This is a genomic window from Bacillus sp. SKDU12 (assembly GCF_010093085.1).
GTDB classification, from domain to species: Bacteria; Bacillota; Bacilli; order Bacillales; family Bacillaceae; genus Bacillus; species Bacillus mexicanus.
Map to the genome: position 1 here is coordinate 55,595 of NZ_MSRC01000003.1, position 461,373 is coordinate 516,967.

Genomic DNA, 461,373 nt, shown 5'->3' on the forward strand with positions numbered 1-461,373 from the left:
AAAAACAGACTGGCTCCCTGACGACCCAATTAACGAAGACGACGTCAACCGCTGGGAAAAAGGAATAAAAGACGCCCACACAGACCTGGCTGCCCACAAAAACGACATGAACAACCCCCACAACACAACAAAGGCGCAAATCGGACTGGGGAACGTGGATAACGTGCGGCAGGCGGCGAAGAAGGATTTTGATGAACATAATAATGATTTATTACGGCATATTACATCAACAGAACGTGATAAATGGAATGCGAAGGAAACTCCTCTTGGAGCTCAAAATAAGGCGGATCAAGCTGAAGGAAACGCCAAGGCCTATACAGACAATTTTGCTGCGAGAAGAGATAACCCTCACCAAGTAACAAAGGCACAAGTTGGACTTGGAAATATCGAAAATGTGAGACAAGCCTCAAAAGCAGATTTCAATGCTCATTTAAGTGATACTAAAGTTCATATATCTCAAGGTGAAAGAAATAAATGGAATGCTGCACAACTAAATAAACTAACTGGAGATGATGGTAAAAGAATACAACTCCAAGACGGTACCGATATTCTAACATTATCTTCTGGATTTTATTATGCAGTTGGTAAATCAGTTGTAAACAATCCAGTGGAAGGAGATGCAGCTTGGTATAACTACGATATTATAGAAGGTGATTCAGGAAGGAAAACAATAGTAGCTTACCAAAGTTGGGGCGTTGCAATGTGGATTGGAATGGTTCACACAGACGGTGAGTTCAGAGGATGGAAGCAAATTGCAACAATGGATATTGTGGATGAAGTTCAATCTAAATTAAATTTTCATAAAAATGATAAAACTAATCCGCATTCAGTTACTAAACAACAAGTGGGTCTCGGAAATGTGGAAAATGTTAAACAAGAAACACCGGATGGTGCGCAGAAAAAGGCTGATACTGCTTTGAATCAATCAAAAGATTATACTAACAGCACAGCCTTTATTACTAGACCATTAAATTCAATAACCGATGCAAATGATTTGAACCTCCCGCCTGGCACTTATCGTTTAGACACTAATTACATGAATGCAAATCCCGTTTTGCAAAATCAATTTCCGTTAAATGATAACAGAACAGGTTTATTAATTATCTACCCCTCTGCAAATAAATGGGCTACACGTCAAGATTGGTTTAGCATCTCTACGAAAACACTTTATACAAGGGTAGCTGTTAATAGTACTGAATATACAAATTGGTATACATTGGAAACGTCAGAGGGTTCGCAAAGTAAAGCAAATAAAGCTTTAGCTGATGCTAAAAATTATGTTGACACAAATTATACAAATCAAAAATTAACAGTACTTAAAGGCTCTAATGCAATTCAAGACGCTAGAACAAGTGGCAATGAGTACCCTGCTGGGCTGACTTTTATGGATATAGGAGCAAATAATACAACAGGATACCCGTTTACCTATGGTATTGTAAAAAATGAAAAACACAGTAATTATAGATTTTCTCAATACTTTTATGGGACAGGAAAAGAGTCAAACTCTTATTTTACTAGTACAGGTTCTTGGATCCGCCATTGGTGGGCCGATTCAGGCTGGACAGCTTGGCAGAAAATTTCCGGTTTTGCCCACGCGAATATTGGAACTACAGGAAAGCAGCAATTGATTAAAGGAGAACTTCAAAAAGTAAAGTATAATAGAAAAATAAAAGATAGCCATAATACTTTTGATACTAAAAACAATAGATTTATTGTTCCAAATGATGGGATGTTTTTGGTGAATGCTGGATTATATATAGAAAATTATCAAGTATATGCAAACTACGAAATGGACATTTATTTAAATGGTGTGAGATATAAAAATATTGCCCACTATAGGGTGAACCCTGGTGACCAATCGGATACTACTGAAATAAACGTAGGTCTTTATGGGGCTGCGACAGTTCCCGCTAATAAAGGAGACTATATTGAAATTTATTTATATGTGGGATATAGCGGCAATAAAACTCGGTATACTACAGAGAGTTCAGGTTGGTACAACTATTTTGATATTACAGAAATAGGCGGCAGAAACTACCCTATACTATAGGAGGTGCAAGATGATATTATACGACGCAATCATGTACAAATACCCTGATGCTGTGCCAAGAAAGGATTTCGAACTGCGGAATGACGGCAATGGTTCTTACATTGAAAAATGGAGCTTGCGTGCCCCAATCCCAACCCAAAAAGAACTCGAATCCTGGTGGGAAGAGCTGCAAAAAAACCCGCCGTATGAGCCGCCTGATCAGGTGGAAATTCTTGCTGAGCAATTGTCAAAGGAAAAGCTGGCACGCAAGCAGCTTGAAGAATTGAACAAAACTTTAGGAAGTCAACTGGCCGATATAAAGCTTTCATTACTTTCCTTGAAAGGAGATCATGCTGAATGAATTATTGGGTGCTTGCCCTCTATTATAAGTGGGCGACAACGGATATGGTGAAACAAGCTCTAGCATATAGAGACTGTTCGATTGAGGATCTGGCAGAGGGTGTGAATAAAAAGCTGATGACACCTGACCAGTATAAAGAAATTACCGGTAAAGCCATGTAAGGCTTTTTTATTTTGGCTGTTTTTACATCAAAAGGAGGATGAGGATAGTGAAGTATCAATATGAATTTCCTATCGATAAGACTGGAAAAGCCGGAGCTGTAAAGCCTTATAGAGGAAAAAATGATTTTGTGACACCTGTTTCGAATTTGTCAGGTGTAGCGGAGATTTTAACAAATGCGGCCTTGAAGGCGACTGAGGCATACAGTCAGCTCGGGCAAGACAGGCTGGGTGCAGTTCTGATTTCAAAAGTAAAGGGCTGGACGTACGCAGATCGTGAAGGCACGCTTTTTGTTGAAGAAAGTGATAATAACAATGCTTGGACGACGACCGCAGCAGTTAGTGTCGCAGCAGGTGTCCTGACAGCGACGGACTGGGTATACCTTTCTAAGCGCTATTACCGCTTCCGTTATGTGAATGGGAATCTGCAGCAATCCGAGTTTGTCATATACCAATCAGTCGGTGCAGGAGAAATAGACGTTCATGTAAATGAAAAAACCCCTTTGCAGATTGATTTTGCGGAGAATCAAACACATGAAGGACGGCTGAAAGTGGAGACTGGCAAAACAATTGACTTTGTCTTTCATGAAAATGCGGAAAATGCTGGCGAAGGTGCCGTTTTATCCGTGGACGGCGCCGCGCATTTACTTGTTGAGGTATACGGCACAGCGGAAACAAGCGAGATCAAATTTTGGGGCAAATCGGTGTCAGGGCAGAAACTGCCGATCAGAGGAGTGAAATCTGATGATGCATCCTCTGCCTTAAGTACGTTAGGGAAATCTGAGGCGTGGGCTTTCGATATTAAAGGGTTTAAGGAGATCATCATGGAGATCGCCAGTATCACAGGCGGAACTCTTTCGATAAAAGGAACCGCTGTTTCGTAACCATTTCTGCCCTAAGAAGGGAGATGATCCGCATGTAAAGGAGGAGTAACTGATGCAGCAAGAGGCAGACGTAAATGTCTTTCAGCAGGATTTAGCTGATATGAAAGGTGAGCATAAAGCGCTTGAGCAGCGGGTTTCCGCATTAGAACGCGTGTCTGACCGGCAAGACCAGCAAATTATGACGCTGAACGAAAAATTGAACAAAATTGAAGAGAACACAACATGGATTAAACGCACCATCACAGGTGCCATTATTACAGCAGTGAGCACAGGAATTATCGGCGGAGCGATCGCCATTATGTATAACCTGCTGCAGCATTAAAGGAGGATTTTCATGAAAACGTATGACAAAGGCACGGTCATCAGGACGGTGCTTCTTTTAATTGCCTTAATCAACCAGACCATGCTGATGTTTGGCAAGTCACCATTGGATATTCAAGAGGAGCAGGTCAATCAACTTGCTGACGCTGTTTATTCAGCCGGATCTGTCATCTTTACAATTGGAACGACACTTGCCGCGTGGTTTAAAAACAATTATGTAACAAAAAAAGGAAAAAAACAGCGTCACTTGTTAAAGGAAAATAATCTAACGAAATAAGGGGAAATGTAAATGGTTAACATCATTCAAGACTATATTCCAGTCGGCGCAAATAACCGTCCAGGTTACACTATGACGCCACTCTATATCACTGTGCACAATACAGCGAACGATGCACCCGGAGCTGATGCAAAGGCACATGCCCGCTATTTAAAAAATGCTGGTACGGAGACAAGCTGGCATTTTACAGTTGATGATACGGAAATTTATCAGCATCTTCCATTAAATGAAAATGGCTGGCATGCGGGAGATGGAAACGGTATCGGTAACCGGGCTTCTATTGGGATCGAAATTTGTGAAAATGCCGATGGAGATTTCGCGCAAGCAACAGCAAATGCCCAGTGGCTCATAAAGACATTAATGGAAGAGCATAAAATCAGTCTCGCCAATGTTGTTCCTCATAAATATTGGTCTGGAAAAGAATGCCCGCGTAAGCTTCTGGATACATGGGATACGTTTAAAGAGGGGATTGGGGGAGGCGGCAGCCAAACCTATGTCGTGAAACAAGGAGATACGCTTACATCCATCGCGAGAGCATTCGGTGTAACTGTTGCTCAACTGCAAGAGTGGAACAATATCGAAGACCCGAATCTTATTCAGGTCGGTCAAGTATTGATTGTAAGTGCTCCGTCGTACGCTGAAGAACCCGAGCTCTATCCGCTCCCTGATGGCATCATTCAATTGACAACGCCATATACCTCAGGAGAACACGTCTTTCAAGTGCAGCGAGCACTGGCCGCTCTCTATTTTTACCCTGATAAAAGCGCTGTCAACAACGGAATTGACGGCGTTTACGGACCGAAAACAGCCGACGCTGTTGCCCGTTTTCAATCTGTTAACGGATTAACGGCCGACGGTATTTATGGGCCTACGACGAAGAAGAAAATCCATGCTGCTTTACTAGTTTAGAAGAAAGAAAACATTGACAATGCTTGTTAGTAAAACCATACTGAATATGACGAATTTTGTATTTTGGGTGGTTATACTGTGCAAAAAGATATTAAATTAAATAATGTCAAAGGTGTATTAATATTTTTAGTTGTATTTGGTCATCTGCTGGGTGTTAGTAAAAGCGGGCTGGAAAATATGATTGAAATCATCTATTCATTCCACATGCCTGCTTTTATTTTTCTAAATGGCTATTTCTCCAAAAGGCCGTCTATTAAAAAGGTCATCAATCTCATTCTGTTATATGTGATTTTTCAAACTTTCTACTGTGTGTATCGTTACTATGCAGGTAACTTTTCTGTCATTCAGTTTACTTATGGCAGACCGCATACTCATTTGTGGTATATTGTCAGTTTAGCCAGCTGGTATGCGTTGGCTCTATTTTTAAAGAGAATAAAAGGCAGAAATGTTTTAACAGCAGTGGTTCTGATTTTGTTGTTCGTGCTAAGCTTTTATTCTAGATTTTACGCAGACCAGATCGTAGAATTTATCAAAATATACTACAGCAATATGCATACACAAACACTGTCTATATTAAGAACTTTTGTTTTTCTTCCGTTTTTCTTGGCTGGTTTTTATTGTTCAAGTGATCTCATGAGTAAAATATATAGTTCATTAGACAAATTTAAGTTTAAACTGTTTTCCACTTTAGCTGTCTCTGTATTGATATTCATTATTTTAGATAAACATAATGATAAATTTGATCAGCTGTTTTTTGGTTTTCTAGGCTACCAAAAGTTCAATATAGAGAATCATAGTTATACAGGAATTATGTTCTTTCATTATTCCTTAGCTGTATTAGGTATGTTCTTATTATTAAATGCAGTTGGTGTTCAGAAAAATAAATTGAGCCAATGGGGAGAAAACTCCCTTGCCATTTTTTTATTTCATATGATTTTTGTCTTCCCGTTATTTTCTCACAATAGATGGTTAAACGAGCAAAATCCCGACACGCGATTGATTTTATGCTTTACGATGGCGTTAGGTATAACGTATTTATTTGGATCTCGAGCATTTAACCGTATAGTGAAATATATCATATATCCAATGAAGTATTTAGAGGTTGCTTATGCACGACTCTTCAATAAAACGAATAAAAATAATGAATATAAAAAGCGACATATTGTTTAAATGTCGCTTTTTTTTGTTCGTTTTTTTAGATGCTTCAATATCATGGCACTCCGCGCCCTCACACGAAGCGAATATCCGGAAATGCCAAACTTCCCGTAATTAACAAACTTCACGCGCCTCACTAATTTTTTCACTGTATCACCTGACAATGTCCTCTGTTTGTATTAGTATATGTAGCCCTTATCAGAAAAGGAATAAGGACAAGAGCTGCATTCCCTCGTCCTTTTAGTGTGATCATGCTTTTTTTCGTTTATACTCATCAATCAGCCGCTCGTTTTCTTTGAAGATTCTTGCTGTATGAGGACTGACTTGATAGCTTGCGACGCTGGTGGTTGAACGTTTTTTTAGGATTTTAAACGGCTTTGCCGCTCCGGCTTCGCATCCGCTTTGAAACGCGCGTTCCATTATCCTTCACCTTCCTCCTCAATTGGCAGCACTAAATCATATATGCTCGTTAATGATGTAAAAAGCAAATAATCAAATTCCGTGACAATGCTGTCAGACGTCAGCTTGATGACATAGCTCTGTGTCTCGATAGTAAAAGGGATGAGAACCATTTTTCCGTATTGGTCGTAATAAACGTCCTTGCGATCAAGCCGGGTTTTTACGTCCGCGGGATCATCCATGTGTTCGGTTAACCGGTCTTTATCAGCCTGTGTCGTATAGTGACAAAGGGAGGCTGTTAAGTTCATTTTATCGGCATAGGTTTTCAGCAGCTGATCAATACCTTCAGCATATGCATCTATACTTCCATAATAAACATGGATCGGTTCGTTTTTCAATAGGTATTGGTATGTTTTCAGCCGATTGAGATACATGTGAAGCATTTCGTTGTTCTCTTCGAGGATTTCTCTTGTGTCTGTTTCCAGTTCGCTGCCGGCCAGTTTTTTGACGTATGCGCTTAAAAAGATGAAAGCATCAATTAAAGCAAAGCTGACGGCGACAATGAGATACCGATCCCAGTAAGTAAATAGGGAAGAAGGATCATATGTCCAGTATACCATAGCGCCCAGAACAAACAGCAAGTACCATGTTTTCCGGATGGCGGACATTTTTTCTTTAACCTTCGTTTCGAACCGCCATGTGGCATATACATATAAGCCTAATCCGGCCATGATGCACCAGACCATGATCTGAAAGAATAAAAGCATACATCAATCCCTCACATCTAAAATAGGTTCTGCTTATTGTATTCGAGAGATTTGGCTGGTTTTCCTGTTTCATCAAAAAAACCGCTTCATTGACAGAAGCGGTGTAACCTTAAAAAATCATATTTAAAATAAAATAGGCGATGGCACCAAGCGTCGCTGAAATCGGAAGCGTGATGACCCAAGTAATGAGCATCCGTTTGGCTGTGCCCCAGTTTACGCCTTTTACCCGATGTGATGCACCGACGCCAAGGATTGATGAAGAAATGACGTGGGTTGTACTGACCGGCAAATGAATAAATGTGGCGCCGAAAATAATGGCTGCGCCTGTTAAGTCAGCAGAAACACCGTTTACCGGACGAATTTTCATGATCTTACCGCCGACGGTTTTGATGATTTTCCAGCCGCCGATTGATGTTCCGAGCCCCATGGCTGTCGCACAGGCTAACTGCACCCAGGTTGGAATATCGTTAGAAGAGGTATGTAAATTTGCTGTAATGAGAGCCATTGTGATAATTCCCATTGCTTTTTGCGCATCGTTTGTTCCATGTGTATATGATTGCAGGGCAGCAGTTACAATCTGCACTCTGCGGAATTGCTTATTCGTTTTCGCCAAATTGCTGTCTTTGAAAATCAGCTTGACGATGCTGTAAAGAATAAACCCAAGGACAAAGGCGATGATCGGTGATAAAAGCAGTGCTTCAATGATTTTAATGAAGCCCTTATAATTCAATGCGGCAAATCCGGCTGACGCAATGGCGGCACCGGCAATCGCTCCGATGATTGCATGGGATGAACTGCTTGGAATACCGTAGTACCATGTGATCAGATTCCAGGCAATCGCAGCGATTAACGCAGCTAAAATGACGACTGAGCCGTTTGCTAATGTATAAGGATCCACAATATCTTTCGTAATGGTTTTGGCAACACCTGTAAATGTCATTGCTCCGATAAAGTTCATTGCAGCTGCCATGATAATGGCATGGCGCGGTTTCAGCGCTTTTGTTGATACTGATGTTGCAATTGCGTTTGCCGTATCGTGAAACCCATTGATGAAATCAAACGCCAGAGCACAAATGACGATTAGTATTGTTAAGATGAATAGAATATCCATTTTTACCCCTCGTTACGCGTTTTTCATAATGATGGTTTCAAGATTATTGGCAACGCTTTGGCAAGAGTCGGCAATTTCTTCAAGCGTTTCGTAAATTTCACGATATTGAATCACTTTGATCGGATCTGTTTCATGACCGAAAAGATTTTTTAATGATTTTCTGTGCAGGTTATCACAGTTGTGCTCATACTCTTTAATTTTGATGGCGTGAGGCTGAATGTCCTTTAAGCGGTTTTCTGCCAGCAGCTCAGTTGCAATTAAAATTTCTTTCGCACATTCTCTAATGTATCCGCTGAATTTATCGATATGCTCGTCTGATGACGTAATTGAGAAAATCTCCATCATGGCAGAGAAATGTTCAATTCCGTCAAGCACATCATCCAGGCTGTTTGTCAGCTGAAGGATATCTTCGCGTTCAATAGGAGTGATGAATGCTTTGTTAAGCTCTTTAATCATGACATGAACATGATTGTCACCTTTTGTTTCAAATTCTTTTAACGTATCTGCAAATTCTTTAAGTGTTGTTTGGTTTGTGACTTTAAAGTTCACAAAATACTCTGCAGTTTCATCTATATTTTTTGCGATTTCTGTTAAAAGGAGTGAGAACTTATCTTTTTTTCTTCTTATCATTAAAAACCCTCCATAGTTTGAATGAGACAATGCACACATCACATTATTATATAGTCTTTTGTCGAAAAAAAACAGGTAAACACGAAAAAAACCCCTCTTGACTTTTTTAGCTAGTCATGTCCATTTATTTTGGCCTGCTTTGCTTCAAAAAACGACCAAAGTTTGCAAAATCTTTTTGCTTAACGTAAAAAGTATATCAAAAGTTGTGTTTTCCCTGTCAACTTTTATCTTCTGCTACACCAAAAAACGGTTCCCAAAACAAAGGGAACCGTTTTTTTAGCTTGATTTTCGTTTTTTCATTCCGTAATAAACAGGCAGTCCGGCAAGGCCGATGAGGATGGAGAATCCGCAGCTCAGTGTATCTGTGATAAGTGTGCTGCCTAACACAAAAAGTGATCCAGCGATGGCCACAATCGGCATAAGTGGATAAAGCGGAACACTGTATGCGCGCTTTTCTCCCTTTGTTTGCTTGCGGAGGATAAACACTGCAAAAAAAGCCATCACATAAAAAATGTAGATCATGAAAATAGAAATTTCCGAGAGCTTATCAGGGTTGCTGATCAGCATCATAATTAAAGACAAGACAATTTGGAAAGATATCGCGATCCATGGTGTGCGGAACCTCGGGTGCACATGTGACAGTTTTTCAGCAAATGGAAGCTGCTTACGTTCCGCCATTGCGTAGGATACACGCGGGAAAGAAAGGACCTTTCCGTTTAAGCAGCCGAAGATACTGACAATAATCCCAACACTGATCAGCTTTCCGCCGATTGAACCGAACAGCATGGTGGCAGCCGTGCTTGTCGCGTTTTCACCAAGTGTCACAATTTCGTTCGCAGACAGGATATGAAGCAATGCAAAATTAATGAAAATATAGATGGCTGTTACAATTAATAATCCGCCTGTCATTGCACGCGGCAGCAGTTTTTCAGGATTTTTCATTTCTCCGCCGAGAGCGGCCAGAAGAATCCATCCGTCGTAAGCAAACAGCGTAGCCAAAATGGCTGCCCCGAAGTTCATATCAGCAATGCTTTCGTTTACTGCTGTGAAAATGTGCTGATCGCCTTTCCAAAGGCCAAAGAGAATAATGCATGCAATCGGAATCAGCTTTCCGATCGTTGTCAGCGTTTGGACAAAGCCGCCGTATTTTGTACCGATCATATTAATGACGCATAAAAAGAGAACGGCTATGATTCCGATTACTTTTGATAGTCCAGATCCCCAGCCGAAAAGATTCGCCATTAAAGACCCAAAATATAAACCGAGTGCGCCGATAATCGCTGGGCCGTAAATGATAATCTGCACCCAGCCGCATAAAAATCCCCAAAACTCGCCGTATACTTCTTCAAGGTACGTATAAAGCCCTCCGGTTTTTGGGATCTGTGTGCCGATTTCCGCAATTGTTAAACCGCCCGCCAATGTTAAAATACCGCCTAACAGCCAGGCGAAAAGCGCTGTCTTAGAATCGCCTGAATAAGCGAGTACAGCTCCGGGTTTCATAAAAACACCTGAACCAATAATGGTTCCGATGACAAGAGTAAGGGCAAATAAGAGGCCTATCTCTTTTTTTAAACCGTTGTTTTCAGTATGCATGTCCTAAACCTCCTATGCTGGTGAAGCTTCATGATGCAAAATCTTTTTTCATATTGTAAACCCTATTTTAGAAAAGTGGAATAAAATAAATTTTCTGATTTTAGTTATTTTCTTTATTTTGGTGAAAAAAACTATAAGAATAGCTAGTGTAATCAATTATAAACGAATGAAAATAAGTGTTTTCGTCATTAAAGTTCGTGTTTGTTAATCGGATTTCAACCGACTCATAGGATGGGATGATAACTCCGCAAAATATCGAATTTTCTCTCAAGCTGATATGTTGACTTTCTCATGCGAATAAAATACCTTGTAATGAGAACAATCAAATCTATAACTATGATATAATATCTCGAAATCGAGATATATAACCTGGAGGGACATATATGAAAGTCAACGGTATCCATCACGTGTCAGCGTTAACGGCTGACGCACAAAAAAATGTAGATTTCTATAAGAAAGTATTGGGTTTAAAGCTCGTCAAAAAATCTGTTAATCAGGATGAACCGACAATGTACCATCTGTTCTACGGAGATGAAGTGGCAAATCCGGGAACTGAACTGACATTTTTCGAGATCCCCCGTATTGCGCCGTTTCATGCGGGAACAAACAGTATTTCTTCTATTGGTTTGCGCGTTCCTAGCACAGAAGCTTTACATTACTGGAAAGAACGTTTTGAAGAGCATCAGGTGGCGCATAGCGACATTGCGAAAAGAGCGGGACGTGACATATTGGCCTTCCAAGATCATGAAGGGCAGCGCCTTGTGCTGACTGCAGATGAGAAAGGAAAAGGATATGGGCTGGCTGTTAAACAGAGCGGCATTCCGGAAGAATTTTCATTTCGCGGATTAGGACCGGTTGAACTGACTGTGCCATACGCTGAACCGACCTTACACGTGTTGACGGATATCCTTGGATTTACAGAAATCAGCCGTGAAACTGTCGAAGGACAAGGAACCGCTGTTATTTTGGAATCAGGAGAAGGCGGGGCGGCAACTGAAATCCATCTCATAGAGAGAAATGATCTTCCGCGCGAGCGTCAGGGGAAAGGCAGTGTTCACCATGTCGCATTTCGTGTAAGAGATGAAGAAGAACTTGCCGGGTGGCATCAGATTATCAGCCGGGAAGGCTATAGCAATTCCGGCATCGTTGAACGCTACTACTTCAAGGCGCTGTATTTCAGAGAGCCGAACGGCATTTTGTTCGAGCTATCAACAGATGGACCGGGCTTTATGGTTGATGAAAACCTTGATGAACTTGGCCAAACGATCGCTCTTCCGCCATACCTTGAGCATCGGAGAGCAGAAATTGAAGCAAAACTCAAACCGATTCAATAAATGGTTGTTATTTGCCTTCCGGCGTTGCCGGAAGGCTTTTTTTATCATATGAGTGGAAGGAGGTTCGTTCGGGAAATGGCTTAAAGCGTATTGTGGCATGAAATGGTTTCGGCGAAAATATTGGCTTTGTTTATGAATGGTTTATTCAGATTTACTTATTACACTATTTCAAAGGTATACAAAAGGGCGAGCTGAAGAGCGTTCTTATCCTTAGCTTGCTCGCATCCACAGTAAATCCGCATGTTCAGTCACGCTGAAATGAAAACAGCAAAGCCTATAGATGTTATCCTAGGCTTTGCTGCATGTCAGCTGTTATATTGAGGTGCTTTTAAGAAACGCATGATGAGAGCCGTACCAGTCATGTTTAATAAAATACTGGCCCCTAGTGTAACTCCCCACATCAATGTGGATGCAGAAAGGTGAAAGCTCAGCAGCAGTAAAGACAATCCTGCGCAAATAATACCCAATCCAGTTTTCATGTCCATATCTCCTTCTTAAACGATGTCTCAGCAATAATGTCAGTTTATTTATATACGGGTATCTTGGCAAAAGGTTTCATAGAAAGATAGGTCTTTTGTTCAATAAAAAGCCTCAGGCCGTCTTTGCAGCCTGAGGCACTTTTTTTAAGAAGTTGTTTCTTCTTTTTGATCGAGTTTGATTTTTTTCGTCATTTTTTTGCCGTTTCTCAGAATCTTCACTTCTACAGTATCGCCGATGTTTGCGTCTTTATAAAGGATATTGCGCAATTCACTGCCTGTATTGATTTCTTTGCCTTTCAGGCTGATGATAATATCCTCCGCTTTCAAGCCGGCTTTTTCAGCAGGAGAGCCTGGAGCAACTTCACGAATGTATACGCCTTTATTCAGCTGATTGCCGAACAAGCCGAGTGTGCCTTCTTGATAGTTTTGCGGTACTTGCTCTAAATCAAGCATGCTGACACCGATATATGGACGTTCAATTTGCCCTTTTTTCAGCAATTCTTCAGCAATTGGTTTTACGTCATTGCTTGGAATGGCAAATCCGATCCCCTCGACATTATCTTCACTGATTTTCATGCTGTTAATGCCGGCAATTTTTCCGGATGTATTTAACAATGGCCCGCCGCTGTTACCTGGGTTAATGGCTGCGTCAGTCTGGATGACATTAATGCTCGTTTGGCCGGCCGATGTTGACATTGAAACCGTTCTGTCCACACCGCTTACAATTCCTTGTGTTACCGTACGGGACAGGTCTTTACCGAGCGGATCTCCAATCGCAATAACAGTCTCGCCTGTTCTGAGATCGGATGAATCACCGAAGTTTGCCACTTTAGTTACGTGGTCATCGCTGATTTGGAGGACTGCTAAATCTGTTAACGAGTCGCGTCCTACCAGCTTTGCTGCCACCTCAGTGCCGTCATATAAAGATACCTTCAAGGAAGATGCTCCTTCTACAACGTGGTTATTTGTAATGATATAAGCCTTGCCATTCTCTTTTTTGAAAATCACACCAGATCCTGAACCGCTTTCTGTATCTTCGCTTGAATCAGATGAATCAGAGCCGAACAAAGAGCTGTTTGGCTGCGCCTGAAGGTTTGTAATACCGACAATCGCCGGTGAAATGCCTTCGACCATATCTGTAATTTTAGAAGAATCTTCGCTCTTGAATGCAGACGAGCTTTTATCAGATTCAGAGGATGTGTTTTTAGGTGTAACAGACTCTGTTTGCTGCTGGCTGGATGATTGTTTGGCAGTGTCCTGCGAATGATGGTCGCCGAGCGGTGTAAACGTGTAAATCCCAAGGGCGAGACTGCCGCCGATCACTCCGCCAAGCAGCGGTCTGAACCATCCAAACCCTCGTTTTTTCTTCTCTTGGTCATGAATGACATTGCGGGCAGAGTAGGAGGTATTCTGCTCGTTCTCTTTCGCTAGAAAGACCTCATTCTCATTGCCTTCCGTTCTGTTTTTATCCATCATGTTCACTCCGTTTCTCTATATTCACTAGTTTCGATTGAATTATGATAGGTTTATGACTTGAGTTTATCATAAACAAAAACTGTGGGATAAAAATGAAAATATTATGGGAAATTGTGAAAAAGTGCGAAAAACGATACACTTCATATTATATATGAAAGGACTGAGTCGATGGAACAGGTTGGGTTGATTGGATATGGCAGCATGGCTGATATGATCGCAAGGCAGCTGTTGAAGCAAGAACAAATCAAGGAGCACGAACTCTTTATTGACACAAGAACGAAGGGAAAGCGGCTGCATGCGCTGGCGGCGGATTATCCCGAGGTGTCGATTGATTCGCTTGAGAACTGGGCGGGAATGTGCCGTTTGATTTTTATATGTGTTCCGCCGCTGAATGTTATTGAGACGCTGCGCCGCCTGTGCCCGTATGTGAGTAGGAGCACCCATATCGTCTCCATTGCCGCCGGTGTGCCGCTGTGTCTTTTGGAGGCTGAAACGGAAGCCGGGATATCGCGTTTCATTCCCGCCATTCTAGCTGAAGCAGAAGCGGGCATCTCGCTTGTCGTTCACAGTGAAGCGCTGGCAGCGGATAAAAAAGAACGTTTAAATGAACTGTTATCGGTTTTCAGCCGTGTGCGAGAAATTGAAGAATCGAATGTGGATGCCGCCAGCAATTTGACGAGCTCTGCACCAGGATTTATAGCTGCCATCTTCGAAGAATTGGCGCTGTCTGCTGTCAGGAACAGCGGCCTGTCCGAAGAAGAAGCCTTTGATTTTCTGATTCATTCATTATACGGGACTGGCAAGCTGCTGATCGAAAAGAAGATGTCTATTGAGGAAACGCTGGAACGTGTCGCAACGAAAGGCGGGATTACAGGAGAGGGAGCTGAGGTGATATACGCCTCCTTGCCGGATGTCTTTGATGAAATGTTTGAAAGAACCTTGAACAAATATAAGCGGCTTACAGAACAGGCGGAGAAACAAACATGAATCCTTGAAAGAGGATTCTTTTTTATCACTGAATCGTCATGATTTTCCTAAGCTATATTGCAATTCACCTCTTATTTTAATATAATTTGTTGGAATATTCATAATTCGGTAAAAAAGGAGGAGCTTTATGAAACTGTACATGTCAGTAGATATGGAAGGCATTTCTGGTCTCCCGGACGATACCTTTGTGGATTCTGGGAAGCGCAATTATGAACGCGGACGGCTTATCATGACTGAAGAAGCAAACTGTTGTATTGCCGAAGCGTTTAACAGCGGGTGTACCGAGGTGCTGGTCAATGACAGTCATTCGAAGATGAATAATCTGATGGTTGAAAAGCTTCATCCTGAAGCAGACTTGATTTCCGGTGACGTCAAACCATTTTCAATGGTAGAGGGACTGGATAATACGTTTACAGGCGCTGTGTTTCTCGGTTACCATGCGAGAGCTTCGACTCCCGGGGTGATGTCACACAGCATGATTTTCGGCGTCCGTCATTTTTACATAAACGATCAGCCTGTCGGTGAGCTCGGGTTAAATGCATATGTTGCCGGTTATTACGATGTCCCGGTGATAATGGTAGCAGGAGACGACCGGGCGGCGAAGGAAGCGGAAGAGCTCATTCCGAATGTGACGACAGCTGCTGTCAAGCAAACCATTTCAAGATCGGCAGTGAAGTGCTTGTCCCCTGCGAAAGCCGGCCGGCTGCTGACAGAAAAAACCGCATTTGCTTTGCAGAATAAAGATAAAGTTAAACCGCTCACACCGCCTGACAGACCGGTTCTCAGCATTGAATTTGCGAATTACGGTCAGGCTGAATGGGCGAATCTGATGCCGGGAACTGAAATCAAGCCGCAAACCACAACCGTTCAATTTCAAGCGAAAAACATGCTTGAAGCCTATCAGGCGATGCTTGTCATGACCGAGCTTGCGATGCGGACATCATTTTGCTAAAGGGGTGTTTTAGGCGTTGGCGCGATACGTGATGAAGCGTTTTGGGACAATGGCAGCTACAATTTTGGTGATTACCACCCTGACTTTTGTTCTCATGAAGGTCATTCCCGGATCTCCTTTTAACGAGGAGAGAGGCACAAATGAAGCCGTTCAAAAAAATCTCGAAGCTTACTATCACTTAGACGATCCTCTCATTTTCCAATACATCATCTACCTAAAATCCATCATAACATTCGATTTCGGACCTTCCATTAAAAAACCGTCAGACAGCGTAAATGATATGCTTGAACGCGGATTTCCCGTTTCTTTTGAGCTTGGAATGGCAGCGATTGTCATTGCTGTAATCTCTGGGCTCGTGTTGGGCGTAATCGCCGCCCTTCGCCGCAATGGCTTTTTGGACTACGCTGCGATGAGTTTAGCTGTACTTGGCATTTCCATCCCGAATTTTATTCTGGCAACATTGCTCATTCAGCAATTTGCTGTCAATCTCAAACTATTTCCCGCGGCCACATGGACGAGCCCGATTCATATGGTGCTTCCGACCGCAGCGCTTGCTGTAGGACCGATGGCGATCATCGCCAGGCTGACACGGTCAAGTATGGTCGACGTCTTGACACAGGATTATATCCGCACAGCAAAAGCAAAAGGGCTTTCTCCGTTCATCATTATCGTAAAACACGCACTCAGAAATGCACTCATGCCCGTCATTACCGTCTTAGGCACACTTGTCGCCAGTATCTTAACAGGAAGCTTTGTCATTGAAAAAATCTTTGCCATACCGGGAATGGGAAAATATTTTGTTGAAAGCATGAATCAGCGGGACTATCCCGTGATTATGGGAACGACCGTTTTTTACAGCGTCATTCTGATCATCATGCTTTTTTTGGTCGACTTGGCCTACGGTTTTTTAGACCCGCGCATTAAACTGCATAAGAAAGGGTGAAGTGTGTGAATCTCCCTGTACAAACGGAAGAACGCCAGACCAAGCAGCACATTCAGGTGCCGGATGAGTGGTTTGTTTCAAATCAAGAAAAGAATCGGGAAGCCGATTCGGTCAAACGGCCGAGTTTGTCTTACACGCAGGATGCCTGGAGGAGGCTGAAAAAAAATAAATTAGCGATGGCGGGACTTTTTATACTTTTATATCTTTTTGTCATGGCGGTGATCGGGCCCGTTTTATCACCCCACAGTGTCGCGAGTCAATCGCTGACAGGGCAAAATCTTCCGCCCTCTGCTGATCATTGGTTCGGCACCGATGAGCTCGGCCGGGATGTGTTTACCCGAACATGGTATGGAGCGAGGATTTCGTTATTTGTCGGCGTGATGGCGGCGCTGATTGATTTTGTGATCGGTGTCATTTACGGAGGTGTTGCCGGCTATAAAGGCGGCAGGATTGACAATATCATGATGCGGATTATTGAAGTGCTGTACGGGTTGCCATATCTGCTCGTTGTCATATTGCTGATGGTGCTGATGGGGCCGGGGCTGGGCACTATTATTGTAGCACTGACAGTGACCGGATGGGTCGGCATGGCGAGAATTGTAAGAGGCCAAGTGCTTCAAATGAAAAATAATGAATACGTACTCGCTTCGAAAACCTTTGGTGCGAAAACCTTCCGCATTATCCGAAAAAATCTGCTGCCGAATACAATGGGAGCGATCATCGTACAAATGACATTAACCGTACCTGCCGCTATTTTCGCAGAATCCTTTTTAAGCTTTCTCGGCCTCGGCATACAGGCTCCGTTTGCCAGCTGGGGGGTGATGGCAAATGACGGTCTGCCTGCGATTTTGTCTGGGCATTGGTGGCGCCTGTTTTTTCCGGCCTTTTTTATCTCCTTGACGATGTACGCGTTTAATGTGCTTGGAGACGGATTGCAAGATGCGCTCGACCCTAAGCTGAGGAGGTAGCTCTATGGAAAAAGTGCTGTCAGTCAAAAATCTGCACGTTTCTTTTACGACTTACGGGGGCATGATTCAGGCAGTCAGAGGGGTGAGCTTTGATTTGTATCGAGGTGAAACCTTTGCAATCGTCGGTGAATCCGGCTGCGGCAAAAGTGTCACCTCCCAAAGCATCATGGGCCTGCTTCCGCCCTATTCAGCCAATGTAACAGAAGGCAGCATTTTATTTGAAAACAAAGACCTTTGCCGTCTTTCTGATAAAGAAATGAGGAGCATAAGGGGAGCCGACATTTCTATGATTTTTCAAGATCCGATGACAGCGTTAAATCCGACGCTGACAATCGGAGACCAGCTGCGGGAGGCGCTCCTTCGCCATAAAAATATGAGCAAAAAGGCGGCGAGGGAAGAGGTGCTTTCCATGCTGTCATTGGTCGGTATTCCCGACCCCGAGCAGCGTCTAAAACAGTATCCTCACCAATTCAGCGGCGGCATGAGACAGCGGATTGTGATTGCGATGGCGCTGATCTGTGAGCCTGACATTCTAATCGCAGACGAACCGACTACCGCACTTGACGTGACCATTCAGGCACAGATTTTAGAGCTGTTTAAAGAGATTCAGAGAAAAACGAATGTGTCTGTCATATTGATTACCCATGATTTAGGGGTGGTGGCCCAGGTTGCTGACAGAGTCGCAGTTATGTATGCCGGAAAAATAGCAGAGATTGGCACGAGAAAAGATATTTTTTATCAGCCGCAGCACCCTTATACAAAAGGGCTTTTGAACTCTGTTGCGCGTCTTGATCTGGATGGTGTGGAGCTGGTTCCGATTGACGGAACGCCGCCGGATTTATTTTCACCTCCGCCAGGCTGCCCGTTTGCCGCCCGCTGCCCGAATAGAATGATCGTGTGTGACAGGGTATACCCGGGCCAGACAATCAGATCTGACACGCACACTGTCAGCTGCTGGCTGCAGGATCAACGGGCCGAGCGTGCGATGCTGCACGGAGGTGCGAAGAAGTGATCATGAAAAGGGGGAAGAGGATGAAACGTGTAAAAAAGCTATCGGGAATGGGTTTGGCATTGGGACTGTCGTTTGCGCTAATGGGATGTACTGCAAACGAACAGGCCGGAAAAGAAAACGGTAATGATAAAGCAAAAACAAGCGGGGAAAAGGTGCTGTATGTAAATAACGAAAATGAACCGACCTCGTTCGATCCGCCAATCGGTTTTAATAATGTGTCATGGCAGCCGTTAAACAACATCATGGAGGGGCTGACACGCCTTGGAAAAGAAAATGAGCCTGAGCCTGCGATGGCAGAAAAGTGGTCTGTATCAAAGGATCAAAAAACCTATACATTTACGATTCGAGAAAATGCGAAATGGACAAACGGAGATCCGGTTACGGCCGGAGATTTTGAATATGCGTGGAAACGGATGCTTGATCCGAAGAAAGGTGCTTCCTCTGCGTTTCTTGGCTATCTCATTGAAGGCGGCGAGGCATATAACAGTGGGAAAGGGAAAAAAGAGGATGTGAAGGTGACGGCAAAAGACGATCGGACCCTTACAGTCACACTTGACGCCCCGCAAAAATATTTTTTGAGCGTCGTGTCCAACCCGGCTTATTTTCCGGTAAACGAAAAGGTCGATAAAGAACAGCCAAAATGGTTTGCAGAGGCGGATACATTTGTCGGGAACGGTCCGTTTAAGCTGACGGAATGGAAGCATGATGACAGCATCACAATGGAGAAAAGCGACACATATTGGGATCAAGATACCGTGAAGCTTGATAAAGTGAAATGGGCGATGGTCAGTGACAGAAATACAGATTACCAGATGTTTCAGTCCGGGGAGCTGGATACCGCTTATGTCCCCGCAGAGTTAAGCGATCAGCTGATGGATCAGGATAACGTCAATGTTGTTGACCAGGCAGGCCTCTATTTCTATCGATTTAATGTCAATATGGAGCCGTTTCAAAATGAAAATATCAGAAAAGCCTTTGTGATGGCTGTCGATCAAGAGGAAATTGTAAAGTATGTCACGAAAAATAACGAAAAACCAGCATACGCCCTTGTATCGCCTGGCTTTACGCAGCCTGACGGCAAGGATTTCCGTGAAGCGGGCGGAGACCTCGTCACGTCTAACCAAAGCAAAGCGAAGCAGCTGCTCGAAAAGGGCATGAAGGAAGAACATTATGACAAGCTCCCTGAAATTACTCTTACTTACAGCACAAAGCCAGAGCATAAAAAGATTGCCGAGGCGATCCAGCAAAAATTGAAAAATGCTCTTGGAGTCGATGTGAAGCTGGCCAATATGGAGTGGAACGTATTTTTAGAGGATCAAAAAGCGCTGAAATTCCAATTCTCCCAAAGCTCATTTTTGCCTGACTACGCGGACCCTATCAGTTTTCTAGAAGCCTTCCAAACGGGAAATTCGATGAACCGCACAGGCTGGGCCAATCAAAAATATGACCAGCTGATCAAGGAGGCGAAGCATGAAGCTGATGAAAAAACGCGTTTCTCTCTTATGCATCAAGCGGAAAAGCTGTTGGTCAATGAAGCGCCGATCATGCCGGTATATTTCTATAACCAGGTCAATCTGCAAAACGAACATGTAAAGGGAATTGTCAGGCATCCTGTCGGCTATATCGATTTAAAATGGGCAGATAAAAACTGATGCCGGCAATTGAGAAAATACTGCTTCTTTCTGCGAGGGAGCGGTATTTTTTCTCTTTTTTGCACGTATACGTAGGGTGCAGAGCAAATGAAAGGAGTGATTCAGTTGAATCACAAGCCGAAAGCGCTGAAAAAGGGTGACACAGTTGGCGTGATCGCGCCCGCAAGCCCGCCTGATCCAAAAAAGCTGGAAACCGCGCTTTTATTTTTAGAAGAACTCGGTCTTCAGGTAAAACTGGGCAAGGCGCTGAAAAGCCAGCACGGCTATTTAGCGGGACAGGATAATGACCGGCTGGCTGATTTCCATGAGATGTTCAGAGACGAGAAGGTAAAAGCAGTGCTATGCGCATGCGGGGGCTTTGGGACAGGACGTATCGCCGCCGGAATTGATTTCAGCTTAATCCGCAAACATCCTAAAATCTTTTGGGGGTACAGCGATATTACGTTTTTACATACCGCCATTCATCAAAACACAGGCCTTGTCACCTTCCACGGCCCGATGCTCAGCTCAGATATTGGCCTTGATGACGTTCATCCGCTGACAAAAGCATCGTATGAGCAGCTCTTCCAAGAGACGGAATGTGCTTATACAGAAGAGCTTTCGCCGCTGACTGAGCTTGTTCCCGGAAAAGCCGAGGGCGCGCTTGCCGGAGGAAATCTCTCTTTACTGACGTCTACGCTGGGCACGCCGTTTGAAATTGATACGAAGGGGAAGCTTCTGTTTATTGAAGATATAGACGAGGAGCCGTATCAAATCGACCGAATGCTGAATCAGCTGAAATTGGCAGGAAAGCTGACGGACGCCGCAGGAATCCTTGTTTGTGATTTTCACAACTGTGTCCCTGTGAAGAGGGAGAAATCTCTGTCGCTTGAGCAGGTGCTTGATGACTATATTGTTTCGGCGGGCAAACCAGCTCTGAGAGGATTTAAAATCGGCCACTGTTCCCCGAGTTTCGCTGTTCCGATTGGTGCACATGCTGCCATGAATACAGCAGCAAAAACTGTCGTCATCGAGGCGGGCGTTTCAGAAGGGGCGCTAAAGACATGAACATCACTCAAATCGAAACAAACCGAGTCGCTGTTCCTTTGACAAAACCGTTTAAAACCGCGCTTCGCACTGTGTATACGGCTGAATCAGTGATTGTAAGAATCACATATGACAGCGGTGCAATCGGCTGGGGAGAAGCGCCTCCGACAGTCGTGATTACAGGAGACAGCATGGATAGCATTGAAAGTGCCATCCACGATGTTTTGAAGCCGAAACTGCTTGGAAGAAGCCTGTCTGGCTGGGAGGCCATTCTGCAAGACATACAGCACCTCCTTACAGGAAACCAGAGCGCGAAGGCGGCTGTAGAAATGGCAGTTTACGACGGCTTGGCACAAATGTGCGGACTGCCGCTTTACCGTATGCTTGGCGGATACCGAGATACGCTGGAAACGGATTATACTGTCAGTGTCAACCCACCTAAAGAGATGGCAGCGGATGCCGAAACATATGTCAAACAAGGCTTTCACACACTGAAAATAAAGGTCGGAAAAGATGAGATTGCAACAGATATCGCCCGTATTCAGGAAATTAGAAAACGAGTCGGGCGAGCCGTAAAACTTCGTTTAGACGCCAATCAGGGGTGGAAGCCGAAAGAAGCCGTAACTGCGATTCGGAAAATGGAAGATGCCGGTCTTGAGATTGAGCTTGTTGAGCAGCCTGTTCATAAAGATGATCTTGCGGGGCTTAAAAAGGTGACAGATGCGACAGACACGCCGATTATGGCCGATGAAAGTGTTTTTACGCCGGGGCAGGCGTTCGAAGTTCTTCAAACCCGGAGCGCTGACTTGATTAATATTAAATTAATGAAAGCTGGCGGCATCAGCGGAGCAGAAAAAATCAATGCCATGGCTGAGGCGTGCGGGGTGGAGTGTATGGTCGGCAGCATGATTGAAACGAAGCTGGGCATTACGGCCGCTGCACATTTCGCGGCAAGCAAAAGAAACATCACGCGCTTTGATTTTGACGCGCCGCTGATGCTGAAAACAGATGTCATCAACGGCGGCATCACATACAGCGGCAGCACAATTGCGATACCTGACAGGCCTGGTCTCGGCATCACTGGTGCTGCGCATTTGAAAGGGGAAATAGAGCAATGATGCACACTGTCATATCAGCAGTGGCCAACATCTGGACAGCGCCTGATTCACCGCGTCCGCTAGATCAAGCGATGCTCCGTCCGACTGTTTTGATCAGAGAGTGGCTGGAGCGGATGACATATGATGAGCGGCTTGGATTATGTACAGACAATGTGATCCAAACTCAAGTGCTTTTTGGCGAAAAGGTGCTGGTCACAGCGGAGCAGGGTGATTGGGTTTCTGTCATTGTACCGGGCCAGCCATCCCGAAAAGATCCGCGCGGATATCCGGGTTGGATGAAAAAGAATCAGCTGAAAAAAACAAGTCCTATCCATACACAACACGATGTCATGATCAGCAAACCTGCAGCCTTTTTGTACAAAAGCAATGGGGAAAAGGAGATCGAAATGAGCTTTTTGACACTTCTTCCCTTCATAACTGAGGAAAACGGATATAGTAAGGTTTCAACCGTTTTCGGAGAACGGTTTGTGAAGCAGACTGATACAGTGCCTGTCAGCAAACAGAAAGGGACTCCGGCAGACATCGTTCAAACGGGAGCGCTTTTTCTCGGGCTTCCCTACCTGTGGGGAGGGATCAGCGGGTTTGGGTTTGATTGCTCCGGGTTTATGTACAGCATTTTCAAAGCCAATGGCTACAGCATCCCGCGTGATGCGGGAGATCAGGCAAAGGCGGGGAAGGACATCCCGCTTGATGGAATGAAAACTGGCGACCTGCTGTTTTTTGCTTATGAAGAAGGAAAAGGAGCGATTCATCACGTCGGTCTATCCATCGGCGATGGGAAAATGCTTCATTCTCCAAAGACGGGAAAATCAATCGAAATCCTTACATTAAAAGAGACAATTTATGAAAAAGAACTTTGTGCGGTCCGCCGCTGTTTTTCAGAATAAGGAGGAAGACAAATGACGCCACCGCCTTTATTAGAGGTCAGTCAGCTGAAAATGCATTTTGACGCAGGGAAAAAGCGGATAGTCAAAGCTGTCGATGGAGTCAGCTTTCAGATCCATGAAGGGGAAACGTTCGGGCTTGTTGGAGAATCAGGGTGTGGGAAATCAACATTAGGGAGAGTGCTGATGCGACTGTATCAGCCGGCAGAAGGAAGTGTGAAATACCGCGGCATGAATCTTCACAGACTGAGTGAGAAAGAGCAGTTTGTCTTCAACCGCAAGCTGCAGATGATTTTTCAGGACCCCTATGCTTCACTGAATCCGCGCATGACCGTTCGAGAGATCATTTTGGAGCCGATGGAAATTCACAATCTTTACAATACTCATAAAGCGCGGCTCCTGGTCGTGGACGAGCTGCTTGAGGCGGTGGGACTTCACCCCGATTTTGGCAGCCGCTACCCCCATGAATTCAGCGGGGGACAAAGACAGAGAATCGGGATTGCCAGAGCACTGTCGCTGAATCCTGAATTTATCGTAGCGGACGAACCGATTTCTGCACTTGATGTCTCTGTTCAAGCACAGGTGGTCAACCTGCTGAAGAGGCTTCAAAAAGAGAAAGGGCTTACGTTTTTATTTATTGCCCACGATCTTTCGATGGTGAAGCATATTAGTGACAGGATCGGTGTCATGTACTTAGGGCACATGATGGAAATCACAGAGAGCGGCACTTTGTATCGCGAACCGCTGCACCCCTATACAAAAGCGCTATTATCCTCGATTCCGATTCCTGATCCTGAGATGGAGGACAAGCGTGAGCGCATTCTCTTAAAAGGGGAGCTTCCGAGCCCCGTCAATCCCCCGAGCGGCTGCGTGTTTCAGACACGCTGTCCGGAGGTGATGCCTGAATGCGGGAAATTCCGTCCGCAGCTTCAGGAAATTGAAGCGGGCCGATTTATCGCTTGTCACTTGTATCAAAATGCTGAAACGTCAGGAAAGCTGAGATAGACAAAAAAGACTGGCGTTTGGAGCCAGTCTTTGCTTTACTCATTGATGTAAAAATGTCACACAAACAGGATAAGGGACAGAAACAGTTGATGGAAGCACTGTCAATCGACCGGTTTCTTTGTCTCGTTCAAATAGGACAAGGTTGCCTGTTTCTTCATTTGAAGCCACAAGGAACGCTTCCGTTGGATCAAGTGCAAAGTCACGAGGCCAGTTTCCTTCTGTTGATACTCTTTCCACGAAAGCCAGCTCGCCTGAGTATTGATTTATTTCAAATACAGCGATACTATCATGGCCGCGGTTTGCGACGTACACAAAACGGCCGTCCTGTGTGACACAAATTCCGCTTCCTTGGCTATTATCAGTGAAATCATCAGGGATCGCTGAGACAACCTGAATTTCTCTAAATTCGCCTGGTGTTGGATTGTATTCAAGCGCAATCACTTCATTGCTTAATTCTGTCATCACATATGCGTATTTTTCTTTCGGATGAAAGGCGATATGGCGAGGACCTGCGCCGGGAGCGAAGGAATGGCTTCCGAATTCGGTCAATTCGCTGTCTTTCATTTTATAGGTGTACAGCTTATCGGTCCCTAAGTCAATCGCTACGACATAGTTATGCTCAGGTGTGAATCCCGCGTAATGTGCGTGTGGTTTTTCCTGTCTTTCGTGCGGTCCTTTTCCTGTGTGAGCGGCTTCTGAAGAAAAGGATTGCAAGCTTCCGTCTTTCTGGATCGGAAAAGCATGCACCTTACCGCTATGGTAATTGGAGGTCAGTACAAATTGATTTTGATCATCAACGCTTACATGGCATGGTGATGGACCATCAATTAACTGATGATTCAGAAATGTCAATCCGCCGCTGTTTTTATCGATTTGATAGGCGGCGACTCCGCCTTGGCCGTCTGTTTTTTCAATGGAATAAAGAATCGTGTTGTCTTTATTCGGCGTCACATATGTCGGGTTGCCCAGCTTAGCGGCAAGCTTTGGCTCGCTGAGTGTTTTTTTCTCAGTATCAAGCTCAAATGAATAAATTCCTTCGCTTCCGCCTTTTGTATACGTTCCAACATATCCTATGTATTTTGTCATGCGATATCCCCCTTAAAAAATGATGTCATCTCTATTCTAACGCATCTTAATAAAATAAGCTGTTCAAAACATGTAAAAGGGGAAGATTCTTCATTCATCACGAAGAAGCGGCATCGTACAGCATCTGAAGGAGCCGCCTGATTTAATAATTTCTGACAGGTCAATTTCAATGATGTGATAGCCTCTTTCCGATAACTGTTGATTTACATGGCGGTTGCTAGGGAGGCTGATGATCGTTTTTCTCCCGATTGACAGGACATTGGTGCCAAGCGCAAATTGTTCGTCCTCAGGCACCTCAATGAGATCATAGCGTTTTGCCAGCATATCTGTCGCCTCAGATTCAAGGGCTTGTGGATAAATGAGCGCTTCGCTTTCAGATATAATGTTAAATACACAGTCTAAATGTAAAAATTTCTCGTGAAGTTTTACAGGAACGATCGTATAGTCAGGCAGCGCCTCTTCCAGCTGGCCGATAGCTGACAAGTCAGTGCGTTGGCTGATTCCGACATAAACAATGTCACCATCGATAATAACATCCCCGCCTTCAATGCTAGTATCAAGCATACGGGTGTAAGAAATGTCTTGACTGTGAAAAAATTCTGTTATGACGGCTTCTTCTCCTTGGCGAATCGGTTCAGTCATGCTCGAGAGAAAGACTTTTTCTCCAATAACAAACCCTATATCCCGGGTGAAGACTTGTTCTGGGAGTCCCTCGCGGACGGGCAATAGAATGACTTCGATGTTATGTGACCTGAGTGCTTCAACTAAGCGGCTGTGCTGATCTATGGCGGTTTTAACATGAATATTGTCTTCTTCAAAATGTTTCTGGGTTTCGTTTATGATATTTTTTATGGTCATATGCTCGGGCTTGCATAAAATGACTTTCTGAAGTGTGCCGTATTCCGTTTGGCATCCTGTTTTGTGCTGATGTTTCTGGATGGATACATCCATTGTTTCTCCTCCTGACTGTGTGAAGAATACATTTATTATTCCCTTAACATGAAAATGATTAAACGTTTTAATAAGAAAACCTGACAGGTAATTTTAAATTTTAGACAAATGGATGAGAATATTGTTTAATAGGAGAATATGAGTGTACTTTTGCAAAACGATCAGACATCAAAGGGGAGAAAGGTATGGAGACACCAGAAACAAAATATTGCAAAGAATCAAAGGTTGTAAAAACTTGCAGGGTGTTCCCGCTTGATACAAACAACCATAATACCCTATTTGGCGGAAAATTAATGAGTTACATTGACGACATTGCGTCTATTTCTGCGGCGCGCCATTGCAGACAGGAAACCGTAACAGCTTCAATGGACTCTGTGGATTTTCTCAAGCCGATCGGGCAAAAGGAATCTGTCTGCCTGGAGTCCTATGTGACATGGGTCGGCACATCCTCGATGGAGGTGTTTGTAAAAGTCATTAAAGAAAACCTGATGACTGGTGAAAGGGAGCTCGCCGCTACATCCTTTTTGACATTTGTTGCATTAGATTTAAATGGTAAGCCGTTGCCTGTACCGAGAGTTGTACCGGAAACAGAAGAAGAAATGATGCTACATAATACAGCGGTTCAGCGCGCCAGCCATCGAAAGAATCGCAAAAAACACAGCCAGGCGCTTGCAAATGCGCTCGGAATTGAAAAGCCATGGTAAAGCAATAAAGCAAAACCCAAAACAGATCATCTGTTTTGGGTTTTTTTGCGCTTTTCATCTTTCTGATGGTTAGTTCGTTTTTGCTAGGGGACGATATAAAAAAGCAACAATTGTCACGTTAAATTGATAATTTTGTGACAACTTTATTAAAGATTCATTTTATATATATCTTTTAGTCGTTACATCATGTATTTTAAAGATATATTCTAAATACATCTTTTGAAAGGATTGTTTATACGATGTTAGATAACAAAACAATCGAAATTATTAAAAGCACTGTACCCGTATTACAACAGCATGGAGAAACGATTACTGGCCGTTTCTACGATTTGATGTTCCAAGACCACCCAGAGCTTTTGAACATTTTTAACCAAACAAATCAAAAAAAGAAAACTCAGCGCGCTGCCCTTGCAAATGCTGTTATAGCAGCAGCGGCAAATATTGACCAGCTCGGAAATATCATTCCGGTCGTCAAACAAATCAGCCATAAGCACCGCAGCATCGGGATTAAGGCTGAACATTATCCGATCGTCGGCAAATATTTGCTGATTGCCATTAAAGATGTTCTGGGCGACGCTGCGACACCAGACATTATGCAGGCATGGGAGAAAGCGTACGGCGTAATCGCTGATGCATTTATCGGAATTGAAAAAGACATGTATGAGCAGGCGGAGCAGCAAGCCGGCGGCTGGAAGGAGTATAAGCCATTTGTCGTTGCGAAAAAAGAGCAGGAAAGTAAAGAAATCACATCCTTCTACCTGAAACCGGCAGACGGCAAGCCGTTACCTGAATTTAAAGCAGGACAGTATATCAGCATCAAAGTGCGGATTCCTGATTCTGAATATACGCATATTCGTCAATACAGCCTGTCAGATATGCCGGGTAAAGACTATTATCGAATTTCAGTGAAAAAAGACGGTGTCGTGTCTACTCATTTACACGATGGAGTGCGTGAGGGAGATTCAATAGAGGTCAGCGCACCTGCAGGAGACTTCATTTTAGATTCTTCAGCACAAAAAGATCTTGTTTTAATCAGTGCCGGGGTTGGCATTACACCGATGATCAGCATGCTGAAAACGTCTGTTTCCAAGCAGCCTGAACGGCCGATTTTATTCATTCATGCTGCGAAAAACAGTGAATATCACGCATTGCGCCATGAGGTGGAGGAAGCGGCAAACCATTCTTATGTCAAAACAGCTTTTGTGTATCGAGAGCCGACAGAGGAAGACCGTGCTGGTGATCTTCAATTTCATGAAGGGCAGATTGATCAGCAGTTCCTCAAAGAACTGATTGCCAACACTGATGCGGATTATTACATTTGCGGTTCATCATCATTTATTACCGCAATGCATAAACTTGTAGAAGAACTCGGATCAGCGCCGGAGTCTATCCATTATGAGCTGTTCGGCCCGCAATTAAGCATAGCGCAGTCCGTGTAAACACATACATGTAAACTCTTCTCCTTTCAAGAGAAGAGTTTTTTTATTGAAATAGGGACAATGCTTTTTTCACCATCTGGACAATCACTGATCCACCGCCGCTTGGGCAAACACGATTTTGCTTTCTTACATCGTCCTCAGCCAGTCATGCTCCATTTTCAGTTCTAAACCCGCTGGCTTGATGTAAGACTCGTTAAATGGACATTCGTTTGCATACATTTCTTTCTTGTTGAGCTTCCAAACTTCACTTTCTATAATGCTTTGTGCAACTGGACTTTAGCAGCGGTATGATGCATAAAGGTTTTTCCTCTTGGAGACACTAGGCTCGATATGACGAGCGGATGGAGGTAACGGTCAGTGTTATGGATGGTCTGGGTATTTTTACTGAAGCCAGTTATCGTATTTTTAATTGCCTATATTTTGTTTCGGCTTGCCGGTAAAAAAGCCGTATCGCAAATGAATAATTTTGATTTGCTTTTGACCTTCGCAATCGGAACCATTATTAGTGAGCCGATTCTTACATCCAAGCTGCCGATGTCGATTTATTATGCGGGCTCTTTTTTGGTGCTTTATCTGCTGATGAGCAAGCTCTCTCTTTCTAATAAATGGCGCTGGCTGCTGGTCGTAAGCCCGACTGTCTTAATCCGAAATGGAGATATTGATGAACACGGACTGCGTAAAGAAAGGCTGACGATTAATGAACTGCTCGGCAAGCTGAGGGAAAAAGGCTATGCTGATCCGGCCGACATTGACCTAGCCATTATTGAAGAAACAGGAGAAGTCAGTGTTATCCCCAAAAAAGAAGCGAGAGCGGTGCAGGTGCGGGATTTACATATGGAAGCTGAACGGAATTTTATCCCGATTCCGCTCATACTTGATGGCGAAATCCTTGATCATAATTTGAAATACCTCCAAAAAAATCGATCATGGCTATTTGAGAAGCTTGAGGAAAAAGGATACAGCCCTAAATTACTGTCCTCGATCACGCTTGGCACGATGAATGCCCGCGGTGATGTATCGCTTGATTTGAATACCTCAAATGAACCGCAGCATGATCCTTATTTATATAAACCGGGAAATAACAATTAAGATTGCTCTCTAGTTTTAACGAGAGCTTTTTTCTTTTTTAAAAGGGAATTTTTGTTTGGCGTCAAATGTACCTAGTTAGGAGGGGAACTGAACATGAAGGACTTATCTATTAGACACGGTATGGCGCCGACGGTCAGTCTTCTGTATTCCGCAGTGGAAGAAAACAGTCTCCGTCTGGCTTCTATCGTAGGTCACATGACACACAGTGAACTTTACTATAAGGGGCGCTGCCAAACAAAAAACAGCACGGCCCAGCTTTTGCATCATATCACAAATGTTGATATCAGATGGGTCTGGCGAATCAAGGAAAACCGGATACCGGATCATATTGAACAGGCATACGGCTCGATGACAGATGAAAGCGGACGGCTGCTAGAACCGGTGAATCAGCCCGGATTAAATGAGCTCCTGAAAAGACATCAGCTCGTGGAAAATGAGCTGAAATCGGTTTGTCACACCTTAACTGAAAATGATTTGCATCAGCCGCTAATTTTCGATAGCGACACCGCGACCGTACGGTGGGGCATTTGGCATATGGCGGATCATAACCGCTATCATCAAGCACATATTGAAGCTCTCAAAAAAGAATGGAAGCAGGATGCGGCGAAATATGAGCGCTAAAACGAAACTTGTGACCGATCGCATTCGCTTGCGCTGTGTGGAAGACCGGGATCAAGCCTCTTTGTTTGAGCTTTTTAACGATCCTGACGTCATGAAATATTATTCCGGTTTAAAAGATAAGAGGCAAACCCGAGAGTGGATCAACTGGAACAAAAGAAATGAAAAAGGGTACGGCGTCAGTTTGTGGATTGCCGAAGATAAGCGGACAGGGGACTTTTTAGGACAATGCGGCATCGTTCCCCAGCAGGTCGAAAATCAAACAATAATGGAAATCGGCTATATGTTTGCCCGCCGCCACTGGGGAAACGGCTATGCGCACGAAGCGGCTCGGGCATGCCTTGACTACGGCTTCAACGAGCGGCAGTTCGGCAAAATGGCGGCATTGATTGACCCGGATAACACAGCGTCCATACGGGTAGCGGAGAAAATCGGCATGTTTTATGAGAGGACGATCAGAAAGTGGAATAAACCGATCGCGGTATATGAAAGAAAATCTTACAATTGAAAGAAAAAGTCAAGTTATAGTATCATAATATCAGATAAAGTTTTCTAGGGTTCCGCATGTCAATGGATATGGTCTGGTCCGAGAGAAAACACATACGCGCAAATAGAGGCGTGTATGCACACGGAGGGAAAAAAGCCCGGGAGAGTCAATCTCATGTGAGACGACTGTCCGGGGTTTTTTTGTTTTCAGTAAATCTGATCAGAAAGAAAGGAATGACTTGAAATGAAATGGGGATTGGTCGTGCTTGCTGCCATTTTCGAGGTTGTTTGGGTAGTAGGTTTAAAGCACGCTGACTCAGCCTTAACATGGAGCGCCACTGCCGTTGGCATCATAGTCAGCTTTTATCTTTTAATGAAGGCGGCAAACCGTCTGCCTGTCGGGACCGTATATGCCGTCTTTACTGGACTTGGCACGGCAGGAACGGTGCTGAGTGAAATTATTCTTTTTCATGAGCCGGTTGGGTGGCCGAAACTTTTGTTAATTGGTGTGCTCCTAGTCGGTGTAATGGGGTTGAAGCTTGTGACACAGGATGGGACAGAGGAAAAAGGAGGCGAGGCGTAATGCTGCATTGGATCAGTTTATTGTGCGCAGGCTGTATGGAAATGGCCGGCGTGGCCCTTATGAATCAATATGCGAAGGAAAAAAGCGTGAAATGGGTGCTGTTGATCATTGTTGGTTTTGCCGCCTCATTTTCCTTGCTGTCGTATGCAATGGAAACCATTCCGATGGGCACGGCTTACGCTGTCTGGACAGGCATTGGCACAGCAGGCGGCGCACTCATCGGGATCCTTTTTTACAAGGAGCCGAAGGACGCCAAACGAATCTTCTTTATCGCCTTGATTTTATGCTCGGCCGTTGGTTTAAAAATTCTGTCATAAATTGATTTTTATCAAATCTTCAGTATAATGGATAAATAGTTTAGACTTACAAAGATAAAGAGGGATTATTCATGAAATCATATATGGCTCAGCGGTTAAACGATTATCGTGACGGAAATGAGGATAAAGGGCGCCTTTTGGTCAGCTGTCCCGATCAGCCGGGGATTGTCTCAGCGGTTTCCGCGTTTTTATTTGAACACGGCGCCAATATTATAGAATCCAATCAATATACGACAGACCCAGAAGGCGGCCGATTCTTCCTGAGAATCGAATTCGACTGCAAGGGCATTCGTGAGAAAAAAGAAACCTTGCGGAAGGCATTTGCGTCTGTTGCAGAAACATTTGACATGACGTGGAGCTTAACATCGGCGAGCGAGCTGAAGCGTGTCGCCATTTTTGTTTCAAAGGAGCTTCACTGCCTGCATGAGCTGATTTGGGAATGGCAAACCGGCAATCTCATGGCGGAAATTGCTGTTGTCATCAGCAATCATGAGGAAGCGAGAGAGCTGGTTGAAAGGCTGGATATTCCATTCCACTATATGAAAGCGAATAAAGACATCAGAGCGGAAGTCGAAAAGAAGCAGCTTGAACTGCTTGAGCAATATAAGATTGATGTGATCGTGCTTGCACGCTACATGCAGATCTTAACCCCTGACTTTGTTTCCGCTCATCCGAATCGCATCATCAATATTCATCATTCATTCCTGCCTGCTTTCATCGGCGCGAATCCGTATAAACGGGCTTACGAGCGCGGCGTAAAACTGATCGGCGCGACATCTCACTATGTCACAAACGATCTTGATGAAGGACCAATTATTGAACAGGATATTGAGCGCGTCGACCACCGTGATAATGCGGAAGCGCTAAAAAACATCGGAAGAACAATTGAGCGAAGCGTGCTTGCCCGTGCTGTGAAGTGGCATTTGGAAGACCGCGTTATCGTGCACGAAAATAAAACAATCGTCTTTAATTAGACTGCAAGAGCCCGCGCCTGCGGGCTCTTTTTGGTGGCGAAAAACCTTGACAAGCGGCCGTTTTCTTTGCATAATATAAAAAAATCATTGAGCGTTGAAGAGGATTAGTAAGCAGACCTTTCTGCGACAGAGAGCAAAATGAATCGCTGAAACATTTTGCCGCATGAAACCTGCCGAACCTGCCTTGGAGTCTTAGGGGGAAAACCTAGGCGCGTAACCTGGCGTTACAGGAAAGCGGAGCGTGCATCAGCGCGCTCAATCAAGGTGGTACCACGGAAACCCATTTCGTCCTTATGAATCAGGATGAAATGGGTTTTTTTATTGCAAGTTGGCTGGCGAAGAGCCGCGGAGGAGAATAAATGAAAAAACAAAGAATAGTAGTGAAAATAGGAAGCAGCTCGCTTACGAACAGCAATGGGAGCATCGATGAGTCGAAAATCAGAGAGCATGTTCAGGCCATTACTTTGTTGAAAAAAGCGGGACATGAAATCATTCTAATTACCTCGGGAGCTGTAGCGGCAGGATTTGCCTGCCTCGGCTATCCATCCCGTCCTGTGACCATTAAAGGAAAACAGGCAGCGGCAGCGGTCGGACAAACATTATTAATGCAGCAATATATGAATCAATTCAAACAATACGCACTGACTCCAGGGCAGATCCTTTTAACGAGAAATGATTTTTCGAAGAGAGAACGGTATCGAAACGCGTATGCGACGATTATGGAATTACTGGAACGGGGTGTCGTTCCGATTATCAATGAAAACGATTCAACATCTGTAGAAGAATTGACATTTGGGGATAATGACATGCTTTCTGCGTTAGTCAGCGGATTAATTCATGCGGATCAGCTCATCATTCTCACTGATATAAACGGGCTGTATGATGCCAATCCGGCTGAAAATCCTGAGGCGAAACGATTTGATGAGTTGCCGGAGATCACGCCCGAATTACTGGGATATGCGGGCTCAGCCGGATCAAAGGTCGGCACCGGCGGCATGAGATCAAAGCTGTTAGCCGCTCAAACCGCGCTGTCTCTTGGGGTGAAAGTATTTATTGGAACTGGCAGCGGAGAGCAAAAGCTTGCGGACATTTTGGAAGGGAGGGGAGACGGCACATATATCGGAGACAAGGAATTGTCCTCTGTTAACAATACGAGACAGTGGATTCAATTCCACTCGCCGATAGCAGGAGAGATTCTTATTGATGCGGGTGCCGAGGAAGCGATGATCCATAACGGGAGCAGCTTGCTGCCGGCTGGCGTCATAGGCGTAAATGGAAACTTTCCGAAAGGGGCGGTCGTCGAAGTCAGGGGACCGGGCGGCGTGATCGGCAAAGGCCAGACACATTACACCTCCGAGGAGATTATGGAGGCCAAAGGCAAACGAAGTCATGAACTGGATGTTGAGAAAACGTTTGAGGTTATTCATAGGAATGACTGGGTCCATTTAAAAGACTGGGAGGCGGAAAAATGAGCGAGGTTTCTGTAAAATCAAAGCAGGCGAAAGAAGCGGCAGCCGAAATGATCATGAAGACAACGGACGAGAAGAATGAGGCGCTCAGTCTCATTGCAAACGGACTCCGCAACGAACTGGATTTTCTCTTGTCAGAGAATGCAAAAGACATTGAGAACGGAAAAGAAAATGGGTTCACACCGAATATCATTGACCGTCTCACACTGGATGAAAAACGCATTCGTGATATCGCAGACGCGGTGGAGCTCTTAATAGACTTGGCAGACCCGGTAGGCGAATCTCTTGAAACGATTGAAAAGGAAAACGGCCTGTTTATTGAAAAAATCCGCGTGCCGCTCGGTGTTGTCGGAATGATTTATGAGGCGAGGCCAAATGTCACAGTTGATGCGGCTACCCTCTGCTTGAAGACAGGAAACGCGGTTGTCCTGCGGGGGAGCTCCTCAGCCATTCACAGCAACAAAGCGCTCGTCAGTGTTATTCACAGAGCACTTGAGCAATCAGCCCTTCCGATGAACGCTGTGCAGCTGATTGAGGATACGAGCAGAGAGACGGCAAAAGAGCTCTTTACGTTAAATGATGGTTTAGACGTATTGATCCCGCGCGGAGGCAAGAAGCTGATCGATCTCGTTGTCAAAGAATCAACCGTTCCTGTATTAGAAACCGGTGCCGGAAACTGCCACATTTTCATTGATGAAACGGCCAAATCGCAAATGGCAGAAAGGGTTGTCGTAAACGCCAAAACGCAGCGCCCTTCCGTATGCAATGCGATTGAATCGTTGCTGATCCATAAAGCATGGGCGAAGCAGCATGGGAAAGAATTGCTGGCGCAGCTGGAAAACGCAGGGGTGGAGATTCGCGGCGATAAATTTGTATGCGAGCTTCACCCTTCAAGCAAACAAGCGTCAGAAGAAGATTGGGAAACTGAATTTTTGGCGCCGGTTATTAGCGTAAAGACGGTTGCGAACGTTCAAGAAGCTGTGAAGCATATTCAACAATACGGCACCAATCATTCTGAAGCCATTTTAACTGAAAATGGAAAAAACGCGGCTTATTTTCAAACGGCTGTTGATGCTGCGGCTGTCTATCATAATGCATCAACCCGTTTCACAGACGGTTTTGAATTCGGCTACGGAGCCGAAATCGGCATCAGCACGCAAAAACTTCATGCAAGAGGGCCGATGGGACTTCCTGCACTGACTTCTACAAAATACATCATTAAAGGAACAGGACAAATCCGCGAATAGCGGGTAAAAGGCTTATCTCATAACGGGATAAGCCTTTTTTATACGGGGAAAATTGACACCGGCATATATATTGTGTAAAATTAAATTGTACACAATATATATAGGAGGCTACAAACATGAGTCAGCCATTATTTACAGCAACTGTATCAGCGGTAGGAGGAAGAGAAGGAAAGGTGATTTCATCAGACCGCGTTCTTGAACTTGATGTCGCAATGCCCGGAACACCGAGAGCGAAAAAGTTAGAAAAAGCGACAAATCCGGAGCAGCTGTTTGCGGCAGGTTACGCAGCTTGCTTTGACAGTGCCCTGCAGCTTGTTGCAAGAACAGAACGGACGAAAGTAGAGACAGAGGTGACAGCGCATGTCAGCCTGTTAAAAGATGAAGCAGATCAAGGCTATAAACTGGGTGTGACGCTGCAAGTAAAGGGAAGAGGAGTCAGCGTCTCAGAATTACAGACATTAGTGCAAAAAGCACACGGCGTTTGCCCATACTCAAAAGCAACCGCCGGAAACATCGATGTTACGCTTGAAATAGCTGAATAAGAGAAAAAGAGGATGCCTCGTATAAGGCATCCTCAATTTTTTTGATGAAGTGTTTCCAGCAATGTATATAGAACAGATTTTAACTGCTTCAGACTCTCTCCGGACTGTTTTGAGAGCCCCAGGATTGTTTCTGGTATGTCAGCCGCTTTTTCTTTTAATGACTCCCCGTCCTCTGTCAGGCTGATCAACACGGACCGCTCATCCTCTTCAGACCTTTTTCTCGCAATCAAATGTTGCTGTTCCATTCGTTTTAGCATGGGAGTAAGTGTCCCTGAATCTAAATACAGCAGCTCGCCCATTTTTTTGACAGTAAGCGTTTTATGTTCCCATAACAAAAGCAAGGCCAAATATTGAGGATATGTCACATTCAGCTTTTCAAGCAGCGGCTTATACTGCTTTGTCATTTCCCGCGAACTCGCATAAAGCAAAAAACATAGCTGATTTTCCAATTTCATATGGTCAAATTCATTTTCCATCTTGTTCACCAACTCTTTCTGACATTCCATTCTATTGTAGCTGAAAAACTTCATTTTTCCTATTCTCGGCAAACATAGCATGTTTAAAAAGATCTGAAAGGGAAATATAACAACTAGACATAAATAAGGAGGCTGAATACAAATGGCATTATTTACAGCAAAAGTAACCGCGCGAGGCGGACGGGCAGGACATATTACATCAGATGACGGCGTTCTGGATTTTGATATTGTGATGCCAAATGCCAAAAAAGACGGCCAAACCGGTACAAACCCGGAACAGCTCTTTGCGGCAGGGTATGCAGCATGTTTCGGCGGCGCGCTCGAACATGTTGCCAAAGAACAAAATATTGAAATTGACTCCGAAATCGAAGGGCAAGTCAGCCTAATGAAAGATGAAACTGACGGTGGGTTTAAAATCGGCGTCACACTTGTTGTAAACACGAAAGGTTTGGATCGTGACAAAGCCCAAGAGCTTGTCAATGCGGCTCATGAATTCTGCCCTTATTCAAAGGCAACAAGAGGAAATGTTGATGTGAAACTAGAATTGAAATAATGACTGGCATCCTGAGGATTCTCAGGATGTTTTTTTGTGTAAGCGTGCGGAACTGGCATGATCTTTTCGAAGTGTGAATACAAGTAGTATAGGTGAATTCACACTAGTGAAAAGGTGAGAACATGAAAAGACCAAAGCTGTCAGTATGTATGATTGTGAAAAATGAAGAACGCCATATCGCTCGCTGTTTAGAAAGTGTGCAGCATGTTGCTGATGAAATCATCGTGGTTGATACCGGATCAAACGATCGCACGAAAGACATTTGCAACAGCTTTCTTGCCAAAATATACGATCATCAATGGAAACAGGATTTTTCAGAGGCGAGGAATGTCAGCCTGCAGCATGCCAAGGGAGAATGGATTCTGGTGTTAGATGCCGACGAAGAACTAGACCTCGATACGGGCAGCCTGTTGTCTTCACTGCTGACTGACAGCCTGCCGTCTCTCGGTTATATGAAGGTTGTGAACTATACAGGGAAGGAATGGGATGAAAATGAAGCATTTGAACAAAGACAGCCCAGGCTGATCCGCAACCAGCAAAACATATCGTTTATGGGAAGGATTTGTGAAAAGCTGGAGGGAGAAGAGGGAAGCGCCGCTTTCTCGCTTCCATGTATCATTCACCATTACGGGTATTTAGAGCGGGAGGCAAAGCAAAAGCATCAGCGCAACATGAGCTTATTAAAAATGGAATTGCTGCGTGCCTGCGCTGATTCATCCCTCCTTTATCAGAAAGCAGCTGAGTATGGCAGAGGGAACGAATATGATAAAGCCCTTCGGCTGGCAGCGGATTGCATCAATGAATGTAGAAGAAAAAAGAACATACCGCCGCCTGCTATCTATTATTTAAAGTATAAATTATTAATTGACGCAGGACGGTACAAAGAGGCGGAACAGGATATTAATGAGGCGCTGAGGCATTATCCAGATTACTGCACTCTTCACTATTATAAAGGGATCGTGATGTATAAGCTTAAACAAATAAGTGAAGCAGTTACAGCGTTTAAAGCTTGTCTGCAAAGCGATAGTGAACATCATCAGTACATACAGGTAAAAGGAGCGGCCGATTATAGATCAAGCTGCTGGCTCGGAGTCTGTTATGCTGAATTGCGTCAGTTTAGGAGTGCTATTTTGTATACGCAAAAAGCGCTGAAAGCCAATCCGCAGTGTGTACGGGCGCAACAGCTTCTCAGCGAATTAACAAAGGATCAGGGCGCACATGCCTGATCTTTTTAATATTCTTTTTTATTGGCAACATTCCGCCATGCCTGAAACGGAGATAAATATTCTGTCAGAGTTACTTGATAAAAGGGGACTGTTCTTTCTTCAACAGGTTTATCAATTTCTTGATAAATGAATGAATCATCAAATCCGGCTTCGGCAGCGTCTGTGTGCTCCGCCGCATAGAAAACGGCTTTCGGCCGGGCCCAATAGATGGCGCCTAAGCACATGGGGCAAGGTTCGCAGCTCGTATACAAAATGCAGTCATCTAGCTGGTATGTTCCAAGTGCTTGGCATGCGTTTCGAATCGCTGTCACTTCCGCATGGGCAGTCGGATCATTACTTGTTGTGACGTTGTTCTGTCCCTCGGCAATAATGGCTCCGTCTTTCACAATAACGGCTCCAAAAGGACCGCCAATTCCTGCATTCACTCCGTCACGGGCGAGAGCGACAGCCCGTTTTAAGAATTTATCATGATTCATCCCAAACCCTCCTGTCTGTCAATTAAGTGTTATAAGTATAGCCGAAAAAAGGGCAAAGAACATTCTCAAAAAAGTGCAAAATAAACAAAGTATTTGGGGGATTTGCTAAGATAAGAGGAGAAAAGAGGAGGGGTAATCATGGTGCATTTATATATTGCCAGACACGGACAGACCCAATGGAACGTAGAAAAACGGATGCAGGGCTGGATGGATTCTGATTTAACAGAACTTGGGCTGTACAATGCCCGTGCTCTTGGGGAGCGTCTGAAGGATATTGAATGGAATCAGGTATACATCAGCCCCAGCAAGCGGACAGAAGAGACAGCAAAAACAGCGCTAGGATCGCGCAGTCCCCTGCTGGTGATAGATCATATGTTCAGAGAAATGTCACTGGGCTCATGGGAAGGGAAAAAACAAGAGGATATTGAAAGGGACGAACCAGATCTTTTTCACGCTTATTTTCATTATCCCGAAGCTTATCGCCAGCAGGGAAGTGAAACGTTTTTTGACTTTGAAAACCGGGTAAGGCTAACGCTCCAAACGATTTTAGACAGCCATTCTTCCGGTAATGTTCTCTTGGTTACCCATTCTGTCTTTATATTAATGCTGTTAAATATCATAAAGGGAAGACGCGTTAATGACATATGGAATTCTGCTTACATACATGATACATCATTGAGCCTTGTGGAATTTGATGAAAATGGAACAGCCGACATAATAATAGAAGGGGACGGGAAGCATCGGAAACCGATTTCCGCTTTCTAATAGAAAAAACCATCTGCCAGAGGCAAGATGGTTTCTATTTTATACAAGCTGTGTCTGTTGGGCTCTTGCCTGTTTGGCGGCTTCAACCATGTTTTTCAATGCTGCAACTGTTTCTTCCTGCTGTCTTGTTTTCAATCCGCAGTCCGGATTTACCCAGAAGCGGTCAGTCGGACAGACGGCAAGTGCATCAACGATAATGTTATACATTTCTTCAGTTGACGGCACTCGAGGACTATGAATATCATATACACCAAGGCCGAGCCCTTTCAAATACGGATGGTCTTTTAAGTAATCTAAAAATCCTCCGTGGCTTCTGCTGTGTTCGATTGTAATCACATCGGCATCAAGATCATTGATCGTATCAACGATATCTTCGAAGTTGCTGTAGCACATATGTGTATGAATTTGCGTCTCGTTTTTCACGGAAGAAGTGGTTAATCTGAATGCTTCTGCCGCCCAAGTTAAATACTCATCCCAATCACGGTTTTTCAATGGAAGGCCTTCGCGCAGCGCCGGTTCATCGACTTGGATGATTTGAATGCCTGCGTCTTCAAGGGCTTTTACTTCTTTGCGAAGGGCAAGCCCAATTTGGAAGGCGATTTCTTTTCTCGATATATCATTTCGAGGGAAAGACCAATTTAAGATTGTAACAGGGCCCGTCAGCATTCCTTTCACATGCTTGGAAGTCAATGACTGTGCATAGACTGTGTCTTTCACTGTCATCGGTTCAATAAATTCAACATCTCCGTAAATGACTGGCGGACGGACACAGCGTGAGCCATAGGATTGAACCCAAGCGTATTTTGTGAAGGCGAAGCCGGCCAGCTTTTCACCGAAGTATTCGACCATGTCAGTCCGTTCAAATTCACCGTGAACAAGGACATCAAGCCCTAATTCTTCCTGAATGTCAATCCATCGTTTTGTTTCGGCATTGATAAAGTTTTGATACTGTTCATCAGACCACTCATTTTTCCGCCATTTTTGGCGCGCGCTCCGCACTTCAGCAGACTGCGGGAAGCTTCCGATCGTTGTCGTCGGCAAAAGCGGAAGGCCGAGCGATTCATTTTGCAGGGCTAAACGTTCTTCAAACGGAATCGGGCGCTTAAAGTCATTAGCGGTTAATTGCTCGAGCTCTTTCTTTTGTTCGGAATTTGCGCCTGTTGCAAACTGTTTGAGTGCTTGAATATCAGCTTGCGCCTGCTGAATTTGCTCACTGATCGCCGCTTTTCCTGATACTAAACCTTCTTTCAAAGCTGTCAGCTCGGCTAGCTTTTCTTTTGCGTAGGATAATCCATTCAGTAAATCCTTCTCCAAATGCTCGTCAGGGTGTTTCGCTACAGGCACATGCAGCAGGCTGCTGGAAGGCTGAATCCACAGTTCATCCACTTTAGCAATGCTGAGTATATGGAGAATGGCATCGAGACGTTCATCAAGATCCGCTTTCCAAATGTTGCGTCCGTCAATCACGCCGGCTGCCAGCACTTTGTCTGTCGGAAAACCGTGTGTTTTGAGCTGTTCCAGATTTCTGCCTTTATCGTGGACGAAATCAAGGCCAATTCCCTGTACCGGGTAAGAGATCAGCTCTTCATAAGCATCAACAGAATCAAAATACGTTTGCAAAAGCACATTCAAGGAGGAAAGCTCGCTTGTTATGCTTTCAAATAATTCTTTTGCGCTACGGACATCCTCGCTAGAAGCTGTAACAAGCGCCGGCTCATCAATTTGAACCCATTTTACGCCTTCTTCCTCAAGCTCTTTTAACAGCTGTGCATATAACGGGACAAGGCGTTTTTGGATTGCTTTTGCTTCAGATGGTTCATAGCCTTTGGCAAGCGTGACAAACGTATAAGGGCCGACAATCACCGGTTTTGTCTCAACACCGTATTCCTGTTTGATCCTGCGGTAATCTGTGAGCTGTTTGTTTCGTGTCAGCCGGAACTCAATGCTTTCGTCATATTCAGGAACGATGTAATGGTAGTTTGTATTAAACCATTTTGTCATTTCACTGGACACGGCATCTTTTATTCCGCGGGCAATAGCGAAGTATGTATCGGTAGCGTCAGTCAAATGTCTGAATCGTTTCGGAATCCAGTTGAAGCTGACTGCTGTGTCGAGTACATGATCATACTGTGTGAAATCAGAAACAGGCACAACATCAATCTGCTGGTCAATTTGTGTTTTTACGGCAGATAAAAACAGGTCGTCGATTTGCTTTAAAAACGTATCTTTATCATTGCTGCCTTTCCAATACGCTTCAAGCGCTTTTTTCCATTCTCTGTTCAGTCCGATTCTTGGAAACCCTACATTCGATGTTTTGATGGTTGTCATTGTTTCTCCTCCTTTATATGTAAAACACTCTCGTTAACCCGCGGATACAGGCTGCTAAGAGGTTTTCTCACAACAAAAAGCCTCTTTCCCATGAGAGAAAGAGGCTTTTCTACGTAAAACACTGCCTCTCTCATCTCTCAGACACAATCTGATGGAATTAGCACCGTGCCTTATGAGACATCAGTCTCGGCGCGAAAAGCAGTGCGCCCCATTTCACAATGGAATTACGGTCGGTTGCTGTTGGGGTCAAAAGGCCAATCCCTCGCCCAACTCTCGATAAGAGAAAATGTTATGAATTTTTTAAAAGTTAAATCATTTGTTGGTAATCTTAACAGGAATCCAAATTCACTGTCAACATAGAATCGAAAAAATATTTTACAGTATTTTCATTATATTATATAAGAAAAATAATTTTATAGGGTCAGCAAATGTGATTGCTCTGCCTGTTCTGCAAGCTCATCTAGAACAGTTAAATACAGGAATCCATTGCCTGCCAGCGTTTTAGCAATATCAAGCGGAAATGTTCTGCGGATCAGCTGTGCATAAACCTCAGATTCAGATAGCTTTCGTTGAAATGCTTCTTCTTCATAGCTTTTGATTAAAGCGAGCGCTCCGCTGACATGGGGGGCAGCCATTGATGTGCCGGTAAGCTTACCGTACTTTTTGTTAGGGAGGGTAGATAATATTTGTTCACCCGGAGCGACAAGATCAATTTCCTTATTAGCGTTTGAAAATTCTGATAATTTCCGCGCTACGGAAACAGATCCAACTGCAATGACTTCATTATATGCCGCAGGGTAGGAAAGCTCTTCTGTGCGTTCGTCGCCGTCACCTTCATTCCCCGCTGCGCAAACGATGAGCACTCCGCTTTTAACGGCATTTTTCACCGCTTCTTTCAGCTCAGGTACATCGGTTGGTCCGCCAAGAGACATTGAGATAATATCGACCTTCTGTTCTACAGCATAGTTAATGCCGTTAATAATCCATTCGTACTGTCCGCTGCCGTTTTCACCACCGAGAACCTTCACAATCAACAGGCTTGCCTCAGGGGCAACTCCAGAAATCCCGCCGTTTGAATCATTGGCTGCAACAGTTCCGGCGACGTGTGTGCCGTGTCCGTTGTAGTCGGTAATTGCATCTTCCTTGCCGCCGTCGTCATCCGTAAAATTCTTTCCGCCGATGATTTGGGTTTTTAAATCAGGATGGCTTGCGTCGCATCCAGTGTCCAATATAGCGATTTTTACATTTTTTCCTTTTACCCCTTTTGCCCACATTTCTGGCGCCTTAATCACTTTAATGCCCTCAGGAAGCTCGTTTACATCCATGATCTGCTCATTGGTCACATACGGGATCAAGCGGATTTCACCATTCATAAAAAAGCCCTCCTTTTTTATGCTTTCAAGTGGATACAAGGGTGTTACCTCCTATTATATGAAAAAAACAATCGTTCGGACAGAGTCATTTGAATCATTTTGAAAAAATAGGATCCCGTCGAAAAAACAGCTTTAATATGTATGACTGGGATTCAGCCGTCGGTCAAGTTATAATAATGTTAGGGAAAGGAGCATTGTGATGAAACTGAATGAAAAATTATATGCGTTTTTTTCAGAGCATGTGGAACAAATGGCCGAGGAATGGATTGATACAATGGAGGAAAGCGATCCGAATTCGCTTTACGCCTTACATAATGCGTCAGTAACGGAAGAATTGAAAGAACAGGATAGAGAATTTTACCGACATTTGAACTACATGTATGTTTTACCGGAAAAACAATTTCTCGAAGAATTTCAAGAGTGGGTCATTGAGCTGACGGACGATCAAAAGCATCTTAATACTCCGGTTCAGTATGTCATTCGGGAGTTTATGAGAAATCGGAGATTATATACGAAGTATTTTGAGAAGTTCGCAGAAGAAAACGAATCGGCGTTTGAACCGGGAGAGAAACAAAAATGGGCTGATTTGATTGTCAAAGTCTTTGATTTCACCATTTATACTTTCGTTGATCACGCTGAAACAAATGCCAAACAGCAATTAAACGCTCAGAGAGAAATGATATTGGAATTAAGCTCACCTGTTATTACCCTGAGCAAGTCAACAGCTTTGCTTCCGCTTGTCGGTGACATTGATACCGAACGGGCGAAGTTTATTTTGGAAAACACGCTTCAATCTTGTGCAAAAAGACGTGTGGAGAATCTGTTAATCGATCTGTCAGGTGTTGTGATAGTTGATACGATGGTCGCGCACCAAATCTTTAAATTGATCGAGGCCCTGAATTTGATCGGTGTTAAATCAACCCTGTCAGGAATCAGACCTGAAATTGCGCAAACCGCTGTACAGCTGGGAATCGATTTTTCTAATATTACAATTAAAACCAATCTTGCTCAGGCATTAAACTATCATCAATAAGAAAACTCCGCTATCGCCGATAGCGGAGTTTTTATGCTGCGAAACAGAAAAGATTCTGCGAATAACAAGTGAGCGAGGCAGCGTTCCGAGTGTTTCGGCTTATCAATGATCCGTAAAACAAATGAATCAACCTAACAGAAAGCGAGCTTGAGGAAGACGGCGGTGTTCCGTCTGCGAAATTGAAATCCATCTGCAACAAGAGAACCGAGGCAGAATATGATCTCCGCAAAGGTTGGACGTATCATTAAGCAGGGGATTTTCATGATAAGAAACCTTCTTTTGGACAATCTAAATAAAAAAGGAGGCGAAACAGATGGAAAAGAAAGAGGAGCAATATATCAATCAGGCTGAATATGTGCCCCATCCGACGAAGGAAGGAGAGTACGCTTTATTACTTCATGAAACCTATCATTTGCTATCTGAAGATGAAGAGACACAAACGACAGAATAAGGGCTTTGGCCCTTATTTTGTTTCGTAATTGTTATGAAAACGCATTAATTACTTTTTTGAGTTGACACAGCTTATTTTTTTCTGTAATCTCAGTGTGTCAATTCAATTAAAACTTCGTTAGGTGAGGCTCCTGTATGGAGATACGCTGCTGCCCAAAAATGTCCAAAGACGCCAATGGGTCAACAGAAATCATCGACATAAGGTGATTTTTAATGCAGCTGGATGTTTAGATCCTATGCCATACAGTGCTAAAGCTCTACGATTGAAGGCGCCCTGCACGCTTTTTTGCCGTGCTTCTTTCCCCTTCAATCCAGAAGGCTTTTTTTATGCCTTTAAAACGAATCTTATAAAAGGAGGTGCGGAGTATGGATTCTCCCCATTCGAGTCAATCTGAAGAAGTACCCATATACTATGACAGCGAGATAATTGATTACACGATGAGGAGACGATCTGCCGCACCTTCAGGCGAGACCGGCACGTCTCCGTAGAGGAGGTACGAGTCCCGATGATTCAAAACATGACCTACGACGAACTTATGTTACGCATCATTATTTTATTGCGAGACGGGAAAATCAGGGATTTTAGAAATGTTATTGATGAGCTTCAGCCCTATGATATGGCATTTATTTTTAAAGAAATGCCGGAGAAATACCGTGCTCGCTATTTATCTTATTTAACTGTGGATGATATTACTGATATGATCGGAGAGCTGGAACGCGAATACCAGCTTGTCGTCTTAAATAAAGTCGGAAAAACAAAAGCAACTCTTGCGATGAACAAAATGGACAACGATGACCTTGCTCAATTGCTTGAAGAAATGGACGAGGAACTGAAGGAACAGCTTTTGTCCAGCATGGAAGCGTCAGAGTCAAAAGCAGTACAGCTTTTGATGAATTATCCCGCTGACTCGGCGGGACGTATGATGACAAACCGGTATGTATGGATTCCTCAGCATTATACGGTGAAAGACGCGGTCGTCAAGCTGAAAAGCTTTGCCGAAATAGCTGAATCGATCAACTACTTATATGTCATTAATGAAAGCAAACAGCTGGTAGGCGTCCTTTCATACCGTGATTTAATTTTGGGCGAACCTGAAGAAAAGGTGCAGGATTTAATGTTTACCCGTGTCATATCTGCTGACGCCCTTCAGGATCAAGAAGAAGTTGCCCGTCTGATTGAACGTTACAATTTCTTGGCTATCCCTGTTGTGGAAGAGAACAATGTGCTTGTCGGCATTGTAACAGTCGATGATATTATCGACGTCGTTATTCGGGAGGCTGATGAGGATTATGAAAAATTTGCCGCTTCGGGTAAAGATATTACCTTTGACACAAAGGCTTACGTAGCGGCGTATCGACGCCTGCCATGGCTGATTTTGCTCTTGTTTATCGGTCTGATTTCCGGAAGCATTATCAGTTATTTTGAAGATGCCCTTCAGCAGGTTGTCGCTTTGGCGTTCTTCATGCCAATGGTGTCAGGGATGACAGGAAATACGGGAACACAATCTCTCGCGGTGGTCATCAGAGGGTTGTCTAAAGAAGAAATGAACAAAAAAACCATTTTACGCCTGATTTTCCGGGAGTTCAGAACAAGTATTTATATCGGAGCGGTTTGCTCTGTGCTGATTGCGATTGTTTCCATCTTGTGGCAGGGAAGCGCATTGCTTGGATTTGTTGTCGCTTCTTCACTGTTCTTCACTTTAATCATCGGTACGATGTCAGGAACGGTTATCCCGATTATTTTGCATAAACTGAACGTTGATCCGGCGATCGCTTCAGGCCCGCTGATTACAACGTTAAACGATATTTTGTCTTTATTAATTTACTTTGGCATTGCCACTTTATTCATACAATCATTATAAATGATAAAAGTCCGTCTCCATCGTGAGCCGGACTTTTATCATTTACCGGTTTTTATACCGAAAGTGAGCATTAAGCTGCCCTTCCAGCATTTTTTTTCGCACTTGCGGATCATTTTTCAGCATCTGTTCTTTTTTACGCATATCCTTTAAAATTTCAGCCGTCTGTACACCGTCTTCGCGTTTATTGGCAATATCCATCAGTCGCTCCACATCGGCAAAGGAATATTTTCTCGTTCCCCTCGAAGAACGCTGCGGATAAATGAGCTTTCGTTCCTCATAGTACCTGATCTGCCTTACGGACAATCCTGTCAATTCACTCACAATCCCGATTGAAATCACTTTTTTGTCTTTATAAGAATGATCTTCTGTGGCCATTTTTCCACCCCTGGATGTCTTTTGATAATAGTATATAAAAAACAAAGAGAAAAAACCTGACGCTTGTCATATTTTCTAACATTGAATAGAAGATTTATGAAAAAATACGGAAGAAAAATTAACAAGAATAATGCGTGACATACAAGTGCGTTTTATTCTTTATGTAATGAATAAACGAGGAGGAAGGATAATCATGGAGAAAGAAAAAGCAGTCTCACTGGCAAAAGAAATTATAGAGTTGGATATCAAGCGCGATGAAATGCTGGAGGCGTTTATGCAGCTTGCCGGAGAACATGCTTTTCAATTATTAAGATCAGTTCAAAACGGACTTTATCGAAAATCTTCGTAAACATAAATTCTTTACATGAAATTCATACCACGTTCATTTAAAAAGAGTATCTTTTGTATAGGATACCTCAAAATGAAGGAGGGCGCTATGAGTAATTTATTGAAATCTGCTTTAGAAAAAGAACGAAACCATTATTCTGAAAAACTCTTTCAAATCGGAGTTTATAACAAAGAAGTGATGAACAAAATGACGGTTTCTGAACTTCGGAAAGAATACGCTTATTTTTTCCGAAGCGTTCGAAATCGCAAAACATATCCTTATACAAGATAATGTATAAGGATTTTTTTCTTTCAGAAGGAATTTCTTGAATGCATAGAGAATACATATAGCAAGGGACTGGACCCTTATTATATGTAAGGGTTTTCATTATATTTTTATAAAAATCCTATATACGAGGTAGATATGATGAGATTATCGTTTAACGAAGAAGAAGTTGAGCGTGCGATGAATTTGTACAGAGTTTTTGCGAGAGCTTTCAAAAGTGTGTCCGAACATAGTATCCGTGACAGCAAAGAGCACGGATTTAACCCCACTGAATTTGCTGTACTGGAGCTTCTGTACACAAGAGGCCCGCAAAAATTACAGCAAATTGGGTCAAGACTTCTGCTTGTGAGCGGGAACGTCACATATGTCATCGACAAATTAGAAAAAAACGGGTTTTTAGTAAGGGAACAGGACCCGAAAGATAAACGGTCTGTTTACGCACATTTAACTGACAAGGGAATGGAGTACTTGGATAAAATTTATCCGATCCATGCACTGCGTATTGCGAGAGCGTTTTCAGGTCTTTCGTCTGATGAGCAAGACCAGCTGATCGTCCTGCTGAAGAAAGCTGGCATTCACAGCCAGCATTTATTGTTTCGTTAACGATTCTACACTCTCTGTTTCAGGGAGTGTTTTTTGTTACATAGTGATACACCTCTCCGCTTTTTCATGTCTAAGATCCTCTAGAAGGTTCACATTTCTTTTCTGCTGCATGATACGGATGGTCACCTCTCCAGTTTTAGCTGTGCGCTTGAGCGTTTTCTGTGAAGGCAGGAAAAAAGGTGGCGTAAACTTTTGACATGACAGTAGAGCTTTTCTTTCCTGCTGCATAATATTTCGTATAAGTTGATTCCACCACATAAGAGCTGCTTCTTGATATGTAAGTCGGAGCAATCCCGCTCCATAAAAAATCAAAGTATCCACTCACAACTGTCTTATTCGGACCGTTTCTGATTCAGCAGATCAGAAGCTTTTTTCTTTGGCTGCCCTCCTGATTTTTCAGTAGGTGAAGAATTTATAATGTCACGCTTTCCTTCTATCCGCATATGAAAAACATCAATTTTCAGATGCCAGTACTTGAGAGTCCACTTCAGCCTGCAGGGGATCGGCGACTATTTTGGTCAATAAAAATGCTTAAAAAATATGGCAACTATATTTTGAGGAGAACAATCGCAAAATATAAGGGTGTGTTTGATCATGAGGAAGGTGAAGTGATGAAAGCCTGTTTCCTCTCTATTTGGAGAGCGGTTGACCCGATTTATTTCTTTTTTTCAAGGCTGACCTTGCTTGGCAAAGATCGTAAAGGCATCTTGCGAGTCAGGCTGACGAAATACAAAGGACATCATGTCGTGCTGAGCGACGGAACACATATCAAAAAAAATGATGTGCTCGTTAAAATTCATCTCCATAACATAAAGCTGATTACAGAGCTGCAAAGCATTGAAAACGCGGTCCGAAAGGGAATCATTATCTATCAAAAAGTATATCAGTCGATGCCGATGCTCCTGGAGTACATCAACAATCATAAAAAAAGGGAAAAAATCAAAGGAATCGTTGGCATTACAATGCTTGACAAAGGCGTGGAAAGGCTCGGCTTTGATGTGGTCATACCGGTCAACCCTGTTTACAGATGCTTTAAAAAGCTTTCCCATGTGCCGATTTTATTTCTCACTTCAAAGCCAGTGAGCCTGCGGCATTTACCGCATTCATCCTATTTGTTTATTTCAACAGAAAAGCTTCAGAATATCTATCAAAAAAAAGACTGATGCCGTGATCAGCTCAGTCTTTTTTACATTAAATTTGATGAAATGTCACTTCAGGGCGGCTTCCGACACGGATATTTACACCGGTTTGTCCTAAGCCTTCACTGATATAAAACGGCTTATCGTGGTGATAATGAAGGCCTTTAATCATGTTCATGCGCACGAGTTTTCCCATTTTTACCAAATGGTACGGTTTTGGCCAGTGAATCTGCCCGCCGTGAAAATGGCCAGAAAGCAGGTAATCATAATGAACATTTTCCATATCCAAAACGATGTTTGGGTCATGTGTTAATACAAGATGATAGCCGTTTTCTAGATGCTGATAAGAGCCGGAAATACGACTGCGATTGGTACTGTAATCATCAATGCCGATAATATTGACATGCCCTGCCGCTGTCTCGATTTGAACATGCTCATTTTGCAGGGTGGTACAGCCGTTTTCCTCTAAAACACGCTTTAATCTCTGAAAGTCCTTTTCTTTCAATACATAATCATGATTGCCGAACACCGCAAACATTCCATATGCGGGCTTCAGCTTTTGCAATGCATGTAAGTAACCTGCCAGCTTCGGAATATTACGTTTTCGGTCTAGAAAATCTCCGGTAAGCGCAATGATGTCTACAGGCTGATGTTTTGTTAGCTGATACAGCTCTTCAGGTGAAACAGAAATGTTTTCTAGGTGAAGATCTGATAAATGAAGGATATTTAATTTTTTTCTGGCTGGAAGGCCGTCTTTTTGATCAATTGAAATGGTGTTGACCTTTACATCTTTTGTATTGCGATTCGCTTTATATAGAAATGGCACACACACGAGTATGGCCAACGAAAGTAAGATGATAAACAAAATATATCCCCTCCCTCTTATTAGTATAGTAAGTGATCGAACCTAATGGATAGCGGGAATTAATGGGTGATCGACAGGCTTGAGAATCAGATTGTTGTCTGATGAATGTTTTGGAAAGGAAAAGGGATAATAAATTTTGACACCTAAGGCAGAACATGCCGGATGTGGTCAGAATAACAGATGGATGTGTAAGCGATGTTACGATTAATGAGCCAACACAAAAAAGAAACATATTATCTCTGGATCGCATTATTTCTTCTATTACTGTATGTATCACCGCTTTTTATTTTAAAGGAAGATGCCCATATTCGCGTCCACGACAATTTAGATTCCAATATTGCTTGGTACAAGGTACTGGCAGATAGCGGAGAAGTCATCGGCAAGGTGGACGCTGCTATTCCGCAAATCATTAACGGGCTGCCGAGGGATGCCTTTGGCACTGAGCTGAGCGGAATTGTTTGGCTGCACGCTTTGTTTTCTTCCATGACCGCCTATGCAATAAGCCAGACGATAACAAGGGTTGTTGCTTTTTTTGGAATGTATGTGCTGTTGAAAAAACATTTCATCCCCGAGCCGAAAGCAGCCTTCATACGAATTGGCGTATCACTGGCCTTTGCTTTGACACCTTTCTGGCCTTCCGGAATGCTGAGTACACTTGGATATCCTTTGGCACTGTGGGCTTTTTTGAATATCAGAAAAGGGGATTTTTCATGGAGGGAGTGGCTGACGCTCGGCTTGCTTCCTTTATATTCAAGCTTTGTCTTAGGCTTCTTCTTTTTCTTGGCAGGGATGGCGTGCTTTTGGCTGTATGATACGATCACAAAAAGAAGATGGAATCTGACTTTTTTAGGCAGTATCGCTTTTATGACGAGTATTTATCTTTCCGTTGAGTATCGGCTTGTCTATTCAATGCTGTTTTCGCATGCACCGATGCATCGGATTGAATTCATTTCATCAAGGCATGACGTATGGCATTCTCTTCGTCTATCCGTAAAAAACTTTGTTTATGGCCATAATCATGTGATGACCGTTCATACCCTCGTCATCCTTCCGATCGTGCTGCTCGTGTTTGCAGCTTTGCTCTTTAAGCGAAACCGGACAAAGTTAGAAAATGGTTATCTGTTTTTATGTGTACTTAATTACGGGCTGTCATTATGGTATGCGTTTTGGTTTAACAAGATATGGGCGGTGCCCAAGCAGACATTTGCCTTTTTAGCTGAATTCAATTTTGCCCGTTTTCATTTTCTCCGTCCTCTCGTCATTTACGTGAGTTTTGCGCTTGCTTTATATCTCATTTGGCGAATGGGGAAAGGGTGGAAATGGCTTGTATACGCAGCAGTCGCTGCACAGCTGATGGTGCTGGCGCCTTTTAATGAAGAATATACGTATGGCGTCCACTATAATGCGCCGACATTCCGGGAGTTTTATGCATCTGAGCAATTTAAAGAAATTAAGGAATATATCGGACGCCCTCAAGATTCGTACAGGGTGGCAAGCATCGGGCTGCATCCGTCAATCGCCCAATATAACGGGTTTTACACGTTAGATACGTATAACAACCTATATCCGCTCTCATATAAATACGAATTCAGGAAAATCATTGAAAAAGAGCTGGAAAAAAATGATCGTCTAAAACAATATTTTGATGAGTGGGGAAGCCGCTGCTATCTTTTCGTTGATGAACTCGGTAAACGATATGATTTCAAGAAGAATTCCAAGAAAACGATCAGCAATCTTCAATTAAATACGGATGCATTTAAAAAAATGGGCGGACGCTATATTTTCTCTTCAGTTCCGATCAGGAATGCTGATCAAAACCATCTCGCGCTCGTTAAAATGTTTGACCATGAACATTCCGCATGGCGCATTTATTTATACGAAACAAGATAAGGAGGATATGAATTGAAACAGTCACAGCCAGTATTAACCATCGTCGTTCCATGTTTCAATGAAGAGGAAGTGTTTCAAGAGACAAGCCGTCAGCTGACAGAGGTTGTAGACAGCCTGTTTGAAGAAAAGTTAATTGCTGAAGACAGTAAAATTCTGTTTGTCGATGATGGCAGCAAAGACCGCACCTGGGCTTTGATTGCAATGGAAAGCATAAGAAACAAGAAGGTTACAGGCTTAAAATTAGCCAGCAATGTCGGACACCAAAAAGCGCTTTTAGCCGGACTGCATAAAGCGAAAAACAGATCAGACTGCGTCATTTCGATTGATGCTGATCTTCAGGACGACATCTCTGTGATTCGGGATTTTATGCTGAAATACCATGAGGGCTGTGAAATCGTTTATGGTGTCCGCCGCTGCAGAAAAACCGATACCTTTTTTAAACGCACGACTGCTTTAGGGTTTTACCGGCTTATGAATAAGCTTGGGATTACATTAATATACAATCATGCTGATTTTCGTTTAATGAATAAAAGATCTCTTGAAGAGCTCGCTCGTTATCCGGAAGCGAATCTGTTTTTAAGAGGTATTATTCCTATGATCGGCTTTAGATCTGCCGAAGTTTTGTATGACCGTAAGGAACGCTTTGCCGGCAAAACGAAATATCCGCTCAAAAAAATGCTATCATTTGCTTTTAACGGGATTACATCCTTCAGTGTTGCGCCGATTCGATTTTTTACGCTTTTAGGATTTATTTTACTTTTCATAAGTGCTGTGGCGGGAATCGGGGCGTTCGTGCAAAAGCTGCTAGGCCATACAAATGCAGGGTGGGCGTCGCTTATTATTTCCATTTGGTTTTTGGGCGGGCTGCAATTAATGGGAATCGGAATTATCGGTGAATATATCGGAACGATTTTTTCAGAAGTGAAAAGACGGCCGAAATATGCGATTGATATCGATTTGTATAATGAGCCGCTAAGTCCGCTCCAGCGTCAGGAGCGGGATCGATTGGAGAAAAAGTACAGTTGAACGCAGAGAGCTGACTTCATCAGTCAGCTCTCTGCGTGTCAGCGGCAAAACCTCGTGTTCGTTGTCAAGGCTGCGCTTCGGTGCTCATGAATTTCAACATTCGCTGTGCTCAGATGCCTCTTCAAGGGTTTTTCAATCATGCTGAAAAGATGACAAGACAAAGTCCTAAAACATAAACGTTTTAGGACTTTGTGTCGAGAAGGCGGCTAGGTGTCCTGCCTGAACGCACGATGATAGTCAGATCTTTTTCTTCAATTGATGTAAAATGGCGCTAAGAGGTTCGTCTTGTGGGTTGCGGTGAAAATGAAAAAATGGGCAGCCTTGCTTCTTGATCCGATCAACGACAGTATCGATCGTAAACATAGCGGGTGTTAAGGATGTTTGGACCTCATGCCAATAGAGCGGTGCAGCGACAGTGCCAAGCTCGTTTCCTCTTGTCGAATAAGGACAGATGATCGTTTTTCCTTCTGCATGCTGCAAATAATCAAGGTACAATTTCCCGTGCCTGTTTTTAATCAAGCGTTCTGTCGTAAAGAGCTCGGGAAATACATTGGTGCAGTACTCAGCGATCAGCTGGGTAAACTGGCGTGTTTCTTCATACGTAAATGCCTCAGGAGACAAGGGAATATAAAGCTGGATGCCTTTGTTGCCTGACAGCTTCGGATACGATGTAATGCCGAAGGAGTCAAAAAGCCTCTTCAGTTCATTTGCAGCCTGCACAGCCATGAGAAAATCATCTCGAGAAGGCGGGTCCAAATCAATAACAATCTCAGCCGGACGCCTGCTTTGAATGGTTTGAAAAGGAACGTGAAATTCCAGGGCTAACTGATTGGCCAGCCATAATAAAGTCGACATATCTTCACAGACAATATGTTCATGGCTTCCGTCATAGAAAGTTTGAATAAAACCCGGCGCATAGTCTGGTTTGTTTTTTTGGAAAAACGATTCACTTCTTGAGCCATGCGGATAGCGGATGACGGTGACAGCGCGGTTTTTTAGAAATGGGAACATGTAGTCACTGACTTCAATCATGTATTGAATAAAATCATCTTTCGTTTTTTTATTCTTTTCAAATATGATTTTATCCAGGCTTGTGAACTGAAGCTTTGGATTGACAGGCTTGGAGCGGCGTATAACTTGAGTGTACGTGCATTCAGTCCAGTCCATCTGAAATTCAAAACCGATAAACGATACCTCTCTTAATGTACCCTGGAGAATTGTTAAGTATTGAACGGCAGCACAAATCGATGGTTCAAGCGTGAACTCTCCCGATGGTGCTTGCTGGCCATGCTGTTTCATAATCTCGCGTATAGCGTTTTTTTCCTCATCGCGCATTCCGTGTGAGACAGAGGCAATCGGTGTCATGACGCCGTTTTTTAACACAGATGCCGTCAAAAATCCATTCTTGGGGTTAAACCCTGTTATACAAACATAGGCTTGTTTAAAGTTTTTATATTTAAGCCAATCGGATGACCGCTTCTTTTCAAGCCACTTGCTGTTTGTTTTTTTCGCTACAATTCCTTCACCGTCATCTTCTGTAACCATCTCCCAAAGCGAATCAAACTGCTCATAGCAGGGGATATACTGAATGGTTTCCTTAGCATAAGGGTCGGGAGATGCGGGAAGCTTTGCTGCAGACATAAGATCGTGCAATGAGTTTTTTCTGTCCAAATACGAAAGAAATGACACATCTTTTCCGCGGCGCTCTAACAAATCAAAGGCGAGAAAGACGCACGGGCGCGCGTTTGCTGACTCCATAATCTTATTTGGCCGTTTCAAACGCCCCCGCACTTGAAGATGTTCAAAATCTGAACGGCCGGGGTTCACCAAACATACAATTTCGCCATCAAGTGTCAGCGGAAGATCTTCTTCCATATGCTGAAAGGCAGTTTGGGCAAACTGGGTGATTTCAGGAAAGGTGCTGGTAAGCTCCAAGCCATTTCTGCTGGTTAAGGTTACACCTTTAGAATGGAGGTGGAGAATACAGCGGTATCCGTCATATTTTATTTCGTAGCGCCATTCTGGTCCTATTGGCGGTGACGAAGTAAGGACAGGCTGCATGGTTAATACCATGGATTATGGCGTGCCGGAGGCTTTTTTTCTAGTTGTTTTTCGTTTTTTATTTCCGGCTCCTTTCGGTTCAGCAGTTTGGACAGGCTCAGCTTTCTTCGTTTCCTGGTTTGGCTCTCTGGTGCGGTCTATGCTGGCTTGCAAAGCGCTGACCAGGTCAATGACATCTTCACGAGGAGGCGCTTTATCTGGAGTAACGGCTGTTTCTTTATTTTCAAGCTTATCGTTGACTTTTTGCAGCAGCGCCTGCCGGTACGTATCCTCATATTTGTCAGGTTCAAACTCAGCAGTCAGCTCATCTATTAAAGTGATAGCGGTTTGCAGTTCTTTTTCATTTACATTCGATTGTTCAGGCACACCCGGGACATGGCCAGCGCTTCTGACTTCATCGGGATAATGGATAGACTCCATCACGATACAATTTTCATAAACGCGGAGAATGGCTAGCTGCTGCTTCGATCTGATTGTCATATTGGCGATGCCGATCTTTCCGGTTGAACGCAAGGCTTCACGCAGCAGGGTATAGGCTTTTGTACCGTTATCCCCGGGGCCGACAAAATAGGAACGGTTAAAATAAATCGGGTCGATTTCCTGAAGCTGAACGAAATCAACAATCTCAACCGCTTTCTCCTCATGCTCCTGCTTTAAGCTTTTTAAATCTTCGTCCGTCAGCACAACATATTTTCCTTTTACGTATTCATATCCCTTCACAATTTCTTCAGGACCGAGTGTTTTCTCGCAATTCGTGCAAATTTTTTCGTATTTGATCGGCGCATGATCCTCTTTATGAAGGCTGCGCAGCTTAATGTCTTTATCTTCTGTAGCTGCATATAGCTTGATAGGGATATTTACCAAACCAAAACTAATCGATCCCTTCCACATGGTATGCATAGCGATAACCCCTTTTTTTCTTTAGTGTGAAGAGGAAGAGTGCGATTCATGTGTAGCAACTTATGGATGAAAAAACAGCCGTCACTGTTAGAAGGTTTCATCATTTTCAATCGATTTAAGACAAGTAAGTGACCACAGGTGCTATAATCCAAGTGAAGCTGAAGAAATACTTGGGAGATCTCCCTTTAGTTCAGATGACCGTGAAAAATATGTTAAAATCATGTTGGTGTCTTGAAAAATGAAATTTACATAACTGAAAATAAAGGGAAGTGGTAGCTATCGAAGAGCTGGTGATGTCATGGATAGAAGCGTTTAAAAGTTTATCTTATTTTGGAGTATTTCTAGCGCTCTGTATTGAGTTTATCCCTGCTGAAATCGTCCTCCCGCTTGCAGGTTATTGGGTCTCTAAAGGCGATATGACACTTGTTGGCGCTGTTTTGGCGGGATCTCTCGGCGGTGTGGTCGGTCCGCTTACGCTGTATTGGATTGGCAGATACGGAGGGAGGCCGTTTCTTGAGCGTTTTGGGAAGTACCTCTTTATTAAGCCTGAAGCGCTCAATAAGTCGGATGAATTTTTTAAAAAACACGGAGGGTTTGTCGCCTTCAGCGGCCGTTTCTTGCCTGGGATCCGGACGTTGATCTCCATACCGTGCGGAATTGCAAAAATGAATGTGTGGGTGTTTTCGCTTTATACATTCATTGCCATGCTGCCGATTACATTTGTATACGTTTATCTTGGTGTGAAGCTCGGCGAGAATTGGAAGGAAGTCGGCTCTATCCTCGATCAATATATGTTTCCAGTCGGGATAGCGATTTTAGTGGTGTTTTTGCTCTGCCTGCTGATAAAAAAGAGGAAGAAACGTGCCCACTCTGAACACTTATCTGTATTTTTAAAAAATAAGCGTTGACAAAGTATCGCGCTGTGCATATCATTGACATATAATATCATATTTCTTGAATCCCAAAGGGGAGTAGCGTCCGGAAGAGATTCCGGAAACAAAGTCGTCAATTCATGGATTGCGATATCCATCGGCTTTGTTGGCATGCCTGAATTCATGTCTAGCAAGACCTTTGCCTTATGTCGGCAAAGGTCTTTTTTGCATGTTCCGGCCGGCATAAGTTCGGATGAAGAGAAAGAGGAGGGGATCATTAATGGATGCAGCATTATTGGTAGAGTATGGTTGGGTTCTTCTCGTTTTGATCGGGCTGGAAGGAATTTTAGCCGCTGATAACGCGTTGGTTATGGCGGTTATGGTCAAACATTTGCCAGAGGAAAAAAGGAAAAAAGCATTATTTTATGGGCTGGCAGGGGCTTTTGTTCTGAGATTTGGCTCTCTATTCGCTATTTCTTTTTTAGTCAACGTATGGCAGGTGCAAGCGATTGGCGCGATCTATCTGCTGTATATCTCAGCAAGCCACTTACTGAAAAGATATGTGTTTAAGAAAGAAGACACACATAAAGAGACGAAGCAAAGCGGTTTTTGGCCGACTGTTATAAAAGTTGAATTGGCAGATATTGCGTTTGCGGTTGATTCCATCTTAGCGGCAGTCGCGTTGGCGGTAACACTTCCTGGGACGCCGCTCCCGAAGATCGGCGGGCTTGACGGAGGGCAATTTCTCGTCATTTTGGCCGGGGGTATCATTGGTCTGGTGATTATGCGATTTGCGGCTTCCATGTTTGTTAAGTTATTAAAGGAACGTCCAAGCCTAGAAACAGCAGCCTTTGTGATTGTCGGCTGGGTCGGGGTGAAGCTTGCTTTATATACACTTGCCCATCAAGAGATAGCAGTTGTTTCTGAACACTTTATCCATTCTGGAACATGGAAGCTGATATTTTGGGGTGTGTTAGCGGCAATCGCGGTCAGCGGCTGGTTCTTGTCAGGCGGAAAAAAACAGCCGGAGGGCATACAAAACGATCAAAAAAACAACAGCCGCGAACAGGCTTGATTTTTTAGACTCTGCTTAAAGGCAGAGTCTTTTTATGTGTGAAACGTTTTCATCTACGAAATAAAATAACATTTTTATAACAGCTTTGTTACAAAAAACACGTATAACACCCCCTTAATTCTCTAGAAAGACACGAAAACTTGTATAGTACATCAGAGTGGTTTGTCATAATTGAGACATTGGAAATCAATATTTCTTTTTCTCCTTTGCGATTCCCTATCAAATTAGCTATCATTAATGAGTAGTTATAGGGAGGAACTGAGGTGAAACCAGTGCTTAGCCTTTTGTTTAAATTAGGAAAAAAGAAGCAAACGCTTGAAAAAACGGTTGAAAGTATACAAAAAGGCAATAAAGATTTGCAAAATGAATTAATACAGCAATATAAGCCATTTATCGCAAAGACGGTTTCATCCGTTTGTAAACGATATATAGATGAAAAAGACGATGAGTTCAGCATTGGGCTGATCGCATTTAATGAAGCTATTGAAAAATACTCACCTGAAAAAGGCAATTCACTGCTCGCATTTGCTGAGCTTATCATAAAAAGAAAAGTTATTGATTACATCAGAAAAGAAGCCAGAAGCGCACAAAATATAAATATTGATTCACAGGAAGGGGACGATCAGGAGTCATCACAAAGCCTGATTGAAGCCGAGCTTTCCATTGATGAATATCGCCGTCAAGTTGAACAGGAGCAGAGGCGGGAGGAAATTCTCTATTTTCAAAGGCAGCTTAAAGAGTATGGTTTATCGTTTAAAGAGCTGCTTGAAAACTCTCCAAAGCATGCGGACGCAAGACAAAATGCCATAAAGGTGGCAATGACTCTTGTTGAACATGAAGAATTGGCCGCTATCCTGTATACAAAGAAACAGCTTCCGGTGAAACAGCTGGAACTCCTTGTCTCTGTAAGCCGAAAAACAATTGAGAGAAATAGGAAATATATTATTGCGATGTGTATTATTATTACAGGTGATTATATTTATTTAAAAGATTATCTTAAAGGGGTGCTGCACTCATGAGAAGAGGGATAATAGTAGAGAAAAATAGAAAATTCGTCACGTTGCTGACCCCTGACGGACAATTTTTAAAAACGAAAAATGATCGCCAAAGTTATGAAATCGGAGAAGAAATCATGATTCCGAGCGAATCACGCATGGGGAGAAGGGCCAGCTTTTTTGATTTTTTAAAACTGCGCCCTTTCAAAATGGGGATTGTTACGATGACTGCAATTATGCTTTTTATTTTTATAGTTCTCCCCACTTTTTCTAATAATAAGGCTTATGCGTATATGACAATTGATATCAATCCAAGCCTTGAAATGGCTTTAAACAGCGATTACGAAGTGATTGAAATGACGCCCCTGAATGATGAGGGAAAGAAGGTTATGGATGATATAGATGATTGGGAGAAGACGGATTTTAAAAAGGTGATTGACGATATTATAACCGACAGCAGTGAGCAGGGGTATGTAAAGAAAACAAAAGAAATATTAATTTCCACTGTTTATGAAAATACACAAGACCATACATATAAAAAAGCTGTGAAAAAACAGCTGAATGATGTGACGGAAAAATATAAAACGACATATCGCATGGAATCTCTCGAGTCAGATATGCAGACGAGAGAAAAAGCGAAGAAGGAAGGTATCTCAACAGGCAGCTACATCAAATCAAATGAAAAGAAAGACAATAAAAAATCAAAACATGACTCCGACAATTCACTCGAGGAAGAGGATCAAAAGAATGCCGGAAACAAGGATGAAAACATCGATCAAAAAACTGACAGCCAGGACGGGAAGCAAGAAGATCATGAACAGCCAAATACCACGGACTCCGAAGACCAGAAAAATGATAAAACGGATGACCAGACTGAGGATCATGGCAAGGATAAAAATGTAAAGGACTCAAATGAAAACACAAATGCCGAAAAAGATGGGGATTATGAGCAACCCCAAATACAAGAGCCTCAAGATAAAGGAAATGAGGACAATAGCGCTGAAAAAGGGCAAAGTCAATATCACAGGGACTGGAATAACGGCGAACAAGGCAGGAACCGTCCTTCTAGCAGCGATAACGCTTCTGACCGCCGTAATCCAAACGGCAGCAGCAGTGATCATAACTCAGCTCAAACAGAAAATTCGCCGAGTGCCCCCGGCGAATAGAGACCTGAGTTTATTTAGTTGTGCCGTTGAATTGTGATTGTGCCTGCTGCACCAGCCGTTTTGTCATTTCCCCGCCTACAGAGCCGTTAGCGCGTGCGACTGTATCTGAACCAAGGTTCACACCGAATTCTTGAGCCACTTCGAGTTTGAATTGGTCTAGTGCCTGCTCCACCCCTGGAACAACGAGTTTATTTCTGCTCGCCATCTTTTTCATCTCCTTTTTTTGTGAGAAATTCTTAACGCATATTTAGTTTGAAATGTACGGGGATTATTTATGCTGGCAATTGTTGTGGAGAATAAGAACCCCCCAGCCCGAAGGCTGGGGGGTGCAGACTATAAAATGTCTTCTGTCATTTTATGTGCTGTTGTTTGAATATGGAAAGTCAAAATGGAGAGGACTGTAATAGCGATAATCTGTCTGATTTTAAGCCATTGTCTGTCAGTCAACTCTTCAAAATGGTGACGGAGACGCTCTGTCTCCTGTTCGACGATCGTTTGCAGATTCGATTCTTTCATAGAAGGCGTGTCCTGGTGATGAACGGCATCTAGCACATATGCACAGCTTTGATAATAAGCGATCGGGCTGATGACATCATCGGATCTGTCCGTGATTGTGTTAAAGGCTACTTTTAAAATAGCCCGTATATGTTCAAAGTCATAAATGGATTTTAAATCACGTACAATTAAAAGAATGACAGCCTGTTCAACTGAGTATTTTTTGCCCAGCTCAGGGTGACCGATCAAATCTTTGATATCACGCTTTACCCAGTTTTGAATAGCAGTGGACTTTAACGAAGTCAGCTCGCATAGGTTGCCAAGTTCTACGATTTCATTTGTGGAGAGACCATATTCTTTTCTCTGTTTTTTTCGTTCGTATCTAGTAAGAAATTCAGGAATTTCAAGATGATTGGCTGCTTTTTCTGCCGACATGTTCGCTGATTGGACGAGAATATCGAGCGGGCTTACGTCTCCTTGTCCTTTAAGAGAATAGAGCAGCCGGACCATATCGGTTCGAGTCAGTTTAAAAATGTTCATTGTTCACCTCTTTAAAACATTTTGACGCGCGGATATACGTTTATGTATGAATTCAGAATTGAAGCGTCAGCAATTACATTAACATCATACGTCGAATCCCTTGCATTTTCAAACAGATGTTTTATAATTTAAATATATAGGTTCTTTTGAACTTAAAAATAACGGAGGTTGTTATGGCTAAAAGAATTTTCCTGTTTATTTTAACGAATATTTTGGTGCTTACAACAATCGGGATCGTTTTGTCTGTTTTAAGCTCTGTTACCGGAGTCGGAACATACTTTACAGCTGATGGCGGTATCGACATAACTGCACTCTTTGTGTTCAGTCTAGTCGTTGGGTTTGTCGGTTCCTTTACATCTCTTGCGATGTCCAGATGGATGGCAAAGACGATGATGGGCGTCAGAGTGCTGAATCCGAACAAACACACGCTCAGCTATGAGGAGCAGCAATTGGTTGACCGTGTTCACCGATTAAGCCGCTCTGCCGGTTTAACAAAAATGCCGGAAGTCGGAATTTACCGCTCACCCGAAGTAAATGCGTTTGCGACTGGACCGTCAAAACGCCGTTCTCTTGTGGCAGTGTCGTCAGGATTGCTGGAGCAAATGGATGATGCTGCGGTTGAAGGCGTACTTGCCCACGAGGTCGCGCATATCACTAATGGTGACATGGTTACAATGACGCTTTTGCAAGGTATCGTCAATACTTTTGTCGTCTTTTTATCGCGGATCGCAGCATGGATTGCAAGCCGCTTCGTCAAGGAAGATCTTGCGCCAATTGTTCATTTTATTGCAATGATTGTCTTTCAAATTGTCTTCTCTATTCTCGGAAGCCTGGTTGTGTTTGCGTTCTCACGCCATCGCGAATTCCATGCTGACAGGGGAGGAGCTGACCTTGCCGGCAAGGATAAAATGATTCATGCACTTCGGACGCTCAAGGGCTATTCTTCCCGCGTGATGGAAGACGACCAGACAGCTGTGCAAACATTAAAGATTAACGGCAAAAAACGCTCTTCGCTTTTCTCTACTCACCCTGATTTAGATGAGCGAATCAGACGGTTAGAAGCTAAATAATACAGACACGTTGTTCCTCTGAGAGAATCTCTCAGAGGTTTTTTATTTGATCCTTTGACTAAAATCATAAAAAATGAAGCAAGTTAAGAAAATGTTTTGTAAAAGCCTTTTAAAATGGAGCTAATATCTTTAGAATAATTACGTACTTTAAAAGAGAGGCAGAAGGATTTTACATGAAATTCAAGTTTGGAAAATTAATACAGGCGCTGTCGCCCGCCCAGCTGATTGCGTTATACTACTTTCTTGCCGTTACGGTTGCTGTTCTATTGCTGAGTTTGCCGGCGGCCCATAAATCCGGGGCAAATTGGACATTTATTGATGCGCTGTTTACAGCTGTCAGTTCAGTCAGCGTAACAGGGCTGACGGTCGTTGATACTGCTGATACATTCAGTACAATAGGCATTTTTATCTTGGCATTTGTTCTGCAATTTGGCGGAATCGGAATTATGACGCTCGGCACGTTTATTTGGCTGATCATGGGAAAACGAATCGGGCTGAAAGAACGGAAACTGATAATGGTTGACCAAAATCAATCCCAGTTTTCAGGAATTGTTAATCTCATGAAGCAGGTTCTATTTCTGATCTTGCTGATTGAATTTGTTGGTGGAATGATACTCGGCACCTATTTCTTAACCTACTATGATTCCTATCAAGCAGCTTATTTACACGGGTTTTTTGCCAGTATCAGCGCAACTACAAATGGCGGATTTGATATTACCGGCCGCTCCATGATTCCGTTCCGCCATGATTATTTTGTGCAATTTATTACAATTCTTTTAATTGTATTTGGCGCAATTGGATTTCCTGTGCTTGTCGAAGTGAAGGATTTCTTGTTTTCAAAGCAACGGAAATACTCGTTTACACTTTTTACGAAAATCACGACGATTACCTTCGGCTCACTGGTCTTATTTGGAGCCATCGGCATTTATGTCCTGGAAGCAAATCACGCGTTTGCGGGAAAGTCATGGCATGACATTTTGTTTCTGTCCCTGTTTCAATCAACAGCAACTCGAAGCGGGGGGCTGGCAACCATTGATATCAGCCAATTATCAAACACTACAATATTTTTTGTTTGTGCGCTGATGTTTATTGGAGCGTCGCCAAGCTCAGTAGGAGGAGGTATACGGACAACGACTTTCGCCTTGAACCTTCTGGCGCTGTTCCATTTTGCCCGCGGCAATAAGTCAGTCAAGGTATTTAAACGGGAGCTGCATCCTGCTGATCTCATGAAGTCGCTTGTGGTTACAATGATGGCGGTTCTGCTCGTTTTTGGTTCGACACTTGTTCTTACGATGACAGAAAAGCATTCCCTGATGGAGCTTTTATTTGAAGTATGCTCGGCATTCGGTACAACCGGTCTGTCACTGGGGATTACCGCTGATTTAAGCAATGTTGGAAAATGTGTCATTATGATTGTGATGTTTATCGGGCGAATCGGTATCCTGACCTTCCTGTATCTGATCGGAAGAAAGGAAAGTGAAGCGAATTATCATTATCCGAAGGAAAGAGTGATTATCGGATAGAAGGAACACCGCATGTTTTGCGGTGTTTTTTGATTGCCAGAAAAAAGATGTGTGGGGCTGTTTCAGTTGGAGAACCTAACATCATCAGGTGCAGTTTAACGCTCCTGCATGAAAACTGATGAGGAGGATTCGTATGAAGCGCAAAGCTGAAGTAAATGAGGCCAATAAAAATAACAATACACCTACTGAGAGTATGGACCCGAATTCTTATAAGACACAGTATCATGACGACCCGAATTTTAGAGGAGCAAACCGCAATTCCAAACAGGGTCAGCAAGGAGGCATGTGATTATGAAGAAAAACCGTCATAGCAGAGACATGCAAAATCACAAAAAGCCTATGAATAAAAAAGTGCTTGAGGAAGAATTCTCAAGTGAACTTGGGGATTATAATGCAGGTAAGATCATCGAAACGCTGGAAGTCACAAAGCCTGAAAAAAAACAAGAGAAAAAGCAAAAATAAAAAAGACCTCTTAGGCGGGTATTCCGCTTAAGAGGTCTTTTTCTATTTTAAATAAACTTTTTTGCCCGTTCCTCTGACAAATTGCAATAAGTTGGTTATCCTCAGCTCAATGAAGGGCTGTGCAACTGTTTTGATAAAATTGCTGGAGAGTACGCTTGTAAGGACTGCCGTTAATAGCAAGAGAATCACTAAGCTCTGATAGTCCGCAAGCACATCCTCAAGACCGAATTGTCTCAGCGTTTTAATAATAAACCCATGAAGCAAATACACGTAAAATGTCCGGGTCCCCCATTTTGTAAAGAAGAACCGTTTTTGCGGAACGAGCGCTAAAAAGCTGAAGGTCGCTGCAAAAGCGAGTACATACCAGCCGATGCGGGAAAGTCCGCTTACTAGTGTAACATCTCCAAATGAAGAATACGGTTTTGAACCAAACAAAATCGAATAGTCAAAATCGATGCCTGAGCAGATGACAAACACGGCCGCAAGCACTCCGAGCGCAATTTGTTTGCCTCGTTTTGATTTCAATAATTCAAAATGATGTTTATTCAAATAAAATCCGACAAGGAACATCGGTAAAAATACAAATGTCCGTGAAAGACTCAGCGTATTGCTGATAAAGTCTAAATAGCCGATTAACACGGCAATTCCGCAGCTGACAAACAGTGCTGTTAGCTTTGAAAGCTTTGAAAATGGATAAAGCAGGAGGTTCCAAAAAAATAAGCTTACGAGAAACCATAGCGACCATTGCGGATCAATCGGATTTATATTTGCCATGCTTGCATCTTGTATCATGTAATAGAAGACAGAATAGATGATTTGGAAAATTAAATACGGAATAATCAGCTTGACCGCCAGCTTTTTTACATACCCCGCGCGTTTAAAGCCTTTTGCGAAATAACCGGATACAAGAATAAAGGCAGGCATGTGGAATGTGTAAATGAACTTGTAGAGGTAGAGCATAAAGTTGTTATCGTGAATAAATGAACGAAGAATATGACCGAATACAACTAGGAATATCAATAAGAATTTTGCATTATCGAAATAACTGTCCCGCGATTTACTCATAGCATCACCTTCTCTTTCATCAGTCACTAAGAGATTATTCCCTGCTAGTATGTATTTTAAAATAAAAGATGTAATAGGAACCTGAAAAATGGCTGATTGTTAGGGCGATGTAAAGTGTCGGTAAGGATCGTCGAAAATGTCTTTGTTATGTAATCAGACTGAAATTTTCTGAAATTTATAGGGCGAATGAAGGAAGTTCCCGCATTTTGTAGAAATATTGAGGGATAGGTTTTGAAGAAGGAGTGTACACGTATGGAAACTCTTGATGTCCAGACAAGTTCGGAGCTGCGGGAAGAACTGAAGCGCCTCAAAGAAGATAATGCCCGGCTGAAAAAGGAATTGAAGCAGCATCAAGTGATTGTCAACAATACGCTCGATGCTATTTTTATATGTGATAATGAAATGCGAATTGTTCAGGCGAATGAAGCAACAGAGAGGATGCTTCAAGTGAATTCGTCAGATTTGAAAAAGCGTTCTGTTTTGGATTTCTTATTTTCAATTCCAAAGGATGAACTGAATCTTGCCGCGAAGAAATTCTTTAAAAAAGGCTTCCTGTGGAAGGAGGTCCCGATTAAGCTTGATGGAGGGGCGACAAAATATATAGAGTTCCTTGCTAAAAGAGGCATTGGCGAGAATTTATTTTTTGTTGTCATGAGAGACATATCTTCAAAGAAAATTCTGGAGCGCGAATTCTCTATGAATGAACAGCTTTTTAAGGACTTGTTTGACAGAGCTGTTGACGGAATCGTTATTTTTGATAAAGATGGCGGTTTCATTGATGCTAATTTGTCCTTTTGTAAAAGCTTTGAAATCAATCATAATGAGCTGTCTCATTTATCGTTGTATAAGTTCATAGACGGCGGCTCTCAAAAAGATCTCGACAATATCTGGAAGACGCTCAACCGCAAGGGGAAAGCGAAGGGAGAGCTGCCCGTCAAGCTTCGATCAGGAGTTCAAAAGCTATTTGAATTCACGATCACTTCTAACATTATCAGCGGATTTTATATGTCCATTATGAGGGATATTACAGAGAAGCGGTCGATGGAGTTGCAGCTCTTTAAAAGTGAGGAGCGCTTCAGAGAAATTTTTGAAAATGCGATGGATGCCATTATCATCTGGTCGGATGATGGAAGAATCGTGAAGGCGAATCAGTCAGCCTGCAAAATTTTCGAGCTGCCGATGAATTTGCTGTTGAAACGAAAGCTGTTTGATTTTCTCGTTGACTCGCAAAAGAAATACAGCATAACAAAGAAGAAATACGTAAAATACGGAGAGATCAGAGAAGAGCTGCTGTTTCAAATGGGGAATGGGCAATTTAAAGAACTTGAATTCACTTCAAAGCGGACAATATTAGAGAATCAGCACTTAACGATTTTAAGAAACGTCAGTGACAGAAAGCGGATGGAAAAGGAACTTCGTGAAAGTGAACTGAAATTCAGAAAAGTATTCAACGGCTCAATGGACGGCAATGTATTGTTCGATAATCAATACAGGATCATTGACGCCAACCCGTTAGCTAGCCATATTTTAGGCTTGTCATATGAAGAGATCAAACAGCACAGCCTGTTAGATATTATTTCTTCATATGAAATAGAAAATGTTGCATCATCGGCTAGGCAGATTCATTTTGATGAAATGGACAACGAAATTCCATTTGTGCTGAGCAGCAGTGACAACAGGAAACTCGAATTCTCTTTTAAAAAAAATATCATTCAAAATATGAATCTGGCTATTTTTAAAGATGTAACAGAGCGAAAAGAACTTGAGGAACGTCTGCGTAAGTCAGATACCCTTCATGTTGTCGGCGAACTCGCTGCCGGTATCGCTCATGAAATTAGAAATCCGATGACAGCTCTTAAAGGCTTCATTCAGCTCCTGAAGGGAAGTGTGGAGGGAGACTACGCCCTTTACTTTAACGTAATCACCTCAGAACTAAAACGCATCGAATCCATCATCACTGAATTTTTGATTTTAGCCAAACCCCAGGCTATTATGTATGAGGAAAAACACGTTACCCAAATTATGAGAGACACTATAGATCTTTTAAACGCGCAAGCCAATCTCAGCAATGTACAAATACAACTTGAGTTAATGGATGACATTCCGCCGATTTATTGTGAACCGAATCAGTTGAAACAAGTTTTTATCAATATATTAAAAAACGCGATCGAAGTGATGCCTGATGGAGGGAACATTTTTGTGAGGATAAAGGCATTGGATCAAGATCATATTCTCATTTCCTTAAAAGACGAGGGAAATGGAATGACAGAAGATAAATTAAAACGCCTTGGTGAACCTTTTTATACAACAAAAGAACGGGGAACTGGACTGGGGCTTATGGTAAGCTATAAAATTATTGAAGAACATCAAGGCGAAATTACAGTAGAGAGTGAAGAAGGGAAGGGCACTGTCTTCCATATTACGCTTCCCGTCAGACAGAATGCTGAAGAAAGAAGGATTGATGAATGAACTACTACACGACAGCTGAAACACCGCTCGGGGAACTCATCATCGCTGAAGAGGATGGCCGGATTACCCGTCTATTTCTCAATCAGGATGATTGGATGGAGTGGAATGAAACCGTTCAGAATACAGAGCGCAATGAAACGGCTTATTTGACAGAAGCGAAAAAACAGCTTCATGAATATTTCGCCGGCGAAAGAAAAACCTTCTCGCTGCCGCTGAGCCAAAAAGGAACTCCTTTTCAGCAAAAAGTTTGGGCCGCGCTAAAGATGATACCGTATGGAGAATCCCGTAGCTATGCTGATATCGCTGAAGCGATCGGCAGTCCGAAAGCGGTGCGCGCAGTCGGACAGGCCAATAAACGAAACGATCTGCCAATTTTTGTCCCATGTCACAGAGTGATCGGCAAAAACAGCGCGTTAACAGGGTATGCCGGAAGTAAAACTGATCTCAAAGCCTTTTTGCTGAACATCGAGCGAATCTCCTATAAAGAAAAATAAAACATATGGCACGTTCCCTTTTTTCGCGGCCGACATATCATTTTATTAAGCTAAAAAAGTTGGTCTGATGAAAAAGGAGGACAAAGCAATTGAAGCCGAGCCGCTCTGAGAAAATAGCTGTTTTTGCCCAACTGTTTGAGAAACTGCATATCTTATCAAGCGCTCAAAAAGATGAAATCATTAATATCCATAAAAACAAACAAAAAAACCGCTGACTCGGCCCGGCATGAGCAAAGTTCAGCGGTTTTTTAATGAATTTTTTCGCCTCTAAACAGCTGTTCAATTTCTTCTGCATAGCTGCCGGTCATAATCCCTTTTTCTGTGATGATGCCTGAAATGAGATCATAGGGTGTAATGTCAAATGCGGGATTAAAGACAGGGACATCCGGTGGAGCGATTCGGACTCCGGAAATCCGCCTTACTTCCTCGGGATCACGTTCCTCTATCGGAATATCTGCACCGCATTTCACCTTCGTATCAAATGTAGATAAAGGTGCAGCAACAAAAAACGGAATATCCAATGCGTTTGCTAAAATAGCGAGACCGTATGTGCCGATTTTATTTGCTGTATCACCGTTCTTCGCAATGCGGTCGGCACCGACGATGACAGCGGAAATTTGTTTTTCCTTCATCGTATGGGCAGCCATGCTGTCTGTGATCAAAGTGACATCAATACCGCCCTGCATAAGCTCCCACGCAGTCAGGCGCGAACCTTGAAGGACAGGTCTTGTTTCGCAGGCATAGATGTGCAGCCCCAAATCCTTCTGTTTGGCCAAGTAAAATGGAGCGAGCGCCGTTCCATAGCGGCTTGTTGCGATAGATCCGGCATTGCAGATCGTCATAATCCGGTCGCCTTTTTTGAAAAGGTGTAGGGCGTTTTGGCCGATCATCCGGCACGTTTCCTCATCCTCGACCTGAATCTGGATCGCTTCGTGGACAAGGTTTGTTTTTGCTTCATTTACGGAAATGGCGTTTTCGATCGAATGACGCAGTCTCTCAAGCGCCCATGATAAATTAATGGCGGTAGGCCGCGACCTGTTTAAATACGCTTTGATATCATCGAGCTTGTGGCGGAATTCCGTGACATCATCTGTTTCGATATCTTTTGCAGCAAGCGCAAGTCCGAAGGCAGCTGTAATACCGATAGCCGGGGCGCCCCTTACTTTGAGGGTGACAATCGCGTCAAATACATCTTCCTTCGTCGTCAGCTCCAGATATTCCGTCACATCAGGCAGCTTTTGCTGATTTAAAATGGTAATGGCTGTTTCTTTCCATTCAACAGAACGTGGAACAGCAAATGAGTGGATCATGATTAGATCATTCCTTTACAAGTAACTTAAATGATTCAATAACATCCGTTATCGTTTTAAATTCCGAACGTTTTTCGATAAAGGCTGTACCGGTTTCCAGTGCGAGCCGTTTTCTGCCGATTCGTTTATCGAACGGTACAATTGCATCCAGATCAGCTACATGGGCAAGACCGATCGCGCGGCGTATCAGCTCACAGCCCGCAAATCCGATCGCCTCTTCTAAAATATGACTGAGCGTATCAGAAAGGTAACCGTCGATGTTGGCGTAAACATCCAGACTGTCCTTTTCCCAGGCTTCAGTGAATGTTTTTTGAAATGTTTCCCAAACCTGCTTGACATGTTCATATAACATCTTTCTGTCACCGCCTTCGCGGCCGAGTGCGTTCAAAAATAAGTTGGCGATAAATTGGCCTATATCAAAGCCGATCGGTCCGTAACATGCAAATTCAGGATCAATCACTTTTGTTTCATGTTTGCCGGCAAATATACTCCCTGTATGCAAATCTCCATGAATCAGCGTTTCTGCCGATGTTAAAAACGACTTTTTCAGTTTTGCGGCTTCGATTTTGACGTTGTCGTTATTCCAAAGCTTTTCGACATAAGGACAAAGCTCTTCTTCAAAGTCATTTGTGTCATGGTCAAAGAAAGGGTCTGTAAAGACAAGCCTTTCCGTTATGTCACACAGCTCAGGATTTGCAAACTGTTTAACAAGCTGTTTTTTCACTTTAGGTTCAAGCGCGTAGTCTGACGAGTAGAAAAGTGTTTTTCCTAGAAATTCACCGATGTGCTGTGACAGCTCGGGATACTTTTCACCTTCAATGAGTCCTTTTCTTGCGATTTCCAGATGAGAAAGATCCTCCATCACAGTAACGGCCATTTCTGTATCAGAATAAAACACTTTAGGAACCAGGTGCGGCACGTGCTCGCCTTGGCGGATGAGAGCGCTGCTTTCGATTCTTGCACGATCGATTGTCAGCGGCCAGCTTTCTCCGACCACTTTTGCATAAGGAACCGCTTGTTTAATGATCAATGCTCTGTCATGTTCTTGATCATAAATATGAAAAACGTAATTTAAATTGCCGTCGCCGATCTCCCGGCATGTCAGCGTGCTTTTGCTTGGAAATAAGCCAAGCTTCACCGCCAGCGCCACAGCGGAGCTTTCATTTAGCGTTTCGTATAAAGGTGTCTTTGTGACTGCCATTGTCATAACCTCCAATTATGTAATCTCTTGATATGTTTGCCGCTGAATGGCCGTAAAAAAGCCTCCTTCTCAGAGAGAAGGAGGCTTAACATGTATGTCCGCCTCTCTTATCTCTCAGATCAGATCTGATGGAATTAGCACCGTGCCTTAGAGACGAGCGTCTCGGCGCGAAAAGATGCGCCCCATTTCACAATGGAATTACGGTCGGTTGCTGTTGGGGTCAAAAGGCCAATCCCTCGCCCAACTCTCGATAAGAGAATATATTCATTTGTTTAACAATTCTAATTTATCAGTTGATGAAAATACTAACAGGTGTTTTAGCAAGTTGTCAATCTATTTTTTAATATAAATCTTTTCTGATATCATCAAAAACAGGAATGGTCTCGCGCACTTTAACGCTTTCCTGAAGATCGATTTCAGCCCTGATAACGCCTTCTTCCCGGCCGCCTTCAGCAAGTACACGCCCCCATGGATCAATAATCAGGCTATGTCCGGCAAATTCATTATCGGGATTTGACCCGGTGCAATTGCAGGCAGCGACAAAGCATTGATTTTCAATGGCCCGGGCAATAAGCAGGCTTTTCCAATGGTCAAGGCGGGGAAGAGGCCATTCCGCGGAAATAAACAGCACGTTGGCACCTTTTGTCGTATGTTTTCTGATCCATTCTGGAAAACGAATGTCGTAACAGATCAGTCCGGAGCTTTTGACACCATCAAGCTCAAAGTATCCGTCATCGGTACCGGCTGATAAATAGACATGCTCATCCATCAGCTGAAAAAGATGGGCTTTTCTATACTCTTTAATGATTTGTCCTTCCTGATCCGCGATGTACATTGTATTATAAACATCAGAATGATCTCTGACAGCCACCGAGCCGGCAACAATATGAACGCCGTATTTTTTTGCTGTTTTCTTGAGCCAGCTCTGAGCAGAACGGCCGTCTTCATCAGCGAGCTCATCAAGGTTGGCCAAATCATATCCGGTCGTCCATAATTCCGGAAGAACAACAACATCAGCATGTTTGCTTTCTTTTTCAATAAAAAATTCAGCCTTTTTTATATTTTCAGAAGGTTTTCCGTATGAAATATCAAATTGAAGACAAGATACCGTCCATTTCATCTTTTTACCACCCCAAATTTTTCTTTACTTTTTTGTTTTAACCATATATGATGATGGACTATCATTTCAAGATTTTTTTAGAAGGTGAGAATAGATGAATTTTGAACAGTCTCATGTATTGAAGGAATTGCCTAAGCAATTCTTTGCTTCTCTAGTGCAGAAAGTGAATCGAAAGCTCGCAGAAGGACACGATGTCATCAATCTCGGACAGGGAAATCCGGATCAGCCGACTCCGGAACATATCGTCGAAGAAATGAAACGAGCTGTTGCTGATCCTGAAAATCATAAATACTCATCTTTTCGCGGCTCACATAGTCTAAAATCAGCCGCCGCAGCATTTTATAAAAGAGAATATGGCATTGATCTTAACCCGGAAACTGAAATCGCTGTATTATTCGGCGGAAAAGCTGGTTTGGTTGAGCTCCCGCAATGTTTGTTAAACCCCGGTGATACGATTTTAGTTCCTGATCCGGGCTATCCTGATTACTGGTCAGGTGTCATGCTTGCAAAAGCGAAAATGGAAATGATGCCGCTCGTAAAAGAGAGGGCGTTTCTCCCTGATTACAGCAGCATCTCTGCTGAAGTGAGGGAACAGGCGAAGTTGATGTATTTAAATTATCCGAACAATCCGACTGGGGCTGTTGCTACTTCTGCATTTTTTGAAGAAACCGTGAATTTTGCGAAAGAAAATGAAATCTGTGTCGTACACGATTTTGCTTACGGCGCTGTAGGGTTTGACGGGAACAAGCCGTTAAGCTTTTTGCAGACTGAAGGGGCAAAGGATATCGGCATTGAAATTTACACGCTGTCAAAAACGTATAATATGGCAGGATGGCGGGTCGGCTTTGCCGTCGGAAACGCTTCGGTCATTGAAGCGATCAATCTTTATCAAGACCATATGTTTGTCAGTCTTTTCAAAGCGACCCAGGAGGCAGCTGCAGCGGCGCTGCTAGCTGAACAAACATGTGTGGCGGAGCAAAATGCCCGCTATGAGAGCAGGAGAGACGCTTGGATCACAGCATGCCGGGACATCGGCTGGGAGGTGACAGCTCCGGCAGGTTCATTTTTTGCATGGCTGCCTATACCTGAAGGCTATACGTCTGAGCAGTTCTCAGACCTTTTGCTGGAAAAAGCGAATGTGGCGGTCGCCGCTGGAAACGGCTTCGGTGAATATGGCGAGGGCTACGTCAGAGTCGGACTGCTGACAAGCGAAGAAAGGCTTAAGGAAGCCGCTGATCGAATTGGGAAACTGAATTTGTTTACCCGAAAAAGCATTGACAAGATTCTGTAACGGTGGGATAATTCAAAATAATTTATAAAATCTATATTTTCTTATCAAGAGCAGGCAGAGGGACGAGCCCGATGAAGCCCGGCAACCGACTTTGTAAAGCACGGTGCTAATTCTTGCAGCTGGCGGCTGAGAGATAAGATTCGGACGAGAAACGAAACCTCTTTAGACGCGGATGGCTGTTTGAAGAGGTTTTTTTATATGGATGAAAATGAAAGGAGCTCTGGCATGAGTGAGTTATTGGCAACATATCTCCTGACAGAACCGGGAGCTGAAATAGAGAAAAAAGCAGAACAAATCGCGACAGGATTGACAGTAGGCTCATGGACAGATCTGCCTCTGGTGAAACAAGAGCAAATGCAAAAGCATAAGGGGCGTGTGCTGAAGGTCGAGGAAAGAGAAGGAACTCCTGCATCAGGTAAACAAGCGGTCATCACAATTGCCTATCCTGAGATCAATTTCTCACAGGACATCCCGGCTCTGCTGACAACAGTGTTTGGCAAGCTGTCGCTGGACGGAAAAATCAAATTACTTGATCTGCATTTTTCAGAAGCATTTAAGCGCACGCTGCCGGGGCCAAAGTTTGGCGTATACGGCATCCGAAAGCTGCTGGGAGAGTTTGAGAGGCCGCTGTTAATGAGCATTTTTAAGGGGGTTATCGGCAGAGACTTGAGTGATATTAAAGAACAGCTCAGACAGCAGGCGCTTGGCGGAGTTGACTTGATTAAAGATGATGAAATTTTCTTTGAAACAGGTTTGGCGCCTTTTGAAACAAGAATTACTGAGGGAAAGCAAATATTGAAAGAAACATATGAACAAACCGGACATAAAACACTGTACGCGGTGAATTTGACTGGCCGCACGGCTGATCTGAAAGACAAAGCGAGACGCGCCGCCGAATTAGGGGCGGATGCGCTTTTGTTTAATGTCTTCGCTTACGGCTTGGATGTCATGCAAAGCCTTGCGGAAGATCCTGAAATCCAGATTCCGATTATGGCACATCCAGCGGTTAGCGGGGCATTTACGTCATCTCCTTTTTACGGCTTTTCTCACGCCCTTTTGCTCGGAAAATTAAACAGGTATTGCGGTGCCGATTTTAGTCTCTTTCCGTCTCCATATGGTTCTGTTGCGCTTCCAAGAGAGGATGCGCTGGCGATTCACGAGGAATGTGTAAGAGAGGATGACTTTAATCAAACATTTGCCGTTCCGTCAGCAGGCATTCATCCCGGCATGGTGCCGCTTTTGATGCGGGATTTCGGCATAGATCATATTATTAACGCCGGAGGAGGCGTACATGGACATCCGAACGGCGCCCAAGGTGGGGGCAAAGCGTTCAGAGCCATAATTGATGCGGTTTTAGATGCACAGCTGATTGATGAAAAAGCCGAGCAATGCAAAGATCTAAAGCTCGCGCTAGATAAATGGGGGAAGGTTGAAGCTGTATGACTCAAAAGCCTTTAATTATTTGTGATTTTGACGGAACCATCACAATGAACGACAACATTATAAGCATTATGAAAACATTCGCTCCGCCAGAGTGGACGGCGTTAAAAGACGGCGTACTTTCCAAAACACTGTCGATCAAGGAAGGTGTCGGGCGGATGTTCGGTCTTCTGCCAAGCCATTTAAAAGAAGAGATTACAAGATTTGTATTAGAAGACGCGAAAATCAGAGAAGGATTTCAGGAATTTGTTGCATTTATCAATGAGAACAAGCTGCCGTTTTATGTCGTAAGCGGAGGAATGGACTTTTTTGTATATCCATTGCTTGAAGGCATTGTGGAGAAAGACCATATTTATTGCAACCATGTATCATTTGATAATGACTATATTCATATTGACTGGCCTCATTCCTGCGAGGGAACATGCAGCAATCAATGCGGGTGCTGTAAGCCGACTGTGATTCGTGAACTTTCTGAACCAAATCAATATATCATCATGATCGGTGATTCGGTTACAGATGTGGAGGCGGCAAAGCTGTCTGACCTTTGCTTTGCAAGGGATTATTTATTAAACGAATGCCGGGAACATCATTTGAATCATCTTCCGTATCAAAACTTTAATGAGATAAGAAAAAGTATTGAGAATGTAAAGGAGGTACAGGAATGGCTGCAAAACAAGAGCGCTGGAAGGAACTCGCTGAAGTAAAGCGGGAATTAGCAGAAAGAGATTGGTTTCCGGCGACGAGCGGCAATCTGTCTATTAAAGTTTCTGATGAGCCTTTCACATTTCTCGTAACCGCAAGCGGAAAAGATAAACGAAAAGAAACAGCTGATGATTTTCTGCTGGTGAATCAAAACGGGGAGCCCGCAGAAAGAGGGCATTCACTGAAGCCTTCAGCAGAAACGCTTTTGCACATACATTTGTACAATAAAACCAATGCCGGCTGCTGCCTGCATGTTCACACAGTAAACAATAATGTGATATCAGAGCTATACGGAGAACAAAAGAAAATTACATTCAAAGGCCAGGAAATCATAAAAGCGCTCGGCCTGTGGGAAGAGAATGCGGAAGTGTCTATACCGATCATTGAAAATCCGGCTCATATTCCGACGCTTGCGGCACTGTTTGCAGAAGAGATTTCAGAAGATTCAGGGGCTGTGCTGATACGGAATCACGGTATTACAGCTTGGGGAAAAACAGCATTTGAAGCAAAGAGAATACTCGAAGCATATGAATTTTTGTTCAGCTGCCATTTGAAATTGAAAACACTCCAGCACCAGCTGGTTACATAAAAGGGAGGAACTGAAATGGCGACAATTCGAATTCATGGTGAGGCAAATACAACGATTGAAAATCAAGAGGAAGTAGCAAGCTTTTTGGACAGTCAAGAGGTGATTTATGAACAATGGGATATCGCGAAGCTCCCCGACCAGCTTTCAGAGAAATATGATTTGACAGAAGAAGAAAAACAGCAAATTCTTAATACCTTTGAAGCTGAAATTAAAGATATCTCGGCCCGCCGCGGCTACAAAGCACAGGATGTTATTTCCTTGTCAGACAACAATCCAAAACTGGAAGAACTGCTTAAGAACTTTAAAAGAGAGCATCACCATACAGACGATGAGGTCCGTTTTATCGTAAGCGGACACGGCATTTTTGTCATTCAAGGCAAAGACGGCACGTTTTTTGATGTTCGTTTAAATCCTGGAGATTTAATCTCCGTGCCTGAAAATATCCGCCATTACTTCACGCTTCAGGAGGACCGCAAAGTAGTCGCGGTGAGAATTTTTGTTACAACTGAAGGCTGGGTTCCGATTTATGAAAAAACAGTATGATAAGCAGAAAAAGCCCCCGTTCATCGAACGGGGCTTTTTCTGCTTATTGCAAACGCCACTTTTCATATTGTGACATTTCTTTTTTGATCAGCATCCAAATCAAACCTAAAACCGTTGCGTCGTCAATGATTCCAAGACCGAGAATCATATCTGGAATGATATCGAGCGGCATAGCGATATATAAGATCGCGGCAGTTAAAAGCAAAAGGGTTTTCACCTGTGAACGAGGGTAGTCACCGTTTCTCCAATCACGCAGCATTTGAAAGAAAACAGTCATATGCTGTATGCATTTTTTTCGATTTTTTCTTTTTAAAACCGCTTTTCCGCCTGCCGCACCGAGCAGCATTGCTTTCTTTTTCTTCATATAGCATACCTCCTGCTTGGCGGCTGTGTTTAAGATTTTCTTTATTTGGGTATTATTCTTTTAATCCTATCAATATATCTATTATACCTGAAAAAATAACTTATTTAATAAAAATATGTTTACAAATAAAGTATAATCTGTAATAATGCACAATAACCCAATCAAACTTGTTTCCTATTTCTTAGCGGCGAGGGGTGAATTGAATGGGCGGTTCTTCTAAACAAGAAAGATTGTTGGTGTCTATTGATGAAAAAAGAAAGTTAATGATAGATGCCGCTAGAAAGCAAGGATTTACAGGGCATGAAACGATCAGACACAGCCAGGAGCTGGATTGCTTAATAAATGAATATCACCAGCTCGTGCATAAAAACGAATATTCCCACGGGATTCAAGGCCTTGTAAAGAAATTAGGCTTGTGGCCCCGCAGAGATGTTATGCCTGCATATGATGCAAATAAATAGCGGTGTTATCAGATGGATATATAAAGAGAGAGCTTTTTCCGAAGCGCTCTTTTTTTCTGAGAAAATACATATGTAAGAGGGGATTCGTGAAGGAGTTTACACGGCTTTCTAAATGAAGTGCCTCAAAAGGGTTTTTAGTATTCTTCTGGCACTGCTGTGGGCTTTATTAACACTCTTTTCTGGGCAGGTAAAGTCGAGTGGCAATGTCCAATAAGAAAAAAAACCTCCTGACATGGTCAGGGGGCTAAGAAGCGGAAACGGGAAGGGTGATCGTCACCTCTGTGCCTCTTCGAACTTCACTGTCGATATGAATAGAGCCTCCGTACATCAGCACAATCCGTTTACATACGACAAGGCCAAGACCGGTTCCTTTTTCTTTAGAAGTAACAAAAGGAAGGAAGATGTGGTCAAGCATTTCCTGTGAAATTCCTTCACCGTTATCCACGACTTTGATAACGGCCTTTTTATCCAAAGCTTCCAGAGAGATCGTCAGTTTTCCTCCTTCAGGCATTGATTCGAGGCCATTTTTTGCTACATTTAAAATTACTTGTTTAATATGATCTTTAGTACAGTTTACGAGTAAAGGCTGCTCAGTTAAATACTGAAGTTCGACTTCAACATTGTATAGGTTGCCCTCAGAATAGATGATCGGCATAATTTCACCGATAATATCCTGAAGCGAATTCAACTCCCATTTTTCAGCTGTCGGCTTGCCAAGAACGAGAAATTCACTCACAATTTGATTAATACGCTTGATCTCCTGTTCGATAATGGAGAAGTAAAGCTGATCTTCTTCACCTTTATATTTCTTCTGCAGCAGCTGAATAAAGCCGCTTATACCGGTGAGCGGGTTGCGAATTTCGTGGGCTGTGCTGGCAGCAAGCGTCCCGATCAGTTCTAATTTTTGCGCCTCATTTTCCGAGCGCTCCAGCTGTGTCTGCCGCTTCAGCAAATAATACAGCACGAGAATAAAAAGGATATTCAGCAGGACAATACTGCATGAAAGCGGGAGCACAAGGCTTTTTGTCAATTCTTCTATTGTCACCGGGTTTGGATATACTTTCATATTCCAACTGATATCATCCAAATATCCACTGACAGGTTTCAGATCAATTGCATGGAATGACTGACCGCTCGTAAAAATTGTTTTCCCGTCTTGGTTTACAAGTTTGATATAAACATCAGGGCTCAGTAAATTAATCAGGTTTTTTAAATAATCAATTTGAATAGCTGCGACAAGATAATCTGTCACATTTCGCTTTGAGTCCAAAATAGGGACACAAATTGTAAAAATTGGCTGGCCTGTAATTCTGCTCGAGTAACTATCTGAAATGACTGTCTTTTTTGTTTTCTTCGCTTTTGTAAAAAAGGATCTGTCTGCCAGGTTTACTTTCGTTTTTAATTCTGTCGTGCTTGCAGTGACATCTCCTTTCGCATTTAGTAAATAGAGACCGGAAAATCTTGGTTCTGAATCAAAGGCTTTTTCCAAAATCGACTGCATTTTCTTTATGTTAACCGGTTTGTCAATGGCGATAGACAAGGAGGTCATTCTCGCCTTTGTTTCTCCGATTAAATAATTGATTTTGTTGCGGTGAAGGTTCAGCATTACACTCGCTTCTTGCTTATGTCTTGCAGCTATTGTATCTTTTTCTTTTTCATAGACGAAAAAGCTGATGACGATTGCCGGAATCACGACCAGGATGAGATAAAGTTTGACTCTCCCGCAGGCGTCTTTTAATATTTTCAATTTGCATCGCTCCAACATACACCTGATTAGAGGTATTATATCATTGTTTCTTCTTCTTTAATAAGAAAAAATAACCAAAAAAATTAGAAAAAGCTGTTGAACAGCTTATTATATAAAAAAAGAAGAGAAATATTGGAAAGATTTTTATTGACATTTCGCTCTTTGTTTATTAATGTTTCTCTGTAATGGTTTCTAAAAGGATGATTGAGACATGACAGAAAAATCACTGAAGTTATTTATCGTGCTGTCGCGCGCATATCGGTCTATTAACGATCATATGAATAAGCATATTCATAAGCACGGACTGAATCCGACTGAATTTGCTGTGCTCGAGCTGCTGTATCATAAAGGTGATCAGCCGCTGCAGCAGATAGGAGACAAAATTCTTTTGGCTAGCGGGAGCATCACTTATGTTGTAGATAAGCTGGAACAAAAAGAACTCCTCATTCGGAAAGCGTCACCTACAGACAGACGAGTGACATTTGCACAAATCACTGAAAAAGGCACCAGTCTTTTGGATGATATTTTTCCTAGTCATGCTGCTGAAATTGCTGAAATGATCAGCGTATTAAGCGAAGAAGAGGTAGAGATGTGCACGGAAATGTTAAAAAGAGTAGGATTAAACGCAAAACAGTTTTATAATAAGTAAAAAAAGGAAGCCTGATATGTCACAAGGCTTCCTTTTTTACTATTTTTCATTTGTTTCCGCTGCGCCTCTCGGTAAGATGAGAACTTCAACGCGTCGGTTTTTGCCTCGGCCTTCCGCAGTTTTGTTGGAAGCCACCGGTTTATACTCCCCGTAGCCCTTAGCACTGAACACTTTTGCGTCGAGCTTAGGGTTTTCAATCAGAAGCCCCATAAAGTTTACCGCTCTCATGACACTTAAATGCCAGTTTGATTGGAATTCAGAGTTTTTAATTGGCATATTATCAGTATGTCCGCTGATAATGATATTTCTCGGCGGATTAATCACAAGAAGGTTGGATATCTCTTGTGCAAGCGAAACATCTTCCTTACGGATGGTTGCTTTCCCAGAATCAAAGAAGATGCTGTCTTTAATCGTAATGAGAAGGCCTTCACTAGTCATCTTTGTTTCCAGCTGATGTTCCAGCTTTTTATCTTTGATGAATTTGTCCACCTGGCTTTTTACACTTTGAAGTTCTTTTTGATCAGCAGCTTTTTCTTTTTCTTTCTTGTTTTTCTCTTTCTCTTCTTTATCCTTTTGAACTTGATCAATTCCGTTTTTCTCTTCTTCAGGAGGGGTGGCACTGGAATAGTCCATTACACCGGTGCCGCCTGTAAAGACTTCATTAAATGATTTTGAAAGCATCTTAAATTTAGCTACGTCAATTGAGCTGCTCGCATACAACACGATAAATAATGCCAGGAGAAGAGTTAGGATGTCGGCATATGGAACGAGCCATGATTCATCAACGTGTTCGTCCTCATGCTTCTTCTTCTTTTTTCTCGCCATTTTGCGCCTCTCCTTGTTCTGCAAATTTCAAGCGGTCCTTCGCAGGAAGATACATTAAAAGTTTTTGTTCGATGACTTTCGGTGCCTGTCCTTCTAAAACGGATAAAACACCTTCAATCATGACTTCACGCAGTTTTACTTCTTGTTTTGATTTGCGTTTTAATTTGTTTGCGAAAGGATGCCATAATACATATCCCGTAAAGATACCGAGAAGGGTGGCAACAAAGGCAGCGCTTATGGCGTGGCCAAGCTCATCTGTATTGTCCATATGAGAGAGGGCGGCAATCAATCCGATTACAGCACCGAGCACGCCAAGTGTCGGCGCGTAAGTTCCTGCCTGTGTGAAAATTGCGGCTCCGGTTTGGTGCCTGTCTTCCATCGCTTCGACTTCCTCAGTCATGATATCTCTGATAAATTCTGCACTTTGCCCGTCAACAGCCATGCTGAGCCCGTTTTTCAGGAAAGCGTCATCTACATCCTCAATGCTTGCTTCTAAAGCAAGCAGACCCTCGCGGCGTGCAAGCTGGGCCCATTCAGAGAACTTAGGAATGAGCTCCTCTATTGTGAGCTGCTTGTTTTCTTTAAATAACACTTTGAACAGCGCCGGCACTTTTTTAATTTCTTTTGTTGGGAACGCAATAACGACTGCTGAGATTGTCCCAGCGATAATAATTAAAATGGCAGCTGGGTTTGCAAGCGCGCTGAAGCTGACGCCTTTCAAAACCATCCCCACGCTCAATGCTACAAAAGCAAGAATAATACCGATTAACGAAGTTTTATCCATAGTTTTCACCAAATCCTTTTTTACTAGCTTGTCTATGGTTAATATCGGTTTTGGTGTCAGGAACTTTAGGGAGATTGTGAATTTGTTCATGAAAAATTCAAGGAAGAGGTATAGAAGGGAGAAATAAACAATAGCGGCTTTCCAAAATTGAAATTGGCATTTTGCTTGCAAGCTGTTCTTCAGACGGTTTCTATTTAATAATAGAAATAAATATCCACTATTTAGAAACATGTGCCATCCCGCGAAGAAAAGAAATATTTTGAGGGAACGAATGGTATGTTCCAGAAATGTACAAAAAAAGCGGCTTCCTAAAAGGAAACCGCTGCATCTTATTTTGCTTGTACTTTGATTGTACGATCTTCTGCGGTCACATGAAACCTTGTGATTTCACTATTGTCAAGCAGCAGATCGGTCATTTTATCTTCAATCTGTTCTTGGATGGTTCTTCTAAGCGGACGTGCGCCGAATGAAGGGTGGTAGCCCAGCTCAGCGATTGTTTCTTTCGCTTCGTCTGTCACGCTCAAGCTGATGCCGCGTTCTGCCAATGTTTCTTCAAGTTCTCCAAGTAGCAGGCTGACGATTTTTACCAGATGTTCTTTTTCCAGTGAGCTGAACTCAATGATGCTGTCAAAACGATTGAGAAACTCTGGTTTAAAGAACATGCTCAGTGAATCTATCAATGTTTGTTCTTCGATGACACTGTCATCTGATTGGAAACCGACTTTTATTTGTTTTTCGCCGGTACCCGCATTGCTTGTCATAATAATCACAGTGTCTTTAAAGCTTACAGTTCTCCCTTGGCTGTCTGTCAGACGGCCGTCTTCCATAATTTGCAGGAACATATGCTGAACATCAGGGTGTGCTTTTTCAATTTCATCCAATAGCACGATGCTGTATGGGTTTCGGCGCACTTTTTCTGTTAATTGCCCAGCTTCCTCATGACCGACATATCCAGGCGGTGAACCGATGAGTTTAGATACGGCGTGTTTCTCCATGTATTCGCTCATATCAAGACGAATGATAGCATCTTTTGTACCGAATAATTCATCTGCAAGTGTTTTGGAAAGCTCTGTTTTTCCTACGCCGGTAGGACCGACAAAGAGAAAGGAGCCGACTGGTCTGTTTTTGGCTTTTAATCCGGCGCGGCTTCGTCTTACCGCTTTTGCCACTTTTTGAACAGCGGTTTCTTGTCCGATCACCCGTTCTTGAAGTTTTGCTTCAAGCTTTTTCATTTTCGTTTGTTCGTCTGCCTGCAGTTTGCCGACAGGGATGCCGGTTTTTTGCTCAACAATATCTTGAATCTGCTCAGCTTCTACAGTGACATCGGAATGAGCGGAAGAGCTGTTCCGTTTTTTCTCCAATGCGATTTCTTCATCACGGAGTTTTGCAGCCAGTTCATAATTTTCTTCTTCAAGTGCTTTTGTTTTTTCAGCTTCAATCGCTGTTAAGCGTTCAGCGGCATCTTCATCACTCACCTCATCAATTAATAGGTTAGCTTTTGAACCTGCTTCATCTAATAAGTCAATTGCTTTATCCGGCAGATGCCTGTCCTGAATGTAGCGGGATGATAAAGTCACACATGCTTTGATTGCTTCATCACTGAATCTCACGCCATGATAGGCTTCGTATTTGTCTTTGATCCCTTGCAGAATGAGGACGGCCTGTTCAATTGAAGGCTCTTGCACCATGACAGGCTGAAAACGTCTTTCCAGTGCTGCATCTTTTTCAATTTGTCGGTACTCTTTGAGTGTTGTCGCACCGATGACTTGCAGCTCGCCTCTGGCAAGGGCAGGCTTGAGAATATTGCCCGCGTCCATTGATCCTTCTGCAGATCCTGCGCCAACGAGAAGATGAATCTCATCAATAAACAGAATGACGTTTTTTCGTTCTTTCAGCTCAGTAATCAGCTGTTTCATTCTCTCTTCAAATTGTCCTCTGATCCCTGTGTTTGCAACAAGGGAGGCAACATCAAGCAAGTACAGCTCTTTGTTTTTCAGTTTGTTTGGAACATCACCTTCAGCAATTTTCAAGGCGAGTCCTTCGGCGATGGCGGTTTTCCCTACACCGGGCTCCCCGATAAGAACCGGGTTGTTTTTGTTGCGGCGATTTAGAATTTCGATCACTCGCGCAACTTCTTCGTCACGGTCGATGACGGGGTCAATAAGACCGGCTTTTGCCCCATTTGTTATATTTTGAGCCAGCTCATCAAGCAATCCCTTTTTCTCGCTTTGTTTTGCTGCGCTTTGTTCTTTAGGCTGGAATGCCTGTTCAAACGGAAATCCGAAAGATTGAGGACCCATGCTCATTGAAGGTTTACGGGTCAATTCGTTATAGCAAGTTTCACATAGAACCATATGTTTATGAACGGAATTTATTTGCATGTTAAGGCGAATCGTCGCTTCGTTTTGATGACAATGTTGACAACGCATTTGCCAAAACCTCCTTAAAAATTTGATCTTCTTTGACCAATGATTGTGAATAAAAAGGCCGTTTGATTTTGACCTTCTTTGACTATAAGTATACGCCAAACATATTGGTTCTCAAAACAATATGCTCAGATCAGTCTGACTATTTGACTAACTCTGACCAATGGCTTTTGAAAAAAGGTTGGTTTAGTTGGCCAACTTTGATTATTAGTATACTCTGACCTTCTTTGACTTTCAAGTCTTTTGCACATCATATTTTTGATTGGTTTACACAGTAAAACATGTTTTCTTCGTCTTTTCAAGGAACTCGTCTCATAGGGTATAAAAAGGCATATATGGACAAAACTGCGGTTCGTTCGGAGGGGAGAAATGGAACAATCTAAAGGGTCTGCAAATCAGCTTGCTTTTGTGTATGTGGGCACAGTAGTCGGAGCTGGATTTGCGACCGGCAGGGAAATTGTTGAATTTTTTCTGAAGTTCGGCTGGTTTGGCTTATTTGGTATTATCGTCAGCGGCGGAATGTTTACGTTTCTTGGTGCTAAGCTGATGATTATTTCTAAGCGAATCAACGCCAAGTCCTATCAAGAAATGAACATTTTTTTATTCGGGGCGACGGCTGGGCGGATTATCAATGTATTTATGCTGTTTATTCTCCTTGGAGTAACGTCTGTCATGCTTTCTGGAGCAGGGGCGCTTTTTGAAGAACAGCTGGGAATGTCCGCTCAGATTGGGATGCTGATGACAGTCGGATTGAGCTTAATTGTAATGACGAAAGGAGTAAAAGGCATTTTTGGTGTCAATGTGTTTGTTGTTCCTCTTTTGATCATCTTTTCTTTGATTGTGGTGGCTGACTCTTTTATTTTCAGTGAATCGCGAAACGCAGCTCAGTGGGTTTGGCCGCACCGCTGGGACTGGCTGCTGTCAGCATTTTCTTACGGTGCTTTGAATTTATCGCTTGCTCAAGCGGTTTTGGTTCCGCTTGCGAATGAAATGCCATCTGAAAAATTGATTAAAAAAGGCGCTTTAATCGGAGGCATGATGCTGACGATTGTCCTATCTGCAAGTTTTCTGTCTTTGTCGACTCTCCCGAATGTATTTTTGTATGATATACCGATGGCTCAAGTGGTTTTTCTCTTTGCGCGCTCTGTCCATTTGATCTATTTGCTTATTATTTTCGGTGAAGTATTCACATCAGTGATCGGCAATCTATATGGATTGGAAAAGCAAGTACAGAGCTTTTTGCCGATAAAAAGCAAATATATCTTTGCAGCCATTATGATTACTGCTTATGTCACGAGCCAAATTGGATATGGTAAGCTGATTTCAACTATTTATCCTTTGTTTGGCTATGTGAGTCTGGCCTTTATCGGCGCCTTGATTTGTAAAAAGGCTCCCCGGCAGCGAAGTTTGTAACAGACATATATGAGGGAAGCCAGCTGCTGACTTTTGTATTGTCAAGAAAAACAACATTATGGTAAGATAGCAGAAGTGAAAAATTGAAGAAAATCCGTGCGATAGCGGGAGAGGTTCTAGCTACACCCTCTATAAAAAACTAAGGACGAGCTGTATCCTTGGATACGGCCTTTTTTATGTTTTTCTAGAGCACCTTCCGAAAGGTGTTTTTTTGTGTGAATCAGTTGTAGCGATGTCTCTCGCCGACGTTTTTATTGCGGAGAAGGAGAGGAAACATGAAAAAAGAAAAAGCAATTGTCGTATTTAGCGGCGGTCAAGACAGCACCACCTGCTTACTGTGGGCTTTGAAAGAATTTGAAGAAGTCGAAACAGTGACTTTTCATTATAATCAGCGTCATTCACAGGAAATTGACGTGGCAAAATCCATTGCGGAAAAACTTGGTGTGAAAAACCACTTGCTTGATATGTCATTGTTAAATCAGCTTGCACCGAATGCCTTGACAAGAAATGATATTGAGATAGAAGTAAAAGACGGCGAACTGCCATCTACATTTGTTCCAGGCCGCAATTTGGTATTCTTATCCTTTGCGTCTATCCTCGCGTACCAAATTGGAGCGCGCCATATTATTACAGGAGTTTGCGAAACAGACTTCAGCGGTTATCCCGACTGCCGTGATGAATTTGTGAAATCTTGCAATGTAACGGTAAACCTGGCGATGGAGAAGCCGTTTGTGATTCATACGCCTCTCATGTGGCTTAATAAGGCAGAAACGTGGAAGCTTGCAGATGAGCTTGATGCGCTTGATTTTGTAAAGAACAACACGCTGACATGCTATAACGGCATCATCGCAGACGGCTGCGGAGAATGTCCGGCATGCCATCTTCGCTCAAGAGGATATGAAGAATATATGGCGATGAAAGGAGAACGTGCTTAAATTGTTATCTCAAATTTATCCGCAGGTCCAGCATCCTTATTCATTTGAACTGAATAAGGACATGCACATCTCAGCTGCTCATTTTATTCCCCGGGAAAGTGCGGGGGCATGCAGCAGGGTTCATGGGCATACGTATACCGTAAATATCACTGTTGCCGGCGACGAACTTGACGATTCCGGCTTCCTTGTCAATTTCAGCCTGCTCAAAAAGCTTGTGCACGGAAACTATGATCATACGCTTTTAAATGATCATGAAGATTTTTCTCAGGATGACCGATATTCGCTGCCGACAACTGAAGTTGTGGCAAAAACGATTTATGACAACGTACAGGCTTATTTAGACACATTGGAGAATAAACCGAGCTGTGTACAGGTGTTTGTCCGTGAAACACCGACAAGTTATTGTGTCTACCGTCCGAAAAAGGGTGGTTTGAATGGCTAAAGGAATTCCTGTATTAGAAATTTTCGGCCCGACGATTCAAGGGGAAGGCATGGTGATCGGACAGAAAACAATGTTCGTCCGGACTGCTGGCTGTGATTATTCATGCAGCTGGTGTGATTCCGCCTTCACTTGGGATGGGTCTGCTAAAAAAGATATTCGCTGGATGACGGCTGAGGAGATTTTGGCAGAGCTTAAAGACATCGGGGGAGAAGCGTTTTCTCACGTAACGATCTCAGGCGGCAACCCTGCGCTGTTAAAACAGCTCGATGCTTTTATCGAACTGCTGAAGGAAAACAACATCCGTGCAGCGCTTGAAACTCAAGGGACCATTTATCAGGATTGGTTTACGCTAATTGATGATCTGACAATTTCTCCAAAACCGCCAAGTTCCAAAATGGTCACGAACTTTCAAAAACTTGACCACATTTTGACTTTACTGAAAGAGAATAACAGACAGCATGCTGTCAGCTTAAAGGTTGTCATTTTTAATGATGAAGATTTGGCATTTGCCAAAACGGTGCACAAGCGTTACCCGGGAACCCCGTTTTATTTGCAGGTCGGTAATGATGACGTGCATACGACAGATGACCAAACATTGATTGCACATTTGCTTGGAAAATATGAAGCGCTTGTTGATAAGGTAGCAGTTGATGCGGAACTGAATCTGGTTCGAGTGCTTCCGCAGCTGCACACCCTGTTATGGGGCAACAAACGAGGCGTATAATAGAAAGGAAGATGGATATGATGACTAGAAAAGACTCAGAATTAGAGGGTGTCACACTGCTTGGCAACCAAGGAACAAATTATTTGTTCGAATATGCGCCGGACGTGCTGGAATCCTTCCCAAATAAACATGTGAACCGTGATTACTTTGTGAAATTTAATTGTCCTGAATTTACATCTTTATGCCCGAAAACCGGTCAGCCTGATTTTGCAACAATCTACATCAGCTACATTCCTGATGAAAAAATGGTGGAAAGCAAATCATTAAAGCTGTACCTGTTCAGCTTCAGAAATCACGGTGACTTCCACGAAGACTGCATGAACATCATTATGAACGATTTGATCGAATTAATGGACCCGCGCTACATTGAAGTATGGGGCAAATTTACGCCAAGAGGCGGAATTTCCATTGATCCGTATACAAACTACGGAAAGCCGGGCACGAAGTACGAGAAGATGGCTGAGTATCGTATGATGAATCATGACTTGTATCCGGAGACGGTTGATAATCGTTAATGTAGAGGATATTCTGACCTAGACGTGTGTCATCACACGTCTGTTTTTATTTAAAGTACCTCAGTTACGCGTTATTGAAATTTGTACACCCTGATTATTTTAAAAAAAAGACGAGCGAATTCGGGGGAGAATTCTGCTCGCCGCTTTCTAATGAAAAGACGGGATGCTGGATGGCAACTCGTCTGTTTTATTATAAAATATCGAACGTATGTTTGTAAAGGTGTCTTTTCTAAAGAAATGGTTCACATAACTGGTCAGAACTGATTCATTGTAAACATTCGCTAAGGTATGCTAAGATGCATGGACGATAAAGGAGTGATAAGAAAGTGAAGACTTTGCGATTAAACGATGTAACGCTAGAAATGGCTGCATATCAAGAGGAGAACGAGCCGAAGCGCAAAATTGCTCTTACGCTAAATGTGACGAGTGAGACTTACCATGATATCGCTGTCCTGTTATATGAAAAAACATTTCATGTCGAGGTTCCGGAACGAAAGCTTGACTTTCAGGGGGAAATCACAAATTATTCAACGTCATTGACCAATCTGTACGAGCCAGAGTCTGTCAGTGAATTCTATATAGAAATGACGGAAATAGACAAAAACGCCGATTCATGATCGGTGTTTTTTTGTGTGTAAAAAGCTGCCGGACGGCAGCTTTTGAGAAAGCGAATTTCATATGTAAGGTGTTTCAGTGTCTGACGTGCAGTTTTTGCGAATAAATGTGGGATGAGGAGGATTAATAGGAGTCTCTGATGATCTTATAATTTTTATGATTAACAACTGTCAATGAATCTAATTCAAGATCACGATAATTATCCATTATCGTGACATCAACGATAACAGAATTTTCATTCACTTTTTCGACAACACCGGTTAATCCGTTTTTAAATTCAATCACGTTTCCAACCTTTGCGATTTTCACAAGCTTCCTCTCCTTTAAACATAATAATGCCTTTTGAAAGTATTTTGCAGTATTTTCATTGAGAAGTAAAGCGATAAGGAGTTTTATCTCCCTAATGAATTGTCCTGGCGCTGTAAAGATGATATATTGATTTTCGTTAAAAGAAAGAAGAGGGGGGAATTTTCGTTGCGTCCCGAAGAGATAACCGAAATGATTGAGCAGCTGCGCATCGGCGCAATAAATGAACTGAGAGTCCAAAAAGAGCATTTCCTCGATTTTAGAGCCGTTTTATCTAAACAAGACGATTTTAAACATTTCCGAGGGATTGCCCAGCAAGGCGGAGATGTCATCTTTCAATACTTAGAACAGCCAAGAAGCTGAAGGTTTCTCCTCTGTGAGAAGCCTTTTTATCATATATGACAGAATACAGGCTGTTTATTACGTTCTTCCGTAATAAGTGTAAATAAAATGTAAAATATTAAAACTGGATAAACATGTTACGAATTAACAAGATTTATAGAATATCAGCCTATTTTTCTTCCATTAACCAAGTCTGTATTCCGTTATATTCCATCCAGGTGTCTCCTTGGGAGAGTTGGAAAATCTTTTCCCGTGAAATTGATTTGTTCTCTTGTTAAGGTAATGAAGTGTTTTTTGAGCACTTTAAGGAGGAAACTGTATGACAACAAAATTCACGGCCCTGGCTGTTTTTCTTCTTTGTTTTATGCCTGCTTCGAAAATTGAACATACACAAGCTTCACTGCTGAGCACGAAGAAAACAAAACATGAAGAAGTAAAGCTGCTTACACCTATAAATCAAGATACAGACACATCTTTCTCTTCACTGTCTGCTGATAAAGAGAAGAAAAACATAAAGCCGATCAGGCTATCAGCGAACACTGAAAAAAAAGACGAAAAATCGCAAACGGATGATCAGGAAGAAACATATTCGCAGTCCGAAAAAGAATTGCTTTCTCGTCTCGTGCACGCAGAGGCTAAGGGAGAATCCTATAAAGGCAAGGTCGCTGTTGCTAGCGTTGTACTGAATAGAACGGAGAAAAAAGGTTTTCCTGATACTGTAAGAGGGGTTATTTATCAAAAAAACGCCTTTGAACCGGTCGCAAACGGAAGCATCAATCAAAAGCCTGATAAAGAATCAATTGATGCTGCCAAAGAAGTGCTGTCTTCAAAAAAAAGAGAAACTGATGCTATATTCTTTTATAATCCGAAAACAGCGTCAGATCATTGGATTCGTTCGCGAAAAACTGTAGAAAAAATCGGCAGACACGTTTTTGCCATATAAGCACAGAAGAGACAATTTGTCTCAGCTGTGCTTTTTTTATATATGACGAGTAAAAATAAAATAATTTTTAAACTTGTCTCATATGATGTTGGTAGTACAAGAGACAAGGAGAGACATCATGAATCGATTTATAAAAGGGATCATTCTTTTATCCATTGCCGCCTTTTTTGCTGAATGCCTTGAATTTGTCGTGAATATGATTTTAGCGCGAGAGCTTGGCGAGCATGGGATGGGGCTTTATATGAGTATTTTGCCTACGATCTTTTTAATCATTGTCATTGCCAGCCTGGAACTGCCGATCTCAATTTCTAAATTCATTGCCGAATCAAATCCTAAGCTCCATGAAAGCATGCTGAGGCACGCATTCAAAATGACAGCCGTTTTTACAGCGTTTTCTACTGTTGCTGCCAGTATTGCGCTCCCGTTTATTCCTGTATTTGATACTTACAACCCTTTTATTAAAGGAATTGTGATCGGCTTAATCCCTATTGTCGCCTTTACTTCAATCGCCAGAGGGTATTTTATGGGTATGCAACAAATGGGGAAGATTGCAGTCGCCAATGTCCTGAAAAAAATAATCCAGCTTTTGTGTTTGTTTCTCTTTTTTCAATGGTACTCATTTGAGTTGGACATGGCCGTGCTGATATCCTTGTTTGTCCTCGTTGTGAGTGATGTAGTCGTGCTTGTTTATTTATATTCACAATTTATTATGGCAAGGCGGGCGATATCCGGCCAGCAGCACATTCATTTGCGCGGAAAGGATGTAAGAAAAAGACTGCTTGCCGTTTCCATTCCTACAACAGGATTGCGCATTTTTCATGCGGTTGTTAACGCCATTGAACCGTTTTTAGTAAAAGGGGCGCTTTTGGCTGCGGGCGTTGCCGGGACAGCGGCGATTGATCAATACGGAATGCTGGCGGGAGTGGCTGTGACGATAGGATCGTTTCCTGCTTTTATTGCCCATTCGTTAATGATCGTTATGATACCGAGTATTTCGGAAGCTTATGCACTTTCACAGTATGATGTTGTATTAAAAAGACTGAAACAGTCGATTTTCATTACGTTTGGTTATGGCATACCGGCTGTCTGGATCATGTTTCAGTTTGCGGAACCTCTCACACATTTGTTTTTTCACTCGCCTGAAGCAAAATATTACTTACAGCTGTTATGGCCTTACTTTCTCTTTCATCTTTTTGTCATGCCGCTGCAGGCGTGCTTAATCGGGATGGGGTTTGTAAAAGAAGCTTTTTATCACAATGTGTGGAGCCACATCGTTGCGTTAAGTATGATGTATGTGCTGGGCTCAATGGAGAATTTGCAAATGCTTGGGATTATCCTTGGGATGAACACCGGCATGATTTTGCTGACGAGCCTCCACTATGCCACGATCTGCAAAGCGCTGCAGGTATCTGTCTTTCTTATGGGAGGAAGCAGGACGCCGCGAATTGAAGGATGATACAGAAAAAGCAGGGGCAGGCTAATGGAAAAGCATGAAAGGAAGATTTCCATGTTGACGAAGCGCTTGCTTATTGTATGTCTTATATGTTGGGGAATGATTGCGTCGTTTCCTGATGTGGCAGCCGCTGAAGACAAACAGCCTGCAGTTCCCGCTGTTTTCCTGATGAAAACGATAGAAGGAGAGGATATCCGGGTCCCGACTAAAGGGCAAAAAACCATCCTGCATTTTTGGACATCATGGTGTCCGCCATGTAAAAAAGAGCTTCCCCAGTTTCAATCATTTTACAATGCCCATCAGTCCGGCAGCGTAAAGCTGGTAACGGTAAATTTAGTGAACTCAGAACAGAATCAGAAAGCGGTTGAAGATTATATTAAAGCAAACAAGCTCACATTTCCGATCGTTCTTGACTCAAAAGGGGAATTGATGAAGGAGTATCACATCATTACAATCCCGACATCATTTTTGCTGAATGAAAAGGGAGAAATCGAAAAAACAAAAATTGGACCGATGACAGCGGAACAACTGAAAGAATGGATGGAAGAATAGCTGGGAGCGTAGACTCTCAGCTTTTTTAATATGATGAAAAAATCGCAAGGTATTAATGATAATTATTATCAAAAAGAAATTAAAATAATTATAATTGAAATTCTCATTGCTCATGCTATAATAAAGAAGACATCAAGAAATAACGGACATAAAGCTGCCTTAAGGGCGGCAATTTTATTTTTATAAGAGAAATGAAGATGATATACATTCTCAATTAGAGGGGAGAATTTGATATGAATGAACAAGTTACCATTCAACACGAGCCAGATGAACCATTAAAGACAGAGCGGAAAGAGAAAAACTGGCTGCAGCATGCTGAGCTTATCGCGGCACTCGTGTCAGGCGCTCTCATTTTAGCTGGCTGGCTTTTATCCGGACATCAAGTATTATCGGTAACGCTTTACTTGCTGGCTTTTGTGATCGGGGGATTTGCGAAAGCAAAGGAAGGAATCGAAGATACGCTCGAATCCAAAACGCTTAATGTAGAACTTTTAATGATCTTCGCTGCCATTGGTTCTGCACTGATCGGATACTGGGCAGAGGGTGCTATTTTAATATTTATTTTTTCCTTAAGCGGCGCTTTAGAAACTTACACGATGAATAAAAGCAGCAAAGATTTAACATCATTAATGCAGCTTGAGCCTGAAGAAGCTACACTGATGGTCAATGGAGAGGCCAAAAGAATTCCGGTTTCGGACTTGCGGGCCGGTGATATGATTGTGATCAAACCTGGAGAACGAGTAGCGGCAGACGGTGTCATCGAATCGGGCTCAACAAGCATTGACGAGTCAGCATTAACAGGTGAATCAATGCCTGTAGAAAAAAACACCGGGGATGACGTATTTACGGGAACTGTGAATCGCAACGGCTCCTTGACCGTCCGTGTCACCAAAGCAAATGAAGATTCGCTATTCAGAAAAATTATCAAACTTGTTGAATCTGCGCAAAGCAGTGTTTCACCGGCACAGGCTTTCATCGAACGCTTTGAAAATGTTTATGTGAAAGGTGTGCTGATCGCAGTAGGGCTTTTGTTATTTGTGCCGCACTTTGCGCTGGGCTGGAGCTGGAGTGAAACTTTCTACCGCGCAATGGTGTTTATGGTTGTCGCTTCACCTTGCGCGCTTGTCGCCTCTATTATGCCGGCTGCGCTGTCCTTGATTTCAAATGGCGCCCGCAACGGCATGCTTGTGAAAGGGAGCGTCTTTCTTGAACAGCTGGGCTCTGTTCAAATGATCGCCTTTGATAAAACGGGTACAGTCACTAAAGGCCAGCCTGCCGTTGAGGCGATCAAAATTGCAGAAGGATTCAGTGAAAAGGAAGTGCTTGAAGCTGTCTATGCCATCGAAACGCAATCAAGCCATCCGCTCGCTCAAGCAATCACAACATACGCTGAAGGTCGTGGTGTGAATCAATCGGGCTATCTATCTATAGAAGAAACATCAGGATTTGGCGTAATGGCAGAAGTGTCAGGTGCGAAATGGAAGATCGGCAAAGCGGGATTTATCGGTGAGCAAATGGCGGCGCAATTTATAAAAGAAACGTCAGCAGATGTCATTCAAAATGGCCACACGGTTGTATTTGTGAAAAAAGATGACCAAATAGCCGGTTGTATCGCTCTGAAAGATCAAATCAGACCTGAAGCAAAAGAGGTCATGGAAGATTTAAACCGGCTTGGGATTAAAACGGCCATGCTGACAGGAGATCATGAGGACACGGCTCAAGCGATAGCGAAGGAAGCCGGAATGACAACTGTAGCGGCAGAATGCCTGCCTGATCAAAAAGTGAATGAAATCAAACGGTTAAAAGAAGAATTCGGAAAGATTGCAATGGTCGGTGACGGAATCAATGATGCGCCTGCACTCAAAGCGGCGGATGTCGGCATTGCAATGGGCGGAGGGACAGATGTCGCTCTTGAGACAGCTGATATGGTCCTCATGCAAAACGATTTGAAAAAGCTCGTCAACATGTGCCGCTTGTCACGCAAAATGAACAAGATTATCAAACAAAATATCGTGTTTTCTTTAGCGGTGATCTGTCTGCTGATTTGTGCAAACTTTTTGCAGGTAATGGAATTGCCCTTTGGCGTGATTGGTCATGAAGGCAGTACGATTTTGGTTATCTTAAACGGATTAAGACTTCTTAAATAAAACCGGCAGTCCAATAGGGCTGCTGGTTTTTTATGTATCAAACTTTTCCTTCTTTTTTGTCATGATCCGATCTTTTCATAATAAGGATGAGAGCGAGGATACAGCAAAGGAAGCCCGCTGCACAGCCTATGATAGAACTGTAATAATAAAAACCGACCATCTTCATACCGATAAAAGGAGCGGAAATTCCCAAAACCGTTAAGAGCATCACTGCTTTTCGTCTGAAAAAATTCATCAGCAAAACGGAACAACTCCCTGCGATTGAATTCTACTGCCAGTATACAGGAAGCGGAGCAGGAAACAAAATACAATCGAAAATGGAGACGCCGTGAAAGGCAAATACCTGTAAAACCTGTTACAATAAAGACAGAACATTGCATTGCAAATGGCAGGGAGGAACAAAAAGTGAATAGAATACAACGCGTCTCTTCATGGCTGAAGGAAGCGGGGCATACTGCCGCATTTATTCATACGAAAGAAAATGTTTTTTACTTAACCGGTTTTTACACAGAGCCGCATGAAAGATTGATGGGTTTATTTATTTTTCAAGAAGAGGAGCCTTTCTTTGTTTGTCCTGGAATGGAAGCCAACCAAGCCCGCAACGCAGGCTGGAATCATGAAATCATTGGTTATGCGGATCATGAAAATCCGTGGGAGCTGATCGAGAAAGCCTTGAAAAAGCGAAACATCAGTATACATACACTTGCGGTAGAAAAGGATTCAATCTCGCTATCGCGCGCAGAACAGCTGAAGCATTCAGCCGGCGGGGCTCAATTTGTATCAGCTGAAGAAACACTTAATCAATTTCGTTTGATTAAAGATGATAAGGAGATTCGTTCGCTGAAAGAGGCGGCAAAACTTGCTGACTACGGTGTTGAAGTCGGCGCAGCCGCATTGCGGGAAGGCATCAGTGAAGTGGAAGTACTCGCTCAAATCGAATATGAATTGAAGAAAAAAGGTATTCAGGGCATGTCGTTCTCCACAATGGTTCTGTTTGGAGAAAAATCAGGCCAGCCTCACGGAAATCCGGGGACAGCTACATTGAAGAAAGGGGATCTTGTTTTATTTGATCTCGGTGTTATTCTTGATGGATACTGCTCTGATATTACAAGAACGTTTGCATACAAGAGCATTAATCCGAAGCAACAGGAGATTTATGAGACTGTGCTTCAAGCTGAAAAAGCAGCGGTTGAGGCAAGCAAACCCGGTGTCAGAATCGGTGATCTAGATTTAACGGCCCGCGGAATCATTGAAAAAGCTGGATATGGAGATTATTTTCCTCACCGGCTGGGACACGGACTCGGAATTTCTGTCCATGAGTACCCATCAATGAGCCAGGCTAACGATACGCTTCTGCAGGAAGGCATGGTCTACACGATCGAACCGGGGATTTATGTGCCTGAAATCGGCGGTGTTCGCATTGAGGATGACATTCATGTAACAAAGGACGGAGCGGTTGCTCTGACTCGATATCCAAAGGAATTAACGATACTGCCGTAGCAGGAAGTAAAAAAGGACTTTGTTCTCGACATCGTCCTTTTTTATCTGCATTAAATAAAGAAATCATCAAATGTACGGAATGGTTTCACCTCATGTTTTTGGTTGAGAGGTTTTACAGCAAGACAGCTGCTGCCGACAACAGTCAGACATAATCCAATTAAAATGAAGAAACCCATGTGTGATCTTCTCCTTTCAGCTAATAACAAACATATGTCTGGTATGTTCATATCATATTGTATGAAACGCATTCCAGAGCAAGGGGATTTAGAAAGAAGGGAATCTATGGCTAATATCAAAGACATTGCAGAAAAAGCCGGTGTCTCCGTTACAACGGTTTCCCGCGTTATAAACCATCATCCTTACGTCAGCGAAGACAAAAGAAATAGAGTGCTTGAGGCGATGGAAGCATTGGAGTATACAAGAAATATTCACGCTGTGCATTTGTCGAAAGGATATTCAAACATGATTGGTGTTGTCTTGCCGACGATTAATTTGCCTTATTTTGCAGAGCTGATCGCAGGTATAGCTGACTCAGCGGCAGAATCCGGAATTCACCTCTCTTTATTCCAAACAAACTATGATGTTCAGAAAGAAATGGTTGCGCTGTCCCAATTAAAACAGCGTCAGGTGGACGGGTTGATTTTTTGTTCAAAGGCGATTGGTGATAAAAAACTCATGGAATGGAAAGGCCCAATAGTGCTTTGCCAGAATTCAGATATCGGCCGTTTTCCAACCATCAGTATTCCTCACCAAGAAGCATTCCGGAACGGCTTGGACTATTTAATTGCCAAAGGGCACAAAAAAATAGCCATCTGTTTGGCAAGGAAAAAAGGCATGAACAGCTATTTTCGAATCAAAGCCTATAAAGATGCATTGGAAGAGATTGGAGAGGCATTTCGGGAAGACTGGATAATTGAGAAAGCGATCACCATTAATGATGGAAAGGCACTTTTTCATAAGTGGAACAAGTGGAGAGAAAAGCCGACAGCTATTTTTGTTGCCAATGATCAAGTTTCAGCAGGGCTTTTGCTTGAAGCGGAAAAACAGCGGGTATCGGTACCTGGTGAACTTGCCATCTTAAGCATTGATAACCATGAAATCAGCCAATTGCTTAGTATCACAACGATCGATATTCAAACGAAAAAAATGGGCAAGCAGGCGTTTGCTATGCTGGAAAATAGAATTCAGGGACACCCGATTGAAAGGAAAGTTCTCGATTACCGTCTCATCGAAAGATCGACTGTTTAGTGAAAGCGTTGAAAAAAGGTTTGACGTGCATTCTGTTCGTTATGTACGATATGAGGTATTGAATGACAAAGGAGCTGAGGATCATGAATGGGTCCTTCACAGTGAAAAAGGTCCTGAATAATAACGTCTTAATTGCTTCTCATCATAAATACAGCGAAGTCGTTTTAATCGGGAAAGGTATTGGTTTCGGAAAAAAACAAGATGATCTCATAGAAGATAAAGGCTACGAAAAAATGTTCATTTTAAAGGACGAGAAGGAACAAAAACAGTTTAAAAAGCTCCTTGACTATATTGATGAAAAACTCGTTGCTATTGCAAACGATGTCATCTATCACATCAGTAAGAGGACAAACCACTCATTAAATGAACATATTCATATTGCGCTGACAGACCATATCGCATTTGCCATCAAAAGGCAGCAGCAGGGCTTTGATATGAAAAATCCATTCCTCATGGAAACTCAGTCACTATATCCTGAAGAGTACAAAATTGCCGAAGAAGTCATAGATATGGTCAATGAAAAAGCGGGAATCTGCCTTCCAGAAGGGGAAATCGGTTTTATTGCCCTGCATATCCATTCAGCTCTGACAAATCGTCCGCTGGCCGAAGTCAATCAGCATTCGCACTTGATGGCGCAGCTTGTTGAGGTGATTGAAGACTCGTTTCAAATGAAAGTAAATAAGGAAAGTGTCAACTATTTGCGGCTGATCCGGCATATCAGGTTTATAATAGAAAGAATCAAACAAGAAGAACCAACTAAAGAACCAGAAAAATTAATGTTATTATTGAAAAATGAATATCCGCTATGCTACAATACAGCTTGGAAATTGATTAAAATCTTGCAGCAAACATTGAAGAAACCAGTTCATGAGGCGGAAGCGGTTTATTTGACGCTTCATCTGTACCGATTAACCAATAAAATTTCATAATTCAGTTTATCCTTATAACGTGTTACTGATCCGATCAGGCATGAGTGATTGAGGGAAAAAAACGGGAAGTTCATTCTCGTTCTTTTGTGCACCCCATTTTGCTCATGCCTTTTTGTTGTGTAAAAGGACAAATGTAAACGGTTAAACTGGAAAACTTGCGCCTGTGAATTCGTTGTCATGATTTTGAGCTGTAAGGTCAAACTAGTAAAAAGAGGAGGTCAATTCTTATGTTTAAAGCATTATTCGGCGTTCTTCAAAAAATAGGGCGTGCGCTTATGCTTCCAGTTGCGATCCTTCCGGCTGCGGGTATTTTGCTTGCGATTGGGAATGCGATGCAAAATAAGGACATGATACAAGTCCTGCATTTTTTGAGCAATGACAATGTTCAGCTCGTAGCAAGTGTTATGGAAAGCGCTGGGCAGATTGTTTTCGATAACCTTCCGCTTCTTTTCGCAGTAGGTGTAGCGATCGGGCTTGCCAACGGCGATGGAGTTGCAGGGATTGCAGCAATTATCGGTTATCTGGTAATGAATGTATCCATGAGTGCGGTTCTTCTTGCAAACGGAACCATTCCTTCCGATTCAATTGAAAGAGCCAAGTTCTTCACTGAAAACCATCCTGCATACGTAAACATGCTTGGTATACCTACCTTGGCGACAGGGGTATTCGGCGGCATCATTGTCGGTGTGTTAGCTGCATTATTGTTCAATAAATTTTACACAATTGAACTGCCGCAATATCTTGGTTTCTTTGCGGGCAAACGTTTTGTTCCCATAGTTACATCAATTTCCGCACTGATTCTGGGTCTTATTATGTTAGTGATCTGGCCTCCTATCCAGCATGGATTGAATGCCTTTTCAACAGGATTAGTGGAAGCGAATCCAACCCTTGCTGCATTTATCTTCGGGGTGATTGAACGTTCGCTTATTCCATTTGGTTTACATCACATTTTTTATTCGCCGTTCTGGTATGAATTCTTCAGCTATAAGAGTGCAGCAGGAGAAATTATCCGCGGAGATCAGCGTATTTTTATGGCGCAGATTAAAGACGGCGTACAGTTGACAGCAGGTACGTTCATGACAGGTAAATATCCATTTATGATGTTCGGTCTGCCTGCTGCAGCGCTTGCGATTTATCATGAAGCAAAACCGCAAAACAAAAAACTCGTTGCAGGTATTATGGGGTCAGCGGCCTTGACATCCTTCTTAACAGGGATTACAGAGCCATTGGAATTCTCATTCTTATTCGTTGCCCCGATTCTGTTTGCGATTCACTGTGTGTTCGCCGGACTTTCATTCATGGTCATGCAGCTGTTGCATGTCAAGATTGGTATGACGTTCTCCGGTGGTTTAATTGACTACTTCTTATTCGGTATCTTACCGAACCGGACGGCATGGTGGCTCGTCATCCCTGTCGGCTTAGGAATTGCGGTCATTTATTACTTCGGATTCCGATTTGCGATCCGCAAATTTAATCTGAAAACACCGGGACGTGAGGATGCTGCGGCTGAAACAGCGGCATCTGGGAAAACTGGTAAAGCAGGAGACCTTCCTTATGAGATCCTTCAGGCAATGGGAGACCAGGAAAACATCAAACACCTTGATGCTTGTATCACTCGTCTGCGTGTAACTGTAAACGATCAGAAAAAGGTTGATAAAGACCGTCTGAAACAGCTCGGTGCGTCCGGGGTGCTGGAAGTCGGCAACAACATTCAAGCTATTTTCGGACCGCGTTCCGACGGTTTAAAAACACAAATGCAAGACATCATTGCGGGGCGCAAACCAAGACCGGAACCGACGGCATCTGCCCAAGATGAAGTAGGTCAGCAGGTTGAGGAAGTCATTGCAGAGCCTCTGCAAAATGAAATCGGCGAGGAAGTTTTCGTTTCTCCGATTGCCGGGGAAGTTCACCCGATTACTGATGTTCCTGATCAAGTTTTCTCAGGAAAAATGATGGGTGACGGATTTGCGATTCATCCTTCTGAAGGTATTGTTGTATCACCGGTTCGAGGAAAAATTCTAAATGTGTTCCCGACAAAACATGCGATCGGCCTGCAATCGGACGGCGGAAGAGAAATTTTGATCCACTTTGGTATTGACACAGTCAGCCTAAAGGGCGAAGGATTTACGTCTTTCGTATCAGAAGGAGATCGCGTTGAGCCTGGACAAAAACTTCTTGAAGTTGATTTGGACGCAGTCAAACCGAATGTACCGTCTCTTATGACTCCAATTGTATTTACAAACCTTGCTGAAGGAGAAACAGTCAGCCTTAAAGCAAGCGGCTCTGTCAATAGAGAGCAAGAAGACATTGTGAAGATTGAAAAGTAAGGGTGCTAGTACGCTGTGCTTGTCAGATGACAAGTACGGCTGTATGATATAATATTGTGAAGTAATATAGCTTTAAGTTAAAAGGAGAATGATAAAAATGGCACAAAAAACATTTAAAGTAACTGCAGATTCTGGAATCCACGCTCGTCCTGCGACAGTTCTTGTACAAACTGCAAGCAAATACGATGCTGACGTTAATTTGGAATATAACGGCAAAACAGTTAACCTTAAATCTATCATGGGTGTTATGTCTCTAGGTATCGCTAAAGGCGCTGAGATCACAATCTCTGCTGCTGGCGCTGACGAAAACGATGCTCTTAACGCTTTAGAAGAAACAATGAAAAGCGAAGGACTCGGCGAGTAATGCAAGAGTTAAAAGGGATTGGAGCTTCAGCCGGTATTGCGATTGCAAAAGCGTACCGGCTTGAAGAGCCAGATTTAACGGTTGAAAAGAAAAATATCTCAGATTCTGAAGCGGAAGTAAGCCGTTTTGATAAAGCGATTGCACGTTCAAAAGAAGAGCTCGAAAAAATTAAAGAGCATGCTCTAAAAGAACTGGGTCAAGATAAAGCTGATATTTTTTCTGCTCACCTTTTAGTCCTCAGTGACCCTGAGCTTCTAAACCCTGTGAAAGAAAAAATCAGCACTGATTCAGTGAATGCTGAGTTCGCTTTAAAAGAAACGTCTTCTATGTTTGTTACCATGTTTGAATCAATGGACAACGAATATATGAAAGAGCGTGCAGCAGATATCCGCGATGTAACAAAACGCGTAACAGGCCACCTGCTTGGCGTTGAAATTCCAAACCCAAGCATGATTTCAGAAGAGGTTGTTATTGTATCTGAAGACTTAACACCATCTGATACAGCCCAATTAAACCGTGAGTTTGTAAAAGGCTTCACAACTGATATCGGCGGACGCACATCTCACTCTGCCATCATGGCACGTTCTCTTGAGATTCCTGCTGTTGTTGGTACGAAAGCGGCTACAGGCACAATCCAAAACGGTGTGACTGTTATCGTTGACGGTATTAATGGCGACGTCATTATCGATCCATCTGCGGAAACTGTAAAAGCGTATGAAGAAAAACATAATGCTTATTTGGCTCAAAAAGCTGAATGGGCGAAGCTTGTCAATGAACCGACTGTATCAAAAGACGGGCACCATGTAGAGCTTGCAGCTAACATCGGTACTCCTGATGATGTGAAAGGCGTTCTTGAAAACGGCGGAGAAGCAGTTGGCCTTTACCGTACAGAATTCCTTTACATGGGAAGAGATCAGCTTCCTACAGAAGACGAGCAGTTTGATGCTTACAAAACGGTTCTTGAGCGTATGGAAGGAAAATCAGTTGTCGTGCGGACACTTGATATCGGCGGAGACAAAGAGCTTCCTTACCTGCAGCTTCCTAAAGAAATGAACCCGTTCTTGGGTTACAGAGCGATTCGTCTTTGTCTTGAAGAGCAAGAAATCTTCAGAACACAGCTTCGCGCGCTGCTTCGTGCAAGTACATACGGAAACTTGAAAATCATGTTCCCTATGATTGCGACAGTTAATGAATTCAAAGAAGCAAAAGCGATTCTTCTTGAAGAGAAAGAAAAGCTAGTAAAAGCGGGACAGACTGTATCTGATGAGATTGAAGTCGGTATGATGGTTGAAATTCCGTCAACTGCTGTCATCGCTGATCAGTTTGCCAAAGAAGTGGATTTCTTCAGTATCGGAACAAACGATTTGATCCAATACACAATGGCAGCTGACCGTATGAATGAACGTGTATCTTACTTGTATCAGCCATACAACCCAGCTATCCTTCGCTTAATTACACTTGTAATTGAAGCGGCACACAAAGAAGGCAAATGGGTTGGCATGTGCGGAGAAATGGCAGGAGACGAGATTGCGATTCCAATTCTTCTTGGCTTAGGCTTAGATGAGTTCTCAATGAGCGCAACTTCCATCCTTCCGGCAAGAACACAAATCAGCAAATTGTCTAAACAAGAAGCTGAGTCATTCAAAGAGAAAATCTTATCTATGAGCACGACAGAAGAAGTTGTCGCGTTCGTAAAAGAAACATTCAAGTAATATACAAAAACCAGACGGCCTCCGGCCCGTCTGGTTTTTTTCATAAGTAAGGGCGAAGAAGGGCACAATAACATGGCTAGGAGGGATAAATATGTCAAACCAATTTAACGCAGGAGATACGGTTTACGTGATCTACAGAAACCCGCACGCCGCAAATGTTGCCCACATAAAAGAAGCTGAAATTGTGCATCATCCACATCATGAAGGTGAGTTGTCATTGTTTATTTATGAAACCTATCATCCGTTTGCTGAGGACGATGCTGTATTTGCAAGTTATGAAGAAGCCACATCACTTTACAAAGAGCTATTTGACAGTGATCCGTATGAGTAACAAGGAAATCATTACAACTCATATCCTTTCCGTCTTATGAGAAAAGTAATGGTAGTAAAGGAAAAGGATGTGGCATGATGCATAACCCATTTGTTCCGCAGCTTGTGTATATTGAACCGAGAGCGCTGGAATATCCGCTTGGCCAAGAATTGCAAGAAAAATTCGAGAAAATGGGTATAGAAATTAGGGAAACGACATCCCATAACCAGGTCAGAAATATTCCTGGGAAAAACCATCTTCAACAATATCGCAATGCGAAGTCAACTTTAGTCATCGGTGTCCGGAAAACATTAAAATTTGATTCTTCAAAACCTTCGGCTGAATATGCCATTCCGTTTGCAACGGGCTGCATGGGGCATTGTCATTACTGTTACCTGCAAACCACTATGGGATCTAAACCGTATATCAGAACCTATGTAAATGTCGAAGAGATATTAGACCAAGCGGATCAGTATATGAAGGAACGCGCACCAGAGTTCACAAGATTCGAAGCCTCATGTACGTCAGATATTGTAGGAATCGATCATTTGACACACACGCTCAAACACGCCATTGAACATTTTGGACAAAGTGAGCTCGGCAAACTCCGATTTGTAACAAAATTCCATCATGTGGATCACCTATTAGACGCAAAGCATAATGGGAAAACGAGATTTCGATTCAGTATTAATGCTGACTATGTGATTAAAAACTTTGAGCCGGGAACCTCACCTCTTGATAAACGGATAGAAGCGGCAGTAAAAGTTGCAAAAGCAGGATACCCGCTAGGTTTTATTGTTGCTCCGATTTATATTCATGAAGGCTGGGAAGAAGGATACAAACATCTATTTGAAAAACTTGATAATGCTTTGCCGCAGGATGTTAGACAAGATATCACTTTTGAACTAATTCAGCACCGCTTCACAAAACCGGCCAAACGCGTGATAGAGAAAAATTATCCGAAGACGAAGCTCGAATTAGACGAAGAAAAACGACGTTATAAATGGGGCCGTTACGGAATCGGAAAATATATTTATCAAAAAGATGAAGAGCATGTCCTTCGGGAAACACTTGAATCGTATATTGATACTTATTTTCCTAACGCGAAACTCGAATATTTCACTTAAACGGGCTGTTGTGATGAACAGCTCGTTTTTTTATGAACTTGTCACCACTTTACCGTATTGGCCGGCGCTGATCTTGATAAAAAGGACATGTGCCCGATGCTTGTCAACAGTCAGCTCCTGCATTGTCTTCAATCAGCATTTTCCGATTCCAAGCTTTCAATAAGTGAATCATTCAGACTCTGATGGCCGCATCCTCAGTATTCTGCTGTTATCATATACATTTGTTTTAGGATGATCGTCACCCTCCTTGTGTGATTTATAATTGATCAGCTTGAATTTGAAAGTAAATATAATTCAAATTTCACACAATTTATTTTTTGATTATTCATTTTTAAAATAAAAGGGCCGATATAGACATTAGGAGGGGATGGGTTTGTTTAAAAAACTTCACATGAAAATTGCTGTATTTGTTTCGATTATGCTAATCGTCACAGTTGTTCTATTAATGCTGTCTTCTTACTTGACGCTAAAGCCGATGATTACAGAGGATGGAAAAAATACAACGTCAAATGTGACGCAGTCACTTGAACAAAATATTGAATTGCAATTAAAGAGTTATGCCATTTCGCTATCAAGATTTGCCACTGGGGAATTAACTCATACATTTGTTGCAAAACCAAGTAAAGAAGCTTCTCGGCTGTTTAACGATGATATGAAACAAATCAAAGATAACGATAATTATGTTGCGATGGCTTATGTAGGCACCGCAAAAAAAGAAATGTTTACATATCCGAAAGCCGATTTTACAGATGATTATGACCCAACAACAAGACCATGGTATAAGCTTGCAGCTGAAAAACCGGATCAAGTTGTTTGGACTGAACCCTATAAAGACGTCGTGACGGGAGACATGATTGTTACCGTATCAAAAGCGGTCCTTGATGGGCGAAAAGTGATCGGGGTTGCCAGCTATGACTTGAAACTCTCAGCTATCCAGAGCATGGTCAATAAACAAAAAGTGCCTTACAGTGGATTTGCCTTTTTAGCTGATGCAAGCGGCAATTTTTTAGCCCATCCGTCAAATCAAGGAAAAAATATATCAGAGGATCAAACACTGAAAACCATTGCATCTGAGAAAAAAGGGATACAGGATGAAAATGGGAAAATGGTTGTGTACCAAACAATTGGGGAAACGGGCTGGAAAGTCGGAACACAATTTGATACCGATAAGTTAATGTGGATTTCAGATAAAATGACCCGGGCGAATCTTTGGATATCAGTGGTTGCGCTTATCATCACAATGATTTTCAGCTACTTCCTGGCCAAAACGATAACCGGTCCGATTCAGCAGCTCATCGGAAAAACGAAGGCAGTTTCCGCAGGTGATTTAACAGTGCACGCGGATTCAAAATCCAAGGATGAAGTCGGTGTGTTAACAAGAGACTTTAGTCAGATGGTTGAAAACATGAAAAAATTAGTTGAGCAAGTCAGGCTGTCTTCAGGGAAAGTATCTGACACCTCTGAGCAATTAACGGCTGTCTCTGCGGAAACAAATGAAACGAGCGGACAAATTGCAAAAGCGATTGAAGAAGTAGCCGCCGGAGCATCAGAACAGGCTTCTGAAGTTGAGACGATTAATGAAAAATCAGAAAGCCTGTCAATGAAAATCAGACAAATCGCTGAAGAGGCGGGCGGAATGAAAGAACGCTCAAAATTATCTGAGGATGCAAGCTATAAAGGTCTGGATGCGCTCGGCCAGCTGCTGATGAAGTCAAACGAAGCCAACATGGAAACAAAAAAGGTTGAAACGATGCTGCTTGATTTGGAAAATCAAACAAAAAATATTGAAGAAGTTGTTACAGCGATTTCGAATATTTCGGATCAGACCAACTTGCTTGCCTTAAATGCCAGCATTGAGGCAGCCAGAGCCGGTGAAAGCGGCCGCGGTTTTTCCGTCGTAGCCGATGAAGTGCGGAAGCTTGCTGAGCAATCAGCACAATCTTCAAAGCATATCAGCGAGACCGTGAAGCTTATCCAACTTGAGACAAAAGAGGCCTCTCACGCAATGGTTGAGGCAAGCAGAATGAATGATGAACAAAACAGTGCCATACATGAGACAGGAGAGGTATTAAACACGATAACCATGGAAATGCAATCACTGGTGCAGGGCATTGATCATATTTACGAGGAAATTCAAAGAATGAGTGACGAACAGTTCGCGATTTCTGAAGCCATTCAAAGCATTTCGGCCATATCACAGGAATCAGCTGCCGCAGCAGAAGAAGTAAACGCATCAACTGATGAACAGCTGATCACCCTTGATAAAGTCAAACACTCAACGGAAACCTTAAGACATGCAAGCCAAGAGCTTATGAACACAATTGCTAAATTCACATTGTAGTCCAATACTTCCCCAAAGCAGAAATTGTTTTGGGGATTATTTTATTTTAGGAGTCTACAATATAAAGAAGAGATATGGTAGTCTAGAAAATGAATGGAAAATGATAAATTTTAACTAATCAAACCGAAACAGCTGGGAGGAATGACCTTGAAAAAAACAATTGGTTTTATAGGTCTTGGCGTAATGGGAAATAGCATGGCATCACATATTCTGAATGATGGTCATCCTGTATTAGTGTACACCCGGACAAAAGAAAAAGCAGACACTATACTGCAAAAAGGCGCGGTATGGAAAGAAACGGTCAAAGACCTATCCAAAGAAGCAGACGTTATCATTACAATGGTCGGCTATCCTAGTGATGTTGAAGATGTGTATTTCGGAAACGGTGGAATCATTGAAAACGCAAAAACAGGCGCATATCTCATTGATATGACGACATCTAAACCGTCGCTTGCGAAGAAGATTGCTGAAGCAGCTAAAGAAAAAGCATTGTTCGCTTTAGATGCTCCTGTTTCTGGCGGTGATATCGGTGCACAGAACGGAACACTCGCCATTATGGTCGGCGGAGAAAAAGAGGCATTTGAAGCCTGTCTGCCGATATTCTCTTTAATGGGAGAAAATATTCAGTACCAAGGGCCGGCTGGAAGCGGCCAGCATACGAAGATGTGCAATCAGATTGCAATTGCAGCTGGTATGATCGGTGTTGCTGAAGCGATGGCATATGCTAAAAAATCAGGTCTGCAGCCGGAAAATGTTCTGAAAAGCATTACAACGGGCGCGGCTGGAAGCTGGTCATTGTCAAATCTGGCTCCCCGTATGCTGCAAGGAAACTTTGAACCAGGTTTTTATGTTAAGCATTTTATAAAAGATATGGGAATTGCGCTAGAGGAAGCGGAAGTAATGGGGGAAGAAATGCCAGGCTTGTCGCTTGCGAAATCTTTATATGACAAGCTTGCTGCACAAGGTGAAGAAAACAGCGGGACACAGAGTATATATAAGCTTTGGATGAAATAAAAAAGATTGCCTGTATGAAACAGGCAATCTTTTTTTTATTATTTTCCGATGAATTGCTGTGTCCAGATGCTTCCAGACTCCACATAGCCTACACCGATGTGGGTAAAGTTAGGGTTTAGAATGTTTTTTCTGTGTCCTTCACTGTTCATCCAAGCTTTTACTACTTCTTCTGGTGTTTTTTGACCTTTAGCAATGTTTTCACCTGCTGTTTTGTAGGTGATTCCGAAAGACTTCATCATGTCAAACGGTGAGCCGTAAGTTGGGCTTTGGTGATCAAAGTAGTTCTTGTCTTTCATATCCTGAGATTTTGCGTGTGCAGATTTGCTTAACGTTTCATCAATTTGAAGCGGTTTTAAGCCTTGTTTTTGTCTTTCTGCATTTGTAAGCTCAACAACTTTTTTCTCATATGCACTTACAGATGAAGGGGCAGATGCTGTTGTGTTTGCTTTTTCAGCAGCTTCAGGCGCTTTAGAAGTAGCTGGCGCTTTAGAAGCAGTATTTTTATCAGCAGCTTTTTCTGTCGTTTTTTGTGCCGGTTTTGCAGTTTCTGTCTTTTTAACATCCTGAATGTTCATGTTAGATTGTTTCGCATGTTTTTCAAGAAGCTGCTTGATCTCTTTTTCGTTTGCAGTGTTTAAAGTATTGATATTTGTATTAACATGCAGCTTTTTCACTACATCGTTAAGAGACATGTTTTTTACTGTGTTCCCCGTTTTCACCGTTACTACATGCTGGCAGGAGAGTTCTTTCGCTGATGCTTGCTGTACGCCCCCGAATGTGAATAATCCCACCGCAGCGGCAGCAGATAAAATAAATGCTTTTTTCATTAGTTCATAACCTCCTAGAGTTGTTTGTTTCTACAAAAAAATCATAACATAGCTTTTTTGTCATAAAGAATCCAGCACTTTCCTTTGACAACGAGAGATTGTCATTTTTGTAACCAATATGCGCTCAATCGCTGAGAATAAGGGAATCAGCGCATTTCTTAATATTATTGTAAAAGTAACATTTCTTCCTTTTATTTGAATTTATAGCTATATTTTAATGTGTTTTTATATTGACAGCTTTTTTTATCCCTTTTCGCTGTAATGAGTGTTACAAAGGTGTTACAATTAATCTCAGTATATGTAAATATATTGAATGATTTGAGAGGTGTAACCAGAAGTGACTGAAATAGGACGTGAACCGAAGAAAAAGCGCAAAGGAAGCCGGGCAATTAGAATGAACCTTTTTTTCCTTGCTGTCTTTGTTCTTTTCACTGCATTAATTTTTAAGCTTGGTGTTGTTCAAATTGTTGAAGGCGAACGGCATGAAGAGGATGCTAAGAAAGCAAATGCAAAAACAGCATACTATCCCGCACCGCGGGGAAAAATGTATGACAGAAACCAAAAGGTGGCTGTCGATAATCAAAGTGTGCCTGGACTTGTTTATGTGTCCACATCGAGCACAAAAACAGCGGATAAAATCAAAACAGCGAAGCGCCTTGCTGCTTTAATCGATATTGATACCGAATTTTTGAAGGAAAGGGATTTGCGTGATTACTGGCTCGCGTCTCACCCGAAAAAAGCTGTCGCTCTGCTTAAGGAATCTGAAAGCAATCTGAAAGGGGCAGAGGCTTACAAGCATCAAATTGAGCGTGTGCCGGATCAAGAATTGAAGGCGATTCAGAAAGATGACGCAGAAATGAAAATCGCTGCGATATATACGAGGTTTTCAAGCGGAAATGCCTACGAACCCCAAATCGTAAAGGCGATGAATCCAAGCGAAAGCAACAGCAATGGAAAAAATGGAACCCTGCTTGATGAGAAAAAAAATTCCGCGCATCGGCCGAAGAATGACTTAACATATGATGAAATCTCAATTGTTTCTGAGCATTTAGAAGAGCTCCCGGGAATCGACATCGTAAACGATTGGACACGAAAATATCCTTACGACAAAACACTCTATTCCGTTTTCGGAGGTGTCACGACACCTGATCAGGGCCTGCTGAGCGACCGGAAAGATTTCTACTTAACAAGAGGCTATGCGAATAATGACAGAGTGGGAAAAAGTTATTTAGAATATCAATACGAGGACTACTTAAATTCGCATAAAGAAAAAGTGCAGTATGTAGAAGACAATAAAGGAAATGTCGTCAGCCAAAAAACCATTGATAAAGGAAGCAGGGGATACGATCTTCGGCTTTCATTCGATATGGAGCTTCAGGCAGAGGTAGAGAAGATCATTGAAGAAGAAGTGAGAAACAGCCGAGCACGCGGAAACTATATGCTGGACAGAGCCTTTGCCGTCATGATGGATCCGAATAACGGCGATATTTTGTCGATGGCAGGAAAAAAGATAGATTTAAAAACAAATAAAATTCAAGATTATGCGATTGGGGCGTTTACAACCCAGTATGAAATGGGTTCAGCAGTAAAGGGCGCCACCGTACTTGCCGGTTATCAAGATGGGATTCCGCATTATAAATATTTTCTCGATGCTCCAATGTATTTAGGAACAAATCTCATAAAAAAATCTTATACTAATATGGGAACGATTAATGAATTAACCGCTTTGCAAAGAAGTTCTAACGTATATATGTTTAATGTCGCCATGCATATTGCGGGTATCACATACAAGCCGCGTGGGTCTCTCCCAGCTGATCAGAAGGATTTACTGAAAATGAGAAACTACTACAGCCAGTTTGGCCTAGGCGTAAAAACCGGTATTGATCTGCCGCAGGAATCAGCCGGTATGCAAACTACGCCTGAAACGGTAGGGGGATTAATTTTAGACTTGGCAATCGGTCAATACGATACATACACACCGCTCCAAATGGCGCAGTACATTTCAGTAATTGCCAATGGAGGCTATCGGGTGCAGCCTAGAATCGTGACTAGTATTCATGAGCCAGGAAGTAAAGACCAGCTAGGCAAAGCCATTGAACATAGAAAACCTAAAGTGCTGAATAAGATTAACAATTCAGAGAGTGATTTGAAGCAAGTGCAAACAGGTATGAAATTAGTCACTTCTTCAGGAACAGCTAAAAATACATTTACAGAAGATGTATCAGGGAAAACGGGAACAGCAGAAACATTTTACTACGGCACGAATCGCAACTGGTGGGGGAAAAAAACATACAATCTGACTTTTGTAGGCTATTACCCGTCGAAAAAACCAAAAGTGGCCTTTAGTGTTGTTGTTCCATCAGTAGATGATGATGATAAGATCAATAAAATTATTGCCAAAAGAGCTATCCACGCTTACGCAGAGCTCGAAAAGAAACACAGTAAAAAATAAAAAAAGCAGGGTGCACAACTGAAGGGTTGTGCACCCTTTCTTTTATTCAAAAATTGACGTTCACCATAAGAATAGAAGGAGAATACTTATTTTCTAGCGAATCATACTAGGTAAAAGTCAATCTATATAAGTCGAAACACGATGATCATGCAAAGGAGGGATTCTGTGGAACAGGATACGCAGTATGTTAAACCATTTCAAACAAAAACCGATATTCATGCAGTCTTGGCCTCTAATGGGCGAATCATTTATATATCTGCCAACTCCAAACTGCATTTAGGTTATCTTCAAGGAGAGATGATCGGATCATTCCTCAAAACGTTTCTGCATGAGGAAGACCAATTTTTAGTTGAAAGCTATTTTTATAATGAACATCATCTGATGCCGTGCACCTTTCGTTTGATTAAAAAAGACCATACAATTGTGTGGGTGGAGGCTGCGGTAGAAATTGTTACCACAAGAGCTGAGCGGACTGAACGGGAAATCATTTTAAAAATGAAGGTTCTTGAAGAGAAAACAGGCCATCAATCCCTAAACTGCGAAAAAGATGAAATCGAGCCTGCAAGCTCGGAATCGACTACATATATAACGGATGATTATGAACGGTTAGTTGAAAATCTACCGAGTCCGCTATGCATCAGTGTCAAAGGCAAGGTTGTTTATGTAAACAGCGCGATGCTTTCAATGCTGGGAGCGAAAAGCAAGGATGCTATTATTGGCAAATGGTCCTATGAATTTATTGAGGAAGAATATCATGATATCGTGAAAAACAGAATAATACGCATGCAAAAAGGAATGGAAGTCGGAATGATTGAACAAACATGGAAAAGGCTTGATGGCACACCTGTTCATTTAGAAGTGAAAGCATCCCCGGCCGTCTACAAAAAACAGCAGGCTGAATTGCTGCTGCTAATCGATATTTCTTCAAGAAAAAAATTCCAAACTATACTGCAAAAAAGCCGTGAGCGCTATCAGCTGCTGATTCAAAATTCAATTGACACCATTGCGGTGATTCATAATGGTAAATGGGTATTTATGAATGAATCAGGAATTTCCCTGTTTGAAGCAGCTACTTATGAGGATTTAATCGGCAAAAACATATACGATCAGCTGCATCCTTGCGATCACGAAGATGTAAAAGAGAGAATTCACAACATCGCTGAGCAAAAAACAGAATCAGAAGTTGTCAAACAATCCTGGTTCACCTTCCAAAACCGAGTCATCTATACGGAGATGGTCTGCATTCCGACGACCTTTTTTGGTGAAGCGGCCGTTCAAGTTATTCTGCGGGATATTTCTGAAAGAAAGCAAACAGAAGAATTGATGCTGAAATCAGAAAAATTATCGATCGCAGGGCAGCTCGCCGCGGGAATTGCCCATGAGATACGCAACCCGCTGACAGCGATTAAAGGATTTTTACAGCTGATGAAACCGACAATGGAAGGAAACGATCATTACTTTGAAATTATATTTTCTGAACTCAGCCGCATCGAATTAATACTCAGTGAGCTGCTTATGCTTGCGAAACCTCAGCAAAATGCGGTGAAACAATCCTTGAATCTGAAAAAATTAATTGGTGAGGTCTCAGCCCTGTTGGAAACACAGGCAAATTTGAATGGTATTTTTATTAGAACCAGCTATGAAAAAGACAGCATTTATATAAATGGCGATCAAAACCAATTAAAGCAGGTATTTATTAACTTAATTAAAAATGCAGTTGAGTCAATGCCTGACGGAGGAACAGTAAATATTAACATCACTGAGGATGAGCATTCTGTTCATGTCACGATCAAAGATGAAGGGGAAGGCATACCTGAAAAGGTGCTGAAGCGGATTGGAGAACCATTTTTAACGACAAAAGAAAAAGGCACAGGGCTTGGACTGATGGTGACATTTAATATCATTGAAAATCATCAGGGAGTCATTCATGTAGACAGCCAGCCGAAAAAAGGCACAGCGTTTAAAATTTCATTTCCGAAAAAATAAAACAACGGCTTAAACGCCGTTGTTTATCGTCTGCATGGATTCACGTTTCTTTAATACAAATGACTCTAAACGGTCTAAGCCTTCTTTTAGTGTGTCCAGCGAGCATGCAAAAGACAGCCTCACATATCCTTCACCATACTTCGAGAACGAGCTGCCCGGCACGAGTGCCACACCAGCATCCTCCAAAAGAGCCATACTAAAATCAAATGAAGACATTCCAAATCCTTTAATAGAAGGGAAGATATAAAATGCTCCAGACGGTTTTACAACATCAAGCCCCATAGAAACAAGACGATCATACACATAATCCAGACGTTTTTTGTATTGTTCTCTCATAATCAAGGCGTCGTCAAAGCCGTTTGTCACAGCTTCAAGTGCAGCTTTTTGAGAAATGGATGATGCACACGACACGTTGTATTGATGAACTTTTAAAATATGCTTTGCTATGTCTTTCGGTGCGAATAAAAATCCAATTCTCCAACCGGTCATGCTGTGTGATTTTGACAAGCCATTAATGACAATCGTTTGATCTCGCAAATGGGTTGCGATCGAGTAATGCGGTCTGTCATATGTTAATTCACTATATATCTCATCAGACAATACGAAAATATTTCTGCCTTTTAAAAGGTCGGCAATGCTTTTTAACTCTTCTTCAGATAAAGTCACACCGGTGGGGTTTGATGGATAAGGAAGCACGACACACTTGGTATTAGGAGTCAGAGCATCTTCAATCAGCCGGGCAGTAAGCTTAAAGCCGTGTGACGTAGTATCTACAATGACAGGTTTCGCTCCGCATAAATTGATAATAGGTTCATAGCCTGGATAAACCGGGCCTGGCATAATGACTTCATCACCGGGAGATAAAATGGTCCGGAATGCAGCGTCAAGGGCTTGGCTTGCACCTGTTGTGATGATGATTTCAGATTCAGCATCATAGTTGAAATCCGCTTTTTTCTTCATATAAAGCTGTACAGCTTGTCTCAGCTCGAGGTAGCCGGCGTTCGGCGTATATGATGTCACATTGTCATCAATGGCTTTTTTTGCGGCAGCTTTCACGTGATGCGGCGTGAAAAAATCAGGCTGGCCGATCGTAAGTGAAATAACATCTTCGTGTTGAGCTACAAGATTTGAGAATTTGCGTATTCCTGAAATTTCAATCTCTCTTGCCTTCGGATTCAGCAAATGTTCCATAATTCATCACCTTAACAATTATAATGAGTTTATCCTATTTTACCACTAGCTGACCATTTGTCACATGTTTAGCCGATATATTTCGATTGTATGCGCCTTTTTCCCAAATATGCCTTTCAGTTCGGAAAAAAAGAAGACAACCAGCGATTTGATTGTCTTTATTGTATCACGTTCTATTATTGTTTATATGTGCCAATTTCATCAATAACCATACTCAAAATGAAGGTCTTCGTGCCAAATCAGATACGGGGGATGCTCCTCTTGAAGATCAGCTGATTCTTTCTTCATATTCAGGTAAGTCTCTTCACTGATATCTTCTAAAACAGTCATTTCATGTTCTTTACATATTACTAAGGTACCCATTATTTACACCCTTCTTTGGAAAAATCCTTGACTATTTTACCACTGTCAGTTGGAAAGTCAATGGGTATTAGGAGAAAAGTTTCTTTTTCAAGGAGAGCGGCTTATTGCCTTTGTCATTCAATTTTAAAGAGCCGCCATTCACTTTTTACAATTTACGCCGATATATACAGTACAATACTGAATGCGAATAGCGAGGGATTGAATTGTCGTTACAACAATACGAAATTTTACTAGATTCTGGTACAAATGAATTGGAAATTGTGAAGTTTGGCGTGGGTGATAATTCTTTTGGAATTAACGTCATGAAGGTAAGAGAAATTATTCAGCCTGTCGAGGTGACATCAGTGCCTCACTCACATCAGCATGTAGAAGGAATGATTAAGCTCAGAGGAGAAATCCTCCCAGTGATCAGCCTCTTTTCATTTTTTGGTGTCGAGCCAACCGGATCAAAAGACGAGAAATATATCGTGACTGAATTCAACAAAAGGAAAATTGTTTTCCATGTCGGCTCTGTTTCTCAAATTCACAGAGTATCCTGGGAAGCGATTGAAAAGCCAACCTCATTAAATCAAGGGATGGAGCGCCACCTTACTGGGATTATCAAGCTTGAAGGCCTGATGATCTTTTTGCCAGATTATGAAAAAATTATTTATGATATTGAATCAGACTCAGGTGTGGATACGTACAATATGCATACCGAGGGCTTTGATGAAAGAAGAGCTGATAAAAAACTTATTATTGTAGAGGATTCACCGCTCTTGATGCGTCTCCTGCAGGATGAATTAAAAGAAGCAGGGTACAACAATGTGTCTTCGTTTGAAAATGGAAAAGAGGCTTATGACTACATTATGGACCTTGCTGAAAGTGGTGCTGATTTGTCAAAACAGATTGATATGATCATCACTGATATTGAAATGCCAAAAATGGATGGACACAGGCTCACAAAGCTGCTGAAGGAAAACCCGAAAAGCTCAGACGTCCCGGTTATGATTTTTTCATCACTAATTACAGATGATTTGCGTCACCGCGGAGAAGTCGTCGGCGCAGATGAGCAAATCAGCAAGCCTGAGATCAGTGATTTAATTAAAAAAGTGGATACGTATGTTATCGAATAAATAAAAACAGCCGATGCCTGAAGTGGCGCGGCTGTTTTTATTTTAAAAGTAACTCTCGCCAAGCTTTTTAAAGACAGGTTTATGATAAGCTGGCTGCTGGCGATTTGGCACAAGCGGTTTTTCTTTCATGCCGACATAGTCTTGCAACAGGTGTTTCGCTTTTGTTAAGGACATTTGAGCTTTAGGATTTCGGTACGATTGATTAAGTGTACCTAAATGCGGAAGATGTTCGAAGTCTTCTTTAGTTGGAGGCATGTGAAAATAGTAGTCTCCGATTGAAATAAGCACGTCCGATTGCTGCTGGCTAAACCTTGGATTTTTTGAAAAATGAAGCCCTATTTTTTTTCCTTTACCTTCTTTGACAAGCTTTTGCAAAGCCCGTTTTTTCAGCAGATATAGGTATTTAGGGTTGGGGGCGGTTTTTGCATGGCGGTTCACAGTGTAAACTGCTTTTGAAAGATTTTCTACGGTTGGCTGCAGACCTTTCGTATATGCATGGTCGTCCATTATTTCTCTCCTTTGCTTTTATCAAATTCTATATGATTAGATTATACTTTTTTAAAGGTGAAATGCAAATATTGAATATGAAAATGCGCTTTTTTCTAAGAAAAAAAGCGCATTTTTAAACACCGTATATTATACAGATTTTGCTTTCTTTTTCGGCTGCTCTTGAAATGCTTCCTGAACATTTACTTCAACAGCCTGTGCACTGTATTTTGGCAGGGCAACAAAATAAAAAATAAAAACAAGCAGGATGACAACGCCCATCCCGTAATAAAGATAATCAATGTTTGAAATGAACTTAGGAAATAACAACGCAACCAAGCCGAGTGTCAAAGACTGGGCAAACATCATAAAAGGGTCCTGCAAACCGCTTACACGCCCCATCAGCTTAGGATGAACAATCTTTGGCATCCATCCTCCGATTGCAATGTTGATCGGGCCAATGCACATTCCCAAAGCAAATGCTGCCGCATAAAACACCCATAAAACATTTGTATAGCCAAGAACGAAAATCAGCAAGCCTGCAATGAAAATCGGTATCGACATTAAAAAGTGCGGTTTCACTTTTTTAGAGATGACTGTGCCGACTACACTTCCCGCCAGCAGCCCAAATCCGAGGGCAATCGTAAATAATGACGTATGCCATTCATAACGGTCAGGCGCCAACCCGTATTTCATTGTAAACATCGGTAATACGGCGAATCCTCCGTTGACAAATCCAAAAATGAAGAAACCGAAAATAAGAGATGCCAGCAGTTTGTTTTTTAAAATATAGAGAATGCCTTCTCTAAAATCATTTAGTGAATCTTTAACAGAAGCTTTTCTCCAGCTGAATGCCCCATTTGGCTGTCTGGCTTCTTTCGGAATTCGGCAGCTGCGGATCAGCAGCCCGGAAATAATGAAGCTGACAAAGTCAAGGGTAATGGCGCCTTCAATTCCGATGGTGTTGTACATAACAGCGCCTATCCCGACTCCAAATACCATAAAAATGCTAAATAGCATCTGGTTAAGCCCTGCCGCTTTCGCATAATGCTCCTTCGGCAGGATGGCTTGTACCAAACTGTTTTCTGCCGGAAAGAAAAACTTCGTTACAGCGCTTCTAATAAATAAAATACAGAAAACAAGAGGAATATTGCCGGTAAATAAAGTGAAAAAAAGAACGACAGTCAGGCCGGCTCTGATCCAATCACAGTTTTCCGCAACCTTTTTCCTGTCAAAACGGTCCGCAACGACTCCCACGAGCAGAAATACAAATACAGTCGGGAGAGAATACATCAGCTCCGCCAATGTCGTGTAAAATGGCTGGCTGCTGAATCGGTCCAGCAAGAAAAAAGCAAACGCCATATTGCCTACAGTCGTACCCATTTGAGAAGCGAGTGCTGCGAAAAATAGTCGAACAAAATTACGATTTTTAAATATATCCATAAAAACGCTCCTTACCCTAAAGGTCCCACTTTATCATATTATAAACCGCTTGTTTTTGAAACATATAAGAAAACATTACCGGCTGATAGTGACTCTTGTTCCGTTTGGCACAATGGAAGCGAGTTCGATCACGTCTTTATTATGCATGCGAATGCAGCCTTTAGAAACAGCCTTGCCAATTGAAGCCGGATTATTCGTCCCGTGTATTCCATAGTGCTGCTTTGAAAGACTCAGCCAATAAGCGCCAAATGGCCCGCCGGGATTGCGCTGGCGATTAATGATGTGAAATTCTCCATTAGGCGTTTGCGTCAATATTTTACCGACTGCAATCGGATAGGTTTTCATGATTTGATTATGTTGGAACAACGTAAGGGTTTTGGCTCCGATTGAAACTGAAATATGATACGGAATGGTTTTAGGGTCAGGCAGGCCGGGTATGACAATGGACTGTCCTGCAGTAATCCCTGCCTGCAGTGACGGATTAAATTGGAGTAATACAGCGGGGCTGATTCGAAAATCCCCTGCAATGCTGCTCAGTGTATCACCTTGCTTCACCAGGTACGTAAGCAGTTTTCTCATCCTCTCCTTTTACCTTATAAGTATTAATTAGGAGCCCATCCTGCTACATTAATTTCCGCTTTTTAAGGTGAATAATGTGATTTCTGGCTTAGATAGAAACCGCAAAGGCAGTCTGGTCATCCCGAGGCCGCGGTTTACGTAAATATGAGTGTTTTCCGTTTGATACATCCCTTCTGTGTAGACCTTTCCATATGGAGGCGTAATAATCGGTCCGTAAAAAGGCAGCTGAATCTGGCCGCCGTGTGTATGCCCGGAAAGCTGAAGATTCACCGGATATCCTGTTGTTTTCAAGGCTGCATCGGGTTCATGGACGAGCATGATAGAAAAAAGTCTGTCGCTTAGCTTTGATAGGGTGCCTTCATAATCTGGTTTTCCGAGCATTAAGTCATCAAGTAAGGCAATCTCGATTTCGCTGCCATCTGCAAGCGCCAATATTTGATAGCCATTGCGGTATACTGTAAAACCGCCGGATGCCATCAGGTTTTTATAAACGGCAGTGCCATAGCCTCCGTGATCATGATTACCGTAAATACAAAGCTTGCCGAAGGGAGCACGCAGTTTCCTCAGTAATGGAATGACTGCCTGGTGGTGCTGATACGTATTAGGATTATCGATAATATCGCCTGTAAAAACAATCAGATCAGGTGCACATTCATTAATTGTCAGGATGACTGTTTGCAAATCTTCAAGAGTAAAATAATCACTCAAGTGTGTATCACTGAACTGTACGATTTTAAAACCGTCAAAACCGTGCGGGATAAGAGAGCTTTTGATTGTGTGTTCGGTTGTCTCAATCATATGCGGCTCCAAATATCTGGCATAGCCGTATCCGCCGCCGGCCGCTAAAGTCCCGGCAGCAAGAGCCCCGAACGCGCCTTTCAAAAATTGTCTTCTGGACATCTTTTTCATTTCAAACCAACCTTTAGTAGAGTTTTTCCATTATAGCATCTGTATCTTGAAAAAATCTCATATCAGCATGTACTGACAGAGGATGACATATAATGATAGAATAATATTGAATGAATACTCATTCATAACAAGGGGGAGAACTATGGAAAAAAAAGCGGTTATCATTACCGGCGGTTCAAGCGGTATGGGAAAAGCAATGGCAAAAAAACAGGCTGAATCGGGCTGGTACGTCATGGTGACAGGCAGGAACAATGAGGCGCTTGAGGAAACGAAAAGAGAAATAGAGACCTTTGAGGGGCAGGTCACCTGTTTTCAAATGGATGTTCGCTCTGATTCCGCCGCTTCAGAGATGATTACAAAAGCGATAAGTGCCTTTGGCCGGCTGGATGCGCTGATCAACAATGCAGCCGGAAATTTTATGTGCCCGGCAGAAAAGCTGACGCCTAATGGATGGAAAGCAGTTATTGAGATTGTTTTAAACGGCACATTCTTTTGCAGCCAAGCCGCGGCAAAGCATTGGATCGAGCAAGAGCAAAAGGGCGTGATTTTAAATATGGCAGCCACATATGCGTGGGGAGCGGGAGCAGGGGTCGTTCATTCTGCTGCAGCCAAGGCAGGGGTATTGTCACTGACCAGAACGCTGGCTGTTGAGTGGGGAGGCCGATACGGAATTCGCACGAACGCGATCGCACCCGGACCGATTGAACGTACAGGAGGCGCAGAGAAGCTATTTGAATCGGAAAAAGCGATGAACCGCACAATCAACAGTGTCCCTCTCGGCCGGCTGGGCACACCGGAGGAAATCGCCGCTTTGGCTGCGTTTTTGCTTTCTGACGAAGCATCCTATATAAACGGGGAGTGTGTCACAATGGATGGGGGGCAATGGCTGAATCCTTATCCGTTTTAATCTGAATATTTATAAGTGAATATTTAAATTGTTAAGAACTTTTACGTTCGAATGTTACCTCCACAATTAACCTTCTTCCTATCCAATTTGATAACATATAGAGCTTTATTTGTTTATGAGGTGTGTCATACTAAGAGGATTATAGTGAAGAGATTGGAAAAATAACAGCACAAGCATTTAGAGATTTTATTGAGAAAAAATGATTTCTGAATAAACTGCAAAACAAGCGAACGTTAAATCTGGTCGTTCGCTTGTTTTAATTTCAATTCAGAATTATGATATAATTTTTAAAGATTAAGGGGGGATTCATTGAAGAAATTGTTAAAAAAGTTAGTTGTACCATTTTTAAGCAGTTTCGTTATCATCTTTAATATTTGGTACTTTATTATTTGTGCTTTTACTCCACAGTATTATCAAAATACCAATCTTACATCTGATGAAATAATCAGATTTGAAAAGCTATATCACATCGATTTTCCTGATGAAACGAAATTGATTAAAGCCAGGGAGTATTTGAGTGGGCTCGGAGGCGATACATCGGCTGTATTATATGTGTCTCTGCCAACTAAGCTGGCGGAAACAATTTTATCTGATTATACGTATATGCCAATAAATTATACTGATCATGCCGGTTCAATGTATGGAGTTGACGTTTCCAAGAGTGTTGGTGGGTTAACAACTCTTACATTTGGCACTTTAGATAAAAAAGGAACTTTCTTTCAGTTGAAATATGAGGATGATTGGATATTTAACAGAACTGATTGGAGCCATTATTTTTGGACAGCTGCCGGTTATAATGCTCTTATATTTATACTTTTATTTGTGATTGTGAAACAAATGAACAACGTCCTTCATTAACCGGTCTAAAGAGTGATCTTAAAAATGTCCCCCCTTTTATTTTAAGCTGCTGCCATACTGCCTCCTTTTCCCCTAATCTAAACATTTGTGGTGCTGATATAATTGTGTATAATCAGACAAAGATAGAGAAGCAGGTGATAACATGTTGGACCCACTTGATATACTGACGAATATTGATGATGTCATTCCGTATTACCAAGCGATTTTTAACGCTGAGGAACAAAAAGTCGTAGGCTACGAAGTGCTTGGCCGGATTTTGGCAGATGCAGAGATTGAGAGCCTCGGGCCGTTTTTCTTAGATTCTGGCATTCCGGAAGAATATAAGCTTGAGGTCGATGACAGAGTCATCAGGCAGGCGCTGGAAAGGTTTAAAGAAGCTGATCGTGATCTGTTGATTTTTATTAATCAGGATGCGAATGTATTGATGCTTGACCACGGCGAAAGCTTTCTTGAGCTTTTGAAAGAATACGAAGAGCAGGGCATTGAATTGAACCGTATTGTGCTTGAGATCACAGAGTACAATTTCGAAGGCGACATTGAACAGCTGTACCATATGCTTGCCTACTATCGTACATACGGCATTAAAATCGCGGTGGACAATATAGGTAAGGAGAGCAGCAACCTGGACAGAATCGCGCTCCTTTCACCGGACCTTCTGAAAATAGATTTGCAGGCGCTGAAAGTATCTCAGCCGTCACCATCGTATGAGCATGTGCTGTACAGCATTTCATTGCTGGCGAGAAAAATCGGCGCCGCGCTGCTGTATGAAGATATAGAAGCTGATTTTCAGCTCCAGTACGCATGGAGAAACGGAGGCAGATTTTTTCAAGGCTATTATCTGCAGGCGCCGAGCGGTGATTTTATAGACCGGAGCCTGTTAAAAGCACGCTTGAAAACGGAGTTTCAGCAATTTATCACGAGAGAAAAAAAGAAGCTGGAGACAGTATACGAACACTCTGAGAATTTTTATAAGCGGGTCAATCAGGCAGTGTCCGAGCTAAAGAAAAACCATCAGGCGGATGATGAGTTTATTAAGAAACTGGCGGAAAACCTGACAGACTGCTGTTTTAGAATTTATATGTGTGATGAAGAAGGCTATCAGCTGACGGGAAATGTGTTCAAGCAATCCGGCGAATGGCTTTATCAGCCTGAATACAGAGAGAAAAACTGGAGCTGGCGTCCGTACTTTTTAGAAAACATCATGAAGATGCGTAATTCGAGAAAAGGATTTTTTAGTGACCTGTATAGTGATATTGAAACGGGTGAGATGATCAGAACCTTTTCATACCCGATGGATGACAATATGTATTTATTTATCGATCTGCCTTACTCTTATTTGTATGAACAGGACGGATTACTTTAAAAGCGGCTGCTGTAAGCCGCTTTTTTTATAAATGTGAAAAAGTTTTAAAAAACAATTGACAATGATATTGATAATCATTATCATTTAATTATGGAGAGAAGCTACTCTCTGTTCCCCAACCCCTCTATCAGATCAAGATCCGAAAAAACTTGGCGCTACCCCCGCCAAGTTTTTTGTTTGCCAAAAGCATAAGACAATCCACTAAAACAATAAACCTTATTAGTGGAAAAACGTTGAGCGCTGGGGGAACAAAAAAATCTCTCGGCTTCACGTGACAGCGGGTCCGCAAGAGCTATTAGACAGCAAATGCAGCGTGATATCAGCTCTGAATCATGATGTGTTCTAAAGGGGGATTTTGTAAAAAGTCTTTTTGTCTATCAGGCATATCAAAAAAATCATAATTCTGTGCATGACATTCAAAAAAAGCTTCAAACTAATAAAAAATCGTTTTTTTTCACTTTTTTTCTTTGCTTAAATTGAAAAGTGAAAATGCCATCCTAACCGACTTTATGGTATGATGCTCAATAGAACTTGTATTATAATAAATACTTGTTGATTTGAAGTTGCTTTTTGAAAGGAGTCTTTTTTTAGAATGTCACAATTAATGGGTATCATCACACGGCTGCAAAGCCTGCAAGAAACGGCAGAAGCGGCTAACGAGCCAATGCAGCGCTATTTCGAAGTAAATGGTGAGAAAATATGCAGTGTTAAATATTTCGAAAAAAATCAAACGTTTGAATTGACGGTTTTCCAAAAAGGTGAAAAACCGAACACATACCCGTTTGATAATATCGACATGATTTCCATTGAAATCTTTGAACTTCTTCAGTAAGATTCCTGAAATAATGGGCACAAGCTTTCGTTTTTGCAACAGTAATCGAAATAAACGATAAGGAACATACTTGTTTCATGATTGTGGATCTTGAAAAGGAGTGTCGTGATGGCTGATTCTTTTCTGTTTTATAATCTTTCAGAAGCACAGATGACCTTTCAAGACGTGATGGAACGGCTTAAAGCCTTTGTTCGCAAGGATCCCCGTTCTTCCTATGTGTTATCTATCGGAACCGATTCTCAAGTGTACCGCGATTACACAAAGTTTATTACCGCATTACATTTGCATCGTACAGGCAAGGGAGCTTGGGGCTGCTTGAAAAATCATACAGTCAACAGACCCATACATAGCCTTCGGGAGAAGATTTCGTTAGAAACGGCGTACAGCCAAGAAACGGCCGCCCATATTCTTGATGGACACTTAATGGATATTACCGATCTGCTCCTGCCCTTTACCGGCGAGGGGGCGGATCTCACCTTTGAGGTTCACTTGGATATTGGAAAAAAAGGGCTTACAAAAGAACTAATTCAAGAAATGACAGGACGCATCACTTCCATGGGGATAGAGGCAAAAATAAAACCAGATTCATACACTGCCTTCAGCTATGCAAATCGTTTCACAAAATAATTCCGGCTGAAAAGCCAAGGGAAATGTCGAATTATGCGGTTGACGTTTGTTTTCTGATTACTTATTCTAGCGGTAGAGCTGAAAGTAAGTTGTCTTTGCTTTCAGAGGTATTCAGTATAAAACAGGGGGCCTGATTGCGAATGAGTCTTATCGGTGAACGATTTACAGAAGAAGAACAAAAACTTCTGCTGAATATCCTGATCAGCCATGAGTATGCCATCGAGCTTTTAAGCAGTGAAATCAACGATATAGAGACAGGAACGAAAAACGTTGACGGAACCACCTACAAAAAACTAGTAACGCTATACGACCGATTTCGATTTGAAAACTAACGGAACGCCTTATATGATACTCACACAAAGAGTATCTTTTTTATTGGTAGGAAACTTTTCGACAAATACTGATAAAGTTTATATTATTGTACAATAGGGAATGTAATGTTGACGAAAATGAAAAGGGGTCGAAAACATGATAAGCTTACAATCAGACCAGCTTCTTGAGGCAACTGTCGGACAATTTATGATTGAGGCGGATAAAGTAGCGCACGTTCAAGTCGGCAACAACCTTGAGCACGCATTATTAGTGCTGACAAAAACCGGATACACAGCCATCCCGGTTCTTGATCCTTCCTATCGATTACATGGGTTAATCGGTACAAATATGATCATGAACAGCATCTTTGGGCTTGAGCGAATTGAATTTGAAAAGCTTGACCAGATTACTGTCGAAGAAGTCATGCTGACCGATATTCCGCGCCTCCATATCAATGATCCGATTATGAAGGGATTCGGAATGGTAATTAATAATGGTTTTGTCTGTGTTGAAAATGACGAACGGGTGTTTGAAGGGATTTTTACGAGAAGAGTGGTTTTAAAGGAATTAAATCAGCATATACGATCGTTGAACAAGTAGGCTTCACGGCCTATTTTTATTGTAATGAACGATCTGAAAAGAAAGCGCATACATAATTTAAATTGGAATAGGGGTTGAATCAGAAACCAAGAAATGATTAGAATAGGAGATAAGAAAAACTTATAGTTCGTATAAAGGAGGACGACATGCAGCTTCAAGAGCTTCATATGCTCGTAGTTTTAGCTGAGGAGTTAAATATGAGAAAGGCGGCGGAACGGCTTTTTGTATCTCAGCCGGCTCTATCTCAGCGCTTACAAACAATTGAAAAGGCGTGGGGCACAAAAATCTTTTTAAGATCCCAAAAAGGATTAACGGTAACGCCGGCCGGAGAGAAAATCATCCAGTTTGCGAATGATGCGACGTTAGAGCAGGAAAGAATAAGAGAAAACATTGATGAGCTTGAAGGTGAAATTCACGGCACATTGAAGCTTGCCGTCGCTTCCATAATCGGCCAGCATTGGCTTCCTAAAGTTTTGAAGACGTATGTAGAAAAGTATCCGAATGCAAAGATCTCGCTCATTACTGGATGGAGCAGCGAAATGTTGAAAAGCTTATATGAGGATCACGTTCATATCGGCATTATAAGAGGCAACCCAGAGTGGAAAGGCCGTAAAGATTATTTAATGACAGACCACCTGTATTTAGTGGACACTGAAATTTCCTGCATCGAAGATATCGCCTATACAGAACGACCGTTTATCCAATTTAAAAGCGATAGTACTTATTTTCAGGAAATTCAGCATTGGTGGCACCAAAAATTTAAAACCTCTCCAAAACAAACGATATTGGTTGATCAGATTGAGACGTGCAAACAGATGGCGCTACACGGAATCGGTTATGCCATTTTGCCGTCTGTTACCCTTCAGAATGAAGATAAGGTCAATAAAATGCCTTTGTTAGATACAAAAGGGCAGCCGATTGGAAGGGATACGTGGCTGTTAGGCTATGAACCTGCCTTTGAGCTGAAGCAAGTTCAGGCTTTTGTTCAAGTGATAAAGGATATGCTTGATCAGGAAAATCCATTTTAAGACAGCGATATGTGCTGTCTTTTTTATTTTCATATTGACAATGAAAATCATTATCATTTAAAGTGGTTTATATGATATTGAAAATCATTATCAATTGATGGGGTGATAACATGGCTAAAGCCTTGATTACATATGCCAGCATGTCAGGAAATACAGAAGACATTGCTGTGATTATAAGAGATACACTTCAAGAAAATGAGTTGGACATTGACTGTATCGAGATTGATGATGTAGATGTAACTGCTTTGACATCCTACGAATATGTGCTGATTGGCACCTATACATGGGGAGATGGAGATTTGCCTTACGAAGCGGAGGATTTTTTTGAAGAGGTCAAACAGCTTCAGCTTAATGGCTTAAAAACAGCCTGCTTCGGCTCTGGAGATTATTCATATCCAAAGTTTTGTGAAGCGGTCAATTTGTTCAGTTCCATGCTGCAAGAGGCGGGAGCTGCTGTTTACCAGGAAACATTGAAAATCGAACTGGCGCCTGAAACAGATGAAGATACAGAAAGCTGCCGAGCGTTTGCGAAAGGTTTTCTTGCTTGGGCTGATTATATAAACAAGGAAAAAAGCCATGTTTCATAAAGGAGCGACTGCTGTCACGGCATCTGCATTTTCCGGTTATTTTGTGGCGGTACAAAGAGAAGGCATTTTTCATTATTCTTTGGAACAGGGCTGGAAAAAGCTTTTTCGTTTGAAAAGCAAAATATATTGCATCAGCTACATAGGGCCTTACTTATTCGGGGTCGGTGAAAAAGGGGCGGTCATACGTTCGTCTGACGAAGGGAAAACCTGGACGATGTCGAGCTTTCCCACAAATGCAGCAGTGTGGACGATTACCGGCCGAAACGACGGGTTTGTTTGCGCCCATGGCAAGCACTGCATTTATGTATCGGATGATTTTGGGGTTACATGGCGCGTTGCCAAACCTTTTGCGGAATTTCATAACCCGCCTGTTATCCGTTCGCTGTGCCTGCATGGCGGCAGTCTTTTCATCGGAACGCAAATACACGAAAATTTTGGAGGCATTTGGGCTTATGACCTTACCCATGATACTGTCCAAATTGTTAAGAAAGAGGAAACCCGAATGACGGCATCTATGCTCGTATTTCATGAAAAATGGCTGGTGGCGGCGATGGGTTCTCTGAAAGGAAAGCACGGTGCTGTCACTGTACGCAATATGCTCACTGATGAAGAGTTTAACATACAATCCAGCATGATTAGAAAAGAAGAATCGTTTCTTGATCTTTCAGAGGATGATGGAATTATATATGTCACTACAACGCAAGATGAAAATGGTTATTCAAGAATTTACCGGGCTGATCTCGAAGCCCGGTCGTTAAAATGGTTCGATACCATTAAGGGACATGGATGGAGAGTGGCCAATCAGAAAGAGAATTTCTTTTGTGCGGGCTTATATGAATGTAAATTTGTCCAGCCGTACGAAGTTTCTGCAATGATTCATTAGAGGAGGAATCAAGAATTGGCGAAGATTTTGCTCGTTTATGCAACAATGTCAGGTAACACTGAAGCGATGGCAGATTTGATTGAAAAAGGGCTTCAGGAGGCTGAAGCGGAAGCGGACCGTTTCGAAGCGATGGATATTAAGGATGCACAGCTGTTTAACGACTATGATTATATTATAATGGGGACTTATACATGGGGAGACGGAGATCTGCCTGATGAATTTTTAGACCTTGCTGAAGATATGGATGAGATTGATTTTTCCGGTAAAACATGCGCTGTATTCGGTTCTGGTGATACAGCATATGAATTTTTCTGCGGAGCCGTTGATACACTCGAAGCAAAAATAAAAGAATGCGGAGGCGAAATTGTGCTGCCTTCAGTAAAAATCGAAAATAATCCGGAAGGTGAAGAAGAGGAAGAATTAATGGAGTTCGGGAGACAATTCGCAAAGAAAAGCGGCTGCGCTGTCTGACCACCACTAGGAACTGCTCAAGCGGCTGTTCCTTTTTTTCTTGTCTTTGCATCTTTCCTTTGATACAGTAATGAGGTAGAAAATCAGGAGGAGGACTATACATATGAAAATGATGGACGCAAATGAAATTATTTCATTTATTCAAAATAGTACAAAATCTACACCTGTAAAAGTTTACGTGAAAGGTGAGCTGGAAGGAATCAATTTCGGAGAATCTGCTAAAGCTTTTATCAACGGAAGCACTGGTGTTGTTTTCGGTGAATGGAGCGAAATCCAAACAGCAATTGGAGAAAATCAAAGCAAAATCGAAGACTATGTGGTTGAAAATGATCGCCGCAATTCTGCGATTCCAATGCTTGATCTCAAAAATATTAAAGCGCGTATCGAGCCTGGTGCAATCATCCGCGACCAAGTTGAAATCGGCGATAATGCAGTCATCATGATGGGTGCTTCTATCAATATTGGTTCAGTCATCGGTGAAGGAACAATGATTGATATGAACGTGGTCCTTGGCGGACGAGCTACAGTTGGTAAGAACTGCCACATTGGAGCTGGCTCTGTTCTTGCGGGCGTTATTGAGCCGCCATCCGCTAAACCGGTTGTCATCGAAGACGATGTGGTGATCGGCGCAAATGCTGTTGTGCTTGAAGGCGTAACAGTAGGAAAAGGAGCCGTTGTTGCCGCGGGAGCGATCGTAGTGAACGATGTTGAGCCATACACTGTCGTTGCAGGTACACCTGCTAAAAAAATCAAAGAAATTGATGAAAAAACAAAAGGCAAAACTGAAATCAAGCAGGAATTACGCCAGCTGTAAGGAATGGTTTGATAAAAAAGGCGTGGATAATATATCCACGCCTTATTCGTATAGGCAGGAGGAATAAAGATGAAGAAAAAGGAGCTCATCGCAATCCGCAGGGATCTGCACCGTATACCGGAGCTTGGATTTCAGGAGTTCAAAACCCAGCAGTATTTATTAAATGTTTTAGAAAAATATCCCCAAGACAGAATTGAAATTGAGAAATGGAGAACGGGGCTTTTTGTAAAGGTGAATGGGACGGCGCCGGAAAAAATGCTGGCGTACAGAGCGGATATCGATGCGCTTTCCATTGAAGAGCAAACCGGTCTTCCGTTCGCATCAGAGCATCATGGACATATGCACGCCTGCGGACACGATCTGCATATGACGATTGCACTCGGCATTATTGACCACTTTGTCCATCATCCGGTCAAACATGATTTGCTCTTTCTGTTCCAGCCGGCAGAAGAAGGGCCTGGCGGCGCAGAACCTATGCTTGAGAGCGATATATTAAAAAAGTGGCAGCCTGATTTGATCACAGCCTTACATATTGCCCCAGAGCTGCCTGTGGGCACTATTTCGACAAAAAGCGGACTCCTTTTTGCGAATACATCAGAGCTTGTCATCGATCTGGAAGGAAAAGGCGGACATGCCGCATATCCTCACTTAGCCGAGGACATGGTTGTAGCGGCAAGCACACTTGTCACCCAGCTGCAAACGATCATTTCTAGAAACACAGATCCACTGGACAGTGCCGTTATTACAGTTGGTACGATTACCGGCGGCTCAGCGCAAAATATTATCGCTCAAACAGCGCACTTGGAGGGCACGATCCGCACGCTTTCTGAAGAATCGATGAAGCAGGTAAAGGAACGGATTGAAGATTTGGTAAAAGGAATCGAAATTGGGTTCCGCTGCAAAGGAAAAGTGACCTATCCTTCTGTGTATCACCAAGTTTATAATACGAGCGGACTGACAGAAGAATTTATGTCTTTTGTTGCTGAACGTCAGCTGGCAACAGTAATCGAAGCAAAAGAAGCAATGACCGGAGAAGATTTCGGCTACATGCTGAAAAAATATCCCGGATTTATGTTCTGGCTCGGTGCTGACTCTGAACATGGGCTTCATCATGCAAAGCTGGACCCCGATGAAAATGCGATAGAAACAGCGGTTAACGTCATGACAGGCTATTTTTCTGTTTATGCCAATTAAGTATAAATGAAAGAATAAAATTCCATAAAATGAGCACTCTAGTAAACGGAGGTGTTCAAAGATGTCTAAAAAAATTGGAATTGAACAATCGTTATCAGACGTAGAAGCTGCATTGAAAGAAAAAGGTTATGACGTTGTCATGATGAAAAGTCCTGCTGATGCAAAAGGCTGTGACTGCTGTGTCGTAACAGGACTTGATAATAATGTGCAAGGGATAGCGGATACGGTAACACAAGCACCAGTTATTACAGCTTCCGGGATGACTGCTGAAGAAGTTTGCAGTGCAGTAGAAAATAGAATGCAGTAAATAAAAACCGAAGCAAAAAGCTTCGGTTTTTTACTCTGCTTCTTTAGGAAACGCACGGTCAAGCGCGTTTTTTATATCCTTTCTAAGCATTCGTTCGACCCGCCATTGTTCCATATTTTCTGTTTTGGCAATGACTCTGATTACAATTTCAGAAGTGCCCAGTTCTTGAACTCCGATGACATCAGGACCTTCTTTTATTTGCGGGAGATCGGCAGCTGTCTCATCACATACTTGCTGTAAAATACGAATCGTTTCATCAATGTTTCTTTCAGCTGGCACTGTGATATCAACCAGAGCCTGCATTGTTCCCCGCGAATGATTGCTCACATTTGTAATGTTTCTGTTTGGGATATAATGAAGCGTTCCGTCAAAGCTGCGGATTTGAGTTGTTCTTAAGCCAACTTGCTCGACAATTCCATCAAATCCGGAAACGGTAATATAGTCACCGACATCTAATTGTTTTTCAAGCAAAATAAAAAAACCTGTTACGACGTCGCTGACAAGGCCTTGGGCGCCAAATCCAACAGCGAGTCCTACAACTCCCGCTCCCGCTAAAAGAGCGCTTGGGTTGTAATGGAACAAATCGAGAACCATGACACAAAATATAAAAATCAATATGTAAGAAAATATATTAAGAGTCAAGCTTCGGAGTGTATGGGCACGCCCGATAGACAAGCTGTGCTGCTCCTCGAATTTTGCAAACAGATGTTTAATAATTTTCATGCCTATCGATCGAACGATAAAATAGATCAATACCATAATGATAAGTTTAATGAGCAGTATACCGGTATTTGTAATCAGTCCTGCCCAATCATATTGTTTCATGAAATTCATTTTAGAGCCTCTTTTCTGAATGGATTGCTGCATATTGACCTTACCCTTTATTCGGATATGTTAAACACTTTATTCAAACATATTGATTCCAAAGATAAACTTTATTTGGTGAAAATTCTCTTGTGGATTCCGTTTCTATATAATGGATATTGTAATGATATGAAAGAAATTTAGACAAATACCCTTTGGAGGGATACATATGCCAGAACGGATGCTAGGTAAACAAGCTCCTCGTTTTGAAATGGAAGCAGTCCTTGCAAGTAAAGAATTTGGCAAAGTAAGTCCTGAGGAAAACATAAAATAGTAACAAATGGACAGTGCTGTTCTTCTATCCAATGGATTTCACTTTTGTTTGTCCGACAGAAATTACAGCCATCTCTGACCGCTATGACGAGTTTGAAGAGCTTGATTCAGAGGTTATCGGAGTTTCTACTGATATAATCCATACCCATTTGGCATGGATAAACACGGGCCGCAAAGAAAACGGTCTTGGCCAGCTGAATGATCCTCTTGCTGCCGATACAAATCACGAAGTATCCCGTGAATATGGAATTTTAATCAAAGAAGAAGGTGTTGCCTTGCGCGGATTGTTTATTATCAATCCTGAAGGCGAACTCCAATATCAAACTGTTTTCCATAACAATATTGGCCGCGATGTTAATGAGACGCTTCGTGTTCTACAGGCGCTGCAAACTGGCGGATTATGCCCGGCGAATTGGAAACCAGGCCAAAAAACACTTTAATACTTTCAAAGCACAAAAAAAGGTCTAACTATTCGTTAGGCCTTTTTGATTAAGCGATGGTATGATGACAGCCAATGCCTGAGTGACTGGGGGAAAAGCTTGGTTTAATGTTGAAGTAACGAGAGAGCAATTGATCGGGGGGGAAACCGACACTTATCCATTTTTGCTCCATCAGCTGCCATCTGTGCAAAGAAGCGATACCGCAAGTAAATGACTTTCGTGCTAACTATCAAGATAAATCGAATGTTGCAGCTGTACATATGCCTCGTTCCGAAGATGATCTTGATCTGAGTAAAATGAAACTGTTGCACATGACATACTCAGCCGATTTTTATCGATAGTAATCATGTCTTAACCCTATGTGTTTGACCAAATAGGACAGATCCGTCACTACCAAACTGACGGAAGGGGGATGAAGACGCTTGAAAAACGTATGAACCGCGTTCTAGCTGAAAAAGATCAGACATCTAAATCGTTGTATTTGTGCGAGAAAGCAATCGAAGAAGAGTAAGAAGATTTTTTTTCCAAATTTGGGTGTAGGAAAAGATGATTTACATTGATGAATATGCCAATAAAATAGCTGTTTTTTGATGTTTTTCCTCAATTTTAGATAAATTTATATTTTAATGACTCGAAAATTGTAGGTATTACACTAAAATTCATTAAAGAAGTAAGTAAAATATATATTTTCAACATTATACCAAATGGGTTAATGGAGCTTTAAACCCTTGAGAATAAAGGCCTTGATTTAAAAGTTAAACTTTTCTGAAAATAAGGAGTTTTTCATAGAGTAAATTTAATAGTAAAATGATAAAATAATAGTTGATAAAATTACTTTTGTAATCTAATATCTTAATTAAAGATGTTAATTTTGATAGGGGGTACATTGAGGAATGTTTAATGAAAGAGAAGCTTTGCGCTTACGGTTAGAACAATTAAATGAAGCTGAAGTGAAAGTCATTCGTGAATATCAAATTGAACGTGATAAAATATATGCAAAATTAAGAGAGCTGGACAGAAATGGAAGCCCTTCCGACATGAAAAAGGATTTCCGTTCTGAAAAAAAACCTGATTCCTTGCCAGTTCTCGCCGAGCTTGCGGCTCAGGAAATCAGAAGCTATCAGCCGCAGTCACAGCAGCAGTCTGTTCAGCCTCAGCTTCAACCTATTTCCTCTCTTCCTGCCGGCATACCAGACGGAACAACACGAAGAAGAAGAGGGACGGCAAGACCGGGATCAAAAGCAGCCAAGCTGCGTGAAGCTGCTATTAAAACATTAAAACGCCACAACGCGGCGATTAAGAGTTCCGAGCTTCAAAAGGAGATTGAAAAAGAAAGCGGTCTTGAAATCCCTAATATGACAACGTTTATGCAAAGCTTAATTAAAATGTACCCGGAAGTGAAAAAACCGTATCGCGGTCAGTACATTTTAGAAGGCGAAATTGAATCAACTGAATCAGCTGATTCAGTAAATGAATAAACACTCAGAAAAACTGCTTGGCATGGATCAAGCAGTTTTTTATTGATTTTTTTTCTGTGAAGGTTTGTTTTCTTTTTCGAGATTAAGCTTATAAACCCACTTTTGATAAGGCTTTTCCTCAGCGGCTTTGCTTTTGAGTTCTTCAATTGTCTGGCTCATGTCCTGATCTGATGATTGAGCGCGGGAAAGCTGTTTTTGAAGGACGTATATCTGTTTGGTGACATTTTCAAGTATGTTTTCTACATGATCTGGCTGCGCGTAGACTGCTAAAGCTGCTTCTTCCGTTTTTTCTGTTTGTTGCGTGCCGCCATCAATATCGGCAAAATGAGAAGCAATCCAGGCATCGCTTTCATCAAGCTGCCGTTTATACGATATAATAGTTTCGTGAAATAATTTTTCTTTCGTTTTTTCTATTTCGAGCAGTCTTTCTTTCGTTTCTATAATTCGATCTTTTATATGATCGACTTCTACTTTAATATGTTTTAGCTGGTATTCTTTTTCTGCCATTTGCTCTTTTAGACGGCTGTTTTCGTCTTGTACCGATTCAGTTTGCTGTTTTGCCTGCTGCAGTGCGCTCTGCTCCTGCTTAACAGAGGCGTGAAGTTGGCTGATTCGTTTATGAAGATTTTTATTTTCTTCTTCAATTTTGATGTTCGTAATATGAAGTTTATGTTTTTCTTCTATTTCGGCTTTGCGTTTATAGGTTTCAGCAGAAAGAAGTTCCTGTAAAACAACGATTTTATGAAGCAGTTCAGCTCTTATTTGATGCAGGGTTTGGCTGGTGTGAGAGGTGTGTTTTTCTTTCGTTGACATTTGGGTTAACTCGGCAGACAGCTGTTGAAGTTTTTCTTTCATCACATTGTTTTCTTTGAGAAGTTTGTTATGTTTCTGATGGAAGTAGCTTGCTTCAAGTTCGGAAATCAGCTTATGGCATCTAGAAAGCTCTGATTTTAAATATAGGTTCTCCTGAGACACGTCGTGGAAAAAAGGACCTGATCTTTTCATTCGAACCATCTCCCTCATGATGTTAACACTACAATATGCAAATACTTAACGGCTATTCCTCTTTAATAAACAGACAAGCAGTAGCGTTGAAGCTTTGCTTTTGCTATGCTTTTAACGAAATAGAGGTGAGAGATTTGAAGCAAATAAACGTACTTTTGGCAGGGGGAGCCTCACGGCGCTTTGGAGAACCGAAGGCATTTGTAAAATGGAGAGGCCATATGTTTTACGAATGGGCTAAAAAAGCGCTTGGAGAACATACGGTTATCATCAGCCGTTCCGAGTTTATTAATAGATTTCAAGAAAACGGTGAGAGCGAAGTGTATGAAGATGCTGAGCCGTTTCAAGGTATGGGGCCATTGGCTGGTATATATACTGCTTTTAAAAAGACAGACGGTGATCTTTATACTGTTCTTTCTTGTGACGCGCCGTTGGTACAAAGAAGAACGATACTGAAGCTCAAGCGTCTGATGACTGCCGGTATAGACGCTGTCGTTCCAATTTCAAATGGCCGGGAGCAGCCATTGATTGCAGTGTACCATAAACGAATTATGCCCATTCTATATCATCAGCTTTCTGAGAAGAAATTAAAAATATCAGATTTGTTAGACCGAATTTCGGTTTGTTATGTACAGGCTGAAGAGCTCGATGCAAACCCATCGGAGTTTATTAACGTTAACACCCGTGATGATTTTAAGTATATGGAAGAAACAACGAACTCCTTCAGGCAGGACTGAGGGGACAAATACATGTTAAAATACCATAAAAGATAAGGAGAACAGGTTTGATGGAGGAGCGTTATTCACGGCAAATCAGATTTAAGCAAATAGGGGAAAAAGGACAGAAAAGACTGACAGACAGCCATGTGCTGGTTGTCGGGGCTGGAGCGCTCGGGACAGCAGGAGCTGAAGGGCTTGCGAGGGCGGGAGTCGGCACTATGACCATTATTGATCGTGACTATGTAGAGTGGAGCAATCTTCAAAGGCAGCAGCTTTATACAGAAAGCGATGCCAAGCTCCGTATGCCGAAAGCTATGGCTGCCAAAGAGCATCTGTCAGCGATTAACAGCAAAATACATATTGAAGCATATGTAACTGAAGGAACAGCTGAAACGCTTACACCGCTGATTGAAAAAGCAGATATCGTGATCGACGCGACAGATAACTTTGAAACCCGCATGCTGATCAATGACCTTGCCCAGAAAACAAAGACACCGTGGGTCTATGGCGCCTGTGTGAGCAGCCAAGGAATGTTCATGACGATCATTCCGGGAGAAACCCCTTGTCTGTCTTGTTTGTTTGAGCAAATTCCTGTCGGCGGGGCGACATGTGATACAGCCGGCATCATTCCGCCCGCTGTGCATATTGTATCTGCCTATCAGCAGGCTGAGGCTTTGAAGCTGTTAACTGGTCAACCAGAAGCGATACAGCACGGTTTTGTGACATTCGATGTCTGGAACAATTCACATATGAAAATTAATGTTGATCATGTGCGCCGTGAGGATTGCCCATCTTGCGGAGCACATGCAATTTATCCTTATCTCCTAGACTGGAACACACCAAAAGCTGCTGTGCTGTGCGGCCGTGATACGGTTCAAGTAAGGTCGGAGTCATTAAAAAGAATTCCGAAACAGGAACTCATCAATCGGCTGAAAGCCATTGGTAAGGTAGAGGCCAATGCGTTTTTGCTGCATATTTTTTACGAAAATTTCAGGATCGTTATTTTCAATGACGGACGGGCACTGGTGCATGGAACAAATGATGCGAAAGAAGCGAATTCCGTGTTGGCAAGAATAATTGGATTGTAACAACAGGAGGGGTCAGAATGCTGGAGAAAAGAACACCTATACCGGTAGACGAGGCAGTTCGGCGTGTCAGCCACTTTCAAAAACAAGGGGAAACAGAGTGGGTGGCGCTTGAAGAAAGCCTGCATCGATTTTTGGCTGAAGATGTAACAGCGGATCACCACGTACCCGCATTTGATCGTTCACCTTACGATGGTTTTGCTGTCAGAGCGTGTGATACAGAAGAAGCTTCACGTGAAAATCCAGTTCGGTTTGATGTCGTTGACCATATAGGAGCGGGAGCTGTATCTGAAAAAAAACTTGCCCCGTTTCAGGCCGTTCGAATTATGACTGGCGCGCAAATCCCTGAGGAGGCAGATGCAGTCGTTATGATTGAGCTTACTCAAACCTTTGAGGAGAATGGGAAGGCGTTTATGTCTTTAAAACGCCGCTTTCAGCCGGGGGATAATATTTCAAAAACAGGCGAAGATGCTCAAAAAGGGAGCATTTTATTAAGAAAGGGCACCCGAGTGACACCAGGAGTCACTGCGCTTCTGGCAACCTTTGGTTATGCATCTGTGCCTGTGGTGAGAAAGCCTGTTGTTGGAATTATCGCGACCGGTACTGAATTGTTGAATGTCAGTGATCCGCTAGAGCCAGGGAAAATCCGCAACAGCAATGCGAGTATGGTGTATGCGCAGGTAGTGGAAGCAGGCGGATTACCGCTTTATTTAGGGAAAATTTCTGATGATATGGATAAAAGCTTCACTGCCGTCAAAGATGCGATGGAAAAGGTTGATTTTCTGATTACAACTGGCGGCGTGTCAGTGGGTGATTTTGATTTTTTGCCTGCAATCTATGAAAAACTCGGAGCGGATGTCTTATTTAATAAAGTTGCCATGCGCCCGGGCAGTGTGACAACGGTGGCACATGCAAACGATAAACTGCTGTTTGGCTTGTCAGGCAACCCGTCGGCATGTTATGTCGGCTTTGAACTGTTTGTTAAACCGTTGATCAAGATGTGGCTGCTCAATGAAACACCGCATTCGAATTGTGCGGAAGCTATTTTGGCTAAGGATTTTCCGAAGCCAAACCCATTTACCCGATTTGTTCGTGCATTCGTGTACCATCAGGAAGGGAAACTGCAAGCGGCTCCCGTCGGATTAGATAAGTCGAGCTCTGTCACATCACTTGCAGAAGCCAATGCGTTTATTATTCTGCCGGGCGGCACGAGAGGATATGAATCTGGCCGAACGGTTCAAGTGCTGCTCCTCAGAGAAGAGAATGGAAGTGAGTGGCCTTGGTCCGTCCTTTCCCGATCGTCCAAGTTGTAGGATTTCAAAACAGCGGGAAAACAACATTTATTGAACGCGTTCTTAAAAAAGCCTCTGAACAGGGTCTTCATTTGGGCTGCCTGAAGCACCACGGTCATGGTGGTGAGCCGCAAACGTTCACTGAAGGAAAAGACACTGACCGTTACCAAGCCGCAGGGGCTGAGGTGACAGCAGTAGAGGGTGCTGGTGTATTACAGCTGACAGCCCGCCAAAGTTGGGATTTGCCGCGGCTGATCGAATTATATCGGTTTCTTGAAACAGACTGTCTTCTGATTGAAGGCTTTAAAAAAGCTCCTTATCCTAAAGTGGTTATACTAAGGAGAAAGGAAGATTTAGAAGCGCTGCGGGCAGCAAATACAATCGCCATCATCTATAGAAAAAAAGAGCATATGACAGAGCATCAGGGATTACCCGTTTTTCATGCGGATGATCCGGTTGCTGTGGATTTTGTGCTTTCACAGCTGAAGGGAGAATCTGCATAATGGAAAGGTTTGAGATTACGAAAACACCCATTGTTACTGAGGACATCATCAAAAAAGTAGAGAAACGGGAAGCTGGGGCGATTACCACATTTATTGGCACGGTTCGGGAATGGACAAATGGAAAAAGAACAGTCCGGCTGGAATATGAGGCATATGAACCGATGGCCGTGCAAATGCTGGCTCAAATTGGTGCTGAAATTGAAGAAAAATGGGAAGGTGCCCAAGCCGCAATCACGCACCGTATAGGTGTGCTGGATATCGGTGAAGCAGCAGTTGTGATCGCTGTAGCTTCTCCCCATCGAAAAGCCGCCTATGAAGCCAATGAGTATGCGATCGAACGAATTAAACAGATTGTGCCGATTTGGAAAAAAGAAATTTGGGAAGATGGTGAGCAATGGATCGGCGACCAGCTTGAAACAACAGCTTACCCAAACGGAAAACCAAATGTAAGCGAGGGAGAGCAGCATGATTAAAATTCTTTTATTTGCAGGGCTTGCTGAACAGGCAGGCACACAAGTGGTGGAAATAGATAGGGAACAGGCAACGACAGACGAAATAAAAGCGAGTTTAAAAGAACAATACGGCCTTGAATCCATTGATACTGCTATGCTTGCCGTTAATGAAAGCTATGTAAAAGAAAACATCCCCATTTCTTCAGGTGACACGGTAGCTATCATTCCGCCGGTCAGCGGCGGATGAAAACCGGACGGCATTAGCCATCCGGTTTTTTGTTATTCGCATATCCCCACGTATCTACAGCATACAATGATTTTCTGTAAGTGTTTATTCTGCATATGGAACTTTCTAAAAGCAAGGGAATCTGCGCGCTCAAATCCCCATTGTGAGATAAGAAACATTTATTTTCTGTAGGACCATCATGGAAAAATATTCACTTTAGACACAAGAATGCTTCAGACGAAGAGATGATGAAAGCCCCGAGCGGCCGGATATAAAAGGCAAAAAAAACGGAAACAACTGCTCACGAAAGAAGGCATCAATGCCGGCTTTGAGAAAGCGCAATCCGGTACAGGGATAGAACAATATAAAATGCGTTCAGTTCTATATTGAAGGCTTTTGGAAATTTATTAGAAAAACATGAAACTTTTTAAGCACCTTTCCCGTATTAGCTGTTAGATATTCTCAAGGAGGTTTTGAAATGGAAACAAATGTAGAAAAAAACAGCGGAACGGCGACTGAAAAGCCGTCATTTTTTGGAGTAATCACAAATCCGGCTATACAGTTTAAAAGGATAAGAGAAAGGCCAGTTGTATGGGGCCCGCTGCTTATTGTTGCAGTGATGATTATCGTTGGGGCTGTGCTGCAATCACTCGGTACGAATTATATTGAATTGTTGAAAAACACCGCAAATACTAACGGGTTAACAGCCGAAGAAATTGCAACTGTTGCAGCTATCACCAAATTTGGAGCGCTGGCAGGAAGTATTTTCGGCGGTATCGCAGCATTATTTATTGCTCCTCTCATTTATTGGCTCTGTGTCAAAATATCAGGCGGGGTTACGACATACAAAAAAATGCTTTCTCTCGGTCTATTTGTCTCTTTGATTAGCAGTCTTGGATTACTGATCAACGGAATCGTTAATTTTACGACGAATGCAAATCCGCTTTACAGCGTGACGTCACTGGCAGGACTTATTAATCCGGCTAACGGGGCTCTTGCCAACGTGTTAAATACCTTGGAGATATTCAATATTTGGAGCTATGTATTGCTGGCCATTGGACTCCACAAAACAGGCGGCATCTCAAAAAAAGCAGGATGGATTTCAGCGATTATTCTTTTCGTTATTGTGGTCGCATTTTCATTCTTTGCAGGTTTAATCAATTCTGTGGCAGGTGCATAAACTCATGAAAAAAGTCTGGATCGGAATTGGAATTGCCGTTTTAGTCGCTCTTTTTATTGGAATTAATATTTACCGGTCTGCCGCTCCGGCAAGCGGCAGCGCCGAACAGAAGGTACAGACAGGAAGCCTCGAAGAAAAAGAAATGTCGACAACGGTGATGGTTCCCGGCGCACTTAAATTTTCAAATGAACAGTATGTCTTTTACGAAGCGGATAAAGGGACATTAGGAGACATAAAAGTGAAGGAAGGCGACAAAGTTAAAAAGGGCACGCCTTTAGTCACCTATACAAATGAGCAGCTGAGCCTGGAAAAAGAACAGAATCAGCTGACCGCTGAATCGAACCAGCTTCAAATTGACCAAACTCAAGAAAAGATAAAAGCGTTGGACAGCAAACAAAAAGAACTGGAAAAACAAGTTGGAAAGAAAGAAGCAGAAAAACAAATGAACTCTGAGCGTACGGAGCTTCAAATGCAGAAAAAAACCGCTGAGATCGAATTAAAACAAACCGAGCTTCAGCGGCAGTCACTTGCCAATCGGGTATCAGACCTTCAAGTGAAAAGCGAAATTGAAGGCACTGTTATTTCTGTCAACCAGGAAGCAGCATCCAAAAAATCAGATATGCAAGAGCCCGTCATACATATTGGCAACCCGAAAGATCTTATCGTCTCAGGAAAATTGTCTGAATACGACACTCTGAAAGTCAAAAAAGGCCAGAAGGTCACACTTACTTCAGATGTTATCCAGGATAAAACTTGGAAAGGCACGGTTTCAGCAGTCGGACTTGTTCCGGATCAGCAGGAAAGCACTGGGGCACAAGGAACAGAACAAGCAGTTCAATACCCGCTTCAAGTGAAAATAAAGGGAAATCTCCCAGAAGGAAAGCCTGGATTTAAGTTCATAATGAACATTGAAACAGATAAGCGAAAAGCAAATACACTTCCTTCAAAGGCAGTTAAAAAAGAAGATAATCAATATTATGTATATACAGTAAAAGACGGAAAAGCAAAACGAGTTGATGTCAAAATCGGTGAAGTAACTGATGGTCAAACAGAAATTAAAGAAGGAATTTCTCAAGACGATCAAGTCATTTTGAATCCTTCTGATCAAGTGACCGATGGAACGGAAGTGAAAGCATAAATGATTCAGCTTTCAAATGTGCGAAAAAGCTATCAGATCGGCAGGGAAACGTTTGATGTTCTCCATTCCATTCATCTTGACATTCAACAAGGGGAGTATGTGTCCATTATGGGGCCGTCAGGATCAGGGAAATCGACGATCATGAATATCATCGGCTGTCTTGATCGGCCGACTTCGGGCATGTATAAATTAGACGGCGAAGATATTTCCTCATATAAAGAAAAAGAACTAGCCGCAGTCCGTAACCAGTCCATCGGTTTTGTATTTCAGCAGTTTCAGCTTCTTCCGCGGCTGAATGCCAAAAAAAATGTTGAGCTGCCGATGATTTATTCCGGTATAAGCAAAAAAGAACGTCAAGAGCGGGCTGAGAGAGCGTTGGAAAAGGTCGGATTAGCCGATCGCATGCTTCACATGCCCAATGAGCTGTCGGGCGGTCAGAAACAGCGGGTGGCGATTGCAAGGGCGATCGTGAATGAACCAAAATTGATTTTAGCTGATGAACCGACCGGCGCGCTGGATACGAAAACAAGCGTGGCAATTATGGATCAATTTACAGCATTAAATGCAGAGGGAACGACAATCGTTCTTGTTACTCACGAGCCAGAAGTTGCAGATTGTACGAATCGTATCGTCATGGTGCGTGACGGCCGCATTGTTCCTGCCAGCTCCGGACAAAGGAGCGTGGGAGAATGAGCCTGCTAGAGAACATCAGAATGGCTCTAAGTTCTGTCCTTGCTCATAAAATGCGTTCGATCTTAACGATGCTCGGCATAATCATCGGTGTGGGCTCTGTCATTGTGGTCGTTGCGGTAGGACAGGGCGGCGAGCAAATGCTGAAGCAGTCGATCAGCGGCCCGGGAAATACCGTGGAGCTGTACTATATGCCAAGTGATGAGGAACTTGCAAGCAATCCGAACGCTGTAGCGGAATCTACTTTTACAGAAAACGATATTAAAGGTTTAAAAGAGATAGAGGGCATCAAACAAGTCGTTGCCTCAACTTCTGAAAGTATGACAGCGCGTTATCATGAGGAAGAAACCGATGTTACGATTAATGGAATAAACGATGGATACATGAAGGTCAATTCTTTAGAAATCGAAAGCGGCAGAACATTTACCGATAATGATTTTCTCGCGGGGAAAAGAGCAGGAGTTATTTCCCAAAAGATGGCTGAAGAGCTGTTTGATAAAACTTCTCCTCTCGGTGAAGTAGTCTGGATTAACGGACAGCCCGTTGAAATTATTGGCGTGCTGAAAAAAGAAACTGGCTTGCTTTCTTTCGGTTTAAGTGAAATGTATGTGCCATTTAATATGATGAAATCCTCTTTTGGATCAAATGATTTCAGTAACGTATCATTGCAAGTCGAATCAGCAGACGACATAAAATCAGCTGGGAAAGAAGCGGCACAGCTGGTCAATGACAATCATGGCACAGAGGATTCGTATCAAGTGATGAATATGGAAGAGATTGCGGCCGGAATTGGCAAAATAACGGCGATTATGACGACGATTATCGGTTCGATTGCTGGCATTTCTCTTCTGGTCGGCGGAATCGGTGTCATGAATATTATGCTCGTATCGGTCACAGAACGGACACGAGAGATTGGAATCAGAAAATCACTCGGTGCGACAAGGGGGCAGATTCTGACTCAGTTTTTAATTGAATCAGTCGTATTAACGCTTATCGGCGGTCTCATTGGGATTGGAATCGGATATGGAGGGGCCGCGCTTGTTTCTGCCATCGCGGGCTGGCCGTCTCTCATATCCTGGCAGGTAGTAGCCGGAGGTGTGCTGTTCAGTATGCTTATTGGTGTTATTTTCGGCATGCTTCCAGCAAATAAAGCGGCAAAGCTTGATCCGATCGAAGCGCTGCGTTACGAGTAACCTCATGCGACATGCATGAGGTTTTTTATGTGCGTTTTTTTTACTATGAATATAAAAGACTTTTTTCATCAAAATAAGAAGAAAATGTCATACAATTGTCCTTAGTTTTGTCGAATTTACAGTTTACAAACCCTATAGACATACGTTAATATGGAGAAACGTGAAAGATTTTGATAGTTATTGAATGAATTTGAAAGATTTTAGTTGCGTAAATTGAAAAAAGCGTTTACAATGAAATTGTATTCAAAATGAATACGTTTTCATTAGGAGGTGAAGCATGCTAACTCCTGAACGGCATCATTTGATTATTGATCAAATAGAAAAGCACGATGTAGTGAAAATTCAAGAGCTCATAAATCTGACAAATGCTTCTGAGTCAACAATCAGGAGAGATTTATCGACACTTGAAGAACGCGGCTTTTTAAAGCGTGTTCATGGGGGAGCAGCCAAGCTTTCCGATATCAGACTTGAACCCGATATGCTTGAAAAATCCTCCAAAAACCTTCACGATAAATTGAGGATTGCTGAAAAAGCAGCTTCGCTTGTAGAAGAAGGGGATTGCATTTACCTTGATGCAGGCACGACGACTTTGCACATGATTGATTTTTTAGATAAAAGCAAAGATATTGTTGTGGTCACAAACGGGGTGATGCATATTGATGTATTAATAAGGAAAGAAATTTCTTTTTATCTGCTTGGAGGATACGTAAAGCACAGAACGGGCGCTGTTATTGGAGGCGCTTCACTGATTGCCATGAATCAGTATAGGTTCGATAAGAGTTTCCTGGGGGCAAACGGTGTCCATATAGAGGCTGGCTTCACCACGCCGGACCCTGATGAGGCCCTTTTAAAACAGAAAGCTGTTAAACAGGCAAAACACGCTTATGTCTTAGCAGACCCTTCGAAATTCGGAGAAATCTCATTTTCGGCATTCGCCGGAATAGGCGACGCAACAATCATTACGACTGACGCTGAAGAGCTTACATTCGATAATTACCAAGAAAAAACTGTCGTAAAGGTAGTGAAACCATGATTTACACTGTAACACTTAATCCATCTGTCGATTATATTGTTCACGTTGAAGATTTTACTGTAGGAGGCCTGAACCGATCCGCATACGATACAAAGTATCCTGGAGGAAAAGGCATCAACGTATCGAGACTGTTGAAAAGACACCATGTACAGTCTAAAGCACTCGGATTCGTCGGCGGGTTTACCGGAGAATATATCAAAACATTTTTGCGGGAAGAACAACTGGAAACAGCTTTTTCTGAAGTGAAAGAAGATACCCGTATCAACGTAAAGCTGAAAACTGGTGATGAAACTGAAATTAACGGACAGGGACCTACAATTTCTGATGAGGATTTCCAATCCTTTTTAGAACAGTTCCAATCCTTGCAAAAGGGAGATATTGTTGTTCTTGCGGGAAGCATTCCATCATCCCTGCCTCACGATACTTATGAAAAAATAGCAGAAGCCTGCAAAAAGCAGGGCGCACGAGTTGTTTTGGATATCTCTGGCGAGGCGCTTTTAAAGGCGACAGAAATGAAACCGTTTTTGATGAAACCAAACCATCATGAGCTTGGAGAAATGTTCGGCACGACAATTACGTCTGTTGAAGAAGCTGTTCCATATGGGAAAAAGCTTGTAGAACAAGGCGCTGAACATGTAATCGTATCCATGGCCGGAGACGGAGCGCTTCTGTTTGCGAACGAAGCTGTTTGTTTTGCTAATGTGCCAAAGGGGAAATTGGTAAACTCAGTCGGAGCGGGGGATTCCGTTGTTGCAGGTTTTCTTGCCGGTATTTCCAAACAGCTGCCGCTTGAAGAAGCATTCCGCTTAGGAGTTACATCAGGCAGTGCTACCGCGTTTTCTGAAGAGCTTGGAACAGAAGAACTTGTACAGCAGCTTCTTCCTGAAGTTAAAGTCACACGTCTATAGAGGAGGAAACAAAAGTGAAAATAACTGAGCTTTTAACGAAGCATACAATAAAGCTTAATATTGAGAGCAAAGAAAAAGAAAACGTTATTGACGAAATGGTTACTGTTCTTGATAAGGCTGGAAAGTTAAATGACCGACAAGCCTATAAAGAAGCCATTTTAAACCGCGAAAGCCAAAGCTCAACGGGTATCGGTGAAGGAATCGCTATCCCCCATGCGAAAACGGCAAGCGTTATCAATCCGGCAATTGCGTTCGGACGTTCAAAAGACGGTGTCGATTATGAATCGTTAGACGCCCAGCCAGCTCACTTAATCTTTATGATTGCGGCGACTGAAGGCGCAAACAACACTCACCTTGAAGCATTGTCAAGACTCTCAACGCTGTTAATGCGTGAAGAAATCCGCAAGCAGCTCCTTGAAGCTGAGTCAGAAGACGCTATCATCGATATTATTAATCAGCACGATAAAGATGATGACGAAGAGGACGAGGAAGAAGAAGCGGCACCAGCACCTGCCGGAAAAGGAAAAATCCTAGCGGTGACGGCATGTCCGACAGGTATTGCCCACACATTTATGGCTGCGGATGCCCTTAAAGAAAAAGCAAAAGAGCTTGGTGTGGACATTAAGGTCGAAACAAATGGTTCAAGCGGTATTAAACACAAGCTGACTGCTCAAGAAATTGAAGATGCACCTGCAATCATTGTCGCAGCGGACAAGCAGGTTGAAATGGAACGCTTTAAAGGCAAGCGTGTGCTTCAAGTACCTGTTACAGCAGGGATTAGACGCCCGCAGGAGCTTATCGAAAAAGCGATGAACCAAGATGCGCCGGTTTATCAAGGCAGCGGCGGCGGTTCTTCAGCTTCAGGCGCCGAAGATGGAGCGAAAGACAAGTCTGGCAGCGGCATCGGAAGCACGTTTTATAAGCATTTGATGAGCGGTGTCAGCAACATGCTTCCGTTCGTAGTCGGCGGCGGTATCCTCGTTGCGATTTCATTCTTCTGGGGAATTAATTCATCCAATCCGGATGACCCTACTTATAACACGTTTGCTGCAGCCCTTAAGTTTATCGGCGGTGACAACGCGTTAGGATTAATTGTGGCTGTTCTTGCCGGATTCATCGCAATGAGCATTGCAGACCGTCCTGGTTTTGCGCCTGGTATGGTCGGCGGATTTATGGCAACTCAAGCAAATGCTGGATTCTTAGGCGGATTAATTGCCGGATTCCTGGCTGGTTATATCGTTGTTCTTTTGAAAAAAGCTTTCGTTTTTATTCCGCAGTCACTTGACGGACTGAAACCTGTATTAATTTATCCGTTGCTTGGTATTTTCTTGACTGGTATTATCATGCGCTTTATCGTGAATACACCTGTAGCGGCATTTATGGATTTCTTAACGAACTGGCTTGAAAGCCTTGGTACTGGAAACCTTGTATTAATGGGTATTATCTTGGGCGGTATGATGGCAATTGATATGGGAGGCCCGCTTAACAAAGCTGCCTTTACGTTCGGTATTGCGATGATCGATGCAGGCAACTATGCGCCTCATGCAGCGATCATGGCCGGCGGTATGGTGCCTCCGCTTGGTATCGCACTTGCAACAACAATATTCCGAAGCAAGTTTTCTAAGCGTGACCGTGAAGCAGGTATTACATGCTACTTCATGGGTGCTGCTTTCGTAACAGAGGGAGCGATCCCGTTTGCTGCAGCTGACCCGCTTCGCGTCATTCCAGCTGCTGTCGTTGGTGCAGCTGTTACCGGCGGATTAACTGAATTCTTCCGTGTAACGCTTCCGGCCCCTCACGGAGGAGTGTTCGTAGCCTTCATCACAAACCATCCGTTGCTTTATCTATTAAGTATTTTGATCGGTGCTGTTGTAATGGCGGTTATTCTCGGCATCATTAAAAAACCAGTAACAGAGAAATAAGAAAAAAGCGTCCTTGATTCAAAAGGACGCTTTTTCTTTGTATGCTCGCTGGAGCGCGGTTAAGTTATGTATTTTATTATCTTTTGTGATAAAGTAAAAGAAGAAAAACAACTGACATAGCAATCGTCTAGGAGGAAACGCGTTGACCGAGGAAAAAAACTTGAAAACTGAAAAAACGGCGCAGAAAAAAACGAATACGTACTTGGAATGGGGAAAGGCGATTGTCATCGCGGTTTTGCTGGCTCTCTTAATTCGTCACTTTTTGTTTGAACCTTATTTAGTTGAAGGTTCATCTATGTCTCCTACATTACATAACGGAGAAAGGCTGTTTGTGAATAAAACTGTCAACTATATCGGCGAACTAAAGCGCGGAGATATCGTCATTATCAACGGTGAAACCTCGAAAATCCATTACGTTAAAAGATTGATCGGAAAGCCTGGTGAAACTGTTCAAATGAAGGATGACACGCTTTATATAAACGGAAAAAAATCAGCCGAGCCTTACTTGTCTCAAAACAAAAAGGATGCAGAAAAACTTGGTGTCAGTCTGACAGGTGATTTTGGACCGGTTAAGGTTCCGAAGGGCAAATATTTTGTCATGGGTGATAATCGCCTGAATTCAATGGACAGCCGAAATGGCTTGGGACTGATTGCGGAAGATCGGATTGTCGGTACATCAAAGTTTGTCTTTTTCCCATTTAACGAAATGCGTCAAACAAAATAAAAACGCCTTGCTGGCCTTTGGACAGCAGGCGTTTTTATTTTGAAAAAGAAGCGACCAATGCAATACATAATACAGTAATGAACACTGAACCGATAATGGCCAGCACACTGAAGAAAAGGTGAATCTGTTTGTTCTCTTTTCCGCGCTTTTTTAAAAGTCGTTTTGAAAAAACGTGTGAGAATATGTAAATCAGGGCAATGCCGATATACAAGCCGATATCTTTGGCGGTAAAGCCTGTCACGGCAAGATAAAAGCCCGTAAAAAAGATCAATAAGCAGTATTCAGTAAGTGTTAGAAGCCTCAATGTGTTCCTCCAAGAGAGTGTGTCATTTTCCAGTTGGATGTATTCTCTCTGCTTTATTGTAACATAGCTGGCAGGTATGGGTGTAAGTGTTTTCTCTCTGTTTAATCAGGAATTATTTCTCTTGCCCTGTATTCATGTTATACTTTTATTGATGATAGACATGATGGAGGATAATAAATGATTGCTGTTAATAATGTAAGTTTGCGGTTCGCAGATCGCAAGTTATTTGAAGAGGTTAATATTAAATTTACCCCGGGCAACTGCTATGGGTTAATTGGTGCAAATGGTGCTGGTAAATCAACGTTTCTGAAAGTGCTCTCTGGTGAAATTGAGCCTCAGACAGGCGATGTTCATATGAGTCCAGGGGAGCGTCTTGCGATCTTGAAGCAGAACCATTTTGAGTACGAAGAGTATGAAGTGCTGAAAGTGGTTATTATGGGCCATAAACGCTTGTATGAAGTGATGCAGGAGAAAGACGCCATTTACATGAAGCCTGATTTCTCAGATGAGGATGGTATACGTGCTGCTGAGCTCGAAGGTGAATTTGCGGAGCTGAACGGGTGGGAAGCGGAAAGTGAAGCCGCAATCCTTTTAAAAGGCCTTGGAATCTCAGAAGATCTTCATACGAAGAAGATGGAGGACCTTGGCGGTTCGGAGAAAGTAAAGGTGCTTTTGGCCCAGGCGTTATTCGGCAAGCCGGATGTTCTTTTGCTCGATGAGCCGACGAACCATTTGGATCTTCAAGCGATTCAATGGCTGGAAGAGTTTCTGATTAACTTTGAAAACACTGTTATTGTCGTATCTCATGACCGTCACTTTCTAAATAAAGTGTGTACGCACATTGCTGATCTTGATTTTAATAAAATCCAAATCTATGTCGGAAACTATGACTTCTGGTACGAATCAAGCCAACTGGCGTTAAAGCTTTCTCAAGAAGCGAACAAGAAAAAAGAGGAGCAAATTAAACAGCTTCAAGAGTTCGTTGCTAGATTCAGCGCTAATGCGTCTAAATCTAAACAGGCAACATCGAGAAAGAAATTACTCGAAAAAATTTCGCTGGATGATATTAAACCGTCTTCCCGGCGCTATCCTTACGTTAACTTTACGCCGGAACGGGAAATTGGTAATGACGTTCTTCAAGTGGAAGGTTTAACGAAAACAATCGATGGTGTAAAAGTACTTGATAATGTCAGCTTCATTATGAATAGAGAAGATAAAATTGCTTTTACTGGCCGCAATGAACTGGCTGTTACTACGCTGTTTAAAATCATTTCCGGGGAAATGGAAGCTGACAGCGGAACGTTTAAATGGGGTGTTACGACATCACAAGCATTTTTCCCAAAAGACAACAGTGAATATTTCGAAGGCAGTGATCTGAATCTTGTAGACTGGCTTCGCCAATATTCTCCTCATGACCAAAGTGAGAGCTTTTTACGCGGTTTCTTAGGACGCATGCTATTCTCTGGCGAAGAAGTCCACAAAAAAGCAAATGTACTATCTGGTGGAGAAAAGGTTCGCTGTATGCTGTCGAAAGCGATGCTTTCTGGTGCCAATATTTTAATTTTGGATGAGCCGACCAACCACTTAGACTTAGAATCCATTACAGCGCTCAATAACGGCTTAATCAGTTTCAAAGGCGCTATGCTGTTCACATCACATGACCATCAGTTTGTACAGACCATTGCCAACAGAATTATCGAAATTACACCTAAGGGCATCGTTGATAAGCAAATGAGCTATGATGAGTTCCTTGAAAATGCTGATGTGCAGAAAAAACTGGCTGAATTATACGCGTAATAAAAAAGCAGAGATATCTCTGCTTTTTTTGGTACATAGAATTGAGAGGAGACTATACAATGAAATTTTTAGTTGTCGGAGCAGGAGGAGTAGGCGGTTATATTGGCGGCCGGCTTGCAGAGAAGGGTAATGATGTGACATTTCTCGTACGCCAAAAAAGAGCGGAGCAGTTAAAAGAAACCGGTCTTGTCATCCATAGTGAGGAAGGGGAAGTGTCATTTCAGCCCTCATTAATCAGTGCTGGAGAAACAGGGCATTTTGACGTCGTGATCATCGCTTCTAAAGCATATTCACTTGGTCAGGTGATAGACGACGTCAAACCGTTTATTGACCGCGAATCTATCATAATCCCTTTCTTAAACGGATACCAGCATTATGAGCAGCTGTTTGAAGCGTTTTCAAAAGAACAGGTGTTAGGCGGTTTGTGTTTTATCGAAAGTGCCTTAGACAGTAGGGGAGAAATTCATCATACGAGCGTATCGCATCGTTTTGTATTCGGCGAATGGAACGGTGGGCGTACGGAACGAATAATATCGCTTGAAGAGGCGTTTTCAGGGGTGAAGGCAGAAGTCATTATCAGCGGGCAGATCGAGAAGGATATTTGGAAAAAGTATCTCTTTATTGCAGCACAAGCGGGGATTACAACATTATTCCAAAGACCGCTAGGCCCGATCCTCGAAACGGAAGGCGGACGTCATACGGCCCAAACTCTTATTGGAGAGATTGGCGCTATTTTGCGAAAAGAAGACGTTCCGGCTGACCCAGATCTTGAAGAAGAGAGCTTTCGCACGATGATGAGCATGGCTTATCATATGAAATCCTCCATGCTTCGGGATATGGAAAACGGACAAACAACTGAAGGCCACCACCTGCACGGCTATTTGCTGACAAAAGCAAAGCATTTATCACTCGCAGCCCCGATATTAGAAACGGTTTATGCCAATCTGCAAATGTATGAAGCAGGAAAATAAAAAGGAGGCGAAAAGCCTCCTTTTGTTGATTAAAAAGCCCAATTCCCGTTTCTGAAGATAGGCTCTCTTTTCCCGTCTGCTGTAATTCCGTCAATATTCATATCTTTAGAACCAACCATAAAGTCCACATGTGTAATGCTTTCATTTAAGCCTTCCTTAACAAGTTCTTCACGGGACATCTGTTTTCCGCCTTCAATGTTAAAGGCATAGGCACTGCCGATCGCCAAATGATTTGACGCGTTTTCATCAAACAATGTGTTGTAGAAAAGAATATTTGATTGTGAAATGGGCGAATCGTAAGGTACGAGTGCTACTTCACCTAAATAGTGAGAACCCTCATCTGTTTCCACAAGTTCTTTTAGAATGTCCTCGCCTTTTTCGGCTTTAACGTCGACTATGCGGCCATTTTTAAAAGTGAGGGTGAAGTTTTCAATGATATTCCCCCCGTAGCTTAACGGTTTTGTACTCGACACGACTCCGTCGACCCCGTCTTTTTGGGGTAGTGTAAATACTTCTTCTGTCGGCATATTGGCCATAAACTCATGGCCGCTCTCATTTACACTGCCCGCGCCTGCCCAAACATGTTTTTTCGGCAGCTTAATGGTTAAATCAGTTCCTTTTGCTTGGTAATGTAAAGCAGCGTAATGTCTCTCATTCAAATGGTCAACTTTTTCATGAAGATTTTGATCATGTTTGATCCAAGCTTGAACAGGGTTATCTTCGTTTACCCGTGTTGCTTTAAAAATTTCTTCCCACAGCAGCTGAATCGCTTCCTCCTCTGGTTTGTCAGGAAACACTTTTTGAGCCCAGCCTGACGATGCCGCGCCTACGACAGTCCAGCTGACTTTGTCAGATTGAATATATTGTCTGTATGTATGTAGCGCTTTGCCTGCTGCTTTTTGGAATGCCGCAATACGTTTGGAATCTGCGCCTTTAAGTAAGTCAGGATTTGATGACATAACAGAGATGAAAGCAGCACCTTTTTTAGCGAGCTCTTCTTTGCCCTTTGCTTCCCATTCAGGGTATTCTTCAAATGCTTCAAACGGCGCGAGTTCATATTTTAATTTGGTGACTTCGTCATCCTGCCAATTCACCGTGACATTTTTAGCGCCTTTTTCATATGCATGCTTTACAATTAAGCGGACAAAATCCTGTACGTTTGTTGAAGCATTTATGACTACATACTGGCCTTTTTGGACGTTAACGCCGACCTCTACCGCCAGCTGTGCATATGTATTTAATTTCTGTGAAAATGAATCCATAAACCATACCTCCTCAAGCTTTTTTCTCATCATATCAAATATGATCCTATAAAGGAAAGAAAGGAGGTTAATGTAAAAAACCCAAAACAGTATGTCTTGGGTTTTTCGATACTACGGATGATTCAGTTTTACAGTGCTGCCTGCAGGCGAATGGGGCATATTTGCTAAGGAAATGCTTATGCCTCCAAGAATGATTCCGCTTAAAATGGCTGCGATTGCTACTCTTCTCCCTAAATCTCTCAGCATCTGTTTCCTCCTTAATGTTTCTCCATTTCCCACAATATGAGGGGAGTGAGGAAAAAAGAAGCAAGAAATTTGCTGATTGTGTGATTTTTGCAGGTAAAGCCTATTTAATTGCCTTTTGAAGCTTATCAATCACTTCTAAAGAACGGCCTGTGCCGATCGCTACAGATTCAAGCGGGTTTTGCGCTACGTGTACAGGCACAACAATTTCTTCTGTAAGCCATTCTTTTATTCCGTTAAGCAGGGCCCCGCCGCCTGTTAAAATGACGCCGCGGTCAACAATATCTCCGCTCAGTTCAGGAGGACAGTCTTCAAGTGTAGCTCTGATCGCTTCAAGAATATGCAAGAGAGATTCACGCATAGCATCTTGAATTTCGTTAGATTGAAGCATAATGGTTTTTGGGAGGCCTGTTACGAGATCCCGTCCCCGAATTTCCATTGCGTCTGGCACATGCTCAATTAGGGCATGGCCGATTTCCATTTTCACCTGCTCAGCTGTGCGTTCGCCGATAAGCAAATTGTATTTTTTACGGATAAAAGATACGATATCTTCATCAAGCTGATCTCCGCCGATTCTGATAGAGTGGCAGGAAACAACGCCGCCGAAGGAGATGATGGCGACCTCTGTCGTCCCTCCGCCGATATCTACTACTACGTTGGCAACAGGCTCATCGACCGGCAAATCTGCTCCGATGGCAGCTGCTACTGGCTCTTCAATTAAATGGACGTTTTTTGCTCCGCAATTTTTCACCGCATCACTGATGGCGCGACGCTCTACTGCTGTTGATCCAGAAGGTGTGCAAACGACCACGTTCGGTTTTCTGAACGACATGCCGATACTTTTTGCGGCTTTTTTCATAATGTGCTTCAGCAGATCTGTTGTCATATCATAGTCTGCGATAACGCCATCTTTCATTGGTCTGACAGCAACAATTTTCCCCGGTGTTTTCCCGATCATGTTTTTCGCGTCAGTCCCGATTGCGAGGACTGCTTTTGTCGTTGTATCCACTGCAACTACAGATGGTTCATTTAAGATAATCCCTTTATTTTTGCTGTAAACTAGTATATTAGCTGTTCCTAAGTCAATACCGATTTCAGTTGATTGAAACATGTTTTCACCCAATCTCTATCCTAATTTTATATCATCCTACAATTAAAGTTTCTAAGAAATGAAGCGATTTTTGGGGGTGTGTGTCGGTAAAGAAATGTTTTTGTAAAAAACCATGGGACTGTGTAACAGAAGTAATACATTTATCGGTTTTATGGAAAAAATATCTTGTGATTCTTATAGAAAACGGGAAACTTTTTCTAAGTTTTGTACGTCTACGATATATTGGGGTGCATTCTTAAACATTACATTAGAAAAGAAACATTTAAAGGAAGAAGGGTTTTTATGAAATCGATAGGTGTTGTAAGAAAAGTAGATGAATTAGGACGTATTGTCATGCCAATAGAATTAAGACGGGCGCTGGACATTGCGATAAAAGACAGCATTGAGTTTTTTGTTGACGGAGATAAAATTATTTTGAAAAAATACAAACCTCACGGCGTCTGTTTAATGACTGGAGAAATCACGTCAGAAAATAAAGAATATGGCAACGGTAAAATTACGTTAAGCCCAGAGGGTGCACAGCTGCTTCTCGAAGAAATTCAAGCCGCTTTAAAAGAATAATATTATGTTTTAAAAAGGCGGAGTGGTCCAATCTCCGTCTTTTTGCATCTTGATTTCTGACTTTTTCGTCTAAGAAGATACGATATCATGAACAGTAGGTAATGAATGATTTGGGTAAGTTTACATATTTTACTCAATTTTTTGTCGAAGAATGGTACAATAAATAGAGAAACACAAGCGGCAGGTGGTCATATGAGAAAATATCAAGCACGTGTCATTTCCATCATCTTGGCAATGATTTTTATTATGTTCTGGGATTATTTATTTTATTTTATAGGCAAAAACCCAATTAATTGGCCTGTTGATATTGTGTATACTGCAGTCACGGTAGGAAGCGTCTGGATGCTGGCTTATTATATTGATGAGAAAAAGCAGCTAGTTAAGAAAATGAAGGATAATGAATGGAAGTATAAACAGCTGTCAGAAGAAAAAAACCGCATCATGGATAATTTGCAGGAAATCGTATTTCAAACAAATGCAAAAGGCGAAATTACATATTTAAACCAAGCGTGGGCATCAATAACCGGCTTTTCAATCAGTGAATGTATGGGAACGCTGTATAATGATTATTTCATAAAAGATAAGCACGTGGCCGACCATATTAACACCCAAATTCAGAATAAAGCGTCTTCTGGCATGTTTACGGCAAAATACGTAACAAAGAGCGGCGCGATTTTTTGGGGAGAAGTTCATTATAAACTTTATTACGACCGTGATGGACAATTTACAGGAAGTCTAGGTACAATGTCAGATATTACAGAGCGGAAAGAGGCTGAAAATGAACTTATTGAGATTAATGAGCGGCTGGCGAGAGAATCCCAAAAACTGTCTATCACCAGTGAGCTTGCCGCAGGTATTGCACATGAGGTCAGGAACCCGTTAACATCTGTCAGCGGCTTCCTTCAGATTATGAAAACTCAATATCCGGACAGAAAAGGCTATTTTGACATCATTTTTTCAGAGATTAAAAGAATTGATTTAGTGCTCAGTGAGCTGTTGCTTCTGGCAAAACCTCAGGCTGTCACATTTAAAATGCATGAGCTCAATGAGATACTGAAACAAGTCACGACATTGCTTGACACCAATGCAATTCTGTCTAATATCGTCATAGAAAAACATTTCAAGGAGACAGATGGCTGTATCATTAACGGAGACGAAAATCAGCTTAAGCAAGTCTTTATCAATATCATTAAAAATGGGATTGAGGCAATGCCAAAAGGCGGTGTTGTAACCATTTCGACTGCTAAGACAGCCTCTCATGCAGTAATAAGCGTCAAAGATGAAGGAAACGGCATGCCGCAGGAAAAGCTTAAGCAGATTGGAAAACCTTTTTATTCAACAAAAGAAAAAGGCACCGGACTCGGGCTTGCCATTTGCTTGAGAATTTTGAAGGAACATGACGGAGAATTAAAAATTGAAAGTGAAGATGGGAAAGGCAGTGTCTTTCACGTTGTTTTGCCTTTGACATCAGACAGCTGAGAGGAGGAACATAAAGATGAACTCGCTTCTGTTTGTATATGGGACATTAAGAAAACATGATATAAACCACCATCTGCTTGCACAATCGGCATGCATCAATGAGCAGGCCAGAACAAAGGGAAGTCTATTTGCTGTACAAGGGGAGCCCGCAGCCGTTTTAGAAGAAGATGAGGGCTATATATACGGCGAAGTATATGAAGCAGATGAATTGTGCATACATAAACTCGATCAATTTTATCAAGGCTATGATAAACAAACGGTGCTTATAGAAACGGACACCGGGATCAAAAAAGCGCTTGTTTATTTTATGAACATAGAGGAGTGCGGCGATTGTCCGAAAATAAGCAGCGGCGACTGGAAAGAACATCAGATAATCAGCAAATCGCAACATCCTATTTATTATCTTGCCTATGGGTCCTGCATGGACAATGCCCGTTTTCTAAAGGCGGGAGTTGACCACTATTTTCAAGATCCGGTTGGAAGAGCTGTGTTAAACGGATATACAACCCGCTTCACACTAAAAAGGGAAGATGGTTCACGAGCGGATATGATTGAAGACGGGGGAACAACAGAAGGTGTTTTATATCGTATCCCTTTTTCTGCCCTCTCCTATCTATATAAAAGAGAGGGAGTTGAATCTCTTACATATCGCCCGGCATTTGTAGATGTTGAGGCAGGAGGCAGGCGATACCCAGACTGTCTAACCTTTCTCGTCCTCCAAAAATCAGCGGAAATTGCACCGCCTCAGCACTATCAGATCGAAATTGAACGCGGAGCAGAGATGCATTTGTCAAAGGGGTTTGCTGAAAAGCTCAAGCGGCATATGAATTCACTCCCAAAAGGATAACGATTGAGCAATTTATATGATAAAATGTGAGCAATATCATGTTAGATAAAGGAGCACCACTATGAAAAAAGAATTTGCGGTAATTGGCCTAGGCCGTTTTGGCGGCAGTATTTGCAAAGCATTAAGCGAAGAAGGCGTCGAGGTAATGGCAATGGATATAGATGAAGATAAAGTCAATGAATATGCCAAGATCGCATCTCATGCTGTTATCGGAGATTCTACTGACGAATCTGTACTCAAAAATTTAGGTTTGCGGAACTTTGACCACGTAATTGTCGCAATCGGTGAAAATATTCAAGCGAGTATTTTGACGACTCTCATTCTGAAAGAACTTGGCGTTCATACCATTACAGTTAAGGCACAGAACGATTATCATGAAAAAGTGCTGTCAAAAATCGGTGCGGATCACATCGTCCACCCAGAACGCGATATGGCGAAACGAATCGCACATAACATCGTGTCTAACAACGTACTTGATTATTTGGAGCTGTCTGAAGAGCATAGTCTTGTTGAAATCGTAGCCAACAGCCGCTTGGCAGGAAATACGCTTCTTGATTTAGATATCCGTGCGAAATACGGGATTAACATTGTAGCCATTAAAAGAGGCAAGGAAGTCATCGTGTCGCCGCTTGCGACAGAAGTTATACATCAAGAAGATATTCTCATCGTCATTGGCTCAATTACAGACATTTCTCGTTTTGAAAAAAGAGTTCTGCATACGAAATAGTAAGCGAAATAAGCCGCCCAAAGGGTGGTTTTTTTACTATTATCAGAAAATAAAAACTTTAATGAAATAAGTGCCAGTTCATAAAATTTTATTGACTAAGTTTAGGTGTTCCGATACCATATTGAACCATATGATAAAAAGAGGAGGGGCCTATTTGAATAAAGAAGCGCTTGTCAATAGGTTGAATGCTTCAGCCCGAAGACAAAAAGCTGATATCGTCATCAAGAATGGAAAGATCATGGACATGTTTAATCAAGAGTGGATCTATGATGATATTGCGATTACAGATGGAGTCATTGTAGGCCTCGGCGAATATGAAGGTGAAAATATCATTGATGCAGAGGGACAAATGATCGTCCCGGGTTTTATTGATGGACATGTACATATTGAGTCATCAATGGTTACGCCGATTGAGTTCGCTAAAGCGGTACTTCCGCATGGCGTGACAACCGTTATTACTGATCCGCATGAAATCGCAAATGTGTCTGGCGAAAAAGGGATTGCATTTATGATTGAACAGGCTCGGAAAACACCGCTGAATATCCATTTTATGCTCCCCTCAAGTGTGCCTGCCGCAAGCTTTGAGCGATCAGGCGCAGTGCTCAAAGCTGCCGATTTAAAGCCCTTTTACGAGGAGGAAGAAGTATTAGGGCTGGCTGAAGTCATGGATTATGTATCGGTTCAGCAGGCAGAAGAAGATATGATTCAAAAACTTCTCGATGCCCGTGTGCAAGGTAAGCGGATTGACGGTCATTTAGCGGGTTTATCAACAGACCTCATTAACATTTATCGAACTGCATCTGTCTTAAACGATCATGAAGTAACGACGAAGGAAGAAGCCCTTGATCGTATCAGAAGAGGAATGTATGTCATGATGCGTGAAGGGTCAGTCGCCAAAAATACTCTCAATGTGCTGCCTGCAGTGAATGAAAAAAACGCACGCCGTTTCTTTTTCTGTACGGACGATAAGCATGTGGATGATTTGCTGGCAGAGGGAAGTGTAAACCATCAGGTGAAAATGGCGATGTCCGCCGGACTTGACCCTTTTTTAGCCTATCAATTAGGAAGCCTTAACGCAGCCGAATGCTATGGGCTAGATACAAAAGGAGCGATTGCACCTGGTTTTGACGCTGATTTGCTTTTTGTATCTGATCTGGAAGACGTCACTGTCACAATGACGATGATAAAAGGAGAGACTGTTGCTGAAGGCAGCAAAGCAATTGACCAAGATAGCGTTTCAACAGTTGTACCGGAACCATCACTGCTTAATTCTGTTAAGCTTACTGCTCCTCTTAACAAACAGAATTTTTATATGCCGTGTGATTCAAAACGGCATATAAATGTGATTCAAATCATTCCAAACCATCTTGAAACACGTTTGATACATATAGAGGCTCCGGATGCTTGCGCTTTTGAATCTGACACTTCTCTTGATTTGTTGAAAATTGCAGTCGTAGAGCGGCATCAAGGTTTAAAAGAAATCGGGCTTGGCGTTGTGAATGGGTTTGGATTCAAGAGCGGAGCGATTGCGACAACCATTTCGCACGATTCCCATAATATTATTGCCGTCGGAACAAATGATGCCGATCTCGCGGCTGCAGTTAATAAGCTGCGGGATATTGGCGGCGGGTTAACGATCATAAAAAATGGAGAAGAGCTTCACTCCGTACCGCTGCCAATTGCGGGGTTATTGTCCGACCAATCTGCAGAGCAGGTGAATCAAAGCCTACTAACCCTGCATGATAAATTGTCATTAGTTGGTTTCGCAGGCGGATTTAATCCATTTTTGACGCTGTCATTTTTAGCTTTGCCTGTTATTCCTGACATTAAAATGACAACAACAGGATTATTTAATGTAAAGACATTTCAGCATATGGCATTGCAATAAAATAAAAAAGATGCACTCACTTTGGAGTGCATCTTTTTTTAAACCTCCATAATGATCGGCAGGATCATCGGACGGCGTTTTGTTTTTTCATATAAGAACGGCGCAAGCGTGTCTGTAATCTCATTTTTGATTTCAGACCATTGAGTTGTTTTTCGTTCCATTACTTTTTGTAAGTGGTTTGAAATAAGCTCTTGCGCGTCATTGATCAGATCGCCAGATTCTCTCATATACACAAATCCTCTGGAGATCAAATCAGGCCCGGCTGAAATATTAAAGCTGTCCATGTCAATGCTCACAACCACGATGACAAGGCCTTCTTCAGAAAGAATTCTGCGGTCGCGGAGCACGATATTGCCAATATCACCGATACCGCTTCCGTCAATATAAACTGAACCAGACGGGATTTTGCCGGCGACTGAAGCTTCATCGCCTTTAAGCGCTAATACTTCACCATTATCCATGATAAAACAGTTTTCTTCAGGGATACCGCAATCAGTTGCAAGTTTGACGTGCATCTTTTGCATTCTGTACTCACCGTGAATCGGCATGAAGAATTTAGGTTTGATTAAACGAAGCATCAGCTTTTGTTCTTCTTGTCCGCCGTGACCGGATGTATGGATATCATTAAGAGGTCCGTGAATGACCTCGGCACCCGCGCGATACAGCTGGTTGATCGTCCGGCTCACACTGATCGTGTTTCCTGGGATAGGAGATGAAGAAAATACAACAGTATCCCCAGTATTGATTGAAATCTGACGGTGTGTGCCGTTTGCAATTCTTGATAATGCTGCCATCGGCTCCCCTTGGCTTCCTGTACATAAAATCGTTACTTTATTAGCAGGTATACGATTGATTTCATTATGCTCAATAAAGGTATTTTTAGGACAGTTAATGTATCCGAGAGTTTGTCCGATTTCAATAGCCGATTCCATACTGCGTCCAAATACGGCAACTTTTCTTCCGTTTAATACAGCGGCCTCGATTACCTGTTGCAAACGGTGAATATTCGACGCAAATGTAGCGAAGATAACTCGGCCGTCTACTTTGCGGAAAATGTCATGAATGCTTTCTCCGACTCGGCGCTCAGACATGGTGAAGTCAGGGTTTTCACTGTTTGTGCTGTCTGAGAGGAGACACAGAACGCCTTCTTTTCCGATTTCGGCCATTTTCGTCAAGTTTGCCGGCTCGCCGACTGGAGTAAAGTCGAATTTAAAATCTCCAGTATGTACAATGTTTCCTGGCGGTGTTTTTACAACAATACCGTAGGAATCAGGAATACTATGTGTTGTTCTGAAGAATGACACAGCCGTTTTTCGGAACTTTACGATATCATCTTCACCGATAATATTCAGTTTCGTCTGTCTTAATAATCCATGTTCTTCAAGTTTATTCCGAAGTAAGCCGATCGCGAGTTTACCGCCGTAAACAGGAATATTCACTTGTCTGAGCAGGTATGGAATACCACCGATGTGGTCTTCGTGCCCATGGGTAATAAAAAGCCCTTTAATTTTATCTTCGTTTTTAACTAAATACGTATAATCAGGAATAACGTAGTCAATACCGAGCAGTTCATCCTCGGGAAACTTAATCCCTGCATCAATCAGCACAATTTCATCCTGAAATTGAACTGCGTACGTATTTTTACCGATTTCGCCCAAACCTCCGAGGGCGAAAACAGCAGTTTGATCATTTTTTACAAATTTCATACCGCTCATAACTCCAATACTTTAAAATTTTCGCTCTGTTGTTCATATTCTAAATATGCACCATCAACAGGTGTGATAAACTCAATATTAAATTTCTTTTCTTTCAGTTTTGTTCTGACGTCACGTTCAGATGCGCCTTCAATAAAAAGTGAATCTGTTTTTTCCCGAACAGGTACTTCCTCAGCTTTTTTTTGATAAAATACCTTATAAATCATCCAAATCTCTCCTTAAATGCCGTATGTTAGACTCGCTTATTCTATTATATTCGAAAACGGAATATAAGGAAAGCCTTGAGCAAAATAAGGACCTCTCGAAAAGTGAAAGATCCCTTGTCAGGCAATGACTTTCTTGCGGAGCATTCCGTTCCATTGTCTTCTGAGTTTTTTTCTTAATTTGCGCAGCATTTGTCAGTCCCCCTTCATAAATATTTGTCCAGCGTTCTTTATACAAATAGTATACGGAGGTTGCGGAAGACTTTTCGTGGTTATTATTGGGATTTCATATGTTTTTACAACGGAAATAGTTTGCTGAATGGCAATCTTTTTGTATCATGAGGATGGGGATTGCAGACCAAGACGATAAAGGGGAAGTTGCGATGGATCCAAAGTTAATCTTTTTTGATATTGATGGTACGATATATGATCATGATAAGAATATACCGAAAAGCACGAGAAATACGGTGGCGGAGCTGCAGCGCCAAGGGCATCATGTGTTTATCGCCAGCGGCAGGTCTCCGTTTCTGGTTAAACCAATTTTGGAGGAACTGGGTATACATTCATTTATTTCCTACAATGGGCAGTATGTTGTCTTTGACAATCAAGTGATTTATAAAAACCCGCTGCCTGAAGTGGCAATCAGACGATTATTAAAGCAGGCGGAAGAAGGGAAACATCCTGTTGTTTTTATGGCAGAGGATACGATGAAAGCGACTGTTGCGGATCACCCTCATGTTATGGAAGGAATCGGCAGTCTTAAAACCGATTATCCAGAAACTGATGATCTTTTCTATGAAGGTAAAGAAATATTTCAGCTCCTTTTATTTTGTCAGGATGAAGAAGAAAAATCTTATGCTGCATTTCCTGAATTTGATCTCGTGCGCTGGCATGAGCTTTCGACTGATGTTCTGCCTCGTGGAGGTTCGAAGGCAGAAGGAATTAAAAAAGTCATCGAGCGTCTTCCGTTTGATATCAGCGATACATATGCTTTTGGCGATGGGTTAAACGATCTGCAAATGATTGAGTATGTCGGAACGGGTATAGCAATGGGAAATGCTGTTCCTGAATTGAAAGAAATCGCAGACTTTGTAACAAAGCCGGTGGACGAGAATGGAATTGCATACGCTGTCAAAGAACTGGGCCTTTTAAAATAAAGAATCGGCTGGCATTGAGCCAGCCGTTTTTCTTTTAGCGTTCAATCGCAATTGCATTTTCAGGTTCTTTGAAGGGATTTTCCTTATCGATATGATCATAGAACATAACGCCGTTTAAATGATCAATCTCGTGCTGAAACACAATAGCCGGAAATCCTTTTAAACGAATATCAATCTTTTCGCCTTCCAGGGTTGTTGCTTTGACTCTGATGCGAGCATAGCGGGGAACGTAACCTGGAATGGCTTCGTCAACAGACAGACAGCCCTCCCCACTTGTTAAGTAGCTTTTTTCAACTGAATGGCTGACAATCTTAGGATTAAACAAAGCATAGCTGTATAACTTACCGGAAGCGTCTTCCGCATGAACAGCGATCATTCGTTTTTTAATATTCATTTGAGGAGCAGCGAGTCCTACGCCAGGACGCAGCTTATATTTTTCGGCTAATTCTGGATTTTGACTGTTCTTAACGAATTCGATCATATCTGCAAGCTGCTGTTTTTCTGTATCAGTCGGAGGCAGCTCAACAGGTTCAGCTGTCTCTCTGAGGGCAGGATGACCGTCACGTATGATGTTTTCCATAGTAATCAAGAAACTTCACTCCTAATGCTTAATATGTAAATTATATCGGATTTCTTCACAAAGGTGCAACGAAACAAACGACCAGCCATTTCCGGCTGGTCAAGTTTATGCTGTTGAATTAGCAACAGCCTCCGCCTAAATAAGCAGCTCCTACAATGATTAACAAAATGAATAAAACAACGATTAGCGCGAAGGTGCGGCCATACCCGTATCCGCCATATCCATAACCATAACCGCAGCAGCCTCCGCCGTAACCATATCCATACATATTGAAAAACCTCCTCTTTGAATTACGCCAGAGCCTTTTGAAGTAGGCATAGCGTCTACTATAACCTATGTAAAAACAAAAAATATGTATGGTCATTTGTCCTGATTTGGATTTTTTAATTCGATTTCATAGCTGTATCCGTACAGTACAGCTATTGCCAAATGTCCCAATGGATTCTATAGTAGAACTTGTCAAGATTGGGGGATTTAACATGAAAGACGCAATAAGACGGCGGCTCGGAATAAAAATCGGAACTTTTTGTATGATGTCACTGATATTAACAGGATGCATGGGGCAGGACCCGGTTGATTTATTCCATCATTCATTAGAAAAAGCTGCTGAATCGGAAAAGCCGTTTCAAGAAGAACAGAAAACGCTCAAAGAATTAGAGAGCAGTGAAAATCAGCTTTACAATGATGCTATGAAGCTCAATATGGATGACTATAAAAAAATTGCTGCTTTATCTGAAGAGGCGCTAAAAAACGTCAGCAAGCGCGAAGAACATCTGAAAATTGAAGGTGACAGCATCAAAAAATCCAAAGCTGAATTTGAAGAAGCAAAAACATATGCTGAACAAATGAAAGATGATCAAATAAAAGAAAAGGCTGATGCTGCAGCAACCCATATGAAGCAACGATATACATCATATGACGCCATGTATAAAGAGTATAAAAAATCGCTTCAGCTTAATAAAAAGCTTTATATGCAGCTGAAAGATAAAGACTTGACACGAAATGATTTGGACAAGCAGATCGATAAAGTCAATGCTTCTTATGAAAAAGTCCTTAAATATAGCGGGGAATTTAATGAACAAACAGAAAAATATAATAAGGCCCGGGAAGATCTATATGATGCCGCAGGCTATCACGTAAAAAAGAGCTGACTTTGAACAGCTCTTTTTTTAATAAACACGACGCCAATTTTGCTCGAAATTCACATTTCTATTGTAATACAGTATAAAGAGGTATACTAGTACAGTTATAGGTAAGGGTGCCATCTGTTTTTTTATCGAAAATGTAAAGCGAATACATTTATTAAAAATCAACAATGAAAACGATTGACGGTTCTTCTTTATTTAGTGTAAACTAATCCATGTTAAGCGGTGTTGTATTAGTTTTTTTACAAATCCGCAATAATACAGTTCAAAGCAGAGTGTAACTATCCTACATAAAAGGTTTTGGCAAACTGGGGATCGGCTAAAATATAACGACTTACTGCTGATACTTTAGGGTACCCTAAGTTTGTATGTATAAAGGGAATGCACGTCTAATGACTGTTTAAAAGAAAGGAAGAGGTGACTTAGTATGGCTGCAAAAACGAAAAAAGCTATCGTTGACAGTAAGAAGCAATTTGATGCCATTAAAAAGCAGTTCGAAACGTTCCAAGTTTTAAATGAAAAGGGAGAAGTCGTAAATGAAGCGGCGATGCCTAATTTAACTGATGATCAATTAAAAGAGCTTATGCGCCGTATGGTATTTACGCGTGTGCTTGATCAGCGCTCTATCTCATTAAACCGTCAAGGACGTCTCGGATTTTACGCTCCTACTGCGGGTCAAGAAGCTTCTCAAATTGCAACGCATTTCGCGCTTGAAAAAGAAGACTTTGTACTTCCTGGATACCGTGATGTACCTCAGTTAATCTGGCACGGTCTTCCATTATATCAAGCGTTTCTATTCTCTCGCGGACATTTCAGAGGAAACCAAATGCCTGACGATGTGAATGCCCTTTCTCCACAAATCATTATCGGTGCTCAATACATTCAAACTGCTGGTGTTGCGCTAGGTCTTAAAAAACGCGGTAAGAAAGCCGTTGCAATCACTTACACTGGTGATGGCGGTGCTTCACAAGGGGACTTCTACGAAGGAATTAACTTTGCCGGCGCTTATAAAGCACCTGCGATCTTCGTCGTGCAAAACAACCGCTACGCGATTTCAACTCCGGTCGAAAAACAATCAGCGGCTGAAACAATTGCACAAAAAGCTGTAGCTGCAGGTATTGCCGGCGTACAAGTAGACGGAATGGATGCGCTTGCTGTATACGCTGCAACTGCTGAAGCACGGGAGCGCGCTATCAACGGCGAAGGCCCGACACTGATTGAAACACTTACATTCCGTTATGGCCCGCATACAATGGCTGGTGACGATCCGACTAAATATCGTACAAAAGAAATTGAAAATGAGTGGGAACAAAAAGATCCGCTTGTACGCTTCCGTGCGTTCCTTGAAAACAAAGGCTTATGGTCTGAAGAAGAAGAAGCAAAAGTAATTGAGGATGCAAAAGAAGAAATTAAGCAAGCAATCAAAAAAGCTGACGCTGAGCCGAAGCAAAAAGTAACTGATTTAATGAAAATCATGTACGAAAAAATGCCTCACAACCTTGAGGAGCAATTTGAAATTTATACACAGAAGGAGTCGAAGTAAGCCATGGCGCAAATGACAATGATTCAAGCAATCACGGATGCGTTACGCACAGAACTGAAAAATGACGAAAATGTCTTAGTTTTCGGAGAAGACGTTGGTGTTAACGGCGGCGTATTCCGTGCGACAGAAGGATTGCAAAAAGAATTCGGTGAAGACCGTGTGTTTGACACGCCACTTGCTGAATCTGGTATCGGCGGTCTTGCCCTTGGTTTAGGCTTAAACGGCTTCCGTCCGATAATGGAAATCCAATTCTTCGGATTTGTTTACGAAGTAATGGACTCAGTTTCCGGCCAAATGGCTCGTCTGCGTTACCGTTCTGGCGGACGCTGGACTTCACCTGTAACAATTCGTTCTCCATTCGGCGGCGGCGTTCACACTCCAGAGCTTCACGCTGACAGTTTAGAAGGTCTTGTTGCACAACAGCCTGGTATCAAAGTTGTTATTCCATCAACTCCTTATGATGCAAAAGGGCTTTTAATTTCTGCGATCAGAGACAATGATCCTGTTGTTTTCTTAGAGCATATGAAACTTTATCGTTCTTTCCGTCAGGAAGTTCCTGAAGAAGAATACACAATTGAGCTTGGCAAAGCTGACGTAAAACGTGAAGGTGCTGATCTTTCAATCATCACTTACGGGGCAATGGTTCATGAGTCATTAAAAGCTGCCGAAGAGCTTGAAAAAGACGGTATTTCTGCTGAAGTTGTCGACCTTCGCACTGTAAGCCCGCTTGACATTGATACAATCATCGCATCTGTAGAAAAAACAGGGCGTGCGATTGTTGTTCAAGAGGCACAAAAACAAGCCGGTATTGCTGCAAACGTAGTTGCTGAAATTAATGACCGTGCGATCTTGAGCTTGGAAGCACCTGTACTTCGCGTAGCTGCGCCTGATACAGTTTTTCCTTTCTCACAAGCGGAGAGCGTATGGCTTCCAAACCATAAAGACGTTCTTGAAACAGCAAGAAAAGTACTTGAATTTTAATCAAACTGCATAACTGAGAGGGAAGATGATATTTTCCCTCTATTATATATCTGTTTTCAATGCATACGTTGTAAACTTTAAAAATGCTTAATCAACTAGGAGGTCGAAAACTGTGGCATTTGAATTTAAACTTCCGGATATCGGGGAAGGTATCCACGAAGGCGAAATCGTAAAATGGTTTGTCAAGCCTAACGATGAGGTAGACGAAGATGATGTACTGGCTGAAGTCCAAAATGATAAAGCGGTAGTAGAAATTCCTTCACCTGTTAAAGGAAAAGTATTAGAATTAAAAGTTGAAGAGGGAACGGTTGCAACTGTTGGGCAAACGATCATTACGTTTGATGCACCAGGTTACGAAGACCTTCAATTTAAAGGCAGCGATGAGTCAAGTGATGCGAAAACTGAAGCTCAAGTTCAGTCTACAGCAGAAGCTGGACAAGATGTTGCGAAAGAAGAGCAGCCTCAAGAGCCTGCAAAAACAACTGGCGCAGGGCAGCAGGATCAAGCTGAAGTTGACCCGAACAAACGCGTGATCGCTATGCCTTCTGTACGTAAATATGCTCGTGAAAAAGGCGTAGATATCCGTAAAGTAACTGGTTCCGGCAACAACGGACGTGTTGTAAAAGAAGATATCGACAGCTTTGCAAACGGAGGAGCGCAAGAAGCTGCACCGCAAGAAACGGCTGCACCGCAAGAAACAGCTGCTAAACCAGCTGCAGCAGCAGTTCCAGAGGGCGAGCTTCCAGAAACACGCGAAAAAATGAGCGGTATCCGTAAAGCAATTGCGAAAGCGATGGTTAATTCTAAACACACAGCTCCTCACGTAACGTTAATGGATGAAGTGGACGTAACAAACCTTGTTGCACATCGTAAACAGTTCAAACAGGTTGCTGCTGATCAAGGAATCAAGCTGACTTACTTGCCTTACGTTGTAAAAGCTCTTACATCTGCACTGAAAAAATTCCCTGTTTTAAACACGTCAATTGACGATAAAACAGAAGAAGTAGTTCAAAAACATTACTTTAACATTGGTATCGCTGCTGATACTGAAAAAGGCTTGCTTGTACCGGTTGTGAAAAATGCAGATCGTAAATCTGTCTTTGAAATTTCTGATGAGATCAATGGCCTTGCAACAAAAGCTCGTGAAGGCAAGCTTGCTCCAGCTGAAATGAAAGGCGCATCTTGCACAATTACAAACATCGGTTCTGCCGGCGGACAATGGTTCACTCCGGTTATCAACCATCCAGAAGTTGCAATTCTTGGTATCGGACGCATTGCAGAAAAAGCGATTGTTCGTGATGGCGAAATTGTGGCAGCTCCAGTCTTAGCTCTTTCTCTCAGCTTCGACCACCGTATGATCGATGGAGCAACTGCGCAAAACGCATTAAATCACATCAAACGTTTACTGAACGATCCACAATTAATTTTAATGGAGGCGTAATGTTATGGTAGTAGGAGATTTCCCTATTGAAACAGATACTCTTGTAATTGGTGCGGGACCTGGCGGCTATGTAGCTGCCATCCGCGCTGCACAGCTTGGACAAAAAGTAACAGTTGTTGAAAAAGCAACACTTGGAGGCGTTTGTCTAAACGTTGGATGTATCCCTTCAAAAGCGCTGATCAATGCAGGCCACCGTTATGAAAATGCAAAGCATTCTGACGACATGGGAATCACTGCTGAGAACGTTTCAGTTGATTTCACAAAAGTTCAAGAATGGAAAACTTCTGTTGTAAACAAACTTACTGGCGGTGTAGCAGGCCTTCTTAAAGGAAATAAAGTAGATGTTGTAAAAGGTGAAGCTTACTTTGTAGACAGCAATTCAGTTCGTGTAATGGATGAGAACTCTGCTCAAACATACACGTTCAAAAACGCCATTCTTGCAACTGGTTCTCGCCCTATCGAATTGCCAAACTTTAAATATACTGAGCGTGTTTTAAATTCAACAGGTGCTTTGGCTCTTAAAGAAATTCCTAAAAAGCTTGTTGTTATCGGCGGCGGATACATCGGAACTGAGCTTGGAACTGCGTATGCTAACTTCGGCACTGAACTTGTTATTCTTGAAGGCGGAGATGAAATTCTTCCTGGCTTCGAAAAACAAATGAGTACGCTTGTTACACGCAGATTGAAGAAAAAAGGCAACGTTGAAATCCATACAAATGCAATGGCTAAAGGCGTTGAAGAAAGACCAGACGGCGTAACAGTTACGTTTGAAGTAAAAGGCGAAGAAAAAACTGTTGATGCTGATTATGTACTGATTACAGTTGGACGCCGTCCAAATACTGATGAGCTTGGTCTTGAGCAAGTTGGTATTGAAATGACGGACCGCGGTGTCGTGAAAACTGACAAACAGTGTCGCACAAATGTACCTAACATTTATGCAATCGGTGATATCATCGAAGGGCCTCCGCTTGCTCACAAAGCATCTTACGAAGGTAAAATCGCAGCAGAAGCTATTGCTGGAGAGCCTGCAGAAATCGATTACCTTGGTATTCCTGCGGTTGTCTTCTCTGAGCCTGAACTTGCATCAGTTGGTTACACTGAGGCACAGGCGAAAGAAGAAGGTCTTGACATTGTTGCTGCTAAATTCCCATTTGCAGCCAATGGCCGTGCGCTTTCTCTTAACGAAACAGATGGCTTCATGAAGCTGATCACTCGAAAAGAGGACGGTCTTGTGATTGGTGCGCAAATTGCCGGCGCAAGTGCTTCTGATATGATTTCTGAATTAAGCTTAGCGATCGAAGGCGGCATGACTGCTGAAGATATCGCGATGACAATTCATGCTCACCCAACATTGGGCGAAATCACAATGGAAGCAGCTGAAGTGGCAATCGGAAGCCCGATTCACATTGTAAAATAATGCTCATCAAAAACAGCCCTCGCTTTACGCGGGGCTGTTTTTTAGTTTGACAGCACATGCTGCAATGGATTAATGATATCTTCTTTCTTTTTCACACAGCCCTCGATTTTCACCACGACATGGCGTCGATCAACAACCATGAGAGTAGGGACGGTTTCAATCTCATCTTCCCAGCCTTTTTTGTTATCATAAACCTTCATTTTGTCTATTTGTTCCGGATAATCTTTTTCTAAATCAAGCAGTGCATCGTAATATGGCGCTTCCTGGTCAATTTGCTTCTCGTCAGAAAAAAACAAGATTTGTGTATGATGAATGTTGTCAATCCGGCTTTTTTTCATCGGATTAATGGTAGAAATCGTACAGCCCGCTAAAGCAAATACTATTATCAGTATGGGGAATACCGCGCGATATCGCATCTATCTTCTCCTCTATATAAACAATAGTAATCTAGCTTTATTTTATCATGAAGGGCAGCTTAATCTGCTCCTTGTTACCTAATTGTTATATAATTGAAACCGTTTTTAAAATGAGATGACATACCTAAATAGCTAGGGGCATATAGAATGTATGGCTGGGTTCTTTCATAAAAGTTCAAGAAAAGATGAAATCATTCGATATCTTATTGCATATGTATCGATTATCACTGCTGTACGAAGAAAATATTTCCTGATGAAGACAAAAAAGCGTTACATGTAATGATTTATAAGTAAAATGTGTTATACAATTTATTGTTGACATTTTAAATGTGACATAATAATATAATAACAACAAATGAAATTAAGCGTTTTCAAATTTCAAAGAAATGGGGAATGAGAGATGGGTACGATTGTTTGCCAAGATTGCAACGAAACCATTCATTACTTTGAAGATGAGAAAGTGACTACATTATACGGAACATGCTGCGGACAGTGTCAATATCCTGTTGAAGAAGAGTAAAAAAGCATGCGGCCCAAGCCGCATGCTTTTTAATTTATTGAATCGCTTTTTGTTCTTTGATGACCCGGACCATGTTTAAAGTTGAGTCTTCTGGTCCTTGAACAGGGAGACCTGCATCAAGATTTTTGAAAATGTAGCTGATGTTGTCTTCTGTAATAATTTCCCCTGGAATAAAGATTGGGATACCAGGAGGATATACCATGACAAATTCAGCGATAATCCGTCCGGATGCTTCTTTTAATGGTATGACTTCTGTATTTGCATAGAAAGCATCACGAGGAGTCATTGCTAATAAAGGAATTTCCGGTAAAAGAACTTCGATTTGCTGATGGGTCGCATCTTGTTCTGACATTTGATGTGCGATCTCTGTTATAGCCTCTATAAGCCGGTCTGCATCATTTTGGCTGTCACCAGGAGTGAAAATACATAAAATATTGTAGAGATCAGAAAGCTCAACTTCAATATTAAAGGATTCACGAAGCCATTTTTCAACGTCATGCCCTGTGAGTCCGAGATTTTTAACAGAAATAATTAATTTTGTTGGGTCATAGCTGTAAGCTGCTTTTGAACCAAGAATCTCAGAACCGACACAATATATGCCCTCGATTTGATTGAGACGGTTTCTTGTCTCGCTGGCAAGCTTCAGTGTGTCCTCCGCAAGCTGATGGCCTTCTGTCGCAAGGCGTTTTCTGGCAACATCCAGTGAGGCGAGAAGCAAGTAAGAAGTAGATGTTGTTGTCAGCATGCTTAGGATCGATTGCACTCTGTCTTTAGATACAAGGCCCTCTCTCATGTTTAAAATGGAGCTTTGCGTCAGTGATCCGCCCAGCTTGTGTACACTAGTCGCTGCTATGTCCGCTCCTGCCTGCATGGCTGAAAGAGGCAATTGATCGTGAAAGTGAATGTGAACACCGTGTGCCTCATCAACAAGCACCGGTACATCAAATGAATGGGCCAGCTCTACGATGCTTTTTAAGTCGGCTGCAACACCGAAATAGGTGGGGTTGATGACGAGAAGCCCTTTTGCATCTGGATGCTCGGCAAGCGCCCGTTTAGCAGATTCAAGTGTAATACCATGGGAGATACCCAGCTCATTGTCAATTTCAGGATGAATAAAGATGGGGATCGCTCCAGAAAATACAATGGCTGTCATAATTGATTTGTGCACATTTCTTGGAATAATAATTTTATCTCCAGGTCCGCAAACAGCCATTACCATTGTCATAATGGCGCCGCTTGTTCCTTGAACAGAAAAAAAGGTATGGTCTGCGCCAAATGCTTCAGCAGCCAGATCCTGCGCCTGTTTAATAATGCCTTTTGGCGCGTGCAGGTCGTCTAATGGTTCAATATTGATTAAATCTATACTTAACGCGTTTTCACCGATAAATTGTCTGAATTCTGGGTCCATTCCTGCCCCTTTTTTATGGCCGGGAATGTGGAATTGAACAGGCTGTTTGCTTGCATGCTTTTTCAGTCCTGTGTATAAGGGTGTTTCATGTTGCGACAATTGTTTTCCCACCTTTGTAATCATACCTATGCATAATAGTGTGTATTAAAATCAGTTTCTCAACCGTTTTTTAGACGTAAAACAAATGAATTATATTATGAACTTGAAAGAATGTAAAGAACAATTTATGATCGAATGAAGATGCTTTCTGTTTAGGGAAGCAAATCTATAAGGAGTGAAGAAAATGGAATACCAATATCCGATGAATGAAGATTGGACAACTGAAGAAGCAGTTGATGTGATTGCGTTTTTTCAGCAGGTTGAGTTTGCATATGAAAAAGGTGCAGATCGTGAAGAGCTGCTAAAAGCTTATCGCCGTTTCAAGGAAATTGTACCGGGGAAGGCTGAAGAAAAAAAGCTATGCAGTGAGTTTGAAGAACAAAGTACATACTCTCCTTATCGCACAGTCAAACAAGCGAGAGAATCTGACCAAGCGAAGATTAAGATGTAAGAAAACAGAGCCGGAATCTCATCCGGCTCTGTTTTTATGCTTGTGATATATTTTGGGTGAAACGGTACAGGAAAGTAAGCTTGCGAAAGGCATCATCGATACGCTGAAGGAATTCCTGGTTATTCATATTCAGCACTTCTTCTTTTTGCAGCTGTATGCCGCATAACAGCTCTGCTTTTTTAACAGTCTGCAAACGCTCGAACAGCGTCTTCAGCTGTTCCTTGTCCATTTCAGACTGCTTATGTACGCCCGGTTTTGTATGATCTGCGGACCAAACAAAACTGTCAGGAATATTTTTAGTAATGGTTTCTTGGTTCGCTTCAAGCCATTTCCCGTATTCTTCTTTAATAGGGGATTCGTAAATAATTGCGAACCATACAAATACGTGGCTTTCCCATAACCCAATCTGAAAATGCGGCAGTTTTTTATAGCCTCTTTTGCTGTTTGCGAATGCCACCCAGCTGTCATCTGGGGGATTAACAGACCTTCTGGCATGTTTGGCCACATGCGGAAACATTTCATCTCCGGTTAAAGCTGATAAAGTTGGGGCAAAATGTTCGCCTAAAGCTGTAAGTTTCGGACGTACCGTCTCTTTTAATACCTCCATGCGCGCATCTAAGCCTTCTATTGTAAATGTATGAAAGTCTTCTTCCGTAAAACGCATTTGAGCCATGATTCTCCTCCTTCATGCTAAGTAAACATATTTTAACACAGTTCACATGAGCGTCAAAAAGATTGAGTGCGTTTGAGGGAAGGGGAAATGTGGTAATAAATGAATAGGTAAACACACAATTTTCAGAATGATGTTACGCGTAAATAGAACAATCATACGATATAAAAAGTAATCATTGTTGAATGGCAAAATGGGATGCTTTTTTACAAACAAATGATCTCTGGAAGGGGAGAAAGACAATGAGGCAAGTTGTAAAAGAGGGATTTAAGAAAGAGAAAGACAATCGTGTAGCTGTCTGGAGACTGCAGGTTGATTATGAATTGGCAACCCTATATGAAGCAATGCAAAAAGAAAATGAGGAACAGATGGAACAAAGCAAAAACAAACTTGAGCGACTCAGAAAAGAATGGATTCGTCTTAACGGGTAAAAAGCGATAGTAAAAACGAACCGCATGAATGGTTCGTTTTTACATGAGAAGGGATATTTTTCATTTTTCTTGCTTTTACACCAGCGTTATCAGTATCCTATAAAATAAAGATCTACATAGAAGAGAGGTACGCCTGAATGACAAATTGGATGGAAATTGATGAGACTGCAAAGAAATGGATAAGAGAAGCAGGCACGAGAATTAAACAATCTATGAATGAAAACCTGACAATTGAAACGAAATCAAATCCAAATGATTTAGTCACCAATATTGACAAAGAAACAGAAATGTTTTTCATTGAACGCATTCAACAAACGTTTCCAGGACACCATATACTCGGTGAAGAAGGCCAAGGAGACAAACTTCACTCTTTGGAAGGGATTGTCTGGATTATCGATCCAATTGATGGAACGATGAATTTTGTACATCAGCAAAGAAATTTTGCCATTTCCATTGGGATTTTTGAAAATGGAGAAGGAAAAATCGGTTTAATTTATGATGTGGTTCATGATGAGCTGTATCATGCATTTAGCGGCAAAGGAGCTTACATGAATGAAACGAAGCTTGCTCCTTTAAAACAAACCGCCATTGAAGAAGCGATTCTTGCAATTAATGCCACGTGGGTAACAGACAATAGAAGAATTGATCCAAACGTGTTGGCGCCCCTTGTGAAAAGAGTCAGAGGCACACGCTCCTACGGTTCTGCCGCTTTAGAGCTAGCAAGTGTCGCGGCAGGAAGAATAGATGCTTACATCACAATGCGGCTTGCGCCATGGGATTATGCAGCCGGCTGTGTGCTGTTAAATGAAGTGGGGGGCATTTATACAACCACTGAGGGGGAACCGTTTACCTTTTTAGAAAATCACAGTGTATTGGCCGGAAATCCATCCATACATAAAATTGTATTCGAAGAGTATCTTCATGCTCGAAAGTAGGGCATTTGAACAGGATGATCTCTGCTTGTTAGAGAAGCTCGCGGAGGCTCATCCCGTATGGAAAAAGGAGGAGTTTGGGGAGAAAGATGCAGAAAGCTATCTGATCTCCTACTCCATGTATAACGGGTCATGGCTTGTATGGGAAAAGGACGGTCAGCCTGTTGCCGTCAGCTATCATCTCGATTGGGCGCCCTCCAACGGAAAGCCGTGGCTTGGAACGGTGATGATTGACCCAGCTGAAGAAAAAAAGGGACACGCGAGGACAATCATTGAACAGATCAGCAAAGGGCTTAGAGCCAAACATAAAGCAATGTTTGCGGCAGTTCCCGTTGACCGCAGTGAGTGGATGCTGTTTTTGAGTCAATGCGGCTTTGAACAGCTGAAAATAGAAAAAGATGAGAAAGGCAAATCATTTATGATTTTGGTGAAGCCTTTAGCAGAAGCTGCCGTATGATGACGGCAGCTTCTTTTAGTATGTCCATAGTTTAAAAAGCCTCTCAAAAAAGAGAGACTTTGATGATTAAAAATTATTTTTTTACCGCATGAATATAATGAATCGTTTCAAACGCTGACAAGTGGTCCGTTCGATTGTCAAAGAATTGATCATCAATATCATCTGGTGATAGGTGTTCATAGATTAGTAAACCCAATGATTCTAACAGGTTTTCAATTGCTTGATAGGTGAAACACGATTTTATCGGTTCTCCGCTTGCGGCAGCCATTTTCACCATATGTTCAACTCGGTTTGATATTCCTGTTGCAGTAAAGAGTGTTTCATCCGCATAATCAAAAACGATAGAGCTTCCTGATGGGACATGAGAAAACAAATCTCTGATCAAGCTTGCGTTTTCTTCTCGTGTTAAATAGTAAGACACTCCGAGAAGACTAAAGAATGTTTTTGTGTTTTTAAATCCTTCATCTATAAGAGGCTGATACGAAAACGTTTTAGTGAAATCCATAGGAACAAAATGAAGCTGTTCTGGGATTGTCAGGTTTGCATCCTTCAACTTATTTATTTTGAGTTGTTGTGTTGCCGGATGATCAACCTCGAAAACTTGTAAGCTGCTTTTCAATTCAGGGTGCCGAAAACAGAATGTATCCAGTCCGGCTCCAAGAAAGATATACTGTTTTGTTCCTAACGCCAATTCGTTGAGTAAGATTTTTTCGCAAAACGAAGCACGTGCTAACGGCGTTGGCGATAGCTGGATTTGCGTAACCCATTTTAAAATTTTTTCAGGATCATTGTGCAGACGTTCAGCGATCTCTTTGCTGAAAAACGAGATTCCTCGGATCATATTTTCGCGGATGTTGATAAACTCTTTTTTGTTGATAAGATCTTTTGCGATAACATCATCAAAAATGAGAGGTGTGTCATACCGGCTATGGTACGCACGAGCAAAAGCTGAAATTAAAGATGTTAGGCTGGACTCGTTTTTTTCATGAAACAGATCCTCCCAAAAAAATAAGATTCCCCCGGCCGGGAGAATCTTATTATACATACAAATATGTTAATGGTAAATTATAGCACAAATAATTTTTTTGTCAACTTTTAACTCGTTATTTCGCTCGTGTGATCTTTATTTGCTTCAGAAGTGCCGGCTGTCTGTCGGAAGACCCTTCCCTTAGTCTGTGCCAATATAATAAGCTGCACCGGTTTTGCGGCTGAACGGATTATTCATATCACCGCTTTCCTGTACGGCGCGCTTGCAGCTGTGATAAATCTGCACCCTTCGTGGTAATGAATGTGATTTACAATAAAGGAAAAAGACGAACAAGAAGCCTGAGGGATCTCAGGCTTCTTGTTATATTACAATCCAACAGCCTTCCATGCTGCTTCAACTTTAGCTGCATCAGTGGAGCCGTAAAGATCACGGGCAGACTGCATAAGAGCTGCCTTGGCATCTTTGAAGGTGGAAGAAGGCGTGAGGTACGTTGTTAACGCACGATAATAGATCTGCTGTGATTTCGAGACACCAAGCTTTGTAATGGTATTATAGGCGGCTTTGTTAGGGATTCCGCTGTTTATGTGTACGCCGCCATAGTCGCCTTCATCTGTGTTGGGAAGGTTTTGATAATCGGCATAATTGTCAGGCTGGTCATACTTTGTCGGATTAGACAAACTGCGGAGAGCAGGCTGGCTGACTGTAATGTCTTCACCGATATCCCAATTTTCTGTATCGTTAAAATACCCAAATACGTCAGAGAATGATTCGTTTAATGCCCCCGGCTGATTTTCATAACTCAAGTTGGCTGTTTCTTGAGTGACGCCATGTGTCATTTCATGTGCTGTCACATCTAATGAACCGGACAGCGGAGAGAAGAATGAACCGTCGCCGTCACCGTAAATCATTTGATCTCCTGTCCATGCAGCATTATTGTACTTTGAGCCATAGTGGACGGAAGAAACAATATTACTGCCTTTGTTATCGTAGCTGTCCCGTTTAAATGTTGAATAAAAGTAATCGTACACTTTACCGAGGTTATAATGTGCATCAACGGCTGCTCGTTGTGATGAAGTTTTGAACGTTTTCGTTGAGCTTGAGACAAGCGTTCCCGGCAGGCGGCTTCGTCTGTTTTGCAAGTCATACGTAATGATTTGAGTGCCTGTTGGTTTTGAAAGATCTTTTAGAACGTATTTTCTGCTTTCATAAGAGATGTTTAAAGGAACCGTTGCACCCTTTAGTGTTGTTCCGCTTCCGGTGGCAGCAACATGTTCAACCTTGTTTTGCTGTTTTATTATGCTGCCTGTTTCAGAATCAACTATGACCTCCCAGTTGGCAGGTTCGGGTTCGATATAGCGTATCGTCACGTCGTAAGCAAGACGGTAGCTGCCATCTTTTGTTTCTATTGCTTTTAATTCGGCTTTATCGCTGTTTTTAGCGGTTCCATTAGAAACAGCGTCTGGTGATTTGCCAATGGCTTTGAAAGCAAGTGCCAGCGCTTTTTCAGAAGATATTTTTTGGTTGTTTTCTGTTTTTGCAACAGATTGATTTTGTAATTCACCATTGACCGCATAGACATTATCGGATTTATCGGCGTGGACAATCACTTGAGAATCTTTAATAGGTACTCCGTTAATAACAGGCGTATAACGAAAATGCTTATACCCAAGGTCATCAGTCGTACTTTCAACAAGCTTCAGCCTTTTGGCAGGATCACCTTTGAAAATGTTGCTGTTCTTTTTCAAAAACTGTTTGACAGCTTTGTCATTTGGTGCAGAGAGTTCTGCTTGAGCAATCGCGTTTTTGGAATGGAAATTTGTTTGATTTTCTTTAAGCTGATGATTCTCAGCAGCCTGAACACCAGGAAGGCTGATTGATAAACTCATAAATGAAGCAGTGACAGCAATAGACAGTTTTTTACCTAAACCCATATTGCATCCCCCTTTTTTGCAAATATTGAAAAATCTTCATGTTGTTATATTAGACTAGCATTCTATCATACTCAACAAAAACTAACATTACGCGACAAAATTGATAGAATTGTCCTGGGTTTATTTTTGTTGAATAATATCGAAATGAGTCAAGTGTCATGTGATAGTACATATAAGTTTTCATGTTTGTTGTGTATCAAGGGAGAAGATGAGATATTTTTGTTTCTGATTGAAACTTTTTGATAGGCCCGCTGTCTAACCGAATGAGGCCTTAATAAGAAGTAAAGGATTGTTGGTCGTGTTGGAGTTATTCAGTCATTATGTATTGCATTTCGAACGTTATTTTATATTAAGCAGACAAAGCACCTTGCTCATTCAATGGACAATTGTAGTGTTGGCGGGCTTATATGTTTTGGTGCACCATCCTAAGATAAACCAGTACCGCACAATGTTCTTAGCTGGTGTCTTACTGCGGATTGTGTTGCTGGCCGGGGTGTCTGTTGAACTTATTCATCAGGTGCAGGCGACAAACTTTACCAGTGCTTACTTACGGGAGGACGGCAATGAACTGCTGCCACTGGTGCATTTTTTGTTATATGGGTATGTGCTGCTGACGGCTTTTCACTATATGCTGATGCCTCGTAATCTTGGCGGAAAAGGCATGTTTTATATATTTGATCTCGCTGTTGTCAGTTTGCCGATCGTACAAATGGTTTTCAGTTTCTTTTCGTATTGGAAGGAATGTCCTGATGAGGTCAGGCCAATTGAATTCTTGTTTTTGTTGTTCATCATCATTCTTCCTATCGTTTTAAATGTACTGTTTTTCAAGCTGTATTGGAGAACAAACAAGATTTTACTAGGTTTATTTTATACGCTGATTATTGGACTGCTTGTCAAGCTGCTTGTTCCATTTTCCCATCAAATCACCATAGATTATGGTGCAACGATGCCATTTGCGATTTATTTGGCAATGGCGGGATTTTTAATGAGCTATCATCTGTTCCAAAAGTCAGGAAAATTTTATATACGTGTGAATAAGCGGCTGGCGATGGCTGTTATGGTGTTTTTTGTCTTATTCTTAAATCCAATTTATAACGTAGGATCCGCTGCTTTTGCAGTCTCAAAACCGATAAATGTCCATGATTCATTCAATTTTGTCGGGGAGCACATTTCATCTGAAAAAGCGGAACAAATAGTAAAGTCATTTTTTCCTGCGGATGAAACACTTTATTTGCACGATACAAACATGGATGTACATTATTCTTATTCATTTGAAAGCAAGAGCTATAAAGCTGAGGTAGACGAAGTCTCACAGCTGATTCGTAATTATCAATACGTAAAAAAACCGCATGGAAAAAAGCTGACGGATCAAGAGTACATGCGTAGGTCTATCGCTTTTCTTGAACGGCACGGCCGAGTGTTAAATAAGGACCATATCGAAACAAAGGTATCTAAAGAAGACGGTCAGACAGTCGTTCGTATATATCTGAAAAATCAACTTCATAAAAAAGATAATGATGATGGAGCGCTATTTTATTGGGAAAAGGAAACTTTAATGAGTTTTAGTGAAGACCCTTCTATTTATCAGTTTGATTCTCTTCTCCATGTTCATGTAACAGAACAAGATATTCACGACAAAGTGAAGGACATGTTTGCTGCTTTAAACATACCGAAACAGCCTTATCAGATCACTGATATTGAAAGTGATAGCATGTTAGGAAGCATAGTGCGCGTTGAAACGAAAAGTGGAATTGTGATGGAATTTGAGGGCGAATCCGGTTCTTTACATAGTCTTTCACTTCCAATGAAAAAGAACAGTTCACTGGCTGACAGCCGGCTGCAGCAGCAGGTATTATCGATCTTCGATATTGATGCATCAAAAATAAAGAAATCAAGCAAGCGGAGTGACACGGTTGTGTATACGGATTCTTCTAAAGCGTATGAGTTTTTTGAAGATCAAAGCCAGCTGCAGGTTTATGTTTACAGTGATACACCTGAGCAGCCTTTCCCATATACGTATCGCAATGGGACATTGGCTTATAAAAAAGTAGCATCTTCATATCAGGATGTGATTTACAAAAAACGTATGCGGCCGATTATCGTTCACAGAGGGGATGAATGGCATTACGCATGGCTGATCATTATTCAGCCGTTCGGTTCAAACCGTCATGATGCTTATGTGGTGGATGGAGAAACACAAGAGGTGAAAAGTCTTTATGAATCATAAAGAAAAAGAGTCTATTTTTTTAGATTTATATGACCTATATAAAGAAGGAGAACTAGAGGGTGAATCAATGGAGTGGATGAAACAGCATGAGCCCTTATATCAAAAAAATGCGGAATTCTTAAAGAGTGAATCCAGTTCAAAGAGGAGCCCGGGTGCTGAAGAAGAGAGGCAAATCAGACATATGAAAGTATACTTGTCTTCCATGTATATCTGTTTTATTTTATTGGCCATTTGGATGACGGTGTGGTTTTACTTTTAATGAAACATAGGGATTCTATTGAAGACTTGTACCGAGAGTATTACCAAGAAATTTTGAATTATTTATATCGAAGGACGCATCATCTTGAAACAGCTAAGGACTTAGCGCAGGACACATTTGTGAAAGCACTTAACGGCCTGGCTTCGTTTAGGGGGCATTCTTCCATCAGAACGTGGCTTTACACGATTGCGCATCACACCTTTGTCAACTGGTACCGCAGAGATATCAAATATCAATGTGCTGATATCAGCACAAATGAAGGATTAACGCAAACAACTTATGAGCAGCCTGAACAGTATTTGTCCCGGACGATTAAAAGCGAAATGCTGCGGCAGGAGCTCCTGCAGTTAAAAGATCAGCATCAGTCCGTTTTGATCTTAAGAGAATTCCAAGAGCTTTCTTATGAAGAAATCGCTGAGATATTAGAGTGGAGTCTTTCGAAGGTGAAAACTACGCTGCACCGCGCAAGATTAGAGCTAAAGAAAAACATGATGAAAAGAAGAGAGGAGGAGCGGATATGACCTGCTTTCTAGTAAGAGACCTGCTTCCTCTGTATCTTGAAGGTGATTGTAATAAAGAAACGGAACACGTCGTTGAAGAGCACTTAAAAACTTGCAGCAGCTGCAAAGAAATGTATGACCTGATGGCTGAGCCGTTTGAATTGGAAAGTGAACAGGTCGTTGAGGAGGTTTTTCTGTCTGAAGAAGAAAGGCGTTTTAAACAAAGGTACTATGGTTTGCAGATCGTTAAAGCTGCCTGCTGGTTTGGAGCGGCGGTCGCCTTGATGCTGATTATCAAACTGCTAATATAAAGAAAAGCGCTTGACCGATTCCGGCAAGCGCTTTTTAATATTAAGCCTGAGGATGAAGAATAGTGTAGACTGCGGCAAGCTGTTCTTGTGACAGAGTACCGAAAAAGTTTTCGTAAGCGTCAGCTTGCTGAGATGTTGCGCCTGCTTGTGCCGCTTTATCTTTATTATAACTGTATACATTATCTTGCAGCACAATGGCAGCCTGAAGAATGTGAATCTTTGAGGAAGCTGAAGTTAAAAATTGTTCAGTTGCAACTGCTTGTTTTTCTGTGATGCCAAGCTCTGCTGCCTTATCTGTATCGAGTTTGTAATTTTCACCTTCGATATACACACATTGTGAAACGGCGCTGAAAAATTTTGGTGCCGACTCCCACATTTTTGCGATGACTTGAGCCTCTTCTTTTGACATTCCTAACTCGACAGCTTTTTCACTATCAAAAGAATAAACACCACTTGTTCAGATATACATTGATTTAATAAAGCAACGTATGTATCAAAATCCTCGTTAGTGATTGTTTGGTGCTGGAGCTGAACAGCGGTATTATCAACCATTGTTTTGGCGCTGGCTGCATGCGGGCCGAACGTTAATAAAGCAGCCGAAGTTATTGCGGCCGTCGATAGCACAGTCTTTTTTACAAATGTTTTTTTCATGTTTTGCCTTTCCCTTTTATGAATTATGGTGCGGGTTCCATTATAGGGAGAGATTGGTGTCGAACAAATAGGTTATATAGCATTTTATGTAGAACGTGACCGAACTACTTTTGCCGTTCACAGCTGTCATCGCCATAACAATTGTCTATGTATGAACGCTGCTTTACACCTTCCTGACTAAAGAATAGGGGAGATAAGGCTTAATAAAATGAAAAAACACCGCTTTTTTTAGCGGTGTTTTTTGATTATAATGTCGCCGGCAAGGCAATGCTTTTAATCAAACAAGCCTTGCTCGCGCATTTTCTTTTTTAATGTAAACCCACCGCCCATTACGGCGCAAACAAGAACAATGCTGGCGATTGTGCCTGCAATGCTTTTTTCAGCGATAAAGACGCCGATCAGCATCATACTGAAAACCGCTGCAAATGCAAATAATAGCAAAAGCCAATTCATTTTTTTCATATTTCCCATCCCCTTTTACGTCTTATATAAAGTTTACAGAAAAACGTGACGCTTTTAAAGAGGATGTGTGATATAATATGAAAGTTATCTAATTTTATTAGGAGATGAAAAAGTGAAACTTAGAAATGACCTTCGCAACATCGCGATTATCGCCCACGTTGACCATGGGAAAACGACTTTAGTCGATCAGCTTTTACATCAGGCTGGTACGTTCCGTGCCAACGAACAGGTTGCTGAACGCGCAATGGACTCTAATGACCTTGAACGTGAACGCGGCATTACAATTTTGGCGAAAAATACTGCGATTAACTATAAAGATACACGCATCAATATTTTGGATACCCCTGGACACGCTGACTTTGGGGGAGAAGTAGAACGGATTATGAAAATGGTTGACGGCGTATTGCTTGTCGTTGACGCATATGAAGGCTGTATGCCTCAAACTCGTTTCGTTCTGAAAAAAGCTCTTGAGCAAAACCTTAATCCGGTTGTTGTTGTCAATAAAATTGACCGTGACTTTGCTCGTCCTGAGGAAGTAATCGATGAGGTTCTTGACCTGTTCATTGAGCTTGATGCCAATGAAGAGCAGCTCGAGTTCCCGGTAGTATACGCTTCAGCAATTAATGGAACAGCGAGTCTTGATCCGAAACAGCAGGATGAGAACATGGAATCTTTATATGAAACCATTATTAAGCATGTTCCGGCACCTGTTGATAATGAAGAAGAGCCGCTTCAATTCCAAGTTGCCCTTCTTGACTACAATGACTATGTAGGGCGTATCGGAATCGGGCGCGTATTCCGCGGCACGATGAAAGTCGGCCAACAGGTTTCTCTTATGAAGCTTGACGGAACGGCTAAGTCATTCCGTGTTACAAAGATTTTCGGTTTCCAAGGCTTAAAGCGTGTGGAAATTGAAGAAGCAAAAGCGGGAGATCTTGTTGCTGTTTCCGGTATGGAAGATATTAATGTTGGTGAAACAGTATGTCCTGTTGACCATCAAGATCCGCTTCCAGTGCTTCGAATTGACGAACCGACACTTCAAATGACATTTGTCGTAAATAACAGTCCGTTTGCAGGCCGTGAAGGCAAATACGTGACATCCCGCAAAATCGAAGAACGACTCCATTCTCAGCTTCAGACTGATGTGAGCTTGCGTGTTGAGCCCACAGCTTCACCTGATGCTTGGGTTGTTTCCGGACGCGGTGAACTCCATTTGTCAATTTTAATTGAAAATATGCGCCGTGAAGGTTATGAGCTTCAAGTTTCAAAACCTGAAGTTATCATAAGAGATATTGACGGTGTACGCTGTGAGCCTGTTGAGCGAGTGCAAATCGATGTTCCTGAAGAGCATACTGGCTCAGTAATGGAATCAATGGGTGCGCGTAAAGGCGAGATGGTTGATATGATCAACAACGGAAACGGGCAAGTTCGTCTCATCTTTACAGTTCCTTCTCGCGGATTAATCGGATACTCTACAGAGTTTTTATCTTTAACACGCGGATTCGGTATCCTGAACCATACGTTTGACAGCTACCAGCCTATGCAGGCGGGCCAAGTTGGCGGACGCCGCCAAGGTGTGCTTGTATCAATGGAAAACGGGAAAGCGACAGCATATGGAATTCAAGGAATTGAAGACCGCGGTGTCATCTTCGTTGAGCCAGGTACTGAAGTATACGAAGGAATGATCGTTGGAGAGCATAACCGCGACAACGACCTTGTTGTTAACGTCAGCAAAATGAAACAGCAGACGAACGTTCGCTCTGCAACAAAAGATCAGACAACAACAATTAAAAAAGCGCGCATCATGTCTCTTGAGGAGTCTCTAGAGTACTTAAACGAAGATGAATACTGTGAAGTAACACCAGAATCCATCCGTTTAAGAAAGAAAATCCTCAATAAGAACGAACGTGAAAAAGCAGCTAAAAAGAAAAAAACAGCAGGATTGTCTTAAGCTCTTGCAGAATTTGAAAAGATAGAACCCGTACGTTTAAGGGGAGGGAATCTTTTTGAATGATGTAAGCGAACGCCTGTCGCTCTTTGCCGCTCTATATCAAGTAGACCGGCAGCCTGCGCCAGGCATGTGGCTGCTGTATGGCACAATTTTTGTGTTGGCCGTTATTGTATTTAAGCTTGGATTTGCTAAAAGGCTTCCGGTATTAAAATCAGCAGTGGTGTATGTATTTCTGGCTTTGGGCTGCACTGTTTTGACCTTTTTAGGTGTGTTTTTGCCCGTGGCGGAGGGATTGATCGTCGCTGCCCTGATTTTAATTGTTTATAAAATTCGGCTGTATCAGTCGAAAAAGGGACAGTCTGCAAAATCATAAAAAGACTCAGCTGAGAAGCTGAGCCAGCTTGTAGAGAAAACAATGTTTTTTCTACAAGCTTTTTTATTTTGCGCTGCTTTTTTTAGGTATTCACCAGATTTCAAAAACAGAAAAAGAATTTTTGTGAGGTTTTTCCGTAAAAACACAAACGGTTTTGACTGACCTTTCATTTACGGCCGGAAATCGTTCTGTCTTCGTTTGAATGATAATGTGTCATCGGTGCGAAGAAAGACTGTTTGGTATGTGACATCTCTTTAAGGCTCAACCAGCGCTTTTTTTGTTCCCTTCGCTATTTGTTTTTTTCATGATCGGCTGAACCTTTCTCTATTCGTTTCAGGCGGCAGCAAAGAGGATATGCTTAACTTCTTTCTTATTTTTTATAAGGTTATTTATACACATACGTTTATGCGAAAAAACCATCAATTTTCCTTTTACTCTTTTTTCCACTTTCCTGCGGCGAATATCGTTCCAATCTGAATCACCACACTTAACAGAGCGCATACTGCCACAACTGTGTTGCTGTCCATAGAAGACACCCTCCTTTTTATTAGGTTGATGTATCATATGACAGCTGTCTCTGTTTTGACAAAACTGCAATGCGATGTTTCACATTTTTCAACAAAAAGGGCGCTTTTTTAAGCGCCTTTATTTTTTTTTCAGCCGGTGTAAAACGATTTGAACGGCGATGGCGTCATCCAGATAGCCAATGGGAAACATGTAATCCGGAATAACGTCCGTTTCTAAAATATAATACAGCAGCGCGCTCCCGAGAATCATACGGTCTTCAGTCAGTGTTGCTTCATCCATATACTGACAAAACATGTTTTTTAAATGATCAATAAAAGGGCCGACGCTTTCTTCATTATTTATTTTCTTTTGAAACTGATCGCAAATGAGGCGATGGCCTTGCTGGGTTTTGGCGTATTGTTCATATCTGGTCAGCTCGCGTTCAATTTGCTGCCGGGAAAAAGGCTGATCAAACATCTCCGCCATATTGAGCATATCCTGAATCGCGTGCATCGGATCTTGCGGCGCAGCCTTTTTTTCATGGCCGATATTTATGCCTGATGCCTCGAGTAATTCTTCCAGCGGGGTGCAAAGGTGTTTAGAAAATTCCTGAAGATGCTTTAAATTGGCCTTCTGCTTGCCATTTATAATCCGGGAGATGGTAGCTGTATCAATATTGGTTAAGGTGCTGAGTTTTCTCATGGAGAGCGAGTGCTTAGTAAGCAGTGATTTTAAAAGGGGGCCCAATGTCGTCTTTTTATTTTCTTCCAATGGTGTCACCTCATTTCCAACGGAATGATGATAACCAATCAATCATTTTTGCGAAAAAGGTACCTTTCCTGTGCTGTTGCATAGGATAGGGTAGATTCAACAGCGCAACATGTTGAGAAGACATCAAAGAATGGAGAGATCATAATATGGCTTGGTTATTGATTTTAGGTTTGGCGGTATCCTCGAGCATTGATAATTTAGGGGTAGGAATGTCGTACGGTATCAGAAAAATTAAAATATCTCACACATCAAATATGATGATCGCTTTTATCTGTTTTTTATTCAGTTATATCGGAATTTATTTCGGTAAATGGATTTCAGTCATTTTACCGGGCATTCTTCCTGTGTTGCTGGCAGCTTTTATTTTATCTGTTATCGGCATCCGCATCATCCTGCTGGCTGTGCCGAGAAAAAAGAAAGCTCAGCGTGTGTTGATGTATCATCAAGAAAAAAAGGCCGTTTTGCCGGTCTGTTACAACATCCGGAGACGGCGGATGCTGACCGTTCGGGAGAAATCAGTATATTAGAGTCTATCGTTCTTGGGGTAGCTGTATCTGCAAATGCACTGACCAACGGATTAAGCGCGGGTTTGATCGGGCTTTCTCCTGCTGCAATTTCCATCACTGCAGCGCTCGGCAGTTTCTTGACCATATGGCTCGGCTGCTCGCTCGGAAAAAAAGCTGCCTCATTGCGCATTGGATCTTTTCGTGTCGGACAGTTCAGCACGATGCTGAGCGGAGTCATTATTCTTATCATTGCCGTCAATACGCTGCTCTTTTAAGTTGTCCCGTTCATTTTATGAAAAATATCAAATAAATATGAAGGTTCCTGTTCGGAGAGCGCCTGACTCAGCTAGGAAGCTGAGTCTTTTCTGTTCTGTATGGTAAAGCGTCTGCTTATTTTTTAACTTTTTCTTTCTTCTGTCTGCCTGGATGAAACGTGAATTTCCCCGTTTTCAGCCGTTCTTCTGTTTTTTGGGCAATCCGGTCGTGGCATTTCTGGCACATATATGTATGGATTGGGCGGTTTCGAAGCCGTTTCGCGATCAGGGTGTCATCATTAATTGTTTCAATTTTATCGCAAATAGAGCATTGGACCCTCATCATATCACCTCTTTCACTAACATGTATTATAGCACGGATCAGAAGATGTCCGAAATAAGAAAAAACTAAAGCGCAGGGCTTTAGCTTAATCGTTGGTATTCTTTTTCATATGATGATCGGATTGATCGTTTTGCTCCTGTTCCATTTCCTGCCGCTGCTTTCTGTTTAATTGGTCATTTTGCTGCTTTGTTTGCGGCTCATCTTCATTGTCAATTACATCGTTAGGCACTTCCGGAAGCACTCGGCCGACAATCGCAGCTAATTCATCTAGTATGCCTGTTACTGGACGGCCTTCACTTATTTCCCTGCCCATTTCTTTTAGGCGGCTGACCGTATCAGGATCAGCAATGACTACTGCGTTGGCGCCATACCTATCGTTTTTTAGAGCCTGTGCTACAGAATATTTAATCGTTTCCACTTTGCTTCTATCCAAAGTATCGTCGACATCAATCCCAATAACGGCATAACTCCCAAGCACAACAGCTGTTGCATCTTTAACATCAGGGTTTTTTTCAGCAACGCTGACGAGATGCTTGGCAATATCGTTTCTTGTTCCATTGTCTTTTGTTTCTTGAGTTGTGTCTTTTACGTGAATCGGTGTGGTATCCTGCTGTCTTGTTGATTCTTTTTCAACATTTTGATTCTGCTTTCCTTGTTGGTAGGCACATGCGGACAGGATAAACGTCAGTTGTATCATAATGAAAAGAATTCGCACTTGCGGGTTCCCTCCTTGAAATGCATTCATTAATTTTATTGTTGAATTAACCTTCTATCTTTATACACAAAATCATATATTTTAGCAGGCATTCACCTTTTTCATCGTAAGAGAAGCAGGAGAAACTTTGACCCTTATATCGGGAGGCTGAGACTTGAGTAAAATTTATGTGTTAGATACGAATGTGTTATTACAGGATCCTAACGCGATATTTTCTTTTGAAGAAAATGAGGTTGTCATCCCTGCTGTCGTATTAGAAGAGGTTGATTCAAAAAAACGATATATGGACGAAGTCGGGAGGAATGCAAGGCACGCATCTAAGCTGATTGATGCGTTAAGGCAAAAGGGCAGGCTGCATGAGCATGTACCGCTCGATAGCGGCGGCACACTGAGAATTGAATTGAATCATCGTTCGTTTCATCAGCTGCAAGAGATTTTTATTGAAAAAACAAATGATAATCGCATATTGGCCGTTGCGAAAAACTTAAGCCTTGAGGAAGAAACAAAGGAAAAGGGCAGGCCGGTTATTCTCGTCAGTAAAGATGTGCTTGTCAGGGTTAAAGCGGACGCAATCGGACTGCTTGCCGAAGATTTTTTAAGTGACCGGGTTGTGGATCATGATGAAATGTACAGCGGCTATAAAGATTTATTTATTAGCCGGCAGCTGTTCAGCTCTTTTTACGGAGAAAATCAAATTTCGGTAAATGATATAAAACAGCATGCCTTTTATCCGAATCAATTCGCAATAATGAAGGATGAGCTGGGAGGATCCTCCTCAGCAGTTGGAATTGCAGATAAAACAGGAACGGTATTAAAAAGACTCGTGTTTGATGATGAACACATATGGGGAATCAGGCCGAAAAATGTGCAGCAAAAAATGGCATTAGAGCTTTTGCTGCGCGAAGATATTCCGCTCGTCACCCTGATCGGAAAAGCGGGAACCGGCAAGACGCTTTTAGCATTGGCGGCAGGGCTATTACAGACAGAAGACTTAGGAATATACAAAAAGCTGGTCGTAGCAAGACCGATTGTTCCTGTTGGCAAAGACATCGGGTACTTGCCCGGCGAAAAAGAGGAAAAGCTTAAGCCTTGGATGCAGCCGATTTTTGACAACTTGGAGTTTCTGTTTAATGCGAAAAAACCCGGGGAGCTTGAAGCTATTCTGGCAGGGATTGGCTCAATTCAGGTAGAGGCGCTGACCTATATCAGAGGGAGGAGCATTCCAGATCAATTTATCATCATTGATGAAGCGCAAAATTTGACCAGGCATGAGGTGAAAACGCTGCTGACGAGAGTAGGCGAGGGCAGTAAAATTGTCTTAATGGGCGATCCAGAACAAATTGATCACCCATATTTAGACAGTCTGAACAATGGTTTGGCTTATGTGGTTGAGCGGTTTAAAGGACAACCTGTCTCAGGCAGCGTGAAGCTGTTAAAAGGTGAGAGATCAGGCCTCGCTCAGATTGCTGCTGATTTGCTGTAATACTAAATAATTTCGATTTCTTTTATATCGGTGATCGGCTGTTTGTGATCAACTGAATCTTCAAAGTAAATATGAATGGGACCGCCTTCTTGAAGCGGCTTGCCAGCTTCACTGAAATGGACAATACTGTTCAGAGCGGTTTTCAGAGGAACAAATGTATTCCCTGAACTTGTGACAAACACGCATTGTGCTGCAGAGCTGAGGGGCTCGGCATTTTTCAGCACATTCCCAAGTTTCATTGCAAAACTGCCGTTCATCAGCTTTTGCTTCTCGTATTGCTTTTCCGTCTTTAATGTCGGTGGCGAAATCCGGCCCTCTCTAATGATTCGTTCAGGATCAAGATCGGATTCATCCCCGGCTGATTGTAAATATGTGTCTTGACTGTCCCCTTTGCGGTCAAACGGAAATTTGCGATCGTCAAAAATCCATACGCTTGGATCGATGGTGATCGGAAATGTAACATTTCCTTTCACTTGTATAACGCTCATGATATAACCCCCTTCTCTCAAAATTATAAAAGTTTTCGCATGAATTGTCACTTTGTGTACAAATTAGGTGTATTGACATGCTCAGGGAGCGAGGGTGGTTGCATGGTATGCCGGCATAATGACGAGCTTGAAGCCTTAGTAAAAGAGGCAAAAAAGGTGACGGACAAAGGGGAGGTAGCCAGCTATATTCCCGCATTGGCAAAAGCCGATAAACACGATCTGTCAGTGGCGATTTATTATTCCAATAATATTTGTCTGTCAGCAGGTGACATAGAAAAGACATTTACGCTTCAAAGTATATCAAAAGTTCTCTCGCTTGCTTTAGTGCTAATGGAATACGGCAAAGAGAGGGTTTTCAGCTATGTTGGACAGGAGCCGACCGGTGATCCGTTTAATTCAATAATCAAGTTGGAAACAGTGAATCCGAGCAAACCGTTAAACCCTATGATCAATGCCGGGGCTTTAGTCGTGACAAGCTTGATTAGAGGGAAAACGGTGAGGGAGCGGCTTGATTATTTACTTTCTTTTATCAGAAGGCTGACAAATAACCAAAACATTACTTATTGCCGGGAGGTGGCTGAATCAGAATACAGCACGTCAATGATTAATCGGGCAATGTGTTATTATATGAAGCAATACGGCATTTTTCAGGATGATGTTGAAGCGGTAATGGATTTATACACGAAGCAGTGCGCGATTGAGATGAATAGTTTGGACTTGGCGAAAATCGGCTCTGTATTTTCGCTGAACGGCAGGCATCCTGAGACTGGGGAGCAAATCATTTCAAAAGATGTCGCAAGAATTTGCAAAACGTTTATGGTGACGTGCGGAATGTATAATGCAAGCGGAGAATTTGCAATTAAGGTCGGAATTCCTGCAAAAAGCGGTGTTTCCGGAGGGATTATGGGCATTTCACCCTACGATTTCGGGATCGGTATTTTTGGCCCGGCATTAGACGAAAAAGGGAATAGTATTGCAGGTGTAAAGCTATTGAAAATAATGTCTGAGATGTACAGGCTGAGTATTTTTTAATTTATGTCATCTGCTTAAATCCTCTTGCATTTTCTGCTGATACCCTTTATGATAAATAGAAGAATTAGGTACTCGCCTGGGGAACGGAGGGATACTTTTGGCTTCAGAGATGATCGTTGACCATCGGCAAAAAGCTTTTGAACTTTTAAAAGTAGACGCTGAGAAGATTTTGAAGCTGATCCGAGTGCAAATGGATAACTTAACGATGCCTCAATGCCCTCTATATGAAGAGGTTTTAGATACTCAAATGTTCGGGCTTTCGAGGGAAATCGATTTTGCTGTCCGCCTGGGATTGGTTGATGAAAAAGACGGTAAAGACCTTTTATACACATTGGAGCGCGAATTGTCTGCTTTGCATGACGCGTTTACAAGTAAATAAATGATCAAACTCAAACTTATTAACAGTTTGGGTTTTTTTATAACCGCTCATTTTCTCTCATTAAAGACGGTCTTTTTTTACACATTCCTTCCGAATCGTATAGAGATACTTCGTCTCGTTTGATAAATTGTAGTAAAATAAAAAAGATCAATACATAGAAACCATAGACAATGGAAGCTAGAAGCAGGGAAGAGGATGTTATGTTAAAAAAAATGCTAAAATCATATGATTACTCACTAATATTCGCAATTGTATTACTATGCGGGTTCGGTTTAGTGATGGTATACAGCTCAAGCATGATTACGGCTGTCTCTCGGTATGGGGTGAGCAGTAATTTTTTCTTTATGCGGCAGTTGTTCGCTTTAATTGCAGGTGGCGCTCTATTTATTTTCATGGCTTTGTTTCCTTATAAGGCACTGGCCCGCCAAAAGTTTCAGAAGGGGATATTGCTTGCTTCTATTCTGGCGCTTATTTGCCTGTTCGTATTCGGGCATGTTGCCGGAAACGCGCAAAGCTGGTTTAAAATTGGTGTATTGAGTATTCAGCCAGGGGAATTTGTGAAATTAGTCGTGATTTTATACCTTGCAGCTGTATACGCCAAAAAACAAAGATATATTGACAATCTTTTGACTGGAGTAGCCCCGCCGGTAGTGATGACGCTTGTGATTTGCGGGTTAATTGCCCTGCAGCCGGATTTTGGTACAGCCATGATTATCGGATTAATTGCGACGTGCATGATCTTGTGCTCGGGTTTCAGTGGGAAAACGCTGATGAGGCTGGTTTTGCTTGGCGGCATTGTTTTCATTTTAGTCAGTCCGATTCTCTTTTTAAACCAGGACAAAATTTTAAGTAGCGGACGTATGGCGCGTTTTGAAAGTCTTGAAGACCCATTTAAGTATGCAAATTCTTCAGGTTTGCAAGTGGTTAATTCTTATTATGCGATTGGTTCAGGTGGTATTTTCGGTCTGGGACTTGGTGAAAGTATCCAAAAATACGGGTATCTGCCTGAATCACACACTGACTTTATTATGGCTGTTATAGCCGAAGAACTTGGTATCTTTGGGGTATTGTTTGTCATTTTTCTGCTGGGTTTTGTCGTCATAAAAGGGTTTTATATAGCCAGAAAGTGCGAGGACCCGTTTGGAAGTCTTCTAGCGATCGGCATTTCAAGCATGATTGCCATCCAATCATTTATTAACCTTGGCGGTGTCAGCGGATTAATTCCGATCACAGGGGTTACGCTGCCATTTATCAGTTACGGTGGCTCTTCTTTATTACTATTACTGGGCAGTATGGGGATATTAGTGAATATCAGTATGTTTGTGAAATATTCAGAGAATAAGAAAAAGAGAGAGCCCTTGGCGCCGAAGGGAATGAAAAAGAAACAGCATAAAAAATCTGTTTATCTATAAGAAACAGGTGTGTACAGGAAAAAGATATTCCGCTATGATAGATTATATTCCATTCGGGTAAGGGGGAGAAAAGTTTGTCACAGCAATCGATACAAAAAGTATTAGTAGCAAACAGGGGAGAAATTGCAATCCGAATATTCAGAGCATGTACTGAGCTGAATATTCGCACGGTTGCGGTCTATTCAAAAGAAGATTCCGGTTCCTATCATCGGTACAAAGCCGATGAAGCATACCTGGTCGGTGAAGGAAAAAAACCGATTGATGCTTACCTGGATATTGAAGGTATTATTGAAATTGCGAAAAGAAACAAAGTAGATGCCATTCATCCGGGATATGGTTTCTTATCAGAAAATATCCATTTTGCAAGACGGTGTGAAGAAGAAGGCATCGTGTTCATTGGACCAAAATCCGAACATCTAGATATGTTTGGTGACAAGGTAAAAGCGCGTGAGCAGGCAGAAAAAGCTGGAATCCCTGTGATTCCCGGAAGCGATGGACCTGCAGAAGCGCTTGAAGCAGTCGAACAATTCGGAAAAGTAAATGGCTATCCGATTATTATTAAAGCTTCACTGGGCGGGGGCGGCCGCGGTATGCGGATTGTCAGGTCTGAAAGTGAAGTCAAAGAAGCATATGAGCGTGCAAAATCCGAGGCGAAAGCAGCCTTTGGCAATGATGAAGTTTATGTGGAAAAATTGATTGAAAATCCGAAGCATATTGAGGTTCAGGTCATTGGAGATAAAGAGGGCAATGTCGTTCACCTTTTTGAGAGGGACTGTTCTGTTCAAAGACGCCACCAAAAAGTCATTGAAGTGGCGCCAAGTGTCTCTCTGTCACCTGAATTAAGAGAACAAATTTGTGAAGCGGCAGTTGCGCTTGCGAAAAATGTAAACTATATAAACGCCGGTACGGTGGAATTCCTTGTTGCAAACAATGAATTCTACTTTATTGAAGTTAACCCTCGGGTCCAAGTTGAACATACGATTACAGAAATGATTACAGGTGTCGATATTGTTCAAACTCAGATTCTTGTTGCACAAGGGCACAGCCTTCATAGCAAAAAAGTAAATATTCCTGAGCAAAAGGATATTTCTACAATCGGCTACGCGATACAGTCACGAGTGACGACTGAGGACCCCCAAAATGATTTTATGCCTGACACAGGAAAAATTATGGCTTACCGCTCAGGCGGCGGTTTTGGTGTCCGCCTTGATACCGGAAACAGCTTCCAAGGCGCCGTCATTACCCCTTATTATGATTCACTCCTCGTTAAGCTTTCAACTTGGGCTTTAACGTTTGAACAGGCGGCGGCCAAAATGGTTCGCAATCTTCAGGAATTTAGAATCAGAGGCATTAAAACAAACATTCCTTTTCTTGAAAACGTTGCAAAACATGAGAAGTTCCTGACAGGACAATATGATACGTCTTTCATTGATACAACACCTGAATTATTTAATTTCCCTAAACAGAAAGACCGCGGAACGAAAATGCTCACTTACATAGGCAATGTGACAGTGAACGGCTTCCCTGGAATCGGAAAAAAAGATAAACCAGCGTTTGACAAGCCATTAGACGTAAAAGTAGATGCTGATCAGCAGCCTGCCGGAGGTACAAAGCAAATCCTCGATGAAAAAGGTGCTGAAGGGCTTGCGCAATGGGTGAAGGAACAGAAATCTGTCCTTTTGACTGATACGACATTCAGAGACGCTCACCAATCATTATTAGCGACGAGATTCAGATCGCATGATTTGAAAAAGATCGCGAATCCGACGGCGGCGTTATGGCCTGAGCTGTTTAGTATGGAAATGTGGGGAGGCGCGACCTTTGATGTAGCCTACCGATTCCTGAAAGAAGATCCGTGGAAACGGTTGGAGGATCTTCGCAAGGAAGTGCCGAATACGTTATTCCAGATGTTGCTTCGTTCATCAAACGCGGTCGGCTATACGAATTATCCCGACAATGTGATTAAAGAATTTGTGAAGCAATCCGCTCAGTCCGGGATTGATGTGTTCCGTATTTTCGATAGCTTAAACTGGGTAAAAGGCATGACGTTAGCCATTGATGCTGTTCGGGATACCGGCAAAGTGGCAGAAGCTGCGATTTGTTACACAGGAGATATTCTTGATAAGAATCGCACCAAATATGATCTTGCCTATTATACGTCGATGGCGAAGGAGCTTGAGGCTGCCGGAGCCCATATTCTCGGAATTAAAGATATGGCAGGGCTGTTAAAACCGCAGGCTGCATATGATCTTGTTTCTGCATTGAAAGAAACGATTGATATTCCGGTTCACCTTCATACACATGATACGAGCGGAAACGGTGTTTATATGTATGCAAAAGCCGTTGAAGCTGGTGTTGATATCATAGACGTAGCGGTCAGCTCAATGGCAGGATTGACGTCTCAGCCTAGCGCGAGCGGCTTTTATCATGCGATGGAAGGGAACACCCGCCGCCCGGCAATGAACGTTCAAGACGTTGAATTGCTGTCTCAATATTGGGAGTCAGTTCGTAAATACTATTATGAATTTGAAAGCGGGATGAAGTCTCCGCATACAGAAATTTATGAACATGAAATGCCTGGAGGCCAATACAGTAACCTGCAGCAGCAGGCGAAGGGAGTAGGCCTGGGCGACCGCTGGAATGAAGTGAAAGAAATGTACAGACGCGTTAACGATATGTTCGGCGACATTGTAAAGGTTACACCTTCCTCTAAAGTAGTCGGAGATATGGCGCTTTACATGGTACAAAACAATTTGACTGAAGAAGACATTTATGAAAAAGGCGAACAATTGGATTTTCCTGATTCTGTTGTGGAGCTTTTCAAAGGAAATATCGGCCAGCCACATGGCGGGTTCCCGGAAAAACTGCAAAAGCTGATCTTAAAAGGACAGAAGCCGATTACGGTCAGACCGGGAGAACTGCTTGAATCGGTATCTTTTGAAGCGATCAAACAGGAATTAAAAGATCAGCATGACTTGGAGATTTCAGACCAAGATGCTGTAGCGTATGCTCTTTACCCTAAAGTCTTCTCTGATTATGTGAAAACTTCGGAAAGCTATGGAGATATTTCGGTATTAGATACGCCGACATTCTTCTATGGTATGACATTAGGTGAAGAAATAGAAGTGGAAATTGAGCGCGGAAAAACACTGATCGTTAAGCTGATTTCAATCGGTGAGCCGCAGCCTGATGCCACTCGCGTCCTTTATTTTGAACTGAACGGGCAGCCGCGTGAAGTAGTCATTAAAGATGAAAGCATTAAGTCTTCCGTTCAGGAAAGATTGAAAGCAGATCGGACAAACCCAAGTCACATCGCGGCCTCAATGCCGGGAACGGTTATTAAGGTATTGACGGAAGCGGGTGCAAAAGTCAATAAAGGTGATCATTTGATGATCAATGAAGCGATGAAAATGGAAACAACGGTTCAGGCACCTTTCTCAGGAACAATCAAACAGGTTCATGTGAAAAATGGCGAACCGATCCAAACGGGTGATCTGCTTCTTGAAATTGATAAAGCCTAATATAAACAAGAGTGTGTATCTTTTGATACACACTCTTGTTTTTTATATTCGATGACAGTTGTATTTGCGTGGTTTAAAAGGGATGTAAGCAGGCCAATATCAGCTCCATGACAAGCCATCTCTTTTTAAACGAAAACAGGCTTAACTGCTGCCAGTCTTTCAGATGCTTTGCAGTATGATACAGACCATGAATAGTTTATTAAGACATGATGTTTAAAAAATGGAGTGCTGCAAAAGAGCTATTGTCTGCACACTTTTCATTCTGACACGGACCATATGTTTGATGATACATATAACATTGCTGCGCTCTTATAAGCAGGAAGACGCAAGTACGGAGCGCAGAAAGCTATGGAACGATAAAAAAAGACCAAAGCGCAGAAAGCTTTGGTCTAGAGTCATTATGGCTGTCTGGATTCATAACGGAAGCGTGCAATCAATAATAAGAAGTAGCATAAAATGCCAAACAGACAGGCAATAAAGAATGAGTGGGCAAGTGCAAAGCCCAGAGCCAGTTCAGTATACACGATCATAATACCGGACAATGCCTGTAATATGATAAAAATAAGGCATGCAATCCAGCCCCAAAAGATCTGTCTTTGATCTTTATATGAAGAAATAGCATGAACAGCTGCAACGATAATCCATATAAACAACAGCAAGGCTGCTGCTCTGTGGCCCATTTGCACCCATTCATGGAATTGAGTCGGTAGTCCATTCTTCACCGGACTGCACAGCGGCACATCAGGACATGCCAGACTTGATTTTGTATGCCTTACATACGCGCCTGTATACACAACGATATAGGAATAAATTAAAATTCCAATCATGTGAAATTGCATTTTTTTGCGGATTTGAAGCGGCTTGACCAGTTTTCTAACTGATTTATCAGCTTCAAATATGAGCAACGTCAAAATGAGCACTGAAGCGAAAGATATCAATGAGATGCCGAAGTGAAGCGCCATAATCAGCGCGTTTGAACCGAATACGACAGCCAGTGCGCCAAGCAGTGCCTGTAAAAATAAAAAGATAATAGACATGATCGCGAGAAACGTTGTTTCACGGAAAATAGGTGTAATTTTTCGCCATGACCAAAACGCAAGGCTTAACACAAGGACAATAGAAATTCCGCTTGCGAATCTGTGACTCCATTCAATAATTGAAGCGGGATTTAATTCAGGGAAAAAACGTCCGTGACATAGCGGCCACTGTCTGCCGCAGCCTTGGCCGGAACCTGTTTTTGTAACAAGGGCACCCCCGATTAAAACAATAAGCATGACAAATGTTGTCAGTACACCGAGAGCTTTTAATGCTTTATTCATTATTATCCACCTTCTTAACATACTGCTGCAATTTTATATACGTTCCAAGTGTAAGCGAATATGTGTTTTGAGGCAATTCCTAGCGTCTTTTGTTCACAAAAATATAATAGAATGCGCCTTTCTGGAAAATGTATACTTGATTATTTATGTCGGGTCTGATAGAAATAAGGTAAACGCACTGCCGATTTAGCAAATGTCTTCATTTGTGATAAAATTCATAAAAAGTTCACAAATAAATTCCTGTTTGTCGTTTAATATTTAATAGGATGTTTTTTTACAAGATGTTATCTTGTATGATAGAGTAGCAGGTTTTTTTCGCCTGCTTTAGGTTTGTAAGGGAGGTTTACGTTATGGCTAACTCCAGAATCTTAAATGATACAGCTATAGACGGACAAATTGAAGAAACAACAGCATGGAAAGATTTTCTGTCCCTCATTAAAATAGGGATCGTCAATTCTAACCTCATCACGACTTTTACTGGAATGTGGCTTGCACTTCATATTTCCGGTTTGAGTTTTTTAGGCAATATAAACACCGTTCTTCTGACATTAATCGGGTCTTCTCTGATTATTGCTGGTTCCTGTGCGATCAATAACTGGTATGATCGAGATATCGACCATGTCATGGAGCGTACGAAAGTAAGACCGACGGTTACAGGTAAAATTCAGCCGAATCAGGCATTATGGTCTGGAATTTTGCTGGTTGCTTTAGGATTGATCATGCTGCTGATGACAACTGTCATGGCTGCTGTTATTGGTTTTATCGGAGTCTTTACGTATGTTGTATTGTACACAATGTGGACGAAGCGCCGCTATACGATTAACACAGTGGTAGGAAGTGTTTCCGGTGCAGTGCCGCCGCTTATTGGATGGACGGCAGTAGAAGGCCATATCGGTGTCGTAGCATGGGTATTATTCATGATTTTATTTATTTGGCAGATTCCTCACTTCTTAGCATTAGCTATTAAGAAAACAGAGGATTATAGAGCTGCAAATATCCCGATGCTTCCTGTCGTATATGGATTTGAAGTGACAAAAAGACAAATTATTGTGTGGGTTGCATGCCTGATGCCGCTTCCATTTTTTCTTGGAAGCCTAGGTCTTCCGATTGTCATCCTCGGTGTGCTGTTAAATATCGGCTGGCTGATTCTCGGTTTAATGGGCTTCCGCTCCAAAAATATCATGAAGTGGGCAACGCAGATGTTCGTTTACTCGCTCAACTACATGACAATCTATTTTGTTGCCATGGTAGTCTTAACTCTTTTCTAAAAAATAGATATGTTGTATGTTTTATTGCTTCAAAATAAACGATGACAACTAGTAAATGCCGCCTTGACCTCTTGTTTAATCAGGCGGCTTTACTTTTATACATAGATGGCATTTTGAGTAAAAAAAATCATAATTTAAGAGAAGTGGAAATGTAAGTGCTTTATTTTGGGTAGGCTGGATTGCGATAGATTTCAAGTCTGCTTTCCGCCTTTGTATTGACAAAAAAGGGGTTGGGTGAAATGGTAAAGCATTGGCGTCTTATTTTATTACTAGCCGTAGTGCCGCTTCTATTAAGCGGATGTGGAAAACCTTTTTTATCCACGCTCAAGCCTGCTGGCGAGGTGGCTGATAAGCAGTATCATCTGACAGTGCTCAGCACATTGATTATGGTGATCGTTGTTGCAGTAGTATCTGTTATCTTCTTTTATGTGATTGTGAGATTCAGAAGATCACGGATCGGTGAGAACACGATACCGAAACAGGTAGAGGGGAATAAATTTTTAGAAATTACATGGACTGTGATACCGATTCTGCTGCTCATTATTCTTGTGATCCCTGTTGTATTATATACCCTTGAGCTGGCAGATACATCACCAATGGATAAGAAAAGCCGCAAAGCTGAGGATGCGCTTGTAGTCAATGTCCGGGCAAATTTATATTGGTGGGAGTTTGAATATCCTGATTACGGCATTATCACAAGTCAGGAGCTGATTGTGCCGACAGACCAGCGTGTATATTTTAATCTAAAAGCTTCAGATGTAAAACATTCCTTCTGGATTCCTTCAGTTGGAGGAAAACTTGATACGAATACCGATAACGAAAATAAGTTTTTCTTGACATTTGATTCAAAAAGAAGCAAAGAGGCAGGAGATATGTTTTTTGGGAAGTGTGCAGAGCTTTGCGGCCCGTCACACGCGCTGATGGATTTTAAGGTGAAGACGATGTCTGCAAAGGATTTTCAGGGCTGGACAAAAGAAATGAAAAGCTATAAGTCCACAGCTGAGAGTGATCTGGCTAAGCAGGGCGAGGAACTGTTTAAAGAGAAAAACTGCCTGAGCTGCCATGCCGTCGAGCCGAATGATAAGCGGGCAGAAGCAGCAAGAACGGCTCCAAACTTAGCGACCTTCGGTGAAAGGGCAAAAGTGGCAGGGGTGAAAGACGCCAACGAAGAAAATGTGAAAGCTTGGATGAAAGATCCTGAGAGCATAAAACCGGGCAACAAAATGACAGGAACTTATCCGAAGCTCTCAGACAGTGAAACAGATGCGCTTTATGAATACTTAAAAGGCTTAAAAACGGAAAGCAAGTAGGGAAGAAAGGGAGATATTGGGGGAGGTCACATATGTTGAATGCGCTTACAGAAAAGCGGACGCGCGGATCTATACTTTGGGATTATTTGACGACGGTGGACCATAAAAAAATTGCAATTCTTTACTTGATCGCCGGAGGATTCTTCTTTCTTGTCGGCGGAATCGAAGCGATGTTTATCAGAATTCAGCTTGCACAGCCGGAAAATGTGTTTCTCAGTGCTCAAGCGTACAATGAAGTAATGACAATGCACGGGACGACAATGATTTTTCTGGCTGCGATGCCGCTTTTATTTGCCTTGATGAATGCGGTTGTGCCTTTACAGATTGGCGCCAGAGACGTTTCGTTTCCATTTTTAAACGCGCTCGGTTTTTGGCTCTTCTTTTTTGGGGGTATTTTCTTAAATCTAAGCTGGTTTTTAGGCGGAGCGCCAGACGCGGGATGGACGGCATACGCCTCACTTTCGCTTTATTCTGCCGGGCACGGTATAGACTTTTTCGTCCTGGGACTGCAAATATCCGGGCTTGGGACGCTGATAGCCGGGATTAACTTTTTAGCCACGATTATCAATATGAGGGCCCCTGGCATGACGTATATGAGGCTGCCTCTGTTTACATGGACGACATTTGTGTCTTCTGCTTTGATTTTATTTGCGTTTCCGCCGCTTACGGCCGGATTGGCTCTCATGATGCTCGATCGGCTGTTCGGCACCAATTTCTTTAATCCGGAGCTTGGCGGAAATACGGTTATTTGGGAGCATTTATTTTGGATTTTTGGCCATCCGGAGGTTTATATCTTAATTTTACCTGCATTCGGTATTTTTTCAGAGGTCATCCCTGTGTTTGCCAGAAAACGTTTGTTTGGATATTCATCAATGGTTTTCGCGATTGTTCTCATTGGGTTTCTGGGCTTTATGGTTTGGGTGCATCACATGTTTACGACTGGTCTCGGCCCGATTGCAAATGCGATCTTTGCGGTTGCTACAATGGCTATCGCGATACCGACAGGAATTAAAATTTTTAACTGGCTTTTGACGATTTGGGGAGGGAATGTGAAGTATACGACCGCTATGCTGTATGCTGTCTCCTTTATTCCTTCCTTTGTGCTCGGCGGTGTGACGGGAGTCATGCTGGCAGCGGCTGCGGCTGATTATCAGTTTCATGATACGTATTTTGTGGTGGCACATTTCCACTATGTCATTATTGGCGGTGTGGTATTCGGCCTTTTAGCCGGTGTTCATTTCTGGTGGCCGAAAATGTTCGGTAAAATGTTGCATGAAACGATGGGGAAAATTTCATTTGTTTTGTTTTTTATCGGTTTTCATCTCACGTTTTTCATTCAGCATTTTGTCGGTTTAATGGGAATGCCGCGCCGGGTTTATACCTTTTTGTCAGGACAGGGTCTTGAGACCGGAAACTTGATCAGTACGATCGGGGCGTTTTTTATGGCAGCAGCAGTTATTCTTCTGCTAGTCAATGTCATTTGGACATCGGTAAAAGGCGAATATGCAGGAGCTGATCCATGGCAGGACGGACGTACGCTTGAATGGACTGTTTCTTCACCGCCGCCTGAGTATAACTTTAAACAGCTTCCTTTTGTCAGAGGGCTTGACCCGTTCTGGATCGAGAAGCAGGCGGGACACAAATCTATGACGCCGGCTGAACCGGTTGATGATATTCATATGCCGAACGGCTCAATCCTGCCGCTTGTCATTTCCTTCGGTCTTTTTGTCGCAGCGTTCGGGCTGCTGTACAGAAGCGATTACGTTTGGGGCCTGCCAGTGATCTTTATCGGACTCGGCATTACTTTTATTACGATGCTGCTTCGTTCAGTCATTGATGATCACGGCTATCATATTCATAAAGAGGAACTGCCGAACGATGATAAAGGGGTGAAGGCATAATGCAAACGCAAGAAAAATTCACCGCGGAAACCTTTCCAGCTTCTCCTGAAAAAGTAACACTGGAAGGAAAAAATAAATTTTTAGGGTTCTGGCTTTTTCTTGGGGGAGAGACAGTTTTGTTTGCGTCTCTCTTCGCAACATTTCTCGCACTCCGGAATTCAAACGCCGGTGATCCGCCTACAACGGAAATGTTTGATGTAACACTTGTGTTTATCGCCACAATGCTATTATTAACGAGCAGTTTAACGAGTGTGTACGCGATGTACCACATGAAGAACTTTTCTTTCGGCAAAATGCAGCTTTGGCTTGGAATGACAATCTTATTGGGGGCCGGCTTTTTAGGATTGGAAATCTATGAGTTTAAGCATTACACCCATGAGTATGGTTTTACGATCACAAGCTCTGCGCTCGGTTCCGCGTTTTACACGCTTGTCGGTACACACGGCGCTCACGTGGCATTTGGGCTGATGTGGATCAGCGCACTGATGATTCGCAATGCCAAAAGGGGCTTGAATCTGTATACGGCGCCTAAGTTTTATGTTGCCAGTCTTTATTGGCACTTTATTGATGTCGTGTGGGTCTTCATCTTTACCGTTGTATATTTAATGGGGATGGTGGGATAAACATGGTCGGTAAAAAAAGCAAAGAGCCTATCAACAGCGATCTTGAATTCAAGAAAAAGAAGCATGCTCAGGAGATGAAATATCAGGTTCTGTCTTTTGGGTTAATGATCGGTCTTACGATTGTTGCATTTCTGACAGTGGCAGCAGACGGTGTAGGCAGCTGGTTTACGATTCCTTTCATTATTTTGCTTGCTGCAGTTCAAGTCATCTTCCAGCTGTATTATTTCATGCATATGAATCAAAAAGGGCATGAAGCGCCGGCACTGTTTTTATATTCAGGAATGTTTGTCGCATTCATCACTGTGCTTGCGTTTGTCACAATAATATGGTGGTAATTTGAACAGCCGCCGGAGGTGAAGAAATGAATCAGTTAGATGTGTTTGGGTTTCGCGCGATGTGGAGCCCTTATCTTTTTTGTATCCTGTTAGGCATTACGGTGCTTTATGTTTATTTTTATAGGCGAATGCGCTCAAAACCAAATCGGATAACAGGTAAAGAGATGGCGTGCTTTCTTTCGGCAATGCTGTTTTTATATGCAGCCGAGGGAAGTCCGGTTGATCTGCTCGGACATATTATGTTCAGCGCGCATATGGTGCAGATGGCTGTTTTGTATTTGGTCGTCCCGCCGCTGTTGATTGCGGGAATTCCTGCATGGCTTTGGGAGAAAATCATTTTCAGGCCTGCCATTAAACCGTTTTTTATATTTTTTACGACGCCTTTAATTGCTTTGCTTTTGTTCAACGGCATTTTTTCTATGTATCATGTTCCGCTTATTTTTGATACTGTCAAAACAGATTTGCTTTCTCATACATTAATGACTTGGCTCATCTTTGTGCTTGCGTTTTTCATGTGGTGGCCGCTTGTTCATAAGGTAGAGCGGCTTCGGCAGCTCAGCGGCTTGATGAAGCTGGGTTATATTATGGCAGACGGTATGCTGCTTACGCCTGCTTGCGCGCTGATTATGTTCAGCGGCGCGCCTTTATATGCCACCTATACAGATCCGACAATATGGGCAGAGGCCATGAAGCTTTGTGTGCCCGCGGATATGATGGGACAGGTTCCATTAACAGGACCGGAGATGTTAAATACTTTGCCTTTGTTAGAGGATCAGCAGCTCGGAGCAGTTATGATGAAAATTATTCAGGAAATTGTGTATGGTACTTTTTTGGCGATTGTTTTTTTTCAATGGGTAAAGAAAGAGAGAGAAAAGGACGGGCAGGAGGAGCCGCCGTATATTCAGCAAACGATATCATAAAAGGTACAGCGAAGATGCTGTACCTTTTTATTTTTATTACATTTGAACGGTTTTTAACAAGTCAGATATGTCTTGAATCAATGCCTTGCTTTTTGTCACAACCTGTACGGGAAACGCTTCCGTTTCTCCATATTCTACGCCGTGCGGGTAGTAATGCTTTCCTAAGAGAGGGGACATTAATTGAATAACGGCTCGGCCGCTTCCGATATCACCTTCTGTGGCAATACCCTGTATTCGCAGATAAAACGTACCCTTAACCGTCGAAAACTTCTTATCATAGGTGACTCTTTCGTAATCCCATTGACCTGCCCTGACGAGGCCTTTGCTTTCCATCAAGTCATCCAGCCAGCTGAGCTCAGCCTTTACCCCTTCAAGTCCGCTTTCATTAAACTTCAATACCAACCCCTCCTTATAAAAATGATCTTTCCTGACAATCATAGTATGAAAGCGTTAAACTTTCAATGAATCTTCTTCTTTTGAAAGTATGCAAAAATGAAATAATGACGACAATAGCACTAGGCTAAAGGAGGTTATACGGATGACAAAAATAAAGGAACTAATGACAGCCAGCTTGCAATATTGTACGGTATTAGATAATGTATATGAAGCTGCAGTAAAGATGAAAGACGCGAATGTAGGTGCAATTCCTGTAGTTGATAAGGATGGAGAAACACTGGTCGGCATTGTGACTGACCGTGATCTCGTGCTAAGAGGAATCGCCATGAAAAAACCAAACTCGCAAAAAATCACTGATGCGATGACCGAAAAACCTGTCAGTGTAGAGGAAGACGCATCAGTTGATGAGGTTCTTCATTTGATGGCATCCCATCAGCTCAGAAGGATACCTGTTACAAAAAACAAAAAGCTGATTGGTATTGTCACGCTGGGTGATCTTTCATTATCTGAGCAAACGGATGAACGTGCCGGCAGCGCCTTATCGGAAATTTCCGAGGGGGATAATAGAGAAGAAGGCTTTTTTCATTAACACATAAATCTTTGACATGTGAAATAGGCTGTATTGTAATGAGGTGTAAGTCAAGACTTTGTGATTCACCACGGGGGTGATAGATTGAAAAATATATTGAGAGCAATGGTAATCCTCTTGATTATTGCCGGAACTTATGTTCTGTTTATTCAATATGGATCTGTTCCTGAAAAAAAATCAAATGACAGCGAACCTCAGGTGTCGAATGAGGAAGCGCAAAGCGGCAAACGAATACATATGCCGACTTCAGGATTGTTGTCCTTTATGGGCAAGTCTGCTGATGATGTAACGAAAAAGCTGGGGAAACCTGAACGCATTGACCCGTCAGCTTATGATTACGATTGGTGGATTTACAATCAAGGAAAAGACCAATATATCCAAATCGGGGTATTAAACAACACAGTGGTGACATTATTTGCGGCTGGGAATGATATCAACGCAAAACCTTTCAAAATTGGTGAATCTATCGGAGAAGTATTCAAGACGACTCAGGTGGCACCGTTTGTAAATGCAGAATATAAAGGAAATTCCTACCGGTTTGAGTTTTCTGAAGAGGACATCAATACGAGACCGACTGTTAAGGTAGGAAAGATGTATGTGCAGTTGTATATGGACAAATTTGAAGGGAAGCTATCCAGCATAAGGGCGTTTGATGCGCAAACTTTTGTCAAGCAGAGGCCTTATGAGGTTGTATATCGCGGTGAATTAATGAAGCCGGAAGCTGTTTCAGATGAGAAGTGGAAAAAAATCCAAACAACGAGCGAAAAGCAAATACTTGATTTGACGAATGTCATTCGCGTTAAATACGGGCTTGCGAAGCTTGAGTGGGATCAGCCAACAGCGGAGGTAGCTTTTGGACATAGCGAGGATATGAAGGAAAATAATTATTTTTCCCATGTCTCTAAAACATATGGCACCCTGAAAGACCGCTTAGAAGATGGGCATGTTGACTTTCAGCAAGCGGGAGAAAATATTGCATACAATTATGTCGATGGTCCGGCTGCCGTAGAAGGCTGGCTGAACAGCGAAGGCCATCGAAAGGCGCTTCTGAATTCAGATTATACACATCTCGGTGTCGGGGTAGACCGAAAATATTACACACAAAATTTTATTAAGCGATGGTAACGAAAAGCCGCGGACAAATGGTTCCTCGGCTTTTTTTATTTTCATAAAAGTATAGGAGATGAATACACATGCTGATCGTAATAGAGGGGTGTGATTCCCAATCTTTCAATAAGGAGGCTATAGAGAAGTATGAGGCAAGCTAAACATATTTATGCAGGAACGAATATAGGCGAACACAAGGCCTGACAAAACGATACATTGTAGTAGGTAACGATTTTCGGAGGGGGTGAGGATTGTGGCGAAGCAATCTGCCGAGCATTCAATTAATGACTTTAAACAATTCGTTAAAAAGCATCCCAAGCTGATAAAAGAAGTGCGCAAAGAACAAAGAAGCTGGCAGGACGTCTATGAAAATTGGGTTCTATTCGGGGAGAGCGATCCGATTTGGGATCCATATCGGGAATCGAAAGAAGTTGTGGAAACTGTGCCAGAGCCATCGGAAAAAAATGATTTTGTTTCGAAAATGGTCACAGCGGTGAAAAAGATGGATGCCAATCAAATGAACGAACAAATCAATAAAATGAGCCAGTCGATTTCATCATTGCAAAGTCTTCTTCATACATTTTCCGGAAGTGGCCAGAAGCAATCTCAGCCAGGTTCTGGACAGCATCCTTTTTCTTTTCGAAAGGATTAAAAAAGGGGAGCTCGTATGCGCAAAGAGGTTCAGGAATTTATTTCAGCAAACGAAGAACGAAAACGATTTATCAGAGAACAGCCGATATGGTACCGCAGACTCTCGAGAAAGCCGGATGATCTGTCTACCTTTCAGCTTGAGATGATGAATTTTTATGAAAAAACCATCCCGCACCGGGTGAACCAATTTACAAATGGGATTCAAATGGCGCAGATGATGATGCAAATGTTTCAAGCGATGCGGACAAAAGATTAAAAGACCCTCTCCTCGGGTCTTTTTTTATCCTATAAACACACGGAGATTATTTTCGGACGTCGGGGTTAAGCATTTTCCAATTGGCTGGTTTCGTGGTAAACTAACAACTGGAGGTGCATGTTATGTATGCTACGATAGAATCCGTGCGGCTTCAAAGCGAAGCTCAGCAGCTTGCCGAGATGATTCTGCAGTCGGAGACGGCTGAGAACTACCGCAATTGTTACAAGCGTCTCCAGGAAGATGAAGAGGCAGGGCGGATTATTCGTTCTTTTATCAAAATAAAAGAGCAGTATGAGGATGTACAGCGTTTTGGCAAATATCATCCTGACTATAGAGAAATATCCCGGAAAATGAGGGAGATCAAGCGGGAGCTGGACCTGAACGATAAGGTGGCTGACTTCAAGAGAGCTGAAAATGAGCTCCAGTCTATTTTAGATGAGGTTAGCGTCGAGATTGGGACGGCTGTTTCAGCGCATGTTAAAGTTCCGACTGGGAACCCTTATTTTGACGGTTTGTCTTCATGCGGAGGCGGCTGCGGTTCAGGCGGAAGCTGCGGATGCAAAGTATCCTGACGAGACTGGCCGTCTCGTCTTTTACATATAAGAGAGATCAGGCAGGTGATTGTATTGGAGAATAAACGCCAGGGCATGGTTGTGTATCTGCATTCCTTAAAGCAAAGCAAAATGCTGAGGAAATTCGGAAATGTGCACTATGTATCAAAACGCTTGAAATATGTCGTGCTGTATTGTGATATGGAGCAAATTGAAAAAACAATGGACAAGATTGCGTCTTACTCTTTTGTGAAAAAAGTAGTGCCTTCTTATAAACCGTTTTTAAAATTGGAATTCGAGTCAAAGCTGGATAAAGCAAAAGAATACGATTATAAAATCGGCATATAGCTGTATAAAAAAATCCCCGCAGACTTCTGCGGGGTCCTTCTATTCCTTAACATGTTAAGGAGAAGGCAAAGGGAGAGGAGAAACCGGAGGAAGAACTTATGGGGAAACGTAAGTCTTCTCCGCGGTTGGCAACAACATCCTCTAGATGCTGTTGCTTATAGTATGGACAAGGATTATTCTGCCTATACACCCGTTTATTAAGAATAGTGTTCATTGTTTGAAAGAATGCTTTGTGTTAAGATAGGATTGATTTTTTTCTATGTACATAGCGGCGCTTGTCCGCCATAAAACAAAATAGCTTTTAGAAAAAGTGGTGTGGAACATGAGAGTAATTTCTGGATCAAAAAAAGGCCGTTCACTAAAGGCTGTGCCGGGAACATCAACAAGACCGACAACCGACAAAGTGAAGGAATCCATTTTCAATATGATTGGCCCTTATTTTGACGGGGGCAGAGGACTTGACTTATTCGCAGGAAGCGGAGGTCTTGGAATTGAAGCGCTTTCACGCGGGTTTGAGCATTGTATATTTGTTGACCGCGATTTCAAAGCGATTCAAACAGTAAAGTCAAATTTAAAAACGCTGGAGCTTATAAAACATGCACAAGTATACCGCAATGATGCGGAGCGGGCTTTACACGCCGCTGCAAAAAGAGAAAATGGCTTCCGCGGAATTTTTCTTGACCCGCCGTATAAGGAACAAAAGCTGAAAGCCCTTTTAACGATGATTGATGAATATCAAATGCTGGAAGAAGGCGGCTTTATCGTTGCTGAACATGACAGAGAGGTCGAGCTTCCCGAAACCGTAGGAGATCTTGAGATAACAAGAAAAGAAACCTACGGGCTTACTGGTGTCGCGATCTATAAAAAGAGGGGGTAGTGATGTGGCGAGTATAGCTGTCTGTCCCGGCAGTTTTGACCCGGTGACCTATGGGCATCTGGACATCATCAGACGCGGGGCGCATATTTTTGAACAAGTGTATGTATGTGTGCTGAATAACTCTTCAAAAAAGCCTTTGTTCAGTGTTGAAGAGCGGTGTGAGCTTTTGAGAGAAGTAACAAAAGACATTCCGAACATCACAGTTGAAACGTCACAAGGGCTGTTAATTGATTATGCAAAAAGTAAACATGCGAAAGCGATTTTGAGAGGCTTGAGAGCGGTATCTGATTTTGAATACGAGATGCAGGGGACATCTGTAAACCGTGTGCTTGACGAATCCATTGAGACGTTTTTTATGATGACAAACAATCAATATTCATTTTTAAGCTCAAGCATCGTAAAAGAAGTGGCAAAATACAATGGGGCGGTATCAGAGTTTGTGCCGCCGGAAGTAGAGCTGGCGCTTCAGCGAAAATTCAGACAAGGATGAGGGTTTTTGACTCATCCTTTTTTTGTGCCGTTTGTCAGTCTGCAAGAAAAAATGATAATGTACGTAAACAGCGCGCATAATGTGACAGCAGGCCCACTCTGCACGAGCAAATTCCAGCCGTTGATAAAAGCAGTTGGCATTTCACTGTCATGAAGAGACTTGAATACATACTGATACGGATCATGCCATGATGTGTAAAGCGGCTTCCATAAAAGCATGACGAAGACGGCGGCATAAACACCCTGCAGCAAACGTGCGATAAAGAATGGTTTGAATCTGATATCGGTTTCCGATAAAATACCTGCCACTTGAGCTTGCACAGAAAAACCGCTAAACCCGAGAATGAAGCTGACGACAATGGCTTTTTGCAGAAGGGAAACATCTGTCTCGCTGACAAGCTTGCTTCCTAATGTAATTTCAAACATTCCGGATAAAAGAGGAATGTCCAATTTTGCCGGAAGCTGAAACAAGGCCAGCACGCCTTTTGTGAAAACAGACAGAATATCAGTCAGCTGCACGACAGATAACAGCCGGTTAAAGACAGAAAATAAAATAATAAAGCCGCCAACCATAAGAAGCGTTTGAACAGAAGACGTTACAGCGTCGCCTAAAATTTTGCCAAGAGGCCGTTTTTCCGCAAGCCTTGCTGTATGCAGAGCGTGTAAAGCATCTTTGACCGAAGGGAAAGGTATAGTTTTCTTTCTTCTGAGATATTGCTCCTCCTTACGGCCATAAGAGCGCATCGTTAAACCGACAGCCAGATTCCCTAAATAGTGTGCGGAAGCCAATAAAATGCCTAATGACGCGTTTTGAAAGAAACCGACAGCAACAGCGCCGAAAATAAAGAGCGGGTTTGAAGAATTGGTAAACGACGCCAGCCGTTCTGCTTCTACTCTTGAAATCTGTTTTTCCTGGCGCAGACGGGCGGTAAGTTTTGCTCCCGCCGGGTTGCCAGAAGCCATTCCCATAGCAAGAACGAAGCCGCCGACACCGGGTACGCGAAAGATCGGCCGCATAAAAGGCTCAAGCAAAACACCGACAAACCGCACGATGCCAAAACCGATGAGAAGTTCAGACAAAATGAAAAATGGGAGCAATGACGGAAACACAACCTCCCACCACATAGAAAGCCCGGTTTTAGAGGCTTCGAATGAGGCCTGCGGATGTGAGATGACAGTCGCTGTTAAAAAAAGAAAAAATGAAGCAATCAAAAGTGTATGAATCTTCGACAAGTTCATTCTTACCTCCCCGATGCTAAAAATGCCCAATGATATGTATATCATGGTAAAATAATGTATGACACGAAACGGCCAAGCAGTACCTGTCCTCTTGATTCTTTGTACTAATATACGAGCATAGGGGTTCAGTTTAGACCATAGAATTCGGTATACAGAGAATTCAGGCAGGAGGTTAACATGTTGGCCAAACCTAAAATCGGGTTAGCATTAGGATCTGGAGGGGCCAGAGGCCTCGCTCATCTCGGTGTGCTTTCCAGTTTACATAAGCACCAAATTGAAGTTGATATGATTGCGGGGAGCAGCATGGGCGCTTTGGTGGGCAGTTTCTATGCCGCCGGCCAGGACGTGGAAACGATGAAAAAGGTGGCCAAAGCCTTTAAACGGAGGTTTTATGCTGATTATACCGTGCCTAGACTTGGGTTTCTAAAAGGTGACCGCGTCAGGCAGCTTGTGTATGCTTATACTTTCGGAAAACCGATCGAAGAGCTCCAAATCCCGCTGGCTATTGTGGCGTGTGATTTACAGACAGGAGAAAAGATTGTGTTCCGCGAAGGGTCTGTGTCAGATGCGGTGCGGGCCAGCATCAGCATTCCGGGTATCTTTATTCCGCAGAGGCTGGATGGCCGTCTTCTTGTAGACGGTGCTGTCGTCGACCGAATCCCGGTTTCTGTTGTAAAAGACATGGGGGCTGATATCATCATCGCCTCGGACGTCTCCAGAGTTCGAAAAACCGAAACGGCGGCGCATATTTTTGATGTGATTATGCAAAGTATGGATATACTGCAAAATGAATTGGTGCGACATCAAACGATCGCTGCAGATATCATGATTCGCCCTTCTCTTGAAACATACAGCTCCAGCTCGTTTGCCAATATTGAAGCCATGATATCAGCAGGCGAGGAGGCAACAAACCGAATGATCACCAAGTTAAGAAAAGAAATAGAGAATTGGGAGGGCTCATAATTTGCTACGTAAAAAACATTTTAGCTGGATGCTTGTCATCCTCATTCTGATTGCCGTTTTATCATTTATAAAACTTCCATACTATATTACAAAACCGGGAGAAGCGACAGAGCTTGCTCCGCTGATAAAAGTGGAGGGAGGCTATCCGGAAACAGGGAGTCTTGCCTTAATGACTGTCAAAGTGGGGCCGGCTAACCCATTTACATATGTGTGGGCAAAGATGCACCCTTATTATGAAATTGTTCCTGATGAAAGCATCAAGGCAGAAGGTGAATCTGATAAGGAGTATATGAAAAGGCAGCTCCAAATGATGCAAAGCTCGCAAGAAAACGCGATGATAGCTGCCTATCAAACGGCAGGAAAAAAAGTCAGCTATTCCTTTAATGGCATATACGCAAGCTCGGTTGTTAAAAACATGCCTGCAAAAGGGAAAATAGAAGTTGGTGATAAAATCATCAGCGCAGACGGAAAAATCTATCAGTCTGCTGAAAAGCTGATTGATTATATCAGCAGCAAAAAAGCAGGAGACAAAGTCACATTAAAAATCGAAAGAGAAGAAAAGGAAAAACGCGTCACCCTTACGTTAAAACAATTTCCTGATGAGCCGGATCGGGCAGGAATCGGAGTTTCGCTCTATACGGACAGAAACGTCAAAGTGAAACCTGATATCGATTTTGAAATCGAAAATATCGGCGGCCCGTCAGCAGGGTTAATGATGTCTCTTGAAATCTATAATCAGCTGACAAAACCGGACGAAACAAAAGGATACGATATTGCGGGAACAGGAACGATTGATGTTGACGGAAAAGTAGGCCCGATCGGCGGCATTGATCAAAAAGTTGTTGCTGCAGACAAAGCCGGAAAAGACATTTTCTTCGCGCCGAATCAAAATGGCGCCAGCAATTCCGATTATCAAAACGCAGTAAAAACAGCAAAAGATATTGATTCAGATATGAAGATTGTGCCTGTTGATACAGTGCAGGATGCGATCGGTTATTTGAATAAGCTGAAAGCGAAAAGCACCTGATCCTCAGGTGCTTCTGCTATCTGTTCAAAAAACATTGTTCATCCTCGTCATATCGAAGCGGTGCGAGTCCGTACTCCTGCAGGTCAAATTCAGTTCTCAGCGGTTCTTTTATCGGCAGGCTGTAGATTCTGCTCGCTTTTATATCCATATCGAGAGCTGGATGAGAGAAAGAGGACAATTTGCTGACAAGCGGAACGGACATCGCTTTTTTCTTTTTCGATAAATAAGCCTGACCCTTTTTCGTCATGCCAAGAAGCCTGATATACGGCACCTCTTCGTCTTTTAGCAGCTTGTGCACATCTTGTTTTTTCGTTCTGGTTAAAATGTGTGTGTTCATTCGTTGCAGTCTTGTCCACGTATAACGTTTCGTTTTCAGCAGCTCCATAAATTCCTGATAGGAGTTGCAGGTTCTGATTGAACGGAGAATTCTGTGCTCTAAGCCTTCCTCCACTTCGTATATTTCCTGTAATTCCTGTGAAGTTACAGTTGAAAGGCTGTATTTCAGGTAAGAAAAATAGCTTTCATTCGTATGCCACAGTCCGAAGGATTTACGGTAATGTGCTAATTCGCGTGCAGATGCAGTAGGAAGAAAACGAAGGCAGGCTTCAAGTTCCTGTTCAATCATCGCCTTTCTGATGCTTGTGGCGCTTGCAATATGGTTTTCATCTTTAGGAAGGGCGGCATCATGATAGTCCGAGGAGATGCGCGCCGCAGTATAAGGTTTGATCGGATATCCTCGGGAAAGAATGGAAGTCACATAATGGTATCCCAGAATATTATTTGGTTTTGACAAATCAAGTGCGCTTTCGGTATGTAAAATGGAGCTGAAGGCGATAGCTGACGCGGCCGGATAACTGGCACCTTTTTTAAGTTCTTCTTTCAGGCGCTGATCAAATGTATGTTTATGCTTATCAATAAGTTTTGCCGTTTCTAAAAACGGCTCAATATCACCATTTTCACTCCCGAAAAACAACGCCTCGCAGCCAAGTTTATTCAGGATAGAAACACTGCCGTGTGCAAAAATCTCCGCTTTTTGCACCGCATACAAATATGGCAGCTCAATGACAAGATCGACTCCGCTTTGCAGTGCCATTTTTGTTCGGGCCCATTTTGATACGACAGCCGGTTCGCCGCGCTGTAAAAAATGTCCGCTCATTACCGCGACAGCCGTGTCGCATCCGGTTTGCCGCTTTGCTGTTTGGGCATGATAAAGATGACCGTTATGAAAGGGGTTATATTCAACCACCAATCCGACTGCTTTCATATTTTTTCCGCCTTTCTTGCTATGTTTAAAAACGTATGGTACATTTGCAAATGAAAACTCTTACGTCATATTTTTATTTTAAGTGTATGCATCGTATATTCGGCTGTCAATGATGCTTGGATGGCAGCATTATGCTGTAAAGAAAAAATATTGACAAAAACAATCTAAAAAGCTATAATCATGTTTGTTGCTTTCATGAGGTGATACAAATGAAATGGACGATTTATCAGCTGCATCAAATGTCGAAACAAAGTTTTGAGTTTGATGAAACAGTTGAGTTAAATGAGCTGACAAAGCTGAATTCTGACATTCGCAGTATTTCTCCCGTTCGGGTGAAGGGCAGAGCGGATATCGAATCCAAACAGGTTTCGTTTGATTTTACGATATCAGGCGAAATGATTTTGCCATGCTCAAGAACTCTCGTTGATGTTCCGTATCCATTTGAAATTTCAACAAAAGAACTGTTTATATTTCATCAGACGGATGATATAGAAGATGATGACGTTCACATCGTTGAGGACGATACTATCGACTTGACTCCGATCGTGAAAGAAGAAATTCTTTTAGAAATCCCTATGCAAATCTTTTGTGAATCTGAACAAAAAAAAGGAGCTGCTCCTCAAGAAGGAAAGGACTGGCAAGTCATTTCAGAGGAAGACAAGAAGAATCAAGTTGATCCGAGACTTGCAGCCCTCGAAAAGCTCTTAAAACAAGATGATGAATCTTAACTCTTTAAGGAGGTGGGAATAATGGCTGTACCTTTTAGAAGAACTTCTAAAATGAAAAAAAGATTGCGCCGTACACATTTCAAACTTAATGTACCTGGTATGACAGAATGTCCGTCATGCGGAGAGATGAAATTGTCTCACCGTGTATGCAAAGCATGCGGATCATACAACGGCAAAGACATAAATGTAAAAAGTAACTAATAAGAAAAGCGCAGGGTGAAAACCCTGCGCTTTTTCTTTTTCTCTCCCTGTCAGCTTGCGGAAATTTTGTGAGTGCAAATAGTCTATCTAATCTATTACCGGCATATGTATGAGATAAATAAGCTGACATGGAGGGGGATTGAATTTGACCATTACAAGACAAGATGCTTGGACTCAGGATGAGGATTTGCTGCTGGCAGAAGTGGTGCTTCGCCATATTCGAGAGGGGGGGACACAGCTTTCCGCCTTTGAGGAGGTGGGAAGAGCGCTGACCAGAACCGCGGCAGCCTGTGGTTTCAGATGGAACTCCTATGTGAGAAAACAATATCAGTCAGGCATAGAACTTGCGAAAAAACAGAGAAAAGAACTAAGGAAGCAAATTGGCGTTCATTCAGTCAATATGCCGAATTCCGTGAAGCAGGCTGCCGGGGCAGCGTCGGAAGGAAAACGAGATCTGTCCATTCAGGATGTGATCCAATTTCTCGAACAATTCAAAGAAACACCGTCTGCACAAGAATTTCAGCTCGAAAGGGAAAGGTTGAAGGAGCAAATCGAAGCGCTGCAAAAAGAGCTAGAGGATTTACGGAGCGAAAATCAAACATTGAGGAACCAGCTAGAGATGACAGAAGAGGATTACAAGGCACTGATCGATATTATGGATCGGGCTAGAAAAATGGTTGTTTCAAAAGAAGACGGAAGAATGAAAAAAGCGGCTCAAGAAACGTAAGACGCCTGAAATGAACCGGCCCTAGAGTGAAAATAGGCCGGTTGTTTTTATTTCTATGCAGACTCTCTCGGCGTCATTTCGTGATCCATATCAGGATGCCAGGTGAGCGGGTTTTCCCCTTTATCCCGCGCCGCATCATACTTAACAGTTTCAAAGTTCATTTTATTCCAAAACTCCGCTGATTTCATTCGCGGATTTGTCCGAATCGGCATTTTGAAAGATTTTGCGAATTCAACCAAAGCTCTCCCATATCCTCGGTTCTGGTAGCCTGGAAGAACTTCAAGCTTACGCAGCTCCAAATAATCCTGACGGTTGTCGAAATATGGGTTTGATTTGCCATTAACCTGATATAGGCTCATTCGTGCTACAAGTTTATCCCCAAAATAAATCCCGTAAAAAGGCGAGGTGCTGTCATTTTCGATCATATTATCCTGGAGATCCTCAAGCATTGAAAGCTCCTGAATGCCGTATTCTTTGAATTCCTTGAATTCTTCCAGCGTTTTATAGTTGATGAGCAGACGTTCAACCTTTACCAAATCAATCTCCCCCTTTGCTGTTTCTACATATATTGTAAACGCTTTATTTAAAAAATCCAAATATTAAAACTTTAATTCTCGCCACACGAGATCTTTAAGAAGTAATTTCTTCACACTTCTGCTATGATAATACGTAAATGCTAAATTGGGTGTGACATCATGAATATTGGAATTATCGGCGGAGGCTCAGTCGGTCTTTTGTGTGCCTGTTATTTGTCACTTCATCACGATGTAACTGTTGTGACAAGGCGGAAAGAACAGGCTGCGGCTATTCAGTCTGGAGGGATTCAGCTTTATAAAGGCGGAGAAGAATTCAACGCTGATTGCAGTGCGGATACGAGTATCAATTCGGATTTTGACCTTCTTGTCGTGACAGTAAAGCAGCATCAGCTTCAGTCTGTTTTTCCTTTGCTTGAACGGATCGGGAAAACGAATATACTATTTTTACAAAACGGCATGGGGCATATCCACGACCTAAAAGACTGGCGCGCTAAGCATTCTATTTATGTTGGAATCGTTGAGCACGGAGCTGTAAGAAAGTCAGATACAGCTGTTGATCATACTGGCATAGGTGCGATAAAATGGAGCGCGTTTCGCGATAGTGATCCAAATCAGCTGAACAACTTGCTTCACTATAATCACCCGGATTTTCCAATTCGTTATGAAACGGATTGGTACCGCCTGCTGGCGGGCAAACTGATTATAAATGCTTGTATCAATCCATTAACCGCGTTATTGCAGGTGAAAAATGGCGCTCTGTTGACAACGCCAGCATATCAAGCATTTATGAAGCTGGTTTTTCAGGAAGCGTGCCGCATTTTAAGGCTTGAAGACGAAGCGGAGGCTTGGGAGCGGGTTCAGTCCGTTTGCAGGCAAACGAAAGAAAATCGCTCTTCAATGCTAGTCGACGTCACTGAAGGCCGGCAGACGGAAGCTGATGCTATTATCGGGTATTTATTGAAGGAAGCAAGCCAGCATAACTTTGATGCCGTTCATTTGGAATTTTTATACGGCAGCATGAAAGCTTTGGAGCGAAATGCAAACAAAGTCTTTTGAGCTTTTTCTGTAACATGCTATACTCATTTCGGATCACTAACTATTTATTGGAGAAAGGAAGTTCTAGAAGATGCAGCTAACTGAACTTTCCATCAAAAATCAAAATGTGTTTGTACAGCACTATATAGATGGCAAAGAAGGAATGTCTTCTTTTTTTGATTACAGCATTCATCATAAGGACATGTGGCGCGAAAGGCTGAAAGACTTATCTTCCCGTTCTTTCGCAAGAGAGGAACTGGCGGCGTACTTATCCTCTTATCATCAAAAATTCGGGTCAAATGCGATGCAGTCTGCTATTGAAAAGCTGAAGGACCCGTCAAGTGCCGCTGTTGTCGGCGGGCAGCAGGCTGGTCTTTTAACAGGGCCGCTTTACACTATACATAAAATCATTTCAATCATTGTGTTAGCAAAGGAACAAGAAAAGCAGCTGCAAGTGCCTGTTATACCGATCTTCTGGGTGGCTGGAGAAGACCACGATTTAGATGAAATTAATTTTATTCATTCTTCTGAAGAAAACGGTCCTGTGAAAAAAAAGCTGCCCCAATCATATTGGAAGAAATCTTCGGCAGCGAGCACATCGCTTGATCAGGAAAAATGCGCCGCGTGGATAGATGATGTATTTGCTGCTTTTGAAGAAACTGACCACACGAATTCACTTCTCGACAATGTAAAACGATGTTTAAGGGAATCTGTTACATTCACTGATTTCTTTGAACTGCTCATTGCGGACCTATTCCAGGAGGAAGGACTAGTTTTACTCAATTCTGGAGATCCGGGGATCAAAAAGCTGGAAACGGCTATGTTCCAAAAGATTCTTCGGGAGAATGATGAACTAGCCCGCGCGCTTTCAGATCAGCAGGCCTTCATGCGTGAGGCTGGCTATAAGCCGATTATCGAGGCTGGAAAAGAGCAGGCGAATCTCTTTTACGAATATGAAGAAGAGCGCTTTTTAATTGAAAAAGATAACGGCCGTTTTGTCATCAATGAGCTTGATCTCGGATGGGCGATGGATGAACTTTATACACATATGGAAGAGCATCCTGAGCGCTTCAGCAACAATGTTGTGACTAGGCCGTTAATGCAGGAATACCTCATTCCAACGCTAGCGTTTGTTGCAGGTCCCGGAGAAATCAACTATTGGGGAGAGCTCAAACAGGCCTTTGCGGTAATGGGCTTTAAAATGCCTCCTGTTATGCCGAGATTAAACATTACGATACTAGAACGGCATATTGAGAAAAAGATGTTTGAACGGAATATTTCATTGCAAGACGCGATTGAACGCGGAACGGAGAATCAAAGAGAGACATACTTTGAGCGCCAGATTCCAGAAGAGTTTACCGCGGTGATGGATCAGGCAAAGAGCCAAATTGAAGCGATTCATAAAACGGTTCGGCAACAAGCGTTAAAGGTTGATCAAAGCATGGAACCCTTGCTCTTGAAAAATGCCGGCTTTATTCAGGATCAGCTTCAGTTTTTAGAGCGTACGGTGACGAAGCGGATTGAAGAAAAAGAAGGCTACGTGTTGAAGGATTATGAGAGAATTCAAAATAGCATTAAGCCCCTCCTTGTACCGCAAGAACGAATATGGAATATTATGTATTATTTGAACAGGTATGGTCCTGAATTCTTCATATTATTCAAAAATCTGCCATTTTCTTTTCGGAATCAACATCAAGTTGTCAAACTTTGAAATAAAGTTTTAAAGAACCCTGACTAGTTCAGGGTTTTTTTTTATGAATAAACAGTGTAAAATGAATCTGTGGAGAAAAGTGGTGTATAGTGGTGAGTTAAGGAGAGAAAGTGGGGCAAGAGATCATGTTTATGGGTGAATATCAGCATACTATTGATGCGAAGGGCCGCATGATCGTACCCGCTAAATTCAGGGAAGGACTCGGTGAGCAGTTTGTGCTGACCAGAGGACTTGACCAATGTCTCTTCGGCTATCCTATGCACGAATGGAAACAAATTGAAGAAAAACTAAAAGCACTTCCTCTCACTAAAAAAGATGCCCGTGCGTTTACCCGATTCTTCTTTTCTGGGGCGACAGAATGCGAACTGGACAAGCAAGGCAGGGTAAATATCGCCTCATCTCTATTGAATTACGCCAAACTGGAAAAAGAATGTGTTGTTATCGGGGTTTCTAATCGAATTGAATTGTGGAGTAAAGTAATTTGGGAACAATACACAGAAGAGCAAGAAGATTCATTTGCTGAAATTGCTGAAAACATGATTGGGTTTGATATATAATGATTCTTCGTGTATAACACTCTAAAAACAATTTCAATTCATCCTGATAAAAGGTGGGACCAACACAATATGTTTCAACACAAGACAGTACTTCTTCGTGAAACCGTAGACGGGCTTCAGATTAAACCAGACGGTACATATGTAGATTGCACACTCGGCGGAGCTGGGCACAGTACATACTTATTGCAGCAATTATCCGAGAAGGGGCGTTTAGTCGCTTTTGACCAAGATGATACGGCATTACAGCATGCAAAAGAAGTGTTGTCCGATTATAAAGGACAGCTCATTCTAATGAAAAGCAATTTCAGGTATTTAAAAGAATGTTTGAATGAACAGGGTATTACAGAAGTAGACGGTGTTTTATTTGATTTAGGGGTGTCCTCTCCGCAGCTGGATACACCGGAACGCGGCTTCAGTTACCATCATGACGCACCGTTGGACATGAGGATGGATCAGTCGGCCACGCTTTCAGCGAAAGAAGTCGTGAATGAATGGCGCTATGAGGATCTCGTCCGTATTTTCTTTAAATACGGCGAAGAGAAGTTCAGCAAACAGATCGCCAGAAAAATTGAAGAGGCAAGAATCAAATCTCCTATTCAAACTACGGGCCAACTGGTCGATCTAATAAAAGACGCGATTCCCGCTCCAGCGAGAAGGAGTGGAGGACATCCTGCTAAACGTGTGTTTCAGGCAATCAGGATTGCCGTAAATGACGAACTGAAAGTGTTTGAAGAGGCTTTGGAGCAGGCAATTGAGGTGCTGAAGCCAGGGGGAAGGGTTTCTGTTATCACCTTCCACTCGCTAGAAGACAGAATTTGCAAATCCACCTTTAAAGAAAAATCGTCACTTCCGGAACTTCCTCCGGGGCTTCCTGTCATACCTGAAGAGTTTGAGCCGGAGTTGAAGCTCGTTACACGAAAGCCGATTACGGCATCTCAAGAAGAACTTGAAGAAAACAACCGAGCTCGTTCTGCGAAGCTTCGGATTGCCGAAAAAAGAAAATAACAAAACCAAAACGCGAAAGCAAAACTAAAAGGAGGTCATCAGCCTATGAGCAATTTAGCTTACCAACCAGAAAAACAGCATCGGCATACGGTCAATCCTGAGAAAAAAATGATTGTCAAGAAAAGGGCTTCCATTACTCTCGGAGAAAAAGTGCTCCTTGTCCTTTTTGCTGCAGCAGTGCTCAGTGTATCGCTTTTGATTGTATCGAAGGCGTATGCGGCATATCACACCAATATGGAGGTACAAAAGCTAGAGGAGCAAATTTCATCCGAAAAAAAGCAAGTTGGTGACCTCGAAAAAAGCGTTGCTGACTTAAGTAAACCGCAGCGCATTATGGACATTGCGAAAAAGAACGGCTTGAATTTAAAAGATAAAAAAGTGAAAAACATACAGGAATGATTCAAATGCCAAAAAAGAATAAATTTATGAATAGAGGAGCGGCGATTCTAAGTATTTGTTTCGCTCTCTTTTTCTTTGTCATCCTCGGGAGAATGGCATATATTCAAATAACCGGAAAAGCGAGCGGTGAGGTGCTGGCGACAAAAGCGACAGAGCAGCATGAAAAGAAAAGAACGATCGATGCAAGCCGCGGCCCAATTTTAGATCGGAACGGCAAAGTGATTGCAGAGGATACAGCGACATATAAGCTGATTGCCGTTCTCGATAAAAAAATGTCGCCTGATATAAAGCACCCTCAGCATGTTGTAAACAAAGAATCGACAGCGGAAGCCTTGTCTAAAGTAATAAAAATGGACAAGGCCGATATCCTTGATATTTTAAATAAGGATGTAAAACAAGTCGAGTTTGGCTCAGCGGGCCGGGATATCACATATTCGCAAAAGCAAAAAATTGAAAAGCTGAAACTTCCGGGTATTTCATTTTTGCGGGATACAAAACGCTATTATCCAAACGGTATTTTCGCATCCAACTTGATCGGCTATGCCGAGGTTGATCAAAAAACAAATGAAATTTCCGGCGCGATGGGACTAGAAAAAGTGCTGGATAAGTATTTGAAAGAGCGGGACGGATATGTGACATATGAAAGTGACAAATCCGGCTGGGAGCTCCCAAACAGCAAAAATAAAATTACAGCGCCAAAAAATGGTGACAAAGTATATTTAACCCTTGATCAGAAAATTCAAACCTTTTTGGAAGACAGTATGACGAAAGTGGCGAAAAAGTATAAACCGAAAAAAATCATGGCCGCAGTCGTCGATCCGAAAACAGGAAAAGTGCTTGCTATGGGACAGCGCCCAAGCTTTGATCCGAACAAACGCGATGTGACAAACTACTATAATGATTTGATTTCATATGCGTATGAACCCGGATCAACGATGAAGATTTTTACACTCGCTGCCGCGATGCAGGAAAACGCTTTTCCTGCGAATGAAAAATATAAATCCGGTACGTTTGAAGTTGGCGGGGAACCTGTCAGGGACCATAATGATGGTGTAGGCTGGGGCCCGACAACCTATCATGACGGCGTTCTAAGATCGTCAAATGTTGCATTTGCGAAGCTGGCAAAAGAAAAACTAGGTTATGATCGCCTCAATCAATACTTACACAAGTTTCATTTTGATCAAAAAACAGGTATTGACTTGTCTGGGGAGGTATCCAGTAAAATCAACTTTAAATATGAATTTGATAAAGCGTCAACTGCCTACGGACAAGCATCTGCTGTTACACCGATTCAGCAGCTTCAAGCAGCAACGGCAATTGCAAATAACGGCAAAATGATGAAGCCTTATGTCATTGACCATATCGTTGATTCTGATAAAAATAAAACCGTCTATCAAAATAAGCCGGAATCAGTTGGGAATCCAATTTCCGCAGATACAGCCAAAAAGGTGCGAAATATATTGGGCGAAGTCGTGACCTCGAAAATCGGAACAGGAAAACCTTATAAGATTGAGGGATTTGATGTTGCCGGGAAAACAGGTACAGCGCAAATAGCAGGTAAAGGCGGATATTTAGGCGGAACAGATAACTATATCTTTTCGTTTATGGGCATGGCGCCGAAAGATGATCCTGAACTTTTAATTTATGTTGCTGTACAACAGCCGCAGTTAAAAGCAGGACAAAGCAGCTCAGCTCCAGTATCAGAAATCTTCAATCCAACTATGAAAAACAGCCTGCACTATCTGAATATTGAACCGACCGAAAAATCCAGCTCCAAGCAAGAAGAAACAAAAGCGCAGACGATGCCTGATTTAACAGATCGAACGGCAGCTGGTGCGCAAAAGAAAGCAAAAGAAGAGAAGCTTACACCGATTGTCATCGGCAGTGATGTCGCTGTAAAAGAACAGTATCCAAAAGTGGATGAGGAAGTTCTTACTAATCAGAAGGTCTTTCTGAAAACAGGCGGCAAAATCAAAATGCCTGATATGACCGGCTGGTCGAGAAGAGAGGTTCTTCAGTACGGCGAGCTGGCGGGCATTCATATTGAAGTCAGCGGGCAAGGCTACGCTGTCAGCCAAAGCATCAAGAAGGATAAAGAAATAAAAGACAAAAATGTCATCAAAGTTCAGTTTAAAAATCCTGATTAAAAAGAAAGCTTGCGTTATGCAGGCTTTCTTTTTTTTATACAGAGGAGCACCGTTCTACCTGTCCAATATCAGGCATAAAATGAAACAAGCCTAAATAAGGAGTGAACGGTCTCTTGCGCGTCTCGAATGTAACGGTTAGGAAACGTTTATTATTGGTTTTGCTTTTTGGTGTGATCGTATTTTTGATCATTGATACAAGGCTGGGATATGTTCAGTTTGTGATGGGAAATAAACTGACTTCACTGGCGAAAGATTCCTGGAGCAGAAACTTGCCGTTTGAGCCGGAGAGAGGCGAAATTCTCGATCGGAACGGTGTAAAGCTCGCAACAAACAAAAGCGCGCCGACCGTATTCGTCGTGCCGCGCCAAGTCCAGAATCCGATGAAAACAAGCAAGCAGCTTGCAGCGGTTTTAAACATGTCAGAAGAAAAAGTATATAAGCATGTGACAAAAAAAGCATCAATTGAAAAGATCACTCCTGAAGGAAGAAAGATTTCAAATGAAAAAGCGAAAGAAATCAAAGCGCTTGATTTAAAAGGTGTATATGTTGCGGAGGACAGTATCCGCCATTACCCGTTCGGCAGCTTTTTATCTCATGTGCTTGGGTTTGCCGGGATTGACAATCAAGGACTCCTTGGACTTGAAGCCTATTATGACGATGACTTAAAAGGGGTAAAGGGCTCTGTGAAGTTTTATACAGATGCCAAGGGGAAGAAAATGCCTGATGAAGCGGACGATTACACACCGCCTAAGGACGGGCTTGATATGAAGCTGACAGTTGATTCGAAGGTTCAGACGATAATGGAAAGGGAGCTCGATAACGCTGAAGCCAAATACCATCCTGATGGCATGATTGCCGTAGCTATGAATCCGAAAAACGGAGAAATATTGGGAATGGCTAGCAGGCCTGATTTTGACCCAGCTGATTATCAATCAGTCGATCCGTCAGTCTACAATCGAAATCTGCCGGTATGGAGCACGTATGAGCCGGGGTCTACCTTTAAAATTATTACACTTGCGGCAGCACTTGAAGAGCAAAAGGTAAATTTGAAGCGTGATCAATTTTATGATAAAGGGCATGCAGAAGTGGACGGAGCGAGACTGCGGTGCTGGAAAAGAGGAGGACACGGACTCCAGTCGTATCTAGAAGTTGTCCAGAACTCCTGTAACCCGGGATTCGTGGAATTGGGCGAGCGCTTAGGAAAGGAGAAGCTTTTCAAATATATCAAAGGCTTTGGTTTCGGCCAAAAAACGGGAATTGATCTGCAAGGCGAGGGCACGGGAATCCTATTCCCGCTTGATAGAGTGGGTCCGGTCGAGCAAGCGACTACCGCTTTCGGACAAGGGGTCTCTGTTACGCCGATTCAGCAGGTTACAGCCGTATCTGCCGCTGTAAACGGAGGGACGCTCTACACACCTTACATTGCAAAGGAATGGATCGACCCTGTAACGAAAAAAACGGTTAAAAAGCAATCACCAATCGCAAAGAAACAAGTTATTTCTGAGGAAACGTCCAAACAAATCCGCTATGCTTTAGAAAGTGTTGTTGCAGAAGGAACCGGCCGTAACGCCTTTGTTGAAGGCTATCGTGTCGGCGGGAAAACGGGAACAGCACAAAAGGTTAAAGATGGGAAATACCTCGAAAACAACCATATTGTATCATTTATCGGTTTCGCGCCGGCTGACGATCCGAGCCTTGTTGTCTATGTCGCAGTTGATAACCCAAAAGGCACCATTCAGTTTGGGGGAACGGTTGCCGCGCCAATTGTCGGGAATATGATGAGGGACAGCCTGCCGGAGATTGGTGTGAAGCCTCGGAAAAATCAAATCGAGAAAAAGTACAAATGGAACGACACAAAAACAATAGAAGTTCCGAATGTTGTAGGGATGTCTGTCTCAGATCTTGAGTCACTATTGGTGAATCTCAATGTAGATGCTTCCGGGAAAGGAAGCAAAATCGTTAAACAATCGCCAGCTGCCGGAACGAAAGTAAAAGAAGGCTCAAAGATACGCGTTTATTTGACTGAAGAAGATGAAAAGAAGGCAGCCGATTGATTCGGGTGCCTATTATTTTTATTGCGGAAAATGCCGATATCTTTCAAGATTAGCTGGATGTCTCCTTTTATTTACGCTAAAATATGAACTGTATGCTCAAAATCATTATCACATCGTCTGACGTGACTTCAATGATAAAAAGAACGAATTAGAAAGTTGAGAGGTTTGATACGATGAAACTTACAAAGCTGCTTACATACTTAACAACCGAACCTTCTGTAAACGATTCACAAGACCCTGAAATCACTTCAATTGAGATGGACTCCAGAGAAGTAAAGGAAGGGAGTCTTTTTGTATGTGTTAAAGGGTATACGGTGGATGGCCATGATTTTGCCCAAAAAGCAGTAGAAAGCGGCGCGGCGGCTATTGTGGCAGAAAAAGAACTCGATGTGGATGTGCCTGTCATTATTGTCCGCCAGTCTCTGCGCGCGCTCAGCGTTCTGTCTGATGCGTTTTACGGACAGCCGACAAAGAAGCTTCAGCTAATCGGGATCACAGGCACAAATGGCAAAACGTCAACAACCCATATGGTCGATGAGATTTTGAAAAAAGCCGGAAAACGAACTGGCTTGATCGGCACCATGTATATGAAAATCGGCGACGAAACACTTCCCGTGAAAAACACGACACCGGAAAGTGTCACACTGCAGAAAACGTTTAAGAAAATGAATGACAAGCAAGTTGATACTGCCATCATGGAAGTTTCTTCTCACGCGTTATCTTTAGGACGTGTTCATGGCTGTGATTATGATATTGCTGTGTTTACGAATTTAACGCAGGACCATCTGGACTATCATAAAACGATGGATGAGTACCGACAGGCAAAAAGCCTGCTCTTTTCTCAGCTTGGCGGAGCTTTTAACCATGAACGTCCAAAGCGTGCCGTACTGAATGCTGACGATGAGGCGAGCGCATATTTTGAAAAGGTAACAGCAGCTCATATCTCTACATACGGAATTAAAAACAACGCTGATGTGATGGCGAAGAATATCACGATCGCTGCACAGGGCACAAGCTTTGATCTTGTGACAAACAAAGGCACTAAGCACATTACGATGTCACTTGTCGGACAATTTAATGTGTATAACGTGCTGGCGGCAGTTGCAGCATGTATCGCAGCAGGCATCCCGTTTGAAACGATTACTGAAGCTGTTGAGGAACTGCATGGCGTAAGAGGCCGGTTTGAATTGGTCAATCAGCAGCAAGAGTTTCCGGTCATTGTAGATTACGCGCACACACCGGACAGCCTTGAAAATGTATTGAAGACTTGCAGAGATATGACAGAAGGAAAGCTTTTTGTCGTTGTTGGCTGCGGGGGAGACAGAGATAAGACGAAACGCCCGAAAATGGCTGAAATCGCTGTGAAGCTGGCTGACGAACCGATTTTCACTTCAGATAACCCGAGAAGCGAAGATCCTCGCGCGATTTTAAAAGATATGGAAGCTGGAGTAGAGGGCGCATACTATCACAGCATCGCAAACCGCGAGCAAGCCATCTTTTTTGCGATTGCCAATGCCAAAAAAGGCGACGTTGTCCTCATTGCAGGAAAAGGGCATGAAACCTATCAGCAGATCGGGAACGAAACGTTCGATTTTGACGATGCTGAAGTGGCGGCAAGAGCCATTGTCGACCTCAATAAAAATATGACGAATTCATAGGAAAGAGATGTTATTGAATAATGGAGTTTGAAAAGATATTTCATATGAGAAAAAATCATGAATATGATAACTACGTATGTCGTTTGAAAGAAACAGGAGGAGAAAAGGACAATGCTTGAGCAAGTCATTCTGTTTACAATTTTAATGGGGTTTTTAATTAGTGTTCTGCTCTCTCCGATTCTTATTCCGTTTTTAAGAAGGTTAAAATTCGGCCAGAGTATTAGAGAAGAAGGACCGAAATCACATCAGAAAAAATCAGGGACGCCGACAATGGGCGGGGTCATGATCATACTTTCTATCATTGTGACAACAATTGTGATGACACAGAAGTTTTCAGAAATAAGTCCGGAAATGGTGCTGCTTTTGTTTGTTACGCTCGGATACGGTTTGCTGGGCTTTTTAGATGATTACATCAAGGTCGTCATGAAGCGCAACCTTGGATTGACGTCAAAGCAAAAACTGATTGGACAAATTATTATTGCGATTGTATTTTATGCGGTATACCATTACTACAATTTTGCGACGGATATTCGCGTGCCTGGAACCGACTTATCATTTGATCTTGGCTGGGCTTACTTTATTCTTGTGCTCTTTATGCTTGTCGGCGGATCAAATGCGGTTAATCTGACTGACGGCCTTGACGGCTTATTGTCTGGTACAGCTGCGATTGCTTTTGGCGCCTTTGCCATTCTGGCATGGAATCAGTCGCAATATGACGTTGCGATTTTCTCAGTTGCTGTTGTCGGTGCAGTGCTGGGCTTCCTCGTATTTAATGCTCATCCCGCTAAAGTCTTTATGGGAGATACGGGATCACTTGCATTGGGTGGAGCTATCGTTACCATTGCCATTTTAACGAAATTAGAGATCCTGCTGGTTATCATTGGCGGTGTATTCGTTATCGAGACATTATCCGTTATTCTGCAGGTTATCAGCTTTAAAACGACAGGCAAACGAATCTTTAAAATGAGTCCGCTTCATCACCATTATGAACTTGTCGGCTGGTCTGAATGGAGAGTAGTCGTGACGTTTTGGGCTGCGGGACTTTTGCTTGCCGTTTTAGGAATTTACATCGAGGTGTGGTTATAAGTGGAAAACGATCAATTTTTACAGAATCAGCATTTTTTAATCCTTGGACTCGCGAAAAGCGGGTATGCGGCGGCATCCATTCTTCATGAAAAAGGTGCATATGTTGCTGTCAACGACCAAAAGCCATTCGAAGAAAACGAACCAGCGCAAAAGCTTTCTGAAAAAGGAATCGAGGTTGTGTGCGGAGAGCATCCAGTTTCACTGTTTGATCAGCATCAAATCACGGTTCTGATCAAAAACCCGGGAATTCCTTATGAAAATATTATGGTTCAGGAAGCAGAAAAAAGAGGCATACCGGTTTGGACGGAAATTGAGCTCGCTTACTACCTGACAAACGCCAAGTTTATCGGGATTACCGGATCCAATGGAAAAACGACCACGACAACGCTGATTTATGAAATGCTCAAAGCTGACTCGCAAAAAGCACTGATTGCCGGAAACATCGGCACAGTCGCAAGTGAGGTTGCCTATCATGCTGATGGGGATGAATGGATCGTTACTGAACTGTCTTCGTTTCAGCTGATGGGAACACACGCTTTCAGACCGGAAATCAGCTTGATTTTAAACATATTTGACGCCCATTTGGATTATCATCATACGCGAGAAAATTATGAAAAAGCGAAACAGAAAGTGTACCTTCACCAGACTGCTGCAGATAAAGCCATTGTCAACCAGGATGATGACACCGTCGTGCGTCTGGCTGAAGCCGGCAAAGCCGGAATCATTCCATTTTCAGTCAGCAAAACGCTTGAAGAGGGCGCTTATGTAAAAGACGGTATGCTGATGTTCAACGGGGAAGCTATTCTTCCTCTGGAAGAGGTTGTGCTGCCAGGCGCTCATAACCTAGAGAACATTTTAGCCGCCATTGCAGCTGTGAAAACGGCAGGAGTGTCCAACGAAGCAGTCAAAAAGGTGCTGACAAGCTTTACTGGCGTGAAGCACCGTCTCCAATATGTCACAACAGTGAAGGACCGTAAGTTTTATAATGACAGTAAAGCGACAAACATTCTTGCGACAAGCAAGGCGCTTTCTGCTTTTGACAAACCGGTCATTTTGCTTGCAGGCGGGCTGGATCGCGGAAATGGTTTTGATGACTTAAAGCCGTATATGCAGCATGTCAAAGCAGTGCTTACTTTTGGCCAAACAGCGCCAAAACTCGAGAAGCTCGGCAATGAGATGGGAATACAACATGTCAAACGTGTCGATAATGTTGAACAAGCAGTATCTGCGGCGTTTGCGCTCTCAAATGAAGGAGATGTCATCCTGTTATCACCTGCGTGTGCGAGCTGGGATCAATTCAAAACATTTGAAGAACGCGGTGACATGTTTATAGATGCCGTGCATATGCTTAAGTAAGGGCTTGTCTTGAAGTGAATCGGCAGCCCTAATGACTTTAAGCTTGGGGTGTCGATTGCTTTGACTACTAAAAAAACATCGCCTGATTTGTTATTGGTCATCATTACGTTATTATTATTAACAATCGGATTAATTATGGTGTACAGTGCGAGTGCGGTTTGGGCGGATTATAAATTTGAAGACTCATTCTTTTTCGCAAAACGGCAGCTGCTGTTTGCGGGAATCGGCGTCATTGCCATGTTTTTTATCATGAATGTTGAGTATTGGACATGGCGGACATGGTCAAAATTGCTGATGATTATCTGTTTTTTTCTTTTGATTCTTGTCTTGATACCGGGCGTCGGAATGGTGCGGAACGGTTCAAGAAGCTGGATCGGAGTTGGAGCGTTCAGCATACAGCCTTCAGAGTTTATGAAGCTTGCGATGATTGCATTCCTAGCTAAATTTCTCTCTGAAAAACAAAAAAACATTACATCATTCAGACGGGGATTTATCCCGGCGCTTGGTATCGTGTTTTCAGCGTTTTTGATTATCATGTGCCAGCCTGACCTCGGAACGGGGACGGTAATGGTCGGAACTTGTATTGTCATGATTTTTGTAGCTGGTGCGCGAATCGCCCATTTCGCCTTTCTAGGATTGATTGGCCTTAGCGGGTTTGTCGGGCTCGTCCTATCGGCACCATATCGGATTAAGCGGATTACCTCATACTTGAACCCATGGGAAGACCCGCTCGGAAGCGGCTTTCAAATCATTCAATCGCTTTATGCGGTGGGTCCCGGCGGGTTGTTCGGAATGGGGCTTGGACAAAGCAGACAGAAGTTCTTTTATCTGCCTGAGCCGCAAACAGATTTTATTTTTGCCATCTTGTCAGAGGAACTCGGCTTTATCGGTGGAACACTTATTTTGCTCCTTTTTAGCGTTCTGTTGTGGAGAGGGATCAGAATTGCGCTCGGTGCGCCTGATCTGTACGGAAGCTTTGTCGCGGTCGGCATTATTTCAATGATTGCCATCCAAGTCATGATTAATATTGGCGTAGTGACGGGCCTTATTCCGGTAACAGGTATCACGCTCCCGTTTTTGAGCTATGGAGGCTCTTCATTGACCTTGATGCTGATGGCGGTCGGGGTCCTTCTGAATGTGAGCCGCTACTCGCGGTATTAATGAATGTATTGCCAGGCGTCCTATCAACAGATGCCGGCAAACCACGAATGCGATAACCCTGTCCAACAAAACAGGGTTATCGTTATGTTATAGAGAAACTTAGACTGGGGGAAAAGAGATATGCGAATTGCAATAAGCGGAGGCGGTACAGGGGGACATATATACCCTGCGCTTGCTTTTATTAAAGAAGTGCAGCGCCGTCATCCTGATGTGGAATTTTTATATATCGGAACAGAAAACGGACTGGAGAAAAAAATTGTTGAGCGGGAGGATATCCCGTTTCGATCAATTGAAATTACAGGATTTAAAAGAAAACTGTCATTTGAAAATGTCAAAACTGTGATGCGTTTTCTTAAGGGTGTAAAAAAGAGTAAATCATATTTAGCGGAATTTAAGCCTGATGCCGTGATTGGAACGGGCGGTTATGTATGCGGGCCTGTTGTCTATGCCGCTGCGAAAATGGGAATTCCCACTATCGTCCACGAACAAAACAGCCTGCCGGGCATCACGAATAAGTTTCTTTCAAAATATGTTAATAAGGTAGCGATTTGTTTTGACGAAGCAAAATCGCATTTTCCTAGTGAGAAAGTTGTATTTACGGGAAACCCGAGAGCTTCTGAAGTCGTCTCAATAAAGACGGGTCGATCTATGACTGAATTTGGGCTTTCTGAAGAGAAAAAAACTGTCTTAATCTTTGGCGGAAGCCGAGGTGCTGCACCGATTAACCGTGCTGTCATTGACATGCAGGATGCGCTGAAAACAAGAGACTACCAAGTGCTGTATATTACCGGTGAAGTTCACTATGAAAAAGTGATGGATGAGCTGAAAAGCAAAGGTGCTGCTGATAATATGGTCACAAAGCCGTTTCTTCATCAAATGCCGGAATATCTTAAAGCCGTTGATGTTATTGTGGCCAGAGCCGGTGCGACGACGATTGCCGAAATTACAGCCCTCGGAATCCCAAGTGTTCTGATCCCAAGCCCATATGTAACAGCGAATCATCAGGAGGTCAATGCGCAATCTCTCGGCCAGCATGACGCGGCTATTGTTCTGAAAGAAGCAGAGCTTAGCGGGGAAAAACTGATTGGTGCGCTTGACAGGATTGTACTGAATGAGCAAACGTTAAAGGAAATGAGCGAACAAACGAAGTCACTCGGTGTTCCTGATGCGGCTGCCCGTTTATACAACGTGCTTGAAGAATTGAAAAAATAATAGAAAAGCAAATGGAATGCGGAGGTTTACGATGGAGAATGTGATACAGGAATTAAAAGAACGCGAAGTCGGCAAGGTTCTTGCAAATGAACCGCTCGCGAATCATACAACGATGAAAATCGGCGGACCTGCTGATGTATTGGTCATTCCAAGCAGTGTAGATGCTGTCAAAGATATCATGGACGTTATCAAAAAATATGATGTGAAATGGACAGTCATCGGCCGGGGATCAAACCTTCTTGTTTTAGATGAGGGAATCAGAGGCGTAGTGATTAAGCTTGGCGCAGGTCTTGACCATATGGAGCTTGAAGGGGAACAAGTGACGGTTGGAGGCGGTTATTCGGTTGTCCGTTTGGCTACATCATTGAGCAAAAAAGGTCTGTCCGGTTTAGAATTTGCAGCCGGTATTCCAGGATCAGTCGGCGGAGCGGTTTATATGAATGCCGGCGCTCACGGCTCGGATATGAGCCAAATCCTCGTCAAAGCACACATTTTATTTGAAGACGGAACGATTGAGTGGCTGACAAATGAGCAGATGGATTTCAGCTACCGAACTTCTGTCCTGCAAAAGACACGCCCGGGTGTTTGCCTTGAAGCTGTTTTAAAGCTGGAGCAAAAGGACAAAGAATCAATTGTTCAGCAAATGCAAAGCAATAAAGATTACAGAAAAACGACACAGCCGTATTCAAGCCCTTGTGCGGGAAGCATATTCAGAAATCCGCTTCCGAATCATGCCGGAAACCTTGTTGAAAAAGCAGGCTTGAAAGGATATCAAATTGGCGGTGCAAAGATATCTGAGATGCACGGAAACTTTATCGTCAATGCGGGCGGAGCATCTGCAAAAGATGTGCTTGATCTCATTGACCATGTGAAAAAGACAATCCGTGAAAAATACGAGATTGATATGCACACAGAGGTTGAAATCATCGGTGAAAATCGCTGATTCAAGTTCTGACTGAAGCTGTTCATATGATATACTGTAAGCAAACGACAAACGGCATCTATAGTATGCCGTTTGTTTTGGAGTAGACAGACTATTAACAGCTGTTTCATTTGAATGAGGTGAACAGGCAATGAACCCGGGTCATGACCGAGAAAAAATCGTCAACATTGAAGAACGGATTCCTAAAATTAAAGAGCAGCGGAAACAGAAGGCAAACCGCCGTCTCATTTCATTTATTGTGCTCTTTTTTGTGATGGTGCTGATCATCGTATATTTGCAGATGCCAATCAGTAAAGTATCAACTATCACTGTGACAGGGAATGAGAATGTATCCAAAAAGGAAATTATCGACCTTTCGGATATTCGCAGCGGAGAATCTGAGTTTTGGAGTTTGGACAAGAAAAAAACCGGAAAGAAGATTCAGCAAAATAAATTAGTGAAAAAAGCGGAGATCAGCAAAGCGCTTCCTAATAAAATCAACATTTCGATCGAAGAATATAAAGCGATTGCTTATTTAGAAAAAAACGAAGTGTACTATGAAGTGCTTGAAAACGGTACAGTTTTACCAAACGAAGTAACGCCTGATGACGCCGGGCCGATTTTAGTAAATTGGACAAATGCGAAAAAACGGTCCCAAATGGCTAAGCAGCTCGATGCTTTGTCGAATTCTTTAAAACAGTCAATATCAGAAATTTATTATACGCCTGTAAAAATGGATGAAAACCGTATCAAATTGTATATGAACGACGGTTATGTTGTTACTGCGTCTATTAAAACCTTTGCAGACCGAATGAAAACGTATCCTTCTATCATTTCACAGCTTAGCAGCAATAAAAAAGGAATTATTCACTTAGAAGTCGCCACCTATTTTGAAGAGTTTGGAAAAAATAATAAAGCTGCTAAAAAGGAAGATGAAAATTGAAGGGGAAATCTGCAATTCTCCTTTCTTTCATTATGCTTATCGCAGGTTTTTTGATTTCATTTTCTTTTCAAGTGACAAAACAAAACAGCAAGAGCACTGCTGAAACGGAAGAGTGGAAAAAAGAATATGCGCTGAGAGACGAACTTCTGAAACAGGAGAAAGAAAATAAAAACCTTGAAGGAGAATTATCTCAAAAGCAAAACAAAGTCCGGCAGGCAGAAAATAAGCTGAAGAAAGAAAAGACGGAATACTACAACGTTCTTGAAGATACAGAAAAATACAGAATGTATATTGGGGAAGTCGGTGTACAGGGAGAGGGCATTGAGGTGACCTTAGAAGATGCGTCGTACATACCGGAAGGGGAGAATGTGAACAGCTACATCGTTCACGAAAGCCATATTTTCCAAGTGGTAAACGAACTGTATATTTCGGGTGCGGCGGCTGTCGCCGTTAACGGCCAGCGGTTGACACATGATTCCTATATCAAGTGCAACGGTCCTGTTGTAACAGTAGACGGCGTCCAGCATCCTGCCCCGTTTACGATATCAGCGATTGGAGATCCGGATGTCCTGCTGCCTTCGTTAAATTTAGCAGGAGGCCTGATCGATCAGCTGTTAATGGATCACATTGCTGTTACCGCAGAAAAAGAGAAAAACGTACAAATGAAACCGATTCTGAAAACGAAGGAATGAGTGAAAAAGCGGGTGAAACAGATTGAAAATAAAGCGTTCCTTCATAAGCATCAGTGTGCTTATGGTCATCTTTGGCCTCATGATATCAGTTCAGTTTAATTCATTAAAGCATCCCCAAGTCCGAGATACAAGAGATATGTGGGAGATTAGAGAAGAACTGACAGCTGAGCAGAAAAAGCAGGGAAAACTGCTGGCTGAAATAAACAAATATGACAAACTGCTGAATAGCTACTCGCAATCGAAAGAAATGACAAAAGAAACCGCGCTCAATATTACCTTGCAAACCTTAAAAAAAACAGCTGGCATGACCGATATAACGGGTAGCGGAATTGTCATCACCATTTCCCCGCTTTTTTCTGAAAGCTTGACAGGAAAGCCGATCGAAAATCCGCCACCGGATTTGCTCAAGAAGCTGATCAATGAACTTAACTCCTTCGGTGCAGAACATATTTCGATTAATGAGCGAAGAGTTGTGAATCATACAGTCATAAGAGATATAAACGGCACAACGAAAATAGACGGATACGGCCTTGACGATGGTCCTTTAACAGTAAAAGTTCTTGCCGAAGATCCGGACATGCTGTACAGCAGAGTGAAGGGATCAGGTCTTGAGGACCTTTTTGCATCTGAGAATTTAGCACTAAAAGCCGGGAAATCTGAAAGCAAACTAACATTAAAAGCATACGACAGACCATTGGACATCCAACATCTGAAACTGCTTAAGGACTGAAAAGGGAGGAGAATTGTCATGTGGCTGCCCGTGCTGGGACTGGTGCTCGGAATAGCGATTGGACTGATGACAAACTTAACGATACCGAGTGAATACTCAAACTATTTATCGCTTGCCGTGCTAGCTGCACTTGATACATTAATTGGCGGAATCAGGGCGCACTTACAAGGTACATATGATGAAATGGTATTTGTTTCCGGTTTCTTTTTTAATATTATATTGGCAATAAGTTTAGCTTTTCTGGGAGTCCATCTTGGTGTAGACTTGTATTTAGCGGGTATTTTCGCATTTGGGGTCAGATTATTTCAGAATATTGCCGTTATCAGAAGAAATCTACTTACAAAATGGACTGTATCTAAAAAAAATAAAAAAAATGTGATATAAAAGAGGATATACATAGGATATAACGAATATTTTCAATAAACATAAAATGTGAAGAGCACATAAAAGATATTTCGTTGTTATTTTTTGTTACACACTTGTAAAGCCACATTCATTGTATTGTTGTTCCGCAAATAATAGAATAGAAATGATTGAAATGTGAGGAGGTGCCATAGAATGAACAACAATGAACTTTACGTCAGTCTTGACATCGGTACGTCCAATACAAAAGTGATCGTCGGAGAAATGACAGATGATTCCCTTAATATTATCGGTGTGGGAAATGTTCCGTCTGAAGGTTTGAAAAAAGGCTCAATCGTTGATATAGATGAGACCGTTCATTCTATAAGAAAAGCGTTTGACCAAGCTGAAAGAATGGTAGGTTTTCCGCTTCGAAAAGCGATTGTCGGGGTTAATGGAAATTATATCAATATTCAAGATACAAATGGTGTTGTTGCAGTTTCCAGTGAAAATAAAGAAATTCAGGTTGAAGATGTGCGCCGTGTCATGGAGGCAGCACAGGTTGTTTCAATACCGCACGAACAGCTGATTGTGGACGTCATTCCGAAACAGTTTATCGTTGATGGAAGAGATGAAATCACCGATCCTAAAAAAATGCTGGGTGTGCGACTAGAAGTAGAAGGCACCTTGATCACCGGTTCAAAAACAATTTTACATAACTTACTCCGCTGTGTTGAAAGAGCCGGTATTGAAATAACTGATATTAGTCTTCAGCCGCTGGCAGCCGGTTCTGCTGCATTATCAAAGGACGAGAAAAACCTTGGTGTGGCCCTCATTGATATTGGGGGAGGGTCAACAACCATTGCCGTATTCCAGAACGGTCATCTCACTTCTACCCGTGTCATTCCTCTCGGAGGCGAAAATATCACCAAAGATATCTCCATCGGATTGAGAACGTCAACAGAAGAAGCAGAACGTGTGAAAAAGCAATTTGGACATGCCTACTATGACGAAGCCTCGGAAGATGAAGTATTTGAGGTAACCGTTATTGGCACTAATCAAAAACAAACATTTACACAGCAGGAAGCAGCGAATATCATTGAAGCAAGACTAGAAGAAATCCTTGAAATTGTTTCAGAAGAGATTAGCAGTATGGGAATTACCGATCTGCCGGGAGGCTTTGTGCTGACAGGGGGACAAGCAGCAATGCCGGGTGTCATGTCGCTGGCACAGGATGTTCTGCAAAACAATGTCAGAGTGGCCAGCCCGAATTACATCGGTGTAAGAGATCCTCAATATATGACGGGAGTGGGCTTGATCCAATTTGCCTGCCGAAATGCAAGAATCCAAGGCAGAAAAATAGGCTTTAAGATGCCTGAAGAAGCGATACAGGAAATTGCAGTCTCATCGTCAGAGGAACTAGAGCAGCATCATCACCAAAATGAGGTGCAGAAGCGGCCAAAAGGAAAACAAAAAACACAAGCCGAACATAATAAACAGAGCAAAGTGAAAAAACTATTAAGCATGTTTTGGGAATAGATAGTTAGTCATTCGGCAGATTAGGAGGATTTAGCATGTTGGAGTTCGAAACAAACGTAGACGGCTTAGCATCAATTAAAGTAATCGGAGTAGGAGGCGGCGGAAATAACGCCGTTAACCGAATGATTGAAAATGAAGTGCAAGGAGTAGAGTACATCGCGGTAAATACCGATGCTCAAGCTCTTAACCTGTCAAAAGCAGAAGTGAAAATGCAAATCGGCGCAAAGCTGACTAGAGGATTGGGAGCAGGTGCGAATCCGGAAGTCGGAAAAAAAGCCGCTGAAGAAAGCAAAGAGCAGATTGAAGAAGCGTTAAAAGGCGCTGACATGGTATTTGTGACAGCAGGCATGGGCGGCGGAACAGGAACAGGTGCCGCACCGGTTATTGCACAGATTGCGAAAGATTTAGGCGCATTAACAGTCGGAGTCGTCACAAGACCGTTTACATTTGAAGGACGGAAAAGACAGCTTCAGGCTGCAGGCGGAATCTCAGCAATGAAAGAAGCGGTGGATACACTGATCGTAATCCCGAACGACCGAATCCTTGAAATTGTTGATAAAAACACGCCAATGCTTGAAGCATTCCGTGAAGCGGATAATGTACTCCGCCAAGGTGTTCAAGGTATTTCAGACTTGATTGCTACACCTGGTCTTATAAACCTTGATTTTGCTGATGTGAAAACGATCATGTCAAACAAAGGATCTGCTTTGATGGGGATCGGTATTGCGACTGGTGAAAACCGCGCGGCAGAGGCAGCGAAAAAAGCAATCTCCAGCCCGCTTCTTGAAGCAGCTATTGACGGTGCGCAAGGCGTACTTATGAATATCACTGGGGGAACAAACCTCAGCTTATATGAAGTTCAGGAAGCAGCAGACATTGTCGCTTCTGCGTCTGACCAAGACGTAAACATGATTTTCGGTTCTGTTATTAATGAAAATCTAAAAGACGAGATTGTAGTGACAGTGATTGCGACTGGTTTCATCGAACAAGAGAAGGACGTGACAAAACCTCAGCGTCCAAGCTTAAACCAAAGCAATAAAACACATAACCAAAGCGTTCCGAAGCGTGAACCAAAACGTGAGGAGCCCCAGCAACAAAACACAGCAAGCCGTCATACTTCACAGCCGGCTGATGATACGCTCGACATCCCGACATTCTTAAGAAACCGCAATAAACGCGGCTAATGTGAAGGACAAAATCGTTTTCGATTTTGTCCTTTTTATTTTCTCCAACACTTTTCCTCTTGTAACGTCTTTTTCCCTATATACTCTTGCGAAGTTTAACAAAAAGGACTATTAGACTCGTTTTAAAACTATGACAATTTACTCATTTTCTTATATGTGAAAACCGATTGACATGAAACGACAATATTTGTAAAAGAGATTGTCTACAGTTAACGTACATCGATGTTCTGACAAACTTATCATTTTTAAAAGGAGGGACGACACTTTTTTACAAAGTATGTTGAAAAAGGGGGATAAAAATGAGGAAAAAAACGAAAAACAGACTCATCAGTTCTGTTTTAAGTACAGTTGTTATTGGTTCACTGCTGTTTCCAGGTGCAGCCGTGGCAAGCAGCAATAAAGGCGCCTCAACTTCTGTGAAACAGAACCTTCAATCCGCTGGATCCATTCAGAACAAAATCTCGAATTCATTAAAGAAAAGCTTTAAAAAGAAGGAAAAAACGACCTTTCTGATTAAATTTAAACATCAAGCTGACACAGAAAAAGCGGCAAAAGCTGCTGTTAAAAGAGCCAAATCGAAGAAGCTGACTGCCGCTAAGACCGAATATCAAAAGCGTTCTGCTGTTGTGTCGACGTTAAAAGTCACCGCCGATGAAACCCAGAGAGATGTCTTAACATATTTGAACAGTCAAAAAAATAAAGGGAATGCAGAGCGAATTCACTCTTATTATGTGGTGAACGGAATTGCTGTCCATGCCTCAAAAGAGGTGATGGAAAAAGTAGCGCAGTTTCCCGAAGTGGAAAAGGTGCTTCCAAATGAGAAACGGCAGCTGTTTACATCATCCTCCTCTCCATTTCATATGAAAAAAGAACAAAAAGCTATCAAAGCAACCAACGGTGTGGAATGGAATGTAGATCAAATCGAAGCTCCGAAAGCTTGGGCGCTTGGATATGATGGAACTGGTACAGTTGTCGCGTCCATTGATACTGGTGTGGAATGGAACCACCCGGCATTAAAAGAGAAATATCGCGGATATCATCGGGAAAGCCCTGAGGAGCCTGATCATGAAATGAACTGGTATGATGCCATAGCGGGCGAAGCAAGCCCTTACGATGATCTGGCTCACGGCACCCATGTGACAGGTACGATGGTTGGTTCTGAACCTGATGGAACAAATCAAATCGGGGTAGCGCCAGGCGCTAAATGGATTGCGGTTAAAGCATTCTCAGAAGATGGCGGCAATGATGCTGACATTTTGGAGGCGGGTGAATGGATTTTAGCTCCAAAGGACGCAGAGGGCAACCCTCATCCGGAAATGGCTCCTGATGTTGTCAATAATTCATGGGGCGGGGGTTCAGGACTTGATGAATGGTACAGAGACATGGTCAATGCCTGGCGCGCAGCAGATATTTTTCCTGAGTTTTCAGCGGGGAATACGGATCTCTTTATTCCGGGCGGGCCTGGTTCTATCGCAAATCCGGCAAACTATCCGGAGTCTTTTGCTACTGGTGCGACTGATCATAACAAAAAGCTTGCTGACTTTTCTCTTCAAGGACCATCTCCATATGACGAAATAAAGCCGGAAATTTCTGCACCGGGTGTAAATATCCGGTCTTCTGTTCCCGGCCAAATATATGAGGACGGATGGGACGGCACATCCATGGCAGGTCCGCATGTGTCCGCTGTCGCCGCACTGCTGAAACAGGCGGATGCCTCACTTTCTGTCGATGAGATGGAAGATATTTTAACCAGCACAGCTGAACCGTTGAGGGATTCAACCTTTCCTGATTCTCCGAATAATGGATACGGCCATGGGTTGGTGAATGCTTTTGATGCTGTATCAGCTGTTACAGATGGTTTAGGAAAAGCAGAAGGACAAGTTTCGGTAGAAGGAGAAGATCAAGAGCCGCCTGTCTATCAGCATGAGAAAGTAACAGAATCTTTTGAAGGTGCGAGCCTGCCGCTTACTTTGACAGCTGAAGACAATGTGAGTGTGACATCTGTAAAACTGTCCTATAAGCTGGATGAAGGTGAATGGACAGAAGTACAGGCTAAGCGAATCAGCGGTGATCACCTGAAAGGAACGTATCAGGCAGAGATACCAAGTATAAAAGGAACGACACTGAGCTATAAGTGGAGGATTCAGGATTTTGGCGGCCATGTCGTTGAATCTGACACATACGATGTCCCAGTGAAACCAAGTATTACAGCGGGGTATAAGCAGGACTTTGAAACTGCACCAAGCGGCTGGATTGCAAGCGGAATAAATAATAGCTGGGAATGGGGAATTCCATCGTCAGGTCCAAACCAAGCAGCCTCAGGTGAAAAAGTGTATGGAACAAACCTGGCCGGAAACTATGCCAACTCAGCAAACATGAATCTTTTGATGCCTCCCGTTAAAGTGCCAAATTCAGGAAGTCTGTTTCTTCAATTTAAAAGCTGGCACAATTTAGAAGATGATTTTGATTATGGCTACGTTTTTGTTCTTCCAGAGGGTAAAAAAAATTGGGAGCAGGCTGGTGTCTATAATGGAAAGACACCAAGCTGGACGGACGAAGAAATTGATCTTTCCGCTTATAAAGGTCAAAACATTCAAGTGATGTTTAACCTTCAAGCTGATGAGAGCGATACACAAGAGGGTTGGTACATTGATGATGTTGGGCTTTCTGACAAATCGATCGGAAAAACAGACAAAAAGAATAAGCTCGGAGTCAAAAAGCCATATGAAAAGCAAAAGAAAAAGCCGGTAAATCCCAAAAAAGCTAAGCCGTCTGCAAATACAACGGCAAAACATCAAAGCAAAGATTTACAGCCTCAAGTGCTGCCGCTTAGAGCGCAAGTCAGTGTGGTGGAAACAGGGAAATCAACATATTCAGATCGATCCACAGGGCAGTATACGCTGAAGCATAAAGCGGGAGATTATACGCTTATGGCAGAAGCGTACGGCTATCAATCAAAAACACAAAAAGTTTCTCTGCAAGCAGATCAGACGACACAAGCCGATTTTACGTTAGAAGAAATGAAGAAGGGCACATTAAAAGGCACGGTCAAAAATAAAACGACAGGTGAGCCGGTAAAAGGCGCCTTCGTCTATGTAGTAGAGGATGCTGCGGTTGAACCTGCTGAAACAAACGAAAAAGGCGAATATACGCTTGAGGCCTATGAAGGCTCTTATACGATTAAAATCGCTGCACCAAGCTATTACACTGATGAATTTTCAATTGAATTAAAGGGTGATGTAACAAAAGAAACTGCACTGGAGCCTTTTGTCGGTTATCCAGGTGAGATTGCATATGATGACGGAACGGCGGAAAGTGCCAGTTCCTATTCTGCAGCTGGTAACGGATGGGCAGTCAAAATGACACTGGCTGACGGCAAGGATAAAGGCATGCTTACAGGAGGACTGTTCCGATTCTGGGATGCAGAGTTTCCTGATCCTGGCGGCACAGAGTTTAAGGTCGAAGTATACGATGCTACAGGAAAAGACGGAGCACCGGGTAAAAAAATTGCCGGCCCATTTAACGCTGAGGCCCTTCGCAATGGCGAGTGGACTAAGGTAGATCTCAGTTCAAAAGGGATTATGGTCGATAAAGACTTTTACCTCGTGTATATCCAGTCAAAACCTGATCCGTATTCACCCGGACTGGCAGTAGATGAAACCGGTCAGAACTCCGGCCGCAACTGGCAGTATATAGGGGGCGAATGGAGCCCGGCTGACAAATCTGATGGCAACTATATGATTCGCGCCTTAGTTGATTATGAAGCTTCTATACCTGAAATTACTTCACCGACGGACAAATCGTACACAAATAAAGAGAACGTTACTGTAAAAGGAAAAGCCTCTCCTGGTATAACCGTACACATTTATAATGGAGAGAAAGAAGCAGGAGAAACGAAAGCCGCTGCGGATGGCACGTTCCAAGCAGGCATCACACTCAGCAAGGGTAAAAATGAGCTGACAGCAACTGCATCAACAGACAATGGAACAACAGATGCCTCCAGTCCTATAACGGTTACGCTTGATCAAGAGAAGCCTGAATTGACGATGGACAATCCAAAGGGCGGCGAGAAAACAAATAAAGAAACGCTGACTGTTAAAGGGACTGTTTCCGATGACAATCTAAAAGAAGTCAAAGTGAATGGCAAAAAAGCAACGATTCAAGATGGTTCATACTCAGCTCGAATTCTTTTGGAGAATGGAAGCAATAAGATTAAAGCGATTGCTACAGACTTAGCAGGCAACAAAACAACGAAACAAGCTGTCATTGATGTCAACTTTGACCAGCCTGTCATATCCGGTTTGATTCCTGGAAAGGACAAAACCTTAAAAGCGGGTGAATCTGTGAAAATCGCTTTCACAAGCGGCAAGGATTTAGATGCGACATTTATTATTCGGATGCCGCTGACAAATGCAAGAGCGAGTGTGCAAAATGCCACCGAACTCCCGCTGAGAGAAATCGCTCCAGGGACATATGAAGGCTATTGGACAGCCACTTCTTCTATTAAAGCAAACGGAGCAAAAGTAGAAGTGATTGTACGAGATGATTATGGGAATGAAACTAGAAAAACAGCGAATGGAAAGCTTTATCTCCATCCTGAAAATTAAGTGTGAAAAAGCTGCCGCGAAAGGCAGCTTTTTTTATATTCTCTCATTCATTTTCTCGACAAATTAAGCAGTTATCCCTGAAAAATTGTATTTTCCTCTCAACATTAATTGACAGACTTTCCCATAGAGCTTGCTTTATACTTGTGAAATAAGAAGGGAAACAACGTGAGGCAAGAAAGGAAGGAGTCAGATGTGAAAATCTATTTAGATGTCATTTGGCTGTTAAACTTTTGTTTTGATGCACTTTTACTTTTGCTCACGGCATTTATGTTAAAACGGCATGTGAAAAAAAGGAGACTGGTAGGCGGAGCGTTCATCGGATCAAGTATTGTCCTTTTGATGTTTACCCCTTTTTCACCGATCGTTGAACATCCGGCTGGGAAGCTGGCTTTTTCAGTTGTAATTGTGATGGTGTCATTTGGCTTTAAGAGATTCCGTTATTTTTTTCAGAATTTGTTTTCCTTTTATTTTGCCACTTTTTTAATGGGAGGGGGAATGATCGGAGCCCATTCTTTGCTGCAGTCACATTCTGTTATTCAAAACGGTGTCATGATGACCAATCAAACTGGGTTTGGAGACCCGATCAGCTGGTTGTTTATTGTTGCCGGATTTCCAGTACTATGGTTTTTTTCTAAGAGAAGAATTGATGATATTGAAACAAAAAACATTCAATATGAGGAACGAGTCGGCGTACAGGCGGACATAGGCGGCCAAACGCTTCACATCAGAGGTTTGATTGATTCGGGCAATCAGCTGTACGATCCGCTCACAAAAACACCGGTCATGATTATTCATATTGATAAGCTGGAACCGATTTTCGGGGCAGCTGAAACGATGATCATTCGGAGCTCAGATCCATTGGAAGCCATCCGGCAGCTCGATGATTCGTTTCGCTTTTTAGATAAACTAAGGCTGATTCCATACAGAGGAGTAGGCCAGCAAAATCAATTGTTACTATGCGTTAAACCTGATCACGTAACGATTATAACGAAAGAAGAAATGGTTTCTGCGGATAAATGCTTAATCGGCATCAGCATAACAAAGCTATCGGCAGATGGGGAGTTTGACGCCATTATTCATCCGAAAATGCTCTCGGGCAAGGCAGTCAAACACGTTTCATAATGGTCGCAAATGTCCGTTACCTATCATACTCAAATGACGTGACATTTAGAAGGGAGAGGAAGATGAAAAAACTGAAATTACGATTGACACACCTTTGGTATAAGCTGCTGATGAAACTCGGCCTGAAAAGCGATGAAGTTTATTACATAGGCGGGAGTGAAGCCCTGCCGCCGCCATTATCTAAGGATGAAGAGCAGGTTCTGTTAATGAAGCTCCCAAGCGGCGATCAGGCGGCTCGCGCCATTTTGATCGAACGCAATTTGCGGCTGGTCGTCTATATCGCCCGTAAATTTGAAAATACGGGAATTAATATAGAGGATTTAATCAGCATCGGCACGATCGGATTAATTAAAGCTGTGAATACGTTTAATCCGGAAAAGAAAATCAAGCTGGCAACCTACGCTTCCCGTTGTATAGAAAACGAAATCCTGATGTATTTAAGGAGAAATAACAAAATCCGTTCTGAAGTTTCCTTTGATGAGCCACTTAATATTGATTGGGACGGCAATGAGCTTTTGCTTTCTGATGTGCTTGGCACTGACGATGACATTATCACAAAAGACATAGAAGCTAATGTAGATAAAAAGCTTTTGAAAAAAGCGCTTGAGCAGCTCAATGAAAGAGAAAAGCAAATCATGGAACTGCGGTTCGGGCTTGTTGGTGAAGAAGAAAAGACACAAAAGGATGTAGCAGATATGATGGGGATTTCTCAGTCCTATATTTCGCGTTTGGAGAAAAGAATTATAAAAAGATTGAGAAAAGAGTTCAACAAAATGGTGTGAAATTTTTTATGGTTATAAACCCCTTGATCTTACAGGGATTTCCTAATTTCGGATGTTTTCTCGTCTGAGTGCAGTGCATATTTTTCCCACCCGAGGAGATACTTAACGTTGTACAGCAGCTCCTGTAGGGAGGGAAAAAAGTGTCGAGAAATAAAGTCGAAATCTGCGGGGTGGATACCTCCAAATTACCAGTACTAAAGAATGAAGAGATGAGAAAGCTGTTTCGGCAGCTGCAGGATGAAGGCGATGATTCAGCAAGAGAAAAGCTTGTAAACGGGAACTTGCGTCTTGTCTTAAGTGTCATTCAAAGATTTAATAACAGAGGAGAGTATGTTGATGACTTATTTCAGGTGGGCTGCATCGGACTAATGAAATCCATTGATAATTTTGACCTAAGCCACAATGTGAAGTTTTCAACATACGCTGTACCTATGATTATCGGAGAGATTCGCAGATATTTACGTGATAATAACCCGATCCGTGTCTCAAGATCACTCCGAGATATCGCTTACAAGGCACTTCAGGTAAGAGAGCGGTTAATCAGTGAGACAAGCAAGGAGCCGACTGCAGAAGACATCGCTAAAGTTCTTGAAGTACCGCATGAAGAAATCGTATTTGCGCTTGATGCCATCCAGGATCCGGTCTCTCTATTTGAACCGATCTATAACGACGGAGGAGATCCGATCTATGTAATGGATCAAATCAGTGATGAGCGCAATAAAGATTCACAATGGATTGAAGAGCTGGCTTTAAAAGAGGGCATGAGAAGGCTGAATGATAGGGAAAAAATGATTTTGAGAAAGAGATTCTTCCAAGGGAAAACACAAATGGAAGTCGCTGAAGAAATCGGGATTTCCCAAGCGCAGGTGTCCAGGCTAGAAAAAGCGGCCATCAAACAAATGAATAAGAACATTCACCAATAATGAAAAGCCTTTAAAACAATATTGTTTTAAAGGCTTTTCTATTGTTTGTATTGTGGACGGTTTACGTTTTGGAAAAAATAAGGTATCCTAGTCCATGCGAAGTTGTACGAAAATTAAAATAATTTCAAGAGGGATAACGAGGAGGACCATGATGAAATTGCAGCTAGACAATGTCTCATTAAAAAGAAATGGAAAATGGATACTGAAAGACATTCATTGGAAAGTCGAAGAAAAGGAGAATTGGGTGCTTTACGGACTGAACGGCGCCGGGAAAACAGCACTGTTGAATATGCTTTGCTCTTATTATTTTCCAACATCAGGCCAGATGCAAGTGCTTGGCCATGAATTTGGCAAAACGGAGCTGGGGGAGAAGCTCAGACGGAAAATCGGCCTCGTCTCAGCAGCACTTCAGCAAAAATTTTATCCAGCGGATTCAGCCTTTGAGATTGCTTTGAGCGGCGCTTACGCTTCAATTGGCTTATATGACACACCAAGTGCTGAAATCAGGGAAAAAGCGATTGGCTTGTTAGAGGCCTTGGGAGCAATTGAATATGCCGATCGCCGCTATGAAACCCTTTCTCAAGGAGAAAAACAACGAGTTTTGATTGCCAGAGCACTAATGGCCGATCCAGAGCTGCTCATACTTGACGAACCAGTCACAGGTTTGGATTTTATTGCCCGGGAAAAACTGTTAGATACGATTACATACATTGCAAACAAAAAAAATGCGCCATCGATCCTTTATGTGACTCATCATGCGGAAGAAATTTTGCCGGTCTTTGACAAAGCCCTTTTGTTAAAACAGGGAGAGGTCTTTACATCGGGTAAAATAAAGGACATGCTTACTGATCAAATACTTTCTGACTTTTTTGATACGCCAATCCATGTCTTATGGAATCAGGATCGGCCGTTTTTAACAAGGGTAAAGCAGACAACGAATGCTTGAACAATATATACTGATTCACCCTTGAAATGCGTTATGAAACTGATGGACACTGAATCATCCCTTTTGCCAGCGGAGGAAAGCGGTGAAACATTCGAAGGACGTCTATTTTTATTGAGCCGTTTCATATTTTATGAAACGGTCTTTTGATGTGTAAGCACGGAAGCGGATCACATTGAATCTAAATAGTCTTATTGTTAAAAATGAGGGGCTTATTCAGCAAACAAAACACTGATGTCTGATCAACATACAATGTGAACGAGGATTGCAGCTGGGACATTGTACGAAAATTGAGCCCGATTTATCGTGAAAAGCAAAAAACAGTGCCAGTGAAATTTCTTGTAGCTGACAAGGTTTAGCCCGCCCGCTCATATACTTGAAAAAAGGCGGAAAAAGGACGTGATGAAATGATCAGCATTTCAGAATTTCAGGTGAAGGATGTCGTGAATGTCTCAAACGGAAAAAAGCTGGGGAGCATTGGAGATATCGATATCAATGTGACGACTGGGAAAATCCAGGCGATCATACTAGGAGGAAATGGGAAAGTTCTCGGATTTTTTGGAAAAGAAGAGGAATTAGTCATTCCGTGGCGAAATATAGTAAAAATCGGGGAAGATGTGATCTTGGTCCGATTAAGTGAACCACATACATAACTTGTTTTTTCAACCGCTGATTGGCAAATGCCGGAAGTCTCATTTCTTCCGGCACATTTCATTTAGAAATATGTAAATAGGCGCTCAACGAATGCAGAAAGTTGTGGTAAAATAAGTGGGAAATTCCGCTTTTTTAATGTTTGTCGAAAGGTTGGATCATCATGAATACATATCACCCATTCAGTCTTACCACACCCTCGACACTCATGATACAAGACTGGGTACGAGCGAATCAAAACAACAGAGAAGTCATTGCCGGATTTACAACGAAAAACGGCGGTGTCAGCCAAAAGCCTTTTGAATCGTTAAATACAGGATTGCACGTTCATGACAAAGATGCAGATGTAGTTAAAAATCGTGAATATATAGCCGATATGTTTAATATTGATTTGCAGTCTTGGGTATTTGCTGATCAGACACATGATCATCGCATTCAGAAAGTGACGCAGAGGGATAGGGGAAGAGGCGCCCGGGAGTATCATACAGCTCTAAAAGCAACGGACGGGCTCTATACCAATGAAAACAATGTGTTTTTGGCATTATGCTTTGCTGATTGTGTGCCTCTTTTCTTTTATGATCCGGTTAAATCGCTTGTCGGGATCGCCCATGCCGGGTGGAAAGGCACTGTCAAACAGATTGGCAGGGAAATGGTGAAGCAATGGACTGAGCAGGAAGGGTCAAATCTCTCAGATATTCATGCTGTTATTGGGCCGTCTATCAGCGGGGCATGCTATACAGTAGACGACCGTGTCTTGGATGCTGTCCGGGCGTTGCCGGTTTCAGCAGACCGTGCCGTGAATCAGACGGGACAGGCACAATATCAGCTTGATCTGAAAGAGCTGAACCGCCTTATATTAATCGACAGCGGTTTGGCAAATGAACAGATTTCTGTCAGCGGTTTATGTACGGAAAGTGAGCCCTCTCTTTTCTTTTCTCACCGCCGCGATCAGGGGAAAACTGGACGGATGATGTCCTTTATCGGAATGAAGGAGGCATAAAGATCTTGCGTGTTGTTGATCATTTACGACATATAAACGAACGAATAAACGAAGCATGTAACAGATCGGGCCGCAGCTCCGATGAAGTTACGATTATTGCAGTCACTAAATATGTATCACCTGAAAGAGCACAGGAGGCGGTGGATGCGGGCATTACCTGCCTCGGAGAAAATCGGGATGCGGAATTGCTCCGCAAACAGGAACTGATCAACGGGAATCCGGAATGGCATTTTATCGGCAGTCTACAGTCAAGAAAAGCTAAAGCTGTCGTCAATTCGGTTTCTTATATCCATTCCTTAGACCGGCTCTCATTAGCGAAAGAAATTGAAAAACGGGCGGAAGGTACTGTCCAATGTTTTGTGCAGGTCAATACCTCTCTTGAGCCCTCTAAACACGGCATGAAAAAAGAAGAAGTGATTCCATTTATACAGGAGCTTTCCGGTTTTGAGCACGTCGTTGTGGCCGGGCTGATGACAATGGCTCCGCTGACTGATGACCAAGATCAGATCAGAAGCTGTTTCAGAGCGCTGAGAGAGCTCCGTGACCAGGTCCAGGAGCTGAAACAGCCTAACGCTCCGTGTACTGAACTGTCGATGGGCATGTCAAATGATTTTGAAATTGCAATTGAAGAAGGAGCTACTTATATTAGAATCGGCTCATCGTTAGTCGGAAATGAAACAGGGGGTGTACAGCAATGAGTATGAAAAACAAACTGAAAAACTTTTTCTCGATAGATGATGAAGAATACGAATATGAATATATTGAGACAGATCGGGAACCTCATGAAGAAAATGAACAAAAAGAAAAGCCTGCTTACAATGCAAACAAACCTGCGGGCAAACAGAATGTAGTAAGCTTGCAAAGTGTTCAAAAATCCTCTAAAGTGGTGTTGAGTGAGCCGCGCGTTTATGCGGAAGCACAGGAAATAGCCGACCATTTGAAGAACCGGCGGGCAGTTGTCGTCAATCTTCAGCGGATACAGCATGACCAGGCTAAGCGGATTGTTGACTTTTTGAGCGGAACCGTTTATGCCATTGGCGGCGATATTCAGCGAATCGGCTCGGACATTTTTCTTTGCACGCCTGAAAATGTAGACGTATCAGGCACAATTTCTGAGCTCATATCTGAAGACGAACATCAGAGGTGGTAAAGCGAGATGATCCTTTATCAAGTTTTTTCGGTTTTAGCTTTATTAATCAAAATATACTCATTTGCCTTGATCATATATATTTTTATGTCATGGGTGCCGAGTACAAGGGAAACGGCAGTCGGGCGTTTTTTAGCTTCGATTTGCGAACCATATCTCGAACCGTTCAGAAAAATCATCCCTCCGATCGCAATGCTGGATATTTCACCAATCGTAGCTATCATTGTGCTTCAATTTGCGTCACTTGGCTTGTGGGGGCTTTATCGCATGATTGTATTTTAATTGTGACAGTTTGATAGGGGCTTGGCAACAGCCAAGCCTCTTTACATAGAAGGGAAAGACGATGAGCGATATTTATCAGCACTTCAGAAAAGACGAGCGGGCCTTTATTGATCATGCGCTCGAATGGAAAAGTATTGTCCAGGAGCAATATCGGATGAAGCTGACCGACTTCTTAGATCCCCGAGAGCAGGTCATCCTCTCTGCTGTTACGGGGCAAACGGACGTCGGGGTTGCTTTTTCCGGCGGATATGACCGAGCGGAACGAAAACGGGCCATTCTCTATCCGGAGTACATCACGCCGGAAGAATCAGATTTTGAACTGCAGGCATTTCACGTCCGTTATGCTGAAAAATTTGTCTCAGTAGATCACCGATCTCTGCTTGGCGCATTAATGGGCATAGGTTTAAAACGACAAAAATTCGGTGACATCGTGTTTTCTGAGACATCAGTGCAATTGATTGTCTCAGCCGATATCGCTGATTTTGTGGCTGCACAGCTGACCCAAGCAGGAAAAGCGGCGGTCAGCTTAGAGAAAATTGACTTGTCAGACCTTAACATTCCAGCAGTTGATGTCGAAATAAGAGATGACACGGTTTCTTCTTTAAGGCTTGACGCCGTCTGCGCCTCTGTGAGCAGGCAATCCCGCCAGAAATCACAAACGCTCGTGAAAAACGGGCTCGTCAAAGTGAACTGGAAGGTAGTTGAAGATCCTTCATATTTGGTGGCGGAAGGGGACATGCTGTCTATCAGAGGCTTTGGCCGCTGCAGCTTAACAAAAATCGAAGGAAAAACCAAAAAAGACAAGTGGAGAGTTACGTTTGAACGACAAAAATAGTCGTTTTTTCAGTTTTTTTCTCCATCTGTGCGAAATTTGTTTTATAATGTGAACTAGATAACTGTACTGAAATGTAAAAATGGAGGTGGCATGATGCCATTAACGCCAAATGATATTCACAACAAGACATTTACAAAAAGTTTTCGCGGATATGATGAAGATGAAGTAAATGAATTTCTAGCACAAGTCCGAAAAGATTACGAAATTGTTCTTCGGAAGAAAACAGAGCTTGAAGCGAAAGTCAATGAGCTCGATGAAAGAATCGGTCACTTTGCTAATATTGAAGAAACGCTGAATAAATCGATTTTAGTTGCTCAAGAGGCAGCTGAAGACGTAAAACGCAATTCTCAAAAAGAAGCAAAGCTGATCGTTCGGGAAGCAGAGAAAAACGCTGATCGCATTATCAACGAATCTTTATCAAAATCAAGAAAAATCGCCATGGAAATTGAAGAGCTGAAAAAACAGTCTAAAGTATTCAGAACACGTTTCCAAATGCTAATTGAAGCTCAGCTCGATCTTCTGAAAAATGACGATTGGGATCATTTGCTCGAGTATGAAGTCGATGCAGTCTTTGACGAAAAGGAATAAATTCTCTGAGTATCTTGACATATTCTTAGCTTGTCGAATATAATACGTTCATAAATTCAGATGAAAAGACGGTTGAAAGGGACAGTCATGTTTCCTTCAGGCCTTCATAGCGACCCGGAGATGGTGAGAGTCCGGGATGGCCGGAATCATGTAGATCAGCCCTTAAGTTTCCTTTCTGAACTCACAGTAGGTTAGGACGTTCATCACGTTACGATGCTCGAGTGGAAAAAGCGTATGTTAGCTTTTTCTAAAAGGGTGGTACCGCGAGATAAGCTTTCTCGTCCCTTATGGGATGAGAGGGCTTTTTTTATTTTCTGAAAAAATGCAGTGGAGGAATGAAAATGGATTTTAAAGATACGCTCTTAATGCCGAAAACGGATTTCCCGATGCGTGGAAATTTGCCCAACCGTGAGCCTGACATTCAAAAGAAATGGGAGGAAGAGGATATCTATCGTCTTGTACAGGAACGGACGAAAGACCGCCCGAAATTTGTTTTGCATGACGGACCTCCGTATGCAAACGGCGATATCCATATGGGCCATGCACTTAACAAGATACTGAAGGACTTTATTGTCCGCTACAAATCAATGAGCGGCTACAATGCACCGTATGTACCGGGCTGGGATACACACGGATTGCCAATTGAAACAGCTCTTACAAAAAACAAAAAAGTAAACCGCAAAGAAATGTCAGTAGCGGAATTTCGCAAGCTGTGTGAAGAGTACGCTTGGAAACAAATCGAAGGACAGCGTGAGCAGTTTAAACGTCTTGGTGTCCGCGGTGATTGGGAAAATCCGTATGTGACATTAAAACCGGAATACGAAGCGCAGCAAATTCGCGTATTTGGTGAAATGGCAAAACGAGGCTACATTTACAAAGGCCTTAAACCAGTTAACTGGTCACCTTCAAGTGAGTCAGCTTTGGCCGAAGCAGAGATTGAATATCAAGATAAACGTTCAGCATCTATTTATGTTGCTTTCAATGTAAAAGACGGAAAAGGCGTACTTGAAAACGGCGAGCGTATTATTATCTGGACAACAACGCCTTGGACAATTCCGGCGAACCTCGGGATTTCAGTTCATCCTGATTTTGAGTACAGCGTGGTGGCAACAGGTGAAGACCGCTTTGTCGTAGCCAGTGATTTAGTCGAAAGTGTAGCCTCTGCATGCGGATTTGATCAATATGAAGTGACGAGAACGATCAAAGGGAAACACCTTGAGAACATTATCGCAGAACACCCGCTGTATGGCAGAGACTCTCTCGTTATGCTTGGCGAACACGTCACAACTGATGCCGGAACAGGCTGTGTTCATACAGCGCCGGGACACGGGGAAGATGACTTCATCATCGGCCAGAAATATGGCTTAGATGTGTTATGCCCAGTTGATGCAAAAGGTGTCATGACAAGTGAAGCTCCAGGCTTTGAAGGCATGTTTTATGATGATGCGAACAAAGTAATCACACAGCAGCTTGATGAAAAAGGCGCGCTTGTAAAACTTGAATTCATTACTCACTCTTACCCGCACGATTGGAGAACAAAAAAACCAACCATTTTCAGAGCGACAGCACAATGGTTTGCGTCAATTAAAGACTTCAGATCAGACCTGCTGGATGCCATTAAAGAAACAAAATGGGTTCCTGAATGGGGCGAGCAGCGTTTGCACAATATGGTTCGTGACCGCGGAGACTGGTGTATTTCCAGACAGCGTGCATGGGGCGTGCCGATTCCGGTATTTTATGCTGAGAACGGAGAGCCGATTATTACAGATGAAACCATTGAACACGTTTCTGAATTGTTTAGACAGCACGGATCAAACATTTGGTTTGAAAAAGAAGCGAAAGATCTTCTTCCGGAAGGATTTACACATCCTGGAAGTCCGAACGGCACATTTACGAAAGAACAGGACATCATGGATGTTTGGTTTGATTCAGGATCTTCTCATCAAGCGGTGCTTGAAGAGCGTGATGATCTCGTTCGCCCAGCTGATTTATATCTAGAAGGATCTGACCAATATCGCGGCTGGTTTAATTCATCTCTTTCTACATCAGTGGCTGTAACAGGGAAAGCGCCATATAAAGGTGTACTCAGCCATGGATTCGCACTGGATGGAGAAGGACGCAAGATGAGTAAATCAATCGGTAACGTTGTTGTTCCGGCTAAAGTTATGAAACAGCTTGGTGCTGACATCTTGAGATTATGGGTATCCTCAGTTGATTATCAGGCAGATGTTCGCGTGTCTGACGCTATTTTAAAACAGGTGGCTGAAGTATACCGTAAAATCCGCAATACGTTCCGATTCCTTCATGGCAACCTATTCGATTTTGATCCAAAAACGAATGCGGTAGCTGTCGAAGATCTTCGTGAAGTGGATCAATACATGTTGATTAAACTGAACAAATTGATTGATAAAGTGAAAAAAGCGTATGATGAGTACGAATTTGCGGTTGTGTATCACAGCATCCATAATTTCTGTACAATCGAATTGAGCTCATTCTATCTTGATTTCGCAAAAGATGTTGTTTACATCGAGCATGCGGATCATCCGGACAGACGCAGCATGCAGACAGTCTTTTATGAAACGCTTCTTGCGTTAGTGAAGCTTACGGCGCCTATTCTTTCTCATACGGCTGATGAATTATGGTCTCATTTAACATTCGTTGAAGAGCAAAGCGTTCAGCTTACAGATATGCCGGAAACAATCACGGTTCCAAACAGCGAAGCGACAGAAGATAAATTTGACCGCTTTATGGTTTTCCGTAATGATGTGCTAAAAGCGTTGGAAACTGCGCGGAATGAAAAAATTATCGGGAAATCAATGGAAGCCAGCCTGAAACTGTATCCAAACAAAGAAAACCAAGAGCTATTAGCTTCCATTAAAGAAAATCTTTCTCAGCTGTTTATTGTTTCTGAACTCGCAATCAATGAAGAAAATGAAGCGCCGGACGATGCGCAAAGCTTTGCGACAGGCAAAATCGCTGTCGAGAAAGCAGAAGGCGAAATGTGTGAGAGATCCCGTGTGATTTCAAAAGATGTCGGTGCAAATCCGAAATATCCTACACTTTCACTGCGAAACGCTGAAATCGTTGAAAAATATTATCAAAAATAACATAGAAGAGCCCGGCGAATGCCGGGCTTTTTTGTGCCAAGAGTGACATCGTTTAGAACGGCAGGAAAAATCTTATGGGCTTTAGATCATCATTCACAGGCAACACTATAGGTACTACGTTAAGAGCAGGAGTTGTGATGGAATGAATGATCAACTGACCGCAATTTATACGGAACTTCTTCTTACGAAAGAAGAATTACAGTCGAGATTATTTGAGTATTCTTGCTTTCAGGCTTCAACAAGCCCGCAAGCAGCAATCAATCATAAACAAAAAGCAACTCTGATCTATCACATTAAAGAAGAGCTTCAAGACGTTCTCCTCGCATTGTCCAAAATCGAAAACGGCACATTTGGATACTGCGAAGAAACAGGAGCTTCCATTCCGATTTCGAAGCTTGCAGTGCTGCCGACTGCCCGCACTGCAGACGATTTTCTTTACTCTGTCCAATTTGAAAAAAAAACGCTTCCACTGTGGAAATCATCGGATATCGAATATGGTCAGGCGCTGTATGAATAACAGCGTTTGGCCGGTTAATATGCCTGATATTTCTTTACTCCAGTGCTTTTTATTGATAAAATGCATAATGGACTAAAGTAACCGTAAACGGGAGGAACGTTTGTGCTGTATTATGTAATCGCACTTCTTATTATTGCAGCCGATCAATTGACAAAATGGCTTGTCGTTAAAAACATGGAGCTGGGACAAAGCATCCCGATCATTGATCAGGTATTCTATATCACCTCTCATCGCAATACGGGTGCTGCATGGGGGATATTAGCCGGTCAGATGTGGTTTTTCTACCTCATTACTACTGCGGTTATGATTGGCATTGTTTATTACATACAACGTTACACAAAAGGACAAAGGCTTCTTGGCGTTGCCCTCGGACTAATGCTTGGCGGTGCCATCGGCAACTTCATAGATCGGGCTGTCAGACAGGAAGTTGTAGATTTTATCCACGTCATCATTGTTGATTACAATTACCCGATTTTTAACATCGCGGACTCTTCACTATGCGTCGGCGTCATGCTTTTATTTATACAAATGCTGTTGGACAGCGGGAAAAAGAAAAAGGAGCAAGAGCATGAATCAAATTGATATAACCGCTACAGAAGAACAAAAAAGTGAGCGGATTGATAAATTTCTGGCATCGACTGAAAATGATTGGTCAAGAACCCAGGTGCAGCAATGGGTGAAAGACGGGCACGTTATCGTGAACGGAAACCCTGTAAAAGCGAATTATAAAATTCAGGCGGGTGATCAGGTGACTGTCACTATACCTGAGCCTGAAGCGCTCGACGTACTGGCAGAACCTATGGATCTGGATGTTTACTATGAAGATCAGGATGTGCTGGTCGTCAATAAACCTCGCGGAATGGTCGTACATCCGGCTCCCGGTCATCTCACGGGCACACTTGTAAACGGCCTTATGGCTCATTGTACGGACCTGTCCGGCATTAATGGCGTGATGCGTCCAGGGATCGTTCACAGAATCGATAAGGATACGTCCGGTTTATTGATGGTGGCGAAAAACGATATGGCACATGAGTCACTAGTAAACCAATTGGTCAATAAAACAGTCACGCGGAAATATACGGCGGTTGTCCATGGACTTATTTCTCATGATGATGGCACAATTGACGCGCCGATCGGACGGGATAAAAAAGACCGTCAAAGCATGACTGTGACGCGTGATGGAAAAAATGCTGTCACCCATTTTCATGTGCTGGAGCGTTTTCAGGATTTTTCGTTGGTGGAATGCCAGCTTGAAACAGGAAGGACGCACCAAATTCGTGTTCATATGAAATATATCGGATTCCCATTAGCAGGCGATCCAAAATACGGTCCGAGAAAAACAATCGATTTTAACGGTCAGGCTCTTCACGCCGGAATTTTAGGTTTCGATCATCCCCGCACTGGCGAATATATCGAATTTGAAGCGCCGCTTCCGGAGGATATGGCAGAATTAATCGAAAACCTTAGAAGAAATGGTTGACAGACTATTTCTTTTCTGAAATAATAAACGCAGCTGAATAGATTCTTTAAAACAGTCCAGAGAGGCTGAGAAGGATAACGGATAGACTGGGATGCGTGTATATGCGCGCACCTTGTCCCAAAACCCCTCTATGCTCTGGCAGGAGGGGTTTTTTCTTCTATATAAATAGTGAGGTGTCACACATTGAATCAAAAAGCTGTCATTCTCGACGAACAGGCAATCAGACGGGCGCTGACCAGAATTGCTCACGAAATGATCGAACGCAACAAAGGAATGAATAACTGCATCCTTGTCGGCATCAAGACGAGAGGGATTTACTTGGCAAAGCGTCTTGCGGAACGAATCGAACAGATTGAAGGGAACCCTGTCACAGTCGGTGAGATTGATATTACTCTTTACAGAGACGATCTTACTAAAAAAACGAGCAACGAAGAGCCTCTTGTGAAAGGCGCGGATATTCCGGTAAACATCACAGACCAAAAAGTCATTCTCGTTGACGATGTCCTGTATACAGGCAGAACGGTCAGAGCAGGTATGGATGCGCTTGTTGATGTGGGCAGACCTTCCTCCATTCAGCTGGCTGTGCTAGTTGACAGAGGGCATCGGGAGCTTCCGATTCGAGCGGATTATATCGGAAAAAACATCCCGACATCAAAGGCTGAAAAGGTTATGGTTCAGCTTGATGAAGTAGACCGAAACGATCTCGTCGCTATTTACGAAAATGAATAATAGATCACCTTTTTAAGGGCAATCCAGAGAGGTTGCAAAGAGGTGCACTACAAAGTCCCGAAAGTATTCGGCAGGTCTTTGTATGCCTCTTTGCGTAAAAATGAGCAAAGAGGTTTTTTTATACAGTCATTGAGTCATCCTAAAATGAACGTCAACGATCAGGGGGAAATCAACATGAGTAAGAAAAAAGTGAATTTAGGAATCAGGGATGTCCCGACACCTTTCTCTTGGGTTACATTCAGCTTGCAGCATTTGTTTGCGATGTTTGGTTCAACGATTTTAGTTCCGAAGCTGGTCGGAATGAGTCCTGCGGTAGCCCTGGTGACAAGCGGCATCGGAACACTTGCTTATCTTCTTATTACAAAAGGGCAAATTCCGGCGTATCTCGGTTCATCGTTTGCCTTTATTTCTCCAATCATACTGGTAAAAGCGACCGGCGGTCCGGGCGCGGCAATGGTCGGAGCGTTTCTGGCAGGATTAGTGTATGGACTGATTGCCTTATTGATCAGACAGCTTGGAACAGGATGGCTGATGAAAATTCTTCCGCCTGTAGTCGTAGGACCTGTCATTATCGTCATCGGGCTGGGGCTTGCGAGCACCGCGGTAAACATGGCGATGTATGCTGATCCGAATGCGAGTGAATTGGTCTACAGCTTAAAGCATTTCAGTGTCGCAGGCGTTACGCTGGCGATCACGATTATTTGCGCGATTTTCTTACGAGGGTTTCTGAGCTTGATTCCGGTTTTGATCGGAATCATCGGCGGATACTTGTTTGCCCTTACTCAAGGGATTGTCAATTTCCAGCCAGTGCTTGACGCAAAATGGTTTGCAGTGCCTGAGTTTATCATCCCGTTCAAAGACTATTCACCGGCAGTAACACTCGGCATTGCAGCGGCTATGGTTCCTGTCGCGTTTGTGACGATGTCGGAGCATATCGGCCACCAAATGGTGCTGAGCAAAGTTGTTGGACAAGATTTCATTAAAAAACCGGGACTGCATCGCTCCATTATGGGTGACAGCGTAGCGACAATCCTTGCTTCCTTGATCGGCGGTCCTCCGACAACAACTTACGGAGAAAACATTGGCGTACTGGCCATCACAAGAGTATTCAGCGTTTTTGTTATCGGCGGCGCGGCAGTGATTGCACTTTGCTTTGGTTTTATCGGCAAAATTTCAGCGCTGATCAGCTCAGTGCCGTCAGCGGTTATGGGAGGCGTTTCCTTCCTCCTGTTTGGAATCATCGCTTCGAGCGGTCTGAGAATGCTGATTGATAACAAAATTGATTATGAAAACAACAGAAACCTTATTATCACATCGGTGATCCTAGTGATCGGTGTAGGAGGCGCTTTTATTCAAGTGTCTCAAGGAGGATTCCAAGTGTCAGGCATGGCGCTTGCGGCAATCGTAGGTGTCATCTTAAACCTGATTCTTCCGCAAGCGAAGGAAGAGCAGGCAGACACTTCTGAACAACATCATATCTAAAACCTTTTAATGAAAGTCCAGAGAGGCTTGGAAGGGTTATGAAGAGAAGGAAGCTTTGATGCTGCCCTCTATTAACCACACCCCGAGTCTATCTAAGACCGGGGTTTTTTTCAGCCTAAAAGTTGAAATGAGAGGGGAAAAAATATGAAGCATTTAACGACGATGAGCGAACTCAGTATTGAGGAAATCAAAGATTTGCTTCAAACAGCACAAAACCTCAAAAACGGAAAAACAAATAATCAGCTTTCAGGAACATTTGCAGCAAATCTGTTTTTTGAACCAAGTACGAGAACGCGATTCAGCTTTGAAGTCGCGGAAAAAAAGCTCGGTATGAATGTGTTGAATCTGGATGGAACAAGCACAAGTGTGCAAAAAGGCGAAACCTTATATGACACGATCCGAACGCTCGAATCAATCGGTGTGGATGTGTGTGTGATCAGGCACAATGAGGATGAGTACTATAAAGAGCTTGTCAGCCAGATAAACATTCCCATTTTGAATGCGGGAGATGGATGCGGCCAGCACCCGACACAATCCTTGCTTGATTTAATGACAATTTATGAAGAGTTCCATACCTTCAACGGGCTTACCGTCTCCATTCACGGCGATATCAAGCACAGCAGAGTGGCTAGATCAAACGCGGAAGTCCTGACTAGACTAGGAGCCCACGTCTTGTTTTCCGGTCCTGCGGAATGGCAGGATGAAGAAAATCCATTCGGCACATATGTTTCGATAGATGAAGCAATTGCGTCTTCCGATGTCGTCATGCTGTTGCGCATTCAAAATGAAAGGCATCAGTCCGCTGTCAGTCAGGACGGTTATTTAAATCAATACGGCTTGACCATAGAACGGGCTGAGCGTCTGAAACAGCATGCGATTATTATGCACCCGGCTCCGGTAAACAGAGGAGTGGAGATTGATGACAGCTTAGTAGAAAGTAAAAAATCAAGAATCTTCAAACAAATGAAAAATGGTGTATTTATCAGAATGGCAGTGATACAGCGTGCCTTACAAACCAAAGTGAAAAGAGGAGAAGCAGCGTATGTCATATCTCATTAAAAACGGCTGGATACTTAACGAAAACGGTGAAAGAACAGAAGCGGACCTTCGAGTGACAGGAGAAATCATCTCAGAAATCGGCAAGCTTGACGCAGCTGAGGGAGAAACGGTCATTGATGCAAAAGGATTGCTCGTTTCACCTGGGTTTGTTGATCTCCACGTCCACTTCAGAGAGCCGGGCGGAGAGAAAAAAGAAACCATTGAAACCGGCGCAAAAGCAGCAGCGCGCGGCGGTTACACAACAGTAGCAGCAATGCCGAATACGCGGCCGGTTCCTGATACGAAGGAGCAGATGGAATGGGTGCAAAACCGTATTAACGAAACAGCATGCGTCAGAGTGCTTCCATATGCATCCATTACGATCAGACAAATCGGTGATGAGATGACAAACTTTGAAGCTTTAAAAGAAGCCGGGGCTTTTGCCTTTACAGATGACGGCGTCGGTATACAGACAGCAGGAATGATGTATGAAGCGATGAAACGGGCTGCAGCAATTGATAAAGCGGTTGTTGCGCATTGCGAAGACAACTCCTTAATTTACGGAGGAAGCGTTCATGAAGGGGTGTTCTCCAAAAAGAACGGACTCGACGGCATTCCTTCTGTGTGTGAATCGGTTCATATTGCCCGCGATGTGTTACTGGCTGAGGCGGCAAACTGCCATTACCACGTTTGCCATATCAGTACGAAAGAATCTGTCAGAGTCGTACGTGATGCGAAAAAAGCAGGAATCAGAGTGACAGCAGAAGTGACGCCACACCATTTGCTGCTTTGTGAGGAAGACATTCCGGGACTGGACACAAATTATAAAATGAATCCCCCTCTTCGCAGTGCGGAAGACAGAGCAGCTTTAATCAAAGGCCTTTTAGACGGAACAATTGATTTTATCGCAACAGATCATGCACCACATACAGAAGAAGAGAAAAATACAGAAATGAAGCTGGCGCCCTTCGGAATTGTCGGCTTAGAAACAGCATTTCCGCTCCTATACACACATTTTGTCAAAAATGGCAGCTGGTCGTTAAAGCAGCTGATTGATTATATGACAATTAAACCATGTGAAGCGTTCGCTCTCCCATACGGAACAATAAAACCGGGGCAAGCTGCTGACATTACATTAATTGATTTAGAAAAAGAAGCAGTTATAAACAAAGAGACATTTTTATCAAAAGGAAAAAATACACCTTTCAACGGCATCAGCTGCACCGGCTGGCCGGTCGCTACAATGGCAGCGGGGAAACTTGCTTATGAAGAAGGGAGACTTATCAAATGAAAAGACGATTAGTACTGGAAAACGGAGCGGTATTCGAGGGAGAAGCCTTCGGAAGCTTAGAGCACAGCATGGGAGAAGTCGTTTTTAACACTGGAATGACAGGCTATCAGGAAATTTTGTCTGATCCTTCTTACTGCGGGCAGATCGTCACATTAACGTATCCACTTATCGGAAATTACGGCATCAACCGTGATGATTTTGAATCCATTACACCTTTTGTAAAAGGGCTGATCGTCAAAGAATTATGTGAACTTCCTTCCAATTGGCGTTCAGCATACACATTAGACGAGTATTTAAAAATGAAAAATATTCCGGGACTGCAGGGAATAGACACGAGAAAGCTGACAAGAATGATCCGCACGGCGGGCGCGCTAAAAGGAACGTTTGCTTCACCTGATGAAGAGGTTGAAGCAGTACTGAAAAGATTGAACGAAACGGAACTGCCGAGAAATCAAGTCTCCCAAGTATCTGCCAAAACAGCATATCCGAGTCCGGGAAGAGGCAAACGCATTGTCTTGGTCGATTTTGGCATGAAGCACGGGATTTTAAGAGAGCTGAACAAACGGAAATGTGACGTTATCGTTGTGCCTTACAACGTTACAGCGGAAGAGGTGCTTCAGCTGAAACCAGACGGCATTATGCTTTCTAACGGACCTGGAGACCCGAAAGATGTGCCTGAAGCGATTGAAATGATTAAAGGTGTTCTCGGAAAAGTGCCATTATTCGGAATATGTCTCGGCCATCAGTTATTCGCGCTGGCGTGCGGAGCGAATACTGAAAAAATGAAATTCGGCCACAGGGGCTCAAACCACCCGGTAAAAGAGCTGGCTACCGGAAAAGTCGCGTTAACATCTCAAAATCACGGCTATACAGTGTCCTCCATCAGCGAAACAGAACTGGAAGTGACGCATATCGCAATTAACGACGATACGATTGAAGGGCTGAAGCATAAAACACTTCCGGCATTTACGGTTCAATATCATCCCGAAGCTTCACCTGGCCCTGAGGATGCCAACCATCTATTTGACAGATTCATCGACATGATTGACACAACAGAGAAAGAAGGGGAAGCGGTATGCCAAAACGCGTAGACATTAACAAAATTTTAGTAATCGGATCTGGGCCGATCATCATCGGCCAAGCTGCAGAATTTGACTATGCGGGAACACAAGCCTGTCTTGCTTTGAAAGAAGAAGGCTATGAAGTCATCCTTGTCAACTCAAACCCGGCCACGATCATGACAGATACAGAAATGGCTGACCGGGTTTACATCGAACCGCTCACACCGGAATTTCTAACACGAATCATCAGAAAAGAGCGCCCAGATGCCATTCTTCCTACTCTCGGAGGCCAAACCGGTTTGAATCTTGCGGTTGAGCTTTCTGAAAGAGGCGTGCTGGAAGAGTGCGGCGTCGAAGTGCTTGGCACGAAGCTGTCTGCGATTCAGCAGGCTGAAGACCGCGACTTGTTCAGAACATTAATGAACGAATTGAATGAACCAGTGCCTGAAAGTGAGATCATCCACTCTCTGGAGGAAGCAGAAAACTTCGTCAGTCAAATTGGATTCCCTGTCATTGTCCGCCCGGCATATACATTAGGCGGAACAGGCGGAGGCATCTGCTCGAATGAAGCCGAGCTGAAAGAAATTGTTGAGAACGGCTTAAAATTAAGCCCTGTTCACCAATGTCTGCTTGAAAAAAGCATTGCCGGCTATAAAGAAATCGAGTATGAAGTCATGAGAGACAGTCAGGATCACGCCATTGTCGTCTGTAATATGGAGAATATTGATCCAGTCGGAATCCACACTGGAGACAGTATTGTTGTCGCGCCGAGCCAAACGCTCAGCGACCGGGAATATCAGCTCTTAAGGAATGTGTCGTTAAAACTGATCCGCGCGCTTGGAATTGAAGGTGGATGTAACGTACAGCTCGCTTTAGATCCAGACAGCTTCCAATACTACATTATTGAAGTGAATCCGCGTGTCAGCCGTTCATCTGCCCTTGCTTCAAAAGCGACGGGATATCCGATTGCAAAGCTCGCCGCTAAAATCGCAGTCGGCCTTTCGTTAGATGAAATGATGAACCCTGTGACAGGAAAAACATATGCAGCATTTGAACCGGCTCTTGACTATGTCGTCTCCAAAATTCCGCGCTGGCCGTTTGATAAGTTTGAATCAGCAAACAGAAAGCTAGGCACGCAAATGAAAGCGACGGGAGAGGTCATGGCGATCGGCCGCACGCTTGAGGAGTCATTACTGAAGGCTGTGCGTTCACTGGAAGCGGATGTGTATCATCTTGAGCTGAAGGATGCCGCCGACATTTCCGATGAGCTGTTGGAAAAACGAATCAAAAAGGCCGGTGACGAACGCTTATTCTACTTAGCTGAGGCATATAGAAGAGGCTACACCGTAAAAGACCTTCATGAATTTTCCGCGATCGATGTCTTCTTCTTGCATAAGCTATTCGGAATCGTGCAGTTTGAAAAAGAACTGAAGGCAAAAGCGGGGGATCCGAACGTACTGAGACAGGCAAAAGAATTTGGATTCTCTGATAAGTACATCAGCCGTGAGTGGAAAATGAAAGAATCGGAGCTTTACAGCTTAAGAAAACAAGCGGGAATTACACCGGTATTCAAAATGGTAGATACATGCGCGGCCGAATTTGAATCAGAAACGCCATACTTCTACAGCACATACGAAGAAGAAAATGAGTCTGTCGTTACGGATAAGAAAAGTGTGATCGTGCTTGGCTCCGGTCCGATTCGAATCGGTCAGGGTGTTGAGTTCGACTATGCGACTGTTCACTCTGTGTGGGCAATTAAACAGGCAGGCTATGAAGCCATTATTGTCAATAACAATCCGGAAACCGTTTCAACTGATTTCAGTATCTCAGACAAGCTGTACTTTGAACCGCTCACAATTGAAGATGTCATGCACATCATTGACCTCGAACAGCCAATGGGCGTTGTCGTGCAATTCGGCGGGCAAACTGCCATTAATCTTGCGGACGAGCTTTCTGCACGCGGTGTAAACATCCTTGGGACTTCGTTAGAAGATATAGATCGTGCAGAAGACCGGGATAAATTTGAGCAAGCGCTTGGAGACCTTGGTGTGCCGCAGCCGCTTGGCAAAACAGCGACATCAGTGGATCAGGCGGTAAGGATCGCGGGTGATATCGGTTATCCGGTTCTGGTGCGCCCTTCCTATGTACTGGGCGGCCGGGCAATGGAGATTGTATATCAAGAAGAAGAACTGCTTCATTATATGACAAATGCAGTCAAAATCAATCCGCAGCACCCTGTGTTAATTGACAGGTATTTAACAGGGAAAGAAATTGAAGTGGACGCCATATCTGATGGTGAAACAGTTGTCATCCCGGGTATTATGGAGCACATTGAACGTGCCGGTGTTCACTCCGGAGACTCAATCGCTGTTTATCCGCCTCAATCTCTCACAGAGGACATTAAGAAAAAAATCGAACAATACACGATCGCACTTGCTAAAGGGCTGAACATTGTCGGTTTGCTCAATATTCAATTCGTCTTATCACAAGGCGAGGTGTACGTGCTCGAAGTAAATCCGAGATCAAGCAGAACTGTACCGTTCTTAAGCAAAATCACGGGTATCCCAATGGCAAATCTCGCAACAAAAGTCATTCTCGGACAAAAGCTGGCGGCGTTTGGCTATACAGAGGGCCTTCAGCCTGAACAGCAGGGTGTATTTGTAAAAGCGCCGGTCTTTTCCTTCGCCAAGCTGAGAAGAGTGGACATTACGTTAGGGCCTGAAATGAAATCAACTGGTGAGGTCATGGGGAAAGATTCCACTCTAGAAAAGGCGCTCTATAAAGCCCTGATTGCTTCAGGCATTCAAATCCCGAACTACGGTTCCGTGCTTTTAACAGTGGCTGATAAAGACAAAGAAGAAGGACTTGCCATTGCTAAGCGGTTCCATGCGATTGGCTATAACATTTTAGCGACGGAAGGAACGGCAGGGCGTTTAAAAGAAGCTTCCATTCCAGCTAAGGTCGTCGGGAAAATCGGACAGGACGGACCGAATCTGCTTGATGTGATCAGAAACGGAGAAGCACAGTTTGTCATCAATACGCTGACAAAAGGAAAACAGCCGGCAAGAGACGGCTTTCGAATCAGACGTGAATCGGTAGAAAACGGTGTTGCCTGTTTAACATCTTTAGATACGGCAGAAGCGATATTGAGAGTGCTGGAAAGCATGACATTCCGTGCTGACCAAATGCCGACAGTCAACACAAATCAGGAGGCGGCAGTCACTATATGAAAAAAGCGTATTTGACAGTATGTTCTAACCAGCAAATTGCAGACCGGGTGTATCAAATGGTTCTGAAAGGGGAGCTTGTCCAAGGGTTTACAACCCCGGGACAGTTCCTTCACCTTAAAGTGAGTGAAGCGGTTACGCCTCTTTTGAGAAGGCCGATCAGCATCGCGGATGTCAACTTTGAAAAAAATGAAGTCACCATCATTTACCGAGTAGATGGAGAAGGAACAAGGCTTTTATCGCTGAAGCACCAGGAAGAGCTTGTGGATGTCCTCGGACCTTTGGGGAATGGCTTTCCTGTTAATGAAATCCAATCCGGAAAGACGGCTTTGCTGGTAGGAGGCGGTGTTGGTGTGCCCCCTCTCCAAGAGCTGTCGAAACGCTTGAATGAAAAAGGGGTTAAGGTCATCCACGTTTTAGGATTCCAATCGGCAAAGGATGTTTTTTACGAAGAAGAATGCCGGCAGTATGGAGACGCGTATGTGGCGACAGCCGATGGGAGCTACGGGGAAACCGGGTTTGTCACCGATGTGATCAAACAGAAAAATCTGGCGTTTGACATTCTCCTCAGCTGCGGGCCGACACCGATGCTGAGGGCGTTAAAACAAGAATATGCCCATAAAGAAGTTTATCTGTCCATGGAGGAACGAATGGGCTGCGGAATCGGCGCATGCTTCGCGTGTGTGTGCCATACAAACGAAAGTGAGACATCGTACGTCAAAGTATGTCTCGACGGGCCTGTATTTAAAGCTCAGGAGGTGGTGCTGTAATGCTAGAGGTGAAATTGCCGGGACTTGATTTGAAAAATCCAATCATTCCAGCCTCAGGCTGCTTCGGTTTTGGAAAAGAGTTTGCGCGTTTTTATGATTTATCTTGTCTCGGAGCGATCATGATCAAAGCTACGACAAAAGAGCCTCGCTTTGGTAATCCGACACCGAGGGTAGCTGAGACTGGCGCTGGAATGATCAATGCGATCGGCCTCCAAAATCCCGGGCTGGAAAGTGTTTTGCAAAATGAGCTGCCATGGCTCGAGCGGTTTGATACGCCGATCATTGCCAATGTAGCAGGTTCTCAAGTCGAGGATTATGTCGAAGTCGCGGAGCATATCAGCAAAGCGCCTAATGTCCATGCGCTTGAATTGAACATTTCCTGTCCGAATGTGAAAACAGGCGGAATCGCTTTTGGCACAAACCCTGAAATGGCTGCTGATGTAACGAAAGCGGTTAAAGAGGTATCGGATGTGCCCGTTTATGTGAAGCTTTCCCCGAACGTGGCAAATATTACAGAAATTGCATCAGCGATTGAAGAGGCGGGAGCGGACGGTCTTACAATGATTAACACATTAATCGGCATGAGGCTCGATTTAAAATCAGGCAAGCCGATATTAGCGAATAAAACAGGTGGGCTTTCCGGCCCTGCCGTCAAGCCGGTTGCCATCCGTATGGTGCATGAAGTCAGCCAGGCGGTCAATATCCCGATTATCGGTATGGGAGGCGTACAGACGGCTGAAGACGCACTGGAGTTTCTTCTCGCGGGAGCAAGCGCAGTCGCTGTGGGAACAGCGAACTTTGTGAACCCTTTTGCATGCCCGGACATCATTGAACAGCTTCCAGCTGTTTTGCATCAATACGGTTATCAATCAATTGAAGAATGCATCGGAAGGAGCTGGAATCATGAAAAACAACCTGCCCATCATCGCGCTTGATTTTGCATCAGCCGAAGAAACACTTGCATTCTTAGCGCCTTTTCAGCAAGAACCGTTATTTGTAAAGGTGGGAATGGAGCTTTTTTATCAAGAAGGGCCATCTATCGTGAAACAGCTAAAAGAAAGAAATTGCGAGCTGTTTTTAGATTTAAAGCTTCATGATATCCCGACCACTGTAAATAAAGCGATGAAGCGTCTTGCCAGCCTCGGAGTGGATCTCGTCAATGTCCATGCGGCTGGGGGCAAAAAGATGATGCAAGCGGCTCTGGCGGGATTAGAAGAAGGTACACCGTCAGGAAAAAAACGCCCGTCTCTTATCGCGGTAACCCAGCTGACAAGCACATCTGAACAAATAATGAAAAATGAACTGCTGATCGAAAAGCCTCTGATCGACACGGTTGTGCACTATAGCAAACTGGCGGAAGAAAGCGGGCTTGATGGCGTGGTCTGCTCTGTTCATGAAGCAAAAGCCATTTACCAAGCGGTATCACCTTCATTTCTGACTGTCACACCGGGAATCAGAATGTCAGAGGACACGGCGAATGACCAAATTCGCGTAGCAACACCTGCCGCTGCAAGAGAAAAAGGTTCATCAGCGATTGTGGTAGGACGCTCAATTACAAAAGCGAAAGACCCGGTAAAAGCTTATGAAGCTGTCAGACTCGAATGGGAGGGAATCAAACAATGAAACAAACCATCGCAAAACATCTATTAGACATCCAAGCTGTATTTTTACGCCCAAACGAGCCATTTACGTGGGCAAGCGGTATTTTATCGCCAATCTACTGTGACAACCGTCTGACGCTATCATTCCCGGAGGTCAGAAATGATGTCGCCGCAGGCATCAGCCAGCTTGTCGAAGAGCATTTTCCTAAAGCTGAAATGATTGCGGGAACAGCAACAGCCGGTATTCCTCATGCAGCTCTAGCGGCTGATCGCTTACATTTGCCGATGTGTTATGTGAGAAGTAAACCGAAAGCGCACGGAAAAGGCAATCAAATTGAGGGGGCAGTTCAAAAAGGGCAAAAAACGGTCGTCATTGAAGATTTAATCTCCACAGGGGGAAGTGTACTTGAAGCTGCGGCAGCTTTACAAGCGGCTGGCTGTGAAGTGCTCGGTATCGTCTCCATCTTTACATACGGTCTCCCTAAAGCGCAGGAAGCCTTCACAAAAGCAGAACTGCCATACTACTCTTTGACGGATTATGATACGCTCACAGAGGTCGCGCTCGAAAACGGAAAGATTCAGTCAGACGATCTGAAAAAGCTGAAAACGTGGAAACGAAATCCCGAGTCAAAAGATTGGTTTAAAAAGTAAAAAATAAATTTTGATGATATGAAAAGGGTTCAAAACCTTGATGTGATTGAAAACAGGCCTATGGGTCTGTTTTTTTTATTAATCCTATCAAAAAAGTCGGGTTGACTTATGTTAGAATTGTGCTAAAATTTACTACAAATCTAAAAACTTATCAAGAGCGGCTGAGGGACTGGACCTATGAAGCCCGGCAACCTGCAATAGTTTGTAAGGTGCTACTTCCAGCAAAATGAATCCATTTTGAAAGATAAGGGCTGTATACTGTTCCTGTCTTTCTTTCCGCCGGATTGAAAGTTTTTTGTTTTAAGAGGAAGAAAGGCTGTCTGTCATAACAACAGCCGCACATCACATTACAAATGGGAAAAGACAACCGGCAGAAAGCTACTGTTTGTTTGTCTCCGAAAGGAGGAATGAGAAATGTTAACGTATGATAATTGGGAAGAACCAACGATTACATTTCCCGAAGACGATCCTTATAAAGGAGCGCTGTCAGTTTTAAAATGGGCATACGGCCATTATGGCAATGAGCTTGTTTATGCCTGCAGTTTCGGAATTGAGGGGATCGTTCTCATTGACTTAATTTATAAAGTGAAAAAAGACGCAGAGATTGTGTTTCTTGATACAGGGCTTCATTTTAAAGAAACCTATGAAACGATTGAGCGAGTGAAAGAGCGTTATCCGGGTCTTAATATCATTTTGAAAAAACCAGACCTTACCCTTGAGGAACAAGCCGAAGAACATGGGGACAAATTGTGGGAAAGAGAGCCGAATCAGTGCTGCTATCTTAGAAAGATCGTTCCTTTACGAGAGGCGCTTTCAGGACATCCAGCTTGGCTGTCTGGTCTGCGCCGCGATCAAGGACCGAGCCGCGCCAATACGAATTTCTTAAACAAAGATGAAAAATTCAAATCAGTAAAAGTATGCCCGCTCATCCATTGGACTTGGAAAGACATATGGAGATACACATCCCGGAATGAGCTGGACTACAATCCACTTCATGACCAAGGATATCCAAGTATTGGCTGTGCGCCTTGTACGGCGCCTGCTTTTACCGCAGAGGATTTACGTTCAGGCAGATGGAATGGTATGGCGAAAACAGAATGCGGACTGCATGAATAAGGAGCTGGAAAATGGAACTAGCCGCTATTTTATTTAGCTTGTTTTTCGCAATGAATATTGGTGCGAGCGGTGCAGCAGCTTCGATGGGAGTCGCTTATGGCTCTGGAGCCGTCAAAAGAAAAACCTACGCTTTAATCCTGTGTGCAGTCGGCGTACTGTCAGGGGCGGTCATTGGCGGAGGCGAGGTCGTCAAAACCATCAGCTCCGGGATTATCCCCGAACAGACGATTACACTGACGATTGTTTGCATCATTATTGGAGCCGCTGCGCTTTCGCTTTTTACGGCTAATCTTCTTGGCATTCCTTTATCGACAAGCGAAGTAACAGTCGGTGCTGTTGTCGGAGTGGGAGTGGCTTACAAAGTATTGTTTGTAAACAAAATTTTGGTCATTGTGTCGTTTTGGATTGTTGTCCCGCTGTTCGCCTTCGCTTTCACTTATTTCGTATCTAAGCTGTTTCGTTATTTTAAAATTGAAATTAAATCTTCTAAAAAGCAAAAAATCCTTGGCATTGTTTTGTTAGGTGCCGGATTTTTCGAAGCATTTTCTGCCGGCATGAACAATGTTGCAAATGCCGTTGGCCCATTAGTTGCGGCCGGTGTGCTTGATGTGGCGAAAGGAACCTTGTACGGGGGAATTTTTGTTGCTCTTGGCGCGCTGTTATTAGGCCGGCGGGTATTAGAGACAAACGGGAAGAAAATTACGAGATTCGCAAAAGGCGAAGGCATTCTCTTATCCGGTACAGGTGCCGGACTGGTGATCATCAGTTCTGTATTTGGGATGCCGGTGCCTTTAGCGCAAGTCACGTCATCATCAATTATCGGAATCGGCATGGCCAAAAACGGCCCGAACGTGTTTCATAAACAAGTCGTTCAAACGATGCTGAAGGTATGGATTGTATCTCCGTTTTTATCCTTATCGATTTCTTATCTTCTTGTATCTTTGTTTTTAAAAGGTGATTATTATTCAATCTTTATTATGGTAAGTGTGCTTTTAGCGGCAGGCGGTGCCATCAGCCTGACAAAGGCCATTCGCAAAGAGAGACGCACTGTCCACGAACAAGGCGGGGGAATCTGACCATTAATCTGAGTTAATCTATAAGTAAACTAGGAGGAAATTGATATTATGAGCTTAGCACCACACGGAGGAACATTAGTAAACAGAGTAGATGAATCATATGATGTGAGCGGTATTCAAAAAGAAATTGAACTTGATTTAATTTCTTTCGCAGATTTGGAATTAATGGGGATCGGCGCATACAGCCCGATCGAAGGCTTCTTTAATGAAAAAGATTACGTATCTGTTGTCGAAAACATGCGTCTTTCTTCAGGTGTTGTCTGGTCCCTTCCAATCACGCTTCCGGTCGATGCGGAGAAAGCAGCGGAACTGTCAATCGGCGAAACGGTTAAGTTAACATATGAAGGAGAAACATACGGGGTTATCCAAGTTGAAGATCTATACGTGCCTGATAAACAAAAAGAAGCGGTCAATGTATACAAAACGGATGAGCAAGAGCACCCGGGTGTTAAAAAGCTGTTCAGCCGCGGCAATACATATGTCGGCGGACCAATCACTTTGATTAAAAAAGCATCAAAGCAGTTTCCTGAGTTTACGTTTGAACCAGCCGAAACAAGACGCCAGTTTGCGGAAAAAGGCTGGGAAACCATTGTCGGTTTCCAAACAAGAAATCCTGTTCACAGAGCGCATGAATACATTCAAAAAACAGCTCTTGAAACAGTAGACGGCTTGTTCTTAAACCCGCTGGTAGGTGAAACGAAATCTGATGACATCCCGGCTGATGTACGGATGGAAAGCTACCAAGTCCTTCTTGATAATTATTATCCGAAAGACCGAGTGTTCCTCGGCGTCTTTTTAGCAGCGATGCGTTATGCAGGGCCGAGAGAAGCGATTTTTCACGCACTGGTTAGAAAGAACTACGGCTGCACGCATTTCATCGTCGGCCGCGATCATGCGGGTGTAGGTGATTATTACGGCACATACGAGGCGCAAGAGCTGTTCGATACATTTAAACCCGAAGAGCTGGGGATTACACCGCTGAAATTCGAGCATAGCTTCTTCTGTGAAAAATGCGGAAATATGGGGACGGCGAAAACGTGCCCTCACGGCAGAGAACATCACGTTATTTTATCAGGCACTAAGGTAAGAGGCATGCTGAGAGATGGTATTCTCCCGCCAGCAGAATTCAGCCGCGCGGAAGTGGTAGAAGTGTTAATCAGAGGAATGAAGAAAAAAGAAGAAGCAGGCGTATCTTAAGGAGGACTGGCAGTGACAAATCGCGATATTGTATGGCATGAAGCGTCTATTACAAAAGAAGAATACCAGCAAAAAAATAAGCATAAAAGCTCCATTCTCTGGCTGACAGGGTTAAGCGGCTCAGGCAAATCAACCATTGCCAATGCTGCTGCGAGAGAATTGTTTGAGCAGGGCTACCAAGTTATTGTGCTGGACGGGGATAATATCCGCCACGGCTTAAATAAGGATCTTGGTTTTTCTGATGAAGACCGTAAAGAAAACATCCGCCGCATCGGAGAGGTGGCAAAGCTTTTTGTTCAGCAGGGAACCATTGTAATTACTGCTTTTATCTCTCCTTTCCGGGAGGACAGAGAGCAGGTTCGCCAGCTTGTGGCAGCAGGCGAATTCAATGAGATATACATTAAATGCGACCTCGATATTTGTGAACAAAGAGATCCGAAAGGGCTCTACAAAAAAGCAAGAAACGGAGAAATTCCTTTCTTTACAGGAATTGATTCTCCTTATGAAGAACCAAAAGCACCGGAGCTCGTTCTTGATTCAGGACAGCAGGATCGTGAAGCATGCAAAAACCAGCTGATCGAGTTTGTTAAACAAAAATTGAGCTGAATGTGATCTGCTGTGTTCTTCTCAGATGCGGGAATGCAAGCGAGAATAACATTACAGCGAATACTCTGGAAGAACTCGAATAGATCGGGGGAAATACGATGGGGAAAGTATATATTGTAGGAGCGGGTCCCGGTGACCCTGATCTGCTGACAATTAAAGCGCTGAAAGCCATTGAAAAAGCGGATGTCATTTTATATGACAGATTAGTAAATGAAGAGATTTTGCAATATGCCAAAGAGCAAGCCGACCTGATCTACTGCGGGAAGCTTCCAGATTTTCATACGATGAAACAGGAAACCATTAATCGATTTCTTGTGAAGTATGCGCAAAAAGGGAAAACCGTTGTCAGACTGAAAGGCGGAGACCCTTTTGTGTTCGGCAGAGGAGGGGAAGAAGCGGAATGCCTTTATGAAAATGGAGTTCCGTTTGAAATCGTCCCCGGCATTACGTCAGGCATCGCGGCAGCCGCTTATTCCGGGATTCCTGTTACTCATCGGGATGCGGGCTCTAATGTCGCATTTGTAACGGGCCACTATAAAAACGAAGAAGATTTTGAAGAAAAGTGGAAAGCGATCGCTACGGGAATTGATACACTTGTCATTTATATGGGGATCAAAAACGTACAGCAGATTGAAAGGAAACTTCTTGAAAACGGACGGGATGGTTCTACGCCGGCAGCCTTTATTCACTGGGGAACAACGGACAAGCAAAAATCTGTTTTTTGTACAGTTGACACCCTTTCAGAAACGGTGATAAAAGAAGACATTAAAAATCCGAGTTTAATTGTCATTGGAAATGTTGTAAATTATCACTATAAGCTGGAATGGTTTGAATCTGAGCTGAAAAAACAAGATTTAAGCGAGGCGTTGTAAAATGAAACAAGCGATTTTATATGTCGGTCACGGCAGCCGGGTAAAAAAAGCGCAGCAAGAAGCCGCTGCTTTTTTGGAAGGATGCAAGGCGCATATCTCTGCGCCTGTACAGGAAATCAGCTTTTTAGAGCTTCAGGAGCCGTCAATTGAGGAAGGGTTTGAAGCGTGTGTGAAGCAAGGCGCCACTCATATCGCAGTGGTGCCGCTGCTTCTTTTAACAGCTGCGCATGCAAAATATGATATTCCCGAAGAAATTGCGCGCGCTGCATCCCGCTATCCTTCAGTCCGCATTTCGTACGGAAACCCGATTGGAATTGATGAAGAAGTAGTCAAAGCCGTCTATCACCGAATGAAAGACATAGGAGTTCCGTACGAAAATGCCAGAGTCGTGCTCATCGGGAGGGGAAGTTCGGATCCCGCTGTAAAAAGAGACGTAACAGGTATTGCCAGCCTTCTTCAACATATGATTCCGGTCAAGGAAGTTATCCCGTGCTTTTTAACAGCATGCGGTCCGAATTACAAAGAGGTTTTTTCAGAACTTAAAACAGATGACGGCTTGACCACCTTCGTCGTTCCATATTTGCTTTTTACGGGTATGTTGATGAAAGAAATCGAACGAGAGGTACAGAAATTAAAGACTGACAATCCGAATGTCTACCTCTCTTCCTATATCGGTTTCCACCCTCATGTAAAAAACGCATTTTTGAACCGAGTGAGAGAAACTGCCGAAAATCCTGAGGGTCAATTTGATTTTGACGGAGGTTCATATGCTTCCGCTGCACATTAGCCTGGAAAAGAAAAAGGTCGTCATTGCAGGAGGCGGCAGCATCGCTCTCAGGAGGCTGAAAACAGTGCTTTCTGAGGGGGCTGATATTACGCTTGTCAGTCCGGAAGTTGAACCGGAGATCAAGCAGATGGCAGACAATCATCGCATCAAATTGGTCAGCCGCGCGATTGAGAAAGAAGATTACCAAGACGCTTTTTTGATTATTGCCGCGACGGATAATGCGGCAGTGAACAAAGAAATTGCCCAATCCGTTTCGCCTTTCCAGCTTGTCAATTGTGTCAGTGATGCTCAGCTTGGCAACGTGTACATACCGAAAATCGTAAAAAGAGGGCATGTCACAGTGTCTGTTTCGACAAACGGAGCCAGTCCGAAGCACACAAAGCAGCTGGCTGAAAAAGTGAATGAGCAGATTGACGTCAATTTTGTTGCCGAAGTTGACAGCCTTTATCAAATAAGAAGGAAGAAATAAGCCAGAGCGTACAATGCTCTGGCTTTTCTTTATGCGGCTCAGCTTTTTTTCAGCTTAATGACGGTATCAGCATCAGGTGTGACAAAGACGGTATGCTGGCTGTCATAGGTGACAAAGCCGGGCTTCGCGCCGTTCGGTTTTTTGACATGCCTGATTTTTGTATAATCTACAGGCACTGAACTTGATTCTTTCGCTTTTGAAAAATAAGCTGCAATTGTGGCTGCTTCTAGAATTGTTTGCTCATCCGGTTCGCTGCTTCTGATGACAACGTGGGAACCGGGAATATCCTTCGTGTGAAGCCAAATATCGTCTCTCGCGGCCGCTCTTGTTGTTAAGTATTCATTTTGGCGGTTGTTTTTCCCTACTAAAATTGTCAGGCCTGAGGAGGATTCGTATGTTTCTAAAACCGGGTTGTGCGGCTTTTGTTTTTTCTGCCCTTTTTGCTGCTTAGGGCGTAAATATTTGCCTTCCACAAGCTCCTCTCTGATTTCGCTGATATCTCGGGGAGAAGCAGACGAAAGCTGCTGAATCAGCTGATCAAAGTATTCGATCTCTTCCTGCGCCAGCCTGATCTGCTCCTCGACAACCGCAACCGAATTTTTCGCTTTCTGATACTTCGTGAAGTAAGCCTGCGCATTTTCAGAAGGCGTTTTGTTCGGGTTTAAAGGAATGGTGATTGTCGGACTTTCTTCATCATAATAGTTGATGACCTCAGCCTGTTTATCGCCTTTTTTCAGCATATATAAGTTCGCTGTTAAGAGCTCGCCGTATAACTGGAATTCCTTCGCGTTTTCTGAATACTCCAGTGTTTTCTCTAATTTTTTGATTTTGTTGGCATTTTTCTTTCGTTCATTGACAACAAATCGTTCAAGATCCTGAGCCTGCTGTTTGACGCGGTCTCGTTCAGCTTTTCCGAAGTAAAAACGATCGAGCAGCTCGCTTAGTGAATCAAAACGGCGCGCTTCGCCTTTTAGATGCGTCAGCTCCAGCAGGTAAAAATATTCCTTTCCGTTTACGGTTGTAATGTTGGGAATAAAGCGGTGCTCTTTTACTTCAGCAAAAAGCTCCAGCAATGCTTTTGGCAATGTGACTTTATTGGCAAGACCCGCTCTGTGAACCGCTTCTTTGGCAAAAAGCGGAGACGCGCCTGAAAAGTGCTCGACAATTTGTTGATCCAGCCGGCCTTCTTGAAAATGGAGATGCCGTAAAATATCGTCTTCTGTTGCCGCCAGCGGTGAGATTTTGTTTTGGGCCGGCGGAAGCTTATAATCCTGGCCGGGCAGTACGGTGCGATAGCTGTTCATTGACGGTGATAAATGCTTAAGTCCGTCGATAATTATGTTTTCTGCTCCGTCTGTCAAAATGATATTGCTGTGGCGTCCCATAATTTCTACATAAAGCTTTCGGACGGTTTCATCGCCAATTTCATTTCGGCTTTTAATATGGAAAATCATAATGCGGTCTAAGCCCGCTTGTTCAATTCTTTCAATAAATCCGCCTTCGATATGTTTTCTCAGCAGCATGCAAAACATTGGCGGTTCACTTGGGTTTTCGTAAGCCTGTGTCGTGATATGCACCCGTGAATAGCTCGGATGTGCCGATAATAATAGTTTTTGGTTTTTTCCATTGGCGCGGATGTGAAAAATCACATCGTGCTTATATGGCTGATGGACTTTCGTAATTCGTCCGCCCGTTATTTTCTCGTTCAGTTCATGTGTCATTCCGTATGTAAACACACCATCAAACGACATATGCAATACACCCTCTCATTCTTCCTGCATTCGATAATTATAGCATGAAATGGGACGAGTCAGAATAAGCATGCTTATAGAGTGATATCTCTATATGAGAGCAGGGGAGTGGACGAACGGAATGAAGTTTCATGAAATGGGACAAACAGATTTACTAGAGGCAACCAATACGTCCATGAAACAAGGGTTAACAGAAAAAGAGGTGAAAAAACGCCTCGACAAGCATGGGCCAAACGAACTGCAAGAAGGGGAAAAAACATCAGCGCTTCTCTTGTTTTTCGCACAGTTCAAAGATTTTATGGTGCTTGTGCTTTTGGCGGCAACGTTAATCTCAGGATTTCTTGGTGAATATGTAGACGCGGTTGCAATTGTTGCGATTGTGTTTGTGAATGGCATACTCGGCTTCTTTCAAGAAAGGCGTGCTGAGAAATCTCTTCAGGCCTTAAAAGGACTTTCAACTCCGCATGTCATGGCGCTCAGGGAGGGAAGCTGGACAAAGATCCCTTCTAAGGAACTTGTGCCAGGGGATATTGTGAAATTTACGAGCGGTGACAGGATTGGCGCAGACGTTCGAATTGTCGAAGCGAAAAGCCTTGAAATAGAAGAATCGACGCTGACCGGGGAATCAATCCCGGTTGTGAAGCATGCTGATCAATTGAAAAAACCGGATGTGTCGCTCGGCGATATTACCAACATGGCATTTATGGGTACGATTGTGACCCGCGGCAGCGGTGTTGGGGTCGTCGTGGGTACGGGAATGAATACGGCAATGGGGAAAATTGCCGATATGCTTGATTCAGCTGGGACGCTGTCAACCCCGCTGCAAAGAAGGCTGGAGCAGCTCGGGAAGATTTTAATCATAGTTGCCTTGCTTCTAACGGTGCTTGTTGTTGCTGTCGGTGTTATCCAGGGGCATGATCTTTATAGCATGTTTCTAGCGGGTGTGTCGTTAGCAGTCGCCGCGATTCCAGAGGGGCTCCCGGCGATTGTAACAGTGGCGCTGTCGCTTGGCGTGCAGCGGATGATTAAGCAAAAATCAATCGTAAGGAAGCTCCCTGCGGTTGAAACGCTTGGATGTACGTCTATCATTTGTTCAGATAAAACAGGAACAATGACGCAAAACAAAATGACGGTAACTCATGTTTGGTCCGGAGGGAAAACATGGAGAGTGACAGGAACCGGCTATGAAGCGAAAGGAAGCTTCACATTGAACGAAAAAGAGATTAGTGTGAAGGAGCATATACCGCTTCAGCAAATGCTGCTGTTCGGAGCGCTTTGTAACAATTCTAATATTGAGAAAAGAGACGGCGAATATGTGCTTGACGGAGATCCGACAGAGGGAGCGCTGCTCACCGCGGCAAGAAAAGGCGGTTTTTCAAAGGAGTTTGTTAAAGCAAACTACCGGGTGATTGAGGAATTTCCATTTGACTCTGCACGGAAAATGATGACTGTCATTGTAGAAGGTCCAGACAGAAAGCGGTATATCATTACAAAAGGCGCTCCCGACGTGCTGATGCAGCGTTCTTCCCGTATTTATTATGACGGCTCAGCGGCACTTTTCTCAAATGAGAGAAAAGCAGAAACAGAGGCGGTATTAAGACATCTGGCATCCCAAGCGCTCAGAACGATAGCAGTCGCCTATAAGCCGGTAAAAGCAGGTGAAACACCGTCTATGGAGCAGGCGGAAAAAAACTTGACGATGCTCGGTCTTTCTGGAATCATTGATCCGCCGCGGCCGGAGGTCAGACAAGCGATTAAAGAATGCCGTGAAGCCGGTATTAAGACCGTCATGATTACAGGCGATCATGTGGAGACCGCTAAAGCGATTGCGAAAGATTTGCGCCTCCTTCCGAAAAACGGCAAAATCATGGACGGCAAGATGCTGAATGAACTTTCTCAAGAAGAGCTTTCTCATGCGGTGGAGGATGTGTATGTCTTTGCCCGCGTTTCTCCTGAGCACAAGCTGAAAATCGTAAAAGCTTATCAGGAAAACGGGCATATTGTGGCGATGACTGGAGACGGCGTCAATGACGCCCCGGCTATTAAACAAGCTGACATCGGAGTCGCTATGGGTATTACCGGAACAGATGTTGCCAAAGAAGCATCATCCCTTATCCTCGTGGACGATAATTTTGCCACGGTCAAATCTGCGATAAAAGAGGGCAGAAACATCTATGAAAATATCAGAAAGTTTATCAGATACCTGCTGGCTTCTAACGTCGGAGAAATCCTTGTCATGCTGTTTGCGATGCTGCTCGCCCTCCCTTTGCCGCTCGTGCCGATTCAGATTTTGTGGGTCAACTTGGTGACGGACGGATTGCCGGCAATGGCTCTTGGCATGGATCAGCCGGAAGGAGACGTAATGAAGCGGAAGCCTCGTCATCCGAAAGAAGGGGTGTTTGCCCGCAAGCTTGGATGGAAGGTCATCTCCAGAGGGTTTTTAATTGGAGCTGCTACGATACTAGCGTTTACTATTGTGTATCACCGGAATCCCGAGAACTTGGCTTATGCCCAGACGATCACATTTGCCACATTGGTGCTGGCTCAGCTCATTCATGTTTTTGACTGCCGCAGCGAGACATCTGTTTTTTCCAGAAATCCGTTTCAAAATATGTACTTGATCGGTGCGGTATTGTCATCCATTTTGCTGATGCTTGTTGTGATCTACTATCCGCCGCTTCAGCCGATCTTCCAGACTGTGGCCATCACGCCGGGAGACTGGATGCTCGTCATCGGCATGTCCGCTATCCCTACTTTTTTGCTGGCTGGGTCACTTTTGACAAGAAAAAAATAAATTCATATGATATAATCTTAGGGGTAATAGCATGTCTATTGCCCTTTTATTATGAAAACAGGGGAGAATTGGGTGTTTTAAAATGATACGAAGTATGACAGGCTTCGGCAGTGCAAGCAAAACACAAGACGATCTCTCTGTAAGCGTTGAGCTTAAATCTGTGAATTACAGGTTTAAAGAAGTGAACGCTCGTTTGCCAAGGCCTTTGCTATATTTTGAAGATAAGCTGAAACAGACGGTTCTGCAGCATATCCAGCGCGGAAGAATTGAGCTTTTCGTATCCGTTGATAGCGATATGCTTGTAGAGAAAAGACTTGAAATTGATTGGCCGCTGCTCGATGAGTTCGTCACAGCTGCGGGAGATATGAAGAAACGGTATCAATTGCCTGCAGAGCCTGATGTCATGGATTTCTTCAAGCTTGATCATGTCGTTCAGATTCATGAAGAACAGACGCAAAATGACAAGTTGGAGGCATTGCTCATCGCTGCTGCAGAGGATGCGGTAAAAGGTCTCTGTGAAATGCGTGAAAAAGAGGGACAGCTTTTAGCGAAAGACTGCCTGACGCATATCGATCAGCTTGAAGAGCTGGTGAAAGAAACTGAATTGCTGGCAGCGGATGTCGTATCTCGCTATCGGGAACGGCTATATGCCAGAATAAAAGAATGGACTGAAGATGTATTAGACGAGAGCCGGCTTGTAACAGAATGCGCTATATTTGCAGACCGTTCTGATATTACTGAAGAGATTACCAGATTAAAGAGCCACTTCGCCCAGTTTCGTGATATATTAGCTGAAGGCGGAGCTGTCGGGCGCAAACTCGACTTTCTCGTTCAGGAGCTGAATCGGGAAGCAAATACAATCGGCTCGAAAGCAAATGATCATCAGATCACAAAGCTTGTCGTCGAAATGAAAAGTTCTATTGAAAAAATAAAAGAACAAGTGCAAAATATAGAATAGTGACTGTGCGTATTGTTTACAGACGGGCTTACTAGGTTAAACTAGAGACGTCTATTTTACAGGGGGAACGTAGAAGATGACGATTAAACTGATTAATATCGGATTTGGCAATATTATCTCCGCTAATCGGATGATTTCGATTGTGAGCCCGGAGTCTGCGCCAATCAAACGGATGATTCAGGATGCAAGAGACCGCGGAATGCTAATTGACGCTACATACGGACGAAGAACCCGTGCAGTTGTCGTCATGGATAGTGATCACATTATCTTATCTGCCGTCCAGCCTGAAACAGTTGCACACAGACTTTCTGTTAAAGAAGAAATTATGGATGAAGGGCAGGGATAATTGCCGCATGAAAGAAAGAGGGTTATTAATCGTTCTCTCAGGTCCCTCAGGAGTTGGTAAAGGAACGGTTCGGCAAGCGATCTTTTCGCAGGAAGACACAAAATTTGAATATTCGATTTCAGTAACCACAAGAAGTCCGCGTGAGGGCGAAGTGAACGGAGTCGATTACTTTTTCAAAACGAGAGAAGAATTCGAGCGAATGATTGCAGACAATAAGCTGCTTGAATGGGCAGAGTATGTCGGCAATTATTACGGTACGCCTGTCGATTATGTTGAACAGACGCTTCAAGATGGAAAAGACGTCTTTTTAGAAATCGAAGTTCAAGGCGCCCTTCAAGTGAGAAATGCTTTCCCTGAAGGCCTGTTTATTTTCCTTGCGCCTCCAAGCCTTTCTGAACTGAAGAACAGAATCGTGACACGAGGAACAGAAACAGATGCTCTGATTGAAAATCGAATGAAAGCCGCAAAAGCTGAGATCGAAATGATGGATGCTTATGATTATGTCGTTGAAAACGATAATGTTGAAAAGGCTTGCGATAAAATCAAAGCAATCGTTCTCGCTGAACATTTGAAGCGCGAGCGGGTTGCACCAAGATATAAGAAAATGCTGGAGGTTGAATAACATATGTTAGATCCGTCAATTGACTCTTTGATGAATAAATTAGATTCTAAATACACACTCGTGACTGTTTCCGCGAGACGTGCCCGTGAAATGCAAATCAGAAAAGACCAAATGATTGAACATACGATTTCACACAAATATGTAGGCAAAGCTTTAGAAGAAATTGATGCAGGCCTGCTTTCGTTTGAAAAGGAAGACCACGAATAGTAGCACAAGTAGCAACCTATATCATGTAGGTTGTTATTTTTTTCCGTGCGGTTTTTATAAAGTGCAGAGGGGGAGAAGTCATTGCTTAACAATCGAAATGTGTTACTTTGTGTGAGCGGAGGCATCGCTGTTTATAAAGCCTGTGCGTTAACGAGCAAGCTGGTTCAGGCGGGAGCCAATGTCAAAGTCATTATGACTGAATCAGCTTGCCGGTTCGTCTCACCGCTGACATTTCAGGCATTGAGCCGCCATGAAGTATATACGGATACATTTAAAGAACAAAATCCAAGCGTCATTTCACATATTGATGCTGCAGATTGGGCTGACTTGATTATCGTCGCGCCGGCTACGGCTAATGTGATTGGAAAACTGGCAAACGGTATTGCCGATGATATGCTGACGACAACATTATTAGCAGCAACGGCTCCTGTGTGGATCGCACCGGCAATGAACGTTCACATGTATGATCATCCGGCGGTTAAACGAAATATTTCTGTTCTTTATCAGGATGGCTATCGTTTTATCGAGCCGAGCGAGGGTTATTTGGCATGCGGTTACGTAGGAAAAGGCAGACTGGAAGAGCCTGAAAATATCGTCAAGCTAGCCGAAAAACATTTTGCTGAAGAAAAAAACGCTCCCTTAAAAGGAAAACGCGTGATGATTACAGCCGGCCCGACAAGAGAAGCGGTTGATCCAGTCCGGTTTTTCACCAATAGGTCGACAGGTAAGATGGGATATGCATTAGCGGAGGCTGCTGTCCAGCTCGGCGCACAGGTAACCTTAATTTCCGGCCCTGTTTCGCTGAAGCAGCCGAAAGGTCTTGCTCAGTTTATCCCTGTTCAGTCTGCTGCAGATATGCGCGATGCGGTGCTTTCTGTGTATGACTCGAGTGATATTGTCATCAAAACAGCTGCGGTAGCTGATTTCACGCCGAAAACAGTATCTGATCACAAAATGAAAAAACAAGACGGCGGTATGACCCTTGAATTGAAAAGAACGGTTGATATTTTGAAAGAGTTGGGTGAGAAAAAACAAGAGCAGCTATTGGTCGGATTTGCGGCTGAAACACAAGATGTTGAACACTATGCCCGTAAAAAGCTCGCTGCTAAAAATCTCGACATCATTGTGGCAAATGATGTGAAAGCAAACGGGGCAGGTTTTGGTGCTGATACGAACATCGTGACACTTTTTTTCAAAGATGGGCGTAAACGTGAGCTTCCGATCATGTCTAAGCTCGATGTTTCCTTTGAAATCCTTCAAGAAATTGCAGCTCTTTCAACACAAACCGGAGAGCGCTCATGAATTTTGCCGAAGTCATCGTGGATGTCAGCACCAAAAATATAGACAGGCCTTTTGATTACAAAATCCCAGACCATCTTAAAGGGATGATCAAAACGGGTATGCGAGTTATTGTCCCGTTTGGCCCCCGTAAAATTCAAGGGTTTGTGACAGCTGTCAAAGATGCATCAGATCTCTCAGGGAAATCTGTCAAGGAAGTAGAGGATTTATTGGATCTTACACCTGTTTTGACAGAGGAGCTTATGGATTTGTCATCATGGCTGTCCGACAAAACGCTGTCTTTTAAAATAACGGCGCTTCAAGCGATGCTCCCAGCCGCACTAAAGGCGAAATATGAAAAAGAGCTGAAAATCGCACAAGGCGCTGATCTTCCGCCGCAAGTGGGACAGCTGTTTTCTGAAACGAAGACGCTGCTGTATTCCGATATACCTGATCATAATACGCTGAAACTGATACAAAAGTATGTTCAAAAAGGCAGCATTGACGTGACATATAAAGTCGCGCAAAAAGCCAATAAAAAAATGATCAGGCACATTCAGGCAAATGCGGGGAAAGAAGAGCTTAGCATGCAAGCTGAGGGATTATCCCGCCAAGCAGCCAAGCAACAGGCCATTCTTCATTTTTTCGTTGCTGAGCCGGAAGGGATGAAGATCCCTGCGGCAGATTTATGCAAAAAAACAAACGCGAGCTCTGCGACCATTAAAACCCTTATTCAAAAAGGGCTGTTGAAGGAAAGTTATGAAGAAGTTTACAGAGATCCTTATCAGGACAAAATGTTCAAAAAAACAGAACCGCTTCCGCTGACAGACGAACAGAGCGCTGCCTTTGAGCCAATCCGCCAGACGCTGGACAATGAAGAGCATAAAGTATTTCTCCTTCACGGCGTGACAGGAAGCGGAAAAACAGAGATTTACTTGCAATCAATTGAAAAAGTACTGGCAAAAGGAAAAGAAGCAATCGTGCTCGTTCCGGAAATCTCGCTGACGCCGCAAATGGTCAACCGCTTCAAGGGCCGCTTCGGCTCTCAGGTAGCAGTCATGCACAGCGGATTATCTACAGGGGAAAAATATGACGAGTGGCGCAAAATCCACCGAAAGGAAGTGCGGCTTGTTGTTGGCGCAAGATCGGCTATTTTTGCGCCGTTTGAAAATCTTGGAATGATAATCATCGATGAAGAGCATGAATCCTCTTATAAACAAGAAGAAATGCCGCGCTACCATGCGAAAGAAGTGGCGATCAAGCGAGCCGAGCATCACAGCTGTCCTGTAATGCTGGGAAGTGCAACGCCGACATTAGAGTCATATGCACGGGCGCAAAAAGGTGTGTACGAACTTCTTACACTCAAGCATCGTGTGAACCACCAGGTGATGCCTGAGGTTTCGCTTGTCGATATGAGAGAGGAGCTCAGAAATGGCAACCGCTCGATGTTTTCAGTTGAATTGATGGAAAAACTTGAAGAAACGATTGCCAAGGGCGAGCAGGCAGTGCTGTTTTTAAATAAAAGAGGCTACTCTTCGTTTGTCATGTGCAGGGATTGCGGATATGTGCCTCAATGCCCGCACTGCGACATTTCCATGACGTACCACCGTTACGGCCAAAGGTTGAAATGCCATTATTGCGGACATGAAGAGCCTGTTCCGCATACTTGTCCCGAATGTGCAAGCGAGCATATACGCTTTTTCGGAACAGGAACGCAAAGAGTGGAAGAAGAACTGACAAAAGTTCTCCCAAATGCGAGAGTGATTCGAATGGATGTTGATACGACTTCAAGAAAAGGCGCTCATGAAAAATTATTGACAGCTTTCGGAGAAGGAAAAGCGGATATTCTTCTCGGAACACAAATGATTGCCAAAGGGCTTGATTTCCCGAATGTCACACTTGTTGGCGTGTTAAGTGCTGATACAACACTCCATATTCCGGATTTCAGAGCGGCCGAAAAAACATTTCAGCTGTTAACGCAAGTCAGCGGGCGGGCAGGAAGACATGAAAAACCCGGCCGTGTCATCATTCAGACATACACACCGTCTCATTACAGCATCCAGCTGACGAAGACGCACGATTACGAAACGTTCTATCAGCATGAAATGACGCACAGGAGAGAGCAATCCTATCCGCCCTATTACTATCTGGCTCTTGTGACTGTTTCTCATGAGGAAGTGGCGAAAGCAGCTGTGACAGCTGAAAAAATCGCACACTATTTGAAGACAAACTGCGGAACTGACACGAAATTTCTCGGGCCAAGCGCGTCGCCGATAGCAAGGATCAAAGATAGATATCGCTATCAATGCGTGATAAAATACAAACAGGAAACCCAGTTATCCGCTTTATTGAAGAAGATACTGGAACATTATAAACGAGAAATTGAACAAAAGCATGTAATGATTTCAATTGATATGAATCCTTATATGATGATGTAAGATCTCGCGTCTTGGAGGGTTACAAATTGGCAGTAAAAAGGATCGTCACACATCCTGCGGAGGTTTTGGAAACACCGGCGGAAAGCGTGACTGTTTTTGATAAAAAGCTAAAAAAGCTGCTTGATGATATGTACGATACCATGCTTGAAATGGATGGAGTCGGACTGGCAGCGCCGCAAATCGGCATTTTGAAAAAAATAGCGGTTGTAGATATCGGGGATGACAGCGGCAGAATTGATCTCATTAATCCCGAAATTGTAGAAAAAAGCGGTGAACAAACCGGAATTGAAGGATGCCTGAGCTTTCCTGGCGTCTATGGGGATGTCACACGTGCCGATTATGTCAAAGTGCGTGCGTTTAACCGCCAGGGAAAACCTTTCACTCTAGAAGCGCGAGGCTTTTTAGCGAGAGCTGTGCAGCACGAAATGGACCACTTAGACGGTGTGCTGTTTACAACGAAAATAAGTAAATATTATACAGAAGATGAACTAGCGGATATGGAAGGATGATTTGATGACGAGAATCGTATTTATGGGAACGCCGGATTTTTCAGTTCCTGTTTTAAGGACCCTGATAGAGGATGGTTATGACGTAGTGGGAGTCGTCACACAGCCTGATCGTCCGAAGGGGAGAAAAAAAGTGCTGACACCTCCTCCTGTAAAGGAAGAGGCGTTGCGTCACGACATCCCTGTTTTGCAGCCGGAAAAAGTCAGATTGATAGAAGAAATTGAGAAAGTGCTGGCATTAAAGCCAGACCTTATCGTAACGGCAGCATTCGGACAAATTTTGCCTAAGGAGCTGCTTGACGGCCCGAAACACGGCTGTATTAATGTTCACGCGTCTCTTTTACCAGAATTGCGCGGGGGGGCTCCGATCCATTATTCTATCCTGCAGGGAAAGAAAAAAACCGGTGTTACCATTATGTATATGGTAGAAAAATTGGATGCCGGCGATATGATCTCAAAAGTGGAAGTGGATATTGAAGAATCCGACAATGTCGGAACACTGCATGATAAATTAAGCGTAGCTGGTGCGAAGCTATTGTCTGAAACGGTCCCGCGCGTCATTGCTGGCAGTATTTCACCAGAAAAGCAGGATGAAGGGAAAGCGACATACGCGCCTAATATCAAAAGGGAGCAGGAGCTGCTTGACTGGTCTAAAACGGGCGAAGAGCTTTATAATCAGGTTCGCGGATTAAATCCTTGGCCTGTTGCCTATACGACTCTTAATGGACAAAATTTGAAAGTGTGGGCAGCGAAAAAAACACCCGCACCAAAACAAGCTGAACCCGGCACAGTCATTGCGGTCGAAAAGGAAGGGGTTATCATTGCCACAGGTAACGATACGGCTCTTTTATTGACCGAACTTCAGCCAGCAGGAAAAAAACGGATGAAAGGCGAGGATTTTGTACGCGGCGCTCATGTTGAAGCTGGTGAAAAGTTAGGAGTAAACAATGAAAAAAAATAGTGTGCGCGATATCGCCCTTGAGGCGCTGATCAAATTAGAACAAAACCAGGCATACAGCAACCTGCTCCTTAAATCGGTGATTAAATCAAATGAACTGAGTGATCAGGACAGAGGGCTGTTGACTGAACTCGTCTATGGGACATTGCAAAATAAGATCGCGCTTGATTATATGCTGAAGCCGTTTATTAATAAGCCTCAAAAAGTGAAACCGTGGGTCATTCAGCTTCTCCGCCTTTCCTTATATCAAATGGAATATTTGGAGAAGATTCCAGACAGGGCAGCCATTCATGAAGCGGTTGAGATTGCTAAAGAGCGCGGACATAAGGGCATTGCCTCATTTGTCAATGGTGTGCTTCGCTCCGTACAGCGCGAAGGCGTTCCTTCCTTTGACGTCATCGAAGAGCCTGTTCGCAGGCTGGCGACAGAGACAAGCCATCCGGAATGGCTCGTGAAAGAGTGGGCTGATGCGTATGGATTTGATGCAGCTGAAAAGATTTGCCGCATTCACCTTATTCCGCCGAAGCAGACACTGCGGATCAATCACATGAAAGCAGACAGAGCGGATTTGCTTGATCGAATGGCTGAAGAAGGAATCGAGGTTGAAAAAGGCGACCTCGCTGAGGATGCGGTGAAGCTCTTAAAGGGATCTATCGCTGGAACTCATTTCTTCAAAAACGGTGACGTATCCATCCAAGATGAAAGCTCAATGCTTGTTGCGCGTGCCCTTGATCCCAAGCCTGGCGAAACGGTGCTTGACGCATGTGCTGCTCCTGGCGGAAAGTCGGCTCACATCGGAGAATTGATGGAGAACAAAGGAAGCGTGACATCGCTTGATCTTCACAAACATAAAGTGAAGCTGATCAAAGAAGCCGCAGACAGACTTGGCCTCACGATCATTGATGCGAAAACAATGGATGCGAGAAAAGCAGGGGAAACATTTGAACACGGACAGTTTGATCGGGTATTGGTCGATGCTCCGTGCTCAGGTTTTGGCGTAATCCGAAGAAAGCCGGACATGAAATACACGAAAAAGCCTGATGACAGCGCCCGGCTTGCTGAAATTCAGCAGTCAATTCTGAGGGAAATCGCACCATTAGTAAAAAAAGGTGGCACTCTTGTCTACAGTACGTGTACAATGGACCGGACAGAAAATGACGAAGTTATACATGCGTTTATACAAGAACATCCTGATTTTGAACCCGATTTGTCTCTTGAAAAGCGGCTGCCCGAAAAGGCGAGACCCTTTGTTCGGGATGGAAGGCTGCAAATCCTTCCTCATTATTTCGGAACAGATGGTTTCTTTATTTGCAGCATGAGAAAGAAGGGATAACAATGGCAGAACTAAAAAAAACAAAAGCAAGAAAAGAATTGCGGACGGAGCGTCCCTCTATTTATTCTTTTGAATTAGATGAAATCAAACAATGGCTGACAGATAACGGGGAGAAACCGTTCCGCGCGGCACAGATCTTTGAATGGCTATATGAAAAACGCGTCTCTTCTTTTGAAGACATGACAAACCTGTCAAAGGAATTGCGTGAGAAATTAAGCACTTATTTTGTGCTAACAACCCTGAAAACGGCAGTTAAACAAACCTCTCAAGACGGTACAATGAAGTTCTTGTTCGAGCTTCATGACGGCTATACAATCGAAACTGTATTAATGAGACACGAGTATGGCAATTCTGTATGTGTAACAACACAAGTTGGATGCCGTATTGGCTGTACATTCTGCGCGTCAACGCTCGGAGGCTTGAAACGAAACCTTGAAGCGGGTGAAATTGTCGCTCAAGTGCTCAAAGTTCAAAAAGCTCTTGATGAAACTGATGAACGCGTCAGCTCTGTCGTGATCATGGGAATCGGTGAGCCTTTTGATAACTTTAATGAAATGCTCGCATTCTTGAAAATCATTAACCATGACAAGGGCCTTAATATTGGTGCTCGTCATATTACAGTTTCTACAAGCGGAATCATCCCGAAAATTTACGAATTTGCTGATCAGCAAATGCAGATTAACTTTGCGATTTCTCTGCACGCGCCGAATACAGAAATCAGAAGCCGTTTGATGCCAATTAACAGAGCATACAAGCTGCCTGATTTAATGGAGGCCGTTAAATATTATATTAACAAAACGGGACGCCGTATCAGCTTTGAATATGGGCTGTTCGGAGGCGTAAACGACCAGGTCGAGCACGCTGAAGAGCTTGCCGACCTATTAGAAGGGGTCAAATGCCACGTAAACTTGATTCCAGTAAACTATGTACCTGAACGGGACTATGTGCGCACACCGCGTGATCAGATTTTTGCTTTTGAGAAAACGCTGAAATCCCGCGGCGTAAATGTCACAATCCGAAGAGAGCAAGGACATGACATTGACGCAGCCTGCGGTCAGCTTCGCGCGAAGGAGCGTCAAGACGAGACGAGGTGATGAAGGTTGTTAACAGCCTTAAAAACAGATACAGGAAAAATCCGCCAGCATAATGAAGATGATGCGGGGATATTCAAGGGAAAAGATGAATTTGTATTAGCGGTTGTCGCTGATGGCATGGGCGGCCATCTTGCTGGAGATGTTGCAAGCAAGATGGCTGTGAAAGCCATGGAAGAGAAATGGAATGAAGCTGCGGCGATTCCAGTTGCGCCTTCAGAATGTGAAGGCTGGCTCACTGAACAGATTCTTGCAGTAAACAGCAAAATATACGATCATGCTCAAGCTCATGAGGAATGCCAAGGCATGGGGACTACAATTGTGTGTGCGCTTTTTACAGGAAAAACGGTTTCTGTTGCTCATATAGGTGACAGCAGATGCTATTTGCTTCAGGACAATGATTTCATTCAAGTGACAGAAGATCATTCGCTTGTAAATGAACTGGTTCGGACCGGAGAAATTTCCAGAGAAGACGCCGAACATCATCCGCGAAAAAATGTGCTGACAAAGGCACTCGGAACAGATCGGTCAGTCAGCATTGACACACGTTCCTTTGACATTGAAGCCGGTGATAAACTGCTGCTATGTTCTGACGGACTGACGAATAAAGTGGAAGGCACTGAATTAAAAGACATCCTGCAAAGCGATTCAGCTCCTCAGGAAAAAGTAAACCTGCTCGTGGACAAAGCCAATCAGAATGGCGGAGAAGACAACATTACAGCAGTTTTGCTTGAGCTTGCTTTACATGCTGAAGTGGGTGAAGATCAGTGCTAATCGGCAAGCGAATCAGCGGACGTTACCAAATTCTCCGCGTCATAGGCGGCGGAGGAATGGCCAACGTGTATTTAGCTGAAGATATCATTCTAGACCGTGAAGTGGCAATCAAAATTTTGCGGTTTGACTATGCAAACGACAATGAGTTTATCAGACGTTTCCGCAGAGAAGCCCAATCCGCATCAAGCCTTGATCACCCGAATATTGTCAGCATTTACGATTTGGGCGAGGAAGATGATATTTATTATATTGTCATGGAATACGTTGAAGGCATGACGCTGAAAGAATACATAACAGCAAACGGGCCGCTTCACCCTAAAGAAGCGCTGAGCATCATGGAGCAAATTGTCTCGGCCATCGCTCATGCCCATCAAAATCAGATTGTTCATAGAGATATTAAGCCGCATAATATTTTGATTGACCACATGGGAAATATCAAAGTGACGGATTTTGGAATTGCGATGGCACTCAGTTCGACTACCATCACCCATACCAACTCTGTGCTGGGTTCAGTTCATTATTTATCGCCTGAACAGGCGCGGGGCGGTTTGGCAACAAAAAAATCGGATATTTATGCGCTTGGAATCGTTCTATTTGAGCTCTTAACCGGCCGTATCCCGTTTGATGGAGAATCAGCAGTCAGTATTGCATTAAAGCATCTTCAGACAGAAACCCCTTCAGCGAGAAGGTGGAATCCGTCGATCCCCCAAAGCGTTGAAAACATCATCCTAAAGGCAACTGCCAAAGATCCTTTTCATCGCTACGAAACCGCTGAAGACATGGAAGCGGATATCCAAACAGCTTTTGATGCCGACAGACTCAATGAAGAAAGATTTACAGTTCAAGAAGATGAAGAAGTGACAAAAGCGATCCCTATCATTAAAGATGAAGAGCTAGCGAAAGCTGCTGGCGAAAAAGAAGCTGAATCGACACCCATCCAAGACGGTAAAAAAAAGAAAAACGGCAGAAGAAAAAAGTGGCCGTGGATTTTGCTCACGATATGCATCATTTTCATTACAGCTGGAATTCTCGCTGTTACCGTTTTCCCATCGCTTTTTATGCCTAAAGATGTAAAAATACCTGATGTCGCTGGAATGGAATACAAGAAGGCGGCAAACATTTTGGAAAAAGCCGGTTTGCAGGTTGATTCCGAGGTATTAGAAATCTCAGATGAGAAAATGAAAGAAGGCCTGATGGTAAAAACGGACCCTAAAGCGGATTCTACAGTCAAAGAAGGCGCAACGGTCACGCTTTATAAGAGCACTGGCAAAGCGAAAACAGAGATCGGTGATGTGACAGGCCAAACGGTTGATCAGGCAAAAAAAGCATTAAAAGATCAGGGATTTACACATGTAACGGTGGATGAAGTGAACGACGAGAAAAGCGCGGGCACTGTCATTGAGCAGAATCCGTCAGCAGGGACTGAAATTGTAGCGAGTGAAGGCCAAGTCAAACTCACAGTCAGTATCGGGCCGGAAGACATTACGCTTAGAGACTTAAAAACGTACAGTAAAGAAGCAGCGTCTGGATATCTGGAAGACAACGGACTGAAGCTGATAGAAAAAGAAACATACGCAGATGACGTTCCAGAAGGACAAGTTGTCAAACAAAAACCAGCAGCAGGAAAGGCAGTAAAGCCGGGAAACGAAGTTGAAGTAACGTTCTCTCTGGGACCTGAGAAAAAACCTGCCAAAACAGTGAAAGAAAAGGTTGACATCCCTTATGAACCGGAAAATGAAGGGGATGAGCTTGAAGTGCAAATCGCAATTGACGATGCGGATCACAGCATCTCTGACACTTACGAGGAATTTAAGATAAAAGAGCCGACCGAACGGACGATTGAACTAAAGATTGAACCTGACCAAAAAGGGTACTATCAAATCATGGTAAACAATAAAGTCGTCAGCTACAAAACGATTGAGTATCCGAAAGATGAATAACAAGGAGGGAAAATATGCCTGAGGGCAAAATTATTAAGGCGCTAAGCGGTTTTTATTATGTACTGGATGAATCAGAGGATTCAGATAAAGTGGTTCAATGCAGAGGAAGAGGCATTTTCAGAAAGAACAAAATTACCCCTCTTGTTGGTGATTATGTTGTATACCAGGCTGAAAATGACAAAGAAGGTTATCTGTTAGAGATTAAAGAAAGGACCAACGAGCTTATCAGGCCGCCAATTTGCAATGTCGATCAAGCGGTCCTTGTTTTCTCAGCGGTTCAGCCCTCTTTCAGCACAGCGTTGCTCGACCGCTTTCTCGTTCTCGTTGAGGCCAATGATATTCAGCCGATCATATGCATTACAAAAATGGATTTGATTGAAGATCAAGATACACAAGATGCCATTCAAGCCTATGCAGAAGACTATCGCAATATAGGTTATGACGTGTATCTCACTTCTTCTAAGGACCAAGACAGTTTAGCGGACATCATCCCCCATTTTCAAGACAAAACTACCGTATTTGCCGGTCAATCGGGGGTTGGAAAATCTTCGCTTCTCAATGCGATCAGTCCGGAACTCGGTTTAAGGACCAACGAGATTTCTGAACATTTAGGTCGCGGGAAACACACCACCCGCCATGTGGAACTGATTCACACGTCCGGAGGTTTGGTTGCGGATACCCCGGGATTCAGCTCGCTTGAATTTACAGACATTGAGGAAGAGGAGCTAGGATACACATTCCCTGACATCAGAGAAAAAAGCGCTTCGTGCAAATTCAGAGGCTGTTTACATCTGAAAGAGCCAAAATGTGCGGTGAAACAAGCTGTTGAAGACGGAGAAATAAAGCCGTATCGGTATGACCATTATGTTGAATTTATGACGGAGATTAAAGACAGAAAGCCGAGGTATTAGCATAATGATAAAGGTTGCACCATCTATTCTTTCCGCTGATTTTGCCGCTTTAGGCAATGAGATTAAAGATGTAGAAAAGGGCGGAGCCGATTATATTCATATTGATGTGATGGACGGCCATTTCGTCCCGAATATCACGATCGGTCCGCTGATTGTAGAAGCTGTCCGGCCGATAACAGATCTGCCGCTTGATGTTCATTTAATGATCGAAGAGCCGGATCGTTATATCCCCGCTTTCGCGAAAGCGGGCGCAGATATTCTGTCGGTGCATGCTGAGGCATGTCCGCACCTGCACCGTACCATCCAGCTTATAAAAGAGCAAGGTGTAAAGGCCGGTGTTGTTTTAAACCCGCATACACCTGTACAAGTCATCGAGCATGTTTTCGACGACCTTGATCTTGTTCTTTTAATGACGGTGAACCCGGGATTTGGCGGACAGAAATTTATTCATTCTGTCCTTCCTAAAATTAAAGAGGTTAAGCGAATGGCGGATGAAAGAGGAAAAACAGACCTGTTCATTGAAGTAGACGGCGGTATCAACAAAGAAACCGCTCCGCTAGTTATTGAAGCGGGCGCAAATTTACTCGTTGCCGGTTCAGCCGTTTATGGCCAGCCAGACCGCAAAAAAGCGATTTCTGAAATTAAAGGAAATAAATAGTTAAAAAAGAGAGCTGGGCATACAAAGCCTAAGCTCTTTTTCCTGTATGCAGAGAAAGGAATCAGAGATGAATACAATCAATATCGTTGCGGGAGGCCCTATAGATCTCATTCCCGATCTAACCTGCTTTACGGCTGAGCATACCCTTTGGATTGGTGTTGACAAAGGCACCGTCACGCTTTTGGATGCCGGGATCATTCCTGATGAAGCCTTTGGAGACTTTGACAGCATAACAGAGCAAGAACGCCTCCGCATTCAAAAAGCTGCTCCTACACTCCATGTGTACCAAGCTGAAAAAGATCAAACAGACTTAGATCTCGCGCTTAACTGGGCGTTGCAAAAGCAGCCCGATATGATTCAGGTTTTCGGGATTTCAGGCGGCAGAGCCGATCATTTTTTAGGAAACATTCAGCTTTTGTACAAAGGTGTAAAAACAAATATAAAAATTAGGCTGATAGACAAACAAAATCATATTCAACTGTTCTCTCCCGGTGAATATGATATTGAGAAGGATGAAAACAAGCGATATATCTCCTTCATACCGTTTTCCGAAGAAATACATGAGCTGACTCTGACAGGTTTTAAATATCCGCTAAATAAGAGTCATATTATGCTCGGTTCAACACTATGTATTAGTAACGAACTCATTCATTCACGGGGTACTTTTTCGTTTGCAAAAGGCATATTAATAATGATAAGAAGCACGGATTAGCATGTGCTTTCCTTCATTTGCTGAATCAATGAACAGGCGGTTACGGGACGTAATAGGAGGGGACAAAAATGAAATTTTACACCATTAAATTGCCGAAGTTTTTAGGAGGAATTGTCCGGGCGATGCTGGGCTCATTTAGAAAAGATTAATGCCCAGGGGTTCAAAGCCCTCTTTCACCACATAAAAACGCCTGCCACATATCGAGGCAGGCGTTCATTTTGTTATACACGCTCAACTTTACCGGATTTCAAAGCTCGAGCAGATACATATACTTTTTTAGGTTTTCCGTCCACAAGGATACGAACCTTTTGAAGATTCGCGCCCCAAGTGCGCTTAGAAGCGTTCATTGCGTGAGAACGGTTATTCCCAGCTGTTGTTTTTTTACCTGTGATAACGCATTTACGTGCCATTTGTTTCCCTCCTTACTTGCATAAAACATCTACTTTTTAATATTCATATGACCTTAGATGCTTTCGATATGGATACTTTAAATAATTTACCACAGCTAAAAATCGTTTGCAACTATTGTTTCACCATCTTTCAAGAAAATTCACTTGACATCTTGCAGAAACAGCGGCGCTATAGTATATGTTAGAGGTACGGACAGCGATAGCCGGGTCTTTTCTTTTCATAATGGAAACCATATAGTAGAATAGCTGTATCTCTATGCATTCGAAGGAGGAACTAGTGTGTCCATTGAATTAAGAACGAAGTACGGACAGATTGATATATCTAATGAAGTCATTGCGATGGTTGCAGGAGGCGCGGCGATTGACTGCTACGGCATAGTCGGCATGGCTTCTAAAAACCAGCTGAAAGACGGACTGACTGAAATCCTTCGGAAAGAGAATTTCAGCAGAGGTGTCCAAGTTCGCCAAGAAGGGGAACAAATACATATTGATATGTATATCATTGTCAGCTATGGCACGAAAATTTCTGAAGTGGCGCATAATGTCCAAACAAAAGTAAAGTACACAGTAAATCAAACCATCGGATTGGCAGTGGACTCTGTTAATATTTACGTCCAAGGCGTCCGAGTGATGAACCCGTAGTTAGGAGGAGTAGGATTGTCTATCAGAACATTAGACGGCATAATCTTTGCCGAGATGATTCTTGCGGGAGCGCAGAATCTGTCTCAAAACGCGAGTGCGGTTGATGCGCTAAACGTATTTCCGGTGCCAGACGGCGATACGGGAACAAACATGAACCTGTCAATGACGTCCGGAGCAAGAGAAGTGGAGCAAATGGATACGGATGATATCGGGAAGGTGGGTTCCGCATTATCTAAAGGACTGCTTATGGGAGCTCGCGGAAATTCAGGCGTTATTTTGTCCCAATTGTTCCGCGGATTCAGTAAAAGCATTGAAACGAAAAAAGACATTAATGCTCTGGAGTTTGCTGCTGCACTGCAAGCAGGTGTTGATTTGGCGTATAAAGCTGTCATGAAACCTGTTGAGGGCACGATTTTAACAGTTGCAAAAGACGCTGCGAAAAAAGCGATCATTCTGGCGGAAAAAGAGACCGATATCATAACACTGATGACTGCTGTGACAGAAGAAGCAGAGGCGTCTCTAAACCGGACCCCTGATTTGCTTCCTGTCCTGAAGGAAGTGGGAGTCGTTGACAGCGGCGGCAAAGGCCTGCTCTGTGTATATGAAGGTTTCCTTGCTTCATTAAAAGGTGAAACTGTGTCTCGAAAAGCTGTTCTTCCGTCACTTGACGATATGGTTAGTGCAGAACATCATAAGAGCGCGCAAAGCATGATGAATACCGAAGATATTGAATTTGGTTTTTGTACTGAAGTAATGGTGAGACTCGATCAGACAAAACGAGAATTCGACGAAGGTGCGTTCAGACAAGACCTCAGCGAGTTCGGTGATTCTCTGTTAGTTATTGCGGATGAATCGCTGGCGAAGGTTCATATTCATGCAGAAGAGCCGGGAAACGTATTAAACTATGCCCAGCTTTATGGTGAATTAATCAAAATAAAAATAGAAAATATGAGAGAGCAGTATACTTCCATTATCAGCCAAGAAAGCAAACCTGCTGACAACGAAAAACCGCCGGAAAAGCAGCCGTATGGCATCGTAACTGTGGCGATGGGAGAAGGCATTTCTGATCTATTCAAAAGCATCGGCGCTTCTGTTGTGATTGAAGGCGGACAGACCATGAATCCGAGCACAGAGGATATTGTCGAGGCCGTGAAATCTGTAAATGCAGAAACGGTGTTTATTTTACCCAATAACTCGAATATCATCATGGCGGCTAATCAAGCAGCCGACGTAATGGGTGAACAGGTTTTTGTTATTCCGGCCAAAACGGTTCCGCAAGGGATGTCAGCTCTTCTGGCATTTAATCCGGATCAAGAAGCTGAAGTGAATGAAGCCAATATGCTCAGCTCCATTCAGCAAGTGAAAAGCGGACAGGTAACGTACTCAGTCAGAGATACACATATTGACGGCATAGATATTAAAAAAGACGACTTTATGGGCATTCTGAATGGAACGATTATCGGCACTGCTAAAGATCAGCTGTCAGCGGCGAAATTGCTGCTGGCGGAAATGATCGGAGAAGACGACGAAATTGTCACTATCCTATATGGTGAGGATTCGTCTCAGGAAGAAGTTGAGGAGCTTGAAGCGTTTCTCAGTGAAAAGTACGAGGAGATTGAGGTTGAGATCCACAACGGAAAACAGCCGCTGTATTCGTATATCGTTTCTGCAGAATAGAAGGGCAAACCGCCCTTCTATTCTTATGTCTGCTTTTAAGTGCGACAGCGCTGTAACGCGCCCGCTTGCCATTTTATATTTGATCTATTAGTCTAAAGGCAAAGCGCTTATCAGCTCTGGTTCATAAGGAGGAATAGCATGAAATATAGAAGCGTTTTTGATATTATCGGTCCAGTTATGATCGGTCCGTCCAGCTCGCATACAGCGGGAGCGGCGAGAATCGGAAGAGTGGCCAGAAGTTTATTTGGCAGAGAGCCTGAGCGTATCATTGTATCCTTTTACGGTTCTTTTGCGGAAACGTATAAAGGTCACGGTACAGATGTCGCGATTATCGGCGGATTGCTTGATTTTGATACATTCGATGAACGAATTAAAACTGCTATACAAATTGCAGAAGATAAAGGAATTGATATAGAATTTCGGGTTGAAGACGCGGTCCCAGTTCACCCGAACACAGCCAAAATCACTATTTCGGATAATAAGGGAGAGCTCGAGCTGACGGGTATTTCAATTGGCGGAGGTAAGATTGAAATCACTGAATTAAATGGTTTTGAACTCCGGCTCTCAGGAAATCATCCGGCCATATTGGTTGTTCATAATGACAAGTTCGGCACAATTGCCGGCGTTGCCAATGTTCTGGCGAAATTTTCAATCAACGTGGGCCATATGGAAGTAGCCCGGAAGGATATCGGTCAGCTTGCTTTAATGACAATAGAAGTCGATCAAAATATTGACGATTATGTTCTCAACGAGCTGTCAAAACTGCCAAATATTATTCAAGTGACAAAGATTGCTGACTAGCGAAGGGGCAGGAGGAGCCAGTTATGTTTCGTAATGTAAAGGAATTAATTGAGATTACTAAAGAAAAGCAAATAGCCATCTCTGAGGTTATGATTGCGCAAGAGATGGACGTAAGGGAAAAAACAAAAGAAGAGATCTTTCAGCAAATGGATCATAATCTGACTGTTATGGAAGCAGCGGTTCAGAAAGGACTGGAGGGCGTTACGAGCCAAACAGGCTTAACAGGCGGGGATGCCGTTAAATTGCAGGCTTACATCCAATCAGGAAAAAGCTTATCTGGCCCGCTGATATTAGATGCGGTCTCGAAAGCTGTTGCAACAAATGAAGTGAATGCAGCAATGGGAACGATCTGTGCGACGCCGACTGCAGGTTCTGCCGGTGTTGTGCCTGGCACGTTATTTGCTGTAAAAGAAAAGCTGAATCCAACAAGAGAACAAATGATCCGCTTTTTATTTACGGCCGGTGCTTTCGGATTTGTCGTGGCTAATAATGCAAGTATTTCCGGAGCTGCTGGAGGATGTCAGGCAGAGGTCGGATCTGCCTCAGGCATGGCGGCTGCGGCGATTGTTGAAATGGCAGGCGGGACACCACAACAAAGCGCAGAAGCTATGGCCATTACATTGAAAAATATGCTTGGCCTTGTTTGCGACCCTGTTGCAGGACTTGTTGAAGTTCCTTGTGTCAAACGGAATGCGATGGGCGCGTCAAATGCGATGATTGCTGCTGACATGGCGTTGGCAGGGATTACAAGCCGCATTCCATGCGATGAGGTTATCGATGCCATGTATAAAATTGGCCAAACGATGCCTACTGCACTTAGAGAAACAGGACAGGGCGGTTTAGCAGCAACACCGACAGGAAGAGAGTTAGAGAAAAAAATATTCGGAGGAGCGCTAGGTTCACGTGAAACAACATCAGCAAACTAGTATAGCTAACATTAAGGGTATTGGGCCGGAAACAGAAAAAACATTACACGAACTCGGTATTTATGACATTTCTGATCTTCTGAATTATTTCCCTTATCGCTATGACGACTACGAGCTGAGGGATTTAGAAGAAGTAAAGCATGATGAAAGAGTGACAGTCGAAGGGAAGGTTCATTCAGAGCCTTCTCTTACCTATTACGGAAAAAAACGAAACAGGCTGACATTCAGGGTTCTTGTCGGCCGCTATTTAATCACAGCCGTATGTTTCAACAGGCCTTATTTGAAGAAAAAGCTTTCGCTCGGCTCTGTCGTGACGGTCTCTGGTAAATGGGACAAGCACCGCCAAACCATCTCTGTTCAGGAGCTGAAAAACGGCCCGCACCAAGAGGATAAGAGCATTGAACCAGTGTATTCTGTGAAAGAAAATGTTACCGTCAAAATGATGAGGCGATTTATTCAGCAGGCGCTGACCCAATACGCAGATTCGCTTTCAGACCCTCTTCCTGAAAAGCTCAAAACAAGCTATAAGCTGCCGGACTATTATCAGGCGTTAAAAGCAATGCACCAGCCTGAAACAAGAGAAGCGTTAAAGCTTGCCAGACGCCGGTTTGTTTATGAAGAATTTTTGGTGTTTCAGTTGAAAATGCAGGCGTTCCGAAAGGCGGAAAGAGAGCAGACACAAGGGATACGGCAGCGTTTTTCAAATGAAGAACTCATGAGATTTGTCAACAGCCTCCCGTTCCCCCTCACAAACGCCCAGTCGCGCGTGCTTCGAGAGATAACAGCAGACATGTCTTCTCCATACAGAATGAACCGCCTTCTTCAAGGGGACGTTGGATCAGGGAAAACGGCAGTTGCCGCCATCGCACTTTATGCTGCAATCCTGTCCGGCTATCAGGGAGCGCTCATGGTGCCGACGGAAATTCTGGCCGAACAGCATGCTGATTCGCTCGTTTCATTATTTGAAAAGTGGGATGTCAGTGTTGCCCTTTTAACAAGCTCTGTCAAAGGGAAGCGGCGAAAGGAATTGCTTGAGCGGCTTCAGGCGGGAGAGATTGATATTCTTGTAGGAACCCACGCTTTAATTCAGGATGAGGTGGAGTTTAAGGCGCTAAGCCTTGTCATTACAGATGAGCAGCATCGATTTGGAGTTGAACAGCGTAAAAAGCTTCGGAACAAAGGGCAAGATCCCGATGTTCTCTTTATGACAGCTACTCCAATCCCACGGACGTTAGCCATCACGGTATTCGGTGAAATGGATGTATCTGTGATCGATGAAATGCCGGCGGGACGAAAACAAATCGAGACCTATTGGGTAAAGCATGACATGCTGGATCGTATTTTGACGTTCGTCGAAAAAGAATTAAAGCAGGGCAGACAGGCATATATCATCTGTCCGCTGATTGAAGAATCAGACAAGCTTGATGTGCAAAACGCCATTGACGTATACAATATGCTTTCTGATATTTTCCGAGAGAAATGGAATGTCGGCCTGATGCACGGAAAGCTGCACTCCGATGAAAAAGACCAGGTCATGAGAGAATTCAGTGCAAACCACTGTCAAATTCTCGTGTCAACCACTGTTGTTGAGGTCGGCGTAAACGTACCGAATGCAACCATTATGGTGATTTATGACGCCGACCGTTTCGGGCTGTCGCAACTCCATCAGCTGCGCGGCCGTGTCGGACGGGGCGAGCACCAATCTTTCTGCATACTGATGGCCGATCCTAAATCAGAAACAGGAAAAGAACGGATGAGAATCATGTCCGAGACCAATGACGGTTTTGAGCTGTCTGAAAAGGATCTGGAACTGAGAGGCCCAGGAGATTTCTTCGGGAAAAAACAAAGCGGAATGCCTGAATTCAAGGTGGCAGACATGGTTCATGACTACAGGGCGCTTGAAACGGCAAGACAGGATGCTGCGAATCTTGTGGCTTCTGACGCATTCTGGAAGGAGCCGGAATACGGTGCGCTGAGGGAGCACCTGCTGAAGAGCGGAGTAATGGACGGGGAAAAATTAAGCTAAGCAGCAGAAGTTTTTGGCGTTCGGCCAGAAACAATCGTTGCATTCCAAACTATGAAATTATATACTACTATTAGTACCTAGTCTTAATTGTCCGGACGGTGTTTAGATATGAGAAGAAATAAGAGAGAACGCCAGGAATTACTTCAGCAGACGATTCAAGCAACCCCTTTTATTACAGATGAGGAATTAGCGGGTAAATTCGGAGTGAGCATCCAGACGATACGTTTGGACCGCTTAGAGCTTTCCATACCGGAACTGAGAGAAAGAATTAAGAATGTGGCAGAGCAAACGCTTGAAGATGAAGTGAAATCTCTGTCACTTGATGAAGTTATCGGAGAAATTATTGACCTTGAGCTGGATGATCAGGCGATATCCATTTTAGAAATAAAACAGGAGCATGTGTTCAGCCGGAATCAGATTGCGAGAGGACACCATTTATTTGCGCAGGCAAATTCTTTGGCTGTTGCAGTCATTGATGACGAGCTGGCGCTGACTGCAAGTGCAAACATTCGCTTTACAAGACAGGTAAAGCAGGGTGAACGTGTCGTAGCGAAAGCGAAAGTGACGGCGGTCGAAAAAGAAAAAGGAAGAACGGTTGTCGAAGTGAACAGCTATGTCGGCGAAGAAATCGTTTTTTCTGGACATTTTGACATGTACCGTTCAAAACATTCATAAAGGTGGAACATGCATGAGAATAGCTGTAGATGCAATGGGAGGAGACCACGCTCCCAAAGCCGTTATTGACGGAGTTATAAAGGGTATAGAGGCATTTGATGATCTCTATATCACACTTGTCGGTGACAAAACAATGATAGAATCACATTTAACAACAACAACAGACCGCATCTCGGTGCTGCACGCAGATGAAGTGATTGAACCTACGGATGAACCGGTCCGCGCCGTGAGAAGAAAAAAGAATTCTTCTATGGTCCTTATGGCGCAGGAAGTTGCCGAAAACAGGGCTGATGCCTGCATTTCAGCGGGAAATACTGGTGCATTAATGACTGCCGGTTTGTTTATTGTCGGAAGGATTAAAGGAATTGACCGCCCGGCGCTTGCCCCGACACTTCCGACCGTTTCAGGAGACGGTTTTCTTCTCCTTGATGTCGGTGCCAATGTCGATGCCAAGCCGGAGCACCTCGTTCAATACGCCATAATGGGTTCTGTTTATTCTCAGCAAGTTCGCGGTGTCACTTCACCGAGAGTCGGGCTTTTAAATGTCGGAACTGAAGATAAAAAAGGAAACGAACTGACGAAGCAGGCTTTTCAAATGTTAAAAGAAACAGCAAATATTCATTTTATCGGAAATGTTGAAGCGAGAGATCTTTTAGATGATGTAGCGGATGTTGTAGTAACAGACGGCTTTACCGGGAATGTTACACTCAAAACGCTGGAAGGCTCTGCGTTATCTATTTTTAAAATGATGAAAGAAGCTATGATGTCTAATATTACATCAAAGCTTGCAGCCGCTGTGCTGAAGCCAAAGCTGAAAGAAATGAAAATGAAAATGGAATATTCAAATTATGGCGGAGCGAGTCTTTTTGGCTTAAAAGCGCCTGTGATCAAAGCGCACGGTTCTTCAGATTCCAATGCTGTGTTCCATGCGATTCGGCAAGCAAGAGAGATGGTCAGCCAAAATGTGGCTGAACTCATTCAGGAAGAAGTTAAAGAAGAAAAAACAGATGAATAGTCTGGAGGTTTTTACATCATGAGTAAGATTGCATTTTTATTCCCGGGTCAGGGATCACAATTTATCGGCATGGGGAAAGAGCTTTATGAACAGGAGCCTGCTGCGAAACGCCTGTTTGATGAAGCGGATGAAACATTGGAAACAAAACTCAGCTCACTGATTTTTGAAGGTGATGCAAAAGAATTAACACTTACATACAATGCGCAGCCTGCCTTGCTGACAACAAGCATTGCTGTTCTTGAGAAGTTTAAAAAATCTGGCATTACACCTGATTTCACAGCAGGGCACAGCCTTGGTGAGTATTCCGCACTGGTTGCTTCTGGGGCACTGTCTTTCAAAGATGCTGTTTATACCGTTAGAAAACGCGGAGAGTTTATGAATGAAGCGGTACCAGCTGGCGAAGGAGCTATGGCTGCGATTCTCGGCATGGATACTGAAGCCTTAAGACAAGTAACTGACAAAGTCACGGAAGAAGGCCATCTTGTTCAGCTTGCGAACCTTAACTGCCCCGGACAAATCGTTATTTCAGGAACAGCTAAAGGAGTAGAGCTTGCATCTGAACAGGCAAAAGAGAATGGTGCAAAACGCGCAATCCCTCTTGAAGTAAGCGGCCCGTTCCATTCTGAACTGATGAAGCCTGCTGCTGAAAAGCTGAAGGAAGTACTCGACTCCTGTGATGTAAAAGACGCTGACATTCCGGTCATCTCGAATGTTTCCGCTGATATGATGACTGATAAAGCAGATATTAAAGAGAAGCTGATTGAGCAGCTTTATTCACCGGTTCGTTTTGAGGAAAGCGTGAACAAGCTGATTGCAGAGGGTGTGACGACTTTTATTGAAATCGGTCCCGGAAAAGTGCTTTCAGGCCTTGTGAAAAAAGTGAACAGACGCTTAAAAACAATTGCTGTTTCAGATCCGGAAACGATTGAATTGGCAATTCAAACGCTTAAGGAGGAAAACGAAAATGCTTAATGACAAAACGGCTATTGTCACTGGCGCATCCCGCGGAATCGGCCGCTCGATCGCCCTTGACCTTGCAAAAAGCGGCGCGAACGTTGTCGTGAACTACTCTGGCAATGAAGCGAAAGCAAATGAAGTAGTTGATGAAATCAAATCAATGGGCAGAAAAGCAATTGCTGTCAAAGCGGATGTATCAAATCCAGAAGATGTACAAAACATGATAAAAGAAACGCTAGCTGCTTTTTCTGCGATTGACATTCTAGTTAATAATGCCGGAATTACAAGAGACAATCTCATCATGAGAATGAAAGAGGATGAATGGGATGATGTCATTAACATTAACTTGAAGGGTGTTTTCAACTGCACAAAAGCTGTTACAAGACAAATGATGAAGCAGCGTTCAGGCCGGATTATTAACGTGTCGTCTATCGTCGGCGTCAGCGGAAACCCTGGACAAGCCAACTACGTGGCTGCAAAAGCCGGCGTGATCGGCTTAACAAAATCTTCTGCTAAAGAGCTTGCAAGCCGCAATATTACGGTAAATGCGGTTGCACCTGGATTTATCTCAACTGATATGACAGATAAGCTTACAAAAGACGTTCAAGATGAAATGCTGAAACAAATTCCGCTCGCGCGCTTTGGCGAACCAGATGACATCAGCAGTGTTGTCACGTTCCTTGCTTCAGAAGGAGCCCGTTATATGACAGGTCAAACGCTTCATATTGACGGCGGAATGGTGATGTAAGTTTTTTCTCGAAAATTTCATCCTAGTTTCTCTAGTTTTTTAAAAACGAATCCACTATAATACTTGAGGGGAGGTGAATTGCTATGGCAGATACATTAGAGCGTGTAACGAAAATCATCGTAGATCGCCTTGGCGTTGATGAAGCAGACGTCAAACTTGAAGCTTCTTTCAAGGAGGACTTAGGTGCTGATTCCCTAGATGTAGTTGAGCTTGTTATGGAACTTGAAGACGAGTTTGATATGGAGATTTCTGACGAAGATGCTGAAAAGATTGCAACAGTCGGCGACGCTGTGAACTACATACAAAACCAGCAATAAGCTGATACTAGAAGTCCCGCCGAAAAGCGGGGCTTTAGCCCTTTATTCGTGCAGTTATTACAGCATGCCGCTTTTACGCGCGCTGTATCCGGTTTAGTCAGAGAAGCGCGGTGAACCTGATGTGCCTATGGAGGTTACTATGTCAAAACACTCACATTATAAAGATAAAAAAAAGTTCTATAAAAAAGTAGAACAGTTTAAAGAGTTTCAAGAACGGATTTCGGTTCACTTTCAAAATGAAAAGCTTTTGTATCAAGCATTTACACATTCATCTTATGTGAATGAGCATCGGAAAAAGCCGTATGAAGATAATGAAAGGCTTGAATTTTTAGGTGACGCTGTTTTGGAACTGACGATCTCCCGATTCTTATTTGCCAAGTATCCGGCAATGAGTGAAGGAGATTTGACGAAGCTGAGAGCCGCGATTGTATGCGAGCCATCTCTCGTTTCATTGGCTCACGAACTGTCATTCGGTGACCTTGTCCTGTTGGGTAAAGGTGAGGAAATGACAGGCGGAAGAAAGCGTCCCGCACTATTGGCGGATGTTTTTGAGGCATTTATCGGAGCTTTGTATCTTGACCAGGGATTAGAGCCGGTCGAAAGCTTCTTAAAAGTCTATGTGTTCCCTAAAATTAACGATGGTGCTTTTTCTCATGTGATGGATTTCAAAAGCCAGCTGCAAGAATACGTGCAGCGGGACGGCAAAGGCTCTTTGGAGTATAAAATCTCCAACGAAAAAGGACCTGCGCACAATCGTGAATTTGAAGCCATCGTATCGCTAAAAGGTGAACCACTCGGAGTCGGAAACGGCCGTTCAAAGAAAGAAGCCGAACAGCACGCTGCTCAGGAAGCCTTAGCTAAATTGCAAAAACACTATACGAGCCAACAAAATCCCCCTGTGTGATAAGGGGGATTTCAGTATGTATGCCGTCTTATTTCACCCATGTTTATGATAGAATTGAAATACTTATTACATAAGGAGGATCGCTATGTTCCTCAAACGTTTAGACGTTATAGGATTTAAATCATTTGCAGAACGGATTTCCGTAGACTTTGTTAAAGGTGTGACAGCGGTTGTCGGCCCAAATGGCAGCGGAAAAAGCAACATTACTGATGCCATTCGCTGGGTACTCGGTGAACAATCGGCACGATCTCTGCGAGGAGGCAAAATGGAAGACATCATTTTTGCCGGCAGTGATTCGAGAAAACGATTAAATCTAGCTGAAGTTACGCTTACTCTTGATAATGATGATCATTTCTTGCCGATTGACTTCCATGAGGTCAGTGTCACAAGACGTGTGTACAGATCAGGAGAAAGTGAGTTTTTAATCAACAACCAGCCGTGCCGCTTAAAAGATATTATTGATTTATTTATGGACTCTGGCTTGGGTAAAGAAGCATTTTCTATTATCAGCCAAGGAAAAGTGGAAGAGATCCTGAGCAGCAAAGCGGAGGATCGCCGCAGTATCTTTGAAGAAGCGGCCGGAGTGCTTAAATATAAAACGAGAAAGAAAAAAGCGGAAAATAAACTGTTCGAGACTCAGGACAATTTAAACCGTGTTGAAGATATATTACATGAACTTGAAGGACAGGTAGAGCCTCTTCAAATTCAAGCTTCAATTGCCAAAGACTATTTGGAGAAAAAGAAAGAGCTGGAGCATGTTGAAATTGCGCTGACCGCCTATGATATCGAAGAACTGCATGGCAAATGGTCAACGCTTAAAGAGAAAGTACAGCTTGCAAAGGAAGAAGAGCTCGCTGAATCGTCTGCAATTTCTGCGAAAGAAGCAAAGATTGAAGAGACGCGCGACAAAATTCAAGCGCTTGATGAATCAGTAAATGAACTCCAGCAAGTCTTATTGGTGACGAGTGAAGAGCTGGAAAAGCTTGAAGGCCGTAAAGAAGTCCTGAAAGAACGCAAGAAAAATGCTGTGCAGAACCAAGAACAGCTTGAAGAAGCCATTGTTCAGTTTCAGCAAAAAGAAACACTGCTGAAAGAAGAGCTTAAGAAGCAGGAAGCTGTTTTTGAAACGCTTCAGACAGAGGTCAAGCAGTTAAGAGCTCAGGTAAAAGAAAAGCAGCAGACTCTCAGCCTTCACAATGAAAATGTCGAAGAAAAAATCGAACAGCTGAAAAGCGATTACTTTGAACTGTTGAACAGCCAAGCTTCGATGCGCAATGAGCTCCAGCTGCTGGATGACCAAATGTCCCAATCCGCTGTCACATTGCAGAGGCTTGCGGACAATAATGAAAAGCACCTTCAGGAACGGCGTGATATTTCTGCGAAAAAAGCAGCATGTGAAACGGAGTTTGCCCGAATTGAGCAGGAAATTCACAGCCAAGTCGGCGCATATCGTGATATGCAGACGAAATATGAGCAGAAAAAACGTCAATACGAAAAAAATGAGTCAGCTCTGTATCAGGCATACCAATACGTTCAGCAAGCAAGATCGAAAAAGGATATGCTTGAGACGATGCAGGGTGATTTCTCCGGCTTTTATCAAGGTGTTAAAGAAGTGCTGAAAGCGAAAGAGCGCCTTAGCGGAATCCGCGGAGCGGTCCTTGAGCTGATCTCAACGGAACAGAAGTATGAAACAGCGATTGAAATTGCGCTCGGCGCTTCTGCCCAGCATGTCGTGACCGACGATGAACAGTCTGCCCGCAAAGCGATTCAATATTTAAAACAGAATTCCTTTGGCCGGGCGACATTTCTGCCTCTTTCTGTTATCAGAGACCGCCAGCTCCAAAGCAGGGATGCGGAAACAGCAGCGCAGCACTCATCATTTCTCGGAGTGGCCAGTGAGCTTGTCACTTTTGACCCTGCGTATCGCCGCATCATCCAGAACCTTCTTGGAACTGTACTGATCACAGAAGATTTAAAAGGAGCAAACGAGCTTGCGAAGCTGCTCGGGCATCGGTACCGCATTGTCACCCTTGAGGGAGATGTCGTGAATCCGGGTGGTTCAATGACAGGCGGCGCAGTTAAAAAGAAAAACAACTCGCTGCTTGGAAGAAGCAGGGAGCTTGAAGATGTGACGAAACGGCTCACTGAAATGGAAGAAAAAACAGCAGTGCTGGAACAAGAAGTCAAAACCCTTAAGCAATCCATTCACGATATGGAGAAAAAACTGGCTGACTTGAGAGAGGTCGGGGAAGGCTTACGATTAAAGCAGCAGGATGTAAAAGGCCAGCTGTACGAACTTCAAGTTGCCGAGAAAAATATCAACACCCATTTAGAGCTTTATGATCAAGAAAAATCAGCTCTGTCACAAAGCGATGAAGAAAAGAAGGCGCGCAAACGCAAGCTGGAAGAAGAGCTTTCTGCCATATCAGAAAAGATGAAACTGCTTGAAGAGGATATCGACAGACTGACCAAACAAAAACAAACGCAATCCTCAACAAAAGAGTCTCTCTCTAACGAGCTGACTGAACTAAAGATCACAGCAGCCAAAAAAGAACAGGCGTGTAAGAGTGAAGAAGACAACCTTGCCAGAGTAAAGAAAGAGCTCGCAGAAACGGGGGCTGCGCTACTTGAAGCGAAAGAAGATTTAAGCTTCTTAACGTCAGAGATGTCATCAAGCACAAGCGGTGAAGAAAAGCTGGAAGAGGCCGCAAAACATAAATTGAATGACAAAACGAAAACGATCGAATTGATTGCGTTAAGGCGCGATCAGCGCATCAAGCTTCAGCACGGACTTGATGCGTACGAGCGTGAGCTGAAAGAAATGAAACGACTGTATAAACAAAAAACTACGCTCTTAAAAGATGAAGAAGTCAAACTTGGCCGAATGGAGGTTGAGCTTGATAATTTACTTCAGTACTTGCGGGAGGAATACAGCCTGTCCTTTGAGGGCGCAAAAGAGAAATATCAGCTTGAAACTGATCCTGAAGAAGCCAGAAAACGGGTAAAGCTGATTAAACTCGCAATCGAAGAACTGGGTGCCGTAAACCTTGGAAGCATCGATGAATTTGAGAGGGTCAACGAACGGTATCAGTTTCTGTCAGAACAAAAAGAAGATTTGACAGAAGCGAAAAATACCTTGTTCCAAGTGATTGAAGAAATGGATGGAGAAATGACGAAACGCTTTAACGACACATTTATCCAAATCCGCTCACACTTTGATCAAGTGTTCCAATCCTTATTCGGAGGAGGACGAGCTGAGCTGAGGCTCACCGATCCTAACGATCTGCTTCATTCAGGTGTCGAGATTATCGCGCAGCCGCCGGGGAAAAAACTGCAAAACTTAAACCTTCTGTCAGGCGGAGAGCGTGCGCTTACGGCTATAGCGCTCTTATTCTCCATCTTAAAGGTTCGTCCTGTGCCGTTTTGTGTCCTTGACGAAGTAGAGGCTGCGCTTGATGAAGCGAATGTGTTCCGCTTTGCGCAGTATTTAAAAAAATACAGCAAAGATACCCAGTTTATCGTGATTACCCACAGAAAAGGGACAATGGAGGAAGCGGATGTGCTATATGGCGTAACCATGCAGGAATCCGGTGTTTCCAAGGTAATCTCAGTTAAGCTGGAAGAAACAAAAGAATTCGTTCAGTAACGAGGAAAGAGGTTAAAAGATGAGTTTTTTTAAAAAATTAAAAGAGAAAATCACAAAACAGACAGATTCCGTATCTGAAAAGTTTAAGGATGGCCTTGAAAAAACAAGAAACTCCTTTCAAAACAAAGTGAATGATCTTGTGTCCCGTTACCGTAAAGTGGATGAGGATTTCTTCGAAGAGCTTGAAGAGGTTCTCATTAGCGCGGATGTCGGTTTTACAACCGTTATGGAATTAATAGATGAGCTGAAAAAAGAAGTGAAACGCAGAAATATTCAAGATCCGATGGAAGTCCAGTCTGTTATTTCTGAGAAACTGGTCGAGATTTATAACAGCGGAGATGAGCAAATTTCCGGGTTGAATATCCAAGATGGGCGTTTAAATGTGATTCTTCTGGTAGGTGTAAACGGAGTCGGCAAAACGACAACGATCGGAAAGCTTGCCCATAAGCTGAAGCAAGAAGGAAAATCTGTCGTGCTCGCTGCCGGCGACACATTTAGAGCGGGAGCCATCGAACAGCTGGAAGTATGGGGAGAGCGTACAGAGGTGCCTGTCATTAAACAGGCGGCCGGTAGCGACCCTGCGGCTGTCATTTATGATGCTGTACATGCTGCGAAAGCTCGAAATGCCGATGTATTAATCTGTGATACGGCAGGGCGCCTCCAAAACAAAGTGAATCTGATGAAAGAGCTGGAAAAAGTGAAGCGAGTCATCGAAAGAGAAGTGCCTGAAGCGCCGCATGAGGTGCTGCTTGCCCTTGATGCCACAACCGGCCAAAATGCAATGGCGCAGGCGAAAGAGTTCTCTAAAGCAACAAATGTTACTGGTATCGCTTTAACAAAGCTTGACGGTACGGCAAAAGGCGGTATCGTCCTCGCGATCCGCAACGAACTTCACATCCCGGTCAAACTGGTCGGGTTAGGTGAAAAAGTTGATGATCTCCAGGAATTTAATGCTGAATCATATGTATACGGCCTCTTTTCAGATTTAGTGGAAAAAGCCGATGAATAAGAAAAAGGCTCTCCCATCTTTGGAGGGCCTTTTTCTTATGTTATCTTCTCACTTGATAGGCGAAATGATAAAGGCTGTTATCAGTGGATACCAGTCTTGAATCTCCTGAATAAACCCTGAATGGGATGATGTCATAATAATGAACGGAAACAGATGTGTAGTACGTATAGTACCCTGCAGCTGGCCCCAGGTACATCGGAACCTCAAACGCTCCATTCGCATCCGTTGTTCCTGAAGCTGTTTGTGTTTTATTTCCGACTTTCGTATCTGCTTCAAATCTTACTGGAGCGTTTGGTACTGGTTGTCCGTTTTGATCGAGTAATGTGCCGCTTATCGTAATATTGTACTTGACTCGCCAAAATTGACCTTGACCGTAATTGATTTTGCCGTAAACCCCTCCATCAGTGCTGATATTTGTAATTGAAGCCTTATAAGGCATTTCGGCAGCATTTGCTTGATGTGACGGGGCTATGAGTGTAAACGCGGCTGCCAAACACAACATAAACAATAAACTGATTTTCTTCATATAAATCCTCCTTTAAAATAAAATTATGATTCATATACAATATCGGAATAAATTGGATTTTATTTAGTTTATTCTGGAAAAAAGAACTTGTTGCTTTGACAAGATAAAAACTTGACAGTCTCAATAAAACCGTGTAAACTAAGTTATCGTAAAGGGATTTGACTTAACAAAGGGGAGAGCTCAATGTCACTCGAAAAGACAACGAGAATGAACTATCTGTTTGATTTTTACCAGTCGTTGTTGACGTCAAAGCAGAAGAGCTATATGTCGCTTTATTATTTGGACGATTTCTCCCTAGGCGAAATAGCCGAAGAATATGAGGTTTCAAGGCAAGCTGTTTATGATAACATCAAACGAACAGAAGCAATGCTTGAACAATATGAAGAAAAGCTGCTCCTTTTGAAAAAGTTTCAGGAGCGTAAAGAGATGTTTAATAAGCTGAAGGAGCTTGCTTCCGGTTCAAAAGACGAGGAAGAAATTGCAGCTCTGATTGAAGCGCTTGAGAAATTAGATTAGGAGGCGGCAAACTATGGCATTTGAAGGATTAGCCGACCGACTGCAGCAGACGATTTCTAAAATTCGCGGAAAAGGGAAAGTCAGCGAACAAGATGTGAAAGAGATGATGCGTGAGGTTCGTCTTGCGCTGCTTGAGGCTGACGTTAACTTTAAAGTAGTCAAGGATTTTGTCAAAAAAGTAAGTGAACGCGCTGTAGGCCAAGACGTCATGAAAAGTCTGACGCCCGGCCAGCAGGTCATTAAAGTGGTAAAAGAGGAACTGACTGAGCTGATGGGCGGCGAAGAGAGCAAAATCGCCGTCGCAAATAAGCCGCCGACTGTTATTATGATGGTTGGTCTCCAAGGTGCTGGTAAAACGACAACAACCGGTAAGCTGGCGAATCTGCTGCGTAAAAAGCATAATCGCAAACCGATGCTGGTTGCTGCCGATATTTACCGTCCTGCTGCTATTAAGCAGCTGGAAACACTCGGAAAACAGCTTGATATGCCTGTTTTCTCTCTTGGTGATCAGGTCAGCCCTGTAGAAATAGCCAAACAGGCTATTGAAAAAGCCAAGGAAGAACATTATGACTATGTCATTTTGGATACGGCAGGCCGCTTGCATATTGACCATGAGCTGATGGACGAACTGACCAACGTAAAAGAAATCGCAAATCCGGAAGAAATTTTCCTTGTTGTCGATTCAATGACCGGTCAGGATGCTGTGAATGTTGCCAAAAGCTTTAATGAACAGCTCGGTTTAACCGGTGTTGTGTTAACTAAGCTTGATGGAGACACACGCGGCGGTGCTGCGCTTTCTATTCGTGCGGTCACAAACACGCCGATTAAGTTCGCTGGTTTAGGCGAAAAGCTTGATGCATTAGAAGCGTTCCATCCTGAACGTATGGCTTCAAGGATTCTTGGCATGGGCGATGTGCTGACATTGATTGAAAAAGCGCAGGCCAGCGTCGATGAAGACAAAGCCAAAGAGCTGGAACAAAAAATGAGGACGATGAGCTTCACATTGGACGATTTTTTGGAGCAGCTTGGGCAGGTTAGAAACATGGGGCCGCTTGATGAGCTTCTGCAAATGATGCCAGGTGCAGGCAAAATGAAAGGTTTGAAAAACATTCAAGTTGATGAAAAACAGCTGAATCATGTAGAAGCGATCATTAAATCAATGACTGTTCTTGAAAAAGAACAGCCCGATGTTATCAATGCCAGCCGGCGAAAACGGATTGCGAAAGGAAGCGGGACATCCGTGCAGGAAGTCAACCGTCTGCTTAAGCAGTTTGATGAAATGAAAAAAATGATGAAGCAGATGACAAACATGTCAAAAGGTAAGAAAAAAGGGTTTAAGCTACCTTTTATGTAATCGGTTATACATGATAAAACCGTTGTTAAGAAAAAACACTTTACAAACACTTTTATCATTGTTAATATACTATCTTGTTGAAATATTTTCGGAGGTGCTAGTAAAATGGCAGTAAAAATTCGTTTAAAACGTATGGGAGCAAAAAAATCTCCTTTCTATCGTATTGTTGTAGCAGATTCTCGTTCACCACGTGATGGCCGTTTCATTGAAACAGTCGGAACTTACAACCCGGTTGTAAAACCAGCGGAAGTGAAAATCGACGAAGAGCTTGCTCTTAAATGGCTTCAAACTGGAGCGAAACCATCTGATACAGTTCGCAACTTGTTCTCTAGCCAAGGAATCATGGAAAAATTCCACAACGCTAAACAAGGCAAGTAATGACTGATCAACACTTGGAAGATTTGATTGTCGAAATTGTGTCGCCGCTTGTTGATCATCCAGATGACATTCGCGTCATAAGAGAAGAAACCGATCAAAAGATTGCGCTGCGCTTATCTGTCCATAAGTCAGATACCGGTAAAGTTATCGGAAAGCAAGGCCGGACTGCAAAAGCGATTCGAACAGCTGTATTTGCAGCTGGCGCACAGTCTTCTAAGAAAGTTCAACTTGAGATATTTGACTAAAAGGGAGAGGGCCGGCACCTCCCCTTTTTTTACACGCAAAAAAAGGGTAAACTGATAGAAGCTTAGGTAAAATAGAAAAGCCTGAACCAAAAAGTTTTAAAAGCGGGGAGCTTGGTGCGATGCAAATTATTCACCGTGTAGCCGTTATGCAAGTTTTAACCGAACACAGTAAAGAAAAGCTTTTAGCTTCTTTTGCCGAAAAGAAACAAATGCTTGAACAAGAATGCAGCCAGCTCTATTTTCAGCTTAGAAAACATGAGAAAGAACAGCAAAACCCAGATATGATTAAACAATTTAAAAAGGCAATAGAAAAACGAAAAGATCATATAAAAATAATCGATTTTCAAATTGCTCAAGTACATACATTGCCGCTCGGCAGTGAGATGAAAGAAAAGGAAGTCGATGCGCTGCTGACAATTGAAGCCGGAGATAATTGGCATGAGAAGACAGCGGCAAACACCATCGTCATAAAAGACGGAAAAGTAATTGAAATTCGCCAGAGGTGATCATATGACAAAGCGATGGTTTAATGTAGGCAAAATCGTAAATACCCATGGAATCAAAGGCGAAGTACGAGTGATTTCGAAAACAGATTTTGCTGAAGAACGGTACAAACCGGGTAACACGCTGTATTTGTTTATGGACGGACGTAACGAACCGGTTGAAGTAACGGTAAACACCCACAGGCTGCATAAGCAATTTCATTTGTTGCAATTTAAAGAACGGCAAGGCCTGAATGAAGTAGAAGAACTGAAAAATGCAACCATTAAAGTTCCTGAAGAAGATTTAGGAGAGCTGAATGAAGGAGAATTTTACTTCCACGAAATCATTGGGTGCGAAGTATTTACCGGAGACGGCGAACGCATCGGAAAGATCAAAGAAATATTGACGCCTGGAGCTAATGATGTATGGGTCATCTCGCGAAAAGGGAAAAAAGATGCGCTGATTCCTTACATTGAATCAGTAGTCAAACATATCAATGTCAGCGAAAAGAAAATTGAGATTGAACTCATGGAAGGGTTAATAGACGAATGAAAATCGACTTTTTAACGCTGTTTCCCGACATGTTTGAAGGTGTGCTCGGTTCATCGATTCTCCAAAAAGCTCAAGAAAAAGATGCAGTGCAGTTTCAGATCGTAAATTTCCGGGCGTATTCTGATAACAAGCACAATACTGTTGATGATTATCCTTACGGCGGCGGGGCAGGCATGGTTCTTAAGCCGCAGCCTGTTTTTGATGCGGTCGAGGACCTGACATCAAAGGTAGCCGCTCCTCCGCGTATCATCCTCGTATGCCCGCAAGGTGAGCGTTTCACTCAAAAAAAAGCTGAACAATTAGCAAAAGAAGAGCATTTGCTGTTCATTTGCGGCCATTATGAAGGCTATGATGAACGTATTCGTGAGCATCTTGTGACAGATGAAATATCTATTGGCGATTTTGTTCTGACAGGAGGCGAGCTTCCTGCAATGATGATTGCAGACAGTGTCGTCAGATTGCTTCCGGGTGTGCTTGGCAAGGAAGCCTCTCATATTGAGGATTCGTTCAGCACAGGCCTTTTAGAGCACCCGCATTATACAAGGCCGGCAGATTACAAAGGTTTAAAAGTGCCTGAAACACTTCTGTCAGGAAACCATGCGAAAATTAAAGAATGGCGAAATAAAGAATCGATCAGAAGAACCTATATAAGACGTCCGGATCTTTTGAAAGACTACCCGCTTACAGAGCAACAGAGAAAATGGATTTCTGAATGGGAAAAAGAATAGATTTTATTGCAGAAGATATAAAATTGTGATAAGATACTACTTGTGGCTTAAGCGGGCTTATCCGCTGAAAGCTTGAAAACGATGTTCCGCTGTGCCGGGTTTTGTGGCCAAGAGCATCTGTTGGAAGGAGTTGAAAACGATGCAAAAACTAATTGAAGATATCACAAAAGAACAACTTCGCACTGATCTTCCTGCGTTCCGTCCTGGTGACACTTTACGTGTACACGTTAAAGTTGTTGAGGGAAACCGTGAGCGTGTTCAGATCTTTGAAGGTGTTGTGATCAAGCGTCGTGGTGGTGGAATCAGCGAAACATTCACAGTTCGTAAGATTTCTTACGGTGTTGGCGTTGAACGTACTTTCCCTGTACACACACCAAAAATCGCGAAAATCGAAGTTGTACGTTACGGTAAAGTACGCCGTGCTAAACTTTACTACTTGCGTGAACTTCGCGGAAAAGCGGCTCGTATTAAAGAGATCAGACGATAATGATAACGAACGAAAAGAGCTTGTTACCTGTAACAAGCTCTTTTTTTATACAGAATTTGAAAATGCCGGACAGGCATCGTAAAATACATAAGGACAACTAGAATCTAGCGTAATGAAGAGATAAAGGCGGTGTTGTGTCACATGACAATTCAATGGTTCCCGGGCCATATGGCAAAGGCGAGAAGGGAAGTAACCGAAAAATTAAAATTAATTGATATTGTATATGAATTGGTAGATGCCAGAATCCCAATGTCATCAAGAAACCCAATGATTGAAGATATTCTAAAAAATAAGCCGCGAATTATGCTGTTAAACAAAGCAGACAAAGCAGATGCGGCAGTTACACAACAGTGGAAAGAGCACTTTGAGAAAGATGGGATCCGCTCTTTATCCATTAACTCTGTAAACGGGCAAGGCCTAAATCAAATTGTGCCGGCGTCAAAAGAGATTCTCCAAGAAAAATTTGATCGGATGAGGGCAAAAGGTGTGAAGCCGAGAGCAATTCGCGCCTTGATTATCGGCATTCCAAACGTCGGAAAATCCACGCTTATCAACCGGCTGGCAAAGAAAAACATAGCCAAAACGGGAGACAGACCAGGTATTACGACATCTCAGCAGTGGGTGAAGGTCGGGAAAGAATTAGAGCTCTTAGATACACCAGGGATTTTATGGCCAAAATTTGAGGACGAGCTTGTCGGCTTGCGGCTGGCAGTCACCGGGGCGATTAAAGACTCGATTATCAACCTGCAGGACGTGGCCGTGTTTGGTCTTCGTTTTCTCGAAGAATATTATCCTGAACGGCTGAAAGAGCGCTACAGCCTTGATGAGATACCAGAGGACATCGCGGAGCTGTTTGATGCAATTGGCGAAAAGCGCGGCTGTCTCATGAGCGGCGGGCTCATTAACTACGATAAAACGACTGAGGTCATCATTCGCGATATCCGCACTGAAAAGTTCGGCAGGCTGTCATTTGAACAGCCGACTATGTAAAGGCGCGCAGAAATGCGGGTCTTTATTTTTTCCTGACAAGAACCGATACATACAGTAAGGGAGAAGAGAAAGTGAATACATTAACCGTAAAGGACATTAAAGACCGTTTGCAGCAAGTGAGGGATGAACAAGACCCGTTTCTTGCACAGTGCGAAAACGATCCGAGAAAAAGCGTTCAAACGCTTGTAGAGCAATGGCTGAAAAAGCAGGCGAAAGAAAAAGTGCTGAAAGAACAATGGGTGAATATGACTTCCTATGAAAGGATGGCAAGAAACAAAGGGTTTCGCTTAATTGCGGGTGTTGACGAGGTCGGCCGGGGGCCGTTGGCAGGACCAGTTGTCGCAAGCGCCGTCATCCTTCCAGAGGAATGTGAAATACTTGGACTGACAGACTCCAAAAAGCTTTCAGAAAAAAAGCGTGAGGAATATTACGAGCTTATTATGGAAAAAGCGCTGGCAGTCGGGATAGGAATTGTAGAAGCTCCAGTTATTGATGAAATCAATATATATGAAGCTTCGAAGATGGCAATGGTGAAAGCGATACACGATTTGTCAGAAACACCCGATTATTTGCTTGTTGATGCTATGACGCTGCCGCTTGACACACATCAATCGTCAATTATAAAAGGCGATGCCAAAAGCGTGTCCATTGCAGCAGGTGCGTGTATCGCGAAAGTGACGAGAGACCGAATGATGAGCGTTTATGCCGAAACATATCCCATGTATGGATTCGAAAAAAACAAAGGCTATGGGACAAAAGAACATTTGGAAGCTCTTGCTGCATACGGTCCAACTGAATTGCACCGCAAAACTTTCGCTCCTGTTCAATCGTTCAGATAAAACTATGGACAAGGAGGCACCTTTTTTAAATGAATATACGGAATGATGTGCAAAAGGCACTGCAGCACCTTTTTAGAAACACTGGAGTCCCCCAGGAAACATCGACTATCAGCGAAGCGCTAAACGGGGAGAAGCGTCTTCTTTTAGGAAAAGTGCTTCGTTTATTGGGAGACCAGCATGCGCTAATCCAAGTCGGTAATCAAACGATCCAGGGAAAACTTGAAATCCAGCTTCGCCCTCAGGCATACTATTGGTTTTCCTACGAAAAAAAAACGACAGAACAGACAGGCCGTCTTCAGGTCGTTCAAAGCTTTGACCAGAATCCCAAAACCATTCAGGATGCTGCTGGAAAGCTTTTAAATGCCATCGCGGTAAAGCCTTCAAATGCCGCTCTCATGATGACAGGAGCGATGCTGAAGACTAAAACACCCGTAACAGAAAATGATATCAAAACAGCGGTACGCTGGATGGAGACGCTGCCTGCGTCAGATACAAAAAAAGCAATTGAAACGGTTATTTTCGCCTTAAAGCGTGATCTGCCCATTCATTCTGAGGTATTGAGCGGAATTCATGCTGTCAAATCGCCTGTTCCGCTTCATCAGCATGTATCCCAGCTGCTTCAGGCAATCAATCAGAGCCCCCAGCAGGGCCAGATGATGGCAAAGCTGAAAGAAGCCGTTACGATACTTTTTAATAGTGAAATCGATGTCCATGCAGAACGACTGATCGAAAGACTTGTCTCGTTAACAAACAATGCCAAAGCATCTTCTGCAAGCACTGAAGCTGGAAATAGAGAGCTTAGCGCACCAGCCGATTCCATCGGGAAGAGCGACTTATCGCTTGCAAACCGTACAGAGGAACAGAAAAGAGTACAAAGAGAGCCTGTTAAAACAGCAGTAGAAGACATTCCGAGCAAAGAAGCCCGACAGCTGCTGATAAAGCTGACTGAATCTGCTGATAAAAACAATCTTCCAATTGTGAAAGAAGCAGCAAATTGGATGAAAGCGGCTGCTTCACCGGCTGATAGTAAATCACCTGCAGCTTCAGCTGTTTTACAGGCAGCGCAAGTTACAGATCAGGAAGCCGAAGTCTTTTTAAAGGCTGTTCAGCAGACAGCACCTCATTTAGCGGATAAGGCTGATGTTCTTTCTTTTTTGTCCAAAGTGAAAACGGCAATTGGTGCAAGGGACGAGCTTGCGTTCATTAAAGCGTTTGAACAAGGAAGTGAAGCCGCGCCTGATGATATACAATCCATTAAGCTGGCTCTCCATGCTGCAAGAGGATCGAATGAGGTAGCTGAACCTGTCAAACAGGAAGCGGATCAGCTGTTTCATAAATTAAACGGGCAGCTTTTCATGCAGCAGGACCATCCGTCATACAGCCAAATTGTGATGTCATTTCCGCTGTTTTCAAAGTCAGGGGTACAGGACATGACTGTTCTGTTTAAAGGAAAGAAAGAAGCGGATGGAAAGCTTGATCCAACCCATTGCCGGCTTTTGTTTTTGCTGCAGCTGGATACGTTAAAAGAAACCGTTGTTGATTGCTTGATTCAGCAAAAAGCAATGACCATTACAATTGAGACTGATTTCGAGCTTCAGGATGCGATCGACCCGATGGTGCCCGCCCTTAAACAAGCTCTCAAGGAAATGGGATACAGCCTTTCAGGGGTAAACGCCAAAAAAAGAGTTCATACCGAAGAGAAGGCAACAATCGTTCAATATGTAACAAGCATCAGTGATCAGGAAGTGGATGTGAAAATATGAAAAAACAGACGCCGATCAGACAAGCTGTGGCTCTCCATTATGACGAACAAAAAGACAAGGCTCCGAAAGTGGCTGCGACAGGAAAGGGCCATGTAGCCGACAATATTATCAAAGAAGCGAAAAAAGCAGGGGTTCCGATCCAAGAAGATCGGACCCTTGTCGAATTAATGCGCCATTTGACTGTAGATGATCAAATTCCGGAAGCTCTTTATGAGACGGTAGCCGAGATTTTTTCGTTCATTTACCGATTGGATGAGAGCGTAAAAAACAAAAAATAACCATAAATATTCCCCATCCGCCGTTTGAAATTTATGTTTTTAATAAAATAAAAGTTTGAATGTTTAGAAAGATTTAAAGATTTTGTACCGAACTCTAGACAATTCTTCCAGTATTATTATAGAATGAAAGCGCAGTCTATTTTAGTTTTGTTACATAAGTTAGGAGGATGGGAAATGAATATCCATGAGTACCAGGGGAAAGAAGTCCTCAGGAAATATGGGGTGTCTGTTCCTGAAGGTAAAGTGGCTTTTACAGCAGAAGAAGCAGTGGAGAAAGCGAAGAGCTTATCCAGCTCGGTTTATGTCGTAAAGGCTCAAATTCATGCTGGCGGTCGAGGCAAAGCTGGTGGGGTAAAAATAGCAAAATCAGTAGACGAAGTGAAAGCGTATGCCGAAGAACTCTTAGGGAAGACCCTAGTTACTCATCAGACGGGTCCGGACGGCCAAGTAATAAAACGCTTACTTATTGAAGAAGGCTGCGATATTAAAAAAGAATACTACGTGGGGCTAGTGCTTGATCGAGCAACTTCCAGAATCGTTTTGATGGCTTCTGAAGAAGGCGGAACGGAAATTGAAGAAGTGGCGGAGAAAACACCGGAAAAAATCAAAAAAGCTATTATTGATCCGGCTGTCGGTCTGCAAGGCTATCAAGCCAGAGAAATTGCATTCGCTATTAATATCCCAAAGGAGCTTGTGGGAAAAGCTGCTAAGTTTATGCTTGGGCTATATAAAGCGTTTGTTGAGAAAGACTGCTCAATCGCTGAAATCAATCCGCTCGTTGTTACCGGCGACGGACATGTGATGGCGCTTGATGCGAAATTGAATTTCGACAGCAATGCACTATACAGACAAAAGGATATTATGGAATACAGAGATTTGGATGAAGAAGATCCAAAAGAAATCGAAGCGTCTAAATATGACTTAAGCTACATCTCCCTCGATGGAAATATTGGCTGTATGGTCAACGGCGCGGGACTTGCAATGTCCACAATGGATATTATCAAGCATTATGGAGGAGAACCGGCCAACTTCCTTGATGTGGGCGGCGGTGCAACCGCAGAAAAAGTCACGGAAGCATTTAAAATCATTCTTTCTGACCAAAACGTTAAAGGGATTTTTGTCAACATTTTCGGCGGCATCATGAAGTGTGATGTCATTGCAGAAGGGGTTGTGGAAGCGACAAAACAAGTCGGTTTGACATTGCCGCTTGTTGTCCGTCTTGAAGGCACAAACGTGGATATAGGGAAGAAAATCCTTAGTGAATCAGGATTGAATATTACATCTGCGGAATCGATGGCTGACGGCGCGCAGAAAATTGTATCCTTAGTTTAGGAAAGAATGAAAGGCAGGGGACCAGATAATGAGTGTTTTTATTAATAAAGATACAAGAGTTATTGTGCAAGGGATTACAGGTTCTACCGCTTTATTTCATACGAAGCAGATGCTCGAATACGGCACAAATATCGTAGGCGGTGTAACACCTGGAAAAGGCGGAACGGAAGCGGAAGGTGTTCCTGTATTTCATACAGTGGCTGAAGCAGTCCAAACGACAGGTGCAAACGCGTCGGTTATATATGTGCCTGCACCGTTTGCAGCAGATGCGATTATGGAAGCGGTAGATGCGGAGCTTGACCTCGTGATTTGCATCACGGAGCATATTCCGGTTTTAGATATGGTTAAGGTCAAACGCTTCATGGAAGGCAAGAAAACGCGGCTGATAGGGCCGAACTGTCCTGGCGTCATCACACCTGACGAATGTAAAATCGGCATTATGCCTGGATATATCCATAAAAAGGGCCATGTAGGCGTTGTATCGCGTTCAGGAACTTTAACATACGAAGCGGTCCACCAGCTGTCAGAAGCGGGTGTAGGGCAATCTACAGCTGTTGGGATCGGCGGTGATCCTGTAAATGGAACAAGCTTTATTGACGTTTTAAAAGCGTTTAACGAAGATCCTGACACACACGCTGTTATCATGATTGGCGAGATCGGCGGTACTGCTGAAGAAGAAGCGGCAGAGTGGGTAAAAGCCAACATGACAAAACCGGTAGTCGGTTTTATCGGCGGGAAAACAGCACCGCCAGGGAAACGCATGGGGCATGCAGGCGCCATTATTTCCGGCGGAAAAGGTACTGCTGATGAAAAAATCAAAACCCTTAATGCATGCGGAATCGAAGTTGCAGAGACACCTTCTGTAATGGGCGAAACGTTAATCAAGGTGCTAAAAGAGAAGAACTTGTTCGAAACTTGTAAAACGCATTAATAATGAAGGGACAGCCGTCAAGGCTGTTCCTGCTTTTTCTGTCAAAAGGAGGTCAATATATTGGACCAGGCCGCAGCCTGTTTAATAATTTGCAGAATCAATCACTTATTATCCCCATCCCTTCTATTAAAATGGTGGAAAGCTGATCCTTCTATGTCGCTGACATCACCCGTGTTCGAAACTGTTACGCACAGTAAAATAAAAGCAGCTGCATTAAAAAATAAAATAGAAGAACATTACTCAAACCTTCAGCGCGTACTTGCAGCTTACCGCGAGCAAGGTATTAACATCATCCCGATTTCTTCAAAGCAATATCCTTTCTGGCTGAAAAACATTTATGATCCGCCTGCCGTCCTGTTTGCAAAGGGTGACATGACCCTTCTTTCTAAAGGGAGGAAAATTGGCATTGTAGGGACAAGACATCCAACAGCCTATGGGATACAAGTTGTCAATCATCTTACAACAGAGCTTTGCCGTAAAGATTGGGTGATTGTCAGCGGACTGGCGTCAGGGATAGATGGAATGTCTCATGCTGCAAGTATTAAGGCGAAGGGACGAACAATCGGCGTCATTGCAGGGGGATTTCAGCATATTTATCCTCAAGAAAACCTTCAATTAGCAGATCACATGGCTAAACATCATATTCTTCTGTCAGAGCACCCACCTGAAACCAAACCTCAAAAATGGCATTTTCCTATGAGAAATCGTATTATCAGCGGATTAAGTGAAGGGATTGTTGTCGTGCAAGGAAAAGAAAAGAGCGGTTCACTGATTACTGCGTATCAAGCACTGGAACAAGGGAGAGAGGTATTTGCCGTACCCGGTTTAGTATTTGACCCTTACGCCGGAGGCCCTGTAAAACTCATTCAGCAGGGAGCTAAAGCCATATGGTCAGCAGAAGATATTTTCAATGAGCTTCCTGAGTGAAACGTTCAATATACGGAACCCTTTTGAATTATCGTTTGACAAACGGTATTGTAATATTTAATAATAGTGAGGATTTAAAGTTGCATATTGTTTTCTATTTAAATAATGACGTTCATCATAAAGAATGAAATGTTGAAAGCCAACGAAAGACAGCTGCAAAACCAAAATTGAAATATGTGAAAAGAGAGAGAACACCTCTTGAGGGGGATGAAAATGTCTGATTATCTAGTCATCGTGGAATCGCCCGCTAAGGCGAAAACGATTGAACGTTACTTAGGTAAAAAATATAAAGTGAAAGCATCAATGGGACATGTCCGGGATCTTCCAAAAAGTCAAATGGGAGTTGACATAGAACAGAATTTCGAACCGAAATATATTACCATTCGAGGCAAAGGGCCGGTATTAAAAGAGCTGAAAACGGCTGCGAAAAAAGCCAAAAAAGTGTATCTCGCAGCCGACCCCGACAGAGAAGGGGAAGCGATTGCATGGCACTTGGCACACAGTCTTGACTTAGATCTCAATTCAGACTGCCGTGTGGTCTTTAACGAAATTACAAAAGACGCCATTAAGGAATCGTTTAAGCATCCTCGCATGATTAATATGGATTTAGTAGATGCACAGCAGGCGCGACGGATTTTAGACAGGCTTGTCGGCTATAAAATCAGTCCTATTCTTTGGAAAAAAGTCAAAAAAGGGCTTAGCGCAGGCCGTGTGCAGTCTGTTGCTCTCCGTTTGATTATCGACCGCGAAAAAGAGATTAATGACTTTAAGCCAGAGGAATATTGGACAATTGACGGTATGTTCTTGAAAGGACAGGAAACATTCGAAGCGAGCTTTTTCGGAAAAAACGGCAAAAAACTTCCTTTAAAAAGTGAAGCAGATGTAAAAGACATTCTTTCTCAGCTTAAAGGCAATAAATATACAGTTGAAAAAGTTACGAAAAAGGAACGCAAACGTAATCCAGCCTTGCCTTTCACCACTTCCACCCTACAGCAGGAAGCTGCGCGTAAGCTCAATTTCAGAGCAAAGAAAACAATGATGATTGCTCAGCAATTATATGAAGGAATTGATCTTGGAAGAGAAGGAACAGTCGGTCTCATCACATACATGAGAACGGATTCAACCCGCATTTCAAATACGGCGGTCGATGAAGCAGCTGCATTTATCGATCAGGCATACGGAAAAGAGTTCTTAGGCGGCAAACGAAAGCCTACGAAAAAGAATGAAAATGCTCAGGATGCTCACGAAGCCATCCGCCCAACATCTGTTCTCAGAAAACCAAGTGAATTAAAAGCAGTACTTGGCCGAGATCAAATGAGATTGTATAAATTAATTTGGGAGCGTTTTGTTGCCAGTCAGATGGCATCTGCGGTTCTAGATACAATGAGTGTTGATTTGACAAACAATGGTTTGACATTTCGTGCGAATGGAAGTAAAGTCAAGTTTTCTGGGTTTATGAAGGTGTATGTTGAAGGAAAAGACGATCAATTAGAAGAAAAAGACCGCATGCTGCCTGACTTACAAGAAGGCGACACGGTATTATCAAAAGATATAGAACCGGAGCAGCATTTTACTCAGCCTCCTCCGCGCTACACTGAGGCACGGCTCGTCAAGACTCTTGAAGAACGAGGTATCGGCCGTCCTTCCACATATGCTCCGACGCTTGATACAATTCAGCGGCGCGGCTACGTGGCTTTGGATAATAAACGCTTTGTTCCGACAGAATTAGGCCAGATCGTCCTTGACCTGATCATGGAATTTTTCCCTGAAATCATTAATGTTGAGTTTACAGCGAAGATGGAAAAAGACCTTGACCATGTAGAAGAAGGCAATACAGAATGGGTTAAGATTATTGATAACTTCTACAGCGATTTTGAAAAACGCGTTAAAAAAGCCGAATCGGAAATGAAGGAAGTTGAAATCGAACCAGAATATGCAGGGGAAGATTGTGAATTATGCAATTCTCCAATGGTATATAAAATGGGGAGGTACGGTAAATTCTTAGCTTGCTCTAACTTCCCGGACTGCCGGAACACAAAACCGATTGTGAAACAAATCGGCGTGAAGTGCCCAAGCTGCGGTGAAGGAAATATTGTTGAGCGAAAATCGAAAAAGAAACGCATTTTTTACGGCTGTGACCGTTATCCGGAATGTGAATTCGTTTCCTGGGATAAACCAATTGAACGAAAATGCCCGAAATGCGAAAACATGCTTGTTGAGAAAAAACTCAAAAAAGGCATACAAGTCCAATGTGTGGAATGCGATTATAAGGAAGAACCACAGAAGTAGCGGTGAGCAGGGTCTTGCTCACCTTCTTTGTGTGGTAAAAGAAGGCCTTGAATAATAAACTAGGAGATGTGAATGATGAACCAACAAACAGTGAATGTAATCGGAGCTGGACTCGCAGGAAGTGAAGCAGCATGGCAGCTTGCCAAACGGGGGATTCAAGTCAAACTATATGAAATGCGCCCTGTTAAACAAACCCCTGCACACCATACAGATAAATTTGCTGAGCTAGTGTGCAGCAACTCTTTGCGCTCCAATACGCTTGCTAACGCTGTCGGTGTATTAAAGGAAGAAATGCGCGCGCTTGATTCAGCCATTATCGCGGCGGCTGACGAATGTTCGGTGCCTGCCGGCGGCGCCCTTGCTGTAGATCGTCACGAATTTGCTGCAAGTGTGACAAATCGGGTGAAAAATCATCCGAACGTAACTGTTATGAATGAAGAAGTGACAGAAATTCCTGAAGGTCCTACTATTATCGCAACAGGTCCATTAACATCTGAATCACTGTCTGCACAGCTGAAGGAACTAACTGGAGAGGACTATTTATATTTTTATGATGCAGCGGCGCCAATTGTAGAAAAAGACAGTTTGGATATGGATAAAGTATACTTGAAATCGCGCTATGATAAAGGTGAAGCGGCATATTTGAACTGCCCGATGACAGAAGAAGAATTTGACCGTTTTCATGAAGCATTAACATCAGCAGAAACAGTCCCATTAAAAGAATTCGAAAAAGAGATTTTCTTTGAAGGCTGTATGCCGATTGAAGTCATGGCAAAACGGGGAAAGAAAACAATGCTTTTTGGGCCGATGAAACCAGTTGGTTTAGAACATCCTGTTACAGGCAAACGTCCGCATGCTGTCGTTCAGCTCAGACAGGATGATGCAGCGGGAACACTCTATAATATTGTAGGATTCCAGACTCATTTAAAATGGGGAGATCAAAAGGAAGTTCTTAAATTGATTCCTGGGCTTGAAAATGTAGAAATTGTCAGATACGGCGTGATGCACAGAAATACATTCATTAACTCTCCAAGTCTGTTAGAGCCGACTTATCAATTTAAAAACCGCAATGATCTGTTCTTTGCAGGGCAAATGACGGGAGTAGAAGGATATGTCGAATCAGCTGCCTCAGGTCTGGTAGCAGGGATTAATGCGGCTAAACTTGTTTTAGGAGAAGAGCTTATTACCTTCCCGCAGGAAACAGCTATAGGAAGCATGGCGCACTATATTACAACAACAAACCAGAAGAATTTCCAACCGATGAATGCAAACTTTGGGCTTTTAAAAGAATTGCCTGTTAAAATTAAAAATAAAAAAGAGCGGAATGAACAATACGCAAATCGTGCAATTGAGACAATTCGAACAATTTCGAAAACAATATAGGTATTGATTGCAACCTGAGCGCGATTTGTGATACCATTTAAAAGCCCTTCCTGGGGAGGTATTAGGCATGGAGAATGTTAAGAATTTCGTAAACTTATTCGTAGAATATTTACAAATTGAAAAAAATTATTCACAATATACTATTGTGAATTATGTGGATTCAATTGAAGAATTCGAGACTTTCCTGCGCGTTCAATGTATAAATGGATTTGAAAAAGCTGCATATCAAGATATTAGGATTTTTCTGACACAAGCCTATGAAAAAGGCTTATCGAGAAGAACGATAAGCAAAAAGATATCTGCATTAAGAAGCTTTTATAAGTTTTTGATGCGGGAAAAGCTTGTTGAAGAAAATCCATTTCAGCTTGTTCATCTGCCGAAACAAGAGAAACGAATACCGAAGTTTCTATATCAAAAAGAGCTTGAGGAGCTGTTTGACGTTTCAGATATAAGCCAGCCGACCGGAATGAGGGATCAAGCACTGTTAGAGCTTCTCTATGCCACCGGAATGAGGGTCAGTGAATGCTGTTCCATAACCATTCACGACATTGACTTATTTATGGACACTGTGCTTGTACACGGTAAAGGTAAGAAACAGCGCTATATCCCCTTTGGGTCTTACGCCCGTGAGGCGTTGAAGGTATATATGAATAGTGGAAGACAGTGCTTGCTGATGAAAGCAAAAGAACCTCATGATCTATTATTCGTAAATCAAAGAGGCGGACCGCTTACAGCCCGAGGAGTCAGGCATATTTTAAGCGGGCTTGTTCAAAAAGCGTCCGGCGCTTTACATATTCATCCGCATATGCTTCGACATACGTTTGCCACTCACCTGTTAAACGAAGGAGCAGATTTGAGAAGCGTCCAGGAACTGCTCGGACATTCCAATCTGTCCTCGACACAGATATACACGCACGTTTCGAAGGAAATGTTGAGAAACACATATATGTCTCACCATCCAAGAGCTTTTAAGAAAAATTAAAGGAGGCCCTTTATGTCATCTTTTCATGCGACCACAATATTTGCCGTACAGCATAAGGGACGAAGTGCTATGTCTGGTGACGGGCAAGTGACATTTGGTCAGGCTGTTGTCATGAAACACACTGCAAGAAAAGTAAGAAAGCTGTTTAACGGTAAGGTTCTTGCAGGTTTTGCGGGATCTGTTGCAGACGCTTTCACTTTATTCGAAAAGTTTGAAGCTAAGCTTGAAGAATATAACGGCAACTTAAAACGGGCGGCTGTTGAGCTTGCAAAGGAATGGCGTAGCGATAAAGTGCTTAGAAAGCTTGAAGCCATGCTGATTGTTATGAATCAGGATACGTTGCTTCTCGTATCAGGAACAGGCGAGGTGATCGAACCAGATGACGGTATTCTCGCAATTGGATCAGGGGGCAATTACGCTCTGGCAGCGGGAAGAGCTTTGAAAAAACATGCTGGGGAAAGTATGTCTGCAAGTGAGATTGCTAGAGCTGCGTTAGAAACAGCAGGCGAAATTTGTGTATACACGAACGATCAAATCATACTGGAAGAGCTTGAATAGAAAGGACTTGAGGCGCATGGAAAAACAACCGTTAACACCAAGACAGATTGTAGATCGGTTAGACCAATATATTGTCGGTCAGCAAAACGCGAAAAAAGCTGTCGCCGTGGCATTAAGAAACCGCTATAGAAGAAGCCTTCTGGATGAAAAGCTGAAGGATGAGGTCGTTCCGAAAAACATTTTAATGATGGGACCTACAGGCGTTGGAAAAACGGAAATTGCCAGACGAATTGCCAAGATTTCAGGTGCGCCATTTATCAAAATTGAAGCAACAAAATTCACTGAAGTCGGCTATGTAGGCAGAGATGTTGAATCTATGGTCAGAGACCTTGTGGAAACCTCTGTTCGGCTTATAAAAGAAGAGAAAATGACTGAAGTAAAGGAACAGGCAGAGGAAAATGCAAACAAACGCATTGTTCGACTGTTAGTTCCGGGGAAGAAAAAACAATCAGGCGTTAAAAATCCATTTGAAATGTTTTTTGGCGGCAGCCAGCCGAATGGTGAAGATGAGGCGGAGAGCCAGGAAGAAGCAAACATTGAAGAAAAAAGAAAACGCATGGCGCATCAGCTTGCTTTAGGAGAACTGGAAGACTACTATGTAACAGTAGAAGTCGAAGAGCAGCAGCCATCTATGTTTGACATGCTGCAGGGCTCGGGTATGGAGCAGATGGGTATGAATATGCAGGATGCGCTGAGCGGATTAATGCCAAAGAAAAAGAAACGGCGCAAAATGACCGTCAGGGAAGCCAGAAAAGTCCTGACGAATGAAGAAGCAAGCAAACTCATCGATATGGATGAAGTCAGCCAGGAAGCCGTTCAGAGAGCTGAAGAAAGCGGAATTATTTTTATCGACGAGATTGATAAAATTGCCAAAAACGGAGGCGCATCATCTTCTGCTGATGTATCCAGAGAAGGTGTTCAGCGAGACATTCTCCCAATCGTTGAAGGCTCTACCGTTGTCACGAAATATGGTTCGGTAAAAACTGACCATGTTCTATTTATTGCAGCAGGAGCCTTTCATATGGCCAAACCGTCTGATTTAATTCCTGAACTGCAAGGGCGTTTTCCGATTCGTGTAGAACTGAGCAAACTCACGGTAGACGACTTCGTAAGAATTTTAATAGAGCCGGATAATGCGTTGCTCAAACAATATCAAGCATTGTTGCAGACAGAAGGTATATCTCTTGAATTTTCTGACGAAGCTATTCATAAGATTGCTGAAGTTGCTTATCATGTGAACCAGGATACTGATAATATCGGTGCGAGGCGCCTTCATACAATACTTGAACGTTTATTAGAAGATCTGTCGTTTGAAGCTCCTGACGTAACAATGGAGAAAATAACAATTACACCGCAGTATGTCGAAGAAAAGCTCGGAACGATAGCTAAAAACAAAGATTTAAGTCAATTTATTTTGTGAAAAATTTAATAAGAGGAATGTTTAGGAGGATTATTTATCATGGCTTTATTACAAAAAACAAGAATTATTAACTCCATGTTGCAAGCTGCAGCAGGGAAACCGGTGAACTTTAAGGAGATGGCGGAGACGCTTCGGGATGTCATTGATTCCAATATTTTCGTTGTAAGCCGCAGAGGGAAACTCCTTGGCTATTCTATTAACCAGCAAATTGAAAATAATCGCATGAAAAAGATGCTTGAGGATCGTCAATTCCCTGAAGAATATACGAAAAATTTATTTAACATCCCTGAAACATCTTCTAACTTGGACATTAATAGTGAGTATACTGCTTTCCCTGTTGAGAATAGAGACCTGTTCCAAGCTGGTTTAACAACAATTGTACCGATCATTGGTGGCGGAGAAAGATTAGGAACGCTCATTCTTTCACGTTTACAGGATCAATTTCATGATGATGACTTGATTCTTGCTGAATATGGCGCTACTGTTGTCGGAATGGAGATCCTGAGAGAAAAAGCAGAAGAAATTGAAGAGGAAGCAAGAAGCAAAGCTGTCGTTCAAATGGCTATCAGTTCTCTTTCTTACAGTGAGCTTGAAGCAATTGAACACATTTTTGAAGAGCTTGATGGGAACGAGGGCCTTCTTGTTGCAAGTAAAATCGCTGATCGCGTCGGCATTACCCGTTCTGTCATTGTGAATGCACTCAGAAAGCTGGAAAGCGCGGGTGTTATCGAGTCAAGATCATTAGGAATGAAAGGTACTTATATCAAAGTTCTAAACAGCAAATTCCTAATCGAATTAGAACATTTAAAATCACATTAATCACGCAAAGAACCCCTTTATGAGGGGTTCTTTTTTTATCTCAAATAAAGGAAATGAATAAGCTTTATTTCCTGGGTTGAAAGTCGTTCTTTGTAATAATTTTAATAAACCACACAAATTTCTCGAAAAATCACAAAAAATGACGAAAAGTATATAGAAAAAACGGAAATTGTGTTATATTCAGGCTTATATGCAAACAGAAAATGTAGTTCTAATAATCTAGGACTTTGTACCTAGATATAAAATAGATAATTGTGAGGACAATTTTTTATGCGAACTTCATAGACTTTATGCCTGTTATTTCTTACAATAAGCATAGAGTTTTACAATTCTCGACAAGGATACTGAGGATGAAAAAAACTGAAATGGAGGTAAGTGGATATGAGCTTATTTTCTGGAACGATACAAAATCTTGATAATGCCTTGAATAGAGCAGATATTAAGCAAAAAGTCATAACTAATAATATTGCCAATATAGATACACCGAACTATAAGGCAAAAAAAGTCTCTTTCCAAAATTTGTTAGAACAAGAGTCCTCTCGTTTCGAAGCGACAAAAACGGACTATCGTCATATTGATTTTTCTGATGGTGATTCGAATTATTCAATTGTGAAAAGTAGAAATACATCGTATCAACAAAATGGAAACAATGTCGACGTGGACAAAGAGATGACAGAATTGGCGCAAAATCAAATCAACTATCAAGCATTAGTTGAAAGAATGAACGGAAAATTTAATTCGTTGAAAACCGTATTAACAGGAGGAAGATGATGACAGCTTTTCATAGCTTAAATGTTTCAGCATCTGCTTTAACAGCTCAGCGAGTCAGGATGGACGTTGTATCGTCTAACTTGGCGAATGTGGATACAACAAGAGCAAAGCAGGTGAATGGAGAATGGGTGCCTTACAGAAGAAAAATGGTTTCTCTTCAGTCAAAAGGTGAATCGTTCTCTTCTATCCTCAATTCTAAAATGAGCGGAAGCGGAAACGCTGGAAACGGTGTGAAAGTTTCTAAAGTTACTGAGGATGATTCAGAATTTAATCTTGTCTATGATCCGACAGACCCTGATGCAAACGCTGAAGGGTATGTACAAAAGCCTAATGTGGATCCATTGAAAGAAATGGTTGACCTTGTCAGCAGCACAAGATCATACGAGGCGAATGTCACTGCGATGAATGCCACTAAGGGAATGCTGATGAAAGCATTAGAAATCGGAAAGTAAGGTGAATGAATGTGATAAATGCAATTTCTCCATTTCAAGTGCAAAATATTCAAAATGCAACAAATCAAGTAAACAATAGCCAAAAAACAAATTCTTCAAATCAAACAAGCTTTTCGGAGCTTTTAAAAAACTCTATTAGTTCGTTAAATGAGTCCCAAGTAACTTCTGACAACATGACTAATGCTTTGGCAGCAGGAAAAGATGTAAATCTTGATGAAGTGATGATCGCCGCTCAAAAAGCAAACATCTCTCTCACTGCTGCTACAGAGTTCCGCAATAAAGCTGTGGAAGCATATCAGGAGATTATGAGAATGCAAATGTAGGGGGTCTGACGATTAAGAGAAAGAGTGGAATGACCGGGGGTTAACATGAATCGTACTCTAATGCAAATAAAAAACAAAACAAGTGAGTTTTGGAAAAACAGATCTAAATTACAAAAGATTTTAATGATTAGTGCTTTAGCGGCAATTATTATTATTGGAATTATTGTTAGTGTTTTTGCTTCTAATACAAAAATGGCGCCGCTGTACAAAGATTTGTCTGCAGAAGAAGCAGGGAAAATTAAAGAAGAACTTGATGCGAAGAAAGTGCCAAACGAACTTTCAAACGGCGGTACAGTCATTAGCGTTCCGGAAGATCAGGTTGATTCATTAAAAGTACAAATGGCTGCAGAAGGGCTTCCGAAAACCGGATCAATTGATTATTCGTTTTTTGGACAGAATGCCGGCTTCGGTATGACAGATAATGAGTTTGATATGGTCAAAGTGAAAGCGACACAGACAGAACTGTCAAATTTGATCAATGAGATGGACGGTATCAAAAATTCAAAAGTAATGATTAACCTTCCGAAAGACGCTGTGTTTGTCGGTGAGGATCAATCTGCAGCATCCGCGTCAATCGTTCTGCAGATTCAACCGGGCTATACGCTAGATCAAAGCCAGGTCAACGGATTGTATCATCTAGTATCGAAAAGCGTGCCCAGCCTAAAAGAAGATAACATCGTCATCATGGACCAAAACTCTACATACTACGACAAATCAGACAGTGGTGCAGGGTCCTACGCGGATAGTTATTCTTCCCAGCAAGGAATTAAGTCCCAAGTTGAAAAAGACATTCAAAAACATGTTCAGTCATTGCTTGGAACGATGATGGGGCAAGATAAAGTAGTTGTCTCTGTTACAGCTGATGTTGATTTCACAAAAGAAAATCGCACAGAAGACATTGTCGAACCTGTTGATAAAGAAAACATGGAAGGCATTGCGGTTAGTGCGGAAAAAGTATCTGAAACATACCAGGGTGACGGTGCAGCCGATGGCGGTACTGCCGGAACTGGTGAGGAAGATGTAACGAACTATAAAGCTGCTGATGATAATAACGGAAGCGGAAATTACGAAAAAAGCAGCAATAAAATCAATTACGAGGTTAACCGCATCCATAAAGAAATCGCTGAAAGTCCTTATAAGGTCAGAGATTTAGGAATTCAAGTCATGGTAGAGCCGCCTGATGCAAAAAATACGGCGTCGCTGTCAACTGAAAGACAGGATGATATACAAAAAATCCTCTCAACTGTAGTCAGAACATCACTGGATAAGGACACAACACAAAACCAGAACCTTTCTGATCAAGATATTAATAATAAAATTGTTGTCTCCGTTCAGCCATTTGACGGGAAAGTCAACTTAGATACAAATACGGAAAAATCCTCAGGTATCCCGCTGTGGGCATATATCGTAGGCGGTGTTTTAATCGCGGCGATCATTATTCTGATCATTATGCTTATCAGAAAGAAAAGAGCGCAAGAGGATGAGTTTGAGGAATACGAGTATGAGAGTCCACAAGAACCAATTAACATGCCTGATATCAATGAAGAGGAAAATGAAACACCGGAAACAGTCAGACGAAAACAGCTTGAAAAAATGGCGAAAGACAAGCCGGAAGATTTTGCAAAACTGCTAAGAAGCTGGCTGGACGAGGATTAGGAGGAATTAGAAATGGCGAGACGTGATCAAGATAAGCTTACAGGAAAACAAAAAGCAGCCATTCTCATGATTTCCCTGGGGTTAGATGTGTCAGCTTCTGTGTATAAGCACTTAACCGATGAAGAAATTGAAAGGCTTACCTTAGAAATATCAGGTGTTCGAAGTGTCGATCATCAAAAAAAGGATGAAATTATAGAAGAATTTCATAATATAGCCATTGCGCAGGATTATATTTCTCAAGGCGGTCTAAGCTATGCGAGACAAGTTCTTGAGAAGGCGCTTGGAGAGAATAAGGCGGAAAACATCCTTAATAGGCTGACTTCTTCTTTACAAGTTAAACCATTTGATTTTGCCAGAAAAGCGGAGCCCGAACAAATCTTGAATTTTATACAGCAAGAGCATCCGCAGACGATGGCGTTAATTTTGTCCTATTTAGATCCTGTGCAATCCGGGCAAATTTTATCTGAGCTGAACCCTGAGGTACAGGCTGAGGTTGCGAGAAGAATCGCTGTTATGGACAGAACGGCACCTGAAATTATAAATGAGGTAGAACGGATTCTGGAACAAAAAATATCTTCGGCATTTACTCAGGACTATACACAAACAGGCGGAATTGAAGCTGTTGTTGAAGTGTTAAACGGAGTTGACAGAGGCACAGAGAAAACGATCTTGGATTCATTGGAAATTCAGGATCCTGATCTTGCTGAAGAAATTAAAAAGCGGATGTTTGTCTTTGAAGATATTGTTACACTTGATAACCGCGCCATTCAGCGAGTCATTCGCGATGTTGAGAACGACGATCTGCTTCTTTCATTAAAAGTTGCCAGCGAGGAAGTTAAAGAAATCGTGTTCAACAATATGTCACAGCGTATGGTTGAAACCTTTAAAGAAGAAATGGAATTTATGGGACCTGTACGTTTGAAAGATGTAGAAGAAGCTCAATCAAGAATTGTAAGCATCGTCAGAAAGCTTGAAGAAGCCGGTGAAATTGTAATAGCAAGAGGCGGAGGGGACGATATTATTGTCTAATATCATTAAACAAGAATCATCTTTTTCTCCACAAAAGGAAAAAAGAAAGCTCTCTGTACAAGAGGTGCGTATCGATCATTCTCACCTTTTGCAGGCTGAAGAGAACCCAGAAGCAATTATGGCCCGAGTGAAAGAGGAAGCTGACCGGATTTCTGAGCAGGCAAACAGCCATATAGAAAATATTCGCCGTCAAATTGAGCAGGAAAAAAATGATTGGTCGGCTGAAAAACAGAAGCTTATTGAAGAAGCAAAAGCCGAGGGCTTTGAACAGGGTATGGCATTAGGAAAGGCTGAGGCGATGCAGCAGTACGCTGAACTTATCAGCCAAGCGAACAGCATAACTGAAATGTCCAGAAAAGCTGTTGAGGATAAGCTTGAAGACGCTAATGGAGAAATTGTTGAGCTTGCCGTTGCACTTGCTAAAAAAGTATGGCAACAAACATCTGATGATAAAGAGGCTTTTCTACTGCTAGTGAAACAAGTCATTAACGAAGTAAAGGAATACGACGATATATCAATATATGTAGATCCATATTACTATGAGACAGTCTTTCAGCAAAAAGACGAAATCCAGCATTTGCTTCATAAAGAATGCCGGTTCGGCATATATGCTGATGAAAAAGCTCAAAAAGGAACCTGTTTTATTGAGACACCTTTTGGCAGGGTAGATGCGAGTGTTGACACACAATTGATGCAATTGAAAGATAAACTTCTGACAGTGTTGGAAGCGGGTGCAGCTGAATGAATACACAGAGTCTGATAGATTGTATCGACATGACGGACTCATATAAACGGTACGGTAAAGTCAAACGAGTGATCGGCCTGATGATTGAATCAAAAGGGCCTGCGAGCTCAATTGGTGACGTGTGCCTGATTTATGCAAAAGGACATTCTGGCAATGTCATTAAAGCTGAGGTTGTCGGCTTTCAGGAAGAAAACATTTTGCTAATGCCTTATTTAGAAGCTGCAAGCATTGCGCCTGGCAGCATTGTAGAAGCTACTGGTGAATCTCTTCGCGTGAAAGTTGGAGCCGGACTGATCGGACAAGTTGTCGACGCTTTTGGTGAACCGCTTGACGGAACGCTTTTGCCAAAAGGGCTTTCACTTGTATCGACGGAGCAATCACCGCCTAATCCGATGAAACGGCCGCCTATCCGGGAAAAGATGGGTGTCGGTGTCAGATCAATTGACAGTTTATTGACGGTCGGTAAAGGCCAGCGGATTGGTATTTTTGCAGGAAGCGGTGTCGGAAAAAGTACATTAATGGGGATGATTGCCAAACAGACAGAGGCTGACTTAAACGTCATTGCACTTGTCGGGGAGCGCGGGCGAGAGGTTCGTGAGTTTATTGAAAAAGACCTGGGAGAAGAGGGCTTAAAACGATCGATTGTAGTCGTTGCCACCTCAGATCAGCCAGCATTAATGAGATTGAAAGCAGCATATACTGCAACTGCAATTGCTGAGTATTTCCGTGATAAAGGCCAAAATGTCATGTTTATGATGGATTCTGTTACAAGGGTGGCAATGGCGCAGCGTGAGATTGGGCTGGCTGCCGGAGAGCCTCCGACGACAAAAGGCTATACACCTTCCGTGTTCGCTATTTTACCTCGTTTATTAGAGAGAACAGGTGCAAATGAACATGGAACCATTACGGCGTTTTATACTGTGTTGGTAGACGGGGATGACATGAATGAGCCGATCGCTGACACTGTTCGCGGTATTTTAGACGGACATATTGTGTTGGATAGGGCGCTTGCTAATAAAGGCCAGTTTCCTGCAGTTAATATACTAAAAAGTATTAGCAGGGTGATGTCAAACATATCGACAAGACAACATCTGGATGCAGCAAATAAATTCCGTGAATTGTTATCGACGTATCAAAATTCGGAAGACCTCATTAATATTGGAGCTTACAAAAGAGGATCCTCAAGAGAAATTGATGAAGCCATTCAATTTTATCCGCAGCTTATTCAATTTTTAAAACAGGGAACAGACGATTCAGCATCATTGGAAGAAAGCATTGCTGCATTAACTAGTTTGACAGGAAATGAGGAATAAACGTGGTTTATCAATTTAGATTCCAAAAGCTGCTGGAACTAAAAGAAAATGAGAAAGATCAATCCTTATCCGAATATCAGCAATCCGTTTCTGAATTTGAAAATGTTGCTGAAAAATTATATGAAAATATGAGCAAAAAGGAATTGCTGGAACAAAATAAGGAAAAGAGATTGAAAAGCGGCATGAGTGTGCAAGAGATGAGGCATTACCAGCAATTTGTCTCAAATCTGGAAAATACGATTTATCACTATCAAAAGCTTGTTATTATGAAAAGAAATCAAATGAATCAAAAACAAGAAATTTTGACTGAGAAAAATATTGAAGTGAAAAAGTTTGAAAAAATGCGTGAAAAACAGTTTAAAATGTTTGCTCTTGAAGACAAAGCTGCAGAGATGAAAGAAATGGATGACATTTCGATTAAGCAGTTTATGATTCAAGGCCATTAGGAGCGAATGTAATGTCCGGCAAAAAGAAAGAATCAGGTAAGTCCCGTTCGGTTTTGCTTATCATTATCCTACCGCTGGTGTTTCTTTTAATCGCAGGGGGAATTATTCTTTGGGCTGCTGGTGTCAATGTTTTAAAGCCAATACAGGAAACGGCGGCAAAAACGCCGGTTTTAAAAGAATTGGTTCCTGAAACCGAAAATAAAAAAGACACAGCATCAAGTAAGGATAGCAGTAATACGGCAGCTTTGGAAAAGACCATTAAGGATCAAAAAAGTGAAATCAATATATTGAATAAAGATTTAGAAACGAGTAAATCTGAAATTGACAGACTCAATCAAAAAATCCGTTCACTTGAAAAGACAGCAGAGGATCAAAAAAAGTCATCAGAAGATCATACTGAAAATGCATCAGAACCGAATTCTTCCTCTAAAAACGACAAGGTGATCAGCGTATATAAAAGCATGGACAGCGGAAAGGCTGCAAAAATCATTGCCCAATTAAAGGAGCAAGAAGCGCTGAAAATATTGAATGGCTTAAGCAAAAAGCAGCTTGCTGACATATTGGCGAAGATGACTCCTGAGCAAGCAGCAACCTACACAGAAAAAATTGCTGCCAGCCATGAATAAGGGGGGATGAAAGGTGAAGCTGCTTGACTTGGCGGGCCCTATGCTGAAAAACACAGCAGGACCTGCGGCTAAAACCATGAATAGTAGCCAGGGGGTTTTTCAAAATTGGCTTATGTCTGAGACCGGATTGAAGGAACTCTCAGAACAAGGTAAGGAAACTCCTGCTGGTGATCAGCTTTTAACAGATGCGCTTAAAAAAATCAGTGATTGGCTAAACGCCAGTCCTGAAGAGCAAGACAAACAAAAAGCAGACCTTCTGCAAACATTAAGCAAACTAACAGGGAAGCAGTTGGATGAAACGGATCAGCAAATGCTGCAGAATCTGTTGCAGACAGTAGAATTAATGTCCGACGAAACTGCGCCATTACTTGCGGAATCGGGGAAAATCATTTCAGAAGGCAAATTGGCCTCAGCTGTCAATGATACCGATGGAGAACTGAAGTCTGATACAGAGCAATCAAATCAGGAGAATGTAGAGTCTAAGGATAATAAAGAACTTATCCTTATCCAGATGTTCATTAGTCAGCTGTTAGAAGGGAATAAGCTGTCTGATCGCGGGAATGGCAATAAAGCCCATGCCGTTTATCAGAACGGAGATCAATTTCTTTCTTCATTAGAAAAAAAGGGTGTATCTCAACAGCTCATTCAGGATCTAAAACAGCAAATATTCACCAAAGATGAGTCGAGTTCTAAGCTATATTCGATGACAGCATCAGAACTGAAAAGCTTTCAAAGCTTAATGGAACAAATGTCTATGCTGCCTCAAAAAGGGACAAAAGAATGGAATTTAGCTGAAAGTCAACTGAAGGCTTTCTTGTTACCGAAATCATCCGAATCATCACAAGACTTTGGGAAGCGTGTTCTGGCACCGTCCTCACAGAGTTCATTCAGTAAAAATTCATCGGATATTTCTGGAAGCGTTCAATCTGTTGATAGTAAATCAGGACTTCACATGCTGTTCTCAGGCTACCGGAGCACAGGCGGAGTTCAAACACTTAATCCGCAGCAGATGTCATCTGATTTGCCGGCTGCCGAAACAAAAACGGTAGCTGATCAAGTGATCAAAGGGTGGAAACAGATGAAATATACGCCTTTCGGCAGATCGACAGGAAGCTTCACCATTCGGCTGAATCCTGGACATCTAGGATTTGTCACAATCAAGCTGACAAATGAAAATGGGATGTTTCAGAGTAAGATCATTGCATCAAGCCAATCAGCAAAAGAATTGCTTGAACAGCATCTTCCTCAGCTGAAGCAATCATTGCCGAATATGGCAGTCCAAATTGATCGTTTCACGCTCCCGGTCCAAAGCGGAGATCAGCCGATATACGGGCAGCTTGCTGATGAACAGAAACAGCAGCAAGATGGACAGAGACAGCAAAGACAGAAAAAACAATCAAATGATTTCGGTGATCTGCTCGATGAAATATCGGAAGTTGATATGGAGGAAGAAGAATGACTTCTATAAGTTCAGAATATAAACTGCCTGAAAAAACAAGCACTGCGCCGACTGGCAATAGCAGCTTGGGGAAAGATGAATTCTTAAAAATATTAATGACCCAAGTTAAAAGCCAAGATCCGCTCAACCCGGTCGATGATAAAGAATTCATCAGTCAGATGGCGACATTTTCTAGTCTGGAACAAATGATGAATCTGAATACCACAATGACTAAGTTCGTCGAAAATCAGGATCCGTTTACGACGTATCTTGATTGGATGGGAAAAGAAGTTTCTTGGACTGCTGACGGAGGAGCAACAGAAAAAGCAGGCACAGTAAGTTCAGTAAAACAGTCAAAAGGAAAATATTATCTTGTTCTTAATGATGGCACTGAAATCAGCCCGACGAATGTGTTGTCTGTAGCACAGTCTTCTAAATAAAACAATCTGGGGGAATACATTATGTTACGTTCACTTTATTCTGGAATCAGCGGTATGAAAAATTTTCAAACAAAGCTTGACGTTATCGGCAACAACATTGCCAACGTGAATACAGTAGGATTTAAAAAGAGCCGTGTAACCTTTAAAGATATGGTAAGCCAAACGATTGCAGGCGGTTCTGCTGCTGGAGGGGCTATTGGGGGTACAAACTCTAAGCAGATCGGTTTAGGTTCATCATCAGGCACAATTGATACAATCCATTCAACAAGCGCAACACAAAGTACAGGAAGAACACTTGATTTAGCGATTGACGGTGACGGTTACTTTCGAATTGATACAGGCGATGGAACATCCTATACAAGAGCAGGAAACTTCTATTTAGATAATACTGGAACAATGGTAACGGGTGATGGCTACCACGTATTAAATATGAATGGAGACACAATTCAAATCCCTACTGATGCACAAAGCTTCAACATTGGTTCTGATGGGAAGGTGTCAATCGTTGATGCGGGCGGTCAAAAACAAGACGGCGGACAAATCGGGATTGTCACTTTTGCAAACAGTGACGGTTTAGATAAAATCGGAAACAATTTATACCGTGAGTCTCTAAACTCTGGGACTGCCAGTGCAGCAAACCAGCCTGGTGATGGCGGTACAGGTTCTCTTAAAGTAGGATTTCTCGAAATGTCTAACGTTGACTTAACTGACGAATTTACTGAAATGATCGTTGCCCAGCGCGGATTCCAATCAAACTCAAAAATTATTACAACATCTGATGAAATCCTTCAAGAACTGGTTAACCTTAAACGTTAAGGAGGGAGGGGAGGCGAGTAATCGCTTCTCCGCTGTTTTATGATTAAAGTAACCCGTTTAAATGGGCAGCCTTTTATACTGAATGCGCTATTTGTTGAACAGATTGAATGCTTTCCGGATACTACAATCACTTTGTCAAACGGTAAGAAGTTTGTAGTAAAAGAAGATGAAGAAGCTGTTCTGGAGAAGGTCGCATCTTTCTACCGAAAAATACAAATATTTTCAATGGAACAAGGAATAGAGGAACCGGAATGAAGAAAAAATTACTGATTATTTTACTAATTATTCTTATCGTAATTGGTGCTCTCGGGGCGGCGGCTTATTTTGTTTTAGGCGAAAAGTCCGGAAAAAGTGAAGCGAAAAAAAGTGTTGATGAAATCGTTGCATCTACAGTTGCTGTGGAAGAGATTACAACGAATTTAAAGTCTGATAATATTATCCGGCTTGCTATTAAACTTGAAACAGATTCTGATAAATCAAAAGAAGAACTTGAAAAGCGTGATTTTCAAGTGAAGGATACTGTAATAACGCTGCTGGCTAATACGAACGTTAATGAGATTGAAGGAGACAAGGGTAGAGAGGCCTTTAAGAAGGAACTAAAAGATAAAATTAATAGCTACCTCCAAGAAGGAAAAGTAGAAAAAGTGTATTTTACCTCCTTTAATCTGCAATAAACAATCATTTGACAGAATACGGAGGTGAGGAAAATGGCAGGAGAAGTTCTCTCCCAAAATGAAATAGATGCACTGCTTTCTGCAATATCAACTGGTGAAATGGACGCTGAAGAGCTGAAAAAGGAAGAAAAAGAGAAGAAAGTGAAGGTTTATGATTTCAAACGTGCCCTGCGGTTCTCTAAGGATCAGATCCGTAGTTTAACGAGAATTCATGATAATTTTGCTAGACTTCTCACTACTCATTTTTCTGCTCAGCTCCGGACCTATATTCACATATCTGTCAGCTCTGTTGACCAGGTCCCTTATGAGGAATTTATTAGATCCATCCCGAACATGACGATACTGAACCTGTTTGCTGTCCATCCGATGGAAGGCAGAATTATGATGGAGGTTAACCCTGCGATTGCATATACGATGATGGATCGGGTAATGGGCGGTATAGGAATCAGTCATAATAAGGTTGACAATTTGACAGAAATTGAAACAAAAATCATTTCAAATTTATTTGAAAATGCACTGGGGAATTATAAAGAAGCTTGGCAGTCAATTGCTGATATTGAACCGGAAATGACTGAGTTTGAAGTGAATCCGCAATTCGTTCAGATGGTATCTCCTAATGAAACAGTTGTGGTGATATCGCTCAATACTCAAATTGGTGACATCAGTGGTGTCATAAATCTTTGTATCCCGCATATTGTCCTCGAGCCGCTCATACCGAAGCTTTCGGTCCACTATTGGATGCAATCAGATAGAAATGAGCCAAAGCCTGAGGAAACAAAGTCACTTGAAAAACGTATTATGACAGCACAAATACCTGTCGTGGCCGAGCTCGGCACATCTGAACTGACAATAGAAGAGTTTTTAAGTTTAGAAGTCGGAGACTGCATAACTTTGGACAAATCAGTCACAGATCCTCTTACTGTATTGGTCGGAGATAAGCCGAAATTTTTAGGACAAGCCGGCCGGGTGAATCGAAAACAGGCAGTGCAAATTTTAGATCACGACATAAGAGGTGAACAAGATGGAGAATAATAGATTATCTCAAGATGAGATTGACGCGCTTCTTAACGGCACAGGCAGCACACCTGATGAGCCTGAGGCTACGGAAGTACATGACTTGTCGGACATGGAGCGTGACGCGATCGGTGAAATTGGAAATATTTCATTCGGCAGTTCTGCGACAGCACTGTCAACACTTTTAAATCAAAAGGTCGATATTACGACTCCAAGCGTAACTGTCATTCCTAGAAGTAAAATCAGCGATGCGTTTCCTAAACCGTATGTAGCCATTGAAGTGAATTATACGGAGGGCTTTAGCGGCAGCAATCTGCTGGTCGTAGAACAAAATGACGCCGCGATCATTGCTGACTTAATGATCGGGGGAGACGGAAAAGGCGCTGACCCTTCGCTAGGTGAAATTCATTTAAGTGCGGTTCAAGAAGCGATGAACCAAATGATGGGATCAGCTGCTACATCAATGTCTACTGTATTCAGTAAAAAAATAGATATTTCACCGCCTCGGGTTGAATTGCTCGATGTCATTGAAGAAAAGGGAACTGACCGTATTCCTGATGATGAAATGCTGGTGAAAGTTTCTTTCAACATAAAGGTGGGAGAATTAATAGACTCCAGCATTATGCAGCTTTATCCGCTGACATTTGCGAAAGACTTAATTTCAAACCTTATGAATACAGGAAGTGCAGAGGAAGAAGCAGCGCCGCAGCCTGATGTTACATATGAGCAGCCGAAAGAGTCTGTAACGCCAGAGCCGCATCATGAACCACAGCAACAGCAGCAACCGCAACCGCAACCGCCAAAAAGACAGGGAACACCAAAACAATCAGCGCCAGTTCAGGTTTCACCGGTAGAGTTTTCCGCGTTTGATTCAAACGAGTCTTCGCAAGCCCCTAGAAACAACCTGGATATGCTTTTGGATATCCCGCTTTCAATCACTGTTGAGCTTGGAAGAACGAAAAGAAGCGTTAAAGAGATTTTAGAGCTTTCTGCAGGAAGTATCATTGAGCTTGATAAATTAGCTGGTGAGCCGGTAGATATTTTAGTAAATCAGCGTATTGTTGCCAAAGGCGAGGTCGTTGTCATTGAAGAAAACTTCGGTGTAAGAGTCACTGATATTTTAAGCCAGGCAGAGCGCATTAATAATTTAAAATAACAAAATACAAGGAGAGATAGATAGATTATGGCACATAGAATTTTAATTGTAGATGACGCAGCATTTATGCGAATGATGATTAAAGATATTTTGGTGAAAAACGGTTTTGAAGTAGTAGCGGAAGCTGAAAATGGAGCACAAGCAGTAGAAAAATATAAAGAGCATTCTCCTGACCTCGTTACTATGGATATCACGATGCCTGAAATGGACGGTATTACAGCTTTAAAAGAAATTAAACAAATTGATGCACAGGCAAGAATTATTATGTGTTCTGCTATGGGACAGCAATCAATGGTTATCGATGCTATTCAAGCAGGCGCTAAGGATTTCATCGTAAAACCTTTCCAGGCAGACCGTGTGCTTGAAGCAATCAACAAAACATTAAGTTAAAGGGTGTACGACTGTTGAGGAAGAGTCAATATTTCATCGCTTTTATTTGTTTTTTCGTTCTATTCAGTGTACATCCGATGTCTGCCGCCGCGGCAGACTCTAATAATTCAACTGTAAACGAATGGTTCAAAAAGAAAGATGAAAAAACTGCAGATAAATCAGAGCATAAGGAAGAAAAAACAACACAAACTGCTGATGAGACGGAGGGAGCGGCAGCTCCTTCTGTCTCAGCTTTTGATTTTGTGAAGATGATTTTCGCTTTACTGTTTGTTATCGTACTGATTTATGGGCTTGTTAAGCTCATGAACAAAAGAAATCGCCTCCTAAAGCCTTTTCAATACGTTGAAAATATAGGTGGCACATCGGTCGGTCAAAACAAGTCTATCCAATTGATTAAAGTCGGAAAAAGTGTGCTTGTCGTTGGTGTAGGAGAGACGATCCAGCTGCTGAAAGAAATCGAGGATGAAAAAGAGACTGAAATCATTCTAAGCCAGCATGAAGAGGCGATGTCAAACAAAATAGAATGGCAAAAATTTGTGAAACCGCTGAAGGGTTCTGAACAGCAGCCACAGGAAAAATCGCTTTCCTTTTCAAAAGCATTAAAAGAGCAGCTTGAAGAGTTAAAACAAAATCGTTCTGAAGGAAAAAAGAAAGGCCCACGTCATCATGAATGAGTTTATAAATATTTTCAGTTCAAGTGATCCGGAAAACGTAAGTTCAACTGTTAAATTACTATTATTATTAACTGTATTTTCAGTGGCGCCTGGAATATTGATTCTTATGACTTGTTTTACTCGCATCGTCATTGTTCTGTCATTTGTCAGGACTTCACTGGCGACGCAATCTATGCCGCCAAACCAGGTTCTTGTCGGACTTGCGCTATTTTTAACGTTTTTTATTATGGCTCCTACGTTTTCAGAGATTAATAAAGAAGCGCTGACTCCATTAATGGACAACAAAATCAGCTTGGACGAAGCGTATACGAAAGCTGAAGAACCGATTAAAGAATTTATGAGTAAACACACAAGGCAGAAGGATTTGGCGCTGTTTATGAATTACGCGAAAATGGATAAACCTGAATCACTAAAGGATATTCCGCTCACAACAATGGTTCCCGCATTTGCCATATCGGAACTCAAAACAGCGTTTCAAATCGGTTTTATGATTTTTATCCCATTTTTAATTATAGATATGGTAGTGGCGAGCGTCTTAATGTCAATGGGGATGATGATGCTCCCTCCAGTTATGATTTCTCTGCCCTTTAAAATATTACTTTTTGTTTTAGTAGACGGCTGGTATTTAATTGTGAAATCTTTGCTTCAGAGCTTTTAGGGTAGGTGCTAAATGTGAGTTCAGAATTTGTAATTTCTATGGCAGAAAAAGCCGTATACGTAACGCTGATGATCAGCGGGCCATTATTGGCTATCGCTTTGCTGGTCGGTTTAATCGTCAGTATATTTCAAGCGACAACTCAAATCCAAGAACAGACTTTGGCGTTTATTCCGAAAATCGTGGCAGTTCTACTCGCCCTGATTTTTTTTGGACCATGGATGCTGTCCACCATTCTTTCATTTACAACAGAGCTGTTTTCTAATTTAAACCGTTTTGCAGGGTAATGTAGAGATGAATTCAATTATTGACTTATTTCCTGCTTTTTTATTGGTTTTTATTAGAATCTCTGCTTTTTTTGTAACGGTTCCGTTATTCGGACATCGGAATGTTCCAGCTGTTCATCGTATTGGGTTTGCTTTTTTTCTCGCAGTCATTTGCTTCAGCACCATTGATAAACCTCCCTCTTTGGAGATAGATGGACAATATATGCTTCTAACGTTTAAAGAAGCTTTGGTGGGTCTTTGTCTAGGATTGATTGCTTATATGATGCTGGCTGCAGTGCAGATTGCCGGTTCATTTATTGATTTTCAAATGGGATTTTCAATTGCGAATGTTATTGATCCGCAAACTGGTGCACAAAGCCCGTTAATCGGCCAGTTTATCTATACGATGGCACTTTTGTTTATGCTGAGCGTCAATGCCCACCACTTACTGCTGGACGGTATTTACTACAGCTTTCAGTATATTTCTGTTGATCAGGCATTTCCGAATTTCGGTGACGAGAAGTTTGTTTATTTTATCGCGAAAAGCTTTAATGCGATGTTTATTATCGCTTTTCAAATGTCAGCGCCGGTTGTGGCTAGTTTGTTTCTCGTTGATTTAGCATTAGGTATCGTAGCCCGAAGTGTTCCGCAATTAAATGTATTTGTGGTCGGTCTGCCTTTAAAGATCGCTGTCAGTTTTATCATGCTCATTGTGTGTATGTCCGTTATGTTCGTTGTTGTGCGGAATGTTTTCAGCTTAACGATTGAAACGATGCGGAATCTTTTAGCATTGGTCGGTGTTTCTTAATGAAGCTTAGGATTGACCTGCAGTTTTTTGCAGGTGAGAAGACAGAGAAAGCCACTCCGAAAAAACGGAAGGATACGAGGAAAAAAGGGCAGGTAGCCAAAAGCTCGGATGTCAATACCGCTATTTCTTTATTAGTCATATTTCTTTCGTTTATTGCGATCGGTCCGTATATGAGAGACAGGCTGCTGTCATTTATAGAGACGTTTTATACCGATTTGCTCACAATGAAGCTATCAGAATCTAATGTTCATACACTGTTTATCAGTTTATTAAAGGACATGGGCATAATACTTGCTCCGATTTTGCTTGTCGCTCTTATTGCAGGCGTTGCCAGTAACTATTTGCAGGTCGGGTTCTTGTTTTCTGCTGAAGCAATACAGCCTAAACTTGAAAAGCTGGATCCGATTAAAGGCTTTAAACGAATATACAGTATGAGGGCAATTGTAGAACTGATCAAATCCATATTAAAAATCACAGTTGTCGGTTTTGCGGCATTCGCTGTACTTTGGCTGCATTATGGAGAAATTCTCCGGCTTCCGCTTTTGACACCCGCAGAGGTGCTTTCTTTTGTTTCAAAACTGACCTTATGGATGGGGCTGAGCGGTGCAGGCGCTTTGTTAATACTTGCGGGTCTTGACTATTTATATCAGAGGTTTGACTATGAGAAAAACATCAAAATGTCAAAGCAGGATATAAAAGATGAGTACAAAAAATCTGAAGGAGATCCGATCATCAGGTCTAAAATCAAACAAAGACAGCGGGAAATGGCGATGAGGCGGATGATGCAGGAAGTTCCAAAAGCAGATGTCATTATCACCAACCCGACCCATTACGCGATTGCCTTGAAATATGATGAAGGAAAAATGGACGCTCCTTATATTGTTGCAAAAGGTGTTGACCATATGGCATTAAAAATCAGGAAAATTGCTAAAGAGCATGATGTCATGATGGTAGAAAACAGGCCGCTTGCCCGTGCGTTATATGATCAGGTGGAAATTGACCAGGCTGTGCCGGAAGAATTTTTTAAAGCTTTGGCAGAAATTTTGGCTTACGTATATAAAACAAAACAAAAAGTATATTGAATTTTTCGATTTAAAAGGAGAGAAAAAACAGCATGTCAACAAGAGATTTATCCGTTTTAATAAGTGTTGTCCTCATTGTGGCGATGCTGGTGATTCCATTTCCTCCATGGCTGTTAAGTATTTTGATCATTATTAATATTTCTCTTGCGTTGATCGTGCTTCTCACCACAATGAATATGCAAGAAGCGCTTCAGTTTTCAATTTTTCCGTCACTGCTTCTGCTTTTAACCCTGTTTCGTTTGGGCTTAAACGTTTCAACGACCCGTTCCATTCTTTCACATGGTGAAGGAGGAAAAGTGGTCGAGACGTTCGGAAATTTCGTTGTCGGCGGAAATGTATTAGTTGGACTTGTTGTATTTATCATCCTGATTATTATTCAGTTTGTCGTCATTACGAAAGGTGCTGAACGTGTTTCTGAGGTTGCGGCAAGGTTTACGCTGGACGCAATGCCAGGGAAGCAGATGAGTATTGATGCTGATTTAAATGCTGGGATGATTACCGAACAGGAAGCGAAGCATCGTCGTGAAAAAGTGGCAAGAGAAGCAGACTTTTATGGAGCAATGGACGGTGCCAGCAAATTTGTAAAAGGTGACGCGATTGCCGGGATCATTATAGTGATGATCAATATTATCTTCGGTATCGTGATCGGAATGCTTCAGCAAGGCATGTCCATTCAAGAGTCAGCTTCAAAATTTACGATGCTGACCGTAGGGGATGGAATTGTTTCGCAAATTCCGGCGCTGTTAATTTCAACAGCTACAGGTATTGTCGTGACAAGAGCAGCCTCTGAAGGAAACTTAGGACATGACATTACAGGTCAGCTGTTTGCTTATCCAAAACTTTTATATGTCGCAGCATCTACGATTTTGCTTCTTGGTATTTTCACTCCGATTGGCATTTTTCTGACGGGGCCGCTTGCAGGGCTGCTTGCTTTTGGCGCTTATATGCTTTCTAAATCAGGTAAGGAAAAAGAAGAAGTGGATGAGGTTCTCGAGGAAGAGGCCGAGGTCGACGATCTTAAAAGTCCTGAAAGTGTCGTTCAGCTACTGCACATTGATCCGGTAGAATTTGAGTTTGGATATGGTTTAATACCGCTTGCGGATGCAAATCAAGGCGGTGATTTATTAGACCGAATTGTGATGATTCGCCGTCAGCTGGCCCTGGAACTTGGACTGGTTATCCCTGTTGTGCGCATCAGAGACAACATAGCGTTGCAGCCTAATGAATACCGTTTGAAAATTAAAGGCAACGAAGTAGCGAAAGGCGAGCTGTTGCTTGATCATTATTTAGCAATGTCGCCTACACCTGAAGACGATCTCATAGAAGGGATTGAAACAGTGGAACCGTCGTTCGGACTGCCGGCCAAATGGATTGGCGAATCGGTAAAGGATGAAGCTGATATGCTCGGTTATACAGTTGTCGATCCTGCTTCAGTCGTTTCGACCCATATTACGGAGAAAATCAAGCAGTATGCCCACGAATTGCTCGGAAGACAGGAGACGAAACAACTGATTGATCACTTGAAGGAGACGTATCCAGTCCTTGTGGAAGAGGTTACGCCGAATCCGCTGTCTGTCGGAGATATTCAAAAGGTGCTGGCTAAGCTTTTAAAAGAAAAAGTGTCAATCCGAAACTTAGTCACGATTTTTGAAACGCTTGCTGACTACGGAAAATTAACAACAGATTCTGATCTTTTGACAGAGTATACAAGACAGGCACTGGCTAAGCAAATAACCGCCCAGTTCGCCAAGGAAAATGAAGTGCTGAAGGTTGTTACTTGCTCGGGCCGTGTAGAAAAGGCAATTGCCGATGGTGTACAGCAAACAGAACACGGGAATTATTTATCGCTTGAACCAGATGTTTCAGAAAGCATTGTACGCTCTGTCGCTAAAGAAGCCGAACAGCTCTCATTACGTCAGGAAACGGCAATTCTTCTTTGTTCGCCGCCTGTCAGAATGTATGTGAAACAGCTTCTGGAACGATACTTCCCTGATCTTCCGGTACTTTCTTATAACGAACTTGAGGCAAATGTTGAGGTTCAAAGCATTGGAGTGGTGGATATTTAATGAAAATAAAAAAATTTACTGCTGCTTCAATGCAAGAAGCGGCACTACTCATCAGAAAAGAGTTAGGTAATGAAGCAGTCATATTAAATTCGAAAAAAATCAAAAAACGAAAATGGTTTGGCCTCATTAACAAGCCTGCTGTTGAAGTTATTGCCGTATTAGACCAGGATTTCCTTGAGCAAAAAGTGCCTCAAAAAGCAGCTGAGCCGAAACAAATATTAAAAACTCCGGTCAGCAATCCGAAAAAAGAGGAGAGGATATTTCCTCCTCAAATTTCGGTGCAACAAGAGCCCGGTGATTTTTCAGCCTATCAATCCGTACTTCCTGAGCCGCTGCGAAAAGCAGAGAAGCTATTGCAAGAAACGGGAATTAAAGAGTCAGCGAAGACGAGCATTTTGAAAAAAATGCTTCGCTATTCTGTGGAGGCAGGCGGTCTGACGGAAGAAAACGTGGTTGGCAAACTTCAGGATATATTATGTGATATGCTGCCTTCAGCAGACAAGTGGCAGGAGCCTATTCACTCAAAGTATATCGTGTTGTTTGGTTCAACAGGAGCTGGAAAAACAACAACGCTGGCTAAGCTCGCAGCCATATCTATGCTTGAAAAAAATAAAAAAATTGCCTTTATTACAACGGACACGTATCGGATAGCAGCTGTCGAACAGTTGAGAACCTATGCCGAGCTGCTGCAGGCTCCTCTGGAAGTGTGCTATACAAAAGAAGAATTCCAGCAGGCAAAGGAGTTATTTTCTGAGTATGATCATGTGTTTATTGATACAGCCGGAAGAAACTTCAAGGAGCAGCAATACATTGATGAATTGAAAGAAACGATTCCTTTTGAAAGCAGTATTCAATCATTTCTCGTTTTATCCGCGACTGCAAAATATGAAGATATGAAGCATATTGTCAAACGGTTTTCTTCCGTTCCTGTCAATCAGTTTATTTTTACGAAAATAGATGAAACGACTTCCTTAGGTTCTATATTTAATATTCTGGCAGAATCAAAAATAGGAGCAGGTTTTATAACGAACGGCCAAAATGTGCCGGAGGATATACAGACTGTATCTCCACTTGATTTTGTAAGGATGCTGTGCAGATGAACAGATTTGACCAAGCAGCAACTTTACGGGCGGAAATGGAAAAACGTCAGCATGTTCTGCCAAGGGTTTATTCGCAAAAAGCGAAGACAATTGCTGTTATAAGCGGCAAGGGCGGTGTCGGAAAATCCAATATTACCTTAAATATGGCCATCGCGCTTCAAGATAAAGGTAAGAAGGTGCTGCTCATCGATCTTGATATCGGGATGGGGAACATTGATATATTAATGGGAAACTCACCGTCCGCCACGATTATCGATGTATTAACTGACCGCAAGCCGTTAATGCAGTCATTATCCATTGGGCCAAAGGGTTTGCGGTATATATCAGGCGGAACCGGTCTTGATGTGATGTTTCAGTTGGATCAAAGAAAATGGACGTTTTTTTCCAATGAGCTTTCTCACGCGTTGGGCCAGTTCGATTATGTACTGTTTGACATGGGAGCGGGCTTATCAAAAGATCAACTGCCTTTTATTTTGTCGGCAGAAGATATTTTGATTATAACAACTCCCGAACCGACGGCCATCATGGACGCATACAGCGCTGTCAAGCATTTGGTTTTGACGGAGAATAAACTTTCAATGAAGGTCGCTGTCAATCGGTGCAGCGATCAAAAGGAAGGGCTGGACACTTTTACCCGTCTTTCCCGCACGATTCATATGTTTTTGGATGTTCAGGTTCAGTTTGCGGGCTCCGTTTCTGACGATGCGATCGTGAGCAAAGCGGTTGTCGAACAGGTTCCTTTTTTCATAAAAAACCCTCAGGCAAAAGCTAGCCGGTCAGTCCGACTTTTAGCGGACGCCTTGTTTGAAAGAGAAGAAACAAGACATAAAGAAGAAAAACAGACATTTATTGAGAAATTATCTTCTTTTTTAATGAGGAGGGCTTAATTTGATTCGTGTGCTTGTAGTTGATGATTCAGCTTTCATGAGAAAAATGATAAGTGATTTTCTAACCGAAGAACAGCAGATAGAAGTAATCGGAACTGCGAGAAACGGAGAAGAAGCACTTAAGAAAATTGAATTGCTAAATCCTGATGTTGTAACTCTTGATGTTGAAATGCCGGTCATGAATGGGACAGACACACTGCGCAAAATCATTGAGATTTATAACTTGCCGGTCATCATGGTGTCAAGCCAGACCGAAAAAGGAAAAGAGTGCACAATTAATTGTTTAGAGATCGGTGCCTTCGACTTTATCACAAAGCCATCTGGTTCTATTTCTCTGGATTTGTACAAAATTAAAGAACAATTAGTTGAGCGTGTCATGACGGCTGGGCTATCTGGCAAGAGGACACGTCCTGTATCGCAGGCGGCAGTACGGCCTGCACCTATCGTGCGTGCTGTAAAGCTTGAAAGCAGCAAACTGAAACCCGGCACAGGCAGACAAATTGTATGTATCGGCACATCAACTGGCGGTCCAAGGGCGTTACAAAAGGTAATACCGAAGCTCCCTAAAGATTTAGACGCACCAGTGATTGTTGTTCAGCACATGCCTGAAGGTTTTACTGCTTCTTTGGCTGAGCGGCTGAATCATTTATCTGACATTCAAGTAAAAGAAGCGAAAGATGGTGAAGCGGCTCATAATGGCTGTGTATACATAGCACCGGGAGGAAAAAACATATCCGTGATCAAAAACAGCGGGGGACTCCAAATTGTGCTTGATAACCTCGATACGCCAAGCCGTCATAAACCATCTGTTGATTATTTATTCCGTTCTGTCAGTAAATTGGCAGACTATGAAAAAACAGCGGTTATCATGACCGGCATGGGCAGTGACGGCACTGCCGGCTTAAAGGACATGCTTGCGGCCGGCAATGTGAAAGCCATTGCGGAGTCTGAAGAATCTTGTGTCGTATATGGGATGCCAAAAGCAGCTGTTAAAGCGGGCCTCATCCATGAGGTTAAACATGTGGAAGATATCGCAGCATCCATTGCTAGCTGTGTGAAAAAAGAGAGGGTGTGATTCAAATGGATATGAATCAGTATTTAGATGTCTTTATTGATGAGAGTAAAGAGCATTTACAAACATGTAATGAAAAGCTTCTCCTTTTAGAGAAAGACCCGACTGACCTTCAGCTCGTTCATGATATATTCAGAGCTGCCCATACATTAAAAGGGATGAGCGCAACGATGGGCTATACAGACTTAGCACATCTAACCCACTTGCTTGAAAACGTTCTGGATGCAATCCGAAACGGAGACATGGCCGTTACCCCAGAGTGGCTGGATGTTTTATTTGAAGCTCTGGATCACCTGGACGCTATGGTTCAGTCTATTATTGATGGCGGAGATGGTAAAAGAGATATCTCAGAAGTGAGCGCCAAGCTTGATGTAAATGGAGCGCACGCGGAAACGGCTGCCACTGCGGAAACTGCAGAAGCACAGCATTCAGCAAGTGATTGGGAATATGATGAATTTGAACGAACTGTCATACAAGAAGCGGAGGAGCAAGGCTTCAAACGGTATGAAATCAAGATTTCTCTAAACGAAAACTGTATGTTAAAAGCAGTTCGTGTCTATATGGTGTTTGAAAAACTTAATGAAGTCGGAGAAGTAGCCAAAACAATCCCGAATGCAGAAGTGCTTGAAACAGAAGATTTCGGCAATGACTTTCAAGTTTGTTTCTTAACACATCAATCAGCAGAAGAGATTGAACAATTAATCAATGGCATTTCAGAAATTGAGCATGTTGAAGTTATTCAAGGAGCTCCTTTAACATCAGCTGAACAGCCGGAAGCATCTAAGCCGGCAGATTCGCCTGCATCTGTATCTGCGAAGCAGGAGAAGCAAAAGCAGCCTGCTAAAAACGATGAACAGGCAAAACATACGGCCGGCGGATCTAAAACAATTCGTGTCAACATTGAGAGACTCGATTCATTAATGAATTTATTTGAAGAGCTTGTCATTGATCGCGGGCGCCTTGAGCAAATTGCAAAAGAACTTGAGCATAATGAACTGACTGATACGGTTGAACGAATGACGAGAATTTCGGGAGATTTGCAATCCATTATTCTTAATATGAGAATGGTTCCGGTTGAAACCGTTTTTAATCGGTTCCCGAGAATGATTCGCCAGCTTCAAAAAGAGCTGAATAAAAAAATCGAACTCTCGATTATCGGTGCGGAAACTGAATTGGATCGAACAGTGATTGATGAAATCGGTGATCCGCTCGTTCACTTGATCAGAAACAGTATCGACCATGGAATCGAAGCGCCGGAAACACGTTTGCAAAAGGGAAAAGCAGAATCAGGAAAAGTTGTACTTAAAGCCTATCACAGCGGCAACCATGTCTTTATCGAAGTCGAGGACGACGGTGCAGGCCTTAATCGTAAAAAAATTCTCGAAAAAGCGCTAGAACGCGGAGTCATTACGGAAAAAGAATCCGAAACCTTAGAGGATAATGAAATTTACGAATTGATTTTTGCGCCAGGGTTCTCAACTGCTGATCAAATTTCTGATATTTCCGGGCGCGGTGTGGGACTTGATGTTGTGAAAAATAAACTGGAGTCTCTTGGCGGTTCAGTCAGTGTGAGATCTGCCGAAGGGCAAGGTTCTCTATTCAGCATCCAGCTGCCGCTCACGCTGTCCATTATTTCAGTTCTGCTGGTCAAATTGGAAGAAGAGACATTTGCCATTCCAATTTCTTCAATCATTGAGACGGCAGTTATTGACAGAAAAGACATTTTGCAAACGCATGGCCGAGAAGTGATTGACTTTAGAGGGCACATTGTCCCTGTCGTTTATTTAAAAGAAGAGTTTAAAATAGAAGATACAAGACAAGATGCGGAACAGCTCCATATCATTATCGTGAAAAAAGGCGACAAACCTACTGCATTTGTGGTCGACTCCTTTATTGGCCAGCAGGAAGTTGTACTGAAATCACTCGGTGATTATTTAACAAACGTCTTTGCAATTTCCGGAGCTACTATTTTAGGAGACGGAGAAGTAGCGCTCATTATTGATTGTAATGCACTGATTATTTAACCATTCGAGGAGGTGTCTCACATGACTGCAGAAATTAAAACCGGCGAAAAAATGATTGTTTTTATGGTGAATGGCAAAGAGTATGCCATATCTGTCACTCAGGTGAAATCGATTGAAAAATGGCAAAAGCCAACAAGAGTGCCTGGTGTCGAACCATATATTTGCGGGGTAATCAATTTGCGCGGAGTGGTAACCCCGGTTATTGATTTAAGAAAACGCCTGAACTTGCCAGAGTATGAAATTACCGATGAAACACGAATTATCATTATTGCTTATCGTGATACTGAAATCGGCTGGATTGTGGATGAAGCGAATGATGTGATTACCGTGCACGAAAATGAAATTGAATCCGCACCAGAAAGCATTCAAAAAGATACGGATGTGTCAATCGAACAGATTGTAAAACAAGAGAACAGACTCTTAAATATTATTGATGCGAACGCGGTTTTGGATAAAGAATCATCTCAGTCCGCTGTGCCCGATCAAGCTTAATCTAAAGGGGTTATGACATGAGTATTTTTAATGGAATCAAAGAAGAGCAGATGGACATTTTGCGGGAAGTCGGCAATATAGGCGCCGGCCATTCCGCTTCTGCGATGGCCCAGCTGTTAAATAGAAAGATAGATATGGAAGTCCCGTTTGCAAAGCTGCTGTCTTTCGATGAGCTTGTCGATTTTTTCGGCGGTGCTGATACCCCGGTTGCCAGCATCTTTTTAAGAATGGAAGGCGATTTAACGGGTTCGATGTTCTTTATAATGCCTTTTTATCAGGCGGAACAGTTTATTAGAGAGCTGATCGGAAACCCCGATTTTGATATAGAAGACTTAGGTGAAGATCATATAAGCTCATCCGCTTTACATGAACTGGGCAATATTTTAGCAGGGTCATATTTAACAGCCTTGGCGGATTTGACGAAACTCCAGCTGTATCCAAGTGTTCCAGAAGTGTCATTGGACATGTTTGGTGCTGTGATCAGCGAAGGGCTGATGGAGCTCAGCCAGGTTGGAGAACACGCTATTGTTGTTGACGCGTCAATTTTTGACCAAAGCCATCAGCAAGAACTGAAAGCGCATATGTTTATGCTGCCGGACTATGATTCATTTGAAAAGCTCTTTGTCGCTTTAGGTGCATCATTATGAGTACAAGTGAGGCTGTTGTTGTAAAGGTTGGAATTGCTGACGTGAAAATCGCCCGCTTTCCGGACACCATCAGGACCTCTGGGTTGGGATCATGTGTCGGACTGGTGCTTTATGATAAAGAAAAGCAAACGGCGGGGCTCGTCCATGTTATGCTGCCGGATTCGACGCTGTCAAAAACGCCAGAACTAAATCAGGCTAAGTATGCTGACACTGCCGTCAAGACAACGATTGATATGCTGATAGAAGCGGGTTGCCGGAAATTTGCATTAAAAGCAAAGCTGGCCGGCGGATCAGAGATGTTTAAATTTAAATCGACAAACGATTTGATGAAAATAGGACCGAGAAATGTTTTAGCGATAAAGGAACAGCTGTCTTTATATAACATTCCTATTGTGAGTGAAGATACGGGCGGCTCAAGCGGCCGGACGATAGAATTTGAACCGAAGTCCTGCATGCTGCATATTCGAACTGTTAAACAAGGTGAAAAAACGATTTAATTAAGGTATTAGGGGGATAACAATGCAATCCTTGAATTATGAAGATCAGGTGCTTTGGACGCGCTGGAAAGAGTGGAAAGATCCTAAAGCCGGTGATGATTTAATGCGCCGTTACATGCCGCTTGTCACATATCATGTAGGCAGAATTTCTGTCGGACTGCCGAAATCAGTGCATAAAGACGATCTTATGAGCCTTGGTATGCTTGGTTTATATGATGCCCTTGAAAAATTTGACCCCAGCCGGGACTTAAAATTTGATACCTACGCCTCGTTTAGAATTCGCGGCGCAATTATAGACGGGCTTCGTAAAGAAGATTGGCTGCCCAGAACCTCACGCGAAAAAACAAAAAAGGTTGAAGCAGCGATTGAACAGCTTGAACAGCGCTATCTCCGGAACGTATCGCCCGCAGAAATTGCAGAGGAACTCGGAATGACGGTGCAGGATGTAGTGTCAACAATGAATGAAGGTTTTTTTGCAAACCTTCTGTCAATTGATGAAAAGCTTCATGATCAAGATGATGGGGAAAACATTCAGGTTATGATCAGAGATGATAAAAATGTTCCGCCCGAAGAAAAGATCATGAAAGATGAATTAATTGCACAGCTTGCTGAAAAAATTCATGAACTCTCTGAAAAAGAACAGCTGGTAGTCAGTTTGTTCTACAAAGAGGAGCTGACACTGACAGAAATCGGACACGTATTAAATCTTTCTACGTCCCGCATATCACAGATCCATTCAAAGGCACTATTTAAATTAAAGAATCTGCTGGAAAAAGTGATTCAATAATCAATTTCATGGTTAGCGAGTGAAAAACATGTCAACACTATTATGGCTTTTAAGCTTTACGCTCCACGGCATTCTTCTGTACGCTGTCGTGATCCTGTATATGAGGCTCGCAGCTGTGAAGGAAACTGAAAAACAGCAAAAGACAATACTTGAAGAGACGGAAAACACGTTGGCGGCATTTCTTCTTGAATTAAAAGAAGAAAATGAGAAATTGATAGAAAATACCGCTTCACCTTCAAGTCAAATGAAAGAAGAAACCCAAAAGACAGATCTTCGGCTCGCTGAAAAAGAGTCAGAACAGGAGGCGGTTCAAGAAGAAGAGAATTTTCTTGAACATATTGAAGGTCTGATTACTGAAGTTGAGCGTCAAGAAGAGAACGTAAACAGCAATACACAATCATTTGAAGACAAGGTCATGGAATTATATGAGCAGGGGTACTCGGCCAGTCAAATTGCTCAGAAACTGAAAAGCGGAAAGACAGAAATCGAGCTGTTTTTAAAATTTCGCTCCAAAGGTGTAAAGGATTCTTGATTGTCGGATAAAGCTGTGTTATATTATTTCTTGGTGTTAAATACACACGCTTAACGATTTATGCAGAGGGTGCTGCAGGCGGCAGTTCTGCACAAAAATGACTTAAGCGGAGGAAAAAAAACCATTATATTAGGAGGAAATAACATGTCAGTCATTTCTATGAAGCAATTGCTTGAAGCTGGTGTTCACTTCGGTCACCAAACACGCCGTTGGAACCCAAAAATGAAGCGTTACATTTTCACGGAGCGTAACGGAATCTACATCATTGACCTTCAAAAAACAGTCAAAAAAGTAGAGGAAGCTTACAACTTCACTAAAAATCTTGCTGCTGAAGGCGGAAAAATCCTTTTCGTCGGAACAAAAAAACAAGCTCAAGATTCTGTTAAAGAAGAAGCTCAGCGCTCTGGCATGTACTATGTCAACCAACGTTGGTTGGGTGGTACATTAACAAACTTTGAAACAATCCAAAAACGTATTAAACGTCTTAAAGACATTGAAAAAATGCAAGAAAACGGTACGTTTGATGTGCTTCCTAAAAAAGAAGTCGTTCAATTGAAAAAAGAATTAGAGCGTCTTGAAAAATTCCTAGGCGGAATTAAAGATATGAAGGGTCTTCCTGATGCATTATTCATCATCGATCCTCGTAAAGAGCGTATCGCTGTTGCGGAAGCTCACAAATTAAACATCCCTATCATCGGTATCGTAGATACTAACTGTGATCCAGATGAAATCGATGTTGTAATCCCAGCGAACGATGACGCTATCCGCGCTGTTAAACTTCTAACTTCTAAAATGGCAGATGCAATCTTAGAAGCGAAGCAAGGCGAAGAAGAAGCGGAAGTTGCTGAAGAAACTGCACCAGAAACAGAAACAACAACTGCGTAACCTATTCAAAAGGTGATAAGAGGGACTGCCTTTTATCACCTTTTTTCAAGAAAAATGTGTAATATACATACTCTTGTTTAAACATATAAGGAGGAATACAAATGGCTATTACTGCACAGCAAGTAAAAGAACTGCGTGAAAAAACTGGCGCGGGCATGATGGATTGTAAAAAAGCGTTAACTGAAACTGACGGAGATATGGATAAAGCAATTGACCTTTTAAGAGAAAAAGGGATTGCGAAAGCAGCGAAAAAAGCTGACCGTATCGCAGCGGAAGGTTCTACTCTTATTAAAACTGACGGCAACAAAGGTGTTATCTTAGAAGTAAACTCTGAAACTGACTTCGTGGCGAAAAACGAAGGCTTCAAAGAACTTCTTAACACGTTAGCTGATCACCTTCTTGCAAATACTCCAGCAGATGTTGAAGAAGCACTGAAACAAAAAATGGAAAATGGCTCTACTGTTGAAGAGTACATCACAAGCGCAGTTGCTAAAATCGGTGAAAAAATCACTCTTCGCCGCTTTACAGTTCTTACAAAAGACGACAGCTCTGCATTCGGTGCATACCTTCATATGGGCGGCCGCATTGGAGTATTAACTGTTCTGAACGGTACAACTGAAGAAGACATTGCAAAAGATATCGCTATGCACGTTGCTGCTGTTAACCCTCGTTACATTTCTCGTGATCAAGTATCTGAAGAAGAAAGAAATCATGAGCGCCAAATCTTAACTCAGCAAGCCCTTCAAGAAGGAAAACCTGAAAACATTGTAGCGAAAATGGTTGAAGGCCGTCTGAACAAATTCTTCGAAGAAATTTGTCTTTTAGACCAAGCGTTCGTTAAAAACCCAGATGAAAAAGTGAAACAAGTTGTGGCAGCGAAAAACGCAACTGTTCAAACTTTTGTCCGCTATGAAGTGGGAGAAGGCATTGAAAAACGTCAAGAAAACTTTGCTGAAGAAGTAATGAACCAAGTGAAAAAATAATGGCGAAAAGATTTCGCGGCCTAGTCGCGTCTTTTCAGGCAGTATAGGGGACACACTTTGTGTTCCCTATTTTTAAAACTATATTTACAAACCTTTTTTTCTCTTGCATAATAGAAAACGGCAATGTTTACACTTGGAGGTTATCATGGAAAAACCAAAATACAAACGTATCGTATTAAAGCTTAGCGGGGAAGCATTGGCAGGAGAACAAGGAAACGGAATTAATCCAACTGTCATTCAATCCATTGCAAAGCAAGTGAAAGAAATCGCTGAGCTTGATGTCGAAGTGGCTGTTGTAGTAGGCGGCGGCAACTTATGGCGTGGAAAAACAGGAAGTGACCTGGGCATGGACCGTGCAACTGCTGACTATATGGGTATGCTGGCGACAGTTATGAATTCGCTTGCTCTTCAAGACAGCTTAGAAACACTGGGCATCCAGTCCAGAGTGCAAACATCCATTGAAATGAGACAAGTTGCTGAACCGTACATAAGAAGAAAAGCGATTCGCCACTTAGAGAAAAAACGTGTCGTTGTTTTCGCTGCGGGCACAGGAAACCCGTATTTCTCAACTGATACGACAGCTGCATTGCGGGCTGCTGAAATTGAAGCAGACGTTATTTTAATGGCTAAAAATAATGTTGACGGTGTGTATAACGCTGATCCTAGAAAAGATGAATCAGCTGTTAAGTATGAGTCACTTTCTTATCTTGACGTTCTTAAAGACGGCCTGGAAGTCATGGATTCAACAGCATCATCTTTATGCATGGATAATGACATTCCGCTTATCGTCTTTTCTATTATGGAAGAAGGAAACATTAAACGTGCCGTTATCGGTGAATCCATCGGAACGATCGTGAGGGGGAAATAACGTGTCAAAAGAAGTATTAACACAAACGAAAGAAAAAATGGAGAAAGCAATTGCTGCTTATCAACGCGAATTGGCTTCTGTGCGCGCAGGCCGTGCCAATCCATCTTTATTAGATAAAGTAACAGTTGAATATTACGGAGCACAGACACCTTTAAATCAGCTGTCTTCTATTAACGTGCCTGAAGCTCGTATGCTCGTGATTACACCATACGATAAAACAGCAATCGGAGATATCGAAAAAGCGATTTTAAAAGCTGATTTAGGTCTTACGCCAACAAGTGACGGCAATATCATTCGAATTTCGATTCCGGCATTAACAGAAGAAAGACGGAAAGAATTAGTGAAAGTTGTGAAAAAATATTCTGAAGAAGCGAAAGTAGCTGTCCGTAACGTTCGCCGTGATGCTAACGATGATCTCAAAAAGCTTGAGAAAAACGGAGACATTACCGAGGATGAACTGCGTACTTCAACTGAAGACGTTCAAAAACTGACAGATGAATATGTGTCAAAAATTGACAGTCTCACAAAAGACAAAGAAAAAGAAATCATGGAAGTTTAATGAAAAACTATGTACAATAGATAATAGTGAAAAGACCCTCTCATGTTTACAGGGGGTTTTTTTGTTAATACTGTTGATTACATTGATTATCAGCAGGGAATGCAACCTTTTTGGGTGACGGAGGAATCTCATGCTCAACATACTCAAAAATTGGAAGAACCAGCAAACTGCGGCTTCCAACTTAGAACGTTATACAAAAGAAGACATACTTAAGGGTGAAATACCCGAACACATTGCTATCATCATGGATGGAAATGGCCGTTGGGCTAAAAAGCGCTCTCTTCCCCGAATTGCAGGCCATCATGAAGGGATGAAGGTGGTCAAAAGGACAACGAAACTCGCAAACGCATTAGGTGTCAAAGTATTGACATTGTATGCATTTTCAACGGAGAATTGGAAAAGGCCGAAAATGGAAGTCGATTTCTTAATGAAGCTTCCAGAAGAATTTTTGAATACGTATCTTCCAGAGCTTGTTGAGGAAAATGTACAGGTCCGGATCATTGGAGATAAAACAGCTTTGCCGGCCCATACATTACGTGCGATTGAAAAGGCAGTGCGGGATACGGCGCAAAACGATGGAATGATCCTTAATTTTGCTCTTAACTATGGAGGACGTACTGAAATAGTTACTGCTGCAAAAATACTCGCGGAGAAAGTGAAAGATGGTTCTTTGAATATAGAAGACATTGATGAATCGATTTTTTCTAGCTATTTAATGACTGAATCTTTGCAGGATCCTGAACTTTTAATTCGAACGAGCGGTGAGATCAGATTGAGCAATTTTATGCTATGGCAGGTTGCTTACAGTGAATTTGTCTTTACTGACGTCTTGTGGCCTGACTTTAAAGAAGATCACTTTTTACAAGCGTTAGGAGAATATCAGCAGAGGGGCCGGAGGTTTGGCGGAATTTAGAGGATGGTGGACATGAAACAAAGAATTTTAACAGGTGTTCTGGCAGCAATTGTATTTTTATATTTGGTTATTGTCGGGAAATTGCCGTTCACCATATTAATTTATGCAATGGGCAGTGTGGCGCTTTTTGAACTTTTACGGATGAAAAAGCTGAAGCTGATTTCGCTGCCAGGTTTGATCGGTCTTTTATTATTATGGATGTTCTTATTGCCGAGCCAGTATTCATTTTTGGAAGCGGATGGAATTTCAAAGATGGAAATCGCTTTGTTTGCGGTGCTGCTTTTGCTGATTTACACAGTGTTGGTGAAAAACACCTTTACTTTTGATGAAGTCGGTTTTATTACGCTTGCAGCAATTTACATCGGAATGTGTTTTCATTATTTTATAGAAATCAGAAATCTTGACCAATACGGGTTAACATACATTTTTTACGCGTGTGTTGTCATTTGGTCCACTGATTCTGGTGCATATTTTGTCGGGAAAGCGCTTGGTAAGCGAAAATTGTGGCCTGAAATCAGTCCGAATAAAACAGTGGAAGGATTTGCAGGCGGAATTGTTATTGCGCTTGTTCTGGCGACGATTTTTCAGCTTATTGCACATCTTCCGATCCCATATATCTATCTGCTGTTGATCACGCTGTTTTTATCTGTTTTCGGACAACTTGGAGACTTAGTGGAATCCGCCCTGAAAAGACATTACAATGTTAAGGATTCTGGGAAAATTCTTCCCGGGCATGGCGGTATATTAGACCGTTTTGACAGTTTCTTGTTTGTCATGCCTTTCTTGTACTTTCTGCTTGCCCTTTTTTCATAAAAAAGTCTAATATGAATATGAGACTGATCATGCAGTAAAAAGAATAGGAGTAGTGGCAGCTTTGAAAAATATTTGTCTTTTAGGAGCAACAGGATCAATCGGCGAACAGACTCTTGACGTATTGCGTACACATCAAGATCAATTTCAGCTGGTATCTATGTCGTTTGGCAGAAATATTGATAAGGCCGTTCCGATGATAGAGGCCTTTAAGCCGAAGTTTGTCTCTGTCGGTGATCTGGATACATATCATAAATTAAAACAACTGTCTTTTTCTTTTGAATGCCAAATTGGGATGGGAGAAGAAGGGCTGATAGAAGCAGCCGTGATGGAGGAGGTTGACATTGTTGTTAACGCCTTGCTCGGAAGCGTCGGTCTTATCCCCACGTTAAAGGCAATTGAACAGAAAAAAACAATTGCGCTCGCAAATAAGGAAACTCTCGTCACTGCAGGGCATATAGTAAAAGAACATGCTAAGAAATACGATGTTCCGCTGCTGCCCGTTGACAGTGAGCATTCAGCCATTTTTCAAGCGTTGCAGGGCGAACAGACTAAAAACATTGAGCGCCTCATCATTACCGCATCCGGCGGAAGCTTTCGGGACAAGACGCGGGAGGAGCTCGAATCAGTAACAGTCGAAGACGCATTAAAACACCCGAATTGGTCAATGGGTGCAAAAATTACGATTGATTCGGCTACAATGATGAATAAGGGCTTAGAAGTGATCGAAGCACACTGGCTTTTTGATATACCATATGAACAAATTGATGTGGTTTTACATAAGGAGAGCATCATCCATTCAATGGTTGAGTTTCATGACAAAAGTGTGATCGCACAGCTCGGAACTCCAGATATGAGGGTTCCCATTCAATACGCGCTCACTTACCCCGACCGGTTGCCATTGCCAGATGCAAAAAGGCTAGAATTGTGGGAAATCGGTAGCCTCCATTTTGAGAAAGCTGATTTTGACAGGTTCCGATGCTTACAATTTGCTTTTGAATCAGGTAAAATAGGGGGAACAATGCCGACAGTGCTAAATGCGGCAAATGAAGTGGCTGTTGCTGCCTTTTTAGCCGGCAAGATATCGTTTTTAGCTATTGAAGACTGTATCGAAAAGGCACTATCCCGCCATCAGTTCATAAAAAAACCGAGCTTGGCGGATATTCAAGAAGTGGACAAAGATACCCGGGGATACGTCAATTCAATACTCACATAAGGTGGTATGTTCGTGAACACAGTTATAGCGTTTATCATTATTTTTGGAACGCTCGTTTTCTTCCATGAACTGGGTCATTTATTGCTAGCCCAAAGAGCGGGAATCCTCTGCCGTGAATTCGCGATTGGCTTTGGTCCAAAGATTTTTTCGTTTAAAAAAAATGAAACAGTTTATACGATCAGGCTCCTTCCAGTCGGCGGATTTGTCCGTATGGCTGGAGAAGATCCGGAAATGATTGAGGTGAAACCCGGTTACACGGTCGGGCTTCTGTTTAATAAAGAAGATCAAGTTGAGAAAGTCATTATCAATCAAAAGGAAAAATATCCGGATGCCTTAGTCATTGAAGTGGAAACAGCGGATTTAGAGCATGATATGAAGATCACCGGCTATGAACAGGGGAAAGAAGAGGAACTCTCTGCCTTTACTGTCAGTGAAACTTCCTTTTTCGTTGTAGACGGAGAAGAAGTGCAAATTGCGCCGTATAATCGTCAATTTGGTTCCAAACCTGTATGGCAGCGGATTAAAGCGATTGCTGCAGGTCCGATTATGAACTTTATTTTAGCTTACGTCATTTTAGTGATGCTTGGGCTGGTTCAAGGAGTGCCTTCAAATGAGCCTATGCTTGGGCAGCTTACTGACAATGGCCGGGCGGCAGAGGCTGGGCTAAAAGAAGGGGATCACATCCAAAGCATTAATGGGGATAAAATGAGGTCTTGGGCTGACATTGTCTCTACTGTAAAAGAAAATCCAGAAAAAGAAATGGATGTCGCTGTAAAAAGAGATAACAAAACGCTTCATATTTCAGTGACTCCAGAAGCTGTGAAAGATGAGAACAAAAAAACAATCGGGCGTTTCGGTTCCTATGCTCCGACTGAAAAAGGTGTTCTCTCAGCAGTTGCTTACGGTGCCACATCAACTGTTGATGTCACTAAAGCGATTTTAACCAACTTAAGCAAATTAGTAACAGGGCAATTTAAAATAGACATGCTGTCAGGTCCTGTCGGCATATACGACATGACAGACCAAGTGGCGAAAACTGGGTTGGTAAACTTATTCCAGTTTGCTGCGTTTTTAAGTATTAACCTTGGGATTGTCAACTTGCTTCCGATTCCGGCACTTGACGGAGGAAGACTGTTATTCCTATTTATTGAAGCGATTCGGGGCAAACCGATTAACAGGGAAAAAGAAGCATTTGTTGTGTTTATCGGGGTAGCTTTCTTAATGCTTCTTATGCTGGTCGTCACATGGAACGATATCCAGCGGCTGTTCTTGTAAACGAAAAGTAAATCAATTAGAGGTGCGAAGAAATGAGACAAAGCTTGACGCTTATTCCTACGCTCCGTGAAGTTCCAGCCGATGCCGAAGCAAAAAGTCATCAGCTTCTTCTGAGAGCAGGATTTATCAGACAGAATACAAGCGGGGTATACAGCTATATGCCTCTTGCGTATAAGGTGATTCAAAACATTCAGCAAATTGTTCGTGAGGAAATGGAAAAAATTGATGCTGTAGAAATGCTCATGCCCGCACTTCAGCAGGCTGAAACATGGCAGGAATCAGGCAGATGGTATACGTATGGTCCTGAACTAATGAGATTAAAAGACCGTCATGGCCGTGAGTTTGCTTTAGGGGCAACACATGAAGAAGTTATCACTTCACTTGTTCGTGATGAGGTTAAATCTTATAAGCGTCTTCCTCTGACTCTGTATCAAATTCAGTCTAAGTTCAGAGATGAAAAGCGTCCTCGCTTCGGTTTGTTAAGGGGCCGCGAATTTATTATGAAAGATGCATATTCTTTCCATGCGTCTGAAGAGAGCCTGGATGAAACGTATCAAAAAATGTATAAAGCCTATACGAATATTTTTGCCCGCTGCGGCATTAATGTTAGACCTGTCATCGCCGATTCAGGTGCAATGGGAGGAAAGGATACACATGAGTTTATGGCGCTTTCTGCCATCGGCGAGGATACGATTGCGTATTCTGATGAATCACAATATGCAGCAAATATCGAAATGGCTGAAGTCCTTTATCAGGAAGTTTCTTCAGATGAAGAACCTAAAGATTTAGAGAAGGTTCATACGCCTAATGTGAAAACAATCGAAGAGCTGACTGCGTTCCTGCAGGTTTCCCCTGAAGACTGCATCAAGTCAGTTTTATTTAAAGCGGATGAGCGTTTTGTCTTAGTGCTTGTAAGAGGAGATCATGAAGTCAACGATATAAAAGTGAAAAACTTGCTTCATGCAGAAATTGTAGAGCTTGCTTCCCATGAAGAGGTCATTCAGCAGCTCGGAACTGAGCCGGGTTTTGTCGGCCCTGTCGGTGTCAACCAAGATGTGGAAGTATACGCTGATCAGGCGGTGAAAGCAATGGTCAATGCTGTTGCCGGTGCAAATGAAGGAGACCAACATTATCGAAATGTCAACGTGAGCCGTGACGCGGAAATTAAGGAATTTGCTGATCTTCGTTTTATTAAAGAAGGAGACCCTTCACCAGATGGGAAAGGCACAATCCGTTTTGCAGAAGGAATCGAAGTCGGACAAGTCTTTAAGTTGGGAACACGCTATTCAGAAGCGATGAATGCGACATATTTAGATGAAAACGGGCGCGCACAGCCAATGCTGATGGGCTGTTACGGAGTCGGCGTGTCAAGAACACTTTCTGCTATTGCTGAACAGCATCACGATGAAAAAGGATTAATATGGCCAAAAAGCATTGCGCCTTACGATCTTCACATTCTTGCTTTGAATGTGAAAAACGATGGGCAAAGAGAGCTTGCTGAAAAGCTGTATGCTGAATTAAAAGCGGAAGGCTATGAAGTGCTTTATGACGATCGTGCTGAGCGCGCAGGGGTGAAATTCGCTGATTCAGATCTCATCGGCCTTCCAATCCGCATCACTGTCGGAAAACGGGCAGAAGAAGGAATTGTTGAGGTGAAAATCCGTCAAACGGGTGAGTCAACCGAGGTTTCAGTAGCCGAATTAGCTGCATTTATCAGCAAGCAGTAATCACCATGACGATTTACGAAAAAACATGTTAAAATAGAAATATAAGAAGGTACCTCATTGCCTGAGGTACCTTCACTTATGATGTTTTTAGGGAGGGATACTGTCTTAATGGAACAGTTATCAGTAAACAGAAGGCAGTTTCAAATTCTTCTGCAGCAGATTAATATGACAGATGATACCTTCATGACATACTTTGAAGATGGCGAGATTAAAAAATTGACGATCCACAAAGCGTCAAAGTCTTGGCATTTTCATTTTCAATTTAAATCTTTGCTGCCGTTCCAAATATATGACACATTAACAACAAGGCTAACGCAATCGTTTGCCCACATAGCAAAAGTTACATCTTCAATTGAAGTGCAGGATGCCGAGATCAGTGAGAGTCTAATTCAAGATTACTGGTCACGCTGTATTGAAGAATTGCAAGGCATTTCGCCGCCGATTATCAGTCTTTTAAACCAGCAAAAACCGAAGCTGAAGGGCAATAAACTGATTGTCAAAACAAAAACAGACACAGAAGCAGCTGCCCTTAAGAACAAATATAGTTCCATGATTCAAGCAGGCTATCGTCAATTTGGTTTTCCGGATCTTCAGCTCGATGCCGACATATTTGTATCCGAGCAAGAAGTTCAAAAGTTCCGTGAGCAAAAGCTTGCAGAAGACCAAGAGCGGGCTATGCAGGCCTTGATTGAAATGGAGAAGAAAGATAAAGAAAGTGATGAAGATCAAGTGCCGTCTGGTCCGCTTGTCATCGGTTACCAAATTAAAGATAACGAAGAAATCCGGACGCTTGACAGCATCATGGACGAAGAACGGAGAATTACGGTCCAAGGTTACGTGTTTGATGTGGAGACCCGAGAACTGAAAAGCGGACGAACTCTATGCATCTTCAAGATTACAGACTATACAAACAGCATTTTAATTAAAATGTTTGCACGTGAAAAAGAAGACGCGGCACTGATGAAGTCTCTGAAAAAAGGAATGTGGGTAAAAGCACGCGGAAGCATTCAAAATGATACCTTCGTCAGAGATCTCGTCATGATCGCAAATGATGTAAACGAAATGAAAGCTAAAACCCGTGAAGATTCAGCACCTGAAGGAGAAAAAAGAGTGGAATTGCACCTGCATTCTCCTATGAGTCAAATGGATGCTGTTACGGGAGTTGGAAAGCTAGTTGAACAGGCGAAAAAATGGGGGCATGAAGCTATCGCTTTGACTGACCATGCTGTCGTGCAATCCTTCCCTGATGCGTATTCTGCTGCCCAAAAGCATGGCATCAAAATGATCTACGGGATGGAAGCGAATTTGGTTGATGATGGCGTGCCGATTGCTTATAATGCTGCACATCGTCTGCTCGAGGAAGAAACATATGTTGTTTTTGACGTGGAGACGACAGGGCTGTCTGCTGTATACGATACGATTATTGAACTGGCTGCAGTAAAGGTAAAAGGCGGAGAAATTATTGATAAATTTGAGGCGTTTGCGAACCCTCATCGTCCGCTTTCCGCCACAATCATAGAGCTGACTGGCATCACTGATGATATGCTTCGCGACGCTCCCGATGCTGTAGATGTGATAAGAGATTTCAGAGAGTGGATCGGCGATGACATCCTTGTCGCTCATAATGCGAGCTTTGATATGGGATTCTTAAACGTAGCCTATAAAAAGCTTCTTGAAGTCGAGAAAGCTAAAAACCCAGTCATTGATACGCTTGAGCTTGGACGTTTTCTCTATCCGGAATTTAAGAACCACCGGTTGAATACGCTCTGTAAAAAGTTTGATATCGAACTCACACAGCATCACCGTGCGATCTACGATACCGAAGCAACTGCTTATTTGCTCTTGAAAATGCTGAAGGACGCAGATGAAAAAGGCATTCAGTATCATGACGAGCTGAATGAAAATATGGGGCAGTCCAACGCTTATCAAAGGTCAAGACCGCATCATGCAACATTGCTTGCTGTCAACAGCACAGGGCTTAAAAATTTATTTAAACTTGTGTCACTTTCCCATATTCATTATTTTTACAGAGTGCCTCGTATCCCGAGATCTCAGCTTGAGAAATACAGGGAAGGGCTTCTGATCGGTTCGGCTTGTGACAGGGGAGAGGTTTTTGAAGGAATGATGCAAAAGTCGCCTGAAGAGGTTGAAGATGTCGCGTCATTCTATGATTATCTTGAGGTTCAGCCTCCTGAAGTATACCGTCACTTGCTGGAGCTTGAACTCGTCCGAGATGAAAAATCGCTGAAAGAAATCATTGCAAATATCACGAAACTGGGTGAAAAGCTAAACAAACCGGTTGTTGCTACAGGAAATGTTCATTACTTGAATGATGAGGATAAAATCTATAGAAAGATTTTAGTATCCTCTCAAGGCGGAGCCAATCCGCTGAACAGGCATGAACTGCCGAAAGTGCATTTCAGAACGACAGACGAAATGCTTGAGGCATTTTCTTTCTTAGGCGAAGAAAAAGCGAAGGAAATCGTTGTCACCAATACCCAAAAGGTTGCTTCTTTAATCGATGACATCAAGCCGATTAAAGATGATTTGTATACACCGAAAATCGAAGGCGCGGATGAAGAGATCAGAGAAATGAGCTACAAGCGTGCAAGAAGTATTTACGGCGAACAGCTGCCTGAAATTGTCGAAGCGCGGATTGAAAAAGAATTAAAAAGTATCATTGGACACGGCTTCGCTGTTATTTACTTAATCTCTCACAAACTTGTTAAACGTTCACTGGATGACGGGTATCTCGTAGGCTCCCGTGGTTCCGTAGGATCTTCATTAGTTGCGACACTTACTGAAATCACTGAGGTGAACCCGCTGCCGCCGCACTATGTTTGCTCTGAGTGTCAGCATTCTGAGTTCTTTAATGATGGTTCTGTCGGTTCCGGTTTTGACCTGCCTGACAAGACATGTCCGCATTGCGGAACGCCTTTGAAAAAAGACGGCCATGATATTCCGTTTGAAACGTTCTTAGGATTTAAAGGGGATAAAGTACCTGATATTGATTTGAACTTCTCAGGGGAATATCAGCCGCAGGCGCATAATTACACAAAAGTATTGTTCGGCGAAGACAATGTATATCGAGCGGGAACAATAGGCACAGTTGCAGAAAAAACAGCCTACGGCTATGTCAAAGGCTATGCCGGAGATCATAATCTTCACATGCGCGGAGCCGAAATCGATCGGCTCGTACAGGGGTGTACAGGTGTAAAACGTACAACCGGTCAGCACCCTGGTGGGATTATCGTTGTTCCGGATTATATGGATATTTATGATTTTTCACCGATTCAGTTCCCGGCAGATGCCACAGGTTCAGAGTGGAAAACGACGCATTTTGATTTCCACTCCATCCATGACAACCTGTTAAAGCTGGATATTCTCGGACACGATGACCCGACCGTCATTCGGATGCTTCAAGACTTAAGCGGAATTGATCCGAAAACAATTCCAACCGATGATCCTGAAGTGATGAAGATCTTTCAGGGAACCGAGTCGCTTGGTGTGACACAAGAACAGATCGGCTGTAAAACAGGAACTCTTGGAATTCCTGAATTCGGAACTCGATTTGTCCGGCAGATGCTAGAAGATACAAAGCCGACAACTTTTTCCGAGCTCGTTCAGATTTCAGGCTTGTCTCACGGAACCGATGTATGGCTCGGCAACGCGCAGGAACTCATCCACAATAACATTTGTGAGCTGAGTGAGGTTATCGGCTGCCGTGATGACATTATGGTTTATTTAATCTATCAAGGGCTTGAACCGTCCCTTGCCTTTAAAATCATGGAATTTGTGCGTAAAGGAAAAGGACTAACACCTGAATGGGAAGAAGAAATGAGAAATAACAATGTCCCAGACTGGTATATTGATTCTTGTAAAAAGATTAAATACATGTTCCCGAAAGCCCACGCTGCAGCCTATGTATTAATGGCAGTCCGGATTGCTTACTTTAAAGTGCATCACGCGCTTCTGTATTATGCGGCTTATTTTACCGTTCGTGCAGACGATTTTGATATCGATACAATGATCAAGGGCTCTACAGCAATCAAGGCGGTAATGGAGGATATTAACTCCAAGGGGCTTGATGCTTCACCGAAGGAAAAAAACCTTCTCACTGTGCTAGAATTAGCGCTTGAAATGTGTGAGAGAGGGTTTTCATTCCAAAAAGTCGATTTGTACCGCTCAAGCGCTGCAGAGTTTGTGATTGACGGCAACAGTCTTATTCCGCCGTTTAACTCCATTCCTGGATTAGGGACGAATGCCGCTCTGAACATTGTAAAGGCTCGTGAAGAAGGTGAATTTCTTTCAAAAGAAGATTTGCAAAAAAGAGGAAAAGTGTCAAAAACGATTCTAGAGTATTTAGATCGTCATGGCTGTCTCGAATCACTGCCTGATCAAAACCAACTGTCACTGTTCTAACATGGAAAGCAGAATTTCTCTGGAAATTCTGCTTTTATGCATACATAAGCACAAAAAATGCCATCGTAATATTAGGGTTTCTGTCATTTGCTTAGCCATGAAGGTAAGCGTATATCCATTTGCAATAAAAATATGGTTATGGTATAGTTTTATTGGAAATGCTAACGATTACCGAGGCAAAGAGTGGGGAAACCCGCTCTTTTGTATTGAACAGGAGAATTTTGTCTCGACATGTTCATCGTTTACTTTTTAGCCCCTGCTCTTCTGAAGCAGGGTTTTTATGCAGAGTGACGAGATGAATATGATATCGACAGCACAAGGAGGAAGAACATGAGCAAAAAAGTGACTGACACCGTTCAAGAAATGGCTCAGCCAATCGTAGACAGCCTTCAGCTGGAACTCGTTGACATTGAATTTGTCAAAGAGGGTCAAAGCTGGTTCCTTCGCGTGTTTATTGATTCCGATGACGGTGTGGATATTGAGGAATGTGCCAAAGTAAGTGAAGCTTTAAGCGAAAAGCTTGATGAGGCAGACCCAATCAGCCAAAATTACTTTCTTGAAGTCTCATCTCCGGGAGCTGAGCGTCCGCTAAAGAAAAAAGCCGATTTCGAAAAATCACTTGGGAAAAATGTGTATATTAAAACGTATGAGCCTATAGAGGGCGTAAAAGTGTTTGAAGGTGAACTGGCTGAATTTGATGGACAAACAGTGACAGTTGAGATCACGATCAAAACAAGAAAGAAACGGATCAATATTCCGTATGAAAAGATAGCTAGTGCAAGATTAGCTGTTACATTTTAATGAATACAAATGTTTTAAGGGGGGAGACCGTTAAATGAGCAGTGAATTATTAGATGCTCTCACGATTCTTGAAAAAGAAAAAGGCATCAGTAAAGAAATTATCATTGAAGCAATCGAAGCTGCGTTAATTTCTGCTTATAAGCGGAATTTTAATCAAGCGCAAAATGTACGGGTGGATTTAAACCGTGATACAGGCTCCATCCGCGTATTTGCAAGAAAAGATGTCGTTGACGAGGTATACGACCAAAGACTGGAGATTTCTATTGAAGAGGCGCAAGGCATCCATCCGGAATATGTGGTCGGCGATGTCGTTGAAATCGAAGTCACACCTAAGGACTTCGGCCGCATAGCTGCTCAAACAGCGAAGCAGGTCGTCACACAGCGTGTGCGTGAAGCTGAGCGCGGAGTGATATATACTGAATTTATCGACCGGGAAGAAGACATCATGACAGGTATCGTTCAGCGTCTGGATAATAAGTTTATCTATGTGTCTTTAGGCAAAATTGAAGCTTTGCTGCCGGTTAATGAGCAAATGCCGAATGAAAGCTACAAGCCTCATGACCGCATTAAAGTGTATATCACAAAAGTAGAAAAAACGACGAAGGGCCCGCAGATTTATGTGTCAAGAACACACCCAGGCCTGTTAAAGCGTTTGTTTGAAATCGAAGTGCCTGAAATTTATGATGGGACTGTCGAGCTAAAATCTGTTGCCAGAGAAGCTGGAGACCGGTCGAAAATTTCTGTCCGCACAGATGATCCTGACGTGGATCCTGTCGGTTCATGTGTAGGACCTAAAGGCCAGCGTGTTCAGGCAATCGTCAATGAATTAAAAGGTGAAAAAATTGACATTGTCAACTGGTCTAATGATCCTGTAGAATTTGTCGCGAATGCGCTCAGCCCTTCAAAAGTGCTGGAAGTCATCGTTGATGAAGAAGAAAAAGCGACAACTGTTATTGTTCCTGATTACCAGCTGTCTCTGGCGATCGGCAAAAGAGGACAAAACGCACGCTTGGCTGCTAAACTGACAGGCTGGAAGATTGATATTAAGAGCGAAACGGACGCAAGAGAACTTGGAATCTATCCGAGAGAACTTGAAGAAGACGATGAGCCGCTCTTTACGGAGCCTGAAACTGCTGAATCGGATGAATAAGAGGTGACCTTAGGTGAATAAACACAAAAAGATCCCGTTACGCAAATGTGTAGTGACTGGTGAAATGAAGCCTAAAAAGGAACTGATCCGAGTTGTACGTTCAAAAGAAGGCGATGTCTCAGTAGACCCGACTGGAAAAAAGAACGGGCGAGGTGCATATGTAACGCTGGATAAAGAGTGTATCTTAGCTGCAAAAAAGAAACACACTTTACAAAATCAATTTCAATCACAAATCGATGACCAGATTTTCGAAGAATTGCTGGAGCTGGCGGAAAAGGTGAAAAAATAAAATGTCTGGAATGGAATGGTTTCCCTTGCTGGGTCTGGCCAATCGAGCTCGTAAGGTCGTGTCAGGCGAGGACTTGGTCATAAAAGAAATCAGGAATGCGCGTGCTAAGCTTGTCCTGCTTACAGAGGATGCATCATCTAACACAGCGAAAAAAGTAACCGACAAGTGCAATTATTATAAAGTTCCTTATAAAAAAGTCGAGAGTCGCGCGGTTCTTGGACGCTCCATCGGTAAAGAAGCCCGTGTCGTTGTCGCCGTCACTGACCAAGGTTTTGCGAATAAGCTAATCAGCTTGCTCGATTAATATTTTTGGGGGTGAACGAATGGCTAAAATGAGAGTATATGAATATGCAAAAGCGTTAAATGTTTCAAGTAAGGAAATTTTGACCGCACTGAAAAACATGGATTTAGAAGTGAATAATCACATGGCCATGCTTGAAGAAAAGGCCATTAAACAGCTTGATGCCAAATTTAAAAAAAGCGGCGCAGCCGCTGCATCTCAAAAGCCAGCACAAACGAACAAAAACAAACAGCCGCAAGGGATCAATCAGCAATCAGCTGGAAATCAACCAAACAAAATTCGAGACGGAAAGAAGAATGACGTGCAGAATAATCAATTTAACAAAAACAAGAAAAATAACAACAACAAAAAAAATAAACGCAATAACAATAACAATAAAAACCAATATCAGCAAAAGCCTGTAAAGCCGAAAAAAGAGCTTCCTGAGAAAATTACATTCTCCGGAACATTAACAGTCGGTGCGCTGGCTGAAGAGCTTGGCAAAGAGCCATCAGAACTCATTAAAAAGCTGATGCTTCTCGGTGTAATGGCAACCATTAACCAAGAGCTTGATAAAGACACAATCGAACTTATTGCATCAGAATATGGCGTTGAAACAGAAGAAGTTATTGTACTTGAAGAAACAGAGCTGGAGAAATACGAAGAGCCTGATAAAGAAGAGGATCTTGAAATCCGTCCTCCTGTCGTTACGATCATGGGTCACGTTGACCACGGGAAAACGACGCTTCTTGACAGCATCCGCAAAACGAAAGTTGTTGAAGGAGAAGCTGGCGGGATTACTCAGCATATCGGTGCTTACCAAATTGAAGAAAACGGGAAGAAAATTACGTTTTTGGATACCCCGGGGCACGCCGCATTTACAACGATGCGCGCACGCGGTGCAGAAGTAACTGATATTACAATTCTCGTTGTTGCTGCCGATGACGGTGTCATGCCGCAAACAGTAGAAGCGATTAACCACGCAAAAGCAGCTGAGGTTCCAATCATCGTTGCTGTGAATAAAGTTGATAAAGAATCCGCAAACCCTGACCGTGTGATGCAAGAATTGACGGAATACGGACTTGTTCCTGAAGCTTGGGGCGGCGAAACAATTTTTGTTCCTCTTTCCGCGTTAACTGGAAAAGGCATTGATGAACTCGTTGAAATGATTTTACTTGTCAGTGAAGTAGAAGAACTGAAAGCGAACCCGAATCGCCAGGCAAAAGGAACGGTGATTGAAGCACAACTCGATAAAGGCAGAGGCTCAGTTGCGACATTGCTCGTACAGACTGGAACACTGCATGTCGGTGACCCAATCGTAGTCGGCAACACATTCGGCCGCGTCCGTGCAATGGTTAACGACATTGGACGCCGTGTAAAAACTGCCGGTCCGTCAACTCCGGTTGAAATTACCGGTTTAAATGATGTCCCTCAAGCGGGCGACCAATTCCTTGTCTTTAAAGATGAAAAAACAGCTCGTTCTGTTGGGGAAGCCCGTGCTTCGAAACAGCTTGAAGAGCAGCGCAGTGATAAAGCGAAACTCAGTCTTGATGACTTATTCGAGCAAATTAAACAAGGTGATGTAAAAGACATCAACCTCATCGTAAAAGCTGACGTTCAAGGATCTGCTGAAGCTTTAACGGCTGCGCTTCAAAAAATTGAAGTAGAAGGTGTTAAAGTAAAAATCATCCATACAGGCGTTGGTGCGATTACTGAATCTGACATTATCCTGGCATCTGCTTCCAATGCAATTGTTATCGGGTTTAATGTGAGACCGGACGGAAATGCTAAGAGTACGGCTGAAGCTGAAAATGTAGATATTCGACTTCACCGTATCATTTACAAAGTCATCGACGAAATTGAAGCTGCCATGAAAGGTATGCTTGATCCTGAATATGAAGAAAAAGTAATTGGTCAAGTAGAAGTGCGCCAAACATTCAAAGTATCTAAAATCGGCACCATTGCCGGCGGATATGTTACTGAAGGAAACATTACTCGCGACAGCGGTCTCCGGTTAATTCGTGACGGCGTCGTCATCTTCGAGGGTGAAGTCGACGTTCTGAAACGTTTTAAAGATGATGTGAAAGAAGTTTCACAAGGCTATGAATGTGGTATTACAATTAAGAAATACAATGACATTCGTGAAGGTGACATCATTGAAGCGTTTGTCATGCAAGAAATTGAAAGAAAGTGATCGGATTTGCGGAGTGTGAATGCATCATTTATGACGCAGGATCGCTAAAGGAAAAGCGTGCCGTTCTGAAGCGGATTTTAACCAGGGTTCAAAACAAGTTCAATGTTTCGATTTCAGAAATTGACTATCAGGACACATGGCAAAGGACCAGCTTCGGAATCGCCGCTGTTTCTTCCTCTCGCGTTCAAACAGAAAAAGAACTGCAGCGCGTCCTAGCGTTTATCGATTCTTTTCCTGAAATTGAACGGACGATCACTAGAACAGAGTGGTTTTAACTTAGAGGTGATTGAAATGAGTATGAGAGCAAACCGTGTTGGCGAGCAAATGAAAAAAGAACTCGGTGACATTATCAGCCGCAAGCTGAAAGATCCGAGAATTGGTTTTCTGACAGTAACAGATGTACGTGTATCAGGTGATTTGCAAATTGCAAAGGTGTATATCTCGGTTCTCGGCGACGAGAAAAAACGAGAGGATGCGCTGAAAGGGTTGGCTAAAGCGAAAGGATTCATCCGCTCCGAAATCGGCAGCCGCATCAGACTTCGAAAAACACCTGAAATTGAATTTGAGTTCGATGAATCAATCGATTACGGAAATCGTATCGAAACATTGATTCACGAAATCCATTCAGAGAATCCATCTGAATAAAAATGGAGAGGATAGGCGTATATCGTCTGTCCTCTTTTCTGCGTTTTGAAGAGAACAGCGAAAAGAAGGAGTGAAAGACAAATGGTTAACGGAGTTCTCCTTTTACATAAACCAATTGGCATGACATCGCATGACTGTGTCATGAAGATCCGAAAACTGTTAAAAACAAAAAAAGTAGGGCACACGGGAACGCTTGATCCAGAAGTATCAGGCGTGCTGCCGGTATGTGTGGGAAGAGCGACAAAAATTGTCGAATACTTAACTGAAAAGTCTAAAACGTATGATGCGGAAATCACGCTTGGTTTTTCAACGACAACAGAGGATCAAACGGGTGAAACGGTTGAAACAAAGCCTGTCAACCAAAACGTTGATAAAGCGGAAGTGGAAAAGGTGTTAAACAGTTTAAAGGGGAAACAAGAACAAATTCCTCCTATGTATTCTGCGGTAAAAGTAAATGGCAAAAAGTTATATGAGTACGCAAGAGCAGGGATTGAAGTAGAACGCCCGAAACGTATGATTACTATTGAAGACATTGCCCTGACGACAGAGATTAATCATAACGGAGAAACTGCGAGCTTCCGATTTCAAGTGACCTGCTCCAAAGGAACTTATGTAAGAACACTGGCGGTTATGATCGGTGAAAAGCTCGGATATCCGGCTCATATGTCTCATTTAATCCGTACGGCATCGGGAGATTTTTCACTTGATGAATGCTTTTCTTTTGAAGAACTGGAAGCACAGGTTCAATCTGAAACCGTTGGTGAGCATATCGTTCCTATTGAGCGGGCGCTCAATCATTTGCCGAAATGGATGATAAGTGATACATTAGCTAAGAAAGTAGAAAACGGGGCTTTGCTAGAGATGCCCGAGCAGTTTTCTGAAATGACAAGCGAAGATCGTATAGCTGTTTTTACTGAATCCGGAAGCTGTTTGGCGATCTATTTCCCCCATCCAGCAAAAAAAGGGCTGTTAAAACCGGCAAAAGTATTGATGCAAAAAAGCGAACAATAGAAAAAAGGTGACCGTTCTGTGAAGACGATACATATTACACATCCTCATCATTTAATAAAAGAGGAGCAGGCAAAGTCTGTGATGGCGTTAGGTTATTTTGACGGCGTTCATCTTGGACATCAAAAGGTAATCGGCACAGCGAAGCAAATCGCCGAAGAAAAGGGACTGGCTTTAGCTGTGATGACCTTTCATCCTCACCCTTCTCATGTATTGGGACGGGATCAGGAGCCAAAGGATTTGATTACGCCTCTGGAAGATAAAATAAACCAGATTGAACAATTAGGCACAGAGATTCTGTATGTTGTTACATTTAATGAAGTATTTGCTTCTCTTTCTCCTAAGCAGTTTGCAGACCAGTATATTATCGGTCTAAATGTACAGCACGCAGTGGCGGGCTTTGATTTTACGTACGGCAAATACGGCAAAGGAACAATGGAAACCATGCCGCATGATTTAGACGGAAAAGCAGCGTGCACAATGGTGGAAAAATTAACGGAGCAAGATAAAAAAATCAGCTCCTCATATATCCGTACTGCGCTTCAAAACGGGAACGTTGAATTGGCGAATGTCCTGCTTGGAAAGCCTTATTTTATAAAAGGAATTGTCATTCACGGTGATAAAAGAGGACGGACCATCGGATTTCCGACAGCAAATGTCGGTTTAAATGACAGCTATATCGTTCCGCCGACAGGTGTATATGCCGTAAAAGCGGAAGTGAATGGTGAAGTCTTTGATGGCGTTTGTAATATCGGCTATAAGCCGACGTTTTATGAAAAACGTCCGGATCAGCCCTCCATCGAGGTCAATCTGTTTGAGTTCGATCAGGAGATATACGGAGCTGCTATAAAAATCGAATGGTATAAACGGATTAGAAGTGAGCGGAAATTCAATGGCATCAAAGAATTAACAGAGCAAATTGAGAAAGATAAACAGGAAGCTATCCGTTATTTCAGCAATTTGCGGAAATAACATACAACGCACACAAATTTTATTCTAAAATATTTGCATATAGGCATGATTTTTAGTATGATAGTTTTCGTAGTCTTAAAACCATTGCTTGGCAATCCGAAGTCACCGACGGTTGCTAGGTAACTGGGGCTAAATATAATTTGGAGGTGAAACAGGATGGCAATTACTCAAGAGCGTAAAAACCAACTCATCAGTGAGTTCAAAACACACGAATCTGATACTGGATCTCCAGAAGTTCAGATCGCTATCCTAACTGACTCAATTAACAATTTGAACGAGCATTTACGTACTCATAAGAAAGACCACCACTCACGTCGCGGTCTTCTTAAAATGGTAGGTAAGCGTCGTAATCTTCTTACGTATCTGCGTAATAAAGACGTAACTCGTTATCGTGAGTTAATTAACAAACTAGGCTTACGTCGATAATCGTAAAAAGCGGGAGGATTCCCGCTTTTTTATCGTATTAAAGCGAAAATTATGATAACAAATCATTGAAATCCTTTTACATACTACTTTGACATTGATATGTTCAATTCATTTCGTTCATAATAGGAGTAATTGATTATTTCACACAACGAAGAGAGGAGTTCTTAATCGTATGGGACAAGAAAAACATGTCTTTACCATAGATTGGGCCGGAAGAACGCTTACCGTTGAAACCGGCCAGCTTGCCAAACAGGCAAACGGTGCTGTGATGATCCGCTACGGCGATACAGCAGTACTTAGTACAGCAACCGCTTCAAAAGAACCAAAGCCGCTTGATTTCTTCCCGCTTACTGTAAACTATGAAGAAAGATTATATGCAGTAGGCAAAATTCCGGGCGGATTTATTAAAAGAGAAGGACGTCCAAGTGAAAAAGCGATTCTTGCGAGCCGTTTAATCGACCGTCCGATCCGTCCATTGTTTGCCGATGGATTCCGTAATGAAGTGCAAGTCATCAGCATTGTCATGAGTGTTGATCAAGACTGCTCTTCTGAAATGGCTGCCATGTTCGGTTCATCTCTCGCTCTTTCTGTATCGGATATTCCGTTTGAAGGACCGATTGCAGGGGTTACTGTCGGGCGCATTGATGACCAATTTATCATTAACCCAACAGTTGATCAGCTTGAGAAAAGCGACATCAACCTTATCGTTGCCGGCACAAAAGATGCCATTAACATGGTAGAGGCGGGAGCGGACGAAGTTCCTGAGGAAATCATGCTTGAAGCTATTATGTTCGGCCATGAAGAGATTAAACGCCTGATTGCATTCCAAGAAGAAATTGTAGCAGCAGTCGGTAAAGAAAAATCAGAAATTGCACTTTATGAAATTGATGAAGCGCTTAGTGAAAAAGTAAAAGCTTTAGCGGAAGAAGATCTGCTGAAAGCTATCCAGGTTCACGAAAAGCATGCCCGCGAAGCTGCCATTAATGAAGTGAAAAAGACTGTTGTGGCAAAATTCGAAGACGAAGAGCATGATGAAGATACACTTAAGCAAGTGAAGCAGATTTTATCTAAGATGGTAAAAAATGAAGTGCGCCGCCTGATTACTGAAGATAAAGTAAGACCGGACGGCCGCGGCGTTGATCAAATCCGCCCGCTTTCTTCTGAAGTCGGTCTTTTGTCAAGAACACACGGATCAGGTCTGTTTACAAGGGGACAAACACAGGCCCTCAGCGTATGTACGTTAGGTGCTCTAGGGGATGTGCAAATCCTTGACGGTTTAGGTGTTGAAGAGTCAAAACGATTTATGCACCATTACAATTTCCCTCAATTCAGCGTTGGAGAAACAGGGCCAATGCGGGGACCGGGACGCCGTGAAATCGGGCATGGAGCACTGGGTGAGCGTGCGCTTGAGCCAGTTATTCCGTCTGAAAAAGACTTCCCTTATACTGTCCGTCTTGTATCAGAAGTGCTTGAATCAAACGGTTCTACGTCTCAAGCAAGTATTTGCGCCAGCACACTTGCAATGATGGATGCCGGTGTACCAATTAAAGCGCCGGTTGCTGGTATCGCGATGGGTCTTGTCAAATCAGGCGAACATTACACTGTTCTGACTGATATTCAAGGCATGGAAGACGCACTCGGAGATATGGACTTTAAAGTAGCCGGAACAGAAAAAGGTGTAACAGCACTGCAAATGGACATTAAAATTGAAGGCCTTTCCAGAGAAATTCTTGAAGAAGCGCTTCAGCAGGCGAAAAAAGGAAGAATGGAAATCCTGAACAGCATGCTTGCGACTTTAGGTGAATCAAGAAAAGAGCTTTCTCGCTATGCACCTAAGATTTTCACAATGGCTATTAATCCTGATAAAATTCGCGACGTCATCGGACCAAGCGGAAAACAAATCAATAAAATCATCGAAGAAACCGGTGTTAAAATTGATATTGAGCAGGACGGCACGATCTTTATTTCTTCTACAGATGAAAGCAGTAACCAAAAAGCGAAAAAAATCATCGAAGACCTTGTCAGAGAGGTTGAAGTCGGCCAGCTTTACCTCGGTAAAGTAAAACGGATCGAAAAATTCGGAGCTTTCGTTGAAATTTTCAGTGGAAAAGACGGTTTGGTGCACATTTCAGAGCTTGCGCTTGAACGCGTAGGAAAAGTGGAAGATGTTGTGAAAATCGGAGACGAGATTCTTGTGAAAGTCACTGAAATTGATAAACAAGGACGAGTCAATTTGTCCCGTAAAGCGGTTCTCCGTGAAGAGAAAGAAAAAGAAGAGCAACAATCACAATCTTAAATGAAAACATAAAAAGGAGCCTGGGAGACCCGGCTTCTTTATTTTGAAGCTTTAACAAAACAGGCGGGTTCTACCTTGTCCTTCTCTTTCATAATGTGAGATGAGGGGGGGGACTGACATGTACAAAAAATTTGTACCGTTTGCCGTTTTTTTATTTCTTTTTTTTGTTTCATTTGAGATGATGAAAAGTCCGCATGCACTTGATTATATTGGGGCAATGAAAAAAGATACGGTGACTGTCACGGCGTCCAAAGATCCGTTATATGAAGAATTGCTTGAAAAAGCGCCGGAGTATGAAGTTAAGCCCCAGAATGCAGTGATTGATAAAGTGTGGAAAAGGATTCCCGGCTATAATGGACTGAAGGTTAATATTGAGCAATCATATAAAAAAATGCAAAAACATGGCGAGTTTCGGGAAGATGATCTGGTGTACAGCCAAGTAAAACCAAGCATTCACCTTGATTCTCTTCAGCCTGAGCCTATTTATAAAGGAAATCCTGATAAACCGATGGTGGCTTTTTTAATTAATGTGGCGTGGGGGAATGAATATTTGGAAAAAATGCTCCCTATTCTGCAAAAGCACCAAGTGAAGGCTACGTTCTTTTTAGAAGGCAATTGGGTGAGAAACAATGAACGGCTCGCTAAGAAAATTGCGGAAGATGGACATGAAATCGGAAATCATTCATACAATCATCCGGATATGAGCAAACTGACTACAGGAAGAATTTCCGAGCAGCTTGACAAGACGAATCAGCAAATAGAGCAAACAATTGGTGTTAAGCCAAAGTGGTTCGCTCCGCCAAGCGGAAGTTTCCGAAAAGCGGTTGTCGACATTGCAGCCGAGAAACAGATGGGAACAGTCATGTGGACAGTTGATACGATTGATTGGCAAAAACCCGCTCCGCCTGTACTTCAAACGAGGGTGTTAAGCAAGATACATAATGGTGCCATGATCTTAATGCATCCGACTGACTCTACAGCCGAAAGTCTTGAAGCGCTGATTACAAAGATAAAAGATAAAGGATACGCGCTTGGAACAGTCACTGAACTAATGGATGAAACAAGACTGTTAAAGTAACAAATGCAGGCAGCTTGTCTTTGAATAGGAGGAACAAATTTGATTAAACGATATACGTGTCAAAATGGTGTAAGAGTTGTGCTGGAAAATAACCCCACAGTCCGATCTGTTGCGATCGGTGTATGGATCGGCACAGGTTCGCGGCACGAAACGCCGGAAATAAACGGGATTTCTCACTTTTTAGAGCACATGTTCTTTAAAGGGACGAGCACAAGATCTGCACGTGAAATAGCAGAATCTTTTGATCGTATTGGCGGTCAGGTCAATGCGTTTACCTCAAAGGAATATACCTGCTACTATGCAAAGGTGCTTGACGAGCATGCGAATTACGCGCTGGATGTATTAGCAGATATGTTCTTTCATTCAACATTTGATGAAAACGAGCTGAAAAAAGAAAAAAATGTTGTCTATGAAGAAATTAAAATGTATGAAGACGCGCCAGACGACATTGTACATGATTTACTGAGCAAAGCTACTTACGGGAATCATTCTTTAGGATATCCAATTTTGGGCACAGAAGAAACGCTTGCTTCCTTTAACGGCGATTCTCTCAGACAATACATGCACGATTACTACACACCGGACCGAGTAGTCATTTCGGTAGCGGGAAATATTTCTGAAAGTTTTATTAAAGATGTAGAAAAATGGTTCGGATCATACGAGGCGAAAGGCAAAGCGACAGGCCTTGAGAAACCGGAGTTCTATACGGAAAAACTGACGAGAAAAAAAGAAACAGAGCAGGCTCATTTGTGCCTCGGATTTAAAGGTCTTGAGGTTGGCAATGAACGCATCTATGATTTAATTGTCCTGAATAATGTGCTCGGAGGCAGCATGAGCAGCCGGCTGTTCCAAGATGTCCGCGAAGATAAAGGTCTCGCTTATTCTGTATACAGCTATCACAGCTCTTATGAAGACAGCGGAATGCTTACCATTTACGGCGGAACCGGTGCAAACCAGCTTCAGCAGCTGTCAGAAACAATTCAAGAAACCCTCAGTACATTAAAACGCGATGGCATTACCCAGAAAGAGCTGGAAAACAGCAAAGAACAAATGAAGGGAAGCCTGATGCTAAGCTTAGAAAGCACAAACAGCAAAATGAGCCGAAACGGCAAAAATGAACTGCTTCTGGGCAAACATAAAACATTAGATGAGATCATCAATGAATTAAACGCTGTAAACTTAGAGCGTGTCAACGGTCTTGCCAGACAGCTGTTTACTGATGACTATGCACTGTCACTCATCAGCCCTTCCGGCAATATGCCGTCTTAAAAAGGAAACGCCTGCTCCAAAATGGAGCAGGCATTTTTTTATCCCTTTGATCATACATAGTACAAGGGGGTGACAGACTTGAGGCTCAGTGAATTATCAGGAAAGGAAATTGTGGACATCAAAAAAGCTGAACGGCTGGGAGTGCTCGGCCAGACCGATTTAGAAATCAATGAACAGGATGGCCAGATTACAGCACTCCTCATTCCGACAATGAAGTGGTTTGGTTTGAGAAAACAAGGTCATGATATCCGTGTCCCCTGGCACCATATTCAAAAGATCGGATCAGATATGATCATATTAGACGTACCTGAGGAAATGTCTCCTCGACAAGAGTAAATGAAAAAGCCCAAAAAGACTGTAATAGGGGCTTTCAAGTAAACATCGGCTCTGACAGCCGATGTTTTTTTATATGAAAAAAGGATGTTTTAATTCACCGGTAATTCCTTTTGATCATAGGATGAAGGGGAGCTTAACAACTAGAGATCCAGTATATACAAAGAAGGTGAACGTTTAGCATGTTAACCGGATTGAAAATGGCAGTTATCGGCGGTGACGCAAGACAGCTCGAAATTATAAGAAAGCTCACTGAACAGCAGGCTGACATCTATCTCGTCGGTTTTGACCAATTGGATCACGGTTTTACCGGAGCAGTAAAATGCAATATTGATGAAATCCCTTTTCAGCAAATTGACAGTATCATTCTTCCAGTGTCTGCGACAACAGGAGAAGGTGTCGTATCAACTGTATTTTCGAATGAAGAAGTTGTGTTAAAACAGGAACATCTTGACAAAACGCCTGCACACTGTGTTATTTTCTCAGGAATTGCTAACGATTATTTAGAAAATATTGCAGAGCGAGCAAACAGAAAACTTGTTAAGCTGTTTGAGCGGGATGACATTGCGATTTACAATTCTATCCCGACAGTAGAAGGAACGATCATGCTGGCTATTCAGCACACGGATTATACGATACACGGATCTCAGGTGGCTGTTCTCGGTTTGGGACGCACCGGGATGACGATTGCCCGTGCATTTGCCGCGCTTGGGGCAAATGTAAAAGTGGGGGCAAGAAGTTCAGCACATCTGGCACGTATCACTGAAATGGGGCTTATTCCTTTTCACACCGATGAGCTGAAAGAGCATGTCAAAGATATAGATATTTGTATTAATACGATACCGAGTATGGTTTTAAATCAAACGGTTATTTCTAATATGACACCAAAAACATTAATATTGGATCTGGCCTCACGTCCTGGAGGAACGGATTTTGACTATGCCGAAAAACAGGGAATTAAAGCACTTCTTGCGCCTGGTCTTCCAGGGATTGTCGCTCCTAAAACAGCCGGACAAATCCTCGCAAACGTCTTAAGTAAGCTTTTGGCTGAATTACAAGCTGAGGAGGGGAAATAAGGATGTCGTTATTAAAAGGAAAAAGAATCGGATTTGGGCTGACGGGATCGCATTGCACATATGAAGCAGTTTTTCCGCAAATAGAGGCGCTCGTCAATGAAGGTGCTGAAGTTCGTCCTGTTGTCACATTTAATGTGAAATCCACCAATACCCGATTTGGAGAGGGAGCAGAGTGGGTTAAAAAAATTGAAGACCTGACTGGATATGAGGCTATTGATTCTATTGTAAAGGCAGAGCCCCTCGGGCCGAAACTTCCCCTTGACTGCATGGTCATTGCCCCTTTAACCGGTAATTCAATGAGCAAGCTGGCAAATGCCATGACGGACAGTCCAGTTCTGATGGCTGCAAAAGCGACAATCCGCAACAATAGGCCGGTCGTTCTTGGCATCTCGACAAATGATGCTCTCGGTTTAAATGGAACAAATTTAATGAGGCTCATGTCCACAAAAAATATTTTTTTCATTCCATTTGGGCAAGACGATCCCTTTAACAAACCGAATTCAATGGTAGCCAAAATGGATCTGCTTCCGCAAACCATTGAAAAGGCGCTCGTGCATCAGCAGCTTCAGCCCATTCTTGTTAAGAATTATCAGGGAAATGACTAAATTTACAGAAAATCTTTCCCGAACTAAAAAATTCGGTCATTACCTGCAAATTCTATGGTAAAATAAAACGTAAAATCATAGTCAAATCAATTCAATGAAGCTGATTGGCGGAAGGAGTTTTACAGATGGGAAGAGGTTTACATGTAGCTGTTGTCGGAGCGACAGGGGCTGTGGGACAACAAATGCTGAAAACACTTGAAGACAGAAACTTTGAAATGGACACACTTACATTGCTATCTTCAAAACGCTCTGCCGGGACAAAAGTTACGTTTAAAGGTGAAGAGCTGACTGTTCAGGAAGCTTCTCCAGAGAGCTTTGAAGGAGTAAATATTGCGTTGTTCAGCGCTGGAGGAAGTGTATCACAAGCATTGGCACCAGAGGCTGTAAAACGCGGCGCTATTGTTATAGATAATACGAGTGCATTCCGTATGGATGAAAATACACCGCTTGTTGTGCCTGAAGTGAATGAGGCAGACTTGCATGAACACAACGGCATCATTGCCAACCCGAACTGCTCTACAATCCAAATGGTTGCGGCTCTGGAGCCGATCCGCAAAGCATATGGCTTAAATAAAGTCATCGTATCAACTTACCAGGCGGTATCAGGAGCGGGGAATGAGGCTGTAAAAGAGCTTTACAGCCAAACACAGGCGATTTTAAACCAAGAAGAAATTGAGCCAGCGATCATGCCTGTAAAAGGGGACGAAAAACACTATCAAATCGCTTTCAACGCGATTCCGCAAATTGACAAGTTCCAAGATAACGGCTATACGTTTGAGGAAATGAAAATGATAAATGAAACGAAAAAAATCATGCACGCGCCTGAGCTTCAAGTAGCGGCTACCTGTGTGAGACTGCCTGTTCAAACGGGACACTCAGAGTCCGTCTACATTGAGGTAGACCGTGATGACGCTACAGTTGAAGATATAAAAAATCTATTAAAAGAAGCACCGGGCGTGACACTTCAGGATGACCCGAGCCAGCAGCTATATCCGATGCCGGCAGATGCCGTCGGCAAAAACGATGTATTTGTAGGCCGCATCCGCAAAGATTTGGACAGAGCAAACGGTTTTCATTTATGGGTTGTTTCTGATAACCTATTAAAAGGCGCAGCATGGAACTCTGTTCAAATTGCAGAAAGCCTGAAAAAATTAAATCTCGTATAAAAGAGTGAATTTCCTAAAGGCGAATAGAAGAGAGTAAGGCATAATCAGCCTGCTCTCTTCTGTTACGTCCGAATAATTTGGAGTGAAAACAATGAAGATAATTGTTCAAAAGTTCGGCGGAACATCGGTAAAAGATGATAAAGGCCGCAAACTGGCTTTAGAGCATATTAAAGAAGCAATCAGTGAAGGATATAAGGTTGTTGTGGTCGTTTCAGCAATGGGCCGAAAAGGGGACCCGTACGCTACAGATTCTTTGCTGGGCCTGCTTTACGGCGATCAGTCAGCAATTTCTCCGCGAGAGCAGGATTTGCTCTTATCTTGTGGAGAGACCATTTCTTCTGTCGTTTTTACAAGTATGCTTCTTGAAAATGGCGTGAAAGCAGCAGCGCTGACAGGGGCTCAAGCTGGTTTTTTGACGAATGATCAGCATACCAATGCAAAGATCATGGAAATGAAACCGGAGCGTTTATTCGGTGTGCTCGCGAATCATGACGCTGTCGTTGTCGCAGGGTTCCAGGGCGCAACTGAAAAGGGTGATACAACAACGATCGGCAGAGGGGGCAGTGATACATCCGCAGCCGCACTCGGAGCAGCTATTGATGCGAAATACATCGATATTTTCACCGATGTAGAAGGTGTGATGACTGCTGACCCGAGAGTGGTAGAAAATGCGAAACCGCTTCCCGTTGTAACATATACAGAAATTTGCAACTTGGCTTATCAAGGGGCGAAGGTCATCCATCCGCGTGCTGTGGAAATTGCGATGCAAGCTAAGGTTCCGATCCGCGTTCGTTCGACTTATTCAAAAGATAAAGGCACATTGGTGACATCGCATCACTCCTCTAAAGTCGGCAGCGATGTTTTTGACAGACTGATTACGGGAATTGCCCATGTCAAAGATGTCACACAGTTCAAAGTGCCTGCCAAAATCGGCCAGTATAATGTTCAGACTGAAGTATTTAAGGCAATGGCTAACGCGGGAATCAGTGTCGATTTCTTTAATATTACACCTAGTGAAATCGTATACACGGTGGCCGGAAGTAAAACAGAAACCGCTCAGCGGATTTTAATGGATATGGGCTATGAGCCGACAGTAACAAGGGATTGCGCGAAGGTATCGGCGGTGGGAGCTGGCATTATGGGTGTTCCTGGTGTCACGTCTAAAATTGTTTCTGCTCTTTCCGAAAAAGAAATTCCGATCCTTCAGTCGGCTGACAGCCATACGACGATATGGGTGCTCGTCCATGAAGCGGACATGGTCCCTGCTGTAAACGCTTTGCATGAAGTGTTTGAACTTTCCAAGTAAATGTGATTGAATCATGATGAGGTGAATAAAATGAATTTCGGAAATGTGTCTACTGCGATGATTACACCCTTTGACAATAAAGGGAATGTAGACTTTCAAAAACTGTCTACACTGATTGATTACTTGTTGAAAAACGGAACGGATTCTTTAGTAGTAGCGGGAACGACTGGAGAGTCCCCAACTCTTTCGACTGAAGAAAAAATCGCGCTTTTTGAATATACGGTAAAAGAAGTGAACGGTCGGGTGCCGGTTATTGCAGGTACTGGAAGCAACAATACGAAAGCTTCTATCAAGCTGACAAAAAAAGCTGAAGAAGCGGGCGTAGACGCGGTCATGCTAGTCACACCGTATTATAATAAACCTTCTCAAGAAGGAATGTACCAGCATTTTAAAGCAATTGCGGCAGAAACGTCTCTTCCGATTATGCTTTATAATGTGCCGGGCCGCACGGTTGCTTCTCTTGCTCCTGAAACGACGATCCGTTTGGCGGCAGATATTCCAAATGTGATTGCGATTAAAGAAGCGAGCGGAGACCTCGAAGCCATTACAAAAATTGTTGCGGAAACGCCGGAAGACTTCTCTGTCTATTCAGGAGATGACGCCCTGACGCTGCCTATTCTCTCAATCGGAGGAAGAGGAGTTGTGTCAGTAGCAAGCCATATTGCTGGCTCTGATATGCAGCAAATGATTAAAAATTATACGAATGGGCAAACAGCTAATGCGGCACTGATTCATCAGAAACTGCTGCCGATTATGAAAGAACTGTTTAAAGCGCCTAATCCTGCTCCTGTCAAAACAGCGCTTCAGCTGAGAGGCCTAGATGTCGGTTCAGTGCGTCTTCCTCTTGTCCCGTTATCCGAGGATGAACGTTTGAGCTTAAGCAGCACGATCAGCGAACTGTAAGAAAAATTTCATACAGTGAAACAAACGCGGTCATTCTCACATTCAGCTGAGTTTGACCGTTTCTTATACATATTGGTTTTCCCTAAACCTTCTGCTTTATCTTGTTTTCTAAATTTACTTTCAGTTATAATAGGAACAAGTGATGATGGACGGGTATGAGATTAGGAGGATATAGATTTTGAAAAAGAAAAATACAGAAAACGTTAGAATTATCGCCCTTGGCGGTGTCGGAGAAATTGGGAAGAACCTGTATGTCATTGAAATTGATTCAGACATATTTGTCGTTGATGCGGGCCTCATGCATCCAGAAAATGAAATGCTCGGTATTGATGTCGTGATTCCTGACATATCATATTTGATTGAACGGGCTGACCGCGTTAAAGCAATCTTTTTAACGCACGGACACGATGAAAATATCGGCGGCGTTTTTTATTTATTAAACAAGCTGTCTGTTCCAGTATACGGAACAAAGCTGACGCTTGCATTGCTCAGAGAAAAATTAAAACAATACGGCCATAACCGAAAAACCGATTTAAGAGAAATTCACTCCAAATCTGTCATTACGTTTGAATCAACAAAAGTATCGTTCTTTAGAACGATTCACAGCATCCCTGATTCTGTAGGTGTGAGTCTTAAAACATCACTTGGCTCTATTGTATGTACGGGAGACTTTAAATTTGACCAAACGCCTGCACTTAACCAAACGTGTGACATTGGAGAGATTGCCAAGATCGGCAATAGCGGCGTACTCGCTCTGCTTTCCGACAGTGCAAATGCGGAGCGCCCGGGATATACACCATCGGAAGCGGCTGTCAGCGGAGAAATTTCAGATGCCCTGTATAATTCAGTGAACCGGGTAATTATTGCTGTTTTCGCTTCGAATATTAATCGAATTCAGCAAGTCATTCATGCAGCAGCACAAAATGGCAGAAAAATTGCCGTTGCCGGAAAAAACCTTCAATCTGTTCTGCAGCTGGCTAGAAAGCTCGGATATATTGAAGCAGATGATGAATTGTTTATTTCTGTACAAGATGTCAAGAAGTATTCGAAGCGCGAAGTGGCCATTATTACGGCCGGGAGTCAAGGTGAGCCGTTAGCCGCTCTGACAAGAATGGCAAACAAAGCCCACAAACAGCTCAACATCGAAGAAGGGGATACGGTTGTTATCGCGTCAACACCAATCCCTGGGCAGGAACTTATTTATTCTAAAACAGTAGACCTTCTCGCGAGAGCCGGCGCACAAGTCATCTTTGCTCAAAAGCGTGTTCATGTATCTGGCCACGGCTCACAAGAAGAGTTAAAGCTGATGATCAATCTGCTTAAACCAAAATATTTAATTCCCGTAAACGGCGAATACAGAATGCAAAAAGCACATTCAAGAATCGCTGAAGAAATCGGCATGAAGCGCAGCGACATTTTCTTAATTGAAAAAGGCGATGTGGTTGAATTCCGCGGCCAAAACGTAAAAATCGGGGATAAAGTTCCATACGGCAATATTTTAATCGATGGTTTAGGTGTCGGTGATATCGGCAATATCGTATTAAGAGACCGCCGCTTGCTTTCACAGGACGGAATTTTAATCGTTGTTATTACACTTGATAAACAAAAGAAACATCTTGTATCAGGACCAGAAATTATCACTCGCGGTTTTGTTTATGTAAGAGAGTCTGAAGGCCTGATTGTACAGGCGACTGAGATTGTCCGTTCTATCGTGACAGAAGCGACTGAAACATCAAATGTTGAATGGTCAACGCTGAAGCAGGCGATGAGGGATGCTTTGAACCAATTCCTTTATGAAAAAACGAAACGTAAACCGATGATCATCCCAATTATTATGGAAGTATAATATCTATCTGAAGACCGGAGTTGCTCCGGTCTTTATTTTTTGCCTTTTAAGCCGGGGATTGAATCGAATATCTTTGTTCATAATACAAAGAGAAACTCGGAAAGGGTGAAAACGAGATGGATCATCGTATAGAAAACAAAGAAGAAGAGCGTCCTGAAAAAAATGATGCGAAAGACAGCATTATGAATAAAATACAGCAGCTAGGTGAAACGACGCTTCCACAGCTGCCCCAAGATACCAATATTCATTGTCTGACCATTATCGGACAAATAGAAGGTCATGTTCAGCTTCCTCCGCAAAATAAAACAACAAAATATGAGCACGTCATCCCGCAGATTGTGGCAATTGAACAGAATCCCAAAATTGAAGGACTGCTGATCATATTAAATACTGTCGGAGGAGATGTTGAAGCGGGCCTCGCAATAGCGGAAATGCTGGCATCATTATCAAAACCGACTGTTTCCATTGTGCTTGGCGGCGGGCATTCCATCGGTGTTCCGATTGCAGTATCATGTGATTACAGCTATATCGCTGAAACAGCCACGATGACTATTCACCCCGTTCGTCTGACAGGACTGGTGATTGGCGTGCCGCAAACCTTTGAATATTTGGATAAAATGCAAGAAAGAGTCGTGAAGTTTGTGACAAGCCATTCGAATGTAACCGAAGATAAGTTCAAAGAGCTGATGTTCTCAAAAGGAAATTTAACACGCGACATCGGAACAAATGTAGTCGGTAAGGATGCAGTTGAATACGGACTGATTGATCATACGGGCGGCGTCGGGCAGGCGATCAAGAAACTGAATGAGCTCATTGAAGAAGCAAGAGCAGAAGAAGGACGGATGATTCAATGATTTTGTATACAGTGATGCCGCAGGAAATTATTTTTGCTGAACAGAACCAACAGACTAGCGCGCATGAGCAAATTGAATATCGAGGCGTGCCGCTTCTTGTCGAGATGAAAGGCAAAGAAGCAGAAGTCATTCAAATCATGAGCACAAATCCGATGCATTTTCTGCACCCGGACATTTCCCCGGGACAAAAGCTGAAATTAAACGTATAAGATCCACCCCTTTTTTAAGGGGAAAATATGCTATAATAGGGGAATCCTACAGAAAAATGCAGCCTGTAAAACGGCTGCTTTCTTCATTATGAATGAACTTACATTTTTTAACGCAGTAAGGTGATGAGTGTGGCAAAGAAAAAAAGAAAATCTAGAAAAAAACAGGCAAAGCAGCTCAATATAAAATATGAACTCAACGGATTGCTGTGTATAGCCATTTCAATTATCGCGATTCTTCAGCTGGGGGTAGTCGGGCAAACCTTTATCTACTTGTTCCGCTTTTTTGCTGGAGAGTGGTTTATTTTATGCTTGTTAGGTTTATTGGTGTTAGGAGTCTCGCTGTTTTGGAAAAAGAAAACGCCAAGTCTATTAACGAGGCGAAAGGCCGGGATGTACTGTATTATCGCAAGCATATTACTTCTTTCTCACGTGCAACTGTTTAAAAACTTGACGCATAAAGGGTCTATTGAATCCGCAAGCGTTGTACGCAACACCTGGGAATTGTTTTTAATGGATATGAACGGAAGCTCCGCTTCACCTGATTTAGGCGGAGGGATGATTGGTGCATTGCTGTTTGCAGCTTCACACTTTTTGTTTGCGTCGACTGGTTCTCAGATCATGGCGATTGTTATGATTTTGATCGGAATGATTTTAGTCACAGGGCGCTCTTTGCAAGAAACACTGAAAAAGTGGATGAGCCCGATTGGACGCTTTATAACAGAACAATGGTTTGCGTTTATTGATGATATGAAATCCTTCAAAACAAATGTGAAGTCATCCAAAAAAACGAAAGCGCCGAGCAATAAACAAAAACCGGCACGCAAAAAACAGCAAACGGAACCGGAGCCTTCTGATGATGAAGAACAGGATTCGGAAACTGTACCGCCTCTTATTCATTCAGAGCCGATTATTTCAAGCTTTTCAGATCGTCAGGAACGTGATGAATCTCCAATCATAGAAAAACGAGCTGAACCTGTATCAGAGCCGCTTAAGGACATCCAGCCTGAAACAGGTGATCAGGAAACTGTTTCAGCTCCCGCTATGACCTTTACGGAGCTTGAAAATAAGGATTATGAGATGCCATCACTGGATTTATTGGCAGATCCGAAGCATACAGGACAGCAGGCAGATAAAAAGAATATTTATGAAAATGCGAGAAAGCTCGAGCACACCTTCCAAAGCTTTGGCGTCAAGGCCAAAGTCACACAGGTTCATCTCGGGCCGGCCGTAACAAAATATGAAGTGTATCCTGATGTCGGAGTGAAGGTTAGTAAAATTGTCAATTTAAGTGACGATTTAGCGCTGGCACTTGCTGCAAAAGATATTAGAATCGAAGCGCCAATACCAGGAAAATCAGCAATCGGAATTGAAGTGCCGAATGCAGAAGTGGCGATGGTTTCACTGAAGGAAGTATTGGAATCTAAATTAAATGACAGGCCGGACGCAAAGCTTTTAATTGGACTCGGCCGTAATATTTCAGGTGAAGCTGTACTGGCTGAGTTAAACAAAATGCCCCATCTTTTGGTCGCAGGCGCCACCGGGAGCGGGAAAAGTGTCTGCGTCAACGGCATTATTACAAGTATTTTGATGCGCGCGAAACCGCATGAAGTAAAAATGATGATGATCGATCCTAAAATGGTAGAGCTGAATGTCTACAATGGGATACCGCACTTGCTCGCTCCCGTCGTAACCGATCCGAAAAAAGCGTCACAGGCATTGAAAAAAGTTGTCAATGAAATGGAGCGGCGGTACGAATTATTTTCTCATACGGGCACAAGAAATATTGAAGGATACAATGATTATATAAAACGCGCCAACAATGAAGAAGAAGCGAAACAGCCAGAGCTGCCCTATATCGTTGTCATTGTAGACGAGCTTGCTGATCTCATGATGGTCGCTTCATCTGATGTGGAGGATGCGATTACGAGATTGTCTCAAATGGCACGGGCTGCCGGCATCCATCTCATTATTGCGACACAGCGGCCTTCGGTAGATGTTATCACAGGGGTCATCAAGGCGAATATTCCATCACGAATCGCGTTCAGTGTATCTTCACAAACAGATTCAAGGACGATTCTGGACATGGGTGGCGCTGAGAAACTGCTAGGCCGCGGTGACATGCTGTTTTTGCCTGTCGGGGCTAATAAACCTGTTCGCGTGCAGGGAGCATTTTTATCCGATGACGAAGTGGAGAAGATTGTCGACCATGTGATTACACAGCAGAAGGCGCAATATCAGGAAGAAATGATTCCTGAGGAGATAACAGAAACTCATTCCGAGATTACAGATGATCTTTATGATGAAGCTGTTGAATTAATTGTTGGCATGCAGACGGCATCTGTTTCAATGCTGCAAAGAAGATTCAGAATCGGTTATACGAGAGCGGCACGTCTGATTGATGCCATGGAGGAACGGGGTGTTGTCGGGCCGTATGAAGGCAGCAAACCTAGGGAAGTCTTATTATCAAAAGAGAAATATGATGAACTCTCTTCATAATGAAGAGAGTTCAGTTTTCTTCAGTTATCAATAATAACATTATGTAAACTGAAAAACCTTTCTATTTATTTTTTCGACAAAACATGATATAGTTGTCCCAATTGTTCAATAATTTATCGAAAGTGGTTTACGGAGGGGAAACATGTCAACAAAAGCTGATAATCGGCACTTGTATTTGAAAGTAATTGAACGGATGAAAGAAGATATTAAAAATGGCATCTACACTGAGAAGGAAAAACTGCCTTCTGAATTTGAGCTTTCTAAAAAGCTCGGTGTCAGCAGAGCGACGCTTAGAGAAGCCTTGCGGATACTGGAAGAAGAGCATGTGATTATCAGAAGGCATGGTGTAGGCACTTTTGTCCATTCTAAGCCGTTATTTCTTTCGGGCATTGAACAACTGAACAGTGTAACAAAAATGATAGAACAGGCAAATATGACGCCTGGAACGATTTTTTTATCATCACAAGTGCTTATGCCGTCTGAAGATGATATGAACAGATTTCAATTGTCAGGCGGACAAGAAATTTTTTATCTCGAGCGAGTCAGGACAGCTGACGGACAGCCGATTGTCTATTGTATAGACAAAATTCCGATGAATATTTTACCGAATTCTTTTTCTCATCAACAAGAATCGATGTTTGACCTGCTTGAGAAAAATTCTGGCTCCGTCATCAGTTATGCTGTGACTGATATTGAACCGATCGGCTATCATGATACCATTTCTCCAGTGCTGGAATGCGATCCGGAAACAGCTCTTTTGCTGTTAAAACAAACCCACTATGATCAGCACGATCAACCGGTGCTTTATTCATTAAATTATTTTAGAGCAGATAAATTCAGATTCCATGTTTTACGTAAACGATTCTAAAACAGGCACTGTCATGTGTCTGTTTTTTTATTTGTACTGATTCATGTTTCTTTGTACATACTTTCACACCGGTTAACGCAATATATAAGGGATGACAAGAAAGTGAATGGGTGAAAATGTTGCGAGAGAAAAATGGAATGAAAAATATTATTGCTTTGTCTTCCGTACCGCTTGTGATGACACTTGGGAATTCCATGCTGATACCTGTTCTTCCAATGATGGAAAGAAAGCTGTCAGTGACTTCATTTCAGGTGTCTTTAATCATAACTGTCTATTCAGTAGTAGCCATTGTTTGTATTCCGATTGCCGGCTATTTATCGGATCGGTTTGGGAGAAAAAAAGTATTGCTCCCATGCCTTCTTATTGCAGGATTAGGCGGATTGGTAGCTGCTTTTGCCTCAACCTATATGGAAAATCCCTATGCTATGATTTTGGCGGGACGGGTTCTTCAAGGGGTCGGCTCTGCGGGTGCTGCTCCTATTGTCATGCCGTTTATCGGTGATTTGTTTCAGGGAGACGATGAAAGGGTCAGCGCCGGCCTTGGTGATATTGAAACTGCCAACACGTCAGGGAAGGTATTGAGCCCCATACTTGGCGCCTTGCTTGCTTCATGGTACTGGTTCGTACCGTTTTGGTTTATTCCGTTTTTCTGTTTGATCAGCTTTTTGCTCGTGTTGTTTCTAGTGGCCAAGCCCGAAGAAGATGAGGACGCGCCAGCGGTTTCTGAATTTATTAAAAGTGTGAAGAACATCTTTAAACAGGATGGTCGCTGGCTTTATACGGTTTTTATTATCGGATGTGTGATTATGTTTTTGTTATTTGGCGTATTATTTTATTTGTCAGATACGCTGGAAAATAAGTATGCCATTGATGGAGTTGCTAAAGGCGGATTGCTGGCAATCCCACTTTTATTTTTGTCAAGCAGTTCATTTATAGCCGGGAAAAAGATCGGCAAAGATAAAGGCCGAATGAAATTTTGCGTTGTTACAGGCATGACTCTGTTAACCCTGTCGTTTATTGCCTTGTGGTGGAACCACAGTTTTTATTTTTTATTTATCTTTTTAAGCTTTGGCGGGATTGGGATTGGAATGGCGCTTCCTGCTCTGGATGCACTGATAACTGAAGGAATTGAAAGTGAACAATGCGGAACCATCTCCTCCTTTTACAATAGCATGCGCTTTATAGGAGTGGCTCTCGGTCCGCCTGTGTTTGCGGCATTAATGTCACGTGCAAACTGGCTGATTTTCATTCTATCGGCGTTTTGCAGTATCATCGCTTTATTCTTAGTGACTTTTACTGTGGATGCTAAAAAAAGTGAAAAAGAAGATAAAAACTTAGGGACGGTCTAGCCAGCCGTCTTTTTTTGCTGTGCTATTGCGGAAATCCTTCTCTCTTGCCGTGCCATCTGTCGTTCTGACAGCTGCAAACAGAGGGCCTTTATATACATCTCGTCCCAGTCGGGCGGAGGTTATTGTTTCCTTATAAATCCTACAGTTGCTATAATTACATGAAAGAGTGTTTCTGCGGATGCTGAAAATTGGTCATAATACATACTAATAAGAAATGAACGAAGGAGGCTCCATATGTCATTTGTAAATGAAATCAAAACAAAGCACGGCGGTTTAACCGCACACATTGTAGAAACAGAAAAATTCAAAACCGTATCGCTTATTTTTAAAATGCTTGCGCCGCTGACAAAAGACCAGGTCACGAAAAGAGCGCTGCTTCCGCATGTGCTTCTTCGCGGAACAAAAAGCCACCCGAAAACCTCAGAATTGCGTTCTTATTTGGATGAACTGTACGGCACGTCCGTTTCTGCGGATCTTTCGAAAAAAGGAGAGCGGCACGTTATTACGTTCAGGCTGGAAATCCCGAATGAAAAATATTTAAAAGACCAAACGCCGCTTCTTGAAAAAGGGCTGCAGCTTCTTGCAGAAATCGTCTTTTCACCTGCTTTAGAGGGAGGCGCTTTTCAATCACAATATGTTGCTCAAGAAAAACGCACACTCAAGCAACGGATCCAAGCGGTCTATGACGATAAAATGCGTTACTCGAATTTAAGGTTGATACAGGAAATGTGCAAAAATGAGCCTTATGCCCTTCATGTCAATGGAGAAATCGATGATGTCGATGCCATTACAGCAGATCAATTATACGAAACATACCAAAGCGCGATCCAAAGAGACCAGCTTGATCTTTATGTCGTTGGCGATGTGGACGCAAATCAAGTGCAAAGTACAATTGATAAGTATTTCCAAACTGAAGAGCGCGCCCTTCGCTCAATTGAAAACAATCACGCCGAGCAAAAAGCCGAGCCGAAAGAAGTGATTGATGAAGAAGATGTCAAACAAGGAAAGCTGAATATCGGCTACCGAACCAACATCACTTATACGGATCTGGATTATCCTGCTTTGCAAGTGTTTAACGGATTGTTCGGCGGCTTTTCTCATTCCAAGCTTTTCATCAATGTGCGGGAAAAAGCCAGTCTTGCATATTACGCCGCTTCGCGAATTGAAAGTTTTAAAGGTATGTTAATGGTGATGTCGGGGATTGAAGTGCAAAATTACGAACAGGCTGTTTCTATTATCACTGAACAATTTCAAGCAATGAAAAACGGTGATTTCAGTGAGCAGGACATCGCTCAAACAAAGGCAGTCATTCGGAACCAAGTATTGGAGACGATTGATACTGCGTACGGTTTATCTGAATTTTTATATCAGCAGGCCGCTGCCCAAGTCGACATCCATATTGAAGATTTCCTCGCCAATATTGAGCAGGTCACAAAAGAGGATATCGTAAAAGCCGCTGAAAAGATTCAGCTTGATACGACATATTTCTTAAAAGGGACGGAGGGTGCATCTTGATCAAACCAATCGAATATGAACAGCTTCAGGAGACGCTGTACCATGAAAAAATGCCAAACGGCCTTGATGTTTACGTGTTGCCGAAAAAAGGCTTCAACAAGACATATGCCGTTTTTACAACAAAGTACGGTTCTATAGATAATAAGTTTGTTCCATTAGGTAAAAACGAGATGTCTCACGTGCCGGACGGCATCGCCCATTTTCTTGAGCACAAACTGTTTGAAAAAGCAGATGGGGATGTTTTTCAAGATTTCAGCAAACAGGGGGCTTCTGCCAACGCGTTTACGTCATTTACAAGAACTGCTTATCTTTTCTCAAGCACATCAAATGTAGAACGCAATTTAGAGACGCTTATCGATTTCGTTCAGGACCCTTATTTTACTGAAAAAACGGTTGAAAAAGAAAAAGGGATCATCGGTCAGGAAATTAACATGTATGACGATAATCCAGATTGGAGGCTTTACTTCGGACTCATTGAGAACATGTACAAAGAGCATCCTGTCAGAATTGACATAGCGGGAACAGTGGAAAGCATATCACATATTACAAAAGATCTTCTTTATGAATGCTATGAAACGTTTTACCACCCGAGTAACATGCTCCTCTTCATTGTCGGCCCTGTAGACCCTGAAGCGATCATTTCTCAGGTAAGAGAAAATCAGAAAACAAAGCCGTACACAGATCAGCCTGAGATCAAACGAGAAGAAGTGAAAGAGCAAGAAGCGGTTTTTCGAAAAGAAAAAGAAATCAAAATGAACGTGCAGGGGCCGAAATGCCTTGTCGGGCTGAAATCAAAGAACCCATTTAGATTAGGCAAAGACTTGTTAAAGCATGAACTTTCCATGAACTTATTGCTTGAATCTTTATTTGGCAAAAGCTCCGCCCAGTACGAATCACTTTATGAAAAAGGGTATATTGACGAAACATTCAGCTTTGATTTCACTGCTGAACATGGATTCGGCTTTGCGGCAATCGGCGGCGATACGCCGGAGCCGGATCAATTGGCTGAAGACATCTCCGGTATGCTTCTGCGTGCCAGTGAACTGATTACTGCTGAAAAGATTGAACTTGCCAGAAAGAAAAAGATCGGTACATTCTTAAAAGCATTGAATTCACCTGAATACATTGCTAATCAATTTACCCGTTATGCTTTCTTGGATATGAGCCTGTTTGATGTTGTAACGGTTCTCGAGCGAATTACATTCGAGGACGTCAAGAACGTTATACAAGAGGAAATTGCTGCAGACAGACTGACTGTCTGCAAGGTTGTTCCTAAATCATAAACAAAACATCCCTCCAGTGTGAGGGGTGTTTTTCTGCGGAAAGAAGGAAAGAGGATGAACAAAACAGCACTAGTCACCGGAGCAAGCGGCGGCATTGGTAAAAGCATCAGCGAAACCCTTGCGGCAGCGGGATATAATCTGCTGCTGCATTACAATACAAATCAAAACGGGGCAGCAGAGCTTGCAGAAAAATTAACAAAGACGTTTGGTGTACATGCAGGGATTTTGCAGGCCGATTTGTCCGCGCCAGAAGGGGCGGACAAGCTGACAAATTCAATTAATCAGCCGATTGATGCGATTGTGTTAAATAGCGGCAGAAGCCATTTTGGGCTGATTACCGACGTGGATAATACAACGGTTCAGGAAATGGTTCAGCTGCATGTGGCGAGCCCGTATATGCTCACGAGAAACCTTCTTCCAGACATGATCCGAAACAAATCAGGAGCGATTGTGGCGGTCAGCTCGATCTGGGGAGAGACTGGAGCATCTTGTGAAGTGCTGTACAGCATGGCAAAGGGGGCTCAGCATTCGTTTGTAAAAGGGCTGGCCAAAGAGCTCGCGCCAAGCGGCATCAGAGTAAACGCTGTAGCGCCAGGTGCGGTTGATACAAATATGATGAATCAATTTACTCCAAGTGAAAAAGAAGAGATCGCTGATGAGATCCCGATCGGCCGGCTGGCGAAGCCGCAGGAAATTGCTGATGCAACAGCGTTTCTCCTGTCTGAAAAAGCGTCATATATTACAGGCCATATTCTGTCGGTCAATGGCGGCTGGCACTGCTGATCTGAAAATATTCAGTGTATAGTTTCTTTTGTGAAGGACACAATAATCTTGTAACTTCACATGAAATGGAGGAGACGAGCATGTCAGTTTTAGAAAACTGGGATCACTGGAAAAACTTCCTTGGTGACCGTTTGAACTATGCGCAAGATAAAGGTATGAGCCAGGATACGATTACAGATCTTGCGACAGAAATCGGCAGTTACTTGGCTAATGAAGTGGAATCTAAGAATGAGCAGGAAAAAGTGCTTGCAGATCTTTGGAGTGTAGCATCAAAAGATGAACAGCAAGCCATTGCCAATATGATGGTTAAGCTTGTTGAAAATAACAGCACTCACTAGGAAGAGAGGATATTTTTCCTCTCTTTTTTATGTTTTCCTCATCACAGCAACATTCTTCTTTCTAATTAGAGTAAAATGCTTTATGATAAAAGGAGGTAAAATTTTGCCACAATGAAGGGGGTATATCATTTGGCAAAGCTCGAATGGTATTTTGAATATGAAATTCAAGTGAACCGTCCCGGATTGCTCGGGGATATTTCATCTCTTCTTGGGATGCTTTCTATTAACATCGTAACGATTAACGGCGTCGATCTTTCCAGAAGGGGAATGCTCCTCAGGTGCCGCCATATAGATCAAATTAAACGATTAGAATCAATCTTAAAAACGATGGAAACAATTAAAGTAACGAAGATGCGGGAGCCGAGGCTTCGCGACCGTCTTGCCGTACGTCACGGCCGGTATATTCAAAGGGATGCCGATGACAAGAAAACGTTTCGTTTTGAACGGGACGAGCTTGGCTTACTTGTCGATTTTATGGCCGAACTGTTCAAGAAAGAAGGCCATAAATTAATCGGAATTCGCGGTATGCCGCGTGTCGGGAAAACGGAATCGATTGTGGCCTCCAGTGTGTGCGCAAGCAAAAGGTGGCTTTTTGTGTCATCAACTTTGCTGAAGCAAACGATAAGAAGCCAGCTGATTGCCGATGAATACAGCACTGAAAATGTCTTTATTGTTGACGGAATTGTGTCCACACGAAGAGGGTCAGAACGCCATCTCCAGCTGGTCAGAGAAATCATGAGGCTGCCTGCAACAAAAGTGGTGGAGCATCCAGACATATTCGTTCAAAATACAGAGTATACACTCGATGATTTTGATTATATTATTGAACTGAGAAATGACCCTGATGAGGTTATTACATATGAACATGCCGAGGAACCCCAAATATTTGATCAATCCGGGTTTTCAAGCTTTGATTTTTAAAATTGGAAGGTGTTTGTTGTGACTGAACTAGGAATCCGGCTCAAAGAAGCCAGAGAGGAAAAAGCAATGTCATTGGATGATCTCCAAGCGGCAACAAAGATTCAAAAAAGGTATTTAACTGCCTTGGAGGAAGGAAACTATGACATTATTCCGGGGAAGTTTTATGTTCGGGCATTCATCAAGCAATATGCAGAAGCCGTTGGGCTGGATGCGGATCAGCTGTTTGAGGAGCATAAAAAAGATATCCCAAATACGTACCATGACGATGTGTCTGAAAAGATCTCCGGCATGAATCTTCAAAAAGAAATGCCAAAGCCAGCATCTAAGGCGCTTGAGCTGCTGCCAACAATACTTGTGATTCTCGGTGTGATTGTCGTGATTGCGATTATATACGCGATCATTCAATTTGCGAATCATAAAAACAGCGATGATCACAATGCGGCATCTGAAAAATCAATTACGCAAAGTGAAAGCAAGTATGAAATCCCTAAAGATTCAACCTTAAAAGAGAATCAAAATAACAGCTCTGAAAAAAAGCCAGACGCTAAAAAAGAAACAAAAGAAAAACAAGATAAAAAAGAAGAAAGTGACAGCAGCAAACTGGATATTAAAGCGGCTGGCACTGAAGGATCGTTAACGACTTATGAAGTGTCCGGCGCTGATAAAATCGAGCTTGAACTAAAAGCATCAGACAGCTCTTGGGTTCGAGTGCGCGATGAAAACAGTAGCTCGTTAAAAGAAGGGACGCTTAAAAAAGACGAAACCTTTAAAAAAGACATAACTGATCAGAAACAAGTTGACATCCGCACTGGATATGCACCTAATCTGAAAATAAAAATCAACGGTAAGGTTCTTTCGTACGAACTTGATCCGAAAAAAGTGATGGCACAAACCATAAAGATTGTAAATAAAAAGGAGGAAAAGTCATCTTGATTACTAGATGACTTTTCTTCACGTCCGAGTATGAAATTGGAGGGGCTTTATGTTTAACTTACCAAATAAAATCACACTAGCAAGAATTGCATTAATCCCGATCTTTATGATTATCATGCTGGTACCGTTTGACTGGGGCAGGCTTGAATTTGGAGACGAATCGATTCCGATCGCACATCTGGCGGGAGCGATTCTATTTATCATTGCATCCACAACAGACTGGGTCGACGGATACTATGCCCGAAAACTGAATCTCGTCACAAACTTCGGGAAGTTTCTTGACCCGCTTGCGGACAAACTGCTTGTATCCGCAGCATTAATTATTCTTGTTCAATTTGAACTTGCTCCAGCCTGGATGGTCATTGTGATTATCAGCCGGGAGTTTGCCGTGACAGGTTTAAGGCTTGTCTTAGCCGGAACAGGAGAAGTCGTGGCTGCCAACATGCTTGGTAAAATTAAAACATGGGCACAAATCATTGCGGTTTCTGCATTGCTTCTTCATAATCTTCCGTTTGAACTTGTGTCATTCCCGTTTGCTGACTTAGCGCTGTGGGTGGCTGTTTTCTTTACTGTCATCTCTGGCTGGGAATATTTCGTTAAAAACTGGGAAGCGCTAAAAACATCTAACTAAGAAAGAAGGACTAACGTCATGGAATTTCCAAAAAAAGCAGAAATTATTGCAGTCGGTTCAGAGCTGTTGCTTGGTCAGATTGCGAATACAAATGCTCAATTTATCAGCAAACAGCTTGCTGAAATCGGAGTGAACGTATTTTATCATACAGCAGTCGGAGATAATCCAGAGCGGCTGAAGCAGGTTATTCGCATTGCTGAAGAACGTTCTGACTTCATTATTTTTTCAGGAGGTCTCGGACCGACAAAAGATGACCTGACGAAAGAAACGATTGCAAATGCGCTTGGGCGTCCGCTTGTGTTAAATGATGAGGCATTCCAATCCATTGAAGATTATTTCAAACGAACAAAACGTACGATGTCACCTAATAACCGAAAACAGGCGCTTGTGATCGAAGGATCTGACGTACTGGCAAATCATTTTGGAATGGCACCGGGAATGCTCACTGAGCATGAATCACGCTTTTATATGCTTCTTCCCGGACCGCCGAGCGAATTGCGTCCAATGTTTGAAAACGAGGCAAAGCCTCTTCTGCTGAAAAAAATGGGTTCAAATGAGAAAATTGTATCAACCGTTCTTCGCTTTTTCGGTATCGGTGAATCTCAGCTTGAAGCCGATTTGGAAGATATTATTGATGCACAAACCAACCCGACAATTGCTCCTTTAGCGGCTGATGGAGAAGTGACGCTTCGTTTGACGGCCAAACATGCTGATGAAAAGGAAACAGAGCGTCTGTTAAAAGAAACAGAGGCTGTTATCTTAGAACGCGTCGGCGAATTTTTCTATGGCTATGATGATACTTCTCTTGTACAAGAGCTTTCTAAAGCATGTAAGGAAAAAGGCATTACGATTTCCGCGGCGGAAAGTTTTACCGGCGGATTGTTTTCTGAATGGCTGACAGATCTTAGCGGCGCTTCAACATTATTCGCCGGCGGTGTCGTTTGCTACACAAACGAAGTAAAGCAGAATGTGCTTGGCGTTAAGAAGGAAACATTAGATCAATTTGGAGCTGTCAGCAAGGAGTGCGCATCAGAGCTGGCAAAGGGTGTTCAAAAACTCACAGGCAGCGACATCGGCATCAGCTTTACCGGTATAGCAGGACCTGATGCTCAAGATGGGCATGAACCTGGCCATGCGTTTATCGGCATTTCAGCAAATGGAAAAGAAGAGGTTCATGAGTTTCACTTTGCGGGTTCCAGAACAGGAGTCAGAAAACGCGGAGCCAAATACGGATGCCATTTACTCTTGAAACTTTTAGAGCAAAAATAATATTTTCAACACGTTATCCTCCTAAAAAAACATGATTTCTTAGATGTGTTATGATATTTTGATAGGAATCACGCCAAGAAAAAATCCGAATATGCGTTCGCTTTTTTCTTGGCAAATCCCTTCAAACAAGGTATAGTATATGTAGTGGTAACATAAAGGAGGAAAAAATAGAATGAGTGATCGTCAGGCAGCCTTAGATATGGCTCTTAAACAAATAGAAAAGCAGTTCGGTAAAGGTTCCATTATGAAATTGGGAGAAAAGACAGATACAAGAATTTCTACTGTCCCAAGCGGCTCCCTCACCCTTGATACAGCACTGGGAATTGGCGGATATCCGCGCGGACGGATTATTGAAGTATATGGTCCTGAAAGCTCAGGTAAAACAACTGTAGCGCTTCATGCGATTGCTGAGGTTCAGCAGCAAGGCGGACAAGCTGCGTTTATCGATGCGGAACATGCATTAGATCCGGTATATGCGCAAAAGCTTGGTGTCGACATCGAAGAGCTTTTACTGTCCCAGCCTGACACAGGCGAACAGGCGCTTGAAATTGCAGAAGCTCTGGTTCGAAGCGGCGCAGTTGACATTGTTGTTGTTGACTCTGTAGCGGCTCTCGTTCCGAAAGCGGAAATTGAAGGCGATATGGGAGATTCGCATGTCGGTTTACAAGCGCGCTTAATGTCTCAAGCGCTTCGTAAACTTTCAGGGGCTATTAATAAATCGAAGACAATCGCGATTTTCATTAACCAAATTCGTGAAAAAGTCGGCGTTATGTTCGGGAACCCGGAAACAACTCCTGGCGGCCGCGCGCTGAAATTCTACTCTTCCGTGCGCCTTGAAGTGCGCCGTGCTGAACAGCTGAAACAGGGCAACGACGTAATGGGGAACAAAACGAAAATCAAAGTCGTGAAAAACAAGGTGGCTCCTCCGTTCCGTACAGCCGAGGTTGATATTATGTACGGAGAAGGCATCTCAAAAGAAGGCGAAATTATTGATCTTGGAACTGAACTTGATATCGTGCAAAAAAGCGGTTCATGGTACTCTTATGAAGAAGAGCGTCTTGGCCAAGGCCGTGAAAATGCAAAACAATTCTTGAAAGAAAATAAAGATATCATGCTGATGATTCAGGAACAAATTCGTGAACATTACGGTTTGGATAATAACGGAGCAGGGCAGCAGCAAGCTGGAGAAGCACAAGAAGAACTCGAATTTGAAGAATAAAAATAAAATAAGTTTGAAATGATACCAAAAGCTGAGTAAAAAACTCAGCTTTTTTGTATGTTTGCGATAAAATGATAAAAAATATTGCTTTTATTGACAACTTTTTCAGTGTTTTATTCGTCTAACAAAACGTGTGCAAATTGGAATTTATTTTGGGAGGAAAAAATGAATGACGAGCCCAACCAGCAGAAGAACTGCAAAACGCAGACAGAGAAAACTTAATAAAAGAGTCAGACTTTTGCTTGGTCTTTTAGCAGTAATGATTTGCTTTGTGATTTGGAATGCGTTTCAACGGAATAGTGAAGAAAACGAGCCGTCTCAAGAAACTGCAGCGGTATCAGATGGCAGTCAAAAAAAAGAGGTCAAAAAGAAAACCGCCAAGGAGCCGGAGAAACAAATCAAAACAGTCGACCGTAATCAAAAAATCAGCCGTTATTTAAAAGAGATCGGATTCAGCGGAACAGCCATGATTGTCAGAAAAGGAGAAATCGTAACAAATAAAGGTTTTGGTTATGCAGACCGCAAACATCGTATTCAAAATAATCCGATGACATCTTATTATATCGGTTCATCACAAAAAGCACTGATTGCAACCGCTATTTTACAGCTTGAGGAAAAGGGAAAACTCCAGACAAGTGATTCGGTAAGTACATATTTACCGCATTTCCCTAACGGACAAACGATTACTTTGAAAAATCTGCTTACACATACATCGGGAATAAACGGACATATTGAAGGAAACGGTTCAATAACTCCGGACGATTTAATAAAAGATATAGAAAGCCAAGGAATCAAACGTCAGCCGGGCGTATGGGACTATAAGGATTCCAATTATTCTGTGCTTGCTTATATTATTGCTGAAGTCAGCGGTGAGTCCTATGAACAATACATAACAAATCACATTTTTAAACCAGCAAAAATGACGCATGCGGGCTTTTATAAAACATATGATAAAGAACCTTATCCAGCTGTCGGATATAAGCTGAAGGGCAACAGAGCGGTGACACCGTATATGCCTGATTTATCTCAGCTGTATGGTGCAGGTGATATATATTTGAGCGCTGCAGATATGTATAAATTTGACCAAGCACTGATCGACGGCAAACTGTATTCGCAAGAAAGCTACGAAAAAATGTTTACACCAGGAAGCAACTCCACATACGGTATGGGGTTTTATGTTGCCCCTGGAAGCTATTCAAACCATGGTGTCATGCCGGGCTTCAACATTTTGAACAGTTTTAGCAAATCTGGGCAAACCATTGTTGTTTTGTTGTCAAATATTCAAAATAACGCTAAATTAGGCCAAGTAAACAATAAAATATACCAGCTTCTGAATCAAGAGTGATTTATGATCTTCTATTGAAAGAATTGCTTCGGCTCGTTAAAAGATGGTGGGTCGGCAAACGTTAAGATGGCAAGCTTGACAAGTATTTCCGACACATTTACAATGAGGTTGTAACATTTGTTTTTTTAACATGATTGTTAAACCATTTTAAACTTGACAAGGGCAATGAAAGTACTCATTCCCTGTGAAGGTTCTGTATGTTGAGAAAACCAGACAATGTACATGCCGACACTTATTTAAGCAACAACCAAGTTCATAGCAAGAGGAGGTGAAAGTATGACCCCAATTATGATGGTTCTCATCTCCATTTTGCTGATTCTACTCGGTTTAGTTGTTGGCTACTTTGTTCGTAAAACCATTGCCGAAGCGAAAATTGCAGGCGCACGCGGTGCAGCCGAGCAAATTCTTGAAGATGCAAAGCGTGATGCTGAAGCACTGAAAAAAGAAGCTCTGCTTGAAGCAAAGGATGAAATCCACAAACTTCGAATAGATGCTGAACAGGAAGTTCGTGAAAGACGAAATGAGCTTCAAAAACAAGAAAACCGTTTACTCCAAAAGGAGGAAAACCTTGATCGGAAACATGAGGGAATAGATAAACGGGAAGCGATGTTGGAGAAGAAAGATCATTCTCTGAATGAACGACAACAACATATTGAAGAGATGGAAAGCAAAGTGGATGAGATGATTCGTATGCAGCAGTCAGAGTTGGAGCGAATTTCGAGCCTGACTCGTGACGAAGCTAAACAAATCATTCTTGAGCGGGTTGAAAACGAGCTTTCACATGACATCGCCATCATGACAAAAGAAACTGAAAACCGTGCGAAAGAAGAGGCGGATAAGAAAGCGAAAAACATTCTTTCACTCGCCTTACAGCGCTGCGCAGCGGACCACGTTGCCGAAACAACGGTATCAGTTGTTAATCTTCCAAATGATGAGATGAAAGGACGTATCATCGGACGGGAAGGGCGTAACATTCGTACGCTTGAAACGCTGACAGGAATTGACCTGATTATTGATGATACGCCTGAAGCTGTCATTCTTTCCGGATTTGATCCGATCAGACGTGAGACAGCAAGAATTGCTCTTGATAAACTCGTTCAAGATGGCCGAATTCATCCGGCACGGATTGAAGAAATGGTTGAAAAATCTCGCCGCGAGGTCGATGACTATATTCGTGAGATGGGTGAGCAAACGACGTTTGAGGTTGGCGTTCATGGCCTCCACCCAGATCTTATCAAGATCCTCGGCCGCTTAAAGTTCCGTACAAGCTACGGTCAAAATGTGCTTAAGCATTCCATGGAAGTCGCATTTTTGGCCGGTCTAATGGCATCGGAGCTCGGAGAAGACGCAAAGCTTGCTAAGCGCGCAGGCCTTCTTCACGACATTGGGAAAGCAATTGACCATGAAGTAGAAGGAAGCCACGTTGAAATCGGGGTGGAGCTTGCGACCAAATATAAAGAGCACCCAGTCGTGATTAACAGTATTGCGTCACACCACGGGGATGAGGAGCCGACTTCTATTATCGCTGTGCTGGTAGCTGCAGCAGATGCACTTTCAGCTGCAAGACCTGGCGCGAGAAGTGAGACGCTCGAGAATTATATTCGAAGACTTGAAAAGCTCGAAGAAATTTCTGAGTCCTATGAAGGTGTTGAAAAGTCATTTGCCATTCAGGCTGGACGCGAAGTGCGTATTATGGTGAAGCCGGATTCAATTAATGATCTTGAAGCTCACCGACTGGCGCGAGATATCCGTAAGCGAATTGAGGACGAGCTCGATTACCCTGGTCATATTAAAGTGACAGTAATCAGAGAAACTCGAGCCGTAGAGTATGCAAAATAAAGTGATGCGCTAAGCATCACTTTATTTTTTTGATGGACAAGGAACTTTGAAAAAGGAAGGATATGCAATATGAGAATTTTATTTATCGGAGATGTTGTCGGTTCACCAGGACGTGACATGGTAAAAGAATATGTCCCAAAGCTAAAAACGAAATATAAGCCTCACTTTACAATCATTAATGGTGAAAACGCCGCACATGGAAAGGGCTTGACAGAAAAAATTTATCACAGCTTTATCCAAGCTGGCGCAGATGCAATTACAATGGGGAACCACACATGGGACAAAAGAGAAATTTTCGATTTTATAGATGATGTTCCAAACTTGGTTCGCCCCGCAAACTTTCCTGAAGGAACACCGGGAAAAGGGATGACCTATGTGAAAGCAAACGGTAAAGAGCTTGCCATTATGAACTTACAGGGCCGTACGTTTTTACCGCCGCTTGACGACCCGTTTTTAAAAGTGGATGAATTAATTGCCGAAGCTGCGAAAAGAACACCTTACATTTTTATCGATTTCCATGCTGAAGCGACAAGCGAAAAGCTCGCACTCGGCTGGTATACTGACGGCCGGGCTTCAGCTGTTGTCGGAACTCATACTCACGTGCAAACAGCGGATAACCGCATTTTGCCGAAAGGTACTGCATATATTACGGATGTAGGAATGACTGGCCCATATGACGGTATTCTGGGGATGGACAGAGAGACGATTATTAAGCGATTCAAAACGAATCTTCCAGTCCGATTTACTGTCGCTGAAGGGAAAACAACACTGAGCGGTGTTGTCATCGATATCGATGATCAAACGAAAAAAGCTGTGAAAATTGAGCGTGTTTTAATCAATGATGATCACATGTTCTTTGAATAATTGAACATATGGTTATTTTATAAAAATATTAAAAAGAAAAGCAGGAATATAGCAACTTCTTAGTGAATATAGTAAAAATGGAAGGTAGCCCGCTATTTTTGAAAAGCATGTGGGGATGGCTTTTTGGATAGCAACATCTAATAATGATTGTTCTAATGAACACTCACTTATCCATTGTAAAACTAAGGGGGAGCAGAAATGGAAATCTTAAAAGTTTCAGCAAAATCGAGTCCAAATTCAGTGGCAGGTGCGCTTGCGGGTGTGTTAAGAGAACGAGGAGCCGCGGAGATTCAAGCAATTGGAGCGGGTGCACTAAACCAGGCTGTAAAAGCTGTGGCGATTGCCAGAGGATTTGTGGCGCCAAGCGGCGTTGATTTGATTTGTATTCCGGCTTTTACAGATATTCAGATCGATGGGGAAGAAAGAACGGCGATTAAATTAATCGTAGAGCCTCGCTAAAAACAAATAAAGCATTCACCTGTTTGCGTCATGCAAACAGGTTATTTTTCGTTGTTGTTATATTTTCTTCCGATAATATTCTTATGCATATTTATGGAAACTGTAAAAATCTGAAATGATCTAAAATATTTCAGGAAAAAATCCGCCTATTTTTTAAGACGGACACTTTTGTCTTTTTCAGAAAGACAGTGCTGTTTACGCTTATTCCATTTCATGGTACAATCCGAATGTAACAAGAACTTTTTAAGGGGGATTGTACATGCAGGGTGGAAAGATGAAAGCGCTAATGAAAAAGGACAGGGCGTTCGGTGCTGTGCTGACTGAAGTTCCCATTCCTGAAATTGATAAACATGAAGTCCTCATAAGAGTAAAAGCTGCTTCCATATGCGGAACGGATGTGCACATCTATAATTGGGATCAGTGGGCGCAACAGAGAATTAAAACTCCTTATGTTTTCGGCCATGAGTTCAGCGGCATTGTTGAAGCTGTGGGAGAGAATGCCGGTCATGTAAAAGCGGGAGAACATGTATCTGCTGAGACGCATATTGTCTGTGGTGAATGTGCCCCTTGCGTAACCGGAAAATCTCATGTTTGCACCAATACTGCTATTATCGGAGTGGATACGGCAGGCTGTTTTGCGGAATATGTAAAAGTTCCTGCTAATAATGTTTGGAAGAACCCCATTGATATGGATCCGGCGCTTGCTTCCATTCAAGAGCCTCTGGGAAATGCGGTTCATACAGTGCTCGAGAGCCAGCCGGCAGGAGGAACGACTGCAGTCATCGGGTGCGGACCGATTGGCCTTATGGCTGTTGCGGTTGCAAAAGCAGCAGGTGCTTCGCAGGTAATTGCGATTGATAAAAATGAATATAGGCTGGCGCTTGCTGAACAAATGGGAGCAATCCGTACTGTTTCTATTGAAAAAGAAGATCCGCTTAAAGTTGTAAGCGCTTTAACGGGTGGGGAAGGAGCGGATCTCATTTGTGAGATGTCGGGACATCCTGCAGCAATCACCCAAGGTCTTTCGATGGCTGCAAATGGAGGGAGATTTCATATTCTCAGCCTGCCTGAACATCCTGTGACAATTGATTTGACGAATAAAGTAGTATTTAAAGGACTGACGATTCAAGGAATCACAGGAAGAAAAATGTTTTCAACATGGCGGCAGGTGTCTCAGTTGCTCAGCTCAAACGTGCTCGATCTTTCACCTGTTATTACCCATCAGTTTCCGTTAGAGGAGTTTGAAAAGGGATTCGAACTGATGAGAAATGGCAAGTGCGGAAAAGTGATTTTCATTCCATAAAAGGGGGATAAACATGACGAAGGAATTTGACTTTTTAAAAACAGAACTTGATAGGATGAAAGAAAATCATACATGGCAAGACATAAAACCGCTTGAATCCATGCAGGGCCCCTCTGTCACAGTGAATCACAAAAATATCATCCAGCTTTCTTCTAATAATTACCTCGGTTTTACTTCACACCCAAGACTCATTAACGCTGCACGGGAGGCAGTCCGGGAATTTGGAGCCGGCACTGGATCGGTCAGAACAATTGCTGGAACATTTACTATGCATCAAGAGCTTGAGAAAAAGCTGGCAGCCTTTAAAAAAACGGAATCGGCACTCGTATTCCAATCAGGATTCACGACAAATCAAGGCGTTCTTTCAAGTATTCTTTCAAAAGACGATATTGTCATTTCAGATGAATTGAATCATGCCTCTATTATTGATGGAATCAGGCTGACAAAGGCGGATAAAAAGGTATATCAGCACGTCGATATGAGTGATTTAGAGAGAGTGCTGAGAAAGTCAATGAATTATCGGATGCGTCTGATTGTAACAGACGGCGTTTTTTCAATGGACGGCAATATAGCTCCTTTACCAGAAATTGTAGAGCTCGCTGAGACATATGATGCATTTGTGATGGTGGATGACGCCCATGCGTCTGGAGTGCTCGGCGAAAACGGCAGGGGTACGGTGAATCATTTTGGTCTGGATGGCAGAGTTCATATTCAGGTCGGAACGCTGAGCAAGGCAATCGGAGTGCTTGGCGGCTATGCTGCAGGTTCACAGGTGCTGATCGATTATTTGCGCCATAAAGGCCGTCCGTTTTTATTCAGTACATCCCATCCTCCGGCTGTCACCGCAGCTTGTATGGAAGCAATTGATGTCCTGCTTGAAGAGCCGGAGCATATGGAGCGCTTATGGGAAAATACAGCCTATTTTAAGTCAATGCTTCTAAAAATGGGTTTGACTCTCACGCGGAGCGAAACGCCGATTCTTCCTGTTTTAATAGGTGATGAAGGTGTGGCAAAACAATTTTCTGATCAGCTCCTTTCCCGCGGCATATTTGCTCAAAGCATCGTTTTCCCGACTGTAGCAAAGGGCAAAGCCAGAATTCGCATGATGATGACTGCTGAGCATACTAAAGAAGAACTGGATCAGGCGCTTGATGTCATCGAAAAGACGGCTAAGGAGCTCAAGCTATTATAAGAGGAAGAAGAGAACACTCTTCCTCTTTTGATTCCATATTGATTATTATTATCAACGAGTGTACAATGATAGGTTGCAGTTGTGCAGAGCGGCAATAACCTTTATACTGAAGGGTGGAAGTTTGGTTTGAAAGGAGAAATCATAACATGAATGAAAAACAAAAAGCAGAGAGCGGACAAGTTAATCCATCGGACAAAAAATCCGAGAAGGATTACAGCAAGTACTTTGAAGCTGTTTATATTCCGCCTTCCTTAAAAGATGCGAAAAAACGCGGCAAGGAAGCCGTTACTTATCATAATGACTTTAAAATCTCTGAACAATTTAAAGGATTGGGAGAAGGAAGAAAGTTCTATATCCGCACGTACGGCTGCCAAATGAATGAACATGATACAGAGGTTATGGCAGGGATCTTTATGGCGCTTGGCTACGAAGCGACAAACTCTGTTGATGATGCCAATGTTATTCTGTTAAACACATGTGCGATCCGTGAAAATGCCGAGAACAAGGTGTTTGGTGAGCTAGGGCACTTAAAAGCGCTAAAAAGAAACAATCCCGATCTGATTTTAGGCGTGTGCGGCTGTATGTCCCAAGAGGAATCAGTCGTGAATCGGATTTTGAAAAAGCATCCGTTTGTCGATATGATTTTCGGCACGCATAACATCCATCGCCTGCCAGAGCTTTTGTCAGAAGCATACCTTTCAAAAGAAATGGTCATAGAAGTTTGGTCCAAGGAAGGGGACGTAATTGAAAACCTTCCGAAAGTCCGGAACGGAAAAATTAAAGGCTGGGTCAATATCATGTATGGCTGTGACAAATTCTGTACGTATTGCATCGTGCCTTACACACGCGGAAAAGAAAGAAGCCGCCGCCCTGAAGAAATCATTCAGGAAGTAAGAAGGCTCGCCAGCGAAGGCTATAAAGAAATTACATTATTAGGCCAAAACGTCAATGCATACGGAAAAGATTTTGAAGATATGACATACGGTCTCGGTGATTTAATGGATGAACTGAGAAAAATCGATATCCCGAGAATCCGTTTTACAACAAGTCATCCGCGTGACTTTGACGACCATCTCATTGAAGTGCTGGCAAAAGGCGGCAACCTGCTTGACCACATTCATCTTCCGGTTCAATCAGGAAGCTCAGAGGTTCTTAAGCTTATGGCCCGTAAATATGACAGAGAGCGTTACATGGAGCTGGTGCGAAAAATTAAGGCGGCAATGCCGAACGCATCTTTGACAACGGACATTATCGTCGGATTCCCGAACGAAACGGATGAACAGTTCGAAGAAACACTTTCTCTTTATCGTGAAGTGGAGTTTGACAGTGCTTATACGTTCATTTACTCTCCGCGTGAGGGCACTCCTGCTGCCAAAATGAAAGATAATGTACCGATGCGTGTGAAAAAAGAACGTCTGCAGCGTTTGAACGCACTAGTGAATGAAACTTCTGCTAAAAAAATGAAGGAATACGAAGGCAAGGTTGTCGAAGTATTAGTTGAGGGTGAAAGCAAAAACAACCCTGAAATTCTTGCTGGCTATACTGAAAAAAGCAAACTTGTCAATTTCAAAGGGCCAAAGGAAGCCATTGGAAAAATTGTCCGCGTGAGAATCCAGCAAGCGAAAACATGGTCGCTTGACGGAGAAATGGTAGGAGAAGCAATCGAGGTGAAATAAGATGACGCTCTACTCAAAAAAAGACATTGTGCAGCAGGCTCGAAGCCTTGCAAAAATGATCTCTGAAACAGAAGAGGTTGATTTTTTCAAACGGGCTGAAGCACAGATTAATGAGAATGACAAAGTGTCTGCGATCGTTAACCAGATTAAAGCCTTGCAAAAGCAGGCTGTCAATCTGAAGCATTATGAAAAGCATGAAGCACTCAAACAAGTAGAAGCAAAAATTGACGCGCTGCAAGAAGAGCTTGAAGAGATTCCTGTCATCCAGGAATTCAGAGACTCGCAGATTGAGGTAAATGATCTCCTGCAGCTCGTGGCACACACCATTTCCAACCAAGTCACAAATGAAATCATCACGTCAACCGGAGGCGATCTGCTGAAAGGGGAAACCGGTTCGAAGGTGAAGCATTCAAATAATAGTTGTTCTTTCTAAACACGGTGCCTTATTAGGCCCGTGTTTTTTTATATTCACTCAGCTATAAAACGAACTAAATGATCTATGTACTAAATCTTCATTATGTTTTTTGTGTTTAGCCGCTAAGAAACTTTATCGCACTTAAAAGTAAAGTTTCTAGGCACCAGTGCATACAATGAAACAGAAACTTGGTATTTTTATATTTTATTTATAAAAATGCACACTAGACAAATGCCCAGCATAAGATAACACGAAGAAGAACAAGGAGGCATGCCGGAATGTCTGAATACAGGGAAATTATTACGAAGGCGGTAGTAGCGAAAGGCAGAAAATTCACCCAATGCACCAACACGATCTCTCCTGAAAAAAAACCGAGCAGCATTTTGGGTGGTTGGATTATTAACCACAAATATGACGCTGAAAAAATCGGGAAGACAGTAGAAATTGAAGGGTATTATGATATAAACGTATGGTACTCTTACGCTGACAACACAAAAACAGAGGTTGTCACAGAACGGGTGAAATACGTGGATGTCATTAAACTCAGATACAGAGACAATAATTACTTAGATGATGAGCACGAAGTGATTGCCAAAGTCCTTCAGCAGCCTAACTGTCTTGAAGTGACCATTTCACCGAATGGAAATAAAATTGTTGTGCAGGCAGAAAGAGAATTTTTGGCGGAAGTGGTAGGAGAAACAAAGGTAGTTGTTGAGGTCAATCCTGACTGGGAAGAGGATGACGAAGAGGATTGGGAAGATGAGCTGGACGAAGAGCTGGAAGACATCAACCCGGAATTTTTAGTGGGAGATCCCGAAGAATAAAAAAGGGACTAGGGGAGACAATACCCCAAGTCTCTTTTTTATGTTGATATATCATTCTTTTATCACTTTTCGTTTATGTTATAATAAGGTTAGAAAATAGAAACGTTGATACATAGTGAGGGATTAAACAATGGCAGGTTATACGCCTATGATACAGCAATATTTAAAAATAAAGGCAGAGCATCAGGATGCCTTTTTATTTTTTCGCCTAGGTGATTTTTACGAAATGTTTTTTGATGATGCCAAAAAAGCGTCACAGGAGCTGGAAATTACATTAACAAGCAGAGACGGCGGTGCAGCTGAAAAAATACCGATGTGCGGGGTGCCGTATCATTCTGCTTCCGCGTACATTGAGCAGCTGATTAAAAAAGGGTATAAAGTGGCGATCTGTGAACAGACCGAAGACCCGAAAGCTGCAAAGGGTGTTGTGAAACGTGAAGTGGTTCAGCTTATTACACCCGGAACTGTAATGGACGGCAAAGGCATCCATGAATCAGAAAACAACTTTATCGCATCAGTTTCCACCTGTTCTAACGGATACGGGCTGGCGCTGTCTGATTTAACAACGGGAGAAAATTTAGCTGTCTTGATTGAACGGCTTGAAGATGTCATATCAGAAATTTATTCTGTCGGCGCACGGGAAATTGTTGTTTCAGGAAGCCTCGATGCCGATACCGTTACACAGCTGAAAGAGCGTTGCGGTGCAACAATCTCAATTGAAGATGGTCAAACAGATGAGCACATAACGATCATTGAGCACTTAAATAATGAAGAGATCACAAAAACGTTTTTGCGTTTATATACGTATCTGAAAAAAACCCAAAAGCGCAGTCTTGATCATCTTCAGCCTGTACAGGTGTATGAGCTCGAGGAAGCGATGAAAATTGATTTGTACTCCAAAAGAAATTTAGAGCTGACTGAAACGATTCGCTCGAAAAGTAAAAAAGGTTCTCTTTTATGGCTGCTGGATGAAACAAAAACTGCCATGGGAGGCCGGCTGCTTAAACAGTGGATTGACCGTCCGCTTATTAGAGTCAATCAAATTGAAGAGCGTCAGGAAATGGTAGCAACATTGATGTCCCATTTCTTCGAACGAGAAGATCTGCGTGAACGATTAAAAGAAGTTTATGACTTAGAACGCCTTGCCGGCCGCGTCGCATTTGGAAATGTGAATGCACGGGATTTAATTCAGCTGAAGGAATCATTAAAGCAAGTGCCTGGCATTAAACAGCTGGTTGCTTCACTGCATCATGACAAGGCCAAGGAACGCGCGGAGCGGATTGACCCTTGCGGAGATGTGCTTGAATTGCTGGAAGAAGCACTGTACGCAAACCCTCCTTTATCGTTAAAAGAAGGGAACCTGATTAAAGACGGATACAATCAAAAGCTGGATGAATATCGTGATGCAAGCAGAAACGGAAAAGACTGGATTGCACGGCTGGAACAGCAGGAACGAGAATATACGGGCATTCGTTCCTTAAAGGTCGGCTTTAATAAAGTTTTCGGTTATTATATTGAAGTGACAAGAGCGAATGTACATTTGCTTGAGGAAGGGCGTTATGAGCGAAAGCAGACGTTAACGAATGCAGAACGCTACATTACACCTGAATTAAAAGAAAAAGAAGCGCTCATTTTAGAAGCGGAAAACAACATCTGCGAGCTGGAATATGAACTATTCACCAAGCTTCGTGAGAAAGTGAAGATGTATATTCCGCGCCTGCAGCAGCTTGCCAAGCAAATGAGCGAGCTTGATGCACTGCAATGTTTTGCAACGATCAGTGAAAATCGTCACTATACCAAACCGGAGTTTTCTACAGATGAAGTCGAAGTGATTGAAGGCAGACACCCGGTTGTAGAAAAAGTGATGGACAGCCAGGAATATGTTCCGAACAATTGTATGATGGGCGATAACAGACAAATGCTTCTCATTACTGGTCCAAACATGTCTGGTAAAAGCACGTATATGAGACAAATTGCGCTCATTTCCATCATGGCGCAAATCGGCTGCTTTGTACCTGCAAAAAAAGCGGTGCTTCCGATTTTCGATCAGATTTTCACGCGAATCGGTGCTGCAGATGATTTGATTTCCGGACAAAGTACATTTATGGTGGAGATGCTTGAGGCTAAAAATGCGATTGTCAATGCGACCAAAAACAGTCTTATTCTGTTTGATGAAATCGGCCGGGGAACGTCCACATATGACGGCATGGCGTTGGCACAAGCAATTATCGAATATGTTCATGATCATATCGGCGCTAAGACTTTGTTCAGCACACACTACCATGAGCTGACTGTTCTAGAGGATAACCTGCCTCAGCTAAAAAACGTACATGTTCGTGCTGAAGAATATAACGGTACGGTTGTCTTTCTTCATCAAATAAAAGAAGGTGCCGCTGACAAAAGCTATGGTATCCACGTAGCCCAGCTTGCAGAGCTTCCAGAAGATCTTATTTCGCGCGCTCAACATATTTTAAAAGAGCTTGAACATTCAGGGAACAAACCTGAGGTGCCTGTGCAGGAAGCTCAGGTGAAAGAAGAGCCTGCACAGCTATCTTTTTTTGATGCAGCGGAAAAGCCGGCTGAAGCGCCGAAGCTTGCAAAAAAAGAAAAACAAGTGCTCGATGCCTTCAAATCACTTAATATACTGGATATGACACCGCTTGAAGCGATGAATGAAATGTACAAGCTGCAAAAGAAATTACATTAAAACGGGGTGATGAATGTGGCAAAAGTCATCCAGCTGTCAGATGAGCTTTCAAATAAAATAGCGGCGGGCGAGGTTGTGGAACGGCCCGCCTCAGTCGTCAAGGAATTGGTGGAAAATGCGATCGACGCTGACAGCACAGTCATTGAAATCGATATTGAAGAAGCAGGTCTTGCATCCATTCGAGTGCTGGATAACGGCGAAGGAATGGAAAATGAAGATTGCAAGCGTGCTTTTCACCGCCACGCAACGAGTAAAATAAAAGATGAAAATGATTTATTCAGAGTAAGAACACTTGGCTTCAGAGGAGAAGCACTGCCGAGTATCGCGTCAGTTTCTCATCTGGAGATTACGACAAGCACTGGTGAAGGAGCGGGAACGAAGCTCGTGCTCCAAGGGGGAAACGTAATTTCTGAATCGCGTTCTTCCAGCAGGAAGGGAACTGAAATTGTGGTTTCCAGCTTGTTTTTTAACACACCGGCCCGCTTGAAATATATGAAAACTGTTCATACAGAGCTTGGGAATATCACCGATGTCGTCAACCGTATTGCGCTGGCGCATCCGGAGGTATCAATCCGCCTGCGTCACCATGGGAAAAACCTGCTTCAAACGAATGGAAACGGTGATGTGCGTCAGGTCTTAGCAGCGATTTATGGCACAGCAGTCGCAAAAAAAATGCTTCCGCTGCATGTGAACTCTTTGGATTTTGAAGTCAAGGGATATATCGCCCTTCCAGAGATTACAAGGGCATCAAGAAACTATATGTCGTCTGTGATCAATGGGCGTTACATTAAAAATTTTCCGCTCGTGAAAGCAGTGCATGAAGGATACCATACGCTTCTGCCGATTGGACGCCACCCAATTACTTTTATAGAAATTTCGATGGACCCGATTTTAGTGGATGTCAATGTGCACCCATCAAAGCTTGAGGTCCGTCTCAGCAAGGAAACAGAGCTTCACGATTTAATTCGTGACGGTATAAAAGGTGTATTTAAACAGCAGCAGCTGATTCCGAGTGCACAGCTCCCGAAAAAATCAGCATCTGCTATTAAAAATGAGCAGCAGTTCATCACTTTTGATGAAAAGCCTGCGGAAAGAAAGGTTCCCGAACAGGCACCTGCCCCATCTTATTCGCCAATGAAGCTCAGCTCAGTCGTGAAAGAGCCGGTTGATGTGGAGGAAGAATTGCCGCCTCTTCAATTTGATGCGCCTCCTATAGCTGATCATGAACAAAGTATTCAAGCACCTGATGATTCAGAAGAACAGCCTGAAGCCTTTGAGACTGAATACCAAGAGGAGCAGCCGCAGCCAACGTCGGAGCGGGTTCCAATTATGTATCCGATCGGACAGATGCATGGGACTTATATATTGGCACAAAACGAAAACGGCTTATATATTATTGACCAGCACGCTGCGCAAGAACGTATTAAATATGAATATTTCCGCGAAAAGGTGGGAGAGGTTGAGTCTGAGGTGCAGGATATGATCGTGCCGCTGACGTTCCACTACTCTATGAACGAGGCACTGATTATCGAACAGCACAAACAAGAGCTTGAAAGCGTCGGTGTCTTTTTAGAATCATTCGGCTCTAACAGCTACATCGTCCGCTGCCATCCGGCCTGGTTTCCAAAGGGAGAAGAAGCTGAGCTGATAGAAGAAATCATTCAGCAGGTCCTTGATGATTCCAAACATATTGATATAAAAAAACTGCGCGAGGAAGCAGCGATTATGATGAGCTGCAAGGGCTCCATCAAAGCAAACCGCCACCTCAGAAATGACGAAATCAAAGCGCTTCTGGACGACCTTCGAAGCACATCAGACCCGTTTACATGCCCGCACGGCCGTCCGATTATCATTCACCATTCGACATATGAGATGGAAAAGATGTTCAAACGCGTGATGTAGCGGGGGTTTGGCGAAGGGGAATATACCTTTGCCCATGCATTTTTTAAGCATTGATTTATTCAAAGAATAAATCAATGCTTTTTTATATTGTTTATATATTGACTGTATGATAACAAACTCGTTCGCTTACATCATTACTTAAGATCAGCCCTGCTTTTTCATGAGAGAGGAGGAATCCTCCTCGTAGTTTTACTGCTCACCTTTAACGCTAAGAAAAGTAATGGTTGCTGCTTCGTATTTGTGCTTTGAAATCATTACCGCCATTTTACGTTCTGGTTTACAAATGACAAAAAGCCCTTTTCCAGCGGAAAGGACTTTTATTTTTGTTATGTTACCTTTTGAGAGTCTTTGACGCTTTTTCTTTTTTCGGCCAGATAAAATAGCTGGCGGTAAAGAGGAAATCAATGCCTAGGATGACTGTCCACATTTTAAGAATGCCGTTCAATGCCACGGTACGAGCAGGATCATTGATGAAATAGATCATCCCTGCTAATAGCCCTCCGCCAATAAGGTAAGCCAGTACGTGCTTTATCCAGCTTTTTAGATAGTGTTTGGCGTAATCCATTCCATAGCGTTTCAGCGGTTTGCACCCTTGTTTTGTCACGTAATATTGAAATCTTTCATCCGCCCATTGAATCATTTGTTTCCCATAGGCGATCGATATTCCGATGTAAACTGCTGCGACCCCGTGTGCAGCAGTCGCTGAAGCTCCGCGATAAAGATCCGCACCGGTTGCCGCCAATAAAATCAAATCGATAACAGGAGTTAAGGCAAGAAACAGCAGTCCTAATGTACGCTGTTTGAATAGGTAACGTACAGCCAGCCCTAAAACAATCACAACCCAAAACGCAATTTCACAGAAGACAATCATCCATGCGATACCGTTCAATCCATTCCCCTCTTTTCAATACAGTTGTATTATTTAAATCATATGTTATCATCTTTATTTTTGCAATACAACTGTATTATAAAATTGCCCTCTTATTTTATTCTTGCTACAATAAGGCTATGCCAAAACAAATTGATCATGAAAAAAGAAGAAAACAAATTGCAGAAGCGACGTGGCGTGTGATTTTAGAACGGGGGATGGAGGGAGCCTCAGCGAGAAACATTGCAAAGGAAGCGGGACTGTCATTAGGTGCGCTGCGCCATTATTTTTCTACTCAGGATGAACTTCTTGTTTTTGCCATGAGGCTCGTTCAAGAAAAGGTAATGGCCCGAATTAAGGATATTGCTATGAAGGATTTGCCCCCTAAGGAAAAAGTGTTACATATTTTGCTTGAAATTGTCCCCACAAATGAAGAATCAAGTAGAGAGATGGAGGTGTGGTTTGCTTTTACGGTTTACGCCAGAACTAAAAAGAATATGTTTGATGCGAATCATGACGGGATTTACAGCGGTGTGCGGAATCTGATTGCCTATTTAGATGAAACCGATTTACTTAAGCGGAATGCTGATAAAGACATTGAAGCTGAAAGACTATACGCGCTTATTGACGGTTTGGCATTGCATGCGATGCTTGATCCTGTTCGAGTGAATACAGACAGGGTCACACGTGTCATTATGCAGCATGTTGAATCAATTTGCGTGGAAGAAGCATAAGAGACGAGAGGGAGGGAATATGAATAGTGCTGTAAAAAGAAACGGATCATGACGAAGTATAAAATGCATAAACGATGTATTCCGCGTGTTAGTTTTGAAAAAGATCCATCTAAAGAAAAGCGCCTTTGAATGAAAGCTCAAAGGCGCTCAGCTGTATGATTTTGAGAAAGGTGACTGTCAGCTGTCCTGGATATCAATTGTATATACTGCGCGATCAGTTACAACCTTCAATCCTTCGTTTTCTTGGTGAATATGAATATCGCCTAATAAAGGAATTTCATAGGCGTTTTGCGGAAGCGGTACATCGCCTTCCTCCGTGTAAGTTGTTCCTTCGCCTTCTAGAACGAGTTCTTCTTTTGCAACATAATCATCAGGGTGGTTTGTGCTGCGTATGCCCACTTTTTGAAGGTGGAGAATAATCTGATCCAAATCTGAAATTTCTTCATCATGGGTCAATTCACCTTTTCTAATATCAAGCGTCTGGCCGACTTTTGATTCCAGCCATTGAGAAAGTTGTGTATTCGTATGTGCCATCACTATTCCTCCTTTTACTCTACACGATACTATTCCCAATTGCCTCATCTTTTACACAGAAAAGAGCTGGCTCATCCTCTATGTATGAAACAATTTGCGGTTTTAACGACTTGATATAACGGCTTCGTCGGTATTTTCTTAAAAGCAGTAGAAATACGATTGAATTGGGTTTTACTCTGGCTGCTATTTCTGCAACTTCGGTGGCTGGATCGATTCCGATCGGCTCCCGCAGTAATGTGATCCCCAGTCAATGAATCCTTAAAGCCCTTTTGCCAGATCAAAGGTGAATCGAAAACTCTGGTTCAGTTTTGATGCTGTAAAGATGTTCTTCTTCCTCTTTAAGTGTTTTGAAAGTGTCCTTCGCCTTTTGAAAACCAGTCTCACAGCTTGGTTTTGAAAAACCCAAAAGGTTATTTGAAGGGTTTGTAAAGCTAGCTGCAAGATGCCTATCCTTACGGCCAATCTAGCTAATGATCAGAGTACCCGCCTATGTTATTTTCTTATGTTTTATTGCTTCTCTGTATACTCTATGAACAGACAGCAGGTATGTAAGTTTATTTGTCTTTTATAAATAGACGGTTAAGAGTTGTTTTAAGCATCTTCAAATCGGGTATGAAAGATTCAGAGTGTGAGAGAATCATTGATGATCGAATAAGAATCTAATTCCTGTTGCGATGTGGTCATATCAAACAGGCAAGGAGAGAGCGGTTGTAGGGATTTTTCTTGCATCGGTCCGCGGAAAGCCAAATACCAATCAGCACTATATAGTGAAGAAAGGCAAAATGAATAATAAAAGAGATGTAAGACAAAAAAGGAAAACGCAAATCAAAACTTATGTTTTTCGAAATAACAGATCAAAACCTTTTGTTGGTTTCGATCCTTTCCTGCGACTTTGTGAGAGCCAATAAACCGTTACCAGGCTGTTCGTCTCAGTAGTCGAACAGCTACTCATAACCTTCTCCTTATACCTCTTTATACTTAATTTCCAATTCAGGATAATACTACCTTTTCTTCTCTTTCTTCTCAATCTTTTTTCACTCTTGTATAAAACGAACTGCTATTAATCGTGACCATCAATTGATTTTTTGAAACCGGGAACATTTTCACTGATGATATCGTGTATACAATGGTAAGATAAAACCTATTGACTAGATCTCATATCAATAATCGTGCCATTCTTATGAAAGGAGTTACAAATGAGAAGATTTTTACTAAATGTTATATTTGTCTTAGTCATTGTCTTATTTTTGAGATATGCTCATTACTCACTAGAGCCTGAACCAACTAATCAACCAGATACATATGCAAATTTTAGCAGATTGGAAGAAAATGAAAGCTCAGCCGATTATGATATTTCTTATAATGAGAAAAAAGGAAGCAAAGTTTTAATTATGTCTCCTCATGGCGGAAGAATTGAAGGAGGAGTAAGCGAGCTTGTGCGGTTTTTCAATCATGAATACTCCACATACCTGTTTGAAGGGCTGAAGTCAGATGATAATCAAACGCTGCACATTACAAGCACTAACTTTGATGAACCCTTGGCTGAAAAGAAAATCAAAGAGCATCAATACGTTGTGGCGTTTCATGGTTATAAAGGAGAGAACAAGAATACACTTGTTGGAGGCACAGATCGAAAGCGGGCTAAAATGATCGTGCGAGCCCTTGAGAGAAGAGGATTTTCTGCTGAACTAGCACCATCCCAAAGCGGTCTTGCTGGATTGAGTGCCGGCAATATTAACAATAAAGGAGAAACAGGGCTAAGTATCCAGCTGGAGATCAGTCGTGAGCAGAGAGAAGCGTTTTTTGATGATTTTTATTATAAAAATAGGAAATACACAAAAAATAGGGAATTTTATGATTATGTGCGTGCAATCAAAACTGTCCTTGAAAGAGAGTATTCGTAACAAGCAGATCAGAAGACAAAATAAGTGGAGACCAGTAGACTGAAATAGGATTATAAAAGGAGGCAAGACATACGATGGCAGATCATCATTTTTATTTAAAAGCGGACTGGCCGGGCAACCGCAATGACGTCGGTACGATCGAAAGCGGAAACTTAACCACATCCATTTCCATCCCTAAAGAAATGGATGGACCGGGAGAGGGGAGCAACCCAGATGAAATGCTTCTCGGGGCGGCGGCGACCTGTTACATTATTACACTTGCTGCAATGATGGAAAGAAGCGGGCTGGAAAAGAAAAACCTGCAAATGGAGTCGGAAGGTATTGTTGACGTCACAAAAGGAGTTTTTACATACAAAAAGATCATTCACCGTCCTTCCGTCGTGCTCAAATACGATGCCTCACAAGAAGATGTCGCATTGGCGCACAAGCTTTGTGAAAAAGCGGAGTCGTCATGCATGATTTCACGTGCCATTCAAGGAAATGTCGACCTGCAGCTTGAAGCTTCCGTAAAACGTGCTGGCGAATAATAAAACAGACGGTTACTCACAGACCGTCTGTTTTTGATCTTTTTGTGCGGGCTTTCGACAGATTTAACACGATCACACCTGCAATGATAAGCGCGAGACCGGATGCTTCCTTTAACCTGATGGTTTCGCCAAAAAGCAAAAACCCGACAATGGCTGTAAGTGCCGTTCCAATACCCGACCATGTCGCATATGCGCTTGATAAGTTAATTGTTTTTAAGGCCAGGCTTAGAAAAGTAAAAGCAGAAAGAAATCCGGCAATGACGCCGGCGATGGGCCAAGCTTGTGTAAATCCTTCTGAAAGCTTCAGCATCGTACTCCCGAAAACTTCCGATCCAATGGCGAGCGCCAAATAAAACAATCCTTTCATCATCTTCACTCCTTTACTGCCAGTTAAGTAATACGACCCCTGATAATAATAAAAGAATCCCGATAAGCCCTTTGGCATTCAGTTCTTCCTTAAACCACTTCACACCGATCACTGCTGCCAGCACTGTACCCACACCGCTCCAGGTCGCGTACGAGAGGCTGAGGGGGATATACTTTAAGGTTAGCGATAGCATATAAAAGGAGAGGGAATAGCCAATCACGACTAAAGCGCCTGGCTTCCACTTTTTGAAACCGTCAGACATTTTTAGCATGGCTGCTCCTAACGTTTCTGAACATATGGCAATCGTGAGGAATATATATCCAAGCAACATCACAAATTCTCCTCACTATATTTTTTATTAGAAAAGAACTTCAGCTAAAAAAATATTAGTGTATGTATATGTATGAGTCAAGAGATTCATTTTCACACACTTAAAAAAGACCCCTTTGGAAGAGGTCTTTTGCACTTAATAGTAATACGGAAACGGAGCATAGGGGTAATATCCATATCCGCCATACATATAAGGGTTAAATAGGGCGCTTCCTAAAAGCCCGCCCGCAAGGCCGCCGATAAACGGTCCTCCGTAAAATCCGAATGGGCGGCCAAAACCATAACCAAACCCAGGTCTTCCAAATCCGAATCCGAAAGGTCTCCCAAATCCAAAAGGTCTTCCAAACCCAAAAGGTCTTCCGAAAATTCTTGTATCTTCAGGATTAAAATTCTCTAACTCATTCATGTTTTCTTTCCTCCTGTAATAAAGTGTTGATGATGCAGTGTATTCAGGCTGCCCGAATTTGATTGGGCGAATCGAGGAAAGAAGGGTGTGGACACATTGGGCCTGTATCAGTCTGACTGGTCAAAATCACCGCCTCACGCACATGCTTATCATATCAAAACAACGAGAGAACACGGGCATCGTCATTGCATTGAAGGGTTCACTCAACCTGCTAATGGATCAAATACAGATAAGCATACACATTATTTTGCAGGAATTACGTCTTTTGAAAATGGTCATTTTCACCGGTATTATGGAATCTCTGGGCCTGCGATTCCCTTAGCAGACGGCACCCACTATCATGAAATCGAAGAAACGACATACCTGGCCTATAATGAACCGATTGAGATCCAGTTCGGAGGTGTGGTGTATGATCCGAAAGATGATGAAAAACAAACACATCAGCATGTCTTGATAGGAAAGACGAGAGAAATTGTCGGCAATGAGCCGCTCGGGTGGTAGAAGATGTTTATCGGTGTAAAAAAAGGGCAAAATGGATAGGTGGTTGACCATGATGAATGCTATAATGGGGGGAGATTTTTAAAAGAGAGTGATACATATTGAATAATACGAAGCAGCCCGTTGTCATTTTAGTCGGACCGACGGCAGTGGGGAAAACAAATTTAAGTATTCAGCTGGCTAAATCCTTAAACGCGGAAATTATTAGCGGAGATTCGATGCAGGTATATAAAGGGATGGACATTGGAACAGCTAAAATCACTGAACAGGAGATGGAAGGAATACCCCATCATCTGATTGACATTTTAGATCCTAAAGATTCCTTCTCCACTGCCGATTATCAAAGTTTAGTGAGAAATAAAATCAGCGAGATCGCCAAAAAAGGAAAGCTCCCGATGATTGTCGGCGGTACGGGTCTCTATATACAATCTGTGCTTTACGATTATACATTTACAGAAGAGGCGAACGATCCTGCGTTTCGAGAAAGTATGCAAATGGCTGCGGAGCGGGAAGGCGCTGAATTCCTTCATGCCAAGCTTGCCGCAGCAGATCCCGAGGCGGCAGCTGCGATACATCCCAATAATATAAGAAGAGTCATTCGTGCGCTGGAAATTTTACACACTTCTGGAAAAACGATGTCTCAGCATTTGAAGGAGCAAAAGCGAGAACTTCTCTATAACGCAGTGTTAATCGGGCTGACAATGGATAGAGACACGCTTTACACAAGGATTAATAAGCGTGTCGACATGATGATGGAGGAAGGTCTTCTTTCAGAAGTGAAACGCCTCTATGATCAGAACGTGAGAGACTGTCAGTCAATACAGGCGATCGGGTATAAGGAGCTCTATGCATACTTTGACGGTTTTGTGACGCTTTCTGATGCCGTCGATCAGCTAAAGCAGAACTCAAGACGATATGCGAAACGCCAGCTGACATGGTTCCGCAATAAAATGCAGGTTGATTGGTTTGATATGACACCGCCCGTTGATATGGAGCTGAAAAAAAAGGAAATTTTCACACATATAGCAGGAAACCTCGAACTTTAATCGAAACTGTATGATATAGAGAAACAAGGAGGACGAAACATGAAACCGATTAATATTCAGGATCAGTTTTTGAATCAAATCCGAAAAGAAAATACGTATGTCACTGTTTTTTTGCTGAATGGCTTTCAGCTGCGCGGTCAGGTGAAAGGCTTTGATAATTTTACCGTATTGCTGGAAACGGAAGGGAAGCAGCAGCTTATATATAAACATGCGATCTCGACGTTTGCGCCGCAAAAGAACGTTCAGCTTGAACTTGAATAGACCAAAAAGTTCCATGCCAAGGCATGGAGAGGCTGTCGGGGGACCTCGGCAGCCATTTTTAGATCGAACCCGTTTTTTGAAAAGTGACCATGCTGAGGCACGGTCTTTTTTTATGCGGCAAACATATGTAAGACAGAATCGAATATCATATAAAAATCCGATTGTGGGAGTGAAGCGACCTTGTTTGAAAGTGAAGCAGAACTGAGGCGAATTAGAATAGCCCTTGTGTGGATAGCTGTTTTTTTACTGTTCGGTGCGTGCGGGAATCAAGATACTATTATTGAAACAGATAGCGGTAATTCAGGTTATGAAGAGCCTCGGCCAGCCACGTTTCCGCTGGAACATAATCATTTTGGCGTTGTGGAGGACGGCTATATCAAAATTTATGAGTATCATGAGTCCCGCAATGAGGTAAAGCTGAAAAAAGAATATACGGATCTGGATATGGAGCTTGAATAAAATTCACAAGCGTCCGAATTTACAAAGCGGATGCTACCCGCTAAACTAAATATAGACACAGATCAAACAGAGGGTGAAAAAATGAAGCATAAAGTGATTGTGAATCATTGGGAAGAAACTTGCGAAGATGATTCTTGCTATGAATACGGAACAAGTATTATTGTGAATGGAAAAGAATTAATCAGAGAAGCCTCCATTATCAGCGCCTTAAAGGCGGTTTTAGAAGAGATCGGGGCGGATGTTGAAATAGAAGAAACAGTTGAGAGTGAAAATCGCTGTGATCGTTTAAGAAAAAAAAATCTAGACTACTAAGCAGTTTTTTTTCATGTTATGATATACATCGGCTTAAACACGACACTCCGAGTAGGACGAGAGATGATTCTCGTTCTGCTCTCTTTTTTGGGCCCTAATGAGGGTGCCTATTGGCTTGATATGATCAAAATATGAATTTTTCATAAAAACAAATCTATATATTGTGTTTTTGCTAGAGGGTAGTATACTATATATAGTGTTAATAATGAGAGATTCATATTTTTTGATAGGTCGTGATAAAACGTGGTACAAATCATATTTGATTCGAAGACAGGGAATGTCCAGCGGTTTGTGAATAAAATAGGCTTTCAGCAGATACGCAAGGTGGATGATATTGACCACCTAGACACTCCGTTTGTTTTGGTCACCTACACGACAAACTTCGGTCAGGTACCGGCATCAACACAAACCTTTCTCGAAAAATACGCCCATCTTTTGTTAGGAGTCGCTGCGAGCGGCAATAAAGTATGGGGCGATTACTTTGCAAAAAGCGCCGATACCATTTCAAGACAATATCAGGTGCCGATCTTGCACAAATTTGAACTCAGCGGCACATCTAAAGACGTTGAATTGTTTACTCAGGAGGTAGAAAGAGTTGTCACAAAATCAAGTGCCAAAATGGATCCAGTTAAATAACGAAATCATGATCCAAAAAGATGGAAAATTCCAGTTTGATAAGGATAAGGAAGCTGTACATAGCTATTTTGTAGACTATATCAATCAAAACACGGTTTTCTTTCACGATTTAAAAGAGAAGCTGGATTATTTGATTGAAAACCAATACTATGAAGAGGAATTCTTAAGCCTTTATTCTTTTGAAGATATTAAAGAAGTATTTAAGACAGCTTACGCTAAGAAGTTCCGTTTTCCTTCCTTCATGAGTGCGTTTAAATTTTATAATGACTATGCTTTGAAGACGAATGACAAGACAAAAATCCTTGAGCGTTATGAGGACAGAATCTCCATTGTTGCCCTATTCTTCGCAAACGGCGACACTGAGAAAGCAAAAGAATATGTGAACTTGATGATCAACCAGGAATATCAGCCGAGCACACCGACATTTTTAAATGCCGGCAGAAAACGCCGCGGTGAACTGGTGAGCTGCTTCTTGCTTGAAGTTAATGATTCATTAAACGACATTTCACGGGCGATCGATATTTCCATGCAGCTTTCTAAACTGGGCGGTGGGGTTTCTCTTAACCTGTCCAAGCTTCGTGCGAAAGGTGAAGCTATCAAAGATGTTGAAAATGCCACAAAAGGCGTTGTAGGCGTTATGAAGCTTCTCGATAATGCGTTCCGTTATGCTGACCAAATGGGCCAAAGACAAGGATCCGGTGCGGCGTACTTAAACATTTTCCACCGCGATATCAATGATTTTCTTGATACGAAAAAGATTTCAGCGGATGAAGATGTACGTGTCAAAACGCTTTCAATCGGGGTTGTTATTCCGGATAAGTTCGTTGAGCTTGCACGTGAGGACAAAGCGGCTTACGTATTTTATCCGCACACGATTTATAAAGAGTACGGCCAGCACATGGATGAAATGGACATGAACGAAATGTACGACAAGTTTGTCGACAATCCTCGGGTGAAAAAAGAAAAAATCAATCCGCGGAAATTGCTTGAAAAACTGGCGATGCTCCGTTCTGAATCAGGCTATCCATACATCATGTTCCAAGATAATGTGAATAAAGTGCATGCGAATAACCATATTTCGAAGGTGAAATTTTCTAACCTCTGCTCTGAAGTGCTACAGGCTTCTCAGGTTTCTGCATACACAGACTACGATGATGAAGATGAAATCGGTTTGGATATTTCCTGTAATCTGGGCTCGCTTAACATTCTCAATGTCATGGAGCAGAAATCAATCGAAAAGACAGTTAAGCTCGCAACAGACTCTTTAACACACGTGTCTGAAACTACTGATATTCGCAATGCGCCTGCTGTTAGACGAGCAAACAAAGCGATGAAATCAATCGGTCTCGGCGCTATGAACCTTCACGGCTACCTGGCGCAAAACGGCATTGCGTATGAAAGCCCGGAAGCTCGCGACTTTGCAAACACGTTCTTTATGATGGTGAATTTCTACTCCATCCAGCGTTCTGCGGAAATCGCAAAAGAAAAAGGCGAAACGTTTGATCAATATGAAGGATCAACTTATGCGACAGGTGAATACTTCGACAAATACGTTTCAACTGATTTCTCACCGAAATATGAAAAAATCGCGAACCTGTTTGAAGGTATGCATATCCCGACCAAAGAGGACTGGGAAAAGCTAAAAGCATTTGTTGCTGAACACGGCATGTATCACAGCTACAGATTATGCATTGCGCCGACAGGCTCTATTTCATACGTTCAATCAAGCACAGCATCTGTCATGCCGATTATGGAACGGATTGAAGAAAGAACATACGGCAACTCAAAAACGTACTACCCAATGCCTGGGCTTGCATCTAATAACTGGTTCTTCTATAAAGAAGCCTACGATATGGACATGTTCAAGGTTGTAGATATGATCGCGACTATCCAGCAGCACATTGATCAGGGAATCAGCTTCACATTGTTCTTAAAAGATACAATGACGACTCGTGATTTAAACCGAATCGATCTGTATGCACATCACAGAGGAATTAAAACCATTTACTATGCGAGAACAAAAGATACTGGGCAAGACAGCTGCCTTTCTTGTGTTGTTTGATTAAAGGAGAGTTTATAGTGACAAAAATTTATGATGCAGCAAACTGGTCAAAGCATGAAGACGATTTTACCCAAATGTTCTATAACCAAAACGTGAAACAGTTCTGGCTTCCGGAAGAGATTGCTTTAAACGGCGATCTCCTCACATGGAAGTATCTTGGGAAAAATGAACAGGACACTTATATGAAGGTACTCGCGGGGCTTACTCTTCTTGATACAGAGCAGGGGAATACGGGAATGCCGATCGTGGCTGAACACGTAGACGGCCACCAGCGGAAAGCGGTGCTGAACTTTATGGCGATGATGGAGAACGCTGTCCATGCGAAGTCATACTCTAATATTTTCATGACTCTGGCGCCGACTGAAACGATTAATGAAGTCTTTGAATGGGTGAAACAAAATAAATATTTGCAGAAAAAAGCGCAAGTCATCGTCGGCTTTTACCAAGCCATTCAAAAAGATGACGAGATTTCACTATTCAAAGCGATGGTCGCTTCCGTCTATCTGGAAAGCTTCCTCTTCTACAGCGGTTTCTATTATCCGTTATACTTCTATGGCCAAGGGAAGTTGATGCAAAGCGGTGAAATCATCAACCTGATTCTTCGTGATGAAGCGATTCACGGCGTTTATGTAGGGCTGCTTGCTCAGGAAATCTATAATAAGCAGACAGATGAGAAAAAAGCGGAGCTTCGCGAATTTGCGATCGATCTTCTGAATGAATTATATGAAAATGAGCTTGAGTATACAGAAGACTTGTATGATCAAGTCGGGCTCTCACACGATGTAAAGAAATTCATTCGCTATAATGCCAATAAAGCGTTGATGAACCTAGGATTTGATCCATACTTTGAAGAGGAAGAAATTAATCCAATCGTTTTAAATGGATTAAATACAAAAACAAAATCACATGACTTCTTCTCTATGAAGGGGAACGGCTACAAAAAGGCGACAGTAGAGCCGCTTAAAGACGATGACTTTTATTTTGAAGATGAAAAAGAGCAGATATAATATCTGCTCTTTTCGGCTTGGAGATTCAGATGAGGAGGACGCAGCAACCATGGGAAAAATGGACGAAATGATTTTGGTCGCCCCGCGCGATGATGTGTTTAAGAAAGAAAGCTTAACCTTCCAGGGAGTGAACAGTGAAGACAGCAGACTAGCAGAAATCATGGCTCAGATCGAAGCTGGCTATCGTGTAATGAGAAGGGGAGATGCAGAAGAAGATCCGCATTTCAAGCAGCCGATTCCTTATGTCATCATTAAGCGCGAAGATGAAGTATTCCTTTATGAGCGGCTGGCCGGCGGAGGAGAAGCACGTCTTCATAACAAGCTTTCTCTCGGTTTTGGAGGTCATATGAATTCGATTAAAGGGACAGCCTCATTTGCTGAAGTCTTAAAGCTGAACACAGACCGTGAGCTTGACGAAGAACTGCAAATCAACGAAGAGGATAAACAGGCGATTGTTACTCTGGGGCTCATCAATGATGATGGGAACAGTGTCGGCAAAGTGCATATCGGTATTCTGTCTGCGCTTCAATTAAAGTCTGGTTCACAAGTGGAAGTCAAAGAGAAAGAGCAAATTGCGGGAAAATGGATGAAAGTCTCTGAATTAAAACGGGACGACATCTATAACCGTCTGGAAACATGGTCACAATTTGTTGTAGATATTCTCTAATAAAAAAACCGGTTTCTCGTAATGAGGAGCCGGTTTTTTTATAACACGCTTGTCCGCGTCTTGATGATGATTCTAGAGCGGCAATAACGTTAAAGGCTGTATTTCTGGCTTTGGCAGCAAAAGTGTCTGCATTGTTTTGGATGAAAATGCGCCAATTAAGAGGACAATCATATCAAAAGCCTTTAGCTTTTGTTCTGCCCGCGAGTGAGCCCGCATTCGTTAATTGCGAAACTAGATCTAAATGCTTTTTTAAGATTAAAGGCTCGCTCAAGCCCATTTGCATGGCCTCTCGCTAAGCTTTGAATAAAACGGCTCATTTTCAGTTTATTTGCATCCGTGAAGTTATCAATGAATCCATTTTCAGTCAATAGCGCAGGCATTGCTGATTCCCTAAGAACATGCAAGTTGGCTCTTTTTCTGCCGCGGTCGGTAAAGTTGACAGCCCGTATCACATTAGAGTGAATTGTCGATTGAAAAGTCGTTGTCGGTGATCCCACATTTGGATAAATGTAGCTTTCAAAACCTGTACCGCCTCCAGAGTTAACATGAATAGATAAAAAGAAATCTGCTCTCCATATATTTGCAGCGTTTGTCCGAGCACTTAAGCTGACATATCGGTCGCTTGTCCGGCTCAGCATCAACGAAATGTTTGTATACTCATTTAACAATATTGTCCGTAATGCGAAAGCGATTTGCAGGGTTAACGTTTTTTCTTGAAGGCCATTTCCTATTGCGCCTGGATCAGACCCGCCATGGCCAGGATCAATAAAAATCTTAACCATTCTTTATCACCTCATTACAGAATATGAAAAGACACAGCGCCTGCTTGTACGATTATCATTCATGAGGAAATAACCCTTTTATATGCGGAAATTATTTCTCGGGAAAGCGCACAATTCAACATGTAGCGACATTTCATTTTATATGAATAGGTCATTTGTTTGTGAGTATGACAGGTTCATCTTTATTCATCTGCTTTTCGGTTTTATGTCAGCGCGTGGAACGTAAATGAACCTTGTGAAGACGCCTCTTTGTTAATAGAAGAAAAAATAAAGAAGGGCGTATTTTGGTTTGCTTTCTGTTTAAAACTGAAAGCATCGTGCAAAACAGGCTGCGGTATGAACAAAGGGTATCGCTTGGGGTGAGGTCTCGATAGCAGAGCTGTTTTGACTGTCAAGGAATGATAGAAATCGTGAGTAGGATGTTGATATGTCAAAAGCATATTAACATCTCCGTAGCTCCTGTCTTCCTTACAAAATTAATAAAAACAAAATCTCTTGGTTTGTCCACCCGATGTCCGTGAATACAATAAGAAATAAAGTATTTCTCGGGAAAGCGCAGGATTCCTTATTATTCCCGAAAAAAGCAATTGCTTCGACAAATGATAGGCGTTTGTCACAAACGGCATCCGCTTGAATATCTTATAGAGAGAACAGAGAGGTGAAAATGTTGGAGCGCGCTGTAACATATAAAAACAACGGACAGATCAACATTATTCTTAACGGGCAAAAGCAAGTGCTGACGAATGCAGAAGCAGAGGCGGAATATCAAGCCGCATTGCAAAAAAATGAGGCGAAGCATGGTATTTTGAAGGAAATCGAAAAAGAGATGAGCATACTGGTTGGGATGGAGGAAATGAAACGCAATATCAAGGAAATATATGCCTGGATTTTTGTAAACCAAAAACGTGCGGAGCAAGGCCTGAAGGTGGGGAAGCAAGCGCTGCACATGATGTTCAAAGGTAACCCGGGAACAGGCAAAACGACCGTCGCACGGCTGATTGGCAGGCTGTTCTTTGAAATGAATGTTTTATCAAAAGGCCACTTAATAGAAGCGGAGCGGGCTGATCTGGTCGGAGAATATATTGGCCACACCGCCCAAAAGACGAGAGATTTAATCAAAAAGTCATTAGGAGGCATTTTGTTTATAGACGAAGCCTATTCACTGGCAAGAGGCGGCGAAAAAGACTTTGGAAAAGAAGCAATCGACACACTTGTAAAGCATATGGAAGACAAACAGCATGAATTTATATTAATCCTTGCCGGATATTCTCGGGAAATGGATCATTTTCTCTCATTAAACCCCGGCCTCCAATCAAGATTTCCCATCTCCATTGATTTTCCGGATTATTCTGTGACCCAGCTTATGGAGATTGCCAAACGAATGATCGATGAAAGAGAATATCAGCTCAGTCAAGAAGCGGAATGGAAATTGAAAGATTACTTAATGACAGTGAAAAGCACGACAAGCCCTATTAAATTCAGCAATGGCCGTTTTGTCAGAAATGTGATCGAAAAATCGATCAGAGCGCAAGCCATGAGGCTTTTAATGGGTGATCAATACTTAAAAAGCGACTTGATGACGATTAAAAGCCAAGATCTTTCTATTCAAGAGGAGGCATCTGGCGCTATATAGACCTCTCTTTTGTTGGGAGGTCTGTTTTTCTAGTATTTCCTGCTTCTCAAAGCAATCGATGTGTGGTATACACATGCAGGGTTTGGTATGATAATACTACTGCCCAATATGCAAAAGAAAGGAACATCCATTTGAACGAACAAGAAACTATTCAAGAAAAAGCGATTTTAGTCGGATGTCAGCTGCCGCATATCACAGATGAGCATTTTGAGAATTCCATGGAAGAGCTAGCATCTCTTACAAAAACTGCAGACGGAAAAGTATTGACCAGCGTCACACAAAAACGAAACAGGGCTGACGCGGCTACATATATAGGGAAAGGAAAGGTAGAAGAGCTGAAGGCATTGGTGGAAGAGCTTGAAGCTGATCTCCTTATCTTTAATGATGAGCTGTCGCCAAGTCAGCTAAAGTCATTGGCAACAGCGATTGAAGTGAAAATGATTGACCGCACGCAATTGATATTAGATATTTTCGCGAAGCGGGCAAGAACGCGAGAAGGCAAACTTCAGATTGAGCTGGCTCAGCTGCAATATGCACTTCCGCGTCTGACGGGGCAAGGGATCAATCTCTCCCGGCAAGGCGGAGGAATTGGGGCGAGAGGTCCCGGGGAAACTAAACTGGAAACTGACCGCCGCCATATCAGAAACCGCATTCATGAAATCAATACCCAGCTTTCAACTGTTATTCGCCATAGAAGCCGATACCGTGAAAGAAGAAAGAAAAACGGCGTGCTTCAAATTGCGTTTGTCGGCTATACAAACGCAGGGAAATCAACCTGGTTCAATCGTCTGACAAGTGCTGACAGCTATGAAGAAGACCTTCTGTTTGCTACGCTGGACCCGATGACGAGAAAAATGGTCCTGCCAAGCGGCTACAGCGTGCTTCTGTCAGATACAGTAGGATTTATTCAGGATCTTCCGACGACACTGATTGCTGCGTTCCGGTCAACACTTGAGGAAGTAAAAGAAGCGGATTTGATCCTGCATTTGATCGATTCCTCAAATGAGGATTACGTCGGACACGAAAAAACGGTGCTAAGCTTGCTTGAGGAGCTAGAAGCCGATGACATCCCGATCCTGACAGCTTACAATAAACGTGATCAAAAGCTGCCTGATTTTATACCGTCAGCCGGAAGGGATCATATTATGGTCAGTGCAAAAAGTGAGGATGACGCTGATCTCTTTAAAGAAGCGATTCAGCGCTATTTGCGCCAAGAGCTGTTAACGTCTTTTGAAGCGCATGTGCCGGCAAGTGAAGGAAAACTCCTTGCGAGAATCAAATCGGAAACGATGGTTGACCGCTTCTATTTTAATGAAGAAAATGAACGGTACGATATATCGGGCTATGTACAAGAGGAGCAAAGTATTATCGGCGAATTAAAGAAGTATATGTAGGAAGGAAACTCAAAAATATGTTTGATACATTAACACACGGAAATTTATTAAAAAAAACGTCAATAGAAGTGGAAGCGGATATTGCGGGTGTTCATAAACAAATAGAAGAAATCAGCGAGCGCAATGAATGGAGAGTGCTTCAAAGCTATAGAAGACACAAAGTAAGCGACACACATTTTACACCATCTACTGGATACGGCTATGATGATATCGGAAGAGACACGCTAGAAAGTATTTATGCAGATGTGTTTGGCGGAGAAGCGGGCCTTGTAAGACCGCAAATTATCTCAGGCACGCATGCTATTTCGATTGCTTTGTTCGGTGTTCTCAGACCGGGGGACGAGCTCCTTTATATAACCGGCAAGCCATATGATACGTTAGAAGAAATTGTAGGTGTCAGAGGCGGAGAAAACGCTGGATCACTAAAGGATTTTCAAATCGGCTATCATGCGGTTGATCTGACGGAAGACGGAAAAATAGACTACGATGCAGTCGCCGCTGCGATCAATCCGAAGACGAAAGTAATCGGCATTCAGCGCTCAAAAGGATATGCAAATCGTCCATCTTTCTTAATTAGCGAAATAAAAGAAATGATCCGTTTCGTAAAAGAAATCAATGAAAATCTGATCGTCTTTGTGGACAACTGTTACGGAGAATTTGTGGAAGAGCTTGAGCCTTGCCATGTCGGCGCCGATCTGATGGCGGGATCTCTCATTAAAAACCCCGGCGGCGGACTTGCGAAAACAGGAGGTTATCTCGTCGGAAAAGAGAAATGGATTGAAGCATGCTCATACCGTATGACGTCACCTGGCATCGGCAGAGAAGCAGGGGCATCTCTTTACTCGCTTCAGGAGATGTATCAAGGCTTCTTTTTGGCTCCTCACGTTGTGTCGCAAAGCTTAAAGGGAGCGGTGTTTACTGCAAGGTTCCTTGAAAAACTAGGCTTTGCTTCAAACCCAAAATGGGATGTGAAAAGAACAGATTTAATACAATCCGTTGAGTTTTCTGACAGAGAAAAGATGATTGCTTTTTGCCAGGCGATTCAATATGCATCGCCGATCAATGCCCACGTGACGCCTTATCCGGCCTACATGCCGGGGTACGAGGATGATGTCATTATGGCAGCGGGCACATTTATCCAAGGAGCAAGCATCGAATTATCAGCGGATGGCCCTATCCGCCCGCCGTATGTAGCGTATGTTCAGGGAGGATTAACCTATTCACACGTAAAAAATGCGATATGCAGTGCAGTGGATTCACTCATGGAAAAGCAATTAATTTAAATTTTTTAAAAATTTCACTGAATTTGATGTTAAGAATCCTTACATCGTATTGACACAAAATATAACATGACCTATAATGAAACTAAGTTAAGAAAAGGAGGAAATTGAGATGAGTGATAATATTCGCCGCTCAATGCCTTTATTTCCAATAGGAATTGTCATGCAGTTAACTGAGTTATCAGCAAGACAAATTCGATATTATGAGGAGAATGGACTGATATTTCCAGCTAGAAGCGAAGGAAATAGACGATTATTTTCATTCCATGATGTAGATAAACTGTTAGAAATCAAGCATCTGATTGAACAAGGTGTGAACATGGCAGGAATTAAACAGATTTTGGCGAAAGCGGAAGCCGAGCCGGAGCAAAAACAAGACGAGAAGACGAAAAAAACAATGAAACATAATCTGTCTGATGACGAACTGAGAAAGCTCCTGAAAAACGAGCTCATGCAAGCCGGCCGTTTTCAACGAGGGAATACATTCCGCCAAGGCGACATGTCCCGTTTCTTTCATTAATCCGTTAGCAACTGTTTTGCTATATACATTTACCTTTTAAGAGGAGGAGTTTTACGAAATGGCAAAGTATACTAGAGAAGATATCGTAAAATTGGTAGAAGAAGAAAACGTGAAGTACATCCGTCTTCAATTTACTGACATTCTGGGGACAATCAAAAATGTTGAGATTCCTGTAAGCCAGCTTGAAAAAGCGCTTGATAATAAAGTCATGTTTGACGGCTCTTCTATTGAAGGATTCGTTCGTATCGAAGAATCAGACATGTACCTGTATCCAGATCTGAATACATTTGTTATCTTCCCATGGACAGCTGAAAAAGGTAAAGTAGCACGTTTTATCTGTGATATTTACAATCCAGATGGCACTCCTTTTGAAGGTGACCCGCGAAACAACTTAAAACGGATTTTAAAAGAAATGGAAGACCTCGGCTTTACTGATTTCAATCTCGGACCTGAGCCTGAATTCTTCTTGTTCAAATTAGACGAAAAAGGCGAGCCGACGCTTGAATTAAACGACAAAGGCGGATATTTCGACTTGGCTCCAACCGACTTGGGAGAAAACTGCCGCCGCGATATCGTTCTTGAGCTTGAAGAGATGGGCTTTGAAATTGAAGCATCTCACCACGAAGTAGCGCCTGGTCAGCACGAAATCGACTTTAAGTATGCTGGTGCAGTTCGCTCTTGTGATGATATCCAAACCTTTAAACTAGTTGTCAAAACAATTGCCCGCAAACATGGTTTGCATGCGACATTTATGCCAAAACCGCTGTTCGGTGTGAACGGTTCCGGTATGCACTGTAATCTATCACTCTTCACAAATGGCGTTAACTCATTCTATGACGAAAACGCAGATCTTGAGTTAAGTGAAACAGCGAAACACTTCATTGCAGGTATCGTGAAGCACGCAACAAGCTTTACAGCAGTAACAAACCCGACAGTAAACTCTTACAAACGTCTGGTTCCTGGCTATGAAGCGCCGTGCTACGTAGCATGGAGCGCACAAAACAGAAGTCCGCTTATCCGTATCCCGGCTTCCCGCGGCATCAGCACACGTGTTGAAGTACGCAGCGTAGACCCAGCTGCTAACCCATACCTAGCACTGAGTGTATTGCTTGCTGCAGGCTTAGACGGAATCAAAAACAAACTGGAAGCGCCAGCTCCAATCGACCGCAACATCTATGTGATGAACAAAGAAGAGCGCATGGAGAACGGAATCGTTGACCTCCCAGCAACACTTGCGGAAGCGCTAGAAGAATTCAAATCAAACGAAGTGATGGTCAAAGCGATGGGCGAGCACCTATTTGAACACTTCATCGAAGCAAAAGAAATCGAATGGGATATGTTCCGGACGCAAGTTCACCCTTGGGAACGCGAACAGTATATGTCTCAGTATTAATCTTTCAATCCCTTGGCACTATTGGTGTCAGGGGATTTTTTGATTATTTAACAATTTTAATAACTTAATATAAATCATAGACCACCCACAAAACACCCACAAAAAAAACAATAAAAAATTACTCCATAATTGTGGAGATATAATCTTCGTACTTATTCATTGAATCCCTATCAATCTTTTTGCTGATGTGTGAGTAAATATCTGATGTAACTTGAATACTTTTATGACCCAGTCGTTCTTGTACATATTTCATTGAAGCACCTGACTCAAGGAGCAAAACAGCATGTGTGTCACGAAGGGCATGAATAGGGAGTTTCTCTAGACCAGCTTTATTTAGTATTCGGACAAAAGCATTAAACAAGGACGATTTAGGTAAATGTGAACCATCTTTGCGAGTGAAGACTAAGTTAAGGTCATGGTGATAGATCTCATTAAGCTGAAGTTTATCTTCGTTTTGTCGTTTTCTTAGTTCGTGAAGTTCATTAACCAACCTTTGATCAATAGTAATAATACGCCTGGATGTATAAGTCTTAGGGTCGCCAAATAATTCATCTTTTGAAGCTGCTTTAAAATCTAGAGTTTTAGAAATTGAGATAGTTTTATTTTTCAAATCAATATCTGACCACTGTAAAGCAGCAGCCTCGCCTTTGCGCATGCCAGTATTTATGAGTGTTTTAAAGAAAATATAGTACATATAACCATATTCATATGCTACACGTAAAAAAAGGGGTATGTCATCGCTATTGATAAACTCCATATTGTATTCTCGTTTTTTATTTGTTTTAATTTCAATACCATAGCAAGGATTTTTTTCGAGCTTTCCTAATATTACTGCTTTCTCCATCGCATTTCGCATTGTTCCATGGATAATTTCGATAGTTCGTTTACTATATTTTTGTTCGCATAGGTGGTTGATAAATTTTTGGTAGAGGATTGGTTTTATGTCTTTAATATCAATGTCTTTGAAGTACGGAATGATATGATTATTTATGTTTCGTTTATGTAATTCAAAAGTGTTTTTGCGCACTGATCCTAATTTATATTCTTTTAACCAGTCTTGCAGATAATTTTTAAGATAGTAGGGGTGATTATCCAATTCAAGATCATTAAAAATTCGTTTTTCTGTTTCAGCTGCAGCCAATTGAGCCTCTTTTTTTGTAGAAAAACCACGCTTGGACTTTTCTTTAAACTTTTGATTGATAGGATCTTTGTAACGAATTCTATATTCCCATGTTCCATTTGAATGTTTGCGAAAACTTGCCATAAAAACGATCACCTCTTATAAGAATATACGTTCGGTTTGATGGTTAAATTTTTTTATTCAGAAGTCTAAAACAATTCAATAACCCCTAGTGGTTGAAAGCATAGTGTTACTTCTCCCACCTTCTTAAATAACCCGTATTCCTCAATGTATCTTTTAATCGCTTCATCCAAAAATTTTTCAGTTACGTTCAAAAACTCAGCCAGCTCATAACGATTTCTGACACCCGATTTATGAGCTTGAACAATTTTATTTAATGGTACTAATTTTTTGTAAGCCCAGTTTCTTGCTCTCAATTCTTGTTTCCTGTTTTGAACAGTTGTTTGATCGAGAATATGTCCAGCTGTCGTATAATGGTGTCCTAATTCTTCAGCTAGAATGACTCGTTTTTCTGTATTGGATAACTTTTTATTTATCCAAATGATTCCATCTGCATATAAACCTTTTATACCTCGACTAAGTTTTTTTTCGTATACTGATACGGCTGCTTCTTCTGATTCTATTAAAAGGTTCTCATAACTCATTTGTAGATTACTCCTGATTGTTCTTTCTTTTTGATTTAACAAATTCTTTAAATCGGCGAATTTCTTCTAACTCTTCTTCTGTCCAATCTTCATCATCATGATGTGCTGCAATTGTTTCTATATTCCCTTGGTTTTTTGATTGTAATGGTTTAATTTCCATATCAGATATACCAACTAAATAATCAGATGAGACATTAAAATAATCTGCAAGAATGCGGACCACTTCCATCTTCGGATCTGATTGTCCGTTCTCGTACCTAGAAATCATACTTTTACTGATATTTGTTTCATATTTCTTATTCAAATCTACGACCAGCTCATTTATACTCTGTTTGTTCTTGTCCCGTAACGATTTCAACCTTTCGCCAAATATGTTCATCCTTTTATCTTCTCCTATTCGATATTCCTCGTACGGGAATATTTTATATTATATGTTCCTTAAATGCAACAAGTAATCCAAAAAGGATTCCTAAATAGGAACATTTTTTGTTGACACAGGAAATAAAGTGTTTTATATTTGAGTTGTTCCTAAAAAGGAACGGAGGGGGTGAGGAATTGGAAAGAAGAAATAGACAGCCATACAATAAAATCAAAGCTTACTTTGTAGAGAATGAAATAAAACACAAAGATGTGGCTGTTCTTTTAGAGGTAAAGCCAAATACTATTAGTAAAAAGCTAAATGGATTTGGCGGAGATTTTTCTTTGGAGGATGCAAAAAAAATGCACTTTCACTTTGGCGTGCCAATCGCCTATTTTTTTGAACCTTCTGTTCCTAAAAAGGAACGAATGCTTATATCATGAGGAGGTGGGTACGTGTTCTCTGTTCAAGTAAATGAGGAAGAAATTAAGCAACTTTGTATTCAAAAAATCGAAGAAGCGTTGAATGAAGTAAGAGACTCATACACTTTTTGGGATATGAAAGAATTGTGCAGGCAAACAAATATGAGCCTGAATTTCATCAAAGAAACGTTTTTTTATGATGAAAGATTCCCGAAATATCGCGTAGGTAAGAAATGGTTGTTTCCTGAAAAGCAATGCAAAGAGTTTTTACTTAAATGGCTTTCGGAGCAGCCAAGAAACTAGAAGGGGAGAATGAAAATGGTGTATCAACTTCCAGTTAAATTAAAAAAGGGACAAGCACGAACTTCAGTCTGGCTTAAAGGATTTGAGATAAAAAACAAAAACTCTTTTGATGAGGGTGAAGAGAGAGAGTCAGCTCAAAATCGAACTGACCTTTCAAAGTAATGATTATTCCACAGAGAAATATAACTTGTTTCTGGATGATTTTAATAAGTTTCTTATTGAGAATGGATGGATTGAAGGGAAGAGTTATTAACTCAGACCAAGCTTTTTTTTCAGATAATCTTGAGCAATTCCGGCCAGCAAAGTCATGGATACACTTGTAAGTTGTTTGGTTTTTTCTTTAGTAGCTGCCCATACAGCTGTATCTCTAATATTATCGAGAAAAACATGTCCATCCCAAGTGAGGCTCGAAATACCAATACCATAAATCGAACCACCGGAGAATAAGGGTTTACCGTTTATAAAATTTGCTTCAATTAATTTTAAGATTGTGTAAAAAGTTGTTTCTTCTCCGTACTGTTCGTAAGTTTTAAGCTCTCGAATCTCACTAATATGTATATGGTCCGTTAAGGTGAGTTTCTCTTCTAGTTCTAAAAGAAGCTCCCTCACACAATTTTGATCGAGTTTCATTTATATTCACCTCCTATTATTTGATAGGAACATTATACCAGTAAATTGGAAGGGGAAAAACTATGAATCTTAATTACTTCCTTAAACAGGATAGAGAATTAGCGAAACGGAAATTGGGTTCTGCTCAGTTCTTGCTACAGGAACTTTTACCGGACGAAATCAAGGATAACAATTTCGATGAATGTATCGATCTCTGTTTGTCAGCTGCTGAAATGTTCAAGGAAATCAAACGGATGCATCATCCTGAACAAGTAGTTCAGCTACATGAAATTGCAACTCAATTTCTTAGTAAAGGTCTTGATGTCTCAATCGTAAAGAGGCCAGTATATGAATCTTGAGCATCCAATCATAACAGAAATTAACCGTTACGGTTATCCAAAAGAGTATCTCCAGTATGACCGGGATCGGGAAGAGGATGCCGATGAAGAAGTAAATAAAAAAAGCCCACACGGCAATGTGGACTAAAAACAAACAAGCAACTTCATTTTAAATGGAACTCTCAACAAAATCAAATAGAGGAAGGTGTCTCATATGAATCCATTGCAGGATTTTGAATTAAATGAAATTAACAACGGCGAACTGCCGGGGAACCGTCCACAGTTTGAAATCACTGATATGAACAGCCTGAACTGGGCTTTCCGGAAAATAGCTGCACTTAAGTCGCAGGAAAAAGAAATCAAAGCGCTGGCAGCCACAGAAAAACAACGTATCGAAGAATGGGAAAGGCAAGAGCTTAAGCCTTTAGCAGACAGTCTTTCATTCTTTGAAAACCTGGTGAGTGTCTATCATACAAAGCAGCTGCAGGAAGACCCGAAGGCAAAAACACTTTCCACACCTTATGGGAAATCTAAAAGCCGGAAAACAAAAGCAGCACCTAAAGAAGTGGACAAGGAAAAACTTCTGCAGCATGTGAAGGATGCCGGTATGGAAGAGTTTATAAAAGAGTCTGTGGCATGGGGGGATCTTAAAAAGACACTCACTGTCACCGAGCTTGAAGGTAAACCAATAGTAATAGATTCAAATGGACAAGCTGTCCCGGGCGTAGAAGTGCAGCCGGAAACAGTCAGCTTCAAAGTGGAGGTGTAAGGGATGTTTCAAGTAACAGACGCGCAGCGTGAAAAGGAAAAAGCAATTGTGGGTTTTATCGGTCCGAGTGGTTCCGGTAAGACGGCCGGCGCCCTTCTGGTAGCTTACGGAATGATGCGTGAGGCATATCCAGAAGCAAACGACGAGGAAATCTGGTCAAAGATCGGCGTTGTCGATACTGAGCACCGACGCGCAAAACTGTACGCTAATTTACAGTTTGATGAAATTCGCATCGGTAGCTTTAAGCATATTGATTTTACACCGCCGTATACAACTGAGCGTTATCAAATGGCTGTAGAAGCGATTAAGAACGCCGGTGCTGAGGTTGTCGTAATTGATTCACTCTCACACAACTGGCAGGGTGAAGGCGGAATAGTTGAAACACATGGCAGCATGTCCGGTAACTCTTTTCAAAACTGGGGCAAGCTTGCGCCGGAAACAACCAAGCTCATTAAGACGTTAACGCAAAATGACGTTCACATCTTAGCGACATTGAGAACAAAAACGGAGTATGTAGTGGAGCCTGATAATAACGGCAAAATGGCTCCTCGTAAGGTTGGGACAAAACCTGTACAGAAAGATGAAATGGAATACGAGTTTATGCTCAACTTTAATATTGACATTGATCATATGACTGAGACCTCAAAAGACAATACGCGAATGTTTGAAGGCTCTTCAATCAAGCTAAACCCGGAAGTCGGCCGCAAACTTTATCAGTGGCTTGAGCTCGGTATTGACGTAAAGGCGGAGGAAGAAACAGAACGCATCGGGTTGATTACTCACATCAAAATGATGATTGAGAGCAATGAAAAGGCTGCGCAAATGATTGAGGAGTTCCAGATCAAAGCGAATCAGAAGCTTGAACAATGGAATATCAAACTTGCTAATGCTGCTATTGATAGATTAAACAGCGTTTTGGGAGGTGAGCCAGGTGAAAAATGATTCAAAGCTCGAAGAGATTCGGGGGCATGCGACTATATCTGATGTGCCCTGGTTAATTTCAGAGATTGATAGATTGAATAGTGGCATAGACAGTGTAATTTATGATTTGCGAAATGAAGACATCACCGATCCGCATGTAGTGGATTCAATTACTCAAAATCTTGTAGCTGTACTAAACGGCAAATAAACAAAAATTGGAGGAATTAAATATGTTCACAGTAGACCACAGCAAAGGCGAAGCTTTTGAACCAATTAAACCAGGAGAATATGAGGCAACGGTTATTAATTTTGAGGAGAAAACAGCAGCTTCATCCGGAAATAAGCGACTTGTCGTAGATTATGAAATCCGTTCTGACGTTGAACAGGCATGCCAGGGCCAGAAAATCCTATACGACAATTTCACTGTTACAGATAATGCAATGTGGAGATTTCATCAAGCATCAAAGGCCGCGGGCTTCCCGAACGGAATGAAATTTAAGGATCATATTGAATGGGCGAATGCTTTCCTCAATAAACCGATCCGCCTAGTTGTCGGAGAAAGAGAGCATAACGGCAAAAAATATCCAGAAGTCAAAGCGTTTAAGCCGTCAGAAGCGCCGGCGCCGGATACCGGCTCAATTACAGTGAGCGATGACGATGTACCATTTTGATCACAAGAAATACATTTGAGGGAGTGTATGGCTCCCTCGTTTTTAAAGGGGAGTTAATACATGTACGATTTTAAAAATATACCGCAAGAGCTAAAAAACGCCCCTCAGTGGATTCTATGGCGTTCGGAAGAGCGTAACGGCAAAAAAACGAAAGTGCCATATCAGATTGACGGCAGCATGGCTCAATCAAGCAATAAGAGAACCTGGTCCACCTTTGCCACTATCATGAAGTTTTTCAATGAACAGGAGTATGACGGCATCGGCTTCATGTTTTCTAAAGATGATCCGTTCATCGGAATAGATATAGATCACTGTGTAAATGACGGTGTTCTATCTTCTTTCGCTCAGGAAATCATCCAAACAATCAACAGCTATACTGAATACTCCCCGAGTGGTGAGGGTGTTCATATTATCGCGAAAGGTAAGCTCCCATTACGCGGACCGGGCACAGGGAGAAAAAATATAGATAAAGGCCTGGAAGTATACAGGCATGGTCGTTATTTCACGTTCACCGGAAACAGTCTTGATGTTGGACCTGTGCGGGAACGATCGGAAGAGATCAAAACCATCTTTGATAAATATTTAACAGAGAGGGAAGAAGCAAAATCAGTCAGCGCCCGATCACAATCAGGAAGCGATATGAGTAATCTTTCAAATAAAGAAATTTGGGAAAGAATGTTCAACAGTAAAAATGGAAAAAGCATTCAGGACCTTTTTAACGGCCAGCTGATTAATGACGATCATTCTTCCACGGATATGGCTTTATGTAATCATCTAGCATTCTGGACGGACAAGGACGCATCAAAAATGGATTCTATGTTTCGTGAATCAAATTTGTTTCGCGAAAAGTGGGACCAGCAGCATTCAGCCGACGGAGCTACATATGGAGAAATGACTATTGCTGCAGCTATCTACTCGACCGGCCCCACAATATCCGACCTGATGGAGCAGCAAGAGCAGCCGTATGAAGTGTATTTCTCGCAGCCACAGGCCTCACAGGTTGCTGACACAGAGGAAATCATAGACACGCCACCGGTCTTTCATCTGACTGAGCTAGGGAACGCTGAAAGGCTTGTATATTACCATGGCAAGAATATCAGATACTGTAACGAGCTCGACTGGTTAATTTGGAACGGGAAGATGTGGGAGGAAGACAGCAAGAGGCAGATCGAGGCATTAACTGCACAAACTCTACGGGCCATTTACGGGGAAGCGAAGGCCACGGAAGACGGCTACAGAAAAAAGCAGCTTAACGATTGGGCTAAAAAATGCGAGCGTCGCAATATTCGAATGAACACCATCCTGGATACCCGGCCAATGGTTGCTGTTAGAAAACAAGAACTCGACTCTCATACATATCTGTTTAACTGTGAGAATGGTGTAATCGACTTAAAGACTGGGGAACTGCTGCCGCACGATCGTGATTTTCTATTCACTAAAATTTCATCAGTGGCTTATCAAAAGGATGCCGACTGCCCAAACTGGAAGGCATTCTTAGAAAGCATTTTTATAAATGAACAAGGTCAGCCAAACTATGAAATTATTGATTTCATGCAGAAAGCTATTGGCTATTCATTGACCGGGGATACTACGGAACAAGTCATGTTCTTTCTGTTTGGTAATGGCCGTAACGGTAAATCAACGTTTATCAATACAGTTCAGCAGCTGCTGGGCGATTATGGCCGGCAGACGAACAGCGACACATTCATAAAAAAGAAGAATGATAGCAGCATCAACAATGACATAGCCCGACTTGACGGGGCACGCTTTGTGTCGGCCGTTGAGAGTGAAGAAGGTCAGCAGCTGTCCGAGTCGTTGGTGAAGCAGATCACCGGGGGCGAAAAGATGTCCGCGCGTTTCTTACGCCAGGAGTATTTTGAGTTTACCCCAGAATTTAAAGTGTTCTTTACGACAAACCATAAACCAATTGTAAAAGGCAGCGATGAGGGTATCTGGCGCCGTATCCGGCTTGTTCCATTCACTGTTACTATTCCAAAAGAAAAAGTGGACAAAAAGCTCCCGCAGAAACTTGCTGCAGAAATGCCTGGCATTCTCAGGTGGGCGGTGGAAGGCTGCTTGAAGTGGCAGAAGGAAGGGCTCAAGGAGCCGGAAGTAATTCGAAAAGCTACGGAAGGTTATCGAGAGGATATGGACATCCTTGGACCATTTCTTACTGAAAGGTGTGTTATTCACCCGGCCGCAAAGATTGAGTCGAAAGAGATTTATAAGGAATACAAAAATTGGTGTTTCGAAAATGATGATGTAGAGCTAAAAAATCGGGCATTTTATCGACAGCTTGAGATTCGGGGTTTTAAAAAGGAAGTAGGAGCAAAAAATAAGTTGTTTTTCTTTGGTATTGGTTTGCAAAAATTTCAAAGTCATCTTAATTTTGATGATGGGGTTAGTAAAAGGGTTAGTGAATCAACAGCAAAAAATAACGTAACGCCGATGAAAAGAAAAAAGCTATAAGCCTTGGTATATAAGGGTTTTAAATGATGTTTTTCATTAGAAATTTAACGCAGGGTTAGAATGGGTTAGTTAATTTATATGTTCCTCTCACATGAAAATTAATTAATAAAAAATAATATATATATATATAGGGCTTTAATACAAAAATATATAACCCTAACTAACTCACTAACCCTTTTTATAAAGAGGTGAGAAAATTGCACCCAAAACAAATTTGTTCCGATTTAGAGGTATTGGGCTCTCGTTTGGTTCTCGATGGAAACGATCTTTATATTGAGAATCCTGAAAAAGTCTATCCGGAACTTGAGGCATTTGTCCAATCTTACAAAATGCGAATTATCCGGTATTTGAAAGGTGAATACTCGGATCGTGAACATAATGTGAAACAGACAATAGATAAAATCATTAATTATTTCATGGGCATTGATCAAGATATAAATAGAAAAATAGATGACTGGTTCAATCATGATTATGAATCAGTTATGAAGGTGATGAAATTACTTGTTCTCTTTTGGGAGAACGGCTGGAGGGAGCTAAAGGAGTCCGTTTCAAACTTTGAAAGTGAAGAAACGGACCAGCTTTCCAAAGAAATCTATGATCGGGCCATGTCGTATTTTAAGGGGAAGAAAGCATGACAATTATTCACTATAACTATTCGGAAACTGAGTTAAAAGAGATTCTGGACAGCATGATCATTATTGTGGATACGAGGGAGCAAAAGAATCAGCATGTTCTCGATTATCTCCGTAAAAAGAAAGTGGCAATCAAATTCAAAGGAATGAAAACCGGCGATTACTCGGCCATGATTCCCAAGAATGATGAATTTGGAATCAGCCGTGATATGTATTTGAATGCAGCAATTGAACGAAAAAACGGAGTGGACGAGTTGGTTCAGTCGATTAAAGACCGTTCTCGTTTTGAAAATGAATTAATTCGGGCGTCCAGGCATCCATTCACTCTTCTTGTGGAAGACCTTGAAGGGTACCAAAAGATACTCAACGGAAAATATCGTTCAAAGTATGAACCGAAAGCGCTGCTGGGCAGCTTAAAAACATTTGAAGTGCGTTACAATTTTTCAACGGTTTTTATTAATCCCAGTGCGACCGGAAACTATATCTATCATCATTTTCATTATATGGCTCGGGAATTATTAAAAGGTGGATTATTATAGCAAAGCCCAGACAGCAGAGAAGTTGTAAAAATTTAAATCTTATTATATACAAAATGAGTTTTGCTATCTGGCTTCCTATATAATCACGTATTTTTATCGTGAGATGTGTTGTTTACCATCTAGTTCGTTAAGTGGTATCCATCTACCCTCTATAGCACATACCCCAGAACCTCTTTCTATTGGATATACGACATAGATGAATTCCATCCAGTCGCCTATTGAGCTGACATACTCAAAGCGTACATCATGAATAAATATTCTAGTTTCTCTAGGAAAGGAACTCGTATTTGCTGGGGCTGAAATCATCTGACCGATACTTGGTTGGTATTTTCTTTGTTCTGATCTTTGAATATTCTGTGTGTAATTATTGTGAATATACGGTGACGGAACAGGATAATACATTAGATACATTTTAAAACATCTCCTTGGAAAATAATTTACAGTTCATCGTATTTCTAATTTGTGTATAAGGTGATGGGTAAAACTTATTGTCCTGTTTTTAGGGATTTAATCACAAAAAGCCTGATGGTCGGCAGTTGTAAGTGCTTTCAATAAAAGAATTAGACGAAAAAATTCAAAAGGTTTTGATTGAAAGGGGAAAATAAATATGGTATTTGTAGGTTTTGAAGAATCGAAGGAATTACGACAGTTGGCTGAAAGCATAATTGACGAGCACCACCCACATTTAAAAGACGCTAAACAGCAAATTGGTTTCTATCTACGGGAAGGGAACAGCAAGTGGGCAGGAAAGGCGAAAAAATGCACAGCATTCGAACGTCATATGACCGATTACATGCTTTTCGTGTTTATCAATAAGGCTGCATGGAAGACGATGCCGGAGGAACAACGCGCTGCTCTGGTAGATCATGAGCTTTGCCATTTTACTCGAGAAAAATGGGAAGAGCCTGACCCGCAAGACCAAAACAAATGGGTGACTGTGTACGGTGCTGCCACCGATCCAGACAGCTGGGGTATCCGTGAGCATGATGTTGAGGAATTCTCTGAAATTATCGAGCGCCATGGTTTATGGGATACCGGTATTGAAACATTTGCCGAGGCAGTACGTGAAGCTGATCACCAAATGACCATTTCAGACGTGCAGCGTCTATCGAGGGTGAAATAAATGGGGGTAGTCAGAAACTTTATATCAGGGGATTTTGCATGCATCGGAACCGAACATGAGTTCGTTTTGGTTATGAAAAATAAAATATATGGTCCTTATGATAACAGCAAGTTTAAAGCCATGTTATATGCGTTGGAATGTGGCTTAAAAAGTGAAAGGACAGCGAAATGATTATATTTATTGGCTCACTATTCGTTATTAATTCAGTGGCTCTTGCCTTATGGATTTGCTTAACAGAACGCCAAATACAAAAATGGGAACGCGAAAAATAGAGGAAAGGAGGACGGGTGTGACAGAACAACTTTCATTCCTTCATCCTGTGGATTTGAAGGCAGTCCGTAAAATCGTAATCAAAGAACTCAAAGATTATCGAGCTTTGAAAGTACAGCTTGAGAATAAAAAGGAATCGGTTGAAGCTGGCATCAGCCCGTTTCCTTCTATCAGAGATTCTTTTATATTAAATGAATTGAAGGTCAAACAGATGGAAAGGGCGTTAGAAAACAGTCTGGACGATGAAGAACGGATGATCATTGAGAAAAAATACTTAGCTGCCAGCCAAACAAAGGACATTCATATCTATATGGAACTTGGCATGAAGAAGGACACCTATTATGAAATAAAACAGCGTGCCATTTTACGTATTGCCACAGCACTCGGAATAATCTGAGTGCTTTTTTTGTCGACAAATTTCCGATAAAACAGGGGACATTTTAGGGGACAAAAAGGGGGACTATTTATGTTTGAAATCTCGATAAACTTAACCTATCAACGAAATACGATAAATAAAACTTATAGAAATATACGGGAGAAGCGTCTTTCCCTTATCAAGACGAATTCGGATACGGAACAAAGGTGTTGAGGAATGAAGCCAAAACGAGAGGAACATTCTGAGCCTGGATAGCAGCTAGTCTGAGGCGTCCGTATCGGGAGAATAGTATTATCGTGTTTCATTGTGCGATCTTGCTATACTTGGCTTCCTCTCGGAGTATTGTGAGATGCAAATAATAGTTATAGAAAATTGCATATTTTTTGAAAAAAGAGTATTATTTCTCTAGGAGCATAAACCTTTAGTCTTGAAAACCAATAAAAGAAAGTAGGATAGTAAAATATGTTTGTTGGGATTAAGAAGAATAAAGATAATGAAAGAACAATTAATTTCCTAGAGAACCTTGTTATTGAAAAGAAACCAGAAAGAATAATTTTATTTAGTACAAAGTCGGAAAGTTCTTCTAGGTTAATGGAAGATTTTCTAACGGCGCTAAACGCTAATAAACTCAAGACTAAAATTATTAAGTTTGAAGATATAATAAATGATTCATATTATTACATAGACACTCAGAAACATGATTTGGTTGCAATAGACGGCTTCTTAAACAAAATTGTTTTAACAGCAGATCAGGAAAAGGCTCTTGACTTGTTTCTCGCCACACATGAAGGGGAACGAATATTTTTTAATTGTCCATTAACACCTAAAGAGATTTTTTCTTTAAAGGGACAGTTAATAAGCGAATCGAGCTTTTCGAGAACTATTTTCGGTAGCTGTCAATTATTTTTAAATGAAAGTGATAGAGAAGAATTTCTTAAGATGCTATATCATTTTAGAGAAATAAGTCCAGATAATCGAATTAAACAATCAATAAATTTCTTAGAGAATAAAATAACACCTTACCAAGAGTTAGAATTTATATCGAAAGAAAAAATACAGGAGTTATTATCACAAGGCAACGACAGTTATAACACATGTTTAATTCTAACAAAAGAACCACAATTAAAATTGATTCCTTTTGAAAACCTTAAGCAATTTGATATAGCTGTTAGGTTGGAGTCATTTGCAGCTGGTAATGGTTATGTTGGGAAAAAACCTTCAAATGCTAGTGTTAATGAGTATTTTCGAACACTTTTAGAAGGCTATTATACTTTTCTTAAAACAGGTAAAGAACAATACTTAGATTATTTAGTGTATAGTTCTTTTACAGACTTAGATCTTATTTTAGAAATAAAGAAAGAAATGAAGAAAATTAATTCATAATTAAAAGAAGCATCCTATGTTTATGGGTGCTTTTTTTATTCTCGGTAAACTACTTCCGGTAAATCGTTCGACAAATTTTGCAAAAGATAAAAATGAAATATCTTCCACCGATGTAATAGGTGGGAGGTGATAAAATGAGTAATTATCCATACAAACATGATAAAGGTAGCCTTGTTTATAAAGTGGAGAATTATAAATTCCGTTTTCGAGGAATACATGCTGCTGAAATTGAAATAGCAGATGTACCAGGAGAAAATGCAGCATTTACATTCCAAATCGAAGAAAATAAAACGTTTTGGGGCGATGTGCCATCTGACTTGCTAGGAAAGTTGCACTCAGGTTGTGAAGAATTAAAACCTTTTGGGGTTGAATTGACTTTTTACAATGACAAAGATGCAGCTATACAAGTTGCTACTGATACCATCGAAAAAATCTTAAACAAATACAAAGCGCCAGGGAAATTAGATTTTTAATATTCTCTAAGCATAAAAAGCATCCTTCGGGGTGCTTTTTAATATTCTCTGTAAACTGCTTCCGGTAAACCGGATAGGCAATTTGTTAATGGTTTAATTATGGAAGCTTTAAAGAATTATAATCTTTCTTATACCTAATGGTCTGATGCTTTTTCGTAATTATTCCTTTAGTAGTTAAAATAACGAAAACACGAGGTTAATCAAAAACTAGACAAAAATATTAAAATTTGTACATAATCTAAAATGGGGGGATTAATTTGGATGTAAAACAGTTCATGATTGAGTTTAATAAACATAAAAATCAGGCTTTAGTAAAAAGGTGTTTCCACGAAGATGAAAATTGCAACAAAATAATTAAGGCGCATTCAATACAAAATAACAAAATATTAAGTAAGATTTCTGAGAATGGTGAAGTTTTAATGTTTTCAAGCGAACCGGATGTTGATAACTTTATTTCAACTAGTTTGAGACCACAAGGACGAAAAAAGGCTACTACTTTTACAGGATTTTGTGGTTATCATGATGCAATTTTTACTCCAATAGAAGAATCTGATTATGTAATAGGTAATAGAGAACAAGAATTTTTGTATGCTTATAGAGCTTGTACAAAAGAGCATCATTCAAAATTATCGAGTACATTTATGATGAAAAATCTTCAAAACCTTGTGATAAATGGGCAATATAATGATTTCAGCAGTCATTTCGATAAAAATAAACCTTCTCCAGAACATATAGACTTTATGAGTGATATGTTTGAGTCTCATTTGTTTGGCGCAAATGATGCTGTTGAGAGAGGTGAAAAACATATAAAATGGTTTAATAACTGGCTTGACAATTCGGAATTTGAAAATATTATTTCTGAAGTTATTGAACTAGATACAGAACATCATTTAGCAGTCACTTCTACTATCCTGGTGGAAAGGGATTTAGTAGGGAATCAAATAAATAATTTAGACGATTGGACCATACCTTTGGCTCCTTTATTTCTAACTGTTTTTCCTCAAAACGGAAAAACATATATTATACTTAGTTATTTTACGAGAAATAAAAGAAGATACAAATTTTTAAGTGAGCAAATACTATCTAAAAGTGTAGACGAACAAAAAAATATAATCTCTAATATCATCATTTCCTATGCTGAAAATACTGCATTCTCTCCTATTTTGTGGAGACAATTCAATCGTGAAACGCAGCGTAAAATTGAGGAAATGTTTTTTGATACAATAAATGATTTCGATAAGCCCTTGGTATGGGACAAGTCTCTAAATTTATTTATATAAAATTATTTTGGATTAGTATCGGCTAGAATGAAAAGAAGATAAACCTTTTTCGTCTTTCTGTCTATTGGAAAGGCGTTTTTATTTAGGTTGGAATTGTCAAGAAACTACTGTTAAGAAGGGCAAAAAGGTGTCTTGATCAAGATGACGTTAGGTAATAAACCAAGGCTACGTATATGGGGGTAAACTTAACATGTCTATTACTATGAGGACACGACAGGGAAAGCACAGGGTGTAGAAGATATCTATGGTTGAATGGAAATAAAGTGGCCAAGTAGGTTGAAAACCCTTTGTATGAGATAGGCATTGGTAAAGGGATTAAAAAGGAGTGCGTTGATGATCATACGGAAAAAACTCACATTTTTTCTTAATTATAAATATAGAAACAGAGGATTGAATTTATGCCCCATAAGTCTCTAAGAATATGCGCCGCCCCTGGGTGCCCCAGCCTCACCCGTGGTCGGTACTGTGATGTACACAAGACACAGCAACAAGAAGAAACAAAACATTACAACAAACATTCAAGAAACAAAACAATAACAAGTTTTTATAAATCAACAGATTGGAAACGAACAAGACAACTTGCTTTGATAAGAGACAATTATCTTTGTCAGCATTGTTTGAAAGATCATTGCTTCACTCCGGCGGACATGGTGCATCATATTGTGGAAGTAAAGGAAGATTGGTCGAAAAGATTAGACTTGGACAACCTTGTAAGTCTGTGTAATGCCTGTCACAACAAGGTTCATGGCGGTAAGGGCAAGTGACCCTCCCCCCTATCCAAATCTCTGGAAAGGAAACGTTTGGAGAACGGCGCCCCCTCTTCTGCAAACAAACACCGCTTTTCAAAGTTCCGGAAAAACAAAATACCCTCCCGGCGAAATTGCCGAGAGGGCTTGGTACGACTGGTTTTGTTGTTAATTCCATCGTATCACGATTGGTGAAAAAAACAAGCAAAAAATGCAATTTTTTTGATGTGAAATGAGGTGAGAACATGCCGAGGCCTGCAAAATCCGCGACGCTTCAATTGATACAGGGCAACCCAAATAAAAAAAATACGGAAGAGCTGGCCGCCCGGGCTGAGCACGAGAAGAAAATGAAAATGCGATCCGATAATATAAAACCGCCAACGTGGTTGGATAAGGTCGGAAAAAAAGAATTCAAACGGGTTGTTGCTCTATTAACAGAAGTTGAAATCATCACGGAAGCGGATATCAGCATGTTGGCTGCCTATTGTAATGCCTATTCGCAGTATGTATCAATTTCTAAAATTATTGAAGAAGACGGGATCATGGTCCATACGGAAGGAAAAGACGAAGACGGCAACCCAATAAAGCTTGTTGGTGAAGAGCATCCGTTATTAAAGCGGCAAAAGAATTATTTTGATCAAATGAAATCAGCAGCGAATGACTTTGGCCTTACACCGTCTGCTCGGGCAAAACTTGCTATCACCCGTACCCAGGAAGAGCGGGAAAAGACGGCTGCGGAGAAGGAGTTTAAAAACGTATGAAGACAATCAAACAATTTCTCATTGATTACTCGCGCGATGTGATATCGGGTGAGATTGTGGCGTGTGAAAAACACATTTGGGCCTGCGAGCGTTTTTTAAATGATGTGAGTCGGGAAGGAACAAGGGAGTTTTCTTATGTGTTTGATGATGAAAAAGCCCGCCGGTTCCTTTACTGGATGACTCAGTTTAAACATACGAAAGGGCCTTTACAGGGTGAAAATATTGTACCTGAGCCTATTCAAATATTCATCTTTGGCAATGTGTACGGCTGGGTGCATAAGGATACCGGCTATCGCCGATTTAAAAAAGTCTATTGGCAGGTAGGTCGTAAAAACACCAAAACGCAGAGCCTGGCTTGTGTCGGTTCTTATGAGGCAATGGCAAACGATGAATATATGTCCGAGGTTTACATTGGTGCCACAAAAACGGAACAAGCAAAAATCTGCTGGAATGAAATTAAGGCGCAGATTATGCAAGCTGACCTTTTGAACAAGCCGGAGAAAAAGTATCGAATTGCATATGGAAAAATCGAGCATCCAAAAACTCAATCTAAAATTGAGGCGCTTTCCAAGGATGCTGGCAAAACAGGGGATGGTTTTAACCCGCAATGCGGCATTATCGACGAATACCATGCGCATAAAACCTCAGAAATTTATGATGTCCTGGCTTCCGGTATGGCTGCCCGGGCTCAACCATTGATGTTGATTATTACTACGGCCGGATTTGAATTGAATAATCCTGCTTATCGTGTTGAATATGATTACGTGTCTCGCATATTGGACCCGAATAAGGTGGAACAAAATGAACAGTATTTTGTGATGATCAATGAGCTTGATAAAGGTGACGACGTCAAAGACGAAAAGAATTGGATTAAAGCAAATCCGATTGTTGCGGCCAATGAACACGGCTTGAATTATTTACGAGGAGAGTTGGAGGTTGCACTTGCCGTCCCGGAGAAAATGCGAAATTTCATGACAAAGAACATGAATATCTGGGTTAACATGCGGGAGAATGGCTATATGGATATGCAGGCATGGACAGACTGCGGGTCTGATCAACTTCCAGACTTGAAAAACCGAGAGTGTTATGTCGGCATCGACTTATCAAAAACGATTGATTTGACGGCAGCCTCTTTTATCTTTCCGTTAGATGACGGCAGTTTTGCTGTAGAAAGCCACGGATTTATGCCGGAGGACACATTCCATGAAAGAATGAAGACAGATAACGTCCCCTATGATTTGTGGAAGAAAAGGGGATGGTTAACGACAACAGATGGTGCAGTTGTTGACTATGACTATATCAGGGCTTTCATCAAAAAAATGGAGAACCAAAATGGGTGGAGAATCAAGGAAATAGGTTATGATCCATACAACGCCACGCAGTTTGCTCAGCAAATGGAAGCGGATGGATATACAATGGTTGAGATACGGCAGGGCGTAGCCACGTTGTCCGAACCAACAAAAGATTTTAGAGCTAAAGTGAAGGCGAAAAAAATCATTCACCCTAAAAATGATTTGTTAACATGGGCGATGGGTAATGCGGTAACAAAAGTAGACGCCCAGGAGAATATAATGCTTGATAAATCCAAATCAACTCAGCGTATTGATCCGGCAGCAGCTTTAATTAATGCGTATGTGCGCGCTTCTCAGATTAATAATGAAGTTGATTTAAATGCTTATATTCAGTCAGCTTCTTTCTCTTTCTAAAGGTGGTGTAAGAGTGAAGAAAATATTGAAGGGCTTTCTACTCTTTTTGAATGATTTTCTATTTATCATTGGAGCTGCTTTTGTTCTGACTGCTGCATATCGTTTGAACGCAAACATCGGTCTTATTCTGACGGGTGTCTTTTTTATGTTTTATGCTGCGCTTTTAAGCAAGAAAAGGGGGTGATTAATTGTTTTTAGAAGGATTGTTTTCAAAAAGATCAAACGAATCTGACCCCTGGAACCTTGCTGATCCACCAGAGTGGATAGTTGATATGTTTGGCGGTTCCAAAACGGCAAGCGGTGAGCGTGTAAGTGAAGCTACTGCACTGGTTCATCCTGATGTGTTTTCCTGTGTGAATGTCTTATCGGATGATATTGCTAAACTTTCGATTCATACATTCCAGAAGGTTAATGGAAATATCGAAAGCGGGATGGACCATCCAATTGCTTCATTACTTTATCTTAAACCGAATCAATACATGACAGCTTTCACTTGGAAGAAGCTCATGATGACTCATGTTTGTACCTGGGGCAATGGATATTCGTATTTAAAGCCTGATAAAAATGGTTTTATTACTGATTTGCTACCATTAAATCCGGCCAATACTCATCCCTATGTGGACCCAAATACAGGAATTTTGTGGTATGAAACCATCATTAATTCAAAAAGAGTGGAATTGTATGCTGACGAGGTTTTGCATTTCAAAGGTATGACTGAGGACGGGATTAACGGTAAAAGTCCAATAGGCGTTATAAGAGAGCAAGTCGGAGCTCAATCAGCTGCTACAAAATTTAACGCGAAGTTGTATAAGAATGATGCCACTCCCAAGGGCATTCTGAAAGTGCCTACCTTGTTAGAGGAAGGCGCGAAGGACCGAGCAAGGAGAGAATGGGACAGGGTAAATGCAGGGAGAAATATTGCCATTATTGATGCCGGGCTTGATTATCAATCAATTTCAATGCCATTGCAAGAGGCGCAATTTGTAGAATCAATGAAATTTAATAAGGCTCAGATTGCCTCTATTTTTAAAGTCCCTTTGCATAAGATCAATGAGCTCGATCGGGCGACGTTTAGCAATATCGAACACCAATCTATTGAATATGTAAAAAATACACTTCAGCCGTGGTTAGTATCGTTTGAACAAGAGTTCATTACTAAGCTGTTTACCGATGACGATATTAAAAAGGGGTACTATACCAAATTTAATGTTAATAGCGAATTACGCGGTGATGCAAAATCAAGGGCTGAGTATTACGAAATTATGGAACGCATCAGCGGTTTGAATATTAATGAAATCCGAGCATTAGAAGAGAGAAATGCCATAGAAAATGGAGACCGTCATCTTGTTTCTCTAAATTACACGTTCTTAGATACGCTTGAGCAATATCAAATGAGTAAAGCAAAAGCAGTTAAAGGGGGTGAAAACAAAAGTGAACAAGGAAGTACGTCATCTGACAACGAAAATTGAGTTACGCTCTGCCGGTGAAGGTGAAGAGAAAAGGCATTTTATTGAGGGATACGCTTTGAAATTCGAAAAATGGTCCGAGCCGTTGGGAGGATGGTTTAAAGAAATCATCAGCCGGAACGCCCTGGATTCTACAGACCTTTCTAACGTAGTCGCGCTTTTTAATCATCGTCAGGATTATCCCTTAGCGAGAAATACCGTTTCTGAGGATGTAGGGAGGCTTGAGCTGGAAACAGATGCAATAGGTCTCAAATTCCGTTTTATCCCTACAGACACGTCATACGCGAAGGATTTAATGGTGAATGTTAGAAGCGGAGTCGTTAATCAGTGTTCTTTTGCTTTTTCTTTGGATTATAGAAACGGAGAGCCAGATGAGTGGCAGCATAATGATGAAGAAGGAGTTTATGAACGGCGAATCAATGCTATAGATAGAATCTTTGACATATCGCTGGTCACAACACCTGCCTATAGCGATACGGAGGCCGTTGTTAGTGAACGAAGCTTGGCTAAAGTGGAGCAGTTAAGAGAAATGCGTGCTGCCCCAATTGAACAATTAAAAATGGAGCTTGAACTTTTAGACCTGACAATTTAGGTCTATTTTTTATGTCCAAATTCAAGGAGGAAATACGAATGACAGTTGCTATGACGAAAAAAGAACGTGAATTGAGACAAAAATTCACACAGAAAAAACAAGAGGCATCCAATCTTCTGAATGAAGGGAAGTCCGAAGAAGCCCGCACTATGCTTGATGAAGCCAAGGCGCTGCAAAAACAAATCGAGCTTATGTCAGAAGAGCGTGCCTTGGAACTGCCGGCATTGGGTGAAGAGCGAAACTTTGTACCAGAACTTGAACCAAAGCCTGATGAAGAACCCGAACAGCGCAATATTTTAACAGCCACAAAAGAGTACCGGGATGCTTGGTTTAAAGTGCTGACCGGACGCAGCCATGATCTTGGCGAAGAAGAAAGAAGTATGATGCAGCGTGTCTTAAAAGAAAATCGCTCATTGTCTTCTGGGAGTGATAAAGACGGGGGATACACTGTACCAGATGATATTTCAAAAGAAATTCTGAAATCTATTCAGGAGCTAAACTCAGTACGTAATTTGGTTCGCGTTGTACCAAAAACTGCTCCATCAGGGAGCTATACAGTCCGAAAGGGTGTGGCTGGAAAGCTTTATAACACGGCCGAGAAAGAACAAATCAAAGAACTGAAAAACATGGAATTTGATCAAATCTGGTATAACGTGAAGAAATTCGCCGGATTTATGCCTGCGCCTAGCGAGCTATTAAATGATTCATTTGTAAACTTTGTCCGCGAGATCGTGGACTGGCTTTCTGAGTCTGCTATCGTAACAGAAAATGATGAAATCTTTTACGGAGTAGGCGGCGAGAAGAACGTTGAAGGAATCATTTCTAGCGGGAAATTCAAATCAATCAAGGCACCGTCTCTCATTACTATTAAGTTCTTGCGGAAAGTCAAAAACCAGATTAAACGAGGGTACCGCAAAAACGCAAAATGGGTGATGAACACAGAAGCGTTTGAAACGCTGGCAAACATTGAGGACAAAAACGGCAGAGGTATTTTGGCTGAAGACCCTAGAAATGAAGACAATTTCCTTCTGTTCGGCCGTCCAGTTGAAGTCTATGACGAAATTGTTACTGACGAAAAGACACAAAAAACACACATTCTTTTTGGTGATTTCAAACGTGGATACTTTATGTTCGATCGTCAAAAGTTCGAAATTAAGTCAACTGATGTGGGCGGGGATGCTTTCCTTACTGATCAAACATATTTCCGAGGTATTGAGCGTTTCGACGGGAAAGTTGTTGATCCAGAAGCTGCCGTCATCGTTACTGACCTTGTTGTCGGAGAAGAGGCACAAGTGGAAACACCATCGACTGAATCTGCGGACTTAGGTAAATAAAAAACGAAAGGATTGATTTAACATGGCAGATTTTTTAAATGAAAGTAACGGAGCAAAAACATCAGCAAGAGACAACGGATCAGGGGAACCGATTACGGATGTCTCTATCGCGGACAACAGCGAACATAATCCTCTCTATGTAAAAGGCCTTCAAGGCGAACCCGGGCCTCAAGGCCCTAAAGGGGATACCGGGCCGCAGGGACCAAAGGGAGACAAAGGAGATACTGGTCCTCAAGGTCCAAAAGGAGACGCTGGACCACAAGGTGAGCCAGGTCGCCAAGGTCCAAAGGGTGACAAGGGTGATCCTGCTGTTATCGGTGAACAATCCATCTCACATGAAATGTTGCAGGAAAAATCAGTCCGCAGCATTAACATTGGAACGGGCAGCGTTATGATGGATCACTTAAATAGTGAAGTGAAAAACGTATTAGATGGGCTACAAAAACAAATTGATGAGCTGAAACCGAACACTTCTGCTGAATGAAAGACAGGTGATGTCGAGTGACAGAAGAAGAGAAAGTTGAATTAGAAAAGGCAAAAAAGTTCCTCCGGGTTGATGGTGACCTGGAGGATGATTTGATTTTAGACTTTATTGCATCAGCAAAAGAATACATTGCTTCGGCTACCGGTCTTACATTCCCGAATAAATCAGCCAGGGCGGCAATGTGTGTGAATGCATTCGTTGCTCACTGGTATGAAAACAGAGAAATTGCCGGGACAACTTCTAACTTGGACGGCGTGCTGACTACCATGATCAATCAGCTCAAATATACATTGCCGGAGGCTGCTCCTAATGCTGAATGACATGAGATACCGTATTCAATTTCAGAAAAAGAAGCCTGCTGGCCGCCTTCCTGTTGATGGAAAGGACAGCTGGCAAACGGTAATTGAATGCTGGGCTAAAGCTGAAGGTTTAAAAGGCCGAGAGTATTATGCTGCGGCTGCGATCCAGAAGGAAAAGACAGTGGAATTTACAATTCGACATCGCGAAGACATAGACGAGCATATGCGAATCATCTTTCGTGAAAAAGCTTATGAAATCGAGTCGATCTTGCCTAACTATTCGCGCCGGCATTTCATTACAATTAAAGCAAATGTGGTGAGTTGATGAATTTTGAGCTGGAATTAAAGGGGTTTAAAGAACTGGAATCTACATTCGCAGACTTAGCCCGCAAGGACGAAAAAATCCATAAAGCAACCGTAAAAGCAGGCGGTGCTGTATTGGCGGAAGTAATCAATGATAATGCTCCGCGGTCAGCTATTGGGGGTAAGCACCCTCACATTGACGAGGACATTATTGTTGGAAACAGGATAAAGCGAGATGAAGACGGAGAAATATATGCCGTTGTCGGCCCCACAAAGAACACTAAATTCCGTGTTCACTTGCCGGAGTTTGGAACCATTCATCAGGCAGCAAATCCTTTTATTCGAAACAGTATGATCCAGGCGAATGATAAGATGCTTGATGCTATGGAAAAGGTCATAAAGGCGGGGTATAAGTTATGAGTTTTTTTAATCTCATCGAAAGATCAATGCAATTAAAGGACAAGGTATTTGAAGCGCTGGAAACCCATCCGGCGCTTTTGTTATTGATTGATCCTGCCACTATTTATGAACTGGCCGTACCAGAAGGGCTTGAAAGTTCTCCTCCTTACATTGTGGTTCAGGAAATAGACTACAGAACAACTAAATGGGCTGATGGGAAGCCGATACAAGACAACGCCGTTTATCAGATTGATGTGTACCACAATAGTTCATGCGATCCTATTTTGGCCCCTATTGTGGACGTAATGAGCGGCCTGGATTTTCAGACAACGGTCCCTATCAATGAATTTTTACAAAAAGAACGTCTTATTCGAAAAGGATATCGGTTCGAAGCAAACATTTTATTATAATTGGAGGTTTTAAGATGCCTGAATACAGTTCAGTGACAGGTTTGAAGAATGTGAAATTTGCGCCATTAAAAAAGGCGGGTAAATTTTATGTTCCCACAGAAATTCTTGACTATGAATTTGCAATCAATATGAAAGTTGAAACAGAAACATCCACAGAAAAACAATATGCGGATGATAAACTTGTCGATCTTGCAGTTTCAACTGGTTCAACTAAATTAGACATTGAAATGCGGGATCTGCCAATGGAGATTCTCTCTAAATTACTTGGAATTGAACAAGATGAAAACGGATTGTACTTGTTTAAGAAAAATATCATTCCTCCTTGGGTTGCGATGACGTTTCAAGGACCTAAAGCAAACGGCAAGTCTCGTCATGTGGGCTTGGTAAAAGGGAGATTCTCTTTGCCGGGCGATGAATGGAAAACAAAACAAGATAAAACGGATTTCCAAACGATCAAACTTTCAGCCGAATTTGTAGATAGAGAGCAGGACGATGTGTTCAAAATCGTTGCGGATGAAGATGGAGAAAAATACGATATAGATCACTTTTATAAGGCAGTTTTTGGGGATGCCTATCAAAATAAACAAGATCCAGAAGAAAATGTAAGTGCTGATCTTGGGAAATAAAAGGGGAAGCTGAAAAGCTTCTCTTTATTCAGATAAAATCCATTTAACCAAAAGGAGGAGTCATTATGGCTCAGAAACATATTTCTATCAAATTGTGGTTTGAAGACGAAAAAAAGTTTAAAACTTTTATTGCACCGCGAACAAATACAAAGACACTTCTTGAAGCGCTAAGATTAAATGCTGAAGCGGAAAAAACATCAGATAATCTTGAAAAGAGCATCAAAACATTGGAGAAACAAATCCAGTTTATTGTGAAAATATTCCGTGACCAGTTCACTTATGACGAGTTCACCGAAGGGCTACAATCATTTGAAGTGACAAAAGAAGTCAGCCGAATTCTCTCAGAGGTAGCTGGATACAAAGAAATTGAGGAAATGGATCAAGATTTTTTGCAGGAGAAGACGGAGAAGAATACACCTACGAACGAGGAATCCAGCAAATAAATGAAATTTATTCCACACTGCTTGAACAAGGGTGGAAAATGACTGAAATAGATAACATGGACATTTACCATTACTTAGAGGTTTTGGCTGAAAAGAATAAGCCGAAAATTAAGACGGTAACAATTGACCAAATCTTTTAGACAGGTGCTCACCTGTCTTTTTTTGTTGAGTTTATGCCAGGAAAGCGGGGTGTTTACATATGGCTCAACCAATAGGAAATATGGTTGTTAAAGTAGGTCTTGACGATACAGGTTTTAATCGAGGTATTGAAGGCCTAAAAAGGCAAATGCGCCTGGCAAACTCAGAAATGAAGGCGGCCGGCAGTATTTATAAAAATACCGGTAACCAAACGAAACTCCTTCAGTCGAAAATGGAAGGCCTAAACAATAAATATAAGATTCAAGGCCGTTTAGTCCAAGAACATCGTCAGAGATATGATGAATTGGCCCGTCAAAAAGGAAAGGACAACCGCGAGACACAAATCCAAGCTCGGCGATTAAATGATGCAATAGCTGTTCATCAAAATTTAGGAAGAGAACTGCAGCAAGTCAGCAAAGAATATGATACCTTGTCAGGAAACACTAGCCGGGCTGCAAGTGTTTTCTCTGTCTTTAAAAAGGATTCACAAGAAGTATCAAAAGAATTAAAGGCTGTCTATAATTCAGCGACTGAAACAGGGAAGGCGCTGACAGCTATAGGGGTGGTTGGAGCCCTTGGCATAGGGGCAACTGTTAAGGCTGCAGCCAGCTTTGAAAAGGAAATGAGCCGGGTTGCAGCGTTAGCAAATGCAACAGATGACCAAATGGCCGCGCTTACTGAAACTGCCCGCCATCTTGGGGCCGTAACACAATACACAGATGGTCAAGTAGCCGAAGGAATGCAGTATTTAGCCATGGCCGGCTATAAAACCAATCAAATCATCGGCGCAATGCCTGGGTTATTGGCAACTGCTGCAGCTGGGCAAACCGATTTAGGTGTTACAGCTGATATTGTCTCAGACATCTTAACGGAGTTTCATATAAAAGCAGAGGACACTAACCGCGTTGCTGATGTTATGGCTTATACGTTTACCAATTCGAACGCTAGGCTCGAGGAAATTGGGCAAACCATGAAATATGCGGCTCCCGCAGCAAAAACCGCGGGTGTGAGCATGGAAGAATTGGCCGCGGCAACCGGGATCATGGCGAACAGCGGGATTAAAGCTGATATGGCCGGAACAGCTTTGCGATCAACATTAACTCGTTTGGCTGCGCCTCCAAAGCCAGCAGCATCGGCAATCGAAGAGCTGGGGCTTAAAGTAACGGATTCAACTGGGAAAATGCGTCCGTTAGCGGACATCATAGGGCAAATCAACGAGAAAACCAAAGACTATACGGAGACAGAACAAATCAGGATTGCCAAACAGCTTGCCGGACAGCATGCTCTATCAGGCTTCATTACTTTAATGCACGCTGGAAAGGATAAACTCCAAGACTTCACAAAAGAATTGGAAAACAGCGGCGGCACAGCTGAGAAAATCGCTGATAAGCAAATGGACAACCTGGCCGGTTCATTTGAATATTTAAAGTCGGCCACAAATAACGCTGTTATTACACTTGGAAATCAATTTATCCCAGTGATCCGTGCTACAACAGACGTCATTACAAGTGCTGTGACATGGTTTGATTCGTTGCCTTCTTCAGTGGCGAGCACAATTGCCATTACAGGTGCAGCGGTCACTGTGTTCTCACTCTTGGGCGGGGCTTTCCTGCTGACATTAGGTTCTATTCCTAAAATGGCTGCGGGTTGGAATATGCTTCGCACAGCTGGGGCTTATTTAACCGGAAATGTGAACCGTGCTTCTACAAGTCTAACTGTTTATTCTGCTGAGGCGATTGCGGCCGGCACAGCTTCAAGAACAGCAGCAGCGGGCATGACTGCCACTTCAACAGCTGCGGCAGTAGCATCCACAAGAATGGACCGTTTTCATCAAACCTCTGCACTTGCCACAACCAGGGTAGGAC

475 protein-coding genes, 9 pseudogenes, 7 riboswitches and 2 other annotated features (2 of these 493 only partly in view) are annotated in these 461,373 nt (G+C 42.5%); of the genes and pseudogenes, 405 read left to right on the forward strand and 79 right to left on the reverse strand.

Features of this window, described 5'->3' with window-relative positions; translation table 11 throughout:
• From BTW01_RS01540 to BTW01_RS01575, 8 genes are all read left to right on the forward strand, one after another.
• On the forward strand, nucleotides 1-2,050 hold the 3' portion of the coding sequence (locus BTW01_RS01540; protein WP_162101283.1) for a terminase. 14 nt of this gene lie to the left of the window's left edge; 2,050 of the gene's 2,064 nt are visible here — the last part of the coding sequence; its start codon lies off the left edge, out of view; it ends in the stop codon at nucleotides 2,048-2,050.
• 10 nt (nucleotides 2,051-2,060) lie between these two features.
• On the forward strand, nucleotides 2,061-2,390 hold the full coding sequence (locus tag BTW01_RS01545; RefSeq protein ID WP_162101284.1) for an XkdW family protein: 330 nt from the start codon (nucleotides 2,061-2,063) through the stop codon (nucleotides 2,388-2,390).
• Nucleotides 2,387-2,551: an XkdX family protein gene (locus tag BTW01_RS01550; RefSeq protein WP_162101285.1), complete on the forward strand. Its 165-nt coding sequence runs from the start codon at nucleotides 2,387-2,389 to the stop codon at nucleotides 2,549-2,551. Before BTW01_RS01545 ends, BTW01_RS01550 begins: the two co-directional genes overlap by 4 nt.
• Nucleotides 2,552-2,595: 44 nt before the next feature.
• On the forward strand, nucleotides 2,596-3,432 hold the full coding sequence (gene xepA, locus BTW01_RS01555) for a phage-like element PBSX protein XepA (RefSeq protein ID WP_162101788.1): 837 nt from the start codon (nucleotides 2,596-2,598) through the stop codon (nucleotides 3,430-3,432).
• 52 nt (nucleotides 3,433-3,484) lie between these two features.
• Nucleotides 3,485-3,754, forward strand: a complete 270-nt coding sequence (locus tag BTW01_RS01560) for a hemolysin XhlA family protein (protein ID WP_162101286.1) — start codon at nucleotides 3,485-3,487, stop codon at nucleotides 3,752-3,754.
• Nucleotides 3,755-3,766: 12 nt separating this feature from the next.
• Complete coding sequence (locus tag BTW01_RS01565) at nucleotides 3,767-4,030, forward strand: phage holin (RefSeq protein WP_162101287.1); 264 nt, start codon at nucleotides 3,767-3,769, stop codon at nucleotides 4,028-4,030.
• A gap of 12 nt (nucleotides 4,031-4,042) precedes the next feature.
• Nucleotides 4,043-4,939: an N-acetylmuramoyl-L-alanine amidase gene (locus tag BTW01_RS01570; protein ID WP_162101288.1), complete on the forward strand. Its 897-nt coding sequence runs from the start codon at nucleotides 4,043-4,045 to the stop codon at nucleotides 4,937-4,939.
• A 78-nt stretch (nucleotides 4,940-5,017) separates the two neighbouring features.
• Nucleotides 5,018-6,109: an acyltransferase family protein gene (locus BTW01_RS01575; protein ID WP_162101289.1), complete on the forward strand. Its 1,092-nt coding sequence runs from the start codon at nucleotides 5,018-5,020 to the stop codon at nucleotides 6,107-6,109.
• On the opposite strand, the gene spoIISC is transcribed toward BTW01_RS01575, so the two are convergent.
• The 6 genes from spoIISC to steT all read right to left on the reverse strand — a co-directional run bounded on the left by spoIISC (nucleotide 6,106) and on the right by steT (nucleotide 10,594).
• A complete protein-coding gene (spoIISC, locus tag BTW01_RS01580) occupies nucleotides 6,106-6,258 on the reverse strand; it encodes a three component toxin-antitoxin-antitoxin system antitoxin SpoIISC (RefSeq protein WP_162101290.1) in 153 nt (50 codons plus the stop codon). The two genes, BTW01_RS01575 and spoIISC, sit on opposite strands and share 4 nt — an antisense overlap.
• Before the next feature lie 85 nt (nucleotides 6,259-6,343).
• Nucleotides 6,344-6,514 carry a type II toxin-antitoxin system SpoIISB family antitoxin gene (locus tag BTW01_RS01585; protein ID WP_162101291.1) on the reverse strand — a complete coding sequence of 57 codons (171 nt, stop codon included), beginning with the start codon at nucleotides 6,512-6,514 and terminating at the stop codon, nucleotides 6,344-6,346.
• Nucleotides 6,514-7,260, reverse strand: coding sequence for a toxin-antitoxin-antitoxin system toxin SpoIISA (spoIISA, locus tag BTW01_RS01590; RefSeq protein ID WP_162101292.1), 747 nt, complete (start codon nucleotides 7,258-7,260; stop codon nucleotides 6,514-6,516). Before spoIISA ends, BTW01_RS01585 begins: the two co-directional genes overlap by 1 nt.
• Nucleotides 7,261-7,369: 109 nt before the next feature.
• Nucleotides 7,370-8,371, reverse strand: coding sequence for an inorganic phosphate transporter (locus BTW01_RS01595; protein WP_162101293.1), 1,002 nt, complete (start codon nucleotides 8,369-8,371; stop codon nucleotides 7,370-7,372).
• A 12-nt stretch (nucleotides 8,372-8,383) separates the two neighbouring features.
• Complete coding sequence (locus BTW01_RS01600; protein WP_162101294.1) at nucleotides 8,384-9,001, reverse strand: DUF47 domain-containing protein; 618 nt, start codon at nucleotides 8,999-9,001, stop codon at nucleotides 8,384-8,386.
• A 276-nt stretch (nucleotides 9,002-9,277) separates the two neighbouring features.
• On the reverse strand, nucleotides 9,278-10,594 hold the full coding sequence (gene steT / locus BTW01_RS01605; RefSeq protein WP_162101295.1) for a serine/threonine exchanger: 1,317 nt from the start codon (nucleotides 10,592-10,594) through the stop codon (nucleotides 9,278-9,280).
• A 383-nt stretch (nucleotides 10,595-10,977) separates the two neighbouring features.
• Here steT and BTW01_RS01610 point away from each other — a divergent pair, with 383 nt between their 5' ends.
• Nucleotides 10,978-11,928, forward strand: a complete 951-nt coding sequence (locus BTW01_RS01610; RefSeq protein ID WP_162101296.1) for a ring-cleaving dioxygenase — start codon at nucleotides 10,978-10,980, stop codon at nucleotides 11,926-11,928.
• 305 nt (nucleotides 11,929-12,233) lie between these two features.
• On the opposite strand, the gene BTW01_RS18240 is transcribed toward BTW01_RS01610, so the two are convergent.
• Both BTW01_RS18240 and BTW01_RS01615 read right to left on the reverse strand, forming a co-directional pair.
• The gene (locus BTW01_RS18240; protein ID WP_202923584.1) at nucleotides 12,234-12,407 is read right to left on the reverse strand and encodes a hypothetical protein; all 174 of its coding nucleotides are present in this window, start codon (nucleotides 12,405-12,407) and stop codon (nucleotides 12,234-12,236) included.
• A gap of 144 nt (nucleotides 12,408-12,551) precedes the next feature.
• The gene (locus BTW01_RS01615) at nucleotides 12,552-13,883 is read right to left on the reverse strand and encodes a S1C family serine protease (protein WP_162101297.1); all 1,332 of its coding nucleotides are present in this window, start codon (nucleotides 13,881-13,883) and stop codon (nucleotides 12,552-12,554) included.
• A 168-nt stretch (nucleotides 13,884-14,051) separates the two neighbouring features.
• On the opposite strand from BTW01_RS01615, the gene proG reads away from it, so the two are divergent.
• From proG to BTW01_RS01665, 10 genes are all read left to right on the forward strand, one after another.
• On the forward strand, nucleotides 14,052-14,870 hold the full coding sequence (gene proG / locus BTW01_RS01620) for a pyrroline-5-carboxylate reductase ProG (RefSeq protein ID WP_162101298.1): 819 nt from the start codon (nucleotides 14,052-14,054) through the stop codon (nucleotides 14,868-14,870).
• 127 nt (nucleotides 14,871-14,997) lie between these two features.
• Nucleotides 14,998-15,822: a D-aminopeptidase DppA gene (gene dppA / locus BTW01_RS01625; protein ID WP_162101299.1), complete on the forward strand. Its 825-nt coding sequence runs from the start codon at nucleotides 14,998-15,000 to the stop codon at nucleotides 15,820-15,822.
• Nucleotides 15,823-15,838: 16 nt separating this feature from the next.
• Nucleotides 15,839-16,765, forward strand: a complete 927-nt coding sequence (gene dppB / locus BTW01_RS01630; RefSeq protein WP_162101300.1) for a dipeptide ABC transporter permease DppB — start codon at nucleotides 15,839-15,841, stop codon at nucleotides 16,763-16,765.
• 5 nt (nucleotides 16,766-16,770) lie between these two features.
• A complete protein-coding gene (dppC, locus tag BTW01_RS01635) occupies nucleotides 16,771-17,733 on the forward strand; it encodes a dipeptide ABC transporter permease DppC (protein WP_162101301.1) in 963 nt (320 codons plus the stop codon).
• A gap of 4 nt (nucleotides 17,734-17,737) precedes the next feature.
• Complete coding sequence (locus BTW01_RS01640) at nucleotides 17,738-18,745, forward strand: ABC transporter ATP-binding protein (RefSeq protein ID WP_162101302.1); 1,008 nt, start codon at nucleotides 17,738-17,740, stop codon at nucleotides 18,743-18,745.
• Between the two features lie 2 nt (nucleotides 18,746-18,747).
• A complete protein-coding gene (locus BTW01_RS01645) occupies nucleotides 18,748-20,397 on the forward strand; it encodes a peptide ABC transporter substrate-binding protein (protein WP_162101789.1) in 1,650 nt (549 codons plus the stop codon).
• 87 nt (nucleotides 20,398-20,484) lie between these two features.
• Entirely contained in the window at nucleotides 20,485-21,444 is a 960-nt protein-coding gene (locus BTW01_RS01650; RefSeq protein WP_162101303.1) for a S66 peptidase family protein, read from the forward strand.
• Nucleotides 21,441-22,541: an L-Ala-D/L-Glu epimerase gene (gene ykfB / locus BTW01_RS01655; RefSeq protein WP_162101304.1), complete on the forward strand. Its 1,101-nt coding sequence runs from the start codon at nucleotides 21,441-21,443 to the stop codon at nucleotides 22,539-22,541. Before BTW01_RS01650 ends, ykfB begins: the two co-directional genes overlap by 4 nt.
• On the forward strand, nucleotides 22,538-23,428 hold the full coding sequence (locus tag BTW01_RS01660; RefSeq protein ID WP_162101305.1) for a C40 family peptidase: 891 nt from the start codon (nucleotides 22,538-22,540) through the stop codon (nucleotides 23,426-23,428). The genes ykfB and BTW01_RS01660 overlap by 4 nt, the downstream gene beginning before the upstream one ends.
• A gap of 12 nt (nucleotides 23,429-23,440) precedes the next feature.
• A complete protein-coding gene (locus BTW01_RS01665; RefSeq protein ID WP_162101306.1) occupies nucleotides 23,441-24,430 on the forward strand; it encodes an ABC transporter ATP-binding protein in 990 nt (329 codons plus the stop codon).
• A 39-nt stretch (nucleotides 24,431-24,469) separates the two neighbouring features.
• Here the strand turns inward: BTW01_RS01665 and BTW01_RS01670 are convergent, their stop codons facing one another.
• Both BTW01_RS01670 and BTW01_RS01675 read right to left on the reverse strand, forming a co-directional pair.
• The gene (locus tag BTW01_RS01670; RefSeq protein ID WP_162101307.1) at nucleotides 24,470-25,516 is read right to left on the reverse strand and encodes a lactonase family protein; all 1,047 of its coding nucleotides are present in this window, start codon (nucleotides 25,514-25,516) and stop codon (nucleotides 24,470-24,472) included.
• A gap of 90 nt (nucleotides 25,517-25,606) precedes the next feature.
• Nucleotides 25,607-26,467, reverse strand: a complete 861-nt coding sequence (locus BTW01_RS01675; protein WP_162101308.1) for a dimethylarginine dimethylaminohydrolase family protein — start codon at nucleotides 26,465-26,467, stop codon at nucleotides 25,607-25,609.
• A gap of 185 nt (nucleotides 26,468-26,652) precedes the next feature.
• On the opposite strand from BTW01_RS01675, the gene BTW01_RS01680 reads away from it, so the two are divergent.
• The 11 genes from BTW01_RS01680 (at nucleotide 26,653) to BTW01_RS01730 (ending at nucleotide 35,935) form a co-directional block, all read left to right on the forward strand.
• Nucleotides 26,653-27,171: an acyl-CoA thioesterase gene (locus tag BTW01_RS01680; RefSeq protein WP_162101309.1), complete on the forward strand. Its 519-nt coding sequence runs from the start codon at nucleotides 26,653-26,655 to the stop codon at nucleotides 27,169-27,171.
• A 239-nt stretch (nucleotides 27,172-27,410) separates the two neighbouring features.
• Nucleotides 27,411-28,610, forward strand: a complete 1,200-nt coding sequence (gene hmpA / locus BTW01_RS01685) for an NO-inducible flavohemoprotein (protein ID WP_162101310.1) — start codon at nucleotides 27,411-27,413, stop codon at nucleotides 28,608-28,610.
• A 357-nt stretch (nucleotides 28,611-28,967) separates the two neighbouring features.
• On the forward strand, nucleotides 28,968-29,699 hold the full coding sequence (locus tag BTW01_RS01690; RefSeq protein WP_162101311.1) for a DUF421 domain-containing protein: 732 nt from the start codon (nucleotides 28,968-28,970) through the stop codon (nucleotides 29,697-29,699).
• A gap of 93 nt (nucleotides 29,700-29,792) precedes the next feature.
• Nucleotides 29,793-30,320, forward strand: coding sequence for a DinB family protein (locus tag BTW01_RS01695; RefSeq protein ID WP_162101312.1), 528 nt, complete (start codon nucleotides 29,793-29,795; stop codon nucleotides 30,318-30,320).
• On the forward strand, nucleotides 30,310-30,825 hold the full coding sequence (locus BTW01_RS01700; RefSeq protein ID WP_162101313.1) for a GNAT family N-acetyltransferase: 516 nt from the start codon (nucleotides 30,310-30,312) through the stop codon (nucleotides 30,823-30,825). Before BTW01_RS01695 ends, BTW01_RS01700 begins: the two co-directional genes overlap by 11 nt.
• A 33-nt stretch (nucleotides 30,826-30,858) precedes the next feature.
• Nucleotides 30,859-30,970: riboswitch (guanidine-I (ykkC/yxkD leader) on the forward strand.
• A gap of 77 nt (nucleotides 30,971-31,047) precedes the next feature.
• Nucleotides 31,048-31,386: a DMT family transporter gene (locus tag BTW01_RS01705; RefSeq protein ID WP_162101314.1), complete on the forward strand. Its 339-nt coding sequence runs from the start codon at nucleotides 31,048-31,050 to the stop codon at nucleotides 31,384-31,386.
• Nucleotides 31,386-31,703 carry a multidrug efflux SMR transporter subunit YkkD gene (gene ykkD / locus BTW01_RS01710; RefSeq protein ID WP_162101315.1) on the forward strand — a complete coding sequence of 106 codons (318 nt, stop codon included), beginning with the start codon at nucleotides 31,386-31,388 and terminating at the stop codon, nucleotides 31,701-31,703. Before BTW01_RS01705 ends, ykkD begins: the two co-directional genes overlap by 1 nt.
• A gap of 71 nt (nucleotides 31,704-31,774) precedes the next feature.
• Nucleotides 31,775-32,677, forward strand: coding sequence for a formyltetrahydrofolate deformylase (gene purU / locus BTW01_RS01715; RefSeq protein WP_162101316.1), 903 nt, complete (start codon nucleotides 31,775-31,777; stop codon nucleotides 32,675-32,677).
• Nucleotides 32,678-32,762: 85 nt separating this feature from the next.
• Nucleotides 32,763-32,973, forward strand: a binding site (T-box leader).
• Nucleotides 32,974-33,036: 63 nt separating this feature from the next.
• Nucleotides 33,037-34,149 (forward strand): glutamate 5-kinase, encoded by a 1,113-nt coding sequence (proB, locus tag BTW01_RS01720; RefSeq protein WP_162101317.1) that lies wholly within the window; start codon nucleotides 33,037-33,039, stop codon nucleotides 34,147-34,149.
• A complete protein-coding gene (gene proA, locus BTW01_RS01725) occupies nucleotides 34,146-35,393 on the forward strand; it encodes a glutamate-5-semialdehyde dehydrogenase (RefSeq protein WP_162101318.1) in 1,248 nt (415 codons plus the stop codon). Before proB ends, proA begins: the two co-directional genes overlap by 4 nt.
• A gap of 116 nt (nucleotides 35,394-35,509) precedes the next feature.
• Nucleotides 35,510-35,935 carry an organic hydroperoxide resistance protein gene (locus BTW01_RS01730; protein WP_162101319.1) on the forward strand — a complete coding sequence of 142 codons (426 nt, stop codon included), beginning with the start codon at nucleotides 35,510-35,512 and terminating at the stop codon, nucleotides 35,933-35,935.
• Nucleotides 35,936-35,967: 32 nt separating this feature from the next.
• Here BTW01_RS01730 and BTW01_RS01735 read toward each other — a convergent pair whose 3' ends face one another.
• Nucleotides 35,968-36,411, reverse strand: coding sequence for a MarR family winged helix-turn-helix transcriptional regulator (locus BTW01_RS01735; protein WP_162101320.1), 444 nt, complete (start codon nucleotides 36,409-36,411; stop codon nucleotides 35,968-35,970).
• Nucleotides 36,412-36,553: 142 nt separating this feature from the next.
• Here BTW01_RS01735 and BTW01_RS01740 point away from each other — a divergent pair, with 142 nt between their 5' ends.
• Nucleotides 36,554-36,964, forward strand: a complete 411-nt coding sequence (locus BTW01_RS01740) for an organic hydroperoxide resistance protein (RefSeq protein WP_162101321.1) — start codon at nucleotides 36,554-36,556, stop codon at nucleotides 36,962-36,964.
• 122 nt (nucleotides 36,965-37,086) lie between these two features.
• On the forward strand, nucleotides 37,087-38,190 hold the full coding sequence (locus BTW01_RS01745; protein WP_162101322.1) for a glycosyltransferase family 2 protein: 1,104 nt from the start codon (nucleotides 37,087-37,089) through the stop codon (nucleotides 38,188-38,190).
• A 5-nt stretch (nucleotides 38,191-38,195) separates the two neighbouring features.
• Here the strand turns inward: BTW01_RS01745 and BTW01_RS01750 are convergent, their stop codons facing one another.
• A complete protein-coding gene (locus tag BTW01_RS01750) occupies nucleotides 38,196-38,666 on the reverse strand; it encodes a nucleoside deaminase (protein ID WP_162101323.1) in 471 nt (156 codons plus the stop codon).
• Nucleotides 38,667-38,804: 138 nt separating this feature from the next.
• Between BTW01_RS01750 and BTW01_RS01755 the strand changes: the two genes are divergently transcribed.
• Complete coding sequence (locus tag BTW01_RS01755) at nucleotides 38,805-39,431, forward strand: histidine phosphatase family protein (RefSeq protein ID WP_162101324.1); 627 nt, start codon at nucleotides 38,805-38,807, stop codon at nucleotides 39,429-39,431.
• Between the two features lie 39 nt (nucleotides 39,432-39,470).
• Here BTW01_RS01755 and metE read toward each other — a convergent pair whose 3' ends face one another.
• Together metE and isp are read right to left on the reverse strand one after the other, a co-directional pair.
• Nucleotides 39,471-41,759 (reverse strand): 5-methyltetrahydropteroyltriglutamate--homocysteine S-methyltransferase, encoded by a 2,289-nt coding sequence (gene metE, locus BTW01_RS01760; RefSeq protein WP_162101325.1) that lies wholly within the window; start codon nucleotides 41,757-41,759, stop codon nucleotides 39,471-39,473.
• Nucleotides 41,760-41,886: 127 nt separating this feature from the next.
• A riboswitch (SAM riboswitch) is annotated at nucleotides 41,887-42,042 on the reverse strand.
• A 130-nt stretch (nucleotides 42,043-42,172) separates the two neighbouring features.
• Nucleotides 42,173-43,132, reverse strand: coding sequence for a serine protease Isp (gene isp, locus BTW01_RS01765; RefSeq protein ID WP_162101326.1), 960 nt, complete (start codon nucleotides 43,130-43,132; stop codon nucleotides 42,173-42,175).
• A 199-nt stretch (nucleotides 43,133-43,331) separates the two neighbouring features.
• On the opposite strand from isp, the gene rsbRB reads away from it, so the two are divergent.
• The 4 genes from rsbRB (at nucleotide 43,332) to mgtE (ending at nucleotide 46,477) form a co-directional block, all read left to right on the forward strand.
• On the forward strand, nucleotides 43,332-44,165 hold the full coding sequence (gene rsbRB / locus BTW01_RS01770; RefSeq protein WP_162101327.1) for an RsbT co-antagonist RsbRB: 834 nt from the start codon (nucleotides 43,332-43,334) through the stop codon (nucleotides 44,163-44,165).
• 313 nt (nucleotides 44,166-44,478) lie between these two features.
• Nucleotides 44,479-44,616 (forward strand): transcriptional regulator SplA domain-containing protein, encoded by a 138-nt coding sequence (locus BTW01_RS01775; RefSeq protein WP_162101328.1) that lies wholly within the window; start codon nucleotides 44,479-44,481, stop codon nucleotides 44,614-44,616.
• A 106-nt stretch (nucleotides 44,617-44,722) separates the two neighbouring features.
• Nucleotides 44,723-44,890: riboswitch (M-box (ykoK) riboswitch) on the forward strand.
• Between the two features lie 91 nt (nucleotides 44,891-44,981).
• Nucleotides 44,982-45,104 carry a hypothetical protein gene (locus BTW01_RS18605; RefSeq protein ID WP_258894735.1) on the forward strand — a complete coding sequence of 41 codons (123 nt, stop codon included), beginning with the start codon at nucleotides 44,982-44,984 and terminating at the stop codon, nucleotides 45,102-45,104.
• A gap of 17 nt (nucleotides 45,105-45,121) precedes the next feature.
• On the forward strand, nucleotides 45,122-46,477 hold the full coding sequence (mgtE, locus tag BTW01_RS01780) for a magnesium transporter (RefSeq protein WP_162101329.1): 1,356 nt from the start codon (nucleotides 45,122-45,124) through the stop codon (nucleotides 46,475-46,477).
• 42 nt (nucleotides 46,478-46,519) lie between these two features.
• Here mgtE and tnrA read toward each other — a convergent pair whose 3' ends face one another.
• Nucleotides 46,520-46,852, reverse strand: a complete 333-nt coding sequence (gene tnrA, locus BTW01_RS01785) for a MerR family transcriptional regulator TnrA (RefSeq protein WP_003218544.1) — start codon at nucleotides 46,850-46,852, stop codon at nucleotides 46,520-46,522.
• Between the two features lie 193 nt (nucleotides 46,853-47,045).
• On the opposite strand from tnrA, the gene BTW01_RS01790 reads away from it, so the two are divergent.
• The 4 genes from BTW01_RS01790 to BTW01_RS01805 all read left to right on the forward strand — a co-directional run bounded on the left by BTW01_RS01790 (nucleotide 47,046) and on the right by BTW01_RS01805 (nucleotide 49,231).
• On the forward strand, nucleotides 47,046-47,201 hold the full coding sequence (locus BTW01_RS01790) for a hypothetical protein (protein WP_162101330.1): 156 nt from the start codon (nucleotides 47,046-47,048) through the stop codon (nucleotides 47,199-47,201).
• 87 nt (nucleotides 47,202-47,288) lie between these two features.
• On the forward strand, nucleotides 47,289-47,471 hold the full coding sequence (locus BTW01_RS01795; protein ID WP_162101331.1) for a Fur-regulated basic protein FbpA: 183 nt from the start codon (nucleotides 47,289-47,291) through the stop codon (nucleotides 47,469-47,471).
• A 132-nt stretch (nucleotides 47,472-47,603) separates the two neighbouring features.
• Nucleotides 47,604-48,068: a MarR family winged helix-turn-helix transcriptional regulator gene (locus tag BTW01_RS01800; RefSeq protein ID WP_162101332.1), complete on the forward strand. Its 465-nt coding sequence runs from the start codon at nucleotides 47,604-47,606 to the stop codon at nucleotides 48,066-48,068.
• A 611-nt stretch (nucleotides 48,069-48,679) separates the two neighbouring features.
• Complete coding sequence (locus BTW01_RS01805; RefSeq protein ID WP_162101333.1) at nucleotides 48,680-49,231, forward strand: YkoP family protein; 552 nt, start codon at nucleotides 48,680-48,682, stop codon at nucleotides 49,229-49,231.
• 28 nt (nucleotides 49,232-49,259) lie between these two features.
• Here the strand turns inward: BTW01_RS01805 and BTW01_RS01810 are convergent, their stop codons facing one another.
• Nucleotides 49,260-50,072: a metallophosphoesterase gene (locus tag BTW01_RS01810; RefSeq protein ID WP_162101334.1), complete on the reverse strand. Its 813-nt coding sequence runs from the start codon at nucleotides 50,070-50,072 to the stop codon at nucleotides 49,260-49,262.
• Between the two features lie 195 nt (nucleotides 50,073-50,267).
• On the opposite strand from BTW01_RS01810, the gene BTW01_RS01815 reads away from it, so the two are divergent.
• Nucleotides 50,268-51,962 carry a DUF6044 family protein gene (locus BTW01_RS01815; RefSeq protein ID WP_162101335.1) on the forward strand — a complete coding sequence of 565 codons (1,695 nt, stop codon included), beginning with the start codon at nucleotides 50,268-50,270 and terminating at the stop codon, nucleotides 51,960-51,962.
• Nucleotides 51,963-51,974: 12 nt separating this feature from the next.
• The gene (locus tag BTW01_RS01820; RefSeq protein WP_162101336.1) at nucleotides 51,975-52,988 is read left to right on the forward strand and encodes a glycosyltransferase family 2 protein; all 1,014 of its coding nucleotides are present in this window, start codon (nucleotides 51,975-51,977) and stop codon (nucleotides 52,986-52,988) included.
• A 237-nt stretch (nucleotides 52,989-53,225) separates the two neighbouring features.
• Here BTW01_RS01820 and BTW01_RS01825 read toward each other — a convergent pair whose 3' ends face one another.
• Nucleotides 53,226-55,061, reverse strand: coding sequence for a DNA ligase D (locus BTW01_RS01825; RefSeq protein WP_162101337.1), 1,836 nt, complete (start codon nucleotides 55,059-55,061; stop codon nucleotides 53,226-53,228).
• A 3-nt stretch (nucleotides 55,062-55,064) separates the two neighbouring features.
• Nucleotides 55,065-55,999 (reverse strand): annotated as a pseudogene (locus BTW01_RS01830) (Ku protein).
• A gap of 243 nt (nucleotides 56,000-56,242) precedes the next feature.
• Here BTW01_RS01830 and BTW01_RS01835 point away from each other — a divergent pair.
• The 4 genes from BTW01_RS01835 (at nucleotide 56,243) to BTW01_RS01850 (ending at nucleotide 60,057) form a co-directional block, all read left to right on the forward strand.
• Nucleotides 56,243-56,857, forward strand: a complete 615-nt coding sequence (locus tag BTW01_RS01835) for a DedA family protein (RefSeq protein WP_162101339.1) — start codon at nucleotides 56,243-56,245, stop codon at nucleotides 56,855-56,857.
• Nucleotides 56,858-57,101: 244 nt separating this feature from the next.
• Nucleotides 57,102-57,896: a TerC family protein gene (locus BTW01_RS01840; RefSeq protein WP_162101340.1), complete on the forward strand. Its 795-nt coding sequence runs from the start codon at nucleotides 57,102-57,104 to the stop codon at nucleotides 57,894-57,896.
• 263 nt (nucleotides 57,897-58,159) lie between these two features.
• Nucleotides 58,160-58,915, forward strand: coding sequence for an RNA polymerase sigma factor SigI (gene sigI / locus BTW01_RS01845; protein ID WP_162101341.1), 756 nt, complete (start codon nucleotides 58,160-58,162; stop codon nucleotides 58,913-58,915).
• The gene (locus BTW01_RS01850) at nucleotides 58,912-60,057 is read left to right on the forward strand and encodes an anti-sigma factor domain-containing protein (RefSeq protein WP_162101342.1); all 1,146 of its coding nucleotides are present in this window, start codon (nucleotides 58,912-58,914) and stop codon (nucleotides 60,055-60,057) included. The genes sigI and BTW01_RS01850 overlap by 4 nt, the downstream gene beginning before the upstream one ends.
• Before the next feature lie 10 nt (nucleotides 60,058-60,067).
• Here BTW01_RS01850 and sspD read toward each other — a convergent pair whose 3' ends face one another.
• Nucleotides 60,068-60,262: an acid-soluble spore protein SspD gene (gene sspD / locus BTW01_RS01855; RefSeq protein ID WP_162101343.1), complete on the reverse strand. Its 195-nt coding sequence runs from the start codon at nucleotides 60,260-60,262 to the stop codon at nucleotides 60,068-60,070.
• Nucleotides 60,263-60,390: 128 nt separating this feature from the next.
• Nucleotides 60,391-61,092: a DUF1836 domain-containing protein gene (locus tag BTW01_RS01860; RefSeq protein WP_162101344.1), complete on the reverse strand. Its 702-nt coding sequence runs from the start codon at nucleotides 61,090-61,092 to the stop codon at nucleotides 60,391-60,393.
• A 173-nt stretch (nucleotides 61,093-61,265) separates the two neighbouring features.
• Between BTW01_RS01860 and htpX the strand changes: the two genes are divergently transcribed.
• From htpX to BTW01_RS01880, 4 genes are all read left to right on the forward strand, one after another.
• Nucleotides 61,266-62,162 (forward strand): protease HtpX, encoded by an 897-nt coding sequence (gene htpX / locus BTW01_RS01865; protein WP_162101345.1) that lies wholly within the window; start codon nucleotides 61,266-61,268, stop codon nucleotides 62,160-62,162.
• Between the two features lie 173 nt (nucleotides 62,163-62,335).
• Entirely contained in the window at nucleotides 62,336-63,685 is a 1,350-nt protein-coding gene (locus BTW01_RS01870; protein WP_162101346.1) for a TrkH family potassium uptake protein, read from the forward strand.
• Between the two features lie 133 nt (nucleotides 63,686-63,818).
• Nucleotides 63,819-63,974 carry a hypothetical protein gene (locus BTW01_RS01875; RefSeq protein WP_162101347.1) on the forward strand — a complete coding sequence of 52 codons (156 nt, stop codon included), beginning with the start codon at nucleotides 63,819-63,821 and terminating at the stop codon, nucleotides 63,972-63,974.
• A gap of 2 nt (nucleotides 63,975-63,976) precedes the next feature.
• Nucleotides 63,977-64,147: a hypothetical protein gene (locus BTW01_RS01880; protein ID WP_162101348.1), complete on the forward strand. Its 171-nt coding sequence runs from the start codon at nucleotides 63,977-63,979 to the stop codon at nucleotides 64,145-64,147.
• Nucleotides 64,148-64,189: 42 nt separating this feature from the next.
• Here BTW01_RS01880 and BTW01_RS01885 read toward each other — a convergent pair whose 3' ends face one another.
• A complete protein-coding gene (locus BTW01_RS01885) occupies nucleotides 64,190-65,212 on the reverse strand; it encodes an acyltransferase family protein (RefSeq protein ID WP_162101349.1) in 1,023 nt (340 codons plus the stop codon).
• Nucleotides 65,213-65,464: 252 nt separating this feature from the next.
• Here BTW01_RS01885 and kinE point away from each other — a divergent pair, with 252 nt between their 5' ends.
• The 3 genes from kinE to BTW01_RS01900 all read left to right on the forward strand — a co-directional run bounded on the left by kinE (nucleotide 65,465) and on the right by BTW01_RS01900 (nucleotide 68,390).
• Nucleotides 65,465-67,681 (forward strand): sporulation two-component system sensor histidine kinase KinE, encoded by a 2,217-nt coding sequence (kinE, locus tag BTW01_RS01890; protein ID WP_162101350.1) that lies wholly within the window; start codon nucleotides 65,465-65,467, stop codon nucleotides 67,679-67,681.
• Nucleotides 67,678-68,175 carry a methylated-DNA--[protein]-cysteine S-methyltransferase gene (locus BTW01_RS01895; protein WP_162101351.1) on the forward strand — a complete coding sequence of 166 codons (498 nt, stop codon included), beginning with the start codon at nucleotides 67,678-67,680 and terminating at the stop codon, nucleotides 68,173-68,175. The genes kinE and BTW01_RS01895 overlap by 4 nt, the downstream gene beginning before the upstream one ends.
• A gap of 89 nt (nucleotides 68,176-68,264) precedes the next feature.
• Entirely contained in the window at nucleotides 68,265-68,390 is a 126-nt protein-coding gene (locus BTW01_RS01900) for a hypothetical protein (RefSeq protein WP_162101352.1), read from the forward strand.
• A gap of 33 nt (nucleotides 68,391-68,423) precedes the next feature.
• Here the strand turns inward: BTW01_RS01900 and mtnA are convergent, their stop codons facing one another.
• The 3 genes from mtnA to BTW01_RS01915 form a co-directional block, all read right to left on the reverse strand.
• Nucleotides 68,424-69,485, reverse strand: coding sequence for an S-methyl-5-thioribose-1-phosphate isomerase (gene mtnA / locus BTW01_RS01905; protein ID WP_162101353.1), 1,062 nt, complete (start codon nucleotides 69,483-69,485; stop codon nucleotides 68,424-68,426).
• 7 nt (nucleotides 69,486-69,492) lie between these two features.
• Nucleotides 69,493-70,686 (reverse strand): S-methyl-5-thioribose kinase, encoded by a 1,194-nt coding sequence (gene mtnK, locus BTW01_RS01910; protein WP_162101354.1) that lies wholly within the window; start codon nucleotides 70,684-70,686, stop codon nucleotides 69,493-69,495.
• A 104-nt stretch (nucleotides 70,687-70,790) separates the two neighbouring features.
• A riboswitch (SAM riboswitch) is annotated at nucleotides 70,791-70,943 on the reverse strand.
• 83 nt (nucleotides 70,944-71,026) lie between these two features.
• Nucleotides 71,027-71,806 carry a carbon-nitrogen family hydrolase gene (locus BTW01_RS01915; protein ID WP_162101355.1) on the reverse strand — a complete coding sequence of 260 codons (780 nt, stop codon included), beginning with the start codon at nucleotides 71,804-71,806 and terminating at the stop codon, nucleotides 71,027-71,029.
• Between the two features lie 94 nt (nucleotides 71,807-71,900).
• Here BTW01_RS01915 and BTW01_RS01920 point away from each other — a divergent pair, with 94 nt between their 5' ends.
• The 5 genes from BTW01_RS01920 to BTW01_RS01940 all read left to right on the forward strand — a co-directional run bounded on the left by BTW01_RS01920 (nucleotide 71,901) and on the right by BTW01_RS01940 (nucleotide 76,371).
• Complete coding sequence (locus tag BTW01_RS01920; RefSeq protein WP_162101356.1) at nucleotides 71,901-73,097, forward strand: pyridoxal phosphate-dependent aminotransferase; 1,197 nt, start codon at nucleotides 71,901-71,903, stop codon at nucleotides 73,095-73,097.
• A gap of 38 nt (nucleotides 73,098-73,135) precedes the next feature.
• A riboswitch (SAM riboswitch) is annotated at nucleotides 73,136-73,237 on the forward strand.
• 85 nt (nucleotides 73,238-73,322) lie between these two features.
• Nucleotides 73,323-74,540 (forward strand): 2,3-diketo-5-methylthiopentyl-1-phosphate enolase, encoded by a 1,218-nt coding sequence (gene mtnW, locus BTW01_RS01925; RefSeq protein ID WP_162101357.1) that lies wholly within the window; start codon nucleotides 73,323-73,325, stop codon nucleotides 74,538-74,540.
• Nucleotides 74,537-75,241 carry a 2-hydroxy-3-keto-5-methylthiopentenyl-1-phosphate phosphatase gene (mtnX, locus tag BTW01_RS01930; protein WP_162101358.1) on the forward strand — a complete coding sequence of 235 codons (705 nt, stop codon included), beginning with the start codon at nucleotides 74,537-74,539 and terminating at the stop codon, nucleotides 75,239-75,241. The genes mtnW and mtnX overlap by 4 nt, the downstream gene beginning before the upstream one ends.
• Nucleotides 75,199-75,828: a methylthioribulose 1-phosphate dehydratase gene (locus BTW01_RS01935; RefSeq protein ID WP_162101359.1), complete on the forward strand. Its 630-nt coding sequence runs from the start codon at nucleotides 75,199-75,201 to the stop codon at nucleotides 75,826-75,828. Before mtnX ends, BTW01_RS01935 begins: the two co-directional genes overlap by 43 nt.
• A gap of 15 nt (nucleotides 75,829-75,843) precedes the next feature.
• Nucleotides 75,844-76,371 (forward strand): 1,2-dihydroxy-3-keto-5-methylthiopentene dioxygenase, encoded by a 528-nt coding sequence (locus BTW01_RS01940; protein WP_162101360.1) that lies wholly within the window; start codon nucleotides 75,844-75,846, stop codon nucleotides 76,369-76,371.
• Nucleotides 76,372-76,414: 43 nt separating this feature from the next.
• Here BTW01_RS01940 and BTW01_RS01945 read toward each other — a convergent pair whose 3' ends face one another.
• Nucleotides 76,415-76,735 carry a YkvA family protein gene (locus BTW01_RS01945; protein ID WP_162101361.1) on the reverse strand — a complete coding sequence of 107 codons (321 nt, stop codon included), beginning with the start codon at nucleotides 76,733-76,735 and terminating at the stop codon, nucleotides 76,415-76,417.
• A gap of 203 nt (nucleotides 76,736-76,938) precedes the next feature.
• Here BTW01_RS01945 and BTW01_RS01950 point away from each other — a divergent pair, with 203 nt between their 5' ends.
• The gene (locus tag BTW01_RS01950; protein ID WP_162101362.1) at nucleotides 76,939-77,196 is read left to right on the forward strand and encodes an aspartyl-phosphate phosphatase Spo0E family protein; all 258 of its coding nucleotides are present in this window, start codon (nucleotides 76,939-76,941) and stop codon (nucleotides 77,194-77,196) included.
• 244 nt (nucleotides 77,197-77,440) lie between these two features.
• Here the strand turns inward: BTW01_RS01950 and kinD are convergent, their stop codons facing one another.
• A complete protein-coding gene (gene kinD / locus BTW01_RS01955) occupies nucleotides 77,441-78,961 on the reverse strand; it encodes a sporulation kinase KinD (protein ID WP_162101363.1) in 1,521 nt (506 codons plus the stop codon).
• A 193-nt stretch (nucleotides 78,962-79,154) separates the two neighbouring features.
• On the opposite strand from kinD, the gene mhqR reads away from it, so the two are divergent.
• A complete protein-coding gene (mhqR, locus tag BTW01_RS01960; protein ID WP_162101364.1) occupies nucleotides 79,155-79,592 on the forward strand; it encodes a MarR family transcriptional regulator MhqR in 438 nt (145 codons plus the stop codon).
• Nucleotides 79,593-79,631: 39 nt separating this feature from the next.
• Here mhqR and motB read toward each other — a convergent pair whose 3' ends face one another.
• The 3 genes from motB to clpE form a co-directional block, all read right to left on the reverse strand.
• Nucleotides 79,632-80,417 carry a flagellar motor protein MotB gene (gene motB / locus BTW01_RS01965; protein WP_162101365.1) on the reverse strand — a complete coding sequence of 262 codons (786 nt, stop codon included), beginning with the start codon at nucleotides 80,415-80,417 and terminating at the stop codon, nucleotides 79,632-79,634.
• Nucleotides 80,389-81,201 (reverse strand): flagellar motor stator protein MotA, encoded by an 813-nt coding sequence (gene motA / locus BTW01_RS01970; RefSeq protein ID WP_162101366.1) that lies wholly within the window; start codon nucleotides 81,199-81,201, stop codon nucleotides 80,389-80,391. Before motA ends, motB begins: the two co-directional genes overlap by 29 nt.
• A 329-nt stretch (nucleotides 81,202-81,530) precedes the next feature.
• Nucleotides 81,531-83,630 carry an ATP-dependent protease ATP-binding subunit ClpE gene (gene clpE, locus BTW01_RS01975; protein WP_162101367.1) on the reverse strand — a complete coding sequence of 700 codons (2,100 nt, stop codon included), beginning with the start codon at nucleotides 83,628-83,630 and terminating at the stop codon, nucleotides 81,531-81,533.
• A gap of 366 nt (nucleotides 83,631-83,996) precedes the next feature.
• On the opposite strand from clpE, the gene BTW01_RS01980 reads away from it, so the two are divergent.
• From BTW01_RS01980 to BTW01_RS02005, 6 genes are all read left to right on the forward strand, one after another.
• Entirely contained in the window at nucleotides 83,997-85,040 is a 1,044-nt protein-coding gene (locus BTW01_RS01980; protein ID WP_162101368.1) for a hypothetical protein, read from the forward strand.
• A 104-nt stretch (nucleotides 85,041-85,144) separates the two neighbouring features.
• Nucleotides 85,145-85,189, forward strand: a riboswitch (PreQ1 riboswitch).
• A 126-nt stretch (nucleotides 85,190-85,315) separates the two neighbouring features.
• Nucleotides 85,316-85,975, forward strand: coding sequence for a 7-cyano-7-deazaguanine synthase QueC (gene queC, locus BTW01_RS01985; RefSeq protein ID WP_162101369.1), 660 nt, complete (start codon nucleotides 85,316-85,318; stop codon nucleotides 85,973-85,975).
• Nucleotides 85,968-86,417 (forward strand): 6-carboxytetrahydropterin synthase QueD, encoded by a 450-nt coding sequence (queD, locus tag BTW01_RS01990; RefSeq protein ID WP_162101370.1) that lies wholly within the window; start codon nucleotides 85,968-85,970, stop codon nucleotides 86,415-86,417. The genes queC and queD overlap by 8 nt, the downstream gene beginning before the upstream one ends.
• Nucleotides 86,410-87,141 carry a 7-carboxy-7-deazaguanine synthase QueE gene (gene queE, locus BTW01_RS01995; protein ID WP_162101371.1) on the forward strand — a complete coding sequence of 244 codons (732 nt, stop codon included), beginning with the start codon at nucleotides 86,410-86,412 and terminating at the stop codon, nucleotides 87,139-87,141. Before queD ends, queE begins: the two co-directional genes overlap by 8 nt.
• 17 nt (nucleotides 87,142-87,158) lie before the next feature.
• Nucleotides 87,159-87,656 carry a preQ(1) synthase gene (gene queF / locus BTW01_RS02000; RefSeq protein WP_162101372.1) on the forward strand — a complete coding sequence of 166 codons (498 nt, stop codon included), beginning with the start codon at nucleotides 87,159-87,161 and terminating at the stop codon, nucleotides 87,654-87,656.
• 326 nt (nucleotides 87,657-87,982) lie between these two features.
• Nucleotides 87,983-88,273 (forward strand): DUF3219 family protein, encoded by a 291-nt coding sequence (locus BTW01_RS02005; protein ID WP_162101373.1) that lies wholly within the window; start codon nucleotides 87,983-87,985, stop codon nucleotides 88,271-88,273.
• Nucleotides 88,274-88,394: 121 nt separating this feature from the next.
• On the opposite strand, the gene BTW01_RS02010 is transcribed toward BTW01_RS02005, so the two are convergent.
• The gene (locus tag BTW01_RS02010) at nucleotides 88,395-88,580 is read right to left on the reverse strand and encodes a YkvS family protein (protein WP_003232446.1); all 186 of its coding nucleotides are present in this window, start codon (nucleotides 88,578-88,580) and stop codon (nucleotides 88,395-88,397) included.
• Nucleotides 88,581-88,745: 165 nt separating this feature from the next.
• On the opposite strand from BTW01_RS02010, the gene BTW01_RS02015 reads away from it, so the two are divergent.
• From BTW01_RS02015 to BTW01_RS02035, 5 genes are all read left to right on the forward strand, one after another.
• The gene (locus BTW01_RS02015; RefSeq protein WP_162101374.1) at nucleotides 88,746-88,940 is read left to right on the forward strand and encodes a hypothetical protein; all 195 of its coding nucleotides are present in this window, start codon (nucleotides 88,746-88,748) and stop codon (nucleotides 88,938-88,940) included.
• A 298-nt stretch (nucleotides 88,941-89,238) separates the two neighbouring features.
• Nucleotides 89,239-89,862 (forward strand): cell wall hydrolase, encoded by a 624-nt coding sequence (locus tag BTW01_RS02020; RefSeq protein WP_162101375.1) that lies wholly within the window; start codon nucleotides 89,239-89,241, stop codon nucleotides 89,860-89,862.
• A 118-nt stretch (nucleotides 89,863-89,980) separates the two neighbouring features.
• Nucleotides 89,981-91,318 (forward strand): sporulation protein YkvU, encoded by a 1,338-nt coding sequence (gene ykvU / locus BTW01_RS02025; protein WP_162101376.1) that lies wholly within the window; start codon nucleotides 89,981-89,983, stop codon nucleotides 91,316-91,318.
• Between the two features lie 51 nt (nucleotides 91,319-91,369).
• A complete protein-coding gene (gene stoA / locus BTW01_RS02030) occupies nucleotides 91,370-91,867 on the forward strand; it encodes an endospore biogenesis thiol-disulfide oxidoreductase StoA (protein WP_162101790.1) in 498 nt (165 codons plus the stop codon).
• Nucleotides 91,868-92,100: 233 nt separating this feature from the next.
• Nucleotides 92,101-94,014, forward strand: a complete 1,914-nt coding sequence (locus BTW01_RS02035) for a heavy metal translocating P-type ATPase (RefSeq protein WP_162101377.1) — start codon at nucleotides 92,101-92,103, stop codon at nucleotides 94,012-94,014.
• A gap of 37 nt (nucleotides 94,015-94,051) precedes the next feature.
• Here BTW01_RS02035 and BTW01_RS02040 read toward each other — a convergent pair whose 3' ends face one another.
• The gene (locus BTW01_RS02040; protein WP_162101378.1) at nucleotides 94,052-94,255 is read right to left on the reverse strand and encodes a hypothetical protein; all 204 of its coding nucleotides are present in this window, start codon (nucleotides 94,253-94,255) and stop codon (nucleotides 94,052-94,054) included.
• Nucleotides 94,256-94,419: 164 nt separating this feature from the next.
• Here BTW01_RS02040 and papB point away from each other — a divergent pair, with 164 nt between their 5' ends.
• A complete protein-coding gene (gene papB / locus BTW01_RS02045; RefSeq protein ID WP_162101379.1) occupies nucleotides 94,420-95,514 on the forward strand; it encodes a di/tri-peptidase in 1,095 nt (364 codons plus the stop codon).
• Nucleotides 95,515-95,564: 50 nt separating this feature from the next.
• On the opposite strand, the gene BTW01_RS18610 is transcribed toward papB, so the two are convergent.
• Nucleotides 95,565-95,690, reverse strand: a complete 126-nt coding sequence (locus tag BTW01_RS18610; RefSeq protein ID WP_258894737.1) for a hypothetical protein — start codon at nucleotides 95,688-95,690, stop codon at nucleotides 95,565-95,567.
• Between the two features lie 106 nt (nucleotides 95,691-95,796).
• Between BTW01_RS18610 and BTW01_RS02050 the strand changes: the two genes are divergently transcribed.
• From BTW01_RS02050 to BTW01_RS02090, 9 genes are all read left to right on the forward strand, one after another.
• Nucleotides 95,797-96,762 (forward strand): LacI family DNA-binding transcriptional regulator, encoded by a 966-nt coding sequence (locus tag BTW01_RS02050; RefSeq protein WP_162101380.1) that lies wholly within the window; start codon nucleotides 95,797-95,799, stop codon nucleotides 96,760-96,762.
• A gap of 62 nt (nucleotides 96,763-96,824) precedes the next feature.
• On the forward strand, nucleotides 96,825-97,691 hold the full coding sequence (gene glcT / locus BTW01_RS02055) for a glucose PTS transporter transcription antiterminator GlcT (protein WP_162101381.1): 867 nt from the start codon (nucleotides 96,825-96,827) through the stop codon (nucleotides 97,689-97,691).
• Nucleotides 97,692-97,918: 227 nt separating this feature from the next.
• Nucleotides 97,919-100,018 carry a PTS glucose transporter subunit IIABC gene (gene ptsG / locus BTW01_RS02060; protein ID WP_162101382.1) on the forward strand — a complete coding sequence of 700 codons (2,100 nt, stop codon included), beginning with the start codon at nucleotides 97,919-97,921 and terminating at the stop codon, nucleotides 100,016-100,018.
• 97 nt (nucleotides 100,019-100,115) lie between these two features.
• Nucleotides 100,116-100,382 (forward strand): phosphocarrier protein HPr, encoded by a 267-nt coding sequence (locus BTW01_RS02065; RefSeq protein ID WP_010334034.1) that lies wholly within the window; start codon nucleotides 100,116-100,118, stop codon nucleotides 100,380-100,382.
• Nucleotides 100,382-102,094, forward strand: a complete 1,713-nt coding sequence (gene ptsP / locus BTW01_RS02070; protein ID WP_162101383.1) for a phosphoenolpyruvate--protein phosphotransferase — start codon at nucleotides 100,382-100,384, stop codon at nucleotides 102,092-102,094. The genes BTW01_RS02065 and ptsP overlap by 1 nt, the downstream gene beginning before the upstream one ends.
• A 91-nt stretch (nucleotides 102,095-102,185) precedes the next feature.
• Nucleotides 102,186-102,425, forward strand: a complete 240-nt coding sequence (gene splA / locus BTW01_RS02075) for a splAB operon transcriptional regulator SplA (protein ID WP_162101384.1) — start codon at nucleotides 102,186-102,188, stop codon at nucleotides 102,423-102,425.
• 77 nt (nucleotides 102,426-102,502) lie between these two features.
• Nucleotides 102,503-103,531 carry a spore photoproduct lyase gene (gene splB, locus BTW01_RS02080; RefSeq protein ID WP_162101385.1) on the forward strand — a complete coding sequence of 343 codons (1,029 nt, stop codon included), beginning with the start codon at nucleotides 102,503-102,505 and terminating at the stop codon, nucleotides 103,529-103,531.
• Nucleotides 103,532-103,904: 373 nt separating this feature from the next.
• Nucleotides 103,905-105,872 carry a methyl-accepting chemotaxis protein gene (locus tag BTW01_RS02085; RefSeq protein WP_162101386.1) on the forward strand — a complete coding sequence of 656 codons (1,968 nt, stop codon included), beginning with the start codon at nucleotides 103,905-103,907 and terminating at the stop codon, nucleotides 105,870-105,872.
• A gap of 147 nt (nucleotides 105,873-106,019) precedes the next feature.
• On the forward strand, nucleotides 106,020-106,886 hold the full coding sequence (locus tag BTW01_RS02090; protein WP_162101387.1) for an NAD(P)-dependent oxidoreductase: 867 nt from the start codon (nucleotides 106,020-106,022) through the stop codon (nucleotides 106,884-106,886).
• Between the two features lie 38 nt (nucleotides 106,887-106,924).
• On the opposite strand, the gene BTW01_RS02095 is transcribed toward BTW01_RS02090, so the two are convergent.
• Nucleotides 106,925-107,713 (reverse strand): CAP domain-containing protein, encoded by a 789-nt coding sequence (locus BTW01_RS02095; protein WP_162101388.1) that lies wholly within the window; start codon nucleotides 107,711-107,713, stop codon nucleotides 106,925-106,927.
• A gap of 337 nt (nucleotides 107,714-108,050) precedes the next feature.
• Here BTW01_RS02095 and BTW01_RS02100 point away from each other — a divergent pair, with 337 nt between their 5' ends.
• Nucleotides 108,051-110,165 carry a peptidoglycan D,D-transpeptidase FtsI family protein gene (locus BTW01_RS02100; RefSeq protein ID WP_162101389.1) on the forward strand — a complete coding sequence of 705 codons (2,115 nt, stop codon included), beginning with the start codon at nucleotides 108,051-108,053 and terminating at the stop codon, nucleotides 110,163-110,165.
• A gap of 165 nt (nucleotides 110,166-110,330) precedes the next feature.
• Complete coding sequence (kinA, locus tag BTW01_RS02105; RefSeq protein WP_162101390.1) at nucleotides 110,331-112,151, forward strand: sporulation histidine kinase KinA; 1,821 nt, start codon at nucleotides 110,331-110,333, stop codon at nucleotides 112,149-112,151.
• A gap of 9 nt (nucleotides 112,152-112,160) precedes the next feature.
• On the opposite strand, the gene BTW01_RS02110 is transcribed toward kinA, so the two are convergent.
• Together BTW01_RS02110 and BTW01_RS02115 are read right to left on the reverse strand one after the other, a co-directional pair.
• Nucleotides 112,161-113,342, reverse strand: coding sequence for an aminotransferase A (locus tag BTW01_RS02110; RefSeq protein WP_162101391.1), 1,182 nt, complete (start codon nucleotides 113,340-113,342; stop codon nucleotides 112,161-112,163).
• A gap of 201 nt (nucleotides 113,343-113,543) precedes the next feature.
• Nucleotides 113,544-113,705, reverse strand: a complete 162-nt coding sequence (locus BTW01_RS02115; protein ID WP_162101392.1) for a hypothetical protein — start codon at nucleotides 113,703-113,705, stop codon at nucleotides 113,544-113,546.
• A gap of 203 nt (nucleotides 113,706-113,908) precedes the next feature.
• Here BTW01_RS02115 and cheV point away from each other — a divergent pair, with 203 nt between their 5' ends.
• Entirely contained in the window at nucleotides 113,909-114,820 is a 912-nt protein-coding gene (cheV, locus tag BTW01_RS02120) for a chemotaxis protein CheV (protein ID WP_162101393.1), read from the forward strand.
• 42 nt (nucleotides 114,821-114,862) lie between these two features.
• On the opposite strand, the gene BTW01_RS02125 is transcribed toward cheV, so the two are convergent.
• The 4 genes from BTW01_RS02125 to BTW01_RS02140 form a co-directional block, all read right to left on the reverse strand.
• Nucleotides 114,863-115,327 carry a YkyB family protein gene (locus BTW01_RS02125; protein WP_162101394.1) on the reverse strand — a complete coding sequence of 155 codons (465 nt, stop codon included), beginning with the start codon at nucleotides 115,325-115,327 and terminating at the stop codon, nucleotides 114,863-114,865.
• A gap of 129 nt (nucleotides 115,328-115,456) precedes the next feature.
• Nucleotides 115,457-116,749 (reverse strand): MFS transporter, encoded by a 1,293-nt coding sequence (locus BTW01_RS02130; protein ID WP_162101395.1) that lies wholly within the window; start codon nucleotides 116,747-116,749, stop codon nucleotides 115,457-115,459.
• Between the two features lie 75 nt (nucleotides 116,750-116,824).
• Nucleotides 116,825-117,319: a L,D-transpeptidase family protein gene (locus BTW01_RS02135; RefSeq protein WP_162101791.1), complete on the reverse strand. Its 495-nt coding sequence runs from the start codon at nucleotides 117,317-117,319 to the stop codon at nucleotides 116,825-116,827.
• 57 nt (nucleotides 117,320-117,376) lie between these two features.
• On the reverse strand, nucleotides 117,377-118,237 hold the full coding sequence (locus BTW01_RS02140; RefSeq protein WP_162101396.1) for a metallophosphoesterase: 861 nt from the start codon (nucleotides 118,235-118,237) through the stop codon (nucleotides 117,377-117,379).
• A 142-nt stretch (nucleotides 118,238-118,379) separates the two neighbouring features.
• Between BTW01_RS02140 and fadH the strand changes: the two genes are divergently transcribed.
• From fadH to BTW01_RS02210, 15 genes and pseudogenes are all read left to right on the forward strand, one after another.
• A complete protein-coding gene (fadH, locus tag BTW01_RS02145) occupies nucleotides 118,380-119,144 on the forward strand; it encodes a 2,4-dienoyl-CoA reductase (protein ID WP_162101397.1) in 765 nt (254 codons plus the stop codon).
• A 134-nt stretch (nucleotides 119,145-119,278) separates the two neighbouring features.
• Nucleotides 119,279-119,347 (forward strand): annotated as a pseudogene (locus BTW01_RS18345) (hypothetical protein); the annotation flags it as partial.
• 106 nt (nucleotides 119,348-119,453) lie between these two features.
• Nucleotides 119,454-120,002: a hypothetical protein gene (locus BTW01_RS02150; protein ID WP_162101398.1), complete on the forward strand. Its 549-nt coding sequence runs from the start codon at nucleotides 119,454-119,456 to the stop codon at nucleotides 120,000-120,002.
• Nucleotides 120,003-120,144: 142 nt separating this feature from the next.
• A complete protein-coding gene (locus BTW01_RS02155) occupies nucleotides 120,145-121,365 on the forward strand; it encodes an EAL-associated domain-containing protein (RefSeq protein ID WP_162101399.1) in 1,221 nt (406 codons plus the stop codon).
• Between the two features lie 592 nt (nucleotides 121,366-121,957).
• Nucleotides 121,958-122,197 (forward strand): YkuJ family protein, encoded by a 240-nt coding sequence (locus BTW01_RS02160; protein ID WP_003154613.1) that lies wholly within the window; start codon nucleotides 121,958-121,960, stop codon nucleotides 122,195-122,197.
• 108 nt (nucleotides 122,198-122,305) lie between these two features.
• Nucleotides 122,306-122,824 carry a ribonuclease H-like YkuK family protein gene (locus tag BTW01_RS02165; protein WP_019714231.1) on the forward strand — a complete coding sequence of 173 codons (519 nt, stop codon included), beginning with the start codon at nucleotides 122,306-122,308 and terminating at the stop codon, nucleotides 122,822-122,824.
• 134 nt (nucleotides 122,825-122,958) lie between these two features.
• Complete coding sequence (gene abbA, locus BTW01_RS02170) at nucleotides 122,959-123,156, forward strand: AbrB antirepressor AbbA (RefSeq protein ID WP_162101400.1); 198 nt, start codon at nucleotides 122,959-122,961, stop codon at nucleotides 123,154-123,156.
• A 136-nt stretch (nucleotides 123,157-123,292) separates the two neighbouring features.
• Nucleotides 123,293-123,736: a cyclic-di-AMP-binding protein CbpB gene (gene cbpB / locus BTW01_RS02175; protein WP_162101401.1), complete on the forward strand. Its 444-nt coding sequence runs from the start codon at nucleotides 123,293-123,295 to the stop codon at nucleotides 123,734-123,736.
• A 146-nt stretch (nucleotides 123,737-123,882) separates the two neighbouring features.
• Nucleotides 123,883-124,764 (forward strand): transcriptional regulator CcpC, encoded by an 882-nt coding sequence (gene ccpC / locus BTW01_RS02180; protein ID WP_162101402.1) that lies wholly within the window; start codon nucleotides 123,883-123,885, stop codon nucleotides 124,762-124,764.
• A gap of 110 nt (nucleotides 124,765-124,874) precedes the next feature.
• Complete coding sequence (locus BTW01_RS02185; RefSeq protein WP_162101403.1) at nucleotides 124,875-125,351, forward strand: flavodoxin; 477 nt, start codon at nucleotides 124,875-124,877, stop codon at nucleotides 125,349-125,351.
• Nucleotides 125,341-126,234 (forward strand): exo-alpha-sialidase, encoded by an 894-nt coding sequence (locus tag BTW01_RS02190; RefSeq protein WP_162101404.1) that lies wholly within the window; start codon nucleotides 125,341-125,343, stop codon nucleotides 126,232-126,234. The genes BTW01_RS02185 and BTW01_RS02190 overlap by 11 nt, the downstream gene beginning before the upstream one ends.
• Before the next feature lie 15 nt (nucleotides 126,235-126,249).
• Nucleotides 126,250-126,705, forward strand: coding sequence for a flavodoxin (locus tag BTW01_RS02195; protein ID WP_162101405.1), 456 nt, complete (start codon nucleotides 126,250-126,252; stop codon nucleotides 126,703-126,705).
• Between the two features lie 103 nt (nucleotides 126,706-126,808).
• Nucleotides 126,809-127,519: a 2,3,4,5-tetrahydropyridine-2,6-dicarboxylate N-acetyltransferase gene (dapD, locus tag BTW01_RS02200; RefSeq protein ID WP_162101406.1), complete on the forward strand. Its 711-nt coding sequence runs from the start codon at nucleotides 126,809-126,811 to the stop codon at nucleotides 127,517-127,519.
• Between the two features lie 69 nt (nucleotides 127,520-127,588).
• Nucleotides 127,589-128,713, forward strand: a complete 1,125-nt coding sequence (locus tag BTW01_RS02205) for an N-acetyldiaminopimelate deacetylase (protein WP_162101407.1) — start codon at nucleotides 127,589-127,591, stop codon at nucleotides 128,711-128,713.
• Nucleotides 128,714-128,774: 61 nt separating this feature from the next.
• Nucleotides 128,775-129,020, forward strand: a complete 246-nt coding sequence (locus BTW01_RS02210) for a YkuS family protein (RefSeq protein ID WP_162101408.1) — start codon at nucleotides 128,775-128,777, stop codon at nucleotides 129,018-129,020.
• Between the two features lie 30 nt (nucleotides 129,021-129,050).
• Here the strand turns inward: BTW01_RS02210 and BTW01_RS02215 are convergent, their stop codons facing one another.
• Entirely contained in the window at nucleotides 129,051-129,854 is an 804-nt protein-coding gene (locus tag BTW01_RS02215; RefSeq protein ID WP_162101409.1) for a mechanosensitive ion channel family protein, read from the reverse strand.
• A gap of 199 nt (nucleotides 129,855-130,053) precedes the next feature.
• On the opposite strand from BTW01_RS02215, the pseudogene BTW01_RS02220 reads away from it, so the two are divergent.
• From BTW01_RS02220 to rok, 3 genes and pseudogenes are all read left to right on the forward strand, one after another.
• Nucleotides 130,054-130,597, forward strand: a pseudogene (locus BTW01_RS02220) (peroxiredoxin).
• A gap of 74 nt (nucleotides 130,598-130,671) precedes the next feature.
• A pseudogene (locus tag BTW01_RS02225) lies at nucleotides 130,672-131,108 on the forward strand (TlpA family protein disulfide reductase).
• Nucleotides 131,109-131,490: 382 nt separating this feature from the next.
• On the forward strand, nucleotides 131,491-132,075 hold the full coding sequence (rok, locus tag BTW01_RS02230) for a transcriptional regulator Rok (RefSeq protein WP_162101410.1): 585 nt from the start codon (nucleotides 131,491-131,493) through the stop codon (nucleotides 132,073-132,075).
• A gap of 39 nt (nucleotides 132,076-132,114) precedes the next feature.
• On the opposite strand, the gene BTW01_RS02235 is transcribed toward rok, so the two are convergent.
• Nucleotides 132,115-133,080, reverse strand: coding sequence for a sporulation protein (locus BTW01_RS02235; RefSeq protein WP_162101411.1), 966 nt, complete (start codon nucleotides 133,078-133,080; stop codon nucleotides 132,115-132,117).
• A 134-nt stretch (nucleotides 133,081-133,214) separates the two neighbouring features.
• On the opposite strand from BTW01_RS02235, the gene BTW01_RS02240 reads away from it, so the two are divergent.
• The 14 genes from BTW01_RS02240 to sipT all read left to right on the forward strand — a co-directional run bounded on the left by BTW01_RS02240 (nucleotide 133,215) and on the right by sipT (nucleotide 146,142).
• On the forward strand, nucleotides 133,215-133,814 hold the full coding sequence (locus BTW01_RS02240; protein ID WP_162101412.1) for a molybdenum cofactor guanylyltransferase: 600 nt from the start codon (nucleotides 133,215-133,217) through the stop codon (nucleotides 133,812-133,814).
• A 50-nt stretch (nucleotides 133,815-133,864) separates the two neighbouring features.
• Nucleotides 133,865-134,884 (forward strand): MoeB/ThiF family adenylyltransferase, encoded by a 1,020-nt coding sequence (locus tag BTW01_RS02245; RefSeq protein WP_162101413.1) that lies wholly within the window; start codon nucleotides 133,865-133,867, stop codon nucleotides 134,882-134,884.
• Nucleotides 134,885-134,901: 17 nt separating this feature from the next.
• Nucleotides 134,902-136,194: a gephyrin-like molybdotransferase Glp gene (glp, locus tag BTW01_RS02250; RefSeq protein WP_162101414.1), complete on the forward strand. Its 1,293-nt coding sequence runs from the start codon at nucleotides 134,902-134,904 to the stop codon at nucleotides 136,192-136,194.
• Nucleotides 136,155-136,676 carry a molybdopterin-guanine dinucleotide biosynthesis protein B gene (gene mobB / locus BTW01_RS02255; RefSeq protein ID WP_162101415.1) on the forward strand — a complete coding sequence of 174 codons (522 nt, stop codon included), beginning with the start codon at nucleotides 136,155-136,157 and terminating at the stop codon, nucleotides 136,674-136,676. The genes glp and mobB overlap by 40 nt, the downstream gene beginning before the upstream one ends.
• Complete coding sequence (locus BTW01_RS02260) at nucleotides 136,676-137,149, forward strand: molybdenum cofactor biosynthesis protein MoaE (protein ID WP_162101416.1); 474 nt, start codon at nucleotides 136,676-136,678, stop codon at nucleotides 137,147-137,149. Before mobB ends, BTW01_RS02260 begins: the two co-directional genes overlap by 1 nt.
• A complete protein-coding gene (gene moaD / locus BTW01_RS02265; RefSeq protein WP_162101417.1) occupies nucleotides 137,142-137,375 on the forward strand; it encodes a molybdopterin converting factor subunit 1 in 234 nt (77 codons plus the stop codon). The genes BTW01_RS02260 and moaD overlap by 8 nt, the downstream gene beginning before the upstream one ends.
• Nucleotides 137,376-137,832: 457 nt before the next feature.
• The gene (yknW, locus tag BTW01_RS02270; RefSeq protein WP_162101418.1) at nucleotides 137,833-138,534 is read left to right on the forward strand and encodes a toxin SDP protection protein YknW; all 702 of its coding nucleotides are present in this window, start codon (nucleotides 137,833-137,835) and stop codon (nucleotides 138,532-138,534) included.
• A 4-nt stretch (nucleotides 138,535-138,538) separates the two neighbouring features.
• Nucleotides 138,539-139,672, forward strand: a complete 1,134-nt coding sequence (locus tag BTW01_RS02275; protein WP_162101419.1) for an efflux RND transporter periplasmic adaptor subunit — start codon at nucleotides 138,539-138,541, stop codon at nucleotides 139,670-139,672.
• Nucleotides 139,673-140,365, forward strand: coding sequence for an ABC transporter ATP-binding protein YknY (gene yknY / locus BTW01_RS02280; RefSeq protein WP_162101420.1), 693 nt, complete (start codon nucleotides 139,673-139,675; stop codon nucleotides 140,363-140,365).
• The gene (gene skiZ / locus BTW01_RS02285) at nucleotides 140,362-141,555 is read left to right on the forward strand and encodes a sporulation-delaying-protein transporter subunit SkiZ (protein ID WP_162101421.1); all 1,194 of its coding nucleotides are present in this window, start codon (nucleotides 140,362-140,364) and stop codon (nucleotides 141,553-141,555) included. The genes yknY and skiZ overlap by 4 nt, the downstream gene beginning before the upstream one ends.
• A gap of 277 nt (nucleotides 141,556-141,832) precedes the next feature.
• Nucleotides 141,833-142,588 (forward strand): DeoR/GlpR family DNA-binding transcription regulator, encoded by a 756-nt coding sequence (locus BTW01_RS02290; RefSeq protein WP_162101422.1) that lies wholly within the window; start codon nucleotides 141,833-141,835, stop codon nucleotides 142,586-142,588.
• On the forward strand, nucleotides 142,585-143,496 hold the full coding sequence (gene pfkB, locus BTW01_RS02295) for a 1-phosphofructokinase (protein ID WP_162101423.1): 912 nt from the start codon (nucleotides 142,585-142,587) through the stop codon (nucleotides 143,494-143,496). The genes BTW01_RS02290 and pfkB overlap by 4 nt, the downstream gene beginning before the upstream one ends.
• Nucleotides 143,497-143,510: 14 nt before the next feature.
• Nucleotides 143,511-145,418 carry a PTS fructose transporter subunit IIABC gene (locus tag BTW01_RS02300; RefSeq protein WP_162101424.1) on the forward strand — a complete coding sequence of 636 codons (1,908 nt, stop codon included), beginning with the start codon at nucleotides 143,511-143,513 and terminating at the stop codon, nucleotides 145,416-145,418.
• A gap of 142 nt (nucleotides 145,419-145,560) precedes the next feature.
• On the forward strand, nucleotides 145,561-146,142 hold the full coding sequence (gene sipT, locus BTW01_RS02305) for a signal peptidase I sipT (RefSeq protein ID WP_162101425.1): 582 nt from the start codon (nucleotides 145,561-145,563) through the stop codon (nucleotides 146,140-146,142).
• Nucleotides 146,143-146,176: 34 nt separating this feature from the next.
• Here sipT and BTW01_RS02310 read toward each other — a convergent pair whose 3' ends face one another.
• Nucleotides 146,177-146,446, reverse strand: a complete 270-nt coding sequence (locus BTW01_RS02310) for a hypothetical protein (RefSeq protein ID WP_162101426.1) — start codon at nucleotides 146,444-146,446, stop codon at nucleotides 146,177-146,179.
• A 177-nt stretch (nucleotides 146,447-146,623) separates the two neighbouring features.
• On the opposite strand from BTW01_RS02310, the gene BTW01_RS02315 reads away from it, so the two are divergent.
• Entirely contained in the window at nucleotides 146,624-148,243 is a 1,620-nt protein-coding gene (locus BTW01_RS02315) for an ABC-F family ATP-binding cassette domain-containing protein (RefSeq protein WP_162101427.1), read from the forward strand.
• A 59-nt stretch (nucleotides 148,244-148,302) separates the two neighbouring features.
• A complete protein-coding gene (locus BTW01_RS02320; protein WP_162101428.1) occupies nucleotides 148,303-149,214 on the forward strand; it encodes a ketopantoate reductase family protein in 912 nt (303 codons plus the stop codon).
• A gap of 29 nt (nucleotides 149,215-149,243) precedes the next feature.
• Here BTW01_RS02320 and BTW01_RS02325 read toward each other — a convergent pair whose 3' ends face one another.
• From BTW01_RS02325 to mreBH, 3 genes are all read right to left on the reverse strand, one after another.
• Nucleotides 149,244-150,476, reverse strand: coding sequence for an aminopeptidase (locus tag BTW01_RS02325; RefSeq protein ID WP_162101429.1), 1,233 nt, complete (start codon nucleotides 150,474-150,476; stop codon nucleotides 149,244-149,246).
• A gap of 111 nt (nucleotides 150,477-150,587) precedes the next feature.
• Nucleotides 150,588-150,722, reverse strand: a complete 135-nt coding sequence (locus tag BTW01_RS02330; protein ID WP_162101430.1) for a protein YkpC — start codon at nucleotides 150,720-150,722, stop codon at nucleotides 150,588-150,590.
• A 100-nt stretch (nucleotides 150,723-150,822) separates the two neighbouring features.
• A complete protein-coding gene (mreBH, locus tag BTW01_RS02335) occupies nucleotides 150,823-151,830 on the reverse strand; it encodes a cell shape-determining protein MreBH (protein ID WP_162101431.1) in 1,008 nt (335 codons plus the stop codon).
• Nucleotides 151,831-152,112: 282 nt separating this feature from the next.
• Between mreBH and abhA the strand changes: the two genes are divergently transcribed.
• The 5 genes from abhA to ade all read left to right on the forward strand — a co-directional run bounded on the left by abhA (nucleotide 152,113) and on the right by ade (nucleotide 157,332).
• The gene (gene abhA / locus BTW01_RS02340) at nucleotides 152,113-152,391 is read left to right on the forward strand and encodes a transcriptional regulator AbhA (RefSeq protein ID WP_003244728.1); all 279 of its coding nucleotides are present in this window, start codon (nucleotides 152,113-152,115) and stop codon (nucleotides 152,389-152,391) included.
• 192 nt (nucleotides 152,392-152,583) lie between these two features.
• Nucleotides 152,584-153,870 (forward strand): two-component sensor histidine kinase KinC, encoded by a 1,287-nt coding sequence (kinC, locus tag BTW01_RS02345; protein WP_162101432.1) that lies wholly within the window; start codon nucleotides 152,584-152,586, stop codon nucleotides 153,868-153,870.
• 16 nt (nucleotides 153,871-153,886) lie between these two features.
• A complete protein-coding gene (locus tag BTW01_RS02350; RefSeq protein ID WP_162101433.1) occupies nucleotides 153,887-154,717 on the forward strand; it encodes a gamma-glutamylcyclotransferase in 831 nt (276 codons plus the stop codon).
• A 61-nt stretch (nucleotides 154,718-154,778) separates the two neighbouring features.
• Nucleotides 154,779-155,444: a Ktr system potassium transporter KtrC gene (gene ktrC / locus BTW01_RS02355; protein WP_162101434.1), complete on the forward strand. Its 666-nt coding sequence runs from the start codon at nucleotides 154,779-154,781 to the stop codon at nucleotides 155,442-155,444.
• 154 nt (nucleotides 155,445-155,598) lie between these two features.
• Nucleotides 155,599-157,332 (forward strand): adenine deaminase, encoded by a 1,734-nt coding sequence (gene ade / locus BTW01_RS02360; RefSeq protein WP_162101435.1) that lies wholly within the window; start codon nucleotides 155,599-155,601, stop codon nucleotides 157,330-157,332.
• A gap of 38 nt (nucleotides 157,333-157,370) precedes the next feature.
• On the opposite strand, the gene rnjA is transcribed toward ade, so the two are convergent.
• Both rnjA and BTW01_RS02370 read right to left on the reverse strand, forming a co-directional pair.
• Nucleotides 157,371-159,038 carry a ribonuclease J1 gene (rnjA, locus tag BTW01_RS02365; protein ID WP_162101436.1) on the reverse strand — a complete coding sequence of 556 codons (1,668 nt, stop codon included), beginning with the start codon at nucleotides 159,036-159,038 and terminating at the stop codon, nucleotides 157,371-157,373.
• Between the two features lie 5 nt (nucleotides 159,039-159,043).
• Nucleotides 159,044-159,253 (reverse strand): DNA-dependent RNA polymerase subunit epsilon, encoded by a 210-nt coding sequence (locus BTW01_RS02370; RefSeq protein WP_162101437.1) that lies wholly within the window; start codon nucleotides 159,251-159,253, stop codon nucleotides 159,044-159,046.
• Nucleotides 159,254-159,633: 380 nt separating this feature from the next.
• Between BTW01_RS02370 and BTW01_RS02375 the strand changes: the two genes are divergently transcribed.
• Entirely contained in the window at nucleotides 159,634-160,407 is a 774-nt protein-coding gene (locus tag BTW01_RS02375) for a Cof-type HAD-IIB family hydrolase (protein WP_162101438.1), read from the forward strand.
• Nucleotides 160,408-160,441: 34 nt separating this feature from the next.
• Here BTW01_RS02375 and def (BTW01_RS02380) read toward each other — a convergent pair whose 3' ends face one another.
• Both def (BTW01_RS02380) and BTW01_RS02385 read right to left on the reverse strand, forming a co-directional pair.
• Nucleotides 160,442-160,996: a peptide deformylase gene (def, locus tag BTW01_RS02380; protein ID WP_162101439.1), complete on the reverse strand. Its 555-nt coding sequence runs from the start codon at nucleotides 160,994-160,996 to the stop codon at nucleotides 160,442-160,444.
• Nucleotides 160,997-161,105: 109 nt separating this feature from the next.
• Nucleotides 161,106-161,255, reverse strand: a complete 150-nt coding sequence (locus BTW01_RS02385; protein WP_162101440.1) for a YjcZ family sporulation protein — start codon at nucleotides 161,253-161,255, stop codon at nucleotides 161,106-161,108.
• A gap of 211 nt (nucleotides 161,256-161,466) precedes the next feature.
• On the opposite strand from BTW01_RS02385, the gene BTW01_RS02390 reads away from it, so the two are divergent.
• The 5 genes from BTW01_RS02390 (at nucleotide 161,467) to lpdA (ending at nucleotide 167,514) form a co-directional block, all read left to right on the forward strand.
• Nucleotides 161,467-162,138, forward strand: a complete 672-nt coding sequence (locus BTW01_RS02390; RefSeq protein ID WP_162101441.1) for a YkyA family protein — start codon at nucleotides 161,467-161,469, stop codon at nucleotides 162,136-162,138.
• A 421-nt stretch (nucleotides 162,139-162,559) separates the two neighbouring features.
• Nucleotides 162,560-163,675: a pyruvate dehydrogenase (acetyl-transferring) E1 component subunit alpha gene (gene pdhA, locus BTW01_RS02395; protein ID WP_162101442.1), complete on the forward strand. Its 1,116-nt coding sequence runs from the start codon at nucleotides 162,560-162,562 to the stop codon at nucleotides 163,673-163,675.
• 3 nt (nucleotides 163,676-163,678) lie between these two features.
• Entirely contained in the window at nucleotides 163,679-164,656 is a 978-nt protein-coding gene (gene pdhB / locus BTW01_RS02400; protein WP_162101443.1) for a pyruvate dehydrogenase complex E1 component subunit beta, read from the forward strand.
• 112 nt (nucleotides 164,657-164,768) lie between these two features.
• The gene (gene pdhC, locus BTW01_RS02405; protein ID WP_162101444.1) at nucleotides 164,769-166,097 is read left to right on the forward strand and encodes a pyruvate dehydrogenase complex dihydrolipoyllysine-residue acetyltransferase; all 1,329 of its coding nucleotides are present in this window, start codon (nucleotides 164,769-164,771) and stop codon (nucleotides 166,095-166,097) included.
• 4 nt (nucleotides 166,098-166,101) lie between these two features.
• Complete coding sequence (lpdA, locus tag BTW01_RS02410) at nucleotides 166,102-167,514, forward strand: dihydrolipoyl dehydrogenase (RefSeq protein ID WP_162101445.1); 1,413 nt, start codon at nucleotides 166,102-166,104, stop codon at nucleotides 167,512-167,514.
• 41 nt (nucleotides 167,515-167,555) lie between these two features.
• Here lpdA and slp read toward each other — a convergent pair whose 3' ends face one another.
• On the reverse strand, nucleotides 167,556-167,930 hold the full coding sequence (slp, locus tag BTW01_RS02415) for a peptidoglycan-associated lipoprotein Slp (protein WP_162101446.1): 375 nt from the start codon (nucleotides 167,928-167,930) through the stop codon (nucleotides 167,556-167,558).
• Nucleotides 167,931-168,330: 400 nt separating this feature from the next.
• Here slp and BTW01_RS02420 point away from each other — a divergent pair, with 400 nt between their 5' ends.
• Nucleotides 168,331-168,450, forward strand: a complete 120-nt coding sequence (locus tag BTW01_RS02420) for a GapA-binding peptide SR1P (protein WP_162101447.1) — start codon at nucleotides 168,331-168,333, stop codon at nucleotides 168,448-168,450.
• Between the two features lie 34 nt (nucleotides 168,451-168,484).
• Here BTW01_RS02420 and speA read toward each other — a convergent pair whose 3' ends face one another.
• Nucleotides 168,485-169,957 (reverse strand): arginine decarboxylase, encoded by a 1,473-nt coding sequence (gene speA / locus BTW01_RS02425; protein ID WP_162101448.1) that lies wholly within the window; start codon nucleotides 169,955-169,957, stop codon nucleotides 168,485-168,487.
• A gap of 184 nt (nucleotides 169,958-170,141) precedes the next feature.
• Here speA and BTW01_RS02430 point away from each other — a divergent pair, with 184 nt between their 5' ends.
• Nucleotides 170,142-170,408 carry a UPF0223 family protein gene (locus BTW01_RS02430; protein ID WP_162101449.1) on the forward strand — a complete coding sequence of 89 codons (267 nt, stop codon included), beginning with the start codon at nucleotides 170,142-170,144 and terminating at the stop codon, nucleotides 170,406-170,408.
• A 34-nt stretch (nucleotides 170,409-170,442) separates the two neighbouring features.
• On the opposite strand, the gene BTW01_RS02435 is transcribed toward BTW01_RS02430, so the two are convergent.
• Nucleotides 170,443-171,081: a YktB family protein gene (locus BTW01_RS02435; RefSeq protein WP_162101450.1), complete on the reverse strand. Its 639-nt coding sequence runs from the start codon at nucleotides 171,079-171,081 to the stop codon at nucleotides 170,443-170,445.
• Between the two features lie 239 nt (nucleotides 171,082-171,320).
• On the opposite strand from BTW01_RS02435, the gene BTW01_RS02440 reads away from it, so the two are divergent.
• From BTW01_RS02440 to BTW01_RS02450, 3 genes are all read left to right on the forward strand, one after another.
• Entirely contained in the window at nucleotides 171,321-171,509 is a 189-nt protein-coding gene (locus BTW01_RS02440) for a hypothetical protein (RefSeq protein WP_162101451.1), read from the forward strand.
• A 137-nt stretch (nucleotides 171,510-171,646) separates the two neighbouring features.
• Nucleotides 171,647-172,444 (forward strand): inositol-1-monophosphatase, encoded by a 798-nt coding sequence (suhB, locus tag BTW01_RS02445; protein WP_162101452.1) that lies wholly within the window; start codon nucleotides 171,647-171,649, stop codon nucleotides 172,442-172,444.
• A 25-nt stretch (nucleotides 172,445-172,469) separates the two neighbouring features.
• Nucleotides 172,470-172,898: a GNAT family N-acetyltransferase gene (locus BTW01_RS02450; RefSeq protein WP_162101453.1), complete on the forward strand. Its 429-nt coding sequence runs from the start codon at nucleotides 172,470-172,472 to the stop codon at nucleotides 172,896-172,898.
• Between the two features lie 73 nt (nucleotides 172,899-172,971).
• Here BTW01_RS02450 and BTW01_RS02455 read toward each other — a convergent pair whose 3' ends face one another.
• Both BTW01_RS02455 and BTW01_RS02460 read right to left on the reverse strand, forming a co-directional pair.
• On the reverse strand, nucleotides 172,972-173,943 hold the full coding sequence (locus BTW01_RS02455; RefSeq protein WP_162101454.1) for a class I SAM-dependent methyltransferase: 972 nt from the start codon (nucleotides 173,941-173,943) through the stop codon (nucleotides 172,972-172,974).
• 308 nt (nucleotides 173,944-174,251) lie between these two features.
• On the reverse strand, nucleotides 174,252-175,817 hold the full coding sequence (locus tag BTW01_RS02460) for a M4 family metallopeptidase (protein WP_162101455.1): 1,566 nt from the start codon (nucleotides 175,815-175,817) through the stop codon (nucleotides 174,252-174,254).
• Between the two features lie 289 nt (nucleotides 175,818-176,106).
• Here BTW01_RS02460 and BTW01_RS02465 point away from each other — a divergent pair, with 289 nt between their 5' ends.
• From BTW01_RS02465 to BTW01_RS02480, 4 genes are read left to right on the forward strand one after another with little or no spacing between them, the layout of a single operon-like run.
• Nucleotides 176,107-178,044 carry a hypothetical protein gene (locus BTW01_RS02465; protein ID WP_162101456.1) on the forward strand — a complete coding sequence of 646 codons (1,938 nt, stop codon included), beginning with the start codon at nucleotides 176,107-176,109 and terminating at the stop codon, nucleotides 178,042-178,044.
• Nucleotides 178,034-178,303: a hypothetical protein gene (locus BTW01_RS02470; protein ID WP_162101457.1), complete on the forward strand. Its 270-nt coding sequence runs from the start codon at nucleotides 178,034-178,036 to the stop codon at nucleotides 178,301-178,303. The genes BTW01_RS02465 and BTW01_RS02470 overlap by 11 nt, the downstream gene beginning before the upstream one ends.
• A complete protein-coding gene (locus BTW01_RS02475; protein ID WP_162101458.1) occupies nucleotides 178,303-178,824 on the forward strand; it encodes a sigma-70 family RNA polymerase sigma factor in 522 nt (173 codons plus the stop codon). Before BTW01_RS02470 ends, BTW01_RS02475 begins: the two co-directional genes overlap by 1 nt.
• Nucleotides 178,821-179,114, forward strand: a complete 294-nt coding sequence (locus BTW01_RS02480) for an anti-sigma factor family protein (protein ID WP_162101459.1) — start codon at nucleotides 178,821-178,823, stop codon at nucleotides 179,112-179,114. The genes BTW01_RS02475 and BTW01_RS02480 overlap by 4 nt, the downstream gene beginning before the upstream one ends.
• 40 nt (nucleotides 179,115-179,154) lie before the next feature.
• On the opposite strand, the pseudogene BTW01_RS18655 reads toward BTW01_RS02480, so the two are convergent.
• Together BTW01_RS18655 and BTW01_RS02490 are read right to left on the reverse strand one after the other, a co-directional pair.
• A pseudogene (locus BTW01_RS18655) lies at nucleotides 179,155-179,765 on the reverse strand (hypothetical protein).
• A 273-nt stretch (nucleotides 179,766-180,038) separates the two neighbouring features.
• Nucleotides 180,039-180,227, reverse strand: a complete 189-nt coding sequence (locus BTW01_RS02490) for a YlaF family protein (protein WP_162101460.1) — start codon at nucleotides 180,225-180,227, stop codon at nucleotides 180,039-180,041.
• A 112-nt stretch (nucleotides 180,228-180,339) separates the two neighbouring features.
• Here BTW01_RS02490 and typA point away from each other — a divergent pair, with 112 nt between their 5' ends.
• Together typA and BTW01_RS02500 are read left to right on the forward strand one after the other, a co-directional pair.
• A complete protein-coding gene (gene typA / locus BTW01_RS02495; RefSeq protein ID WP_162101461.1) occupies nucleotides 180,340-182,178 on the forward strand; it encodes a translational GTPase TypA in 1,839 nt (612 codons plus the stop codon).
• A 55-nt stretch (nucleotides 182,179-182,233) separates the two neighbouring features.
• The gene (locus tag BTW01_RS02500) at nucleotides 182,234-182,551 is read left to right on the forward strand and encodes a YlaH-like family protein (protein ID WP_162101462.1); all 318 of its coding nucleotides are present in this window, start codon (nucleotides 182,234-182,236) and stop codon (nucleotides 182,549-182,551) included.
• A 645-nt stretch (nucleotides 182,552-183,196) separates the two neighbouring features.
• Here BTW01_RS02500 and BTW01_RS02505 read toward each other — a convergent pair.
• Nucleotides 183,197-183,829, reverse strand: coding sequence for a DUF1232 domain-containing protein (locus BTW01_RS02505; RefSeq protein ID WP_162101463.1), 633 nt, complete (start codon nucleotides 183,827-183,829; stop codon nucleotides 183,197-183,199).
• Between the two features lie 146 nt (nucleotides 183,830-183,975).
• On the opposite strand from BTW01_RS02505, the pseudogene ytaF reads away from it, so the two are divergent.
• A pseudogene (ytaF, locus tag BTW01_RS02510) lies at nucleotides 183,976-184,610 on the forward strand (sporulation membrane protein YtaF).
• A gap of 115 nt (nucleotides 184,611-184,725) precedes the next feature.
• Here ytaF and BTW01_RS02515 read toward each other — a convergent pair.
• Complete coding sequence (locus BTW01_RS02515) at nucleotides 184,726-184,935, reverse strand: YlaI family protein (protein WP_162101464.1); 210 nt, start codon at nucleotides 184,933-184,935, stop codon at nucleotides 184,726-184,728.
• An 82-nt stretch (nucleotides 184,936-185,017) separates the two neighbouring features.
• On the reverse strand, nucleotides 185,018-185,647 hold the full coding sequence (locus tag BTW01_RS02520; protein ID WP_162101465.1) for a YhcN/YlaJ family sporulation lipoprotein: 630 nt from the start codon (nucleotides 185,645-185,647) through the stop codon (nucleotides 185,018-185,020).
• A gap of 154 nt (nucleotides 185,648-185,801) precedes the next feature.
• Between BTW01_RS02520 and BTW01_RS02525 the strand changes: the two genes are divergently transcribed.
• Complete coding sequence (locus tag BTW01_RS02525) at nucleotides 185,802-187,130, forward strand: PhoH family protein (protein ID WP_162101466.1); 1,329 nt, start codon at nucleotides 185,802-185,804, stop codon at nucleotides 187,128-187,130.
• Between the two features lie 2 nt (nucleotides 187,131-187,132).
• Here the strand turns inward: BTW01_RS02525 and BTW01_RS02530 are convergent, their stop codons facing one another.
• Nucleotides 187,133-187,618, reverse strand: a complete 486-nt coding sequence (locus tag BTW01_RS02530; protein ID WP_162101467.1) for a peptidyl-prolyl cis-trans isomerase — start codon at nucleotides 187,616-187,618, stop codon at nucleotides 187,133-187,135.
• 102 nt (nucleotides 187,619-187,720) lie between these two features.
• Here BTW01_RS02530 and glsA point away from each other — a divergent pair, with 102 nt between their 5' ends.
• The 4 genes from glsA to pyc all read left to right on the forward strand — a co-directional run bounded on the left by glsA (nucleotide 187,721) and on the right by pyc (nucleotide 193,962).
• Nucleotides 187,721-188,650 carry a glutaminase A gene (gene glsA, locus BTW01_RS02535; RefSeq protein ID WP_162101468.1) on the forward strand — a complete coding sequence of 310 codons (930 nt, stop codon included), beginning with the start codon at nucleotides 187,721-187,723 and terminating at the stop codon, nucleotides 188,648-188,650.
• A 97-nt stretch (nucleotides 188,651-188,747) separates the two neighbouring features.
• Nucleotides 188,748-189,029 carry a YlaN family protein gene (locus BTW01_RS02540; RefSeq protein ID WP_014663853.1) on the forward strand — a complete coding sequence of 94 codons (282 nt, stop codon included), beginning with the start codon at nucleotides 188,748-188,750 and terminating at the stop codon, nucleotides 189,027-189,029.
• Nucleotides 189,030-189,229: 200 nt separating this feature from the next.
• Nucleotides 189,230-190,441: an FtsW/RodA/SpoVE family cell cycle protein gene (locus BTW01_RS02545; protein ID WP_162101469.1), complete on the forward strand. Its 1,212-nt coding sequence runs from the start codon at nucleotides 189,230-189,232 to the stop codon at nucleotides 190,439-190,441.
• Between the two features lie 74 nt (nucleotides 190,442-190,515).
• Entirely contained in the window at nucleotides 190,516-193,962 is a 3,447-nt protein-coding gene (pyc, locus tag BTW01_RS02550) for a pyruvate carboxylase (RefSeq protein ID WP_162101470.1), read from the forward strand.
• 398 nt (nucleotides 193,963-194,360) lie between these two features.
• Here the strand turns inward: pyc and ctaA are convergent, their stop codons facing one another.
• Nucleotides 194,361-195,281 carry a heme A synthase CtaA gene (ctaA, locus tag BTW01_RS02555; protein ID WP_162101471.1) on the reverse strand — a complete coding sequence of 307 codons (921 nt, stop codon included), beginning with the start codon at nucleotides 195,279-195,281 and terminating at the stop codon, nucleotides 194,361-194,363.
• Between the two features lie 350 nt (nucleotides 195,282-195,631).
• Here ctaA and cyoE point away from each other — a divergent pair, with 350 nt between their 5' ends.
• From cyoE to ctaG, 6 genes are all read left to right on the forward strand, one after another.
• Nucleotides 195,632-196,549 (forward strand): heme o synthase, encoded by a 918-nt coding sequence (cyoE, locus tag BTW01_RS02560; protein WP_162101472.1) that lies wholly within the window; start codon nucleotides 195,632-195,634, stop codon nucleotides 196,547-196,549.
• Nucleotides 196,550-196,788: 239 nt separating this feature from the next.
• Nucleotides 196,789-197,859, forward strand: a complete 1,071-nt coding sequence (gene coxB / locus BTW01_RS02565; RefSeq protein WP_162101473.1) for a cytochrome c oxidase subunit II — start codon at nucleotides 196,789-196,791, stop codon at nucleotides 197,857-197,859.
• A 32-nt stretch (nucleotides 197,860-197,891) separates the two neighbouring features.
• Complete coding sequence (gene ctaD, locus BTW01_RS02570) at nucleotides 197,892-199,760, forward strand: cytochrome c oxidase subunit I (protein WP_162101474.1); 1,869 nt, start codon at nucleotides 197,892-197,894, stop codon at nucleotides 199,758-199,760.
• Nucleotides 199,760-200,383: a cytochrome c oxidase subunit III gene (ctaE, locus tag BTW01_RS02575; RefSeq protein ID WP_162101475.1), complete on the forward strand. Its 624-nt coding sequence runs from the start codon at nucleotides 199,760-199,762 to the stop codon at nucleotides 200,381-200,383. Before ctaD ends, ctaE begins: the two co-directional genes overlap by 1 nt.
• Before the next feature lie 2 nt (nucleotides 200,384-200,385).
• A complete protein-coding gene (gene ctaF, locus BTW01_RS02580; RefSeq protein ID WP_162101476.1) occupies nucleotides 200,386-200,718 on the forward strand; it encodes a cytochrome c oxidase subunit IVB in 333 nt (110 codons plus the stop codon).
• Between the two features lie 26 nt (nucleotides 200,719-200,744).
• On the forward strand, nucleotides 200,745-201,638 hold the full coding sequence (gene ctaG / locus BTW01_RS02585; protein ID WP_162101477.1) for a cytochrome c oxidase assembly factor CtaG: 894 nt from the start codon (nucleotides 200,745-200,747) through the stop codon (nucleotides 201,636-201,638).
• A 36-nt stretch (nucleotides 201,639-201,674) separates the two neighbouring features.
• Here ctaG and BTW01_RS02590 read toward each other — a convergent pair whose 3' ends face one another.
• On the reverse strand, nucleotides 201,675-202,076 hold the full coding sequence (locus tag BTW01_RS02590; RefSeq protein ID WP_162101478.1) for a YugN family protein: 402 nt from the start codon (nucleotides 202,074-202,076) through the stop codon (nucleotides 201,675-201,677).
• Nucleotides 202,077-202,176: 100 nt separating this feature from the next.
• Between BTW01_RS02590 and BTW01_RS02595 the strand changes: the two genes are divergently transcribed.
• The 8 genes from BTW01_RS02595 to coaD all read left to right on the forward strand — a co-directional run bounded on the left by BTW01_RS02595 (nucleotide 202,177) and on the right by coaD (nucleotide 206,903).
• Entirely contained in the window at nucleotides 202,177-202,623 is a 447-nt protein-coding gene (locus BTW01_RS02595) for a CBS domain-containing protein (protein ID WP_162101479.1), read from the forward strand.
• An 84-nt stretch (nucleotides 202,624-202,707) separates the two neighbouring features.
• A complete protein-coding gene (locus BTW01_RS02600; protein WP_162101480.1) occupies nucleotides 202,708-203,748 on the forward strand; it encodes a CAP domain-containing protein in 1,041 nt (346 codons plus the stop codon).
• A gap of 235 nt (nucleotides 203,749-203,983) precedes the next feature.
• A complete protein-coding gene (locus BTW01_RS02605; protein ID WP_162101481.1) occupies nucleotides 203,984-204,382 on the forward strand; it encodes a YlbD family protein in 399 nt (132 codons plus the stop codon).
• 15 nt (nucleotides 204,383-204,397) lie between these two features.
• Nucleotides 204,398-204,637, forward strand: coding sequence for a YlbE-like family protein (locus BTW01_RS02610; RefSeq protein WP_162101482.1), 240 nt, complete (start codon nucleotides 204,398-204,400; stop codon nucleotides 204,635-204,637).
• 122 nt (nucleotides 204,638-204,759) lie between these two features.
• A complete protein-coding gene (ricF, locus tag BTW01_RS02615; protein WP_162101483.1) occupies nucleotides 204,760-205,209 on the forward strand; it encodes a regulatory iron-sulfur-containing complex subunit RicF in 450 nt (149 codons plus the stop codon).
• Between the two features lie 54 nt (nucleotides 205,210-205,263).
• Nucleotides 205,264-205,536: a YlbG family protein gene (locus tag BTW01_RS02620; RefSeq protein WP_162101484.1), complete on the forward strand. Its 273-nt coding sequence runs from the start codon at nucleotides 205,264-205,266 to the stop codon at nucleotides 205,534-205,536.
• Nucleotides 205,537-205,858: 322 nt separating this feature from the next.
• On the forward strand, nucleotides 205,859-206,413 hold the full coding sequence (gene rsmD / locus BTW01_RS02625) for a 16S rRNA (guanine(966)-N(2))-methyltransferase RsmD (protein ID WP_162101485.1): 555 nt from the start codon (nucleotides 205,859-205,861) through the stop codon (nucleotides 206,411-206,413).
• Nucleotides 206,414-206,417: 4 nt separating this feature from the next.
• The gene (coaD, locus tag BTW01_RS02630) at nucleotides 206,418-206,903 is read left to right on the forward strand and encodes a pantetheine-phosphate adenylyltransferase (RefSeq protein WP_162101486.1); all 486 of its coding nucleotides are present in this window, start codon (nucleotides 206,418-206,420) and stop codon (nucleotides 206,901-206,903) included.
• A gap of 11 nt (nucleotides 206,904-206,914) precedes the next feature.
• On the opposite strand, the gene spoVV is transcribed toward coaD, so the two are convergent.
• Nucleotides 206,915-208,141 (reverse strand): dipicolinic acid transporter SpoVV, encoded by a 1,227-nt coding sequence (gene spoVV, locus BTW01_RS02635; protein ID WP_162101487.1) that lies wholly within the window; start codon nucleotides 208,139-208,141, stop codon nucleotides 206,915-206,917.
• Between the two features lie 180 nt (nucleotides 208,142-208,321).
• On the opposite strand from spoVV, the gene BTW01_RS02640 reads away from it, so the two are divergent.
• Both BTW01_RS02640 and ddcP read left to right on the forward strand, forming a co-directional pair.
• Complete coding sequence (locus tag BTW01_RS02640) at nucleotides 208,322-209,104, forward strand: patatin family protein (protein WP_162101488.1); 783 nt, start codon at nucleotides 208,322-208,324, stop codon at nucleotides 209,102-209,104.
• Between the two features lies 1 nt (nucleotide 209,105).
• On the forward strand, nucleotides 209,106-210,131 hold the full coding sequence (gene ddcP / locus BTW01_RS02645) for a protease DdcP (protein ID WP_162101489.1): 1,026 nt from the start codon (nucleotides 209,106-209,108) through the stop codon (nucleotides 210,129-210,131).
• A gap of 16 nt (nucleotides 210,132-210,147) precedes the next feature.
• Here ddcP and BTW01_RS02650 read toward each other — a convergent pair whose 3' ends face one another.
• Together BTW01_RS02650 and BTW01_RS18245 are read right to left on the reverse strand one after the other, a co-directional pair.
• Nucleotides 210,148-211,395 (reverse strand): nucleotidyltransferase, encoded by a 1,248-nt coding sequence (locus BTW01_RS02650; RefSeq protein ID WP_162101490.1) that lies wholly within the window; start codon nucleotides 211,393-211,395, stop codon nucleotides 210,148-210,150.
• Nucleotides 211,392-211,559, reverse strand: a pseudogene (locus BTW01_RS18245) (hypothetical protein). Before BTW01_RS18245 ends, BTW01_RS02650 begins: the two are co-directional and overlap by 4 nt.
• A 45-nt stretch (nucleotides 211,560-211,604) precedes the next feature.
• Here BTW01_RS18245 and BTW01_RS02655 point away from each other — a divergent pair.
• The 3 genes from BTW01_RS02655 (at nucleotide 211,605) to gerR (ending at nucleotide 213,051) form a co-directional block, all read left to right on the forward strand.
• Nucleotides 211,605-212,123 carry a YceD family protein gene (locus tag BTW01_RS02655; RefSeq protein WP_162101491.1) on the forward strand — a complete coding sequence of 173 codons (519 nt, stop codon included), beginning with the start codon at nucleotides 211,605-211,607 and terminating at the stop codon, nucleotides 212,121-212,123.
• 21 nt (nucleotides 212,124-212,144) lie between these two features.
• The gene (rpmF, locus tag BTW01_RS02660) at nucleotides 212,145-212,324 is read left to right on the forward strand and encodes a 50S ribosomal protein L32 (RefSeq protein WP_003154457.1); all 180 of its coding nucleotides are present in this window, start codon (nucleotides 212,145-212,147) and stop codon (nucleotides 212,322-212,324) included.
• 145 nt (nucleotides 212,325-212,469) lie between these two features.
• The gene (gene gerR / locus BTW01_RS02665; RefSeq protein ID WP_162101492.1) at nucleotides 212,470-213,051 is read left to right on the forward strand and encodes a sporulation specific transcriptional regulator GerR; all 582 of its coding nucleotides are present in this window, start codon (nucleotides 212,470-212,472) and stop codon (nucleotides 213,049-213,051) included.
• A 53-nt stretch (nucleotides 213,052-213,104) separates the two neighbouring features.
• Here gerR and BTW01_RS02670 read toward each other — a convergent pair whose 3' ends face one another.
• A complete protein-coding gene (locus BTW01_RS02670; protein WP_162101493.1) occupies nucleotides 213,105-213,587 on the reverse strand; it encodes an N-acetyltransferase in 483 nt (160 codons plus the stop codon).
• A 159-nt stretch (nucleotides 213,588-213,746) separates the two neighbouring features.
• Here BTW01_RS02670 and BTW01_RS02675 point away from each other — a divergent pair, with 159 nt between their 5' ends.
• From BTW01_RS02675 to sirC, 52 genes are all read left to right on the forward strand, one after another.
• Nucleotides 213,747-214,643, forward strand: coding sequence for a 2-dehydropantoate 2-reductase (locus BTW01_RS02675; protein ID WP_162101494.1), 897 nt, complete (start codon nucleotides 213,747-213,749; stop codon nucleotides 214,641-214,643).
• Between the two features lie 70 nt (nucleotides 214,644-214,713).
• Nucleotides 214,714-216,333, forward strand: coding sequence for a bacillithiol biosynthesis cysteine-adding enzyme BshC (gene bshC / locus BTW01_RS02680; RefSeq protein ID WP_162101495.1), 1,620 nt, complete (start codon nucleotides 214,714-214,716; stop codon nucleotides 216,331-216,333).
• Nucleotides 216,334-216,458: 125 nt separating this feature from the next.
• Entirely contained in the window at nucleotides 216,459-216,890 is a 432-nt protein-coding gene (gene mraZ, locus BTW01_RS02685; protein ID WP_003221402.1) for a division/cell wall cluster transcriptional repressor MraZ, read from the forward strand.
• A 69-nt stretch (nucleotides 216,891-216,959) separates the two neighbouring features.
• Nucleotides 216,960-217,895 carry a 16S rRNA (cytosine(1402)-N(4))-methyltransferase RsmH gene (gene rsmH / locus BTW01_RS02690; protein ID WP_162101496.1) on the forward strand — a complete coding sequence of 312 codons (936 nt, stop codon included), beginning with the start codon at nucleotides 216,960-216,962 and terminating at the stop codon, nucleotides 217,893-217,895.
• 45 nt (nucleotides 217,896-217,940) lie between these two features.
• Nucleotides 217,941-218,294 (forward strand): cell division protein FtsL, encoded by a 354-nt coding sequence (ftsL, locus tag BTW01_RS02695; RefSeq protein ID WP_162101497.1) that lies wholly within the window; start codon nucleotides 217,941-217,943, stop codon nucleotides 218,292-218,294.
• Entirely contained in the window at nucleotides 218,291-220,441 is a 2,151-nt protein-coding gene (pbpB, locus tag BTW01_RS02700; protein WP_162101498.1) for a penicillin-binding protein 2B, read from the forward strand. The genes ftsL and pbpB overlap by 4 nt, the downstream gene beginning before the upstream one ends.
• Nucleotides 220,442-220,554: 113 nt before the next feature.
• Nucleotides 220,555-222,495: a stage V sporulation protein D gene (locus BTW01_RS02705; protein WP_162101499.1), complete on the forward strand. Its 1,941-nt coding sequence runs from the start codon at nucleotides 220,555-220,557 to the stop codon at nucleotides 222,493-222,495.
• A gap of 173 nt (nucleotides 222,496-222,668) precedes the next feature.
• Complete coding sequence (locus BTW01_RS02710) at nucleotides 222,669-224,153, forward strand: UDP-N-acetylmuramoyl-L-alanyl-D-glutamate--2,6-diaminopimelate ligase (protein ID WP_162101500.1); 1,485 nt, start codon at nucleotides 222,669-222,671, stop codon at nucleotides 224,151-224,153.
• Nucleotides 224,154-224,264: 111 nt separating this feature from the next.
• Nucleotides 224,265-225,239: a phospho-N-acetylmuramoyl-pentapeptide-transferase gene (mraY, locus tag BTW01_RS02715; protein WP_010328060.1), complete on the forward strand. Its 975-nt coding sequence runs from the start codon at nucleotides 224,265-224,267 to the stop codon at nucleotides 225,237-225,239.
• On the forward strand, nucleotides 225,240-226,595 hold the full coding sequence (murD, locus tag BTW01_RS02720; protein ID WP_162101501.1) for a UDP-N-acetylmuramoyl-L-alanine--D-glutamate ligase: 1,356 nt from the start codon (nucleotides 225,240-225,242) through the stop codon (nucleotides 226,593-226,595).
• Nucleotides 226,596-226,655: 60 nt separating this feature from the next.
• Nucleotides 226,656-227,756 carry a stage V sporulation protein E gene (spoVE, locus tag BTW01_RS02725; RefSeq protein WP_162101502.1) on the forward strand — a complete coding sequence of 367 codons (1,101 nt, stop codon included), beginning with the start codon at nucleotides 226,656-226,658 and terminating at the stop codon, nucleotides 227,754-227,756.
• A 120-nt stretch (nucleotides 227,757-227,876) separates the two neighbouring features.
• A complete protein-coding gene (murG, locus tag BTW01_RS02730; protein ID WP_162101503.1) occupies nucleotides 227,877-228,968 on the forward strand; it encodes an undecaprenyldiphospho-muramoylpentapeptide beta-N-acetylglucosaminyltransferase in 1,092 nt (363 codons plus the stop codon).
• A 31-nt stretch (nucleotides 228,969-228,999) separates the two neighbouring features.
• Nucleotides 229,000-229,911, forward strand: coding sequence for a UDP-N-acetylmuramate dehydrogenase (gene murB / locus BTW01_RS02735; protein ID WP_162101504.1), 912 nt, complete (start codon nucleotides 229,000-229,002; stop codon nucleotides 229,909-229,911).
• 130 nt (nucleotides 229,912-230,041) lie between these two features.
• A complete protein-coding gene (locus BTW01_RS02740) occupies nucleotides 230,042-230,833 on the forward strand; it encodes a cell division protein FtsQ/DivIB (RefSeq protein ID WP_162101505.1) in 792 nt (263 codons plus the stop codon).
• Nucleotides 230,830-231,525, forward strand: coding sequence for a DUF881 domain-containing protein (locus tag BTW01_RS02745; protein WP_162101506.1), 696 nt, complete (start codon nucleotides 230,830-230,832; stop codon nucleotides 231,523-231,525). Before BTW01_RS02740 ends, BTW01_RS02745 begins: the two co-directional genes overlap by 4 nt.
• A gap of 22 nt (nucleotides 231,526-231,547) precedes the next feature.
• The gene (locus BTW01_RS02750) at nucleotides 231,548-232,255 is read left to right on the forward strand and encodes a DUF881 domain-containing protein (RefSeq protein ID WP_162101507.1); all 708 of its coding nucleotides are present in this window, start codon (nucleotides 231,548-231,550) and stop codon (nucleotides 232,253-232,255) included.
• A gap of 18 nt (nucleotides 232,256-232,273) precedes the next feature.
• Entirely contained in the window at nucleotides 232,274-232,639 is a 366-nt protein-coding gene (locus BTW01_RS02755) for a small basic family protein (RefSeq protein ID WP_162101508.1), read from the forward strand.
• Between the two features lie 174 nt (nucleotides 232,640-232,813).
• The gene (gene ftsA, locus BTW01_RS02760; RefSeq protein ID WP_162101509.1) at nucleotides 232,814-234,136 is read left to right on the forward strand and encodes a cell division protein FtsA; all 1,323 of its coding nucleotides are present in this window, start codon (nucleotides 232,814-232,816) and stop codon (nucleotides 234,134-234,136) included.
• A 35-nt stretch (nucleotides 234,137-234,171) separates the two neighbouring features.
• Nucleotides 234,172-235,320: a cell division protein FtsZ gene (gene ftsZ / locus BTW01_RS02765; RefSeq protein WP_162101510.1), complete on the forward strand. Its 1,149-nt coding sequence runs from the start codon at nucleotides 234,172-234,174 to the stop codon at nucleotides 235,318-235,320.
• Between the two features lie 299 nt (nucleotides 235,321-235,619).
• Nucleotides 235,620-239,927 carry a S8 family peptidase gene (locus tag BTW01_RS02770; protein WP_162101511.1) on the forward strand — a complete coding sequence of 1,436 codons (4,308 nt, stop codon included), beginning with the start codon at nucleotides 235,620-235,622 and terminating at the stop codon, nucleotides 239,925-239,927.
• A 192-nt stretch (nucleotides 239,928-240,119) separates the two neighbouring features.
• Entirely contained in the window at nucleotides 240,120-241,049 is a 930-nt protein-coding gene (gene spoIIGA / locus BTW01_RS02775) for a sigma-E processing peptidase SpoIIGA (RefSeq protein ID WP_162101792.1), read from the forward strand.
• A gap of 62 nt (nucleotides 241,050-241,111) precedes the next feature.
• Complete coding sequence (gene sigE, locus BTW01_RS02780; RefSeq protein WP_024121327.1) at nucleotides 241,112-241,831, forward strand: RNA polymerase sporulation sigma factor SigE; 720 nt, start codon at nucleotides 241,112-241,114, stop codon at nucleotides 241,829-241,831.
• Nucleotides 241,832-241,971: 140 nt separating this feature from the next.
• Nucleotides 241,972-242,754, forward strand: a complete 783-nt coding sequence (gene sigG, locus BTW01_RS02785; protein ID WP_003221449.1) for an RNA polymerase sporulation sigma factor SigG — start codon at nucleotides 241,972-241,974, stop codon at nucleotides 242,752-242,754.
• A 151-nt stretch (nucleotides 242,755-242,905) separates the two neighbouring features.
• The gene (locus BTW01_RS02790) at nucleotides 242,906-243,700 is read left to right on the forward strand and encodes an ABC transporter ATP-binding protein (protein ID WP_162101512.1); all 795 of its coding nucleotides are present in this window, start codon (nucleotides 242,906-242,908) and stop codon (nucleotides 243,698-243,700) included.
• A gap of 404 nt (nucleotides 243,701-244,104) precedes the next feature.
• A complete protein-coding gene (locus BTW01_RS02795) occupies nucleotides 244,105-244,350 on the forward strand; it encodes a YlmC/YmxH family sporulation protein (RefSeq protein ID WP_015252132.1) in 246 nt (81 codons plus the stop codon).
• 161 nt (nucleotides 244,351-244,511) lie between these two features.
• Nucleotides 244,512-245,348: a peptidoglycan editing factor PgeF gene (gene pgeF / locus BTW01_RS02800; protein ID WP_162101513.1), complete on the forward strand. Its 837-nt coding sequence runs from the start codon at nucleotides 244,512-244,514 to the stop codon at nucleotides 245,346-245,348.
• Between the two features lie 5 nt (nucleotides 245,349-245,353).
• Nucleotides 245,354-246,046 carry a YggS family pyridoxal phosphate-dependent enzyme gene (locus BTW01_RS02805; protein WP_162101514.1) on the forward strand — a complete coding sequence of 231 codons (693 nt, stop codon included), beginning with the start codon at nucleotides 245,354-245,356 and terminating at the stop codon, nucleotides 246,044-246,046.
• Complete coding sequence (sepF, locus tag BTW01_RS02810) at nucleotides 246,043-246,498, forward strand: cell division protein SepF (protein ID WP_162101515.1); 456 nt, start codon at nucleotides 246,043-246,045, stop codon at nucleotides 246,496-246,498. Before BTW01_RS02805 ends, sepF begins: the two co-directional genes overlap by 4 nt.
• Before the next feature lie 6 nt (nucleotides 246,499-246,504).
• A complete protein-coding gene (locus BTW01_RS02815) occupies nucleotides 246,505-246,777 on the forward strand; it encodes a YggT family protein (RefSeq protein ID WP_162101516.1) in 273 nt (90 codons plus the stop codon).
• A 61-nt stretch (nucleotides 246,778-246,838) separates the two neighbouring features.
• On the forward strand, nucleotides 246,839-247,612 hold the full coding sequence (locus BTW01_RS02820; protein WP_162101517.1) for an RNA-binding protein: 774 nt from the start codon (nucleotides 246,839-246,841) through the stop codon (nucleotides 247,610-247,612).
• A 93-nt stretch (nucleotides 247,613-247,705) separates the two neighbouring features.
• On the forward strand, nucleotides 247,706-248,200 hold the full coding sequence (gene divIVA / locus BTW01_RS02825; RefSeq protein WP_162101518.1) for a septum site-determining protein DivIVA: 495 nt from the start codon (nucleotides 247,706-247,708) through the stop codon (nucleotides 248,198-248,200).
• A 62-nt stretch (nucleotides 248,201-248,262) separates the two neighbouring features.
• Nucleotides 248,263-248,489: a binding site (T-box leader), on the forward strand.
• Between the two features lie 52 nt (nucleotides 248,490-248,541).
• Nucleotides 248,542-251,307 carry an isoleucine--tRNA ligase gene (gene ileS, locus BTW01_RS02830; RefSeq protein WP_162101519.1) on the forward strand — a complete coding sequence of 922 codons (2,766 nt, stop codon included), beginning with the start codon at nucleotides 248,542-248,544 and terminating at the stop codon, nucleotides 251,305-251,307.
• A 142-nt stretch (nucleotides 251,308-251,449) separates the two neighbouring features.
• Complete coding sequence (locus BTW01_RS02835) at nucleotides 251,450-251,824, forward strand: TraR/DksA family transcriptional regulator (RefSeq protein WP_162101520.1); 375 nt, start codon at nucleotides 251,450-251,452, stop codon at nucleotides 251,822-251,824.
• A 102-nt stretch (nucleotides 251,825-251,926) separates the two neighbouring features.
• The gene (gene lspA, locus BTW01_RS02840) at nucleotides 251,927-252,406 is read left to right on the forward strand and encodes a signal peptidase II (RefSeq protein ID WP_162101521.1); all 480 of its coding nucleotides are present in this window, start codon (nucleotides 251,927-251,929) and stop codon (nucleotides 252,404-252,406) included.
• Nucleotides 252,393-253,304: an RluA family pseudouridine synthase gene (locus tag BTW01_RS02845; protein WP_162101522.1), complete on the forward strand. Its 912-nt coding sequence runs from the start codon at nucleotides 252,393-252,395 to the stop codon at nucleotides 253,302-253,304. Before lspA ends, BTW01_RS02845 begins: the two co-directional genes overlap by 14 nt.
• A gap of 183 nt (nucleotides 253,305-253,487) precedes the next feature.
• Nucleotides 253,488-254,033, forward strand: a complete 546-nt coding sequence (gene pyrR / locus BTW01_RS02850) for a bifunctional pyrimidine operon transcriptional regulator/uracil phosphoribosyltransferase (RefSeq protein ID WP_162101523.1) — start codon at nucleotides 253,488-253,490, stop codon at nucleotides 254,031-254,033.
• Between the two features lie 174 nt (nucleotides 254,034-254,207).
• Nucleotides 254,208-255,515 (forward strand): uracil permease PyrP, encoded by a 1,308-nt coding sequence (gene pyrP / locus BTW01_RS02855; RefSeq protein WP_162101524.1) that lies wholly within the window; start codon nucleotides 254,208-254,210, stop codon nucleotides 255,513-255,515.
• A gap of 144 nt (nucleotides 255,516-255,659) precedes the next feature.
• Nucleotides 255,660-256,574 carry an aspartate carbamoyltransferase catalytic subunit gene (locus BTW01_RS02860; protein ID WP_162101525.1) on the forward strand — a complete coding sequence of 305 codons (915 nt, stop codon included), beginning with the start codon at nucleotides 255,660-255,662 and terminating at the stop codon, nucleotides 256,572-256,574.
• The gene (locus tag BTW01_RS02865) at nucleotides 256,558-257,844 is read left to right on the forward strand and encodes a dihydroorotase (RefSeq protein WP_162101526.1); all 1,287 of its coding nucleotides are present in this window, start codon (nucleotides 256,558-256,560) and stop codon (nucleotides 257,842-257,844) included. The genes BTW01_RS02860 and BTW01_RS02865 overlap by 17 nt, the downstream gene beginning before the upstream one ends.
• A complete protein-coding gene (locus BTW01_RS02870; RefSeq protein ID WP_162101527.1) occupies nucleotides 257,841-258,935 on the forward strand; it encodes a carbamoyl phosphate synthase small subunit in 1,095 nt (364 codons plus the stop codon). The genes BTW01_RS02865 and BTW01_RS02870 overlap by 4 nt, the downstream gene beginning before the upstream one ends.
• Nucleotides 258,920-262,135, forward strand: a complete 3,216-nt coding sequence (carB, locus tag BTW01_RS02875) for a carbamoyl-phosphate synthase (glutamine-hydrolyzing) large subunit (protein WP_162101528.1) — start codon at nucleotides 258,920-258,922, stop codon at nucleotides 262,133-262,135. Before BTW01_RS02870 ends, carB begins: the two co-directional genes overlap by 16 nt.
• A complete protein-coding gene (gene pyrK / locus BTW01_RS02880; RefSeq protein WP_162101529.1) occupies nucleotides 262,132-262,902 on the forward strand; it encodes a dihydroorotate oxidase B electron transfer subunit in 771 nt (256 codons plus the stop codon). The genes carB and pyrK overlap by 4 nt, the downstream gene beginning before the upstream one ends.
• The gene (locus BTW01_RS02885) at nucleotides 262,902-263,837 is read left to right on the forward strand and encodes a dihydroorotate dehydrogenase (protein ID WP_162101530.1); all 936 of its coding nucleotides are present in this window, start codon (nucleotides 262,902-262,904) and stop codon (nucleotides 263,835-263,837) included. The genes pyrK and BTW01_RS02885 overlap by 1 nt, the downstream gene beginning before the upstream one ends.
• Nucleotides 263,806-264,525 (forward strand): orotidine-5'-phosphate decarboxylase, encoded by a 720-nt coding sequence (gene pyrF / locus BTW01_RS02890; RefSeq protein WP_162101531.1) that lies wholly within the window; start codon nucleotides 263,806-263,808, stop codon nucleotides 264,523-264,525. Before BTW01_RS02885 ends, pyrF begins: the two co-directional genes overlap by 32 nt.
• Nucleotides 264,522-265,154 (forward strand): orotate phosphoribosyltransferase, encoded by a 633-nt coding sequence (pyrE, locus tag BTW01_RS02895; protein ID WP_419724059.1) that lies wholly within the window; start codon nucleotides 264,522-264,524, stop codon nucleotides 265,152-265,154. The genes pyrF and pyrE overlap by 4 nt, the downstream gene beginning before the upstream one ends.
• Nucleotides 265,155-265,299: 145 nt before the next feature.
• Nucleotides 265,300-265,405, forward strand: a riboswitch (SAM riboswitch).
• A 163-nt stretch (nucleotides 265,406-265,568) separates the two neighbouring features.
• Complete coding sequence (locus BTW01_RS02900; protein ID WP_162101533.1) at nucleotides 265,569-266,270, forward strand: phosphoadenylyl-sulfate reductase; 702 nt, start codon at nucleotides 265,569-265,571, stop codon at nucleotides 266,268-266,270.
• Nucleotides 266,271-266,281: 11 nt separating this feature from the next.
• The gene (gene cysP / locus BTW01_RS02905) at nucleotides 266,282-267,346 is read left to right on the forward strand and encodes a sulfate permease (protein ID WP_162101534.1); all 1,065 of its coding nucleotides are present in this window, start codon (nucleotides 266,282-266,284) and stop codon (nucleotides 267,344-267,346) included.
• A gap of 48 nt (nucleotides 267,347-267,394) precedes the next feature.
• Nucleotides 267,395-268,543 (forward strand): sulfate adenylyltransferase, encoded by a 1,149-nt coding sequence (sat, locus tag BTW01_RS02910; RefSeq protein WP_162101535.1) that lies wholly within the window; start codon nucleotides 267,395-267,397, stop codon nucleotides 268,541-268,543.
• Nucleotides 268,544-268,555: 12 nt separating this feature from the next.
• Nucleotides 268,556-269,149, forward strand: a complete 594-nt coding sequence (cysC, locus tag BTW01_RS02915; RefSeq protein WP_162101536.1) for an adenylyl-sulfate kinase — start codon at nucleotides 268,556-268,558, stop codon at nucleotides 269,147-269,149.
• A gap of 98 nt (nucleotides 269,150-269,247) precedes the next feature.
• Nucleotides 269,248-270,021, forward strand: a complete 774-nt coding sequence (cobA, locus tag BTW01_RS02920) for a uroporphyrinogen-III C-methyltransferase (RefSeq protein ID WP_162101537.1) — start codon at nucleotides 269,248-269,250, stop codon at nucleotides 270,019-270,021.
• Nucleotide 270,022: 1 nt separating this feature from the next.
• On the forward strand, nucleotides 270,023-270,808 hold the full coding sequence (gene sirB, locus BTW01_RS02925) for a sirohydrochlorin chelatase (RefSeq protein ID WP_162101538.1): 786 nt from the start codon (nucleotides 270,023-270,025) through the stop codon (nucleotides 270,806-270,808).
• Nucleotides 270,789-271,277 carry a precorrin-2 dehydrogenase gene (gene sirC, locus BTW01_RS02930; RefSeq protein ID WP_162101539.1) on the forward strand — a complete coding sequence of 163 codons (489 nt, stop codon included), beginning with the start codon at nucleotides 270,789-270,791 and terminating at the stop codon, nucleotides 271,275-271,277. Before sirB ends, sirC begins: the two co-directional genes overlap by 20 nt.
• Nucleotides 271,278-271,315: 38 nt before the next feature.
• Here the strand turns inward: sirC and rqcH are convergent, their stop codons facing one another.
• The gene (gene rqcH, locus BTW01_RS02935) at nucleotides 271,316-273,028 is read right to left on the reverse strand and encodes a tRNA modification protein RqcH (protein ID WP_202923585.1); all 1,713 of its coding nucleotides are present in this window, start codon (nucleotides 273,026-273,028) and stop codon (nucleotides 271,316-271,318) included.
• Nucleotides 273,029-273,149: 121 nt separating this feature from the next.
• Here rqcH and BTW01_RS02940 point away from each other — a divergent pair, with 121 nt between their 5' ends.
• The 17 genes from BTW01_RS02940 to spoVM all read left to right on the forward strand — a co-directional run bounded on the left by BTW01_RS02940 (nucleotide 273,150) and on the right by spoVM (nucleotide 290,703).
• Complete coding sequence (locus tag BTW01_RS02940) at nucleotides 273,150-275,822, forward strand: calcium-translocating P-type ATPase, SERCA-type (protein ID WP_162101541.1); 2,673 nt, start codon at nucleotides 273,150-273,152, stop codon at nucleotides 275,820-275,822.
• 82 nt (nucleotides 275,823-275,904) lie between these two features.
• On the forward strand, nucleotides 275,905-276,780 hold the full coding sequence (locus BTW01_RS02945) for a YicC/YloC family endoribonuclease (protein WP_162101542.1): 876 nt from the start codon (nucleotides 275,905-275,907) through the stop codon (nucleotides 276,778-276,780).
• A 76-nt stretch (nucleotides 276,781-276,856) separates the two neighbouring features.
• Nucleotides 276,857-277,126: an extracellular matrix/biofilm regulator RemA gene (gene remA, locus BTW01_RS02950; protein ID WP_003154355.1), complete on the forward strand. Its 270-nt coding sequence runs from the start codon at nucleotides 276,857-276,859 to the stop codon at nucleotides 277,124-277,126.
• A gap of 7 nt (nucleotides 277,127-277,133) precedes the next feature.
• Nucleotides 277,134-277,748, forward strand: coding sequence for a guanylate kinase (gene gmk / locus BTW01_RS02955; RefSeq protein WP_162101543.1), 615 nt, complete (start codon nucleotides 277,134-277,136; stop codon nucleotides 277,746-277,748).
• Between the two features lie 3 nt (nucleotides 277,749-277,751).
• Entirely contained in the window at nucleotides 277,752-277,955 is a 204-nt protein-coding gene (gene rpoZ / locus BTW01_RS02960) for a DNA-directed RNA polymerase subunit omega (RefSeq protein ID WP_162101544.1), read from the forward strand.
• A gap of 81 nt (nucleotides 277,956-278,036) precedes the next feature.
• Complete coding sequence (coaBC, locus tag BTW01_RS02965; protein WP_162101545.1) at nucleotides 278,037-279,257, forward strand: bifunctional phosphopantothenoylcysteine decarboxylase/phosphopantothenate--cysteine ligase CoaBC; 1,221 nt, start codon at nucleotides 278,037-278,039, stop codon at nucleotides 279,255-279,257.
• On the forward strand, nucleotides 279,254-281,671 hold the full coding sequence (gene priA / locus BTW01_RS02970) for a primosomal protein N' (protein ID WP_162101546.1): 2,418 nt from the start codon (nucleotides 279,254-279,256) through the stop codon (nucleotides 281,669-281,671). Before coaBC ends, priA begins: the two co-directional genes overlap by 4 nt.
• A 26-nt stretch (nucleotides 281,672-281,697) precedes the next feature.
• The gene (gene def, locus BTW01_RS02975; RefSeq protein ID WP_225494064.1) at nucleotides 281,698-282,180 is read left to right on the forward strand and encodes a peptide deformylase; all 483 of its coding nucleotides are present in this window, start codon (nucleotides 281,698-281,700) and stop codon (nucleotides 282,178-282,180) included.
• Between the two features lie 4 nt (nucleotides 282,181-282,184).
• The gene (gene fmt / locus BTW01_RS02980; RefSeq protein WP_162101548.1) at nucleotides 282,185-283,138 is read left to right on the forward strand and encodes a methionyl-tRNA formyltransferase; all 954 of its coding nucleotides are present in this window, start codon (nucleotides 282,185-282,187) and stop codon (nucleotides 283,136-283,138) included.
• Nucleotides 283,125-284,468 (forward strand): 16S rRNA (cytosine(967)-C(5))-methyltransferase RsmB, encoded by a 1,344-nt coding sequence (rsmB, locus tag BTW01_RS02985; protein WP_162101549.1) that lies wholly within the window; start codon nucleotides 283,125-283,127, stop codon nucleotides 284,466-284,468. Before fmt ends, rsmB begins: the two co-directional genes overlap by 14 nt.
• A 2-nt stretch (nucleotides 284,469-284,470) precedes the next feature.
• Entirely contained in the window at nucleotides 284,471-285,562 is a 1,092-nt protein-coding gene (gene rlmN, locus BTW01_RS02990) for a 23S rRNA (adenine(2503)-C(2))-methyltransferase RlmN (protein WP_162101550.1), read from the forward strand.
• Nucleotides 285,563-285,568: 6 nt separating this feature from the next.
• Entirely contained in the window at nucleotides 285,569-286,333 is a 765-nt protein-coding gene (locus tag BTW01_RS02995; RefSeq protein WP_162101551.1) for a Stp1/IreP family PP2C-type Ser/Thr phosphatase, read from the forward strand.
• The gene (pknB, locus tag BTW01_RS03000; protein WP_162101552.1) at nucleotides 286,327-288,273 is read left to right on the forward strand and encodes a Stk1 family PASTA domain-containing Ser/Thr kinase; all 1,947 of its coding nucleotides are present in this window, start codon (nucleotides 286,327-286,329) and stop codon (nucleotides 288,271-288,273) included. Before BTW01_RS02995 ends, pknB begins: the two co-directional genes overlap by 7 nt.
• 14 nt (nucleotides 288,274-288,287) lie before the next feature.
• Nucleotides 288,288-289,184 carry a ribosome small subunit-dependent GTPase A gene (rsgA, locus tag BTW01_RS03005; RefSeq protein ID WP_162101553.1) on the forward strand — a complete coding sequence of 299 codons (897 nt, stop codon included), beginning with the start codon at nucleotides 288,288-288,290 and terminating at the stop codon, nucleotides 289,182-289,184.
• A gap of 4 nt (nucleotides 289,185-289,188) precedes the next feature.
• Nucleotides 289,189-289,842, forward strand: coding sequence for a ribulose-phosphate 3-epimerase (gene rpe, locus BTW01_RS03010; RefSeq protein ID WP_162101554.1), 654 nt, complete (start codon nucleotides 289,189-289,191; stop codon nucleotides 289,840-289,842).
• Between the two features lie 67 nt (nucleotides 289,843-289,909).
• Entirely contained in the window at nucleotides 289,910-290,554 is a 645-nt protein-coding gene (locus BTW01_RS03015; protein ID WP_162101555.1) for a thiamine diphosphokinase, read from the forward strand.
• A 68-nt stretch (nucleotides 290,555-290,622) separates the two neighbouring features.
• The gene (spoVM, locus tag BTW01_RS03020) at nucleotides 290,623-290,703 is read left to right on the forward strand and encodes a stage V sporulation protein SpoVM (RefSeq protein WP_003221545.1); all 81 of its coding nucleotides are present in this window, start codon (nucleotides 290,623-290,625) and stop codon (nucleotides 290,701-290,703) included.
• A 72-nt stretch (nucleotides 290,704-290,775) separates the two neighbouring features.
• Here the strand turns inward: spoVM and rpmB are convergent, their stop codons facing one another.
• The gene (gene rpmB / locus BTW01_RS03025) at nucleotides 290,776-290,964 is read right to left on the reverse strand and encodes a 50S ribosomal protein L28 (protein ID WP_162101556.1); all 189 of its coding nucleotides are present in this window, start codon (nucleotides 290,962-290,964) and stop codon (nucleotides 290,776-290,778) included.
• 279 nt (nucleotides 290,965-291,243) lie between these two features.
• Between rpmB and BTW01_RS03030 the strand changes: the two genes are divergently transcribed.
• From BTW01_RS03030 to ftsY, 13 genes are all read left to right on the forward strand, one after another.
• Nucleotides 291,244-291,606: an Asp23/Gls24 family envelope stress response protein gene (locus BTW01_RS03030; protein ID WP_162101557.1), complete on the forward strand. Its 363-nt coding sequence runs from the start codon at nucleotides 291,244-291,246 to the stop codon at nucleotides 291,604-291,606.
• Nucleotides 291,607-291,621: 15 nt separating this feature from the next.
• The gene (locus BTW01_RS03035) at nucleotides 291,622-293,283 is read left to right on the forward strand and encodes a DAK2 domain-containing protein (protein ID WP_162101558.1); all 1,662 of its coding nucleotides are present in this window, start codon (nucleotides 291,622-291,624) and stop codon (nucleotides 293,281-293,283) included.
• Nucleotides 293,284-293,421: 138 nt separating this feature from the next.
• Complete coding sequence (gene sdaAB, locus BTW01_RS03040) at nucleotides 293,422-294,084, forward strand: L-serine ammonia-lyase, iron-sulfur-dependent subunit beta (protein ID WP_162101559.1); 663 nt, start codon at nucleotides 293,422-293,424, stop codon at nucleotides 294,082-294,084.
• A gap of 23 nt (nucleotides 294,085-294,107) precedes the next feature.
• Nucleotides 294,108-295,010, forward strand: a complete 903-nt coding sequence (gene sdaAA, locus BTW01_RS03045) for an L-serine ammonia-lyase, iron-sulfur-dependent, subunit alpha (RefSeq protein WP_162101560.1) — start codon at nucleotides 294,108-294,110, stop codon at nucleotides 295,008-295,010.
• Complete coding sequence (gene recG / locus BTW01_RS03050; protein WP_162101561.1) at nucleotides 294,988-297,036, forward strand: ATP-dependent DNA helicase RecG; 2,049 nt, start codon at nucleotides 294,988-294,990, stop codon at nucleotides 297,034-297,036. The genes sdaAA and recG overlap by 23 nt, the downstream gene beginning before the upstream one ends.
• A 108-nt stretch (nucleotides 297,037-297,144) precedes the next feature.
• Nucleotides 297,145-297,711 carry a transcription factor FapR gene (fapR, locus tag BTW01_RS03055; RefSeq protein ID WP_162101562.1) on the forward strand — a complete coding sequence of 189 codons (567 nt, stop codon included), beginning with the start codon at nucleotides 297,145-297,147 and terminating at the stop codon, nucleotides 297,709-297,711.
• 13 nt (nucleotides 297,712-297,724) lie between these two features.
• On the forward strand, nucleotides 297,725-298,726 hold the full coding sequence (plsX, locus tag BTW01_RS03060; protein ID WP_162101563.1) for a phosphate acyltransferase PlsX: 1,002 nt from the start codon (nucleotides 297,725-297,727) through the stop codon (nucleotides 298,724-298,726).
• Nucleotides 298,727-298,744: 18 nt separating this feature from the next.
• The gene (gene fabD, locus BTW01_RS03065) at nucleotides 298,745-299,698 is read left to right on the forward strand and encodes an ACP S-malonyltransferase (protein WP_162101564.1); all 954 of its coding nucleotides are present in this window, start codon (nucleotides 298,745-298,747) and stop codon (nucleotides 299,696-299,698) included.
• Complete coding sequence (gene fabG, locus BTW01_RS03070) at nucleotides 299,691-300,431, forward strand: 3-oxoacyl-[acyl-carrier-protein] reductase (RefSeq protein ID WP_162101565.1); 741 nt, start codon at nucleotides 299,691-299,693, stop codon at nucleotides 300,429-300,431. The genes fabD and fabG overlap by 8 nt, the downstream gene beginning before the upstream one ends.
• 83 nt (nucleotides 300,432-300,514) lie before the next feature.
• Entirely contained in the window at nucleotides 300,515-300,748 is a 234-nt protein-coding gene (gene acpP / locus BTW01_RS03075) for an acyl carrier protein (RefSeq protein ID WP_003154310.1), read from the forward strand.
• A gap of 139 nt (nucleotides 300,749-300,887) precedes the next feature.
• Nucleotides 300,888-301,652 (forward strand): ribonuclease III, encoded by a 765-nt coding sequence (gene rncS / locus BTW01_RS03080; RefSeq protein ID WP_162101566.1) that lies wholly within the window; start codon nucleotides 300,888-300,890, stop codon nucleotides 301,650-301,652.
• An 85-nt stretch (nucleotides 301,653-301,737) separates the two neighbouring features.
• Nucleotides 301,738-305,298 carry a chromosome segregation protein SMC gene (smc, locus tag BTW01_RS03085; RefSeq protein ID WP_162101567.1) on the forward strand — a complete coding sequence of 1,187 codons (3,561 nt, stop codon included), beginning with the start codon at nucleotides 301,738-301,740 and terminating at the stop codon, nucleotides 305,296-305,298.
• A 19-nt stretch (nucleotides 305,299-305,317) separates the two neighbouring features.
• Entirely contained in the window at nucleotides 305,318-306,307 is a 990-nt protein-coding gene (ftsY, locus tag BTW01_RS03090) for a signal recognition particle-docking protein FtsY (RefSeq protein ID WP_162101568.1), read from the forward strand.
• A gap of 40 nt (nucleotides 306,308-306,347) precedes the next feature.
• Here the strand turns inward: ftsY and BTW01_RS03095 are convergent, their stop codons facing one another.
• Nucleotides 306,348-306,833, reverse strand: a complete 486-nt coding sequence (locus BTW01_RS03095; RefSeq protein ID WP_162101569.1) for an Ig-like domain-containing protein — start codon at nucleotides 306,831-306,833, stop codon at nucleotides 306,348-306,350.
• 183 nt (nucleotides 306,834-307,016) lie between these two features.
• On the opposite strand from BTW01_RS03095, the gene BTW01_RS03100 reads away from it, so the two are divergent.
• From BTW01_RS03100 to mutL, 108 genes are all read left to right on the forward strand, one after another.
• Nucleotides 307,017-307,349 (forward strand): putative DNA-binding protein, encoded by a 333-nt coding sequence (locus BTW01_RS03100; protein WP_162101570.1) that lies wholly within the window; start codon nucleotides 307,017-307,019, stop codon nucleotides 307,347-307,349.
• 13 nt (nucleotides 307,350-307,362) lie between these two features.
• Nucleotides 307,363-308,703 carry a signal recognition particle protein gene (gene ffh / locus BTW01_RS03105; protein WP_162101571.1) on the forward strand — a complete coding sequence of 447 codons (1,341 nt, stop codon included), beginning with the start codon at nucleotides 307,363-307,365 and terminating at the stop codon, nucleotides 308,701-308,703.
• Between the two features lie 105 nt (nucleotides 308,704-308,808).
• On the forward strand, nucleotides 308,809-309,081 hold the full coding sequence (gene rpsP / locus BTW01_RS03110; protein WP_024716077.1) for a 30S ribosomal protein S16: 273 nt from the start codon (nucleotides 308,809-308,811) through the stop codon (nucleotides 309,079-309,081).
• Nucleotides 309,081-309,326, forward strand: coding sequence for a KH domain-containing protein (locus BTW01_RS03115; RefSeq protein ID WP_162101572.1), 246 nt, complete (start codon nucleotides 309,081-309,083; stop codon nucleotides 309,324-309,326). Before rpsP ends, BTW01_RS03115 begins: the two co-directional genes overlap by 1 nt.
• Nucleotides 309,327-309,445: 119 nt before the next feature.
• Nucleotides 309,446-309,832, forward strand: a complete 387-nt coding sequence (locus tag BTW01_RS03120; RefSeq protein WP_162101573.1) for a YlqD family protein — start codon at nucleotides 309,446-309,448, stop codon at nucleotides 309,830-309,832.
• Between the two features lie 4 nt (nucleotides 309,833-309,836).
• Nucleotides 309,837-310,361, forward strand: a complete 525-nt coding sequence (rimM, locus tag BTW01_RS03125) for a ribosome maturation factor RimM (RefSeq protein WP_162101574.1) — start codon at nucleotides 309,837-309,839, stop codon at nucleotides 310,359-310,361.
• Nucleotides 310,358-311,089 carry a tRNA (guanosine(37)-N1)-methyltransferase TrmD gene (gene trmD, locus BTW01_RS03130; RefSeq protein ID WP_162101575.1) on the forward strand — a complete coding sequence of 244 codons (732 nt, stop codon included), beginning with the start codon at nucleotides 310,358-310,360 and terminating at the stop codon, nucleotides 311,087-311,089. Before rimM ends, trmD begins: the two co-directional genes overlap by 4 nt.
• A gap of 139 nt (nucleotides 311,090-311,228) precedes the next feature.
• A complete protein-coding gene (gene rplS / locus BTW01_RS03135; RefSeq protein WP_148961839.1) occupies nucleotides 311,229-311,576 on the forward strand; it encodes a 50S ribosomal protein L19 in 348 nt (115 codons plus the stop codon).
• Nucleotides 311,577-311,717: 141 nt separating this feature from the next.
• A complete protein-coding gene (ylqF, locus tag BTW01_RS03140; protein ID WP_162101576.1) occupies nucleotides 311,718-312,566 on the forward strand; it encodes a ribosome biogenesis GTPase YlqF in 849 nt (282 codons plus the stop codon).
• 71 nt (nucleotides 312,567-312,637) lie between these two features.
• On the forward strand, nucleotides 312,638-313,405 hold the full coding sequence (gene rnhB, locus BTW01_RS03145) for a ribonuclease HII (protein ID WP_162101577.1): 768 nt from the start codon (nucleotides 312,638-312,640) through the stop codon (nucleotides 313,403-313,405).
• Between the two features lie 29 nt (nucleotides 313,406-313,434).
• Nucleotides 313,435-315,168, forward strand: a complete 1,734-nt coding sequence (locus BTW01_RS03150) for a hypothetical protein (RefSeq protein ID WP_162101578.1) — start codon at nucleotides 313,435-313,437, stop codon at nucleotides 315,166-315,168.
• Entirely contained in the window at nucleotides 315,165-315,446 is a 282-nt protein-coding gene (locus BTW01_RS03155; protein ID WP_162101579.1) for a FlhB-like flagellar biosynthesis protein, read from the forward strand. Before BTW01_RS03150 ends, BTW01_RS03155 begins: the two co-directional genes overlap by 4 nt.
• 174 nt (nucleotides 315,447-315,620) lie before the next feature.
• A complete protein-coding gene (sucC, locus tag BTW01_RS03160) occupies nucleotides 315,621-316,778 on the forward strand; it encodes an ADP-forming succinate--CoA ligase subunit beta (protein ID WP_162101580.1) in 1,158 nt (385 codons plus the stop codon).
• Nucleotides 316,779-316,806: 28 nt separating this feature from the next.
• Complete coding sequence (gene sucD, locus BTW01_RS03165; RefSeq protein WP_162101581.1) at nucleotides 316,807-317,709, forward strand: succinate--CoA ligase subunit alpha; 903 nt, start codon at nucleotides 316,807-316,809, stop codon at nucleotides 317,707-317,709.
• Nucleotides 317,710-317,769: 60 nt separating this feature from the next.
• The gene (gene dprA, locus BTW01_RS03170; RefSeq protein ID WP_162101582.1) at nucleotides 317,770-318,636 is read left to right on the forward strand and encodes a DNA-processing protein DprA; all 867 of its coding nucleotides are present in this window, start codon (nucleotides 317,770-317,772) and stop codon (nucleotides 318,634-318,636) included.
• A gap of 213 nt (nucleotides 318,637-318,849) precedes the next feature.
• Nucleotides 318,850-320,925 (forward strand): type I DNA topoisomerase, encoded by a 2,076-nt coding sequence (gene topA / locus BTW01_RS03175; RefSeq protein WP_162101583.1) that lies wholly within the window; start codon nucleotides 318,850-318,852, stop codon nucleotides 320,923-320,925.
• A 75-nt stretch (nucleotides 320,926-321,000) separates the two neighbouring features.
• Nucleotides 321,001-322,308: an FADH(2)-oxidizing methylenetetrahydrofolate--tRNA-(uracil(54)-C(5))-methyltransferase TrmFO gene (gene trmFO / locus BTW01_RS03180; protein WP_162101584.1), complete on the forward strand. Its 1,308-nt coding sequence runs from the start codon at nucleotides 321,001-321,003 to the stop codon at nucleotides 322,306-322,308.
• A 67-nt stretch (nucleotides 322,309-322,375) separates the two neighbouring features.
• Nucleotides 322,376-323,290: a tyrosine recombinase XerC gene (gene xerC / locus BTW01_RS03185; protein ID WP_162101585.1), complete on the forward strand. Its 915-nt coding sequence runs from the start codon at nucleotides 322,376-322,378 to the stop codon at nucleotides 323,288-323,290.
• Nucleotides 323,291-323,302: 12 nt separating this feature from the next.
• On the forward strand, nucleotides 323,303-323,848 hold the full coding sequence (gene clpQ / locus BTW01_RS03190; RefSeq protein ID WP_003238555.1) for an ATP-dependent protease subunit ClpQ: 546 nt from the start codon (nucleotides 323,303-323,305) through the stop codon (nucleotides 323,846-323,848).
• 16 nt (nucleotides 323,849-323,864) lie between these two features.
• A complete protein-coding gene (gene hslU / locus BTW01_RS03195) occupies nucleotides 323,865-325,268 on the forward strand; it encodes an HslU--HslV peptidase ATPase subunit (RefSeq protein ID WP_162101586.1) in 1,404 nt (467 codons plus the stop codon).
• A gap of 39 nt (nucleotides 325,269-325,307) precedes the next feature.
• Nucleotides 325,308-326,087 (forward strand): GTP-sensing pleiotropic transcriptional regulator CodY, encoded by a 780-nt coding sequence (gene codY / locus BTW01_RS03200; protein WP_162101587.1) that lies wholly within the window; start codon nucleotides 325,308-325,310, stop codon nucleotides 326,085-326,087.
• Nucleotides 326,088-326,468: 381 nt separating this feature from the next.
• Nucleotides 326,469-326,858 (forward strand): flagellar basal body rod protein FlgB, encoded by a 390-nt coding sequence (gene flgB / locus BTW01_RS03205; RefSeq protein WP_162101588.1) that lies wholly within the window; start codon nucleotides 326,469-326,471, stop codon nucleotides 326,856-326,858.
• Entirely contained in the window at nucleotides 326,858-327,310 is a 453-nt protein-coding gene (gene flgC / locus BTW01_RS03210) for a flagellar basal body rod protein FlgC (protein ID WP_162101589.1), read from the forward strand. The genes flgB and flgC overlap by 1 nt, the downstream gene beginning before the upstream one ends.
• Before the next feature lie 11 nt (nucleotides 327,311-327,321).
• Complete coding sequence (fliE, locus tag BTW01_RS03215; protein WP_162101590.1) at nucleotides 327,322-327,633, forward strand: flagellar hook-basal body complex protein FliE; 312 nt, start codon at nucleotides 327,322-327,324, stop codon at nucleotides 327,631-327,633.
• A gap of 45 nt (nucleotides 327,634-327,678) precedes the next feature.
• A complete protein-coding gene (fliF, locus tag BTW01_RS03220; RefSeq protein ID WP_162101591.1) occupies nucleotides 327,679-329,289 on the forward strand; it encodes a flagellar basal-body MS-ring/collar protein FliF in 1,611 nt (536 codons plus the stop codon).
• 12 nt (nucleotides 329,290-329,301) lie between these two features.
• Complete coding sequence (fliG, locus tag BTW01_RS03225; RefSeq protein ID WP_162101592.1) at nucleotides 329,302-330,318, forward strand: flagellar motor switch protein FliG; 1,017 nt, start codon at nucleotides 329,302-329,304, stop codon at nucleotides 330,316-330,318.
• Nucleotides 330,311-331,063, forward strand: a complete 753-nt coding sequence (fliH, locus tag BTW01_RS03230) for a flagellar assembly protein FliH (protein WP_162101593.1) — start codon at nucleotides 330,311-330,313, stop codon at nucleotides 331,061-331,063. Before fliG ends, fliH begins: the two co-directional genes overlap by 8 nt.
• Complete coding sequence (gene fliI / locus BTW01_RS03235; protein ID WP_162101594.1) at nucleotides 331,060-332,376, forward strand: flagellar protein export ATPase FliI; 1,317 nt, start codon at nucleotides 331,060-331,062, stop codon at nucleotides 332,374-332,376. Before fliH ends, fliI begins: the two co-directional genes overlap by 4 nt.
• 2 nt (nucleotides 332,377-332,378) lie before the next feature.
• Nucleotides 332,379-332,822: a flagellar export protein FliJ gene (fliJ, locus tag BTW01_RS03240; protein WP_162101595.1), complete on the forward strand. Its 444-nt coding sequence runs from the start codon at nucleotides 332,379-332,381 to the stop codon at nucleotides 332,820-332,822.
• 11 nt (nucleotides 332,823-332,833) lie between these two features.
• On the forward strand, nucleotides 332,834-333,448 hold the full coding sequence (locus tag BTW01_RS03245) for a MotE family protein (RefSeq protein WP_162101596.1): 615 nt from the start codon (nucleotides 332,834-332,836) through the stop codon (nucleotides 333,446-333,448).
• Between the two features lie 13 nt (nucleotides 333,449-333,461).
• A complete protein-coding gene (locus BTW01_RS03250) occupies nucleotides 333,462-334,907 on the forward strand; it encodes a flagellar hook-length control protein FliK (protein ID WP_162101597.1) in 1,446 nt (481 codons plus the stop codon).
• Nucleotides 334,904-335,326: a flagellar hook assembly protein FlgD gene (gene flgD, locus BTW01_RS03255; RefSeq protein ID WP_162101598.1), complete on the forward strand. Its 423-nt coding sequence runs from the start codon at nucleotides 334,904-334,906 to the stop codon at nucleotides 335,324-335,326. Before BTW01_RS03250 ends, flgD begins: the two co-directional genes overlap by 4 nt.
• Before the next feature lie 21 nt (nucleotides 335,327-335,347).
• Entirely contained in the window at nucleotides 335,348-336,142 is a 795-nt protein-coding gene (gene flgG, locus BTW01_RS03260) for a flagellar basal body rod protein FlgG (RefSeq protein ID WP_162101599.1), read from the forward strand.
• Nucleotides 336,143-336,181: 39 nt separating this feature from the next.
• A complete protein-coding gene (locus BTW01_RS03265; protein ID WP_162101600.1) occupies nucleotides 336,182-336,397 on the forward strand; it encodes a flagellar FlbD family protein in 216 nt (71 codons plus the stop codon).
• Nucleotides 336,394-336,816: a flagellar basal body-associated protein FliL gene (gene fliL / locus BTW01_RS03270; protein WP_162101601.1), complete on the forward strand. Its 423-nt coding sequence runs from the start codon at nucleotides 336,394-336,396 to the stop codon at nucleotides 336,814-336,816. Before BTW01_RS03265 ends, fliL begins: the two co-directional genes overlap by 4 nt.
• Before the next feature lie 33 nt (nucleotides 336,817-336,849).
• Nucleotides 336,850-337,848, forward strand: coding sequence for a flagellar motor switch protein FliM (gene fliM, locus BTW01_RS03275; protein WP_162101602.1), 999 nt, complete (start codon nucleotides 336,850-336,852; stop codon nucleotides 337,846-337,848).
• Nucleotides 337,838-338,986 (forward strand): flagellar motor switch phosphatase FliY, encoded by a 1,149-nt coding sequence (fliY, locus tag BTW01_RS03280; protein ID WP_162101603.1) that lies wholly within the window; start codon nucleotides 337,838-337,840, stop codon nucleotides 338,984-338,986. The genes fliM and fliY overlap by 11 nt, the downstream gene beginning before the upstream one ends.
• Nucleotides 338,987-339,013: 27 nt before the next feature.
• Nucleotides 339,014-339,376: a chemotaxis protein CheY gene (cheY, locus tag BTW01_RS03285; protein WP_014476812.1), complete on the forward strand. Its 363-nt coding sequence runs from the start codon at nucleotides 339,014-339,016 to the stop codon at nucleotides 339,374-339,376.
• A 14-nt stretch (nucleotides 339,377-339,390) separates the two neighbouring features.
• Nucleotides 339,391-340,050 (forward strand): flagella biosynthesis regulatory protein FliZ, encoded by a 660-nt coding sequence (fliZ, locus tag BTW01_RS03290; RefSeq protein WP_162101604.1) that lies wholly within the window; start codon nucleotides 339,391-339,393, stop codon nucleotides 340,048-340,050.
• Nucleotides 340,043-340,708, forward strand: coding sequence for a flagellar type III secretion system pore protein FliP (fliP, locus tag BTW01_RS03295; protein ID WP_162101605.1), 666 nt, complete (start codon nucleotides 340,043-340,045; stop codon nucleotides 340,706-340,708). The genes fliZ and fliP overlap by 8 nt, the downstream gene beginning before the upstream one ends.
• A gap of 14 nt (nucleotides 340,709-340,722) precedes the next feature.
• A complete protein-coding gene (fliQ, locus tag BTW01_RS03300; protein WP_003220888.1) occupies nucleotides 340,723-340,992 on the forward strand; it encodes a flagellar biosynthesis protein FliQ in 270 nt (89 codons plus the stop codon).
• A gap of 7 nt (nucleotides 340,993-340,999) precedes the next feature.
• Nucleotides 341,000-341,779 (forward strand): flagellar biosynthetic protein FliR, encoded by a 780-nt coding sequence (gene fliR / locus BTW01_RS03305; protein WP_162101606.1) that lies wholly within the window; start codon nucleotides 341,000-341,002, stop codon nucleotides 341,777-341,779.
• Entirely contained in the window at nucleotides 341,779-342,861 is a 1,083-nt protein-coding gene (gene flhB, locus BTW01_RS03310; protein WP_162101607.1) for a flagellar biosynthesis protein FlhB, read from the forward strand. Before fliR ends, flhB begins: the two co-directional genes overlap by 1 nt.
• A 32-nt stretch (nucleotides 342,862-342,893) precedes the next feature.
• Nucleotides 342,894-344,927, forward strand: a complete 2,034-nt coding sequence (flhA, locus tag BTW01_RS03315) for a flagellar biosynthesis protein FlhA (protein ID WP_162101608.1) — start codon at nucleotides 342,894-342,896, stop codon at nucleotides 344,925-344,927.
• A complete protein-coding gene (gene flhF / locus BTW01_RS03320; protein ID WP_162101609.1) occupies nucleotides 344,927-346,027 on the forward strand; it encodes a flagellar biosynthesis protein FlhF in 1,101 nt (366 codons plus the stop codon). The genes flhA and flhF overlap by 1 nt, the downstream gene beginning before the upstream one ends.
• Nucleotides 346,018-346,914: a MinD/ParA family protein gene (locus BTW01_RS03325; RefSeq protein ID WP_162101610.1), complete on the forward strand. Its 897-nt coding sequence runs from the start codon at nucleotides 346,018-346,020 to the stop codon at nucleotides 346,912-346,914. The genes flhF and BTW01_RS03325 overlap by 10 nt, the downstream gene beginning before the upstream one ends.
• Nucleotide 346,915: 1 nt before the next feature.
• Nucleotides 346,916-347,989, forward strand: coding sequence for a protein-glutamate O-methylesterase CheB (gene cheB / locus BTW01_RS03330; RefSeq protein ID WP_162101611.1), 1,074 nt, complete (start codon nucleotides 346,916-346,918; stop codon nucleotides 347,987-347,989).
• Between the two features lie 5 nt (nucleotides 347,990-347,994).
• Nucleotides 347,995-350,010 (forward strand): chemotaxis protein CheA, encoded by a 2,016-nt coding sequence (gene cheA, locus BTW01_RS03335; protein WP_162101612.1) that lies wholly within the window; start codon nucleotides 347,995-347,997, stop codon nucleotides 350,008-350,010.
• A 21-nt stretch (nucleotides 350,011-350,031) separates the two neighbouring features.
• Nucleotides 350,032-350,502 (forward strand): chemotaxis protein CheW, encoded by a 471-nt coding sequence (gene cheW, locus BTW01_RS03340; RefSeq protein ID WP_162101613.1) that lies wholly within the window; start codon nucleotides 350,032-350,034, stop codon nucleotides 350,500-350,502.
• A 17-nt stretch (nucleotides 350,503-350,519) separates the two neighbouring features.
• Nucleotides 350,520-351,149: a CheY-P phosphatase CheC gene (cheC, locus tag BTW01_RS03345; RefSeq protein ID WP_162101614.1), complete on the forward strand. Its 630-nt coding sequence runs from the start codon at nucleotides 350,520-350,522 to the stop codon at nucleotides 351,147-351,149.
• Complete coding sequence (cheD, locus tag BTW01_RS03350; protein ID WP_162101615.1) at nucleotides 351,146-351,646, forward strand: chemoreceptor glutamine deamidase CheD; 501 nt, start codon at nucleotides 351,146-351,148, stop codon at nucleotides 351,644-351,646. Before cheC ends, cheD begins: the two co-directional genes overlap by 4 nt.
• 22 nt (nucleotides 351,647-351,668) lie before the next feature.
• On the forward strand, nucleotides 351,669-352,433 hold the full coding sequence (gene sigD / locus BTW01_RS03355; protein ID WP_162101616.1) for an RNA polymerase sigma-28 factor SigD: 765 nt from the start codon (nucleotides 351,669-351,671) through the stop codon (nucleotides 352,431-352,433).
• Between the two features lie 28 nt (nucleotides 352,434-352,461).
• Complete coding sequence (locus BTW01_RS03360) at nucleotides 352,462-352,965, forward strand: DUF6115 domain-containing protein (protein WP_162101617.1); 504 nt, start codon at nucleotides 352,462-352,464, stop codon at nucleotides 352,963-352,965.
• A gap of 144 nt (nucleotides 352,966-353,109) precedes the next feature.
• The gene (gene rpsB, locus BTW01_RS03365) at nucleotides 353,110-353,850 is read left to right on the forward strand and encodes a 30S ribosomal protein S2 (RefSeq protein WP_162101620.1); all 741 of its coding nucleotides are present in this window, start codon (nucleotides 353,110-353,112) and stop codon (nucleotides 353,848-353,850) included.
• A 101-nt stretch (nucleotides 353,851-353,951) separates the two neighbouring features.
• On the forward strand, nucleotides 353,952-354,833 hold the full coding sequence (gene tsf, locus BTW01_RS03370) for a translation elongation factor Ts (protein WP_162101621.1): 882 nt from the start codon (nucleotides 353,952-353,954) through the stop codon (nucleotides 354,831-354,833).
• A 145-nt stretch (nucleotides 354,834-354,978) separates the two neighbouring features.
• Entirely contained in the window at nucleotides 354,979-355,701 is a 723-nt protein-coding gene (gene pyrH, locus BTW01_RS03375; protein ID WP_162101622.1) for a UMP kinase, read from the forward strand.
• 1 nt (nucleotide 355,702) lies between these two features.
• Nucleotides 355,703-356,260, forward strand: a complete 558-nt coding sequence (gene frr / locus BTW01_RS03380; protein WP_162101623.1) for a ribosome recycling factor — start codon at nucleotides 355,703-355,705, stop codon at nucleotides 356,258-356,260.
• Nucleotides 356,261-356,390: 130 nt separating this feature from the next.
• Nucleotides 356,391-357,173 (forward strand): isoprenyl transferase, encoded by a 783-nt coding sequence (locus tag BTW01_RS03385; protein ID WP_162101624.1) that lies wholly within the window; start codon nucleotides 356,391-356,393, stop codon nucleotides 357,171-357,173.
• Between the two features lie 3 nt (nucleotides 357,174-357,176).
• A complete protein-coding gene (cdsA, locus tag BTW01_RS03390) occupies nucleotides 357,177-357,986 on the forward strand; it encodes a phosphatidate cytidylyltransferase (RefSeq protein ID WP_162101625.1) in 810 nt (269 codons plus the stop codon).
• 61 nt (nucleotides 357,987-358,047) lie between these two features.
• Complete coding sequence (dxr, locus tag BTW01_RS03395) at nucleotides 358,048-359,199, forward strand: 1-deoxy-D-xylulose-5-phosphate reductoisomerase (protein WP_162101627.1); 1,152 nt, start codon at nucleotides 358,048-358,050, stop codon at nucleotides 359,197-359,199.
• A gap of 6 nt (nucleotides 359,200-359,205) precedes the next feature.
• Nucleotides 359,206-360,474: an RIP metalloprotease RseP gene (gene rseP, locus BTW01_RS03400; protein WP_162101632.1), complete on the forward strand. Its 1,269-nt coding sequence runs from the start codon at nucleotides 359,206-359,208 to the stop codon at nucleotides 360,472-360,474.
• Nucleotides 360,475-360,506: 32 nt separating this feature from the next.
• Nucleotides 360,507-362,201 (forward strand): proline--tRNA ligase, encoded by a 1,695-nt coding sequence (gene proS, locus BTW01_RS03405; protein WP_162101634.1) that lies wholly within the window; start codon nucleotides 360,507-360,509, stop codon nucleotides 362,199-362,201.
• Between the two features lie 108 nt (nucleotides 362,202-362,309).
• On the forward strand, nucleotides 362,310-366,623 hold the full coding sequence (locus BTW01_RS03410) for a PolC-type DNA polymerase III (RefSeq protein ID WP_162101636.1): 4,314 nt from the start codon (nucleotides 362,310-362,312) through the stop codon (nucleotides 366,621-366,623).
• 330 nt (nucleotides 366,624-366,953) lie between these two features.
• Nucleotides 366,954-367,424 (forward strand): ribosome maturation factor RimP, encoded by a 471-nt coding sequence (gene rimP / locus BTW01_RS03415; protein ID WP_162101637.1) that lies wholly within the window; start codon nucleotides 366,954-366,956, stop codon nucleotides 367,422-367,424.
• A 34-nt stretch (nucleotides 367,425-367,458) separates the two neighbouring features.
• Nucleotides 367,459-368,574 (forward strand): transcription termination factor NusA, encoded by a 1,116-nt coding sequence (gene nusA, locus BTW01_RS03420; RefSeq protein WP_162101639.1) that lies wholly within the window; start codon nucleotides 367,459-367,461, stop codon nucleotides 368,572-368,574.
• A 13-nt stretch (nucleotides 368,575-368,587) separates the two neighbouring features.
• On the forward strand, nucleotides 368,588-368,863 hold the full coding sequence (gene rulR, locus BTW01_RS03425; protein ID WP_162101640.1) for a glucose-induced regulator RulR: 276 nt from the start codon (nucleotides 368,588-368,590) through the stop codon (nucleotides 368,861-368,863).
• A 1-nt stretch (nucleotide 368,864) separates the two neighbouring features.
• Complete coding sequence (locus tag BTW01_RS03430; protein ID WP_003220946.1) at nucleotides 368,865-369,167, forward strand: YlxQ family RNA-binding protein; 303 nt, start codon at nucleotides 368,865-368,867, stop codon at nucleotides 369,165-369,167.
• A gap of 19 nt (nucleotides 369,168-369,186) precedes the next feature.
• Nucleotides 369,187-371,337: a translation initiation factor IF-2 gene (infB, locus tag BTW01_RS03435; RefSeq protein ID WP_162101642.1), complete on the forward strand. Its 2,151-nt coding sequence runs from the start codon at nucleotides 369,187-369,189 to the stop codon at nucleotides 371,335-371,337.
• Nucleotides 371,334-371,612 (forward strand): DUF503 domain-containing protein, encoded by a 279-nt coding sequence (locus BTW01_RS03440; protein WP_114150544.1) that lies wholly within the window; start codon nucleotides 371,334-371,336, stop codon nucleotides 371,610-371,612. The genes infB and BTW01_RS03440 overlap by 4 nt, the downstream gene beginning before the upstream one ends.
• 16 nt (nucleotides 371,613-371,628) lie before the next feature.
• Nucleotides 371,629-371,982, forward strand: a complete 354-nt coding sequence (rbfA, locus tag BTW01_RS03445) for a 30S ribosome-binding factor RbfA (protein WP_162101643.1) — start codon at nucleotides 371,629-371,631, stop codon at nucleotides 371,980-371,982.
• A gap of 81 nt (nucleotides 371,983-372,063) precedes the next feature.
• Nucleotides 372,064-372,993 carry a tRNA pseudouridine(55) synthase TruB gene (gene truB, locus BTW01_RS03450; protein WP_162101645.1) on the forward strand — a complete coding sequence of 310 codons (930 nt, stop codon included), beginning with the start codon at nucleotides 372,064-372,066 and terminating at the stop codon, nucleotides 372,991-372,993.
• Between the two features lie 18 nt (nucleotides 372,994-373,011).
• A complete protein-coding gene (gene ribF, locus BTW01_RS03455) occupies nucleotides 373,012-373,962 on the forward strand; it encodes a bifunctional riboflavin kinase/FAD synthetase (RefSeq protein ID WP_162101647.1) in 951 nt (316 codons plus the stop codon).
• A 156-nt stretch (nucleotides 373,963-374,118) separates the two neighbouring features.
• Entirely contained in the window at nucleotides 374,119-374,388 is a 270-nt protein-coding gene (gene rpsO, locus BTW01_RS03460) for a 30S ribosomal protein S15 (RefSeq protein WP_003154182.1), read from the forward strand.
• 172 nt (nucleotides 374,389-374,560) lie between these two features.
• Entirely contained in the window at nucleotides 374,561-376,684 is a 2,124-nt protein-coding gene (pnp, locus tag BTW01_RS03465) for a polyribonucleotide nucleotidyltransferase (RefSeq protein ID WP_162101648.1), read from the forward strand.
• Nucleotides 376,685-376,802: 118 nt separating this feature from the next.
• Complete coding sequence (locus tag BTW01_RS03470; protein WP_162101650.1) at nucleotides 376,803-377,762, forward strand: polysaccharide deacetylase family protein; 960 nt, start codon at nucleotides 376,803-376,805, stop codon at nucleotides 377,760-377,762.
• A 39-nt stretch (nucleotides 377,763-377,801) separates the two neighbouring features.
• Nucleotides 377,802-379,031, forward strand: coding sequence for a M16 family metallopeptidase (locus BTW01_RS03475; protein WP_162101652.1), 1,230 nt, complete (start codon nucleotides 377,802-377,804; stop codon nucleotides 379,029-379,031).
• A 78-nt stretch (nucleotides 379,032-379,109) separates the two neighbouring features.
• Entirely contained in the window at nucleotides 379,110-379,367 is a 258-nt protein-coding gene (locus tag BTW01_RS03480; RefSeq protein WP_162101654.1) for a YlmC/YmxH family sporulation protein, read from the forward strand.
• Between the two features lie 179 nt (nucleotides 379,368-379,546).
• Nucleotides 379,547-380,440, forward strand: a complete 894-nt coding sequence (dpaA, locus tag BTW01_RS03485) for a dipicolinic acid synthetase subunit A (RefSeq protein WP_162101656.1) — start codon at nucleotides 379,547-379,549, stop codon at nucleotides 380,438-380,440.
• Nucleotides 380,441-380,442: 2 nt separating this feature from the next.
• Nucleotides 380,443-381,045: a dipicolinate synthase subunit B gene (gene dpaB / locus BTW01_RS03490; protein WP_162101658.1), complete on the forward strand. Its 603-nt coding sequence runs from the start codon at nucleotides 380,443-380,445 to the stop codon at nucleotides 381,043-381,045.
• Between the two features lie 125 nt (nucleotides 381,046-381,170).
• Nucleotides 381,171-382,211 carry an aspartate-semialdehyde dehydrogenase gene (asd, locus tag BTW01_RS03495; protein ID WP_162101660.1) on the forward strand — a complete coding sequence of 347 codons (1,041 nt, stop codon included), beginning with the start codon at nucleotides 381,171-381,173 and terminating at the stop codon, nucleotides 382,209-382,211.
• A 91-nt stretch (nucleotides 382,212-382,302) separates the two neighbouring features.
• Nucleotides 382,303-383,517: an aspartate kinase gene (dapG, locus tag BTW01_RS03500; protein ID WP_162101662.1), complete on the forward strand. Its 1,215-nt coding sequence runs from the start codon at nucleotides 382,303-382,305 to the stop codon at nucleotides 383,515-383,517.
• 30 nt (nucleotides 383,518-383,547) lie between these two features.
• Nucleotides 383,548-384,420: a 4-hydroxy-tetrahydrodipicolinate synthase gene (gene dapA, locus BTW01_RS03505; RefSeq protein WP_162101664.1), complete on the forward strand. Its 873-nt coding sequence runs from the start codon at nucleotides 383,548-383,550 to the stop codon at nucleotides 384,418-384,420.
• 178 nt (nucleotides 384,421-384,598) lie between these two features.
• A complete protein-coding gene (gene rnjB / locus BTW01_RS03510) occupies nucleotides 384,599-386,266 on the forward strand; it encodes a ribonuclease J2 (protein ID WP_162101665.1) in 1,668 nt (555 codons plus the stop codon).
• A gap of 116 nt (nucleotides 386,267-386,382) precedes the next feature.
• The gene (gene tepA / locus BTW01_RS03515) at nucleotides 386,383-387,120 is read left to right on the forward strand and encodes a translocation-enhancing protein TepA (RefSeq protein ID WP_162101667.1); all 738 of its coding nucleotides are present in this window, start codon (nucleotides 386,383-386,385) and stop codon (nucleotides 387,118-387,120) included.
• Nucleotides 387,117-387,329 carry a TepA modulator TepJ gene (gene tepJ, locus BTW01_RS03520; protein WP_162101669.1) on the forward strand — a complete coding sequence of 71 codons (213 nt, stop codon included), beginning with the start codon at nucleotides 387,117-387,119 and terminating at the stop codon, nucleotides 387,327-387,329. Before tepA ends, tepJ begins: the two co-directional genes overlap by 4 nt.
• Nucleotides 387,330-387,458: 129 nt before the next feature.
• Nucleotides 387,459-389,825: a DNA translocase SpoIIIE gene (gene spoIIIE, locus BTW01_RS03525; protein WP_162101670.1), complete on the forward strand. Its 2,367-nt coding sequence runs from the start codon at nucleotides 387,459-387,461 to the stop codon at nucleotides 389,823-389,825.
• Between the two features lie 142 nt (nucleotides 389,826-389,967).
• Nucleotides 389,968-390,693, forward strand: a complete 726-nt coding sequence (locus tag BTW01_RS03530) for a GntR family transcriptional regulator (RefSeq protein WP_162101671.1) — start codon at nucleotides 389,968-389,970, stop codon at nucleotides 390,691-390,693.
• 137 nt (nucleotides 390,694-390,830) lie between these two features.
• Nucleotides 390,831-392,042: a bacillibactin exporter BcbE gene (bcbE, locus tag BTW01_RS03535; protein ID WP_238391388.1), complete on the forward strand. Its 1,212-nt coding sequence runs from the start codon at nucleotides 390,831-390,833 to the stop codon at nucleotides 392,040-392,042.
• Between the two features lie 234 nt (nucleotides 392,043-392,276).
• Nucleotides 392,277-393,557, forward strand: coding sequence for an EF-P 5-aminopentanol modification-associated protein YfmF (gene yfmF / locus BTW01_RS03540; RefSeq protein WP_162101672.1), 1,281 nt, complete (start codon nucleotides 392,277-392,279; stop codon nucleotides 393,555-393,557).
• Nucleotides 393,554-394,840: an EF-P 5-aminopentanol modification-associated protein YfmH gene (gene yfmH / locus BTW01_RS03545; RefSeq protein WP_162101673.1), complete on the forward strand. Its 1,287-nt coding sequence runs from the start codon at nucleotides 393,554-393,556 to the stop codon at nucleotides 394,838-394,840. The genes yfmF and yfmH overlap by 4 nt, the downstream gene beginning before the upstream one ends.
• A 54-nt stretch (nucleotides 394,841-394,894) precedes the next feature.
• On the forward strand, nucleotides 394,895-395,623 hold the full coding sequence (gene ymfI / locus BTW01_RS03550; RefSeq protein ID WP_162101674.1) for an elongation factor P 5-aminopentanone reductase: 729 nt from the start codon (nucleotides 394,895-394,897) through the stop codon (nucleotides 395,621-395,623).
• Nucleotides 395,624-395,703: 80 nt separating this feature from the next.
• Nucleotides 395,704-395,961, forward strand: a complete 258-nt coding sequence (locus BTW01_RS03555) for a DUF3243 domain-containing protein (protein WP_162101675.1) — start codon at nucleotides 395,704-395,706, stop codon at nucleotides 395,959-395,961.
• A 129-nt stretch (nucleotides 395,962-396,090) separates the two neighbouring features.
• Nucleotides 396,091-396,882: a DUF3388 domain-containing protein gene (locus BTW01_RS03560; protein ID WP_162101676.1), complete on the forward strand. Its 792-nt coding sequence runs from the start codon at nucleotides 396,091-396,093 to the stop codon at nucleotides 396,880-396,882.
• An 18-nt stretch (nucleotides 396,883-396,900) separates the two neighbouring features.
• Nucleotides 396,901-397,815: a cell shape determination protein RodZ gene (gene rodZ / locus BTW01_RS03565; RefSeq protein ID WP_162101677.1), complete on the forward strand. Its 915-nt coding sequence runs from the start codon at nucleotides 396,901-396,903 to the stop codon at nucleotides 397,813-397,815.
• Nucleotides 397,816-397,864: 49 nt separating this feature from the next.
• Nucleotides 397,865-398,446 (forward strand): CDP-diacylglycerol--glycerol-3-phosphate 3-phosphatidyltransferase, encoded by a 582-nt coding sequence (pgsA, locus tag BTW01_RS03570; RefSeq protein WP_162101678.1) that lies wholly within the window; start codon nucleotides 397,865-397,867, stop codon nucleotides 398,444-398,446.
• Nucleotides 398,447-398,464: 18 nt separating this feature from the next.
• A complete protein-coding gene (locus BTW01_RS03575; protein WP_162101679.1) occupies nucleotides 398,465-399,715 on the forward strand; it encodes a competence/damage-inducible protein A in 1,251 nt (416 codons plus the stop codon).
• A gap of 172 nt (nucleotides 399,716-399,887) precedes the next feature.
• Complete coding sequence (gene recA / locus BTW01_RS03580) at nucleotides 399,888-400,934, forward strand: recombinase RecA (RefSeq protein ID WP_162101680.1); 1,047 nt, start codon at nucleotides 399,888-399,890, stop codon at nucleotides 400,932-400,934.
• Between the two features lie 169 nt (nucleotides 400,935-401,103).
• Nucleotides 401,104-402,279, forward strand: a complete 1,176-nt coding sequence (locus tag BTW01_RS03585) for a serine hydrolase domain-containing protein (RefSeq protein ID WP_162101681.1) — start codon at nucleotides 401,104-401,106, stop codon at nucleotides 402,277-402,279.
• 276 nt (nucleotides 402,280-402,555) lie between these two features.
• Entirely contained in the window at nucleotides 402,556-404,118 is a 1,563-nt protein-coding gene (gene rny, locus BTW01_RS03590; protein WP_003221010.1) for a ribonuclease Y, read from the forward strand.
• Nucleotides 404,119-404,187: 69 nt separating this feature from the next.
• Nucleotides 404,188-404,982 carry a 2',3'-cyclic-nucleotide 2'-phosphodiesterase gene (gene ymdB, locus BTW01_RS03595; protein WP_162101682.1) on the forward strand — a complete coding sequence of 265 codons (795 nt, stop codon included), beginning with the start codon at nucleotides 404,188-404,190 and terminating at the stop codon, nucleotides 404,980-404,982.
• Between the two features lie 198 nt (nucleotides 404,983-405,180).
• A complete protein-coding gene (gene spoVS / locus BTW01_RS03600; RefSeq protein WP_003154135.1) occupies nucleotides 405,181-405,441 on the forward strand; it encodes a stage V sporulation protein SpoVS in 261 nt (86 codons plus the stop codon).
• 259 nt (nucleotides 405,442-405,700) lie between these two features.
• Nucleotides 405,701-406,744: an L-threonine 3-dehydrogenase gene (gene tdh, locus BTW01_RS03605; RefSeq protein ID WP_162101683.1), complete on the forward strand. Its 1,044-nt coding sequence runs from the start codon at nucleotides 405,701-405,703 to the stop codon at nucleotides 406,742-406,744.
• A gap of 13 nt (nucleotides 406,745-406,757) precedes the next feature.
• On the forward strand, nucleotides 406,758-407,936 hold the full coding sequence (locus BTW01_RS03610) for a glycine C-acetyltransferase (RefSeq protein ID WP_162101684.1): 1,179 nt from the start codon (nucleotides 406,758-406,760) through the stop codon (nucleotides 407,934-407,936).
• A gap of 146 nt (nucleotides 407,937-408,082) precedes the next feature.
• Nucleotides 408,083-409,612 carry a tRNA (N6-isopentenyl adenosine(37)-C2)-methylthiotransferase MiaB gene (gene miaB, locus BTW01_RS03615; RefSeq protein ID WP_162101685.1) on the forward strand — a complete coding sequence of 510 codons (1,530 nt, stop codon included), beginning with the start codon at nucleotides 408,083-408,085 and terminating at the stop codon, nucleotides 409,610-409,612.
• Between the two features lies 1 nt (nucleotide 409,613).
• The gene (gene ricA, locus BTW01_RS03620) at nucleotides 409,614-410,045 is read left to right on the forward strand and encodes a regulatory iron-sulfur-containing complex subunit RicA (RefSeq protein WP_162101686.1); all 432 of its coding nucleotides are present in this window, start codon (nucleotides 409,614-409,616) and stop codon (nucleotides 410,043-410,045) included.
• Nucleotides 410,046-410,305: 260 nt separating this feature from the next.
• Entirely contained in the window at nucleotides 410,306-410,851 is a 546-nt protein-coding gene (gene cotE / locus BTW01_RS03625) for an outer spore coat protein CotE (RefSeq protein ID WP_003231833.1), read from the forward strand.
• Nucleotides 410,852-410,981: 130 nt separating this feature from the next.
• On the forward strand, nucleotides 410,982-413,558 hold the full coding sequence (gene mutS, locus BTW01_RS03630; protein WP_162101687.1) for a DNA mismatch repair protein MutS: 2,577 nt from the start codon (nucleotides 410,982-410,984) through the stop codon (nucleotides 413,556-413,558).
• Between the two features lie 15 nt (nucleotides 413,559-413,573).
• Entirely contained in the window at nucleotides 413,574-415,460 is a 1,887-nt protein-coding gene (gene mutL, locus BTW01_RS03635; protein WP_162101688.1) for a DNA mismatch repair endonuclease MutL, read from the forward strand.
• A gap of 331 nt (nucleotides 415,461-415,791) precedes the next feature.
• Here mutL and BTW01_RS03640 read toward each other — a convergent pair whose 3' ends face one another.
• Nucleotides 415,792-416,349: a hypothetical protein gene (locus BTW01_RS03640; RefSeq protein WP_162101689.1), complete on the reverse strand. Its 558-nt coding sequence runs from the start codon at nucleotides 416,347-416,349 to the stop codon at nucleotides 415,792-415,794.
• 119 nt (nucleotides 416,350-416,468) lie between these two features.
• Here BTW01_RS03640 and BTW01_RS03645 point away from each other — a divergent pair, with 119 nt between their 5' ends.
• A complete protein-coding gene (locus tag BTW01_RS03645) occupies nucleotides 416,469-417,062 on the forward strand; it encodes a TetR/AcrR family transcriptional regulator (protein ID WP_162101690.1) in 594 nt (197 codons plus the stop codon).
• Nucleotides 417,063-417,239: 177 nt separating this feature from the next.
• On the opposite strand, the gene BTW01_RS03650 is transcribed toward BTW01_RS03645, so the two are convergent.
• A complete protein-coding gene (locus tag BTW01_RS03650; RefSeq protein WP_162101691.1) occupies nucleotides 417,240-417,596 on the reverse strand; it encodes a hypothetical protein in 357 nt (118 codons plus the stop codon).
• 1,196 nt (nucleotides 417,597-418,792) lie between these two features.
• On the opposite strand from BTW01_RS03650, the gene BTW01_RS03655 reads away from it, so the two are divergent.
• Entirely contained in the window at nucleotides 418,793-419,500 is a 708-nt protein-coding gene (locus tag BTW01_RS03655) for a poly-gamma-glutamate hydrolase family protein (RefSeq protein ID WP_162101692.1), read from the forward strand.
• Nucleotides 419,501-419,574: 74 nt separating this feature from the next.
• Complete coding sequence (locus tag BTW01_RS03660; protein WP_162101693.1) at nucleotides 419,575-420,027, forward strand: OsmC family protein; 453 nt, start codon at nucleotides 419,575-419,577, stop codon at nucleotides 420,025-420,027.
• Nucleotides 420,028-420,039: 12 nt separating this feature from the next.
• Here BTW01_RS03660 and BTW01_RS03665 read toward each other — a convergent pair.
• The 3 genes and pseudogenes from BTW01_RS03665 to BTW01_RS03675 form a co-directional block, all read right to left on the reverse strand.
• Nucleotides 420,040-420,394 (reverse strand): annotated as a pseudogene (locus BTW01_RS03665) (DMT family transporter).
• A gap of 13 nt (nucleotides 420,395-420,407) precedes the next feature.
• Complete coding sequence (locus BTW01_RS03670; protein ID WP_162101695.1) at nucleotides 420,408-420,725, reverse strand: SMR family transporter; 318 nt, start codon at nucleotides 420,723-420,725, stop codon at nucleotides 420,408-420,410.
• A gap of 135 nt (nucleotides 420,726-420,860) precedes the next feature.
• On the reverse strand, nucleotides 420,861-421,130 hold the full coding sequence (locus BTW01_RS03675; RefSeq protein ID WP_162101696.1) for a hypothetical protein: 270 nt from the start codon (nucleotides 421,128-421,130) through the stop codon (nucleotides 420,861-420,863).
• Nucleotides 421,131-421,217: 87 nt separating this feature from the next.
• Here BTW01_RS03675 and BTW01_RS03680 point away from each other — a divergent pair, with 87 nt between their 5' ends.
• From BTW01_RS03680 to BTW01_RS03720, 9 genes are all read left to right on the forward strand, one after another.
• The gene (locus BTW01_RS03680; RefSeq protein WP_162101697.1) at nucleotides 421,218-421,631 is read left to right on the forward strand and encodes a YmaF family protein; all 414 of its coding nucleotides are present in this window, start codon (nucleotides 421,218-421,220) and stop codon (nucleotides 421,629-421,631) included.
• A 98-nt stretch (nucleotides 421,632-421,729) separates the two neighbouring features.
• A complete protein-coding gene (gene miaA / locus BTW01_RS03685) occupies nucleotides 421,730-422,674 on the forward strand; it encodes a tRNA (adenosine(37)-N6)-dimethylallyltransferase MiaA (RefSeq protein WP_162101698.1) in 945 nt (314 codons plus the stop codon).
• Nucleotides 422,675-422,713: 39 nt separating this feature from the next.
• A complete protein-coding gene (gene hfq / locus BTW01_RS03690; protein WP_162101699.1) occupies nucleotides 422,714-422,935 on the forward strand; it encodes an RNA chaperone Hfq in 222 nt (73 codons plus the stop codon).
• Between the two features lie 180 nt (nucleotides 422,936-423,115).
• A complete protein-coding gene (locus BTW01_RS03695; protein WP_162101700.1) occupies nucleotides 423,116-423,394 on the forward strand; it encodes a YmzC family protein in 279 nt (92 codons plus the stop codon).
• A gap of 81 nt (nucleotides 423,395-423,475) precedes the next feature.
• Nucleotides 423,476-423,706 (forward strand): DUF936 domain-containing protein, encoded by a 231-nt coding sequence (locus BTW01_RS03700; RefSeq protein ID WP_162101701.1) that lies wholly within the window; start codon nucleotides 423,476-423,478, stop codon nucleotides 423,704-423,706.
• A gap of 243 nt (nucleotides 423,707-423,949) precedes the next feature.
• Nucleotides 423,950-424,342, forward strand: a complete 393-nt coding sequence (gene nrdI / locus BTW01_RS03705; RefSeq protein ID WP_162101702.1) for a class Ib ribonucleoside-diphosphate reductase assembly flavoprotein NrdI — start codon at nucleotides 423,950-423,952, stop codon at nucleotides 424,340-424,342.
• Complete coding sequence (nrdE, locus tag BTW01_RS03710) at nucleotides 424,302-426,404, forward strand: class 1b ribonucleoside-diphosphate reductase subunit alpha (protein ID WP_162101703.1); 2,103 nt, start codon at nucleotides 424,302-424,304, stop codon at nucleotides 426,402-426,404. Before nrdI ends, nrdE begins: the two co-directional genes overlap by 41 nt.
• A gap of 17 nt (nucleotides 426,405-426,421) precedes the next feature.
• Nucleotides 426,422-427,411, forward strand: coding sequence for a class 1b ribonucleoside-diphosphate reductase subunit beta (gene nrdF / locus BTW01_RS03715; protein WP_162101704.1), 990 nt, complete (start codon nucleotides 426,422-426,424; stop codon nucleotides 427,409-427,411).
• A gap of 49 nt (nucleotides 427,412-427,460) precedes the next feature.
• The gene (locus BTW01_RS03720; protein WP_162101705.1) at nucleotides 427,461-428,078 is read left to right on the forward strand and encodes a hypothetical protein; all 618 of its coding nucleotides are present in this window, start codon (nucleotides 427,461-427,463) and stop codon (nucleotides 428,076-428,078) included.
• A gap of 67 nt (nucleotides 428,079-428,145) precedes the next feature.
• Here the strand turns inward: BTW01_RS03720 and BTW01_RS03725 are convergent.
• Nucleotides 428,146-428,860, reverse strand: a pseudogene (locus tag BTW01_RS03725) (N-acetylmuramoyl-L-alanine amidase); the annotation flags it as partial.
• 664 nt (nucleotides 428,861-429,524) lie between these two features.
• Between BTW01_RS03725 and spoVK the strand changes: the two are divergent.
• From spoVK to glnA, 5 genes are all read left to right on the forward strand, one after another.
• Nucleotides 429,525-430,493, forward strand: coding sequence for a stage V sporulation protein K (spoVK, locus tag BTW01_RS03730; protein WP_162101707.1), 969 nt, complete (start codon nucleotides 429,525-429,527; stop codon nucleotides 430,491-430,493).
• A gap of 131 nt (nucleotides 430,494-430,624) precedes the next feature.
• The gene (gene hflX / locus BTW01_RS03735) at nucleotides 430,625-431,887 is read left to right on the forward strand and encodes a GTPase HflX (protein ID WP_162101708.1); all 1,263 of its coding nucleotides are present in this window, start codon (nucleotides 430,625-430,627) and stop codon (nucleotides 431,885-431,887) included.
• Between the two features lie 17 nt (nucleotides 431,888-431,904).
• Nucleotides 431,905-433,170, forward strand: a complete 1,266-nt coding sequence (locus BTW01_RS03740) for an aminotransferase class I/II-fold pyridoxal phosphate-dependent enzyme (protein WP_162101709.1) — start codon at nucleotides 431,905-431,907, stop codon at nucleotides 433,168-433,170.
• Between the two features lie 109 nt (nucleotides 433,171-433,279).
• Nucleotides 433,280-433,687, forward strand: coding sequence for a transcriptional repressor GlnR (gene glnR / locus BTW01_RS03745; RefSeq protein WP_162101710.1), 408 nt, complete (start codon nucleotides 433,280-433,282; stop codon nucleotides 433,685-433,687).
• A 58-nt stretch (nucleotides 433,688-433,745) separates the two neighbouring features.
• Nucleotides 433,746-435,080 (forward strand): type I glutamate--ammonia ligase, encoded by a 1,335-nt coding sequence (gene glnA, locus BTW01_RS03750; protein ID WP_162101711.1) that lies wholly within the window; start codon nucleotides 433,746-433,748, stop codon nucleotides 435,078-435,080.
• A gap of 118 nt (nucleotides 435,081-435,198) precedes the next feature.
• On the opposite strand, the gene BTW01_RS03755 is transcribed toward glnA, so the two are convergent.
• The 3 genes from BTW01_RS03755 to BTW01_RS03765 all read right to left on the reverse strand — a co-directional run bounded on the left by BTW01_RS03755 (nucleotide 435,199) and on the right by BTW01_RS03765 (nucleotide 437,244).
• Nucleotides 435,199-436,344: a site-specific integrase gene (locus BTW01_RS03755; protein ID WP_162101712.1), complete on the reverse strand. Its 1,146-nt coding sequence runs from the start codon at nucleotides 436,342-436,344 to the stop codon at nucleotides 435,199-435,201.
• A 65-nt stretch (nucleotides 436,345-436,409) separates the two neighbouring features.
• Nucleotides 436,410-436,865, reverse strand: a complete 456-nt coding sequence (locus BTW01_RS03760; RefSeq protein WP_159357115.1) for an ImmA/IrrE family metallo-endopeptidase — start codon at nucleotides 436,863-436,865, stop codon at nucleotides 436,410-436,412.
• Between the two features lie 7 nt (nucleotides 436,866-436,872).
• Nucleotides 436,873-437,244, reverse strand: a complete 372-nt coding sequence (locus tag BTW01_RS03765) for a helix-turn-helix domain-containing protein (protein WP_159357116.1) — start codon at nucleotides 437,242-437,244, stop codon at nucleotides 436,873-436,875.
• Nucleotides 437,245-437,420: 176 nt separating this feature from the next.
• Here BTW01_RS03765 and BTW01_RS03770 point away from each other — a divergent pair, with 176 nt between their 5' ends.
• Genes BTW01_RS03770 through BTW01_RS03780 form a run of 3 tightly spaced genes read left to right on the forward strand, consistent with a single transcriptional unit; the run spans nucleotide 437,421 to nucleotide 438,110 of the window.
• The gene (locus tag BTW01_RS03770; RefSeq protein ID WP_159357117.1) at nucleotides 437,421-437,666 is read left to right on the forward strand and encodes a helix-turn-helix domain-containing protein; all 246 of its coding nucleotides are present in this window, start codon (nucleotides 437,421-437,423) and stop codon (nucleotides 437,664-437,666) included.
• Nucleotides 437,667-437,678: 12 nt separating this feature from the next.
• The gene (locus tag BTW01_RS03775; RefSeq protein ID WP_063695046.1) at nucleotides 437,679-437,948 is read left to right on the forward strand and encodes a hypothetical protein; all 270 of its coding nucleotides are present in this window, start codon (nucleotides 437,679-437,681) and stop codon (nucleotides 437,946-437,948) included.
• Nucleotides 437,949-437,957: 9 nt separating this feature from the next.
• The gene (locus BTW01_RS03780) at nucleotides 437,958-438,110 is read left to right on the forward strand and encodes a hypothetical protein (RefSeq protein ID WP_162101220.1); all 153 of its coding nucleotides are present in this window, start codon (nucleotides 437,958-437,960) and stop codon (nucleotides 438,108-438,110) included.
• An 87-nt stretch (nucleotides 438,111-438,197) separates the two neighbouring features.
• On the opposite strand, the gene BTW01_RS03785 is transcribed toward BTW01_RS03780, so the two are convergent.
• A complete protein-coding gene (locus BTW01_RS03785) occupies nucleotides 438,198-438,578 on the reverse strand; it encodes a DUF2513 domain-containing protein (protein ID WP_159357119.1) in 381 nt (126 codons plus the stop codon).
• 62 nt (nucleotides 438,579-438,640) lie between these two features.
• Between BTW01_RS03785 and BTW01_RS03790 the strand changes: the two genes are divergently transcribed.
• From BTW01_RS03790 to BTW01_RS03920, 29 genes are all read left to right on the forward strand, one after another.
• The gene (locus tag BTW01_RS03790) at nucleotides 438,641-438,916 is read left to right on the forward strand and encodes a YqaH family protein (protein ID WP_159357120.1); all 276 of its coding nucleotides are present in this window, start codon (nucleotides 438,641-438,643) and stop codon (nucleotides 438,914-438,916) included.
• Nucleotides 438,906-439,043 carry a hypothetical protein gene (locus tag BTW01_RS18250; RefSeq protein ID WP_164906783.1) on the forward strand — a complete coding sequence of 46 codons (138 nt, stop codon included), beginning with the start codon at nucleotides 438,906-438,908 and terminating at the stop codon, nucleotides 439,041-439,043. The genes BTW01_RS03790 and BTW01_RS18250 overlap by 11 nt, the downstream gene beginning before the upstream one ends.
• Nucleotides 439,044-439,109: 66 nt before the next feature.
• A complete protein-coding gene (locus BTW01_RS03795; RefSeq protein ID WP_159357121.1) occupies nucleotides 439,110-439,664 on the forward strand; it encodes a host-nuclease inhibitor Gam family protein in 555 nt (184 codons plus the stop codon).
• A 3-nt stretch (nucleotides 439,665-439,667) separates the two neighbouring features.
• Nucleotides 439,668-440,606, forward strand: coding sequence for an AAA family ATPase (locus BTW01_RS03800; protein ID WP_162101713.1), 939 nt, complete (start codon nucleotides 439,668-439,670; stop codon nucleotides 440,604-440,606).
• Nucleotides 440,596-440,793, forward strand: coding sequence for a hypothetical protein (locus BTW01_RS03805; protein ID WP_019260095.1), 198 nt, complete (start codon nucleotides 440,596-440,598; stop codon nucleotides 440,791-440,793). Before BTW01_RS03800 ends, BTW01_RS03805 begins: the two co-directional genes overlap by 11 nt.
• Nucleotides 440,794-440,815: 22 nt before the next feature.
• Nucleotides 440,816-441,256 carry a DUF669 domain-containing protein gene (locus BTW01_RS03810; RefSeq protein ID WP_059335752.1) on the forward strand — a complete coding sequence of 147 codons (441 nt, stop codon included), beginning with the start codon at nucleotides 440,816-440,818 and terminating at the stop codon, nucleotides 441,254-441,256.
• Between the two features lie 60 nt (nucleotides 441,257-441,316).
• Nucleotides 441,317-443,725, forward strand: a complete 2,409-nt coding sequence (locus BTW01_RS03815) for a phage/plasmid primase, P4 family (RefSeq protein ID WP_162101714.1) — start codon at nucleotides 441,317-441,319, stop codon at nucleotides 443,723-443,725.
• A gap of 197 nt (nucleotides 443,726-443,922) precedes the next feature.
• On the forward strand, nucleotides 443,923-444,360 hold the full coding sequence (locus BTW01_RS03820; RefSeq protein ID WP_162101715.1) for a hypothetical protein: 438 nt from the start codon (nucleotides 443,923-443,925) through the stop codon (nucleotides 444,358-444,360).
• Complete coding sequence (locus tag BTW01_RS03825) at nucleotides 444,357-444,896, forward strand: ERCC4 domain-containing protein (RefSeq protein WP_162101716.1); 540 nt, start codon at nucleotides 444,357-444,359, stop codon at nucleotides 444,894-444,896. Before BTW01_RS03820 ends, BTW01_RS03825 begins: the two co-directional genes overlap by 4 nt.
• 607 nt (nucleotides 444,897-445,503) lie before the next feature.
• On the forward strand, nucleotides 445,504-446,019 hold the full coding sequence (locus BTW01_RS03830; RefSeq protein WP_162101717.1) for a putative metallopeptidase: 516 nt from the start codon (nucleotides 445,504-445,506) through the stop codon (nucleotides 446,017-446,019).
• A 253-nt stretch (nucleotides 446,020-446,272) separates the two neighbouring features.
• A complete protein-coding gene (locus BTW01_RS03835; protein WP_162101794.1) occupies nucleotides 446,273-446,686 on the forward strand; it encodes an ArpU family phage packaging/lysis transcriptional regulator in 414 nt (137 codons plus the stop codon).
• A gap of 441 nt (nucleotides 446,687-447,127) precedes the next feature.
• Complete coding sequence (locus BTW01_RS03840; protein ID WP_162101718.1) at nucleotides 447,128-448,048, forward strand: hypothetical protein; 921 nt, start codon at nucleotides 447,128-447,130, stop codon at nucleotides 448,046-448,048.
• A 134-nt stretch (nucleotides 448,049-448,182) separates the two neighbouring features.
• Nucleotides 448,183-448,521 carry a hypothetical protein gene (locus tag BTW01_RS03845; RefSeq protein WP_162101719.1) on the forward strand — a complete coding sequence of 113 codons (339 nt, stop codon included), beginning with the start codon at nucleotides 448,183-448,185 and terminating at the stop codon, nucleotides 448,519-448,521.
• A gap of 257 nt (nucleotides 448,522-448,778) precedes the next feature.
• The gene (locus BTW01_RS03850; RefSeq protein WP_162101720.1) at nucleotides 448,779-449,801 is read left to right on the forward strand and encodes a hypothetical protein; all 1,023 of its coding nucleotides are present in this window, start codon (nucleotides 448,779-448,781) and stop codon (nucleotides 449,799-449,801) included.
• 398 nt (nucleotides 449,802-450,199) lie between these two features.
• Nucleotides 450,200-450,565 carry an HNH endonuclease gene (locus BTW01_RS03855; RefSeq protein WP_162101721.1) on the forward strand — a complete coding sequence of 122 codons (366 nt, stop codon included), beginning with the start codon at nucleotides 450,200-450,202 and terminating at the stop codon, nucleotides 450,563-450,565.
• A 227-nt stretch (nucleotides 450,566-450,792) separates the two neighbouring features.
• Nucleotides 450,793-451,308: a phage terminase small subunit P27 family gene (locus BTW01_RS03860; RefSeq protein WP_162101722.1), complete on the forward strand. Its 516-nt coding sequence runs from the start codon at nucleotides 450,793-450,795 to the stop codon at nucleotides 451,306-451,308.
• Nucleotides 451,305-453,014, forward strand: coding sequence for a terminase large subunit (locus BTW01_RS03865; RefSeq protein WP_162101723.1), 1,710 nt, complete (start codon nucleotides 451,305-451,307; stop codon nucleotides 453,012-453,014). Before BTW01_RS03860 ends, BTW01_RS03865 begins: the two co-directional genes overlap by 4 nt.
• Nucleotides 453,015-453,027: 13 nt before the next feature.
• The gene (locus tag BTW01_RS18255) at nucleotides 453,028-453,198 is read left to right on the forward strand and encodes a hypothetical protein (protein WP_162868971.1); all 171 of its coding nucleotides are present in this window, start codon (nucleotides 453,028-453,030) and stop codon (nucleotides 453,196-453,198) included.
• A 4-nt stretch (nucleotides 453,199-453,202) separates the two neighbouring features.
• Complete coding sequence (locus BTW01_RS03870; protein WP_162101724.1) at nucleotides 453,203-454,483, forward strand: phage portal protein; 1,281 nt, start codon at nucleotides 453,203-453,205, stop codon at nucleotides 454,481-454,483.
• Nucleotides 454,446-455,072, forward strand: a complete 627-nt coding sequence (locus tag BTW01_RS03875; protein WP_162101725.1) for an HK97 family phage prohead protease — start codon at nucleotides 454,446-454,448, stop codon at nucleotides 455,070-455,072. The genes BTW01_RS03870 and BTW01_RS03875 overlap by 38 nt, the downstream gene beginning before the upstream one ends.
• A 38-nt stretch (nucleotides 455,073-455,110) precedes the next feature.
• Entirely contained in the window at nucleotides 455,111-456,406 is a 1,296-nt protein-coding gene (locus BTW01_RS03880; RefSeq protein ID WP_162101726.1) for a phage major capsid protein, read from the forward strand.
• A gap of 22 nt (nucleotides 456,407-456,428) precedes the next feature.
• Entirely contained in the window at nucleotides 456,429-456,890 is a 462-nt protein-coding gene (locus BTW01_RS03885) for a collagen-like protein (protein WP_162101727.1), read from the forward strand.
• A gap of 17 nt (nucleotides 456,891-456,907) precedes the next feature.
• Nucleotides 456,908-457,210 (forward strand): head-tail connector protein, encoded by a 303-nt coding sequence (locus tag BTW01_RS03890; protein ID WP_162101728.1) that lies wholly within the window; start codon nucleotides 456,908-456,910, stop codon nucleotides 457,208-457,210.
• Nucleotides 457,200-457,514, forward strand: a complete 315-nt coding sequence (locus BTW01_RS03895; protein ID WP_019712664.1) for a phage head closure protein — start codon at nucleotides 457,200-457,202, stop codon at nucleotides 457,512-457,514. Before BTW01_RS03890 ends, BTW01_RS03895 begins: the two co-directional genes overlap by 11 nt.
• Nucleotides 457,514-457,912: an HK97-gp10 family putative phage morphogenesis protein gene (locus BTW01_RS03900; protein WP_162101729.1), complete on the forward strand. Its 399-nt coding sequence runs from the start codon at nucleotides 457,514-457,516 to the stop codon at nucleotides 457,910-457,912. Before BTW01_RS03895 ends, BTW01_RS03900 begins: the two co-directional genes overlap by 1 nt.
• Complete coding sequence (gene gp17, locus BTW01_RS03905) at nucleotides 457,909-458,301, forward strand: tail completion protein gp17 (protein WP_162101730.1); 393 nt, start codon at nucleotides 457,909-457,911, stop codon at nucleotides 458,299-458,301. The genes BTW01_RS03900 and gp17 overlap by 4 nt, the downstream gene beginning before the upstream one ends.
• A gap of 14 nt (nucleotides 458,302-458,315) precedes the next feature.
• A complete protein-coding gene (locus BTW01_RS03910) occupies nucleotides 458,316-458,927 on the forward strand; it encodes a major tail protein (RefSeq protein WP_162101731.1) in 612 nt (203 codons plus the stop codon).
• A 65-nt stretch (nucleotides 458,928-458,992) separates the two neighbouring features.
• Nucleotides 458,993-459,370, forward strand: a complete 378-nt coding sequence (gpG, locus tag BTW01_RS03915; RefSeq protein ID WP_019712660.1) for a phage tail assembly chaperone G — start codon at nucleotides 458,993-458,995, stop codon at nucleotides 459,368-459,370.
• Nucleotides 459,371-459,569: 199 nt separating this feature from the next.
• Nucleotides 459,570-461,373, forward strand: the 5' portion of a protein-coding gene (locus tag BTW01_RS03920; RefSeq protein WP_162101732.1) for a phage tail tape measure protein. It continues 2,684 nt past the right edge of the window; only the first 1,804 of its 4,488 coding nucleotides appear in the window; it begins with the start codon at nucleotides 459,570-459,572; its stop codon lies beyond the right edge, outside the window.

Bases quoted from the DNA above. Each gene is read 5' to 3' on its own strand.
- BTW01_RS01545 (WP_162101284.1), top strand. From the start codon at position 2,061: ATGATATTATACGACGCAATCATGTACAAATACCCTGATGCTGTGCCA.
- BTW01_RS01550 (WP_162101285.1), top strand. From the start codon at position 2,387: ATGAATTATTGGGTGCTTGCCCTCTATTATAAGTGGGCGACAACGGAT.
- BTW01_RS01560 (WP_162101286.1), top strand. From the start codon at position 3,485: ATGCAGCAAGAGGCAGACGTAAATGTCTTTCAGCAGGATTTAGCTGAT.
- BTW01_RS01565 (WP_162101287.1), top strand. From the start codon at position 3,767: ATGAAAACGTATGACAAAGGCACGGTCATCAGGACGGTGCTTCTTTTA.
- BTW01_RS01570 (WP_162101288.1), top strand. From the start codon at position 4,043: ATGGTTAACATCATTCAAGACTATATTCCAGTCGGCGCAAATAACCGT.
- BTW01_RS01585 (WP_162101291.1), bottom strand. From the start codon at position 6,514: ATGGAACGCGCGTTTCAAAGCGGATGCGAAGCCGGAGCGGCAAAGCCG.
- spoIISA (WP_162101292.1), bottom strand. From the start codon at position 7,260: ATGCTTTTATTCTTTCAGATCATGGTCTGGTGCATCATGGCCGGATTA.
- BTW01_RS01595 (WP_162101293.1), bottom strand. From the start codon at position 8,371: ATGGATATTCTATTCATCTTAACAATACTAATCGTCATTTGTGCTCTG.
- BTW01_RS01600 (WP_162101294.1), bottom strand. From the start codon at position 9,001: ATGATAAGAAGAAAAAAAGATAAGTTCTCACTCCTTTTAACAGAAATC.
- steT (WP_162101295.1), bottom strand. From the start codon at position 10,594: ATGCATACTGAAAACAACGGTTTAAAAAAAGAGATAGGCCTCTTATTT.
- BTW01_RS01610 (WP_162101296.1), top strand. From the start codon at position 10,978: ATGAAAGTCAACGGTATCCATCACGTGTCAGCGTTAACGGCTGACGCA.
- BTW01_RS18240 (WP_202923584.1), bottom strand. From the start codon at position 12,407: ATGAAAACTGGATTGGGTATTATTTGCGCAGGATTGTCTTTACTGCTG.
- BTW01_RS01615 (WP_162101297.1), bottom strand. From the start codon at position 13,883: ATGATGGATAAAAACAGAACGGAAGGCAATGAGAATGAGGTCTTTCTA.
- proG (WP_162101298.1), top strand. From the start codon at position 14,052: ATGGAACAGGTTGGGTTGATTGGATATGGCAGCATGGCTGATATGATC.
- dppA (WP_162101299.1), top strand. From the start codon at position 14,998: ATGAAACTGTACATGTCAGTAGATATGGAAGGCATTTCTGGTCTCCCG.
- BTW01_RS01640 (WP_162101302.1), top strand. From the start codon at position 17,738: ATGGAAAAAGTGCTGTCAGTCAAAAATCTGCACGTTTCTTTTACGACT.
- BTW01_RS01645 (WP_162101789.1), top strand. From the start codon at position 18,748: ATGAAAAGGGGGAAGAGGATGAAACGTGTAAAAAAGCTATCGGGAATG.
- BTW01_RS01650 (WP_162101303.1), top strand. From the start codon at position 20,485: ATGAAAGGAGTGATTCAGTTGAATCACAAGCCGAAAGCGCTGAAAAAG.
- ykfB (WP_162101304.1), top strand. From the start codon at position 21,441: ATGAACATCACTCAAATCGAAACAAACCGAGTCGCTGTTCCTTTGACA.
- BTW01_RS01660 (WP_162101305.1), top strand. From the start codon at position 22,538: ATGATGCACACTGTCATATCAGCAGTGGCCAACATCTGGACAGCGCCT.
- BTW01_RS01665 (WP_162101306.1), top strand. From the start codon at position 23,441: ATGACGCCACCGCCTTTATTAGAGGTCAGTCAGCTGAAAATGCATTTT.
- BTW01_RS01670 (WP_162101307.1), bottom strand. From the start codon at position 25,516: ATGACAAAATACATAGGATATGTTGGAACGTATACAAAAGGCGGAAGC.
- BTW01_RS01675 (WP_162101308.1), bottom strand. From the start codon at position 26,467: ATGGATGTATCCATCCAGAAACATCAGCACAAAACAGGATGCCAAACG.
- BTW01_RS01680 (WP_162101309.1), top strand. From the start codon at position 26,653: ATGGAGACACCAGAAACAAAATATTGCAAAGAATCAAAGGTTGTAAAA.
- hmpA (WP_162101310.1), top strand. From the start codon at position 27,411: ATGTTAGATAACAAAACAATCGAAATTATTAAAAGCACTGTACCCGTA.
- BTW01_RS01695 (WP_162101312.1), top strand. From the start codon at position 29,793: ATGAAGGACTTATCTATTAGACACGGTATGGCGCCGACGGTCAGTCTT.
- BTW01_RS01700 (WP_162101313.1), top strand. From the start codon at position 30,310: ATGAGCGCTAAAACGAAACTTGTGACCGATCGCATTCGCTTGCGCTGT.
- BTW01_RS01705 (WP_162101314.1), top strand. From the start codon at position 31,048: ATGAAATGGGGATTGGTCGTGCTTGCTGCCATTTTCGAGGTTGTTTGG.
- ykkD (WP_162101315.1), top strand. From the start codon at position 31,386: ATGCTGCATTGGATCAGTTTATTGTGCGCAGGCTGTATGGAAATGGCC.
- purU (WP_162101316.1), top strand. From the start codon at position 31,775: ATGAAATCATATATGGCTCAGCGGTTAAACGATTATCGTGACGGAAAT.
- proB (WP_162101317.1), top strand. From the start codon at position 33,037: ATGAAAAAACAAAGAATAGTAGTGAAAATAGGAAGCAGCTCGCTTACG.
- proA (WP_162101318.1), top strand. From the start codon at position 34,146: ATGAGCGAGGTTTCTGTAAAATCAAAGCAGGCGAAAGAAGCGGCAGCC.
- BTW01_RS01730 (WP_162101319.1), top strand. From the start codon at position 35,510: ATGAGTCAGCCATTATTTACAGCAACTGTATCAGCGGTAGGAGGAAGA.
- BTW01_RS01735 (WP_162101320.1), bottom strand. From the start codon at position 36,411: ATGGAAAATGAATTTGACCATATGAAATTGGAAAATCAGCTATGTTTT.
- BTW01_RS01740 (WP_162101321.1), top strand. From the start codon at position 36,554: ATGGCATTATTTACAGCAAAAGTAACCGCGCGAGGCGGACGGGCAGGA.
- BTW01_RS01745 (WP_162101322.1), top strand. From the start codon at position 37,087: ATGAAAAGACCAAAGCTGTCAGTATGTATGATTGTGAAAAATGAAGAA.
- BTW01_RS01750 (WP_162101323.1), bottom strand. From the start codon at position 38,666: ATGAATCATGATAAATTCTTAAAACGGGCTGTCGCTCTCGCCCGTGAC.
- BTW01_RS01755 (WP_162101324.1), top strand. From the start codon at position 38,805: ATGGTGCATTTATATATTGCCAGACACGGACAGACCCAATGGAACGTA.
- metE (WP_162101325.1), bottom strand. From the start codon at position 41,759: ATGACAACCATCAAAACATCGAATGTAGGGTTTCCAAGAATCGGACTG.
- isp (WP_162101326.1), bottom strand. From the start codon at position 43,132: ATGAATGGTGAAATCCGCTTGATCCCGTATGTGACCAATGAGCAGATC.
- rsbRB (WP_162101327.1), top strand. From the start codon at position 43,332: ATGAAACTGAATGAAAAATTATATGCGTTTTTTTCAGAGCATGTGGAA.
- BTW01_RS01775 (WP_162101328.1), top strand. From the start codon at position 44,479: ATGGAAAAGAAAGAGGAGCAATATATCAATCAGGCTGAATATGTGCCC.
- BTW01_RS18605 (WP_258894735.1), top strand. From the start codon at position 44,982: ATGGATTCTCCCCATTCGAGTCAATCTGAAGAAGTACCCATATACTAT.
- mgtE (WP_162101329.1), top strand. From the start codon at position 45,122: ATGATTCAAAACATGACCTACGACGAACTTATGTTACGCATCATTATT.
- tnrA (WP_003218544.1), bottom strand. From the start codon at position 46,852: ATGGCCACAGAAGATCATTCTTATAAAGACAAAAAAGTGATTTCAATC.
- BTW01_RS01790 (WP_162101330.1), top strand. From the start codon at position 47,046: ATGGAGAAAGAAAAAGCAGTCTCACTGGCAAAAGAAATTATAGAGTTG.
- BTW01_RS01795 (WP_162101331.1), top strand. From the start codon at position 47,289: ATGAGTAATTTATTGAAATCTGCTTTAGAAAAAGAACGAAACCATTAT.
- BTW01_RS01800 (WP_162101332.1), top strand. From the start codon at position 47,604: ATGATGAGATTATCGTTTAACGAAGAAGAAGTTGAGCGTGCGATGAAT.
- BTW01_RS01805 (WP_162101333.1), top strand. From the start codon at position 48,680: ATGAAAGCCTGTTTCCTCTCTATTTGGAGAGCGGTTGACCCGATTTAT.
- BTW01_RS01815 (WP_162101335.1), top strand. From the start codon at position 50,268: ATGTTACGATTAATGAGCCAACACAAAAAAGAAACATATTATCTCTGG.
- BTW01_RS01825 (WP_162101337.1), bottom strand. From the start codon at position 55,061: ATGGTATTAACCATGCAGCCTGTCCTTACTTCGTCACCGCCAATAGGA.
- BTW01_RS01835 (WP_162101339.1), top strand. From the start codon at position 56,243: ATGTCATGGATAGAAGCGTTTAAAAGTTTATCTTATTTTGGAGTATTT.
- BTW01_RS01840 (WP_162101340.1), top strand. From the start codon at position 57,102: ATGGATGCAGCATTATTGGTAGAGTATGGTTGGGTTCTTCTCGTTTTG.
- BTW01_RS01850 (WP_162101342.1), top strand. From the start codon at position 58,912: ATGAGAAGAGGGATAATAGTAGAGAAAAATAGAAAATTCGTCACGTTG.
- sspD (WP_162101343.1), bottom strand. From the start codon at position 60,262: ATGGCGAGCAGAAATAAACTCGTTGTTCCAGGGGTGGAGCAGGCACTA.
- BTW01_RS01860 (WP_162101344.1), bottom strand. From the start codon at position 61,092: ATGAACATTTTTAAACTGACTCGAACCGATATGGTCCGGCTGCTCTAT.
- htpX (WP_162101345.1), top strand. From the start codon at position 61,266: ATGGCTAAAAGAATTTTCCTGTTTATTTTAACGAATATTTTGGTGCTT.
- BTW01_RS01870 (WP_162101346.1), top strand. From the start codon at position 62,336: ATGAAATTCAAGTTTGGAAAATTAATACAGGCGCTGTCGCCCGCCCAG.
- BTW01_RS01875 (WP_162101347.1), top strand. From the start codon at position 63,819: ATGAAGCGCAAAGCTGAAGTAAATGAGGCCAATAAAAATAACAATACA.
- BTW01_RS01880 (WP_162101348.1), top strand. From the start codon at position 63,977: ATGAAGAAAAACCGTCATAGCAGAGACATGCAAAATCACAAAAAGCCT.
- BTW01_RS01885 (WP_162101349.1), bottom strand. From the start codon at position 65,212: ATGAGTAAATCGCGGGACAGTTATTTCGATAATGCAAAATTCTTATTG.
- kinE (WP_162101350.1), top strand. From the start codon at position 65,465: ATGGAAACTCTTGATGTCCAGACAAGTTCGGAGCTGCGGGAAGAACTG.
- BTW01_RS01895 (WP_162101351.1), top strand. From the start codon at position 67,678: ATGAACTACTACACGACAGCTGAAACACCGCTCGGGGAACTCATCATC.
- mtnA (WP_162101353.1), bottom strand. From the start codon at position 69,485: ATGATCCACTCATTTGCTGTTCCACGTTCTGTTGAATGGAAAGAAACA.
- mtnK (WP_162101354.1), bottom strand. From the start codon at position 70,686: ATGGCAGTCACAAAGACACCTTTATACGAAACGCTAAATGAAAGCTCC.
- BTW01_RS01915 (WP_162101355.1), bottom strand. From the start codon at position 71,806: ATGAAATGGACGGTATCTTGTCTTCAATTTGATATTTCATACGGAAAA.
- BTW01_RS01920 (WP_162101356.1), top strand. From the start codon at position 71,901: ATGAATTTTGAACAGTCTCATGTATTGAAGGAATTGCCTAAGCAATTC.
- mtnW (WP_162101357.1), top strand. From the start codon at position 73,323: ATGAGTGAGTTATTGGCAACATATCTCCTGACAGAACCGGGAGCTGAA.
- mtnX (WP_162101358.1), top strand. From the start codon at position 74,537: ATGACTCAAAAGCCTTTAATTATTTGTGATTTTGACGGAACCATCACA.
- BTW01_RS01935 (WP_162101359.1), top strand. From the start codon at position 75,199: ATGGCTGCAAAACAAGAGCGCTGGAAGGAACTCGCTGAAGTAAAGCGG.
- BTW01_RS01940 (WP_162101360.1), top strand. From the start codon at position 75,844: ATGGCGACAATTCGAATTCATGGTGAGGCAAATACAACGATTGAAAAT.
- BTW01_RS01945 (WP_162101361.1), bottom strand. From the start codon at position 76,735: ATGAAGAAAAAGAAAGCAATGCTGCTCGGTGCGGCAGGCGGAAAAGCG.
- BTW01_RS01950 (WP_162101362.1), top strand. From the start codon at position 76,939: ATGGGCGGTTCTTCTAAACAAGAAAGATTGTTGGTGTCTATTGATGAA.
- kinD (WP_162101363.1), bottom strand. From the start codon at position 78,961: ATGTTGGAGCGATGCAAATTGAAAATATTAAAAGACGCCTGCGGGAGA.
- mhqR (WP_162101364.1), top strand. From the start codon at position 79,155: ATGACAGAAAAATCACTGAAGTTATTTATCGTGCTGTCGCGCGCATAT.
- motB (WP_162101365.1), bottom strand. From the start codon at position 80,417: ATGGCGAGAAAAAAGAAGAAGAAGCATGAGGACGAACACGTTGATGAA.
- motA (WP_162101366.1), bottom strand. From the start codon at position 81,201: ATGGATAAAACTTCGTTAATCGGTATTATTCTTGCTTTTGTAGCATTG.
- clpE (WP_162101367.1), bottom strand. From the start codon at position 83,630: ATGCGTTGTCAACATTGTCATCAAAACGAAGCGACGATTCGCCTTAAC.
- BTW01_RS01980 (WP_162101368.1), top strand. From the start codon at position 83,997: ATGGAACAATCTAAAGGGTCTGCAAATCAGCTTGCTTTTGTGTATGTG.
- queC (WP_162101369.1), top strand. From the start codon at position 85,316: ATGAAAAAAGAAAAAGCAATTGTCGTATTTAGCGGCGGTCAAGACAGC.
- queE (WP_162101371.1), top strand. From the start codon at position 86,410: ATGGCTAAAGGAATTCCTGTATTAGAAATTTTCGGCCCGACGATTCAA.
- queF (WP_162101372.1), top strand. From the start codon at position 87,159: ATGATGACTAGAAAAGACTCAGAATTAGAGGGTGTCACACTGCTTGGC.
- BTW01_RS02020 (WP_162101375.1), top strand. From the start codon at position 89,239: ATGACAACAAAATTCACGGCCCTGGCTGTTTTTCTTCTTTGTTTTATG.
- ykvU (WP_162101376.1), top strand. From the start codon at position 89,981: ATGAATCGATTTATAAAAGGGATCATTCTTTTATCCATTGCCGCCTTT.
- stoA (WP_162101790.1), top strand. From the start codon at position 91,370: ATGTTGACGAAGCGCTTGCTTATTGTATGTCTTATATGTTGGGGAATG.
- BTW01_RS02035 (WP_162101377.1), top strand. From the start codon at position 92,101: ATGAATGAACAAGTTACCATTCAACACGAGCCAGATGAACCATTAAAG.
- BTW01_RS18610 (WP_258894737.1), bottom strand. From the start codon at position 95,690: ATGGGTTTCTTCATTTTAATTGGATTATGTCTGACTGTTGTCGGCAGC.
- BTW01_RS02050 (WP_162101380.1), top strand. From the start codon at position 95,797: ATGGCTAATATCAAAGACATTGCAGAAAAAGCCGGTGTCTCCGTTACA.
- glcT (WP_162101381.1), top strand. From the start codon at position 96,825: ATGACAAAGGAGCTGAGGATCATGAATGGGTCCTTCACAGTGAAAAAG.
- ptsG (WP_162101382.1), top strand. From the start codon at position 97,919: ATGTTTAAAGCATTATTCGGCGTTCTTCAAAAAATAGGGCGTGCGCTT.
- BTW01_RS02065 (WP_010334034.1), top strand. From the start codon at position 100,116: ATGGCACAAAAAACATTTAAAGTAACTGCAGATTCTGGAATCCACGCT.
- ptsP (WP_162101383.1), top strand. From the start codon at position 100,382: ATGCAAGAGTTAAAAGGGATTGGAGCTTCAGCCGGTATTGCGATTGCA.
- splA (WP_162101384.1), top strand. From the start codon at position 102,186: ATGTCAAACCAATTTAACGCAGGAGATACGGTTTACGTGATCTACAGA.
- splB (WP_162101385.1), top strand. From the start codon at position 102,503: ATGCATAACCCATTTGTTCCGCAGCTTGTGTATATTGAACCGAGAGCG.
- BTW01_RS02095 (WP_162101388.1), bottom strand. From the start codon at position 107,713: ATGAAAAAAGCATTTATTTTATCTGCTGCCGCTGCGGTGGGATTATTC.
- BTW01_RS02110 (WP_162101391.1), bottom strand. From the start codon at position 113,342: ATGGAACATTTGCTGAATCCGAAGGCAAGAGAGATTGAAATTTCAGGA.
- BTW01_RS02115 (WP_162101392.1), bottom strand. From the start codon at position 113,705: ATGGGTACCTTAGTAATATGTAAAGAACATGAAATGACTGTTTTAGAA.
- BTW01_RS02125 (WP_162101394.1), bottom strand. From the start codon at position 115,327: ATGGACGACCATGCATATACGAAAGGTCTGCAGCCAACCGTAGAAAAT.
- BTW01_RS02130 (WP_162101395.1), bottom strand. From the start codon at position 116,749: ATGGATATATTTAAAAATCGTAATTTTGTTCGACTATTTTTCGCAGCA.
- BTW01_RS02140 (WP_162101396.1), bottom strand. From the start codon at position 118,237: ATGAAAAAGATGTCCAGAAGACAATTTTTGAAAGGCGCGTTCGGGGCT.
- fadH (WP_162101397.1), top strand. From the start codon at position 118,380: ATGGAAAAAAAAGCGGTTATCATTACCGGCGGTTCAAGCGGTATGGGA.
- BTW01_RS02155 (WP_162101399.1), top strand. From the start codon at position 120,145: ATGTTGGACCCACTTGATATACTGACGAATATTGATGATGTCATTCCG.
- BTW01_RS02160 (WP_003154613.1), top strand. From the start codon at position 121,958: ATGTCACAATTAATGGGTATCATCACACGGCTGCAAAGCCTGCAAGAA.
- BTW01_RS02165 (WP_019714231.1), top strand. From the start codon at position 122,306: ATGGCTGATTCTTTTCTGTTTTATAATCTTTCAGAAGCACAGATGACC.
- cbpB (WP_162101401.1), top strand. From the start codon at position 123,293: ATGATAAGCTTACAATCAGACCAGCTTCTTGAGGCAACTGTCGGACAA.
- ccpC (WP_162101402.1), top strand. From the start codon at position 123,883: ATGCAGCTTCAAGAGCTTCATATGCTCGTAGTTTTAGCTGAGGAGTTA.
- BTW01_RS02185 (WP_162101403.1), top strand. From the start codon at position 124,875: ATGGCTAAAGCCTTGATTACATATGCCAGCATGTCAGGAAATACAGAA.
- BTW01_RS02190 (WP_162101404.1), top strand. From the start codon at position 125,341: ATGTTTCATAAAGGAGCGACTGCTGTCACGGCATCTGCATTTTCCGGT.
- dapD (WP_162101406.1), top strand. From the start codon at position 126,809: ATGAAAATGATGGACGCAAATGAAATTATTTCATTTATTCAAAATAGT.
- BTW01_RS02205 (WP_162101407.1), top strand. From the start codon at position 127,589: ATGAAGAAAAAGGAGCTCATCGCAATCCGCAGGGATCTGCACCGTATA.
- BTW01_RS02210 (WP_162101408.1), top strand. From the start codon at position 128,775: ATGTCTAAAAAAATTGGAATTGAACAATCGTTATCAGACGTAGAAGCT.
- BTW01_RS02215 (WP_162101409.1), bottom strand. From the start codon at position 129,854: ATGAATTTCATGAAACAATATGATTGGGCAGGACTGATTACAAATACC.
- rok (WP_162101410.1), top strand. From the start codon at position 131,491: ATGTTTAATGAAAGAGAAGCTTTGCGCTTACGGTTAGAACAATTAAAT.
- BTW01_RS02235 (WP_162101411.1), bottom strand. From the start codon at position 133,080: ATGAAAAGATCAGGTCCTTTTTTCCACGACGTGTCTCAGGAGAACCTA.
- BTW01_RS02245 (WP_162101413.1), top strand. From the start codon at position 133,865: ATGGAGGAGCGTTATTCACGGCAAATCAGATTTAAGCAAATAGGGGAA.
- glp (WP_162101414.1), top strand. From the start codon at position 134,902: ATGCTGGAGAAAAGAACACCTATACCGGTAGACGAGGCAGTTCGGCGT.
- BTW01_RS02260 (WP_162101416.1), top strand. From the start codon at position 136,676: ATGGAAAGGTTTGAGATTACGAAAACACCCATTGTTACTGAGGACATC.
- moaD (WP_162101417.1), top strand. From the start codon at position 137,142: ATGATTAAAATTCTTTTATTTGCAGGGCTTGCTGAACAGGCAGGCACA.
- yknW (WP_162101418.1), top strand. From the start codon at position 137,833: ATGGAAACAAATGTAGAAAAAAACAGCGGAACGGCGACTGAAAAGCCG.
- BTW01_RS02275 (WP_162101419.1), top strand. From the start codon at position 138,539: ATGAAAAAAGTCTGGATCGGAATTGGAATTGCCGTTTTAGTCGCTCTT.
- yknY (WP_162101420.1), top strand. From the start codon at position 139,673: ATGATTCAGCTTTCAAATGTGCGAAAAAGCTATCAGATCGGCAGGGAA.
- skiZ (WP_162101421.1), top strand. From the start codon at position 140,362: ATGAGCCTGCTAGAGAACATCAGAATGGCTCTAAGTTCTGTCCTTGCT.
- BTW01_RS02290 (WP_162101422.1), top strand. From the start codon at position 141,833: ATGCTAACTCCTGAACGGCATCATTTGATTATTGATCAAATAGAAAAG.
- pfkB (WP_162101423.1), top strand. From the start codon at position 142,585: ATGATTTACACTGTAACACTTAATCCATCTGTCGATTATATTGTTCAC.
- BTW01_RS02315 (WP_162101427.1), top strand. From the start codon at position 146,624: ATGATTGCTGTTAATAATGTAAGTTTGCGGTTCGCAGATCGCAAGTTA.
- BTW01_RS02320 (WP_162101428.1), top strand. From the start codon at position 148,303: ATGAAATTTTTAGTTGTCGGAGCAGGAGGAGTAGGCGGTTATATTGGC.
- BTW01_RS02325 (WP_162101429.1), bottom strand. From the start codon at position 150,476: ATGGATTCATTTTCACAGAAATTAAATACATATGCACAGCTGGCGGTA.
- BTW01_RS02330 (WP_162101430.1), bottom strand. From the start codon at position 150,722: ATGCTGAGAGATTTAGGGAGAAGAGTAGCAATCGCAGCCATTTTAAGC.
- mreBH (WP_162101431.1), bottom strand. From the start codon at position 151,830: ATGTTTCAATCAACTGAAATCGGTATTGACTTAGGAACAGCTAATATA.
- abhA (WP_003244728.1), top strand. From the start codon at position 152,113: ATGAAATCGATAGGTGTTGTAAGAAAAGTAGATGAATTAGGACGTATT.
- kinC (WP_162101432.1), top strand. From the start codon at position 152,584: ATGAGAAAATATCAAGCACGTGTCATTTCCATCATCTTGGCAATGATT.
- BTW01_RS02350 (WP_162101433.1), top strand. From the start codon at position 153,887: ATGAACTCGCTTCTGTTTGTATATGGGACATTAAGAAAACATGATATA.
- ktrC (WP_162101434.1), top strand. From the start codon at position 154,779: ATGAAAAAAGAATTTGCGGTAATTGGCCTAGGCCGTTTTGGCGGCAGT.
- rnjA (WP_162101436.1), bottom strand. From the start codon at position 159,038: ATGAAATTTGTAAAAAATGATCAAACTGCTGTTTTCGCCCTCGGAGGT.
- BTW01_RS02370 (WP_162101437.1), bottom strand. From the start codon at position 159,253: ATGATTTATAAGGTATTTTATCAAAAAAAAGCTGAGGAAGTACCTGTT.
- BTW01_RS02375 (WP_162101438.1), top strand. From the start codon at position 159,634: ATGGATCCAAAGTTAATCTTTTTTGATATTGATGGTACGATATATGAT.
- BTW01_RS02385 (WP_162101440.1), bottom strand. From the start codon at position 161,255: ATGTATGGATATGGTTACGGCGGAGGCTGCTGCGGTTATGGTTATGGA.
- BTW01_RS02390 (WP_162101441.1), top strand. From the start codon at position 161,467: ATGAAAGACGCAATAAGACGGCGGCTCGGAATAAAAATCGGAACTTTT.
- pdhA (WP_162101442.1), top strand. From the start codon at position 162,560: ATGGCTGCAAAAACGAAAAAAGCTATCGTTGACAGTAAGAAGCAATTT.
- pdhB (WP_162101443.1), top strand. From the start codon at position 163,679: ATGGCGCAAATGACAATGATTCAAGCAATCACGGATGCGTTACGCACA.
- lpdA (WP_162101445.1), top strand. From the start codon at position 166,102: ATGGTAGTAGGAGATTTCCCTATTGAAACAGATACTCTTGTAATTGGT.
- slp (WP_162101446.1), bottom strand. From the start codon at position 167,930: ATGCGATATCGCGCGGTATTCCCCATACTGATAATAGTATTTGCTTTA.
- BTW01_RS02420 (WP_162101447.1), top strand. From the start codon at position 168,331: ATGGGTACGATTGTTTGCCAAGATTGCAACGAAACCATTCATTACTTT.
- BTW01_RS02430 (WP_162101449.1), top strand. From the start codon at position 170,142: ATGGAATACCAATATCCGATGAATGAAGATTGGACAACTGAAGAAGCA.
- BTW01_RS02435 (WP_162101450.1), bottom strand. From the start codon at position 171,081: ATGGCTCAAATGCGTTTTACGGAAGAAGACTTTCATACATTTACAATA.
- BTW01_RS02440 (WP_162101451.1), top strand. From the start codon at position 171,321: ATGAGGCAAGTTGTAAAAGAGGGATTTAAGAAAGAGAAAGACAATCGT.
- suhB (WP_162101452.1), top strand. From the start codon at position 171,647: ATGACAAATTGGATGGAAATTGATGAGACTGCAAAGAAATGGATAAGA.
- BTW01_RS02455 (WP_162101454.1), bottom strand. From the start codon at position 173,943: ATGTATAATAAGATTCTCCCGGCCGGGGGAATCTTATTTTTTTGGGAG.
- BTW01_RS02460 (WP_162101455.1), bottom strand. From the start codon at position 175,817: ATGGGTTTAGGTAAAAAACTGTCTATTGCTGTCACTGCTTCATTTATG.
- BTW01_RS02470 (WP_162101457.1), top strand. From the start codon at position 178,034: ATGAATCATAAAGAAAAAGAGTCTATTTTTTTAGATTTATATGACCTA.
- BTW01_RS02475 (WP_162101458.1), top strand. From the start codon at position 178,303: ATGAAACATAGGGATTCTATTGAAGACTTGTACCGAGAGTATTACCAA.
- BTW01_RS02480 (WP_162101459.1), top strand. From the start codon at position 178,821: ATGACCTGCTTTCTAGTAAGAGACCTGCTTCCTCTGTATCTTGAAGGT.
- BTW01_RS02490 (WP_162101460.1), bottom strand. From the start codon at position 180,227: ATGAAAAAAATGAATTGGCTTTTGCTATTATTTGCATTTGCAGCGGTT.
- BTW01_RS02515 (WP_162101464.1), bottom strand. From the start codon at position 184,935: ATGATGAGGGTCCAATGCTCTATTTGCGATAAAATTGAAACAATTAAT.
- BTW01_RS02530 (WP_162101467.1), bottom strand. From the start codon at position 187,618: ATGAGCGTTATACAAGTGAAAGGAAATGTTACATTTCCGATCACCATC.
- glsA (WP_162101468.1), top strand. From the start codon at position 187,721: ATGGTATGCCGGCATAATGACGAGCTTGAAGCCTTAGTAAAAGAGGCA.
- BTW01_RS02545 (WP_162101469.1), top strand. From the start codon at position 189,230: ATGTTAAAAAAAATGCTAAAATCATATGATTACTCACTAATATTCGCA.
- ctaA (WP_162101471.1), bottom strand. From the start codon at position 195,281: ATGAATAAAGCATTAAAAGCTCTCGGTGTACTGACAACATTTGTCATG.
- cyoE (WP_162101472.1), top strand. From the start codon at position 195,632: ATGGCTAACTCCAGAATCTTAAATGATACAGCTATAGACGGACAAATT.
- coxB (WP_162101473.1), top strand. From the start codon at position 196,789: ATGGTAAAGCATTGGCGTCTTATTTTATTACTAGCCGTAGTGCCGCTT.
- ctaD (WP_162101474.1), top strand. From the start codon at position 197,892: ATGTTGAATGCGCTTACAGAAAAGCGGACGCGCGGATCTATACTTTGG.
- ctaE (WP_162101475.1), top strand. From the start codon at position 199,760: ATGCAAACGCAAGAAAAATTCACCGCGGAAACCTTTCCAGCTTCTCCT.
- ctaF (WP_162101476.1), top strand. From the start codon at position 200,386: ATGGTCGGTAAAAAAAGCAAAGAGCCTATCAACAGCGATCTTGAATTC.
- ctaG (WP_162101477.1), top strand. From the start codon at position 200,745: ATGAATCAGTTAGATGTGTTTGGGTTTCGCGCGATGTGGAGCCCTTAT.
- BTW01_RS02590 (WP_162101478.1), bottom strand. From the start codon at position 202,076: ATGATTGTCAGGAAAGATCATTTTTATAAGGAGGGGTTGGTATTGAAG.
- BTW01_RS02595 (WP_162101479.1), top strand. From the start codon at position 202,177: ATGACAAAAATAAAGGAACTAATGACAGCCAGCTTGCAATATTGTACG.
- BTW01_RS02610 (WP_162101482.1), top strand. From the start codon at position 204,398: ATGCGCAAAGAGGTTCAGGAATTTATTTCAGCAAACGAAGAACGAAAA.
- ricF (WP_162101483.1), top strand. From the start codon at position 204,760: ATGTATGCTACGATAGAATCCGTGCGGCTTCAAAGCGAAGCTCAGCAG.
- rsmD (WP_162101485.1), top strand. From the start codon at position 205,859: ATGAGAGTAATTTCTGGATCAAAAAAAGGCCGTTCACTAAAGGCTGTG.
- spoVV (WP_162101487.1), bottom strand. From the start codon at position 208,141: ATGAACTTGTCGAAGATTCATACACTTTTGATTGCTTCATTTTTTCTT.
- BTW01_RS02650 (WP_162101490.1), bottom strand. From the start codon at position 211,395: ATGAAAGCAGTCGGATTGGTGGTTGAATATAACCCCTTTCATAACGGT.
- BTW01_RS02655 (WP_162101491.1), top strand. From the start codon at position 211,605: ATGAAATGGACGATTTATCAGCTGCATCAAATGTCGAAACAAAGTTTT.
- rpmF (WP_003154457.1), top strand. From the start codon at position 212,145: ATGGCTGTACCTTTTAGAAGAACTTCTAAAATGAAAAAAAGATTGCGC.
- BTW01_RS02675 (WP_162101494.1), top strand. From the start codon at position 213,747: ATGAATATTGGAATTATCGGCGGAGGCTCAGTCGGTCTTTTGTGTGCC.
- bshC (WP_162101495.1), top strand. From the start codon at position 214,714: ATGCAGCTAACTGAACTTTCCATCAAAAATCAAAATGTGTTTGTACAG.
- mraZ (WP_003221402.1), top strand. From the start codon at position 216,459: ATGTTTATGGGTGAATATCAGCATACTATTGATGCGAAGGGCCGCATG.
- rsmH (WP_162101496.1), top strand. From the start codon at position 216,960: ATGTTTCAACACAAGACAGTACTTCTTCGTGAAACCGTAGACGGGCTT.
- ftsL (WP_162101497.1), top strand. From the start codon at position 217,941: ATGAGCAATTTAGCTTACCAACCAGAAAAACAGCATCGGCATACGGTC.
- pbpB (WP_162101498.1), top strand. From the start codon at position 218,291: ATGATTCAAATGCCAAAAAAGAATAAATTTATGAATAGAGGAGCGGCG.
- BTW01_RS02710 (WP_162101500.1), top strand. From the start codon at position 222,669: ATGAAACTTACAAAGCTGCTTACATACTTAACAACCGAACCTTCTGTA.
- mraY (WP_010328060.1), top strand. From the start codon at position 224,265: ATGCTTGAGCAAGTCATTCTGTTTACAATTTTAATGGGGTTTTTAATT.
- murG (WP_162101503.1), top strand. From the start codon at position 227,877: ATGCGAATTGCAATAAGCGGAGGCGGTACAGGGGGACATATATACCCT.
- murB (WP_162101504.1), top strand. From the start codon at position 229,000: ATGGAGAATGTGATACAGGAATTAAAAGAACGCGAAGTCGGCAAGGTT.
- BTW01_RS02740 (WP_162101505.1), top strand. From the start codon at position 230,042: ATGAACCCGGGTCATGACCGAGAAAAAATCGTCAACATTGAAGAACGG.
- BTW01_RS02755 (WP_162101508.1), top strand. From the start codon at position 232,274: ATGTGGCTGCCCGTGCTGGGACTGGTGCTCGGAATAGCGATTGGACTG.
- ftsA (WP_162101509.1), top strand. From the start codon at position 232,814: ATGAACAACAATGAACTTTACGTCAGTCTTGACATCGGTACGTCCAAT.
- ftsZ (WP_162101510.1), top strand. From the start codon at position 234,172: ATGTTGGAGTTCGAAACAAACGTAGACGGCTTAGCATCAATTAAAGTA.
- BTW01_RS02770 (WP_162101511.1), top strand. From the start codon at position 235,620: ATGAGGAAAAAAACGAAAAACAGACTCATCAGTTCTGTTTTAAGTACA.
- sigE (WP_024121327.1), top strand. From the start codon at position 241,112: ATGAAAAAACTGAAATTACGATTGACACACCTTTGGTATAAGCTGCTG.
- BTW01_RS02790 (WP_162101512.1), top strand. From the start codon at position 242,906: ATGAAATTGCAGCTAGACAATGTCTCATTAAAAAGAAATGGAAAATGG.
- BTW01_RS02795 (WP_015252132.1), top strand. From the start codon at position 244,105: ATGATCAGCATTTCAGAATTTCAGGTGAAGGATGTCGTGAATGTCTCA.
- pgeF (WP_162101513.1), top strand. From the start codon at position 244,512: ATGAATACATATCACCCATTCAGTCTTACCACACCCTCGACACTCATG.
- sepF (WP_162101515.1), top strand. From the start codon at position 246,043: ATGAGTATGAAAAACAAACTGAAAAACTTTTTCTCGATAGATGATGAA.
- BTW01_RS02815 (WP_162101516.1), top strand. From the start codon at position 246,505: ATGATCCTTTATCAAGTTTTTTCGGTTTTAGCTTTATTAATCAAAATA.
- BTW01_RS02820 (WP_162101517.1), top strand. From the start codon at position 246,839: ATGAGCGATATTTATCAGCACTTCAGAAAAGACGAGCGGGCCTTTATT.
- divIVA (WP_162101518.1), top strand. From the start codon at position 247,706: ATGCCATTAACGCCAAATGATATTCACAACAAGACATTTACAAAAAGT.
- ileS (WP_162101519.1), top strand. From the start codon at position 248,542: ATGGATTTTAAAGATACGCTCTTAATGCCGAAAACGGATTTCCCGATG.
- BTW01_RS02835 (WP_162101520.1), top strand. From the start codon at position 251,450: ATGAATGATCAACTGACCGCAATTTATACGGAACTTCTTCTTACGAAA.
- BTW01_RS02845 (WP_162101522.1), top strand. From the start codon at position 252,393: ATGAATCAAATTGATATAACCGCTACAGAAGAACAAAAAAGTGAGCGG.
- pyrP (WP_162101524.1), top strand. From the start codon at position 254,208: ATGAGTAAGAAAAAAGTGAATTTAGGAATCAGGGATGTCCCGACACCT.
- BTW01_RS02860 (WP_162101525.1), top strand. From the start codon at position 255,660: ATGAAGCATTTAACGACGATGAGCGAACTCAGTATTGAGGAAATCAAA.
- BTW01_RS02865 (WP_162101526.1), top strand. From the start codon at position 256,558: ATGTCATATCTCATTAAAAACGGCTGGATACTTAACGAAAACGGTGAA.
- BTW01_RS02870 (WP_162101527.1), top strand. From the start codon at position 257,841: ATGAAAAGACGATTAGTACTGGAAAACGGAGCGGTATTCGAGGGAGAA.
- carB (WP_162101528.1), top strand. From the start codon at position 258,920: ATGCCAAAACGCGTAGACATTAACAAAATTTTAGTAATCGGATCTGGG.
- pyrK (WP_162101529.1), top strand. From the start codon at position 262,132: ATGAAAAAAGCGTATTTGACAGTATGTTCTAACCAGCAAATTGCAGAC.
- BTW01_RS02885 (WP_162101530.1), top strand. From the start codon at position 262,902: ATGCTAGAGGTGAAATTGCCGGGACTTGATTTGAAAAATCCAATCATT.
- pyrF (WP_162101531.1), top strand. From the start codon at position 263,806: ATGAAAAACAACCTGCCCATCATCGCGCTTGATTTTGCATCAGCCGAA.
- pyrE (WP_419724059.1), top strand. From the start codon at position 264,522: ATGAAACAAACCATCGCAAAACATCTATTAGACATCCAAGCTGTATTT.
- BTW01_RS02900 (WP_162101533.1), top strand. From the start codon at position 265,569: ATGTTAACGTATGATAATTGGGAAGAACCAACGATTACATTTCCCGAA.
- cysP (WP_162101534.1), top strand. From the start codon at position 266,282: ATGGAACTAGCCGCTATTTTATTTAGCTTGTTTTTCGCAATGAATATT.
- sat (WP_162101535.1), top strand. From the start codon at position 267,395: ATGAGCTTAGCACCACACGGAGGAACATTAGTAAACAGAGTAGATGAA.
- cobA (WP_162101537.1), top strand. From the start codon at position 269,248: ATGGGGAAAGTATATATTGTAGGAGCGGGTCCCGGTGACCCTGATCTG.
- sirB (WP_162101538.1), top strand. From the start codon at position 270,023: ATGAAACAAGCGATTTTATATGTCGGTCACGGCAGCCGGGTAAAAAAA.
- sirC (WP_162101539.1), top strand. From the start codon at position 270,789: ATGCTTCCGCTGCACATTAGCCTGGAAAAGAAAAAGGTCGTCATTGCA.
- rqcH (WP_202923585.1), bottom strand. From the start codon at position 273,028: ATGTCGTTTGATGGTGTGTTTACATACGGAATGACACATGAACTGAAC.
- BTW01_RS02940 (WP_162101541.1), top strand. From the start codon at position 273,150: ATGAAGTTTCATGAAATGGGACAAACAGATTTACTAGAGGCAACCAAT.
- BTW01_RS02945 (WP_162101542.1), top strand. From the start codon at position 275,905: ATGATACGAAGTATGACAGGCTTCGGCAGTGCAAGCAAAACACAAGAC.
- remA (WP_003154355.1), top strand. From the start codon at position 276,857: ATGACGATTAAACTGATTAATATCGGATTTGGCAATATTATCTCCGCT.
- gmk (WP_162101543.1), top strand. From the start codon at position 277,134: ATGAAAGAAAGAGGGTTATTAATCGTTCTCTCAGGTCCCTCAGGAGTT.
- rpoZ (WP_162101544.1), top strand. From the start codon at position 277,752: ATGTTAGATCCGTCAATTGACTCTTTGATGAATAAATTAGATTCTAAA.
- priA (WP_162101546.1), top strand. From the start codon at position 279,254: ATGAATTTTGCCGAAGTCATCGTGGATGTCAGCACCAAAAATATAGAC.
- fmt (WP_162101548.1), top strand. From the start codon at position 282,185: ATGACGAGAATCGTATTTATGGGAACGCCGGATTTTTCAGTTCCTGTT.
- rsmB (WP_162101549.1), top strand. From the start codon at position 283,125: ATGAAAAAAAATAGTGTGCGCGATATCGCCCTTGAGGCGCTGATCAAA.
- rlmN (WP_162101550.1), top strand. From the start codon at position 284,471: ATGGCAGAACTAAAAAAAACAAAAGCAAGAAAAGAATTGCGGACGGAG.
- rsgA (WP_162101553.1), top strand. From the start codon at position 288,288: ATGCCTGAGGGCAAAATTATTAAGGCGCTAAGCGGTTTTTATTATGTA.
- rpe (WP_162101554.1), top strand. From the start codon at position 289,189: ATGATAAAGGTTGCACCATCTATTCTTTCCGCTGATTTTGCCGCTTTA.
- BTW01_RS03015 (WP_162101555.1), top strand. From the start codon at position 289,910: ATGAATACAATCAATATCGTTGCGGGAGGCCCTATAGATCTCATTCCC.
- spoVM (WP_003221545.1), top strand. From the start codon at position 290,623: ATGAAATTTTACACCATTAAATTGCCGAAGTTTTTAGGAGGAATTGTC.
- rpmB (WP_162101556.1), bottom strand. From the start codon at position 290,964: ATGGCACGTAAATGCGTTATCACAGGTAAAAAAACAACAGCTGGGAAT.
- sdaAB (WP_162101559.1), top strand. From the start codon at position 293,422: ATGAAATATAGAAGCGTTTTTGATATTATCGGTCCAGTTATGATCGGT.
- sdaAA (WP_162101560.1), top strand. From the start codon at position 294,108: ATGTTTCGTAATGTAAAGGAATTAATTGAGATTACTAAAGAAAAGCAA.
- fapR (WP_162101562.1), top strand. From the start codon at position 297,145: ATGAGAAGAAATAAGAGAGAACGCCAGGAATTACTTCAGCAGACGATT.
- plsX (WP_162101563.1), top strand. From the start codon at position 297,725: ATGAGAATAGCTGTAGATGCAATGGGAGGAGACCACGCTCCCAAAGCC.
- fabD (WP_162101564.1), top strand. From the start codon at position 298,745: ATGAGTAAGATTGCATTTTTATTCCCGGGTCAGGGATCACAATTTATC.
- fabG (WP_162101565.1), top strand. From the start codon at position 299,691: ATGCTTAATGACAAAACGGCTATTGTCACTGGCGCATCCCGCGGAATC.
- acpP (WP_003154310.1), top strand. From the start codon at position 300,515: ATGGCAGATACATTAGAGCGTGTAACGAAAATCATCGTAGATCGCCTT.
- rncS (WP_162101566.1), top strand. From the start codon at position 300,888: ATGTCAAAACACTCACATTATAAAGATAAAAAAAAGTTCTATAAAAAA.
- smc (WP_162101567.1), top strand. From the start codon at position 301,738: ATGTTCCTCAAACGTTTAGACGTTATAGGATTTAAATCATTTGCAGAA.
- ftsY (WP_162101568.1), top strand. From the start codon at position 305,318: ATGAGTTTTTTTAAAAAATTAAAAGAGAAAATCACAAAACAGACAGAT.
- BTW01_RS03095 (WP_162101569.1), bottom strand. From the start codon at position 306,833: ATGAAGAAAATCAGTTTATTGTTTATGTTGTGTTTGGCAGCCGCGTTT.
- BTW01_RS03100 (WP_162101570.1), top strand. From the start codon at position 307,017: ATGTCACTCGAAAAGACAACGAGAATGAACTATCTGTTTGATTTTTAC.
- ffh (WP_162101571.1), top strand. From the start codon at position 307,363: ATGGCATTTGAAGGATTAGCCGACCGACTGCAGCAGACGATTTCTAAA.
- rpsP (WP_024716077.1), top strand. From the start codon at position 308,809: ATGGCAGTAAAAATTCGTTTAAAACGTATGGGAGCAAAAAAATCTCCT.
- BTW01_RS03115 (WP_162101572.1), top strand. From the start codon at position 309,081: ATGACTGATCAACACTTGGAAGATTTGATTGTCGAAATTGTGTCGCCG.
- BTW01_RS03120 (WP_162101573.1), top strand. From the start codon at position 309,446: ATGCAAATTATTCACCGTGTAGCCGTTATGCAAGTTTTAACCGAACAC.
- rimM (WP_162101574.1), top strand. From the start codon at position 309,837: ATGACAAAGCGATGGTTTAATGTAGGCAAAATCGTAAATACCCATGGA.
- trmD (WP_162101575.1), top strand. From the start codon at position 310,358: ATGAAAATCGACTTTTTAACGCTGTTTCCCGACATGTTTGAAGGTGTG.
- rplS (WP_148961839.1), top strand. From the start codon at position 311,229: ATGCAAAAACTAATTGAAGATATCACAAAAGAACAACTTCGCACTGAT.
- ylqF (WP_162101576.1), top strand. From the start codon at position 311,718: ATGACAATTCAATGGTTCCCGGGCCATATGGCAAAGGCGAGAAGGGAA.
- BTW01_RS03150 (WP_162101578.1), top strand. From the start codon at position 313,435: ATGAATATACGGAATGATGTGCAAAAGGCACTGCAGCACCTTTTTAGA.
- BTW01_RS03155 (WP_162101579.1), top strand. From the start codon at position 315,165: ATGAAAAAACAGACGCCGATCAGACAAGCTGTGGCTCTCCATTATGAC.
- sucC (WP_162101580.1), top strand. From the start codon at position 315,621: ATGAATATCCATGAGTACCAGGGGAAAGAAGTCCTCAGGAAATATGGG.
- sucD (WP_162101581.1), top strand. From the start codon at position 316,807: ATGAGTGTTTTTATTAATAAAGATACAAGAGTTATTGTGCAAGGGATT.
- topA (WP_162101583.1), top strand. From the start codon at position 318,850: ATGTCTGATTATCTAGTCATCGTGGAATCGCCCGCTAAGGCGAAAACG.
- trmFO (WP_162101584.1), top strand. From the start codon at position 321,001: ATGAACCAACAAACAGTGAATGTAATCGGAGCTGGACTCGCAGGAAGT.
- xerC (WP_162101585.1), top strand. From the start codon at position 322,376: ATGGAGAATGTTAAGAATTTCGTAAACTTATTCGTAGAATATTTACAA.
- clpQ (WP_003238555.1), top strand. From the start codon at position 323,303: ATGTCATCTTTTCATGCGACCACAATATTTGCCGTACAGCATAAGGGA.
- hslU (WP_162101586.1), top strand. From the start codon at position 323,865: ATGGAAAAACAACCGTTAACACCAAGACAGATTGTAGATCGGTTAGAC.
- codY (WP_162101587.1), top strand. From the start codon at position 325,308: ATGGCTTTATTACAAAAAACAAGAATTATTAACTCCATGTTGCAAGCT.
- flgB (WP_162101588.1), top strand. From the start codon at position 326,469: ATGAGCTTATTTTCTGGAACGATACAAAATCTTGATAATGCCTTGAAT.
- flgC (WP_162101589.1), top strand. From the start codon at position 326,858: ATGACAGCTTTTCATAGCTTAAATGTTTCAGCATCTGCTTTAACAGCT.
- fliF (WP_162101591.1), top strand. From the start codon at position 327,679: ATGAATCGTACTCTAATGCAAATAAAAAACAAAACAAGTGAGTTTTGG.
- fliG (WP_162101592.1), top strand. From the start codon at position 329,302: ATGGCGAGACGTGATCAAGATAAGCTTACAGGAAAACAAAAAGCAGCC.
- fliI (WP_162101594.1), top strand. From the start codon at position 331,060: ATGAATACACAGAGTCTGATAGATTGTATCGACATGACGGACTCATAT.
- BTW01_RS03245 (WP_162101596.1), top strand. From the start codon at position 332,834: ATGTCCGGCAAAAAGAAAGAATCAGGTAAGTCCCGTTCGGTTTTGCTT.
- flgD (WP_162101598.1), top strand. From the start codon at position 334,904: ATGACTTCTATAAGTTCAGAATATAAACTGCCTGAAAAAACAAGCACT.
- flgG (WP_162101599.1), top strand. From the start codon at position 335,348: ATGTTACGTTCACTTTATTCTGGAATCAGCGGTATGAAAAATTTTCAA.
- BTW01_RS03265 (WP_162101600.1), top strand. From the start codon at position 336,182: ATGATTAAAGTAACCCGTTTAAATGGGCAGCCTTTTATACTGAATGCG.
- fliL (WP_162101601.1), top strand. From the start codon at position 336,394: ATGAAGAAAAAATTACTGATTATTTTACTAATTATTCTTATCGTAATT.
- fliM (WP_162101602.1), top strand. From the start codon at position 336,850: ATGGCAGGAGAAGTTCTCTCCCAAAATGAAATAGATGCACTGCTTTCT.
- fliY (WP_162101603.1), top strand. From the start codon at position 337,838: ATGGAGAATAATAGATTATCTCAAGATGAGATTGACGCGCTTCTTAAC.
- cheY (WP_014476812.1), top strand. From the start codon at position 339,014: ATGGCACATAGAATTTTAATTGTAGATGACGCAGCATTTATGCGAATG.
- fliP (WP_162101605.1), top strand. From the start codon at position 340,043: ATGAATGAGTTTATAAATATTTTCAGTTCAAGTGATCCGGAAAACGTA.
- fliR (WP_162101606.1), top strand. From the start codon at position 341,000: ATGAATTCAATTATTGACTTATTTCCTGCTTTTTTATTGGTTTTTATT.
- flhB (WP_162101607.1), top strand. From the start codon at position 341,779: ATGAAGCTTAGGATTGACCTGCAGTTTTTTGCAGGTGAGAAGACAGAG.
- flhA (WP_162101608.1), top strand. From the start codon at position 342,894: ATGTCAACAAGAGATTTATCCGTTTTAATAAGTGTTGTCCTCATTGTG.
- flhF (WP_162101609.1), top strand. From the start codon at position 344,927: ATGAAAATAAAAAAATTTACTGCTGCTTCAATGCAAGAAGCGGCACTA.
- cheA (WP_162101612.1), top strand. From the start codon at position 347,995: ATGGATATGAATCAGTATTTAGATGTCTTTATTGATGAGAGTAAAGAG.
- cheW (WP_162101613.1), top strand. From the start codon at position 350,032: ATGACTGCAGAAATTAAAACCGGCGAAAAAATGATTGTTTTTATGGTG.
- cheC (WP_162101614.1), top strand. From the start codon at position 350,520: ATGAGTATTTTTAATGGAATCAAAGAAGAGCAGATGGACATTTTGCGG.
- cheD (WP_162101615.1), top strand. From the start codon at position 351,146: ATGAGTACAAGTGAGGCTGTTGTTGTAAAGGTTGGAATTGCTGACGTG.
- sigD (WP_162101616.1), top strand. From the start codon at position 351,669: ATGCAATCCTTGAATTATGAAGATCAGGTGCTTTGGACGCGCTGGAAA.
- BTW01_RS03360 (WP_162101617.1), top strand. From the start codon at position 352,462: ATGTCAACACTATTATGGCTTTTAAGCTTTACGCTCCACGGCATTCTT.
- rpsB (WP_162101620.1), top strand. From the start codon at position 353,110: ATGTCAGTCATTTCTATGAAGCAATTGCTTGAAGCTGGTGTTCACTTC.
- tsf (WP_162101621.1), top strand. From the start codon at position 353,952: ATGGCTATTACTGCACAGCAAGTAAAAGAACTGCGTGAAAAAACTGGC.
- pyrH (WP_162101622.1), top strand. From the start codon at position 354,979: ATGGAAAAACCAAAATACAAACGTATCGTATTAAAGCTTAGCGGGGAA.
- BTW01_RS03385 (WP_162101624.1), top strand. From the start codon at position 356,391: ATGCTCAACATACTCAAAAATTGGAAGAACCAGCAAACTGCGGCTTCC.
- cdsA (WP_162101625.1), top strand. From the start codon at position 357,177: ATGGTGGACATGAAACAAAGAATTTTAACAGGTGTTCTGGCAGCAATT.
- rseP (WP_162101632.1), top strand. From the start codon at position 359,206: ATGTTCGTGAACACAGTTATAGCGTTTATCATTATTTTTGGAACGCTC.
- proS (WP_162101634.1), top strand. From the start codon at position 360,507: ATGAGACAAAGCTTGACGCTTATTCCTACGCTCCGTGAAGTTCCAGCC.
- BTW01_RS03410 (WP_162101636.1), top strand. From the start codon at position 362,310: ATGGAACAGTTATCAGTAAACAGAAGGCAGTTTCAAATTCTTCTGCAG.
- rimP (WP_162101637.1), top strand. From the start codon at position 366,954: ATGAGCAAAAAAGTGACTGACACCGTTCAAGAAATGGCTCAGCCAATC.
- nusA (WP_162101639.1), top strand. From the start codon at position 367,459: ATGAGCAGTGAATTATTAGATGCTCTCACGATTCTTGAAAAAGAAAAA.
- BTW01_RS03430 (WP_003220946.1), top strand. From the start codon at position 368,865: ATGTCTGGAATGGAATGGTTTCCCTTGCTGGGTCTGGCCAATCGAGCT.
- infB (WP_162101642.1), top strand. From the start codon at position 369,187: ATGGCTAAAATGAGAGTATATGAATATGCAAAAGCGTTAAATGTTTCA.
- rbfA (WP_162101643.1), top strand. From the start codon at position 371,629: ATGAGTATGAGAGCAAACCGTGTTGGCGAGCAAATGAAAAAAGAACTC.
- truB (WP_162101645.1), top strand. From the start codon at position 372,064: ATGGTTAACGGAGTTCTCCTTTTACATAAACCAATTGGCATGACATCG.
- rpsO (WP_003154182.1), top strand. From the start codon at position 374,119: ATGGCAATTACTCAAGAGCGTAAAAACCAACTCATCAGTGAGTTCAAA.
- pnp (WP_162101648.1), top strand. From the start codon at position 374,561: ATGGGACAAGAAAAACATGTCTTTACCATAGATTGGGCCGGAAGAACG.
- BTW01_RS03470 (WP_162101650.1), top strand. From the start codon at position 376,803: ATGTACAAAAAATTTGTACCGTTTGCCGTTTTTTTATTTCTTTTTTTT.
- dpaA (WP_162101656.1), top strand. From the start codon at position 379,547: ATGTTAACCGGATTGAAAATGGCAGTTATCGGCGGTGACGCAAGACAG.
- dpaB (WP_162101658.1), top strand. From the start codon at position 380,443: ATGTCGTTATTAAAAGGAAAAAGAATCGGATTTGGGCTGACGGGATCG.
- asd (WP_162101660.1), top strand. From the start codon at position 381,171: ATGGGAAGAGGTTTACATGTAGCTGTTGTCGGAGCGACAGGGGCTGTG.
- dapG (WP_162101662.1), top strand. From the start codon at position 382,303: ATGAAGATAATTGTTCAAAAGTTCGGCGGAACATCGGTAAAAGATGAT.
- dapA (WP_162101664.1), top strand. From the start codon at position 383,548: ATGAATTTCGGAAATGTGTCTACTGCGATGATTACACCCTTTGACAAT.
- tepA (WP_162101667.1), top strand. From the start codon at position 386,383: ATGGATCATCGTATAGAAAACAAAGAAGAAGAGCGTCCTGAAAAAAAT.
- tepJ (WP_162101669.1), top strand. From the start codon at position 387,117: ATGATTTTGTATACAGTGATGCCGCAGGAAATTATTTTTGCTGAACAG.
- BTW01_RS03530 (WP_162101671.1), top strand. From the start codon at position 389,968: ATGTCAACAAAAGCTGATAATCGGCACTTGTATTTGAAAGTAATTGAA.
- bcbE (WP_238391388.1), top strand. From the start codon at position 390,831: ATGAAAAATATTATTGCTTTGTCTTCCGTACCGCTTGTGATGACACTT.
- yfmF (WP_162101672.1), top strand. From the start codon at position 392,277: ATGTCATTTGTAAATGAAATCAAAACAAAGCACGGCGGTTTAACCGCA.
- ymfI (WP_162101674.1), top strand. From the start codon at position 394,895: ATGAACAAAACAGCACTAGTCACCGGAGCAAGCGGCGGCATTGGTAAA.
- BTW01_RS03555 (WP_162101675.1), top strand. From the start codon at position 395,704: ATGTCAGTTTTAGAAAACTGGGATCACTGGAAAAACTTCCTTGGTGAC.
- pgsA (WP_162101678.1), top strand. From the start codon at position 397,865: ATGTTTAACTTACCAAATAAAATCACACTAGCAAGAATTGCATTAATC.
- BTW01_RS03575 (WP_162101679.1), top strand. From the start codon at position 398,465: ATGGAATTTCCAAAAAAAGCAGAAATTATTGCAGTCGGTTCAGAGCTG.
- recA (WP_162101680.1), top strand. From the start codon at position 399,888: ATGAGTGATCGTCAGGCAGCCTTAGATATGGCTCTTAAACAAATAGAA.
- BTW01_RS03585 (WP_162101681.1), top strand. From the start codon at position 401,104: ATGACGAGCCCAACCAGCAGAAGAACTGCAAAACGCAGACAGAGAAAA.
- rny (WP_003221010.1), top strand. From the start codon at position 402,556: ATGACCCCAATTATGATGGTTCTCATCTCCATTTTGCTGATTCTACTC.
- ymdB (WP_162101682.1), top strand. From the start codon at position 404,188: ATGAGAATTTTATTTATCGGAGATGTTGTCGGTTCACCAGGACGTGAC.
- spoVS (WP_003154135.1), top strand. From the start codon at position 405,181: ATGGAAATCTTAAAAGTTTCAGCAAAATCGAGTCCAAATTCAGTGGCA.
- tdh (WP_162101683.1), top strand. From the start codon at position 405,701: ATGCAGGGTGGAAAGATGAAAGCGCTAATGAAAAAGGACAGGGCGTTC.
- BTW01_RS03610 (WP_162101684.1), top strand. From the start codon at position 406,758: ATGACGAAGGAATTTGACTTTTTAAAAACAGAACTTGATAGGATGAAA.
- miaB (WP_162101685.1), top strand. From the start codon at position 408,083: ATGAATGAAAAACAAAAAGCAGAGAGCGGACAAGTTAATCCATCGGAC.
- ricA (WP_162101686.1), top strand. From the start codon at position 409,614: ATGACGCTCTACTCAAAAAAAGACATTGTGCAGCAGGCTCGAAGCCTT.
- cotE (WP_003231833.1), top strand. From the start codon at position 410,306: ATGTCTGAATACAGGGAAATTATTACGAAGGCGGTAGTAGCGAAAGGC.
- mutS (WP_162101687.1), top strand. From the start codon at position 410,982: ATGGCAGGTTATACGCCTATGATACAGCAATATTTAAAAATAAAGGCA.
- BTW01_RS03645 (WP_162101690.1), top strand. From the start codon at position 416,469: ATGCCAAAACAAATTGATCATGAAAAAAGAAGAAAACAAATTGCAGAA.
- BTW01_RS03650 (WP_162101691.1), bottom strand. From the start codon at position 417,596: ATGGCACATACGAATACACAACTTTCTCAATGGCTGGAATCAAAAGTC.
- BTW01_RS03655 (WP_162101692.1), top strand. From the start codon at position 418,793: ATGAGAAGATTTTTACTAAATGTTATATTTGTCTTAGTCATTGTCTTA.
- BTW01_RS03660 (WP_162101693.1), top strand. From the start codon at position 419,575: ATGGCAGATCATCATTTTTATTTAAAAGCGGACTGGCCGGGCAACCGC.
- BTW01_RS03670 (WP_162101695.1), bottom strand. From the start codon at position 420,725: ATGTTGCTTGGATATATATTCCTCACGATTGCCATATGTTCAGAAACG.
- BTW01_RS03675 (WP_162101696.1), bottom strand. From the start codon at position 421,130: ATGAATGAGTTAGAGAATTTTAATCCTGAAGATACAAGAATTTTCGGA.
- hfq (WP_162101699.1), top strand. From the start codon at position 422,714: ATGAAACCGATTAATATTCAGGATCAGTTTTTGAATCAAATCCGAAAA.
- BTW01_RS03700 (WP_162101701.1), top strand. From the start codon at position 423,476: ATGAAGCATAAAGTGATTGTGAATCATTGGGAAGAAACTTGCGAAGAT.
- BTW01_RS03720 (WP_162101705.1), top strand. From the start codon at position 427,461: ATGGGAAAAATGGACGAAATGATTTTGGTCGCCCCGCGCGATGATGTG.
- spoVK (WP_162101707.1), top strand. From the start codon at position 429,525: ATGTTGGAGCGCGCTGTAACATATAAAAACAACGGACAGATCAACATT.
- BTW01_RS03740 (WP_162101709.1), top strand. From the start codon at position 431,905: ATGTTTGATACATTAACACACGGAAATTTATTAAAAAAAACGTCAATA.
- glnR (WP_162101710.1), top strand. From the start codon at position 433,280: ATGAGTGATAATATTCGCCGCTCAATGCCTTTATTTCCAATAGGAATT.
- glnA (WP_162101711.1), top strand. From the start codon at position 433,746: ATGGCAAAGTATACTAGAGAAGATATCGTAAAATTGGTAGAAGAAGAA.
- BTW01_RS03755 (WP_162101712.1), bottom strand. From the start codon at position 436,344: ATGGCAAGTTTTCGCAAACATTCAAATGGAACATGGGAATATAGAATT.
- BTW01_RS03760 (WP_159357115.1), bottom strand. From the start codon at position 436,865: ATGAGTTATGAGAACCTTTTAATAGAATCAGAAGAAGCAGCCGTATCA.
- BTW01_RS03765 (WP_159357116.1), bottom strand. From the start codon at position 437,244: ATGAACATATTTGGCGAAAGGTTGAAATCGTTACGGGACAAGAACAAA.
- BTW01_RS03780 (WP_162101220.1), top strand. From the start codon at position 437,958: ATGAAAATGGTGTATCAACTTCCAGTTAAATTAAAAAAGGGACAAGCA.
- BTW01_RS03785 (WP_159357119.1), bottom strand. From the start codon at position 438,578: ATGAAACTCGATCAAAATTGTGTGAGGGAGCTTCTTTTAGAACTAGAA.
- BTW01_RS03790 (WP_159357120.1), top strand. From the start codon at position 438,641: ATGAATCTTAATTACTTCCTTAAACAGGATAGAGAATTAGCGAAACGG.
- BTW01_RS18250 (WP_164906783.1), top strand. From the start codon at position 438,906: ATGAATCTTGAGCATCCAATCATAACAGAAATTAACCGTTACGGTTAT.
- BTW01_RS03795 (WP_159357121.1), top strand. From the start codon at position 439,110: ATGAATCCATTGCAGGATTTTGAATTAAATGAAATTAACAACGGCGAA.
- BTW01_RS03800 (WP_162101713.1), top strand. From the start codon at position 439,668: ATGTTTCAAGTAACAGACGCGCAGCGTGAAAAGGAAAAAGCAATTGTG.
- BTW01_RS03810 (WP_059335752.1), top strand. From the start codon at position 440,816: ATGTTCACAGTAGACCACAGCAAAGGCGAAGCTTTTGAACCAATTAAA.
- BTW01_RS03815 (WP_162101714.1), top strand. From the start codon at position 441,317: ATGTACGATTTTAAAAATATACCGCAAGAGCTAAAAAACGCCCCTCAG.
- BTW01_RS03825 (WP_162101716.1), top strand. From the start codon at position 444,357: ATGACAATTATTCACTATAACTATTCGGAAACTGAGTTAAAAGAGATT.
- BTW01_RS03830 (WP_162101717.1), top strand. From the start codon at position 445,504: ATGGTATTTGTAGGTTTTGAAGAATCGAAGGAATTACGACAGTTGGCT.
- BTW01_RS03835 (WP_162101794.1), top strand. From the start codon at position 446,273: ATGGGAACGCGAAAAATAGAGGAAAGGAGGACGGGTGTGACAGAACAA.
- BTW01_RS03840 (WP_162101718.1), top strand. From the start codon at position 447,128: ATGTTTGTTGGGATTAAGAAGAATAAAGATAATGAAAGAACAATTAAT.
- BTW01_RS03845 (WP_162101719.1), top strand. From the start codon at position 448,183: ATGAGTAATTATCCATACAAACATGATAAAGGTAGCCTTGTTTATAAA.
- BTW01_RS03855 (WP_162101721.1), top strand. From the start codon at position 450,200: ATGCCCCATAAGTCTCTAAGAATATGCGCCGCCCCTGGGTGCCCCAGC.
- BTW01_RS03860 (WP_162101722.1), top strand. From the start codon at position 450,793: ATGCCGAGGCCTGCAAAATCCGCGACGCTTCAATTGATACAGGGCAAC.
- BTW01_RS03865 (WP_162101723.1), top strand. From the start codon at position 451,305: ATGAAGACAATCAAACAATTTCTCATTGATTACTCGCGCGATGTGATA.
- BTW01_RS03880 (WP_162101726.1), top strand. From the start codon at position 455,111: ATGACAGTTGCTATGACGAAAAAAGAACGTGAATTGAGACAAAAATTC.
- BTW01_RS03885 (WP_162101727.1), top strand. From the start codon at position 456,429: ATGGCAGATTTTTTAAATGAAAGTAACGGAGCAAAAACATCAGCAAGA.
- BTW01_RS03895 (WP_019712664.1), top strand. From the start codon at position 457,200: ATGCTGAATGACATGAGATACCGTATTCAATTTCAGAAAAAGAAGCCT.
- BTW01_RS03900 (WP_162101729.1), top strand. From the start codon at position 457,514: ATGAATTTTGAGCTGGAATTAAAGGGGTTTAAAGAACTGGAATCTACA.
- gp17 (WP_162101730.1), top strand. From the start codon at position 457,909: ATGAGTTTTTTTAATCTCATCGAAAGATCAATGCAATTAAAGGACAAG.
- BTW01_RS03910 (WP_162101731.1), top strand. From the start codon at position 458,316: ATGCCTGAATACAGTTCAGTGACAGGTTTGAAGAATGTGAAATTTGCG.
- gpG (WP_019712660.1), top strand. From the start codon at position 458,993: ATGGCTCAGAAACATATTTCTATCAAATTGTGGTTTGAAGACGAAAAA.